454 protein-coding genes, 7 tRNA genes and 1 pseudogene (2 of these 462 running past the window's edge) are annotated in these 448,175 nt (G+C 69.2%); 208 read left to right on the forward strand and 254 right to left on the reverse strand.

Annotation, left to right across the window (positions count from 1 at the left end; translation table 11 throughout):
* From rpsC to C8E83_RS13200, 31 genes are all read right to left on the reverse strand, one after another.
* On the reverse strand, nt 1-599 hold the 5' portion of the coding sequence (gene rpsC / locus C8E83_RS13055; protein ID WP_121370295.1) for a 30S ribosomal protein S3. 178 nt of this gene lie to the left of the window's left edge; 599 of the gene's 777 nt are visible here — the first part of the coding sequence; the start codon lies at nt 597-599; the stop codon falls past the left edge of the window.
* Complete coding sequence (gene rplV, locus C8E83_RS13060) at nt 599-991, reverse strand: 50S ribosomal protein L22 (protein WP_121370296.1); 393 nt, start codon at nt 989-991, stop codon at nt 599-601. The genes rpsC and rplV overlap by 1 nt, the downstream gene beginning before the upstream one ends.
* 26 nt (nt 992-1,017) lie before the next feature.
* Nucleotides 1,018-1,299 carry a 30S ribosomal protein S19 gene (gene rpsS / locus C8E83_RS13065; RefSeq protein ID WP_121370297.1) on the reverse strand — a complete coding sequence of 94 codons (282 nt, stop codon included), beginning with the start codon at nt 1,297-1,299 and terminating at the stop codon, nt 1,018-1,020.
* Between the two features lie 12 nt (nt 1,300-1,311).
* Nucleotides 1,312-2,151: a 50S ribosomal protein L2 gene (rplB, locus tag C8E83_RS13070; protein ID WP_121370298.1), complete on the reverse strand. Its 840-nt coding sequence runs from the start codon at nt 2,149-2,151 to the stop codon at nt 1,312-1,314.
* 19 nt (nt 2,152-2,170) lie between these two features.
* Entirely contained in the window at nt 2,171-2,470 is a 300-nt protein-coding gene (gene rplW / locus C8E83_RS13075; RefSeq protein WP_121370299.1) for a 50S ribosomal protein L23, read from the reverse strand.
* Nucleotides 2,467-3,129 carry a 50S ribosomal protein L4 gene (gene rplD / locus C8E83_RS13080; protein ID WP_121370300.1) on the reverse strand — a complete coding sequence of 221 codons (663 nt, stop codon included), beginning with the start codon at nt 3,127-3,129 and terminating at the stop codon, nt 2,467-2,469. The genes rplW and rplD overlap by 4 nt, the downstream gene beginning before the upstream one ends.
* 3 nt (nt 3,130-3,132) lie before the next feature.
* Nucleotides 3,133-3,786 (reverse strand): 50S ribosomal protein L3, encoded by a 654-nt coding sequence (rplC, locus tag C8E83_RS13085; protein WP_121370301.1) that lies wholly within the window; start codon nt 3,784-3,786, stop codon nt 3,133-3,135.
* Nucleotides 3,787-3,800: 14 nt separating this feature from the next.
* The gene (rpsJ, locus tag C8E83_RS13090) at nt 3,801-4,109 is read right to left on the reverse strand and encodes a 30S ribosomal protein S10 (RefSeq protein ID WP_121371903.1); all 309 of its coding nucleotides are present in this window, start codon (nt 4,107-4,109) and stop codon (nt 3,801-3,803) included.
* A 423-nt stretch (nt 4,110-4,532) separates the two neighbouring features.
* Nucleotides 4,533-5,324 (reverse strand): DarT ssDNA thymidine ADP-ribosyltransferase family protein, encoded by a 792-nt coding sequence (locus C8E83_RS13095; protein ID WP_245981669.1) that lies wholly within the window; start codon nt 5,322-5,324, stop codon nt 4,533-4,535.
* A gap of 41 nt (nt 5,325-5,365) precedes the next feature.
* Nucleotides 5,366-6,340 carry a DNA topoisomerase IB gene (locus tag C8E83_RS13100; RefSeq protein WP_121370302.1) on the reverse strand — a complete coding sequence of 325 codons (975 nt, stop codon included), beginning with the start codon at nt 6,338-6,340 and terminating at the stop codon, nt 5,366-5,368.
* A 99-nt stretch (nt 6,341-6,439) separates the two neighbouring features.
* Nucleotides 6,440-6,685 (reverse strand): antitoxin, encoded by a 246-nt coding sequence (locus C8E83_RS13105; protein ID WP_121370303.1) that lies wholly within the window; start codon nt 6,683-6,685, stop codon nt 6,440-6,442.
* A gap of 164 nt (nt 6,686-6,849) precedes the next feature.
* Nucleotides 6,850-8,040, reverse strand: a complete 1,191-nt coding sequence (gene tuf / locus C8E83_RS13110) for an elongation factor Tu (RefSeq protein WP_121370304.1) — start codon at nt 8,038-8,040, stop codon at nt 6,850-6,852.
* A 157-nt stretch (nt 8,041-8,197) separates the two neighbouring features.
* Nucleotides 8,198-10,312: an elongation factor G gene (gene fusA, locus C8E83_RS13115; protein WP_121370305.1), complete on the reverse strand. Its 2,115-nt coding sequence runs from the start codon at nt 10,310-10,312 to the stop codon at nt 8,198-8,200.
* 89 nt (nt 10,313-10,401) lie between these two features.
* Nucleotides 10,402-10,872: a 30S ribosomal protein S7 gene (gene rpsG, locus C8E83_RS13120; RefSeq protein ID WP_121370306.1), complete on the reverse strand. Its 471-nt coding sequence runs from the start codon at nt 10,870-10,872 to the stop codon at nt 10,402-10,404.
* Nucleotides 10,872-11,246: a 30S ribosomal protein S12 gene (gene rpsL / locus C8E83_RS13125; protein WP_055964941.1), complete on the reverse strand. Its 375-nt coding sequence runs from the start codon at nt 11,244-11,246 to the stop codon at nt 10,872-10,874. The genes rpsG and rpsL overlap by 1 nt, the downstream gene beginning before the upstream one ends.
* Before the next feature lie 288 nt (nt 11,247-11,534).
* Nucleotides 11,535-12,011, reverse strand: coding sequence for a DUF6121 family protein (locus C8E83_RS13130; protein WP_121370307.1), 477 nt, complete (start codon nt 12,009-12,011; stop codon nt 11,535-11,537).
* 204 nt (nt 12,012-12,215) lie between these two features.
* The gene (locus C8E83_RS13135) at nt 12,216-13,016 is read right to left on the reverse strand and encodes a hypothetical protein (RefSeq protein WP_121370308.1); all 801 of its coding nucleotides are present in this window, start codon (nt 13,014-13,016) and stop codon (nt 12,216-12,218) included.
* A 2-nt stretch (nt 13,017-13,018) separates the two neighbouring features.
* Nucleotides 13,019-14,131, reverse strand: a complete 1,113-nt coding sequence (locus C8E83_RS13140; protein WP_121370309.1) for a hypothetical protein — start codon at nt 14,129-14,131, stop codon at nt 13,019-13,021.
* Entirely contained in the window at nt 14,128-15,177 is a 1,050-nt protein-coding gene (gene pilM / locus C8E83_RS13145; RefSeq protein ID WP_121370310.1) for a type IV pilus assembly protein PilM, read from the reverse strand. Before pilM ends, C8E83_RS13140 begins: the two co-directional genes overlap by 4 nt.
* A gap of 37 nt (nt 15,178-15,214) precedes the next feature.
* Complete coding sequence (locus tag C8E83_RS13150; RefSeq protein ID WP_121370311.1) at nt 15,215-16,048, reverse strand: prepilin peptidase; 834 nt, start codon at nt 16,046-16,048, stop codon at nt 15,215-15,217.
* Nucleotides 16,045-17,943, reverse strand: a complete 1,899-nt coding sequence (locus tag C8E83_RS13155; protein WP_121370312.1) for a hypothetical protein — start codon at nt 17,941-17,943, stop codon at nt 16,045-16,047. Before C8E83_RS13155 ends, C8E83_RS13150 begins: the two co-directional genes overlap by 4 nt.
* Nucleotides 17,940-18,647 carry a PulJ/GspJ family protein gene (locus C8E83_RS19555; RefSeq protein WP_170159935.1) on the reverse strand — a complete coding sequence of 236 codons (708 nt, stop codon included), beginning with the start codon at nt 18,645-18,647 and terminating at the stop codon, nt 17,940-17,942. The genes C8E83_RS13155 and C8E83_RS19555 overlap by 4 nt, the downstream gene beginning before the upstream one ends.
* The gene (locus tag C8E83_RS13160; protein ID WP_121371905.1) at nt 18,644-20,020 is read right to left on the reverse strand and encodes a type IV pilus modification PilV family protein; all 1,377 of its coding nucleotides are present in this window, start codon (nt 20,018-20,020) and stop codon (nt 18,644-18,646) included. The genes C8E83_RS19555 and C8E83_RS13160 overlap by 4 nt, the downstream gene beginning before the upstream one ends.
* A gap of 120 nt (nt 20,021-20,140) precedes the next feature.
* Nucleotides 20,141-20,611, reverse strand: coding sequence for a type II secretion system protein (locus tag C8E83_RS20075; RefSeq protein WP_425454767.1), 471 nt, complete (start codon nt 20,609-20,611; stop codon nt 20,141-20,143).
* A 284-nt stretch (nt 20,612-20,895) separates the two neighbouring features.
* Nucleotides 20,896-21,387 carry a type II secretion system protein gene (locus tag C8E83_RS19915; protein ID WP_245981670.1) on the reverse strand — a complete coding sequence of 164 codons (492 nt, stop codon included), beginning with the start codon at nt 21,385-21,387 and terminating at the stop codon, nt 20,896-20,898.
* A gap of 28 nt (nt 21,388-21,415) precedes the next feature.
* Nucleotides 21,416-22,642, reverse strand: a complete 1,227-nt coding sequence (locus tag C8E83_RS13175) for a type II secretion system F family protein (RefSeq protein ID WP_121370313.1) — start codon at nt 22,640-22,642, stop codon at nt 21,416-21,418.
* Nucleotides 22,642-24,279 carry a type IV pilus twitching motility protein PilT gene (locus C8E83_RS13180; protein WP_281270815.1) on the reverse strand — a complete coding sequence of 546 codons (1,638 nt, stop codon included), beginning with the start codon at nt 24,277-24,279 and terminating at the stop codon, nt 22,642-22,644. Before C8E83_RS13180 ends, C8E83_RS13175 begins: the two co-directional genes overlap by 1 nt.
* A gap of 61 nt (nt 24,280-24,340) precedes the next feature.
* Complete coding sequence (locus tag C8E83_RS13185; protein ID WP_121370314.1) at nt 24,341-26,008, reverse strand: GspE/PulE family protein; 1,668 nt, start codon at nt 26,006-26,008, stop codon at nt 24,341-24,343.
* A 239-nt stretch (nt 26,009-26,247) separates the two neighbouring features.
* Nucleotides 26,248-30,129, reverse strand: a complete 3,882-nt coding sequence (locus C8E83_RS13190; protein WP_121370315.1) for a DNA-directed RNA polymerase subunit beta' — start codon at nt 30,127-30,129, stop codon at nt 26,248-26,250.
* 45 nt (nt 30,130-30,174) lie between these two features.
* A complete protein-coding gene (rpoB, locus tag C8E83_RS13195; RefSeq protein WP_121370316.1) occupies nt 30,175-33,666 on the reverse strand; it encodes a DNA-directed RNA polymerase subunit beta in 3,492 nt (1,163 codons plus the stop codon).
* A 302-nt stretch (nt 33,667-33,968) separates the two neighbouring features.
* Complete coding sequence (locus C8E83_RS13200) at nt 33,969-34,616, reverse strand: LysE/ArgO family amino acid transporter (protein ID WP_121371907.1); 648 nt, start codon at nt 34,614-34,616, stop codon at nt 33,969-33,971.
* A 69-nt stretch (nt 34,617-34,685) separates the two neighbouring features.
* Here C8E83_RS13200 and C8E83_RS13205 point away from each other — a divergent pair, with 69 nt between their 5' ends.
* Nucleotides 34,686-35,636, forward strand: a complete 951-nt coding sequence (locus tag C8E83_RS13205; RefSeq protein ID WP_211331700.1) for a LysR family transcriptional regulator ArgP — start codon at nt 34,686-34,688, stop codon at nt 35,634-35,636.
* A gap of 79 nt (nt 35,637-35,715) precedes the next feature.
* Here the strand turns inward: C8E83_RS13205 and C8E83_RS13210 are convergent, their stop codons facing one another.
* The gene (locus C8E83_RS13210) at nt 35,716-36,486 is read right to left on the reverse strand and encodes an SDR family NAD(P)-dependent oxidoreductase (protein ID WP_121370318.1); all 771 of its coding nucleotides are present in this window, start codon (nt 36,484-36,486) and stop codon (nt 35,716-35,718) included.
* A 178-nt stretch (nt 36,487-36,664) separates the two neighbouring features.
* Between C8E83_RS13210 and C8E83_RS19560 the strand changes: the two genes are divergently transcribed.
* Nucleotides 36,665-37,912 (forward strand): sensor histidine kinase, encoded by a 1,248-nt coding sequence (locus C8E83_RS19560; protein WP_170159936.1) that lies wholly within the window; start codon nt 36,665-36,667, stop codon nt 37,910-37,912.
* A 77-nt stretch (nt 37,913-37,989) separates the two neighbouring features.
* Here the strand turns inward: C8E83_RS19560 and C8E83_RS13220 are convergent, their stop codons facing one another.
* The 5 genes from C8E83_RS13220 to C8E83_RS13240 all read right to left on the reverse strand — a co-directional run bounded on the left by C8E83_RS13220 (nt 37,990) and on the right by C8E83_RS13240 (nt 43,883).
* Nucleotides 37,990-39,738, reverse strand: a complete 1,749-nt coding sequence (locus C8E83_RS13220) for an Ig-like domain-containing protein (RefSeq protein ID WP_121370319.1) — start codon at nt 39,736-39,738, stop codon at nt 37,990-37,992.
* A 254-nt stretch (nt 39,739-39,992) separates the two neighbouring features.
* Nucleotides 39,993-41,252 carry an Ig-like domain-containing protein gene (locus tag C8E83_RS13225; protein WP_121370320.1) on the reverse strand — a complete coding sequence of 420 codons (1,260 nt, stop codon included), beginning with the start codon at nt 41,250-41,252 and terminating at the stop codon, nt 39,993-39,995.
* 165 nt (nt 41,253-41,417) lie between these two features.
* Nucleotides 41,418-42,104, reverse strand: coding sequence for a response regulator transcription factor (locus C8E83_RS13230; protein WP_121370321.1), 687 nt, complete (start codon nt 42,102-42,104; stop codon nt 41,418-41,420).
* Nucleotides 42,101-43,324 carry a sensor histidine kinase gene (locus tag C8E83_RS13235; RefSeq protein ID WP_245981968.1) on the reverse strand — a complete coding sequence of 408 codons (1,224 nt, stop codon included), beginning with the start codon at nt 43,322-43,324 and terminating at the stop codon, nt 42,101-42,103. Before C8E83_RS13235 ends, C8E83_RS13230 begins: the two co-directional genes overlap by 4 nt.
* A gap of 55 nt (nt 43,325-43,379) precedes the next feature.
* Nucleotides 43,380-43,883, reverse strand: coding sequence for a hypothetical protein (locus tag C8E83_RS13240; RefSeq protein ID WP_121370323.1), 504 nt, complete (start codon nt 43,881-43,883; stop codon nt 43,380-43,382).
* Between the two features lie 175 nt (nt 43,884-44,058).
* Between C8E83_RS13240 and C8E83_RS13245 the strand changes: the two genes are divergently transcribed.
* Nucleotides 44,059-44,922 (forward strand): spermidine synthase, encoded by an 864-nt coding sequence (locus tag C8E83_RS13245; RefSeq protein ID WP_121370324.1) that lies wholly within the window; start codon nt 44,059-44,061, stop codon nt 44,920-44,922.
* A 40-nt stretch (nt 44,923-44,962) separates the two neighbouring features.
* Here the strand turns inward: C8E83_RS13245 and csrA are convergent, their stop codons facing one another.
* From csrA to C8E83_RS13320, 15 genes are all read right to left on the reverse strand, one after another.
* Nucleotides 44,963-45,232 carry a carbon storage regulator CsrA gene (gene csrA, locus C8E83_RS13250; protein WP_121370325.1) on the reverse strand — a complete coding sequence of 90 codons (270 nt, stop codon included), beginning with the start codon at nt 45,230-45,232 and terminating at the stop codon, nt 44,963-44,965.
* 60 nt (nt 45,233-45,292) lie between these two features.
* Entirely contained in the window at nt 45,293-46,366 is a 1,074-nt protein-coding gene (locus tag C8E83_RS13255) for a hypothetical protein (protein WP_147430174.1), read from the reverse strand.
* 41 nt (nt 46,367-46,407) lie between these two features.
* The gene (locus C8E83_RS13260; RefSeq protein WP_121370327.1) at nt 46,408-48,453 is read right to left on the reverse strand and encodes a flagellar biosynthesis protein FlhA; all 2,046 of its coding nucleotides are present in this window, start codon (nt 48,451-48,453) and stop codon (nt 46,408-46,410) included.
* Nucleotides 48,450-49,652 (reverse strand): EscU/YscU/HrcU family type III secretion system export apparatus switch protein, encoded by a 1,203-nt coding sequence (locus tag C8E83_RS13265; protein WP_121370328.1) that lies wholly within the window; start codon nt 49,650-49,652, stop codon nt 48,450-48,452. Before C8E83_RS13265 ends, C8E83_RS13260 begins: the two co-directional genes overlap by 4 nt.
* Complete coding sequence (locus C8E83_RS13270) at nt 49,653-50,405, reverse strand: flagellar biosynthetic protein FliR (RefSeq protein WP_425454768.1); 753 nt, start codon at nt 50,403-50,405, stop codon at nt 49,653-49,655.
* An 11-nt stretch (nt 50,406-50,416) separates the two neighbouring features.
* Nucleotides 50,417-50,692 carry a flagellar biosynthesis protein FliQ gene (gene fliQ, locus C8E83_RS13275; RefSeq protein ID WP_121370330.1) on the reverse strand — a complete coding sequence of 92 codons (276 nt, stop codon included), beginning with the start codon at nt 50,690-50,692 and terminating at the stop codon, nt 50,417-50,419.
* Nucleotides 50,692-51,765 carry a flagellar type III secretion system pore protein FliP gene (gene fliP / locus C8E83_RS13280; RefSeq protein WP_121370331.1) on the reverse strand — a complete coding sequence of 358 codons (1,074 nt, stop codon included), beginning with the start codon at nt 51,763-51,765 and terminating at the stop codon, nt 50,692-50,694. Before fliP ends, fliQ begins: the two co-directional genes overlap by 1 nt.
* Nucleotides 51,762-52,301: a FliO/MopB family protein gene (locus C8E83_RS13285; RefSeq protein WP_121370332.1), complete on the reverse strand. Its 540-nt coding sequence runs from the start codon at nt 52,299-52,301 to the stop codon at nt 51,762-51,764. The genes fliP and C8E83_RS13285 overlap by 4 nt, the downstream gene beginning before the upstream one ends.
* Nucleotides 52,302-52,304: 3 nt before the next feature.
* Nucleotides 52,305-53,009 (reverse strand): flagellar motor switch protein FliN, encoded by a 705-nt coding sequence (gene fliN, locus C8E83_RS13290; protein ID WP_121370333.1) that lies wholly within the window; start codon nt 53,007-53,009, stop codon nt 52,305-52,307.
* A complete protein-coding gene (locus C8E83_RS13295) occupies nt 53,006-53,926 on the reverse strand; it encodes a flagellar motor switch protein FliM (protein ID WP_121370334.1) in 921 nt (306 codons plus the stop codon). Before C8E83_RS13295 ends, fliN begins: the two co-directional genes overlap by 4 nt.
* Nucleotides 53,927-53,983: 57 nt before the next feature.
* Nucleotides 53,984-54,967: an OmpA/MotB family protein gene (locus C8E83_RS13300; protein WP_121370335.1), complete on the reverse strand. Its 984-nt coding sequence runs from the start codon at nt 54,965-54,967 to the stop codon at nt 53,984-53,986.
* The gene (locus tag C8E83_RS13305; protein ID WP_121370336.1) at nt 54,964-55,770 is read right to left on the reverse strand and encodes a motility protein A; all 807 of its coding nucleotides are present in this window, start codon (nt 55,768-55,770) and stop codon (nt 54,964-54,966) included. The genes C8E83_RS13300 and C8E83_RS13305 overlap by 4 nt, the downstream gene beginning before the upstream one ends.
* Before the next feature lie 2 nt (nt 55,771-55,772).
* The gene (locus C8E83_RS13310) at nt 55,773-56,054 is read right to left on the reverse strand and encodes a flagellar FlbD family protein (protein ID WP_121370337.1); all 282 of its coding nucleotides are present in this window, start codon (nt 56,052-56,054) and stop codon (nt 55,773-55,775) included.
* 273 nt (nt 56,055-56,327) lie between these two features.
* Complete coding sequence (locus tag C8E83_RS13315; protein ID WP_170159938.1) at nt 56,328-57,014, reverse strand: HAD family hydrolase; 687 nt, start codon at nt 57,012-57,014, stop codon at nt 56,328-56,330.
* A gap of 23 nt (nt 57,015-57,037) precedes the next feature.
* Complete coding sequence (locus tag C8E83_RS13320; RefSeq protein ID WP_121370339.1) at nt 57,038-57,520, reverse strand: ATP-dependent zinc protease family protein; 483 nt, start codon at nt 57,518-57,520, stop codon at nt 57,038-57,040.
* Between the two features lie 17 nt (nt 57,521-57,537).
* On the opposite strand from C8E83_RS13320, the gene C8E83_RS13325 reads away from it, so the two are divergent.
* Nucleotides 57,538-58,782 carry a RimK family alpha-L-glutamate ligase gene (locus tag C8E83_RS13325; RefSeq protein WP_121370340.1) on the forward strand — a complete coding sequence of 415 codons (1,245 nt, stop codon included), beginning with the start codon at nt 57,538-57,540 and terminating at the stop codon, nt 58,780-58,782.
* An 88-nt stretch (nt 58,783-58,870) separates the two neighbouring features.
* On the opposite strand, the gene C8E83_RS13330 is transcribed toward C8E83_RS13325, so the two are convergent.
* From C8E83_RS13330 to C8E83_RS13385, 12 genes are all read right to left on the reverse strand, one after another.
* On the reverse strand, nt 58,871-60,043 hold the full coding sequence (locus C8E83_RS13330) for a flagellar hook protein FlgE (protein WP_121370341.1): 1,173 nt from the start codon (nt 60,041-60,043) through the stop codon (nt 58,871-58,873).
* Nucleotides 60,044-60,129: 86 nt separating this feature from the next.
* Nucleotides 60,130-60,591, reverse strand: a complete 462-nt coding sequence (locus C8E83_RS13335; protein ID WP_121370342.1) for a flagellar hook assembly protein FlgD — start codon at nt 60,589-60,591, stop codon at nt 60,130-60,132.
* A gap of 32 nt (nt 60,592-60,623) precedes the next feature.
* Nucleotides 60,624-62,483, reverse strand: a complete 1,860-nt coding sequence (locus C8E83_RS13340; protein ID WP_121370343.1) for a flagellar hook-length control protein FliK — start codon at nt 62,481-62,483, stop codon at nt 60,624-60,626.
* Nucleotides 62,480-63,367 carry a C40 family peptidase gene (locus C8E83_RS13345; RefSeq protein WP_121370344.1) on the reverse strand — a complete coding sequence of 296 codons (888 nt, stop codon included), beginning with the start codon at nt 63,365-63,367 and terminating at the stop codon, nt 62,480-62,482. The genes C8E83_RS13340 and C8E83_RS13345 overlap by 4 nt, the downstream gene beginning before the upstream one ends.
* Entirely contained in the window at nt 63,364-63,819 is a 456-nt protein-coding gene (locus tag C8E83_RS13350; RefSeq protein WP_121370345.1) for a flagellar export protein FliJ, read from the reverse strand. Before C8E83_RS13350 ends, C8E83_RS13345 begins: the two co-directional genes overlap by 4 nt.
* On the reverse strand, nt 63,819-65,144 hold the full coding sequence (locus tag C8E83_RS13355) for a FliI/YscN family ATPase (RefSeq protein ID WP_121370346.1): 1,326 nt from the start codon (nt 65,142-65,144) through the stop codon (nt 63,819-63,821). Before C8E83_RS13355 ends, C8E83_RS13350 begins: the two co-directional genes overlap by 1 nt.
* On the reverse strand, nt 65,141-65,800 hold the full coding sequence (locus C8E83_RS13360) for a FliH/SctL family protein (protein WP_121370347.1): 660 nt from the start codon (nt 65,798-65,800) through the stop codon (nt 65,141-65,143). Before C8E83_RS13360 ends, C8E83_RS13355 begins: the two co-directional genes overlap by 4 nt.
* Nucleotides 65,793-66,818: a flagellar motor switch protein FliG gene (fliG, locus tag C8E83_RS13365; protein ID WP_121370348.1), complete on the reverse strand. Its 1,026-nt coding sequence runs from the start codon at nt 66,816-66,818 to the stop codon at nt 65,793-65,795. Before fliG ends, C8E83_RS13360 begins: the two co-directional genes overlap by 8 nt.
* On the reverse strand, nt 66,815-68,503 hold the full coding sequence (gene fliF / locus C8E83_RS13370; protein WP_121370349.1) for a flagellar basal-body MS-ring/collar protein FliF: 1,689 nt from the start codon (nt 68,501-68,503) through the stop codon (nt 66,815-66,817). Before fliF ends, fliG begins: the two co-directional genes overlap by 4 nt.
* Nucleotides 68,503-68,850, reverse strand: coding sequence for a flagellar hook-basal body complex protein FliE (fliE, locus tag C8E83_RS13375; RefSeq protein WP_121370350.1), 348 nt, complete (start codon nt 68,848-68,850; stop codon nt 68,503-68,505). Before fliE ends, fliF begins: the two co-directional genes overlap by 1 nt.
* Nucleotides 68,850-69,245, reverse strand: coding sequence for a flagellar basal body rod protein FlgC (locus tag C8E83_RS13380; protein WP_121370351.1), 396 nt, complete (start codon nt 69,243-69,245; stop codon nt 68,850-68,852). Before C8E83_RS13380 ends, fliE begins: the two co-directional genes overlap by 1 nt.
* Nucleotides 69,245-69,586, reverse strand: a complete 342-nt coding sequence (locus C8E83_RS13385; RefSeq protein ID WP_121371908.1) for a flagellar basal body rod protein FlgB — start codon at nt 69,584-69,586, stop codon at nt 69,245-69,247. The genes C8E83_RS13380 and C8E83_RS13385 overlap by 1 nt, the downstream gene beginning before the upstream one ends.
* 190 nt (nt 69,587-69,776) lie before the next feature.
* Here C8E83_RS13385 and C8E83_RS13390 point away from each other — a divergent pair, with 190 nt between their 5' ends.
* Nucleotides 69,777-70,169 carry a DoxX family protein gene (locus C8E83_RS13390; RefSeq protein WP_121370352.1) on the forward strand — a complete coding sequence of 131 codons (393 nt, stop codon included), beginning with the start codon at nt 69,777-69,779 and terminating at the stop codon, nt 70,167-70,169.
* A 2-nt stretch (nt 70,170-70,171) separates the two neighbouring features.
* Here the strand turns inward: C8E83_RS13390 and C8E83_RS13395 are convergent, their stop codons facing one another.
* The 5 genes from C8E83_RS13395 to C8E83_RS13415 form a co-directional block, all read right to left on the reverse strand.
* Nucleotides 70,172-70,471 carry a hypothetical protein gene (locus C8E83_RS13395; RefSeq protein ID WP_147430175.1) on the reverse strand — a complete coding sequence of 100 codons (300 nt, stop codon included), beginning with the start codon at nt 70,469-70,471 and terminating at the stop codon, nt 70,172-70,174.
* Nucleotides 70,464-70,889 (reverse strand): flagellar export chaperone FliS, encoded by a 426-nt coding sequence (fliS, locus tag C8E83_RS13400; protein WP_121370354.1) that lies wholly within the window; start codon nt 70,887-70,889, stop codon nt 70,464-70,466. Before fliS ends, C8E83_RS13395 begins: the two co-directional genes overlap by 8 nt.
* A gap of 8 nt (nt 70,890-70,897) precedes the next feature.
* Nucleotides 70,898-72,316: a flagellar filament capping protein FliD gene (fliD, locus tag C8E83_RS13405; RefSeq protein ID WP_121370355.1), complete on the reverse strand. Its 1,419-nt coding sequence runs from the start codon at nt 72,314-72,316 to the stop codon at nt 70,898-70,900.
* A gap of 157 nt (nt 72,317-72,473) precedes the next feature.
* Nucleotides 72,474-73,661 carry a flagellin N-terminal helical domain-containing protein gene (locus C8E83_RS13410; protein WP_121370356.1) on the reverse strand — a complete coding sequence of 396 codons (1,188 nt, stop codon included), beginning with the start codon at nt 73,659-73,661 and terminating at the stop codon, nt 72,474-72,476.
* Between the two features lie 126 nt (nt 73,662-73,787).
* Nucleotides 73,788-74,615 carry a sigma-70 family RNA polymerase sigma factor gene (locus tag C8E83_RS13415; protein WP_121370357.1) on the reverse strand — a complete coding sequence of 276 codons (828 nt, stop codon included), beginning with the start codon at nt 74,613-74,615 and terminating at the stop codon, nt 73,788-73,790.
* 449 nt (nt 74,616-75,064) lie between these two features.
* On the opposite strand from C8E83_RS13415, the gene C8E83_RS13420 reads away from it, so the two are divergent.
* From C8E83_RS13420 to C8E83_RS13460, 9 genes are all read left to right on the forward strand, one after another.
* Nucleotides 75,065-75,553, forward strand: a complete 489-nt coding sequence (locus C8E83_RS13420; protein WP_121370358.1) for a flagellar protein FlgN — start codon at nt 75,065-75,067, stop codon at nt 75,551-75,553.
* A 2-nt stretch (nt 75,554-75,555) separates the two neighbouring features.
* Nucleotides 75,556-76,980 carry a flagellar hook-associated protein FlgK gene (gene flgK, locus C8E83_RS13425; RefSeq protein ID WP_121370359.1) on the forward strand — a complete coding sequence of 475 codons (1,425 nt, stop codon included), beginning with the start codon at nt 75,556-75,558 and terminating at the stop codon, nt 76,978-76,980.
* Between the two features lie 11 nt (nt 76,981-76,991).
* A complete protein-coding gene (flgL, locus tag C8E83_RS13430) occupies nt 76,992-77,909 on the forward strand; it encodes a flagellar hook-associated protein FlgL (protein ID WP_342768928.1) in 918 nt (305 codons plus the stop codon).
* The gene (locus C8E83_RS13435) at nt 77,906-78,355 is read left to right on the forward strand and encodes a flagellar assembly protein FliW (protein ID WP_121370361.1); all 450 of its coding nucleotides are present in this window, start codon (nt 77,906-77,908) and stop codon (nt 78,353-78,355) included. The genes flgL and C8E83_RS13435 overlap by 4 nt, the downstream gene beginning before the upstream one ends.
* Before the next feature lie 66 nt (nt 78,356-78,421).
* On the forward strand, nt 78,422-78,652 hold the full coding sequence (locus C8E83_RS13440) for a hypothetical protein (protein WP_121370362.1): 231 nt from the start codon (nt 78,422-78,424) through the stop codon (nt 78,650-78,652).
* 81 nt (nt 78,653-78,733) lie between these two features.
* A complete protein-coding gene (locus C8E83_RS13445; RefSeq protein WP_147430176.1) occupies nt 78,734-79,504 on the forward strand; it encodes a hypothetical protein in 771 nt (256 codons plus the stop codon).
* Between the two features lie 109 nt (nt 79,505-79,613).
* Entirely contained in the window at nt 79,614-80,987 is a 1,374-nt protein-coding gene (locus C8E83_RS19565; protein WP_170159939.1) for a hypothetical protein, read from the forward strand.
* A gap of 10 nt (nt 80,988-80,997) precedes the next feature.
* Nucleotides 80,998-81,456, forward strand: a complete 459-nt coding sequence (locus tag C8E83_RS13455; protein WP_121370364.1) for a SprT-like domain-containing protein — start codon at nt 80,998-81,000, stop codon at nt 81,454-81,456.
* 336 nt (nt 81,457-81,792) lie between these two features.
* Nucleotides 81,793-82,458, forward strand: coding sequence for a CGNR zinc finger domain-containing protein (locus tag C8E83_RS13460; RefSeq protein ID WP_121370365.1), 666 nt, complete (start codon nt 81,793-81,795; stop codon nt 82,456-82,458).
* Here the strand turns inward: C8E83_RS13460 and C8E83_RS13465 are convergent.
* The 3 genes from C8E83_RS13465 to C8E83_RS13475 form a co-directional block, all read right to left on the reverse strand.
* A complete protein-coding gene (locus C8E83_RS13465; RefSeq protein WP_121370366.1) occupies nt 82,448-82,741 on the reverse strand; it encodes a DUF427 domain-containing protein in 294 nt (97 codons plus the stop codon). The two genes, C8E83_RS13460 and C8E83_RS13465, sit on opposite strands and share 11 nt — an antisense overlap.
* A 49-nt stretch (nt 82,742-82,790) precedes the next feature.
* The gene (locus C8E83_RS13470) at nt 82,791-83,360 is read right to left on the reverse strand and encodes a hypothetical protein (protein WP_121370367.1); all 570 of its coding nucleotides are present in this window, start codon (nt 83,358-83,360) and stop codon (nt 82,791-82,793) included.
* Nucleotides 83,361-83,442: 82 nt separating this feature from the next.
* Nucleotides 83,443-84,618 carry a hypothetical protein gene (locus tag C8E83_RS13475; RefSeq protein ID WP_121370368.1) on the reverse strand — a complete coding sequence of 392 codons (1,176 nt, stop codon included), beginning with the start codon at nt 84,616-84,618 and terminating at the stop codon, nt 83,443-83,445.
* A 123-nt stretch (nt 84,619-84,741) separates the two neighbouring features.
* Here C8E83_RS13475 and C8E83_RS13480 point away from each other — a divergent pair, with 123 nt between their 5' ends.
* From C8E83_RS13480 to C8E83_RS13490, 3 genes are all read left to right on the forward strand, one after another.
* Entirely contained in the window at nt 84,742-85,263 is a 522-nt protein-coding gene (locus C8E83_RS13480) for a hypothetical protein (protein WP_147430177.1), read from the forward strand.
* A 61-nt stretch (nt 85,264-85,324) separates the two neighbouring features.
* Nucleotides 85,325-85,561 carry a hypothetical protein gene (locus tag C8E83_RS13485; protein WP_121370370.1) on the forward strand — a complete coding sequence of 79 codons (237 nt, stop codon included), beginning with the start codon at nt 85,325-85,327 and terminating at the stop codon, nt 85,559-85,561.
* A 61-nt stretch (nt 85,562-85,622) separates the two neighbouring features.
* Nucleotides 85,623-86,291, forward strand: a complete 669-nt coding sequence (locus C8E83_RS13490) for a DUF1684 domain-containing protein (RefSeq protein WP_245981672.1) — start codon at nt 85,623-85,625, stop codon at nt 86,289-86,291.
* Here the strand turns inward: C8E83_RS13490 and C8E83_RS13495 are convergent.
* The gene (locus C8E83_RS13495; RefSeq protein WP_121370371.1) at nt 86,285-86,872 is read right to left on the reverse strand and encodes a hypothetical protein; all 588 of its coding nucleotides are present in this window, start codon (nt 86,870-86,872) and stop codon (nt 86,285-86,287) included. The two genes, C8E83_RS13490 and C8E83_RS13495, sit on opposite strands and share 7 nt — an antisense overlap.
* Nucleotides 86,873-87,255: 383 nt before the next feature.
* On the opposite strand from C8E83_RS13495, the gene C8E83_RS13500 reads away from it, so the two are divergent.
* Nucleotides 87,256-89,094, forward strand: coding sequence for a DEAD/DEAH box helicase (locus C8E83_RS13500; RefSeq protein ID WP_342768929.1), 1,839 nt, complete (start codon nt 87,256-87,258; stop codon nt 89,092-89,094).
* Nucleotides 89,095-89,224: 130 nt separating this feature from the next.
* Here C8E83_RS13500 and C8E83_RS13505 read toward each other — a convergent pair whose 3' ends face one another.
* The 3 genes from C8E83_RS13505 to C8E83_RS13515 all read right to left on the reverse strand — a co-directional run bounded on the left by C8E83_RS13505 (nt 89,225) and on the right by C8E83_RS13515 (nt 91,183).
* A complete protein-coding gene (locus C8E83_RS13505) occupies nt 89,225-89,974 on the reverse strand; it encodes a hypothetical protein (RefSeq protein ID WP_121370372.1) in 750 nt (249 codons plus the stop codon).
* A gap of 85 nt (nt 89,975-90,059) precedes the next feature.
* Nucleotides 90,060-90,509: an MSMEG_6728 family protein gene (locus C8E83_RS13510; protein ID WP_121370373.1), complete on the reverse strand. Its 450-nt coding sequence runs from the start codon at nt 90,507-90,509 to the stop codon at nt 90,060-90,062.
* A 230-nt stretch (nt 90,510-90,739) separates the two neighbouring features.
* Nucleotides 90,740-91,183, reverse strand: a complete 444-nt coding sequence (locus tag C8E83_RS13515) for a VOC family protein (protein ID WP_121370374.1) — start codon at nt 91,181-91,183, stop codon at nt 90,740-90,742.
* 49 nt (nt 91,184-91,232) lie between these two features.
* On the opposite strand from C8E83_RS13515, the gene C8E83_RS13520 reads away from it, so the two are divergent.
* The 3 genes from C8E83_RS13520 (at nt 91,233) to C8E83_RS13530 (ending at nt 93,565) form a co-directional block, all read left to right on the forward strand.
* A complete protein-coding gene (locus C8E83_RS13520; RefSeq protein WP_121370375.1) occupies nt 91,233-92,159 on the forward strand; it encodes an NADP-dependent oxidoreductase in 927 nt (308 codons plus the stop codon).
* A 154-nt stretch (nt 92,160-92,313) separates the two neighbouring features.
* Nucleotides 92,314-92,781, forward strand: a complete 468-nt coding sequence (locus C8E83_RS13525; RefSeq protein WP_147430178.1) for a hypothetical protein — start codon at nt 92,314-92,316, stop codon at nt 92,779-92,781.
* A 79-nt stretch (nt 92,782-92,860) separates the two neighbouring features.
* Nucleotides 92,861-93,565, forward strand: coding sequence for a hypothetical protein (locus tag C8E83_RS13530; protein WP_121370377.1), 705 nt, complete (start codon nt 92,861-92,863; stop codon nt 93,563-93,565).
* Nucleotides 93,566-93,658: 93 nt separating this feature from the next.
* Here the strand turns inward: C8E83_RS13530 and C8E83_RS13535 are convergent, their stop codons facing one another.
* From C8E83_RS13535 to C8E83_RS13550, 4 genes are all read right to left on the reverse strand, one after another.
* On the reverse strand, nt 93,659-93,985 hold the full coding sequence (locus C8E83_RS13535; RefSeq protein ID WP_211331701.1) for an ArsR/SmtB family transcription factor: 327 nt from the start codon (nt 93,983-93,985) through the stop codon (nt 93,659-93,661).
* Entirely contained in the window at nt 93,982-94,419 is a 438-nt protein-coding gene (locus C8E83_RS13540) for an SRPBCC domain-containing protein (RefSeq protein ID WP_121370378.1), read from the reverse strand. The genes C8E83_RS13535 and C8E83_RS13540 overlap by 4 nt, the downstream gene beginning before the upstream one ends.
* A gap of 58 nt (nt 94,420-94,477) precedes the next feature.
* Nucleotides 94,478-95,887, reverse strand: a complete 1,410-nt coding sequence (locus C8E83_RS13545) for an NAD(P)/FAD-dependent oxidoreductase (protein ID WP_121370379.1) — start codon at nt 95,885-95,887, stop codon at nt 94,478-94,480.
* 117 nt (nt 95,888-96,004) lie between these two features.
* Entirely contained in the window at nt 96,005-96,562 is a 558-nt protein-coding gene (locus tag C8E83_RS13550) for an NUDIX hydrolase family protein (RefSeq protein ID WP_121370380.1), read from the reverse strand.
* 129 nt (nt 96,563-96,691) lie between these two features.
* Between C8E83_RS13550 and C8E83_RS13555 the strand changes: the two genes are divergently transcribed.
* The 3 genes from C8E83_RS13555 to C8E83_RS13565 all read left to right on the forward strand — a co-directional run bounded on the left by C8E83_RS13555 (nt 96,692) and on the right by C8E83_RS13565 (nt 99,007).
* A complete protein-coding gene (locus C8E83_RS13555) occupies nt 96,692-97,327 on the forward strand; it encodes an alpha/beta hydrolase (RefSeq protein WP_121370381.1) in 636 nt (211 codons plus the stop codon).
* 64 nt (nt 97,328-97,391) lie between these two features.
* On the forward strand, nt 97,392-98,033 hold the full coding sequence (locus tag C8E83_RS13560; RefSeq protein ID WP_121370382.1) for an SIMPL domain-containing protein: 642 nt from the start codon (nt 97,392-97,394) through the stop codon (nt 98,031-98,033).
* Between the two features lie 50 nt (nt 98,034-98,083).
* Nucleotides 98,084-99,007 (forward strand): NADP-dependent oxidoreductase, encoded by a 924-nt coding sequence (locus tag C8E83_RS13565; RefSeq protein WP_121370383.1) that lies wholly within the window; start codon nt 98,084-98,086, stop codon nt 99,005-99,007.
* Nucleotides 99,008-99,219: 212 nt separating this feature from the next.
* Here the strand turns inward: C8E83_RS13565 and C8E83_RS13570 are convergent, their stop codons facing one another.
* Nucleotides 99,220-100,032, reverse strand: coding sequence for an alpha/beta fold hydrolase (locus tag C8E83_RS13570; RefSeq protein WP_121370384.1), 813 nt, complete (start codon nt 100,030-100,032; stop codon nt 99,220-99,222).
* Nucleotides 100,033-100,084: 52 nt separating this feature from the next.
* On the opposite strand from C8E83_RS13570, the gene C8E83_RS13575 reads away from it, so the two are divergent.
* A complete protein-coding gene (locus tag C8E83_RS13575) occupies nt 100,085-100,498 on the forward strand; it encodes a MarR family winged helix-turn-helix transcriptional regulator (protein ID WP_121370385.1) in 414 nt (137 codons plus the stop codon).
* Nucleotides 100,499-100,646: 148 nt separating this feature from the next.
* Here C8E83_RS13575 and C8E83_RS13580 read toward each other — a convergent pair whose 3' ends face one another.
* The 4 genes from C8E83_RS13580 to C8E83_RS13595 all read right to left on the reverse strand — a co-directional run bounded on the left by C8E83_RS13580 (nt 100,647) and on the right by C8E83_RS13595 (nt 104,319).
* A complete protein-coding gene (locus C8E83_RS13580; protein WP_342768930.1) occupies nt 100,647-101,171 on the reverse strand; it encodes a gluconokinase in 525 nt (174 codons plus the stop codon).
* 132 nt (nt 101,172-101,303) lie between these two features.
* Nucleotides 101,304-102,611 (reverse strand): MFS transporter, encoded by a 1,308-nt coding sequence (locus tag C8E83_RS13585; RefSeq protein ID WP_121370387.1) that lies wholly within the window; start codon nt 102,609-102,611, stop codon nt 101,304-101,306.
* Nucleotides 102,608-103,591: an aldo/keto reductase gene (locus C8E83_RS13590; protein WP_121370388.1), complete on the reverse strand. Its 984-nt coding sequence runs from the start codon at nt 103,589-103,591 to the stop codon at nt 102,608-102,610. The genes C8E83_RS13585 and C8E83_RS13590 overlap by 4 nt, the downstream gene beginning before the upstream one ends.
* Before the next feature lie 83 nt (nt 103,592-103,674).
* A complete protein-coding gene (locus C8E83_RS13595) occupies nt 103,675-104,319 on the reverse strand; it encodes an FMN-dependent NADH-azoreductase (protein ID WP_121370389.1) in 645 nt (214 codons plus the stop codon).
* A gap of 84 nt (nt 104,320-104,403) precedes the next feature.
* Here C8E83_RS13595 and C8E83_RS13600 point away from each other — a divergent pair, with 84 nt between their 5' ends.
* Entirely contained in the window at nt 104,404-109,179 is a 4,776-nt protein-coding gene (locus C8E83_RS13600) for an ATP-dependent helicase (protein WP_121370390.1), read from the forward strand.
* Nucleotides 109,180-109,335: 156 nt separating this feature from the next.
* On the forward strand, nt 109,336-110,112 hold the full coding sequence (locus C8E83_RS13605; RefSeq protein ID WP_121371912.1) for a DNA-formamidopyrimidine glycosylase family protein: 777 nt from the start codon (nt 109,336-109,338) through the stop codon (nt 110,110-110,112).
* Nucleotides 110,113-110,201: 89 nt separating this feature from the next.
* On the opposite strand, the gene C8E83_RS13610 is transcribed toward C8E83_RS13605, so the two are convergent.
* The 4 genes from C8E83_RS13610 to C8E83_RS13625 form a co-directional block, all read right to left on the reverse strand.
* A complete protein-coding gene (locus C8E83_RS13610) occupies nt 110,202-111,110 on the reverse strand; it encodes a hypothetical protein (RefSeq protein WP_121370391.1) in 909 nt (302 codons plus the stop codon).
* 39 nt (nt 111,111-111,149) lie between these two features.
* Entirely contained in the window at nt 111,150-111,437 is a 288-nt protein-coding gene (locus C8E83_RS13615) for a hypothetical protein (protein ID WP_121370392.1), read from the reverse strand.
* Nucleotides 111,438-111,565: 128 nt separating this feature from the next.
* A complete protein-coding gene (locus tag C8E83_RS13620; RefSeq protein ID WP_121370393.1) occupies nt 111,566-111,958 on the reverse strand; it encodes a DUF1304 domain-containing protein in 393 nt (130 codons plus the stop codon).
* 88 nt (nt 111,959-112,046) lie between these two features.
* Entirely contained in the window at nt 112,047-112,385 is a 339-nt protein-coding gene (locus C8E83_RS13625) for a hypothetical protein (RefSeq protein ID WP_121370394.1), read from the reverse strand.
* A 122-nt stretch (nt 112,386-112,507) separates the two neighbouring features.
* On the opposite strand from C8E83_RS13625, the gene C8E83_RS13630 reads away from it, so the two are divergent.
* Both C8E83_RS13630 and C8E83_RS13635 read left to right on the forward strand, forming a co-directional pair.
* Nucleotides 112,508-113,014: a sigma-70 family RNA polymerase sigma factor gene (locus C8E83_RS13630; RefSeq protein WP_121370395.1), complete on the forward strand. Its 507-nt coding sequence runs from the start codon at nt 112,508-112,510 to the stop codon at nt 113,012-113,014.
* The gene (locus tag C8E83_RS13635; RefSeq protein WP_121370396.1) at nt 113,011-113,748 is read left to right on the forward strand and encodes an anti-sigma factor family protein; all 738 of its coding nucleotides are present in this window, start codon (nt 113,011-113,013) and stop codon (nt 113,746-113,748) included. The genes C8E83_RS13630 and C8E83_RS13635 overlap by 4 nt, the downstream gene beginning before the upstream one ends.
* A 15-nt stretch (nt 113,749-113,763) precedes the next feature.
* Here the strand turns inward: C8E83_RS13635 and C8E83_RS19770 are convergent, their stop codons facing one another.
* The 5 genes from C8E83_RS19770 to C8E83_RS13660 form a co-directional block, all read right to left on the reverse strand.
* Nucleotides 113,764-114,954: a DUF2510 domain-containing protein gene (locus C8E83_RS19770; protein WP_211331702.1), complete on the reverse strand. Its 1,191-nt coding sequence runs from the start codon at nt 114,952-114,954 to the stop codon at nt 113,764-113,766.
* Between the two features lie 115 nt (nt 114,955-115,069).
* On the reverse strand, nt 115,070-115,909 hold the full coding sequence (locus C8E83_RS13645) for a helix-turn-helix transcriptional regulator (protein ID WP_121370397.1): 840 nt from the start codon (nt 115,907-115,909) through the stop codon (nt 115,070-115,072).
* A gap of 315 nt (nt 115,910-116,224) precedes the next feature.
* Nucleotides 116,225-117,634, reverse strand: a complete 1,410-nt coding sequence (locus C8E83_RS13650; protein WP_121370398.1) for a glycosyltransferase family 2 protein — start codon at nt 117,632-117,634, stop codon at nt 116,225-116,227.
* Nucleotides 117,631-118,629: a glycosyltransferase family 2 protein gene (locus tag C8E83_RS13655; RefSeq protein WP_121370399.1), complete on the reverse strand. Its 999-nt coding sequence runs from the start codon at nt 118,627-118,629 to the stop codon at nt 117,631-117,633. The genes C8E83_RS13650 and C8E83_RS13655 overlap by 4 nt, the downstream gene beginning before the upstream one ends.
* Nucleotides 118,626-119,462 (reverse strand): glycosyltransferase family 2 protein, encoded by an 837-nt coding sequence (locus C8E83_RS13660; RefSeq protein ID WP_121370400.1) that lies wholly within the window; start codon nt 119,460-119,462, stop codon nt 118,626-118,628. Before C8E83_RS13660 ends, C8E83_RS13655 begins: the two co-directional genes overlap by 4 nt.
* A gap of 925 nt (nt 119,463-120,387) precedes the next feature.
* Here C8E83_RS13660 and C8E83_RS13665 point away from each other — a divergent pair.
* The gene (locus tag C8E83_RS13665; protein ID WP_121370401.1) at nt 120,388-121,416 is read left to right on the forward strand and encodes a glycosyl hydrolase family 18 protein; all 1,029 of its coding nucleotides are present in this window, start codon (nt 120,388-120,390) and stop codon (nt 121,414-121,416) included.
* 105 nt (nt 121,417-121,521) lie between these two features.
* Complete coding sequence (locus C8E83_RS13670; protein ID WP_121371913.1) at nt 121,522-121,812, forward strand: hypothetical protein; 291 nt, start codon at nt 121,522-121,524, stop codon at nt 121,810-121,812.
* A 28-nt stretch (nt 121,813-121,840) separates the two neighbouring features.
* On the opposite strand, the gene C8E83_RS13675 is transcribed toward C8E83_RS13670, so the two are convergent.
* Nucleotides 121,841-122,137 carry a lactococcin 972 family bacteriocin gene (locus tag C8E83_RS13675; protein ID WP_170159940.1) on the reverse strand — a complete coding sequence of 99 codons (297 nt, stop codon included), beginning with the start codon at nt 122,135-122,137 and terminating at the stop codon, nt 121,841-121,843.
* A 97-nt stretch (nt 122,138-122,234) separates the two neighbouring features.
* Between C8E83_RS13675 and C8E83_RS13680 the strand changes: the two genes are divergently transcribed.
* The 3 genes from C8E83_RS13680 to C8E83_RS13685 all read left to right on the forward strand — a co-directional run bounded on the left by C8E83_RS13680 (nt 122,235) and on the right by C8E83_RS13685 (nt 125,487).
* Nucleotides 122,235-122,756, forward strand: a complete 522-nt coding sequence (locus C8E83_RS13680; RefSeq protein WP_121370403.1) for a DUF6518 family protein — start codon at nt 122,235-122,237, stop codon at nt 122,754-122,756.
* A gap of 199 nt (nt 122,757-122,955) precedes the next feature.
* On the forward strand, nt 122,956-123,228 hold the full coding sequence (locus tag C8E83_RS19255) for a hypothetical protein (RefSeq protein WP_147430179.1): 273 nt from the start codon (nt 122,956-122,958) through the stop codon (nt 123,226-123,228).
* 1,650 nt (nt 123,229-124,878) lie between these two features.
* On the forward strand, nt 124,879-125,487 hold the full coding sequence (locus tag C8E83_RS13685; RefSeq protein WP_121370404.1) for a GNAT family N-acetyltransferase: 609 nt from the start codon (nt 124,879-124,881) through the stop codon (nt 125,485-125,487).
* 26 nt (nt 125,488-125,513) lie between these two features.
* Here the strand turns inward: C8E83_RS13685 and C8E83_RS13690 are convergent, their stop codons facing one another.
* The 6 genes from C8E83_RS13690 to C8E83_RS13715 form a co-directional block, all read right to left on the reverse strand.
* Nucleotides 125,514-125,750, reverse strand: coding sequence for a hypothetical protein (locus C8E83_RS13690; RefSeq protein WP_211331703.1), 237 nt, complete (start codon nt 125,748-125,750; stop codon nt 125,514-125,516).
* A 443-nt stretch (nt 125,751-126,193) separates the two neighbouring features.
* Nucleotides 126,194-126,871, reverse strand: a complete 678-nt coding sequence (locus C8E83_RS13695) for a response regulator transcription factor (RefSeq protein ID WP_121370406.1) — start codon at nt 126,869-126,871, stop codon at nt 126,194-126,196.
* Nucleotides 126,868-128,082 carry a sensor histidine kinase gene (locus tag C8E83_RS13700; protein ID WP_170159941.1) on the reverse strand — a complete coding sequence of 405 codons (1,215 nt, stop codon included), beginning with the start codon at nt 128,080-128,082 and terminating at the stop codon, nt 126,868-126,870. The genes C8E83_RS13695 and C8E83_RS13700 overlap by 4 nt, the downstream gene beginning before the upstream one ends.
* Before the next feature lie 17 nt (nt 128,083-128,099).
* Nucleotides 128,100-128,912 carry an ABC transporter permease gene (locus tag C8E83_RS13705; protein WP_121370408.1) on the reverse strand — a complete coding sequence of 271 codons (813 nt, stop codon included), beginning with the start codon at nt 128,910-128,912 and terminating at the stop codon, nt 128,100-128,102.
* A complete protein-coding gene (locus C8E83_RS13710; protein ID WP_121370409.1) occupies nt 128,909-129,823 on the reverse strand; it encodes an ABC transporter ATP-binding protein in 915 nt (304 codons plus the stop codon). The genes C8E83_RS13705 and C8E83_RS13710 overlap by 4 nt, the downstream gene beginning before the upstream one ends.
* A gap of 294 nt (nt 129,824-130,117) precedes the next feature.
* A complete protein-coding gene (locus tag C8E83_RS13715) occupies nt 130,118-130,795 on the reverse strand; it encodes a ScbR family autoregulator-binding transcription factor (RefSeq protein WP_170159942.1) in 678 nt (225 codons plus the stop codon).
* Between the two features lie 94 nt (nt 130,796-130,889).
* Between C8E83_RS13715 and C8E83_RS13720 the strand changes: the two genes are divergently transcribed.
* Both C8E83_RS13720 and C8E83_RS13725 read left to right on the forward strand, forming a co-directional pair.
* A complete protein-coding gene (locus tag C8E83_RS13720) occupies nt 130,890-132,038 on the forward strand; it encodes a glycerate kinase (protein ID WP_121370411.1) in 1,149 nt (382 codons plus the stop codon).
* Nucleotides 132,035-133,054 (forward strand): MBL fold metallo-hydrolase, encoded by a 1,020-nt coding sequence (locus C8E83_RS13725; RefSeq protein WP_121370412.1) that lies wholly within the window; start codon nt 132,035-132,037, stop codon nt 133,052-133,054. Before C8E83_RS13720 ends, C8E83_RS13725 begins: the two co-directional genes overlap by 4 nt.
* On the opposite strand, the gene C8E83_RS13730 is transcribed toward C8E83_RS13725, so the two are convergent.
* The gene (locus C8E83_RS13730) at nt 133,051-134,301 is read right to left on the reverse strand and encodes a GAF domain-containing protein (RefSeq protein WP_121370413.1); all 1,251 of its coding nucleotides are present in this window, start codon (nt 134,299-134,301) and stop codon (nt 133,051-133,053) included. The two genes, C8E83_RS13725 and C8E83_RS13730, sit on opposite strands and share 4 nt — an antisense overlap.
* A gap of 63 nt (nt 134,302-134,364) precedes the next feature.
* The gene (locus tag C8E83_RS13735) at nt 134,365-135,102 is read right to left on the reverse strand and encodes an MBL fold metallo-hydrolase (protein ID WP_170159943.1); all 738 of its coding nucleotides are present in this window, start codon (nt 135,100-135,102) and stop codon (nt 134,365-134,367) included.
* 259 nt (nt 135,103-135,361) lie between these two features.
* On the opposite strand from C8E83_RS13735, the gene C8E83_RS13740 reads away from it, so the two are divergent.
* From C8E83_RS13740 to C8E83_RS13770, 7 genes are all read left to right on the forward strand, one after another.
* The gene (locus C8E83_RS13740) at nt 135,362-135,745 is read left to right on the forward strand and encodes a hypothetical protein (protein WP_147430182.1); all 384 of its coding nucleotides are present in this window, start codon (nt 135,362-135,364) and stop codon (nt 135,743-135,745) included.
* Nucleotides 135,746-135,780: 35 nt separating this feature from the next.
* Entirely contained in the window at nt 135,781-136,398 is a 618-nt protein-coding gene (locus C8E83_RS13745; protein ID WP_147430183.1) for a NeuD/PglB/VioB family sugar acetyltransferase, read from the forward strand.
* Nucleotides 136,395-137,516: a DegT/DnrJ/EryC1/StrS family aminotransferase gene (locus C8E83_RS13750; RefSeq protein ID WP_121370417.1), complete on the forward strand. Its 1,122-nt coding sequence runs from the start codon at nt 136,395-136,397 to the stop codon at nt 137,514-137,516. The genes C8E83_RS13745 and C8E83_RS13750 overlap by 4 nt, the downstream gene beginning before the upstream one ends.
* Entirely contained in the window at nt 137,513-138,553 is a 1,041-nt protein-coding gene (locus tag C8E83_RS13755) for a glycosyltransferase family 4 protein (RefSeq protein WP_121370418.1), read from the forward strand. The genes C8E83_RS13750 and C8E83_RS13755 overlap by 4 nt, the downstream gene beginning before the upstream one ends.
* A complete protein-coding gene (locus C8E83_RS13760) occupies nt 138,550-139,587 on the forward strand; it encodes a glycosyltransferase family 4 protein (RefSeq protein ID WP_121370419.1) in 1,038 nt (345 codons plus the stop codon). Before C8E83_RS13755 ends, C8E83_RS13760 begins: the two co-directional genes overlap by 4 nt.
* Nucleotides 139,584-140,900, forward strand: coding sequence for a glycosyltransferase family 4 protein (locus C8E83_RS13765; RefSeq protein ID WP_121370420.1), 1,317 nt, complete (start codon nt 139,584-139,586; stop codon nt 140,898-140,900). Before C8E83_RS13760 ends, C8E83_RS13765 begins: the two co-directional genes overlap by 4 nt.
* Before the next feature lie 92 nt (nt 140,901-140,992).
* A complete protein-coding gene (locus tag C8E83_RS13770) occupies nt 140,993-142,723 on the forward strand; it encodes an FAD-binding dehydrogenase (RefSeq protein WP_121370421.1) in 1,731 nt (576 codons plus the stop codon).
* Here the strand turns inward: C8E83_RS13770 and C8E83_RS13775 are convergent.
* The 4 genes from C8E83_RS13775 to C8E83_RS13790 all read right to left on the reverse strand — a co-directional run bounded on the left by C8E83_RS13775 (nt 142,680) and on the right by C8E83_RS13790 (nt 148,707).
* A complete protein-coding gene (locus tag C8E83_RS13775; protein ID WP_121370422.1) occupies nt 142,680-146,051 on the reverse strand; it encodes an SdrD B-like domain-containing protein in 3,372 nt (1,123 codons plus the stop codon). The genes C8E83_RS13770 and C8E83_RS13775 overlap by 44 nt on opposite strands.
* A gap of 160 nt (nt 146,052-146,211) precedes the next feature.
* Nucleotides 146,212-146,823 carry a DUF1294 domain-containing protein gene (locus C8E83_RS13780; protein WP_121370423.1) on the reverse strand — a complete coding sequence of 204 codons (612 nt, stop codon included), beginning with the start codon at nt 146,821-146,823 and terminating at the stop codon, nt 146,212-146,214.
* Nucleotides 146,824-146,974: 151 nt separating this feature from the next.
* The gene (locus tag C8E83_RS13785; RefSeq protein WP_121370424.1) at nt 146,975-148,264 is read right to left on the reverse strand and encodes an MFS transporter; all 1,290 of its coding nucleotides are present in this window, start codon (nt 148,262-148,264) and stop codon (nt 146,975-146,977) included.
* The gene (locus C8E83_RS13790; RefSeq protein ID WP_121370425.1) at nt 148,261-148,707 is read right to left on the reverse strand and encodes a MarR family winged helix-turn-helix transcriptional regulator; all 447 of its coding nucleotides are present in this window, start codon (nt 148,705-148,707) and stop codon (nt 148,261-148,263) included. Before C8E83_RS13790 ends, C8E83_RS13785 begins: the two co-directional genes overlap by 4 nt.
* 352 nt (nt 148,708-149,059) lie before the next feature.
* Here C8E83_RS13790 and C8E83_RS13795 point away from each other — a divergent pair, with 352 nt between their 5' ends.
* Complete coding sequence (locus C8E83_RS13795; RefSeq protein ID WP_121370426.1) at nt 149,060-149,296, forward strand: hypothetical protein; 237 nt, start codon at nt 149,060-149,062, stop codon at nt 149,294-149,296.
* Between the two features lie 160 nt (nt 149,297-149,456).
* Here C8E83_RS13795 and C8E83_RS13800 read toward each other — a convergent pair whose 3' ends face one another.
* Entirely contained in the window at nt 149,457-150,359 is a 903-nt protein-coding gene (locus tag C8E83_RS13800) for a GH25 family lysozyme (protein WP_121370427.1), read from the reverse strand.
* A 72-nt stretch (nt 150,360-150,431) separates the two neighbouring features.
* Here C8E83_RS13800 and C8E83_RS13805 point away from each other — a divergent pair, with 72 nt between their 5' ends.
* The 4 genes from C8E83_RS13805 to C8E83_RS13820 all read left to right on the forward strand — a co-directional run bounded on the left by C8E83_RS13805 (nt 150,432) and on the right by C8E83_RS13820 (nt 151,942).
* Nucleotides 150,432-150,953, forward strand: a complete 522-nt coding sequence (locus C8E83_RS13805; RefSeq protein WP_147430184.1) for an SRPBCC family protein — start codon at nt 150,432-150,434, stop codon at nt 150,951-150,953.
* A gap of 83 nt (nt 150,954-151,036) precedes the next feature.
* Nucleotides 151,037-151,390 (forward strand): hypothetical protein, encoded by a 354-nt coding sequence (locus C8E83_RS13810; RefSeq protein WP_121370429.1) that lies wholly within the window; start codon nt 151,037-151,039, stop codon nt 151,388-151,390.
* Nucleotides 151,375-151,626: a hypothetical protein gene (locus C8E83_RS13815; RefSeq protein ID WP_121370430.1), complete on the forward strand. Its 252-nt coding sequence runs from the start codon at nt 151,375-151,377 to the stop codon at nt 151,624-151,626. The genes C8E83_RS13810 and C8E83_RS13815 overlap by 16 nt, the downstream gene beginning before the upstream one ends.
* Before the next feature lie 55 nt (nt 151,627-151,681).
* Complete coding sequence (locus C8E83_RS13820; RefSeq protein WP_121370431.1) at nt 151,682-151,942, forward strand: hypothetical protein; 261 nt, start codon at nt 151,682-151,684, stop codon at nt 151,940-151,942.
* On the opposite strand, the gene C8E83_RS13825 is transcribed toward C8E83_RS13820, so the two are convergent.
* Both C8E83_RS13825 and C8E83_RS13830 read right to left on the reverse strand, forming a co-directional pair.
* Nucleotides 151,939-153,642 (reverse strand): ABC-F family ATP-binding cassette domain-containing protein, encoded by a 1,704-nt coding sequence (locus tag C8E83_RS13825; RefSeq protein ID WP_121370432.1) that lies wholly within the window; start codon nt 153,640-153,642, stop codon nt 151,939-151,941. The two genes, C8E83_RS13820 and C8E83_RS13825, sit on opposite strands and share 4 nt — an antisense overlap.
* 208 nt (nt 153,643-153,850) lie before the next feature.
* Nucleotides 153,851-154,363, reverse strand: coding sequence for an FBP domain-containing protein (locus C8E83_RS13830; protein WP_121370433.1), 513 nt, complete (start codon nt 154,361-154,363; stop codon nt 153,851-153,853).
* Between the two features lie 276 nt (nt 154,364-154,639).
* Here C8E83_RS13830 and C8E83_RS19570 point away from each other — a divergent pair, with 276 nt between their 5' ends.
* Nucleotides 154,640-155,527, forward strand: a complete 888-nt coding sequence (locus tag C8E83_RS19570) for an SCO6745 family protein (protein WP_170159944.1) — start codon at nt 154,640-154,642, stop codon at nt 155,525-155,527.
* Nucleotides 155,528-155,561: 34 nt separating this feature from the next.
* Here C8E83_RS19570 and C8E83_RS13840 read toward each other — a convergent pair whose 3' ends face one another.
* The 3 genes from C8E83_RS13840 to uriH are packed head-to-tail and all read right to left on the reverse strand — an operon-like array spanning nt 155,562 to nt 158,975.
* Entirely contained in the window at nt 155,562-156,512 is a 951-nt protein-coding gene (locus C8E83_RS13840) for a ribokinase (RefSeq protein ID WP_121370434.1), read from the reverse strand.
* A 1-nt stretch (nt 156,513) separates the two neighbouring features.
* Nucleotides 156,514-157,980, reverse strand: coding sequence for a uridine transporter UriT (uriT, locus tag C8E83_RS13845; RefSeq protein ID WP_425454769.1), 1,467 nt, complete (start codon nt 157,978-157,980; stop codon nt 156,514-156,516).
* Entirely contained in the window at nt 157,977-158,975 is a 999-nt protein-coding gene (gene uriH / locus C8E83_RS13850) for a uridine-preferring nucleoside hydrolase UriH (protein WP_121370435.1), read from the reverse strand. Before uriH ends, uriT begins: the two co-directional genes overlap by 4 nt.
* Before the next feature lie 125 nt (nt 158,976-159,100).
* On the opposite strand from uriH, the gene C8E83_RS13855 reads away from it, so the two are divergent.
* Complete coding sequence (locus C8E83_RS13855) at nt 159,101-160,234, forward strand: LacI family DNA-binding transcriptional regulator (RefSeq protein WP_121370436.1); 1,134 nt, start codon at nt 159,101-159,103, stop codon at nt 160,232-160,234.
* Between the two features lie 33 nt (nt 160,235-160,267).
* Here C8E83_RS13855 and C8E83_RS13860 read toward each other — a convergent pair whose 3' ends face one another.
* The 3 genes from C8E83_RS13860 to C8E83_RS13870 form a co-directional block, all read right to left on the reverse strand.
* Nucleotides 160,268-161,890 carry a hypothetical protein gene (locus C8E83_RS13860; RefSeq protein ID WP_211331704.1) on the reverse strand — a complete coding sequence of 541 codons (1,623 nt, stop codon included), beginning with the start codon at nt 161,888-161,890 and terminating at the stop codon, nt 160,268-160,270.
* Between the two features lie 161 nt (nt 161,891-162,051).
* A complete protein-coding gene (locus tag C8E83_RS13865; protein ID WP_121370437.1) occupies nt 162,052-163,431 on the reverse strand; it encodes a pyridoxal phosphate-dependent decarboxylase family protein in 1,380 nt (459 codons plus the stop codon).
* Nucleotides 163,432-163,505: 74 nt separating this feature from the next.
* Entirely contained in the window at nt 163,506-164,387 is an 882-nt protein-coding gene (locus C8E83_RS13870) for a phosphatase PAP2 family protein (protein ID WP_170159945.1), read from the reverse strand.
* 186 nt (nt 164,388-164,573) lie between these two features.
* Between C8E83_RS13870 and C8E83_RS19260 the strand changes: the two genes are divergently transcribed.
* The 7 genes from C8E83_RS19260 to C8E83_RS13905 all read left to right on the forward strand — a co-directional run bounded on the left by C8E83_RS19260 (nt 164,574) and on the right by C8E83_RS13905 (nt 170,557).
* A complete protein-coding gene (locus C8E83_RS19260) occupies nt 164,574-165,545 on the forward strand; it encodes a hypothetical protein (RefSeq protein ID WP_147430185.1) in 972 nt (323 codons plus the stop codon).
* A complete protein-coding gene (locus C8E83_RS13880) occupies nt 165,542-166,297 on the forward strand; it encodes a hypothetical protein (protein WP_121370440.1) in 756 nt (251 codons plus the stop codon). The genes C8E83_RS19260 and C8E83_RS13880 overlap by 4 nt, the downstream gene beginning before the upstream one ends.
* A gap of 19 nt (nt 166,298-166,316) precedes the next feature.
* Nucleotides 166,317-167,324, forward strand: a complete 1,008-nt coding sequence (locus tag C8E83_RS13885; RefSeq protein WP_245981674.1) for a GlxA family transcriptional regulator — start codon at nt 166,317-166,319, stop codon at nt 167,322-167,324.
* A gap of 63 nt (nt 167,325-167,387) precedes the next feature.
* Nucleotides 167,388-168,029, forward strand: coding sequence for an HD domain-containing protein (locus C8E83_RS13890; RefSeq protein ID WP_121370442.1), 642 nt, complete (start codon nt 167,388-167,390; stop codon nt 168,027-168,029).
* 35 nt (nt 168,030-168,064) lie between these two features.
* Complete coding sequence (locus C8E83_RS13895; RefSeq protein WP_121370443.1) at nt 168,065-168,805, forward strand: alpha/beta hydrolase; 741 nt, start codon at nt 168,065-168,067, stop codon at nt 168,803-168,805.
* A 142-nt stretch (nt 168,806-168,947) separates the two neighbouring features.
* Entirely contained in the window at nt 168,948-169,928 is a 981-nt protein-coding gene (locus C8E83_RS13900; protein ID WP_121370444.1) for an aldo/keto reductase, read from the forward strand.
* 65 nt (nt 169,929-169,993) lie between these two features.
* Nucleotides 169,994-170,557, forward strand: coding sequence for a TetR/AcrR family transcriptional regulator (locus C8E83_RS13905; RefSeq protein ID WP_121370445.1), 564 nt, complete (start codon nt 169,994-169,996; stop codon nt 170,555-170,557).
* 21 nt (nt 170,558-170,578) lie between these two features.
* On the opposite strand, the gene C8E83_RS13910 is transcribed toward C8E83_RS13905, so the two are convergent.
* A complete protein-coding gene (locus tag C8E83_RS13910; RefSeq protein WP_121370446.1) occupies nt 170,579-171,370 on the reverse strand; it encodes a glucose 1-dehydrogenase in 792 nt (263 codons plus the stop codon).
* 110 nt (nt 171,371-171,480) lie between these two features.
* Nucleotides 171,481-172,074, reverse strand: a complete 594-nt coding sequence (locus C8E83_RS13915) for a CGNR zinc finger domain-containing protein (RefSeq protein ID WP_121370447.1) — start codon at nt 172,072-172,074, stop codon at nt 171,481-171,483.
* Between the two features lie 143 nt (nt 172,075-172,217).
* Here C8E83_RS13915 and C8E83_RS13920 point away from each other — a divergent pair, with 143 nt between their 5' ends.
* From C8E83_RS13920 to C8E83_RS13930, 3 genes are read left to right on the forward strand one after another with little or no spacing between them, the layout of a single operon-like run.
* Complete coding sequence (locus C8E83_RS13920) at nt 172,218-172,946, forward strand: type 1 glutamine amidotransferase domain-containing protein (protein WP_121370448.1); 729 nt, start codon at nt 172,218-172,220, stop codon at nt 172,944-172,946.
* Nucleotides 172,943-173,959, forward strand: coding sequence for an alcohol dehydrogenase catalytic domain-containing protein (locus C8E83_RS13925; RefSeq protein ID WP_121370449.1), 1,017 nt, complete (start codon nt 172,943-172,945; stop codon nt 173,957-173,959). Before C8E83_RS13920 ends, C8E83_RS13925 begins: the two co-directional genes overlap by 4 nt.
* A gap of 46 nt (nt 173,960-174,005) precedes the next feature.
* On the forward strand, nt 174,006-174,266 hold the full coding sequence (locus C8E83_RS13930) for a hypothetical protein (RefSeq protein WP_121370450.1): 261 nt from the start codon (nt 174,006-174,008) through the stop codon (nt 174,264-174,266).
* A gap of 263 nt (nt 174,267-174,529) precedes the next feature.
* Here the strand turns inward: C8E83_RS13930 and C8E83_RS13935 are convergent, their stop codons facing one another.
* The gene (locus tag C8E83_RS13935; RefSeq protein WP_121370451.1) at nt 174,530-174,823 is read right to left on the reverse strand and encodes a DUF4193 family protein; all 294 of its coding nucleotides are present in this window, start codon (nt 174,821-174,823) and stop codon (nt 174,530-174,532) included.
* A 169-nt stretch (nt 174,824-174,992) separates the two neighbouring features.
* Here C8E83_RS13935 and C8E83_RS19920 point away from each other — a divergent pair, with 169 nt between their 5' ends.
* Entirely contained in the window at nt 174,993-175,313 is a 321-nt protein-coding gene (locus C8E83_RS19920) for a hypothetical protein (protein WP_245982021.1), read from the forward strand.
* A 143-nt stretch (nt 175,314-175,456) separates the two neighbouring features.
* Here the strand turns inward: C8E83_RS19920 and C8E83_RS19925 are convergent.
* Nucleotides 175,457-175,867 (reverse strand): annotated as a pseudogene (locus C8E83_RS19925) (type II toxin-antitoxin system death-on-curing family toxin); the annotation flags it as partial.
* Nucleotides 175,868-175,874: 7 nt separating this feature from the next.
* A tRNA-Ser gene (locus tag C8E83_RS13945) sits at nt 175,875-175,961 on the reverse strand.
* 145 nt (nt 175,962-176,106) lie between these two features.
* On the opposite strand from C8E83_RS13945, the gene C8E83_RS13950 reads away from it, so the two are divergent.
* Nucleotides 176,107-176,979 (forward strand): SGNH/GDSL hydrolase family protein, encoded by an 873-nt coding sequence (locus C8E83_RS13950; RefSeq protein WP_121370453.1) that lies wholly within the window; start codon nt 176,107-176,109, stop codon nt 176,977-176,979.
* A gap of 54 nt (nt 176,980-177,033) precedes the next feature.
* On the opposite strand, the gene C8E83_RS13955 is transcribed toward C8E83_RS13950, so the two are convergent.
* On the reverse strand, nt 177,034-177,600 hold the full coding sequence (locus C8E83_RS13955; protein WP_121370454.1) for a YbhB/YbcL family Raf kinase inhibitor-like protein: 567 nt from the start codon (nt 177,598-177,600) through the stop codon (nt 177,034-177,036).
* 40 nt (nt 177,601-177,640) lie between these two features.
* On the opposite strand from C8E83_RS13955, the gene C8E83_RS13960 reads away from it, so the two are divergent.
* Entirely contained in the window at nt 177,641-178,171 is a 531-nt protein-coding gene (locus C8E83_RS13960) for a MarR family winged helix-turn-helix transcriptional regulator (RefSeq protein WP_121370455.1), read from the forward strand.
* Between the two features lie 9 nt (nt 178,172-178,180).
* Nucleotides 178,181-179,542 (forward strand): DNA repair protein RadA, encoded by a 1,362-nt coding sequence (gene radA / locus C8E83_RS13965; protein ID WP_121370456.1) that lies wholly within the window; start codon nt 178,181-178,183, stop codon nt 179,540-179,542.
* A gap of 329 nt (nt 179,543-179,871) precedes the next feature.
* On the opposite strand, the gene C8E83_RS13970 is transcribed toward radA, so the two are convergent.
* The 4 genes from C8E83_RS13970 to C8E83_RS13985 all read right to left on the reverse strand — a co-directional run bounded on the left by C8E83_RS13970 (nt 179,872) and on the right by C8E83_RS13985 (nt 184,278).
* Nucleotides 179,872-180,291: an SseB family protein gene (locus tag C8E83_RS13970; protein ID WP_245981675.1), complete on the reverse strand. Its 420-nt coding sequence runs from the start codon at nt 180,289-180,291 to the stop codon at nt 179,872-179,874.
* Nucleotides 180,292-180,370: 79 nt separating this feature from the next.
* The gene (locus C8E83_RS13975; protein ID WP_121370458.1) at nt 180,371-181,051 is read right to left on the reverse strand and encodes a hypothetical protein; all 681 of its coding nucleotides are present in this window, start codon (nt 181,049-181,051) and stop codon (nt 180,371-180,373) included.
* 128 nt (nt 181,052-181,179) lie between these two features.
* Complete coding sequence (locus C8E83_RS13980; RefSeq protein WP_121370459.1) at nt 181,180-181,701, reverse strand: amino-acid N-acetyltransferase; 522 nt, start codon at nt 181,699-181,701, stop codon at nt 181,180-181,182.
* A gap of 87 nt (nt 181,702-181,788) precedes the next feature.
* Complete coding sequence (locus C8E83_RS13985; RefSeq protein WP_121370460.1) at nt 181,789-184,278, reverse strand: ATP-dependent Clp protease ATP-binding subunit; 2,490 nt, start codon at nt 184,276-184,278, stop codon at nt 181,789-181,791.
* 175 nt (nt 184,279-184,453) lie between these two features.
* Here C8E83_RS13985 and C8E83_RS13990 point away from each other — a divergent pair, with 175 nt between their 5' ends.
* Entirely contained in the window at nt 184,454-185,434 is a 981-nt protein-coding gene (locus tag C8E83_RS13990; protein WP_121370461.1) for an NAD(+)/NADH kinase, read from the forward strand.
* 92 nt (nt 185,435-185,526) lie between these two features.
* Here C8E83_RS13990 and C8E83_RS13995 read toward each other — a convergent pair whose 3' ends face one another.
* From C8E83_RS13995 to tilS, 15 genes are all read right to left on the reverse strand, one after another.
* Nucleotides 185,527-186,390, reverse strand: coding sequence for a serine protein kinase RIO (locus tag C8E83_RS13995; RefSeq protein ID WP_121370462.1), 864 nt, complete (start codon nt 186,388-186,390; stop codon nt 185,527-185,529).
* A 174-nt stretch (nt 186,391-186,564) separates the two neighbouring features.
* Nucleotides 186,565-187,191, reverse strand: coding sequence for a hypothetical protein (locus C8E83_RS14000; protein WP_147430186.1), 627 nt, complete (start codon nt 187,189-187,191; stop codon nt 186,565-186,567).
* Nucleotides 187,192-187,714: 523 nt separating this feature from the next.
* A complete protein-coding gene (locus tag C8E83_RS14005; RefSeq protein ID WP_245981676.1) occupies nt 187,715-188,755 on the reverse strand; it encodes a sigma-70 family RNA polymerase sigma factor in 1,041 nt (346 codons plus the stop codon).
* Between the two features lie 396 nt (nt 188,756-189,151).
* Nucleotides 189,152-189,358: a hypothetical protein gene (locus C8E83_RS14010; protein ID WP_121370465.1), complete on the reverse strand. Its 207-nt coding sequence runs from the start codon at nt 189,356-189,358 to the stop codon at nt 189,152-189,154.
* 73 nt (nt 189,359-189,431) lie between these two features.
* Entirely contained in the window at nt 189,432-190,940 is a 1,509-nt protein-coding gene (lysS, locus tag C8E83_RS14015) for a lysine--tRNA ligase (protein WP_121370466.1), read from the reverse strand.
* A 16-nt stretch (nt 190,941-190,956) separates the two neighbouring features.
* Nucleotides 190,957-191,706, reverse strand: a complete 750-nt coding sequence (locus C8E83_RS14020) for a Rossmann-like and DUF2520 domain-containing protein (protein WP_121370467.1) — start codon at nt 191,704-191,706, stop codon at nt 190,957-190,959.
* On the reverse strand, nt 191,703-193,559 hold the full coding sequence (locus C8E83_RS14025; protein WP_121370468.1) for a PH domain-containing protein: 1,857 nt from the start codon (nt 193,557-193,559) through the stop codon (nt 191,703-191,705). The genes C8E83_RS14020 and C8E83_RS14025 overlap by 4 nt, the downstream gene beginning before the upstream one ends.
* Nucleotides 193,556-194,041: a PH domain-containing protein gene (locus C8E83_RS14030; RefSeq protein WP_245981678.1), complete on the reverse strand. Its 486-nt coding sequence runs from the start codon at nt 194,039-194,041 to the stop codon at nt 193,556-193,558. Before C8E83_RS14030 ends, C8E83_RS14025 begins: the two co-directional genes overlap by 4 nt.
* Before the next feature lie 135 nt (nt 194,042-194,176).
* Complete coding sequence (locus C8E83_RS14035; protein WP_170159946.1) at nt 194,177-194,653, reverse strand: DUF3180 domain-containing protein; 477 nt, start codon at nt 194,651-194,653, stop codon at nt 194,177-194,179.
* Nucleotides 194,650-195,234: a 2-amino-4-hydroxy-6-hydroxymethyldihydropteridine diphosphokinase gene (folK, locus tag C8E83_RS14040; protein WP_121370470.1), complete on the reverse strand. Its 585-nt coding sequence runs from the start codon at nt 195,232-195,234 to the stop codon at nt 194,650-194,652. The genes C8E83_RS14035 and folK overlap by 4 nt, the downstream gene beginning before the upstream one ends.
* Complete coding sequence (gene folB, locus C8E83_RS14045; RefSeq protein ID WP_121370471.1) at nt 195,231-195,593, reverse strand: dihydroneopterin aldolase; 363 nt, start codon at nt 195,591-195,593, stop codon at nt 195,231-195,233. Before folB ends, folK begins: the two co-directional genes overlap by 4 nt.
* Entirely contained in the window at nt 195,586-197,079 is a 1,494-nt protein-coding gene (gene folP, locus C8E83_RS20080) for a dihydropteroate synthase (RefSeq protein ID WP_342768931.1), read from the reverse strand. The genes folB and folP overlap by 8 nt, the downstream gene beginning before the upstream one ends.
* 69 nt (nt 197,080-197,148) lie before the next feature.
* A complete protein-coding gene (gene ftsH, locus C8E83_RS14055) occupies nt 197,149-199,155 on the reverse strand; it encodes an ATP-dependent zinc metalloprotease FtsH (RefSeq protein ID WP_121370472.1) in 2,007 nt (668 codons plus the stop codon).
* Between the two features lie 110 nt (nt 199,156-199,265).
* Nucleotides 199,266-199,817 (reverse strand): hypoxanthine phosphoribosyltransferase, encoded by a 552-nt coding sequence (gene hpt, locus C8E83_RS14060; RefSeq protein WP_121370473.1) that lies wholly within the window; start codon nt 199,815-199,817, stop codon nt 199,266-199,268.
* A 52-nt stretch (nt 199,818-199,869) separates the two neighbouring features.
* The gene (gene tilS, locus C8E83_RS14065) at nt 199,870-200,904 is read right to left on the reverse strand and encodes a tRNA lysidine(34) synthetase TilS (protein WP_121370474.1); all 1,035 of its coding nucleotides are present in this window, start codon (nt 200,902-200,904) and stop codon (nt 199,870-199,872) included.
* 73 nt (nt 200,905-200,977) lie between these two features.
* On the opposite strand from tilS, the gene C8E83_RS14070 reads away from it, so the two are divergent.
* Complete coding sequence (locus tag C8E83_RS14070) at nt 200,978-201,466, forward strand: inorganic diphosphatase (RefSeq protein WP_121370475.1); 489 nt, start codon at nt 200,978-200,980, stop codon at nt 201,464-201,466.
* A 95-nt stretch (nt 201,467-201,561) separates the two neighbouring features.
* On the opposite strand, the gene C8E83_RS14075 is transcribed toward C8E83_RS14070, so the two are convergent.
* Together C8E83_RS14075 and C8E83_RS14080 are read right to left on the reverse strand one after the other, a co-directional pair.
* Nucleotides 201,562-203,010, reverse strand: a complete 1,449-nt coding sequence (locus tag C8E83_RS14075; RefSeq protein ID WP_121370476.1) for a C40 family peptidase — start codon at nt 203,008-203,010, stop codon at nt 201,562-201,564.
* A 31-nt stretch (nt 203,011-203,041) separates the two neighbouring features.
* Complete coding sequence (locus C8E83_RS14080) at nt 203,042-204,310, reverse strand: M23 family metallopeptidase (protein WP_121370477.1); 1,269 nt, start codon at nt 204,308-204,310, stop codon at nt 203,042-203,044.
* A 366-nt stretch (nt 204,311-204,676) separates the two neighbouring features.
* Here C8E83_RS14080 and C8E83_RS14085 point away from each other — a divergent pair.
* From C8E83_RS14085 to C8E83_RS14095, 3 genes are all read left to right on the forward strand, one after another.
* Nucleotides 204,677-204,749, forward strand: a tRNA-Glu gene (locus C8E83_RS14085).
* A gap of 59 nt (nt 204,750-204,808) precedes the next feature.
* Nucleotides 204,809-204,885: transfer RNA gene (locus C8E83_RS14090), tRNA-Asp, on the forward strand.
* Nucleotide 204,886: 1 nt separating this feature from the next.
* Nucleotides 204,887-204,962: transfer RNA gene (locus tag C8E83_RS14095), tRNA-Phe, on the forward strand.
* A gap of 245 nt (nt 204,963-205,207) precedes the next feature.
* Here C8E83_RS14095 and rocD read toward each other — a convergent pair.
* The gene (rocD, locus tag C8E83_RS14100) at nt 205,208-206,422 is read right to left on the reverse strand and encodes an ornithine--oxo-acid transaminase (RefSeq protein WP_121370478.1); all 1,215 of its coding nucleotides are present in this window, start codon (nt 206,420-206,422) and stop codon (nt 205,208-205,210) included.
* A 6-nt stretch (nt 206,423-206,428) separates the two neighbouring features.
* Nucleotides 206,429-207,319, reverse strand: a complete 891-nt coding sequence (ddaH, locus tag C8E83_RS14105) for a dimethylargininase (RefSeq protein ID WP_121370479.1) — start codon at nt 207,317-207,319, stop codon at nt 206,429-206,431.
* A 73-nt stretch (nt 207,320-207,392) separates the two neighbouring features.
* Between ddaH and C8E83_RS14110 the strand changes: the two genes are divergently transcribed.
* Nucleotides 207,393-207,830 (forward strand): Lrp/AsnC family transcriptional regulator, encoded by a 438-nt coding sequence (locus tag C8E83_RS14110; RefSeq protein ID WP_121370480.1) that lies wholly within the window; start codon nt 207,393-207,395, stop codon nt 207,828-207,830.
* Between the two features lie 16 nt (nt 207,831-207,846).
* Here C8E83_RS14110 and C8E83_RS14115 read toward each other — a convergent pair whose 3' ends face one another.
* Nucleotides 207,847-211,491, reverse strand: a complete 3,645-nt coding sequence (locus C8E83_RS14115) for a proline dehydrogenase family protein (protein WP_121370481.1) — start codon at nt 211,489-211,491, stop codon at nt 207,847-207,849.
* A gap of 41 nt (nt 211,492-211,532) precedes the next feature.
* Between C8E83_RS14115 and C8E83_RS14120 the strand changes: the two genes are divergently transcribed.
* A complete protein-coding gene (locus C8E83_RS14120) occupies nt 211,533-212,039 on the forward strand; it encodes a MarR family winged helix-turn-helix transcriptional regulator (RefSeq protein ID WP_170159947.1) in 507 nt (168 codons plus the stop codon).
* Here the strand turns inward: C8E83_RS14120 and C8E83_RS14125 are convergent.
* Both C8E83_RS14125 and trhO read right to left on the reverse strand, forming a co-directional pair.
* Nucleotides 212,036-212,533, reverse strand: coding sequence for a pyridoxamine 5'-phosphate oxidase family protein (locus tag C8E83_RS14125; protein WP_121370483.1), 498 nt, complete (start codon nt 212,531-212,533; stop codon nt 212,036-212,038). The two genes, C8E83_RS14120 and C8E83_RS14125, sit on opposite strands and share 4 nt — an antisense overlap.
* A 10-nt stretch (nt 212,534-212,543) precedes the next feature.
* Nucleotides 212,544-213,422 (reverse strand): oxygen-dependent tRNA uridine(34) hydroxylase TrhO, encoded by an 879-nt coding sequence (gene trhO, locus C8E83_RS14130; RefSeq protein WP_121370484.1) that lies wholly within the window; start codon nt 213,420-213,422, stop codon nt 212,544-212,546.
* Between the two features lie 80 nt (nt 213,423-213,502).
* On the opposite strand from trhO, the gene C8E83_RS14135 reads away from it, so the two are divergent.
* The 3 genes from C8E83_RS14135 to C8E83_RS14145 are packed head-to-tail and all read left to right on the forward strand — an operon-like array spanning nt 213,503 to nt 215,999.
* A complete protein-coding gene (locus C8E83_RS14135; protein ID WP_121370485.1) occupies nt 213,503-214,216 on the forward strand; it encodes a GntR family transcriptional regulator in 714 nt (237 codons plus the stop codon).
* Nucleotides 214,213-215,040: a GntR family transcriptional regulator gene (locus tag C8E83_RS19775; RefSeq protein WP_245981680.1), complete on the forward strand. Its 828-nt coding sequence runs from the start codon at nt 214,213-214,215 to the stop codon at nt 215,038-215,040. Before C8E83_RS14135 ends, C8E83_RS19775 begins: the two co-directional genes overlap by 4 nt.
* Nucleotides 215,037-215,999 (forward strand): DNA-3-methyladenine glycosylase family protein, encoded by a 963-nt coding sequence (locus tag C8E83_RS14145; RefSeq protein WP_245981682.1) that lies wholly within the window; start codon nt 215,037-215,039, stop codon nt 215,997-215,999. Before C8E83_RS19775 ends, C8E83_RS14145 begins: the two co-directional genes overlap by 4 nt.
* 30 nt (nt 216,000-216,029) lie before the next feature.
* On the opposite strand, the gene C8E83_RS14150 is transcribed toward C8E83_RS14145, so the two are convergent.
* Nucleotides 216,030-216,689: a hypothetical protein gene (locus C8E83_RS14150; protein WP_121370486.1), complete on the reverse strand. Its 660-nt coding sequence runs from the start codon at nt 216,687-216,689 to the stop codon at nt 216,030-216,032.
* Between the two features lie 84 nt (nt 216,690-216,773).
* Here C8E83_RS14150 and C8E83_RS14155 point away from each other — a divergent pair, with 84 nt between their 5' ends.
* From C8E83_RS14155 to C8E83_RS14175, 5 genes are all read left to right on the forward strand, one after another.
* A complete protein-coding gene (locus tag C8E83_RS14155) occupies nt 216,774-217,802 on the forward strand; it encodes a 6-phosphofructokinase (RefSeq protein ID WP_121370487.1) in 1,029 nt (342 codons plus the stop codon).
* 90 nt (nt 217,803-217,892) lie between these two features.
* Nucleotides 217,893-218,876, forward strand: coding sequence for an MDR family oxidoreductase (locus C8E83_RS14160; RefSeq protein WP_121370488.1), 984 nt, complete (start codon nt 217,893-217,895; stop codon nt 218,874-218,876).
* Between the two features lie 174 nt (nt 218,877-219,050).
* On the forward strand, nt 219,051-219,740 hold the full coding sequence (locus tag C8E83_RS14165; protein WP_121370489.1) for a GntR family transcriptional regulator: 690 nt from the start codon (nt 219,051-219,053) through the stop codon (nt 219,738-219,740).
* Between the two features lie 110 nt (nt 219,741-219,850).
* The gene (locus C8E83_RS14170; RefSeq protein ID WP_121370490.1) at nt 219,851-220,549 is read left to right on the forward strand and encodes a GntR family transcriptional regulator; all 699 of its coding nucleotides are present in this window, start codon (nt 219,851-219,853) and stop codon (nt 220,547-220,549) included.
* Nucleotides 220,550-220,617: 68 nt separating this feature from the next.
* Nucleotides 220,618-221,340, forward strand: a complete 723-nt coding sequence (locus C8E83_RS14175) for an ABC transporter ATP-binding protein (RefSeq protein WP_245981984.1) — start codon at nt 220,618-220,620, stop codon at nt 221,338-221,340.
* Between the two features lie 3 nt (nt 221,341-221,343).
* On the opposite strand, the gene hemL is transcribed toward C8E83_RS14175, so the two are convergent.
* The 13 genes from hemL to C8E83_RS14240 form a co-directional block, all read right to left on the reverse strand.
* Nucleotides 221,344-222,690 (reverse strand): glutamate-1-semialdehyde 2,1-aminomutase, encoded by a 1,347-nt coding sequence (gene hemL / locus C8E83_RS14180; RefSeq protein WP_121370491.1) that lies wholly within the window; start codon nt 222,688-222,690, stop codon nt 221,344-221,346.
* A gap of 64 nt (nt 222,691-222,754) precedes the next feature.
* On the reverse strand, nt 222,755-223,768 hold the full coding sequence (gene hemB, locus C8E83_RS14185; RefSeq protein ID WP_121370492.1) for a porphobilinogen synthase: 1,014 nt from the start codon (nt 223,766-223,768) through the stop codon (nt 222,755-222,757).
* 4 nt (nt 223,769-223,772) lie between these two features.
* Entirely contained in the window at nt 223,773-224,576 is an 804-nt protein-coding gene (locus tag C8E83_RS14190; RefSeq protein WP_121370493.1) for a uroporphyrinogen-III synthase, read from the reverse strand.
* Nucleotides 224,573-225,538, reverse strand: coding sequence for a hydroxymethylbilane synthase (gene hemC / locus C8E83_RS14195; RefSeq protein ID WP_121370494.1), 966 nt, complete (start codon nt 225,536-225,538; stop codon nt 224,573-224,575). The genes C8E83_RS14190 and hemC overlap by 4 nt, the downstream gene beginning before the upstream one ends.
* A complete protein-coding gene (locus C8E83_RS14200) occupies nt 225,535-226,713 on the reverse strand; it encodes a ferrochelatase (protein WP_121371920.1) in 1,179 nt (392 codons plus the stop codon). Before C8E83_RS14200 ends, hemC begins: the two co-directional genes overlap by 4 nt.
* Nucleotides 226,714-226,730: 17 nt before the next feature.
* Nucleotides 226,731-227,456: a hydrogen peroxide-dependent heme synthase gene (gene hemQ, locus C8E83_RS14205; protein ID WP_121370495.1), complete on the reverse strand. Its 726-nt coding sequence runs from the start codon at nt 227,454-227,456 to the stop codon at nt 226,731-226,733.
* 67 nt (nt 227,457-227,523) lie between these two features.
* Nucleotides 227,524-227,751, reverse strand: a complete 228-nt coding sequence (locus C8E83_RS14210) for a DUF3618 domain-containing protein (RefSeq protein WP_121370496.1) — start codon at nt 227,749-227,751, stop codon at nt 227,524-227,526.
* Nucleotides 227,751-228,212 carry a phage holin family protein gene (locus C8E83_RS14215; protein WP_121370497.1) on the reverse strand — a complete coding sequence of 154 codons (462 nt, stop codon included), beginning with the start codon at nt 228,210-228,212 and terminating at the stop codon, nt 227,751-227,753. Before C8E83_RS14215 ends, C8E83_RS14210 begins: the two co-directional genes overlap by 1 nt.
* Nucleotides 228,209-228,472 carry a hypothetical protein gene (locus tag C8E83_RS14220; protein ID WP_121370498.1) on the reverse strand — a complete coding sequence of 88 codons (264 nt, stop codon included), beginning with the start codon at nt 228,470-228,472 and terminating at the stop codon, nt 228,209-228,211. Before C8E83_RS14220 ends, C8E83_RS14215 begins: the two co-directional genes overlap by 4 nt.
* Nucleotides 228,473-228,559: 87 nt before the next feature.
* Nucleotides 228,560-229,972: a protoporphyrinogen/coproporphyrinogen oxidase gene (locus C8E83_RS14225; RefSeq protein ID WP_281270817.1), complete on the reverse strand. Its 1,413-nt coding sequence runs from the start codon at nt 229,970-229,972 to the stop codon at nt 228,560-228,562.
* Nucleotides 229,969-231,042, reverse strand: a complete 1,074-nt coding sequence (gene hemE / locus C8E83_RS14230; protein WP_121370499.1) for a uroporphyrinogen decarboxylase — start codon at nt 231,040-231,042, stop codon at nt 229,969-229,971. The genes C8E83_RS14225 and hemE overlap by 4 nt, the downstream gene beginning before the upstream one ends.
* A gap of 58 nt (nt 231,043-231,100) precedes the next feature.
* Nucleotides 231,101-231,502 (reverse strand): Ig-like domain-containing protein, encoded by a 402-nt coding sequence (locus C8E83_RS14235; RefSeq protein WP_121370500.1) that lies wholly within the window; start codon nt 231,500-231,502, stop codon nt 231,101-231,103.
* A 65-nt stretch (nt 231,503-231,567) separates the two neighbouring features.
* The gene (locus tag C8E83_RS14240) at nt 231,568-232,089 is read right to left on the reverse strand and encodes a GNAT family N-acetyltransferase (protein ID WP_121370501.1); all 522 of its coding nucleotides are present in this window, start codon (nt 232,087-232,089) and stop codon (nt 231,568-231,570) included.
* 80 nt (nt 232,090-232,169) lie between these two features.
* Here C8E83_RS14240 and C8E83_RS14245 point away from each other — a divergent pair, with 80 nt between their 5' ends.
* Both C8E83_RS14245 and C8E83_RS14250 read left to right on the forward strand, forming a co-directional pair.
* Complete coding sequence (locus C8E83_RS14245) at nt 232,170-233,474, forward strand: glutamyl-tRNA reductase (RefSeq protein WP_121370502.1); 1,305 nt, start codon at nt 232,170-232,172, stop codon at nt 233,472-233,474.
* Between the two features lie 27 nt (nt 233,475-233,501).
* Entirely contained in the window at nt 233,502-234,074 is a 573-nt protein-coding gene (locus C8E83_RS14250) for a GNAT family N-acetyltransferase (protein WP_121370503.1), read from the forward strand.
* Between the two features lie 4 nt (nt 234,075-234,078).
* On the opposite strand, the gene C8E83_RS19575 is transcribed toward C8E83_RS14250, so the two are convergent.
* Nucleotides 234,079-234,726, reverse strand: coding sequence for a hypothetical protein (locus C8E83_RS19575; RefSeq protein WP_170159948.1), 648 nt, complete (start codon nt 234,724-234,726; stop codon nt 234,079-234,081).
* 161 nt (nt 234,727-234,887) lie between these two features.
* On the opposite strand from C8E83_RS19575, the gene C8E83_RS14260 reads away from it, so the two are divergent.
* Nucleotides 234,888-235,286 carry an NUDIX hydrolase gene (locus tag C8E83_RS14260; RefSeq protein ID WP_121370504.1) on the forward strand — a complete coding sequence of 133 codons (399 nt, stop codon included), beginning with the start codon at nt 234,888-234,890 and terminating at the stop codon, nt 235,284-235,286.
* 26 nt (nt 235,287-235,312) lie between these two features.
* Nucleotides 235,313-235,942: a DUF4232 domain-containing protein gene (locus C8E83_RS14265; protein WP_121370505.1), complete on the forward strand. Its 630-nt coding sequence runs from the start codon at nt 235,313-235,315 to the stop codon at nt 235,940-235,942.
* A gap of 63 nt (nt 235,943-236,005) precedes the next feature.
* Here the strand turns inward: C8E83_RS14265 and C8E83_RS14270 are convergent, their stop codons facing one another.
* Both C8E83_RS14270 and C8E83_RS14275 read right to left on the reverse strand, forming a co-directional pair.
* Nucleotides 236,006-236,941 (reverse strand): serine hydrolase, encoded by a 936-nt coding sequence (locus tag C8E83_RS14270; protein ID WP_121370506.1) that lies wholly within the window; start codon nt 236,939-236,941, stop codon nt 236,006-236,008.
* A 7-nt stretch (nt 236,942-236,948) separates the two neighbouring features.
* Nucleotides 236,949-238,919: a M13 family metallopeptidase gene (locus C8E83_RS14275; protein WP_121370507.1), complete on the reverse strand. Its 1,971-nt coding sequence runs from the start codon at nt 238,917-238,919 to the stop codon at nt 236,949-236,951.
* Between the two features lie 35 nt (nt 238,920-238,954).
* On the opposite strand from C8E83_RS14275, the gene C8E83_RS14280 reads away from it, so the two are divergent.
* Together C8E83_RS14280 and C8E83_RS14285 are read left to right on the forward strand one after the other, a co-directional pair.
* On the forward strand, nt 238,955-240,220 hold the full coding sequence (locus tag C8E83_RS14280) for a uracil-xanthine permease family protein (RefSeq protein WP_121370508.1): 1,266 nt from the start codon (nt 238,955-238,957) through the stop codon (nt 240,218-240,220).
* A 56-nt stretch (nt 240,221-240,276) separates the two neighbouring features.
* Entirely contained in the window at nt 240,277-241,566 is a 1,290-nt protein-coding gene (locus C8E83_RS14285; RefSeq protein ID WP_121370509.1) for an MATE family efflux transporter, read from the forward strand.
* On the opposite strand, the gene C8E83_RS14290 is transcribed toward C8E83_RS14285, so the two are convergent.
* Nucleotides 241,487-242,563 carry a substrate-binding domain-containing protein gene (locus tag C8E83_RS14290; protein WP_121370510.1) on the reverse strand — a complete coding sequence of 359 codons (1,077 nt, stop codon included), beginning with the start codon at nt 242,561-242,563 and terminating at the stop codon, nt 241,487-241,489. The two genes, C8E83_RS14285 and C8E83_RS14290, sit on opposite strands and share 80 nt — an antisense overlap.
* Nucleotides 242,564-242,698: 135 nt before the next feature.
* Here C8E83_RS14290 and C8E83_RS14295 point away from each other — a divergent pair, with 135 nt between their 5' ends.
* The 6 genes from C8E83_RS14295 to C8E83_RS14315 all read left to right on the forward strand — a co-directional run bounded on the left by C8E83_RS14295 (nt 242,699) and on the right by C8E83_RS14315 (nt 247,193).
* Nucleotides 242,699-243,943: an MFS transporter gene (locus C8E83_RS14295; RefSeq protein WP_121370511.1), complete on the forward strand. Its 1,245-nt coding sequence runs from the start codon at nt 242,699-242,701 to the stop codon at nt 243,941-243,943.
* A 35-nt stretch (nt 243,944-243,978) separates the two neighbouring features.
* Entirely contained in the window at nt 243,979-244,674 is a 696-nt protein-coding gene (nucS, locus tag C8E83_RS14300) for an endonuclease NucS (RefSeq protein ID WP_121370512.1), read from the forward strand.
* Nucleotides 244,675-244,741: 67 nt separating this feature from the next.
* Complete coding sequence (locus C8E83_RS14305; RefSeq protein ID WP_121370513.1) at nt 244,742-245,023, forward strand: hypothetical protein; 282 nt, start codon at nt 244,742-244,744, stop codon at nt 245,021-245,023.
* Nucleotides 245,020-245,154, forward strand: coding sequence for a hypothetical protein (locus C8E83_RS20035; protein ID WP_281270818.1), 135 nt, complete (start codon nt 245,020-245,022; stop codon nt 245,152-245,154). The genes C8E83_RS14305 and C8E83_RS20035 overlap by 4 nt, the downstream gene beginning before the upstream one ends.
* An 87-nt stretch (nt 245,155-245,241) precedes the next feature.
* Nucleotides 245,242-245,922: an HAD hydrolase-like protein gene (locus C8E83_RS14310; protein ID WP_121370514.1), complete on the forward strand. Its 681-nt coding sequence runs from the start codon at nt 245,242-245,244 to the stop codon at nt 245,920-245,922.
* Nucleotides 245,919-247,193, forward strand: a complete 1,275-nt coding sequence (locus C8E83_RS14315) for an MFS transporter (RefSeq protein WP_121370515.1) — start codon at nt 245,919-245,921, stop codon at nt 247,191-247,193. The genes C8E83_RS14310 and C8E83_RS14315 overlap by 4 nt, the downstream gene beginning before the upstream one ends.
* Before the next feature lie 4 nt (nt 247,194-247,197).
* Here the strand turns inward: C8E83_RS14315 and C8E83_RS14320 are convergent, their stop codons facing one another.
* The gene (locus tag C8E83_RS14320; RefSeq protein ID WP_121370516.1) at nt 247,198-248,034 is read right to left on the reverse strand and encodes an SDR family oxidoreductase; all 837 of its coding nucleotides are present in this window, start codon (nt 248,032-248,034) and stop codon (nt 247,198-247,200) included.
* Between the two features lie 57 nt (nt 248,035-248,091).
* On the opposite strand from C8E83_RS14320, the gene C8E83_RS14325 reads away from it, so the two are divergent.
* Both C8E83_RS14325 and C8E83_RS14330 read left to right on the forward strand, forming a co-directional pair.
* The gene (locus tag C8E83_RS14325; RefSeq protein WP_121370517.1) at nt 248,092-248,805 is read left to right on the forward strand and encodes an SOS response-associated peptidase; all 714 of its coding nucleotides are present in this window, start codon (nt 248,092-248,094) and stop codon (nt 248,803-248,805) included.
* Between the two features lie 138 nt (nt 248,806-248,943).
* Nucleotides 248,944-249,261 (forward strand): hypothetical protein, encoded by a 318-nt coding sequence (locus C8E83_RS14330; protein WP_147430187.1) that lies wholly within the window; start codon nt 248,944-248,946, stop codon nt 249,259-249,261.
* Nucleotides 249,262-249,345: 84 nt separating this feature from the next.
* Here C8E83_RS14330 and msrA read toward each other — a convergent pair whose 3' ends face one another.
* Entirely contained in the window at nt 249,346-249,867 is a 522-nt protein-coding gene (gene msrA, locus C8E83_RS14335; RefSeq protein ID WP_121370519.1) for a peptide-methionine (S)-S-oxide reductase MsrA, read from the reverse strand.
* A gap of 188 nt (nt 249,868-250,055) precedes the next feature.
* Between msrA and C8E83_RS14340 the strand changes: the two genes are divergently transcribed.
* Nucleotides 250,056-250,532, forward strand: a complete 477-nt coding sequence (locus C8E83_RS14340) for a DUF4383 domain-containing protein (RefSeq protein ID WP_121370520.1) — start codon at nt 250,056-250,058, stop codon at nt 250,530-250,532.
* 70 nt (nt 250,533-250,602) lie between these two features.
* Entirely contained in the window at nt 250,603-251,286 is a 684-nt protein-coding gene (locus C8E83_RS14345; RefSeq protein ID WP_121370521.1) for a PhzF family phenazine biosynthesis protein, read from the forward strand.
* A gap of 52 nt (nt 251,287-251,338) precedes the next feature.
* Here the strand turns inward: C8E83_RS14345 and C8E83_RS14350 are convergent, their stop codons facing one another.
* The 3 genes from C8E83_RS14350 to C8E83_RS14360 are packed head-to-tail and all read right to left on the reverse strand — an operon-like array spanning nt 251,339 to nt 253,401.
* A complete protein-coding gene (locus C8E83_RS14350) occupies nt 251,339-251,824 on the reverse strand; it encodes an SRPBCC family protein (protein ID WP_121370522.1) in 486 nt (161 codons plus the stop codon).
* A 12-nt stretch (nt 251,825-251,836) separates the two neighbouring features.
* Nucleotides 251,837-252,181 carry an ArsR/SmtB family transcription factor gene (locus tag C8E83_RS14355; protein ID WP_121370523.1) on the reverse strand — a complete coding sequence of 115 codons (345 nt, stop codon included), beginning with the start codon at nt 252,179-252,181 and terminating at the stop codon, nt 251,837-251,839.
* A gap of 56 nt (nt 252,182-252,237) precedes the next feature.
* On the reverse strand, nt 252,238-253,401 hold the full coding sequence (locus C8E83_RS14360; RefSeq protein WP_245981684.1) for a citrate/2-methylcitrate synthase: 1,164 nt from the start codon (nt 253,399-253,401) through the stop codon (nt 252,238-252,240).
* A 56-nt stretch (nt 253,402-253,457) separates the two neighbouring features.
* Here C8E83_RS14360 and C8E83_RS14365 point away from each other — a divergent pair, with 56 nt between their 5' ends.
* The 3 genes from C8E83_RS14365 to C8E83_RS14375 all read left to right on the forward strand — a co-directional run bounded on the left by C8E83_RS14365 (nt 253,458) and on the right by C8E83_RS14375 (nt 257,176).
* Nucleotides 253,458-254,750, forward strand: coding sequence for a citrate synthase (locus tag C8E83_RS14365; RefSeq protein WP_121370525.1), 1,293 nt, complete (start codon nt 253,458-253,460; stop codon nt 254,748-254,750).
* Between the two features lie 50 nt (nt 254,751-254,800).
* Nucleotides 254,801-256,249, forward strand: coding sequence for an MFS transporter (locus C8E83_RS14370; RefSeq protein ID WP_211331705.1), 1,449 nt, complete (start codon nt 254,801-254,803; stop codon nt 256,247-256,249).
* Between the two features lie 144 nt (nt 256,250-256,393).
* A complete protein-coding gene (locus C8E83_RS14375) occupies nt 256,394-257,176 on the forward strand; it encodes a GntR family transcriptional regulator (protein WP_245981686.1) in 783 nt (260 codons plus the stop codon).
* 71 nt (nt 257,177-257,247) lie between these two features.
* Here C8E83_RS14375 and C8E83_RS14380 read toward each other — a convergent pair whose 3' ends face one another.
* Together C8E83_RS14380 and C8E83_RS14385 are read right to left on the reverse strand one after the other, a co-directional pair.
* Nucleotides 257,248-257,712 (reverse strand): PTS sugar transporter subunit IIA, encoded by a 465-nt coding sequence (locus tag C8E83_RS14380; RefSeq protein ID WP_121370526.1) that lies wholly within the window; start codon nt 257,710-257,712, stop codon nt 257,248-257,250.
* Nucleotides 257,709-257,978: a PTS sugar transporter subunit IIB gene (locus tag C8E83_RS14385; RefSeq protein WP_281270819.1), complete on the reverse strand. Its 270-nt coding sequence runs from the start codon at nt 257,976-257,978 to the stop codon at nt 257,709-257,711. Before C8E83_RS14385 ends, C8E83_RS14380 begins: the two co-directional genes overlap by 4 nt.
* Before the next feature lie 139 nt (nt 257,979-258,117).
* Between C8E83_RS14385 and C8E83_RS14390 the strand changes: the two genes are divergently transcribed.
* A complete protein-coding gene (locus tag C8E83_RS14390; protein WP_121370528.1) occupies nt 258,118-259,377 on the forward strand; it encodes a PTS transporter subunit EIIC in 1,260 nt (419 codons plus the stop codon).
* Nucleotides 259,378-259,440: 63 nt separating this feature from the next.
* Complete coding sequence (locus C8E83_RS14395) at nt 259,441-259,992, forward strand: GIY-YIG nuclease family protein (RefSeq protein ID WP_121370529.1); 552 nt, start codon at nt 259,441-259,443, stop codon at nt 259,990-259,992.
* A gap of 13 nt (nt 259,993-260,005) precedes the next feature.
* On the opposite strand, the gene C8E83_RS14400 is transcribed toward C8E83_RS14395, so the two are convergent.
* The gene (locus tag C8E83_RS14400) at nt 260,006-260,917 is read right to left on the reverse strand and encodes a zinc-ribbon domain-containing protein (RefSeq protein WP_121370530.1); all 912 of its coding nucleotides are present in this window, start codon (nt 260,915-260,917) and stop codon (nt 260,006-260,008) included.
* 95 nt (nt 260,918-261,012) lie between these two features.
* On the reverse strand, nt 261,013-261,678 hold the full coding sequence (locus tag C8E83_RS14405) for a hypothetical protein (RefSeq protein WP_121370531.1): 666 nt from the start codon (nt 261,676-261,678) through the stop codon (nt 261,013-261,015).
* A gap of 131 nt (nt 261,679-261,809) precedes the next feature.
* Between C8E83_RS14405 and C8E83_RS14410 the strand changes: the two genes are divergently transcribed.
* The gene (locus C8E83_RS14410; protein WP_121370532.1) at nt 261,810-262,517 is read left to right on the forward strand and encodes an SDR family NAD(P)-dependent oxidoreductase; all 708 of its coding nucleotides are present in this window, start codon (nt 261,810-261,812) and stop codon (nt 262,515-262,517) included.
* A gap of 133 nt (nt 262,518-262,650) precedes the next feature.
* Here C8E83_RS14410 and C8E83_RS14415 read toward each other — a convergent pair whose 3' ends face one another.
* Nucleotides 262,651-263,250 (reverse strand): MarR family winged helix-turn-helix transcriptional regulator, encoded by a 600-nt coding sequence (locus tag C8E83_RS14415; RefSeq protein ID WP_121370533.1) that lies wholly within the window; start codon nt 263,248-263,250, stop codon nt 262,651-262,653.
* Between the two features lie 31 nt (nt 263,251-263,281).
* Here C8E83_RS14415 and C8E83_RS14420 point away from each other — a divergent pair, with 31 nt between their 5' ends.
* Nucleotides 263,282-263,530, forward strand: a complete 249-nt coding sequence (locus tag C8E83_RS14420) for a hypothetical protein (RefSeq protein WP_121370534.1) — start codon at nt 263,282-263,284, stop codon at nt 263,528-263,530.
* A 111-nt stretch (nt 263,531-263,641) separates the two neighbouring features.
* Here C8E83_RS14420 and C8E83_RS14425 read toward each other — a convergent pair whose 3' ends face one another.
* The 3 genes from C8E83_RS14425 to C8E83_RS14435 are packed head-to-tail and all read right to left on the reverse strand — an operon-like array spanning nt 263,642 to nt 266,345.
* Entirely contained in the window at nt 263,642-264,454 is an 813-nt protein-coding gene (locus tag C8E83_RS14425; protein WP_245981689.1) for an SDR family NAD(P)-dependent oxidoreductase, read from the reverse strand.
* A complete protein-coding gene (locus C8E83_RS14430; protein WP_121370535.1) occupies nt 264,427-265,083 on the reverse strand; it encodes a LuxR C-terminal-related transcriptional regulator in 657 nt (218 codons plus the stop codon). Before C8E83_RS14430 ends, C8E83_RS14425 begins: the two co-directional genes overlap by 28 nt.
* The gene (locus C8E83_RS14435; RefSeq protein ID WP_245981691.1) at nt 265,080-266,345 is read right to left on the reverse strand and encodes an ATP-binding protein; all 1,266 of its coding nucleotides are present in this window, start codon (nt 266,343-266,345) and stop codon (nt 265,080-265,082) included. The genes C8E83_RS14430 and C8E83_RS14435 overlap by 4 nt, the downstream gene beginning before the upstream one ends.
* 194 nt (nt 266,346-266,539) lie before the next feature.
* Here C8E83_RS14435 and C8E83_RS14440 point away from each other — a divergent pair, with 194 nt between their 5' ends.
* From C8E83_RS14440 to C8E83_RS14460, 5 genes are all read left to right on the forward strand, one after another.
* Nucleotides 266,540-267,400 (forward strand): Ig-like domain-containing protein, encoded by an 861-nt coding sequence (locus C8E83_RS14440; RefSeq protein WP_147430188.1) that lies wholly within the window; start codon nt 266,540-266,542, stop codon nt 267,398-267,400.
* A gap of 137 nt (nt 267,401-267,537) precedes the next feature.
* Nucleotides 267,538-268,710, forward strand: a complete 1,173-nt coding sequence (locus C8E83_RS14445; RefSeq protein WP_121370538.1) for a PspC domain-containing protein — start codon at nt 267,538-267,540, stop codon at nt 268,708-268,710.
* Nucleotides 268,711-268,721: 11 nt separating this feature from the next.
* Entirely contained in the window at nt 268,722-269,150 is a 429-nt protein-coding gene (locus C8E83_RS14450; protein ID WP_121370539.1) for a hypothetical protein, read from the forward strand.
* A 119-nt stretch (nt 269,151-269,269) separates the two neighbouring features.
* On the forward strand, nt 269,270-270,118 hold the full coding sequence (locus C8E83_RS14455; RefSeq protein WP_121370540.1) for an Ig-like domain-containing protein: 849 nt from the start codon (nt 269,270-269,272) through the stop codon (nt 270,116-270,118).
* A 189-nt stretch (nt 270,119-270,307) separates the two neighbouring features.
* On the forward strand, nt 270,308-271,171 hold the full coding sequence (locus tag C8E83_RS14460; protein ID WP_121370541.1) for an Ig-like domain-containing protein: 864 nt from the start codon (nt 270,308-270,310) through the stop codon (nt 271,169-271,171).
* 124 nt (nt 271,172-271,295) lie between these two features.
* Here C8E83_RS14460 and C8E83_RS14465 read toward each other — a convergent pair whose 3' ends face one another.
* Nucleotides 271,296-271,976 carry a GntR family transcriptional regulator gene (locus tag C8E83_RS14465; RefSeq protein WP_121370542.1) on the reverse strand — a complete coding sequence of 227 codons (681 nt, stop codon included), beginning with the start codon at nt 271,974-271,976 and terminating at the stop codon, nt 271,296-271,298.
* Between the two features lie 90 nt (nt 271,977-272,066).
* On the opposite strand from C8E83_RS14465, the gene C8E83_RS14470 reads away from it, so the two are divergent.
* Nucleotides 272,067-273,299 carry an MFS transporter gene (locus tag C8E83_RS14470; RefSeq protein WP_425454770.1) on the forward strand — a complete coding sequence of 411 codons (1,233 nt, stop codon included), beginning with the start codon at nt 272,067-272,069 and terminating at the stop codon, nt 273,297-273,299.
* A gap of 67 nt (nt 273,300-273,366) precedes the next feature.
* On the opposite strand, the gene C8E83_RS14475 is transcribed toward C8E83_RS14470, so the two are convergent.
* Nucleotides 273,367-274,479 (reverse strand): Fic family protein, encoded by a 1,113-nt coding sequence (locus tag C8E83_RS14475; protein ID WP_121370543.1) that lies wholly within the window; start codon nt 274,477-274,479, stop codon nt 273,367-273,369.
* Nucleotides 274,480-274,558: 79 nt separating this feature from the next.
* Nucleotides 274,559-275,437 carry a helix-turn-helix transcriptional regulator gene (locus tag C8E83_RS14480; protein WP_121370544.1) on the reverse strand — a complete coding sequence of 293 codons (879 nt, stop codon included), beginning with the start codon at nt 275,435-275,437 and terminating at the stop codon, nt 274,559-274,561.
* A gap of 141 nt (nt 275,438-275,578) precedes the next feature.
* On the opposite strand from C8E83_RS14480, the gene C8E83_RS14485 reads away from it, so the two are divergent.
* Complete coding sequence (locus C8E83_RS14485) at nt 275,579-275,980, forward strand: (R)-mandelonitrile lyase (protein ID WP_121370545.1); 402 nt, start codon at nt 275,579-275,581, stop codon at nt 275,978-275,980.
* Nucleotides 275,981-276,046: 66 nt separating this feature from the next.
* On the forward strand, nt 276,047-276,487 hold the full coding sequence (locus tag C8E83_RS19580) for an SDR family oxidoreductase (RefSeq protein WP_170159949.1): 441 nt from the start codon (nt 276,047-276,049) through the stop codon (nt 276,485-276,487).
* Between the two features lie 38 nt (nt 276,488-276,525).
* Here the strand turns inward: C8E83_RS19580 and C8E83_RS14495 are convergent, their stop codons facing one another.
* Entirely contained in the window at nt 276,526-277,398 is an 873-nt protein-coding gene (locus C8E83_RS14495; RefSeq protein WP_121370546.1) for a LysR family transcriptional regulator, read from the reverse strand.
* A 102-nt stretch (nt 277,399-277,500) separates the two neighbouring features.
* Here C8E83_RS14495 and C8E83_RS14500 point away from each other — a divergent pair, with 102 nt between their 5' ends.
* Entirely contained in the window at nt 277,501-278,259 is a 759-nt protein-coding gene (locus C8E83_RS14500) for an SDR family oxidoreductase (protein ID WP_121370547.1), read from the forward strand.
* A gap of 128 nt (nt 278,260-278,387) precedes the next feature.
* A complete protein-coding gene (locus C8E83_RS14505) occupies nt 278,388-278,858 on the forward strand; it encodes a hypothetical protein (RefSeq protein ID WP_121370548.1) in 471 nt (156 codons plus the stop codon).
* A gap of 34 nt (nt 278,859-278,892) precedes the next feature.
* Here C8E83_RS14505 and C8E83_RS14510 read toward each other — a convergent pair whose 3' ends face one another.
* Both C8E83_RS14510 and C8E83_RS14515 read right to left on the reverse strand, forming a co-directional pair.
* Nucleotides 278,893-279,660, reverse strand: coding sequence for an SDR family oxidoreductase (locus tag C8E83_RS14510; RefSeq protein ID WP_121370549.1), 768 nt, complete (start codon nt 279,658-279,660; stop codon nt 278,893-278,895).
* A gap of 58 nt (nt 279,661-279,718) precedes the next feature.
* Complete coding sequence (locus tag C8E83_RS14515) at nt 279,719-280,303, reverse strand: TetR/AcrR family transcriptional regulator (RefSeq protein WP_121370550.1); 585 nt, start codon at nt 280,301-280,303, stop codon at nt 279,719-279,721.
* A gap of 132 nt (nt 280,304-280,435) precedes the next feature.
* Between C8E83_RS14515 and C8E83_RS14520 the strand changes: the two genes are divergently transcribed.
* The 4 genes from C8E83_RS14520 to C8E83_RS14535 all read left to right on the forward strand — a co-directional run bounded on the left by C8E83_RS14520 (nt 280,436) and on the right by C8E83_RS14535 (nt 283,948).
* Nucleotides 280,436-281,257, forward strand: a complete 822-nt coding sequence (locus C8E83_RS14520; protein ID WP_121370551.1) for an oxidoreductase — start codon at nt 280,436-280,438, stop codon at nt 281,255-281,257.
* Nucleotides 281,258-281,294: 37 nt separating this feature from the next.
* On the forward strand, nt 281,295-281,858 hold the full coding sequence (locus C8E83_RS14525) for a TetR/AcrR family transcriptional regulator (RefSeq protein WP_121370552.1): 564 nt from the start codon (nt 281,295-281,297) through the stop codon (nt 281,856-281,858).
* A gap of 162 nt (nt 281,859-282,020) precedes the next feature.
* The gene (locus tag C8E83_RS14530) at nt 282,021-283,223 is read left to right on the forward strand and encodes an MFS transporter (RefSeq protein ID WP_121370553.1); all 1,203 of its coding nucleotides are present in this window, start codon (nt 282,021-282,023) and stop codon (nt 283,221-283,223) included.
* Nucleotides 283,224-283,243: 20 nt separating this feature from the next.
* Nucleotides 283,244-283,948, forward strand: coding sequence for an SDR family NAD(P)-dependent oxidoreductase (locus C8E83_RS14535; RefSeq protein ID WP_121370554.1), 705 nt, complete (start codon nt 283,244-283,246; stop codon nt 283,946-283,948).
* Between the two features lie 46 nt (nt 283,949-283,994).
* On the opposite strand, the gene C8E83_RS14540 is transcribed toward C8E83_RS14535, so the two are convergent.
* The 3 genes from C8E83_RS14540 to C8E83_RS14550 all read right to left on the reverse strand — a co-directional run bounded on the left by C8E83_RS14540 (nt 283,995) and on the right by C8E83_RS14550 (nt 285,649).
* Nucleotides 283,995-284,507 (reverse strand): winged helix-turn-helix transcriptional regulator, encoded by a 513-nt coding sequence (locus C8E83_RS14540; protein ID WP_121370555.1) that lies wholly within the window; start codon nt 284,505-284,507, stop codon nt 283,995-283,997.
* A 64-nt stretch (nt 284,508-284,571) separates the two neighbouring features.
* Entirely contained in the window at nt 284,572-285,009 is a 438-nt protein-coding gene (locus tag C8E83_RS14545; RefSeq protein ID WP_121370556.1) for a hypothetical protein, read from the reverse strand.
* Nucleotides 284,999-285,649 carry a hypothetical protein gene (locus C8E83_RS14550; protein ID WP_121370557.1) on the reverse strand — a complete coding sequence of 217 codons (651 nt, stop codon included), beginning with the start codon at nt 285,647-285,649 and terminating at the stop codon, nt 284,999-285,001. Before C8E83_RS14550 ends, C8E83_RS14545 begins: the two co-directional genes overlap by 11 nt.
* A 227-nt stretch (nt 285,650-285,876) precedes the next feature.
* On the opposite strand from C8E83_RS14550, the gene C8E83_RS14555 reads away from it, so the two are divergent.
* Complete coding sequence (locus tag C8E83_RS14555; protein WP_121370558.1) at nt 285,877-286,149, forward strand: helix-turn-helix domain-containing protein; 273 nt, start codon at nt 285,877-285,879, stop codon at nt 286,147-286,149.
* A 30-nt stretch (nt 286,150-286,179) separates the two neighbouring features.
* Here the strand turns inward: C8E83_RS14555 and C8E83_RS14560 are convergent, their stop codons facing one another.
* Entirely contained in the window at nt 286,180-286,653 is a 474-nt protein-coding gene (locus C8E83_RS14560; protein WP_121370559.1) for a hypothetical protein, read from the reverse strand.
* Between the two features lie 160 nt (nt 286,654-286,813).
* Nucleotides 286,814-287,257: a hypothetical protein gene (locus C8E83_RS14565; RefSeq protein ID WP_121370560.1), complete on the reverse strand. Its 444-nt coding sequence runs from the start codon at nt 287,255-287,257 to the stop codon at nt 286,814-286,816.
* A 56-nt stretch (nt 287,258-287,313) separates the two neighbouring features.
* On the opposite strand from C8E83_RS14565, the gene C8E83_RS19265 reads away from it, so the two are divergent.
* Nucleotides 287,314-287,793: a hypothetical protein gene (locus C8E83_RS19265; RefSeq protein ID WP_147430189.1), complete on the forward strand. Its 480-nt coding sequence runs from the start codon at nt 287,314-287,316 to the stop codon at nt 287,791-287,793.
* Nucleotides 287,794-287,830: 37 nt separating this feature from the next.
* Here C8E83_RS19265 and C8E83_RS19270 read toward each other — a convergent pair whose 3' ends face one another.
* From C8E83_RS19270 to C8E83_RS14580, 3 genes are all read right to left on the reverse strand, one after another.
* Nucleotides 287,831-288,034 carry a hypothetical protein gene (locus C8E83_RS19270; protein WP_147430190.1) on the reverse strand — a complete coding sequence of 68 codons (204 nt, stop codon included), beginning with the start codon at nt 288,032-288,034 and terminating at the stop codon, nt 287,831-287,833.
* 250 nt (nt 288,035-288,284) lie between these two features.
* Nucleotides 288,285-288,482 (reverse strand): hypothetical protein, encoded by a 198-nt coding sequence (locus C8E83_RS14575; protein ID WP_121370562.1) that lies wholly within the window; start codon nt 288,480-288,482, stop codon nt 288,285-288,287.
* Between the two features lie 707 nt (nt 288,483-289,189).
* Nucleotides 289,190-289,276 (reverse strand) — tRNA-Leu (locus C8E83_RS14580).
* A 197-nt stretch (nt 289,277-289,473) separates the two neighbouring features.
* Here C8E83_RS14580 and C8E83_RS14585 point away from each other — a divergent pair.
* The 7 genes from C8E83_RS14585 to pknB all read left to right on the forward strand — a co-directional run bounded on the left by C8E83_RS14585 (nt 289,474) and on the right by pknB (nt 298,479).
* Complete coding sequence (locus C8E83_RS14585) at nt 289,474-290,199, forward strand: FHA domain-containing protein (protein WP_121370563.1); 726 nt, start codon at nt 289,474-289,476, stop codon at nt 290,197-290,199.
* Nucleotides 290,196-290,744 (forward strand): FHA domain-containing protein FhaB/FipA, encoded by a 549-nt coding sequence (locus C8E83_RS14590; RefSeq protein WP_121370564.1) that lies wholly within the window; start codon nt 290,196-290,198, stop codon nt 290,742-290,744. Before C8E83_RS14585 ends, C8E83_RS14590 begins: the two co-directional genes overlap by 4 nt.
* A gap of 3 nt (nt 290,745-290,747) precedes the next feature.
* Nucleotides 290,748-291,986 (forward strand): PP2C family protein-serine/threonine phosphatase, encoded by a 1,239-nt coding sequence (locus tag C8E83_RS14595; RefSeq protein ID WP_121370565.1) that lies wholly within the window; start codon nt 290,748-290,750, stop codon nt 291,984-291,986.
* 52 nt (nt 291,987-292,038) lie between these two features.
* Complete coding sequence (locus C8E83_RS14600; protein ID WP_211331784.1) at nt 292,039-293,397, forward strand: FtsW/RodA/SpoVE family cell cycle protein; 1,359 nt, start codon at nt 292,039-292,041, stop codon at nt 293,395-293,397.
* Nucleotides 293,397-294,854 carry a peptidoglycan D,D-transpeptidase FtsI family protein gene (locus tag C8E83_RS14605; protein WP_121370567.1) on the forward strand — a complete coding sequence of 486 codons (1,458 nt, stop codon included), beginning with the start codon at nt 293,397-293,399 and terminating at the stop codon, nt 294,852-294,854. The genes C8E83_RS14600 and C8E83_RS14605 overlap by 1 nt, the downstream gene beginning before the upstream one ends.
* Nucleotides 294,851-296,662: a protein kinase domain-containing protein gene (locus C8E83_RS14610; protein ID WP_121370568.1), complete on the forward strand. Its 1,812-nt coding sequence runs from the start codon at nt 294,851-294,853 to the stop codon at nt 296,660-296,662. Before C8E83_RS14605 ends, C8E83_RS14610 begins: the two co-directional genes overlap by 4 nt.
* A 116-nt stretch (nt 296,663-296,778) precedes the next feature.
* Nucleotides 296,779-298,479 carry a Stk1 family PASTA domain-containing Ser/Thr kinase gene (gene pknB, locus C8E83_RS14615; RefSeq protein ID WP_342768932.1) on the forward strand — a complete coding sequence of 567 codons (1,701 nt, stop codon included), beginning with the start codon at nt 296,779-296,781 and terminating at the stop codon, nt 298,477-298,479.
* Nucleotides 298,480-298,515: 36 nt separating this feature from the next.
* On the opposite strand, the gene C8E83_RS14620 is transcribed toward pknB, so the two are convergent.
* The 3 genes from C8E83_RS14620 to C8E83_RS14625 are packed head-to-tail and all read right to left on the reverse strand — an operon-like array spanning nt 298,516 to nt 300,127.
* The gene (locus C8E83_RS14620; protein ID WP_121370571.1) at nt 298,516-299,154 is read right to left on the reverse strand and encodes an anthranilate synthase component II; all 639 of its coding nucleotides are present in this window, start codon (nt 299,152-299,154) and stop codon (nt 298,516-298,518) included.
* 43 nt (nt 299,155-299,197) lie between these two features.
* The gene (locus C8E83_RS19275; RefSeq protein ID WP_147430191.1) at nt 299,198-299,356 is read right to left on the reverse strand and encodes a DUF4175 domain-containing protein; all 159 of its coding nucleotides are present in this window, start codon (nt 299,354-299,356) and stop codon (nt 299,198-299,200) included.
* Nucleotides 299,357-299,359: 3 nt separating this feature from the next.
* Nucleotides 299,360-300,127, reverse strand: coding sequence for a class E sortase (locus C8E83_RS14625; RefSeq protein ID WP_121370573.1), 768 nt, complete (start codon nt 300,125-300,127; stop codon nt 299,360-299,362).
* Nucleotides 300,128-300,199: 72 nt separating this feature from the next.
* Here C8E83_RS14625 and C8E83_RS14630 point away from each other — a divergent pair, with 72 nt between their 5' ends.
* The gene (locus tag C8E83_RS14630; protein ID WP_121370575.1) at nt 300,200-300,451 is read left to right on the forward strand and encodes a cell division protein CrgA; all 252 of its coding nucleotides are present in this window, start codon (nt 300,200-300,202) and stop codon (nt 300,449-300,451) included.
* Nucleotides 300,452-300,695: 244 nt separating this feature from the next.
* Here the strand turns inward: C8E83_RS14630 and C8E83_RS14635 are convergent, their stop codons facing one another.
* Together C8E83_RS14635 and C8E83_RS14640 are read right to left on the reverse strand one after the other, a co-directional pair.
* Entirely contained in the window at nt 300,696-301,556 is an 861-nt protein-coding gene (locus tag C8E83_RS14635) for a rhomboid family intramembrane serine protease (protein ID WP_211331707.1), read from the reverse strand.
* Nucleotides 301,549-302,094: a peptidylprolyl isomerase gene (locus C8E83_RS14640; RefSeq protein ID WP_121370578.1), complete on the reverse strand. Its 546-nt coding sequence runs from the start codon at nt 302,092-302,094 to the stop codon at nt 301,549-301,551. The genes C8E83_RS14635 and C8E83_RS14640 overlap by 8 nt, the downstream gene beginning before the upstream one ends.
* A 122-nt stretch (nt 302,095-302,216) precedes the next feature.
* On the opposite strand from C8E83_RS14640, the gene C8E83_RS14645 reads away from it, so the two are divergent.
* Nucleotides 302,217-302,861 carry a hypothetical protein gene (locus C8E83_RS14645; protein WP_121370580.1) on the forward strand — a complete coding sequence of 215 codons (645 nt, stop codon included), beginning with the start codon at nt 302,217-302,219 and terminating at the stop codon, nt 302,859-302,861.
* Nucleotides 302,862-303,075: 214 nt separating this feature from the next.
* Here C8E83_RS14645 and C8E83_RS14650 read toward each other — a convergent pair.
* From C8E83_RS14650 to dnaA, 10 genes are all read right to left on the reverse strand, one after another.
* A tRNA-Ala gene (locus C8E83_RS14650) sits at nt 303,076-303,148 on the reverse strand.
* A gap of 35 nt (nt 303,149-303,183) precedes the next feature.
* Nucleotides 303,184-303,260: transfer RNA gene (locus C8E83_RS14655), tRNA-Ile, on the reverse strand.
* Nucleotides 303,261-303,334: 74 nt separating this feature from the next.
* Nucleotides 303,335-303,742 carry a DUF3566 domain-containing protein gene (locus C8E83_RS14660; RefSeq protein WP_121370582.1) on the reverse strand — a complete coding sequence of 136 codons (408 nt, stop codon included), beginning with the start codon at nt 303,740-303,742 and terminating at the stop codon, nt 303,335-303,337.
* Entirely contained in the window at nt 303,739-306,414 is a 2,676-nt protein-coding gene (gene gyrA / locus C8E83_RS14665; RefSeq protein WP_121370584.1) for a DNA gyrase subunit A, read from the reverse strand. The genes C8E83_RS14660 and gyrA overlap by 4 nt, the downstream gene beginning before the upstream one ends.
* A gap of 80 nt (nt 306,415-306,494) precedes the next feature.
* Nucleotides 306,495-308,495: a DNA topoisomerase (ATP-hydrolyzing) subunit B gene (gene gyrB, locus C8E83_RS14670; RefSeq protein ID WP_121370585.1), complete on the reverse strand. Its 2,001-nt coding sequence runs from the start codon at nt 308,493-308,495 to the stop codon at nt 306,495-306,497.
* A 200-nt stretch (nt 308,496-308,695) separates the two neighbouring features.
* On the reverse strand, nt 308,696-309,196 hold the full coding sequence (locus C8E83_RS14675) for a DciA family protein (RefSeq protein WP_121370587.1): 501 nt from the start codon (nt 309,194-309,196) through the stop codon (nt 308,696-308,698).
* Nucleotides 309,193-310,362 carry a DNA replication/repair protein RecF gene (gene recF, locus C8E83_RS14680; RefSeq protein WP_121370589.1) on the reverse strand — a complete coding sequence of 390 codons (1,170 nt, stop codon included), beginning with the start codon at nt 310,360-310,362 and terminating at the stop codon, nt 309,193-309,195. The genes C8E83_RS14675 and recF overlap by 4 nt, the downstream gene beginning before the upstream one ends.
* A gap of 44 nt (nt 310,363-310,406) precedes the next feature.
* Complete coding sequence (gene gnd, locus C8E83_RS14685; RefSeq protein ID WP_121370591.1) at nt 310,407-311,297, reverse strand: phosphogluconate dehydrogenase (NAD(+)-dependent, decarboxylating); 891 nt, start codon at nt 311,295-311,297, stop codon at nt 310,407-310,409.
* Between the two features lie 63 nt (nt 311,298-311,360).
* A complete protein-coding gene (gene dnaN, locus C8E83_RS14690) occupies nt 311,361-312,509 on the reverse strand; it encodes a DNA polymerase III subunit beta (protein WP_121370593.1) in 1,149 nt (382 codons plus the stop codon).
* Nucleotides 312,510-313,053: 544 nt separating this feature from the next.
* A complete protein-coding gene (gene dnaA, locus C8E83_RS14695) occupies nt 313,054-314,469 on the reverse strand; it encodes a chromosomal replication initiator protein DnaA (RefSeq protein ID WP_121370594.1) in 1,416 nt (471 codons plus the stop codon).
* A 292-nt stretch (nt 314,470-314,761) separates the two neighbouring features.
* Between dnaA and rpmH the strand changes: the two genes are divergently transcribed.
* The 9 genes from rpmH (at nt 314,762) to C8E83_RS20110 (ending at nt 320,737) form a co-directional block, all read left to right on the forward strand.
* Nucleotides 314,762-314,899, forward strand: a complete 138-nt coding sequence (gene rpmH, locus C8E83_RS14700) for a 50S ribosomal protein L34 (protein ID WP_121370596.1) — start codon at nt 314,762-314,764, stop codon at nt 314,897-314,899.
* A gap of 27 nt (nt 314,900-314,926) precedes the next feature.
* Nucleotides 314,927-315,355 carry a ribonuclease P protein component gene (gene rnpA / locus C8E83_RS14705; protein ID WP_121370598.1) on the forward strand — a complete coding sequence of 143 codons (429 nt, stop codon included), beginning with the start codon at nt 314,927-314,929 and terminating at the stop codon, nt 315,353-315,355.
* A complete protein-coding gene (gene yidD, locus C8E83_RS14710) occupies nt 315,352-315,702 on the forward strand; it encodes a membrane protein insertion efficiency factor YidD (RefSeq protein ID WP_121370600.1) in 351 nt (116 codons plus the stop codon). Before rnpA ends, yidD begins: the two co-directional genes overlap by 4 nt.
* An 8-nt stretch (nt 315,703-315,710) precedes the next feature.
* Nucleotides 315,711-316,712, forward strand: a complete 1,002-nt coding sequence (gene yidC / locus C8E83_RS14715; protein ID WP_121371926.1) for a membrane protein insertase YidC — start codon at nt 315,711-315,713, stop codon at nt 316,710-316,712.
* A 6-nt stretch (nt 316,713-316,718) separates the two neighbouring features.
* Nucleotides 316,719-317,327, forward strand: a complete 609-nt coding sequence (locus tag C8E83_RS14720; protein ID WP_211331708.1) for a Jag family protein — start codon at nt 316,719-316,721, stop codon at nt 317,325-317,327.
* A 16-nt stretch (nt 317,328-317,343) separates the two neighbouring features.
* On the forward strand, nt 317,344-317,982 hold the full coding sequence (gene rsmG, locus C8E83_RS14725) for a 16S rRNA (guanine(527)-N(7))-methyltransferase RsmG (protein WP_121370602.1): 639 nt from the start codon (nt 317,344-317,346) through the stop codon (nt 317,980-317,982).
* An 86-nt stretch (nt 317,983-318,068) separates the two neighbouring features.
* Nucleotides 318,069-318,974 carry a ParA family protein gene (locus tag C8E83_RS14730; RefSeq protein WP_281270820.1) on the forward strand — a complete coding sequence of 302 codons (906 nt, stop codon included), beginning with the start codon at nt 318,069-318,071 and terminating at the stop codon, nt 318,972-318,974.
* Nucleotides 318,974-319,933 (forward strand): ParB/RepB/Spo0J family partition protein, encoded by a 960-nt coding sequence (locus C8E83_RS14735; RefSeq protein WP_121370606.1) that lies wholly within the window; start codon nt 318,974-318,976, stop codon nt 319,931-319,933. Before C8E83_RS14730 ends, C8E83_RS14735 begins: the two co-directional genes overlap by 1 nt.
* A 138-nt stretch (nt 319,934-320,071) precedes the next feature.
* Nucleotides 320,072-320,737 carry a GNAT family N-acetyltransferase gene (locus C8E83_RS20110; RefSeq protein ID WP_425454779.1) on the forward strand — a complete coding sequence of 222 codons (666 nt, stop codon included), beginning with the start codon at nt 320,072-320,074 and terminating at the stop codon, nt 320,735-320,737.
* 45 nt (nt 320,738-320,782) lie between these two features.
* Here the strand turns inward: C8E83_RS20110 and C8E83_RS14745 are convergent, their stop codons facing one another.
* The 6 genes from C8E83_RS14745 to C8E83_RS14770 form a co-directional block, all read right to left on the reverse strand.
* Complete coding sequence (locus tag C8E83_RS14745) at nt 320,783-321,775, reverse strand: D-alanine--D-alanine ligase family protein (protein WP_121370610.1); 993 nt, start codon at nt 321,773-321,775, stop codon at nt 320,783-320,785.
* Nucleotides 321,776-321,878: 103 nt separating this feature from the next.
* Nucleotides 321,879-323,195, reverse strand: coding sequence for an aminotransferase-like domain-containing protein (locus C8E83_RS14750; protein ID WP_121370612.1), 1,317 nt, complete (start codon nt 323,193-323,195; stop codon nt 321,879-321,881).
* Nucleotides 323,196-323,347: 152 nt separating this feature from the next.
* A complete protein-coding gene (gene trxA / locus C8E83_RS14755; RefSeq protein WP_121370614.1) occupies nt 323,348-323,674 on the reverse strand; it encodes a thioredoxin in 327 nt (108 codons plus the stop codon).
* 46 nt (nt 323,675-323,720) lie between these two features.
* Nucleotides 323,721-324,704 carry a thioredoxin-disulfide reductase gene (gene trxB / locus C8E83_RS14760; protein WP_121370616.1) on the reverse strand — a complete coding sequence of 328 codons (984 nt, stop codon included), beginning with the start codon at nt 324,702-324,704 and terminating at the stop codon, nt 323,721-323,723.
* 127 nt (nt 324,705-324,831) lie between these two features.
* Entirely contained in the window at nt 324,832-326,499 is a 1,668-nt protein-coding gene (gene murJ, locus C8E83_RS14765) for a murein biosynthesis integral membrane protein MurJ (RefSeq protein ID WP_121370618.1), read from the reverse strand.
* A complete protein-coding gene (locus C8E83_RS14770) occupies nt 326,496-328,883 on the reverse strand; it encodes a DUF6049 family protein (protein ID WP_147430192.1) in 2,388 nt (795 codons plus the stop codon). The genes murJ and C8E83_RS14770 overlap by 4 nt, the downstream gene beginning before the upstream one ends.
* 91 nt (nt 328,884-328,974) lie before the next feature.
* Between C8E83_RS14770 and C8E83_RS14775 the strand changes: the two genes are divergently transcribed.
* The 9 genes from C8E83_RS14775 to C8E83_RS14815 all read left to right on the forward strand — a co-directional run bounded on the left by C8E83_RS14775 (nt 328,975) and on the right by C8E83_RS14815 (nt 338,579).
* A complete protein-coding gene (locus C8E83_RS14775) occupies nt 328,975-330,402 on the forward strand; it encodes a CCA tRNA nucleotidyltransferase (RefSeq protein ID WP_121370622.1) in 1,428 nt (475 codons plus the stop codon).
* Nucleotides 330,403-330,539: 137 nt separating this feature from the next.
* Entirely contained in the window at nt 330,540-330,944 is a 405-nt protein-coding gene (rpsF, locus tag C8E83_RS14780; RefSeq protein WP_121370624.1) for a 30S ribosomal protein S6, read from the forward strand.
* Between the two features lie 3 nt (nt 330,945-330,947).
* Nucleotides 330,948-331,505 (forward strand): single-stranded DNA-binding protein, encoded by a 558-nt coding sequence (locus C8E83_RS14785; protein WP_121370626.1) that lies wholly within the window; start codon nt 330,948-330,950, stop codon nt 331,503-331,505.
* A gap of 45 nt (nt 331,506-331,550) precedes the next feature.
* Nucleotides 331,551-331,811 (forward strand): 30S ribosomal protein S18, encoded by a 261-nt coding sequence (gene rpsR / locus C8E83_RS14790; protein WP_055964231.1) that lies wholly within the window; start codon nt 331,551-331,553, stop codon nt 331,809-331,811.
* Nucleotides 331,812-331,828: 17 nt separating this feature from the next.
* The gene (rplI, locus tag C8E83_RS14795) at nt 331,829-332,281 is read left to right on the forward strand and encodes a 50S ribosomal protein L9 (RefSeq protein WP_121370628.1); all 453 of its coding nucleotides are present in this window, start codon (nt 331,829-331,831) and stop codon (nt 332,279-332,281) included.
* Nucleotides 332,282-332,844: 563 nt separating this feature from the next.
* Nucleotides 332,845-334,263 (forward strand): replicative DNA helicase, encoded by a 1,419-nt coding sequence (gene dnaB, locus C8E83_RS14800; protein ID WP_121370630.1) that lies wholly within the window; start codon nt 332,845-332,847, stop codon nt 334,261-334,263.
* A gap of 1,623 nt (nt 334,264-335,886) precedes the next feature.
* Nucleotides 335,887-336,756 (forward strand): TetR/AcrR family transcriptional regulator, encoded by an 870-nt coding sequence (locus tag C8E83_RS14805; RefSeq protein WP_245981693.1) that lies wholly within the window; start codon nt 335,887-335,889, stop codon nt 336,754-336,756.
* Nucleotides 336,757-336,789: 33 nt separating this feature from the next.
* Nucleotides 336,790-337,965, forward strand: a complete 1,176-nt coding sequence (locus tag C8E83_RS14810; protein WP_121370631.1) for an FAD-dependent oxidoreductase — start codon at nt 336,790-336,792, stop codon at nt 337,963-337,965.
* 38 nt (nt 337,966-338,003) lie between these two features.
* Nucleotides 338,004-338,579: an NADPH-dependent FMN reductase gene (locus C8E83_RS14815; protein WP_121370633.1), complete on the forward strand. Its 576-nt coding sequence runs from the start codon at nt 338,004-338,006 to the stop codon at nt 338,577-338,579.
* A gap of 85 nt (nt 338,580-338,664) precedes the next feature.
* Here the strand turns inward: C8E83_RS14815 and C8E83_RS19930 are convergent, their stop codons facing one another.
* From C8E83_RS19930 to C8E83_RS14850, 8 genes are all read right to left on the reverse strand, one after another.
* On the reverse strand, nt 338,665-339,168 hold the full coding sequence (locus C8E83_RS19930) for a zinc-binding dehydrogenase (protein ID WP_245981695.1): 504 nt from the start codon (nt 339,166-339,168) through the stop codon (nt 338,665-338,667).
* A complete protein-coding gene (locus C8E83_RS19935; RefSeq protein ID WP_245981697.1) occupies nt 339,165-339,602 on the reverse strand; it encodes an alcohol dehydrogenase catalytic domain-containing protein in 438 nt (145 codons plus the stop codon). Before C8E83_RS19935 ends, C8E83_RS19930 begins: the two co-directional genes overlap by 4 nt.
* A 65-nt stretch (nt 339,603-339,667) precedes the next feature.
* A complete protein-coding gene (locus C8E83_RS14825) occupies nt 339,668-340,570 on the reverse strand; it encodes an alpha/beta hydrolase (RefSeq protein WP_121371929.1) in 903 nt (300 codons plus the stop codon).
* Nucleotides 340,571-340,648: 78 nt separating this feature from the next.
* Nucleotides 340,649-341,908, reverse strand: a complete 1,260-nt coding sequence (locus C8E83_RS14830; protein WP_121370635.1) for an MFS transporter — start codon at nt 341,906-341,908, stop codon at nt 340,649-340,651.
* Between the two features lie 66 nt (nt 341,909-341,974).
* Complete coding sequence (locus tag C8E83_RS14835) at nt 341,975-342,931, reverse strand: SDR family NAD(P)-dependent oxidoreductase (protein ID WP_121370636.1); 957 nt, start codon at nt 342,929-342,931, stop codon at nt 341,975-341,977.
* Between the two features lie 79 nt (nt 342,932-343,010).
* A complete protein-coding gene (locus C8E83_RS14840; RefSeq protein WP_121370638.1) occupies nt 343,011-343,784 on the reverse strand; it encodes an alpha/beta fold hydrolase in 774 nt (257 codons plus the stop codon).
* 56 nt (nt 343,785-343,840) lie between these two features.
* A complete protein-coding gene (locus tag C8E83_RS14845; protein ID WP_121370640.1) occupies nt 343,841-344,596 on the reverse strand; it encodes an SDR family NAD(P)-dependent oxidoreductase in 756 nt (251 codons plus the stop codon).
* A gap of 577 nt (nt 344,597-345,173) precedes the next feature.
* On the reverse strand, nt 345,174-346,085 hold the full coding sequence (locus tag C8E83_RS14850) for a LysR family transcriptional regulator (protein WP_121370642.1): 912 nt from the start codon (nt 346,083-346,085) through the stop codon (nt 345,174-345,176).
* A gap of 83 nt (nt 346,086-346,168) precedes the next feature.
* Between C8E83_RS14850 and C8E83_RS14855 the strand changes: the two genes are divergently transcribed.
* Both C8E83_RS14855 and C8E83_RS14860 read left to right on the forward strand, forming a co-directional pair.
* Nucleotides 346,169-347,629 (forward strand): DHA2 family efflux MFS transporter permease subunit, encoded by a 1,461-nt coding sequence (locus tag C8E83_RS14855; protein WP_121370644.1) that lies wholly within the window; start codon nt 346,169-346,171, stop codon nt 347,627-347,629.
* A 137-nt stretch (nt 347,630-347,766) separates the two neighbouring features.
* Complete coding sequence (locus tag C8E83_RS14860; protein ID WP_147430193.1) at nt 347,767-349,716, forward strand: AfsR/SARP family transcriptional regulator; 1,950 nt, start codon at nt 347,767-347,769, stop codon at nt 349,714-349,716.
* Here C8E83_RS14860 and C8E83_RS14865 read toward each other — a convergent pair.
* From C8E83_RS14865 to C8E83_RS14875, 3 genes are all read right to left on the reverse strand, one after another.
* Nucleotides 349,656-350,162, reverse strand: coding sequence for a nuclear transport factor 2 family protein (locus C8E83_RS14865; RefSeq protein ID WP_121370648.1), 507 nt, complete (start codon nt 350,160-350,162; stop codon nt 349,656-349,658). The genes C8E83_RS14860 and C8E83_RS14865 overlap by 61 nt on opposite strands.
* A gap of 26 nt (nt 350,163-350,188) precedes the next feature.
* The gene (locus tag C8E83_RS14870) at nt 350,189-351,580 is read right to left on the reverse strand and encodes an FAD-binding oxidoreductase (RefSeq protein WP_121370650.1); all 1,392 of its coding nucleotides are present in this window, start codon (nt 351,578-351,580) and stop codon (nt 350,189-350,191) included.
* Nucleotides 351,581-351,668: 88 nt separating this feature from the next.
* The gene (locus C8E83_RS14875) at nt 351,669-352,217 is read right to left on the reverse strand and encodes a hypothetical protein (protein WP_121370652.1); all 549 of its coding nucleotides are present in this window, start codon (nt 352,215-352,217) and stop codon (nt 351,669-351,671) included.
* A 218-nt stretch (nt 352,218-352,435) separates the two neighbouring features.
* On the opposite strand from C8E83_RS14875, the gene C8E83_RS14880 reads away from it, so the two are divergent.
* On the forward strand, nt 352,436-353,968 hold the full coding sequence (locus C8E83_RS14880) for an aldehyde dehydrogenase family protein (RefSeq protein WP_121370654.1): 1,533 nt from the start codon (nt 352,436-352,438) through the stop codon (nt 353,966-353,968).
* Nucleotides 353,969-354,519: 551 nt separating this feature from the next.
* Here the strand turns inward: C8E83_RS14880 and C8E83_RS14885 are convergent.
* The 3 genes from C8E83_RS14885 to C8E83_RS14895 form a co-directional block, all read right to left on the reverse strand.
* On the reverse strand, nt 354,520-355,338 hold the full coding sequence (locus C8E83_RS14885) for an SDR family NAD(P)-dependent oxidoreductase (protein ID WP_121370655.1): 819 nt from the start codon (nt 355,336-355,338) through the stop codon (nt 354,520-354,522).
* Nucleotides 355,339-355,546: 208 nt separating this feature from the next.
* Nucleotides 355,547-356,680 carry an alkene reductase gene (locus C8E83_RS14890; RefSeq protein ID WP_121370657.1) on the reverse strand — a complete coding sequence of 378 codons (1,134 nt, stop codon included), beginning with the start codon at nt 356,678-356,680 and terminating at the stop codon, nt 355,547-355,549.
* Between the two features lie 2 nt (nt 356,681-356,682).
* On the reverse strand, nt 356,683-357,435 hold the full coding sequence (locus C8E83_RS14895) for an alpha/beta fold hydrolase (RefSeq protein ID WP_147430194.1): 753 nt from the start codon (nt 357,433-357,435) through the stop codon (nt 356,683-356,685).
* Between the two features lie 704 nt (nt 357,436-358,139).
* On the opposite strand from C8E83_RS14895, the gene C8E83_RS14900 reads away from it, so the two are divergent.
* The 11 genes from C8E83_RS14900 to C8E83_RS14955 all read left to right on the forward strand — a co-directional run bounded on the left by C8E83_RS14900 (nt 358,140) and on the right by C8E83_RS14955 (nt 371,724).
* Nucleotides 358,140-359,171 (forward strand): LacI family DNA-binding transcriptional regulator, encoded by a 1,032-nt coding sequence (locus tag C8E83_RS14900; protein WP_121370661.1) that lies wholly within the window; start codon nt 358,140-358,142, stop codon nt 359,169-359,171.
* 8 nt (nt 359,172-359,179) lie between these two features.
* A complete protein-coding gene (locus C8E83_RS14905) occupies nt 359,180-360,487 on the forward strand; it encodes an ADP-ribosylglycohydrolase family protein (RefSeq protein WP_121370663.1) in 1,308 nt (435 codons plus the stop codon).
* Entirely contained in the window at nt 360,484-361,476 is a 993-nt protein-coding gene (locus C8E83_RS14910; protein ID WP_121370665.1) for a nucleoside hydrolase, read from the forward strand. The genes C8E83_RS14905 and C8E83_RS14910 overlap by 4 nt, the downstream gene beginning before the upstream one ends.
* A gap of 55 nt (nt 361,477-361,531) precedes the next feature.
* Nucleotides 361,532-362,872 carry an ABC transporter substrate-binding protein gene (locus C8E83_RS14915; protein WP_121370667.1) on the forward strand — a complete coding sequence of 447 codons (1,341 nt, stop codon included), beginning with the start codon at nt 361,532-361,534 and terminating at the stop codon, nt 362,870-362,872.
* An 80-nt stretch (nt 362,873-362,952) separates the two neighbouring features.
* A complete protein-coding gene (locus C8E83_RS14920; protein ID WP_121370669.1) occupies nt 362,953-363,894 on the forward strand; it encodes a carbohydrate ABC transporter permease in 942 nt (313 codons plus the stop codon).
* A gap of 1 nt (nt 363,895) precedes the next feature.
* Nucleotides 363,896-364,732, forward strand: coding sequence for a carbohydrate ABC transporter permease (locus C8E83_RS14925; RefSeq protein ID WP_121370671.1), 837 nt, complete (start codon nt 363,896-363,898; stop codon nt 364,730-364,732).
* A complete protein-coding gene (locus C8E83_RS14930) occupies nt 364,729-365,604 on the forward strand; it encodes a ribokinase (RefSeq protein WP_121370672.1) in 876 nt (291 codons plus the stop codon). Before C8E83_RS14925 ends, C8E83_RS14930 begins: the two co-directional genes overlap by 4 nt.
* Before the next feature lie 37 nt (nt 365,605-365,641).
* Nucleotides 365,642-367,567, forward strand: coding sequence for a choice-of-anchor Q domain-containing protein (locus tag C8E83_RS14935; protein WP_121370674.1), 1,926 nt, complete (start codon nt 365,642-365,644; stop codon nt 367,565-367,567).
* Nucleotides 367,568-367,845: 278 nt separating this feature from the next.
* Nucleotides 367,846-369,708 (forward strand): choice-of-anchor Q domain-containing protein, encoded by a 1,863-nt coding sequence (locus C8E83_RS14945; RefSeq protein ID WP_147430195.1) that lies wholly within the window; start codon nt 367,846-367,848, stop codon nt 369,706-369,708.
* Nucleotides 369,709-370,016: 308 nt separating this feature from the next.
* Complete coding sequence (locus C8E83_RS14950) at nt 370,017-370,955, forward strand: LysR family transcriptional regulator (RefSeq protein ID WP_170159951.1); 939 nt, start codon at nt 370,017-370,019, stop codon at nt 370,953-370,955.
* A gap of 28 nt (nt 370,956-370,983) precedes the next feature.
* Complete coding sequence (locus C8E83_RS14955) at nt 370,984-371,724, forward strand: YoaK family protein (RefSeq protein ID WP_121370681.1); 741 nt, start codon at nt 370,984-370,986, stop codon at nt 371,722-371,724.
* A gap of 393 nt (nt 371,725-372,117) precedes the next feature.
* Here the strand turns inward: C8E83_RS14955 and C8E83_RS14960 are convergent, their stop codons facing one another.
* Nucleotides 372,118-372,390 (reverse strand): helix-turn-helix domain-containing protein, encoded by a 273-nt coding sequence (locus C8E83_RS14960; RefSeq protein ID WP_170159952.1) that lies wholly within the window; start codon nt 372,388-372,390, stop codon nt 372,118-372,120.
* A 480-nt stretch (nt 372,391-372,870) separates the two neighbouring features.
* Here C8E83_RS14960 and C8E83_RS14965 point away from each other — a divergent pair, with 480 nt between their 5' ends.
* From C8E83_RS14965 to C8E83_RS14975, 4 genes are all read left to right on the forward strand, one after another.
* Nucleotides 372,871-380,028, forward strand: a complete 7,158-nt coding sequence (locus C8E83_RS14965; protein WP_121370685.1) for a PA14 domain-containing protein — start codon at nt 372,871-372,873, stop codon at nt 380,026-380,028.
* A gap of 189 nt (nt 380,029-380,217) precedes the next feature.
* Complete coding sequence (locus C8E83_RS14970; protein WP_147430196.1) at nt 380,218-380,478, forward strand: hypothetical protein; 261 nt, start codon at nt 380,218-380,220, stop codon at nt 380,476-380,478.
* A 183-nt stretch (nt 380,479-380,661) separates the two neighbouring features.
* On the forward strand, nt 380,662-380,847 hold the full coding sequence (locus C8E83_RS19280; protein ID WP_147430197.1) for a hypothetical protein: 186 nt from the start codon (nt 380,662-380,664) through the stop codon (nt 380,845-380,847).
* Nucleotides 380,848-380,945: 98 nt separating this feature from the next.
* Entirely contained in the window at nt 380,946-381,470 is a 525-nt protein-coding gene (locus C8E83_RS14975; protein ID WP_121370689.1) for a hypothetical protein, read from the forward strand.
* 406 nt (nt 381,471-381,876) lie between these two features.
* Here C8E83_RS14975 and C8E83_RS14980 read toward each other — a convergent pair whose 3' ends face one another.
* The gene (locus C8E83_RS14980; protein WP_121370691.1) at nt 381,877-382,590 is read right to left on the reverse strand and encodes a FadR/GntR family transcriptional regulator; all 714 of its coding nucleotides are present in this window, start codon (nt 382,588-382,590) and stop codon (nt 381,877-381,879) included.
* Between the two features lie 200 nt (nt 382,591-382,790).
* Between C8E83_RS14980 and C8E83_RS14985 the strand changes: the two genes are divergently transcribed.
* The 13 genes from C8E83_RS14985 to C8E83_RS20040 all read left to right on the forward strand — a co-directional run bounded on the left by C8E83_RS14985 (nt 382,791) and on the right by C8E83_RS20040 (nt 396,343).
* Nucleotides 382,791-383,867 (forward strand): ABC transporter permease, encoded by a 1,077-nt coding sequence (locus tag C8E83_RS14985; RefSeq protein WP_121370693.1) that lies wholly within the window; start codon nt 382,791-382,793, stop codon nt 383,865-383,867.
* Complete coding sequence (locus C8E83_RS14990) at nt 383,864-384,739, forward strand: ABC transporter permease (RefSeq protein ID WP_121370695.1); 876 nt, start codon at nt 383,864-383,866, stop codon at nt 384,737-384,739. The genes C8E83_RS14985 and C8E83_RS14990 overlap by 4 nt, the downstream gene beginning before the upstream one ends.
* The gene (locus C8E83_RS19780; protein ID WP_121370697.1) at nt 384,736-385,539 is read left to right on the forward strand and encodes an ABC transporter ATP-binding protein; all 804 of its coding nucleotides are present in this window, start codon (nt 384,736-384,738) and stop codon (nt 385,537-385,539) included. Before C8E83_RS14990 ends, C8E83_RS19780 begins: the two co-directional genes overlap by 4 nt.
* On the forward strand, nt 385,536-386,507 hold the full coding sequence (locus C8E83_RS15000; protein WP_211331709.1) for an ABC transporter ATP-binding protein: 972 nt from the start codon (nt 385,536-385,538) through the stop codon (nt 386,505-386,507). The genes C8E83_RS19780 and C8E83_RS15000 overlap by 4 nt, the downstream gene beginning before the upstream one ends.
* A 61-nt stretch (nt 386,508-386,568) precedes the next feature.
* Nucleotides 386,569-388,221, forward strand: coding sequence for an ABC transporter substrate-binding protein (locus C8E83_RS15005; RefSeq protein ID WP_147430198.1), 1,653 nt, complete (start codon nt 386,569-386,571; stop codon nt 388,219-388,221).
* 64 nt (nt 388,222-388,285) lie between these two features.
* Entirely contained in the window at nt 388,286-389,689 is a 1,404-nt protein-coding gene (locus C8E83_RS15010; protein WP_121370702.1) for a M24 family metallopeptidase, read from the forward strand.
* Between the two features lie 59 nt (nt 389,690-389,748).
* Nucleotides 389,749-390,366, forward strand: a complete 618-nt coding sequence (locus C8E83_RS15015; RefSeq protein ID WP_170159953.1) for a GntR family transcriptional regulator — start codon at nt 389,749-389,751, stop codon at nt 390,364-390,366.
* A gap of 211 nt (nt 390,367-390,577) precedes the next feature.
* A complete protein-coding gene (locus C8E83_RS15020) occupies nt 390,578-392,023 on the forward strand; it encodes an MFS transporter (protein WP_245981702.1) in 1,446 nt (481 codons plus the stop codon).
* Nucleotides 392,024-392,099: 76 nt separating this feature from the next.
* The gene (locus C8E83_RS15025) at nt 392,100-392,999 is read left to right on the forward strand and encodes an ABC transporter substrate-binding protein (protein ID WP_121370706.1); all 900 of its coding nucleotides are present in this window, start codon (nt 392,100-392,102) and stop codon (nt 392,997-392,999) included.
* Nucleotides 392,996-394,042, forward strand: a complete 1,047-nt coding sequence (locus tag C8E83_RS15030; RefSeq protein WP_121370708.1) for an ornithine cyclodeaminase family protein — start codon at nt 392,996-392,998, stop codon at nt 394,040-394,042. The genes C8E83_RS15025 and C8E83_RS15030 overlap by 4 nt, the downstream gene beginning before the upstream one ends.
* The gene (locus C8E83_RS15035) at nt 394,039-394,758 is read left to right on the forward strand and encodes an aspartate/glutamate racemase family protein (RefSeq protein ID WP_342768933.1); all 720 of its coding nucleotides are present in this window, start codon (nt 394,039-394,041) and stop codon (nt 394,756-394,758) included. The genes C8E83_RS15030 and C8E83_RS15035 overlap by 4 nt, the downstream gene beginning before the upstream one ends.
* A gap of 671 nt (nt 394,759-395,429) precedes the next feature.
* Nucleotides 395,430-395,651: a hypothetical protein gene (locus C8E83_RS15040; RefSeq protein WP_121370709.1), complete on the forward strand. Its 222-nt coding sequence runs from the start codon at nt 395,430-395,432 to the stop codon at nt 395,649-395,651.
* Nucleotides 395,652-395,998: 347 nt separating this feature from the next.
* Nucleotides 395,999-396,343, forward strand: a complete 345-nt coding sequence (locus C8E83_RS20040) for a helix-turn-helix domain-containing protein (RefSeq protein WP_121370711.1) — start codon at nt 395,999-396,001, stop codon at nt 396,341-396,343.
* A gap of 4 nt (nt 396,344-396,347) precedes the next feature.
* Here C8E83_RS20040 and C8E83_RS15050 read toward each other — a convergent pair whose 3' ends face one another.
* The gene (locus C8E83_RS15050; protein WP_170159954.1) at nt 396,348-397,136 is read right to left on the reverse strand and encodes a helix-turn-helix domain-containing protein; all 789 of its coding nucleotides are present in this window, start codon (nt 397,134-397,136) and stop codon (nt 396,348-396,350) included.
* A gap of 841 nt (nt 397,137-397,977) precedes the next feature.
* Here C8E83_RS15050 and C8E83_RS15055 point away from each other — a divergent pair.
* From C8E83_RS15055 to C8E83_RS15085, 7 genes are read left to right on the forward strand one after another with little or no spacing between them, the layout of a single operon-like run.
* Complete coding sequence (locus C8E83_RS15055; protein WP_121370714.1) at nt 397,978-398,847, forward strand: TnsA-like heteromeric transposase endonuclease subunit; 870 nt, start codon at nt 397,978-397,980, stop codon at nt 398,845-398,847.
* 16 nt (nt 398,848-398,863) lie between these two features.
* A complete protein-coding gene (locus tag C8E83_RS15060) occupies nt 398,864-400,957 on the forward strand; it encodes a Mu transposase C-terminal domain-containing protein (protein ID WP_147430200.1) in 2,094 nt (697 codons plus the stop codon).
* On the forward strand, nt 400,944-402,032 hold the full coding sequence (locus C8E83_RS15065; protein WP_121370718.1) for a TniB family NTP-binding protein: 1,089 nt from the start codon (nt 400,944-400,946) through the stop codon (nt 402,030-402,032). The genes C8E83_RS15060 and C8E83_RS15065 overlap by 14 nt, the downstream gene beginning before the upstream one ends.
* 3 nt (nt 402,033-402,035) lie before the next feature.
* Entirely contained in the window at nt 402,036-404,027 is a 1,992-nt protein-coding gene (locus C8E83_RS15070) for a TniQ family protein (RefSeq protein WP_121370720.1), read from the forward strand.
* A gap of 46 nt (nt 404,028-404,073) precedes the next feature.
* Nucleotides 404,074-404,874 carry a metallophosphoesterase family protein gene (locus tag C8E83_RS15075; RefSeq protein WP_170159955.1) on the forward strand — a complete coding sequence of 267 codons (801 nt, stop codon included), beginning with the start codon at nt 404,074-404,076 and terminating at the stop codon, nt 404,872-404,874.
* Nucleotides 404,871-405,239 (forward strand): hypothetical protein, encoded by a 369-nt coding sequence (locus C8E83_RS15080; RefSeq protein WP_147430201.1) that lies wholly within the window; start codon nt 404,871-404,873, stop codon nt 405,237-405,239. The genes C8E83_RS15075 and C8E83_RS15080 overlap by 4 nt, the downstream gene beginning before the upstream one ends.
* Nucleotides 405,236-405,796 (forward strand): HAD domain-containing protein, encoded by a 561-nt coding sequence (locus C8E83_RS15085; RefSeq protein WP_147430202.1) that lies wholly within the window; start codon nt 405,236-405,238, stop codon nt 405,794-405,796. Before C8E83_RS15080 ends, C8E83_RS15085 begins: the two co-directional genes overlap by 4 nt.
* Before the next feature lie 113 nt (nt 405,797-405,909).
* Here the strand turns inward: C8E83_RS15085 and C8E83_RS15090 are convergent, their stop codons facing one another.
* Both C8E83_RS15090 and C8E83_RS15095 read right to left on the reverse strand, forming a co-directional pair.
* A complete protein-coding gene (locus tag C8E83_RS15090) occupies nt 405,910-406,470 on the reverse strand; it encodes an ImmA/IrrE family metallo-endopeptidase (RefSeq protein WP_211331710.1) in 561 nt (186 codons plus the stop codon).
* 2 nt (nt 406,471-406,472) lie between these two features.
* Complete coding sequence (locus tag C8E83_RS15095; RefSeq protein ID WP_245981705.1) at nt 406,473-406,934, reverse strand: helix-turn-helix domain-containing protein; 462 nt, start codon at nt 406,932-406,934, stop codon at nt 406,473-406,475.
* Nucleotides 406,935-406,964: 30 nt separating this feature from the next.
* Here C8E83_RS15095 and C8E83_RS19585 point away from each other — a divergent pair, with 30 nt between their 5' ends.
* The 4 genes from C8E83_RS19585 to C8E83_RS15115 all read left to right on the forward strand — a co-directional run bounded on the left by C8E83_RS19585 (nt 406,965) and on the right by C8E83_RS15115 (nt 413,230).
* Nucleotides 406,965-407,141, forward strand: a complete 177-nt coding sequence (locus C8E83_RS19585; RefSeq protein ID WP_170159956.1) for a hypothetical protein — start codon at nt 406,965-406,967, stop codon at nt 407,139-407,141.
* 767 nt (nt 407,142-407,908) lie between these two features.
* A complete protein-coding gene (locus tag C8E83_RS15105) occupies nt 407,909-410,929 on the forward strand; it encodes an SIR2 family NAD-dependent protein deacylase (RefSeq protein ID WP_147430203.1) in 3,021 nt (1,006 codons plus the stop codon).
* A 242-nt stretch (nt 410,930-411,171) separates the two neighbouring features.
* Nucleotides 411,172-412,110: a DNA-methyltransferase gene (locus C8E83_RS15110; RefSeq protein ID WP_121370729.1), complete on the forward strand. Its 939-nt coding sequence runs from the start codon at nt 411,172-411,174 to the stop codon at nt 412,108-412,110.
* Entirely contained in the window at nt 412,103-413,230 is a 1,128-nt protein-coding gene (locus tag C8E83_RS15115) for a PDDEXK family nuclease (RefSeq protein WP_170159957.1), read from the forward strand. The genes C8E83_RS15110 and C8E83_RS15115 overlap by 8 nt, the downstream gene beginning before the upstream one ends.
* A gap of 4 nt (nt 413,231-413,234) precedes the next feature.
* Here the strand turns inward: C8E83_RS15115 and C8E83_RS15120 are convergent, their stop codons facing one another.
* The 5 genes from C8E83_RS15120 to C8E83_RS15140 all read right to left on the reverse strand — a co-directional run bounded on the left by C8E83_RS15120 (nt 413,235) and on the right by C8E83_RS15140 (nt 418,824).
* Nucleotides 413,235-414,122 carry a restriction endonuclease gene (locus C8E83_RS15120; protein WP_121370733.1) on the reverse strand — a complete coding sequence of 296 codons (888 nt, stop codon included), beginning with the start codon at nt 414,120-414,122 and terminating at the stop codon, nt 413,235-413,237.
* Nucleotides 414,106-415,203 (reverse strand): ParB N-terminal domain-containing protein, encoded by a 1,098-nt coding sequence (locus C8E83_RS15125; RefSeq protein WP_121370735.1) that lies wholly within the window; start codon nt 415,201-415,203, stop codon nt 414,106-414,108. The genes C8E83_RS15120 and C8E83_RS15125 overlap by 17 nt, the downstream gene beginning before the upstream one ends.
* Before the next feature lie 363 nt (nt 415,204-415,566).
* Nucleotides 415,567-416,334, reverse strand: coding sequence for an SDR family oxidoreductase (locus C8E83_RS15130; protein WP_121370737.1), 768 nt, complete (start codon nt 416,332-416,334; stop codon nt 415,567-415,569).
* 43 nt (nt 416,335-416,377) lie between these two features.
* Nucleotides 416,378-417,829, reverse strand: a complete 1,452-nt coding sequence (locus C8E83_RS15135) for an MFS transporter (protein ID WP_245981707.1) — start codon at nt 417,827-417,829, stop codon at nt 416,378-416,380.
* Nucleotides 417,830-417,942: 113 nt separating this feature from the next.
* Nucleotides 417,943-418,824 carry a helix-turn-helix transcriptional regulator gene (locus C8E83_RS15140; RefSeq protein WP_121370739.1) on the reverse strand — a complete coding sequence of 294 codons (882 nt, stop codon included), beginning with the start codon at nt 418,822-418,824 and terminating at the stop codon, nt 417,943-417,945.
* Nucleotides 418,825-418,942: 118 nt separating this feature from the next.
* On the opposite strand from C8E83_RS15140, the gene C8E83_RS15145 reads away from it, so the two are divergent.
* Nucleotides 418,943-419,887: an SDR family oxidoreductase gene (locus C8E83_RS15145; protein ID WP_121370741.1), complete on the forward strand. Its 945-nt coding sequence runs from the start codon at nt 418,943-418,945 to the stop codon at nt 419,885-419,887.
* Between the two features lie 57 nt (nt 419,888-419,944).
* Here the strand turns inward: C8E83_RS15145 and C8E83_RS15150 are convergent, their stop codons facing one another.
* The 4 genes from C8E83_RS15150 to C8E83_RS15165 all read right to left on the reverse strand — a co-directional run bounded on the left by C8E83_RS15150 (nt 419,945) and on the right by C8E83_RS15165 (nt 422,062).
* Nucleotides 419,945-420,484, reverse strand: coding sequence for a GrpB family protein (locus C8E83_RS15150; protein WP_170159958.1), 540 nt, complete (start codon nt 420,482-420,484; stop codon nt 419,945-419,947).
* A 128-nt stretch (nt 420,485-420,612) separates the two neighbouring features.
* Nucleotides 420,613-421,167, reverse strand: coding sequence for a GNAT family N-acetyltransferase (locus tag C8E83_RS15155; RefSeq protein ID WP_170159959.1), 555 nt, complete (start codon nt 421,165-421,167; stop codon nt 420,613-420,615).
* A 140-nt stretch (nt 421,168-421,307) separates the two neighbouring features.
* On the reverse strand, nt 421,308-421,499 hold the full coding sequence (locus C8E83_RS15160) for a hypothetical protein (RefSeq protein ID WP_121370746.1): 192 nt from the start codon (nt 421,497-421,499) through the stop codon (nt 421,308-421,310).
* A gap of 50 nt (nt 421,500-421,549) precedes the next feature.
* On the reverse strand, nt 421,550-422,062 hold the full coding sequence (locus tag C8E83_RS15165) for a hypothetical protein (protein WP_121370748.1): 513 nt from the start codon (nt 422,060-422,062) through the stop codon (nt 421,550-421,552).
* Between the two features lie 240 nt (nt 422,063-422,302).
* On the opposite strand from C8E83_RS15165, the gene C8E83_RS15170 reads away from it, so the two are divergent.
* On the forward strand, nt 422,303-423,316 hold the full coding sequence (locus C8E83_RS15170; RefSeq protein WP_121370749.1) for an SDR family NAD(P)-dependent oxidoreductase: 1,014 nt from the start codon (nt 422,303-422,305) through the stop codon (nt 423,314-423,316).
* On the opposite strand, the gene C8E83_RS15175 is transcribed toward C8E83_RS15170, so the two are convergent.
* From C8E83_RS15175 to C8E83_RS15185, 3 genes are all read right to left on the reverse strand, one after another.
* The gene (locus C8E83_RS15175; protein ID WP_121370751.1) at nt 423,310-423,852 is read right to left on the reverse strand and encodes a TetR/AcrR family transcriptional regulator; all 543 of its coding nucleotides are present in this window, start codon (nt 423,850-423,852) and stop codon (nt 423,310-423,312) included. The two genes, C8E83_RS15170 and C8E83_RS15175, sit on opposite strands and share 7 nt — an antisense overlap.
* Nucleotides 423,853-423,876: 24 nt before the next feature.
* Complete coding sequence (locus C8E83_RS15180; RefSeq protein WP_121370753.1) at nt 423,877-424,614, reverse strand: SDR family NAD(P)-dependent oxidoreductase; 738 nt, start codon at nt 424,612-424,614, stop codon at nt 423,877-423,879.
* A gap of 111 nt (nt 424,615-424,725) precedes the next feature.
* On the reverse strand, nt 424,726-425,445 hold the full coding sequence (locus tag C8E83_RS15185) for a Type 1 glutamine amidotransferase-like domain-containing protein (RefSeq protein WP_121370755.1): 720 nt from the start codon (nt 425,443-425,445) through the stop codon (nt 424,726-424,728).
* 121 nt (nt 425,446-425,566) lie between these two features.
* Here C8E83_RS15185 and C8E83_RS15190 point away from each other — a divergent pair, with 121 nt between their 5' ends.
* Nucleotides 425,567-426,220, forward strand: coding sequence for a Type 1 glutamine amidotransferase-like domain-containing protein (locus C8E83_RS15190; RefSeq protein ID WP_121370757.1), 654 nt, complete (start codon nt 425,567-425,569; stop codon nt 426,218-426,220).
* 31 nt (nt 426,221-426,251) lie between these two features.
* Here the strand turns inward: C8E83_RS15190 and C8E83_RS15195 are convergent, their stop codons facing one another.
* Nucleotides 426,252-428,474, reverse strand: a complete 2,223-nt coding sequence (locus C8E83_RS15195) for a helix-turn-helix domain-containing protein (protein ID WP_121370759.1) — start codon at nt 428,472-428,474, stop codon at nt 426,252-426,254.
* Nucleotides 428,475-428,622: 148 nt separating this feature from the next.
* Here C8E83_RS15195 and C8E83_RS15200 point away from each other — a divergent pair, with 148 nt between their 5' ends.
* The 3 genes from C8E83_RS15200 (at nt 428,623) to C8E83_RS19590 (ending at nt 430,568) form a co-directional block, all read left to right on the forward strand.
* Entirely contained in the window at nt 428,623-429,342 is a 720-nt protein-coding gene (locus C8E83_RS15200; RefSeq protein WP_121370761.1) for an alpha/beta fold hydrolase, read from the forward strand.
* A gap of 58 nt (nt 429,343-429,400) precedes the next feature.
* Nucleotides 429,401-430,237: an alpha/beta fold hydrolase gene (locus tag C8E83_RS15205; protein ID WP_121370763.1), complete on the forward strand. Its 837-nt coding sequence runs from the start codon at nt 429,401-429,403 to the stop codon at nt 430,235-430,237.
* 160 nt (nt 430,238-430,397) lie between these two features.
* Complete coding sequence (locus C8E83_RS19590; RefSeq protein WP_170159960.1) at nt 430,398-430,568, forward strand: HAD family hydrolase; 171 nt, start codon at nt 430,398-430,400, stop codon at nt 430,566-430,568.
* A 162-nt stretch (nt 430,569-430,730) separates the two neighbouring features.
* Here C8E83_RS19590 and C8E83_RS19595 read toward each other — a convergent pair whose 3' ends face one another.
* Nucleotides 430,731-430,880, reverse strand: coding sequence for a hypothetical protein (locus C8E83_RS19595; RefSeq protein ID WP_170159961.1), 150 nt, complete (start codon nt 430,878-430,880; stop codon nt 430,731-430,733).
* Between the two features lie 90 nt (nt 430,881-430,970).
* Between C8E83_RS19595 and C8E83_RS15210 the strand changes: the two genes are divergently transcribed.
* Together C8E83_RS15210 and C8E83_RS15215 are read left to right on the forward strand one after the other, a co-directional pair.
* The gene (locus C8E83_RS15210; protein ID WP_147430204.1) at nt 430,971-431,348 is read left to right on the forward strand and encodes a hypothetical protein; all 378 of its coding nucleotides are present in this window, start codon (nt 430,971-430,973) and stop codon (nt 431,346-431,348) included.
* A 28-nt stretch (nt 431,349-431,376) separates the two neighbouring features.
* Nucleotides 431,377-431,592: a hypothetical protein gene (locus C8E83_RS15215; RefSeq protein ID WP_147430205.1), complete on the forward strand. Its 216-nt coding sequence runs from the start codon at nt 431,377-431,379 to the stop codon at nt 431,590-431,592.
* Between the two features lie 50 nt (nt 431,593-431,642).
* On the opposite strand, the gene C8E83_RS15220 is transcribed toward C8E83_RS15215, so the two are convergent.
* Nucleotides 431,643-432,155, reverse strand: coding sequence for a nucleoside/nucleotide kinase family protein (locus C8E83_RS15220; RefSeq protein WP_147430206.1), 513 nt, complete (start codon nt 432,153-432,155; stop codon nt 431,643-431,645).
* A gap of 83 nt (nt 432,156-432,238) precedes the next feature.
* Nucleotides 432,239-432,643: a VOC family protein gene (locus C8E83_RS15225; protein ID WP_121370770.1), complete on the reverse strand. Its 405-nt coding sequence runs from the start codon at nt 432,641-432,643 to the stop codon at nt 432,239-432,241.
* Between the two features lie 67 nt (nt 432,644-432,710).
* Between C8E83_RS15225 and C8E83_RS15230 the strand changes: the two genes are divergently transcribed.
* On the forward strand, nt 432,711-433,136 hold the full coding sequence (locus C8E83_RS15230; protein ID WP_121370772.1) for a MarR family winged helix-turn-helix transcriptional regulator: 426 nt from the start codon (nt 432,711-432,713) through the stop codon (nt 433,134-433,136).
* A 27-nt stretch (nt 433,137-433,163) separates the two neighbouring features.
* Here C8E83_RS15230 and C8E83_RS15235 read toward each other — a convergent pair whose 3' ends face one another.
* Nucleotides 433,164-433,529, reverse strand: a complete 366-nt coding sequence (locus tag C8E83_RS15235; protein ID WP_121370773.1) for a DoxX family protein — start codon at nt 433,527-433,529, stop codon at nt 433,164-433,166.
* A 156-nt stretch (nt 433,530-433,685) separates the two neighbouring features.
* Between C8E83_RS15235 and C8E83_RS15240 the strand changes: the two genes are divergently transcribed.
* Together C8E83_RS15240 and C8E83_RS15245 are read left to right on the forward strand one after the other, a co-directional pair.
* Nucleotides 433,686-434,120, forward strand: a complete 435-nt coding sequence (locus C8E83_RS15240) for a MarR family winged helix-turn-helix transcriptional regulator (RefSeq protein WP_170159962.1) — start codon at nt 433,686-433,688, stop codon at nt 434,118-434,120.
* Between the two features lie 67 nt (nt 434,121-434,187).
* Nucleotides 434,188-434,568 carry an iron chaperone gene (locus C8E83_RS15245; RefSeq protein ID WP_121370777.1) on the forward strand — a complete coding sequence of 127 codons (381 nt, stop codon included), beginning with the start codon at nt 434,188-434,190 and terminating at the stop codon, nt 434,566-434,568.
* Here the strand turns inward: C8E83_RS15245 and C8E83_RS15250 are convergent.
* Nucleotides 434,565-436,970, reverse strand: coding sequence for a CocE/NonD family hydrolase (locus C8E83_RS15250; RefSeq protein ID WP_121371936.1), 2,406 nt, complete (start codon nt 436,968-436,970; stop codon nt 434,565-434,567). The two genes, C8E83_RS15245 and C8E83_RS15250, sit on opposite strands and share 4 nt — an antisense overlap.
* A 117-nt stretch (nt 436,971-437,087) precedes the next feature.
* Here C8E83_RS15250 and C8E83_RS15255 point away from each other — a divergent pair, with 117 nt between their 5' ends.
* Nucleotides 437,088-437,687 carry a TetR/AcrR family transcriptional regulator gene (locus C8E83_RS15255; RefSeq protein ID WP_170159963.1) on the forward strand — a complete coding sequence of 200 codons (600 nt, stop codon included), beginning with the start codon at nt 437,088-437,090 and terminating at the stop codon, nt 437,685-437,687.
* Between the two features lie 112 nt (nt 437,688-437,799).
* On the forward strand, nt 437,800-439,011 hold the full coding sequence (locus C8E83_RS15260) for a Fic family protein (RefSeq protein ID WP_121370779.1): 1,212 nt from the start codon (nt 437,800-437,802) through the stop codon (nt 439,009-439,011).
* On the opposite strand, the gene C8E83_RS15265 is transcribed toward C8E83_RS15260, so the two are convergent.
* Nucleotides 439,008-440,393 carry an MFS transporter gene (locus C8E83_RS15265; protein ID WP_121370780.1) on the reverse strand — a complete coding sequence of 462 codons (1,386 nt, stop codon included), beginning with the start codon at nt 440,391-440,393 and terminating at the stop codon, nt 439,008-439,010. The two genes, C8E83_RS15260 and C8E83_RS15265, sit on opposite strands and share 4 nt — an antisense overlap.
* A gap of 86 nt (nt 440,394-440,479) precedes the next feature.
* Here C8E83_RS15265 and C8E83_RS15270 point away from each other — a divergent pair, with 86 nt between their 5' ends.
* The 4 genes from C8E83_RS15270 to C8E83_RS15285 all read left to right on the forward strand — a co-directional run bounded on the left by C8E83_RS15270 (nt 440,480) and on the right by C8E83_RS15285 (nt 443,594).
* The gene (locus tag C8E83_RS15270) at nt 440,480-441,355 is read left to right on the forward strand and encodes a helix-turn-helix domain-containing protein (protein ID WP_121370782.1); all 876 of its coding nucleotides are present in this window, start codon (nt 440,480-440,482) and stop codon (nt 441,353-441,355) included.
* A 28-nt stretch (nt 441,356-441,383) separates the two neighbouring features.
* Nucleotides 441,384-442,355 carry an aldo/keto reductase gene (locus C8E83_RS15275; RefSeq protein WP_121370783.1) on the forward strand — a complete coding sequence of 324 codons (972 nt, stop codon included), beginning with the start codon at nt 441,384-441,386 and terminating at the stop codon, nt 442,353-442,355.
* Between the two features lie 205 nt (nt 442,356-442,560).
* Nucleotides 442,561-443,250, forward strand: a complete 690-nt coding sequence (locus tag C8E83_RS15280; RefSeq protein WP_147430207.1) for a hypothetical protein — start codon at nt 442,561-442,563, stop codon at nt 443,248-443,250.
* Nucleotides 443,251-443,378: 128 nt separating this feature from the next.
* Nucleotides 443,379-443,594, forward strand: coding sequence for a hypothetical protein (locus C8E83_RS15285; RefSeq protein ID WP_147430208.1), 216 nt, complete (start codon nt 443,379-443,381; stop codon nt 443,592-443,594).
* On the opposite strand, the gene C8E83_RS15290 is transcribed toward C8E83_RS15285, so the two are convergent.
* Nucleotides 443,591-444,559, reverse strand: a complete 969-nt coding sequence (locus tag C8E83_RS15290) for a ketopantoate reductase family protein (protein ID WP_121370788.1) — start codon at nt 444,557-444,559, stop codon at nt 443,591-443,593. The two genes, C8E83_RS15285 and C8E83_RS15290, sit on opposite strands and share 4 nt — an antisense overlap.
* 80 nt (nt 444,560-444,639) lie before the next feature.
* On the opposite strand from C8E83_RS15290, the gene C8E83_RS15295 reads away from it, so the two are divergent.
* The 3 genes from C8E83_RS15295 (at nt 444,640) to C8E83_RS15305 (ending at nt 446,587) form a co-directional block, all read left to right on the forward strand.
* Entirely contained in the window at nt 444,640-445,197 is a 558-nt protein-coding gene (locus C8E83_RS15295; RefSeq protein WP_121370790.1) for a TetR/AcrR family transcriptional regulator, read from the forward strand.
* Nucleotides 445,198-445,298: 101 nt separating this feature from the next.
* Nucleotides 445,299-445,700 (forward strand): NUDIX hydrolase, encoded by a 402-nt coding sequence (locus tag C8E83_RS15300; protein WP_121370792.1) that lies wholly within the window; start codon nt 445,299-445,301, stop codon nt 445,698-445,700.
* Between the two features lie 152 nt (nt 445,701-445,852).
* Nucleotides 445,853-446,587 (forward strand): Pr6Pr family membrane protein, encoded by a 735-nt coding sequence (locus C8E83_RS15305; protein ID WP_170159964.1) that lies wholly within the window; start codon nt 445,853-445,855, stop codon nt 446,585-446,587.
* Between the two features lie 13 nt (nt 446,588-446,600).
* Here the strand turns inward: C8E83_RS15305 and C8E83_RS15310 are convergent, their stop codons facing one another.
* Nucleotides 446,601-447,560, reverse strand: a complete 960-nt coding sequence (locus C8E83_RS15310) for a zinc-binding dehydrogenase (protein ID WP_121370794.1) — start codon at nt 447,558-447,560, stop codon at nt 446,601-446,603.
* A 98-nt stretch (nt 447,561-447,658) separates the two neighbouring features.
* Between C8E83_RS15310 and C8E83_RS15315 the strand changes: the two genes are divergently transcribed.
* On the forward strand, nt 447,659-448,175 hold the 5' portion of the coding sequence (locus C8E83_RS15315) for a TetR/AcrR family transcriptional regulator (RefSeq protein WP_121370796.1). 65 nt of this gene lie beyond the right edge of the window; the window shows 517 of its 582 coding nt (coding positions 1-517); the start codon lies at nt 447,659-447,661; its stop codon lies off the right edge, out of view.

The raw sequence follows: 448,175 nt of genomic DNA on the forward strand, positions 1-448,175 counted from the left end.
ATGCGACCGAAGGTGGTCTTGGCCTCGTAGAAGCCGTAGTCGATGTTGGCGCGGAGGGTGTGCAGGGGCACGCGGCCCTCGCGGTAGAACTCCGAGCGGCTCATCTCGGCGCCGCCGAGGCGACCCGATACCTGGATGCGGACACCCTTGGCTCCGGCGCGCTGAGCACCCTGCAGGCCCTTGCGCATCGCGCGGCGGAAGGCCACGCGGGCGCTGAGCTGCTCGGCGATGCCCTGGGCGACGAGCTGAGCCTCGGCCTCGGGGTTCTTGACCTCGAGGATGTTCAGCTGGATCTGCTTGCCGGTGAGCTTCTCGAGGTCGGCGCGGATGCGCTCGGCCTCGGCGCCACGACGACCGATCACGATGCCCGGGCGGGCGGTGTGAATGTCGACGCGGACGCGGTCACGGGTGCGCTCGATCTCGATCTTCGCCACGCCGGCGCGGTCGAGCGAGGTCTTCAGCAGGTTGCGGATCTTGACGTCCTCGGCGACGTAGTCGCTGTAACGCTGCCCCGGCTTCGTGCTGTCGGAGAACCAGCGCGACACGTGGTCGGTGGTGATCCCGAGACGGAAGCCGTACGGGTTGACTTTCTGGCCCATTACTTGCTCGCCTTCTTCGACGTGGTGGCCGCTTCGGCCTCTTCGGGCGTCGCGAGGACGACCGTGATGTGGCTGGTGCGCTTCAGGATCTGGAACGCACGGCCCTGAGCACGCGGCTGGAACCGCTTGAGGGTTGCACCCTCGTCGACGAACGCCCTCGAGACGTAGAGGTCTTCGTCGTTGAGGTAGCTGTTCGAGGCGTCCGCCTTGACCCGGGCGTTGGCCATGGCCGACGCGACGAGCTTGTAGACGGGCTCCGACGCGCCCTGGGGCGCGAACTTCAGGATGGCCAGGGCCTCGAGGGCCTGCTTGCCGCGGATCAGGTTGACGACGCGACGGGCCTTCATGGGGGTGACGCGGATGTGTCGCACGCGGGCGATCGACTCCACCATTTCTCTCCTCCTTCTTCGCCTCCGCGTTAGCGGCGGCGACCCTTCTTGTCGTCCTTCACGTGGCCGCGGAAGGTGCGGGTGGGCGCGAACTCGCCGAGCTTGTGGCCGATCATCGACTCGGTCACGAACACGGGGATGTGCTTGCGACCGTCGTGCACGGCGATGGTGTGGCCGAGCATGTTCGGGATGATCATGGAGCGGCGCGACCAGGTACGGATCACGTTCTTCGTGTTGGCCTCGTTCTGACCGATCACCTTGCGAAGCAGGTGCTCGTCGACGAAGGGGCCCTTCTTCAGACTGCGTGGCATCTTCTACAACTCCTACTTGCGCTTCTTACCGGCGTTACGGCGGCGGACGATGAGCTTGTCACTCTCTTTGTTGGGGTGACGGGTGCGGCCTTCCTTCTGGCCCCACGGCGAGACCGGGTGGCGACCACCGGAGGTCTTGCCCTCACCACCACCGTGCGGGTGGTCGACCGGGTTCATGGCGACACCGCGGACGGTCGGGCGGACGCCCTTCCAGCGCATGCGGCCGGCCTTGCCCCAGTTGATGTTCGACTGCTCGGCGTTGCCGACCTCGCCGATCGTGGCGCGGCAGCGCGCGTCGACGTTGCGGACCTCGCCCGAGGGGAGACGCAGCTGGGCGTAGGGGCCGTCCTTCGCCACGAGGCGGACCGAGGCACCGGCGGAGCGGGCCATCTTGGCACCGCCGCCCGGCTTGAGCTCGATCGCGTGGATGACGGTACCCACGGGGATGTTCTTCAGCGGGAGGTTGTTGCCCGGCTTGATGTCGGCCGACGGACCCGACTCGACGACGTCGCCCTGACGCAGCTTGTCGGGGGCGATGATGTAGCGCTTGGTGCCGTCGACGAAGTGCAGGAGCGCGATACGCGCCGTGCGGTTGGGGTCGTACTCGATGTGAGCGACCTTGGCGTTCACGCCGTCCTTGTCGTTCCGACGGAAGTCGATGACGCGGTACTGGCGCTTGTGGCCACCACCGATGTGACGGGTCGTGATGCGACCGGCGTTGTTGCGGCCACCGGTCTTCGCGAGCGGACGCAGGAGCGACTTCTCGGGCGTGGAGCGCGTGATCTCGGCGAAGTCGGCGACGGACGAACCGCGGCGACCCGGAGTCGTGGGCTTGTAGTTGCGAATAGCCATTTTGTTATCCCTCCGAGCCCTAGCCGACAGCCGTGAAGATGTCGATGGTGCCCGACTTGAGCGTCACGATGGCGCGCTTGGTGTCCTTGCGCTTGCCGATCCCGAACTTGGTGCGACGGGTCTTGCCCGGGCGGTTGAGCGTGTTGATGCTGTCGACCTTGACGTCGAAGATCTTCTCGATGGCGAGCTTGATCTCGGTCTTGTTCGAGCGGGGGTCGACGAGGAAGGTGTACTTGCCCTGATCGATCAGGGTGTAGCTCTTCTCGGAGACGACCGGCGAGATGACGATGTCGCGGGGATCTTTGTGGATGCCGCTCATGCGGTGGCCTCCTTCTTGGTCTTCGACGCGATGAAGGCGTCAAGGGCGCTCTTGGTGAAGACGATGTCGTCGGAGACGAGCACGTCGTAGGCGTTGAGCTGGTCGAACGTGATCACGTGGACCTCGGCGACGTTGCGGACGCTCTTGAGGGTGAGGTCGTCGTCGCGGTCGGTGACGACCAGGACGTGCTTGCTCGACGCGATCGAGGTGAGCAGCGCGACGGCGGTCTTCGTCGAGATCTCGTCGGCGACGAAGGACTCGACGACGTGCACGCGGGCGCCGCGGGCGCGGTCCGAGAGAGCGCCGAGCAGAGCAGCGGCGATCATCTTCTTGGGGGTGCGCTGCGCGTAGTCGCGGGGCGTCGGGCCGTGGACGATGCCACCGCCGGTCATCTGGGGGGCGCGGATCGAACCCTGGCGGGCACGACCGGTTCCCTTCTGCTTGAACGGCTTGCGGCCGGCTCCGGAGACCTCGCCGCGGCCCTTGACCTTGTGCGTGCCCTGACGAGCGGCGGCCAGCTGGGCGACGACGACCTGGTGGATCAGCGGGACGTTCGCGGTCACGTCGAAGAGCTCGGCGGGGAGCTCGACGGTGCCGGTCTTGGAACCCTTCGCGTCGACGACGTCGACGCTGGTGACGGATGCAGTGGTGGTAGCCATGCGCTAGTTCCCCTTCACGGCGGTGCGGACGAAGACGATGCGGCCACGAGCACCGGGGACGGCGCCCTTGACGAGCAGCAGACCCTTCTCGGCGTCGACGGCGTGCACGGTCAGGTTGAGGACGGTGACGCGCTCGCCACCCATGCGACCGGCCATGCGCATGCCCTTGAAGACACGGCTCGGGGTCGACGAAGCACCGATCGAACCGGGCTTGCGGTGGTTGCGGTGGGCACCGTGCGACGCGGAGACGCCCTGGAAGTTGTGGCGCTTCATGACACCGGCGAAGCCCTTGCCCTTGGAGGTGCCGACGACGTCGACCTTCTGGCCGGCCTCGAAGGCGTCGACCGTGAGCTCCTGGCCGAGCGAGTACTCAGCGGCGTCAGCGGTGCGGACCTCGGTGAGGTGGCGGCGCGGCGTGACGCCGGCGGCCTCGAAGTGCCCGGCCTTGGGCTGGTTGACCTTGCGCGGGTCGATGGCGCCGGCGGCGATCTGGACGGCCACGTAGCCGTCCTTCTCCTCGGTGCGGATCTGGGTCACGACGTTCGGAGAGATCTCGACGACGGTGACGGGGACGAGCTTGTTGTTCTCGTCCCAGACCTGGGTCATGCCGAGCTTCTTGCCGAGCAGGCCCTTGACGTTCTTGGTGGTGGTTGCCATCTGTCAGTCGCCCCCTACAGCTTGATCTCGATGTTGACGTCGGCGGGGAGGTCGAGACGCATGAGCGAGTCGACGGCCTTCGGCGTCGGGTCGATGATGTCGATGAGGCGCTTGTGCGTGCGCTTCTCGAAGTGCTCGCGCGAGTCCTTGTACTTGTGGGGCGAACGGATCACGGCGACCACGTTCTTCTCCGTGGGGAGCGGCACGGGGCCGACCACGGTCGCACCGGCACGGGTCACCGTGTCGACGATCTTGCGGGCCGAAGTGTCGATGACCTCGTGGTCGTACGACTTCAGCCGGATGCGGATCTTCTGTCCCGCCATGTGAGTCTCTCTCTCGATGTTGACGTCGCGCACCTTCACGGGGCCGCCTGACGCGCCTCGGCAGCGTTCTCACGAACGGCCTGCCTCGGCCTGGCACTGTTGTTGTGTCAATGGCGCTGATGCGCCGTGACGCGCGGGCGCACGAGCACTTCTGCTCGACACCGCGTGTCGGTCTGTTGCGATGAGTCTCTGCCCGCACCAAGCGCCGCCCATGGGGAGGTCATCTCTCGATGTGAGGAAGAGGTGTCCTTCTACCCGCGGCCCAGATGAACTGTGCACTGCCTGGCAGTGATTCACGACCCCGGCCGAAGCGCAGGGCGGAAATGTTGAACCAGATAATCCTGCCATACAGGCGCATTTGCTGCAACCCGGGCGTGTCGCACCTCCGGGCGCGGTCGGATCAGGCGCTCGAAGCCCGTGGAATCAGGCTTCGGAGGGCTTGAACCAGGGCGGGTACACCGCGACGCGAACGGCGGCGACGCCGACCGTGACGAGCAGTTCGCGGACCCGGTCGCGCATCCTGTCGTTCGGCACGCCGATCAGGGTGACGCTCGACACCGCGACGACACCGGGCACGAGCACCTCGATGTTCGCGAGCGCAGGATCGGCGATCGCCGCCCGGCGAGCGGTCGCTCCACCCTCGACCGGCCCCGTCCCGAACCGCGTGAGTGCGCCTGCAGCCTCGCCGTCGGCGACGACGAAGTCCTCCCCCAGCGCCGCCACGGGCACCACGAGGACGACGAAGTCCGTGGGGCGCGTGCCGCGTGCCGCGGCGGACCAGCCCGGCCCGTCGGCGCCGTGCCGCACTTCGTCCCACGTCGCAGCGTCGGGCGAGAGGGCGAAGGGCACGAAGTCGGAGACCGATTCGCCGGTCGGCACTGCCGCCGCCGCGCGGCTCTCGCGCCGCTCGGGCGAGGAGACGTCGAGCTCGGGGCGTGCTCCTGCGCGCAGCTCGCCGTCTCGCAGGATCGACTCGAGGTTGTCGATGTGGGTCCAGTGGTGGGCGCGCATCGTGGCGAGGTTCACGTCGGGCAGGGTCTCGACCGGCGTCGAGCGCGTGCCGGCCGCGCGCACCGGAGTGCGCCGCGGACCGCCGGGCGGGCGCGACGCCGCCGAGCGGGAGGGCCTGGCCGCGGGCGCAGGCGGCTCGGGGGCAGGCCGAGGCGTGCAGATGTCGCAGAGATCTTCGTCAAGGCCGTGGATGCACTCGGTCACCCCCCAACGTTACGTGACTGCGGGTGGCCCGGAGACCACGCTCAGCGGAACAGCAGGGCGCGGAGCTCCGACTCGGCCGACGCCAGACGACCCGGGTCGATGGTCTCGCCGCCGTCGTAGGCGTCGACGAGGCGGGGATCGACGTAGCTCGAGCGGGCGATCGAGGGCGTGTTACCGAGCACCTCTGCGGCGTCGCGCATGGCCGCCGAGACTGCCCGCTTCCGCTTCGCCTCGGTCGGCTGCGGCCCGGTGCGGGCGAGGCTGACCGCCGCGGCGACGGTGCCGTGCAGGGTGCGGAAGTCCTTCGCCGTGAACTCGTCGCCCGCGCGCTCCTTGACGTAGGCGTTGATGTCGGGCGAGTGGATCGGGCGCCAGGCGGTGCCCGCCTCCGGACGGTACGCGAGCAGCCGCGCCCGGCCGCCCCGTCGCTTGAGACCGCGGATCACCGTTGCGAGATCCGGGTCGACGATCGTCGATCCCCACTCCTGGCCGCTCTTGCCGGGGAAGTCGAGCGTGACCGTGTCGCCGGAGACGGTCGCGTGGCTGCAGAGCAGCGTGGCGAGGCCGTGACTGCCGTGCTCCTCGGCGTAGCGCTCCGAGCCGACGCGGAGCGACCCGGTGTCGAGCATGCGGAACGCCGTCGCCAGAGCGCGGTCGCGGTCGGGCTCGGGGCGCCGCAGATCCATCGTGACGAATCGGCGAGCGACCGGCAGCGACTCCGCCAGGGCGAGGGCGCGGTCGAACTTGATGCGGTCCTTCTGCTCGCGCCAGGTGGGGTGGTAGATGTACTGCCGCCGACCGGCGCCGTCGACGCCGGTCGCCTGGATGTGGCCGTTCGGGTAGGGCGCGATCCACACGTCCGTCCACGCCGGCGGAATGGCGAGTGCGTCGATTCGGGAACGCAGGTCGGCGTCGCGGATCGTCCCGCCGTGCTCGTCGCGGTAGGTGAAGCCACGGCCCGCACGGACACGCGTGACGCCCGGGCGGCTCGAGTCGGTGCGGCGCAGGCGAGGCATGCACCCACGCAACACCACGGCTCCTGCGCGCCCGCTCGTCGTCGGGGTACGAGAAAGGGCCCCCGGCGTGTGCCGAGGGCCCTCAGGATGCGGGACTTCTCACTCGCTGCCGATCTTCTTGTCGGCGGCGTCGCGAGCCTCCTCGATCTTGTCGTGGAACTTGCCACCGGTGATCTTGTCGGCCGCCCCGGCGACGGCGTTGAGGATGCTGTCGCTGACCTCTTCGACCTTGTCGCTCTTGAGGGCGTCCTGCACCTTGTTGTCGTTCAGGAATTCCTTCGCTTTGCTCGTGACATCGTCCAGGCCCTCTTTCGCCTTGCCGGTCACGTCATCCAAGCTCGCCATGTCGGCCTCCCTTGAGGCCGGCGCTTCCGGCCTTGGCGCCCATCATGCGCTTTCCGGACGCCTCGCGCCACAAATGGACGGTGAACGGCAAGAGGGGCCGAGCCCTTGCAGGCTCGGCCCCTCTCGAGGTACTGACGCGTCACCGCGTCACGGGATCAACCGAATTACTTGTTGATCTTCGTGACGGTGCCGGCGCCGACGGTGCGGCCACCCTCGCGGATAGCGAAGCGGAGGCCCTCCTCCATGGCGATCGGCTGGATCAGCTCGACGCTGATCTCGGTGGTGTCGCCCGGCATGACCATCTCGGTGCCCTCGGGCAGCGTGATGACGCCGGTGACGTCGGTGGTGCGGAAGTAGAACTGCGGACGGTAGTTCGCGTAGAACGGGTTGTGGCGACCACCCTCATCCTTGGAGAGGATGTAGACGTTCGCGTCGAACACCGTGTGCGGCGTGACCGAACCGGGCTTGACGATGACCTGGCCGCGCTCGACGTCCTCGCGCTTGGTGCCGCGGAGGAGAAGACCGGTGTTGTCGCCGGCCTGAGCCGAGTCGAGCAGCTTGCGGAACATCTCGATGCCGGTGACGGTGGTCTTGGTCGTCGGGCGGATGCCGACGATCTCGATCTCCTCGTTGACGTTGAGCTGACCGCGCTCGACACGGCCGGTGACGACGGTGCCACGACCGGTGATCGTGAAGACGTCCTCGATCGGCATGAGGAAGGGCTGGTCGGTCGCACGGATCGGGTCGGGGACGTTCTCGTCGACGGCCTCCATGAGGTCGGCGACGGTCTTCGCCCACTTCTCGTCACCCTCGAGCGCCTGGAGAGCCGAGACCTGAACGACGGGAGCGTTGTCGCCGTCGAAGTCCTGGCTCGAGAGCAGCTCGCGGACCTCGAGCTCGACGAGCTCGAGGATCTCCTCGTCGTCGACCATGTCGGCCTTGTTCAGCGCCACGACGATGTAGGGCACGCCGACCTGGCGGGCGAGCAGCACGTGCTCACGCGTCTGGGGCATCGGGCCGTCGGTGGCGGCGACCACGAGGATCGCGCCGTCCATCTGAGCCGCACCGGTGATCATGTTCTTGACGTAGTCGGCGTGGCCGGGAGCGTCGACGTGAGCGTAGTGGCGCTTCTCGGTCTGGTACTCGACGTGCGAGATGTTGATCGTGATACCACGAGCCTTCTCTTCGGGCGCGTTGTCGATCTGGTCGAACGCCGACGCCGTGTTGAGGTCGGGGTACTTGTCGTGCAGAACCTTGGTGATCGCCGCGGTGAGCGTGGTCTTGCCGTGGTCGACGTGACCGATGGTTCCGATGTTTACGTGCGGCTTAGTCCGCTCGAACTTGGCCTTCGCCACTGTGGGTCCTCCTCAGGACTCGAGTGCAGTGCCTGGGCCGACCGATTTCTCGTCGGCCGACCAGGCCCTGCGATTGGTGTATTCACATGCTACGCGGTCGAGGCTCGACCCCGCATTTCGGGTGTTCGCTCTGTGGAGAACGCCACCCTGGGGTCGGCTACTCGCCCTTGTTCTTCGCGACGATCTCGTCGGCGACAGCCTTCGGGACCTCCGCGTACGACTCGAACGTCATCGAGTAGACGGCGCGACCCGAGGTCTTCGACCGCAGGTCGCCGACGTAACCGAACATCTCCGACAGCGGAACGCTGGCCTTGACGACCTTGACACCGCTGGCGTCATCCATCGAGGCGATCATGCCTCGACGAGAGTTGAGGTCGCCGATGACGTCGCCCATGTACTCCTCGGGCGTGCGCACCTCGACGGCCATGATCGGCTCGAGCAGCACGGGGCTGGCCTTGCGAGCAGCCTCCTTGTACGCCATCGAGCCGGCGATCTTGAACGCCATCTCGGACGAGTCGACGTCGTGCGACGCACCGTCGAGAAGCGTGGCCTTGACGCCCACGGTCGGGTAGCCGGCGAGGACGCCGACCTGCATGGCGTCCTGGATTCCGGCGTCGACCGACGGGATGTACTCGCGCGGGACGCGGCCACCGGTGACCTTGTTCTCGAACTCGTACGTCGACTCGGCCGTGACCTCGAAGGGCTCCAGAGCGATCTGGACCTTCGCGAACTGGCCGGAGCCACCCGTCTGCTTCTTGTGGGTGTAGTCGTAGCGCTCGATCGGCTTCTTGATGGTCTCGCGGTACGCGACCTGCGGCTTGCCGACGTTCGCCTCGACGTTGAACTCGCGCTTCATGCGGTCGACGAGGATGTCGAGGTGAAGCTCGCCCATGCCCTTGATGACCGTCTGGCCCGTCTCGGCGTTGAGCTCGACGCGGAACGTCGGGTCTTCCTCGGCGAGCTTCTGGATGGCCAGCGACAGCTTCTCCTGGTCGGCCTTCGTCTTCGGCTCGATGGCGACCTCGATGACGGGCTCCGGGAACGTCATCGACTCGAGGACGATCTGCTCGTTCGGGTCGCACAGCGTGTCGCCGGTGGTCGTGAACTTGAGGCCGATGACCGCGTAGATGTGACCCGCGGTCACGCTGTCGACGGGGTTCTCCTTGTTGGAGTGCATCTGGAAGATCTTGCCGATGCGCTCCTTCTTGTCCTTCGTCGAGTTGATGACCTGCGCACCGGACTCGATCGAGCCCGAGTACACGCGGACATAGGTGAGACGACCGAAGAAGGGGTGCACCGCGACCTTGAAGGCCAGAGCCGAGAAGGGCTCGGACGAGTCGGGCTTGCGGGTGATGATCTTCTCTTCGTCGCGGACGTCGTGGCCCTCCATCGGAGGCACGTCGAGCGGCGAGGGGAGGTAGTCGATCACGGCGTCGAGCATCGGCTGCACGCCGCGGTTCTTGAACGCGGAACCGCAGAAGATCGGGTAGAGCTCGGAGTTGACCGTCATCTTGCGGACGGCGCCCTTGATCTCGGCGACCGTGAGCTCTTCGCCCGAGAAGTACTTCTCGAGCAGCGCGTCGTCGGACTCGGCGACGGTCTCGAGCAGCTTGGCGCGGTACTCCTCGGCCTTGGCCTGGAGGTCCGCCGGGATCGGCTCGATCTCGTACTTGGCGCCCATCTCGACGTCACCCTTGGCATCGCCGCGCCAGGTCAGCGCACGCATCTCGACCAGGTCGACGACGCCCTCGAAGGACGACTCCGAGCCGATCGGGAGCTGCATGACCAGCGGCTTGGCGCCGAGGCGCGTGATGATGGTGTCGACGGTGTAGTAGAAGTCGGCGCCCAGCTTGTCCATCTTGTTGACGAAGCAGATGCGCGGCACGTCGTACTTGTCGGCCTGACGCCAGACGGTCTCGGACTGGGGCTCCACGCCCTCCTTGCCGTCGAAGACCGCCACGGCGCCGTCGAGGACGCGGAGCGAGCGCTCCACCTCGACGGTGAAGTCGACGTGACCGGGGGTGTCGATGATGTTGATCTGGTTCTTGTTCCAGAAGCAGGTCGTCGCGGCCGACGTGATCGTGATGCCGCGCTCTTGTTCCTGAGCCATCCAGTCCATGGTGGCGGCGCCGTCGTGCACCTCACCGATCTTGTGGGTGATCCCCGTGTAGAACAGGATGCGCTCGGTGGTGGTGGTCTTGCCGGCATCGATGTGAGCCATGATGCCGATGTTGCGGACCTTGTTCAGGTCGGTGAGCACGTCCTGTGCCACGGGATCCTCCGATGGGGGGTTTTAGTGATGGTGTCTGCGGGGCGCCGGCTGTGGCCGCCGCCCCGCAGGGCCCTTGCGGGCGGTGGTGCTTACCAGCGGTAGTGCGCGAAGGCCTTGTTCGACTCGGCCATCTTGTGGGTGTCCTCGCGGCGCTTCACAGCGGCGCCGAGACCGTTCGACGCATCGAGGATCTCGTTCATGAGACGCTCGGTCATCGTCTTCTCGCGACGTGCCTTGGCGTAGCTGGTGAGCCAGCGGAGGGCCAGGGTGTTCGCGCGGTGAGGCTTGACCTCGACCGGCACCTGGTAGGTCGAACCGCCGACGCGGCGCGAACGGACCTCGAGGGTCGGGCGCACGTTGTCGAGGGCCTTCTTGAGCGTGGCGACGGCGTCCTGGCCGTTCTTCGCGGCGACGCCGGCGAGAGCACCGTAGACGATGCGCTCGGCGAGGCCCTTCTTGCCGTCGAGCAGGATCTTGTTGACCAGCTGGCTGACGATCGGGGCGCCGTAGACGGGGTCGGCGACGACGGGACGCTTAGGAGCGGGACCCTTGCGAGGCATTACTTCTTCTCCATCTTCGCGCCGTAGCGGCTGCGAGCCTGCTTGCGGTTCTTGACGGCCTGAGTGTCGAGGGCGCCACGGACGATCTTGTAGCGCACACCGGGGAGGTCCTTCACACGACCGCCGCGGACGAGCACCATCGAGTGCTCCTGAAGGTTGTGACCTTCACCGGGAATGTAGGCGGTGACCTCGGTGCCGTTGCTCAGCTTGACGCGAGCGACCTTGCGGAGGGCCGAGTTCGGCTTCTTGGGGGTGGTGGTGTACACGCGGGTGCAGACACCACGCTGCTGGGGGTTGGCCTTGAGGGCGGGGGCCTTGGTCTTGACGACCTTCGGCGTGCGACCCTTGCGGACCAGCTGCTGAATAGTTGGCACTGGTTCTCCTGTTTCGTACTTCTCGGTGCAGACGATCTGCTCAGGTTCTGGCCGCCCCGATCGGACGGCTTCCTCATCTCTGGAGCACACCGCCGTCACACGCCTGGATGGTGAGTGGTGGAGGGTGCGTCTCCCCCGCGACGGCGCTTCGGAAAAGCGACCTGCGGGCCTGTTCGGTACGGCGAGAAGTTCCCCACCCCGAAGAGACGGACATTCCGTCATATAGTGCAACGGAAATATGGGCACGCTTGCGCGCACACCCGAAAAAGAATAGTCGGGCTGGGAGGCTTAATCAAACGAGCGAGCCCTGGCGGCGTCGGCCTTCGCCGCCAGCGCAAATCCTGCGACGACGACACCTGCCTCGAGCGAGGTCACCGTGACGAACAGGCTGGCCGCATAACGGCCCGCGAAGAGCACCAGCCACGCCGCCTGCCCGCGCTCGCTGGCGTACACGGTCGCCCCGATCAGCAGCATCACGACGTAGCTGCTCAGGGCGGCGGTGAGGGCGAGGGGCAGGATCCTGCGGCCTCTCGGCGCCTCGTCGCCCGACTCGCGGGCGTCTCGGCCTTCCACCCCGAAGCGCCGCGCCAGCGGGAAGAAGACGCACGCCATCGACCCCAGGACCATCGCCGGGCCCAGGAGGGTGCCGGCGTCGCGTTCGACGATGACGTCGCCGTGGGTGACGAACACCACGATGCCGGTCGTCAGCACCACGAGCGAGAGATGCGTGATCGTGGCCATCACGACGATGAGGCCGCGCGACATGCGTCCAGGCTACGCACACGACCCCGCCTCGGCTGAGGCGGGGTCGTGTGGTGGCGTCGCGGATGCGGGAGCAGCGCCGGATGACGAGGCTTGTACGAAGTCCGGTTCTGCGGACGCATCCGCGACCATAAATAGAGCCGGGGACCGGTCGATCGGGACCTCCGACCGGTCCGCGGCGGCTTGGGGCCGCCGGCCCGGCCGGGGCTACTTGCCCGCGGCCGAGTCGGTGGTCGAGCTGTCGGACGCCGTGCCGGACGCCGTCGACGAGGTGGTCGACTGCTGCTCCTGCGTGGCGCTCGTGGAGTCGGTCAGCGCGTAGATGAGGCCGCCGAAGGTCCATGTCGGGGCGCTGCTCGTGGTTCCGTCGCTCCCGGCCGGCGTGACCGTGATCGACGTCACCAGGAAGAGGCGCTTCCCGTCGCGAAGTCCCTGGAGGTACGCGATGGCCTGAGTGTACGAACCCTTGATCTCCATCGACACGGGGATGTCGGTGAAGTTCGCCGCGGTGATGAGCGGCGACGTGGCCACGGTCGGCGCCTGCGGCGTGGTAGCCGTGGGCGTCGGAGCCGCGGTGGCGGTCGCGGAGGCGGAGGGCGACGCGGACGCGGACGCCGTGGCCGTCGACGTCGTGGACGCGGCGGGCGTCGACGAGACGGGGGCGGCGTAGGCGGCGGGCGTGCCGAACGTGATGTTGCTCACGGTCACGTTCGTCGAGTCGGCGATGCCGTTCAGCTCGGTGATGAAGGTGTCCGACGCGACGTCGCTGGGGACCGCCTCGCGCTTCGACGCGAGTTGCGCCCGGAGCGAGTCGATCTTCTCGAACTGGCTCTTGAGCTTCGCGAGATTGGTGTCGAGCGACTCGTTCTGCGTGGTGACGGACTGCTCCTGTGCGTGAGCCGTGCTGGCCGCGCTCAGCTTGGGCTGGATTCCGAGGAAGAACCCGCCGGCGATGACCACCACCGCGGCGAGGGCCGCCGCGATCGTCAGAAGGCGATTGCGATCCATGATCAGCTTCCCTTCGTGTAGGCGTTCGAGAACGCCTTCTTGTTGATGTGGAGGGTGACGGTCGACGTGTACACACCATCGGACAGGGCGACCGTGCCGGCCGTCGCGTCCTCGTAGCCCTTGATCTTGGTCAGGTTCTCGAGCCAGGTCGGCACCGACGGGAGCGAGGTGCTCGTGGCCGTCAGTGTCAGCGTTGCGACGCGCTGGCCCTCGAGCGGCGACGAGGCCTGGGCGTAGGCCTGGACGCTCGACGCGGAGTCGACGTTCACGCCGCTCAGCTGAGCTCCCGACGGGACCGTGAGCGCCACCGCGGCGAGGTAGCCGGGCCAGTCGATGTCGGTCGATCCGCCGACCTTCAGGGAGGCCTGGACCAGGTCCACCTGGTCCTGGACCGTCTGCGCCTGCGAGTACTTCTGCGCTTCGAGGTTGAGGCGCGTCGTGGAGGCCTGAGCCGTGGTCAGAGCGTTCGCTGCGCCCTGCGAGTAGACGGTCGCACCGCCGATGGCCAGGGCCACGATGACGACGACGACTCCCACTCCGAGCCAGGCACGACGCACGTTGTTCGCGGCCTTGCGCTCGATGCGGACCTCCTGCGGAAGCAGGTCCACGCGGGGCTGGCCGCCGATGGCGATCACGCCCTTCTTCTCGCGCGGTGCCGCGGCCGCCTTCGGTGCTCTCGCGGCACGGCCGGAGCCGGTGCGCTGCTCGGCCGGAGGTGCCGGGGCGTCGAGCACGCTGGTGGCGGTCGTCGCGAGAGGCGCGGCGACGGACTCCGCCGGGGCGAGGGGTGCCGCGACCGAGGCGGCAGGGGCCAGCGGAACCGCGACCGGAGCCGAGAGCGCGGGCGACGTCGGCACGATGACCGACGAGGCCGCGGGCGCCCCGAATCCGGGTGCCAGGGCGGGGGCCTGCGCAGGAGCAGCCGAGGCCGCCGCCTTGCGCTGCTGACGGGCGGAGGGGGCCTTGTCGGCCTTCACGCGAGGAGCCTTTTCGGCCTTCAGCCGCGGGGTCTTCTCGGCCTTCACGCGAGGGGCCTTGGCGACCTTCTCCTTGGCGACGGGCGCCTGCCCGCTCTCGGCCGCACGCTGGGCGGCCTTGGTCAGGTAGAACTTCATGCTGCGCTCCCGAGTGCCAGGCCGATCGCGGTGGTGAGCGACGGGACGGAGGGACGAAGGGCCTGCTCGTTGACGGAGCGGGCGACGGAGACGCTCTGCAGCGGGTCGCCGGGGACGACCTTGAGGCGCGTGACCTCGGCGAGCGCCGCGGGGAGGCCGATCAGCTGGGCGCCGCCGCCGGTGAGCACGATGTGGCTGACGTGCTCGTGCGGACGGGTGTTGGCGTAGTAGCTGATGGTGTTGCGGAGGCTGCCCAGGAGCTCGTTGACGGTCTCGAAGATGACCGCCGAGGCCGTCTTGTCCTCCTTCGTGGCCGACGAGGCGACGAGGCCGAGGGTGCGCTTGGCGCCCTCGGCGAGCTCGGCGGGGATCTCGAGGCGGCTGGTGAGGTCACGGGTGACGTCGTCACCGCCCGAGGGGATGATGCGGACGAACTGCGGCACGCCGTTCGAGAGCAGGACGACCGAGGTGGTCGAGGCTCCGATGTCGACGAGGGCGACGGTGCCGCCGTTGTTCTGGCGGTTCACCAGGAGCCGCGACACGGCGAACGGGATGAGGTCGACCCCGACGGCGGTGAGGCCGGCGAGCTTCGACGCCCGGACGTTGCCGAGCACGGCGTCCTTCACGGCTGCGATGAGCAGGCCGTTGATGACTGGGCCGTGCTCTCCGATGCCCTCGGAGACCGGGTAGAAGTCGAGGAGGGCGTCGGCGACGGGCACCGGAAGCATGTCCTGGACCTGGAAGGGCAGGGACTCCTTGATGCGGGCCTTGGACGCCTTGGCGACGGTGAGGTCGCGGGCGAGCACGCGCTGGTTGCCCATGCCGAGCACCACCTGCTTGCTCTTGAATCCGGCCTGCGACCAGAGGGCCTTCAGGGAGTTGGCGACGGTCTGCGCTTCGACGACCTCGCCGCGGCTCACGCTGCCGGCCGGCAGCGGCACCTCGCCGAAGCGCACGAGGGTGGGCTTCGCCGAGGTCGGGTTGGCGATCTCCACCGCGCGCAGCGAGGCTGCACCGATGTCGACGCCGACGATGGACTTGCTCATGGCTGGTTTCTCCTGGGAGGGGTGGGCGGGGGCGCGGTCAGGCCGCGCCGATTGCGGTGAGGTAGCCGTGGAACACGGCCTGGCCGGCGAAGACGCCGATCCACGCGCCAACGAGCATCCAGGGACCGAAGGGGATCCCGCCCTTCCTCCCCACGCGCTTGAGGGCGATCAGCACGATGGCGAAGACGCCACCGACGAGGAAGGCCGCGAAGGCTCCCACGATGAGGGGACCCCAACCCAGGAAGCCCAGGTAGAGGCCGAGGACGCCGGCGAGCTTGATGTCGCCGAAGCCCATGCCCGCGGGATACACGAATGCGATCCCGAAGTAGAAGACGAAGAGCGCCGCGCCGCCGATGAGGGTGCGCAGGAGCCCGCCGAAGTCGCCCGTGAGCACGTCGGCCGCGCCGAGCATCGCGATCGCCACCGCGTACGACGGCAGCACGATGCGGTTCGGAAGACGGTGGTGCTCGGCGTCGATGATGCCGAGGGCGAGGCTGATGGCGGCGAGATAGAGGAACGCCGCCAGCTCGAGGAGGCGCGAGGCGACGTGCAGGCCGTCCGAGGGCAGGCCGGCGGCCGGCCAGAAGCGGATCGCCACGATCAGGAAGAAGGCGCCGGTGGCGGCCTCGACGATCGGGTAGCGACCCGAGATCGGGGTCCTGCAGTCGCGGCACTTTCCGCGGAGGACGAACCAGCTGAGCACGGGCACGTTGTCGTAGGCGCGGATCTCGGAGTGGCAGTTCGGGCAGGCCGAGGCGGGGTGCGAGACCGACATGCCGTTGGGCACGCGGTAGACGACCACGTTGAGGAACGAGCCGATGGCCAGGCCGAAGACGGCGGCGAGGAGGGTCGAGAACAGGGCGAGGCTCATGACATCGGCGCCCCACTCGCGCTGAACGCGGTCTTGACCTCGGTCGTGGACGTGATGCCGTAGGTGGTCGACACCGGCGAGAGGAACTTCGGCGGTGCTTCGAAGGCGAGGCGCGGGTCGTACGAGTAGTTCTTCGTGTAGCCGGTGTTCACCGTGCCGTTGCCGCCCGACGTCGCGACCGGGCCACGGTACTTCTGCACGATGGAGCCGTAGACGTTCAGGTTGCCCTTGGGGTTGCCCGAGTCGGCCGAGTAGTTCTCGACGGTGAACGAGTGCGCGACCGACATGATGGCGGCGTCGATGGTGCGGTCCGACTGGGACTCGTCGAGCAGCGCGTTCGTGTGCTGCGTCGTGCCCGTGCAGGTGGCCGGCTTCTTGCTCGTGCCGCAGGAGTAGGTGTAGGTCGTCGTGTAGTTGCCGATGGGGTTGTACACGTAGACGTTGTTCTGACCGATGAGGCCGAGCAGGTCGTTCGCCGCGGTCGCCGTGTCGTAGGTGATGTCGCCCGTGATGTAGACGTAGTTGTTGGCCGCGATCGTGACGTCGCCGTTCACCGTGCCCTGCACGAACGCGTCGCCGTTCTTGCAGCTGTACGACGTGCTCGACGGCGCCGTCTCGTTGACGGCCGGGAATCCGACCCCGTTGCCGACGGTCGAGCCGTCCGCGCCCGTGCAGGTGTAGTTCTGCGGGAGGCCCGCCGAGGTGAAGAACTTCGAATTGCCGGGGCCGGTCTTGGCCGACGTGTTCGGGTAGTTCGGGTCGGTGGACGTGGTCGGGACGTTCTGGACGTAGACGAGGTTCTGCGGGACGACGTTGAACGTCTGGCCGCCGGGGCTTCCGAGGGTGTTGCCCGCCGACGTGTAGCCGGGGGTGCCGCACTGCGAGCTGACCGATCCCGAGGTCGCGGGGCTGCCGGCGATGTTGGTGTACTGCGTCCACGGCGAGTAGACGGTCCAGGTGCCGTCGCCGTTGAAGGTGAACGTCGTCGGGCCGGTGTAGAGGCAGCCGGGGCGCGGGACCGTCGAGGCGGTGAGGTCGCTCCGCGTCTCCTGGATCAGCGAGCCGATGGTCGACGGCATCTGAAGAAGGGGCGTGTAGGTGGGCTTGCTGATGCCGAACGTCGGCGTGCTGTTGCAGCCGGAGGGCACGACGTAGCCGTTCGGCACGGTGCTCGTCGGGGCCGAGGTGGTGACGGTGTTGTTGAACGTCGAGCCGCAGACCGTCAGAGTGTCGTTGCTGTGGACCGGACCGGAGATCGTGTCGCCCGCGGCGAACTGGATGATGCTGCACTTCGACGAGAGGCTGGCCGCCCACTGGTAGGTCGACGTGGTGGGGCATCCCGTCGTCGAGGTGGCGGGATCTCCGAACTCCATGTCGGTGAAGTACATGTAGTCGAGGAAGCCCGACTGCTTGAGGCTGGCGACCACCGTGCGCGTCGTCGTGCCGACCTTGCCCGTGGACTGGACGCGGAGGACGCCCGTCTTCGAGTACTGCGTGTTGTCGACGGCGTAGCGGTAGCTGGGGCCGGTCGCGTTGGACGGATCGACGGGCTCCCACGACACGAAGGCGGGGTTGTTGTTCGTGCTCGTGAAGGTGCTGTCCTTGCTGAACGCCGAGGCCGTGGTGCCGTACTGGCTGTAGCTGTTGTCGTTGGCGAGCTTGGCCTGGTAGTCCTCGACGCCCGCGTAGGCGGCCTGGCCGGCCGCGACCCAGTTCACGTCGGTCTGAGCCTTCGTGGTGCCCGAGACCGAGACGGTGACGACCGTCGCGCTCATGAGGAGCAGGGCGGCGCCGAAGATGAGGACGGTGGCGAGGGCCATGCCACGCTCGTCGGACCGGTCGCCGAGCAGACGGGCGAGGCGACGCCCGATTCGAAAGCGGAGGAAGGTGATCATTGGGCTGTCCTGGAGACATTCAGGTTGGGGAGGCCGACGATGTTGGTCAGCAGCGTGGACTGGCTGGCCGTGTTGGCCGTTCCGACCTGGAGGTTGACCTGCACGGCCGCGATGGCCGCGACGTTGGGGACGGCGCCGTTCGACATGGTGATCGCAGCGTTGTTCGTGTCGATGTACGTGAACAGGTTGGGGCCGCCGGCCGAGGGCAGCACGATCGGCGAGGCGACGACGCGGGTGGTCGCCGGCGTCGAGTTCGTGGACGGGAAGACGTAGTAGCCGTTCGTGAGCGTCGGCTGCCAGGTCTGCTCGATGAGGCTGGTGCCCGAGACGCTGAACTGCACCATCTCGGGCGACGAGGCCGACGTCGACGAGGTGTTGATGCTCGTGTAGAGGAGCATCGTGTTGGAGCCGGCCGTCGCGAATGCGGGCGCGGGCGCCGTCTGGTTGGCGACGCCGTTGGTGACCGCCCCGCGGATCACACGCGTGAGCTCGTTGATGCCGTTCGACGCGGAACCGGTGGTGTTGGTGATCTGCTTGTTCGTGACGCTCGCCGTGTTGGCGCTGACGAAGAAGCCGACGGTCATGGCGAGCAGGATCGAGAAGACCATCATGGCCACCAGCAGCTCGACGAGCGAGATTCCGCGATCCTGCGCCCGGTCGGAGCCGGTGACGGTCGCGAGGCGGCGACGGAAGGCGGCGATCACGGGGTCACCCCGCGCGGGTCGAGGGTGACGGTGCTGTCGCTGTTGACGACGCCCGCCGTCTTGACGGACGACGGCTTCACCACGATGAGCGCAGCTGTGGTGATGCGCCACGTGCCGAACGGGAGGGCGATGACGGGCGAGCCGGAAAGGGATCCGAAGCTGTAGGTGACGGCCGTCGAGCAGCCCGGGTCGCCGTTGGCGCTCGTGTTGACCTGGGTCGCCTGCAGGCTCAGCGTGCCAGACAGGGCGGGGAGCTGCACGACGCCCATCGGCACGTTGATCGTCGCCGTGCCGCCGGGCGAGGTCGGAGCCTGGAAGCTCGTGCCGACCTGCTTGGACGAGTTCTGCGTGATCCAGGCGCCGGGATCCACATTGACGCACGGTGTGTTCGACACGGTGCCGGAGCTGCCCACGATCGGCGCCACGTACGCGCCGGTCTCGTAGGTGTAGCCGCTCGTGAAGGGGAAAAGCGACACCGACGGGGTCGTCGCAGTCGTCTTGGCGCCCAGCTGGAACAGGTCCACGCCGCCCGTGGTGCTGTTGAACGTGGTGTCGAGGTTGGTGGGGAGCGTGGCCGTGCCGGAGTAGTTGCTCGCGTACTTGAGGGTCACGGTCGCGGCCGTGTCGTAGGTGAAGGGAACGGACGTCGCGGTGCCCGCGGTGACGACGACGGGGGTCGTGACCGGAGTGGTCGCCTGCGTGTAGTCGATGCCGTTCGCCCGGTTGATCGACACGGTGTAGTTGCCGGGCGTCACCTTGAGCGCGTACGTGCAGCCGTTCGAGTCGGTCACGGCGGGGGTGGCCACGGCGGCCGCGCCGTTGGGGTTGGACGACGCCGGGGCGATCGAGACGGAGACGCCCGAGGCGCCGCTGCCGTCGGCAGCTGTGACCGCCACGATGATGGTGCCGAGGGTGGGGTCGTTGAGACGGCTGTTCGGCGCGAGGTTGGTCGTCGAGACGACGGGGTTCGTCGTGCCGCTGCCCGGCCAGCTGACGGTGACCTTGACGATCTTGTACTGGAGCGTGCCGCTGCCGGTTCCACAGGCGTTCGACGTCGTGGCCGACGTCGACCAGGAGACCTTGCGAGCGATCGTGTAGGGGGTGTTCTGGACCGTGGTGGTCCAGGTCTTGGTCTGCACGTTCATGATGTCGGAGACCGAGCGGTCGAGGTCGAGATCCTGCGAGGCGAGGTTCTCGGCGACGGCGCGCGAGCGGGAGTCGCGCGTGATGACCAGGGAGTTCGTGATCGCGCCGGCGACGGTGAGGGCGATGATCGAGAAGACAGCGAGGGCGACGATGACCTCGATGAGCGTGAATCCCTCGTCGAGGGACGCCGACCTGTCGGAGCCGAGGATCTGGCGGATGCGCTTCATGGTGGTCACCCCCTTCGGGTGTGTGTCGCGAAGAAGAAGTCAGAGTGTGATGCGGGGTGGTGCTGATCCGGGCTCAGGGCGGACACCGTGTCGGTGCCCGCCCTGAGGCTCGGGATGGAACTAGGAGATGGTGCAGGCGGTGGTGCTGACACCCGACGACGCGGTGGCGTAGTAGGTGTTGCCGCCGGCGCTGATGCCGATGATGCAGAAGCTGTCGGTGGCCGAGGGGCCGTAGTTCAGCGACGTGGTGTTGCTGGAGAAGGTGGCGCCGGCCTGCGAGTAGGTCTGCGTCGAGCCGGTGATGGTCGGGAAGCTCGAGGCGCTCGTGATGGCGGCCGAGAACTTGCCGGGCAGGGCGTTGTTCGTGGTCTGCAGCGAGACGATGGCCGTCTTGAGGTTGGTGACGTCGTTCTGCGTGGCGGCGTTCTTGGCGTTGTTCTGGACACCGAGGTAGACCGGGATCGCGATCGCGGCGAGGATGCCGATGATGATCACGACGACGAGGAGCTCGATAAGGGTGAAGCCCTTGTCGTCCTGCGTGGCGAGGTTCTTGCGGCGAGCGTTGAGCTTGCCCATGAGAGTGAAGTACATGACGTGTCTTCCTGTCGGGATGGTTGGGTTGGGGGGTCTTGCTTTGTGCGATGTGGAGGCAAGCTCTGCCTGCCAAGAGAGACGCTATTGGCGAGGTACAGGGGTGCAGAATCCCTTACTCGGGGGGTTTTCGGCGTTTTCGTGTCCCCAGTCCGGGGCCCTCCCTTTCGGGTGAAACCCCAGTTGAGGGGCGACTTTCGACCTGGCCGCAGACCCCCCGGACGAGGCACGGAAACGCCCCGCCGCTCACAGGAGCGACGGGGCGCGAAAACGACGGATGTCGCCTAGGGTGCTGTCGACACGACCGTGGACGAGTAGGCTCCCGCTGTCGTGCAGGACCCCTTCTGGACGCCGGCCTGATCGGTGACGGCGAAACTGCTGCCGGTCACCGACGAGATGCCCAGCAGGCAGAAGCCCGTCGACGAGGGATAGAAGGTGAGACTCTTCGTCGAGGCGCCCCAGGTGGCCGTGCCGCCGGGAAGAGCCGTGGCCAGCCCGGCCGATGTCGTGTAGGACTGCTTGGTCGTGGCGTACGCGGTTCCCTGGGTCGCCTGAGCGCTGAGCACCGCCGACTTGAAGTTGCCGACGTCCGACTGCAGGCTCGAGTCCTTGGCGTTGTTCTGCACGCCGAGGTACACGGGGATGGCGATCGCGGCGAGGATGCCGATGATGATCACCACGACCAGGAGCTCGATCAGGGTGAAGCCCTCGTCGGGCTCCTGGAACATCGCCTTTCGACGGCGTCGTGCGACGTCGAGTGTCAGGGCGGTGGGCATGGGGGTGTCCTGTCGTGGTGCGTCGGGCTCAGTGGATGAGCGAGGTGATCTGGAAGATCGGCATGTAGAGGGCGACGATCATGCCGCCGACGACGACGCCGAGGAAGGCGATGAGCAGCGGCTCGATGAGCGACGTGAGGGCCTCGGTGGTGGCCTGGACCTCGGCGTCGTAGAACGACGCGATCTTCTCGAGCATCGTCTCGAGCGAACCGGAGTCCTCGCCGACGGAGATCATCTGCGTGACCATCATCGGGAACACCTCGGTCTCGGTGAGCGGCGAGGCGATCGACTCGCCCTGGCGAACCGACTCGGCGACCTGGATCAGGGCCTTCTCGAGCACGTAGTTGCCCGACACCTCGCCGACGATGCGCAGCGCGGTGAGGATCGGCACGCCGGCGCCGATCATGTTCGAGAAGTTGCGGCTGAAGCGCGCGATGGCGATCTTCTGGCCGAGGGGGCCGAAGACGGGGAGCCGGAGCTTCAGCGGGTCGACGAAGGCGCGGACCTTCTCGTCGTTCTTGTGGCCGCGCCACCAGGCCGAGAAGGCGATGATCGCGACGATCAGGGGCGGGAGCACCCACGGCATGGCGTGCGACAGGTCGACCAGGATCTGAGTCGGCAGCGGCAGCTGTCCGCCCAGCGAGGAGAACATCTTGGCGAAGATCGGCACGATGAAGGTCAGCATGATGACGACGGCGGCCAGCGACATGCACAGCACCACGACCGGGTAGGTCATCGCCGACTTGATGGTGCCCATCAGCTTGACCTCCTTCTCGAAGTTGGTGGCCAGCGAGTCGAGGGCGCCCTCGAGGAAGCCGCCGGTCTCACCCGCGCGCACCATGTTGATCATGATCGGCGGGAGGTACTGGGCGTGCTTGCCGACGGCGTCGGAGAACGAGACACCGGTCTCGACGTCTTCGCGGATCTCGGTGAGGATCTTCGCGAGCTTCGGGTTCTCGGTCTGCTCGGACAGGATCGACAGGGTGCGCAGCAGCGACAGACCCGAGCCGATCATCGTCGACATCTGCCGGCTCATGATCGCGAGGTCTTTGAGCTTCACGCCCTTCGAGAGGCCCGGGATGGAGATCTCGCGCTGGAGCCCGGTGCTCGACGACTCGGTGATCGCGATCGGCGAGACGCCCATCGTGCGCAGGCGGGTGACGACCGCGCCCTCGCTGGATGCCTCGAGCTTGCCCTTGACGACCTTGCCGGCGGCGTCGCGGCCGCGGTAGGCGAAGGTGAGTGCTGCAGCCATCAGTGCTGTCCTCCCGAGAAGGCGTCACCGAAGTCGATGCCGCCGCCCATCATGTTGTTCGCGTTGCCGGTCTCGACACGCGTGACGAGGCGGTGGAAGCCCTCCTCGTCGTGGACCTTCTCCATGGCCGCCTTGAGGGTGACCGTGCCCGCGTTGACGAGGTCGGCGAGATCCTGGTCCATGGTGTGCATGCCCAGGTCGCGGCCCGCCTGCATCGACGAGGCGATCTGGTAGGTCTTGCCCTCGCGGATCAGGTTGCCGACGGCCGGGGTCATCATCATGACCTCGGTCGCGACGACGCGGCCCTTGCCGGAGGCGCGGGGCACGAGGGTCTGGCAGACGACGCCCTGGAGCGTCGAGGCGAGCTGCGTGCGCACCTGGTCCTGCTGGTGCGGCGGGAACACGTCGATCACACGGTCGATGGTCTGCGCGGCGTCCTGGGTGTGCAGGGTCGCGAAGACGAGGTGGCCGGTCTCGGCGGCGGTCAGCGCCACCGAGATGGTCTCGAGGTCGCGGAGCTCGCCGATGAGGATCACGTCGGGGTCCTGGCGCAGCACGTGCTTGAGCGCGTTCGCGAAGCTGTGCGTGTCGCCGCCGACCTCGCGCTGGTTGACGATCGACTTCTTGTGGTTGTGCATGAACTCGATCGGGTCTTCCACCGTCACGATGTGGTCGGCACGGGTCGAGTTCGCGAGGTCGATGAGGGCCGCGAGGGTCGTCGACTTGCCGGAGCCGGTGGGCCCGGTCACGAGGACGAGGCCGCGGGGCAGACCGGCGAACTTGCCGAGGTCGGGGTCGATGCCGAGCTGCTCGAGCGTCTTGATCTCGGTGGGGATGAGACGGAAGACGGCGCCGAGTGAGCCGCGCTGCTGGAAGAAGTTCACACGGAATCGGCTGTCGGCCGAGATCGTGTACGCGAAGTCGAGCTCGAGCTCGCGGTCGAAGTCGGCGAGGCGCTCTGGGGTCAGCAGGCTCGTGAGCGCGGCGCGGACCTTGTGGCGGTCCCAGGGCGCGGGCGAGATGGCCGGCTGCAGGCTGCCGTCGACACGGAGGGTCGGCGGGGCGTCGACGGTCACGTGGAGGTCGGAGCCGCCCTGGCGGACCACCTGGCACAGCGCCTCGATGAGGTCCTTGTCGGCCTTGGTCGCGGCGTGCTCGGCCAGCTCGACGTGCACGGCGGCACCGTTCGGGTCGAAGCCCGCAGGAGCAGCGGGCATCACCCTCGTGGTCGGAGCCGGGGCCGCGTCCAGGTCGAACACGGGGGCCGCGGCACTCGGCGCCGGCAGATCGAAGACGGCCGCGGCGGGCGCCTCATGCGCCTCGGCGACGGGCGCGGGGGCCGACCACGACTGCGGCGACGGGTACGACGACGGAGGCCACGCGGGCGAGTCGGTCGGCGCGGGGAGGTCGAACACCTTGGCCGAGCCGGGCGCGTGCGCCGACGACGGCGTGAAGGAGCGCTCGGGGGCGCCGAACTCGTCGGTCGCGGGCTCGTGCTCGCGGTTCCAGCGGCGGCTGCCCACGGGCGCGGGCGACCAGCCGCCGGCCGCGGGGACGTCGGTGGCATCGTCGAGCGAGTACACGGGGCGGTGCGCGCCCTCTGCCGGGGTCGGCAGGTCGTACAGCGGGTCACTCATCGGTGGTTTTCCTTCGTGGTGGGTGTGTGCAGTCTCGGTTCGGTCTCGGCAGCCCCTGCGGCTACGCGACGACCCGGAGGATCTCTTCGACGCTGGTGAGGCCCATCTTGGCTTTCTCCCAGCCGTCCTGGCGGAGGGTCAACATGCCCTGTTCCTGGGCGAGTCGGCCGATCTCGGCGCTGGAGGCGCGCTTCACGGCGAGGCGTTCGATGTCTTCGGTCACGCTCATGACCTCGTGGAGGGCCACGCGGCCGCGGTAGCCCGTGTTGGAGCAGGACTGGCAGCCGACCGGCTCGTAGATGGTCGGCATGGGCTGGTCGGGGTCGACGTGGAACTTGAGCGCGTTCAGGGCGATCGGCGTGTAGTCGGCCGGCATCTTGCACCGGTCGCAGAGGCGACGGGCGAGGCGCTGGGCGACGACGCAGTCGAGGGCGGAGCCGACGAGGAACGGCTCGATGTCCATCTCGGTGAGGCGGACGACGGCGCTGGGGGCGTCGTTCGTGTGGAGGGTCGACAGCACGAGGTGGCCGGTCAGCGAAGCCTCGATGGCGATCTGGGCGGTCTCGTGGTCGCGGATCTCACCAAGGAGCACGACGTCGGGGTCGGAGCGCAGGATGCTGCGGAGCGCGCTGGCGAACGTGAGGCCCGCCTTCGGGTTGACCTGCACCTGGTTGATGCCGGGCATCCGGTACTCGACCGGGTCCTCGACGGTGATGACGTTGATCTCGGGGCGGGCGACGGCGTTCAGCGTCGTGTAGAGCGTGGTCGACTTGCCGGAGCCGGTGGGCCCGGTGACGAGGATCATCCCGTAGGGCTTCGAGTACGACTCGGCGTACACGTCGAAGTTGCGCTCGAGGAGGTTCAGGTCGCGCAGGTTCATCGACGTGTTCGTGTTGTCGAGGATTCGCATGACGACCTTCTCGCCCCACACCGTGGGGAGGGTCGCGACGCGGAGGTCGATCTGCCGGTTGCCGTGGCGCACCGACATGCGGCCGTCCTGAGGCTTGCGACGCTCGGCGATGTCGATGTCGCTCATGATCTTGAGGCGGGAGATGACGCCGTTCTGGATCGACTTCGGGGCCGGCTGCATCTCGTGCAGCACGCCGTCGATGCGGTAGCGGACCCGCACCTCGCTCTCGCCGGGCTCGATGTGGATGTCGGAGGCCTGGTCCTGGATCGCCTGGCTGACGAGGAGGTTCACGAAGCGGACGATCGGGACGTCGTCGTCGGGGCCGTTCGCGATGTCCATCGCGCCCTGCTCGGACGCGCTCGACTCCTCCTCGAGGGTCGACGTGAGGTCGTTGAGCTCGTCGTCGGCGCGGAGGTAGCGGTCGATGGCGGTCTTGAGGTCGCCCTTCTCGGCCATGACCCACTCGATGGGCATGCGGGAGGCGGCGCGCACGTCGTCGAGGGCGAACACGTTGCCGGCGTCCGACACGGCGACGAGCAGGAGGCCGTCGTGGATGGCGATGGGCAGCGCGTTGTGGCGGCGACAGACCGCGGCCGACACCATGGTGACGGCGTTGCGGTCGACGGGGTAGTCGAGGAGCTCGACGAAGTCCATGTTGGCGGCCTGGGCGCGGGCCTTGGCGATCTGGAGTTCCGAGACGACGCCGCGCTCGAGCAGGTCGCGCACCGACGCCTCTTCGTCGGACGGATTCGACATCAGGTCGAGCTGCTCGATCGGCAGGAGACCGTGCAAGATCAAGATCTCGGTCATCGACGCCATACGGAACCTCCAGTGGACAGTGGGGGCCGCACCGCTATCCGGATGCGTGCGGCCCTGCCCGACATGGGTGGTCAGGCTCAGCCAGCATCGCGTCTTCCCGAGGAGGGGGCCATATCCCAAAGGGAGTGGCACCCCTGCGGGGGTGACGGTCGCCGGGGAGGTGTTCCGCTGCTCCTGCGCCCGGACACGACGAAGGCCCCGCCGCACGGATGTGCGACGGGGCCTTCGATCGTGACTGTTTAGTTGTAGGTCCCCGGCGTGAAGTCGTCCGACGAGAAGCTGTCGAAGTCGACGAAGCTCAGGTCGGCCTCGTTGAACGAGGCGTCGTCGGTGAACACGCGGTTCGGGTAGCGCTCGGCCTTCGCCTCTTCGGTGGCCTCGACGGCCACGTCGCGGTAGCGGCTGAGGCCGGTACCGGCCGGGATCAGCTTTCCGATGATGACGTTCTCCTTCAGGCCCATCAGCGGGTCGGACTTGCCCTCCATGGCGGCCTGCGTGAGCACACGCGTGGTCTCCTGGAACGACGCGGCCGACAGCCACGACTCGGTCGCGAGCGACGCCTTGGTGATACCGAGGACCTCCTGACGAGCCGAAGCCGTCTTCTTGCCCTCGGTCAGGGCGGCGCGGTTGATCTCGTTGTAGCGCATCCGGTCGACCAGCTCACCGGGCAGGAGGTCGGTGTCGCCGTGGTCGACGACCGTCACCTTGCGGAGCATCTGGCGGACGATGACCTCGATGTGCTTGTCGTGGATCGGCACACCCTGCGACCGGTAGACATCCTGCACGCCGCCCACGAGGTGCTGCTGCACCGCACGGACGCCCTTGACTCGCAGGACCTCCTTCGGGTCGACGGTGCCGGCGATGATCTGCTGACCGAGCTCGACGTGCTGGCCGTCCTCGATGAGGAGGGTCGAGCGCTTGAGCACCGGGTAGATCACCGGCTCGTCGCCGTTGTCGGGGGTGAGGATCACGCGGCGGGCACGGTCGGTGTCCTCGATCGTGACGCGACCGGCCGAGTCGGCGATCGGGGACGCACCCTTGGGGGTACGGGCCTCGAACAGCTCGGTCACGCGGGGAAGACCCTGCGTGATGTCGTCGGCCGAAGCCGAGCCACCGGTGTGGAAGGTGCGCATCGTGAGCTGCGTGCCGGGCTCGCCGATCGACTGGGCCGCGATGATGCCGACGGCCTCGCCGATGTCGACCAGGTTGCCGGTCGCGAGCGAACGGCCGTAGCACTTCGCGCAGACGCCGACGGCGGACTCGCAGGTGAGCACCGAGCGGACCTTGATGGTCTCGACGCCCGCGGCGACCAGCTGGTCGATCAGGACGTCGCCCACGTCGGAGCCGGCCTCGGCGACGACGGTGCCCTTCGGGTCGACGGCGTCGGCCGCGAGGGTGCGGGCGTAGACCGTGTTCTCGACGGAGGCGTCGCGCACCAGGGTGCCGGTGGAGTCGGGCGCCGCGATGAGCATGTCGAGGCCGCGCGTGGTGCCGCAGTCATCTTCGCGGATGATGACGTCCTGCGACACGTCGACGAGACGACGGGTCAGGTAGCCCGAGTCGGCCGTACGGAGAGCCGTGTCGGCCAGACCCTTGCGGGCACCGTGCGTCGCGATGAAGTACTCCGCCACCGACAGACCCTCGCGGTACGAGGAGATGATCGGACGGGGGATGATGTCACCCTTCGGGTTGTTCACCAGACCGCGCATACCGGCGATGTTGCGCACCTGCAGCCAGTTGCCACGAGCACCCGAGGTCACCATGCGGTTGATGGTGTTGCTCTTCGGGAAGTTCTCGCGCATGGCGGCGGCGACCTCGTTGGTGGCCTCGGTCCAGATCTTGATCAGGTCGGCGCGGCGCTCCGCGTCGGAGATCAGACCCTTGTCGAACTCGCCCTGGACGGCCGCGGCCTGCTTCTCGTAGCCCGCCACGATCGCCGGCTTGGTCGGCGGCGTGAGGATGTCGGAGAGAGCGACCGTGACACCGGACCGCGAGGCCCAGTAGAAGCCGGCGTCCTTGATGTTGTCGAGGGCGGCGGCCACGGCGACCTTGGGGTAGCGCTCGGCGAGGTCGTTGACGATCGTCGAGAGGACGCCCTTGTCGGTGACCTCCTGCACGAACGGGTAGTCGCTCGGCAGAGCCTCGTTGAACAGCGCGCGACCGAGCGTGGTCTCGACGAGAGTGGTCTCGCCTTCGACGTAGCCCGCAGGCGCCTTGCCCTCGGCGAAGGTCAGACCCGGGATGCGGATCTTGACGACGGCGTTGAGGTCGAGCGTGCCCTGGTCCTTCGCGAGGATCGCCTCGGAGACGGACGAGAACGCACGGCCCTCGCCGGTCGCACCCTCGGTCACGGTCGTCAGGTGGTGCAGACCGATGATCATGTCCTGTGCGGGCAGGGTCACCGGGCGGCCGTCCGACGGCTTGAGGATGTTGTTCGACGCCAGCATCAGGATGCGGGCCTCGGCCTGGGCCTCGACGCTCAGCGGGAGGTGGACGGCCATCTGGTCGCCGTCGAAGTCCGCGTTGAACGCGGCGCAGACGAGCGGGTGCAGCTGGATCGCCTTGCCCTCGACGAGGAGCGGCTCGAACGCCTGGATGCCCAGACGGTGCAGCGTGGGTGCGCGGTTCAGCAGCACGGGGCGCTCGCGGATGATCTCCTCGAGGACGTCCCACACCTGCGGGCGCGAACGCTCGACCATGCGCTTGGCGCTCTTGATGTTCTGAGCGTGGCTGAGGTCGATGAGGCGCTTGATGACGAACGGCTTGAACAGCTCGAGAGCCATCTGCTTGGGCAGACCGCACTGGTGCAGCTTCAGCGTCGGGCCGACGATGATGACCGAACGGCCCGAGTAGTCGACGCGCTTGCCCAGCAGGTTCTGGCGGAAGCGACCCTGCTTGCCCTTGAGCATGTCGCTCAGGGACTTGAGGGCGCGGTTGCCGGTACCGGTGACGGGACGACCGCGGCGGCCGTTGTCGAACAGGGCGTCGACGGCCTCCTGCAGCATGCGCTTCTCATTGTTCACGATGATCTCGGGGGCACCGAGGTCGAGGAGACGACGAAGACGGTTGTTGCGGTTGATCACGCGACGGTAGAGGTCGTTGAGGTCGGAGGTCGCGAAGCGGCCGCCGTCGAGCTGCACCATGGGGCGGAGCTCCGGCGGGATCACCGGGACGACCTCGAGCACCATCGCCGACGGCGAGTTGCCGGTCGAGAGGAACGACGAGACGACGCGGAGGCGCTTGATGGCGCGGATCTTCTTCTGACCCTTGCCGTTCGCGATCTGGTCGTGGAGGATCTCCGCCTCGGCCTCGAGGTCGAACGACTCGAGGCGCTTCTGGATCGCCTCGGCGCCCATGTGGGCCTCGAAGTAGATGCCGAAGCGGTCCTGGAGCTCGTGGAACACGGCGTCCTCGGGCTTGAGGTCGCCGACCTTGAGGTTGCGGAAGTCCTCCCACACGCGCTCGAGACGGGCGATGTCCTCGTCGAACGCCTTGCGCGTCTGCGACATCTCCTTCTCGGCGCCGTCCTTGGCACGGCGCTTCTGGTCGCTCTTGGCGCCCTCCGCCTCGAGGGCGGCGAGGTCGTCCTCGAGCTTCTTCATGCGGTCGGCGACGCGGCTGTCGCGCTGCGACTCGAGCTGCTTGATCTCGAGTCGGAGCTCGTTCTCGAGGCCGGGCATGTCGGCGTGACGGCCCTCCTCGTCGACCGAGATGACCATGTAGGCCGCGAAGTAGATGACCTTCTCGAGGTCCTTCGGAGCCATGTCGAGCAGGTAGCCGAGGCGCGACGGAACACCCTTGAAGTACCAGATGTGCGTGACGGGCGCGGCGAGCTCGATGTGGCCCATGCGCTCACGACGGACCGAGGACTTCGTGACCTCGACGCCGCAGCGCTCGCAGACGATGCCCTTGAACCGGACGCGCTTGTACTTGCCGCACGCGCACTCCCAGTCGCGGCTGGGTCCGAAGATCTGCTCGCCGAACAGGCCGTCCTTCTCGGGCTTCAGCGTGCGGTAGTTGATGGTCTCGGGCTTCTTGACCTCACCGTGCGACCAGGCGCGGATGTTCTCGCTGGTCGCGAGGCCGATCCGCAGCTCATCGAAAGTTGTTGCTTCGAGCAATGTGTAATCCCTTTGTCGAAAAGTTTCTGTACCGGAGGGTGAGGCTTAGATCTCGTCGATGTTCGACGACTCGAAGCGGGAGGAGATGTTGATGCCGAGCTCTTCCGCAGCGCGGAACACCTCGTCGTCGTTGTCGCGGAGGCTGACCGTCGTGCCGTCGGCCGACAGCACCTCGACGTTCAGGCAGAGCGACTGCATCTCCTTGATGAGCACCTTGAAGGACTCGGGGATGCCGGGCTCCTGGATGTTCTCGCCCTTGACGATCGCCTCGTAGACCTTCACGCGGCCGAGGATGTCGTCGGACTTGATGGTCAGGAGCTCCTGCAGGGCGTACGCGGCGCCGTAGGCCTCGAGGGCCCACACCTCCATCTCGCCGAAGCGCTGGCCACCGAACTGCGCCTTACCACCCAGCGGCTGCTGCGTGATCATCGAGTACGGGCCGGTCGAACGAGCGTGGATCTTGTCGTCGACCAGGTGGTGCAGCTTCAGGATGTACATGTAGCCGACCGAGACGGGCTCGGGGAACGGCTCGCCGGAGCGGCCGTCGAAGAGCTGCGCCTTGCCGGACGAGCCGATGAGGCGCTCGCCGTCGCGGGTGACGAGGGTCGAGTCGAGCAGACCCGCGATCTCGTCCTCCGAGGCGCCGTCGAACACCGGGGTGGCGACCTTCGTGCCGGCAGGAGCCGAGAGGGCCTCCTTGGGCAGGTTCTCGGCCCACTCCTGGATCCCCTCGACGTTCCAGCCCTGCTTGGCGATCCACCCGAGGTGGATCTCGAGCACCTGGCCGAAGTTCATTCGACCGGGCACGCCCAGCGGGTTGAGGATGATGTCGACCGGGGTTCCGTCGGCGAGGAACGGCATGTCCTCCACGGGGAGGATCGTCGAGATGACGCCCTTGTTGCCGTGGCGGCCGGCGAGCTTGTCGCCCGCCGTGATCTTGCGCTTCTGGGCGATGTAGACGACCACGCGCTGGTTGACGCCGGAGCCGAGCTCGTCGTCGCCGTCCTGCGCGTCGAAGACCTTGACGCCGATGATGGTGCCCTGCTCGCCGTGCGGCACCTTGAGGGAGGTGTCGCGGACTTCGCGGCTCTTCTCGTTGAAGATCGCGCGCAGCAGGCGCTCCTCGGCGCTCAGCTCGGTCTCGCCCTTCGGCGTGACCTTGCCGACGAGGATGTCGCCGGGGCGGACCTCGGCGCCGATGCGGATGATGCCGCGCTCGTCGAGGTCGGCCAGCAGGTCGGGGCTGACGTTGGGGAGGTCACGGGTGATCTCCTCCTTACCCAGCTTCGTGTCGCGGGCGTCGACCTCGTACTCCTCGATGTGGATCGAGGAGAGCGTGTCGTCCTTCACCAGGTTCTGGCTCAGGATCATCGCGTCTTCGTAGTTGTAGCCCTCCCACGGCATGAACGCCACGAGGAGGTTCTTGCCGAGCGCGAGCTCGCCGTTCTCGGTCGCGGGACCGTCGGCGAGGACCTCGCCGACCTCGACGCGCTGGCCGGCGTCGACGATCACGCGGTGGTTGTACGACGCACCCTGGTTCGAGCGGTCGAACTTGCGCAGGTAGTAGTCCTGCGTGCCGCCCTCGTCGAGCTGTACGGTGACGACGTCGGCCGAGACCTCGGAGACGACACCGGCCTTCTCGGCGGTGACGACGTCGCCGGCGTCGATGGCGGTGTAGCCCTCCATGCCGGTGCCGACGAGCGGCGACTCGCTGCGGACCAGCGGGACCGCCTGGCGCTGCATGTTCGCACCCATGAGGGCGCGGTTCGCGTCGTCGTGCTCGAGGAACGGGATGAGCGACGTCGCGACCGACACCATCTGGCGCGGCGAGACGTCCATGTAGTCGACCTCGTCCTTGCCGACGAGCTCGACCTCGCCGCCCTTCTTGCGGACGAGGACCTTCTCGTCGACGAAGTTGAACTTGTCGTCGAGAGGCGCGTTCGCCTGGGCGACGACGTAGTCGTCCTCCTCGGAGGCGGTGAGGTAGTCGATCGTCGTCGTGACGTTGCCCTTGTTCACGCGGCGGTACGGCGTCTCGATGAAGCCGAAGGAGTTGATGCGGGCGAACGACGCGAGCGAGCCGATCAGACCGATGTTCGGGCCTTCAGGGGTCTCGATCGGGCACATGCGGCCGTAGTGCGACGGGTGGACGTCGCGGACCTCGACGCCGGCGCGCTCACGCGACAGACCGCCGGGGCCGAGGGCCGAGAGGCGGCGCTTGTGGGTCAGGCCCGACAGCGGGTTGTTCTGGTCCATGAACTGCGAGAGCTGCGAGGTGCCGAAGAACTCCTTGATCGCGGCGACGACGGGTCGCACGTTGATCAGGGTCTGCGGAGTGATCGCCTCGATGTCCTGCGTGGTCATGCGCTCGCGGACGACGCGCTCCATGCGCGACAGACCGGTGCGGACCTGGTTCTGGATGAGCTCGCCGACGGCGCGGATGCGACGGTTGCCGAAGTGGTCGATGTCGTCGACGTCGAGGCGGATCTCGACCGGCTCGCCGTCGCGGACGCCGGAGATGGTCTTCTGCTCGGCGTGGAGCGACACCAGGTACTTGATGGTCTTGACGATGTCCTCGACCGTGAGCACCGAGTCGGTGAGCGGGGCGTCCATGCCCAGCTTGCGGTTGATCTTGTAGCGACCCACCTTGGCCAGGTCGTAGCGCTTCGGGTTGAAGTAGAAGTTGTCGAGGAGCGCGCGCGCGGCCTCGGCAGCGACCTGCTCGCCCGGACGGAGCTTGCGGTAGATGTCCTTGAGCGCTTCCTCCTTGGTGAGGATGGCGTCCTTCTCGAGGGTCGCCTCGATCGACGCAAAGCCCTTGAACTCCTCGAGGATCTCCTCGCTCGTGAGGCCGAGGGCCTTGAGGAAGACGGTGACGCTCTGCTTGCGCTTGCGGTCGATGCGCACGCCGACCTGGTCGCGCTTGTCGATCTCGAACTCGAGCCAGGCGCCGCGCGACGGGATGATGCGCGACGAGTAGACGTCCTTGTCGGAGGTCTTCTCGGGCGTGCGGTCGAAGTAGACGCCGGGCGAGCGGACGAGCTGCGACACGACGACGCGCTCGGTGCCGTTGATGATGAACGTGCCGCGCTCGGTCATGAGCGGGAAGTCGCCCATGAACACGGTCTGCGTCTTGATCTCGCCGGTGAGGTGATTCATGAACTCGGCGTTCACGTACAGCGGGGCGGCGTAGGTCTTGCCGCGCTCCTTGCACTCGTCGATCGAGTACTTGGGCTCTTCGAGCTCAGGCGCCGTGAACGAGAGCTGCATGGTCTCGCCGAGGTCTTCGATCGGGGAGATCTCCTCGAAGATCTCCTCCAGGCCGGAGTTCACCGCGAGGTCGGTGCGGCCCTGGGCCTGACCCTCGGCCAACCGCGTCTTCCACACGTCGTTGCCGACGAGCCAGTCGAAGCTCTCCGTCTGGAGGGCCAGGAGGTCGGGGACGGTCAGCGTGTCGGTGATCTTCGCGAACGAGAGGCGCGATGCGGCGCGGCCGTTCTTCGGTGAATTGGTGGATGCGTTGGGCGCAGCAGCCAAGGAAACTACCTCCGTGGCCCCAAGAGGGACCTATGTCGTCTGTCGGACAGTACGTTGTGGTGTTCTGCTCAGGTGAGACTCTGCTCACCTGAGGTCGTGCGACCCCGGTGCCCTGGAGTCGTGAGACTCAGACGGGACAGCCACTGATTCGCCGCGATATTCGAATCAGGCTCCAGACGACCGCAATATGACGACTGAACGCACGGGTAGCGCAAGGGTCAAGCATAGTTCGACGCGACGCGCCTTGTCTACCTGATCGTTGACCTTTTTTGCGAACACCTGTATAAGCGGCCGAGCGGCCGTCACATTCCCACCGCCAGGTGCACTCCGAGGGCGACCATCACGACGGCGATGATCCCGTCGAGCACGCGCCAGGCTGCCGGCCGGGCGAAGACGGGGCGCAGGAGCCGCGCGCCGAATCCGAGCGCCGAGAACCACAGGAACGAGCCGAGGACCGCGCCCGCGGCGAAGAACCAGCGCGCGTCGGGCCCCTGGTGGTTGGCGACGGAGCCGAGGAACAGCACGGTGTCGAGGTACACGTGGGGGTTCAGCCACGTGAAGGCGAGGGCGGTGACGATCGCCTTTCGGAGGGCGGAGGTGTCGGATCCTGCGCCCCGGGGGTTCGTGACGTCGTCGGCGGGGTCGAGCGAGCCGGGTCGGAACGCGCGGCGGGCGGCCATCAGCCCATAGACGATGAGGAACCCCGAGCCGATCACCCGGATCACGATCAGCGCGACCGGCGCCGCCTGGATCAGCGCGCCGATGCCGGCGACGCCCGCCGAGATGAGCACCGCGTCGGAGAGCGCGCAGATCGCGACGACCGGCGCGATGACCTTCGCCCGACCGGCGATGCCGAGCCGCAGCACGAACGCGTTCTGCGCGCCGATCGCCACGATGAGCGACAGGCCGGTGGCGAGGCCGAGCAGGGCGGCGAGGGCGGGCGAGGTCATGGCCCCCACGCTAGGGAGCGCGCTGCATGAAGTACAGCTCACTTTTCTGATGCTGCGTAAGCTCTGCTTATGCAGACGGAGCAGCTCGAGACTCTCGCCGCCCTCGTCGACGAGGGCACGTTCGACGCCGCCGCCCGCAAGCTGCATGTCACGCCGTCAGCCGTGTCGCAGCGCGTGAAGGCGATGGAGCAGCAGGCCGGCCGCGTCCTCGTGCAGCGCACCACGCCGGTCACGCTCACGGAGGCGGGCGACGTCATGCTGCGCTTCGCACGGCAGGTGGCGCTGCTCGAGGCCGACACGCTCCGCGAGCTCGGCGGCGGTGACGATCAGGCCGCAGGATCAGACTCCCCTCCAGGCGACCGCCCGCCCGCCACCCGCATGCCCCTCGCCGTGAACGCCGACAGCCTCGCGACCTGGTTCCTCGCCTCGCTCGCCGGGCTCGGCGACGAGATCGGCGTCGTGTTCGACCTCCACCGCGAGGACCAGGAGCACACCACGCGGCTCCTCCGCCAGGGCGCGGTCATGGCGGCGGTCACCTCGACGCGCGAGCCGGTGCAGGGCTGCGTCACGAGCCCGCTCGGGGCGATGAGGTATCGGGCGGTGTGCTCGCCGGGGTTCCGCGAGCGGTGGCTGGGCGGGGGTGGCGAGGCGGGCGCAGGATCGGACGGGGGCGTCTCGGCCGGGCTCCTGCGGGCCCGGGTGGTGCACTTCGACCGCAACGACGACCTGCAGGAGGCCTTTCTGCGGGAGCGTCTCGGCGCCCCGGGAGCGGGGCCGCGGCACTGCATCCCGACGTCGGACGACTTCGCCCGCGCTGTGGCGCTCGGGTTCGGGTGGGGCGTGCTGCCCGAGCAGCAGTGCCTGGGCCTCATCGCTTCGGGGGCCTTGGTCGAGCTCGCGCCGGAGTCGCCGCTCGACGTGCCTCTTTACTGGCAGCGGTGGAACCTGCGGTCGACGCTGCTCGACGCCGTGTCGGCGGCGGTGGCACGCGGGGCGGCGGAGTCGCTGCGGCCCCTCTAGCCGGTGCCGACCGCGACACAACGCGACAACTGCGACGCTCTGGCGCGTCGCAGGTGTCGCGTTGTGTCGCAGGAGGAGGTCAGGCGCGGGGCGCGACGAACTTCTCGGCGCCCCAGAGCGCAGCGCGCTTCGGCAGGAGGCCGACGGTGTGCGCCAGCAGCGAGTTGCGCGGGCCGTCGACGACGCTCGGCCGGCCCTGGGCGAGCGCGCGCTTGGCGGTCGCGATGAGCTGGTCGGTGGTGCGCTTGGACTCGCCCGCGAAGTCCTCGCCGGCGATCTCGAAGAACGGGGTGTCGGTCGGGCCGGGGCAGAGGGCGAGCACGCGGACGCCGGTGCCCTTGACCTCGTGCCACAGCGCCTCGGTGAAGGAGAGCACGAACGCCTTCGTGGCCCCATAGGTCGCCATCGTGGGCAGCGGCTGGTAGGCGGCGTTGCTCGCCACGTTCACGATGGTGCCGTGGTGCCGTGCGATCATGCCGGGCAGGAAGCGCTGCGAGAGCTCGGTGACGACCTCGCAGTTGAGCCGCACCATGGCGCCGAGGCGGTCGGGGTCGGAGTCGGCGACGGCGGCGTGGGCTCCGAAGCCGGCGTTGTTCATGAGGAAGTCGACGGTGATGCCCGCGGCGGCGACGTCGTCGAACAGCGCGCGGCTGGCGCCGTCCTCCCCCAGGTCGCGAGCCAGCACCGTGACCGTCACGCCCGACTCGGCCCGGATCACGTCGGCCAGCTCGGAGAGCTTCTGCTCGCTGCGGGCGACGAGGACGAGGTCGAGGCCGTCTGCGGCGAGGCGGCGGGCGAACGCGGCGCCGATGCCGGTCGAGGCTCCGGTGATGAGGGCGGTGTCGGTCATGCTGTGGATGCTATCGGGGCCGCCTGCATCGCTCGTCGACGAGTGCGCATCGCGATCGCAGACCCCCAGTTGACGGCTGTTTTCGCCGCTCGGGGGTGATTCCGGCGACGGCCGTTGTTATGTTCGAGGCGTCGCGCAGACCCCGAGAGCGCGACATCGTTCGACCTGGATCAGAAGAATGTCACTTCGCGAGTCCGAGCTCGCGCCGGTCCCACGACGGCGTGGGCCGCTGAAGCCGCTCACGCGGCTCTCCATCGAGCGCATCATCGGCCGTTCGGTGGCCGTCTTCAGCGTCGTCTTCGGGGCGCAGGCCGTCCCCTTCGCCATCGGGCAGCAGGACGAGCTGAAGCAGCCCTGGGGCGCGGTGCTCGCGATCCTGCTCTTCGGGGGTCTTCTGCTGACGGCCGTCGCCGGCTTCAGCGCCCGCCTCGTGTCGACGATCACCGCCATCGTGCCGATCATGTTCGTGGTGGCACTGATCACCTGGCCGCTCTCCGTGAGCGATCCCGCCGTCGTGCAGCCGGCGCCGCCCTGGCTCTGGTTCATCTGCAACATCGCCCTGGCCGCCGCGGTCGTCGCGTTCAGCCCGCAGGTGACGGCGGTCTATCTCGTGGTCGTGCCCGCCGTCTACGCCGTGGTGCGGACGACGCCCTCGGGCGGCGGGGCCGACGTGCTGCACGCCGTGCTCGACGCCGTGTTCACGGCGATCCTGGGCGCTGCGATCCTCATCCTGGCCGAGCTGCTGCGACGGGCCTCCGACGGCGCCGACGCCGCGCAGGCCGGCGCCGTGGCGCGCTACGCCGAGGCGGTGCGCCAGCACGCCACCGAGGTCGAGCGCACCACCGTCGACTCGATCGTGCACGACGGCGTGCTCACCGCCATGCTCTCGGCGGCGCGGGCCTTCACGGCGCGCGACCGGACGCTGGCCGTGGGCATGGCCGAGGCGAGCATGAACCGCCTCGCGTCGGCGGCGGCGACCCCGCTCGCAGGATCCGGCGCAGTCCCCCTCACCCTGGTGCGCGACCGCCTCGAGAAGACCATCGAGCGCCTCGCCCTCGACGCCGCGATCACCCCGCCCGACGACGCCGGAGACATCGAGCTCTCGGGCGAGGTCGCGCAGTCGCTCGGCGACGCGGCCGTGCAGGCGCTCGTGAACAGCCGCCAGCACGCCGGCGACGGTGTGAACCGGTGGGTGTCCGTGACCGGCGACAACGGTGTGGCCGTGATCCGGGTCGGCGACGACGGCGCGGGGTTCGACCCCTCGGTGCGCTCGGAGCGGCTCGGCGTGCGCGTGTCGATCCTGGAGCGCGTCGCGGCGTCCGGCGGCCGCGCCGAGATCGAGAGCGCTCCCGGCGAGGGCACGATCATCACGCTCCGCTGGCCGCACGAGATCCCCGCAGCGCGCGACACCGAGCTCGACGACTGACCACGCGAGACGCGGCTCGGCCGCCGGACCTCCACCGGGGAGGCGCGGCGGCCGAAGGCGTCTGTCGGCGGCGAGGGTTACGCCCGGCGGCGGCGCCGGACTCCTGCGACCACGCTGAGCACGAGGCCGAGACCCAGCAGCGATCCGGCCACGCCGAGCGGGCCGACCACGTCGGTGCCGGTGTAGGCGAGCGACGACGCCGTGTTCACGGGCGTGACGTCGGTGGCGGCAGGAGCCACGGGACCCCCGGCCGGCGCACCGCCCGCACCCGTCGTGCCGCCGCCGTTCCCGCCCGTCCCGGTGCCGCCCGGCGTTCCGGGAGCGCCCGGGCCGGTCGTCCCGTTGCCCGGGCCGGTCGGAGCGCCGCCGGCCGGCTGCGCGGTGACGACGGCCCAGTAGTCGTTGCTCGCCGTGACGTTCGAGGCGGAGGTGACGCCGGTCGCCGTGACCGTGCCGATGTCGTGGTGGTCGCCCGCGGCCGCGGCCACGCCCGAGAGGGACGCGGTGCAGTCGAAGGTGGCGCCCACGGGGAAGTGGCCGGAGAACGAGGTGCCCGACGCCGGACCGCCGAGGGCGGTGAAGTCGCAGGTGAGGCCCGTCACCGTGCCGTTCGCCAGCACCTGGTCGGCGACCTGGACGTTCGTGAGGGCGTCGGTGCCGGTGTTGGTGACGACGTACTCGAGCGTCGCCTCGCCGTCGGCGGGGAGGGTGGCCGCGGTCGCCTCGGTGTCGGCCGCGTTGCCCAGGCTGTCGCCCTTCGTGATCGCGACGGCCGCGACCGGGTTCGTGCCGACTCCGGTGCCGCCGCCCGTCGCCTGCGTGGTGGCCGACTGGACGCTCTGCGCGTGCGGGGTGCCCGCCGTCACCCACGAGACGTTCGCCGTGTTGCGGAACGTCTGGGCCGGCGTGGTGTCACCGGTGGCAGCCGCGAGGCTCGCGGCGATGCGCACGCGGTAGACGTGGCCCGCCACCTGGGCGCCGAACGACGCCGTGAGCGAGGTCGTGGTGCACGACTGCGCAGTCGGCGTCGCCGCCGTTGCGGAGACGAACTGGCCCTGCGCGTTGAGCGTGCCGTTCTGGAACTGGATCGTCGAGCAGTCGTAGGTCCAGGTCTGGCCGGCCGGCACCGCGTCGCGGATCGTGGCCGAGTCGAACGGCCCCTCGGGCGTCGTGACGTGGAAGATGAGGAAGTCGGTCGGGTCGGTGCGGCCCTGGTCGGCACGGGCGAACGAGCCGTACTTCGTGGGCGACGCGGTGCCGGCGGGCGTGCCACCGGTCGGCGTGACGACGGTGCTGAAGGTCTGCCCGTCGCCGGTCGTCGACGTGAATGTCGTCGGCACGCCCGCCGGGACGGCCTGGGCGTTGAAGTTCGAGGTGACGAAGGCGGTGCCGTGCGTCTCGAAGTGCTGCGACGCGTAGGCCGTCATGGTGAACGTGATGACCGCCGGCGACGTGCTCGACAGCGTCGCGTTGGCAACGATGGCGCCGGTGGCCGGGTCGCGCAGCGCGAAGCCGAGCGGCAGGTTCTTGAGGTACGAGCTCAGCGTCAGGGTGAACGTGTCTCCCTCCTGCGTGCCGTCGGGGACCTTCCAGTCGATGTTGGTCGTGACCTGTCCGCCCTCGGCAGGGGAGGTCGGCGTGATCGAGACGTCGGTGATGGCTCCGGAGATCATCGCGGCGGAGGCCGGAGCCGACAGGCCGAGCGTGGCACCCGCGATCGCGAGAGCCGCCACGGCGAGCGCCGCGAGGACGCGCGGGGCGCGACGGTGCGACGGGGCTTCGGGCGAGGATGTACGGCGGGCGCGGGAGGGCAGCGCGATGGACATGCAGGACCTTCGGGACTCGGGTAGCAGGCCCTGCTGGCCTCCGTGCGCGCGAAGGTCTTGGGTGGACGAGCGCGCGCGTGATCGTTGGGGGCCGACAGCGCCAGAGCGGGTGTGGTGCCACCCTAGCCCCCGAACGGGGGTCGAGAGAAGAGAACCTGAGAAAGAGTCGTTCGCTCGTCGAACAGCCGAACGGCCGTCGAACCGCCCCACGGGGAGGTTCGACGGCCGTTCGGCGGTGTCGTGCGGCCGGTCGCCTAGCGGGCGGCGCGGCGGCGGCGGACGCCGGCCACGACGGTCAGCGCACCGCCGAGGGCCAGGAGCCCGGCGGCGAGGGAAAGCGGCGCGCTCGTGTTCGAGCCCGTGAACGCGAGCTCGGTGCCCGCGTCGCCGGCCGAGGCGGCTGCTACGGCGCCGGTGGTTCCGCCGGTGGTCGTGTCGCCGGATCCTGTGCCATCGGTGCCGCCCGGGCCGCGAGGCGTGCCGACGCCCGTGCCGCCGTCGGACGACTGGGTGTTCGACGCGAAGACGGTGCTGTTCTGGGCGGTGCCGCCGGTCGGGGTCCAGTCGACCTCAGCCTGGTTGAGGAACGTCTGCGCGGCGGTCTCGGCGCCGGTGGCGGCCGGGAGGCTCACCGAGTACTGGATCGAGTCGAGGTGGCCCTCGGCGACGGGGCCGAAGGTGACGGAGATCGCGGTGGGCGTGCACGACTGCGACACGGGGGTCGTCGGCGCGTAGCTGTCGACGAAGCCGCTGGCGCCGAACGTGCCGTCGAGGACCTGGAGGGTGTCGCAGTCGAAGGTCCACGACTGGCCGGCGGGCACCGAGTCGGTGATCGTCGAGCCGTCGAGCGCGCCCTCGGGTGTGACGACCGTGTAGGCGAGGAAGTCGGTCGGGTCGGTGCGGCCCTGGTCGCCGCGGGTGTAGTCGCCGTACTTGTTGGGCGCCGCGGTGTCGCCGACCGTGCCCGTCGGCGTGATCACGGTGGTGAAGCTGCGGCCGTCGTTCGTCGTCGACGTGAACGGCGTCGCGACGCCGGACGGGGTCGAGTTGGTGTCGAAGTCGCTCTTCACGAAGGCGGTGCCGTGCGTGGCGATGTGGGTCGACGCGTAGGCCGTCATGGTGAACGTGACGACCGACGGGCTGGTGTCGGACAGCGTGGCGGTGGCCACGACCGCGCCGGTGGCGGGGTCTTTCAGGGAGAAGCCGCCGGGGAGGTCTTTGAGGTGGCTGCTGAGGGTGAGCGTGAAGGTGTCGCCCGCCTTGGTGTTGTCGGGCACCTTCCAGTCGATGCTGGTGGTCAGCTGGCTTCCCTGCTCGGGGTTGGTCGGGCCGACGGTCACGTTCGAGATCGCACCCGAGATGACGGCGGCGGACGCAGGAGCCGAAAGCCCGACGGTGAGGCCGGCGACCGCGAGCGCACCGGCGCCGAGGAGGGCGAGCAGTCGACGTGCGGAACGGCGGCGGGGAGCGGGCAGAGACGTGTCGAGGGCGCGGGAGGACTGCGCGACAGGCATGAAGCAACCTTCGTGGATCGGGTAGGTGGCTCGGACCGGCCTCGGCGGTCCGTCTCGCTTTGGGTGAGCGTGGCGGATCGCGATCGTGCTGAGGCCTGCAGAGCCGACGGGTCCTCACAAGAATAACCCCCGAATGAGGGGTGCGTCCGCCTCGAGAATCCGTGCTCAGCGGAGGGCGAGCGCCATCGCCTGCGCCCGCGTCGTGACGCCAAGCTTCGCGAAGATCGTGTTCACGTGCGCCTTTACGGTCGCGACGCTGACGAAGAGCGCCGCCGCGATCTCGGGGTTCGAGCGGCCCTCGGCGATGAGGGCGAAGACCTCGGCCTCACGGGGGGTGAGGGCCGGGTGCCGGGTGCGGAGGGTGTCGGCGTCGAGGGCTGCTGATCCTGCGCCCGGAGCCTCGGAGGGCTGCGGCGTCGCGCCGTGGGTGAGGCTCTGCACGAGGAGGGCTCCGACCGAGGCGTCGAACGTCGACTGGCCCGCGGCGACGGCGCGGATGGCGCTCGTGAGCTCGGTGCGGCCGGCGTCCTTCGTGAGGTAGCCGCGGGCGCCGGCCCGGAGTGCGCCGACGATCGACTCGTCGTCGGCGAAGGTCGTGAGCACGAGCACAGCCACCTCGGGGTGCGCCGCGAGCACGCGCTGGGTCGCCTCCGCGCCGCCGAGCTCGGGCATGCGGAGGTCCATCAGCACGACGTCGGGTGAGAGCTCGTCGACGAGGCGCACCGCCTCGAGACCGTTCGACGCCTCCCCCACGATCTCGAAGCCGTCGACCAGCGACAGCAGGGTGACCAGTCCGTCGCGCACGATGGCCTGGTCGTCGGCCACCAGGATCCGGATGCCCGCCTCGCTCATGCTTGTCCCCCTCCGGCTGCCGCCGCTGCCGCACCCGCGACCAGCCGCACGTCGACGACGAACCGGCCGCCCTGCACGCCGCCCGTGAGGGTCGACGCGTCGCCCAGCTCGGCGATTCGCTCGCGCATGCCGAGGAGTCCGTGGCCGCCGCCGACGCCGTCGCCCGGACCGGCCTCGCCCGGCACGGAGGCCGGCACGCGGTTGGAGATGACGGTGCGCAGGATCCCGGACGACTCACGCCCGAACACGACCGAGACGTCTTCGCCCGGTGCATGCCGCCGGGCGTTGCTCAGCGCCTCGCGGGTGATCGCGGCGAGAGCCCGCCGATGCGGCCCGTCGAGCGTGGCGAGCACGTCGACGTCGCCTTCGTACCGACCTTCGACGATGGTGCGGCCGCCGAGTCCGGCGTGCGCGTCGAGCAGGTGGTCGACGGCGTCGGGGGCGGCGAGGCTGTCGGCGGCGCGCGACTCCTGCGACGGGTCGCGGAGGGCGGCGACGGCGCGGCGCGCCTCGCCCAGCCCGTCGGCTGCGAGCGTGCGGGCGGCGGTCACGCGGGCGGCCGCCTCGTCGGTGCGGCCCGCCTCGAGCAGCGCGTCGACGGCGTCGAGCTGGATCACGAGGCCGCCGAGGCTGTGGGCGAGGACGTCGTGGATGTCGCGCGCGATCGTGGCCCGGTCGGCGAGCAGCGCACTCCGCTCGTGTTCACGGTCGGCTTCGGCGCGGCGTTCGACGAGCTCGATCTCGCGATCCTGCGCCAGGACGGCCTGTCTGCGGCTGTAGCCGACCACGACGCCCAGCGCGAAGCCGGCGCCGCAGCCGAGCAGGAAGATGCCGGAGTACTGGGTGAGGAGGGTGGTCGCGGTGACGATCGCCATGCCGACGACGGCGAGGACGCCGGAGAAGGCGATCGGCCGGCGACGATCGGCGCCCGCACCCGAGACGGCGATGACCGCGGTGGTGATGAGGAGTCCCTGCGTGGGTGCCGCCATCAGCGAGCCGCCGACGAGCATGATGCAGGTCAGAATGTCGCGCGGGAGACCGCTCGGGAACCGCACCCGCACGCCCCAGGCGGCGAGGGCGATGCAGCCGATGACGGCGATGGTGGGCGTGAGTCCGCCCTCGATGGTGTGACCCGAGAGCAGCCAGTAGCCGACGACGAGCACCCCGACCGTGTTGAGCCACGGGCCGAGGCCGGTCGGCCTGGCGAGCGAGGGCGGCATGGTCACGACAGACATCCTGCCCTGAACCACGCCGCCCTCGCCTTCGTCCGCAGGGTCAGACACGGCTCATGACCGGAGCCGCGGGGATCTTGGCGTCGAGCACGAGCGCCCGGGCCGCGCGGTTCACGGCGACCGTGAGGAGGATCACACCGGTCGCGGTGACCAGGTGCGCCCCCATGAAGCCGCCCGCCACGTCGAGGCCGACGCGGACCGCGATGAGCACCAGCCACAGGGCGGCGCCGAGGCCGCCGGTGCGAGCCTGAATCAGGCGGCCCTTCGAATCGGCCTGCGTGGCGCGACGGAACACGGTGATGCGGCCCATGACGAGGCCGAGACCGACCGAGATGAGCAGCTCGACGCCGATGAAGGCGATGTCGACGCCGGTGATCGTGAGGCCCTTCGACATGTTCGCGATCGAGACGACGCCGATGACGGCGAGGATGATCGGCATGCGCCAGAGGCTGGACCGGTCGACGTAGCTCCACCGCATCTGCCGGAAGGCGAGGAAGCCCACCAGGGCGATGCCGATGACGATGTTCGAGAGAAGCTGGATGCTCACTTCAGTGCCTTTCTGTGCGATCTGACGCTTGTGCGATCTGATGCGCCCTTCCGGGCGCTTTCGAGCTGATTCCAGCGTCGTCGAACTGCCACCCCGGGCCCACCACCCGAGGGTGGAACCCGGGTGGAGATCTGCCACGGAGGCCGGGTGGGGGCGGGCGTGGCAGGCTGGACGGATGGCTTCCTCAGGGCAGGACTCGGATCCTGCGCCCTCGATCACGATCGGCGCCGGTCAGGCCCGCATCGACCCCGACCGGTACAGCCTCGGCTCGTACACGCTCGTGGTCGACGGCACCCCGCAGTCGCACGTCGACCTCGACGACCCGTCGCACCTGGTGTTCGAGTACGTGCGCAGGATCGGGCACGCCATCGACCTCCTGCCGCCCGGCCCCATCACCGCCCTCCACCTGGGCGCCGGGGCGCTCACGCTGCCGCGCTACGTCGAGGCGACGCGGCCCGGGTCGCGGCAGCAGGTGATCGAGCTCGAGAAAGACCTGGTCGACCTGGTGCGGGCGTCGCTGCCGCTGCCGCGCGGGGCATCGATGCGGATCCGCTACGGCGACGCCCGAGAGGTGATGGAGCGCCTGCCGGCGGGGCTGCGGGGCACGGTCGACCTGCTCGTGGTCGACGTGTTCGGCGGCTCCAGGATCCCGGCGCACGTCACCTCGCTGGAGTTCTACCAGGCCGCCGCGGCGTTCCTGTCGCCGCGGGGCATGCTCGTGGTGAACTCCGCCGACGGCGCCGGCCTCGCCTTCGCGCGCGGGCAGGCGTCGACCGTGTCGGCGGTGTTCGAGTCGGTGGCGGCGGTGGCCGATCCCGGCACGCTCAAGGGGCGGCGGTTCGGCAACGTCGTGCTGATCGGGTCGCACGCGCCGCTGCCGATCGACGAGATGCCGCGGGTCTACTCGGCGGACCCGCTGCCGGCGAAAGTCGTGGCCGGGCGCGAGCTGCGCGACTTCACGGCCGGGGCGCCGATCGTCACGGACGCCACCGCGGTGCCGTCGCCCGAGCCCTCCCGGAGTGTGTTCGGGGGGAGGTAGCGGCACCCGAACCAGCGGGCACAGCCCGGGGAGGTAGCGGCTACTTGTCGCCGGAGGCCGGCGGATCGGCGGGCGGCGCCTGGCCGCCGAGCAGGTCGCGGAGGTTCGCCTCGGCGTCGGCCGACGAGGCGGCGGCGGCCTCGACGTTCGCCTCGGTGACGGCGCGCACGACCTCTTCGCGCTGCACCTTCACGCCGCGCGGCGCGTCGATGCCGACCCGGATGCCGTCGCCCCGGGAGTCGAGGATCGTCAGCACGATGTCGTCACCGATGAGGATCCTCTCCCCGACCTTGCGCGTCAGCACCAGCATTCGGCCAGCCTAGCGGGGGCCGAACGAAAACGACGGAAACCGCGTCGGCGACCCGGCAGGCTAGGCGTCGCGCCAGACCGCGGGCAGCGCCAGCGTGTCGACCGTCTCGGGCGTCGAGGTGCTGTCGAGGCCGTGCACGGCGAGTCCGTCGGCGACCACGGCGCCGGTCGCCTGAGCGAACCAGCGCTCGGTGTCGGCGTGTTTGCGGCCGGCGTCGACGGCGATGAGCACCTGGTCGGCGGCGAGGGCCTCGACGATGGCGCCGGCGGCGGACGGCGCGGCGGCGTCCCAGCCGAGGGCGACGATCGTGGCGCGGTCGAGCTCGACCCCGGCGGCGCGCGCGTCGAGGGCCGAGCGGCGGTCGTCGACGGCGACGAAGCGGCCGTTCACGGCGGTCCCGGCAACACGCACCGAGGGCCGGGTGCCGGTCGACCCCTCGGCGATCGCCTGCGCCACGCCGAGCACGTCGGGCCGCTCGCCGAGCACCACGATGAGGTCCCCCGGCCCGTCGAGCAGGGCCGGCGCCTCCTGCCCTCCGAAGCGCGAGGGCGCAGGATCCGCGCCCACGCCGCCCGACTCCACGTTCTGCCGCTCTTCCCGAACCTGAGCCGCATGTCCTGGAGTCGAGCCGGGCGCGACCACGGGCGACGGAGCAGGCGCGGGGGCGGGCACCACGCCGTTGAACGCGAGGTCGTCCATGAGCTCGGCGAACGCGTCGGAGCGCGTCGAGACCTTCGGCTGGGGTGGCACGGGAGGGGTGCTGGGAGCTGCGGGAGACGGCTCCTGCGACCCGGTCAGGATGCCGTCGAAGCCCTCGTCGGCGTCGTCGGCGTCGGCCAGCAGCGCTGCGAGGCCGACGCGCTGGGCGGGCGTGGGCGCGAAGACCTCGTCGGCCGAGGCGCCAGGTCCGGTCGCAGGATCGGCGGCAGGCCGCCCGGCGGCACGACGACCCCGCTCGGGCAGCTCGACCGTCGCCTCGACGTACCGCTTCTGAAAGAGGCCGGCGATGCCGATGCCGCCGGAGGTGACGCGGGCGGCCTCGACGATGCGGGCGCGCGGGCCGTGCTCTTCGCGGACCCGGGCGGCGATCTCGTCGAGGGACCTGCCCTTCATCACGATGCGCTGCCCGGCCATGGTCACCATGCTAGAACGCCCCGATCAGCCGCGACGCTGGCTCAGGCGACGAGCGACTCGGTCGCGCGGACGACGCCGATGGTCTCGATCGTGCCGTTCGCCGCGGTGGCCTCCTGGTACGAGAGCACCGGCAGTCCGCCGTTCTGCGCCGACACGAGGCGGCGGATCGCGGGGCGGAGCGCGGGGGCGCAGACGAGCACGGCCGAGACGCCGTTCTCCTCCGCCACGGCGACGGACTGCTTGAGCGACGAGAGGATCGCCTCGATGCGGTGCCCGTCGAGCAGGATCTGAGTGCCCTGCTCGCTGGGGCGCAGACCCTCGAGCAGCGACTGCTCGAGCACCGGGTCGATCATGATGACGCGCAGCTTGCCCTCGTCGAGGTACTGCGCGGCGAGCGCCGGGCCGAGCGATGCGCGGGCGGCCTCGATCAAGCCCTCGGGCTCGGTCGACACCTTGGCGCGGAGGGTGAGCGCCTCGCAGATGCGGCCGAGGTCGTTGATCGGGATCTGCTCCTGAAGGAGGCCCTGCAGCACGCGCTGCAGCTCGGCCATCGACAGCATCGACGGGATCAGCTCGTCGACGGCGGAGGCGTTGACGGTCTTGACCCCCTCGACGAGCACGCGGACGTCCTCGCGGCTGAGGAGGCGGGCGGCGTTGTTCGTGATCATCGACGACAGGTGGGTGACGAGCACCGACACCCGGTCGATGACGGTCGCGCCGGTCATCTCGGCCGAGTGGCGCATCTCGGACGGGATCCACTTTCCGGAAAGGCCGAAGACGGGCTCGACGGTGGCGATGCCGGGCAGGGCGTCGAGGTAGTCGCCGAGGGCGAGGACCTTGCCGGCGGGGGCGGTGCCTCGGCCGGCCTCGACTCCCGCGATCCTGATGCTGTAGGTCGACGGGGGCAGCTCGACGTTGTCGCGCGTGCGGACGGGTGGCACGACGACTCCCAGCTCGAGTGCGATCTTGCGGCGCAGCGCCTTGACGCGACCGAGGAGGTCGTCGCTGGCGCCCGACACCATGTCGACGAGGTCGGGGGCGAGCAGGATCTCGAGGGCGTGCACGCGCATCTGCTCGAGCAGGTCTTCGGTGGTCTCCTTCGGCGCCTCGGGCTGGGTGAGGGCGGCCAGCTCGGCGGCCTTCGCCTCGGCCGTGGCCTTCGCCTTGATGCGCTGGGCGATCACGATGAGGGTCGCGCCGACGAGGAGGAACGGCACGATCGGCATGCCCGGGATGAACGCCATGCCGCAGGCGGCGATGCCGGCGATCATGACGGCCGTGCGCGACTGGGTGAGCTGCGAGCCAGCGGTCGAGCCGAGGTCGGACTCCGCGTTCGAGCGGGTCACGATCATGCCGGTCGACACCGCCATGAGCAGCGCCGGGATCTGCGAGACGAGGCCGTCGCCGATGGTGAGGATGCCGTACTTCGACAGCGCGTCGCCGATGGCGAGTCCGCCCGACATCATGCCGGTCGCGATGCCTCCGATGAGGTTGATGACGATGATCAGGATTCCCGCGATCGCGTCGCCCTTGACGAACTTCGAGGCGCCGTCCATGGCGCCGTAGAAGTCGGCCTCCGCCGCCACCTCGGCGCGGCGCTTCTTCGCGATCGCGTCGGTGATGAGGCCGGCGTTGAGGTCGGCGTCGATGGCCATCTGCTTGCCGGGCATGGCGTCGAGGGTGAAGCGGGCGCCCACCTCGGCGACGCGCTCGGCACCCTTCGTGACCACGACGAACTGGATCACGACCAGGATCAGGAAGATCACCGAGCCGATGATGATCGATCCTGCGACCGCGACGTGCCCGAAGGCCTGGATCACGTCACCGGCGAACCCCTTCGAGAGCACGAGCCGCGTCGAGGCGACGTTGAGGCCGAGGCGGAAGAGCGTCGCGACGAGCAGCAGCGACGGGAACACCGAGAAGTCCATCGGCTTCTTCACGAACATCGTCGTGAGCAGGATCACCAGCGCCAGCAGGATGTTGCAGATGATCAGGAAGTCGAGCAGGAACGACGGCACCGGCACGACGAGCAGCAGGACGATTCCTACGACGCCGAGCGGCACTGCGAGCTTGGGGAGATTCTTCATGAGAGTGCTCCGATCAGGGAGGTGGTGGGGGCGAAGTCAGGGGTGGGCGCAGGATCCGAGACGATCTCGTCGGAGTCCTGCTCGTCGACGAGGGCGTCCTCGGGGTCGAGCGCGATCGTTCCGCCGGGCATCGAGTGCGTGCCCTGCGCGTCGCGCGACCCCCGCGCCTTCAGCGCCATGACGAAGGTGAGGACGCGGGCGACCGGGGTGTAGAGGTCGACGGGGATCTCGTCGCCGAGCTCGCAGAGGCGGTGCAGGGCGCGGGTCAGCGGGATGTCCTTGACCATCGGGATGCCCTCGGCCTCGGCCTTCTCGCGGATGCCGCGGGCGACCTCGCCCTTGCCCTTCGCGATGACGCGCGGGGCGGAGCGGCCCGGCTCGTAGCGGAGGGCGACGGCGAACTCGGTCGGGTTGATCATGACGACGTCGGCGTCGACGACCTTGGCCATCATGCGGTTCCGGCTCATCGCGATGGCGCGCTGGCGGCGCTGCTGCCGGATGTGCGGATCGCCGTCGGACTGCTTGTGCTCGTCCTTGATCTCCTTTTTCGTCATCCGCGTCTTCTTCCGGTTGCGGCGGATGACGACCATGACGTCGAGGCCGCCCATGGCGAGACCCGCGGCGACGGCGGCGACGGTGATCGAGGAGACGCCGTGGCTTGCTGCGGCGAGGAGCGACTCGAGCGGAAGCCCGGAGTTCATCAGGATCGGCATGAGGCCCTTGATGACGACCCAGAGGACGAGCGCGACCGCGGCCGTCTTGAGGAGCACCTTCGCGCCGTTCCAGAGGGCCTGCGTGCCGAACATGTGCTTGAGGCCTGTGATCGGGTTGAAGTGCTCGAACTTCAAGATCGACTTCTTGAAGTGGACGCCGCCCTGCGCGACCGACACGGCGAGGACCGCGGCGGCGATGACGACGAGCATCGGCAGGAGGATCCCGCCGATCGAGCCGAGGCCGTCGCGGAGCGCCTGCGTGGCGCGGGTCGTCGTCGGGTGGGCGATGACGTCCTGCACGCTGACCATCTGCATGAGGCCGGCGGCCTTCGCACGGGCGATCGTCGCGGGCATCATGAAGACGGCGGCGGCGACGCCGACCCAGGCGCCGAGATCCTGCGACTTGGAGAGCTGGCCCTTGGAGCGGACCTCTTTCATCCGCTTCTCGGTGGCCTGCTCGGTCTTCTCTCCGGAGGCGTCGCTCATCTAGATCACACCTCCCATCGCCTGGAAGGCCTGGTCGCCCAGGTGCGAGACGACCTGCGGCAGGGCGACGAACACCATGCCGCCGAGGCCGAGCGTGATCATGATCTTGAGCGGGTAGCCCATCTGGAAGGCGTTGAGGGCAGGAGCCACGCGGGTGAGCAGGCCGAGGCCGGCGTCGGTGAGGAAGAGGATCACGATGAGCGGACCGGCGATCTGCAGCGTCGCGAGGAACATCTGCGTCGTCGCGGTCACCATGAGGGCGGCCGGGTGCGCGAGGTCGAGGGCGCCGGTGACCGGCAGGACGTCGAAGGTGCGGGTGATGCCGCCGAGCACGAGCTGGTAGCCGCCCGAGGTGAACATGAGCACGAGAGCGGTCATCTGGAACAGGCGGGTGAACTGCGCGCCGTTGATCTGCATGCCGGGGTCGTAGCCGGCGGCGATCTGGAAGCCGCCGAAGAGGTCGATCGCGGCACCGGCGGACTGCACGGCGGCGAAGACGAGCCAGACGAGGAAGCCGAGCGCTGCTCCTGCGACCACCTGGAGGATCAGGTCGACGAGGAAGGCGCCGGTGGTCTGCGCGGTGTAGCCCTGCGTCACGGCCGGGGCGACGGCGAGCGCCAGCCCGATCGACAGCATCGCCTTCACCCGCGCGGGGATCGTCGAGTACGAGAACGGGGGCGCGATGAAGAGGAAGGCGACGATGCGCACGCCGGCGAGCATCACGGCCTCCACCGCGTTCATGTCGAACCCCATGGCCATGTCGGTCAGACCCCGCTCAGCAGGTGGGGGATCTCGTTGAAGAGCGTCTGCGTGAACGTGACCATCGTCGAGATCATCCAGCTGCCGCAGACGACCAGCGCGATGGCGACGGCGACGGCCTTCGGCACGAACGCGAGGGTCGCCTCCTGGATCTGCGTGATCGACTGCAGCAGCGAGATGGCGAAGCCGACCACGAGCGACGTGACGAGCACGGGCGCGGCGAGCTTGGCGGCGACCAGGAGGGCCTGGATGCCGACGTCGAGGACTCCGGACTGATCCATCAGTTGTAGCTTTCGATCAGGCTCTTGATGACCAGGCCCCAGCCGTCGACGAGGACGAAGAGCAGGATCTTGAAGGGCAGCGAGATCATCACCGGCGGAAGCATCATCATGCCCATGGACATGAGGGCCGCGGAGACGACGAGGTCGATGACGAGGAAGGGGATGAAGATGACGAAGCCGATGATGAACGCGCTGCGGAGCTCGGAGATCATGAACGCCGGGATCAGCGTGAGCATCGGCGTCTTCTCCATCGATGCGGGGTTCGGCTTGTGGGCCGCGCGGGTCATCAGGGCGATGTCCTCTTCGCGGGTGTGAGGTGCCATGAAGTGCCGGATCGGCCCCTCCGCCAGTTGGATGGCGTGCGTGAAGTCGATCTTCCCGTTGAGGTAGGGCTGCAGCGCGAGGTCGTTCACGTGCATGAGCACCGGGCCCATGATGAACAGGCTGAGGAAGAGCGCGAGGCCGGCGATGACCTGGTTCGGCGGGATCGACTGGAGGCCGAGGGCGTTGCGGGTCATCGACAGCACCACGAAGATCTTCGTGAAGCTCGTCATCATGATCAGCAGCGACGGGGCGACGCTCAGCAGCGTGATGCCGAGGAGGGTCGTGACGGCCGACGAGGGCTTGCCGTCGGGGCCGTTGATGTCGAGCGAGATGCCGTCGGAGCCGGTCGTGGTGGCGCTGGTCGCGGCACTCGTGACGGTGGGCGCCGCCGGGGCGGTCGGAGCCGTCGGCGCGGTCGGGGCGGCGTGGCCGACGCCCGCGGTGACGAGCAGGACGCCCACGACGATGGCGAGCACGGCGATCACGATGGCGACGATGCGCAGGATCGCGATGACGGTGTCGCGGCGGTCACGGCTGTAGTGCAGCGTCGTGACGAGCTTCGGCTCCTGCGGCCGGGCGCTGACGCCGCGACCGAGGAGGCGGGCGCTCAGCGAGTGCTCCCAGCCGAGCTTCAGGACCGACAGCACGCGCGAGGCGGCGGTGGGCTTCAGCTCGCCGAAGAGGACGGCCGCGGGCGCGCCGGACGGAGCCGCGGCCCACGAGGAGCGGCGGCGGGGCTCGGCGGTCATGCTCTGCGCTGCTGTCTCATGGCGGCGGCGGCCTGCTTCCAGGTGGCGGCCGAGAGGATCGAGCCGGCGACGGGTGAGGTCGCGGGAGCCGGTGCCGCGGCGGCGGCGCGCGCGGCGCGGCGCGGGCTGAGGGCGACCGGAGCCGCGGGGGCGGGCTCCGCGACGACGGCGGTCCCGGCCGTCGTCGCGGTGGTCGTGGCGGTGCTCGTGGCCTGGGCGGCGAGGGTCTCGGCGAAGCTCGGGGCTGCGGGGGCGACCGGCGCGATCGGGGTGACCCGTGCCTCCTGCGGCGCCTCGCCCACGCTGAGCACGTTCACCGACTGCTCGGTGACGCCCAGCACGTAGCGGGCTCCGTCGACGTCGATGACGGCGACGGAGGCCTTGCCGGAGATGCCCTGGCGGGCGACGACGGAGATGTGCTTGGCCTTCTTGGCGACGGACCCCGACTTCGAGACCTTGCGCTGGATCACCCAGAGGAGGGCGAGCACGGCCCCGAGTGAGACCACGACCCGGAGGCCGACGAAGAGGGTGTCCACGGGTCAGTTCTGCCCGTCTGCGATGTCGAGGATCTTGGTGATGCGGACCGCGTAGTCCTGGTCGACGACGACGACCTCGCCGTGGGCGATGAGTCGGCCGTTGAGCAGCACGTCGGCGGGAGCGCCGGCCGAGCGGTCGAGCTCGATGACGGCGCCGGGCTCGAGGCCGAGCACGTCGCGGACGCTCATGCGCGTGCGGCCGATCTCGACGGTCAGCGCCATCTCGACGTTGTTGATGCGGCCGAGCTTGTCGGCGACCGACGAGCCGGCGAAGGCCGAGCCGAAGGCGGCAGGAGCCGAGGCGCCCACGGTGCCGTTCTCGCGGATCCGCACGACGAACCAGCCCGCCGGGCGGCCGGCGTCGACCAGCTCGAACGCGACGCTCTCGGGGTCGCCGGCGAGCGCCGAGCCGCCGTCGCGGCGGACGTCGCCGAGGACGCCGGCGCCGAGCGCGGAGCCCGCGGCCTCGAGGGCCGGGCGGAGGAGGTCGGTGGCCTGGAGGCCGGCTTCGGCGGCTCCGGGCAGCTCGGCGATGACGAGCGCGAAGTCGGCCGAGACGCCGCCGACGTACGAGGCGGTGACGGCGTCGCCGAGGATCCCTGCCGGCACGTCGCCGGTGGCCTGGATCGTGAGGGGAGCGCCCGAGGGCAGCTGCGAGGCCAGGGCCTTCGCCGCGTCGTTGTGGAGGGCGGTGATGGTCGAGGTCATGCGAGTCTCTCTTCGGTGGTGACGATGATGCCGGCGAGGCGGGAGCCGTTGGCTCCGACGGCCGCGCGGCCGACGGGCTCGCCCCCGACGGTGACGTCGAGGGGGCGGTGCTCCGGGTGCGGGAGGGCGACGAGGTCGCCGACCTTGAGGTCGAGCACGTCGCTCGGCAGCACCCGCGCGGGGAGGAAGCCGAGGGCGACGTCGACGGGGACGGCCGCGAGCTGCTGGTCGATGAGGTCGCGGGCGCCGACGGTGGTCGAGGTGGGGTTCGACTCGCCGAGCTGCGGGAGGAGCACCTCGGCGGGGAGCGCGAGGGTCGCAGGAGCGGCGGCCTCGCCGACGCGGATCTCGAACGACGCGACGATCATGAGGTCGCTCTTCGAGGCGGCCTGGGCGAACTGCGAGTTGTACTGGAAGCCGCCGACGGAGATCGGGGCGACGAGCAGCGAGCCGAGCGAGTAGCGGAGGTCTTCGAGGGCGTCGTCCATGAGGCGGCGCACGAGGGCCTGCTCGACCGGGGTGAACTTGCGCTCGGGCAGGCTCTGGCCGGCCGGGTTGCCGCCCAGCATGTGCGTGACCCAGCCGAGGGCGGACGCCGACGGGAACTGGATCACGGCCTTGGCGCTCGCGCCCTCGAGGGGGCAGAGCACCATGGCGGTGGTGGCGGGCAGCGACGCGGCGAACTCGTCGTAGGTGGTCATCGAGACGGTCTCGCAGGTGACCTGCGAGAGCACGCGCACCTTGGCGGTGAGCTGGGTGCCCCACTGGCGGGCGAAGGTGTCGAACGCGAGCTCGAGCACGCGCGAGTGCTCGCGGGCGAGCGTCGTGGGGCGACGGAAGTCGTAGACGTCGACCGATTTCGGCTGCGCCTGGGCGTCACGGAGTGCGCCGGGGGCGGTCTGGTCGAGGAGGGTCACGTGAACCCTTATCGGCAGACCGCCGCACGGCGTTAGGAAAGTGTCTCGATTCGTGTACTACTTCGTCGCGGCGGCCTCCGCGGCAGCGATCTTGGGGATGAGCGCGTTGACGTCGTCCGTCTGGTTCGACAGCACCACGATGTCGACGCGGCGGTTCTTCGCGAGGTCGGCGTCGGTCGTGCCCGAGACGAGCGGTCTCGACGACCCGTAGCCGACCGACTGGATGCGATCGGGCGGCATGCCGCCGCGCTCGACCAGGTCGCGCAGCACTGTCGTCGCGCGGGCGGCCGAGAGCTCCCAGTTCGTCGGGTACGGCGCAGCGGAGTCCCGGGAGTCGGCGTGACCCTCCACCGAGACGTCGTGGTTCGCCGTCTTCAGGACGGGTGCGATCGCGTTCATGACCTGCTCCGCCATCGGCGACAGCGCCGCCGAGTTCGAGCCGAAGAACGTCTCCGAGCCGACGAGTCGCACGGTGAGGCCGCGCGAGTCGATGACGAACTGGACGTCCTGCGTGAGCCCCTGCGAGGCGAGGTTCTTCTGGATCGCCTTCTGGATCGCCGAGAGGTCGTCGACCTCCTTCGTCGCGGCCTTCGTGTTGGCCGCGAGCTGTGCGGGGGTCTCCTTCACGGCGGGGGCGGTGGAGGCGGAGGAGGACGAGGTGCTCGTCGCGGTCGAGCCGCCGGATCCTGCGGCATCGCTGTTGGTCGCCTTGACGCCGTTCGCGGCCGTGGCTGTCTTCGCGCTCGTCTTCGACGCGGAGTAGCCGTCGCCCTTCTTCGTGACCTGGTCGGGCTTGACCACGGTGCCCGACGACGTGTCGACGAACTTCGTGTGGCTGACGCCGAAGCCGGTGGCGAGCGACTCCTTGAGGGCGGCGAACTTGTTCGCGTCGACGCTCGACATGGCGAAGAGCACGATGAACATGCACATGAGCACGGTGATCATGTCCATGTACGACGCCATCCAGCGCTCGTCGGGGTGGTCGTCGCCGTGCTCCTCGGCGCCGTGGCCGCCCTTGCGGCGGGAACGTGACGCGCTCATGCTGCGACGTCCTCGCTGACCTTCTTCGACTTGACGACCTTGCCCTCGGCCGGCAGGTCGGTCTTGGGCACCATGGCGCGAAGACGCGAGCCCAGGAGCCGAGGCTGGGTGCCCTCCTGGATCGCGAGCACGCCCTCCATGAGCAGCGTCATGCTGGCGACCTGCAGCTCCATGACCCGCTTGATGCGGCCGGCGATGGGCAGCCAGATGAGGTTCGCGCTGAGGAGGCCCCAGAGCGTCGCGACGAACGCCGAGGCGATGAGCGGGCCGAGTTTGTCGGGGGTGGAGAGGTTCTCGAGCACGTGGGTCAGCGACACGACCGTGCCGATGATGCCGACGGTCGGGGCGTAGCCGCCGAGGCTCATGAAGAACTTGGCCGCCTGGCGCGCCTGCGCCGTGCGCGAGACGATCTCGTCCTCGAGCAGCTCGCGCAGCTCGTCGCCGTCGGTGCCGTCGGCGACCGACTGCAGCGCCCCCTTGAGGAACGCGTCGTCGACTCCCTCGGCCTCCTGCTCGAGGGCGAGCAGGCCGTTGGCACGTGCCTTCTCGGCGATGCCGACGAGGTCGTCGATCGCCTTCTGGGCGTTCGGCTTCTTGGCGAGGATCGCCGGGGCGATCGACTTGAACGAGTTGATGGTGTCTTTGAGGGCGCCGGAGGCGAGGCCCACGCCGAGCGTCGTGCCGAACACGAGCATGAGGGGGCCGGGCAGGAAGATCGACATGATGGAGACGTGTTCCATGGTCATCATTCCGACGAGGGCGCCGAACGCGAGGACGAGTCCGATGAGGGATGCGGGATCCATGATCAGCGCCCCCTGTGGTCGTCGAGGGAGACGGGGTCGTGGCCGACGAGGGAGAGCGGGCGGCTGTGCGCCTGCTCCTGCGGCTCGTCGTCGACGTAGGCGAGGGAGACGATCCGCGAGCGGTACCGGGCCACGAGGTCGATGACCTCGGCCATCGTCTCGCGGACGATGTACTTCGCGCCGTCCACCATCACGAGGGTGGTGTCGGGGGTTTCGTGAATTCGCTCGATCAAGTCGGGGTTGATCGCGAACTGACTGTCATTGAGTCGTGTGACGACGATCATCGGCCCGTCCTAGGTCTGTACTTCCGCGGTCCATCCGTGTCCCGCGCCGCGCGCGTCCTGCGCTGCGTACTTCCCACTATCGGCCGGGGCCCGCCTGCCGTAAGTCGTCTCCTGCCGCATTTCGCGACCGATTTCCGCTCCGCGCCCCCTGACGGCAGTCACGGGTGTGACCGGCGGCCGGATCCTGTCGCGAATTCGCGACCGGGGTGGTCACGGGCGTGTTCGGGAGGAACTTCGTCCTCCCGACGTGCGCTTGCCGGGCGCTCCGCCGCGTCAGACGGCGACCCGGCCTGGAAGATCGACGAGACTGCCGATGCGGTGAGCGTCGGGCACGCCGACGACCGACGACGGGGCGACGAGCATGGAGGCGATGCCGGCGGCACGCGGCCCGTCGTAGTCGTTGGTCTTCGAATCACCGACGAAGAGGCACTCCGACCGATCGACGCCCGCGGCGGCGAGGGCGGCCTCGTAGATCGCCGGGTGCGGCTTGCGCCAGCCGACGTCGAGGCTGGTGACGACCGCGTCGACGAGCCCGTCGACTCCGAGACCGCGAAGGGTGCGCTGGACGAGGTCGGACGCGTGGGTGTTCGACACGATCACGAGTCGCGCGTCGCTGCCGAGACGATCGAGGGCCTCGCCCATCCCCTCGATGGCCAGGATCCCGCGCCCCCAGTCGTCGAGGTACGCCTCGGCGCCCGCAACCGCCAGAGCCTCGGCCGGCTCGCGCCCGAGGAGCGTCCGAAACGCGACTCGCCCGACCTCGGCCATGGAATACTCGCGCATCGACACGGCGGTCTCGGCATCGAGATCGCCGAACGCGGCATCCCAGGTGGCGACGGCGGCATCGGCCGACACCTCGATGCCGTGCTCGCGGCAGAACGTCTCGGTCGTCGGCGTGGTGGTCGGCACCCGCGACGGGTCGTAGTCGACGAGGGTGCCGAAGAAATCGAGCAGGAGCACGCGAAAGCGCCCCGGCGAGGGCATCAGGCGCGACCGCGATTGCGGCGGCGGACGTCGCGCGGTGCGCGGCCGCCCACGAACGAGCGGGCAGGATCGACGAGAAAGCCCTGCCGCAGGGCCTCGCGGCCGACCAGCATCCTGAAGCCCATCTGATCGCGGTTGCTGAGTGTCGTCTCGGCGAGGACCGTCCGCCCGAGAAGGACGATCTCGGTCTGCACGACGAACCGCTCCTCCGTGTGACCCGACGACGAGCGGACGACTCGGCGGTCGTGGATGTCGCACTCGAGGGTGGCCTGGTCGGCGTCGGTGTCCTGCCAGGGGTGCACGGAGAACCGCACGCGGTCGCCGGGCAGCTCTTCGAGGTCGAAGGCGTGGAGGGCGCTCGACCTGGCGCCGGTGTCGAGTTTCACCTTGATCCAGCCGATGTCGATCTGGGGCAGGGCGGCCCACTCTCGCCAGCCCGCGATGAGGGGCGTGCGGCCGCTTCGGGACGGATCGTCGCTCATGCCCCTATCTTGGCAGGGTGAAACTCGCGATCCTGTCACGCGCACCGCAGGCGTACTCGACGAGGCGGCTCCGCGCCGCCGCGGTCGACAGGGGGCACGACGTCAAAGTGCTCAATACGCTGCGGTTCGCCATCGACCTGTCGGGCGAGCTGCCCGACCTCCAGTACCGAGGAAAGCTCCTCAGTGATTACGATGCGATCCTGCCCAGGATCGGCAACTCGATCACCTACTACGGCACGGCCGTGGTGCGCCAGTTCGAGCAGATGGACGTCTACACGCCGAACACGGCGAACGGCATCGTGAACTCGCGCGACAAGCTGCGGGCGAACCAGATCCTGTCGCGGCACAACATCGGGATGCCGGCGACCGCGTTCGTCAACGGTCGGGCCGACGTGCGGATGGCGATCGAGCAGGTCGGCGGGGCTCCGGTCGTGATCAAGCTGCTCGAGGGCACGCAGGGCATCGGCGTGATCCTCGCGCCGGAGGCGAAGGTCGCCGAGTCGATCGTCGAGACCCTGCACTCGACGAAGCAGAACGTGCTGATCCAGAGCTTCATCTCGGAGTCGCGGGGCAAGGACATCCGGGCTCTCGTCGTCGGCGACAGGGTCGTCGCCGCGATGCGGCGCACCGCGTCGGGCGACGAGTTCCGGTCGAACGTGCACCGCGGCGGCACCGTCGAGAAGGTGTCGCTCTCGCCGGAGTACGAGCAGGCCGCGGTGCGGTCGGCGCAGATCATGGGGCTGCGGGTCGCCGGAGTCGACATGCTCGAGGGCAACGACGGGCCGCTCGTCATGGAGGTCAACTCCTCCCCCGGCCTCGAGGGCATCGAGCGGGCCACCGGGCTCGACGTCGCCGGCGCGATCATCGACTACATCGCGAACCAGGTCGCGTTCCCCGAGATCGACGTGCGCCAGCGGCTGAGCGTGTCGACGGGGTACGGGGTCGCGGAGCTCCTGGTGCATGCCAATGCCGATCTCGTCGGGAAGACGATCAAGGAGACCGGGCTGTGGGACCGCGACATCACGGTGCTCACGCTGCACCGGGGCACGACGGTGATCCCGAACCCGCGGTCGGGTGTCGCGCTGGAGCCGGGCGACCGGCTGCTGTGCTTCGGCAAGCTCGACGAGATGCGCTCGATGCTGCCGGAGAAGCGGCGCCGGCGCGCCAAGCTGCGGAAGCTGCCGGCCGAGGCGGTCGCGGAGCACTCGGAGACGGCTGCTGCTGCTGCCGCTGCCGCAGCTGCGTCCTCGTCCGACCGCTGACGCAGAAAACCTCCGCCCGGCGAACGAACCGCCCCGAGGGGAGGTGCGTTCGCCGAACGGAGGTTCGTGGCGGCGGCGGGCCGAGCGACTAGCGCTTGAGGTCGATCAGCTCCTGCAGCACCGAGTCGGACGTCGTGATGATGCGGGCGTTCGCCTGGAAGCCGCGCTGGGCGACGATCAGGTTGGTGAACTCCTGCGACAGGTCGACGTTCGACATCTCGAGGGTGCCGCCGGCGAGCGAGCCGCGGCCGGGCGCGCCGGGGGTGCCGAGCGACACGGGGCCCGAGTTGCTCGAGGCGACGTAGCCGGACGACCCGACCTTCTCGAGACCGGCGGGGTTCGTGAAGGTGGCGAGGGCGATCTGGCCGAGGGCCTGCGTCTGGCCGTTCGAGAACGAGCCGATCAGCGTGCCGTCGTTCGAGATCGTGTAGCCGTTGAGCGTGCCGGCCTCGCGGCCGTCGACGTCCTGGATGGCGGCGGTGGAGAGCTGGGCGTAGCCGGTGACGCCGGAGAGGTCGGCGGTGATGCCGCCCACGGTGACCGACGAGGCCGCGGTCTGCTTGCCGTCGGTGAACGAGAGGGTCGTGGTGCCGGTGTTGCCCTGGCCGTCGTCGGCGGCGACGTCGTAGCCGGTCGCGGTCTTGGTGAAGTCGAGCGTGAAGGTGTGCTTCGTGCCCTGCTTGTCGTAGACGTCGACGTCGCGGGTGATGACGGTTCCGACAGCGGCGTCGCCGGGGAGGTTGCCGGCGACGGTCGCCTTCGAGGTGGCCTCGGCGGGCGAGGTCGCGCCGACGGGCAGCGTGATGTCGGTGAGGCCGCCGTTGCTGTTCACGGTGCCGTCGACGGCGGGGTACCCCTGGACGATCTTGCCGTCGGTGGTGGTGAGGCGTCCCTGCGAGTCGAAGTCGAAGGATCCTGCGCGGGTGTAGACGTTCTCGTTGCCCGAGCGCGTGACGAAGAAGCCGTCGCCCGAGATCATGAGGTCGGTCGCCTTGCCGGTCGACTGCGCCGAGCCCTGCGAGAAGTTCGTCGAGATGCCGGCGACCTGCACGCCGAGGCCGACCTGGGCGGGGTTCGTGCCGCCGAGGCCCTCCTGCGGGCCGCCGGCGCCGTGGGTGATCTGCGACAGGGTGTCCTCGAACACGGTCGACGACGACTTGAAGCCGACGGTGTTGACGTTGGCGATGTTGTTGCCGGTGACGTCGAGCATGGTCTGGTGGGCGCGGAGGCCGGCGATGCCGGAGTAGAGCGAGCGGAGCATGGTGAGTGCCTTTCGGTGGAAGAAGGGTGACGTGTGTGAGGTGCTGGGGCGGCCGGGCGGGAGCTAGGCCGAGGTGCTGGCGGGCGCTAGGCCGAGGTGCCGGAGGTGCTGGATGACGCCGACGACGAGTCGACGATCCCCGAGATGGAGTCGAGGGGGATGTCCTTGCCGCCGACGCTGACCGTCGGCACCGAGCCGGCGAACGAGACGGAGGCGGCGGTGCCCGAGACGTCCTTGCCGGTCGTGGAGTCGGTGTAGGTCACCTGCTTGCCGACGAGGTTCGCGGCCGAGATGCGCATCTGCAGCGAGAAGTTCTCGTTGCCGGTGGTCGTGTTGTTCGAGATGGACTCCATCATCGCCAGCTGCGTGGTCTGGCTGATCATGGCGTTGGTGTCCATCGGCGACGACGGGTCCTGGTTCTGCAGCTGGGTGACCATGAGCTGCATGAACATGTCGCTGTCCATCGTCTGTTTGGGGGCGGGGGTGGTCGCGCTGGTGGAGGCGGGCACGGTCGCTGTGACCGTGCCGGTGATTCCGTCGAGTGCCATAACAGTTCCTATCGGTCGCGGGCGGCTGCCCGTCAGGCCATCACGTCGATCGAGGTGGACGAGGTCGGGGTGACGCGGGTGGCGTCGGGGGCGGCAGGGCCCTCGGCGCGGCCGGCGAAGCCGTCGCGAGGGGTGTCGCCGCGGAAGCCGTGCGGGGTCGCCTGGCCCTGGGGGTTCTGGGGGGTGCCGTTCTGGCCTGCTCCTGCGCCCAGCTGGTTCTGGAGCGCCTGCTGGGCGCTGTTCTGCTGGCCCGAGCCCTGCTGGCCGCTCGGCTGGTTCTGACTCGAGACGTCGACGCTCGTCGACAGCCCCGTGCCCTGCAGGTCGCGGCGGAGGTCGGGCAGCACGGCGCGAACGGCCTCGCGGGAGGCGTCGGACTGCGCGAAGAGCTCGACGTGCATGGTCTGGGCTCCGACGTGGGCGCGCACGGTGACCGGGCCGAGGGCCTCGGGCGAGACCTGCACGGTGATGACGTGCTCGCCGTGGCCGGCGGCGGCCAGCGTGAAGACGGGTCGCGTCAGCTGGGCGGCGAGAGGCTGCGGCTGGGGTGCGGGCGCCGCGGTCGTGGCGGCGGTGGCGCTGACGGGCGCAGGAGCAGCGGACTGCCCCGCCACCTGGGCTCCTGCCGCCGCGAAGGCCGCCGCGCTGGAGTCCGCGGCGGTCATCGCGACCTGCGTCGTGGCGCCCGTCGCGCCTGCGCCGGTGCCTCCCGCCGCACTCTGACCGTTGCCGGCCGAGGACGACGTGCTGCCGGAGTCGGCGGACCCGCCCCCGGCGCCACCGACTGCGGCGACGACGACCGGTGCCGCGTCGGTCGCGGACTGGGTGGTGACCGCAGGGGTGGCGGCCGCGACCGCCGCGCCCTTGCCTGTGCCCGCGCCCGTGTTCGGCAATTCAGGCTGCGCGTGCGCGCCGCCCGCCGACACGCCGCCGAGCCCCGGGGTCGTGCCGAGCAGAGCCTGAATTGCCGTGGGGGTCGACGCCGTGCCCGGCGTGCCGAGCCCGGCGGCCGGCGAGGCGGAACCGGCGGAACCGGCCGCGGCCGCCCCCTTCGGCAATTCAGGCTGCACGTGCGCGGCACCCGCCGACACGCCGCCGAGCCCCGGGGTCGTGCCGAGCAGAGCCTGAATTGCCGTAGAGGTGGACGCCGTGCCCGGCGTGCCGAGCCCGGCGGCCGGCGCGGCGGAGCCTGCGGGACCCGCGGAGCCGGCGGCACCGGCGGAAACCGCGGCGGCCCCCTTCGGCAATTCAGGCTGCGCGTGCGCGGCGGCCGCCGACACGCCGGTGAGCCCGGCGGCGGCGACGAGAGGAACCTGAATTGCCGTGGCGGCGAGGCCGGCGGCGGCAGGAGCAGCCGAGGCGGCGCCGACCGAGGCAGCGGCGGCGAGCGACGCCTGCGTCGCGGGCGCCCCGGCGACGGCGTGCGGCATTTTAGGCTGCGGCTGCGCGGCGAGACCCGCGCCGAAGGCGAGGCCTGGCTGCTGGACGAGGGCGTCCTGAGTCACCGAGGACGACGCGGCCGAAGACGATGCTGCGGAGGACGACGCTGCGGAGGACGACGCGGCCGAAGCCCGGTGCCCGGCCGCTCGCGACTTCGGCTTCGCCTCGCGCGATTCCGCGACGTCACGCCGATCGCGCGAGCTGGAGCGCGTCGGACGATCGGCGGACGAGCGCGACGGACGATCTGCCGCCGCACGATCCGCCGACGGGGCGCCCGCCGACGATGCCGGGCGGTCGAGCGTGGTGTCGCGCGGGGTCTGCACCTGCTCCTGCGCGTCCATCGCTTCACCGAACGACGCCGCCGACGCCGGCGACGAGTCGTCGTCACGGCCGGGGCGCTGCGCTTGCGAAGGCGCGAGGTCGGTGAGAGAGGTGGTGGTCACGGTGCTCATGCGGAGGCTCCGTTCGAGATCAGGCGCTGGAGGGCCGCCGTGAGGAGGTCGGACTGGGACGAGGTCGACGTCGAGCCGAGGCCCGAGCTGCCGAGGCCGGAGCCGGTGAGGCCGGAGAGCGCCGAGAGGAGCGACGCCGACGAGAGCGACGACGTGCCGGCGGAGCCCGCTGAGGCGCCGGAGCCGGAGCCGGTGCCCGACGGCACGATGCGGCGGATGGTGCCGATCTGCGACTCCGACAGCCACTCCTTGCGCAGCTTGACGTTCTCGCCCGGCTTCGGGGCCTCGAGGATCTGCCCGTTGCCGGCGTAGATCTGGATGTGGCCGGAGCCCTTCTCGACGATGAGGTCGCCGGGCTTCGCCTGGGCGAGCGAGGGCACCTCGACGCCCATCTTCGCCTGGTCGGGCACGACGCGCGGCATGGTGATGCCGAGGTCTTTGAAGACGGTCTGGACGAGGCCCGAGCAGTCCATGCCCGAGGTCGTGGTGCCGCCGAAGACGTAGGGCACGCCGAGGTACTTCTTGGCGTCGGCGAGGACGTCGGCTCCGGTGACGCTCTTGTGCACGAGGCCGCCGACCGGGTTCGAGGCCGATGCCGACCCCGCCGCAGCGTCGATCGAGTCGCCCGAGCCGGTCGAACCCGTGCCCGCCAGCGCGGCCAGCTCTGCGGCCAGTGACGACGACGACAGGGACGACGTGCCGTCGGTGCCGTCCGTGCCGTCGGACGTGCCGGCCGCGGCGAGCGCCGACGCGAAGTCGGCGGCCGTGGCGGCGTCGGAGGCGGTCGACGACGAGTCGGTCAACGACGGCAGCTGCCCGGACTGGATCTGGGCGATCGTGCTCTGGATCTCGCTGATGCGCGACATCACGTCGGAGACGCTCACGAGGCACCCCCCTCGAGGGAAGGCGCAGGAGCCGACGACGGCCGCGAGTTCGCGATCTCGTCGAGGGCGATCTGCTCGACGCGCAGTTCCTCGGCGGCGGCGGCGACCCCGTGGCGCTCCTCGAGCTTCTCGAGGGCGATCGAACGGGCGCGGGCCTCGTTGTAGGCGGTCTGCGCGTCGGACGCGGCGGCCTCGTGCGCCGAGGCCATGGCGTCGAGCTCGGCGAGCATGCCGCGCGTCGAGGCGCGGGCCGCGGCGATGGCCGTGAGCGTGGCGGCGTCGGTGACGACGTCCTTCGAGCCGACGGCGGACTCCAGGATCCGCGTCGCTGCCGCACGGCGCTCGGCGACGTCGCGCACGCGCTGGTTCGCCAGCGAGAGCTCGGCCATGGCCTTCTGCTGCTGGGCGTGGCGCACGCGCAGGAGTCCGGCGAGCGAGAATGCGCGGGCCATCAGGCAGCACCCCCGCCCAGCGCGGCCGAGAGCGCGGCGAGCTGCTCCCACGACGCCGAGGCCGGCGTCTGGTCGTCCATCCGCTGCTGCAGGAACGCGTCGATCGCGCCCTGGTACGTGACGGCGGCGTCGACGAGGGGGTTGGTGCCGGGCTGGTACGCGCCGACGTCGATCAGATCCTGCGCCTGGCGGCGGGCGGCCATGACCGAGCGGAGGGTGCGCGCATCCTGCGACTGCGACGGGGTGATCACCTTCGAGGCGACGCGCGAGATCGAGCCGAGCACGTCGATCGACGGGAAGTGGCCGGTGACGGCGAGCTTGCGGTCGAGCACGATGTGGCCGTCGAGGATGGAGCGGGCGGCGTCGGCGATCGGCTCGTTGTGGTCGTCGCCGTCGACGAGCACGGTGTACAGGCCCGTGACGGAGCCGACGCGGTCGGTTCCGGCGCGCTCGAGCAGCGAGGCGAGCGTCGAGAACGTCGACGGCGGGTAGCCGCGGGTGGCGGGCGGTTCGCCGACCGAGAGGCCGATCTCGCGCTGGGCCATGGCGACGCGGGTGAGGGAGTCCATCATCAGCACCACGTCGGATCCGGCGTCGCGGAACGACTCGGCGATGCGGGTCGCGACGAACGCGGCGCGCAGCCGCATGAGGGCGGGCTCGTCGCTGGTGGCGACGACGACGATCGAGCGGGCGAGGCCCTCGGGGCCGAGGTCGTCCTCGAGGAACTCGCGCACCTCGCGGCCGCGCTCGCCGACGAGGGCGACGACGGAGACCTCGGCCTCGGTGCCGCGGGCGATCATCGACAGCAGCGACGACTTGCCGACGCCGGAGCCGGCGAAGAGACCCATGCGCTGGCCGCGGCCGGCGGTGGTGAGGGTGTCGAGGGCGCGGACGCCGAGCTGCAGCGGCTGCGCGATGCGGGCGCGCTCCATGGAGTTCGGGGTGGGGTGGTCGATCGGCACGAGCGCGTCGGCGTGGAGCGGGCCCTTGCCGTCGATGGGGCGTCCGAGCCCGTCGAGAACGCGACCGAAGAGGGCCCGACCGGTGGGCACCAGGATCGGGCGGCCCGTCGGGCGAACCGTCATCCCGGCCCGGATCCCGGTCATCGGCCCGAGCGGCATGCAGCGCACGCCGGTCGAGTCGGCCGCGACGACCTCGGCGGTGCGGTCGATGCCGCTGCCGTCGTCGGCGCCGACCTTCACGACCTCCCCGACGGCGCAGTCGAGGCCGGCGACGGTGAGGCCGAGGCCCACGACGCTGTCGACGACGCCGACGCGCTGCGGGCGCACCGCGGCGAGCGCGGGGCTGAGATCGACGAGGGTCACGCGAGACCCCCTGCGTGCGAGGCGGCGTCGGTCGCAGGAGCAGCCGACACCCCCGGCCCGAGCAGTGCGACGCGGGCGCGCTCGAGTGCCGACCCGAGTGCCGCGTCGACGAAGCCTCGCGGCAGGTCGGCCCGGGCGTCGCCGCGGCCGAGAGAGCCGTCCGCGAGAAGGGGAACTCCGAGCGATTCGCTCGCGTCCGACGGCAGCACGGAGAGGTCGTCGGGGTTGAGGCGCACGGCGACGACGTTCGCCGCCTCCGGGGTGTCGAGGGCGCGGGCGAGGGCGGCGAGCACGGTCGAGGACTGGTTCGTGCGGATCTCGTAGCCGAGGATCGCCTCGGCGAGGGCCAGGGCGGTCTCGACCAGCGTCTCCTGCACCTCGGTGCGGAGGTTCTCGCGGGCGGTGTCGAGCGCGGCGGCGGCGGTGACGAGCACCTGCGAGGCGCGGTCGGCGCGGGCGTTGGCGTGCGAGGTGACGGCGCGGGTCTCGGCCTCGAGGGATTCGCGGAGCGAGGCGGTCGACGCGGCGGCGGCGCGGAGGCCGGCCGCGTAGCCGGCGGCGTGGCCGCGCTCGGCGGCCTCCTCTTCGCGAGCCTGGGTCGCGGGGTCGCGGAGCACCGGGAAGGCGACGCGGGCGAAGGCGGGAGCGCTACTCAATGAGGGCCTCCTCGTCGCCGCGCTGCACGGTGATCGCGCCCTCGGCCGCGAGCTCGCGGATCGAGCGGACGACGCTGGCGCGGGCCTCCTCGACCTGCGACATGCGGACCGGGCCGGCGGCGCGGATCTCGTCGTCGAGCAGCTCGCGGTTGCGCTCCGACACGTTGGCGCGGATGACCTCGGTGACGGCCTCGGGCGCGCCCTTCATGGCGAGCGCGAGGACGGCCGCGTCGATGCCGCGGAGCACCTGCTGGATGTCGCGGGCGTCGAGCTTGACGATGTCGACGAAGGTGAGCATGCGCGAGCGGACCTCTTCGGCCAGCTGCGGGTCGCGGGCCTCGAGGCTCTCGAGCAGGATCCGCTCGGTCGCAGCGTCGGAGCGGTTGAGGATGTCGACGAGCGGCTGGATGCCGCCGACGGCCTCGACCTGCTCGCGCGGGGCGACGACGGCTCCGGCGCGCACCTTGAGGGTCTGCGCGACGATGCCGACGGCCTCGGGTGTCGCGGTGCCCATGGTGGCGATCGCCTGCGCGACGTCGGTGCGCTCGTCGGCGTCGAGGCCGGCGAGCACGGCCGAGGCCTGGTCGGGCGCGAGGTGGGCGAGCACGAGGGCGCGGGTCTGCGGCAGCTCTCCGTCGAGCAGCGTGAGCAGCTGCCCGGAGTCGACGCCGTCGAGGAACTCGAACGAGCGGCCGGCCATCGACGAGGCGAGGCGCTCCATGACGCCCTGGGCCTTCTCCGAGCCGAACGACGCCTCGAGGAGGCCCACGGCGAAGTCGCGGCCGCCGCGGCGGGTGACGCGGCCCTGGACGGTGAGGTCGTGGAACTCCGACACCGCGGTGTCGGCGGTCGTCGAGTCGACGCGGCGCATCTTCACGAGCTCGGCCGTGATCTCGTCGGCCTCCTGCTCGCTGAACTTCTGCATGACGGCGGCGGCGCGCGCCTGGTCCATCTGCATGAGGATCACGGCGACCTTCTGGGCGCCGGTCAGCTCGGCCTGGGCGGCTGCGGGGCTCATACGGTCTGCCGATCATCGAGCAGGCCGCGCAGGAGCTCGGCGGTGCGGTCGGGGTCGCCGGCGGCGAGTGCGTCGATCTCGGCGCGCTTGCGCTCGATCGAGGCTCCCTCCGCGTCGAGCGACGGAAGCTGCACGGTCGGCGCCGTCGGCGTCGGGCCGCCGGCCTCGAGGAGGCGGCGGGCGGCCGCGTCGTCGAGGGCGGGCTGCGCGGCGGCCGGCCAGGTGCCGGCCTGCGCCGAGGCGCCGGCCGAGGTGGCGTCGAGCTCGCCGAGGTCGATCTCCTCGCGCTCGGTCCGGCGACCGCGGCGGGTGAGCATGAACAGGGCCAGGATCAGCGGAACGCCGATCGCGGCGGCGATGAGGCCGGTGCGGATCGTCTGCCACATCGAGTCGCTGGCGGCCTGGGCGTTCGCGGCGGCGAGCGCCTGCTGAGCCGCCTTGGCTCCTGCGCCGTTGAAGCTCACGGCCTGCACGCTGAGCGAGTCGCCGCGGGTGGGGTCGATGCCGGCCGCCTTGGCGACGAGGTCCTGGATGTTGCCCATGTTGACGTTCTTCGCGACCTTCGAGTTGATCGCGACCGAGACCGTCTGCTTGGTCAGCGTGCCGGCGGGGATCGTGGTCGATTCGGTGGTCTTGTCGACGGCGTTGTTCTTCGTCGAGGACTCGTTCACGTAGCCGGATCCGGAGCCCGTGGCGGAGGCGCCCGACGTCGCGGAGCCCGAGGGGACGGCGATGTTGTCGGGGCCGAGGACACCGGTGGCGCCCGAGCTCGACGATCCTGCGCCCGACCCGCCGTACGACTCGGTCGACGACGACTCGGAGAGCGGCGACGCGCCGCCGGTCGGGTTGGTGTACGACTCGGTGACCTTCGTGCCGGAGTCCTGGCTCATGTCCGCGGCGACCACGACCGTCGAGTTGCCGGCGCCGAGCACCTTGTCGAGCATGGCCTGGACGTTCGCCTGCACCTGAGACTGGTACGCCGACTGCTGCTGCGACGACGACCCGGTGGTGCCGCCTCCCACGGTGGAGAGGACGTTGCCCTGGGCGTCGACGACCGACACGTCGGTGGCCTTCATGCCCTCGATCGACGCCGAGGTGAGGTGGACGATCGCCTCGACCTGCGACGAGGTCAGCGTGACGCCCGGCATCTCGGCGACGAACACCGACGCGGTGGGGTCCTGCTTGCTGTCGGTGAAGACGGTCTGCTGCGGGATCGCGAGCTGGACGCTCGCGGTCTTCACGCCCTGCATGGCCTCGATGGTCTTGGCGAGCTCGCCCTCGATGGCGCGCTTGTAGGTGACGTTCTGCGTGAACTCCGACGCGGTGACGCCCATCTGGTCGAGAAGCGCGTAGCCCTGCGTGTTGTCGGCGGGGAGGCCGGCCGCGGCGACCTTGAGGCGCTCGGAGTAGACGTCGGCGTTCGGCACGAGGATCGTCGAGCCGCCGTCGGAGAGCTGGTACTGAACGCCGTCGGTCTGCAGCTGCTGCACCACCGCCGAGGCGTCGGTGGCGGCGAGACCCGTGAACAGCGGGGTGTACGTGGGCTTCGTCAGGTACGACGTGACGAAGACGCCACCGAGCACCAGGATCGCGACACCGAGCACGGCCAGCACGCGCTGGCCGATGGTGAACGCCTTGACCCGGTCGCCGAGCGACGTGAGAAGGGAGCGAAGGGCGGGAGGCATCAGGCCTGCATCCTCATGATCTCGTTGAAGGCGTCGACGGCCTTCGAGCGGACGGCGGAGACGAGCTCGAGGGTGACCTGAGCGCGGGTGGCGGCGATGGTGGCGGTGTGGACGTCGTCGGCATTGCCGGTGACGGCCTTGACCGCGAGGCTCTCGGACTGGCCCTGAAGGGACTGCAGTCCGTCGATCACGCTGCCGAAGCTGGAGGCGGAGGCGGTGTCGCCGGTGCCCTGGGTGGCGTCGAGGCCGTTCGCGGCCGAGGCCGCCTGGTTGGCGTCGATCTGCGAGGCGCTGGTCAGCGCCGTGGAGCCGGTGGGGAAGGCGCCGTTCACGGGGTAGATGGGCATCAGCTGCGTCCGATCTCGAGGCCGGCCTGGTACATGTCCTTGGCGCGGTCGACGACGGCGGCGTTGGCCTGGTACCCGCGCTGGGCCATGATCAGGTCGCTCATCTGGGTGGAGAGGTCGATGTCCGGCATGCGGACGTAGCCGTTCTTGTCGGCCTCGGGGTTCTCGGGGTCGTAGGTGACGCGGCCCTGGGCGGAGCCGTAGGTGGCGCCCTTGACGTACACGCCGGAGACCCCCTGCCCCTCCTGCACCTCGATGTAGCGGGCCTGGAAGGCCGACTCCGACATCGGCTTGACCGTGTTGACGTTGGCGATGTTGTCGGAGATGGCGTCGAGCCACTTGCGGTGCACGGTGAGGCCGGTGCTCGCGATCCCGATCGCGTCGAACATTCCCATCAGGCGTCCTTCAGAACGGCGCGGACGCTGGTGAGAACCTGGTTCTCGGCCTGCGACGCGAACTGGTACTGCAGCACGGTCGTGCTGTTGCTCAGGGTCTCGGTGTCGAGGTTGACGTTGTTGCCGTCCTCGTTGGTGGGCTCCAGGCTCCTGGCCATGGTCGCCTGCACGGAGCCGTTGCCGTTCGCGACCGACTGCGCGAGGGCGTCCTCGAACGACACGCGCTCGGCGGTGTAGCCGGGGGTGTTGATGTTCGCGATGTTGTTCGCGATGGCCTTCTGGCGCATCGAGAGACCGTCGAGGGCGCTCTCGAGCGCTCTCGAGGTTACGGATTCCAGCACGGACGGCTCGCTTCCCCGCGCGATCGCGCGGTGCAAGAGGGGGAGGCGGCCGATCCGTGGCCTGACGTGGTGAGCGATCCGTGCTCACTACGCTCTATCGGCCCGGGGCAGGGCGACGTTAGGGGTGGTTTGGTGCCCACCTACCCCGACTTCGGGGGCCAGTCGGGGCGTCAGGGGGCAGGATCGAAGAATGCACCCCATCCGCACCCTCGCCCGCCTCGCACTCGGCGCCGTCCTCGTGTTCGCCGGCGTCTCCCACCTCTCGTTCGCGCGCCAGGCCTTCCGCGCCCAGGTGCCGAAGTCGCTCACCGACAATCTGCCGGTGTCGGAGGACGACGTCGTGGTCGCGTCGGGTGTCGCGGAGATCGGGCTCGGCGGGCTCCTGCTGCTCGTGAACCGCCGGTGGGTGGGCACGCTGGCGGCGGTGTTCTTCGTCGCGGTGTTCCCCGGCAACATCGCGCAGCTCGTGAACCGGCGCACGGCGTTCGGGCTCGACACGAACGACCGGCGTCTGCTGCGCCTGCTCGGGCAGCCCCTGCTCGTCGCGGTCGCGCTCGCCGGTCGTCCGAAGAAGCGCTCCTAGCGCTACGCGGAGGCGTCGAGGTAGACCGAAGCGTCGCGATCGCGCGCGGCGGGGACCGTCTTCAGCGCGGTGATGTGCTTGACGACGCGGCGACGCGCGTCGAGGACCCGCTGGAGAGCCGACCGCTGCGCGGCCTGGACCTCCTGCGCACGCTCGACCAGGTCGAGGGGCAGCGGGCCGAGGTCGTGCGTCGGCGTGAACGGCGACGGCTTGAAGTCGGGGTCGCCGGCACGACCGGCGAGGGCCTCCATTTCGGCGAGGGCCTCGAGCCAGGCGGCGCGGGTCTCCTCCGCCCTAGGCAACTCCGACGCTCCCCGACAGCAGCGGCGAGGCGGCGGGCGCCTGCGCGGCGGCCTCGTGCCAGGCCTGACGGAGCGGCTCCAGCAGCGTGATGCACTCCGAAGTCAGCTTCACGTCACGGTGCACGTTGGCGTTGACCATCGCGACCCGCACGTACGTGTACAGCGCCTGGAGGTCCGAAGCGCCGTCCCACACGTCCATGCGGAGCGACGACGACAGCTCGGCGATGATCGCCTGAGCGTGCACCAGGTTCGTCGAGGCGGTGCCCCAGTCCTGCCCGTTCTGAGCGACCTGGGCACGGCCGAGGTCGACCAGCAGACGGTCGTAGAGCATGGTCAGGAGCCGGGCCGGCGTGGCCGAGAGGACGGCCTCGCGCCCGTAGGCGTTGCGCTGGGCGCTGGCGGAGAAGGTGAGGGTCATGAGGGTTCCTAGGCGCCGGTGTAGACGGCGGGGACGCTGGCGAGGCCGGAGGTGAGCGACGACGACTGGGAGTTGAGCTGCGACAGCTGCACCTCGAGGTTCGAGTACTGCGCCTCGAGCGCGGTGCGACGGGCGGCGAGACGGATGTCCCACTGGCTGATCTGGTCGTTCATGGTGTCGACCATCGACTGCTGACCGGTGATCACGCCCGTGAGCTGCCCGGAGTACTTGTCGGAGATCTGCGTGCCGGCGTCGGCGACGCGCGAGGCGAGGGCCGAGAGCATCGACTGAGTGCCGGCCGGGTCGCTGGCGAGCGCCGTCTGGAACTTGTCCTGGTCGAAGTCGAGCGTGCCGTCCTTGTTGATCGAGATGCCGATCTCCGACGGCGAGTGCCCGTTGATCGGCATCGACGCGGCGCTGACGAGGGCGTCGTTCGCGCCGCGGACCGTGCTGTCGCCGGTGAACGGGCCGCCCGAGACGACCTTGTTGCCCGACGAGTCGGTGCTGTTGACGACGGCGCTCTTCGTCGAGATGAGCGCGAACACGCCGTTGAGCGCGGAGACGAGGCCCGACGCGACCGCCGTGGCTCCTGCGGTGTCCTGCGCCACGCCGACGGTGATCGAGTCGGTGGAGGCCTTGTTGACGGTGAGGTTCACGCCCGGCAGGAGATCGCTGAAGGTGTTCGTCGACGACGAGATCTTCTGCTCGGCGGCGGTGCCGGCGTAGAGGGTGACCTGGGCGTCCTGCGCCGGCTTGATCACGGCGGCGCCCGTGGCGGTGAGGATGTTCGTGGCGGTGCCGGCGTCGACGTCCGATGAGGTGCCCGAGTAGATCTGGAAGTCGCTCTGGGCGCCGGTCGTCGTCGACTGCAGTTGGATGCGGTACTGGGCGGTGCCGGAGGAGTCGGTGCCGGCCGCGACCTTGAGCGCCTTGACGCCGGCGGTCGACGACGCGTTGATCGCGGTGACGATGGCGTCGATCGAGTTCGACGAGGGGGTGACGTCGACCTTCGTGCCGTCCGCCTTGACGATCGTCACGGCGGGCGTGGTCGATCCTGAGCCCGAAGCCGGCCAGGTCGACATGGCGGCCGAGACGCCGACCTTGGCCTGGGCGACCTGGTTGACGACCACGTCGAACGTGCCGGCGGTCGCGTTGGTGCCGGCCGTCGCGGTCGCATTCGCCGACGACGACGTGGTGGTGAAGAGCGAGAGGGAGGTCGACGACTTCGACGTCGTCGCGAGGGTGGTCAGCGAGGCGATCTGAGTGTTCAGGCCCTGCAGCGCCGTGATGGTCGTCTGCGTGTTCGTGACCTGGGTCTTCAGCTGCGTCTGGGGCTCGGCCTCCGCGGTCATCAGCGAGTTGATGAGCGAGGTGGTGTCGAGACCCGAGACGAGGCCGTCGACTCCGAGTCCTGACACGGAGGCCATGCGAGTTTCCTTCCGACCGGGCCTGACGCCCGAGAGCGGGCCTGTGCCCGGGGTTTCCGATTGAGAAGTGTGTGCGGGGCGGGTGACGAGAGAACCCGAACTTCCTCTCGTCACCCGACCCCGGGGTGGTGCTGAGTTACTTCAACCTGCCTGGTGACTAGCCGCGGAGCAGCGACAGAACACCCGAGGTGCTCTGGTTCGCCTGCGCGAGCATCGAGGTGCCGGCCTGGCTCAGGATGTTCGCACGGGTGTACTTCACCATCTCCGACGCCATGTCGGTGTCGGTGATGCGCGACTCGGCGCTGGTCAGGTTCTCCTGCGCGACGTTCGTGACGTTGATCGCGTGGTCGAACCGGTTCTGGACGGCACCGATGTTGGCGCGGGCGGTCGAGACAGCGGTGATCTGCGCGTCGATGGCCGTGATGGCCGCCTGAGCGTGAGCCGCGGTGTCGAACTTGATGCCCACGGTCGACGGTGCGGAGGTTCCGCCCGAGACGCCGCCCTCGGGGGCGGTGGTGTCGACCGTGCCGCCGTCCTTGGCCGTGACGACGATGCCCGTCGAGGCACCGTTGGCGTCCTTGGTCGTCGAGACCGAGAACTTCGCCGAGAACGAGGCGTCGCTCGAGAGAGCGGCCGCGTACTCGTCGACGCTCTTGAACGAGCCGCCGGTGCCGGTGCCCGAGAGGGTGCCGGTCGTGACCGTGGTCACGGCGCCGCCGTTGGTCGACTTGAACGTCGCAGCGCCGGAGGCGAGCGTCGTCGTGTCGACGGTCCAGGAGGTGCCGCCGGTGGCGGTGGTGCCGCTGGCGAGCGTGTTCGCGATGTTCTTCACGTTCGCGCCCGACAGGTCGACGGTGATCTGGCTGGCCGCGTCGCCGTTGGCGCCGACCTGGAAGGCCAGCTTTCCGGAGCCGCCGCCGGCCGAGCCGTCGAGCAGGTTGATGCCGTTGAAGTTGGTCGAAGCCGAGATGCGCGAGAGCTCGTCCGTGAGGGCCGAGACCTCGGTGGTGATCGCCTGGCGCGAGTCCGCGTTGTTCGAGTCGTTACCGGCCTGGACGGCCAGGTCGCGCATGCGCTGGAGGATCGACTGCGTCTCGGTGAGGCCACCTTCAGCGGTCTGGACGACGGAGACGCCGTCCTGGGCGTTGCGGGCCGCGACCGTGAGGCCACCGACCTGCGACTTGAGGCCCTCGGAGATGGCGAGGCCGGCCGCGTCGTCAGCAGCGTGGTTGATGCGGAGACCCGACGAGAGCTTCTCGAGAGAAGACGAGAGGTCGTTCTGCGTGCTGTTGAGGTTGCGGTAGGTGTTGTTCGCCGCGAGGTTGTTGTTGATCTGGAAACCCATGATGAAACTCTCTTCCGTGATTTATATGGGGGTGGTGCTGCCGCCCATCCGTGGGCTGACACTGAGAGCTATCGGCTGCTGCGTCGCAGGCGTTAGCGAATTCGTGAAAAGTTTTTGACGCGGGCCTCAGGAGGCGACGGCTCGCGCCGCGACCGGGGCGTTCGCCTGCTGCATGGCACGGCCGATGCCGACCACCGCACCCGACGCCACGCGCGAGAGGTACGCGGCCCGACGCGCGGGAGCGGTCTTCGACTCGTAGACGACCTCGGTCGCCTCGTCGTCGGCGTAGTGGGTGTTGAGCGCGTCGCGCAGGAGGCGGATCGCCTCGGTGCGCTGCTGCGACACAGCCGAGTGGGTGATGCCGAGCTCCTCGGCGATCTCGGTGACGCTCGAGTCGCCGAAGTAGACCTTCTCGACGATGTAGCGCATCTTCTCGGGGAGGGCCTCCACTGCGGCGCGGAGGTAGCAGGTGCGCTCCTGCTCGAGGAGGGTCTCCTCGGGAAGGATGATCTCGGCGGCCAGCTGGTCGGCGACCGTCTCGTCGATGGCGGTGACGGTGCGGGCGGCGTCGGTGAGCGCGTCCGCGGCGGTCTGGCGGTCGACGCCGAGCGACGAGGCGATCTCGTCGACGCTGGGGGTGCGGCCGAGGGCGGCGGTCAGGGTCTCCTGCGTGGCCAGGGTCTCCTTGATGCGCTTGCGGGTGCCGCGGCTGGCCCAGTCGCTCGAGCGCATGTCGTCGGCGAACGCGCCCATGATGCGGGTGCGGGCGTAGGCGCCGAAGGGGACGCCCTGCTCCGGGTCGAACGCGTCGGCCGCCTGCACGAGGGCGAGGGCGCCGGCCGAGGCGAGGTCGTCACGGCTGAGGTGCGTCGCACGGGCGCACACCTCGGAGACGAGGTAACCGACGAGAGGGAGGTTCTGCACCACCATCGCGTTGCGCTCGATCTTGTTCATGACTGGCCCCTGACCTGGCTTTCGGCACGACGAATAACGCCTCTGCAAGGCGTTCGTCGAATGGAAGTCGAGAGCGGAGTGCTCTCCGGCCGGATGCTCCCTGTGCTTCCGACCCGCCGGGGTGATCTCCCGACAACGTCAACGCTATCCAGCCGCTGAGGGGTTAAACCAGGGAAAAAAGGCCCCACTGCGGGGGGATGAGGTGTCGTCATTTTGGAGGACACGGCCCGTTTTTCGGCCGAATTCACCCCCGAAGAGGGAGTGTTTGGCGGGCTCCTGCGTGCACTAGTCGGACACCTGTCGACCAAACCGTTTCGTCCGAAACTTAAGACGACCCTGAACCGTCTAACGCGCCTCCTGCGACGGCCGATAGGTGACGGTGAGAGCGCAACCGCTCTCTGCGTCGGTCGCCACGAGTGCACCGCAGCAGACCTATAAGGAGAGGGACCGTGGGCGTGAACGAACTGTCCGCCGTGCTCTGGCGTGAGAGAGAGCTCCTGGAGCTGCTCACGTTCAAGCTGGAGGAGGAGCAGCTGCTCCTCACCGCCGGGAAGTCCCGGTGGATCGAGCACGCCACGCGTGAGGTCGAGCAGGTGCTCGAGCGTCTCCGCGCGGCCGGACTCGAGCGGACCGTCGAGGTCGCCGTCGTCGCCGAGGAGTGGGGCACCGACGAAACCACGCCGCTGCGCGAGCTGATCCAGCACGCCCCCGACGGCCCCTGGGCCGACATCTTCACCTCCCACCTGCGCGCCATGACCGAGCTCACCACGCAGATCCGCCAGCTCCGCGACGAGAACGAGCAGTTCCTGCGGGCCGCGGCGCGGTCGACGCAGGAGACGCTGGCCACCGCCGCCTCGGATCCCGCGCTCTACGACGCCTCGGGCACCGGGCGCAGCGCGTCCGCGACGAGCAGCCACTTCTTCGACGGGCGGCTCTAGCGATGAGCACCTTCGGCAGCCTGAACACCGCCTACCGCGGACTCACCGCGGCTCGGGCCGGCCTCGACATCACCGGCCAGAACATCTCGAACGCGTCGACCGACGGCTACACGCGCCAGCGCGTCACCACGTCGTCGATCGAGGCGGTGCAGCCCGGCCTCTTCTCGACCGGCACCGGAATCGGCCAGGGCGTGTCGATCGACGGCTACCAGCGCATCGGCGACGCCACCCTCGACCAGAACGTTCGGCAGACCGCCTCGAGCTCCGGTTACTCCGGCGTGCGCTCGAGCGTGCTGTCGAACCTCGAGTCGTCGCTGAACGAGCCGGGCACCTCGGGCCTCTCGGCGCAGCTGCAGGGGCTCTGGTCGGCGTGGGGCGACGTGTCGAACTCCCCCGGCACCGCGGCTCCTGCCTCGACGCTGCTCGGCCAGGCGCAGTCGATGGCCGACACGATCAAGACCGGCTACCAGGCCGTGTCGTCGCAGTGGTCGCAGGTCCGCTCGACGGTCGACACCCAGGCCGCCGACCTCAACAGCGACGCGAAGCAGATCGCGCAGCTCAACTCGCAGATCCAGCAGGGTCTCTCGACCGGCGGCGACGTGAACGAGCTGATCGACAAGCGCAACACGCTCACCGAGGACGTCGCGAAGCTCGCCGGCGGCACCGTCCACGCGAACTCCGACGGCACCGTCGACGTGCTGATCGGCGGGAACGCCCTGGTCAGCGGCTCCGACTACCGCACCGTTCAGGTGAGCGGCGGGGCCACACTCGAGGGAGCCGCGGCCTCGCCCGTGCAGCTCGAGTGGACGCACCGCCCCGGCGCCTCGGTCGGCCTCGACGGCGGCGAGCTCGCCGGATCGCTCTCGGTCCTCGCACCCGCCGACGGCAACGGCACCGGCGGAGTCCTCGCCGAGGCTGCGGCGTCGTACAACTCGTTCGCCACGCAGCTGGCGACGGCCATCAACAGCGTCTACTCGACGGGTGCCACGCCCTCGGGCACGACCGGTGCCAACTTCTACTCCTTCTCGGGCACCGGCCCCGCCGCGACCAGCCTCACCGTCGTGCCGCAGTCGGCCGCCGACCTGCAGAGCGGCGCCGTGGGCGCAGGAGCGCTCGACGGCACGGTCGCCGACCAGATCGCCACCCTCGGCACGGGCACGAACGCACCCGACCGCGCCTGGGCCGGCATCGTCACCGCGATCGGCTCGGCCGCCAAGACCGAGATCGCCGCCTCCGACCGCGCCACCACGGCCGCAACGAGCGCGAAGACGCAGCAGAACTCCACCGCCGGCGTCGACCTCGACGAAGAGAACGTGAACCTGCTGCAGTACCAGCACGCCTACCAGGGCGCCGCCCGCGTGATGACGGCCGTCGACCAGATGCTCGACACCCTCATCAACCACGTCGGACTCGTGGGGATCAGCTGATGCTCGGCCGCGTGACCAACCAGACCGCCACCTTCCAGGCGCAGCGGTCGCTCCAGTACAACGCCGCGCGCCTCGCGCAGCTCACCGACCAGGCGTCGTCGCTCAAGGCGATCTCGGTGCCCTCCGACGACCCCACGGCGACCGGGCAGTCGATGCTCGTGCGTTCGCAGCAGGCCAACAACGCGCAGTACACGCGCAACACGACCGACGGTGTGGGCTGGCTGTCGACGACCGACTCCGCGCTCGGCGACACCACCAACATCCTGAACAGGATCCGAGACCTCACCGTCCAGGGCGCGAACGACGGCACCATGTCGGCCACCTCCCGCGAGGCGATCGCCACCGAGCTCGTCGGCCTCAAGAGCGACCTGCTCGCGAGCGCCAACACGACCTACAACGGCCGCTCGATCTTCGCGGGGTCCTCCGATGCGGGCGCCGCCTACACCGCCGGCACGACGACCACCGACCCGACCACGGGCGTCACGACCACCACCGAGCCGACCTTCAACGGCGTCGCGGGCTCCAGCGTGCAGCGCAGGATCGCGGACGGCACCACGGTGAGGGTCGACACCGACGGCTCGGCCGTCTTCGGCACCGGCACCGACTCGGTCTTCTCGATGGTCGACTCGATCGTGAGCGACCTCCGCAGCGGCGTCAACATCTCGTCGCACATCAACGACATCGACTCGCGCCTCACCGCCGTCCGGGGCGCCTGGGGCGACGTCGGCTCGCGCGAGGCCCAGCTCACGCGCGCCCAGACCACGCTCGCCAACTCGTCGACCTCGCTCGAGAACCAGCGGTCGAGCGTCGAGGACGTCGACATGGCGAAAGTCATCCTCGACCTCAAGACCCAAGAAGTGACCTACCAATCCGCCCTCGCGGTCACCGCCAAGGTGATCCAACCGACCCTGATGGACTTCCTGAGATGAGCGCTTCACTGACCTTCGTGACTCCCCCTCCCGGCCTCGACCCGGTCGTCGACTTCACCCTCGACGAGGTCGCAGGAGCCGCGGGCCTGTACTCCCTGCACTCGACGTCCGAGCCGCTCACACGCCTCTTCGTGCTCGACGCCGGCGTGCACCTGCCCGAGTACTCGCCCGTCATCTCGCAGGAGCAGGGAGACTCCCTCGGCGTCACCGACCCCGACCAGGCGATGCTGCTCGTGGTCGCGAACCCCGCGCCCTCGGGCACCACGGTCAACCTCATGGCCCCGATCGTCGTGAACTCCGCGACCGGAGCCTCGGCGCAGGTGATCCTCGAGAACCAGGACTTCGAGCTGCGGCACGCGCTGCGGCCGCGCGGCGCTGCCGCTGCTCCTGCGACCGCGCGCGCCACGCCGGCCACGGTCGCCGCCCGCGTTCCCGTCGCCGTCTGAGTATCGGGTTATATTCAGTATTTCACGGTAGTCTCGTCGTTTTCCTCGACGCAAAGGACTACTTCCATGCCCACGTTCCGCATGCTCGCGGCCGGCGCCGCAGCGCTCGCCGCCGTCACCCTTTCGGTCGGCCCGCTCGCGACTGCGGCGCACGCCGCGCCCTCGACGCAGGGTCTCGTCTCGTCGATCCAGCTGGTGACGCAGGACAGCGGCAATCGCTGGCTCGGTGCCAATAGCGACTTCACCTGGACGGTCTACCCGACGAAGGCTGCGGCCGAAGCAGGCGCCGCCCGCTAGGGGGTGATCCCCTCGGTCGCCACGGGTGCACCCGCGGATGCCTTCTCGTTCCAGCCCCCGGGCGCGCCGGCGGATCAGTGCATGAAGATCGACGTGATCGCGTCGCTGACATCCTGTTCCAGCCGCAGCACCGCCTTCACCGAGGCATCCCCCGGCCTCTTTCAGTACGCGGACTACCTCGGGCGTCCCGTGTACATCAACAAGGACGCCCTTGCTGGCAAGGTGGGCGACACCAGCGATCCGCTCAACGCGGCGACCATGACGCAGTCGGTGCACAGCGACGAGACCGGTGCCCGCGTCGACCTCGCGCAGACGAACCTCCGCGACGGCGACACGTACCGCCTCGGCACCAACGTGTTCTCGGGCACCGGCACCCCCGGCGGCACGGTGACCCTCGAGACGACGAGCTTCACCAGCTCTCCGGTCTCGACCACGGTGGCCGATGACGGCAGGTGGAGTCTCGCCCGCTCGCTCGGCACCGGGCCGTACACGGTGAAGCTCACGCAGACCGCCCAGGGGTCGACCGACGTCATCGACGGAATCCGCCTCAGCCTGTTCGTGCAGCCGACCGTCAAGCCGTTCACCGTCTCGGCGAAGAACGGCGACACCTACCGCGTCGGCAACGTCACGTTCACCGGCACGGGCGACGGGACCGCGGCGAACACGGTCACGCTCGACGTGACCAGCCCCAAAGGACTGGGCTCCGTCACCGTGCCCGTCGCGAAGGACGGCACCTGGACCCTCGTCCGCCCCATGGGGACCGGCCCGTACACGGTGTCCTTCACTGAGAAGACGGCGTCCGGCGCCGTTCTGGGCGTCGTCGGCGGGATCACGCTCCGGCCGAACGCCTGACCGAGGCGACCGCCTCGCGGCACGTCTCATGGCGCGCGGGCGGCCCGGGGTACGGGCCGCCGGTGTGCCGGGAGGCGATCGGGGGGCGACACGACTACCCTCAAAGGCGATGACCGAGCACGACCACTCCGACGACTCCGCGCACGGTGGCCTCACCGACCACCCCGTGCCCGAGACGCTGGCGGCACCCATCGTGCCGACCGGCCCGTTGACCGCGCACTTCGACCCCGTGAGCCTGCGACCCGCGATCGACGCCGCAGCGATCGAGGGGCGCCTCGCCGAGCTCGGCGCGAGCCGGAGCACCGCCGCCCTCGGCGAGCGAGCCGACCTGCTGCGCATGCTGGGCCGCCTCGACGATGCGCTCGCGATCAGCGAGGAGGCCTTCCGCCTCGCCCACTTCACCGGCGACCGAGCCGACTCGACCGCCGCGCGCATCCGCCGCGCCTACGTCTTCAAAGAGCAGGGCCGCCTCGAGCGCGCGCTCAACGACCTGCACACCAGCCGCATCAGCGCCGCCACCGAGGAGTGGAGCGCGCTCGAGGCCGCCGCCGCCGAGCTCGAGGGCTACACGCTGTACGACCTCGGCCGGTACGAGGAGTCGCGCGAGTCGCTCGGCGCCGCCCTGGCCGCGTACGAGAAGTCGGGCGCCCCGGCGGAGCGCACGAACGGGCTGCGCGTGGCGATCGAGGGCGTGATGCGGGCGATCCTGCAGAAGAACAGCCCCGACCCGGTCGAGGATGAACCCGCGGTGGCGCCGACCGGCGAGGCAGCCGCGCCCTCGCCCGCCGAGGTGCCGAGCGGGGCGGAGACGCTTCCCGAGGCTCCGGCCGTCGCCGATCCTGCGCCCACCCTGGCCACCGCCCCCGACGACTTCGACGCCGTGGTGCGACCCGTCGTCCTCGACAGCCCCGGCTACCTGGGCGGCGAGTCGGCGGCGCCTCAGCATGCCGCGCCCGATGCGAGCGACGAAGACGACGACGACGTGATCGAGGCCGAGGCCTTCCTCGAGGGCGCGGGCGAGACATCCGCCCCGGCCGCCGAAGACGAGCCCGGTCACGTCGACGAGGTCGTCGTGGCCGAGGTCGAGGGCGACGACGACGAGTCCGACGTCGAGGACACCGACCCGGCCCCGCTCTTCCGCACGACGGGCTCGCCGGCGTTCCTCGGCAGCCCGGCCGAGCGGCCCGCGCCGCAGCGGCTCGACCCCGACGCGGGCGCCCGGCTCGACCCCGACGCTCCCGCCGACGAGGCGATCCCCGATGCGGCGTCGATCGGCGTCGAGACGCAGGCGATCGCGATCCCGCACGCCACGGCCCCGGGTCGTGCCCGCCGGATCATCGACGACGAAGACCGCAACGAAGACGACGACGAGCAGCCGAGCAACGGCTTCGACGCCGAGGTCAACCGCGCCCGCAAGGCCGCTCGCTCGATCTGGGGCGCGTTCGACGCGACGAACGACGACTCGCCCCGCGACCGCTCGTAGCGTCGAGGCCGTGGCCGAGCTCTCGCGCGTCACCCGCTGGGCCGACGCCCTGATCGCGTTGCATCTCGACCCCGCCGTGTGGTCGTTCGGCTTCGACAACGCCAAGACCCGCGCGGGCCTGTGCGACTACGGCAAGAAGCGCATCACGGTCTCGCGCCATCTCGCCGCCCGGTTCGACGACGACGAGATCCACCAGGTGCTGCTGCACGAGGTCGCCCACGCGATCGCAGGATCACGAGCCGGCCACGGCCCCCGCTGGCGCGCCGTGGCCACCGACCTCGGCTACGCCGGTTCCCGCCTGCACGACGGCGCGATCGCCACCGAGCTCGCCCCGTGGATCGGCCTCTGCCCCGCCGGGCACGAGCACTTCCGTTACCGCTCGCCTGCTCGGCCCCTCTCGTGCGGCAAGTGCTCGCGGCGCTTCGACGACGCCAACCTCATCACCTGGCGGCGTCGCCCGGCCGCCTGACGCGCCTGTTCCGCCCGGAGGCTTTTGTTCGCCCCGGGAGGAGAACACACCGACCGGAGGAACGACCGCCGAGCGGTAATTCCGCCCGGGAGGACTTCTGTTCGCCCCGGGAGGAGATCCGTAGGATTCCGCCCTGCCAGGAGGAAATTGGGGGTCCTTTCGCACGCTCGGGAGGAACCCGGACAAGGAACTCCTCCCGCAGGAGGCGCCCGACGCCACAGACACCACCGACCCACGCGCCAGGGAGGACTTCGGCCCGGCGGGAGGAAATGCCGCCGACCCCCGGAGGCCAACAAGCGGCCGCGCAGCCGTCCGGCACCCGGCTAGGGTGGTTACATGCCGACAGGTCAGTGGTTCACGTCCGACTCGGGCCTGAAGTGGTACTTCGACGCGGGCGCGGTGAGCCTCGACTTCGCGTACCGCGGCGGATTCCCTGCGGGCACGTTCGGGCCGGGTGCGGGAGTGCCGGGCACCTCGGCTCCTGCGGCCGGATCGGAGGCCGACGCACCGGGCTGGGACGGCCTGCTCGTGCCGGCCGACCTCGACGACTTCCTGCGCGAGCGCTTCGACGGCCTCGGCGCGCCGGCCGGCGACCGCGAGCTGCACGACGCGCGAGCCCTGCGCGACGCGATCGCGCGGCTGGCCCTGAACGCCGCCGACGGGCACCTGCCTCGGCCCGACGACATCGACATCGTGAACCTCTACGCGGCGCTGCCCGACGTGCCGCCCTCGCTCGGCGGCGGTCGGCGCCAGGCGGGCGCGGGCCGACTCCGGGTCGGTCAGGCGCTGGCGTCGATCGCCCGAGACGCCGTGCGCCTCTTCGGCGAGGTCGGTTTCGTGGGCGACCCGGGGCGCAGGATCCGACACTGCTCAGCGGAGGACTGCGGCCTCGTCTTCGCCGACGAGTCGCGGGCCGGCTCCCGCAGGTGGTGCTCGATGACCACCTGCGGCAACCGGGCGAAGGTGCGGGCGCATCGCGCCCGCGGCGCCGCTACTCGGTGACCTGGACCTCTTTCCAGAAGGCCACGTAGTTCGAGAAGTCCTTGCCGACGCGGTCGAACGCGGTCGGGTACGGCGTCGGGTAGCTCCACGCGCGGTCCTGGAGGCCGTTCACCGAGAAGTACTGGCACTCGCCCTTCCACGGGCAGGTGTAGGGGGTGTCGGTCTTCTCGAGGAGCGACTCGTTGACGCTCGCCGGCGGGAAGTACCAGTTGCCCTCGATCTTGATCAGGTCGGACTCGGGGGCCTCAGCCACCACGGTTCCGTCGCCCAGGACTGCCTTCATGATTCCTCCTGCGGGTGTCGTGATCGCGACGCGATCGATGGGCCGAACGCTACGCGCGCGGGCTGAATTCCCGCAGCGTCACGACCGTCGACGGGTGCGCGTCGCGCTGGGCGCGCGCGTCGGCGAGGTGGCCGCCCGACGTCGACGCGGTCAGCAGGTGCGCGGTGGCGCGTCGCAGGCCCTGCCAGGCGGCCGCGGCGGCGGCGGCCTCGGGAGAGGCGAAGTCGAGGCCGCGTTCGGCGAGGGCGTCGACGACTGCTCCTGCGGCCAGAAGGTCTTCGACCGCGGTGCGAGCGCCGTCGGCGTCGAGCGAGCCCGCGGCGACGATCGCGACGACGCACCGGTCGCCCAGTTCTTCCTGCAGCCGCAGGATGCGCGTGGCCGCGTCGGCAGCCGACGCCTCGGTCGCGCAGAGCACGGCTGCCCCCCCGGCGAGCGCCGCCGTGCCGCTCTGCCCGCCCGTCGCCCGCTCGGCGATCGCCGCGGCGAGCGACGCGGCGCTGGCCTGCCCGTGCCCGTCGAGCTCGTCGACGACGACGATCGCGTGGACGCCGGCGGCGATGCGCGCGGCGCCCGCCTCGCCCCACTCGAAGCGGACCTGGTAGCGCTCTTGACTCACGCTCTCAGGCTAGCGGCGGCCGCCGACGGCGCTGCTGTCGGAGCGATCCGGCAGCCGGCGCGGTGCGGCGGCCTCCGACGTCTCAGAGTGCGGCGAGCGCCTTGCCGACCTGGGCGAGGGTCGCGGAGTCCTGCGCCTGGGCCTGACCGTCGTTCGACGCCACGACCAGAGCGCCGTCGACCACGCCCTCGGCCCAGCACTGGGCGCCGCTGTGAGCGCAGACGTAGCGGGCGTCCGTCACACCGGCGAGGGTGAGCGCAACCGGGGTCGAGTAGTCGCTGCCGGCGTAGTCGAAGGGCTCGACCGACCCGCCGCCCGGCAGCGCGAACACCGCGCCCGCTGACCCGTAGCAGCCGATGCTGCCGGACTTCGCGACGGCATCGGCGAAGGCGATGTCGTACGCGTCGGTGAGGTCGGAGGACGCCGTGGCGCCGCGCGAGCCCGGCAGGATCTGCGAGCACTCGGTCACCTTCGACCACGCCGACGCCGCCACGGTCATCGGGGCGGGCGTGAGGCCCGACTGATGCGTCTGCCGCATCGCCGACTTCACGACGCTCGTGAGCTGGAAGGCGACCCTCGACGCCGATGCAGAGCTCGTCGGCGTCGTGGCGGGCCACTCCTGCACTCGGTACCAGATCGAGCCGTCGAGCACGTCGATCTCGCACGGGGAGGAGTTCGGGTTCTGGGTCTGGCATCCGGCGAACTGGTCGGTGCCGAGGTCGGACACCGTGATCGGCACGGCGAAGGCACTGGCGGCGGTCTCGACATCCTGCTTCTTCGCGGCCGCGAACTGCGTCGCGGCGTCAGGCAGGACATCCAGCGTGAACGAGACCTTCTTGCCGATGTAGGAGCAGTCATAGAAGCCCTCCTGCGCGGCGGCGAGCATCGAGACGGCCGTGGGCGGACCGGCGAGGTCCTCGGTGCCGAGGCGCGTCATCGTCGAGGCGCTGAGGCCCGACGCGGCGGGGCCGTTGCTGGGCGGCGCGACGGTGTAGCCGCCCGCTCCCTCGCTCTTCTGGGGGAGGATCGTCGGGTCGACCGCACCGAGCACAGCGGGCGCGATCGCGCTGTCGCAGGTGAGACCGATCGTCGTCGACACCTTCGTGGTCGGCGAGGAGGTGTGGGGCGTCGGTGTCGACGATGCGGCCGAGTGCGTCGTCGTCGACGTGCAGCCGGTCAGGGCGAGGGCGGTGAGAGCGGCGGAGAGGCCGGCGATCGCGGCCAGGCGGGCCCGCGCTGTGCGGGAAGAGGTGGTCATGCGGCGAGCGTAGGTCGCGCCGACTCGGTCGGGCTTCGCTCCCCCGGATGAGCTTTCGTCACGCCGCCTACACCGAACGAATGATCTCGGTCGGGGGTCAGGCCGCACGGGCAGACTGGGTCGATGCACGTGCAGCTGAAGCTCGTCCTCGCAGCACCTCCGGCGGCCGTCTCCGACGCGCTCGCCCGTCCCGACGTTATGGTCGCCGTCACGCGCCCGGCGGTGGTCTACCGGTCGCAGGAGCCGGCGGGATTCCCGGCGCGCTGGGGCTCCTCGCCGTCGAGGGTCTCCGCCCGGATCCTGGGCCTGCTGCCCCTCGGCGTGACGCACGTCGACCTGCGCTGGTACGAGGTGAAGGTGCCGCCGGTCACGTCGGAGGCCGGAAGCGGCGTGGCGCACGTGCAGGAGGACACCGGTCGCGGCGTCAGCGGGATGTTCGCGCGGCTGCGGATCCGGCACCGCATGGCCGTGTCGCCGGCCCCGCGCTCCGCCGGCCTCGTCGGCGGCACCCTGCTGCGCGACCGGCTCGAATTCGACGCCGGCCCGCTCACGCCGCTGCTCTGGCCGGGGCTCTGGCTCACGTGGCAGTGGCGCGGCTATCGGATGCGTCGCCTCGCCCCCACCTGGCCGTCGCCCCGCGCCTGACCTTTCCGACGGCTCCGTTGCGTTGTAGTGTGAGGAATATCGGTCAGCGGGGAGGGTGGCAATGGGCCAGGCGAGAGACGAGCACGACTTCTCGGCGGCGGAGGCCGCGCGGGCTCGAGCGGAGCGCTTCGGGCGGCTGCCCGCGCACGACGATCCAGCGACCCTGATCGCGTCGGTGCCCGCGACCATCGACGACCGGCCCGCACCGGCGCCGATCCCCTCTGCGGCGGTCCCGGAGTTGATCGCGGCGACGCAGATCGCCGACGCGAACTGGTTCACCCGACTGCGACGGCGCTGAGCGGTCAGGGAAGGGCGGAGGGTCAGCGTCAGCGTCAGCGGCCCCGAGTAGCGTGAGCGCCGTGACCGAGACCACCGCCGACTCCGCCCAGTACGCCATCGACGTCGCCGACTGGCGCCGCCGCATCCACGCCCTCTACCGCGAGGTCCGCGCCGCGGGCGAGCGCGCCGAGGCGGGCGACGAGGCGGCGATCGAGGCCGCCCACGACCTGTGGCGCCGCACCCGCGACGACGTCTTCGCGACCCACCCGTCGACGCCCCTCCTGCCCGACGACCGCCCGGGCTTCACCGGCCTGCCGACGACCCCGTACGACCCGGCCTGGCGCTTCGAGGTCGAGATCCAGCCGGCCGAGGCTCACCGCATGATCGTCCCGACCGGCACCGACGGCGACGTCCCGTTCGACCGCATCGGCCTGGTCGACGTCCCGGGCGTCGGCAGGCTCGACGTCTGGCGCCTCGCCTCCTACGGCGGCGGCATCTTCGTGCCCGTGAAAGACGCTCTCGCGGGGAAGCCGGGCGGCACCTACGGCGGCGGCCGCTACCTGATCGACACGGTCAAGGGCGCCGACCTGGGGGCAGGAGCAGCGGCACGCTCCCTCGTCCTCGACTTCAACTTCGCCTACAACCCCTCCTGCGCCTACGACCCCGCCTGGGCCTGCCCGCTCGCGCAGCCTGGCAACACTGTGCCTGTGGAGATCCCGGTCGGCGAGCGGTACGACGGCGCCTACTGAGTCAGGCCCTGCCGCGGAATGCCTGGTGTTGCGCAGGCCACGGACGCGACCAGCACCCAGTTGTCGCCGTCGAAGCCCCCGACCAGCGTGACCTGATCCGACGATCCCCAGCGCGCCCTGACTTTCTCGGTGTTCGACGGCGAATCGAGATCACCGAGAGACGGATCACCGGGCCCGGCCGCATCGACCTTCCAGCCCGCTGTCGCCAGCGGCGCCGCGTAGCGGGACCCGAGGGTCGTTGCGGGCCGCTCGTTCTCGTCGAACCACGACGACTTGACGAGCCTGACCGTGGCGACGCCGTCCGTGGAGGGCAGCGTGCGCTCGACGCCGGCGCCGCTCCACACCGTCTTCGTGCAGGCCTCGGCGGGGGGCGCGGCCACGGCGGTGGTCCAGGTGCCGGGGAAGCTCTGCTCGACGGCGGCGGCCGCGGAGTCGATGCGAGCGGAGACGACCTTCCACGAGTCGAGGTGGGTCGCGGGCTCCTGCGCCGACACGGTGGTGACCGCGTGGGCGGCGCAGCCGGTGAGCACGAGGGCGACGACGGCGAGGGCGGCGGCCAGGGTGAGAGGTCGGCGGGGCATGGGTCCAGGCTGGCGTCGCACGGTCGGGCGCCGCGTCCGCCGCGAGTGCCGGGCCGGTGGTCCGCGAGGACGAACCCGACTCGTCCGGCAGCCCGACCCTGGGCTTCGTCACAGGCATCATGTAGTCTGGAGATACTTGCCAGCCGACCCGATCGGCTGCCTGCGTCGTAGTACGCCCCTCACTTCCCCCGCCGGCCGACAGCTCCAGTGCTTCCAGCACAGCTTCGAGCCGGGCTTGCCACGGGGTTCGCGAAGCTCACTCTGCGGCGAAACGATCGAGCGAAACCGCTCCGTCGCCACACTCGAGTCCAGCTGCGCCGCTGACTGCCGAACGGCAGTCCTGCGCATGCCCACGGGGCTCGACCACTGCCCGAAAGGCACCTGTGTCAGACACCCTCACCACCACCCCCGAGATCGACGAGACCGAGGGCACCACCTTCGCCTCGCTCGGCGTCCCGGCCCCCATCGTCAAGGCGCTCGCCGCCGACGGCAAGACCACCGCGTTCCCGATCCAGGTCGACACGCTCCCCGACACCCTGAACGGCCGCGACGTCCTCGGCCGCGGAAAGACCGGCTCGGGCAAGACCCTCGCCTTCTCGATCCCCATGGCCGCGCGCCTCGGCGGCACCCTCGCCGGCGGCAAGCGCCGCCCGGGTCGCCCGCTCGGCCTCGTGCTCGCCCCGACTCGTGAGCTCGCCACGCAGATCGACGCCGTCCTGGCGCCGATGGCGGCCGCGTACGGCATGAACACCACCACGATCTTCGGCGGCGTCTCGCAGAACCGCCAGGTCCAGGCGCTCAAGCAGGGCGTCGACATCGTCGTCGCCTGCCCGGGCCGCCTCGAGGACCTCATGAAGCAGGGCTTCGTGAAGCTCGACGCCGTCGAGATCACCGTGCTCGACGAGGCCGACCACATGGCCGACCTGGGCTTCCTGCCCGGTGTCACGCGCATCCTGAAGTCGACGCCCGAGAACGGCCAGTGCCTGCTCTTCAGCGCCACGCTCGACAACGGCGTGGACAAGCTGGTCAAGCAGTTCCTCCACAACGAGGTGCTCCACTCGGTCGACGAGGCGAACTCACCCGTCGCGAAGATGACCCACCACGTGTTCGAGACCGAGTCGGTCGAGACGAAGAAGGCCCTCATCACCGCCCTCGCGTCGGGCAAGGGCCGCCGGATCCTGTTCATGCGCACCAAGCACCACGCGAAGAAGCTCGCGAAGCAGCTCACCGAGTCGGGCATCCCCGCCGTCGACCTGCACGGCAACCTCTCGCAGCCGCAGCGCGACCGCAACCTCGCGGCCTTCTCGGCCGGCGAGGCCCGCGTGCTCGTCGCGACCGACGTCGCCGCCCGCGGCGTGCACGTCGACGACATCGAGCTCGTGATCCACGTCGACCCGCCGACCGAGCACAAGGCGTACCTGCACCGCTCGGGCCGCACCGCTCGCGCCGGCGCCGAAGGCGACGTCGTCACCCTCGTCATCCCGTCGCAGAAGCGCGACGTGGCCCAGATGATGAAGAAGGCCGCGATCACCGCGACCGTCACCCCGGTCACGCCCGACTCGCCCGAGGTGAAGGCGCTCGTCGGCGAGAAGGCCGCCTACGTCAAGCCGGCGCCGAAGTCCGAGCGTCAGCAGCAGCAGGGCGGCGGCCGGTCGACCGGCGCGAACGCCCAGCGCAAGCGCGCAGCACGGCAGAACCCCGATGGCACGCCGATCGCCCGCAAGGACCGCTCCGGCCGTCCCGCCGTCGCTCAGGGCGCAGGAGCCGACGGCTCGCCCCGCCGCGGAGGCAACGGCTCCGGTCGCGGCCAGTCCGCCGGCGCACGCGGCGGTCGCGGCGGCCAGGGTGGCAACCCCCGTGGTGGCGCCGACCGCAGCCGTTCGCAGGCTCCCCGCACCGGCAGCACCACGTTCTACTCGACCGAGTCGGGCGCCTCGTCGTCGGCTCCGGTGCGCGACAGCGCCCCGGTCCGCGACGAGCGTCGGCCCCGCCGCGCCCAGTCGGACGGCGGCTCGAGCCGCACCAACCAGGCCCGCAACGAGCAGGCGGAGTTCGCCGCGCAGTTCGAGGGCGGCAACGGCGGCGGTCAGCGCGACGGTGGCAGCGGCGGGCGCGGCGGCAACCGCCGTGCGTCGTCCGGCGGCGGTCGCCCCGGCTCGCTGAAGGTCGGCTCGCTCGTCCGCGGCAGCGCGCCGCGCAACGGCGGCGGTCGCGGCCGCTAGGCCCTTCGCGCACGCTGCGAACCGCCGTTCGGCGAATGAACCTGCCCTAGCGGCGGTTCGTTCGCCGGGCGGCGGTTTTCTGTGAGCACACAGCGGGGCGGCGTGCAGTGGGGCGGCGTGCGAGCGGCGACTACCCGAGCGCCGCGAGACTCGGGTGCGCCGCGACGGCGTCGAGCCCGTGCGTCGCGAACACCGTCATCACGGCGGCGATCGCGGTGTCGGGCCCCGAGAGCCGCAGCGGCGGCACCCCGGTGAACTCGCACACGAGCACGCCCTCGGCGATCTCGGGGTAGACGGCCGTCATCGCCGCGTAGTGGAAACTCACCCACTGGCCGTGCACCAGGCACAGGAGCCGCCGATTCGTCACCAGGAACTCGCACCTCGCCAGCTCACGCCACTGCGTGGCCGACGCCGCAGCGGCGTCCGCCCGGCGCTTCGCGTTGGTCAGCCCGGCGACCGCCATCCCGGCCAGGATGAACGCCGGCGACCCGAAGTAGAACCCCGACGCCGGCTTGAACCCGACCTCGGCCCCGTAGAACCGCTCGTAGTCGACCTCGAGCCGGTAGAAGAACACCTCGCCGGGCTCGGGCACGACGGCCCACGGCGTGAGGGTGGGCGGCACTCGCCGCGCCAGGAGCAGGCCTCGGAGGCGCTGGGCTTCGGCGAAGGAGCCGGTCGCCGCTCCTGCGCCCTGGCTCGCCACCGCGGTCGACGACACGACCGGCGTCGCGACGAACTCGCCGCCGTCGACCGTCTGCCGCACCGGAGCGGGAGCCGGGGCGGTAGGGGCGTCGACCGGGGCCTTCTTCGCCGGGCGCGCAAGACGGCGCACGCCGACCACGAGCAGGGCGACGACGGCGATGCCGATCAGCAGCTCCATGCTCGGGCCCTTCTGCCGTGTGCACCGGTCGGCGCGACCGTCACACTGTAACCCGCGCGACGCCCTCGCGAGGAGGCCGCCCTCCTCAGGCGGTGGCGACGGGCCAGACGTAGTCGAGGGTCGCAGGATCCGAGGCGAAGACATCGCGGTACAGCTCGGGCGCCTTCTGCAGGAGCTTCGAGCGATGCGACAGGTGAACGTCCTCCCGCCCCAGCCAGGGCGGCATCTCGTACGAGTGTCGGTCGAAGGCGCGCGCGTCGCCCGGCGACTCGTCGAGGACGGCGCGGGTCTTGACGAGGCAGGTGTCCTGGAAGCCGCGCCTGGCCCACTCGGCGCAGATGGCCTCCTGGTACTCCATGAGCGCCGGACGGTAGCCGCGCCACATCGCCGTGACCGGATGGTGCTGCCAGCCGTAGCCGGGCACCGTGAGGGCCTTCATCACCTGCAGCGTCTCGACGCGCTGCTTGCCGAGCCGCCGATCGTCGAGCACGCGAGCGGACGCGTCGAAGTCGGCGTACGGGAGGAAGGTCTGCACGCCCCCACCTAACCCCCTCGCCCCGCCCTGTCCCCCGCCCGTCCCGCTGCCCCGCCCGCTCCCCCTCCCCGCCCATCCCCCGCCCTTTCCCCGCCGAGTGGCAAAAGAGTGCTGATGCAGCCGGACCGACATCAGCACTTTCTTGCCACTCGGCGTATGGGCGGGGCGGGGCGGGGCGGGAGCCGGCGGGGCGGGAGCGGGCGGGGTGGGGCCGGCGGGCGGGGGACGGGTCAGTCGGGCTGGACGAAGATGCAGAAGGGGTGGCCGGAGGGGTCGGCGAAGACGTAGAGCGCCTCGTCGGGATCGTCGCTCTGGTCGCTGATGATCTCGGCTCCGAGCGAGACTGCCCGGTCGCGATGCCGCTCGAGGTCGGCGAACGTCGGCACGGAGGTGTCGAGGTGCATCATCTGCGGCGGGTTGCCGTCGGGCCACACCGGCCGGGGCAGGTCGACCACGAGCTGAAAGGCCAGCACGCGCGTGCCGTTCTCGTCGTCGAGCCCGACCCAGTCGATCGGCTGGCCGGCTTCGACCTGGGCCTTCTCGTACGAGCCGCCCGGCTCGTCGCCCGGCGACCAGTTCAGGCCGAGCAGCTGCCGGTAGAAGTCCGCCAGGCCCCGCGGGTCTGCGGTGTCGATGGCGGTCTGCCGGATCCGAGGAAACTGTGCGTCGCTCATGCCCCGCCACAGTAGCCGCCCGGCCCGCCGCAGGCGCTAGCGTCGAACCATGCGTGTGATCGGTGTGAACGAGTTCGGCGGCCCTGACGTCCTGCAGATCGTGGAGAAGCCGGAGCCGCATGCCGGCCCGGGCGAGGTGCGCATCGCCGTGACGGCCGTCGCCGTCAGCCCGACCGACACGATGAGCCGCGCGGGCCAGGGCGCGCCGATGGCCGGGCCGCCCTACGTCGTCGGCATGGATGCGGCCGGTGTCGTCGACGAGGTCGGCGAGGGCTCGCCGTTCGCGGTCGGCGACGAGGTGATGGCCATCACGATTCCCGCGGGCGAGCACGGCGGCGCGTACGCGTCGTTCGTCGTGGGCCCGTGGCAGTCGATGAGCAGGATCCCGACCGGGTCGTCCCTCGAGGAGGCCTCCACCCTCCCGATGAACGGCCTCACCGCCGTCCAGGCGCTCGAGAAGCTGGCGCTGCCGGCGGGCGCCACGATCGCGGTGACGGGCGCGGCGGGTGCCCTCGGCGGCTATGTCGTACAGCTGGCGAAGGCGGCGGGGCTGACGGTGATCGCCGACTCTTCACCGAGCGACGAGGCGCTGGTCGCGGGCTTCGGGGCGGACGTCGTCGTGGGGCGTGGGGACGACGTGGCGACCCGGATCCTGCAGGCCGCCCCTGAGGGTGTCGACGCGGTCGTCGACACGGCGCTGCAGATGTCGCAGGTGACGTCGGCGGTGAAGCCGGGCGGGGCGTTCGTGTCGTTCCGCGGGTGGGAGGGCGACGGGACGCCCGGGGTCCGCTTCCTCACCGTGCGGGTCGCCGAGGAGTACCGCTCGCACGAGAAGCTCGACGCGCTGCGGCAGGCGGCGTCCGACGGCGTCGTGACGCTGCGGGTCGCCGGGGTGCTGCCCGCCGCCGAGGCCGCTGAGGCGCACCGGCGCCTGGAGGCCGGCGGCTCGCGCGGCCGCTTCGTGCTCACCTTCTAGCGCCGCGCTCGCGGCCCGAGCGGGAGGCCCGCCGAGTGGCAGAAGAGCGCGGATGCCGAGCCCGTTTCATCCGCACTCTTCTGCCACTCGCGCACGAGGCGAACTCCGTCGCGAGAGGGATGACGCTCAGCGGGCGCGACCGCAGACTGGGCGCATGAGATGGGGGCGAAAGCACGCCGTGGTGGCGGGTGCGCTCACGCTGGCGGTGGGCGCCTTTGCGGGAGCGACCCTTCACGCGGCTCCGGCGAGCGCCAGTCTGCCGTCGGCGAGCGCCTCGCCGCAGCAGGTGCTGCGGGTCTACCTGAAGGCGGCGAAGGCGCACGACTGCGCGACGACCGAGGCGCTTACGGTTGACAGCCCCGACCAGCGCAGCATGGCCTGGTGCGGCGGCGGCACCTTCTCGCTCTTCAGCAATCACCCCGATCTACTCTCGTACGGCCACATCGGCAAAGACAGCGAGGTCTCGCCCGACGAGGCCGGAGGCGACGGCGAGGACTGCATCCCCGTCGACATCACCGAGACGAACATGTCGGGCGCCGAGCCCGGGTCGATGCCCGGCTGGCAGTTCTGCTTCGTGAAGACGGCCGCCGGGTGGAGGCTCGGCGACGAGGGCTATGGCTGATCCCGCGCCCGGAACCCGAAGGGAACCTTTTCGCGCGAGCGGACATCATGGTGAGACCGGTCACGATCAGGGGAGATCCATGAGAGTCTCGCGCCGACACGCATTTCGAGCAGCAGGAGCCGGCCTGGCCCTGCTGGCAGGGCTCGCCCTGGCCGGCTGCTCCTCCGGCGACGGCACGTCGGGCACGTCGCCGTCCGAGTCCGCGAGCCCCTCCGCGTCGGCGTCCGACACGGTCGCGCCGGTGGTCACGCCGAGCGAGACGCCGACACCCGAGATCGATCTCGCCAGCCCGACCACGTGGAAGGTGACCTTCGCCGGAGTCGGACCCCTCGACCTCGGGGCGTCGCGCTCGGGCGAGAGCGCGGTCATGGCGCACGCATACACGGTGCCGAACCCGAGCACGACGTGCCCCGCGGTGTTCTACTCGCCGACACACGGCGGACCGACGCTGATCGTCTCGCAGGAGTCGAAGACGGCCGACACGGTGAGCGTCGTCTCGGTCGGCGACGGCCGCGACGCCTCGTCTCTCTCCGCGACCGAGCGCGCCGCCTCGCCGGCGACCGTGGCGGGCATCCGAGTGGGATCGACCGAGGCCGCGGTCAAGGCCGCTTACCCGGGCGTCACGGGGCGCACCGACCTCGCGCCCAACACGACCGTCTTCGCCGTCGCCGGCACGGGCGACGATGCCGGGCGCTTCATCGACATCGGCGTCGGCACCGACGGCCTCGTGTCGACGCTGACCGTCTTCACGAGCGCGACGCCCCCGTCGGAGTACTGCGGCTGATCCTGCGCCCCGCTCTCGGCCCGCCGAGTGGCAGGAAAGTGCTGATGCCGAGCCGCGCGCGTCCGCACTTTTCTGCCCCTCGCACCGCGGGCGTCAGGGCTCGGGGTGCTCCGCGGCGCGCTTGAGCAGCAGGAGCTGGCGATCCCAGTGCTCGGACGCACGCGCGAGCGCCTCTGCCGCCGCACGGAGCGGCGCAGTGTCGACCGCGTAGACGACCTCCCGCCCCTCGCGGGCACCCCGCACGAGACGCGCGGACTCGAGCACGGCCAGATGCTTCATGGTGCCCTGCCGGGAGATCGGCAGCTCGCGCGCGAGCGCCGAGGCGCTGGCCGGCGCCCGCCCGAGGACGTCGAGGATCCCCTGACGCGTCTCGTCGGCGAGCGCGGCCAGCACCCGGGTGTCGTCGGCGGTGATCGTCACGCGTGTTCGCCCGTACGAGCGGCGTCGGCCGCGTCGGCGAGCGCGCCCAGCTCGATCCTCCAGCCCTCGACGTTGCCGCTGTACGTCTTCTCGTACTGCTCGGGCGTCAGGGCTGCGAAGCCGGATTCGACGACGGCTACGGTGACGCCACCTGACGACGATGCGAGCGTGAACTCGATCGTGGTGGGCGACGAGCCCGGGCCGCCCGGACTCCAGCGGAACACGGCGCGCTCCGGCTCGGCGAGCTCGACCACGGTGACGGCGATGTCGCCGTGGTGTTCGTTGTGGACGACCCACTCGCCGTCGGCGACGCGCTCGGCGGCGCCCTCGGCGTAGGTGCCGTCGTTGACCCACCAGCCGGGCTGGGACACGAGGCCCCAGACGCGGTCGAGGGGTGCGGCGATCTCGATCTCCGATTCGATGCTGTCTCTCATGCAACCCAATGGTTGCACTAGGTTGCACGAAGCGCAAGAGCTCGATCAGAAACCGGCGTCAGTGCCCCGAGATGCGGTCGGCGAGCGCCGCGAAGGGCGACGTGCGCGAGGACGCGCCCTGCGACTCCTGCCGGTCGGCCAGCCGGTACGACCCGTAGATGAGGTTGACGCCGAGCCACCGCAGCGGCTCCGGCTCCCACTGATGCGCCCGATGGCCGACCCAGGGCATGCGCAGGAGCTCGGTGTCGCCGCCCTCTCCCCGAGCCCGCCGCACCAGGTCCGCCAGCGTCCGCCCGGCGAGGTTCGTCGTGGTGACCCCCGTGCCGACGTAGCCGCCCGCCCAGCCGACCCCCGAGGACGCATCGAGCCCGACCGTGGCGCGCCAGTCGCGCGGCACCCCGAGCACTCCCGACCACGCGTGATCGATCGCGGCGCCCGCGGCGGCCGGGAACATGTCGGCGAGGATCCCGGTGAGCTCGGCGATCGTCGACGCCCTGGTCGTGCCGTCGGTGTCGACGCGCGATCCGTAGCGGTAGGGCACGCCGCGGCCACCGAGGGCGATGCGGTCGTCGGCGGTGCGCTGCGCGTACATGTACACGTGCGCCATGTCTCCGACGACGTCGCGGTGCTGCCAGCCGAGGTCGTCCCAGACCGCGGCGGGCAGGGGTTCGGTGGCGATCATCGACGAGTTGAGGGGCAGCCACTCGCGGTGCGACTGGGACATCGTCGCGGTGAAGCCCTCGGTGGCGCGGATCACGTGGCGCGCGGTGACCGTGCCGCGCTCGGTGACGGCGCGGGGGTCGCGACCGCCGGGCACACCGGGCTCGATCGCGGTGACGGTCGTGCCCTCGTGGATCGTCACGCCGAGCGCCTCCACGACGCGGGCGAGACCCTGCACGAGCTTGGCGGGCTGGATCCGGGCGGCGTGAGGGTGATGCAACCCCGCGAGCGTCCCTCTGATCCGGAGCCGCTCATCCGTCTCGCCGGCGCTCAGGAGCCGCGTGCCCGCCTCGGGGAACTCGGCCTCGCTCGCCGCGAACGCCTCGAGCCGGGCACGGGCGGCGGGGGTGCGGGCGACCGTCAGCTCGCCGCCCTTGACGAGGTCGGCGTCGATGCCCTCCTCGGCGCAGACGTGGGCCACCTCGTCGACGGCCTCGTTCATGAGCTCCTGGAACCGGCCGACCGTCGTGCGGCCGTGCGAGGCGAGGTAGCTCTCGCGGCCGCCGGTGATGCTGTTCGTGAGCCAGCCGCCGTTGCGACCGGAGGCTCCGTAGCCGGCGAAGCGCCGCTCGAGCAGCACGATCTCGAGCGACGGGTCGGCCTTCGTGAGGGCGTAGGCCGTCCAGAGGCCGGTGTATCCCGCTCCGACGATCGCGACGTCGGCCTGCCTGTCTCCGTCGAGCGCCGGCCGCAGGCTCGGCAGCCCCGTCTCGCGATACCAGAACGAGACGTCTCCGTTGACTGTCACGCGCGTCTCCTCGTTCTCTCCAGCCGTGAGTGGCAAGAAACTGTTGATCGGGGCGGCCGAGCATCAGCAGTTTCGTGACACTCGGGGGGAGGGGCAGGGGCGGGGCGGGCGGCCCGGCTAGATGAGGGCGCCGACGGAGGCCAGCGCGGTGCGGAGCAGGGCCCCACGGCCGCCCTCCATCTCGGCGGCGACCTCCGGGCTCGCCGCGACCAGCGGGCTCATCCAGGTGATCTCGAGGGCGTCCTGGCGCGGGTCGCAGGTCCCGGTGACGGGCACGACGTACGCCAGCGACACCGCGTGCTGGCGTTCGTCGGTGTAGACCGAGGCCCCGGGGAACGGGAAGTACTCGGCCACCGAGAACGGCACCGGCGACGGCGGCAGCTGCGGGAAGGCCATCGGCCCGAGGTCCTTCTCGAGGTGGCGGAACAGCGCCGTCCGCAGGGATTCGCCGTACATGACGCGACCCGAGACCAGCATCCTGGTCATCGTCCCCTCGCTGTCGGCGCGCAGCAGCACGCCGACCTCGGTGACGACGCCCTCGCCGTTCACTCGCACGGGCACGGCCTCGACGTAGAGGATCGGCAGCCGCTGCCGGATCTCGAACAGCTCCTCCTCCGAGAGCCACGAGGTGTTGGGGTCGCCCGAGTCGGGGTCGGGGGTGCGCACAGAGCTCATGCCCCATTCTTACCTGGCCGACGTTTCATTCGTGAGACAACGCGGCGCGGCGGTCGACGCGGGGGCGCAGGAGCACGCGGCACACTCCCCCGGCGCACGCCCCTCCGCTCCGATCGATACGCTCGACCCATGGTGTCGATCGACTCGTCCGTCATCCGCTGGTCCGCTCCGGAGGAGGAACGCGCGGGCAAGCCCCTCGTCCTCCTGCTGCACGGGGTCGGATCGCACGAGGGCGACCTCATCGGCCTCGCGCCGTACCTCGCGCCCGAGTTCGTCTACGCGTCGCTGCGGGCTCCCCTCGAGTACGGCGGCGGCTACTCGTGGTACCCGCTCTCGACTCCGGGCGCACCCGACTACGCCGGCGTCGACGAAGCGGCCGACGCCGTGCTCGACTTCGTCGACTCGCTGGCCGGTCAGCACCCGACCGTCGGCCTGCTGGGCTTCTCGCAGGGCGGCTCGCTGTCGCTGCAGCTGCTGCGCAAGCGCCCGACGGCGTTCGAGTTCGCCGTGGTCCTCGCCGGGTTCGTCGTGCCGGGCGCCCCCGCCGACGTCGACGAGCAGGTCGCCGCAGCGAAGCCGCCCGTGTTCTACGGGCACGGCGACGCCGACCAGGTGATCCCGGCCGAGGCGGTCGCGCGCACCAGCGAGTGGCTCGCCGAGCACACGGCGGTCGACGACAGCGTGTATCCGGGGCTGACCCACGGCGTCGCGCAGGAGGAGATCGACGACGTCAACGGGTTCCTCGCGCGGGTGCACCCGGCGTAGCGGCCGGCAGCGCAGCCAGCCGGGGCAGCGGTCGGCAGCGCAGCCAGCCGGGTAGCCTCGCGGCATGACGACCTTCGTGGTGCACGGCCAGGCGACCCTGTCGCATCCTGCGCAGATCGCGACGCTCACCGTCACGGTCGTGGCGAGGGGCGACGACCGCGCCGAGCTCGCCTCGCTCGTCTCGGAGGATCACGCGTTGCTCCTGGCGCAGCTCGACGCGCTGGGCGACGCCGCGCCCGAACGGTCGTCGGGCGGGCTCGTCACCGACACCTACTACGACTATCCGGGCGACGGGCAGTCGATCCTGCGGTCTCGGGCTCGCGTCAGCACCGTGCTCGTCTTCACCGACTTCGCGCTGCTCGGCCGTCTCGCCGGCGACTGGGCGAGCGAGCCGCTGTTCGAGCTCGACGGGCTCTCGTGGACGCTCTCCGACGAGACGTCGCACGCGCTGATCCGGCGGGCGCGGGTCGACGCCGTGAACGACGCCGTCGGGCGCGCGGCCGAGTACGCCGCAGCCCTCGGGGCCGGGTCGCCGACGCTCGAACGGCTCTACGAAGACGGCCTGCGGCCGAGCGGCGGAGGCGGCGGCGGCTTCGCGAAGGCCATGATGATGGACGTCGGAGGTGCGGGAGGGTCGGGAGCGTTCGACCTCGCCCCGCCCGCCATCGAGGTCTCGGTCGAGATCAGCGCCGACTTCGTGGCGTAGTCGGGCCGACTCCTGTGCGGCCTCGCGGCGGCCCGGTGTTGGATGTCGGCATGGCGCAGAAGTGGATCGCAGAATCGTTCGGCTCGCTCGACGGGCTCCGCGAAGTGGAGGTCGACGTGCCCGAGCCGGGGCCGCAGGAGGTCGTCATCGACGTCCGTGCCGTGGGCATGAACCCCGCCGACGTGAAGGGCGTGCTCTTCGGGCAGGATCCCACGCAGCTCCCGGCGTCGATCGGCTTCGAGGTCGCCGGGGTGGTCAGTGCGACGGGGCCCGACAGCGACCTCGCCGTCGGCGACGAGGTGCTCGCTTTTCGACTGAAGGGGGCCTACGCGACGCAGGTCGTGGCTCCTGATGCCGATGTGTTCGCGAAGCCCGCGAACCTGGACTGGGCCGAAGCGGCGAACCTGCTGCTCGCGGGAGCCACCGCCGCCGACATGCTGAACGCCGCCGAGGCGACCGAGGGGGAGACCATCCTCGTGCACGGCGCATCCGGTGCGGTCGGGGTGAGCGTGCTGCAGCAGGCGCGGCGAGTCGGCGTGAAGGTGATCGGCACGGCAAGCGAGCAGAACTTCGGGGTCGTCGAGCAGTTCGGCGGCACCGCGGTCGTCTACGGACCGGGCCTCGAGGAGCGCGTGCGCTCGCTCGCCCCGAACGGCATCGTCGCGGCGCTCGACTGCGTCGGCACCGACGAGGCGATCGACGTGTCGCTCGCCCTCGTCGAGTCGCCGTCGCGACTCATCAGCATCGCCGGGTTCGCGCGCGCCGGGCAGGACGGCTTCGTCACCCTCGGCGGGTCGTCGCCCGAGAGCGCCGCGTTCCGCGACGGGATCCGGCAGCACCTCGTCGACCTCGCCGCCGCCGGCGACCTCGTGGTGCCCGTGGCGCGGACGTTCCCGTTCGCGGCGGCGCCCGAGGCCCTCGAGCTGCTGTCGTCGGGGCACCCGGGCGGCAAGCTCGCCCTCGTCGTCGAGTAGCGCGCTCGCGCACCCATCCCGGGGCCCTTGTCGCGAATTCGCGACCGGTCCCGGCCGATCCTGCGTCCGCTCCGCCCTCGTCGCGAATTCGCGACCGATCCCGGCGTCGCTCCGCGCCACTCCTGCAACGGGTGGGGCGACGGGGCCGTTTCTGTCGCGAATTGCGGCACCGGCCGGGCGGGGGCGCGGGACGGGGGGCCGGGGCGACGCGGTTACGGCCCCGCGACGAACGAGTCGAGCACGGCGAACGTCGCCGCGGGCTGCTCGAGGTGCGGCAGGTGCCCGGCGTCGGCGATGAGTTCGAAGCGGGCGCCCGGGATCGCCGCAGCGTACGCCCGCCCGTAGTCGGGCGTGAACGAGCCGTCGCTGTCGCCCCACACCGTGAGCGCCGGAATCGTCAGTGCGCCGAGCCGCCCGAGAAGCGTTGGGTCGTGCATGTACGGCTCGCCCGAGATCGCGAGCATGGCGGCGACGTTCGCGCGCTGCGCCGCGACCTGCGCCTCGGGCAGGGTCGCCGGGTCGACGAAGAAGCGATCGGCGTCGTGCCAGTTCAGCTCGGCGAACGCGCGGGGGGACAGCCCAGTGATGTCGGCGAACTCGTAGCCGTCGGGCAGGATTCCGGCGGCGTCGATCAGAGCGATCGCGCCGACGCGACCCGTCGGCTCCTGCGCCCCGGCCTGTGACCGCGCGGCCGACTGCAGCGCCATCTCGGCCGCGACCCAGCCGCCCATCGACGAGCCGATCACGAGCACGTCGGTGAGCTCGAGGTCGGCGAGCAGCCGCAGGTAGACGGCGGCCAGATCGGCGACGGTGGTGAGGCCGTCGGGGCGGGTCGTGCCGTTCCAGCCCGGGTGTGTGGGCAGCAGGATCCGGTGCGTCCCGTTCAGGTGCGCACCGATGCTCTGCACGGTGGCGGGCCCGCCGCCGCCGTGCAGCACCAGCACCGCGGGGCCGCTGCCGGAGTCGTCGAACGGGATCTCCACGTTGAACGCGGGAAGCTGGACTGTGCGTGTCGTCTCGGTCATGACATCAGAGTAAATCAACGTGTTGATATAAACAAGTTGCTAGGCTGACCTCATGACGACGCACGTGAAGCTCGAGGCCCTCGGCCGCGCCGTGAAGCAGGCCCAGTGGCGGCACCACCGCGCGATGGAGTCGCGGCTCACCCGCATCGGCACGACGCTCGTGCAGTGGGACAGCCTCCGCGCCATCTCCGAGCGGCCAGGCGCCTCGGCGCACGAGCTGGCGAACGCCACCTTCATGAGCGACCAGGCCTTCGGCACGCTCTCGAAGCGGCTTCTGGCGCAGGATCTGATCGTCCGCGCGCCAGGGGCCGGCCGTCGCGTCGAACACCGCCTCACGAGAGCCGGCGAGAAGGTGCTGCGCGAGGGGTCCGAGATCGCCGAGGCGTACTTCCTCGAGACCTTCGCCGACCTCGACGACGACGAGCGCGACACGCTCTACGACCTACTGAACCGCATCGGTCGCTGACCCGCACTCCTTCCGCCATCGCCTTGCCGCATTTCGCGACCGCGCCCGCCGACGCGGCCCGCGGCGACGGTAACGCGTGCGGCGCTGGGGCGGATTAAGTCGCGAAATGCGGCACGGAGCCGGACAGGCGCGGCAGCAGCGGCCGGGCTCAGACGACGGACGGCACCAGCCCGAGCGCGTCGACGATCTCGTCGACCTCCTGGTCGGGCGTGTGCCCTGAGTCGACGAGCAGGTGCCGCTCGTCGTCGCCGAGCGGCTCGAGCGTGGCCAGCTGCGACTCGAGCAGGCTCGCCGGCATGAAGTGACCCGGGCGCGACTCCATCCGGTGCCCGAGCACGTCAGCTGCGCCGACGAGGTGCACGAACACGACGTCGGGGCCACGCAGCAGGTCGCGGTAGCTCCGCTTCAGCGCGGAACACGTGATGACGCCGGGCTGCCCCGACGAGGTGTGCGACGAGATCCAGTCCGCGACGACCCGCAGCCACGGCCAGCGGTCGGCGTCGTCGAGCGGGACGCCCGCAGCCATCTTCTCGACGTTGGCGGCGGGGTGCATCGCGTCGCCCTCGGCGAAGTCCCACCCGAGGCGCTCGGCCAGGAGCCGGGCGACGGTCGACTTGCCTGAGCCCGACACCCCCATCATCACGATCACGGGCTGCTGCGTCGGTGCGGTCACCCGACCATCCTGCCGGACTCCCCCGCCAGCGCGCGACGCCTTTGCCATGTCATGCCGCGCGACGCCCCATGTCATGCCGCGCGACGCCTTTGCCATGTCATGCCGCCGCAGCGCGCCAGCTCAGGCCCGAGTTCACGCCGCCTCGACCCGCGCCCGCCTCCGCAGCGTGAGCCCGATCGCGGCGACGACGACGAACGGGACGGGCGCGAGGTAGGCGACCACCCCGAATCCTGCGCTCGGCCCCTGCGCCTGATCGACCACGCCGCCGAGGAAGTTGCCGAGGGCCATCGCGCCCGCGATCGACGCCGAGATCCAGGCGAGTGCCTCGGTGAACACCGCCGGGTTCACCTCGTCGTGCACCACCCGGTTCGTCGAGATGGTCATCGGCGTGATGGTGGCCCCGGCGAGGACGCCGAGGGGGAACAGCCAGTACGGGTCGGGCGACTGGACGAGGAGGCTCCAGAAGATGCCGAAGACGGTCGCCGATCCGACGAGCAGGCGGTACGGCGCGATCCTGGCCGGCACCAGCCCCATGAGGAACCCGCCCGAGGTGCTGCCGATCGAGTAGGCGGTGAGCACGAGGCCGGCGATCTCGGCCTTGCCGATGCTCGTGGTCCAGGCCACGACCGTCACGTCGTTGATTCCGAAGGCGAGGCCCATCGCCGCGTTGGCGAGCAGCAGGGCCATCACGCGGCGGGAGCGCCAGGGGCGGAAGACGTGGCGGGCGGGGGCGGACCCGGGTGCGGCGGGGTCGCCGTGCTCCTGCGGCCCGGGGCGGAGGGCCGAGGGGACGGTCACGTCGCCGCCGCGCCTCAGCCAGAGCGAGCCCACGACGCCCATGACGCCCGAGAGCACGAGGCCGGCCGCAGGATGCACGAGGCCGGCCACGAGGGCGGCGAGCGCCGGCCCGAACACCCAGACCAGCTCGTCGGCGATCGCCTCGATCGAGAACGCCACCTGCAGCGACGCACCGCGGCCGACGAGGTGAGGCCAGCGGGCGCGCATGAAGGCGCCGACGGGGGCGATGGTGCCGCCGACGAGCACCGACCCGACGCCGATGGCGGGCAGCGGCAGGTGGAGCGAGCCGAATACGATGAGCAGCGCGACCGCGATCGGATGGGCGATCGCGGCGATCAGCAGGGGTCCGCGCTGGCCGCGCCGGTCGGCGATGCGGCCGAAGACCGGGCTGACGACGGCCATGGCTCCGGTCGCGACGCCCGACGCGAATCCGGCGACGGCGTAGGAGCCGGTGGCCGCCTGCACGAAGAACAGCACGCTGAAGCCGACCAGGGCGAGCGGCGCCCGGCCGACGATGCCCGCGGTGAAGAGCGTGCGGCGCGACCGCACGCGGAAGAACGCCCGGTAGCCGCTCAGGCCTCCGGGCGTGTGCGCGCCGAGGGGATCGTCGTCTCCGGCTGCGAGGGGCGCGGCGCCCGTCACCAGCGGGAGTGGATCACGGAGCGGAACTCGCGGTCGTAGAGGCGCTCGACGCGGTCGTGGAACTCGTCGCCGAGGTCGAAGACCGAGCCGGCCTCGGCGTTCGACCGGGCCTGGTCGACGTTGCGGGCGCCCGGGATCACGGTGCTGACACCGGGCTGCTCGACGATCCACTTCAGGGCCGCCTGCGACTCGGAGACGCCCTCCGGCACGAGCTTCGCGAAGTCGCGCGCGGCGCGCACCCCGGTCTCGAAGTCGACGCCCGAGAAGGTCTCGCCCTGGTCGAAGGCCTCGCCGTGGCGGTTGAACGAGCGGTGGTCGTTCGGCGCGAACGTGGTCTCTTCCGTGTACCGACCGCTGAGCAGACCGCTGGCCAGGGGCACTCGGGCGATGATGCCGACGCCGGCCTCCTGCGCGGCGGGAAGCACCTCGTCGAGCGGCTTGAGGCGGAACGCGTTGAGGATGATCTGCACCGTCGCCAGGTTCGGCCGCGCTATGGCCGTGAGGGCCTGCGCGCAGGTCTCGACGCTGACGCCGTAGGCCGCGATCATCCGGCGCTCGACCAGCTCGTCGAGGGCGTCGTAGACCTCGTCGCTGGCGAAGACCGGCGTGGGCGGGCAGTGCAGCTGGACGAGGTCGAGCGTGTCTTGCCCGAGGTTGCGGCGCGAGCGGTCGACCCACGTGATGAAGTTCGCGCGGCTGTAGTTCGCGACCTCCTGCGGCTCGCGGCGACCCATCTTGGTGGCGACGGTCAGCGGGGCGTCTTCGTTGCTGCGGCGCCACCGACCGATGGTCTGCTCGCTCTTGCCGTCGCCGTAGACGTCGGCGGTGTCGAACAGGGTGACGCCGGCCTCCGCGCTCGCGTCGAGCACGGCGAACGCCTCGGTCTCGCTGACGTCGCCCCAGTCGGCCCCGAGCTGCCAGGTGCCGAGTCCGATGACCGACACGTCGAAAGGGGTCCGACCGAGACGTCGCTGTTCCATGCCCACAGCCTAGGGCCGCGCACCGACCCCGTAAATCGTTTCAGAGCAGCCAGGGCGCAGGAGCCGGTGGTCGCCCGAGCGGGTCAGCCCAGCCGCGTGGCGGCCTCCGCCGCCGCAGCCAGAGCCGCGTCGAACTCGGCGTGCTGCTTCGCCACCTCGGCGCTCGGCCCCCCGAACCTCTCGGTGAGCGTGCGCGTGGCGACGATGGTCTCGACGCTCATGCCGAGCGCCTGCCCGAGGATGATCGACAGAGCCGGAATCGCGTGGTCGTCGAACTCCGTAGGCGTGCCGGCGTCGTACGTGGCGCCCCGCGTCGAGACGAGCACGGCCGGCTTTCCGCGCATCGGCTGCGTGTCGAGGTCGCCGAACGGCGCGGTCACGGCCGGAACGTGGATGTAGTCGACCCAGGCCTTGAGGGTCGACGCCATCGAGTAGTTGTAGAGCGGCACACCGACCAGCAGCACGTCAGCGGCGGTCAGCTCGGCGATGATCTCGGCCTGCAGCGCCTCCTGCGCGGGGTCGACGACGGAACCCTCGGGGCGGAGCTGCTTCGGGAAGTGCAGGTCGGCGTGCGACAGGTGCGGCAGCTGGTCGCGGTGGAGGTCGCGGTGCACGACGACGTGGTCGTCGCCCAGCGCCGTCCAGGCGTCGGCGAAAGCCTGGGTGATGGCGCGCGAGCGGGAGGTCGTGGGGTCGCTGGACGAGTCGAGACGCAGGAGGGTGGGCATGGTACCAGGCTATCGGGCGGTCTCGCCGCGACCGGCGTGCATCCTGGGCCCGGTGTCGGTGGTGGGAGGCAGGATAGGGGGACCATGGCAGACGTCCTCGACCGCTTCTCCGACGCTACGGCGACGTGGTTCCGCGGTGCCTTCGCGCGGCCCACGCTGGCGCAGCAGGGCGCGTGGGAGGCGATCTCGTCGGGGCAGAACGCCCTCGTCATCGCGCCGACCGGCTCCGGCAAGACGCTGGCGTCGTTCCTCTGGTCGATCGACCGGCTGGCGACCGCGCCGCCGCCCGAGTCCAAGGAGCACCGCACGCGGGTGCTCTACATCTCCCCGCTGAAGGCGCTCGGCGTCGACGTGGAGCGCAACCTCCGGTCGCCGCTCGTCGGCGTAACTCAGACCGCCCGGCGGCTCGGCACGGCGGCACCCGAGATCACGGTGGGGGTGCGGTCGGGCGACACCACGGCGGCGGATCGCCGGCTCCTGCAGCGCACGCCCCCCGACATCCTCATCACGACGCCCGAGTCGCTCTACCTCATGCTCACCTCGCAGGCCCGCGAGAGCCTGCGAGGCGTCGAGACCGTCATCGTCGACGAGGTGCACGCCGTCGCGTCGACGAAGCGCGGCGCCCACCTCGCCCTCTCGCTCGAGCGCCTCGACGACCTGCTCGAGAAGCCCGCACAGCGCATCGGCCTGTCGGCCACGGTGCGTCCGCCCGACGAGGTGGCGCGGTTCCTCGCGGGTCGAGCGCCCGTCACCGTGGTGGCTCCGGCCTCCGAGAAGCGCTTCGACCTGCGGGTCGTCGTGCCGGTCGACGACATGACCGAGCTCGGCACGGCCCCGCCGCTCGAGGGGTCGGCGGCGGGTCAGGCGCCGCAGGGGTCGATCTGGCCGCACGTCGAGGAGGGTATCGTCGATCTGATCCTGCAGCACCGCTCGACCATCGTCTTCGCGAACTCGCGGCGGCTGGCCGAGCGGCTCACCGCGCGGCTCAACGACATCTACCTCGAGCGCCTCGGCATCGCCGAGCCGGTGCCCGAGCTGGTGGGCGCCGGAGCAGAGGCTGCGGCCAGCCCGATCGGCTCGCCCCCGGCTCAACTCATGGGCGGCTCCGGCCAGACCCAGGGCTCCGAGCCGCTGCTCGCCCGCGCGCACCACGGCTCGGTGAGCAAAGACCAGCGCGCCCTCATCGAGGACGACCTCAAGAGCGGCCGACTCCGCTGCGTCGTCGCCACCTCGTCGCTCGAGCTCGGCATCGACATGGGCGCGGTCGACCTCGTCGTCCAGGTCGAGTCGCCGCCGTCCGTGGCGAGCGGGCTTCAGCGCGTCGGCCGCGCCGGCCACCAGGTCGGCGAGGTGTCGCGCGGCGTGCTCTTCCCGAAGCACCGGGCCGACCTGATCCACTCCGCCGTCGCCGCCGAGCGCATGGTCGCGGGGCTCATCGAAGAGCTCGAGGTGCCGGCGAACCCGCTCGACGTCCTGGCCCAGCAGACGGTCGCGGCCGTCGCCGTCGACGAGGTCGACGCCGACGAGTGGTTCGAGACCGTGCGCCGCAGCGCGCCGTTCCAGAACCTTCCGCGCTCCGCGTACGACGCCACGCTCGACCTGCTGAGCGGCAAGTATCCGAGCGACGAGTTCGCCGAGCTGCGGCCGCGCGTCGTGTGGGATCGCGTGCACGGCACCCTCACCGCCCGGCCGGGAGCCCAGCGGCTCGCGGTGACGAGCGGCGGCACCATCCCCGACCGAGGTCTCTTCGGCGTGTTCATGGTGGGCGAGAGGGCCGCCCGCGTCGGCGAACTCGACGAGGAGATGGTGTACGAGTCGCGCGTCGGCGACGTCTTCGCCCTCGGCGCCACCAGCTGGCGGATCGAGGACATCACGCACGACCGCGTGCTCGTCTCCCCCGCGTTCGGCCAGCCGGGCCGCGTGCCGTTCTGGAAGGGCGACGGCATCGGCCGCCCCGCCGAGCTCGGCGAGGCGATCGGCGCGTACACGCGCGAGCTGGCGAACGCGTCGCCGGCCGACGCCACGGCCCGCGTGCTCGAGGGCGGCCTCGACGAGCGCGCGGCGAACAACCTCCTCGCGTTCATCGCCGAGCAGCAGAGCGTCGCCGGGCACGTGCCGACCGACACCACCCTGGTCGTCGAGAGGTTCCGCGACGAGCTCGGCGACTGGCGCCTGATCCTGCATTCCCCCTACGGCATGCGCGTGCACGCGCCGTGGGCGCTCGCGGTCTCGGGCCGCATCCGCGACCGCCTCGGCATCGACGGCTCGGCGATGGCCGCCGACGACGGCATCGTGGTGCGGATCCCCGACACCGACGCCGAGCCGCCCGGCGCAGCCCTTTTCACCTTCGAGCGCGACGAGCTCGACGCGATCGTCACCGACGAGGTCGGCGGATCGGCCCTGTTCGCCTCGCGGTTCCGCGAGTGTGCCGCGCGCGCCCTGCTGCTGCCGCGCTACAACCCGGGCAAGCGGTCGCCGCTCTGGCAGCAGCGGCAGCGCGCCTCGCAGCTGCTCGACGTCGCCCGCAAGTACCCGTCCTTCCCGATCGTGCTCGAGACCGTGCGCGAGGTCCTGCAGGACGTCTACGACCTCCCGGCCCTCATGCACCTCACCGACCGCCTCGAGCGTCGCGAGATCCGCGTGGTCGAGACCGAGACCGAGGTGCCGTCGCCGTTCGCCAAGTCGCTGCTCTTCGGATACGTCGCGGCGTTCCTCTACGAGGGCGACTCGCCGCTCGCCGAGAAGCGCGCGGCGGCGCTCTCGCTCGACTCGACGCTGCTCTCCGAGCTGCTCGGGCGCGCGGAGCTGCGCGAGCTGCTCGACGCAGGCGTCATCGAGCAGACCGAGCTCGAGCTGCAGCGGCTCCTGCCCGATCGCCGCGCGCGCGACATCGAGGGCGTCGTCGACCTGCTGCGCCTGCTCGGGCCGCTATCGACCGACGAGATCCTCGACCGCAGCTGGCTGGCCGCATCCCTGACGTCGACCGACCCGGGCGACCAGGCCGAGGGCGCAGGAGCCGCGTCGCGCACCGCGGCCACCCGCGACCTCGTCGCTGCGCTCGACGACCTCGCCCGGGCGAACCGCCTCCTCCGCTTCACCCACGCCGGCGTCGAGAGGTGGGCCGGTGTCGAAGACGCCTCCCGCCTCCGCGACGCCCTCGGCGTGAACCTCCCGATCGGCGTGCCGTCGGCCTTCGTCGAGCCCGTCGACGACCCCCTCGGCGACCTGGTCGGCCGCTACGCCCGCACGCACGCGCCGTTCGCCCCGGCCGAGGTGGCCGCGCGACTCGGCCTCGGCACGGCCGTCGTCCTCGACATCCTTCGACGTCTCGCCGTCGAGAAGCGCGTGGTCGAGGGCGAGTTCCGGCCCGACCGGCAGGGCAGCGAGTGGTGCGACGCCGAGGTGCTGCGGCGCCTCCGGAGCCGCTCACTGGCGGCGCTCCGCCACGAGGTCGAGCCGGTGTCGCACGACACGCTCGGCCGGTTCCTGCCGGAGTGGCAGCACGTGGCGACGGGGCGCAAGGGCTCCGGGCTGCGCGGGCTCGACGGGGTGCTGCAGGTGGTCGACCAGCTGTCGGGCGTGGCGCTGCCCGCCTCGGCGTGGGAGTCTCTGATCCTGCCCGCCCGGATCACCGACTACTCGCCGGCGATGCTCGACGAGCTGACCGCCACCGGGGAGGTCATCTGGGGCGGGGCCGGCTCGCTTCCGGGCGGCGACGGCTGGGTGGGCCTGCACCTCGCCGACGGGGCGCAGGTGACGCTGCCCGAGCCGATCGGCTCGGAGACGACCGAGCTTCAGCGCGAGATCCTCGGGGCGCTGGCCGGGGGCGGGGCGTACTTCTTCCGGCAGCTGGCCGACGCGGTCGGTGCCACGGCCGCTCAGCCGCTGCTCGACAAAGACCTCGAGACGGCGATCTGGGACCTCGTGTGGCAGGGGCAGATCACCAACGACACGTTCGCGCCGCTGCGCGTGCAGGCGGGCGGCCGGCCGCCCCGACCTCGCACGCCGAGCCGCTCTCGGGCTTCGTACCGCGGCCGCGTGCCCCGGTCGGCGATGCCCCGGCAGTCGGGGCCGCCGACCGTCGGCGGGCGATGGTCGCTGCTGCCGCTCGCCGAGCCCGACGCCACGGTCCGCGCCGCGGCGCAGGCCGAGCTGCTGCTGGAGCGCCATGGCGTGGTCACGCGCGGCGCCGTGCAGAACGAAGGCGTGCGCGGCGGATTCTCGACGGTCTACAAGGTGCTCTCGGGCTTCGAGGAGACAGGTCGGGCCCGTCGCGGGTACTTCGTGGAGGGCCTCGGCGCGGCGCAGTTCGCGACCGGGCCGACGGTCGACCGGCTGCGAACGTTCGTGCTCGACGACGCCGAGCGCGCGAGCACGGCCGACATGTCGCCCAGCGGGTCGCCGGGCGATTCGGTCGCCGGGCGCGGCCGCACGGTGCCGGTCGTCACGCTGGCCGCGACCGACCCCGCGAACCCGTACGGCGCAGCGCTGCCGTGGCCCGCGGCCGGGCCGTCGGGCGCGAACGGAGGTGGCACCGACGAGACGAACGCCGGCGTGGGCGGCGACAGCCCGCGCGGGCATCGTCCCGGCCGCAAGGCGGGTGCGATGGTCGTTCTCGTCGACGGGCGTCTGACGCTGTTCATCGAGCGGGGAGGGAAGAGCGTGCTGAGTTTCGGCGATCCTGCGTCCCTCGATCTGGCCCGGGCGGCCGCCTCGCTCGCAGACGTCGTGCGCACGAGGATCGGTCGGCTCGCCGTGGAGCGCGTCGACGGCGAGTTCGTGCTGGGCACGCCCCTCGGCGACGCCCTGCGCGAGGCCGGCTTCTCGCCCACCCCCTCCGGCCTGCGGCTGCGCCAGTGAGCGCCCTCGCCCGCCCCGCGGCCCCCGCCGCCGGCCCCGGGCCCGCCACCCCCTGCGCCGAGTGGCAGAAAAGTGCTGATGCCGGGGCCGCGCACCCGCAGTTTTCTGCCACTCGGCGACACGTCGCCACTCGGCGGGGCGGCGCCGGGAGCGACCGTGCCTGAGGGCGACACCGTCTACCGGGCGGCGAAGAACCTCGACGCCGTGCTGCGCGGGCAGACGCTGACGAAGAGCGACTTCCGGGTGCCCGCGTTCGCCACGGTCGACCTCACCGGGCGGGCCGTCGACGAGGTGCTGAGCGTCGGCAAGCATCTTCTGCACAGGATCGGCGACGTCACCCTGCACACGCACCTCAAGATGGAGGGCTCGTGGCACGTGTACCGGCACGGCACGACGTGGAAGCGCCCTGCCTACCAGGCCCGCGTCGTGCTCGAGACGGCCGACTGGGTGGCCGTCGGCTTCGACCTCGGCATCGTCGAGCTGGTGCCGCGCGACGACGAGGAGTCGGCGGTCGGCTACCTCGGGCCCGACCTGCTCGGCCCGGGGTGGGACTCCGAGGTCGCCGTCGCGAATCTCGTCCGCGACCCCGACCGTGAGATCGGCCTCGCGCTGCTCGACCAGCGGAACCTGGCGGGCATCGGCAACGTGTACCGGAACGAGCTGTGCTTCTTGCGCGGTGTGCTGCCGACACGGCCGGTGCGGGAGGTCGAGAACGTGCCGAAGATGGTCGACCTGGCGTACCGGCTCCTGCAGGCCAACAAGGACCGCGTCGACCGGACCACGACCGGGCAGCTGCGGGGTCAGACCGACTGGGTCTACGGGCGGGCCGGGCGGCCCTGTCGGCGGTGTGGCACGAAGATCAGACGGGGCACGTTGGGCGAGTCGGAATTAGAGCTGCGCGACACCTATTGGTGTCCCCGCTGCCAGACGTAGCTCCCTCTCCGGGCGCTTTCACGCACCTCGGGCGATCGCGACGGCCCGGAGTGCGTGAAGTCGCCCGGACTCGCGGGGGCCGCGTGGCGCTAGCGCGACACCTCGCCCAACCACCCCGCCAGGAACTCCGCCCCCGCCTCGTCGTGGATCGCCCCCGACGCCGACGTGAGAATCGGGTAGGTCTTCGCCGGCACCCCGTCCGACGGCCGCACGTCGACGTGCGCGACGTCGTACCCCGCGGCGTGCAGCCAGTCCGCCATGGCGTAGTCGCTGCGCGAGTCGCCGACCGTGCGCCACGAGAGCGGCAGCGGCCCGTCGGCGGTGAGGAGTTCGAGCGCGCGACGAGCACCCAGGTCTTTGCCGAGCAGGATCGACTCGACATCGGTCGAGATGATCGTCGGGTCGATGCGCCACTGCACGTCGCCGTTCGCGTCGCGCCTCACGTCGTCGAGGCGCTCCACCCCGTAGCCGCGCCGCGTGAGCGCCTGCATCGCGAGCTCGTCGAACCGCTTCTGGATCGGCAGGTAGGTGGCCGTGTCGATGGTGGTGAGCTGCTCGACCGACACCATCGCGCGCTTCGTCTCGTCGAAGAAGACGCTCTCGCCGAAGTCGGACACGACGAGGTCGCGCATCTCGTCGGCGAAGTCGGCCGGCATCGCGAGCGAGTCGTCGACCTGGATCTGCCCCATTCCGCCGTCGAATCGCGAGCCGATGGAGAACCACACCGCCCCCTTCTCGCAGACGCCGTGCACGCGAGCGTGGTCGGGAAGCCCGGCGGCGATCAGCGGTGCGACTACCTCGGTGCGGATGAACGCGTCGGACCGCCCCGTGTTGAAGATGAGCGGCACCCCGGCGTCGGCGAGCGCCACGAGATCGCGCGTGATGGCGGGGAGGTTGATGCTGCGAGTGATCGGGCTGGCGATCGGCCCGTCGACGTCGAGCAGCAGGCCCAGCGCAGGAGCCGAGGTGGCGGTGGTCGCAGGCGCGGCAGAAGTCACCCGTCGATTATCTCAGGCCGCGATGAGCCCTGACGTCGGCTACGACGCGTACTCGAGCTCCGGCTCGACGACGGACTGCGAGAAGATGATCTCCTGGTACGCGATCTCCTCGGCCTGCTTCTTGGCACGGCGGAGGCGCAGGTCGCGCAGGCGGTTCGGCTCGGTGGCCGGGGCGTCGCCCGCGAGCTGCGGGACGAGTTCGAGCACGCGGTGCTCGACACGGTCGCCGATCTCGGCGAAGAACGTGTCGCGGTGCTCCATGGCGAGGAACCGGCGTTCGTCGGCCGCACGCCACAGATCGCTCGCGAGTTCGCCGTACGAGTTCATCGTCCTGCCTCCTGATCGTTGGAGAGAGCAACCCTGTCGAGAGGACAGGCACCGTGGTTGGGAACAGTCCACCGCATCGGCGGGGCGTCCGCGTCCGCCTCAAGGCTGATCCTCGAGGCTGTGGAACCCTACGCAGGTACCAATGAAGCGAGTATGAGAGCCACGACGGCCGGCACGAACTGGATCGCGGCAGCCTGCCGGTACGAGCGACCCGTGGTCGCGAGCACGATCCCGGCCACGCACATGCACGCGGTGCCGAAGATGACGAGGGTCTTGGCGACGATCAGCGAGCCGCCGTGGGTCTCGAGCATCGCGATGCCGACGATCACTCCGACGGCGAGCGCGAGGTTGTAGAAGCCCTGGTTGTAGGCCATGGGACGGATGGTGTCGGCCTCCTGCTGGCTGCCGATGCCGAAGCGGGCGAAGATCGCCGGGCGCGTCCAGAACACGCTCTCGAAGAGGAAGAACACGATGTGCAGCAGCGCCGCGAGTGCGGCCACGAGCTGAGCTGCGATCACCATGGCTCAAGCATGGGGCGCAGGAGCCCGCAACACCCGCACGCCCCCGCGTGTCGCCCGATGCGCCCGCCCAGCGGCGGAGCTCCGCCGCCTACGCCGCCCGCGGCTCGTCCGACCCGCCGCGGCCACCGTGCGTCTGGTCGAGCACGGCCTGGGCGGCGAGCCGCAGCACCACGTGCACGTCGCAGTCGTGGTCGGCCGCGAGCGCCGAGCCCAGCCCCGCGGTGAGAGCCGCGCTGGCCGTGCCGATCGTCTCGATCACGTCGGCCTGACGCTCGGTGAGGGGCACGTCGCAGAGCCCGTCGACCAGCTCGACGAGTCCGCGGTCGCTCTCGTCGCGGGCGTCCTGCCCGCCGTCGACCGACGCGGTGGCGACCGCCACGAGTGCGAGCGCGAGCGATGCCGCCTGTGCCTCCGTGAGCTGCTCCATGCGGTGGACGGTACGCCGCGCAGGGCGTGCCCGATCGGAGCGAACGATCAGTTGTGAACCTTTTCCGTCGATCCTGCGTGTGTACTGGTACGAGGCCACGAGACGACGAGAGGGGGCGCGCGATGGTCGACAGCGACGAGCAGCTGCTGCGGGCACTGCACGACGAGCACGCCGCCCCGCTGTGGCGCTACGTGGTCGGGCTCACGCACGACACCGCATTGGCGCACGACATCGTGCAGGAGACCCTGCTCAAGGCCTGGAAGAAGCCGAGCGTGCTCGACCAGAGCGAGTCGTCAGCCCGCGCCTGGCTGTTCACCGTGGCGCGCAACATGGTCATCGACGACCGCCGCAGCGCCCGGCACCTGCACGAGTACCCGACCGAGATCCTGCCCGAGACCCCGACCGCCGACGGCACCGACGACCTGCTCGACGCCTGGTCGGTCGCCGACGCCCTCGCGTCCATCGGCGTGGAGCACCGCGCCGTGATCGTCCACGCGTACTACGGCGGCCGGTCGATCGCCGAGATCTCGCGAGAGCTCGACATCCCCGAGGGCACGGTCAAGTCTCGGCTGCACTACGGTCTGAGAGCACTGAGGCTCGCGATGCAAGAAAGGGGGATCACCCGATGAGCGCCGACCGCTACGCCGACTGGGACGCCGCCTACGTGCTCGGCGCCCTCTCGCCCGCCGAGCGCCGCGAGTTCGAGCAGCACCTCACCGAGTGCGACGAGTGCTCGGCCGCCGTCACCGCGTTCGCCGCGATGCCCGGCCTGCTGGCCGCACTCCCCCGCGACGAGGCCCTGGCGCTCCTCGACGCCGACGACGACACCGAGGCCCAGGGCGCAGGATCCGACATCCCCTCGGGCTGGGCCGCTCCCGTCGCGGCCGCGCCCGACCTCCTCCCGCGCCTGGCGTCGCGGGCGAGGCGCACCCGCCGTCGGCGTCTCGGCGTCACGATCGCCGGGGCCGCCGCTGCCGCCGCGCTGGTCGCGGGAGCCATCCTGGTGCCGCCCCTCGTCACCCACCGCTCGCCGACGACGGAGGTGGCGCTCAAGGCCGCGGTGCCGAGCGCCCTCGCCGCGACCGTCGACTTCACGACCGAGCACTGGGGCACCAGCATCCGCATGAACTGCGAGTACTACGGCAAGGGCGAGGGCTCCGGATCCGAGACGGGCGACTCGTGGACGTACGGCCTGTACGTCACCGACCGCAGCGGCACGACGACCCGCGTCTCGACGTGGACCACGGGCCCCGGCTCGGACGTCGTCACGACCGGGTCGATCGACACGTCGCTGTCGCAGCTGACCCGGGTCGAGGTGCGCAGCGAGGCGAGCGGTGCGGTGCTGCTCTCGCGTCGCCTCTAGCGCTGCGGCCCGCCGCTAGTTGAGCCCGGAGACGTACCCGCTGACGACGCCGACGGCGCCGAACACGAGCGTGATGATGCCGATGGCGACCACGGCGATGCCGACCCACATGGGCAGGTAGCCGCGACCGGAGCGGCGGTGCACCACGACCGAGCGGCCGATGAGGTAGACGAGCGACGCCAGCGGGTTCAGCACGGTGAAGAACGCGAACGCCCAGTGGAACGGCTTGGCGACGCCGGCACGACCGAGGGCCCGCCAGTCGAAGTAGGCGAGGACGACCGTGATCGCGGCGAGAACCAGGTCGATGACCTGCGAGAGGCCCTGGCCCCCGGGGAGGCTCACCGTCGTCGTGTTGCCGCTCTGGGCCTGCTCCATCACCTTCTCGATGTACGGGCCGAGGTTCTGGATAGTGATGAGCGACACGACGATCGAGACGATCGGCAGGAGCGCGATGACCCAGATCTTCCAGTCGACGACGCGCGCGCCCTCGGGCGCCTTGGGCAGCTCCGTGCGGCCGTAGGGATAGCCGGGAGCCTGCCCGTAGCCGGCGTAGGGGTTCTGCTGGCCGTACTGGGGCTGCGCGCCGTACGGGGACTGCTGCGCGCCGTAGGGGCTCTGCTGGGCGCCGTACGGGCTCTGCGCCTGGTCGGAGCCGGTCTGCTGGCCGTAGCGCGTCTGCTGGCCGTAGCCGGACTGCTGCCCGTACGCACCGGAGCTCTGCCCGTAGCCGTTCTGCCCCTGGCCGGTCTGCTGCCCGTACGGCGTCTGCTGGCCGTAGGGCGTCTGCTGCCCGTACGGCGTCTGCTGGCCGTACGGCGTGTGCTGCCCGTATCCGGTCTGCTGGCCGTAGGCGCCCGGCTCGGCGGGGCGCGGCTGCTCGGGCTGTGCGATGCGCTCGCCGTACCGCGGGCGGTCGTCGTCGGCGGCCGGGGTTGCCTGCGAGGAGGGCCTCGCGGGCTCCTGCGCCACCGTGGGCTCGGGCTCGACGGCGCTCGCGGGCGCGGGGACGCTCGCCGGGCCGGCCTGCGGCTCGGGGGCCGACGCGGCCGCGGGCGCCTGTGAGTGCTGGTGGAGAGGCGCCTGGGGCTCGGGCCCGCGCACGTGCTCGGTCCAGCCTCGGCCGTCCCACCAGCGGTACCCGGGCTCGCCGGACGGGTTGGGGTACCAGCCGGGCTGCGGCAGGGGTGTTCCGGTCGAGTCGGTCACGGGAGCCTTTCGTTCTGGCGTGCGGTTCCCGCCCAGCCTAGGTGCGGGATCCTTGCAGCGACCAGAGAACATCGCGCCCGCCCGGGCCCGCAGGCGGGTTCGCAGGGGCGCAGGATCAGGCGAATGCCTGCCGCCCGATCACCGCGAGCAGGTCGAGCTTCTCGGCCGACGGCGTGCCCGGGGTCGCCGTGAACACGAGCAGCCGCTGCGAGTCGTCGTTCGGCGTCATGATCTGGCACGTCACCTCGATGAGCCCGAGCTCGGGGTGGACGATCCGCTTGTCCTCGCCGACGCGCTCGGCGACGTCGTGGAGCTCCCACAGGGTGCGGAACTCGGGGCTGCGGCGGAGGAGGTCGTCCACGATCGCGCGTCCCCGCGGATCCTGCGCCCCTCGCCTGCCCATCGCCAGCCGCAGGGCCGCGACCTGCGTGCGGCTCTGGTGGTCGTGGTCTTCGGGCGGGTAGACGTCGCGGCCCTCGGGGTGCGTGAACCAGCGGTGCACCTGGCTCCGGTCGAGGCCCTCGAAGCGGAGGTCGTCGCCGAGCAGCGCCTGGGCGGCGGGGTTCTGCACGAGGGTGGTGCCGAGGTCGTCGATGACCATCGCCGGGGTGTCGTGCAGTCGGTCCAGGATCCGGAGGAGCGTCGGGTGGACGAGGTCCGTCATGCCCTGCCGATCGGGCGGGTTGTGGCCGGCCAGACGGTAGAGGTGGTCGCGCTCGTCGAGGGTGAGGCGGAGCGCCCGGGTGAGGGCGGTCAGCATCTGCTCGGACGGCTGCGTGGCGCGCTGCTGCTCGAGGCGGGAGACGTAGTCCACGCTCATGCCGGCGAGCATGGCCACCTCTTCGCGGCGGAGGCCGGGGGTGCGACGTCGGGCGCCGTCGCCGAGGCCGACGTCGGAGGGCTGAAGCGCCTCGCGGCGGCGGCGCAGGAAGTCGGCGAGCTGGGCGCGGTCCATCGGCATGCGTCCATGGTGCGCCCCGCGGCCGCCCGCAGCCAGGGATCGTCCGTCCCCGTCACGCCGCCTTGCCGCATTTCGCGACAGATTCCGGCGCGTCGTCACACCCGTTACCGCCGTTCGGCGGTTCGCAGCGCGATTCTGTCGCGAAATGCGGCAGACCGACACCGCGCGGCAACCCGGGAGCACGGCAACCCGAACCCCGGCGAGTCCCGACGCCGGGCAGGAGCGCCCGCCCCGCCCCCGGCAACCCAAAGCCGGAAGCGCGAGCGCTCGAGGAGTTGCCGCGCACCGAGGGTGCCGCGCGGCGCGCTGTCAGCGGCGGGCCAGTGCCGCCGCCCGGTCGGACTCGGGGATGAGCCCGGTGCCGTCCCACCGCTGCCGGAGGTAGCGGCCGGGGCCCTTGGCGACGGAGAGCAGCTCGGTCCAGCCGACCTTCGACACGGCCTGCTGCCAGTCGGTGCCCGAGGCGAGGTGCGCAGGATCCTGCGGCCCGGCTCCGAGCCCGGCAACGGCCTGCGACGGCCCCTGCTCAAGCGTGCCGCCGCGCTTCGCCAGGAGGCGGCTGACGGCGGAGGGCGTGCGGCCGATGGCGACCTTCATCATCGACGGGCTGAGCGCGACCTTGGTGAGCCAGGCGCCGAGGCCGATGCCGTAGCCGACGGCCTGGGCGCGGAGGGCGCCGAGGTCGGCACGGTGCCGGTGCCAGACGAGCGCGGAGGGCTCGACGACGAGCGCCGCCCCGGAGAAGATCACGCGGGTGAAGATGTCGAGGTCCTCGCCGCCGCCGGTGCGGCTGCCGACGCCGAACGCGGTGTCGAAGCCGCCGAGGCGCAGGAGGGTGTCGCGGCGCAGGGCGAAGTTCGCCCCGGTGCCGTACTCGCCCACCGAGAACGGGAAGGCCGGAAGGTCGGCCGGCGGCTCGGAGAGCCGGAACTCGCGCGCCCGGAGGTTGCGCGACCAGCTCACCCGGTCGTCGAAGAAGCGCTGCACGGGCGTGCGGAGCTCGCCCGACGGCACGAGGCCGGTGACGCAGGCGACGTCGTCGGCCCGTGCGAAGCCTGCGACGAGGCCGGTCAGCCAGTCGCGGTCGACGATCACGTCGTCGTCGGTGTAGGCCACGATCTCGCCGGTCGCGGCCAGCAGCCCCGTGTTGCGGGCCCGCGAGAGGCCGGGCACGGGCTCCGAGACGATGCGCACGCGCGGGTCGGCGAACTCGGTCTCGACGACGACGCGGGTCGCGTCGGTCGCGCCGGCGTTGTCGACGACCACGACGTCGAACGCCGGGTAGTCGAGCTCCAGGATCGACGCGAGCGCGCCGCGGAGCTGGTCCGCGCGGTCGCGGGTGCAGACGACCACGGTCACGGTCGGCAGGATCGGGGGCGCCACCGGGCTCTCCGCACTCGGCAGAGAAGACACCTGCGCGCGGAGGGCGGACACCCCGATCGTGCCGTCGGATCCTGCGCCCTGCTCGCCCTCGGCACCCGCCCCGAGCGCACCCGCCCCGAGTGCCGCCTGGACGGGCAGCTCGACGAATCCGCGGACGGCGCGGCCGGAGCGGACGAGCAGGCGGGCACGGGTGTAGCCCGCGCTGCCCGCCAGCTCGACGGTGTCGCCCGCGAGGGTCTCGACGTCGTGCGCGTCGACGGTGCCGATCCAGATGGCGCCGGGCCATTCCGGAGCCTGCGCGCTCGACATCGGCCGCTCGAGGCGGAGGGCGATCATCGCGCGACCGCCGCCACCCGCTCCATCTGCCGGGTCACCGAGCCGGCGTCGGACGCCTTCGCGTTCGACACGGCGCCCAGCGCGTAGCCGGCCACCGTCGCGGTGACGGTGAGGGTGATCGCCGCGGCGCGCTTGATGCCGCCGTGGCGGGCGTCGGCGAGTTCACGGAAGAACGCGGCTGGCAGAACCTTGGTGAGGTACGACGACTCGCTGGCAAGCGAGTCGCCGCGGCCGAGCGAGCGGGCCAGGACGGCCTTCGACACGCCCTCGTAGAACGAGCGGCGGCGGAGGTAGCCCCAGGTGCCGCGGTCGGCCGACACGCGGTGGTTGACGAGGGAAAGGGGTTCGTAGAGGATCCGCGCGTTCGGGTCGGCCTGGCGGATGCGGATGCAGAGCTCCGTCTCCTCGCCGCCGAGCGGGATGTTGCCCACGCGGCCGAGGGTCGACGAGAAGCCGCCCACGGCGAGGATCGTCGCGCGACGGAACGCCATCGAGCAGCCGATCGCGTTGCGCACGTCGGCACGCTCGGTGGGGAGGCCGCGGTACGAGCAGCCCACGATCCAGAGGAGCTCGTCGGCGTAGAGCTTGGGGCCCTTCGCGTCGGGCCAGACCGGCTCGGCGTGACCGCCGACGCCCACCACGTAGGGGTCGTCGAACGAGTCGATCATCCAGGTGAGCCAGTCGGCGTCGGCCGTGGCGTCGTCGTCGAGGAACGCGACGATGTCGCCGGTCGCCGCCGCGACGCCCGTGTTGCGGGCGCCGGAGAGGCCCTGGGCCTCCGAGTTCTCGATAACGACGAGCTCGGGCCAGCGCGCCTTGGCCATGCGGAACAGCTCGGGCTCGTGGTCGATGACCACGATGACCTCGGTGGTGTTGCTCTGAGTGCGGGCCGACTCGACGGAGTCCTGGAGGTCCTGCCAGCGGCGCTGCGTGTACGCGCAGACGATGACGCTGACGGTCAGGGTGTCGGTGACCAGGCCGGAGATGCTGGTCACGCGACTTCCTGCTCGGCGTCGATGCGGATGGGGGCGTTGACGGCCTCGCCGGTCTGGACGATCGGCTGGCTGCGGACGGCGGCGAGCGCGGCGTTCTCGCGACGCTTCTCGTCGAAGATCGTCTTGAGCACGCGGATGCCGTCGCTGATGGCGTTGAGGTTCGACTCGCCGTGGATGCGGTTCTTCTCGAACGAGGGCACCTCGTGGACGCGCAGCTTGGCCGCGGCGAAACGGCAGGTGAGGATCGTCTCGATCTCGAACCCGTCGCCCCACAGCATGCCGCCGTTCGCCGGAGCCGGGAGCGCCGAGTCGAGCAGCTCGATCGCCGGCAGCACGTCGCGCCAGAAGGCGTTGTAGCCGTAGCAGAGGTCGGAGTACTTGGTGCCGAGGATGATGTTGCAGATCAGGTTGAGGCCGAGGTTGCCGCCCGAGCGGAACAGCGTGAGGTCCTCCGAGCCGCCGCCCTTGCGGAAGCGCGAGCCCTTGGCGACGTCGGCGCCCTTCACGAGGGTCTCGACGAACGCGGGGATTTCGGCCGGGTCGGCCGAGCCGTCGGCGTCGAACATGACGATGATGTCGCCGGTCGCGGCCTCGAAGCCGCAGGCCAGGGCGTTGCCCTTGCCCTTCCGGGTCTGGTGGACGACCTTGATGCCGGGCAGGACGCGCTGGGCGGTCTCGACGGTGCCGTCGACGGAGTTGCCGTCGACCAGGATGACCTCGTGGACCTGGGGAAGCTGGGGGAGGATCACCTCGAGGTTCTTGGCCTCATTGCGGGCCGGGACGACGATCGAGATGGTGGGGTTGGACGAGCGCAGGGCAGGACGAAGAGTCATGAGGGAGTGGCCAATTCGGGTAGGCGGGTGTTTCGGGGCGGGTGTGGTAACTCGGGTGTTGCACCGACGGAGACTCGGGTAGTCGACCGTCGGTCGGGTGTTCCGGTGTTGGGTTCACCGGGGCTCTTCCACGTTACGACGCGGTTCGGATTCCGGTTCGTCTCGCTTGGGTGATGCCACCGTAATGCCGCCGCTCGAACGGAGCGTAACCCCTCGTCCGGGGGCCACCCCCGACCGGCCTCCGGCGTGAAGTCCCCCGTCTCGACACCCCCCGTTTGGGGACCGGCATCGTGTCCCCCTTGTTGCGGACACAGCCTCGTCCAAGGCGGCGCGTACCCCGACAGCCGCGGCGGCGTCACGCGGCGTCCGACCGACTACTGTGAGATCACGACGACGGCCGTCACGGCGGCCGGAGAACCGCGTCCGCCCCGACCAACCGAACGGTCCGCATGCCCCCCTCCGATCCGCCGCCCGAGGCTCTCTGCCTGTGCGGGCACGTGAAAGAGGCCCACGAGCACTATCGGCGGGGCACGGACTGCAGCCTCTGCGACTGCCGGAAGTTCCGCCCGGCACGCTGACGTCGCCTCGGTCGGTGCCGAGCTCACGGTCGCAGGATCAGCCGAATCGTGTCCTCCATAGTGCCGACATGGGCTGTCCCGTGTCCTCCATAGTGCCGACTGGGGGACCTTTTTGTACCCCGGAAACCATGAGGACCTGGTGAAGGGCCCTGATCGGTCACGCACGAGCCGGACACCCCGCGGACACCTTCACGTCGCGCATTTTGCCCCCCGAAACCGCTCATGCGCCGACGCAGAATTCACCGCGATTTAACAGCGCCACACCCGAACTGGGGGCACGCCGACGGCCCTGTGACACCCCCTGAGCCGCGGAGGTTCGTCGCGGGCGGCTTCGCTACCCTCATCGCATGAAGCACCCTCGCTCCCGAGCCGCCCTCGTCGGCGGCCTCGCCGCCGCGGCCATCCTCCTGACCGCAGGATGCACGGCCGCGACCGGCACGTCGGGTCACGTCGCGACCGTGCCGAAGTCGCTCTCGGTCGAGGGCTATGGCGTGGACGACGCGGCGACCCTCACCGCGCTCGCCCGCGACAGGTCCGCCCTCGACATCGTCGGCATCTCCGGGGTGAACCTCACGACCGGCGGCGCCGGTGTCGCCGCGTCGTCGCAGGAGGCACTGAAGATCGCCGCGAAGGCGAAGGCCGACGGCCTGAAGTCGGAACTGCTCGTCACGAACATCGATCAGCAGAAGGGCGACTTCAGCAACGACCTCGTCACGGCGATGCTCGGCAGCGAGGAGAACCGCTCCTTCGTGATCGCCGGGCTCGCCTCCGAGATCGCGCACGGCGGGTACCACGGGGTCCAGCTCGACTTCGAGTCGATGTCGCAGGCCGACGAGGCGGGCCTCGTGACCTTCGTCTCCGAGCTGCGGTCGACGCTCCCCTCGACCGCCTCGATCTCGATGACGCTGCCGGCCGTGTCGGCCGCGAACCAGTACCCCGCTCAGGGCTTCGACCTCGAGCGGCTCGATCCGCTCGTGTCGCGGTACGTCCTCATGGCGTACGACGAGCACGGCACCGGGTTCTCGCAGTCGGGCCCGGTCGGCGGACTCCCGTGGATGAAGCAGGCGGTCACGGCGCTCACGGGCGTGGTCGCGGCGAAGAAGATCGACCTCGGCGTCGCAGGCTACGGCTATTCGTGGACGACGTCGGGTTCCGGTGGCGTGATCACGACGGCGCAGGCGAGGAAGAAGGCGGGCGGTGCAGCGCGCTGGGTGTCGGCCCAGGGCGAGTGGACCGCCAAGCTCTCGAACGGAACCATCCTGTGGTGGTCGGACGGCCAGTCGCTCACCGTGCGCTCGAACTACGCGAAGTCGGTCGGGCTGCACGGCGTGGCCCTGTGGGAGATGTCGTCGGGCGACAGGATCACGCGCGGCTGACGCGATCCTGCGCCCCCTTTTCTCGCTCTTGGCGTGTCGCCGCACCGCGTCGTAGAGTCTCCTCACTCGAACACATGTTCGAACGAGAGGAGCGGGGTGGAGACCATGACCCGGGTCGACGAGGCCGTGACCGTGTGGACGACCGACGAGGGTGTGCCGCTGCGCCTCGTCTGGCGCGCCCACCGCTTCCGGGTGAGCGACGTTCCGACGAGACTCACCTCGACCTACCCGGGCTGGCAGGTCGACACCGCGTTCGACCCGGCGATCACGCACCCGCCCGAATTGCGCGAGTCGTGGCGATTCCAGGGCACCGGCGAGGGCGGCGAGACGCTCGTCTTCGACGTCAGCCGCGACCCCTGGAGCCAGGGCTGGCGCCTTCTGCGCACCTACGACTGAGTGGTCTCGCCTCGAGCCGCGACGGATCTCACTCGTTGCGCCAATACGCCTGGTTACCCGTCAGTGTCGACTCGATTGCCGCATACGACCACTTGCCCTTGCCGACCATCGGGGAACGATTGAGGCCCTTGCCGCTCTTGGCACTCGACCCATGGCTCTTCGAGCCGTTGTAGTAATTCGAATACGTGATTCCGCCAGGCTTCTTACCCTGGAGACCGTATTGCCAGGTGCCGCCACCGACACTTTCGGACGCGGCGTAGGCGGCGGATGCTCCACCGAAGGCGATGACGACGCCGAGGATGACGCCGGTTCGCAGCAGACCCATTTTTCGCATGATATTCTACTATGAAATGCGAGTATTACCAGAGGACACTATCGCTCGCGGGACTCGTGGAGCAAATCGCGATATATATGCACCGGTCATGATGGGCCTCGCGTTCAGCGCCCTTCAGATCTCCGCCTATCTATCCCCGCATCCTTTGTCGGACCTGTTCGAACCGCTCAACCTCGGGAGTGTGTGGGCTCTCGTGGGGATGCTCGGCGGTCGCTTGGGCAGGTCGAGACTCCGGTCTGTCATCGCCACCTGGTTGACGCTTTCGAGTGCCGTCCTGTCGTATTACGTGCTCGCCTGGTTCTCGGACGGCGGCGACTTCCCCCTTTTCTCCACCGGCTACTGGCTCATGGCGTCGCTCGTGGCCGGACCCGTCTTGGCCCTTCTTGCGACGGCCGCCTCTCGGCGAACGCGGGGCAGCGTTCTGGCTTCACTCGTGATTCCATTCGCCGTCGTCGCGGAGAGCCTGGTTCCTGAAGGCCGTTTCAGTCCGGATCCGGCGACGGTCAGCATCGCGTGTACGTGTGCCTTCGCCGGCGCCGTCATCCTGATCGCGACTCGCGGGCGAGGCCATCAGCGCGATCCCGGCCATCATGCCCGCCCAGCCGGGTAGGGCTCTATGGCCCTGTCTTCAGGCCGCGCCAGTCGCGGAGCGACCTGAGAGATGTGAGAGCAGCAAGGCTCCCAACAAGGAGCGCTGCAATCACGGCTCCGCTGGGCGAAGCCCCGCCAAGAACTGACAGAGCACCGACCACGAGGGCTCCGAGGATAGCTGGAGCCGTGACATAACCCCCGAAGATTCGGAGTAGAGAGTGTCCGAGTCTTCGTCGAGCGACAAGCCGACCTGCGTTCGCAGCGAGGTGCATTTCGGCCACGAGACGAGTCAACGTCGCGAGCGATACGAAACCGAGTACAGCACCCAAGAGCCCATTCGCGGATCGAGCCACACCCCAAAGAACCGCTTCGCGAGTCACGGCCCCCGCAGCGTCGATCGAGAGAACGAGATCGGTGATGCCGGACCGCTCGAGTCGATGTCGAAGCTCGCGGGAATCGACGAACATCACTTGACCGCTCGTGGCTGCTGACAGAAGAAAGTCGTCTGACAGCAGCGGCCTGTTGGTCGGCACGACCACGACCGCAGGGCCATGAAGGTATTGCTGCGAGGCGTCAAATGAGCCACCGCCATGAAACACTGGCGCCCCTCCGGCCAGGTAGCGAATGGAGACAGGAATGTCCGGGTGGTCACGGCCACCCTGGATAGACATCTGATCCCGGACCCAGGAGTCGAAATACTTTCGCCAGGCACTTTCCCGGGGCTGTGCGTCAGTCGGCAAGTAGACCGTCACGCGTTGCCGGGCCGCCTGGACGAGCCGGCCGCCTACGTCCCGAATCGGAGCGTGTGCCAGGAACGCCTGGTCGACGACCAGCGTGTTGCCTGTTTCCACCGTGTAGTCGTCCGCGAACCGCGGTCGCGCGCCCGAAGTGAAGTTCACGAAAGCCAAGTCGCGCTTCTCCAGGTCGCGAGTCAAGTCACCGAAGGCGCTTTGGCGAGCCTGCAACTCGGCATCGCTTGACGTCGAAGCGAATCGAAGCGACACGGCGCCTGGGAAATGACTCCACTCGCCGAGGCCCCGGAGCTGCACGGCGACGAGCGTCGCGGAGGTGAAGGTGCCCGCTACCAGTCCTGTGACTAGCGCCGCCGAGGCTAGCCTCTGAAAGGCAGTGAAGGTGGACAGGGCTGGACTTGATCGCCCCTCACTCAGGCTCGTTCCGGCGCTTCCTCGTTGGCGCCGAGGCGAAACGGCGCACAGCGTTGCCAGACCGACGATGCAACAAGTGGCGTAAGCCACTCCAGCAACGCCGAAAATGCGCCCAGCCTGGGGAAGTCTTCCGGCGAGCCAGAGCGCCACCAGGCCCGTTCCCCCCACGGCCAATGCCGAGCAGATCGAACCGTTTGCTAACCGAACGAACCACCGGGCCTTCGAAGTCGGAGGGGCAATGTCTGAAGCATCCCCGAAGGGCCGACTGCCTGTCCGCCGCCACACAGCCGACAACACCGACGCGATGACCGCCACTACCGTCACCAGGAGGACAAGAAAAGCATTTCCTGACAGGGCAGTGCGGGTGGCGAGTCCTCTCGCCGAGAGTGGGGAGGCATCCGCCTCGAATCCGCGAGACCTGAGGCGAGCCGCAACGTCGCGTGCGGACGCGACGGATCCACCAACAACCCATTCTCCCTGGACATCTGCAGGTCGATCGGTGTCGGACCCGATGACTCGGGTCGAGTGACCCGGTATCAGGTCCGGATAACGCAAACCAGGCACGAGTCCGTGCGCGAACGATCCTGCTTCGACGACGAAAGTTCGGCGCTGCGTAAAGTGCCCGTTGTCTGCGACTCGCAATGCGCCGGCTACGCCTTCCGCTGCGAAGGCTCTCGTCACAGTACGAAGCGCGGCAGGAGCACCGAGGCCTTTGGGCGCTGTGGAAATCACCACCAGCGAGTTCCCGCCGAGAGGCACCTCCTCGTCGACCACGGCTGCCGTCATGACGCCGATAGCCATCGCGACGCAGGCCACAACCGTAAAGACCCTCATGAACACGAGACAACCATAGTGTGTCATTTCAATGACGGTTGCGGGACTGGTGGCTCCTGCGCACGTACGACGTAGTGGTCCGGCGGCTCGCGGCCGAAGTGGACCGGCGGCGGCGGCGAGGGCCGCCCTAGGCTCGGCGGCATGAGCGACTCCGCGACACTGTTCTCGTCCACCCCGACCCTCGAAGGCCCACGCGTGCGGCTCGAGGGGCTCGCCGCCGCCCACGAGGCCGACCTGGCCGAGGCGGTCGCCGTCGGCGACCTCTGGCAGACCTGGTACACGTCGATCCCCTCGCCCGACGGGATGGCCGCCGCGATCCGGCAGCGGCTCGACTGGCAGGGCGCCGGTCTCATGGCGCCGTGGGCGGTCGTGTCGCAGGAGTCGGGGAAGGCCGTCGGCATGACGACGTTCTGCAACCTCGTGCCCGAGACGCGGCGGCTCGAGATCGGGTACACGTGGTTGGGGCGTGGCGTGCAGCGGACCGGCGTGAACGCCCAGGCCAAGCTCCTGCTGCTCACGCGCGCGTTCGACGAACTGGACTGCATCGCCGTCGAGTTCCGCACGCACTGGCACAACGTCCAGTCGCGGGCGGCGATCGCGCGTCTCGGCGCCAAGCAAGACGGCGTGCTGCGCAATCACCAGATCGGCCGAGACGGCACGCTGCGCGACACGGTCGTCTTCTCCATCACCGCGTCGGAGTGGCCGACGGTGCGGCTGAGTCTCACGGAGCGTCTCGCGCGTCGCGCCTGACGGTCGCAGCTGCGTGCGCCGCGCCGCTAGTGAGCGTCGCGGGGAATGACGCCTCGGTACCCGACTCCGCGCACGCGGAGCTCTTCGTGCCACTCGGCGACTTTCTTCCGCCAGCGCACCATCTGCGCATCCATCGGGTAGGGCTCGCGCGCCTCTCGCGCGCGCATCTCCAGTTGCTCGACGCCGATTTCGAGGATGCGCATGAAGTCGTCGTGCTCCTCCAGCGCTTCGTCAGTCAACGCCTGACCGCCTATCAACACCATGTCGCCCTTCGCCCTCCTGTCGAGTGCCCTCGCCAAGGGACTCGAACACTTCCAGTGATATTCGCATATCATCCCGCAACGCCCACGGTACATGCAGAAGCGACTGAACGTGCAGTCGCCCGATACGGCGTTCCCGCCCGCGCTCCGACGCAAGCCGCTCCATCGTCCACGTCCACCGCAGCCACCACTGTTCACGGCGCGACGACTCGTCGAGGCGCCGCCTCGCCGCGCGCGCCTCGAGCAGGTTGAGCACGAGCGTGGTCGCCCGATGCCCGCGGCGAGCGCCGCCGCCCAGAACGTCGCCAGCGCCTCCGCCGACCAGCCCGTCGATTCCATGGCGAGAGCCAAGCGCACGCGCGGGCGACCGGAGCCGCTGTCCACAGGCGGCGGCTCGAGATGGCATCCGTCCACAGCCGCGGCAGGAGAGGTGAGCGAGCCCCGTGTCAGCGGGCAAGAGGGAGGAGGCCGAGCTCCATCGCCCGAGTCACGGCGCGCGTGCGATCCGAGACACCGAGCTTCTCGAACGCGTGCAGCAGGTGCGTCTTCACCGTCGCCTCGCTCACGAAGAGCTCGGCGCCGGCCTCCCGGTTGCTCCGCCCCTGGGCGACGAGGGCGAGCACCTGCGTCTCGCGGTCGGTCAGGGCGACGGGCGAAGCTCCGCCGGTGCCGCCGGCCGTGCCGCCGGCTCCTGCCGCACCACCGGCTCCCGCGACCCGTCGGACGAGCAGGGCGGCGATCGACGGCGCCAAGGCCACCTCGCCTCGGGCGACGCTCCGCACCCCCGCGAGGAGTTCATCCTCGGGCGCGGCCTTCAGCAGGTAGCCGCTCGCCCCCGCCTCGATCGCGCGGAGGATCGCGTCGTCGGACTCGTAGGTCGTGAGCACGATCACGCGGCTCCTGCGCCCGGACGCGACGATCTGGGCGGTGGCTTCATCGCCCTCGAGCAGCGGCATGCGGAGGTCCATGAGCACCACGTCGGGCGAGAGCTCGAGCGCCAGGCGGACTGCCTCGACGCCGTCGCCGGCCTGCCCGACCACCTCGATGTCGTCGGCCGCCTGAACCAGTGCGACGATGCCGGCCCGCACGACGGGGTGGTCGTCGGCGACGAGCACCCGGATCACGAGGCGGCCCCGAGCGACGACGCGGGCGACGACACCGGGGTCGACCCGAGGGGCGCAGGAGCAGCGGGCACCCCCGGCACCGACACGGTCAGCCGCGTGCCCCGCCCCGGCCCCGAATCGACCGACACGCTCCCGGCCGCGAGTTCGATGCGGGCGCGCATGCCCGCCAGCCCGTACCCGTCTGTGGCACCGGAGGCGTCGAAGCCGCAGCCGTCGTCGACGATCTCCATGGTGGCTCGAGCGTCGTCGCCCGAGAGGCGGATGCGCGCCGTGGTCGCCCGAGCGTGCTTGCGGACGTTCGCCAGGGCCTCCTGCGCCACGCGGAGCAGCACCACCTCCGTGTCGCGCGAGACGGCGCCGGGCGCGACGTCGGACTCGACCGCCACCGGGACCCCCGTCTCGCGCGAGAAGCGCGACGCGAGTCGCTCGAGCGCCGCAGAAAGGCCGGCGTCGAGATCGACGGGCGCCCCCGCCGCGACCAGCGAGCGCGTCTCGGCAAGGGTGTCGCGCGCTGTCTCCTCGATCAGCGCGAGCGTCTCGGACGCGCGAGGAGAGTCGCCGCCGGCGATCTCGCGGGAGGCGCGCTGCGAGAGGAGCACGAGGCCGGTCAGGCTCTGCGCGATCGTGTCGTGGAGGTCGCGCGCGAGGCGCTCTCGCTCGCTCGTGGCCCCGGCTTCCCGACTCAGGGCCTCGACCCTGCCCTGCGCGGCGCGGAGCTCTTCGACGAGTCGTCGCCGCTCGTCGCTGAGCTCGAAGACCCGGCTGATCCAGAGACCGAGGCAGAGACTGCCGACGAGGCTGATTCCCTCGATGAGCGCCGCCTCGACGAGCCCCTGGGACGAGAAGTCGAAGAAGGCGGCCATGCCGATCGCCACCGCGGTGACGGCGACGACGTTGCCGACGATCGCGTCGCGGGTCCGCGACAGCTGGATCCACACCAGGGGCAGCGCGATGCACTGAGTCGTCGCCATGTTCGGGTCGCCGGCGGTGCCGACGCCGAGCGCCACGACGACGACCGCGAGGAACGCCACGGCGTGCGGGCGCGACTCGAAGCCGCGGCGGCCGAAAGCGACGTACGCGACGCTCATCGCGACGAGTGCGGCGAAGGAGAGCCGCTCGTCGTTCCCCGACGCGGCGTTGGCTGCGAAGATCCCGGCGACGACCAGCATCGTCGCCGCGAACAGCACGTGCCACCAGCGATTGCCCGTCACGCGGAGCTCCCTTCCGATCACGAATCCTTCCGGATCCAGCGGAAGGTCACCAGCGACGCGACGAGCCCCGCCACGAACCAGAGTCCGAGCACGAGGGCGATCCCGCACAGGTTCCAGGATCCGCCCTGCTCGAGCGACTTGAACGAATCGGGCAGGAACACGGCCCTCGTCCCCTGCGCCAGCCACTTCAGCGGGAAGATCGACGCCACGTTCTGCAGCCACGTCGGCAGCATCGAGAACTGCAGGTAGACACCGGAGATGAACTGCAGGATCAGCACGATGGGCACGATCACCGCGGTGGCCGACTTGCCCGTGCGCGGCAGCCGCGAGAGTGCGATGCCGAGGACGGCGCTCGTGACGATGCCGAGCAGGTAGACCCAGATCAGGGTGAGCCAGTGGGCTCCTGCGCCTGGAAGCGCCACGCCGAACGCGAAGTGCGCGACGGCGACGAGCAGCGCGATCTGCAGCACCGAGGTCACGAGCACCTGGCCGAACTTGCCGACGAAGTACGACAGCACCGGCAGCGGTGTGCCGGCGAGCCGCTTCAGGGTGCCGTCGCCGCGCTCGACCGCGATGTCGACGGCGAGGTTCTGGACGCCCGAGAGCAGGATCCCGGCCGCGATCATCCCCGGCAGATAGAACGCCGCGGCGCTGATCCCTCCTGACCCGTCGGGCTTCGTGCCGTAGTTGCCGGCCGACGAGAACGCGATCGAGAAGATCGTCAGCATGATCACCGGGAAGAGGAAGGTGAACAGGATCGTGTCGCCCTGCCGGAAGTACACGCGCGTCTCGTAGCGGGCCCGGTCGAGGCCCAGCGCGATGGCCCTCATGCCGCCACCTCCTCGGGCGAGGCGGAGGTGCGCACCGCGTCCGACGAGCCCGCCGACGCCACCAACCCGAGGTAGATGTCCTCCAGGCTCGGCCGGACGACCTCGAGGCCGTGCAACTCGCCACCCGTCTCGGCGTGCAGCCGCGCGACGAGCTCGGTCGGCGTCTCGGTGCGCTGCTCGTGGCGGCCGCTCGCGTCGCTCCACCGCACGAGCGGGGTGCGGGCGGCAGCACCGCCGATCTCGTCGACGGCCCCGATGTCGATGAGGCGACCGCCGGCGATGACCCCGGCGCGATCGCCCAGCTGCGCCGCCTCGTCGAGGTAGTGGGTGGTGAGCAGGATCGTGGTGCCCTCGCGTTTCAGAGACCGGATCAGCTCCCAGAACTCCCGCCGCGCCTCGGGGTCGAACCCGGTCGTCGGCTCGTCCAGGAACAGCAGCTCGGGCCGGCCGATCACGCCGAGGGCCACGTCGACACGGCGCCGCTGGCCGCCCGACAGCGCCTTGATGCGGGTCGACGCCTTCTCGGTGAGCCCCACGGCCGCGATGGTCTCCTCCACGTCGCGGGGGTGCGGGTACATCCGGGCGAAGTGAGAGAGCTGCTCGCGGACGGTGACGTTGCCGCTCTCGCCCGACGACTGGAGGACCATGCCGAGGCGGGCGCGCCAGTCGCGGCCGGCGGCCCGGGGATCCTGCCCCAGCACCGACGCCTCGCCCGAGGTGCGGTCGCGGTACCCCTCGAGGATCTCGATCGTGGTGCTCTTGCCGGCCCCGTTCGGGCCGAGCAGGGCGAAGGTCTCGCCGCGACGGATCTCGAACGAGATCCCGTCGACGGCGGTGGCGTGGCCGTACGACTTCACGAGGTCGCGGACGACCACGGCGGTGTCGCGATTCGACGCGCTGGATTCGGTCATGAGGCCAGCATGGGCGCTCGACGCCGAGTGCGGCACGGTCGATCGGTCAGAGCCGGGTCCACCGATCGGTGGATGCCGACGAGGCGGCCCCGAGCGTCGGGCCCGACCGCTGTGCGCAGGCGCGGGCACACGGGAAGAGCCCAGAGGTGCCGGGCGAGGTGGTTGGCCTCGCACCGGCAGCTCTCCCCGGTGGTGCGTCGCCTCCTCCGTGGCGATGCATCGATAGAACCATACTGGTCGGTACTTTTCTACCCTGCACTTATGCCTACACGCGTGCGGGGGTCGTCCGGCCCGTCAGCGGGCGAGTGCGGGGAGCGCCAGAACGGCCTCGAGCCGCTCGGTCGGGACGACGCCGGGCAGCAGGAAGCGCCACATCTCGGCCACGCGCTGCGGCAGGTCTGCCCGTTGCGTCAGGGAGTTCGAGACCTGCTGGACGCCCGTGTAGGCGCCGATGATGTAGTGCGAGAGCGCCGCGCAGTCGATGTCGGGCCGCAGGTCGCCCTCGACGATCGCCCGCTCGAGGAGGCCGGTGTAGATGGAGTCCCACTCCTCGTAGGGCTCGACGATGTCGAGGGCCGCGACGATCTCCTCGGTGATGAGCTTCACGCCCGCCGCGACGACCACCTCCCTCACCATGCGCTCGGTGTAGGCCGCGACGAGCAGGATCAGAGTCTCGATCGCCGACGCGTCGCCCGCCAGGATCTCGTCCGCCCCCTCCCGCATCACCCGCGTCTGCTCGGCGATGACGGCGTTGGCCAGGTCGTGCTTCGACGCGAAGTGGAAGTAGAGGGCGCCCTTCGTGACGCCGGCCTCGAGGGCGACGACGTCGAGGGTCGTGCGCGCGTAGCCGCGCTCGGCGAAGACCGAGGCGGCCGCGAGGAGCACCGCGGCGCGCGTGGCCTGGGCGCGCTCCTGGCTCGGACGGCGGCCGGATGCGGTGGGACCGGACGGCGGGGTGGAACGGGACGGCACTCGGGACTCCGTAGTCATGATCACGCCCCCGTCCACAGGTCGTCCTGTGCAACGTCAATACTAGTCATACTGCCCGACCCCCTACGCTCGGAACATGCAGCATCGGAGCTCGAGACGGGCCGCGCGGGTGGTCATCGCGCCCGACTCGTTCAAGGGGTCGGCCGATGCGCGTGAGGCGGCTGCCGCGATCGGGCGGGGCTGGCTGAGCGGCCGGCCGGGCGACGAGATCCTCCTGCGCCCGATGGCCGACGGCGGCGAGGGGACCCTCGACGCGTTCGAGACCGCCGTGCCCGGCGCGATCCGGCAGCCGATCACCGTGTCGGGCCCCCTGGGCTCCGCGGTGGAGGCCTCGTGGCTCCTGCTGCCGGACGGCACGGCCGTGGTCGAGCTGGCCTCGACGAGCGGCATCACTCTCCTGGGCCCGGATCAGCTGAACGCGCAGGAGGCGTCGACCCGCGGCTTCGGCGAGGCCATCGCGGCGGCCGTGGCGGGCGGCGCGACGCGGCTGCTGCTCGCCGTCGGCTCGAGCTGCTCGACCGACGGCGGGGCGGGCGCCCTGCAGGCTCTCGGCGCGACCATCGTCGGCGCGGACGGCACCGAGATCGGCCCGGGGGCGCGCGGGCTCGCGAAGGTGCGGGGCGTCGACCTCTCGTCGCTGCCGCCGCCGCCCGAGCGCGGCGCCGTCGTGATCTCCGACGTGGCGAATCCGCTGCTCGGACCGCGCGGTGCCGCGGCCGTGTTCGGCCCGCAGAAGGGCGCGACGCCCGAGGACATCCGCTCGATGGACACCGCCCTGGCCCGGTTCGCCTTCGCCCTCTCGGCGTCGGGCATCCCCGTGGATCCCTCGACGCCCGGCGCCGGTGCGGCCGGGGGCACCGCCTTCGGCCTCCTGGCCTGGGGCGCCACGCTCACCCCGGGCTCCGAGATCGTGGCCGAGACCATCGCCCTGGCCGACGACATCGACGCGTCGACGGTCGTCGTCACCGGCGAGGGCCGCTTCGACGAGCAGTCGGCCGAGGGCAAGGTGCCGGCGTTCGTGCTCTGGCTGGCCGAGCGTCGCGGCGCCTCCACGCTGCTGGTCGCCGGGTCGATCGACGCGGCCACGACGGGGTTCGACGCGGCGGAGTCTCTCAGTGCGATCGCAGGATCGGCCGAGGCGGCGATCGCCGATCCTGCGCCCGCCCTCGAAGAAGCCGGGCGAAGGCTCGCGGCACACGTCTCGTCGCGCGAGGCTGCGCTGTGACCGCCGATCCCGGGCAGGAGCCCCGACCCACGAGCACCAGCCAGTTCGCCGCCTCCGAGGCGTTCGGGGTGCCGCCGCTCGAAGCCGTCCGCGACGACGTGTGGGCGCTGGGCCTGGCGATGCCGGGCGAGCACATCCCCGCGTCGCTCCTGTACCTCCTCCGCGACGCCGAGGGAGGCCTGCATCTCGTCGACCCGGGCACCGACGGCGACGAGAACTTCGCCGCGGTCGAGTCCGCGCTCGGTACCCTCGGCGCGGGCTGGGGCGACGTGCGGACGATCACGGTGACGCACCTGCATCCCGATCACCTCGGCATGGCCGAGCGGCTGCGCGCCGCGACCGGCGCCGCCGTGCAGCTCTCCGGCATCGAGGCCGACGCGCTCGGGCGGCTCGACTCGCTGCGCCTCACGCCCGACCAGGTCGCTGCCCGCGCGGCGCTCTGGGGCGTGCCGACCGCTCGCAATCCCGAACTGCTCGAGGCGGCCGGGCGAGCCCCCGACTATCCGACCGTGACGGTCGACCGGCGGCTCACCGACGGGCAGGATCTGGAGGTCGCGGGCTTCGCCCTCCGCGCCCTCGTCACGCCCGGCCACACCCCCGGGCACCTGTGCCTCGTCGACGAGAGCCGCGGCCTGCTCCTGTCGGGCGACCACCTGCTGCCGACGATGTTCTCGGGCCTCGGGCTCGGCGGGCCGACGGACTCCAACGCCCTGGCGGACTTCGTCGGCAGCTGCACGCGCGTCGCCGCCCTCGGCGATCTCGAGGTGCTGCCGGGCCACGGCTACCGGTTCCGCGGGCTCCCGGAACGCGCGGCGGCGGCGGCCGAGCACCACCTTCGGCGGACGAGGGAGGTCTCGGGCGTGCTGCGCTCGGATCCTGCGTCGTCGATCTGGACCGTCGCGTCGCAGCTGACCTGGACCGCCGGCTGGGAGAACCTCACCGGGTTCTACCTCTGGTCGGCGCTGTCGCAGGTGGAGATGCACCGCGACTACCTGGCCGCGGGCGGCGCCCTCTAGAACGCCTGCGACACCTGAGACAGTTCGCGCTGCACCGAGAGCGCCAGCTCGCGCAGCAGCACGAGGTCGACCTGATCGGCGTGACGAGGCTGCGGGTCGGTCACGCAGAGCGCCCCGATGCGGATTCCGTCGGGAGTCTGGACCGGGTAGCCGGCGTAGAAGCGGAGCTCGGAGGTGGCCTCGAAGCGGGAGTCCTCCCACACGTCGGGCACGACGAACGGCCCGTCGCCCCGGATCGTGACCGAGCACATGGCGCGCTCGTTGGGGAACTCGCGCGGCACCGGGCCGGCGACGGCCTTGTTCCAGACGCGGTCGCGGTCTACCACCGAGAACGCCGCGCCCGTCGTGCCGAGGAGCACGCGCGCCCGCTCGACGATCTCGTCGAAGCGCTTCTCGTGCGGGGTGTCGAGGATTCCGAGGGCGCGGACCGCGCGATCGCGGTCGTCGTCGGACTGCGGGCGGACCCGGAGGGGGCAGTCCTCCCGGCCGCGGGCGAAGTGGTCGTCGAGAAGGGGCGCGAGCTGCGCGGTGATCGTCGCGGCGATGAGGCGGAAGAGCTCGGTCGCCGGGATCTGCTCGCCGACGATCCCCTGGCCGCCGCCGTGGCTGCCGTGCTCGTCGGCGATCTTCCTCTCGGCCTCGGCGCGATCGCGGCTGACGATGAGGCGGACGCCGGGCAGCTCGTCGCAGAGTTCGCGCGTGACGGCGTTGAGGCGCTCGGCGTGAGCGTCGACGGCGCCGGCCTCCTTCAGCGCGAAGTACTTGATCGACGACGGTCGGTGGATCGCCTGGATCACGATCTCGGCTCCGGTGCTGCGCAGGGCGACGAGGCGACCGAGGAGGGCCGCCATGTCCTGCCGCCACCGGCGCACCGAGGTCATGCGGAGGGCATCCGAGAAGCCGATGACCACGACGATCGCGTCGTAGGTGGGAACCCGGTCATCGGGCAGGTGGTCGACGGCGTTCTGGATCGTGATGAGCGGGTCCGCCACGAGGTCGGCGTCGACTCCGCGGCCCGTGACCGCCGAGAGCTGGCGCGAGAGCTGGCCCGGCAGAGCCAGGTCGTGGCTGCGCACACCCCAGCCGACCGCCGCACCGTTTCCGAAGATCAGGATGCGGTCGGGGTCGACCCCGGGAGAGTGCGCGCTGGGCGCGTCGCTCGGCCGTGGGATCGAGAACCTGCCGCCGAGCCCCGAGAAGCGCCCGCGGAAGAACGGCAGGGCCAGGGGTCGGAGTGGTGAGGTCACCCCATGACTATCACCCCCGCCTCACCCCCGGGGCAATCCCCAAGGAGGGGGGCCTCACCCGCGTCAGGGGCGCAGGAGCACGGGGCCGTGGCCCGGCAGCACCGCGATCCCCCGACGCCGCCAGTTGATCGATGCGAACGTCTCGAGCGCCCGGTCGCGATCGTGGTCGAAGACCCGGTGGATCGGCTGCGGGCCGAGGGTCGGCAGCACCGCGTGCCCGGTCACGAGAGCGTCGCCGGTGGCGATGGCCTCGGCGTCGGGCAGTAGGTAGACGGAGTGCCCGGGCGTGTGGCCGGGGGCGAGCTGGGGCACGACCGTGTGGCCGCTCAGAGTGAGCCCGGATCCTGCGACCCAGGCCTCAGGATCAGGCACCCCCACATCGGAGAGCCCCCCGGCCGCGATCGCGTGCCGCGCCCACGCGGCGAATCGAGGCCGCCAGAGGTAGGGCGCCAGCTGCGGCACGCCCACCTGGATGAGCTCGTCCCGGCGGATGTTGGGCAACTCCTCGGCGGCGGCGAGGACGCGGAGACCGGGGAACGCCTCGAGCAGCCCCCGCACACCGCCCGTGTGGTCGGAGTGCCCGTGCGTGACGGCGACGGCGTCGATCGGGACGTCGCCGGCGACGTCGAGGATCGTTGCGCGCAGGAGGTCGAAGTCGGCGGGGTAGCCGGTGTCGATGAGGCTGGCGGTGCCGTCGCCGGAGAGGATCGTCCAGTTCGACGCGGGCCCCTGGACGAAGTGCACCCCGGCCGCGACCTCGGTGACGACGGGGACGACGGAGTGGCGGGTTCGTTCGGGCACGGGTGCTCCCAGGGGTGCCGACGTTCGGTGGCGCGCGGCGCGAGCTTCGGGACGGGTTCTCACATCGGAGGATTATTCGCTTTGACTTCACCGTACCTCGGTGTCGAGCGACGCGTCGTTCCACGTGGTCAAGCGGTGTTCTTAGGTGACTTATAGTCAATTGGTAACGATGTCAGCCTTGGGGGCCTGAGATGGATGAAACAGCCGGACGTGTCGAGCACGCCGCGCTGATGCCGCAGCGCCTGCGGGAGGTGTGCGCGTGAAGCGCCCCGACCTCTCTCGCGCCGTAGCCCGTGCTCGCGTGCGCACCACGGCGAGACGGCTTGCCGCCTTCACCACGCCTCTCGCGCGGCCGCTGGCCTGGCGCACCCGGACGTTCCTCACCGAGCCCGGCTTTCACGTCGAGTCGCGTCTGCGCGAGCGCGCCGATCTGAGCGACCGCCGGTCCTCCGCGCGCTTCGATCAGATCGTCGCGCTCATCTCGGCCCTGGAGAGGTCGTCCGATTCCCGGTCGCGCGAGACCAACAAGGTGCTCGTCGGTCTCCGGATCATGCTCGAGGAGCAGGACGACGAGATCGCCGCGCTCCGCGACGACATCCGACAGCTGCGTGCGAGGCTCGTGGAACTCGAGACCGCCCAGTGACCCGCGGCGACACCGCAGACCGTCCGGTGGGCCCCGTGGCGGTCTTCGGCGCGGGCGGTCACGCGAGCGTGGCGATGGATGTCCTCACCGCAGCGGGCTACACCGTCGCCGCGTGCCTCACGCCTGGGGGATCCGGCGAGAAGCGCGGGGTGCCGATTCTCGACGAGGTCGAGGGCATTCGGATCCTGCGCGCACAGGGCGTGCGCCGGGCGCACGTCGCGCTGGGCGACAACGTCCTCCGTGAGCGGGTGACCGCCATGGTGCAGGGCGAGGGCTTCGACCTGGTGTCGGCCATCAGCCCCACCGCCTCTGTCGCGGACGACGTCGAGGTCGGCGCGGGCACGCTCGTGGTCCACGGTGCCGTGGTCAACGTCGGCACCCGGCTCGGCGCCGGGGTTATCGTCAACACGCTCGCCTCGGTCGACCACGACGGCGACATCGGCGACTTCGCGCACATCGCGCCGGGCACCCATCTGGCCGGCAACGTGACAGTGGGCGCCCGGTCCCTCCTGGGGGTCGGGACGAGCGTCATACCCGAGACGACGATCGGTCACGACGTCGTCGTCGGAGCGGGGAGCGTCGTGGTGACGCACCTCGACAGCACAGTCAGGGCCTGGGGGAATCCGGCTCGCACACGAAAGGCCGCTTCATGAGCACGGTGGACGTCCAGAGGGTCGCACTGGCCCAGCCCGATCTCGAGGGCAACGAGCTGAAGTACGTCACCGAGTGCCTCGAGACCGGTTGGATCTCGTCGATCGGTCGCTTCATCAGCCAGTTCGAGATGGACTTCTCCCGGCTCGCCGGCACCACGCACGCCGTCGCGACCAACAACGGCACCACCGCTCTGCACCTCGCTCTGGCGGCGCTGGGCGTCGGGCCCGGGGACGAGGTCATCGTGCCGACGGTGACGTACGTCGCCACGGCCAACGCCGTGCTATACTGCGGCGCGACCCCGGTGCTGGTCGACGTCATGCCCGGCACTCTCAACATCGACCCGGTCGCGTTCGAGGCAGCCGTCACCGAGCGCACGCGCGGTGTCATCTCGGTCCACCTCTACGGGATCCCCGCCGATGTCGTCGCGATCGGCGACATCTGCGAGCGGCACGGGCTCTTCCACGTCGAGGACGCAGCCGAGTCGCACGGGGCGACCGTCGGGGGCCGACCCGTCGGCTCGTTCGGCGACGCCGCGATCTTCAGCTTCTTCGGCAACAAGATCGTCACGACGGGCGAGGGCGGCGTGGTCACGTCCAACAACGACGAGCTGACGGACAGGCTGCGCCTGCTCCGCGGCCAGGGCATGGACCCGTCGCGTCGGTACTGGTTCCCCGTCGTGGGCTACAACTACCGGATGACGAACATCCAGGCGGCGATCGGCGTGGCGCAGCTCGAGAGGTTCGACGAGATGCTCGGCAAGCGCCGTGCCATCGAAGACCGCTACCGCGCAGGGCTCGCCGACCTCGGCGAATTCGTCGAGGTGCCCGAGGCTCCCGACGGCAGCCGCTCGGTCCCGTGGCTGCAGAACGTCTTCCTGCGCGACGGCGATGCGGCGCGTCGCGACGCCGTCATGACCGGTCTCTCGGCGAAGGGCGTCGACAGCCGTCCCGTCTTCTACCCGATGCACGTGCTCCCGGCGTTCCTGTCGGATGCGGCCTTCCCGGTCGCCGACGACTGGAGCGCGCGGGGAATCAGCCTGCCTCTCCACACGGGGCTGTCCCTCGCCGACGTCGACCGCGTCTGCGAGACCCTGGGCGCCGTGGCGTCGACCCGATGAGGATCGCGCTCGTCACGTCGACGGTGCCGTTCGTCCGAGGCGGCGCGCGCAACATCGTCGACTGGCTGGCTGCCGCGCTTCGTGATGCGGGGCACGAGGTGGAGACGATCGCTCTGCCCTTCGACGAGGACCCGACCCGGATCGTCGGCGAGATGGCCCGCTTCCGCATGATCGACCTCACGGATCAGGCGGATCGCGTGGTCTGCTTCAGACCGCCCTCCTACCTCGTGCAGCACCCCTACAAGATCCTCTGGTTCATCCACCACATCCGGCCGTACTACGACCTCTGGGACACGCACTACCGAGGCTTCGCCGACACCGCCATCACGCGAGCCCGACGGGACCTGATCCGGCGCGTCGACGACCGGGCGTTCGCGGAGGCTCGCCACATCTTCACCAACTCGACCGTCGTGGCGGATCGCCTCGACCATTTCAACGGGATCGAGGGCGAGGTCCTCTATCCGCCGCTGCCCGATGTGAAGGCGCCCGAGGATCATCGTCTCGGCGACGAGATCGTCGCGGTCTCGAGACTCGAGCACCACAAGCGCCAGCACCTCCTGGTCGAGGCTCTCGGCCACACGACCACCGGCGTGCGACTGCACCTGGTCGGCAAGGGCTCCTCCCCCGACTACGCCGAGCACCTGCGCGATCTCGCAGAATCCCTCGGGGTCCGCGGTCGGCTGACCGTCGACGACGCCTGGGTCGAAGAGGATGCCAAGCAGCGGATCATCGCCCGCTCCCTGGCGACGGCCTACATCCCCCTCGACGAGGACTCGTACGGCTATCCGACGCTCGAATCGGCACGCTCCCGCCGCGGCGTCCTCACCACGAGCGACGCCGGCGGCGTCCTCGAGCTCGTCGAGGACGACCGCAGCGGACTGGTCTCCGAGCCGACTCCCGAGAGTCTCGCGAACGCCATGGACCGCCTCTTCACGGACCGCGACCTCGCCCGACGGCTCGGAGCGGGCGCCGCCGACCGCGTCGACGAGCTCGGAATCTCGTGGTCGCACGTCGTCGAGAGGATCGTCTCCGCATGAAGGTCGCCGTACTCAACAACATGGCGCCGTTCGTCCACGGTGGCGCGGAGGAGCTCGCCCTCAACCTCGTCGGGGCCCTCGAGCGCCACGGACACGACGTCGAGCTCATCCGGCTGCCCTTCCGCTGGGAGCCGTTCCAGGTCCTGGCGAAGCAGATGTCGATGGCCACGACCATGCGAGTCGATGCGGCAGACCGGGTCATCGCGCTGAAGTTCCCGGCCTACCTCGTGCCCCACCGCGACAAGACCCTCTGGCTGCTGCACCAGTACCGCCAGGCCTACGACCTGTACGACGCCGGCTACACGAACCTCCCCGACACGGACGAGGGTCGGGCGGCTCTCGACCTCATCCGCCGCAAGGACTCCACCGCGTTCGAGGGGGCGCGCAGGATCTTCACCAACTCCCCCACGACGTCCGCTCGGCTGGCCCAGTACAACGGCTTCGACAGCGAAGTCCTCTACCCGCCGCTGAACGACGCCCATCTCTTCCACGACGCCGGGGACGAGGGCTACCTGTTCGCCGGTGGCCGGGTGAACTCGCTCAAGCGGCAGGACCTCCTGATCCGGGCGCTCGCCCTCACGCCGAAGTCGGTGCGTCTGGTCATCGCCGGCCCCGCCGACGACGAGGCTTCGGCCGACGCGCTCCGGCGGCTCGCCGTCGAGCTGGGTGTCGAGGATCGCCTCACGCTGGACCTGAGGTTCACGACACGCGAGGAGCTGGCCCACCGCGTCAACCACGCACGGGCGTGCATCTACATCCCCTACGACGAGGATTCGCTCGGCTACGTGAGCATGGAAGCGGCGCAGGCGTCGAAACCCGTGATCACCACGAGCGATAGCGGAGGCATCCTGGGCCTCGTCGGCGACGGCTACTCCGGTTGGGTGGCCGAGCCCACGGCCGAGTCGCTCGCGGCCGCCATGGCCGAGGCGTCGGAGTCCTCGCTCCTGTGCCGCGAACGCGGAGCCAACATCCATCGCCACTGGAACGCCCATGGAGCCACCTGGGACCTCACCGTCGAGAGGCTTCTCGCATGAAGATCGCGCTGTTCACCCCCACCCATGCGCAATCGGCGATCGGCCGCGTCTCGGCGCTGGTGCGCTCGGCCCTGCAGGTGGCCGGCCACGACGTGGCCGTCGTGGCCACCGAGCTGACCCCGCTCGACACGTGGAACCGCAACCCCGACCTGGCCGACTCGACCCACTGGACACAGGCGAAGGCCGTCCGGCAGATCGCCGTCGAGTCGGACATCGTGTTCCACCAGGTCGGCGACCACTACCCCTTCCACGCCGGCAACGTGCACTGGCTCCCCTTGATCGGCGGATGCGTCGCCCTCCACGACTTCTTCATGGGCGACATGTTCCTGTCCTGGATCGCCGACAACGGCACCGAGGCCGCCGCCGTCCTCGATCGGTGGTACGGGCTCGACCTGGGCGCCTTCCTCTCGATGGCCTCGAGCGGCCAGTTCGTCGAGCGCGCCTGGCCCGCGTATCCGCTGACCGAGTGGATCTGCCAGTACGCCGACGGCGTCATCGCGCACTCCGACTTCGGGCTGGCCGCAGTCCAGCGATCGACCCCGGCGCCCGTCATCGTGGTGCCCCTCCCCTACGATCTGCCCGACGAAGCCGACGCGCCCGCGCCCGAGGCGCCGCTGCTCGACCTCATCGAGGACGACGAGCCCGAGAAGCCCATCACGGTGCTCACGTTCGGTCGGATCAACCGCAACAAGCTGTGCGACGACGTCATCGCCGCCATCTCGATCCACAGGTCCCTCCGCACGAGGATCGCGTACCGGGTCGTCGGATCCATCGAGGAGTCCGAGCGCCACCGCCTCCGGACCTTCGCCGACGATCTCGGGGTCGACCTCACGGTCACCGGAGAGGTGTCGTCCGCCCAACTCCTCACCGAGCTCCAGGCGGCGGACGTCATCGTCTGCACCCGGAAGCCGACGCTCGAGTCCGCGTCCGCCTCGGCCATCGAGGGCATGCTCTCGGGGACGCCTCTCATCGTCGTGGACGCCGGCTTCTACGCCGGACTCCCGCGCGACGCGGTGCTGCACGTGGAGCCGCGCGAGATCCAGCGCGGCATCAGCCGTCGGCTCCGCGACATCGCGCAGGGCACCGTCGACCTCGTGGCGATGGGCGCCGCGGCGAAGAAGTTCGCGCACGCCACCTTCCGCGCCGACACCTACGCGTCCGAGCTCGTCTCGCTGGGCATCGAAGCCGCACGGCGCAAGCCGCTGCGCGAGCTCGAGCTCGCCTTCCCCGAGCTGGCCAGTCCTGGCGACACGGACGGAGCCGACTTCGCCTCGGCGGTCTATGCGGCGGACACCCTCATCTTCCGCCCCTGAGGCCTTCCTCCCGTCGTCCTCGGCGATACCGAGAACGCCGGAGCCCCGCACGCGCCTAGTGTCGGAAGGGTCTCGACGCGAGGGAGCGCAGGATGACCGACGACGCCACCGACGTGATCGTGATCGGCGCGGGCCTCGCGGGTCTCGTCGCGACCTGCGAGCTCGTCCGCGCCGGAAAGCGCGTGACGATCGTCGAGCAGGAGAACTCGCAGAACCTCGGCGGGCAGGCGTTCTGGTCGCTCGGCGGGCTGTTCCTGGTCGACTCGCCGCAGCAGCGCCGGCTCGGCGTGCGCGACTCGTTCGACCTGGCATGGCAGGACTGGCAGGGGTCGGCGCAGTGGGACCGCCTCGAGCCGCGCGGCGCAGACTCACGCGGCGCAAGCCTCGCCGAAGACACCTGGGCAGCGAGGGCCGGCCGCGCCTTCGTCGAGTTCGCCGCCTCCGACGCCGAGCCGTGGCTGCGCGAGCAGGGCGTGCGCCTGACCGCGCTCGTCGGCTGGGCCGAGCGCGGCGACGGGCGCGCGTCGGGGCACGGCAACTCCGTCCCCAGGTTCCACGTTCCCTGGGGCAGCGGACCCGGCGTCTCACAGCCGTTCGCGCTCCGGGTCAGGGCGGCGGTCGACGAGGGCCGGGTGCGGCTGCTCTTCCGGCATCGTGTCGACGGGCTGAAGGTCGAGGGCGGGGCGGTGGTGGGCGTGCGCGGCCACGTGCTGGCTGCCGATCCTGCGCCCCGGGGCCGACCGTCGTCGCGCGACGAGACGGGCGAGTTCACCCTGCGAGCGCAGGCGGTCGTGGTCGCGTCGGGCGGCATCGGGGCCGATCACGACCTGGTCCGGGGGTGGTGGCCATCGCGGCTGGGCACGCCGCCCGCCCGCATGCTCACGGGCGTCCCCGCCCACGTCGACGGCCGGATGCTCGAGATCGCCGAGCGCGCCGGCGGGCGCCTCGTGAACCGCGACCGGATGTGGCACTACACGGAGGGCATCGAGAACTGGAACCCGATCTGGCCGGGCCACGGGATCAGGATCCTGCCCGGCCCGTCGCCGATGTGGTTCGACGCGCGCGGCCGCCGGCTGCCGGCCCCGGGGCTGCCCGGCTACGACACGCTCGGAACGCTGCGGCTGCTGCGGACCACCCCCGACATCGCCGAGTTCGACCACTCGTGGTTCGTCGTCACGCAGACCATGATCGCGAAGGAGTTCGCCCTCTCGGGATCCGAGCAGAACCCCGACCTCACTTCGGGTGACGTCCGGCAGCTGCTGCGCAGCCGGCTGGGCGCAGGATCACCGCCACCGGTCTCGGCCTTCGTCGATCGCGGCGCCGACTTCGTCGTGGCCGACGGCTGCCGCGAGCTCGCCGAGAAGATGAACGCCCTCACGGCCGACCCCTCGCGCGCCGACGGCGGGCGCCTGATCGACCCCGACCTGCTCGAGCAGCAGCTGCTGGATCGGGACGCGGAGATCGAGAACGCCTTCTCGAAGGACCAGCAGGTGATGGGAATCCGCAACGCTCGACGGTACGTCGGCGACCGCCTGACACGCGTGGCGAAGCCGCACCGCGTGCTCGACCAGGCGCACGGGCCGCTCATTGCGGTGCGGCTGCACGTCATCACGCGCAAGTCTCTCGGGGGCCTCCAGACCGACCTGGCCGGCCGCGTCCTCGGCGCCGACGGATCGCCGGTGCCGGGGCTGTACGCGGCCGGCGAGGCGGCGGGCTTCGGCGGAGGAGGAGCCCACGGCTACAACGCGCTCGAGGGCACCTTCCTCGCCGGGTGCGTCTTCACCGGGCGCTCGGTCGGTCGATCGATCGCCGACGCCGTCTGACGGCGATCAGCATCACGCCGCCGGCCATCGCCGCGAGCGCGAGAGCGAGCGCGGCGAAGACGCCGGTCGCTCCGGTGAAGGCGAGCGCGCCCCCTCCGCCCGAGGTTGTCCCGCCGGCGCCACCGTGCCCGCCGCCGCTGTGTCCGCCGCCCGGCGGCACGATGACCGACTCGTCGGGGCCGCCCGGCTCGGGCGTCGTCACCGACGACACGAGCCCGGCGTCGATGGTCAGGTCGCGCTCGACCCCGGTCAGCCCTCCACCACTCGCCGTCTCTGCGGTGATGTCGAACGGCCCGGCGACCCCACGCGCGTCGACGTCCGAGTCGAGCGCGGTGTTCGATCCCGCGTGCGCGCGGGTCCAGGTCGATCCGGCAGGAGCCGAGAAGCTCACCGTGTAGCGCCCGGGCCGCAGCCCGTCGAAGAGGTAGTCGCCCCTCCCGCCCGTCGTGGTCGTCGCGCGGACCGCGTGGCCGAGGTCGTCGACGCCCGCCAGCCGCACGGCGACGCCCGCCGCCGGCTTCTCCCCGCTGTCTTGGAGGCCGTTCCGGTTCGCGTCGAACCAGACGTGGTCACCGACGGCGCCCGTGACGACGTCGACCGGAGCGAGTCGTGACTCGACGGCGAGTGCCAGGTTGGAGGCCCGGAGGCCGAAGCGGTTGACGTAGTGATCGTCGTTCTCCGCACCGTCGGTCGCGAGCCGCAGTTCGTGCGTCACGGTGGCGCCCGGCGCGACCGGGGCCTCCCGCTGCAGTCGAATCGCCGTCACGCCGGCGAGCGACGACGGGCAGCCGGTCGCCCCCAACTGATCGAGAGCGCACCAGACGGTGCTGCCGCCGGGCTGATTCGAGTCGGCCGCGCCGTCGGTCGACACGGTGAACGGGTCGCCGTCGGTGTACCGGACCGTCTCGCCCTTCGACGTGTCGATCTCGACGGGCTTCGCGAGGCCGAGGCCGCCGTGGAACGACGAGCGCCGGGGGTCGCCGTTGTACGGGAAGACGTCGATCAGGTCGGTGTCGGTCACGGGCGTCGAGTCGGTGTTCGTGTAGTCGAGGTTCCAGCCGAGGTCGTCGCCGGCGACGACGACCGGCTCGATCGCCGACACCACGGCCGACATGCCGCCGGTGGCGATCACCTGCACGCTGCGGGTCGCTCGCCGCAGGGCAGGAGCCGAGACGTCGCCCGCGGTCGAGACGGCCACAGTGTTGACGATGGGCCCCGCCTGCGCCGACGACGAGACGTGCGACACGAAGCGGATCGGCGTGATCACGGTGTTGGGCGCGGTGCCGTCGAGCGCCCAGACCAGACGCTGGACCGTCGAGCCTCCCGGGCCTGCCGCTGCCTCGATCGAGGTGGGCTCGATCGAGCCGCTGCCCGCGACGTACGACACCCCCACTGGCAGGGTGTCGACCACTCGCAGCGTGGTCGGCGCCGTGTCGCTGGACGCGTTCGTCAGCGTCGGGTACAGGGCGTAGTCGAGGTCGTTGCCTGGCGTGACGAACTGCGTCGTGTCGGGGGTGGTCGACGGGTCGGTGCCCGTCTCGACGATCTTCTGCGTGACCCGGGCGAGGTTCTGTGTGACCGTGACGTAGTCCGAGAGGGCGGACGGGGTGTCGGTCGGGGTGGAGGCGTGCACCCAGCCGCGGCTCGAGGTCGAGCCCTGGTCGAAGCTCGCGTAGTCCCAGACGTCGGTCGAGGTCGGCACGTCGGCATTGATGCGGGTGTAGAGCAGGAGGTCGGCGCGGCCGTTCCCCGGGACGTCGGTGAGCATCCGCACGCGACCGACCGCCGAGAGCCCACCCGGGACGTCCTCGGGGCTGTCGTACCAGGTCGCGTCGTCGTCGTCGCAGGTGGCGGTGCGTGCGGCCTCGTTCGTCGTCCACGTGCTCGCGGCGAACTCGACCCTGGCACCGGGACTGCCGTTCTGCACGGCCGCGTAGTGCCCGTCGGCGCCCTTGGCGATCGTCTCGTGGCGGTTGTCGAACACGTCGCACACGATCGAGCCGGTGAAGGTCGACAGCCCCGGATTGGTCAGGACGACCTGCGAGCCGGTGAGGGTTCCCGGCGTGCGGAACGGGTCGCCGGTCCGGGCCGAGCCGTTCGACTCGGCACCGGTCTCGGGGTCGACGATCGACAGGTTCTTGATGCCGGATCCGTTGCCCGACGGGATCACCGGCCACGTCGCCGCGTTGTTCGCCAGCGGCTCGCCAGCAGCGCCGTAGTTGCTCTGGCCGCTGATCGACGTCGCCTGCAGAGCGCTGTACGAGTCCTGGGCGTTGTAGCCCACGCCGGCGGCCGGAGTCGGAGTCCACACGCGGAGCCACATCACCGCGACGTAATTCGCCGATCCTCCGGCGATGGGGCCGCCGCTGGCGCTCAGCGAGGGGAGGGTGGCCGACGCCAGCGAGGTGTCGGTGCCGGCGATCGTCACCGTGATGGGTGCGCCCGGTGCCGACTGCGTGCACGAGATCGTGCCCGAGCCCTGCACGCCGCGCGGCGCGCCGCCGCTGCCGTTCGGCAGCGACCGGAACTGCGCCGACGTGTTGAGGCCGCAGGCCTGACCGGAGGCGTCGGGCAGGAGCTGTGCGGTGCTCGCCGCCGGGCCAGTCATCTTCGAGACGTCGTCGGTGAAGGTCATCGCTCCGCTCAGCCGCTCGTGCCCGGCCAGGCCCTGACCGGCGACGAGGGGATTCCAGGTGACGGCGATCGGGTAGAGGAACGACAGGCCCCGCGTCGAGCCGTTGGGGCCGACGACTCCGCGGGTCAGGATCGGCGACTGGATCGACTTGGAGAGGTCGTAGCGCGGGCTCGCCGACACCGTGGTGCTGCGCGACGTCGCCGAGACCGGAGCCGCGCCGTCGCCCGTGAGTACGCCCTCGACTGCGACGACCGCTCCGTTGGCGAGTCCGTCGCCGACGGTGAGGACGGCGGGAACCGCCCGGGTGTTGCCGCTCTCGACCGTGCCGAGATTGCACACGAGGCGAGAGCCCGACAGCTCCGAACCCGGGCCGAGACACTGGGCGGGCACGCCGGCCCAGGTCGTCCCGGAGGGCGCGGTCAGGGAGAAGGTCTCGTTGTCGGTGTGGCCGTCGTTCGAGTTGACCGACACGCTGTACGTGATCGTGTCGTTGGTTCGGACGATGCCGTTCGACGGCCCCGTGTCGCCGCCCGCCTGCTGGGACGCCGAGAAGGGCCCCGAGCCGTCGGCGGTGACGCCGATCGACAGCTGGATGACGCCGGCCGGTACGGGAGCCGCGGCGATCCCCGGCGCCGCCAGGGCGATCAGCGCTAATCCGGCGACGAGACCGCCCCGTCGTGCGATGAGTCTCATGATTCCTCTTGCTGCCCCGGCCAGCGGGACGTGGCTCATGGCCGAAGGAACGGCTTCGACGTGCGTGTGAGTGATGTGACACCCGTGCCCGAAGGCGCTTTTTTCAGGTGTGGAATCTCACTATGTCACGTATCGGCAGGGTCGACCACTTGAGGAAGCGTCAGAGGCCGATCGACGCCAGCCAGCGTTCGCGGAACAGGACGAGAGCGATGAAGACGGCGACGTTGAGCGCCACGGTGCCCCAGAACCGGATCCTGAAGCTCGGCTTCTTGGTCTTGTGCCGGATCAGCTGCTGCGCCAGAACCGCGCCCGGCCAGCCGCCGACGAGCCCGACCGCGAGCAGGGTCGACTCGGGCACCCGCCATCGGCCGGCCTGCGCGGCGCGCTTGTCCTGCGCGTAGAGGAAGAACGCGACCACGCTCATCCCGACGTAGAGCACGACTCCCCAGAGCGGGAAGGGCCTCAGCACGAGCATGACTCCGACGAGCACGGCGAACAGGGCGACGACCGTGAAGGCGGTCCGGGAGCGGCGGGGACGGCGGGCGGGCGGGGCCCCGGGCGGCCGGACCTCGAGGGCGCGCGGGCGTCCGTCGGCTCCTGCGCCCTCTTCATAGGTGAGCACGTCGCCCACTCGCGGGCGGTCGGCACCCGGGCCGAGACCCGAGATGTGCACAAAGACGGCCGGGCGACCGGGCGGGGTGATGAACCCGAAGCCGCGGTCGTCGTTCCACGAGGTGAGTGTGCCCTCGAGGCGCTCGGTCTCGTGCGGCATGCCTCCATGGTACGAGGGGCCGGGTGGCCGCCGAGGCCTGTCAGCCGCCGGGCGCACCCCCAGTTCGCGACGAAACGCGACAGCTGCGACGCTCAGACGTGTCGCAGCTGTCGCGTTGTGTCGCGGACGGGCCGGGGCGCAGGAGCAGAGGTCAGTCGGCGTTTCCGACGGTAGCGGCCTCGGGGAACGGGTCGGCGTCCTCCGCCGCGGCGAGGGCGTCGGGCTCGGGCTGCGCGACCTCGCCCCGGTCGGCGGCGTCGAGGGCGCGGTGCGCCGTGCTGAGGACGATGGCGGCCGCGATCAGCGTCGCCGTGCCGAGGAGGAAGGGCACGTGCGCGTTGAACGCGTCGACGAGGATTCCGGCGACGAACGGCGCCATGCCGCCGCCGATGAAGCGGACGAAGCCGTAGGTCGCGCTGGCGACCGGGCGCTCGACCGGGGCGATGCTCATCACCGCCGTCGTGACGAGCGTGTTGTTCACGCCGATGAACGCGCCCGCGATGATCACCGCAACGATCACCGCGACGTGGTTGCCCGGGAACACGCCGATCACCGCGAGGTCGATCGCCATCAGCACGAAGTTCACGTAGAGGGTTCGCGGAGTGCCGAAGCGTCGCTGCAGCCACGGCGCGCCCCACACGGCGAAGACGGCGACCAGCACGCCCCAGCCGCAGAAGACGAGGCCGAGGAGGATCGGGCTGTCGATGCCCATGAGGAAGGGCGAGTAGCCGAGCAGCGTGAAGAACGCCCAGTTGTAGAGGAAGCCGACGATGCTCGTGGTGCGGAGGGCGCCGTGCTTCAGGGCCGTGAGCGGCTCGGAGAGCTTCTGCTTGCGCGCGGGCTTGGGCATCTTCGGCAGGAAGAACAGCGTCGCGAGCAGCGCGATGAACATGAGCACCGAGACGCCGTAGAACGGCCCGCGCCAGCTGATCGACCCGAGCACGCCGCCGATGAGCGGGCCGAGTGCGATGCCGATGCCGAGGGCGCTCTCGTAGAGCACGATCGCGCCGGCGAACCCGCCGGAGGCCGAGCCGACGATCACCGAGAGCGAGGTCGCGATGAAGAGGGCGTTGCCGAGGCCCCAGCCGGCGCGGAAGCCGACGATGCCCGAGATCGAGTTGACCGAGCCCGCCGCGGCGGCGAACACGACGATGAGCGTGAGGCCGGCGATGAGGGTGCGCTTCGGGCCGATCCTGCTGCTCACCCAGCCCGTCACGAGCATGGCGACCGCGGTGACGACGAGGTAGCTCGTGAAGAGCAGCTCGACCTGCGACGGCGTCGCCTTGAGTTGCCCGGCCAGGGTCTTGAGGATCGGGTCGACCAGGCCGATGCCCATGAACGAGACGACGCAGGCGAACGCGACCGCCCAGACCGCGCGAGGCTGCGAGAACGGGCTCGGCGGCTTCTCGCCGTGACCGTGCGCCGTGCCGTGTGTGCTCATGATGCGTCTTCTTCCGTCTGGACGATGTGGGTGAGTGCGGGCAGAGCCGCCGTGAGCGCCTGCCGATCGGCGGCCGACAGCGTGCGGAGCCGGGCGGCGACGAGCTCGGAGCGCGACTCGCGGTAGTGCGTGAGACGCAGGAGCCCGGCATCGCTGATCGACACGAGCACCACCCGGCCGTCCGCCGGGTCGGCCCCGCGATCGGCGAGTCCGGCCGCGACCAGGCGGTTGACGAGGGTGGTCGTGCCCGGCTGACTGAGGCCCTCGCGCTCCGCGATTGCGGTGATGCGCAGAGCGCCGGCCGACTCGAGGCGTGAGAGGACGCTGAGGGCGCTCGCGGAGAGCTCCTGCGGCTGCCGGGACTGCCGGAGCCAGCCGATGACGCCCTCGAGGGCTCGCGCGACGGCGATCTCGTCGGAGGTGAGGGTCGCTGCGTCGTTCACGCTCCCAACTCTATAACCCCCTTATATAACTCGTCAATGCTTCTCGTTGCTGGTCTTGTGCTATTAATACCTGACGTATTACACGAGAATCCACGCTGATGATTCGAGGAGGAATCAGTGAGGTTCCGAAAGTCGGCGTTGCGGGCGGCGCTCGCAGATTCGGGTCCGAAGAACTCGCACGTTTCGACGCGTTGGACGCCGTCGGCGCCTGGCGAAGCGAAGGTAGCGAACGACAGCGCTCGGGCGACCACGTACAAAGTGCATTCATACGCCGACGAGACGTTCAGCCTTGTCGGAATCACGATTTCCAAGACTCGCGTTTGGGGCCGACTACACGACGGGGTCGGGAGTCGTGAAGAGTCTCACCGACTACGGCTGTCAGCTCGTCAAGAACTACGACCCGTTTTCATCGATCAGCATGTCGAAGCAGAGCGGAATCCTTTCGGGCGGCAAGGCCACCTACAAGTGCTACGTCGTCGTGAAACGAGGTGTCCCGTCGCCGTGGGGTCAGATCTCGACTTCAACGCGGAGCGCTTACCAGTACATGACGGCAGCAGGATCGGGCGTCACAGCCCACGGCTGGCAGTAGAAGCCGCCTTCCACCACGACAGGAGAACGACCATGAACCCACTCGTGCCCACAGCTGGTGACGTCCTCTGGATCGTCGCGTTTCTCATCCCGCCCGCGGGCTTGATCACGTTCGTCGCCGTCTGGGTCTCGAGAAGACGGCGAAGGGGGCGGGTGCGCGACTAGGGCGCGGGAGCGGGGGTGGGGACGGGGGTGCGGGGCGAGCGGAGGTGACTCGAGGCCGAGAAGGTGCCTGCCGCGAGCTCCTGCAGCTCGGCGAGGCTGCCGCGGAAGAGGTCTTCGTCGCGCGCCGGCACACTGCCCTTCGAGCCGTCCGCCAGGTCGGCGTACTGCCCGCCGGCGTTCGTGTACTGCCAGAAGGTCCAGTGCGACCAGGCCGACGGCAGCGTTCCCGCGCCGGCACTCAGGTCGGAGGCGTCGCTCGCGTACGCGGCGATGAAGAGCGGATAGCCCGCGAACGCCGCCGAGTCGCCGGTGCAGACCTGCCACCAGTGCGCGGTCGTGTAGATCACCGGCGTGCGGTCGGTGAGGCCGATCACCGTGTCGGACCACTCCGAGATCCAGCGCACCATCTGCTTCGGGGTGAGCCCCCAGCACAGGTTGGTTCCGTCGCTGCCCGTGTACGGGTCGGACTCGAGGTCGAGCATCGGCGGCAGCGTCCGCGTGCCGTCGACCCGGCCGCCGCCCAGCGACGCCAGCGACTTCACGAAGTACTCGGCCTGCACCACGCCGTCCGACTGGTTCGGCCTCGCGAACTCGAACGCCCCGCGCGAGATGCCGGCTGCGGCGGCGCCGGTGTACTGCTCGACCAGGCGCGCGTTCGTATAGTTGTCGCCTTCCGTGGCCTTGATGTAGGCGAACCTCGCCCCGTCGCCGGCGGCGTTGCCCCAGTCGACCCCGTGCTGGTACGCGCTGACGTCGACGCCGAGCGTGGTGACGTGACGGGGCGCAGGATCCGAGACCACCTCACGCACCCGTGTCGCCGTCGTCGAGTCGCAGACCCCGCCGAACGCCGCCACCACGGCGAACGCCACGACGGCGACGAGAGCCGTGCGCGAGACCATCCGGCGACGGTAACGCACCAGCCCTGCCGGAACCTGACCCGCTGGTGACGCCGAGGGCTCCGAATGCTCTGCATGACCACCACCGCGACGGCCTCGGCCGACGGCGACACCCTGGCCCCGCTCGACCTCGCCTGGAGGGTGGGCACGCCGCTCACGCCCGTGGGCTTCTATCCGGCGTATGGGCCGATCCCGGCGACCGTCGAGGTCCGCGACCAGACCGGCGGGTGGGACTCCCCCGGCCAGACGCGCCAGCTCATGCTCTCCGACGGCGGCTGGGTCATCGAGCACCTCGCACGGATCGAGCCTGCCAGGGGTCCGCGCAATACCGGCAGGTTCGAATACGACCTCACCGACTTCCAGCGCGTCTTCGGCCGCCTCGTCTCGGGCGCCCACGCCTCCTGGGAGTACTCGGCGACGAACACGGGCACGCACATCCGCTGGACGTACTCGTTCACAGCGCTGCCGAATCCTGCGGCCGCCGTCGCCCTCACCGCGATCGTGAGGCTCGCCTGGGCGCCGTACATGCGCCGTGTCGTGCTCCCCCGCATCCTGCGCCACCTCGACGAGGTTGCACTCACGCACCCCGCCGAGTAATATATCGGTTGTAGCGCCCCAGGACTATTCGGCTTCGCCGGACTCCTGGGGCCATCGTTTTTCTGCTCACCGACGGGGGATCTGTGGATCCGCGCACACTCGAGAAGGCCGTGAGCCCGGCGCGCTTCGCGACCTACCTGAGCACCTACGAGGGCCGACACGATCTCGCGTCGCGCCTCTACTTCTGGAACATCGAGCTCACGGGGGCGCTCTGGGGCCCGATCGCGGTGCTCGAGGTGTGCCTTCGCAACGCGCTCCACGATGCCATGCGAAAAGGGCGACGCGATGACTGGTGGAACGATCGCGACGTTCGACTCCTCCAGCGAGAGCGACGCGGCTTCGACGCCGCGGTGTCGACGCTGGCCGCGCGCGCACTCTCGATCCGACGCCGGGGAAGGTCGTCGCGGCTACCAGCTTCGGCGTGTGGGTCGGGCTGACAGGAGCCGGCGTCCCTCGTGACCCGCTCTTCAGCTATGAGACGTCGCTCTGGCAGCCGCGTCTCGTGCACGCCCCCGTGTATCGGTCGTCGATCGAGACACTCCGAGACGACATCGTCGAACTCATCGGCGTGATCGACTCCGACGTCGCGGGCGCCATAGCCGCAGGCCACCGAATCGACGAGGTGCTTACCCGCAAGCGAACGGCCATCGCCGACGGGGTCATGCGCCTGTGAGAGTCCGCTACGTCGGCGGGGTAGCGTCGACCGCTCCGCGAACGAAGGAGCCGGCATGAGCGACGCGCACGGGCACGACGACGGGCCCACGGACTGGGACGAGACGCCCGACGGCGTCGCCGACGCGAAGGTCGAGGGCGACGTCACCGCACCTGCCGGCCACGGCACCACCTCGGGCGAAGACGACTACGTCGCCGTCAACGGCGGCGGCATCTCGGGCGAGCGGCACGTGCCGACGGCCGACGAGGAGGTCGGCCGCGGCAGCACCTCCGACCCCGACGCCGAGCGCTACCCCGAGGAGGAGCGCGGCGACTAGCGCGCCCGCACCACCCGCGCTTCGTCCCACACCGGCTCGGGCGACTCGTAGACGGCGCCGTCGCTGCCGAACACGAGGAACCGGTCGAACGACCGCGCGAACCACCGGTCGTGCGTCACCGCGATCACCGTCCCCTCGAACCGGTCGAGCGCCTCCTCCAGCGCCTCGGCCGAGACGATGTCGAGGTTGTCGGTCGGCTCGTCGAGCAGCAGCAGGGTCGCTCCGCTGAGTTCCAGCAACAGGATCTGAAGCCTCGCCTGCTGCCCGCCCGACAGCGACTCGAACCGCTGCTCGGCCGACACGACGAGACCGTACCGGTCGAGTGCCCGGCTCGCCGCCTCGCGTCCGAGCCCTCGCCGCTCGTCGTCGCCGCGGTGGAGGATCTCGAGCAGCGTCCGCCCGACCATCTCCGGGTGCTCATGCGCCTGCGCGAACCAGCCCGGCACGACGCGCGCCCCGAGCACTGCCCGGCCGGTGTGGGGCACAGGATCGAGAGTGCTCCCGACCGCGGTCAGGTGGCCTTCCCGCGGGTCCGGGTCGGTCCCGCCGCGGGCCAGCAGGCGGAGGAAGTGCGACTTCCCCGACCCGTTCGACCCGAGCACCGCGATCCGCTCGCCGAACCACAGCTCGGCGTCGAAGGCGCGCATGAGTCCGGTGAGTTCGAGGGAGGTGCAGACGACGGCCCGTTTGGCTGTTCTCGATCCTGCGAGCCTCATCGACAGCTCCTGCTCGGGCGGGCGTTCCTGCGGCGGCCCTGCCTCCTCGAACTTCGCCAGCCGCGTGAGCGCCGCCTGGTAGCGCGAGGCCATGCCGTCGTTCGCGGTCGCCTTCACCTTGAGGTTGCGGACGAGCGTCTTGAGCTTCTCGTGCTGCTCGTCCCAGCGGCGGCGGAGCTCGTCGAGGCGGTCCATGCGGTCGGCTCGCGCTCGATGGTAGGTGCGGAACGAGCCGCCGTGCGTCCACGCCGTGTTGCCGGCGGCTCCGACCTCGATCGTGACGACGCGGTCGGCGACGACGCCGAGCAGCTCGCGGTCGTGGCTCACCAGGAGCACGGTCTTCGGCGACGCCGCCAGCGACTCCTCGAGCCAGCGCTTGCCCGGAACGTCGAGGTAGTTGTCGGGCTCGTCGAGCAGCAGCACCTCCTCGGGGCCGCGCAGCAGCGCCTCCAGCACGAGCCGCTTCTGCTCGCCGCCCGAGAGCGTCGACACCTCTCGCCACCGCGCCCGGTCGTAGGGCACGCCGAGGGCGGCGACGGTGCAGGTGTCCCACAGCGTCTCGGCCTCGTAGCCGCCGGCGTCGGCGTAGTCGGCGATCGCCGCCGCGTAGTGCATCTGCGTCTCGGTGACGTCGTCCTCGATCAGGGCGTCCTCGGCCGCCGTCAGGGCGAGGGACGCCGCGCGCACGGCGGCGGGCGCGACGCTGACGAGCAGGTCGTGCACCGTCATCGGCGTCCCGTCGTCGCGCACGGCGGCATGGCCGACGAACTGGTCCATGACGCCGAGGCCACCGTCGATCGACACGACGCCGTCGTCGGGCTTCACCTCGCCGCGGACGATCCGCAGCAGCGTCGACTTCCCGACGCCGTTCGCCCCGATCAGGACCGCCTTTGAGCCCTCGCCCACGCGGAACGAGACCTCGTCGAGCAGGGGTCGCCCGTCGGCGAGCGCGTACGAGACGCGGCTGAGATCGATGTAGCCCATGGTGCTGTTCTCTGGGTCGCAGGAGCCGCGGCTCATGCCTCACGGCCACGGTGCCACCCGGTGGGCAGCCGATCAGACTAGCGTCGCCGGGCCGCCCGCCGCCACCTCCTCGGCAATTCAGGTTCCCCTCGTCGCGGTAGGACGCCGCCCTCGGAGACGCGCGGCGGTGCCGCCGGGCCGGACGAGAGGAACCTGAATTGCCGGACGGCTACGCGCCGCCGAGCACGTTCTCGGCGAACCCCGCCGCGCGCAGCCGCAGCTCGGCGATCCGCTCCCGCACCGCAGCCTCGACGTCGTAGCCGAGGTACGCCGGGGGCGGAGGCTTCCGCACGTTCTGCGAGCACTGGAAGGTGTCGCAGAGGAGCGTGCCGACGGTGTCGCCGCGGCGTCCGGCGGCTCCTGCGCGCTTGGCGCTGAAGAAGACGACGTCGTTCGGGAGCCGGACGTCCTGGCACCAGGAGCACTGTGCCCGGCCCCGGGGTGAGGCTTCAGCCTGGCGCAGGAGGATGCCGACGAGGTCGGCCTCCTCGCTGCTCGCGGTCGGGTCGGCGGGGACCACGAGGTAGGCGCGCTTGGCCATCTTCGGGTCGCGCCAGCCCAGGTAGTCGAGCGACGACCAGTCGATCTCGTCGAAGGCGGGCGGGAGGGTGAGGTCGGAGACCTCTTTGCGCGAGGCGTTGACGAACGCGGCGCGGACGGACTTCTCGGTCAGGGGGAACATGGTCGGCCAATCGGTGACGGGCGCGCGCACGACGGCAACACGGCAGGAGTGCCGTGCATGAGGACGCCGTGCTGTGGGCGCGCGAAAAGGAAGGGATGTCGGAGGGGTCGCCGACTACCTGCCGCCGGCGACAGACTCGCCGACGACCTCCTTCCGCCCCGAGGGCGTCGCGCTGCCGATGTTCACGCGTCCACGCTATCAAGCCGTGTCAAGGGCGGGCGTGTCGCACTCGCCGCCGCCCTCGTCGACAAGAACAACGGGGAGGAGGATGGGCAGATGACGACCCGCGAAGAGCTCACCCGATCGATGTGGACTCTGTTCGAGCCGATCCACGCCCTCAACTACTTCAGCCCGGAGGCCCGCCAGGCCTTCGCCGACGCCGGGCTGCCGCGCTTCTGGGACGGCTACTTCGCGGGCCGTGCCGCACCCCTCGGCGCCGTCACGGCCGCGCCCGTCATCGCGATGTTCAGCGGGTTCGCGCCGCGGTTCGTCGAGCGCGCGCTGCCGGCGGTGTGGGGCGCGGTGTCGCCGGGCGAGGCTCTCGAGGCGCGGATGGTCGGGGCCGAGGGGGCTCTGCGCCGGATCCTGCGACCTGCCGGCACCACCGACGCCGAGGTCGAGCGGGCCGCCGATGCCCTCGCCGAAGTCGCCTCCCGTGTCACCGTCACCGAGACGATCGCGCGCCCTCTCGCCGCCGCCAACGCCGCCCTGCCCGTGCCCGACGACCCGTACCGCCGGCTGTGGCAGGCGACCTCGACCCTGCGCGAGCACCGGGGCGACGGACACGTGCTCGTGCTCGCCTCCGCCGGCATCGCGGGGCTCTCGACGATCGTGCTGCGCTCGGCCGTCGACCTCGACGCGGCCTCCATGAGGGCCGCTCGAGGCTGGAGCGACGAGCAGTGGGCGCAGGAGCGGGCGAGACTCGCCGAGACCGGCCTCCTGCGGGCCGACCACACGGTCTCCCCCTGGGGCCTCGCCGCCCTCGCCCGCGCCGAGGAGGCGACGAACCGGCTGGCGCTGGGCCCGTGGGCGGCGATGTCCGACGACGAGATCGTCGGGGTCGCCCGCCTGCTCTCGCCGATCGCGCGGGCGTGCAGCGTGGTCTACCCCCGGCCGAACCCGATCGGGCTGCCGCTGCCGTGGGACCCCGACGGTGCGGAGTAGACGGCGCCGGCGGCGGCGCGGCGTGCGCCGCGCCTCACGCGAACGCCGCGAGCTCCTCGGGCGTCGGGTACGACGACTGCGCTCCAACGCGCGTCGCGGCGAAGCTCGCGACTCGCACGGCGAACCGCGCGGCGTCGGCGAGCCCGTCTCCCGAGGCGAGCCGCAGGGCCAGCGCGCCCATGAACGCGTCCCCGCACCCGGTCGTGTCGACCGCCGTGACACGGGGCGACGCGACCGCGACGGGAGGTTCCCCGTCGACCAGGACCGTGCATCCTGCGGCCCCGGTGGTGACGACCGCCCGCGTGACCCCGCGGCCGGCGAGCGCGCGCGACACGACGGCCCAGTCCGAGGGCGCACAGTCCGCGACGTCGCCGCCCGACACCAGCTCGGCCGCCTCGTGCTCGTTCAGCAGCACCACGTCGGTCAGCGACAGCAGCTCGTCGCCGACCTCGGCGAACGGCGACACGTTGGTGAGCACGAGCGCCCCGGCGTCACGGCCCGCGCGGGCCGCCGCGATGACGGTCTCGAGCGACACCTCGAGGCAGAGCCCGAGCACCGCGGCGCCGTCGAACGGCGAGTCACCGCCCTGCGAGTCACCGCCGACCGAAGCCGCGCGCGCCACGTCGTCCGGCGACAGCGTCCCGTTGGCTCCCGCCGAGATCACGATGGTGTTCTCGCCGGCCTCGTCGACGGTGATGACGGCCGTGCCGGTGGCCACGTCGGCCCGCGTCAGCACCGACGACGTGTCGACGCCGGCGTCCCGGGCGGCCGCGACCAGCATCCTGCCCTGGCCGTCGTCGCCGACCGCGCCGACGAGCCGGACGTCGCCGCCGAGGCGCGCGGCGGCCGCGGCCTGGTTCGAGCTCTTGCCTCCGGGCAGCACCTGCAGCGGCGACCCGTGCACGGTTTCACCGGGGCGGGGGAAGCGCGGCGTCTGCACGACGAGGTCGGCGTTGAGCGAGCCGACGATCACGATCCTGCCCATGTCAGCGCGCCTCGGCCCGGCGGCCGGCCGGGGTCGCGTCGGGTGCCGTGACCTCTGCGGCGCTGTCGACGGGTGCGGGAATCAGGAACGACACCGCGAACGCCCCGGCCGTGATGGCCGCGCCGAGCAGCATGCCGGTCGAGTAGCCGACCGCCGACGACGAGCCCGAGGGCGAGCCGACGACCTGCAGCACGGGCAGCACAGCGAAGCTCAAGCCCGCGCCGAGGTTGAACGCGCCCGCATTGAGCCCGGGCAGGAAACCGGGGTTGTCGGGCGGCGACAGCACGATGCCGAGGCCGTTGAGCATGATGTTCGCGATGCCGGCGTAGGTGATGCCGATCAGCACCGTCGCGGCGATGAGCACCGGCAGCGAGTGCACGCCGACGAGAGCCATGATCAGCGTGGCGATCACGCTGCCCGCGATGCCGATGCGCAGGATCCGGCGATACCCGAGCGTCGGGGCGAGCCGGCCCGCGAACGGCCCCACGAGCCACCCGACGAGCGCGTACGGTGTGAGGAACGCCAGCGACGCGACATCGGGCTTCATCGAGAACCCGGCGTCGGCGTTCTGCGCGAGCGAGGTGACGAGGCCGTTCACGACGGCGTAGACGCCCGTCATGGTGAGCAGCGTGGTCACGAGGAGCGCCCACGAGGAGCGGCGCCGGAGGTGCGGGATGGGGATGAGGGGCTGTCGGATCCTGCTCTCGAGGGCCCAGAAGACGGCGAACGCGACGACCGCCAGCACGATCTCGCCGGCGACGAGGGGCCAGTTCGCGGCCGCGAGCTTGCCCGCCTCGTTGAGCGCGGTGAGCAGCGCGCCGATCGACACGACGAGCGGGAGGACGCCCCACCAGTCCATGCGGACCCCGTCGGACGGCCGCGACTCGATGCCCCACACTGCGACGAAGACGACCGCGATCGCGGCGACGATGGCGATGACCCAGAACACCGAGCGGAACCCGAGGTTCGTCGCGAGCCAGCCGCCGGCGAGGGCGTCGACCCCGGCGATGCCGCCGTTGACCGCGGTGATGAGGCCCATGGTCGCGCCGTAGCGCTTCGGGTCGCGCACCTCGTGCCGCAGCATGAGCAGGCAGATCGGCACGACCGGCCCAGCCACTCCCTGGATGATGCGGCCGGCGAAGAGCATGGGCACGTTCACGGCGAGCGCGGCGACCACGCTGCCGATCAGCATCACGGCGATCATGCCGGTGAGCACGCGCTTGCGCCCGACGATGTCGCTGAGCCGCGGCAGGAAGAGCGAGAACAGCGCCGCCGCGGTGAAAAACAGCGTCTGCGAGAGTCCGACGGTGGCCTGGTCGGTGTGCAGCTCATTCGCCATGGTGACGAGCACCGGGCTGAGCATGCTGGCATTGAGCTGGAACGCGATGCACGCGGCCAGCAGGGCGGCGGTCAGCGCGCCGATGCGCACGGCGGGGGCGGTGGTGGCAGGAGCCGAGGAGGTGCTCACAGCTGCCCTCCCTCGGCCGGCGCCGCCTGCGCTCCCGCGCCGCCCGCCGCTCCCGGATCGCCGATCCGCTCGAGCGCGTCCACCACGAGACCCCAGAACCGCCCGTGGTCGAGCGTCGTCGCGGCCCAGGTGGTGCAGTCGTCGGGCGCCGGAGCACGGAAGTCGGCGACGGTCATGCCGAGGGTGAGGGTGCCGGTGAGCTCGATGTCGATCGGCACCTTGACCGTCTGGACGATCGACGGGTCGATGACGTAGGCCACGGCGCACGGGTCGTGGACGGGCGGCGAGTCGAAGCCCTGCACGTCGCGGTAGGTCTTTCCGAAGAACTCGAGCAGCTCGCCGACGAAGCGGGCGGGCGCAGTGCCGACGGCGGCGATGTCGGCGGCGACCTCGGGCGTCGCGAGCGCCTGGTGGGTGAGGTCGAGGCCGACCATCACGACGGGCCAGGGCGCGTTGAAGACGATGTGCGCGGCCTCGGGGTCGATGGCGATGTTGAACTCGGCGACGGCGCTCCAGTTGCCGACGTGGTAGCCGCCGCCCATGAGCACGACCTCTTTCACCCGCTCGGCGATCTCGGGTCGCTGCCTCACCGCGAGCGCGAGGTTCGTCATGGCGCCGGTGGCGACGAGCGTCACGGTGCCGGGCTCGCGGCTCATCACGGTGTCGACGATCACGTCGACGGCGTGCCGCGGGTCGAGCTCGAACGACGCCTCGGGCAGCGACGGCCCGTCGAGGCCGGACTCGCCGTGGATGTCGCTCGCGTGCTCGACCTCGCGCACCAGCGGGCGCGACGCACCGGCCGCGAACGGGATGCCGCGGATCCCGGCCACCGTGGCGATCGACAGCGCATTGCGCGTCACCTTGGCCAGGGTCTGGTTGCCGAAGACCGTCGTGACGGCGAGGAGGTCGATGTCGGGGTTGCCGTGGGCGAGCAGGATCGCGACGGCGTCGTCGTGCCCGGGGTCGCAGTCGAGCAGGATCGCGCGCTGGGTCATGGTTCTCCACTTCGTCGGGGTTCGTTCACCGTCGTCAAGCGCTTGACGGCCATCCGGGAGGCTAACACGTCAAGCGCTTGACGTCACGTCGCACGCTGACGCCGAAGCGGCCGTACGATTGCAGGATGCCAGGGGAAGCGATCGAGGGCCCGCGCCCGACGCAGTCCCGCGCGCCCCGCACGCAGACCCGCTCGGCGGCCTCCCGCCCCACCGCGGCCGACGTCGCCGCCCTCGCCGGCACGTCCGTCGCCACCGTGTCGCTCGTTGCAAACGGCAAGACGAAAGGCCGCGTCGGAGCCGAGACGGTCGCCCGCGTCACCGACGCCATCGACTCCCTCGGCTACGTCGTCGACCATGCGGCGAGCGCTCTCGCCCGCGGCACCGCCGACATCGCGGTGCTGATCGCGCCCGACCTCGCGAACCCGTACTACGGCGACGTGGTGCGGGGTGTCACCGAGGTGCTCGGCGACCGGCTGCAGCTCCTGCTCGCCGTGGCCTCGACGGGTGTGCAGCCGTCGCCGGCCGTGATGGCCCGGCTCGTCGGCCTTCGGCCCGCCGGGCTGCTCGTCGACGCGCCGTCGCAGGCGTTCCTCGCGGCGCTGCCGGACGGGCCGGCGACGGTCCTGCTCGACGCACCGGGCGCGGATGCGCCGGGCACGGACGACACCGGTGCAGGCGGCGCGGCGACACCGCGCGACGCCGTCAACTACGACCTCGCGCCGGGCGTCGACGCCCTCGTCGACCACCTAGCCGACCAGGGTCACCGGGTGGTCGCGTACCTCGACAGCTCGACCGGCACCGAGACCCTCGCCCTCCGGCGCCGACTCGTCGCGGCGGCCGCCGACCGGCGCGGACTCCGCCTCGTCGACGGCGCCTCGAGCGTCATCGAGGTCGCGGCGGCGACTCACGCGTTCGAGGCCGCCTGGCCCGGCTGGGACGACTCGGGCGCGACCGCAGTGGTGTGCGCCACCGACACACAGGCCTACGGCGTCCTGGCCGCGGCTCGCACCCTCGACGTCCGCGTGCCCGACGACCTCGCCGTCGCGGGCTTCGACGACCTCCCGTCGTCGCAGGTGACCGCTCCGGGGCTCACGAGCGTCGCTCTTCCGGGCGCGGCACTCGGCCGGACGGCGGCGGCCCGGCTCCTGCGCGCCCTCGGCCTCGACCCCGAGGGCGCAGGAGCAGCGGAACACCCTGCGGCCGACGACCTCACCGCACGCCTGGTCGTCCGCCCCTCGACCCTCGCGCCACGCGGCTGATCGCCGGCCGCTGAGCTCAGTTCGCCGTCGACATCACCTGCTCGGCGCCAGTGCGACGCCACGGTAGACGTCGCCCGCGGCTGCGGCTTTGACCGTCGTGAACCTCGCGGCGCTGGGCACCGTCTGAGCCGAGAGACGATCGGTCACCGTGACGATCCGGTTCGGGTCGGCACCGGGATCGCTGACACCGCCGATCGCCGACGTGACTCCCCACAGGCTGACGCTGCCGTCGCGGTTCACGCGGCCCGCGATGTTTCGGACGCCGTCGACGGCGGGAGCCCACGGGTCGCCGGTGAGGCTGTTCACGCCCGTCGGCAGGCCCTTGACCGTGTAGGGCTGACCGAGCCCGAGACCGGACTGGAGGGTGTAGTCGTAGGTCCACGTGCCCGCGATGAGCGACCACTTCTGGATCCCGGCGAGCGTCTGCTGGGCCGCGGCGGTGTAGGTCGAGCCGTCGTTCGTGTCGGTGCCGTTGCCGGCGTCCGCGACGTAGAGGGTCGAGTCGTTCGCGAACCACATGGCGCCGAAGGCCGTCGCGTTCTGCGGGCCGCCGACTTCCGGCGTCGTCACCGACTTGGCGAGCCCGGTCGGGAAGCCCTTGAGGATGCACATGTTGTACCCGGGCTCACCCGTCGTCGGGTTCACCGTGTCGGGCGTGGTCGGCGCCGCGGCGCCCCGGATCGGTGTGCCGACGCCGGTGGGGCAGGCTTTGCCGGTGGTGTCGATGAAGTAGATCGTGTCGACACCGTTCGAGCCGCTGCCCTTCGAGTAGTACACGACACCGTCGTGCACTGTGACGCCCGCGAAATTCGTGTCCTTACCGAGCTTGTCGGCTTTGGCGACGCCGATCTGCGTCACGCTGAATCCACCTGCGGGGGTGGGCTGGCCGGGCTTCTGCACCCGCTCCGGACCCTTGGCCGGGGTGACCAACTGCGCACCGGTTCCGTAGATCACACCTGGGACGCCCGTGCCCGAGCCGTTGTTCGAGTTCCCGGCGGCGTAGTACCTGCCAGTGGCGTCGTCGAGGATCGCCGCCCGGCCGTTGTCGCCGCTGTAGGCGTTCGTCTCGGTCACGGTGAAGCGGCCACGCGAATCCACGGTGCCGATCGCCCGGTAGTTGGTGCCCGAATCGGGATTCGTGGGGTCGACGACGCCCGGGGTGTTGTCGTTCGAGACGTCGAGCGAATTCGCCGGCGCTACGTAGCCCATGAACGACAACGACGAGCCATCGGTCGACAGGTTGAGCGCACCCTCGGACTTCGACGAGAAGCTGCCCGTCATCACATCGTGACTGCGGTCGCCTCGACCGCGGGCCCCAGCGGGCACGGCGTACGAGCCGAGCGGGCGCCCGTTCGTCGAATAGGCGTCGAGGTACTCGGGGGCGGTCACGCCGAAGTTGCCGTCCACCGTGACGTTGTCCCACACATGGGCGAACGAGCCGTCGGCGATCGCCTTCGCGCCCGTGGGCAGAGTCGTCACTCCGGGCGTGATCATGCCGGGCGTGCCTGCGTAATGAAGGCGGGTCACGACGAGAGCGCCCGGGCCCTGCTCCGGTCGCGGCGACGCCGTTGCCGAGACGGAACCGAAGAGGCAGGTCGCGCCCGCAGCTGTGAGAAGAGCTCCGGCCATCACGGCCCGAGGGAAAGTCAGTCGCACGTGGATCTTCTTTCGTTCTTCGAAGGGATGCGACGGTGGTCTGACCGTCGTCAGGCGTCAGCGTGCTCCGCTGTTATTAACGGAAGGTAACGACTGTTTTCCTCTCAGCGAACGGGTTTCGTCCTGCGTCGAGCAGCGAGGCGAAGCTCCGCGCGGCGCCGCTACATCGTGTCGAGGATCGCCGTCAGCATCTCGAAGGTGGTGAGCGGCGAGATGATCGCGAACCGCGCCACGGGCTCGCCCGCGTGCGACGACGGCACGACGAACGCGACCTGGTCTTCGAGCAGGCGGTCCGACCACGCGTTGTAGTCGTCGAGTGTCCACCCCTCGCGCCGGAACACCACGACCGACAGCTGCGGGTCGCGCACGAGCGAGAACCCGTCGCGCGACTCGATCTCGTCGGCGATGCGCCGGGCGAGGTCGATGCCGTACGAGATCGCCGACCGGTACACCTCGGTGCCGTGGGTGGCGAGCGAGAACCAGAGGGGGAGGCCGCGAGCGCGCCGGGTGAGCTGGATGCCGAGGTCCGACGGGTTCCAGTCGGGCGTCTCGGTGAGCGTGTCGAGGTACTCGGCGTGCTGCGTGTGCGCGGCGAGCGCGCCGGCCGGGTCGCGGTAGAGCAGCGCGCACGCGTCGAAGGGGGCGAACAGCCACTTGTGCGGGTCGACGATCAGCGAGTCGGCGTGCTGGACGCCCTCGAAGACCTCGCGCATCGAGGGCACGAGCATCGCGGCGAGACCGTAGGCGCCGTCGACGTGCAGCCACACGTCGCGCTCCTGCGTGACGGCGGCGATCGAGGCGATGTCGTCGACGATGCCGAAGTTCGTGGTGCCGCCGGTGGCGACGACGGCGAAGACGGCGTCGCCGTGCTCGTCGAGGGCGGCCTGCACCGAGTCGCCGCGGAGGCGTCCGTCTGCTCCTGCGACCGCCTTGACCACGTCGACGTCCATCACGTCGGCCGCCGACGCGATCGACGAGTGCGCCTCGGCGCTGCAGACGACGACCCAGCGGGCCGGGTTCGGCAGGCCCGCCTCGGCCCGACGGCGACGCGCCCGCGTGCGAGCCGTGACCAACGCCGAGAGGTTGCCGATGGTGCCGCCCTGCATGAAGACGCCGCCCGCGGTCGCCGGCAGCCCGAACTCGGAGGCGAGCCAGGTGAGCACCTCGTTCTCGGCGAAGACGGCGCCCGCGCCCTCCATCCACGAGCCGCCGTAGACCGACGAGGCCGACACGACCACGTCGAACGCGATCGACGCCTTGCTCGGCGCCGACGGGATGAACGAGAGGTACCCGGGGTGGTCGGTCGAGATGCACGAGGGCGCGAGGACGTTCTCGAACAGTCCGGCCGCACGCCTCGCACCGATGCCGTCGGCGGTGATCGAGTTGCCGGCGAGGCGCTGCAGGTCGCGAGGGCGCAGTGGCTTGTCGAGCGGGACGTCCTGGTACAGGGCCCGCCGCCTCGCGTACTCGAGCACCTCGTCGACGATCGCGGTGGTGTCTCGGGAGAACGCGTGCATGCCGTTGGCCGGAGGGTTGCTCATGGTCTCAGTCTGGCCCGTGGCGCGTGCCGAGCGAATCCCCCACCGCGAGTGTCACCGCCGCGGTGACGCCGGGGTCACTCCTGCGGGCGCAGCAGCCTCAGCGCGACGACGAGAGCGATCACGGTGGCCAGGGCCCCGAACGCCGCGAAGACCGGCGTCGCCCAGACGGCGGGCTGGACGGCGAAGACGGCCGCGAAGGCGATGATCGCGGCGAGTGTCGGCACGATCCTGGCGCCCGTCAGCTCGATCGGCGACGTGCGCGGCACGAACACGGCCGACGCCGCGAGGAAGAACGCGGCCACGATCAGCACGGCACCCAGAAGGTCGCTCGGCCGATGCCATCCGAGGGCCAGCACCGCCGACGAGACGAGGGCTGTCCAGGCGCCCAGGATCGGGAGGCACCACGCGAGCCACCTCCTCGGCACCACGATCGCCAGCGCGGTCGACACCGCCGCCACGATCACGACGTGGCCGCTGGGAAAGCTGCTCGCCAGAGTCCAGATCGCCGACCCCGGGTCGAGGGCGGGCTTCACGAGGGCGCGGGCGACGGCGTCGTCGACGAGCACGGATGCGGGCACGGCGACCGCGACCGTGGCGAGGTCGCGCCAGCGGCGTCGGGCCGCCGCGATGCCGATCGCCAGGAGGAAGCCGACCACGATGGCGCCGGTTTCGCCGTGCAGGGGCGGCAGCCGCAGAACGGAGTACGGGAAGTAGGCGACCGCTTGCCTCTCGTCGCTGCCGAAGACGAGGACGTTCTCGGTGTGCTGGCCCCACGGCGTCAGGTTCGAGATCGCGTAGACGGCGAAGGCGAGGAGGGCTGCGATCCCTGCGGCTGCGAAGCGGGTGCGGCGCGCGATCCCGGCGCCGTGGGCGCCGCTGACTCCAGGCGCCGCCGAGCTGGCTGCGTGCCTCCGGGTCGGCGCGGGCGCGGGGGTGACGGACGAGGTGGTGCTCACGGGATCTCCTGACGGTTTTCTCTGCCGCCAGAAAGGTAAGCCGCGCCGCGTGCCCCGGTCTTCGGTCGAACGGGTGAGGATTCCTCCCCCGGGAGGACTAGTGCGCGATGACGAAAGGAATTAGATATCACAGTAAACAGAAATAGCGACTATTGTGATAGTCTCCATGCCAAGGAGGGAGAGGACATGGATCTGAATGCAATCATCGGAGCTCTCGCCGCAGCCGGGGTCCATGCGTGGCCCGTCACGAACAACACCCTCTCGACGGACTCGGGTGAGCGCATCCGGGTCAGCGATCAGGCTCGTTCGCCCACACCGAGCGCCATCGCCGCCGACCTGCAGATCGGCGGAGTCGACCGCATCCTCTATTCGGTGCCGACGATGACGCAGAGCCTCCGCATGGCCGTCACCAAGAATGATCGTCTCGTCGTGGTCGCGGAAGACACGAGATCGCTCTGGTTGCATCGCGTCGAGCATGCGCCCGATCGCCCACCGGCCAGGAAGGCGAAGAAGGGCCCCCGCCCCTTCACTCGCTTGGCCCTTGGCCGCTCCCTTCTCCTCGGTTCACCTCAAAGAAAACAGAACGATCTCGCCCGAGATGTCGGGAGTCCCCAATCTGCCGTCTCGCAACAACTCAAACTGCTCAGGGGTCTCGTCGAGAGACACACGGGCGGATACTCCGCACCAACCCCGTCACGACTGTGGGACTACTGCATGGCGGAGTACCCGGGGGCGGGCGGAATCACGACGTACTGGTGGAACGACACCAGCCTCGAACAGCAGGCGCGCGCAGTGCAGGATCGAGTCCGCGACCTCGGCGGAACCGCACTCATCTCCGGTGATCTGGCCGCACGTGTCATCGCTCCCTGGCGCCAACCCGAACACGCCACCCTGTATCTCGACCGCGGTCTCGACCCAGGCGCACTCGGCTTCGCCCTGGCCTCCCGCGACGACCACACACTGTCGATCACGGTTCCCGACGACGCGACGATCTTCGCCACGGCAAGGGCTCATTCGTCGAGGGAGGGCTTGGTTGACGCTGTCATCGCCGCCGTCGACGTATCCCGAACCGGCACCACCGGTGACGAAGACGAGGGTGCCGACCGCATTCGCGGAGTGGTTCTCGATAACGCCCACCGATTGAGACTTCCGGCATGAGACGCGCTGCACACACGATCGCGACGGGACCCGAGGACGACGGCGCCTTTCGCGCTCTGTACGACCTCGCCAGCATTGCGGCTGACCACCCGGAGGTCCGCGTGATCGGTGGCCACATGGTGGGACTCCTGGCAGCCGCGTTCCCAAGCCCTGGGCTCGTCGCCCGGAGGACTGGCGATGCGGACGCCGGACTTCCGTTGACCCTTGCGGACGACGGGTCCATTCACGCATCCCTCGTGCGAGCTGGGTACAACGCGATCAAAGGCAATCGCTATGTCCACGATCAGCGCGTGATCGACGTCCTTGTTCCTACGCTGAATGGTCGGTTCGGCGACACGATCCGAGCTGGCCGCGCCTACGATGCCATGCCAGGCCTCCATCTCGCGCTCGGAGCACCGATCGTTATCGACGCGAACCTGACCCTGACAGACGGCACGGTTCTCGAGTGCGCGGTGCCAGTGCCCACTGTCGAGAACGCCGTCGTCCTGAAGGCCTATGCGTGGCGAGATCGATGGGTGCGCACCGTCAAGGACACGGTCGATCTGTCAAACCTGCTGCACATTGTCGATGCACACGGGCGGGACGAGATCGGTGGCTGGCGACTCGACGAAGGCGGCCTGCAGGGCGCACGAGGCGATGCCGTTCGCATCCTCCACCAAATGATCCCCCCGATTCGCGCCGGGAGTGCCACGCCCCCGGCCTTGGACCGTCGGAAGCTGGAGGTGCTCATCCGTCGGTGGGCACGCGAATGAGCGACTACCCGCACCTACGATGAAGACACAGGAGCCCGGGAGGCCGACGATGCAGCGCACGCACGAGATCGGCTTCCTCGTGTTTCAGGACGTCAAGATGCTCGACGTCGCGGGCCCGTCGGAGGTCTTCGCCGAGGCCAACCTCTTCGGGGCGCGCTACCGCATCAGCATCTTGACGGCGGGCGGCGGCGACGTGCGCGCGACGACGGGGTTGCGCGTGCCCGCCGACGCATCCGCGTTCGACGAGCGGCGCTGGGACACCGTGCTCGTGGCGGGCGGCGATCCCTATCCGGCGAAGCCCGTCTCGGAGGAGCTGATCGATGCCACCAGGCATCTCGCCGCACGCGCTGACCGCGTCGCCTCGATCTGCACCGGCGCCTTCGTGCTCGGAGCGGCGGGGCTGCTCGACGGCAAACGCGCGACCACCCACTGGCGGCACGCGAGCGAGCTGGCCGCCCGGCATCCTGCGGCCCACGTCGAACCCGACCGCATTTTCGTCCACGATCAGGGCGTCTACACGTCGGCCGGGGTCAGCGCCGGCATCGACCTGGCCCTGTCGCTGGTCGAGGTCGACCACGGCGCCGATCTCGCGCGCTCCGTGGCAAGGTCGCTGGTGGTCTACATGCAGCGTGGCGGAGGGCAGTCGCAGTTCTCCGCGGCCCTCGAGGCCCCGGAGCCCTCGACACCTGCGCTGCAGGCAGTCATCGACCGAGTGCGGTCGGATCCATCAGCCGACTACTCGCTCGACAGCCTCGCCCGAATCGCGCTCGTGAGCCCTCGACACCTTTCGCGCCTGTTCCACGACGAATACGGCTCGACTCCGGCGCGCTATGTCGAGTCGATCCGCGTCGAGCTCGCCAAGGGGCGACTCGACGCCGGCCACTCCGTCACCATGGCGGCCGAGCTATCGGGGTTCGGCACACCGGAGGCGCTACGACGAGCCTTCGTCCGCCAGCTGAAGACCTCGCCGCAGCGCTACCAGCGGCGATTCCTCTCGACGCAGCCCGGGGGCGCCTCGATGTCCTGATCGGTGGGATTGACGACAGTCCCAGCGGTCCGCCGAGGCACCCCTCGGCGAGAGGCTTTCTACATGAATTCAGAAGCCATCGCAGGGGTCGAGATCCCCGACAGCCGCCTCGCCCGAGAGGCCACCGAGCTCATCCGAGACACGACGAACGAGCTCCTCTTCCATCACTCGAGCCGCGTCTTCCTCTTCGGCGTCCTCCAGGCACGCGCCCTCTCGCTCGCACCCGACCCGGAGCTGCTCTACGTGGCCGCCCTCTTCCACGACACCGGTCTCGTCGATCCGTACCGGACGACGACGCAGCGGTTCGAGTTGGACGGAGCCGACGAGGCCCGGGCGTTCCTGCTCACGCACGGAATCGACGCGCGGTCGGCCGACACGGTGTGGGCGGCCATCGCCCTCCATACGACGCCCGAGGTGCCATACCGAATGGATCCGATCGTCGCCGCTACAACGGCCGGAGTCGAGATGGACGTGCTCGGGCTGAACCTGACACGCATCCCTCGCGAGCTCCGAGAGCAAGTCGTCGCCGCGCATCCGAGGCCCGACTTCAAGCGCAGGATCCTGAGCGCCTTCCGCGATGGCTTCTCGAACCGCCCCGACACCACGTTCGGCACCGTGAACGCCGACGTGCTCGCCCACTTCGACCCCGGTTTCGTCCGCGGTGATTTCGTGAAGGTCATCGAGGGCTCCGACTGGGCCGAATAACCGCACCTCACCCCATCGCAGAAAGGAACAACCCCATGAGCTCCACCAAGCCCACCATCGTCCTCGTCCACGGCGCCTTCGCCGACGCGTCCGGCTACGTCGGTGTGATCGACCGCCTCGAGGCGGACGGCTATTCCGTCGTGGCACGGCCGAACCCGCTCCGCAGCCTCGCGTCCGATGCCGACTCGCTGCGCACCCGCGTCGCCGCGATCGACGGCCCCGTCGTGCTGGTCGGCCACTCCTACGCGGGTGCCGTCATCGGTCATGCCGTCGAGGGCCTCCACAACGTGATAGGCCTCGTCTACCTCGCAGCGTTCGGCCTCGAGGTCGGCGAGAGCTGCCTCACGGCGCAGGCCGGCTACGAGCCGTCGCTGCTCGCCACCGAGAACGCGCCGACCTCGTACGACGCTCCCGGCGCTCCGGGCGGCCCCGACCTCTACATCAACGAGGGCCGGTTCCGCGAGGTGTTCGCGGGCGACTCCTCCGCCGCGGCAGCGCGACAGATGTACGTCACGCAGCGCCCCCTGTCGGCTTTCGCCTTCACCGAAGCGGCGACGACCCGCGGCTGGGACACGCGCCCGACCTGGTACCTGGTGTCGACCGAAGACAACTCGATCCCGCCGCAGCTCCAGCGGGACATGGCGGCCCGGATGGGCGCGTACACCGAGGAAATCCACGGCTCGCACACCGCCTTCATCGCGCACCCTCATCGCGTGGCGCGCTTCATCCAGCACGCCGCCGACTCGTTCGCCGGTGATCACGTCACCGCGAACTGATCACGAGCCGCCGCACGGCAGGGCAGGGCATGAAGGTGTCCTGCCCTGGCGTGTCCCCGGCTCCTGCGCTCAAGAAGGCCCCGAGCCCACCGGACACCATAAACGGAGGCGTGTTATCGTTTCTCTCGGAAAGGAACGACACATGCAGACACGCACTCTCGGAACACAGGGGCTGGCCACCTCCGCCATCGGCTACGGAGCGATGGGCATCACCTCGGCCTACGGGGCCGCCGACGAACAGGGCGGCATCGCCGCGATCCGCCGGGCGCACGACCTCGGCGTCACCATGTTCGACACGGCCGAGCTCTACGGCATGGGCACCGGCTCGAACGAGCAGATCGTCGGGAGGGCGATCGCGCCGTTCCGCGACGAGGTCACCGTGGCGACGAAGTTCGGCTGGGTGCTGCCGCTGAACCCGGCGAAGCTCTACGACAGCCGCCCCGAGCACATCCGCGAGGTCGCCGATGCGAGCCTCCGCTACCTCGGCGTCGACACGCTCGACGTGTTCTATCAGCACCGCGTCGACCCCGACGTGCCGATCGAGGACGTCGCCGGCACCGTCGGCGAGCTCGTGGCGGAGGGCAAGGTGAAGTACTTCGGCCTGTCGGAGGCCGCGCCCGACACGATCCGCCGGGCACACGCGGTCCACCCCGTGTCGGTGCTGCAGAGCGAGTTCTCGATCTTCGAGCGCGCCACCGCGGCGGACGTGCTCCCGACGACCCGCGACCTCGGCATCGGCTTCGTCGCCTACTCGCCGCTCGGCCGAGGGTTCCTCACCGGCGACGTCAAGCCAGCAGCGGAGTACGCCGCCGACGACATGCGAAGCACCGACCCGCGCTGGCAGCCGGGCAACTACGAGAAGAACCTCGCCGCGATCGCGGCCCTCCGCGAGCTGGCCGCGACGAAGGGCGTCACGGTCACTCAGCTGGCGCTGGCCTGGCTCCTGGCCCAGGGCGACGACGTCATCGCGATCCCCGGCACGCGCAGCGTCTCGCGCGTCGAGGAGAACACCGCGTCCGCCGACGTCGAGCTCAGCGACGGCGACCTGGCGCGCATCGACGAGATCGTCCCCGACGGCGCGTTCGGCGCCCGCTACGTCGACCTCGTCATGCCGGTCGGCTGACCGGCGTCGCAGGCGACAGGGGAACAGCGTCGCAGGGGACGGCGGAATGCTCTTACGCTGATCCTGTGACGGTGATCGACCTCGACGTGTTCCGCGCGCCCCGGCCCCGACGGGCCGACGGTGCGCGGAACTTCGACGCGATCCTCCGCGCCGCCCGCGACGCGATCCGCGAGGAAGGCTCCGACGTCGCGCTCGAGACCGTGGCCGAGCGCGCCGGCGTCGGCATCGCGACGCTCTACCGGAACTTCCCCACGCGCGAGGTGCTGATCAACCACCTCTATGTCGACGAGATCGAGGCCATCGCGCAGGATGCAGTGGCCGTCGCCGGTCTCGACCCCCGCGCCGCGCTCACCGAGTGGACTCTGCGCTTCGCCGAGCACATCGGCGCCAAGCAGCAGCTCGCGTCCGCCATCGACGAGGACGGCCCCGTCTACGAGGCGTGCGTCCGGGTGATCGTGGCGACCTCGGGTCCCGTCATCGCGCGCGCCCGTGCCGCCGGCGCGCTGCGGCCCGACGTCACCGACGACGACGTCACGCGCGGCGTCTACGGCATCGCGACGATGCCGGCCGACGGCGCCGAGCAGCGCCAACGGATCCTCGAGGTGTTCCTGCGGGGTCTGCAGGCCTGACCGGCGAGGCGGGGTCCGCTCCTAGTACTTGATCGACTGGCCACCGTCGATGGGCAGCACGACGGCGTTCACGTAGGCGGCGTCGTCCGACAGCAGGAACGCGACGACCGAGGCGATCTCCGCCGGCTCACCGTAGCGCTTCGTCGGGTTGACCTGGATGAACTGCTCGGCGGCCTTCCGCGGGTCCTGCGGGTCGAGCTGCTTCATGGCGTTCTCGACCATCGGGGTCCAGATGGCGCCGGGCGCGATCGCGTTGATCCTGATTCCGTACTGGCCGTACTCGATGGCGGAGTTGCGGGTCAGGCCGACGACGCCGTGCTTGGCTGCCGCGTAGCCGGACTGGTTGCCGATGCCGGTGATCCCGCCGACGCTCGCCGTGTTGACCACCATGCCCGAGCCCTGCTCGCGCATCACTCTCAGCACCTTCTCGAGCCCCAGGAACGCGCCGTGCAGGTTGATCGCGATGACCTTGTCGAACTCGTCGGCCGTGAAGTCCTCCGTGAGGTTCTGGCGGCCCTCGATGCCTGCGTTGTTGAAGAAGCCGTCGATTCGGCCGAAGCGCTCCAGCGTCGCGGCCACGTAGGCCTCGACGTCGGCCTCCTTCGAGACTTCGGCGATCGCCGTGAGGACCTCGGCCTGAGGTGCGGCCTCCAGGATGGCGGCCGTCGAATCCTGCAGCCCCTTCTCGGAGATGTCGACGATCGCGATCTTCGCGCCCTCGGTGGCGAGCCGGATGGCCGTCGCGCGGCCGAGGCCCGAGCCGCCTCCCGTGATCAGGACGACTCGGTCGGTGAATCGGGTGGCGGTGCTCACAGGGGTGCTTCTCCTTCGTCGCAGTCGGCGCCGCCGATGCGGCAGGCGCGGGGCCTCGTCGTCGAGGCCTCCTTTACACTACGCCTGTCGTTTATCTTGCGGTGACCGCGTCAGGCCGAGTGAGCGGCCTGCTCGGCCTTGCGGCTTCGGTACGCGCGCATCGACATCTGGGAGGCGCAAGAGGCGCTGCAGTAGGCACCTCCGGTGTTCTTGGTCCGGTCGTAGAAGCCCTTGTAGCACTTCGGGTTCTTGCAGGCCTTGACCCGCTGCCACACACGAGGGTCGGCGGAGGCCTGGACGCCGGCGCCGATCACGCTGGCCAGCGCGCCGGCGACGCCGTCCTGAATCGGCTCCAGCACCGTGCCGGCACGGCTGATCACCGCGGCGAGCGGATACAGGCGCGCCGCACGAGACAGGTACGCCGTGGCCGCCTCGGCCTCGTCGCGCTCGTCCAGACCGACGTGCTCCTTCAGGATCGCGAGCAGCGCCGACCGGAGTTCCCGCGCCACGAGCACGTCGGCCTCGGTGACAAGCGAACCGTCGAAGGGGATAACACTGTCACTCAACCACTGGCGCGTGGAGGAGGCATCGACGAGCTGCTCCTCGCAGTTGCCCTCGATGGCGCGCGTGTTGACGAAGTCCAGCAGAACGCCCACTCCCGCAGGGGTGTCTCCGCCGTTCTCGACGTCTCGTGATTCAGTCATGGAACCAGTCTAGGGAGTGAGTCTCGAAAGTTCAATGAAAATAACTTGAGCAGAGTCTTGCGCAATCAAGTTAGTTGCTATTACGTTTCGAGTATCACATCGGCCGAAAGGGTCGATGACACCGAACCGAAAGAAGTCAGACCATGTCCTCAGTTCTCCTCGTCGTCAGCTCCGCCAACGTGTGGACCCTCAAGGACGGCAGCAAGCACCCCACCGGTTTCTGGGCCAGCGAGTTCATCGAGCCGCACCGCGTCTTCACCGAGGCCGGCTTCGACGTCACGATCGCCAGCCCCGCCGGCATCGCCCCGACCGTCGACGAGTTCAGCCTCGCCCCGGCCATGAACAACGACGATGCCGACGCCATCCAGGCCCAGCGCGACTACCTGGCCGCGCTCGGCACCGAGCTGACCTCGCCGGTCGCCCTCGAGAGCGTGAACCCCGACGACTACGACGCCGTGTACGTCGCCGGTGGCCACGGCCCGATGGAGGATCTCGCCGACAACCCCACCATCGGCGCGATCTACGCCGCCCTCGCCCCGCAGAAGGGCAAGGTCGTCGCGGCCGTCTGCCACGGGGTCGGCGCGCTGCTGCCCGCGAAGGCGACCGACGGCTCCTGGATCTTCGCCGGCCGGAAGATCACCGGCTTCACCGACGAGGAGGAGACCGCGCTCGGCTTCGGCGACAAGGCGCCCTGGCTGCTCGAGACCCGTCTCCGCGGCGCCGGCGCCGACTTCGTGGGCGGCCCCGCCTTCGGCCCTCACGTGATCGTCGACGGCAACCTCGTCACCGGTCAGAACCCCGCCTCCGCCCGCCCCTCGGCCGAGGCCGTCGTCACCGCGCTCGCCGCGCTCGCCTCCCAGGCCGCGCGATGAGCGCCACCGGCACCTACCGGGCCGTCCAGGTCGCCGCTTCGGGAGCCCTCGAGCTCACCGAGCGGCCCCTGGCGGACCCCGGTCGGGGCCAGGTGCGCCTCCGCGTCGAAGCCTGCGGCATCTGCCACACCGACGCAGGAGCCGTGCACCCCCACCCGGCCACGGAGCCCGGCATCGTGCCCGGCCACGAGGTCGTCGGCATCATCGATGCCCTCGGCGAGGGTGTCACCCGGTGGTCGGTCGGCGAACGCGTCGGCGTCGGGTTCCTCGGCGGCCACTGCGGCCAGTGCGCGAGCTGCCGACGAGGCGACTTCGTCAACTGCCAGGACCAGGACCGCACCGGGCTCACCATCGACGGCGGCTACGCCGAGTACATGGTCGCCCGCGAGACCGGCCTCGTCGCCATCCCCGCCGAGATGACGTCCGTCGCAGCGGCACCGCTCTTGTGCGCCGGGATCACCACGTTCAACGCCCTGCTGAAGGGGGCGCCGGAGCCCGGCGACCTCGTCGCCATCCAGGGCATCGGTGGCCTCGGACACCTCGCCCTGCAGTACGCCGACAGGATGGGCCTCCGCGTCGCCGCCATCGCCCGCGGCACGGCCAAGGAAGGCCTCTCCACGGAGCTGGGCGCCGACCACTACATCGACAGCGCGGCCACCGACCCGGGCGACGAGCTCGCGAAACTCGGGGGCGCCTCCGTTATCGTCACCACCGTCGCGAGCGGCGCCTCCTCGAGCTCTCTCATCGCGGGCCTCGCCGACCGCGGCCGCCTGGTCGTCGTCGGAGCCTCGTCCGAGCCGGTCACCGTCTCGACCGGCGATCTCATCGGTCGCGGCATCGCGGTTCTCGGCTCGCTCACCGGTACCCCGATCGAGAACGAGCGGGGCCTCGCCTTCGCTCACGCCCAGGGCGTCAAGGCCCTCATCGAAGAACGCCCGCTCGCCGACGCGGCCGCCGCGTTCGACCGCATGCTCAGCGGCGAAGCCCGCTTCCGCATGGTCCTCGTCCCGTAACCCACCGACCCCTCAACCCGCACCACCCTCCGGAAGGAACGACATCATGAACGCCACACAGAACACCAGCACTGCCATCCGCACCCTCCGCGGCTCCTACACGGGCACCGGCCACGGACTCGCCGGTACCTTCACGGGCCGCCGCACCGACGACCTGGCCGGCCGCTCGACGGGCCACTACGTCAGCAGCCAGGACCGCGGCAGCGCCCGCGCCGTCTTCGGCCGCTACACCGACTCCGAGCGGGTGGCAGACCTGCCCGCCGTCGTCGAGGCCTCCGCCGACGTCGACCACCGGGTCGCCGCATAGCGACCATCGACCGTCGACCTGCCGACGGCCCTCACCGACCGCTGCCGCAGGACCCTGCCCGCTCAGCCATGGCGCAGGATCCTGCGGCAGCTCTTCCGGCGTGGATCGGAGCGCAGCTCGACTCGCTGAGCGACACGGTCCGGGCGAGTCTGCCGGCGGTCGAATCGGTCGCGCGCGCGTGAGGTGGCGAAGTCAGCTGGCATACCCTCCAGACGCCGGGCACATCTCGTCCTTTGGCCGAGGGGCTTGCGGCCAGAGGAGAGCTACAGCGCTGCGCACTCCATGCAGATCGGGCCGAGCTTCGTCTCGTGGTCGAGCAGGCTGCGCTGTCGGACGAGGAAGCACTCGACGCAGGTGAACTCGTGGTCCTGCATCGGCAGCACCACCACGTCGAGCGCCTCGTCGACGATCGAGGCATCGAGCTCGAAGCCGTCGGCGTTGTCGCCCTCGTCGAGGTCGGCCGCGAGGCCCGTGGCCCTGGTCGAGCGTGCGTCGATCGAGACGGTGTTGTCGTCGGTGTCGGGGGCGTTGCGTGGGGCGTCGTAGTCGGCTGCCATCGGGATCTCCTGCCGGTCGTTCGGGTGGTCAGGCTCCGTTGCCCGCCGCAACTATAGATGCGATGCGGCCCTGGTCAAGTCCCGTTCGCCTGCGGCGCAGGCCTTAGCAACGATCGAGGCCGCGGGGGTCTTCGTTTCGCAGGAGCGCACTTGTCGACATCATGGCTTCATGCGCACCGTCGAGGACTACGTGAACGATGTGATCCCGCGCGTCTACATGCCCGTCATGAGCGAGCTCCTGACGGAGCAGGAACTCTCAACGCTCGAGCTGTCGATCCGGGCCGCGCCCGATGGCGCCGCACTCCCAGGCGACTTCGTGATCGGCACCGACGAGGAATGGCTCGTCGTCACCGTCCATGGCGAGCAGTTCAACGCCTGGCTCGCCGCAGACATGACCGACGACGAGAACCGCCAACGGTTCTCCTCCGACCTGCAGGACTGGATCGCCGAAACGTCGTTCGGCTGGGGACAGCTCCGCGGCACGATGTAGCCGCTGGTCAGGATGCACGGTATCGTCGTGGCGATCGCGGCGACCTCGAGCTCGGAGGTGGCTGCCTCGATCATGAAGTCGTATGCCGCGTCGACGTCGAAGCCCTGATCGAGCATGGCGCCGTTTACGCCGAGGAACACCCACGCGGCCGCCCACGGGGTGCGCTTGTTGTCGTCGACGAGCGCGTGGTTGCGCGCCAGCGAGTGCAGCAACGCTGCAGCCTTCTGCCAGAGGTCCGGGTAGGCATGGACTCGGAAGACGCTGCTGCGGGGTCTCGCCACGGCGGCGTCGAGTAGCCCGAAGTCGCGCACGGCGACCGTGCCGCCGAACGCCGCGCTTCCTCCTGTCAGCACGTCGAAGCGGTCGAGGAAGTACGTGCTCACGCGGCGACGAGCGGAGCGACGTCGCCGGGCCGAGCGCAGCGATGGCCCACAGCGTCGAGCGAGCGGAGCGATGCGCTGACGCGCGCCGCCGGGAGGCGGCCAGACAAGCACGGCGCGCAATTGCAGAAGCCCTGCCGGTGGCCGAAGGCCAACCAGGCAGGGCTGATGCATTTTCGCGCGGTACCGGTGGGATTTGAACCCACGGTGGAGTTGCCCCCACACATGTTTTCGAGACATGATCCTTCGGCCGCTCGGACACGGTACCGGGAGAGAGTTTAGTACATCTCGCCGGATGGTTCGAACCACCCCGTTCCAGGGCCGCAACCGGTGCGCCGGCCCGCCGGGCGCGGTGCCCGGAGTCCGAGCGAACGCACACGTCCGACCGACCACCCGGGCGTAGTGTCGCGCTCATGAGCAGCGCCCGCACAGCCATCGCCGTGGCCGCCGCCACGGCCGCTGCGGCCGCCGGCGGCTACACGTACTACCGCCGCTTCATGGCCCGTCGAGACGCCGCCGCCGACATGCTCAACAGCCTCCTGCCGGTGCACTCGAAGTGGTGGCGCGACCGCTTCAGCCGCGACGGAGCCCTGCAGTACGTCGCCCTCGGCGACTCCGCCGCACAGGGCATCGGCGCGAGCAAGCCGTGGCGCAGCTACGTGGGCCGCATCGCCGGGCACATCCGCCGCACGACGCACGGCACCCTCGCCGTGAAGAACCTCAGCGTCTCAGGAGCCACGACCCACCTCTGCAAGATCGACCAGGTCCCGCGGCTGGCCGACTACCCGGCCGACGTCGTCACGGTCGCGATCGGGGCGAACGACATCGCCGGGTTCGAGCCGAAGCGCTTCGAGCGCAACCTCCGCGCGATCTACAAGGCCCTGCCGTCGCACGCCATCGTCGCCGACCTGCCATTCATGGTGCTGCCCGAGCACGAGAAGAAGGTCGCGGTCGCCAACGAGATTGTCCGCCGTGTCGCCGGCGACTACGGACTCGTCGTCGCTCCGCTCTACGCGACCACGCGACGCCAGGGCTACCTCGGAACCCTCCGCCACTCGGCAGGCGACCTCTTCCACCCGAACGACGACGGCTATCGCGTCTGGGCCGCAGCCTTCTACCCGGCGATCGACGCGCGCCTGGCCCGCATCGCGGCCGAGCGAGCCGCCAGCGACGTCACCGCCACCCGCCGCGTCACCTCCGTCGCCGCCACCGTGGCCGACAGGGCGCAGGATGCAGCCCTCGCCTCGTCCACCCAGCCCCCGCCGGCCGAGCAACCCGCCGGCTGACCACAGCGGCGCACCTCGCGCGGTCGCGCCACGGCTGGCAGCCTCGGCTCCTGCTCACGCGATCTCGTACAGCCCTTCCGTGGTGGCACGCCCCAGCACGTGGCCCCGCAGGGCGCCCAGCAGGTCGTCGAGGCCGAAGGCCGAGGGCAGCTCGAGCCTCTGGTCGGCGGCGAACATCTGGAACACGTACGCATGCGGACCGTGTGACCGCACAGGCATCGGGCCGGCCCACCCGCGCCGCCCCATGACGCCCTTGCCCTGGCGCAGGCCCGCGACGGGGCTCGGGAATGCCAGCGCGTTCTCGGCGAGCGCGCCCGACGCCGGGTCGATGCCGGCGACGAGGACGTGCAGGGCGGCCTTGCCGAAGGGGACGTCTGGATCTTGAGCGATGAGCACCAGCTCGGCCGTGCCACGGGGCGGTGTCGTCCACTCGAGGGGTGGGGAGACGTTCTCGCCGCGGAGCCGACCCCGGTAGCGGTCGGGCATCGTGGCGCCAGACGCGAACGCGGGGCTGGTGAGCTCGAACGACTCGGGGGCCTGGAGGTCGTCGCGAGCCCAGACGAGGGTGTCGCGGCCGGCGCGGCGGTTGCGCAGGAGAAGACCGAGGGGATTGGCGGGCATCGTGCTCCTTCAAGAGTGTCTTTAGGTATACTAAAGACCTATGAACGCTGATGCAAACGACGGCCCGGCGACGGTGCCGCAGCTGGGTGCCCAGGTGCGGACGGCGACGGCGCTGCTCTATCGGCGCTTCCGCAGCGAGCGCCCCGAGGGCGAGCTCGGCGATCGCGCTCTCGAGGTGCTCAACCGGCTCTACAAGAACGGCGCGCAGACGCTCACCGAGCTCAGCCGCTACGAGCGCGTCTCGCCGGCGTCGATGAGCCAGTCGGTCAACCGACTCACCGAGGCGGGCTACGCGGTGCGGAGCCCGCATCCCGACGACGGGCGAAAGGTCCGCTTCTCGACCACGGCGGCGGGCGACGAGGTGGCGCGCGCCGCTCGCGAGCAGCGAAACTCCTGGCTCGACGCTCAGCTCGCGACGCTGCCCGAGTCCGATCAAGAGGCAGTGGCGCGGGCGGCGATCATCCTCATGGGCATCGCGACCTCACCCTCGACGGCTGTCGCCGATCCTGCGACCCGCTCTGTCGACTCCGCCCGCGGGACGGCGCCCCGCGCTGTCGGTGGCCGCGCCTAGAGTGTCGACATGGCTCGAGTGACCTCCACGTTCCGCTGCACCGAGTGCGGGTGGACGTCGATCAAGTGGGTCGGCCGCTGTGGCGAGTGCCAGACGTGGGGCTCCGTCGTCGATGCTGCGGCGAGCACGGCGTCTCAGCGTGGCGTGGCGCCCATCGCGGTGAACGCCGACCGGGCCGCGCGACCGATCACCGAGATCGCCGCCGACAGCGTCGCACACTGGCCGTCGGGCATCGCCGAGTTCGACCGGGTGCTCGGTGGCGGCATCGTTCCCGGTGCCGCGATCCTGCTGTCGGGCGAGCCCGGGGTCGGCAAGTCGACCCTCCTGCTGGAGGTCGCGTCCCGAGCGGCGGCTCAGGGGGCGCGTGTCCTCTACGTCACCGCGGAGGAGTCCGCGTCGCAGGTCCGCCTCCGCGCCCAGCGCACCGGGGCCATGCACCCCAATCTCTACCTCGCCGCCGAGGTCGACCTCGCTGTGATCCTCGGTCAGATCGAGCAGACCGATCCGCAGCTCGTCATCGTCGACTCGGTGCAGACCGTCTCGTCGTCGCTCAGCGACGGCATCGCCGGCGGGCCGTCACAGGTGAGGGAGGTCGCATCGACCCTGACCCGAGTGTCGAAGGACCGCGGCGTGCCGATCCTCATCGTCGGCCATGTGACGAAAGACGGCTCGATCGCCGGCCCGCGGCTGCTCGAGCACCTCGTCGACGTCGTCTGCCAGTTCGAGGGCGACCGGCAGACGGCGCTCCGCTTCGTGCGCGCGCAGAAGAACCGCTTCGGGCCGACCGACGAGGTGGGCTGCTTCGAGATGACCGGCGACGGCATCGCCGAGGTGCCCGACCCGTCCGGGCTGTTCATGTCACGCGGCGGTGCGCCGGTCAGCGGCACCTGCATCACCATCTCGATGGAGGGGCGACGCGCTCTCCCCGTCGAGATCCAAGCGCTCATCGTCGGGTCGTCGACCCCGCAGCCTCGCCGAGTCGTCAACGGCGTCGACTCGTCACGCGTCGCCATGCTGCTCGCCGTGCTCGAACGACGCGCCGGCATCCGGCTCGGCGACGCCGACGTCTATGTGTCGACCGTCGGCGGAATCAAGATCACCGAGCCCGGCGCCGACCTCGCGATCGCCCTGGCTCTCGCCAGCGCCAGCCGCGAGAAGAGCTACCCGCACACCCTCGCCGCCATCGGCGAGATCAGCCTCGCCGGGGAGATCCGGCCGGTGGCCTCGGCGAAGCAGCGCGCCTCCGAAGCCCGGCGGCTCGGCTTCACGCAGCTCGTCGACGCCGAGTCCGGGCACCTGCGCGAGGCGCTGCGGCTCGCCTTCGGGGCCGCATCGTCCGATCGCGACCGCGAGCTCGACGCAGCGTTCTAGTCTCGCCGCGTGCCTGTCGCCGCTCCTGCGCCCGTCACCCGTGCCCCGCGTCACCACACTCCACCGAGGCCGCGCACGCAGGGGAGGGATTCGCCGTTCGGGGAGAAGTTCACGGGCCAAGGAGGAATCGGCCCCGCGAAGGCTTCGCCGTTCGGGAGGATGTCACTCGGCGCCGGGAGGAGAACCAGCATAGAACGCACGCGCGGGAGGGCATCCGCCCGAATGTCGACGGCCCGGGAGGACGCCGTCGCTCTGACTCCTCCCGAACGCCCGCGTCGCGCAGAATCCTCCCGAACGCACACGCGGTCGGGACCGCGCCGACAGCCGGCCTACTCCCCCGGGTTCGGCCGCAGCGCCTTGAGGAGGTCCTCCGGGTTCGCCGCCATCGTGTGCGGGCCCGCGATGTCGAAGAAGACCTGCTCGATCACGTCGAGGTGCGCCTCGATGAACTCGCGCAGCTTCGGGGCGTCGTAGAGCATCACGAGCCGCGTCTTCTCGTTCGGCACCATGGCGGCGTACGCGTCGGCCGACGAGAACAGCAGCAGGATCCGCTTGTCGGTGTTCTCTCGCCCGAACACACGCACCTGCTCCTCGCGGGCAGCGGCACGACCGCCGCGCCCGGTCACGAGCCGAGGCACGACGACGGTCCCGTGCCGCAGTGCGAAGGCGACCGCGGCGACGTCCTGCGCCGCGAGGGCGTCCTCGAGCTGAGGCGAGCGGAATTCGGGGGCGTCGGTGTTCGGTGCCATGGAAGCCATCGTTTCGAAAGAGGAGCGGGAGGAGCGGAAGAGCGAGAGGACCAGAGGGAGCGGGACAGACGGAGTGCGGTCAGTTCAGGATCATGAGCGCCGACGTCGACGAGGTGATGGAGCCGACTGAGACGGACAGGTGGTAGCTGGCCCCGCCCGCCGGCACCGAGCTGCGGGTCGAGCTGCAGGTCGACGTGCTCGACCGGGTGCGGTCCCAGGTGATCGAGGGGGTGGTGAGGGTCTGTCCCGCCGTCATCGTGACGTTCTGGTGAGTGCCGTTCACCTGGCAGTCCTTCGAGGTCCAGTACGTCTCGGAGCCCGAGGTGACCGTGAGCACCTGCTCGGCCGACCCGAGGTCGATGGTGCACTTCGACGACGACGTGTTCGTGATCGACATCGAGATCTTCGGCTGCTCGAGCGACGAGTAGGTCTCCTTGTCGGCGATCGGCTTGAGTGTGATGTCCGACGCGGTGCACGTGCCGTCCGACGACGAGCCGGACCCCGAAGCTCCCGCCGTCGCGGTGGCCGTGGGCGCAGGAGCCGACGTGGCCCCGGAGGTGGGAGCCGTCACCGTGGGTGCCGTGGACGGCGTCGCCGTCGGAGAAGCCGTCGCCACGGGCGTCGCCCCTGATCCTGCGACCGATCTCACGGCGATCACGATGAAGACCACCACCAGCACGAGCACGAGGATCGCCGTCGCACGACGCCGCCAGTACACGCGGCTCGGCCGCGAGCCCACCGGGTGCTTGAACGACGACATGCGCCCAGGTTAAGCGCCGATACGCGTCATACCGGTCTTTGCGGCGGCGCGCCAGGCAACCCGAAGCCTGTGCACATGAACCGCGCTCCGATCACATGCCCCGAGCGGCACACACGCGCGAGCCGGAGTCAGGAGAGGTCGGGCAGCACCTTGAGCATGCGGGTGTTGCCGAGGGTGTTCGGCTTGACTCGCGCCAGGTCGAGGAACTCGGCGACGCCCTCGTCGGTCGAGCGCACGAGCTCGGCGTAGACCTCGGGCGACACGACGGACTCGCCGATCTCGAGGTAGCCGTGCTTCGTGAAGAAGTCGACCTCGAAGGTGAGGCAGAAGATGCGGCCGATTCCGAGCGCGCGGGCGTCGACCTCGAGGCCCTCCAGGAGCCGGTGGCCGACCCCGTGACGGATCCACGCCTCGTCGAGCGCGAGGGTGCGCACCTCGGCGATGTCGTCCCAGAAGACGTTGAGCGCCCCGCAGCCGATCGGGGTTCCATCGGGGCCGACGGCGATGCGGAACTGCTGGATGGACGCGTAGAGGGCGACGTCGTCTTTTCCGAGGAGGATCCGGCGTTCGACGTAGGGGCGGATGAGGCGCTGGATGTGGGGGACGTCGGAGGCGAGCGCTTTGCGGACGGTGAACTCTGGCGAACCCATGGCCTCCACCCTAGCGGCGGGCCGCCGAACGAACGCCGAAGGGCGGCCCTCCCGGAGGAGGACCGCCCTGACGCGATGGCGGGGGTTCTACGCCTCGAGCTCGCCGGCCTCGCCCACGAGCACCTCTTCGCGGCCCGGCTGACGCCCGGTCTCGAAGGTGAACTCGCCGTCGACGAAGTCGACCTTCACGTGGTCGCCGGCGTTGAGGTCGCCCTGCAGGATGCGCTCCGACAGCTTGTCCTCGACCTCGTGCTGCACGGCACGACGCAGCGGCCGAGCGCCGAGCGACGGGTCGAAGCCGACCTTGATCAGCTGCTCCTTGGCCGCGAGCGAGAGCTCGGCGGTCATGTCGCGGTCGAGCAGACGGTCGGAGAGGCGCTTGATGAAGAGGTCGACGATCTGCAGCAGCTCCTCCTGGTTCAGCTGCGGGAACACGATCGTCTCGTCGACGCGGTTGAGGAACTCCGGCTTGAAGTGCTTCTTGAGCTCTTCGGTGACCTTCGCCCGCATGCGGTCGTACGACGTGGCCGTGTCGCCCTCGATCTGGAAGCCGACGGGGCCCCCGGTGATGTCCTTCGTGCCGAGGTTCGTGGTCATGATGATCACGGTGTTCTTGAAGTCGACCACGCGACCCTGGCCGTCGGTGAGACGACCCTCCTCCAGCACCTGCAGCAGGGAGTTGAAGATGTCGGGGTGGGCCTTCTCGATCTCGTCGAAGAGCACGACCGAGAACGGCTTGCGGCGCACCTTCTCGGTGAGCTGGCCGCCCTCTTCGAAGCCGACGAACCCGGGAGGGGCGCCGAAGAGGCGGGAGACGGTGTGCTTCTCGCCGTACTCCGACATGTCGAGGCTGATCAGCGCGTTCTCGTCGTCGAACAGGAACTCCGCGAGCGCTTTGGCGAGCTCGGTCTTTCCGACGCCCGTGGGGCCGGCGAAGATGAACGAGCCCGAGGGGCGCTTGGGGTCCTTCAGGCCGGCGCGGGTGCGGCGGATGGTCTTCGAGAGTGCCTCGATCGCCTGCTCCTGCCCGATGACGCGCTCGTGAAGAGCCTTCTCCATGAAGACGAGACGCGAGGTCTCTTCCTCGGTGAGCTTGAACACCGGGATGCCCGTGGCCTGAGCCAGGACCTCGGCGATGACGCCCTCGTCGACGGTGCCGGAGGCTCCGACGTCGCCCGAGCGCCACTGCTTCTCGAGGCGGAGGCGCTCACCGAGCAGCTTCTTCTCCTCGTCGCGGAGGCTGGCGGCCTTCTCGAAGTCCTGGTCTTCGATCGCGGCTTCCTTCTGGCCGCGGACGACCGCGATCTTCTCGTCGAAGTCGCGCAGCTCGGGCGGGGCCGAGAGGATCGAGAGACGGAGCCGGGCTCCGGCCTCGTCGATCAGGTCGATCGCCTTGTCGGGCAGGAAGCGGTCGGAGACGTAGCGGTCGGCCAGGTTCGCCGCCGCGACGATGGCGCCGTCGGTGATCGAGACCTTGTGGAACGCCTCGTACTTGTCGCGCAGACCCTTGAGGATGTTGATCGCGTGCGGCAGCGAGGGCTCGTGCACCTGGACGGGCTGGAAGCGGCGCTCGAGGGCTGCGTCCTTCTCGAAGTGCTTGCGGTACTCGTCGAGCGTGGTGGCGCCGATGGTCTGCAGCTCGCCGCGGGCGAGGAGCGGCTTCAGGATCGAGGCCGCGTCGATGGCGCCCTCGGCGGCACCCGCACCCACGAGGGTGTGGATCTCGTCGATGAAGACGATGATGTCGCCGCGGGTGCGGATCTCCTTCGTGACCTTCTTGAGGCGCTCCTCGAAGTCACCGCGGTAGCGGCTGCCGGCGATGAGCGAGCCGAGGTCGAGCGAGTAGAGCTGCTTGTCCTTCAGGGTCTCGGGCACGTCGCCCTTGACGATGGCCTGGGCGAGGCCCTCGACGACGGCGGTCTTGCCGACGCCGGGCTCGCCGATCAGGACGGGGTTGTTCTTCGAGCGGCGGGAGAGGATCTGCATGACCCGCTCCATCTCCTTCTCGCGCCCGATCACCGGGTCGAGCTTGTTGTCGCGCGCAGCCTGGGTCAGGTTGCGACCGAACTGGTCGAGAACCTGCGACCCACCCTGCGGCCCAGCCTGAGTCTCACCGCCCACTGCAACCGCCTCCTTGCCCTGGTAACCCGAGAGCAGCTGGATGACCTGCTGGCGAACTCGGTTGAGGTCTGCGCCGAGCTTGACGAGGACCTGGGCGGCCACACCTTCGCCTTCGCGAATGAGGCCGAGCAGGATGTGCTCGGTTCCGATGTAGTTGTGCCCCAGCTGGAGCGCCTCGCGCAGGGACAGCTCGAGGACCTTCTTCGCACGCGGCGTGAAGGGGATGTGGCCGGTCGGCTGCTGCTGGCCCTGGCCGATGATGTCCTGGACCTGCTCGCGGACCGCGTCGAGGGAGATACCGAGCGACTCGAGCGCTTTGGCGGCGACGCCCTCGCCCTCGTGGATGAGGCCGAGCAGGATGTGCTCGGTGCCGATGTAGTTGTGGTTGAGCATCTTCGCCTCTTCTTGGGCGAGGACGACAACGCGACGGGCACGGTCGGTGAATCTCTCGAACATCTTCTAGCTCCCTTGGCGACGGGCTGGGACGTCGCCCATGTGACGGCCGACGCCCTCAGGGGGTGGCGCCGTTGGGTTCGAGATTAGCCACGGGGTCGGCGTTCGTCTGCCCCTGTTCGCTGGGGGCGTGACGTTCGCCGGGCTGTCTTACGGCGGGCGTCAGTAGCCTCGGGCCATGGCGAAGTACACCGTCGGCCTGATCCTGCACCCGACCAAGACCGTGACGGCGTCGATCGATGTGCTCCGCGAGTGGCAGCGGAAGACGGGCTCGCGCCTCATCGCCCTGCACGGCGATGCCGACCGGCTGGGCGCAGGAGCAGGCGACACCTCCTCGCCCGAGACCGCGACGGCCCCCGGCATCGACCTCGTCGACACGGCGGAGTTCGTCGAGCGCGTCGACGTCGTCGTCTCGCTCGGCGGCGACGGGACGATGCTCGGCGCGATGCGCCTCGTGGCCGAGCGGCCCGTGCCGGTGCTCGGCGTGAACTACGGCAACGTCGGGTTCCTGGTCGAGATCGAGCCGCCCGAGCTCCCGCGCGTTCTCGACGAGCTGAAGACCGGCGGGTTCTCACTCGAGCCGCACCACGCCATCGAGGTCGTCATCTCGGCGACGGGATTCGAGACGACATTCCTCGCATTCAACGACCTCTCGCTCACGCGACGCCCGGGGCAGGGCGTCGTCACCGCCGATCTCACTGTCGAGGGCACGCCGTACGGCTTCTTCAAGGCCGACTCGATCATCGTGTCGACACCGTCGGGGTCGACCGCCTACAACTACGCCGCCGGCGGCCCCGTCGTCAGCCCCGCCGTGGCCGCGACGATCGTGACTCCCGTCGCGCCGATGGCCGGCATCGATCGCACCGTCGTGCTCGGCCCCAAGGAACGCCTGTCGTTCACGATCGGCGCCGGCACTCAGGCCGCCGCCCTGGAGATCGACGGCCGGGTCGTCTCGGACGTCGGCGAGGGCGCCACGATCGGGGTGAGGCTGAAGCAGGATGCGGGGATCATCGCCCGCCTCGACGCCGGCCGCCACGGACGCAAGGGCCGTCTCAAGCTCAGCCTGATGGACCTCCCGCTCCGCGAGGACCAGCTGCTCGAGCTGGTGCCGCCGGAGATCCGCAGCCGCTTCCCGCGGCCTCCGCACCTGCCCGGCTGAGAGATCCCGGGGCCACACTGGCCGACTGATAGCCGACCCTCGGTCGCAGGCTCCCTCGGCCCTGGGGTCGCGCAATCGCTGGCGCGATTGCCTCAGCTCCACCGCGCCCCGTAGATCTCGCCCAGGCACTCGGCGAAGATCTGCTCGACGTCGCGGACGAAGCCGCGCCTCGCGAACCACGAGCCGATGTTGCGGCAGTCGCGCTCGAGGAGCTCGACGCCCTGCGGGTTGCTCACGACGTCGACGAGCTGCGGCAGGTCGATCACCACGACGCGCCCCTCGTGCACGAGAAGGTTGTAGGGCGAGAGGTCGCCGTGCGCGAACCCGGCCTGCGCGAAGCCGATGAGGATCTCGGTGACCTGCTCGAAGAGAGGCCAGAGGGCGGCGCCGTCCTCCTCCGCCTGGGCCAGGCGTGGCGCGGCGGTGAGGGTCTCGGGGTCGCCGATGAACTCCATGAGGATCTCGGTGTAGGCGATCTGGACGGGGTAGGGCACGGCGAGGCCGCGTTCGTGCATCCTGCTCAGGGCCTCGAACTCGGCCCACGCCCACAGGCCGGCCTGCACCTGGCGGCCGTGCATGCTGGCCCGGGCCATGGCTCGGCCGTCGCGGGTGTTGCGGGTGCGGCGGCCCTCGCGGTACTGCGCGCTGCGATGGAAGTCGGTGGTCTCGGCGCTGCGATAGCGCTTCGCGGCGAGCACCACACTGCGGCCCGTGCCGTCGGGCGGCTTGACGTCGTCGGGCACGGTGCGATCGACGAGGTAGACGTCGGCCTCCTTGCCGGTCTTGAGGATTCCGAGCTCGGTGTCGATCGCGGCGGCGCTCGTGACGAGCCAGGACGGGAACGGGCGCGGGCCGCGCTCGGTGGGGGTGGTGGCCGGCCAGGTGGACCAGCGCTGATCGTCGCCGATGTCGGCGGACGAGAAGGTGGGTACGACGAAATCGTCGGAAAAGGTCAACGGAAGTCTCCAGAGACGGAGGCCTGCCGGTGCTCGCGCTTCTGCGCGGCGTGCCCGTTGCTGTGGCTAGACGGCGGCCTCGGGGGATGGGGTGTGCGGGGTCTTCACGCTCGTCGCAATCATGGTCACCACCCCTTTCGTCGTCTCGTGGCTTCGCCGTGGCTACGTGCCTCGTCACTGTAGCGCTCCGCTCGTCAGGTGTCGAGAGATTCGGCGCAGGATCCGAGACGGGTCCGCGAGATCGTCGTCCGTCGCCCGCACCCGCCTCCACCCCGCGTCCGCAAAGAGCTCTGCCCGTGCGATGTCGCGTCGCCACTGGCCCCTGTCGGTGCGATGGTGGTCGCCCTCGTACTCGACGGCGAGGCGCGCGTCTCTCCACACGAGGTCGGCGTGAAGGTCACCCTCGGCCGTCGTCACCTCGCCGTTGCACTCCGGCTCGGGCAGGCCGGCCCTCACGAGCAGGAGCCGCAGCGCAGTCTCTCTCGGTGACCACACGCGGGGCCTGATCCAGCGCATCGCCTCCCGCAGCCGCCGGGCACCTCGCCTGCTCCCCCACGCCCGCACCGTCGCCGCCAGTCGCTCGATCGGCAGCTCGCGGGCCGTCGCGTGCTTCGACCACCGACCGGCGAGCGCGTCGCCCATGGCGATGACGTCGTCGAGCGGCACCAGCGCCGCGCACTGCGCCCAGGCCGTCAGCGGTTCGACGACCGGCAGCGCGCCCACGAACGTGCCGGTGACCGTGCCGGCTCGATGCCCCACGACGCCCGGTCGCCGCGGTCGGCCGCCGGTGGGGCTGGTCACGTGGAGCGGGTCGAACCTGTGCCCCTGTGGTAGCGGCAGACCCCAGAGGCCGGCGGCCGTGTCATGACTGAAACACTGGCCCGTCCCAAGGACAGGAAGGACATCTCGGCAACGATCGACGAGCGAAGCGGACTCACGTGGCGCCCGCACGCCGTGGTGCGGCGTCGGTAAGGCTCCGGGCCTCAGACGGCGCTCCGGCAGGCCGAGCTCGAGCGCTTCGCCCACGCGAAACGCGCCGTCGCGCAAGAGCGGGGGCAAGGAGTGCATGCTCCGAGACTCCCGCAGTTCTCGGGCGCCCCGCGGCCGATCGCGCCGATCTGTGGACAACCGGGCGCATCGCGAGTCTTGTGGAGGAGGGGTATCGCACTCGAGTGGGCGCAATCTGACGCTCAGCCGCGCTCTGGCGTCAGTTAGCGCCCACTCGGGGATCCGGGCGGGCAACGCGCGGCGGGGGCGGGACGGCGCAGACGCGCGAGGGCCCGGGCACGCCGTGCGCGCCCGGGCCCTCGTACGAGTGCCGCCGCTACTGCAGGTAGAGCTGCAGGTCTTGCGACACGGCCTTCGCGAACATGCGGAGGCGCGCACGCGACTCGACCCGCGAGACGGCCTGACGCGACGAGTGGACGCGCTTCGAGATCTCGTCGAGGGTCATCGGCTGGTCGTCGTCGAGGCCGAAGCGCATGCGGATCACGCGCGCCTCGTCCTCCGGCAGAGCCTCGACGAGCGAGTGGATGTCGCGGTTGAGCATCGAGTTCTCCGTGGCTTCGCCCGGGGAGGGCGTCTCTTCGTCTTCGATGAAGTCGCCCAGCTCGCTGTCCTCGGCATCGCCGACGACGGTGTGGATCGAGACGGGCTCGTGCGAGCGCGACTTGAGGTCGACCAGGTCGGCGACCTCCATCGCGACCTCGGCGGCCACCTCGTCGATCGTCGGCGCGCGGCCGAGGTCGACGGTGAGGTCGCGCTCGGCGCGCGAGATGCGGTTGATGCGCTCGACCGTGTGCACGGGGATGCGGATCGCCCGCGCCTTGTCGGCGAGACCGCGCGCGATGGCCTGGCGGATCCACCAGGTGGCGTACGTCGAGAACTTGTAGCCCTGCGTGTAGTCGAACTTCTCGACGGCGCGGACGAGGCCCAGGTTCCCCTCCTGGATGACGTCCATGAACGGCAGGCCGCGCTGCGTGTAGCGCTTGGCGATCGACACGACCAGGCGGAGGTTCGCCGTGATCATGCGGTCTTTCGCCCGCTCGCCGTCGTGGATCAGCCAGCGGTAGTCGCTGCGGTCGGACGCGGACAGCCCCCCGGCTGCCTCGAGCTCGGCCAGCTTCTCTTCGGCGAACAGGCCGACCTCGATGCGCCGGGCGATCTCGGTCTCCTCCTGAGCGTCGAGCAGCGGCATGCGGCCGATGTGGCGCAGGTAGTCGCCGACCTGGTCGGTCGAAGCCCCCCTGACCTGGCCCAGAACCTCGACCTCGACCTCGTCGTCGTTCGTGGTGGCATCGGCGCGTGAGGCGCTCGTGGCGCCGGTGGTGTTCTCGCGGACGTGGTGATCAGTTGCAATCGACATCTTCTTCTCCATCCTCCCTAGCGAGGCGAGAGCCCGTGAAGCTCTTTCGTCGCAGTACGAGTCAAGCGGTGATTTCCCGATCGGCTGAAATCGTTCAGGGCCTTCTCAAGTAATCTCCGGGTGCGCTCACAGGTAATCCTCCCATTCGGGGTACGCAGCGAGCAAGGCTTTGACATCCGATAAGCAATGGGTGTAGGCGATTCGTCACCCGACCGGGGTACGGATATCCAGCAGAATCAGCACGGTTCCTCATGTCCGCGCGCGAGCCCTACAGCATTCGGGTGACGGCGCGAGTGAACTCTCGATGTCGAGAAGATGTGCGCAGGATGCAACTGGTCGCGATTTCGGGGTACAGAAGGGGGACGCCGTGGTCCCCCACGGACCGCCCGAAAGCCGTCAGTCGGTCGACGTCGTCGCGGCCTGGCGCTCGGCGCGCTCCTCCGCCTCGGCCTTCGCGCGCTCCTCCGCCTCGATGGAGGTGTAGGCCGCGCGCTCGGACTTGTCGGCGCGGAAGATGGCCCTCATCGCGAACCAGAAGAGCAGGCCGACGAGGATCGTCGGGCCGATGGCGTAGAGGACGCCGCCGATCGCGTTATGAGGCATGCGCCAATGGTACGTCTCGCCCCGCCCTGAGCCCAACGCGAGGTTCGACGACGAGCGAACGGTGCGAGCCGCGCTACTTCACCAGCGGGAAGAGGATCGTCTCGCGGATGCCCAGCCCGGTGATCGCCATGAGCAGCCGGTCGACGCCCATGCCCATGCCGCCCGTGGGCGGCATGCCGTGCTCGAGCGCCTTCAGGAAGTCCTCGTCGAGCCGCATCGCCTCGACGTCGCCGCGTGCGGCGAGCTTCGCCTGCTCGACGAAGCGCTCGCGCTGCACGACCGGGTCGACGAGCTCCGAGTAGCCGGTGGCCAGCTCGAAGCCGCGCACGTAGAGGTCCCACTTCTCGACGACGCCCGGCTTCGACCGGTGGGCCCGGACGAGCGGCGACGTGTCGAGCGGGAAGTCCATGACGAACGTGGGGCGCTCGAGCGAGCCCTTGACGAAGTGCTCCCACAGCTCTTCGACGAGCTTGCCGTGGGTCTCCTGCGCGACGGTGATGCCGAGGTCGCTGGCCATGGCCTGCAGCTCGCCGAGCGGAGTGTCGACCGTGATGCGGGTGCCGGCCGCCTCGGAGAGCGACTCGTACATCGAGATGCGCGCCCACTCGCCACCGAGGTCGTACTCGGTGCCGTCGGCCCAGGTGACCACGTGCGATCCTGCGACCGCCATCGCGGCGTTCTGGATCAGCTCTTGCGTGAGGTCGGCGATCTGGTGGTAGTCGCCGTAGGCCTGGTACGCCTCGATCATCGCGAACTCGGGCGAGTGCGTCGAGTCGGCGCCCTCGTTGCGGAAGTTGCGGTTGATCTCGAAGACGCGCTCGATGCCGCCGACGGCGGCGCGCTTGAGGTAGAGCTCGGGTGCGATGCGCAGGTAGAGCTCGGTGTCGAACGCGTTCGAGTGCGTGACGAACGGGCGCGCCGAGGCGCCGCCGTGCATCGTCTGCAGCATCGGGGTCTCGACCTCGAGGAAGTCGTGCGAGTCGAAGGTCGACCGCAGCGACTTCATGACGTCGGCCCGGGCGCGCACGGTGGTGCGGGCCTGCTCGCGCACGATGAGATCGAGGTAGCGGCTGCGAACCCTCGTCTCCTCGCTGAGCTCGGTGTGCAGGTTCGGCAGGGGCAGGATCGCCTTCGACGCGATCCGCCACTCCTTCACGAGCACGCTCAGCTCGCCGCGGCGCGACGAGATGACCTCGCCCGAGACGAACACGTGGTCGCCCAGGTCGACCATGGCTTTCCAGCGCGCGAGAGACTCTTCGCCGACCTCGGCCAGCGACACCATCACCTGGATCCGCGAGCCGTCGCCCGACTGCAGCGCGGCGAAGCAGAGCTTGCCGCCGATGCGGAAGTGCACGACGCGGCCGGCGACGCCGACGACGTCGCCCGAGGCGGTGTCGGTCTCGAGGTCGGCGTACTTCTCGCGGACAGCCGGGATTGTCGTGGTGATCGGAACGCCGACCGGGTACGCGCCCTCCCCCGACTCGATGAGGCGCGTGCGCTTCTCGAGACGCACGGCCTTCTGCTCGAAGACGTCGTCTTCGAGGTCGGGGTCGGGCGCGGAAGCGGCGGGCGCGTCAGTCAACGGAGGGCTCCAGAGGTCAGGGCAGATCGCCGTCGTCGTCGAACGACGGCATCTCGATCGTACCGGGGCCGACGGAGCCGTCCGCCACGGCCAGGGCGCGGTCCATCGCCGAGCGCACCAGCGGCGCGATCACCCGACCGGGCTCGGGCAGGCCGAGCTCGCGCAGGATCCCGACGGACTGCGTCACGATCGCCGCCGAGAACGTCGTCGCGGTCTCCACCGCCTCGGCGTACCGCTCGCGGTCGGCCTCCTCGACGACCACCGGCTCGGCGCCCATCTCGACGACGAGCGCCTGACCGATCGGCAGGACCGGGGCGGGAGCGGTCACGGCGCAGTACGAGTCGCGGAGGCGCACGAGGTCGATCGTCGATCCGGTGAACTGCAGGGCCGGGTGGATGGCCAGGGGGATGGCGCCGGCGGCGCGGGCGGGCTGCAGGATCGCGAGACCGTGCACGGGCGATGTGTGCACGACGAGCTGGCCCGCCTGCCACGCCCCCGTCGTCGCGAGACCCTGCACGAGGCCCTCGAGCTGGTCGTCGGGCACAGCGAGTACGACGAGCTCGGAGCGCTCGACGATCTCTTGCACCGACAGGATCGGCACGCCCGGCAGGATCGCGTCGGCCCGGTCGCGGCTCGCCTCCGACACCGCGGAGATGCCCACGAGCGCGTGGCCGGCCGCGGCCAGCGCGGCGCCCAGCACGGGGCCGACGTGCCCGGCGCCGACGATGCCGACGCCGAGTCGGCCGGATGGCTGCGACGGACTCACCGGTCGAGCCTCGTGTCGACGGCGGGAGGCTGCCAGAGCGGAGCGTCGCCGGCCTCACCCCGCTCGAGCCACCGGTGCGTGCGGTCGGCCCGTGCGGCGACGACCGCGTCGGCGGCCACCGACTGGAAGAAGGCCATGGCGTCGCGCTCGTCGAGCGCCCCGATGTCGGCCGTGATCGGGCCCTGCACCGTGTGCAGCTCGACGTCGGCCAGCCTCAGGCGGCGCAGCAGCGGCCCCTGGCGGAGTCCGACGCTCTGCACGCGCGGCAGCGGCACCACGATCAGCTCGCGGAGGATCGCGCCCTTGCGCAGCAGGATCGAGCCCGGCGCCGTGCGGAACCCGTTGCGGTGCCACGAGAACCACCTCAGCCACTGCCCGCGGCGAGGCGACGTCGTGAAACCGCCCTCCGCCCCGGTGGAGGTCATCCCGGCCTCGATGAGCGACAGGGTCCGGCGCCCCTCCTCGACCGCCCGGCGGGGCTGGCTCGCCGCGAGGTCGGCGGCGGTCTCGCCGCGGTCGAGCGCGCTCTGCGCCTCGAGGTCGACGGCGGTGAGCCCCACCAGCTCGGGCAGGATCAGCCCCAGAACCTTCGCGACGTCGTCAGCCGACCCGACCGGCAGGATCGTCGTGTTCGCCTGATTGTCGGCTCCGCGGCCGGAGGCGTGCGACGCCCGGTTGATCTTGACCTCCCACCAGCCGAACGGCCGCCACAGGAGCGGCTGGCTGAGCTTCACCGAGTGGATGCGGCCGGGCGGCAGCGTCTCGTTGCTCGTCGAGAGCAGGCCCCAGCCGATGCGGATGCCGTCGCGGGTCGACGCGATCGAGTAGCGCAGCGACTTCACGACCCGGCGCGAGTAGTAGCTGAACGATCCGAGGATGGTCGGGAAGAAGATGACGAGCAGGAAGTACTGCCCCGTCGTGGCGATGCTCACCACGACGACCGCGATGATGATCACGAGCACGAGGGTGAAGCGGGTCAGGATCGCCGACCCGATGAGGCGCCCGAGGTGCATCCGGACGACGCTGGGCGACTCCTGCTCGGTCGGGACCCCGTAGCCGTTCGGCGAGGCGCCCGGCGCGCCGGGTGACCAGGTTGCTCCTGCGCCGGTCTCCCGCTCGGTGTCTTCGCCGAGCGGGGACGCCATGAACTCGTGCAGCCGCTGCTCGATCAGCCCCGTGCCGCCCGGAGCGGCGGGCTGCCCCGACCCGGCCTCGGTCTCGCGCACGCCGCTCGCGCGGCGGAGGATCTCGCGGCGGACTTCGTCGGCCTGCGACGAGCGCAGGTAGGCGAGCGGCACGTTGGCGTCGTGGCCTGCCTGGTTGATCTCGAGCTTCGCGGCGCCGAACAGGCGGGCGAAGAGCGGGCGCTGCACGTTGATGCCCTGGATCCGGTCGAGGCGGGCCCGCCGATTGGTGCGGAACAGCACGCCGCTTCGCGTCTCAACGGTCTCGCCGGTGACGCGGAACGTGTTCATCCGCCACGAGACGTAGAAGACGCCGACCAGGATCACGAGGACGGCGAGGATTCCGAGCGCGGCGATCCACTCCAGCTGGTGCGCGACGACGTAGGCGACGGGGTCGCCCTCGTTGCCGCCGCTCCCGTGATCGCCCGAGTGCGGGATGAAGAGGTTCAGGAGCTGCTCGCGCGCGCTGTTGAGCACGTACCCGAGCACCACGACGAGGAAGAACCCGCCCCGCAGGAGCGGCGTGGCCGGGTGGAGATGGTGCCACTCGCCGTCGGCCAGTTGCTCGCCCGTCGCGGGCGCCGGATGCGAGCGCGCGCGGGTGCGCCCCGCGCGGCCGCGACGGTCGGAGTCGGGCGGGAGGGACTCGCCCGGGGTCCAGCCGCTCACAGCCCGGCCCGCCGCGACTCGGCGAGGTCGACGAGGCGGTCGCGCAGCCTCTCAGCCTCATCGGCCCGGACACCCGGGATCGTGACGGCGCTCGACGCGGCCGCGGTGACGAACTTGAGGTCGCTGAGTCCGAGCGCGCGGACCACGGGCCCGCGGTTGACGTCGATGAGCTGCATGCGGCCGTACGGCACGGCCACGAAGCGCAGGAAGAGGATGCCGCGGCGCACCAGCAGGTCGTCCTCGCGCAACTGGTAGCCGGTCGCCCGGACGCGTCGGGGGACGAACGCGACGACGACGATCGTGACCACCACGACGGCCGCCGTGATCGCGTAGCCCCACCACTCGCCGGAGAGCCAGGTGAGGGCGCTCACCGCGGCGATGACGAGGCCGTAGAGCGCGTACCGCGCCATCTCGGGCCACTTGTAGGTCGGCGAGATGCCCGTCCATGCGGGCTCGGTCACGTCGATCCGGTCGGGGGTCACTGGTGCTCCTGTGGGCCTGGGGGTTGCCGTGCGGTCGGACGCCGCCGAGCCCTCACGGGATCGAGCCGGCGCCGCCTTCAGTCTCGCAGTATGCCCCATGCCACCGACCCGGGGCCGAGCGCGCGGCGGACGGCATCAGACACGCTGGTGGTGGCCGCCCGTGCGATCGTCGTCGTCCGTCGGGGGCACGGTGCACATGAACTCGGCGACGAGCCCGGCCACGAGCAGGACGACACCGCCCACGACGGCGACGATCGTCGTGATCAGCGACGACGCCGGAACGGTCACGCCGCGGGTGAGCGTGTAGACGAGCAGGCCGGCGGTGAAGCCGCCGAGGATTCCGCCGGCGAGGCTCGACGCCTTGGCGATGAGCACCACCCGGGTGGCGTAGTACGCGTCGATCGGCCCCGGCGCGCGGCCGCGCGCGACCCTGAAGACCGGCACGGCGAGGGAGATGACGATCGCGGCGATGGCGAGCAGCACGAGGCCCAGCGTGATCGCCGGCGTGGCGACCGGGTGCATCGTCGCCACGAGCGCGCTGTCGAAGGCGAAGCCGGCGACGCCCGCGACCACGAGGAAGGCGACGACGGTCGAGATGCGGGTGCGTTTCACTCGGCGGACTCCGGGGTGAGGGCGGGCTGGTCGAGGCGGGGAGCGCCGGCCACGGGGGCGATCGGATCCTGCAGCCCCTGGAGCAGCACGGCGACGGGGCCGTGCCCCGGCAGGACCGCGCCGGGATCGACCTGCAGCCACGGCTCGAGGACGAACGATCGCTCGGCCGCGCGCGGGTGCGGCAGCGTGAGGCGAGGCGTGTCGACGATCGTGTCGCCGTGCACGATCAGGTCGAGGTCGAGGGTGCGGTCGCCCCAGCGCTCGACGCGGACCCGACCGTGATCGTCCTCGATGCGGTTGAGCGCGTCGAGCAGGTCGAGCGCCGAGAGGGTCGTCGAGACGAGGACGGCGCCGTTGAGGTACGACGGCTTCGACTCGTCGAGCCCGTCGAGGGTGAGGGCGATCGACTCGACCGGCACCGACGCCGCGAGCACGGTGACACCCGGCGTCGCGGCGAGCTCGGTCACGGCGGCCCTGAGCGTGGCGTCGCGGTCGCCGAGGTTGGCGCCCACGGCGACGACGGCGCGCACCGGCTCGGCCGAGACGGAGGAGGTGCCGGGCGCAGGATCCGAGACGCTCACGGCCGCCCGCGCTCGATCGTGATCGACACGTCGCCGAACGGCACCGCGATGGGCGCCTCGGGCTTGTGCACGGTCACCGACGTGCTTCGCGCCGCAGGATGCGAGAGCACGGTCGCGGCGATGCGCTCGGCGAGCGTCTCGATGAGGTCGACGGGCTCGTGCTCGATGTCGTGCACGATCTGCTCGGCGAGCACGCCGTAGTGCACGGTCTTGTCGAGGTCGTCGGAGGAGGCGGACTCGATGGCGTCGATCTCGACGGTCACGTCGACGACGAAGAGCTGGCCCTGCTGCTTCTCGTAGTCGAAGAATCCGTGGTGGCCGCGGGCGCGGAGCCCGGTCAGGGTGAGCCGGTCAGTCACAGGAGCCCTTCTGCCACGCCTCCCAGACGTCGAGGGCGGCCCTGGTCGAGGCGACGTCGTGGACGCGCACGCCCCAGGCACCGGCCTGGGCCGCGAGGGCGCTGATGACGGCGGTGGCCGGGTCGCGCTCGCGCACGCCGGCGTCTTCGGGCAGCAGGCCGCCGAGGAACCGCTTGCGCGACGCCGCGACGAGCACGGGCAGGCCGAGCTCGTCGAGCTCGTGCAGATGGCCGAGCAGCTGCCAGTTGTGCTGAGCCAGCTTGGCGAAGCCGAGGCCCGGGTCGATGACGATGCGCGCGGGGTCGACGCCCTGCACGACGAGTTCGGCGACGCGCTGGAACAGCTCGGCCTTCACCTCGGCGACGGCGCTCGAGTACTGGGCGTGCTGCTGCATCGTGGCCGAGTGCCCGCGCCAGTGCATGGCGATGTAGGTGGCGTCGGTGTCGGCCACGACCTGCGCCATGTTCGGATCGGCGAGGCCTCCGGAGACGTCGTTGACGACCTCGGCTCCTGCCTCGACCGCAGCGAAGGCGGTGGCGGCGTTCATCGTGTCGACGCTGACCCGCAGGCCGAGCGCGACGAGTTCGCGGATCACCGGGATCACGCGACGCTGCTCTTCGTGCACCTCGACGCGCGGCGCCCCGGGGCGCGTGGACTCGCCGCCGACGTCGATGAGGTCGGCGCCGTCCGAGGCCATGCGGCGCGCGTGCTCGACGGCGTCGTCGAAGCGGGCGTAGCGGCCGCCGTCGCTGAACGAGTCGAGCGTGACGTTGAGGACGCCCATGATCAGCGTGCGCTTGGCGTCGGGGTGGGCGGCGTCGATCGGTGGAGGCGTGACGACCGCCTGGCGCACGACCGAGATCGCGCGGGTGGCGACGTCGATCGGCCCGTCGGCGGAGGGGACCTCGGGGAGGGGGCCGTCGAAGACTCCCCCGGCCACCAGACGCCGCTCGGGCAGGACCTGCTGCTCGGCGCCCTCGACGCTCGGGGCAGGCCTCACGGCCTCCTGCTCGCGGTGGCGCTGAGCCACTCGCCGCAGGGCCTCGCCCTGTGCGGCCACCGTGGCGCGGTCGGCGGCGAGACGGGCCTCGCGCTCCTGCTCGGCCCGCGCGGCATCGGAGACAGCCTGCGCGCTGGCGGCGGCCTCGCGCTCGGCGGCCTCGGCCGCCGGGTCGACGATCGGGCTCGCGCGGCGGCCGCGACGAGGCTCGGTCGGCAGGGACGAGGCCATCGCGGTCGGCTGCGACACCGCCGAGCTGGCCGCGCGCGGCGGCACGAGCGGCTCGACGTACACGGCCGAGTCGGTGGAGTCGGCCGTCTCCGCGGCAGGGGGCACAGACGCCGCCAGCCCGCTCACGGCGGGCTGGATCGGTGTCGCCGCGAACGGCGAGGACGAGGGGAGGTCGTGCACGGCGCCCGCGGGGTAGCGGTCGCGGCCGCGCGGCCTCACCCACGTCTGCTCGACCTCAGGGTCGAGGTCGGGCATGACGTCGGCGGGAGGCCGCGCAGAGTCGTTTCCGGCGCTGTAAGACGCCCTCGTCTCGTCGCTCACGGCCTAGGCGGGAGCGATGCCGGGGGTGGTGCGCGGAGGACGCTTGCGAGCGGGCTTCGCCGACGGCTCGGAGTCGATGCCGCCGTCGACCGCACCGGCGTCGACCGGGAGGCGCGACGGGATCTGCACGGCCGGCAGGTTCGACAGCGGTCGCTTCGTGCTCGAGAGCCACTCGGGGCGCTCGGGCAACTTCTTGACGTCCTTGAACACCTCGGCGAGCTCGTCGTGGTCGAGCGTCTCCTTCTCGAGGAGCAGCGTCGCCAGACGGTCGAGGATGTCGCGGTTGTCGTTGATGACCTGCCACGCCTCGTCGTGCGCCTGCTCGAGCAGGATCCGCACCTCGGCGTCGACCGTCTCGGCGATCTTCTCCGAGTAGTCGCGCTCGCCCATGTCGCGGCCCATGAACTGCTCGCCCGAGCCCTGACCGAGCTTCACCGAGCCGACCTTCGACGACATGCCGTACTCGGTGACCATCTTGCGGGCCGTCGAGGTGGCCTTCTCGATGTCGTTCGAGGCGCCGGTGGTCGGGTCGTGGAAGACGATCTCTTCGGCGACGCGGCCGCCCATGGCGTACGTGAGCTGGTCGAGCAGCTCGTTGCGGGTGACGGAGTACTTGTCCTCCAGCGGCAGCACCATCGTGTAGCCGAGGGCGCGACCGCGCGGCAGGATCGTGATCTTGGTCACCGGGTCGGTGTGGCGCATGGCCGCCGCGGCGAGGGCGTGGCCGCCCTCGTGGTACGCGGTGATCAGCTTCTCGCTGTCCTTCATCACGCGGCTGCGGCGCTGGGGGCCGGCCATGACGCGGTCGACGGCCTCGTCGAGGGCGCGGTTGTCGATCAGCTGCGCGTTGCTGCGAGCCGTGAGGAGCGCGGCCTCGTTGAGGACGTTGGCCAGGTCGGCGCCGGTGAAGCCCGGCGTCTTGCGGGCCAGGACGTCGAGGTCGACGCTCGCCGAGAGCGGCTTGCCCTTGCCGTGGACCTCGAGGATCTGCTTGCGGCCCTCGAGTCCGGGAGCGTCGACGCCGATCTGGCGGTCGAAGCGACCCGGGCGCAGGAGCGCGGGGTCGAGCACGTCCGGACGGTTCGTGGCCGCGATGAGAATGACGTTCGTCTTCACGTCGAAGCCGTCCATCTCGACCAGGAGCTGGTTGAGGGTCTGCTCGCGCTCGTCGTTGCCGCCGCCGATGCCGGCACCGCGGTGGCGGCCGACGGCGTCGATCTCGTCGATGAAGATGATGGCCGGGCTGTTCTGCTTGGCCTGCTCGAAGAGGTCGCGGACGCGGCTCGCGCCGACGCCGACGAACATCTCGACGAAGTCCGAGCCGGAGATCGAGAAGAAGGGGACGCCGGCCTCACCCGCGACGGCCCGCGCGAGGAGCGTCTTGCCGGTGCCGGGAGGGCCGTAGAGGAGAACGCCCTTCGGGATTCGCGCGCCGACCGCCTGGAACTTCGCGGGCTCTTTCAAGAAGTCCTTGATCTCCTGCAGCTCTTCGATGGCCTCGTCGGCGCCCGCCACGTCGGTGAACGAGACCTGCGGGGTCTCCTTGTTGTTCAGCTTCGCCCGCGACTTGCCGAACTGCATGACCTTGCTGCCGCCGCCCTGCATGCTCGAGAAGAGGAACCAGAACAGGACGCCGATGATCAGGAACGGGATGAAGAACTGCGCGAGCGACCAGAACACGCTGGTCTGCGTCACGACGTCCGTGTAGCCGCCGCCGTCCTTGATCGACTTCAGCTTCGCGTCGGAGACCGCCTTGACGACCTCGGCGCCACGAGGCGTCGCGTAGTAGAACTGCGCGGTCGTCTTGTCGTTCAGCACGAGGTCGACGCGCTGCTCGTTGCTGTAGATCTGCGCCGACGCGACCTTGCCCGACGACAGATCTGCGAGACCCTCCTGGGTCGAGATCTTCGTGGTGCTGTTCATGTTGATCAGGCTCCACGCGACAGCGATGCCGATCAGAGCGATGAGCACGTAGAGGTACGGGCCGCGGAGTAAGCGCTTGAAGTCCATAGAGATCCGGGCGGCGGGCCCGACACCTTTCTGCAAGGAAGAACGTGAGGGAAAGGTTACCTCGCGGCACCTTGCCGTCGAATGGGTGTTCGCCGTAGGAAGAATGCCGCCTAGCTGTACACGTGCGGCGCGAGGATCCCGATTGCGCGGAGGTTGCGGTACCGCTCGTCGTAGTCGAGGCCGTAGCCGACGACGAACTCGTTCGGGATCTCGAACCCGGCGTACTTCACCGGCACCTCGACCGTGGCCGCCTCGGGCTTGCGCAGCAGGGCGAAGATCTCGACGCTCGACGCCCCGCGACCGCGGAGGTTGCCCAGCAGCCAGGAGAGCGTGAGACCCGAGTCGATGATGTCCTCGACGATGATCACGTCGCGGCCGTGGAGGTCGGTGTCGAGGTCTTTCAGGATCCTGACGACACCCGACGACTTCGTGCCCGAGCCGTACGACGAGACCGCCATCCAGTCCATCGTCGCGGGGATCCGCAGCTCGCGAGCGAAATCGGCCATGACCATGACGGCGCCCTTGAGCACGCCGACGAGCAGCGGGTCGCGGCCGGCGTAGTCGATCTCGACCTGGCGGGCGACGTCGGCGATCTTCTGGTGGATCTGCTCCTCGGTGAGGAGGATCGACTTCAGGTCGCCCTCGATGTCGCTGGTGTCCATGGGGCGTGTCTCTCCGGTCGTTCTCGCTGCGCGATCAGCGTTTTCGCTGGGATCAGGGGGTCGCGACGGCCTCGAAGTGCAGGATCCCGCCGCGTCTCACCACTGTAACGCCCGGCAGGTGAACGGCTCCCTGCCCGTGCCAGTCGGTGACGAGGCGCGCGACCTCGAGCGTCTGCGCCCGCGACAGCGAGACGGCGAACTCGCTCTCGACCGCCAGCCGGATCAGCCGCTGCCGCAGGGCCGCCGGGTTCGCGGCGAGCCCCCGGACGTCGAGCGAGATGCCGGCCTCGGCGTGGTCGGCGAGCTCTTCGGCCTGCTCCTCGGCGAAGTGGTCGAGGGCGTCGCTGTCCTCGCGCAGCTGGTCGGCGGTCCGCACGAGAGCCTCGGCGACGCCCGGCCCGAGCTCGCGCTCGAGCATCGGCAGCACCACGTCGCGCACGCGCACCCGGGTGTACGCGGGGTCGGAGTTCTGCGGGTCGGTCCACGCGGCGAGCCCCGAGTCGGCGCAGAACGCGTGCGTCGTCTCGCGCCGCACCCCGAGCAATGGCCGGCCGAAGCCGTGCGACGCCGGCTCCATTCCCCGCAGGCTGGTCGGGCCGCTGCCCCGCGCGAGGCCGAGCAGCACCGTCTCGGCCTGGTCGTCGAGGGTGTGGGCCAGCAGGATCGCGGACGCCCCCGACTCACGGAGCGCCTGGCCGAACGCCTCGTACCTCGCGGCCCGCGCCGCCGCCTCGGGGCCGCCGGTCGCCCCGACCTCGACCCGCTTCACGAGGACGGGCGAGAGCCCGAGCCCCCGGGCCTGCTCGGCCGCCTCCTCCGCGACTCGTTCCGAGCCGGCCTGGAGCGCGTGGTCGACGACGATCGCGCCGGCCTCGACGCCGGCGCCGTGGCGGGGCGCCTCGAACGCGAGTGCGGCGGCGAGGGCCGTCGAGTCGGGGCCGCCGCTGAGGGCGACGAGGAGGCGGGGCGCCGGGCGGGCCGTCGGATCCTGCGACCCGTCGGGGAGGGGGACGTACGTCGCGAGCCAGTCGCGGACGGCTCGGCGGACGTCGGCGATCGCGGGGGTCAGGCGAGGACGCTGTGGCACCTTGTAACGTTAACGCGGTCGCGCCGGGCTCGCCGCGCGCCGTCATCTTCACGTTCGAGAACCAGGAGTGCACATGGGTGCCTACGACGTCGTCATCGAAATCCCGAAGGGGTCGCGCAACAAGTACGAGGTCGACCACGAGACCGGCCGCGTCTACCTCGACCGCGTGCTCTTCACCTCGTTCGTCTACCCGACCGACTACGGCTTCTTCGAGAACACTCTCGGCCTCGACGGCGACCCCGTCGACGCGCTGGTGCTGCTCGAGTACCCGACCTTCCCTGGCGTGGGCGTCAAGGTGCGCCCGGTCGGCGTCTTCAAGATGAGCGACGAGGCCGGCTCCGACGCCAAGGTGCTCGTCGTTCCGGCGAAGGACCCGCGCTGGCAGCACATCCAGGACATCTCGGACGTCGACGACCAGACCAAGGCCGAGATCGCGCACTTCTTCGAGCGCTACAAGGACCTCGAGCCCGGCAAGTGGGTCAAGGCCGACGGCTGGGGCGACGCCGCCGAGGCGGAGGAGATCGTCGCGGCGGGCTTCGCCGCGTACAAGCCGTCGCACTGACGACAGCACTGCTCGAACGTCGGCCTTCGGCGTGAGCGGTGGTCCGCGGACCACCGTCTCCGCCGGAGGCCGACGTTTTTGCGTTCGCGGCGGTCTCAGCCGACGGGGCGGCCGACCACGTTGAGCAGCTGCGTGTAGCGCACGGCCACGATGCGCACCCGAGCGCTCGGGTTCGGCGCCTCGATCATCTGGCCGCCGCCGAGGTACATGGCGTCGTGGTAGTAGCCGTCGGAGGTGTTGTAGTAGAAGAGGATGTCGCCGGGCTTCCACTGCGAGATCGAGACCAGACGGCCCTCGCCGCCGAGGTACTCGTACTGCCAGCGCACCGAGTGGCCGCCGATGTAGACGCCGGCGGCGCTGTACGACGCCATCATCAGGCCGGAGCAGTCGTACGAGTTCGGCCCGGCGCCGCCGAAGACGTAGGCCTTGCCGAGCTGGGCCTTCGCGTAGGCGATCGCCGTGGTGACCTGCGCCGAGGTGCCCGAGGACGGGGGCGGCGTGGTCGTGACCGGCGGGGTCGTGGTCGTCGGCGGCTTGGTCGACGATGAACCCGAACCCGAACCCGAGCCGGAGCCCGAGCCGGAACCGGAGGACGAGCCGCCGCCGGACGAGCCGCTGCCGCCGCCGCTCGACGAACCCGAGCCGGAGCCGGAGCCGGACGAGCCACTGCTGCCGGACGAACCGCCGGAGGACCCCGAGGAGCCGGAGCCGGCCGAGGTGCCCCCTGAGGTCGAGCTCGGGGATCCTGCGCCCTTGGAGCCCGCAGGAGCCGGCGTCGTGTCTGCGACCGTGCCCGCCGCGAGCCCCGCGTAGTACTTCGACTCGACGCTGGCGGTCGTGCCCTTCAGGTAGGCCACCTGGGCGATGAGCTGCGTCTGGTTCTGCGTCTGCGCGTTCAGGGCCGAGGCGGCCGTGTCGGCGAGCTGGTTCGCAGTCGCGAGCGCCGACTTCGCCGCTTCGGTCCGCTTCGCCAGCGCCGCCTGAGCGGCCGCGGCCTGGTCGCCGAGCGAGGTCGCCTCGTTCTCGTCGGCTGTCGCCTGCTCGAGGAGGCCCTTCGTGCGGGCGGTGAGGTTGGTCATCGTGCCGAGCTGGTACAGCAGGTCGCCGGCGTGCTTCGAGTCGGTGAGCATGGTCACCGTGAGCTGCTGCCCGCCCGAGTGCGAGAGCTGCGCGACGAGCTGGCCCACCCTCTGGCGGGACTGCTTCGCCGTCGCGGCGGCCCTCGTCTGCTGCGACCGGAGCGTCTTCAGCTGGTCGGCGGCCGCCTGCTCGGCGTTGACGGCGACCTGGTAGGTCTCGCCGGCGCCGGAGGCGGCGTCGCTCGCGGTCTGCGCCTTCTGCTGGAGCGACGTGATCGCGCCGTTGAGGGTCGAGATCTCCTTCTCGGCCTTCGCCTGATCGCCCTTCGCCGCCTGGACGTCGGACCACGTGGGGTAGGGCGACGCCTGGGCCGGAGCCGCGAGGCCGACGGCGGACGCCGCGACCACACCCGTGCCGATGGCGACGACGGCGAGAACGCGCAGCCTTCTGGGCCCGCACCTCACCGGTGCATCGATTCGGGTGTGCGGTTCGTCACTACAGAGTCACTCCTCGGGCGGCCATGAAGGGGACGGCGTCGGTGGCGACGCCGCCGACGCGGGTCTCGAAGTGGAGGTGGCAGCCGGTGGACCACCCGGTCGAGCCGACGCGTGCGATCTGCTGGCCGACGGTCACCTGCTGCCCGACGGCGACCATGATGCCGCCGTCGACGATGTGGCCGTAGCCGGTCGAGATGTTGTTGCCGTTGTCGATCAGCACGAAGTTGCCGTAGCCGCCGTAGGGGCCGGCGTAGATGACGGTGCCGCTCGCAGCCGCGAGGATCGGCGAGCCGCAGGAGGCGCCGAGGTCGGTGCCGGCGTGCAGCGCGCGCACGTGGGTGTACGGGTCGACGCGCCAGCCGTAGCCCGACGTGATGTAGCCGCCGGCGGGCTTGGTCCAGCCCGACGAGCTCGGGACGCCGGTGAGGCCGGACGCCTTCTCGGCAGCGGCCCTCGCCTTGGCCGCGGCGGCCGCGGCCGCCTTGGCGCGAGCCTGGACGCCCTTGTTGTACGAGGCGACGGTGAGGATGCGCTTGGCCCGGATCGCCGCGAGCTGCGCCTCGAGGCGGGACTCGTTCGCCGACTGCTCCGACACCGCGGCCTGCGCGGCCTCGTTCGCGGCCGTGGCGGCGGCGAGCGCGGTCTTCGCCTTCGCGGCGAGGTCGTTCAGCGCCGACGCCGCGACCTTCGCCTGGTCGGTGAGGCCCTGCGCCGTGTTGTGGGCCTGGACCGCGTCGGCGTAGATGCCGTTGGCCTGCTCCGTGAGCTTGCTCATCGCGCCCAGGCGGTACAGGAGGCTGCCGGCCTGGCCGGGGTGAGCGATCAGGTCGCTGGTGAGATCGCTCGAGCCCGATCTGCCCAGCTGCGCGGCGAGCTGACCGGCGCGCGTCTCGCTGGCCTTGGCGACCCGCTCGGCCTCGTCGGCCTGGGCCTGGAGCTGCTCCTTCTTGCTCTCCTGCTCGTCGTAGGCCATCTGGGCCTCCTGGAGCTCTTCGCCGCGCTGCGCGGCCACCTTCTCGGCGGCGGCGGCATTCGACTTGAGCGTGCCGAGCAGCTTCGTGATCTCGGCCACCTGCTGCTGCGCGACGTGCTGGTTCTTGACGGCCGCCTGCACGTCGGACCACGACGGGTACTTGATCGCGGCACCGTCCGCTTCGAGGGGCGAACCGATGATCGACCCGGTGAGCACGACGCCGGCCGCGAGCATGGCGACGAGCGCGCGACGGCGCGCGCGCGAGGCGGTGGCGGTACGGAGAGAGAGGTTCATCGATTCCCGAATCGTCGTCACGGTACGGCCGGATGGCAGGTCACACCGTTAACACGAGTAACAGTAGCAACGCACCACCAGCAGCCCAAGGGTGGTTTCGCACCTCTGGGCTGCGCTGTCGACCCGAGGCTCTCCGGCGGAAAGTCTCAACTACAGCGTGAACCTAACTCTGACAGGGGATTCTTCTGCGGCGGCCCGCCCGCGGGGCGTGTTGTGGAGAACCCACGTGTGACCCCAACTGGGGAGGGGTCGCGGCAACACCTCCCCGTCGATTTCCCGGGCGCAGGAGCCCAGAGAGAGCCGTTTTGATTTTCGCCGCGCCTATCCGTATGCTTGGGCGGGTTGCTGTGACGCCCACAAGCTCACGGCCCCATCGTTTAGTGGCCTAGGACACCGCCCTTTCACGGCGGCAGCACGGGTTCGAATCCCGTTGGGGTCACAGTGCTTGATAAACGACACTGAAGCAGGAATTTCAAGTAAAGACAGTTTCACAAGTTTGGCCCTGTAGCGCAGTTGGTTAGCGCGCCGCCCTGTCACGGCGGAGGTCGCCGGTTCAAGTCCGGTCAGGGTCGCCATGGCTGGGTAGCTCAGTTGGTAGAGCGTTCGACTGAAAATCGAGAGGTCCAGGGATCGACGCCCTGTCCAGCCACCATGTTCGTTGGCTTCGCCAACTTCCCTCACGGACAGGGCGTTGTTCCTTTAAGAACCGCCTGTCCAGCCCGGTCCCTTCCCGCGGCTGCGCCGCGTGCGGCGCTTCGCGCCGCCTCTCGGCCGGACGGCGAAGCGTCGCGCGCCAGGAGACATTCGGCGTGGGTGTTTTATGCCCTGGTGTGATATACCTTATGGAGCGGCGAGGAGCTGGGTACGGCCGGCTCCTCGCCGCTCCTGCAACAGGTCCTAGCGGGCGAGCACCGCGTGCAACTGCTCCGCCGCCCAGTCGAGGTCGTCGCCCGACACCACGAGCGGCGGCGCCAGACGGATTGTCGAGCCATGAGTGTCTTTCGCCAGCACCCCGCGCCGCAGCAGGGCCTCGCACACCTCGCGACCGGTGCCGACGGCCGGGTCGACGTCGATGCCGAACCAGAGGCCGGCGCTGCGCACCGCGACCACGCCCGACCCGACGAGGGGGTCGATCGCCTTCCGCAGGCGTGCTCCGAGCGATGCGGCGCGCTCCTGGTATTCGCCGGTCTCCAGCATCCTGACGACCTCGAGCCCCACCGCCGCCGCCAGCGGGTTGCCGCCGAAGGTCGATCCGTGCTCGCCGGGCCGCAGGACCCCGAGGACGTCGCGGCGCCCGACGACCGCCGACACCGGCACGATGCCGCCGCCGAGCGCCTTGCCGAGGGTGATCAGGTCGGGCTTCACGCCGACGAGATCGCAGGCCAGCGTCGAGCCGGTGCGCCCGAGGCCGGACTGGATCTCGTCCGCGACGAGCAGGACGTTCCGCGCCGCAGTGATCGCGCGGACCGCGGGCAGGTACGACGCCGGCGGCACGATCACACCGGCCTCGCCCTGGATCGGCTCGAGCAGGACCGCCACGGTGTCGTCGGTGATCGCCGCCTCGATCGCGTCGGCGTCGCCGTACGGCACCGAGACGAAGCCGGGCGTGTACGGACCGAAGCCGTCGCGCGCCTCCGGGTCGCCGGAGAAGCTCACGATCGTCGTCGTGCGCCCGTGGAAGTTGCCGTCGGCGACGATGATCGTCGCCCGGCCCTCGGGCACCCCCTTCACCCGGTAGCCCCAGGCGCGTGCGACCTTGATGGCGGACTCGACCGCCTCGGCTCCTGTGTTCATCGGAAGCACCAAGTCGGCGTCGACGAGGCCGGCGAGCGCGGCCGCGAACGGCCCCAGCCGATCGTTGTGGAATGCCCGCGAAGTGAGGGTGACGCGGTCGAGCTGCGCCCGCGCGGCGTCGAGGAGCCGCGGGCTGCCGTGGCCGAAGTTCACGGCCGAATATGCGGCGAGGCAGTCGAGGTAGCGATTGCCCTCGACGTCGGTGACCCAGGCGCCGTCGCCCGTCTCGACGACGACGGGCAGCGGGTGGTAGTTGTGCGCGAGCGCGCCCTCCTCGACGGCGATCGCCGCCGCGGTGCGGGTCGAGGCGCTAGACATGGCCCGTCATCGCCGGAGCTCGAGGGTGCAGCACTTCACGCCGCCCCCGCCGAGGAGGAGTTCGGAGAGGTCGACGCCGATCGGGTTGTAGCCGCGGTCGCGCAGCTGCTGCTCGAAGCCCTTGGCGCGCGAGGCGATCACGACGTTGTAGCCGTCGGAGTACGAGTTGAGGCCGAGGATGGCGGCGTCCTCCTCGCTGACCAGGATCGCGTCGGGGAAGCGGGACCGCAGCGTCGCCAGCGACTCCTCGTCGAAGGCGCTCTCGAGGTAGGCGATGTTGGAGTGCCCGTCGACCGGCTCGGGATCGAGCACGGCGATCGCGGTGTCGAGGTGGTAGAAGCTCGGGTTGACGAGGTTGAGGGTCACGACCTCGCGGCCGAAGACCTTCGCCAGCTCCTGGTGCGAAGTCGAGTCGCTGCGGAATCCCGTCCCGGCCAGGATCACATCGCCCACGAGGAGGAAGTCGCCCTCGCCCTCGTTGATCTGCTCGGGGACGGCGACCTCGAAGCCGTGGTCGCCGAACCACTTCATGTAGGCCGGGCCCTCGGGCTGGCGCTCGGGGTAGGTGAAGCTGGCGCCGTAGGCCTTGCCGTCGAGCACGAAGCCGCCGTTGGCCGAGTAGACCATGTCGGGCAGGCCCTCGATCGGGTCGATGAGCTCGACGTCGAAGCCGAGGCCGACGTACGTGTCGTAGAGGGTCTGCCACTGGGCGACCGCGCGGCTGGTGTCGGTGGGGTCTTCCGGGTGCATCCAGGGGTTGATGCGATAGCTCACCGTGAAGAAGTCGGGTCGGCACATCAGGATCGTGCGATGCGTCGCCCGGCGCGGTGTCGCGGGGGCCTGGTCGGTGTCGGTCGCGATGCTCACGCCTGCCAGTCTCACACGCCGATCGCGCATTCTCGTGGCATCGTGCGCACGTCTGATGCTTAACACAGCGACTCGCGCAAGATTCGAGCACTATCGTCGTCGCGTGGACAATCTCGACTTCAGCATCATCGACCTGCTGCGCCAGAACGCCCGCGCCGGCTACGGCGACATCGGCGACGTCGTGGGGCTCTCGGCCTCTGCGGTGAAGAGGCGCGTCGACCGGATGGTGCACGACGGCGTGATCCGCGGCTTCACGGTGCAGGTCGACCCGGCGGTCGACGGGCTGGCGACGGAGGCGTACGTCGAGCTGTTCTGCCGCGGAACGGTGTCGCCGGCCGAGCTCCAGCGGATCCTGAGCACCGTGCCCGAGGTGGTCGACGCCGGCACCGTCACCGGCAGCGCCGACGCGATCGTGCACATGCGGTCGCGCGACATCCCGTCGCTCGAGGGGGCGCTCGAGCGCGTGCGGAACGCGCCGAACGTCGATCACACGCGCAGCGCGATCGTCCTGTCCAAGCTGATCAACCGGCAGCCCGCGTAGGGCCCGGCGCGGCGCGCTAGAACCGGAGTGCGGCGATGTCGGGGATCGGGTTGCCGAAGCGGTGCGCGGTGATCGAGAGCGACTGCTCGCGCAGGAACGGCAGGAGCTCGACGCGGCCCGACTCGGTCACCTCGTCGGAGTAGATCGCGACGTCGGGTGAGCCGGCGATCGCCTGCGAGAGCGCGTGCGCGGAGCCGCCGATCAGTCGGATCCTGAGCCCCCTGTAACTGCCCGCGCCGGGGCCGTCGAGGTGCGCGCCGGGGTCTGCCTGGAGCAGGGCCTGACGGTTGAACGCGACGGTGTTCTGCACGCCGAGGTTGAGCACGCCCGAGTCTTGAGTGGCCCGCACGATCATCGAGAGGTCGTCGTCGGGCGCCTGGTCGACCTGCCCCTGCAGCAGCCCGGCGGCGGCACGCGCCAGCCAGAGCCCCTCGTTCTCGACCGTGATGTCGTCGACGCGCACCGGGCTGTCAGAAGACCGCAGGAGCTGCACCAGAGTCGCCGGCAGAGGGTGCGCCGTGCTGATGGTGAGAGCCGACCCGGCCCGGGCCCCCGCCGCGACGAGTCGGATGAGGTCGGCCATGTCGCCGTCCGTGGCCAGCCGGATCGTGACGGGGTGCGGGAGGTAGCGGAAGACGTTGCGCTCGACGCCGAGGGCCGACGGGTCGACCGGCGAGGCGAAGCGGGCGAGCCAGGCGCGCTGGTCGCTCGCGCTGCCCGAGCGGACGAAGTCGAACTCCTCGAACGACAGCACCGAGCGCGTCGCCTCGATGATCTTCACGCCGAGCTCGGGCACGCCGTCGAGCTGGAGCGACGCCCGGGGCTCGTGCGGCACGCGCGCGAACGAGGTGAGCGACGCGACGTAGTCGGGCCCGCCCGCCTTCGCCGTGGTGCCGACGCTCGAGCGCTTCCAGCCGCCGAACGGCTGGCGACGCACGATCGCGCCGGTCGTCGAGCGGTTGACGTAGAGGTTGCCGGCCTCGACCCGCGACGCCCAGTGCGCGATCTCGCGGGCGTCGAGGCTCTCCAGGCCCGCGGTGAGGCCGTACTCGACGGCGTTCTGCAGGTCGATCGCCTCGTCGAGGGTCTCGGCGCGCATGACGCCCAGAACGGGGCCGAAGTACTCGGTGCGGTGGAACTCGCTGCCGGGTCGCACGCCGTCGCGCACGCCGGGGCTCCAGAGCACGCCCGTCTCGTCGAGGGGCCTCGGGGTCGCCCACCAGGTCTCGCCCTCGCCGAGCTCGGTGAGGCCGCGCAGCAGCTTGCCCTCGGGCGGGTCGATCAGCGGGCCCATGCGCGTCGTGGCGACGTCGGGGTAGCCCACCCGGATGCTCGCCACCGCGTCGACGAGCTGCCGCCGGAACCTCTCGCTGCGCCCCACCGAGCCGACGAGGATCACGAGCGAGGCCGCCGAGCACTTCTGGCCGGCGTGCCCGAAGGCGCTGGCGACGACGTCCGCGACCGCGAGATCGAGGTCGGCGGACGGCGTCACGACGATGGCGTTCTTGCCGCTGGTCTCGGCGTGCAGCCGCAGATCGGTGCGCCAGGATCGGAACGCCTGCGCGGTCTCGAACGACCCCGTCAGGATCACCGCGTCGACGGCCGGGTGGGCGACGAGGTGGCGGCCGAGGTCGCCCTCGTCGAGGTCGACCAGCGCGAGCAGCGAGCGCGGCACCCCTGCGCGCCAGAGGATGTCGGCGAGCACCGCACCCGTGCGGTGCGCCTGGGGCGCGGGCTTCAGGATCACGCCGCTGCCCGCCGCGAGCGCGCCGAGCACGCCGCCGATCGGGATGGAGACCGGGAAGTTCCACGGCGGGGCGACGACGGTGAGGCGCGGCGGGACCGCGCGGGCGCCATCGATCCGGTCGAGCTCTCGGGCCTGCTCGGCGTAGTACCGGGCGAAGTCGATCGCCTCGGAGACCTCCGGGTCGCCCTCGGCGACGGTCTTGCCGGTCTCGGACGCCATCACCTCGATGAGGTCGGACCGGGCGGCCGCGAGCCCGGCGGCGACGAGGTCGAGGAGCTCGGCCCGGGTGGCGCCGTCCTCACGGCCCCACTTCACGCCCGACTCGGCGACGCCGGCGATGATGCTCTCGAGGGCGGCGACGTCCGAGACCCAGGCCTTCTCGATGGTCTCGGCGCCGAGGTCGCTCGTCGCGGACTTCTGCAGGATCCGCGCCGCCCACGTCCGGTTCGCCTCGAGAGCGGGATCGGTGTCGGGCTCGTTCTCGAAGTCGCCGACGCGCATGTCGAGGTCGTAGCCGCGGGAGCGATCCTGCGTCCGCCGGGGGCCCGGCGTCTCGTCGCCGGCCGCGACCAGGTCGTCCTTCAGCGCGAGCGACGCGAGGAAGCGGTCTTTCTCGCGCTCGAACACCTCGGGGTCGGTGTCGATCTCGAAGGCGCCGGAGAGGAAGTTCTCGGGGCTGGCGTTCTCCTCCAGTCGTCGCACGAGGTAGCTGATGGCGGAGTCGAACTCGGCAGGGTGCACGACGGGCGTGTAGAGCAGGAGCCGCCCCACGTCTTTCCGCACCGCCTCGGCCTGCGCGGTGGCCATGCCGAGCAGCATCTCGAAGTCGACCCGGTTGGTGACCATGTTCTGCTTCGCGAGGTTCCACGCGTAGGCGACGTCGAAGAGGTTGTGCCCGGCGACGCCGATCTTGACGGCGGCCGCGTTCTCGGGCTGGAGCGCCCAGTCGATCATGCGGAGGTAGTTCGCGTCGGTCTCGACCTTCGACGACCAGGTGGCGAGGGGCCAGCCGTGCACGGCGGCGTCGACGCGCTCCATCGCGAGGTTGGCGCCCTTGACGATGCGCACCTTGACCGGGGCTCCGCCGCGGGCGATGCGAGCCCGGGACCACTCAGTGAGCAGCTTGAGCGCGCCGAGCGAGTCGGGCAGGTAGGCCTGCAGCACGACGCCGGCCTCGAGGCCGAGCATCTCGGGGGTGTCCAGGATCCGGGCGAAGACGTCGATCGTCAGGTCGAGGTCGTGGTACTCCTCCATGTCGAGGTTGATGAACTTCGTCGTGGTCGACGACGCCGCCAGCTCGTAGAGCGGCGTGAGCCTCTCGACCAGCCGGTCGCTCGTGGCCTCGAACGCCCACAGGCTGAGCTGGCTGGCGACCGCGGACGCCTTGATCGACACGTAGTCGACGTCGCCGCGGGCGAGGAGCGCACGCGTGCCCTCGAGCCGGCGGTCGGACTCGGCGTCGCCGAGGACGGCCTCGCCGAGGAGGTTGAGGTTGAGCCGGGAGCCGTCCGCGCGGAGCTTGGCCAGGCTCGCGCCGAGCCGGTGCGGGGTCGCGTCGACGATGAGGTGCTCGACCATGCGGCGGAGGGCCTTGCGGGCGACGGGCACGACCGTGCGCGGCGCACCCGACGCCAGGCCGCCGCCGGTCGAGATGGCGGCGCGGAGGAACCACGGCAGGAACTTCGGGATCGACCGGCTCAGCTCTTCCAGGCTGGCGCCCGCGACCTGGAGGTCTTCCGGACGCACGACGCGGTCCACGAAGCCGAGCGTGAAGTCGAGGCCGTCGGGGTCGCGGAGCACGCCGGCGAGCCGCTGCGCCTGGACGCCGACGCGGGCGCCCTGCGACTCGCTCAGCCAGCGGCGGACCGTGTCGACGGACTCCTGGGCCAGGGAAGCGGGGCGCACGTCGGACATGCAACGAGGATATGCCGCGCCCCCGTCCCTACACTGGGCGAATGGCCGACCAGCTGACGGATGACGACTGGGCCGTCTGGGACGCGTTCTACTCCATGCGACGGCGGCTGGACCGCGCCCTCGAGGTGCGGCTGCAGCGGCAGTCGGGCGTCTCGGCTCCTGAGTACGAGATCCTCGCCGGGCTGGGGCGTTCGGCCGACCGCAGGCTGCGGGTGCGCGACATCGCCGAGCAGATCGGCTGGGAGAAGAGCCGCGTCAGCCACCAGGTCACGCGCATGGAGCGACGCGGTCTCGTCCAGCGCACCGACTGCGACCTCGACGCCCGCGGCACCTGGGTCGAACTGACCGCCGACGGACGCCGGGCGATGCTCGAGTCGAGCCGCGGCCACAACGCCGCGATCAAGGAGTACTTCGTCGACGTCCTCGGCGGCGGGGCCGAGGCCCAGGCGCTGCTGGCGTTCTCGGAGCGCGTCCTCGACGCGATCGGAGACGACGCGATCGGCGACGACGCCGGGCCGGATGCGGCCGGAACGGAGCCCGGCGCCTAGAGCGAGATCGTCGTGTTCTCGCCGACGTTCTCCGGGTGCCCGCCGGTCGCCGCGGCCTTGGCGTACTTGAAGAGGGTGACGGCTTTCGGCTCGGTGCTCGTCCACGACTCGACGGTGTGGGCGCGGACCTCGAGCAGGGCGACCTCGGGATCCTGCCGCCCCTGATCGAACCAGGCCTCGGCACCGGTGTTCCAGAGCTCGTCGACCTTCTGCGGGTCGGTCGTCAGCTGCGCCGTGCCGGAGATCGAGAGCCAGCCCTTCGACGTCTCGACGCCGACGTTCACCTCGGGCTCCCGCTCGATGTCGTGCACCTTGTGGCTGCTCTTCTGCACGAAGAACCACACGGATCCGTCGAAGTCGCGGTCGATGAGCGCCAGAGGCCGACTGACCACGTGACCCTCCTGGTCGACGGTGGCGAGCAGGCCGATGCGCGCCTTGCCGAGCACGTCGGCGACGGTCTGGAGCTCTTCTGGCGTTGCGGTGTCTGCGCTCATGCGCGGGACGCTACGCCGCAAGGGCGTGGGCGGCGCACAGCGGACTCCCGACTGCGTGATCGGCACACACCACGAGCCGTTCACGGCACTGCGCGTCCGCGCAGTTCACGAGCGTCGACGACGGCGCCTCGCAGGCGAAGCAGTGCCCGATCACCCGGGCGTGGTCGCTGAACTCGACCTTCTCGCGGCCGTCGAAGACGTGCAAGGCGCCCTCCCAGAGGCCGTCGTCGCCGAATCTCTCGCCGTAGCGGACGATGCCGCCGTCGAGCTGGTAGACCTCCTCGAACCCCCGGTCGATCATCAGCGAGGAGAGCACCTCGCAGCGGACTCCCCCGGTGCAGTAGGTGACGATCGGCTTCGACTTCAAGTGGTCGTAGCGGCCCGAGTCGAGCTCGGCCACGAACTCGCGCGTGGTGGCGACGTCGGGCACGACGGCGTCGCGGAAGCGCCCGATCCTGGCCTCGAACTCGTTGCGCCCGTCGAACAGCGCCGTGTCGGGCCGGGTGCGCAGGAGCTCGTGGAGCCCCTCCGGGCTGAGCCTCGCCCCACCGCCGAAGACGCCCGCCTCATCGACCCGCAGCTCGTCGGGCGCCCCGAAGGAGACGATCTCGTCGCGGACCTTCACGCTCAGCTTCGGGAAGTCCCGGCCCGTGCCCTCCGACCACTTCGCGTCGACCCCGCGGAACGGGGCGTACTCGCGGAAGGCCCGCAGGTAGCGCTTCACGTAGGGCAGGTCGCCGCCGACGGTGCCGTTGATGCCGTCCTTCGAGACGATGATCCGGCCGGTGAGGCCGAGCCCACGGCAGAGGTCGCGCTGCCACAGCCGGATCGCCTCGGGGTCGGGCAGCGGCGTGAACACGTAGAAGAGCAGGATCTTCGGGGTCGCCACGCGAGGAATCCTACCTTCGACCCCTCGGCCTGGAGTAGTGTGTGACATGTCTGTTCCAGCCAGAGAGCGAAGGTGCCTCGATGCCCGTCCCGCCGTCATCCGAGAGCTCCGTGCAGCGCCGGCTCCGCAAGGACGAGGTGTTCGAGCATCTCCTCGCCGCGATCCTCGACGGCTCGCTGGCCCCGGGCGAGCGGCTGCGCGACACCGACCTCCAGGAGTGGCTCGGTGTCTCCCGCACCCCGATCCGCATGGCTCTCGACCGGCTCGACTCGATGCACCTGGTCGAGACCGGCCCGAGCAGGTCGACCCGGGTGTGCCGTGCGCGACCCGACCGGATCCCGCAGTCGATCGAGGTGATGTGCGCCCTCTGGGCCCTCGCCGCCCGCAGCAGCCTGCGGCGCATCGACTCCGTCGCCGCGTCGACGGGCACTGCGGCCCTCCGCCGCGCCGCCAGGGTCTGCCGGGGCGACGAGCCCGCGACTCCGCCGCAGGCCGTCGAGCTGATGCGGCGAGCCCTCTACTTCTTCAGCCTGCACGCCGACAACGACCTCCTTCGCGAGATGGTCGTGCGCATCGGCGCCGACCTCCGCTTCCAGCTCGGCGTGCCCGGCCCGCAGAGCGACGTCTCGGCGTTCGCCGAGGTGTTCGAGGGGCTCGCCGAGGCGGTCGAACGGCGCGACGCCGAGACCGCCGTCGACCTGTTCGAGAGCCTCGGGGCAAGCGTCCGGGCGTCGCCCGACGTCGCCGCCGGCGCCGTCTCGGCACGGACTCCCGCAGCCGGGGCCGTCGCGTGAGCCCCGTCCCCGCCGGCCGACCCGGCGGCCGCGTGCGAGAGAGGTTCAGCGAGACGGCGCGGCGACGCCTCCTCACCGCGCTCTTCGACGGCTCGCTGGAGCCCGGCGAGCGCCTGCACGACGAAGACCTCACCGCCTGGCTCGGCGTCTCGCGCACCCCCGTGCGCACCGCGCTCGACCAGCTCGCCGAGCTCGGCCTGGTCGAGATCACCGCCAACACGTCGACGAGGGTCTGCGTGCCGACGGCACGCTCCCACCGGGCGGCGCTCGACGTCTACGGCGCGATGCACGGCGCCATCGCGGCGAGCGTCCTCCCCACGCTGCCGGAGGCCGACATCGACGCGCTCTGCGCCGAGGCCGCGCGAGTCGCCGCGGTCGCGGCCGACGGCCCCGCCGACGACGGCGCGGTCTGGACCCTCGGCCGGCTGCAGACGATGGGCGCGATCACGGCGTTCATGTCTCGGCGGTGCGCGAATCCGATCCTGCTGTCCGCCGTCGCGGAGCTCGACCTCCGGCTCGCGTTCTCGTTCCTGGCGCTCGGGGTTCCGCTCGACCGCGAGGCGGTGGCGGCCTGTGCGTCGGGCGTGGTGCGGGTGGCCAGAGGGCGGGATGCGAGGGGGTTCGCGTCGGTGATGCAGGCGTTTCTCGGCTCCTGCGCCCTCGTGACCGCGGGTGAGACCACGCTGGCGGCCCGGGCGAGGCAGGCGCGCGATGCGTCGAGGCCAGCGCAGCCAGTGAAGCCAGAGAAGCCAGTGAAGTCAGAGAAGCCAGTGAAGTCAGCGCAGCCAGTGAAGTCGGAGGCGACGGCTACCCTGTCGGCATGAGTCTCGACACGGCGGCAGAGCCCTCGTCGCCGGCGTCCGGGCAGGTCGCCACGGCGACGACGGTCTACCGCCCCGCCGAGCCGGTCCACGTGCTGCAGACGCTGCGCCCTCTCGTGCGCGGAGGCGGCGACCCGTGCTTCCGCGTCGAGGCGGGCGTGGTGTGGTGGGGCGTGCGGACGCCCGAGGGCCCCGCGACTCTGCGGCTCGGCCCGGCGGCGTCGGCCGTCGAGGCGAGGGCGTGGGGGCCGGGGGCGGAGTGGGCCGTGGCGAACGTGCCCGAGCTCCTGGGCCGGGGCGACGACTGGTCGGGGCTCGACGTGTCGGGGCACGAACTGCTGAGCGACGCGCGACGTCGGCTGCCCGGGCTGCGGCTGCTGCGCACGAACCTCGTGGCGCAGATGATGATCCCGGCGGTGCTCGAGCAGAAGGTGACGGGCACCGAGGCGTGGCGGGCCTGGCGTCAGCTGGTGCGAGGGCACGGCAGCGTGGCCCCGGGCCCGGCCCCGGCCGGCCTCATGGTGCCGGCCGACGCCGCGACCTGGGCGAAGGTGCCGAGCTGGGAGTGGCATCGTGCCGGCGTGGGGCCGCAGCGGTCGGCGACGATCATGCGCGTCTGCGCGGTCGCGTCGGGTCTCGAGCGCACCCTGTCGCTCGGGCGAGGCGGCGACGAGGTGCAGCGACGGCTGCGGTCGGTGGTCGGCGTCGGCGTCTGGACCGCCGCCGAGACTAGCCAGCGCGCCCACGGCGACCCCGACTCGCCGAGCGTCGGCGACTACCACCTGCCCGCCACCGTGGGCTGGGCCCTCATCGGCGAGCCGGTCGACGACGACGGAATGCTCGAACTGCTCGAGCCCTACCGGGGTCACCGCGAGCGCGTGATGCGGCTGATCACGGCGAGCGGATTCCGCAAGCCGCGCTTCGGGCCGCGCATGACGATCCAGGACCACCGCGCCCACTGACCGCGTCGACGCGGCCGGTCGGTCACCGCGTCAGTGACAGGTGACGCGGTCGCCGTTCTGCGTGACGTACTGCCCCGGCCCGACGAACGAGCACTGCTGCTGGAGCGACACCTCGTAGCGCACCCACGAGATGCCGACGACTCCGCCCACGACGATGTTGAGCACCGACACCACGATCCCGGCTGTGCCGAGGGCGCCGGCGAGACCGACGCGGCGGCTGGCGCGGATCGACGCGATGCCGATGAACACGCCCACGACGCCGACGAAGAAGCCGACGACGATGGCGACCACGCCGCTCCTGCGACCCGGGTCGTCGTCGACGTCGGGCCAGTCGCCGGCATCGTCGCCCGCCTCATCGTCGGGCTGCGCCCGAGGTGCGCCCGGCCAGCGGTTCTCGGCGAGCTCGCCGTAGGCGGGTGGGGCGGGTGGGGGCGCAGGATGCGACAGCCCGCCCGGCAGAGGCAGATCGTCGAGCGAGAGCGGCCGCCCCGAATCGCCGGTGAGCGGCCACGGCGCGACGTCTCCGCCGGCCGCCGGGTCGACCGAGCCCCGGCCGATGCCCATGCCGTGCACGGGCGGCGGCGGCCCGGGCGGACCCACGGGGCGACCGGCGCCGCGACGGAACCGCGCGGTGCGCGGATCGGCCGGGCTCGCCGGGCCGGCGGCGTCGGGGGGCTCTGGGGACGACATCGACTCGACCCTATTACCTCGGTGAGCCATGATGGAGCGCAGTGCGGCCGTCTGGAGCGGCCGCCGAAGTCCAACGGAGTGCACATGCGAATCGGAATCCTCACCTCGGGCGGCGACTGCCCCGGCCTCAACGCGGTCATCCGCGGCGCCGTCCTCAAGGGAATCCAGATCAACGGCCAGGAGTTCGTCGGTTTCCGCGACGGCTGGCGCGGCGTCGTCGAGGACGACCTGGTTCCCCTTGGCAGGAAGGACATCCAGGGCATCTCGAAGCAGGGCGGGACGATCCTAGGCACGAGCCGCACCAACCCGTTCGAGGGCGAGAAGGGCGGGGTCGACAACATCGCCGCCATGATGGAGCGCCGCGGAATCGACGCGATCGTCGCGATCGGCGGCGAGGGGACCCTGGCGGCCGCGAAGCGCCTCACCGACGCCGGCCTCAAGATCGTCGGAGTGCCGAAGACGGTCGACAACGACCTCGGCGCGACCGACTACACCTTCGGCTTCGACACGGCCGTCCAGATCGCCGTCGACGCGATGGACCGCCTGCGCACCACCGGCGAGTCGCACAGCCGCTGCATGGTCGCCGAGGTCATGGGGCGCCACGTCGGCTGGATCGCCCTGCACTCGGGCATGGCCGCCGGCGCACACGCGATCCTGATCCCCGAGCAGGCCACGAGCATCGAGCAGCTCGCCGAGTGGGTGAAGTCGGCCTACGACCGCGGCCGCGCGCCGCTGGTCGTCGTCGCGGAGGGCTTCGTACCCGACCACGAGAACGACGCGCACTCCGAGCGGGGCCTCGACGCGTTCGGCCGCCCGCGCCTCGGCGGCATCGGCGAGCGGCTCGCGCCCATGATCGAGGAGGCCACGGGCATCGAGACCCGCGCCACGACCCTCGGCCACATCCAGCGCGGCGGCACCCCCTCGGCCTACGACCGCGTTCTCGCGACGCGTCTCGGCATGGCGGCGAGCGACTCGGTGAACGAGGGCCGGTGGGGTCGCATGGTCGCCCTCCGCGGCACCGACATCGTGCACGTGTCGTTCGAGGAGGCCCTCGGATCGCTGAAAGTCGTGCCGCAGGAGCGCTACGACGAGGCCGCGATCCTGTTCGGCTGACACCGCGGAGCCTGCTCGGCTGACACTGCGGAGCCTGCCCGGCTGACACCGCGGCCGATTCGGCTGGCGCCGCGGAGTAGCGTCGACCCCATGACGCGAGCGATCGTCCTTCCCGAAGACGGTGATTCGGCTCTGACGGAGGTCGACGACGCCTTCCTCCGCGCCGGCCGCGACGACGGCGTCGTCGTCGACGTCGAGTGGTCGAGCCTCAACTACAAAGACGGCATGGCCCTGCGCGGCGACCCCGGCGTCGCCCGCACCCGGCCGCTGATCCCGGGCATCGACCTCGTCGGCACGGTCGTCGAGGGCGACTCGGCGCGCCGCTTCGAGCCGGGCGACAGCGTGGTTCTCAACGGCGCGGGCATCGGCGAGACGCGGCACGGCGGGTACTCCGAGCGCGCGGTCGTCGACGCGGCCTCGCTCGTGCACCTGCCCGAGCAGATCACGCCTCGGCGAGCGGCCGCGATCGGCACCGCCGGGTTCACCGCGATGCTGAGCGTGCTGCGGCTCGAGCGCGACGTGAAGCCCGGCGACGGCGAGATCCTGGTCACAGGATCAGCAGGCGGCGTCGGCTCCATCGCCCTCGCCCTGCTCTCACACCTCGGCTACACCGCGGTGGCCTCCACGGGCAGACCCGAGCAGGGCGACTACCTCCGCTCCCTCGGGGCGTCGGCGATCATCGACCGCGAGGAGCTCTCGGCGCCCGGCCGCCCCCTGCAGAAGACCCGCTGGGCCGGCGCCGTCGACTCGGTGGGCGGGCAGACCCTCGCCACGGTCCTCGCGCAGACGGCGTGGGGCGGCACGGTGACGGCGTGCGGGCTGGCCGGCGGGTCGGACCTCCCGACGACGGTGCTCCCGTTCATCCTGCGGGCCGTGAACCTGGCCGGGATCAACTCGGTCGACGCCCCGCGAGCACTGCGCGAGGAGGCGTGGGGTCGCCTGGCCGTCGACCTCGATCTGGACCTGCTCGACTCGCTCACGACCGAGGTGGGCCTCGCGGACGTCGTCGGCCTCGCCGGCGAGATCACCGCCGGTCGGGTGCGGGGGCGCACGGTCGTGCGCGTGCGCGAGTGACGGCGCCGACCGACACGGCCCCGGGGTCGCTGGGAGCGGCGTGGCGCGGGTGGACACACCGGCCTGACGTATTCTAAAGTCTTGGATACCGATACATTCATCTGCATGGAAGACGCGGCATGCCCGTGACCGCCCTTCCAGGAGCGAATCGACGAGTCAACAGCAGGGAGTCCCATGCCAGTCCCCGTACCCAACCCTGAGACCCAGGAGCCGCGCCGGCTCCTCCGCGACGTCGTCTACGAGAAGATGTTCGAGGCGATCATCGACGGCACCCTCGAGCTGGGCGAGCGTCTCAACGACGACGAGCTCGTCCGCTGGCTCGGCGTCTCGCGGACGCCCGTCCGCGAGGCCATCGCGCGTCTCGCCGAGTACGGCCTGGTCGACATCGAGGCGAACCGGTACACGCGCGTCGTCGCGCCGTCGTACGCCGAGTTCCTCGACACCGTGCACACCGGCTACGAGCTCTGGTCGATGTTCGTCCGCACCGGCGTGCCCGCGCTGAACGAGGCCGACCGAGCCTTCGTCGCCGACGTCTTCGACAAGCGCGCCGCCGTCATGGACAAGGAGGGCCGCGAGGACATCTTCGCGCTCTCCGAGGCGAACAACCGCCTCCTCGCGGCCTCGGGCAGCCCGATCATGACCCGCGTCTGGGCGATCACCGGCCCGATCGTTGCGCTCCTCTTTCAGCGCACCGGCGCCGTCGGCATCTTCCCGTGGAAGGAGGGCGCGAGCTTCTCCCGCGACCTCCGCGACGCGATCAAGAAGGGCGACGGCGAGAAGGCCGGCGACCTCGTCGCGGCCCAGCCGGCTCGCTTCGGCGCCTACCTCGACGCGGTCAAGGAGTCGGGGATCTTCCCGGCCTGACCCTGACCGGGCGGCTCTCGCTGATCCTGCGTCCGCCGCCCGGCCCCGTCGCGCCCTCGCGCGGCCGCCCCGTTCCCCGCACACCCACCCGAATCACCAGGAAGCACCCGATGCCCGTTCCCGTTCCGAAGTCCGAATCCCCCGCTCCCCGTCGCCTCCTCCGCGACGTCGTCTTCGACAAGATGCTCGCCGCGATCGCCGACGGCACCCTCGAGCTCGGCGAACGCCTGAACGACGACGAGCTGGTGCGCTGGCTCGGAGTGTCGCGCACGCCGGTGCGCGAGGCGATCGCCAAGCTCGCGGACTTCGGGCTGGTCGACATCGAGGCGAACCGCTACACGCGCATCATCTCGCCGTCGCTCGAGGACTTCGCCGACACCACCGCGACCGCCTTCGACGTCTGGGCCGTCGTGACGCGCCGCGGCATCCCGCTGCTCTCGGCAGCCGAGGCGAACGAGGTCACGTCTCTGATCAGCACCGTCAAGCGCAGCTCGTCGGGCGAGATCCGCACGGACGCCATCGCGAACTTCGGCACCGCCATGAAGATCATCGCCGCCGCTTCCTCCTCGCCCAGCGTGCTGCGCCTGCTGGAGACCGTCAGCGACCGCGCGACCCTCCTCATCGGCCTGGCGACGCGCCAGGTCTCGTTCGGCGTGGCCCCCGCCCTCCTGCAGGGCCTCTCGGACGCCGTGGCCGCCCGCGACGGCAAGGCCGCGGCCGAGGTGCTCCTCTCGACGCACGACACCGTGGGCGACTACGTCGCCGCGGTCGGCGCCGCGGGCGTGTTCCCCGAGAAGCGCGCGCTCTGACCGGCCCCGGGGCCGACGCCGTCCTCGAGCTGGACGACGTCCGCGTCACGCGCGCCGGGCGGGACCTCCTGCAGCACATCGACCTGACCGTCCGCGCGGGCGAGCACTGGGCGCTGATCGGCCCGAACGGCGCCGGCAAGACCACGATGCTCACGATGTGCGGAGCGCTCGGCCATCCCACCTCGGGCACGGTCACCGTGCTCGGCAAGCGCCTGGGCCGCGTCGAGCTTCGCGAGCTGCGCACGCACATCGGCCACGTCGACCCGCGCCACCGCATGCTCGGCGACAACACTGTGCTCGAGGTGATCCTCACCGGCCTCACCGGCTCGAGCGATCCGCTCCCCCGCTGGGAGGCGTCCCCGACCGAGGTCATCAGGGCGCAGGAGCTGGCGGAGTCCGTCCGCCTCGAAGCCCGCCTGGCCTCGCGCTGGTCCACGCTGAGCCAGGGCGAGCGCGGCCGGGCTCTCATCGCCCGGGCGCTGATCGCGGATCCTGCCCTCCTGCTCCTCGACGAGCCGGCGACGGGCCTGGACGTCGCTGCCCGCGAGCACCTGCTCGAGACCGTCGACGCCCTGCGGGTGGCGCACCCCGAGGTCGCCTCGGTGACGGTGACGCATCACCTCGAGGACCTGCCGGCGTCGACCAGCCACGCGATGCTGCTGCGCGACGGGCGCATCGCCGCGACGGGCGGCGCCGACGACGTGCTCACGAGCGAGAACGTGTCGGCGGCGTTCGACTTCCCGCTGGCGATCACCCGCCACGAGGGCCGCTGGCTCGCGCGTCGCGCCTGACGGCTAGGCGGGGGCGACGGCCGAGGCAGCGGCGCGCGCGGCGGCGGGCAGGGCCTGCAGGATCCGCGACACCGCCGCGTCGTCATGTGCGGCCGTCACGAACCACGCCTCGAACACCGACGGCGGCAGGTTGACGCCCTGGTCGAGCATCGAGTGGAAGAACGGCGCGTAGCGCCACCCCTCCTGTGCGCGGACGTCGTCGTAGTTCCGCGGGGTCTCGCCGGTGAACGCGAACGAGAAGAGGTTGCCGGCCCGCTGGACGCTGTGCGCGACGCCCTCGGCCGACAGCGCCGCGGACGTCTCGCGGGCGAGGACGTCGGCGACCTCGTCGAGACGGCGGTACACCGAAGCGTCGGCGAGGCGCAGCGTGGCGATGCCGGCGGCGACCGCGACCGGGTTGCCGCTCAGCGTGCCCGCCTGGTAGACCGGCCCGAGCGGCGCGAGGTAGTCCATGATCTCGGCCCGGCCGCCGAGCGCGGCGAGCGGCATGCCGCCGCCGATGACCTTGCCGAAGGTGATGAGGTCGGGCTCCCAACCGGCGCCGTCGGGCACCACGCGCGACGCCTCGAGGCCCCACCAGCCGGCGCTGCCGACCCGGAAGCCGGTGAGCACCTCGTCGACGATCAGGAGCGCGCCGTGTCGCCGGGTGATCTCCGAGAGCGCCCGGTTGAAGCCGCGGTCGGGAGCCATCACGCCCATGTTGGCGGCAGCCGCCTCGACGATCACCCCGGCGATGCGCTCAGAGTGCTCGTCGAACGCGGCACGGACGGCGTCGAGGTCGTTGTACGGCAGGACGAGGGTCTGCGAGGCGGTCTCGACCGTGATGCCGGCGGAGCCCGGGAGCGCCAGCGTCGCCACACCCGACCCCGCCTCGGCCAGGAGCGAGTCGGAGTGGCCGTGGTAGTGCCCGGCGAACTTCACGAGCAGGTCCCGGCCGGTGTAGCCGCGGGCGAGGCGGATCGCGGTCATGGTCGCCTCGGTGCCCGTCGACACCATCCGGATCTTGCCGATCGGCTTCTGATCGCCCACGCTCACTCGCTCGCGCACGATCTCGGCCAGCTCGGTCTCGCCGGGCGTGGACGCGCCGAACGACAGCCCGTGGCCGGCCGCCTCGCGCACCGCCTCGACGACCGCGGGGTGCGCATGGCCCAGGATCGCCGGACCCCACGAAGCGACGAGGTCGACGTACTCGCGGCCCTCGGCATCGGTGACGTACGCACTGTGCGCGTCGACGAGGAAGCGCGGGGTGCCGCCGACCGAGCCGTAGGCGCGCACCGGCGAGTTGACCCCGCCCGGGATCGAGGCCTTGGCGCGCGAGAAGGCGAGGTCGTTGGCGGTCTGGTTCGTCATGATCCTGCTGTCTGTGTCGGTGTGTGTCTGTCTGCGCGAGCCGCCCGGGCCGGGCCGCCCCGGGCTAGAGGAGGGCGCGCGACGGGTCGCCGAGACCGCGCAGGCGCTCCGCGAGGTCGGTGGCGAAGTAGGTGAGGATGCCCTCGGCACCCGCGCGCTTGATGCCGAGCACGCTCTCGTACGACGCGGCGTCGAGGTCGATCCAGCCGTTCGCGGCGGCGGCCTGCATCATCGAGTACTCGCCCGAGATCTGGTACGCCCACACCGGCACGTCACTGATTGCAGCGGTGTCGGCCAGCACGTCGAGGTAGCTCATCGCCGGCTTCACCATCACGATGTCGGCACCCTCGTCGAGGTCGAGCTGAACCTCGCGCCCGCCCTCGCGGCGGTTGGCGGAGTCCATCTGGTAGGTGCGGCGGTCACCCTGGAGCGACGACTGCACGGCCTCCCTGAACGGGCCGTAGAAGGCGCTGGCGTACTTCGCGGCATAGGCCAGGATCGCGCGATCGCCGAACCCGGCGGTGTCGAGGGCGTCGCGAATGGCGGCCACCTGACCGTCCATCATGCCGCTCGGCGCGACCAGCTCGGCTCCGGCGTCGGCGTGCTGCACGGCCATCTCGCGGTAGCGCTCGAGGGTCGCGTCGTTGTCGACGACGCCGTTCGCGTCGAGCACGCCGCAGTGGCCGTGGTCGGTGAACTCGTCGAGGCAGACGTCGGTCTGGACCACCATGACGTCGCCGACCTCGGCAGCGGCCACGCGCGTGGCGCGGTTGAGGATGCCGTCGGGGTCGGTGGCGCCGGAGCCCCGGGCGTCCTTCTTCTCGTCCAGCGGCACGCCGAACAGCATGACGCCGCCGACGCCCGCGGCCGCCGCGCGCTGCAGGGCCGGCTTCATGCTGTCGAGCGAGTGGTGCGCGACCCCCGGCATCGATGCGATCGGCACGTCGGCGTCGATGCCCTCGCGCACGAACATCGGCAGGATCAGGTCGGCGGGGTGCAGGCGGGTCTCGGCGACGAGTCGGCGCAGAGCCGGGGTGGCGCGCAGACGGCGCCCGCGGACGGCGGGGAAGGACGACATGGAGTCAGCTTTCGGAAGGATCGGCCTGGCCGGCGAGCGCATGCTCGACCACGGCCTCGACCAGGGCGGACGCCGAGCGGGTCTCGGCGATGAGATGCACCGGGAGGCCCGCGGCGCGGGCGTCGAACGCGGTGCGCGGGCCGATGCAGGCGACGACGGTGCCCTCGGGCAGCGGTGCGAGCTGGGCCGCGATCTGGCGGGCGACGCTGCCCGAGGTGATGAGGATCACCGAGATGTCGCCGCTGGCGACGCGGCTGGTGATCGCAGGATCCACGGGAACCCCGACCGTCCGATACGCCGCGACGAACTCCGCGTCGAGCCCGGCGTCCCGGAGGCCGGCCACGAGCGTGGGCTCCGCGATGTCGGACTGCGGGACGAGGACCTTCCCGGCGATCCTGGTGCGGGGCAGCTCTTTGACGAGGCCGCGGGCGGAGTTGTCGTTCTCGGGGACGAAGTCGACGCGGATCCCGGCGAGCTTCAGCGCGGCCGCCGTGGTCTCACCGACGGCCGCGACCCGGGTGGTCGGCGCCGGGCGGATGCTGTTGCCCATGAGCACGTCGACCGTGGTCGCACTGGTGACGACCAGCCAGTCGTACTCGCCGGCCTCGAGCTTGAGCAGCGACACCATCAGCCCGTGGGCGTTCTCGGTGGGCGCGAAGTTGATGAGCGGGGCGATGACCGGATGCGCGCCGTACGACCGCAGCGTGGCCGACACTCCGTCGCCCCACTTGCCGCCGCGCGGAACGAGCACGCTGACGCCGCGCAGCGGCTTGTCAGCGCCTATCGGTCGGTCGCCCCGGTCGGTCATTCCGCGTCGGTCCCCTTCGCCGAGTCGCCGAGAGGGGCGAGCGTGGCGGCGCCGTTCGCGAGCAGCTCGTCGACGACCCGCCCGGCGACCTCGTGCACGTCGGCCAGCTGCGACGCGAGGCCGCTCGGCTCGAGGGTGACGCCGTGCGAGGCGCTGAGCCGCGAGGCCCCGTCGAGCGCGTAGACGGTGGCAGACACGAGCAGGAGCCCGGCGTCCACGACCGCGGTCACACCCACCGGCGCCGCGCACCCGGCCTCGAGGCCCGCCAGCACCTCGCGCTCGGCGGTCGCGATCAGCCGTGTCTCGCGGTGGTCGAGGGCCTTCAGCCCCTTCGTGAGGTCGGGGCCGGAGTCGCCGTCTCGCACCTCGAGGGCGAGAGCCCCCTGGCCGGGGGCGGTCGGCCAGAAGCCGAGCCCGAACAGCTCGGTGGCCTGGTCGAGCAGGCCGAGGCGGGAGAGCCCGGCGGCCGACAGCATCACGGCGTCGAGGTCGTCGCCGACCCGGCCCAGGCGCGTGTCGACGTTGCCTCGGATGTCGACCACCTCGAGATCCTGCCGCCTGCTCTTCAGCTGGGCGACGCGACGCGGCGACCCGGTGCCGACCCGGGCGCCCTCGGGCAGCTGGTCGAGGGTGAGGCCGTCGCGGGCGCACAGCGCGTCGCGGGCATCGGCGCGGGCGGGGATCGCACCGATCACGAGACCGGGGTGCAGCGCCGTGGGGAGGTCTTTCAGGGAGTGCACGAGCAGGTCGCACTCGTCGGCCAGCAGGGCCTCGCGCAGGGCGCTGGCGAAGACGCCCGTGCCGCCGAGCGTGGCGAGCGACGCCTGGGTGCGGTCGCCCTCGCTCGCGATGGTGACCAGCTCGACGTCGCGCCCGGTCGCCTTCGCGAGGCGCTCGAGCATGAGCGTCGACTGCGCCACGGCGAGCGCCGAGCCGCGGGTGCCGATCCGGAGGGCTGTCACGGGGCCACACCGGCGGCCGCGGGCTTGAAGCCCAGGCGGACGTTCTCGCAGCAGCCCGGCCGGCAGACGTCGTACCAGGGGCCGAGGTCGGTGACGTGCGGGCGGTCGCCGACCGGCACGCCGTCGCGGCGCTCCAGCACCAGGTCGACCAGACCGGTGACGTAGTTCGGGTCGATGCCGGGCGTCGGCGTGCGGACCGCCCAGAAGCCCTCGTCTTCGCAGGATTCGAGCGCCTCGTTGTCGAGGTCCCACATGACCTCCATGTGGTCGCTCACGAACCCGAGGGGAACGATCACGACGGCCTTCGTCGGGCCGCCCGCGAGCGCGTGGATGGCGTCGTTGATGTCGGGCTCGAGCCACGGCATCGACGGCGGGCCGGAGCGCGACTGGAAGACGAGCTGCCACGGCACGCTCGTCTCGGAGTCGAGCTCGAGGGCCGCTTCGGCCGCGGCCATAACGACCTCCGCGACCGCGCGGTGCTGGGCGGCGTAGGCGCCGTCAGCGTCGAACCCGCGAGACTCAGGGCCGCTCTTGGCGGCATCGGTCGACGGGATCGAGTGCGTCGAGAACAGCACCTGCACCTCGCTGCCGAGGTCGAGGCCGTCGATCTCGGCCCGCGCCTTGACGAGGGCGTCGCGGACGCCGTCGATGAACGGCTGCACGAAGCCGGGGTGGTCGAAGAACTGGCGCACCTTGTCGATCTGCACGGTGCCCTCGAGGCCGGTGCTCTCGAGGCCCATCGCGAAGTCCTCGCGGTACTGGCGGCACGACGAGTAGGACGAGTAGGCGCTCGTGGCGATGGCGATGAGCTTCGTGAAGCCGCGCTCGTTCGCCTCGCGGATCGCGTCGGGGATGTACGGCTCCCAGTTGCGGTTGCCCCAGAGCACCGGCAGGTCGATCTCACGCCGGGCGAGTTCGGCCTCGAGGGCCGCCTTGAGCTCGCGGTTGTGCTCGTTGATCGGGCTCACCCCGCCGAAGTGGCGGTAGTGGTGCGCGACCTCCTCGAGGCGCTCCTCGGGGATCCCGCGGCCGCGGGTGACGTTGCGGAGGAAGGGGATGACGTCCTCCTGCCCCTCGGGCCCGCCGAAGCCGGCGAGGAGGATGGCGTCGTAGGCCGTGGGCTCGGCGACCCACTCGGGGCCGTCGGCCGCGACCGGCGTCGCGCCGAGGACCATGCCGTTGTTCGTGATGCTCAACGGAGCACGTCTCCGATCTCCGCCGTCGGGATCCGGCGTCCGGTGTAGAAGGGAACCTCTTCGCGCACGTGCATCCGCGCCTCGGTGTAGCGGAGGTCTCGCATGAGATCGACCAGCTGCACGAGCTCGGGTGCTTCGAGCGCCAGAATCCATTCGTAGTCGCCCAGGCTGAAGCTCGCCACCGTGTTCGTCAGCACCTTGCGGTGCGCGGCGCCCTTCATGCCGTGGTCGCGGAGCATCGCGCGACGCTCGTCGTCGGGCAGCAGGTACCACTCGTAGCTGCGCACGAACGGGTACACGGTGAGCCACTGCTCGGGCTCCTTGCCGCGCATGAAGGCGGGGCTGTGGTCTTTCGAGAACTCCGCCTCGCGGTGCATGCCCATCGCGTTCCAGGTCGGCAGGAGCTCACGCAGCAGCGGGGTGCGCAGCAGCGCGCGGTAGCCCGCCTGAAGGTCTTCGGGGACGCTGCCGTGCAGCCAGATCATGAGGTCGCTGTCGGCCTTGAGGCCCGAGACGTCGTAGAAGCCGCGGACCGTGACGCCCTGCGCGGCCAGCTCGGCCACGACGTGGTCGATCTCGCTCGCGTGCGAGGGGTGGGTGTCGATCGGGCGTGCGGGGTCGCGGCGCAGGACCGTCCAGAGCGTGTAGCCCAGGATCTCGGACTGTGCTGCGGCGGCGGATTCGGGCAGGGAAGTGCCGTGCGCGTCGGCGCTGGAGTTCATGCCTCTATCTTCCCTTGCCGACCTGAAAGGCGCGAACCGGGGCGCTCGGCCCCGAGCGACCGGCAGGTCAGCGACGGCGCAGCGCGATCAGGGCGAAGCCGCCGATCGCCGCAGCGGTCGCGGCGGCACCGGCCAGCCACGGCTTCGGGTCGACGTCGAACGACGCCTTCGCCTTGGACGCGGCCGCCCCGAGCTGCTTGGGGATGTTGAGCTTGTCCTCGAGCTCGTTCAGCGTCGCCGCGAGCTCGGCCCGCGTGTGGTCGATCGAGGCCTGGATGTCGTCGATGTTGCTCATCAGAAGCGTCCTCCGAAGTCGGAACCGATGTCGGAGCGCGGGATCCGCCCGACGCCCTTGACCGCCTTCACGTCGCTCTTGACGCTGTCGATGGTCTTCTTCGGCAGGGGCGGCAGCCCCTTCTTGATCTGGGTGTACCCGAGGTAGCCGAGACCGGCCGCCACGAGGAGGAAGAGCGCAGCGACCAGCAGGGCGGCGAGCCAACCCGGCATGACGAGCGACAGCGCGAAGATGCCCGCGATGATCAGGCACAGCAGCATGAGGAACAGGAACAGGAGGGCGCCCACGATGAGGCCCGCCCCGATGCCGAAGACCTTCGCCTTGGCGATCAGCTCTTTCTTGAGCAGCTCGATCTCGCCCTTGACCAGGTCTTTGACCAGGTTCGGGATGTCGGTGAGCAGGTTCAGCAGAGAGCGCTTCTTCGCGTGGTGGATGCCGTCGGCCCGGGTCGACTCGGTCATGCGGTGCCTCTCTTGGGTGTTGTCTGGATTCCGAGGAGCTTCTTGACCGCCCACAGCACGACGTGGAACAGCCCCGTCACCACGCGCGGCAGCACTGCCTCGGCGGCCCGTTCGACCTTGACGACCTGCTTCTGCACCGGAGCCGAGTGCCACACCTTCGAGGCCCCCGCGGCGATCTGCTCGTAGCGCTGGTGGCCGGCGCGCGAGCCCAGCACGTAACCGATCGCCGCGCCCGCGACGAACAACAGCCTGCCTCGCATGCAACCTCCTGCTGCTGGTGATCGGCCCGGGCTTCTGACCGGCGCGTTCCTAGGTTAGTCCGGTGCGCCTGGCCTTTTCCGCGCGGGTTACAGGTCGGTCCGCAGGATCGGCGACTCCTCGCCCGTCTCGAGCAGCGACGCCGCCTTCTCCCTGGCGTCCTTCACGACCCCCGCGAGACCGCGCCCGGCGACCGCTCCGCCGACGCGAAGGACTCCCTCGGGCGTGGAGGCCGGGGTGCCGCGGTAGGGGGCGTCCCACTCGACGCGCGCGACGCCTTCGACGGACGACGGCGCGAGGGGTGCGCCCAGGATGAGCCCTGCATCCTGCGTCGCCATCGCCCTGAGGTCGGCGTCGGAGGTCGACCGGTCGACGATGGGCGAGTCGTAGCTGAGTCGGAGGACGTGCTTCCCCTCGGCGCGCTCGGCGACCCAGGCCCACTTGATGCTGGCGTGCGTGAGCGCCTTGGCCCGGATGCCGGACGCCTCCGCCGCGCCGGGCGCGATCAGCACGCCGGTGCCGCGCGGGCCTGCGTCCAGCGCGGGATCGTCGACGACGAGGGTGACCAGCGTGATCAGGCCGACCTGTGGCTCCTGCGGCGAAGTCGACCCGGTCGTGCTGGCCGACCCGTCGAGGACCGCCGCGTCGCGGGCCCCCAGCGCCACGACGACCGCGCCCCCGGCGATGCGCTCGCCCGAGTCGAGCGTGACCGACCCGGGGTCGTACGAGCGGACGCGCGCGCCGAGACGGACCTCGACGCCGTACGTCTCGAGGTCGGCGACGAGCTCGTCGACGAGGCGCGCCATGCCGTACCGGATGCCGCCCACGGCCGACCCCGCGGGCGCCAGCGCGCGCATCTCGCGGACCGCCCGGGCGAGCGAGTTCTGCTTGAGGAGCTGGGCGCGCAGGCCCGGCGCGACGCGATCGACGTCGAGGTCGTCGGGGTGCGCGGAATGGACACCCATGACGACCGGGGCCACCAGCCGCTCGAGCACGGCGTCGCCCATGCGGCGGCGCACCAGCGCGCCGAGCTTCTGCTCCTTCGCGCCGACGGGGCCGGGCAGGAGCGAGTCCATCTCGGCCCGCATCGCGGCCTTCGTGCCGATCACGTCGATGACGTCCTGCGCCAGGGCGGTGCCGGGGATTCCGAGCAGGCCCGTCTTCGGCAGCGGGAACGCCGCTCCGTCGGCCTCGACGACCCAGGCGCCGCGCGGGTCGGGCGTGACGATGTCGTTTCCCAGGCCGAGCTGCGTCGCGAGCCGGGCGATGGTGTCGCCGCGCGTCGCGAAGCTCTCGGCTCCGGCGTCGAGGTCGATCCCCGCGACCGTGTGCCGACGCACCTCGCCGCCGAGCCGACCGGACCCTTCCAGCAGGAGCACGCGACGCCCCGCCTTCCCCAGGTCGCGCGCGACGACCAGCCCCGCCACGCCGCCCCCGACGACGATCACGTCGAACGCGCCCTTCGGCAGGCGCTCGCCGAACTGCGGTTCCGCGTCGCTCACAGCGTGTGCGCCAGCTCGACGATGCGCGTGAGCACGGTCGGGTCGGTGTCGGGGTTGACCCCGTGGCCGAGGTTCAGGACGTGCGCGGGAGCAGCGCGCCCCCGCTCGACGACGTCGCGCACGTGGGCCTCGAGCACCGACCACGGCGCCTGCAGCAGCGCGGGGTCGATGTTGCCCTGCACGACCGTCCGCCCGCCGAGGCGACGCGACGCCTCGTCGAGCGGGATCCGCCAGTCGACGCCGACCGCGTCCGTCCCGACGTCGCGCATGGCGGCCAGCACCTCGCCCGAGCCGACGCCGAAGTGGATCCGCGGCACGTCGAGGCCGTCGATGTGCGACAGGGCGCGGGCCGAGTACGGGGCCACGAGGCGGGTGTAGTCGGAGAGCGAGAGGGAGCCCACCCACGAGTCGAAGAGCTGCGCGGCGCTTGCTCCTGCGAGCACCTGGGCGCGGAGGAACGCGCCGGTGGTGTCGGCCGCCCAGGTCATGAGGGCGTCCCAGGTCTCGGGGTCGGCGTGCATCAGCGTGCGGGCGCGGATGTGGTCTTTCGACGGGCCGCCCTCGACGAGGTAGGCGGCGAGGGTGAAGGGGGCGCCGGCGAAGCCGATGAGAGGGGTCTCGCCGAGCTCCTGCACCGTGCGCTCGACGCCCTCGGCGATGGGCTGGAGGGCCGCAGGATCCAGCGGCTCGAGTCGGGCGATGTCGTCGCGCGTGCGCAGGGGCGCGTCGAGCACCGGCCCGCGCCCGGGGACGATCTCGACCCCGACCCCCGCCAGCTTCACGGGCACGACGATGTCGCTGAAGAAGATGCCGGCGTCGACGCGGTGGCGCCGGACGGGCTGGAGAGTGATCTCGCTGGAGAGCTCGGGGTCGAGGCAGGCGTCGAGCATCTGCGTTCCGACCCGGAGCTCGCGGTACTCGGGCAGCGAGCGACCAGCCTGCCGCATGAACCACACCGGCAGCGTCTCGGGCCGGTCGCCACGGAGGGCGCGCACGAGCGGCGACTGAGCGGTGCGGCCGCTCGCGAGCGGGTGGGCGGCGGGGAGGGCGGTCGAGATCACGTGCTGCATTCTCGCATTCCGCGCTGGGCCCTCCCCCGCGCGGCCCAGGACCGCCCTCGCCGCCGAGTCAGGACGCGTAGACGTACGTCGACACGCTGGACGACACGTTGCCCGGGGTGCCCGGCGCAGTGTTCTGGTTCACCGAGAGGTAGGTGCCACCCGAAAGGACCAGCCCGAGCGGGATCTCCCACGTGCCGTCTGCGGCCACGGTCGCCGAGCCCGTGGCGCTGTAGCCCAGAAGGCGGGCCGTCACGGTGGCGCCCGGCTGCCCCGTGCCCGTGATCGACAAGAGGACACCGTCGGGAACCGCGGCCGGCGTCGTGACGGCAAGGGCCGAGATGGACGCGGGCGAGGAGACGGTCGAGACCTGGGGCGCGGGCGCTGCCTCTGCGGCACAGGAGCCGACGACGACGAGACCGGCGACCACGGTCGCGGTGGAAAGGATTCTGAGGGGGATTCCGAACTTCATACTGAAATTCTAGGAACAAGAGTCGCGCGTGGTCCGACCTCCCGGCGAGCCGTAAGAAGTCGCGATCAGAGAGGCTTGGCGAGCACGACCATGTGCAGGTCGTCGCGCTTGGGCGTGCCGAAGCGCTCGTCGCCGTAGGGGAATTCCCGGTACTCGCCGGTCCGCACGAACCCGCGCCGCTCGTAGAAGGCGATGAGCTCGTCGCGCGGCTCGAGCACGGTCATCTCGAGGGTCGTGGAGCCCCACTCGTCGCGACTGATGCGCGCGGCCTCCTCGAGCACCTGCTTGCCGAGGCCGGCGCCCTGTCGCCCCGGCATGACGGCGAACATGCCGAAGTACGCCACGCCGTCGCCCTTGTCGACGAGGTTGCAGCAGGCGAGCATCTCGTCGCCCTCGAATCCGACCAGCAGCCTTCCGGAGGGCTCGGCGAGGTCATCGGCGAGCACCTCGGGCGTGATGCGCGGCCCGTCGATGAGGTCAGCCTCCGTGGTCCAGCCCCCTCGGCTCTCGTCGCCGCGGTAGGCGGAGGTGACGAGGGCGACGATGGCATCGGAGTCGGCGAGCGAGGCGGGGCGGAAGAGCAGCACGATGCGACCCTACTGCGCGATCGCTCGACTTCGAGTCCCGCCAGAAGCACCCGGTCACGGCGAGAGTTACCATGTCTGTTGTGCTCCTCTGCCTGACGGCGTCTCACCAGAACGCCAGCTTCGATCTCCTCGAGAGACTGAGCATCAGCGCACCCTCCGCGGCAGCGACGCTGGTCGAGTCGAGCGACTTCGTCTCGGGCGCGGTCGTCCTCGCCACCTGCAACCGCTTCGAGGCCTACCTCGACCTCGACGAGCCCCTCACCGCGGCGAGCGCGATCGCCGTCGAGGCCACGATCCAGACGATGAGCGAGGCGTCGGGCGTCGAGCCCGCCGAGCTCCGCGACAGCGTGAGCGTCATCACCGGCGACGGCGTCGTCGAGCACCTGTTCGCCGTGTCGTCGGGCCTCGAGTCCGTCGTGGTCGGCGAGGACGAGATCTCCGGTCAGGTCCGCCGCGCCCTCGAACGAGCTCGCGACGACGGCACCACCTCCTCCGACCTCGAGCGCCTGTTCCAGAAGGCCTCGCACACGTCGCGCGGCGTGAAGAACCGCACGAACGTGGGCGGCGCCGGCCGCTCACTCGTGCGACTCGCCCTCGAGCTGGCGTCGAGCCGGGTCACCGACTGGGCCGAGGCCAGGGTCCTGCTCGTCGGCACCGGCCAGTACGCGGCGACGACCGTGGCCGCCCTCCGCGACCGCGGCGCCGTCGACATCGGCGTGTACTCGGCGTCGGGCCGCGCGGCGTGGTTTGGTGCGAAGCACGACGTCACCCCGCACGACGACCTCGCCGCCGCCATCGCCTGGAGCGACGTCCTCATCACCTGCACGTCGACCGCCGAGCCCCTCGTGACTCCCGAGGTCGTGGCCGCAGGAGCCCGGCGACTCGTCATCGACCTCGGTCTCCCCCGCAACGTCGACCCGCTCGTGGCCCGCGTCGACGGCGTCGAGCTGCTCGACCTCGAGACCATCAGCCTCCACGCTCCGCTGGCCGAGCTGAGCGCCGCGGACGACGCCCGCGCCATGGTGTCGGACGCCGCCGCCGAGTTCCAGGCGGTCGCCGCCGAGCAGTCGCTGTCACCCGCCGTCGTGGCCCTGCGCAAGCACGTCTTCGACATCCTCGACGCCGAGATCGAGCGCGCCCGCGGCCGCGGCGACTCGAGCGACCGCACCGAGCAGGCTCTCCGCCACCTCGCCGGCGTCCTCCTGCACACGCCGTCCGTCCGAGCGCGCGAGCTCGCGCGCGAGGGCCGTGGCGAGGACTTCCGCGACGCGCTCGAGGCTCTCTTCGGCCTTACCGACACGCGCGCGGCGGTGGCGCCGACGCACATTCACCCGACGAGCCGCGGCGCGGCCACGGGCGACGCCGGTCGCGCCGACGCCGTCTGACGCGGGCGCTCCGCTGCTCCTGCGCCCATGTTCGACGCCTCGCCGATCCGCACCCGACGGCTGCTGCTGCGCCCGCTGACCGCCGGCGATCTCGACGACGTCGTGGTCTACCAGTCGGACGCCGAGACGCTGCGCTACATGTTCTGGCCCGTGCGCGATCGGGCGGCCTCGATCGAGCACCTCGCCGAGCGGGCCGCCCGCACTCACCTCGAGAACGACGGTGACGCGCTCGTCCTGGCGATCGAGACCCTCGACGAGCCGGGACGCGTGATCGGCGAGGTGAACCTCCGGCTCACCAGCGTCGCGCACCGTCAGGCCGAGATCGGCTGGATCCTCAACCCGGCGCATCAGGGCCACGGGTTCGCCTTCGAGGCGGCCGCGCGGATGGTCGACCTCTGCTTCGACGAGCTCGGCAGTCATCGGGTCCACGCCGAGCTCGACGCCCGCAACCTGGCTTCCGCCGCGCTGTGCCGTCGTCTCGGGTTCCGCGAGGAGGCGCACTTCGTCGAGGACGTCTGGAACAAGGGCCAGTGGACCGACTCGAAGGTGTTCGCCGTCGTCGAGCACGAGTGGCGGGCTCGGCGCACGAGCGACGTCTAGGTCGTCAGTCGATCGAGAGCGCCACGACGTAGTCGGCGATGGCGTCGCGGAAGTCGTCGATCCGGCCGTCGATGAGGCTCGAGACCATGGTCGCGACCATCTCGCGGCGGACGGCCGCAGGAGCAGCGAACTCCATCCCGTGGACGACCTGGGCCGCCTCCGACAGCAGCACCGCCAGAGGCACCGTGACCTCGTCGACGAGCGCGGGGGCCGTCGAGCCTAGCAGCGCACGGCCGAGCTCGAGGAAGACGTCGACGTCGTCGGGCGTGGTGAGCCCGAACAGCTGGACCGCGCCGAGTCGGGACTGCTCGCCGTCGATGACGTGACGCGGCGCCTGGCGACCCGCGCCCACCCCGGCGACGGCGGCGACCATGGCCCGGGCGAGGCGGTGCAGCTGCCTCTGAGTCGACTCCGGCGTCCAGCTCACGATGCCGCTCGTGCCGCCGGGGCCCAGCAGCACGAAGCCGAGCTGCCAGGCGGCCTCGACGGCCTCTCGTGCCTCGGTGCAGGTGAGGCCGTGCTCTTCGGCGAGCTGCTCGACGTGGACGGCGTCGCCGGGAAGGTGACGGCCGGTGGCGAGGTCGACGAGGAGGTAGTCGACGGGGTCGACGACGAGGGCGGGGGCGAGAGAGATGGTGGCGGCGGCGTTCATGGCGGGGCCTTTCGGGCTCGGGAGAAACGGGTCGTCTTCGGGTTGCTACGGGTTGTTAGTGATGCGGTTTCGATGCGAGCGCATCTGACATTGAATATTTCATAGAGATATCCGGGTGTCAAGGCGTCGGCGGAAAATCGTTTGTGCGGGACGATGGAGCCATGGACCCGATCGTCGTCAGCGCCCTCGCCCTCGTCCGCGACCGGAAGATGCTCATGGTGGTCGCCCGCGACCGCGACGTCCTCTATCTGCCCGGCGGCAAGGTCGAGCCCGGCGAATCGGGGGCGGCGGCAGCGATCCGCGAGGCGCGCGAGGAGGTCTCCGTCGAGCTCGATCCGGCGAGCGTCCGCGAGCTGTTCACCGTGCGCACCCAGGCGCACGGCGAGCCCGAGGGCAGGCTCGTCGAGATGACGCTATTCGCGGGCGACACCGACGACGAGCCGCATCCTGCCGCCGAAGTCGGCTCGATCGCCTGGGTGACGACGGCTGACGCCCACCGGTGTCCGCCTGCAGGCGTAGCGACGCTCGAGCAGATGTCGTCCCTCGGACTGATCGACTGACAGCCCCGTCGTGGCAGGGTGGGGTCATGCGCACCACCACCAAGATCACCGTCGCCGCGCTCGCCCTGGTCACAGCCCTGGGCCTCGCCGGCTGCGCGGGCGGCAAGACCGCCTCCGAGCCGACCGCGACGACGACCATCACACAGTCCCCACAGCCCTCACCGACCCCGACCGACACGTCGTCGTCCGCGCCCACCACGGGCACCGGCGGCGGCGGAACCGGCACCGGCACGACCGCGGCCTGCGCCACCGCGAACCTCACCGGCGCCCTCCAGGCCGATCCGAACGGCGGTTCGGCCGGCCACGAGTACCTCGACCTGGTGCTCACCAACCACGGCGCGTCGTGCACTCTGCAAGGCTGGCCCGGCACGTCGTTCGTCGGCACCTCCGGCAACCAGCTGGGCGCCGCGGCCACCTTCGTCACCGACTCGCCGCACGACACCGTGACCCTCGCCACCGGCGGCACCGCCAAGGCGACCATCTCGATCGCCCAGGCCGGCAACTACGGCTCGTCGTGCACCAAGTCGGCCGCGAAGGGCTTCCGCATCTACCCGCCCGGGCAGACGGCGTCGCTCTTCGCCGACGGCTCGAAGTTCAGCCTGACCGCCTGCACGCAGTCGAGCATCAAGCTGCTCACCGTCACCGCGTTGCAGTAGCCCGCGGGCGCAGGAGCAGCGGCACGGCCCGACCTCCTCTGCTCCTGCGCCCGGAAGCTCCCCTCAGCCCACGTGCTCGAGAAGGTCGAGCCCGACCACCCGCATGACCTCGAGCACGCGCAGCCTCGTCGTGAGGTCGAGGTCGTCGAAGGCCACGGTGACCGCGTACGAGACGCCCCGCGACGGTCCGCGCAGGGCGCCGGCCTCCGCGCGCACGCCCGGGGCGGCGCCGGTGAGGTTCACGAGCTGGAGTCCGTGATCCTGCGCCCTGTGGCCCGCCGGGTCGAGGCCGAACGCCGACGAGACCATGGAGAGGTCGGAGCCGGTGGAGAGCCAGCCGAGCACCCGGTTGCTCACCGAGGTGTCGACGCAGACGCCGGCGACGAGGTCGGCCAGGATGCCGCGGAGCTCGAGGGTCGAGCCGACGGAGATCTGCGGGGCGTCGTCGGGGCCTCTCTCGGCCCGGGCGAGGTCGAGGAGGGCGGTGCGGCGCAGGCCGAGGGACTCGCCGCGGGCGTGCACGGCGTCCAGCCCGATGCGACGCGCCAAGGCGTTGGTCGCGACGGGGTCGCGCACGGCGCCGACGAGCGTCGCGGCGTCGAGGACGGTGAGCGTCGGTGTGAGCAGCGACGACCAGAGGCCACCGATGCGAGGGTCGTCGACCTGGGTGGCGTCGTTCGACGCGGAGTCCCGCCGGAGCTCGTCGACCGGCGAGAGGCTGCCGTCGCCGAGCCGCGTGGCGACCTCGATCAGCAGCAGGAGGTTGCCGAGCTGCGCCGTCGGCAGCGAGACGGTCTCGTCGATGGCCACGAGGACCTCGCCGGAGTCGAGGTCGGCGGCCGACGCCGACACCCGCGCGCCGGTGTAGGCGAGGGAGCCGAGCGCCTGGAAGGTGCGCTCGAACGGCTCGCCCGAGCGGTCGCCGCGGTGCCGGGCGCTGTCGCGTCCCCGACGCCCGCGGCGCCGCTCGACGCCGCCCTCGATGCCGTTCGTGGCCATCGACCGCCTACCAGATCGTGACGCGCGAGGCCTCGGGCAGCCAGAGCCCGTCGGTCTCCTTGACGTCGAAGGCGCCGTAGAACTCGTCGATGTTGCGGACGATCTGGTTGCAGCGGAACTCGTTGGGCGAGTGCGGGTCGATCGACAGGAGGCGCACGGCCTCCTCGTCGCGGATCTTCATCTGCCAGGCCTGAGCCCAGCTGAGGAAGAAGCGCTGAGCACCGGTGAGCCCGTCGACGACAGGGGGCTCCTCGCCGTCGAGCGAGATGAGGTAGGCCTTCCAGGCGATCGAGAGGCCGCCGAGGTCGCCGATGTTCTCGCCGATCGTGAGGGCGCCGTTGACATGGTGGCCGGGCGTCTGCGCGGGCTCGAGCACGTCGTACTGCTCGATGAGCGACTTCGTGAGCTTCTCGAAGGCCTCCTTGTCGGCGGGCGTCCACCAGTCGGTGAGCTTGCCGTCGCCGTCATACTTCGCGCCCTGGTCGTCGAAGCCGTGGCCGATCTCGTGGCCGATGACGGCCCCGATGGCGCCGTAGTTGGCCGCCGCGTCGCGCGACTCGTCGAAGAACGGGAACTGCAGGATCGCGGCGGGGAAGACGATCTCGTTGAAGCCGGGGTTGTAGTACGCGTTGATCGTCTGCGGCGTCATGAACCACTCGTCGCGGTCGATCGGCTTGCCGATCTTGCCCAGCTCGCGGTGGAACCCGAAGACGGCGGTCGCCCGCACGTTGCCGACGAGGTCGCCGGCGTCGATCTCGAGCGTCGAGTAGTCGCGCCACTTCACCGGGTAGCCGATCTTCGGCGTGAACTTGTCGAGCTTGTCGAGCGCGCGCGCCTTGGTCTCGTCGGTCATCCAGGCGAGCGCCGTGACGCTCTGCCGGTAGGCCTCGACCAGGTTGGCGACGAGGGCGTCCATCGTCACCTTCGCCTCCTCGGCGAAGTGGCGCTCGACGTAGATCTTGCCGACGGCCTCGCCCATGGCGCCCTCGACGAGCGAGACGCCGCGCTTCCACCGGGCCCGCTGCACCGGGGTGCCGGTGAGGGTCTTGCCGTAGAACTCGAAGTTGGCCTTCACGAAGTCGCTCGAGAGGTAGGCGGCGAACGACCGGACGATCTGCCAGCGCAGCCAGTCGCGCCAGGCGTCGAGGCGCTCGGCGGTGAGGAGCGACGCCAGGCCCGTGACGAACGACGGCTCGCGCACGACGAGCTCGTCGAACACGCCCTCCGGCGCGCCCACGGCGTCGCGCCAGACCGTGAAGTCGACGCCGTCGGTCTCGCTGAGCGCGGCGACGTCACCCCAGGGCAGCAGGTTGTACGTCTTGTCGCTGTCGCGGGTCGTGACGTTGTCCCAGTGCTGCTTGGCGATCGCGGTCTCGAGGTCGACGACGCGAGCGGCGCTCTCGGCCGAGCTCTCGGATCCTGCGAGGCCCAGCATCGTCTCGACGAACGAGCGGTACGCCGTGACGATGCCTTCGAACTTCTCGTCGCGGTAGTACGACTCGTCGGGCAGGCCCAGGCCGCCCTGCTCGAGGAAGACCATGTACCGCTCGGGGTCGCCGGGGTCGTTGTCGACGAACAGCTGCAGGAACCCCGAGACGCCCTGCAGCTCGAACGAGCCGACGGTGCGCAGGAGCTCGTCGACGCTCGACACCCCGTCGACGCTCGCGAGCAGAGCCTCGATCGGCGCCCTGCCCAGCGACTCGACCTTCTCTTCGTCGAGGAAGCTCGCGAAGAGGTCGCCGACCTTGCGGGCCTCGGTGCCGGGCTCGGCCTTCTGCGACTCGTCGATGATCTCGCGGACGGCCTTCTCGGCGGCCTCGGCGAGGACGTAGAACGAGCCCCAGCGCGCCTTGTCTTCGGGGATCTCGGTCGCCGCGATCCACTTGCCGTTGACGTGGCGGAAGAGGTCGTCCTGCGGGCGGACGGCGGGGTCGAGAGCGTCGGTGAGGATTCCGGAGGGTGCGGAGACGTCGGTCATACGGCCAGCCTAGGCGGATCACTAAGGTCGTAAGCATGGCGCTGCCCTGGAAGCTGCACGGTGACGGACGATCGGTCGACGCGAGCACGATCGTCGTGCCCGAGGAACGCCTCAGCTGGCCGCGCACGATCGGCTTCGGCGCCCAGCACGTGGTCGCGATGTTCGGCGCGACCTTCCTCGTGCCGCTCATCACGGGCTTCCCGCCGGCCACGACGCTGTTCTTCTCGGGCATCGGCACGCTGCTCTTCCTGCTCATCACGCGCAACCGCCTGCCCAGCTACCTCGGGTCGTCGTTCGCGTTCCTCGCGCCGATCGCCGCGGCCGAGAAGGTGGGCGGCATCCCGCTCGCCCTGAGCGGCATCATCATCGTCGGGCTCCTGCTCGCCCTGGTCGGCCTTCTCGTGGTCGTCGTCGGCACGCGCTGGATCGACGCGCTGCTCCCCCCGGTCGTCAGCGGCGCGATCGTCGCGCTCATCGGCTTCAACCTCGCGCCGACGGCCGAGGCGAACTTCGCCAAGGCACCCGTCATCGCGCTCATCACGCTCGCGGCCGTCGTCCTGTCGGCGGTCGTGTTCCGCGGCATGCTGGGGCGCCTGTCGATCTTCGTCGGCGTCGTCGTCGGCTACGTGGCCGCCGCCATCGCCGGACAAGTCGATTTCTCGGAGGTCGCGAAGGCGAAGTGGCTCGGCCTCCCCACCTTCACCGCGCCGTCGTTCGACCCCTCGCACCTGCCGATCTACCTGGGCTTCCTGCCCGTCGTGCTCGCCCTCATCGCCGAGAACGTCGGCCACGTGAAGGGCGTCGGCCAGCTGACGAACCGCAATCTCGACGATCTCACCGGCCGCGCCCTGCTCGCCGACGGTGTGAGCTCGCTCCTCGCCGGTCTCGGCGGCGGCTCGGCGACCACGACCTACGGCGAGAACATCGGCGTGATGGCAGCGACCAGGGTCTTCTCGACCGCGGCCTACTGGGTGGCCGGCATCATCGCGATCCTGCTCGGACTGTCGCCCAAGGTCGGCGCGATCATCTTCACGGTGCCCGACGGCGTGCTCGGCGGCGTGACGACCGCCCTCTACGGTCTGATCGGCATCATCGGCGTGCGCATCTGGGTCGAGAACAAGGTGGACTTCTCGAAACCGAAGAACCAGCTCACCGCCGCCGTCGCACTCGTCTTCGGCATCGCGAACTTCACGGTGGCCCTCGGCGGCGCGACGTTCAGCGGCATCGTGCTCGGCACCGTCGCCGCGATCGTCATCTATCACGTGATGAACGCGATCGGGCGCGCGCGGGGCACCTCCTGAGCCAGGGCGCAGGAGCCGGCGCACACGCCCTCGACCGAGAGATCGCCCGCCTCGCCGTGCCCGCCCTCGGCGCCCTCGTCGCCGAGCCGCTCTTCCTCCTCACCGACACGGCGCTCGTCGGGCATCTCGGTGCGGCGCCCCTGGCCGGTCTCGGGGTGGCGAGCGTCGTCCTGCAGACCGCCCTGGGCCTGCTGATCTTCCTCGCCTACGCGACGACTCCCGCGGTGGCGAGGCGTCTCGGCGCCGGCGATCGCGCGGGGGCGATCCGGGCCGGGGTCGACGGGCTGTGGTTCGCCCTCGGGGTGGGCGCCGTGCTGCTCGTGGCGGGGCTCCTGACGGCCCGGCCCCTCGTCGACGCCTTCGACATCGACACCGCCGCCCGGGCCGAAGCCGTCACGTACCTGTCGATCTCGGTGCTCGGCCTGCCGTTCATGCTGCTCGTGGTCGCCGCGACCGGCCTTCTGCGCGGCCTTCAAGACACCCGCACGCCGCTGGTGGTGGCGACCGCCGGCTTCGCGGTGAACGCGGGCCTCAACGCGCTGCTCATCTACGGCTTCCGGTGGGGCATCGCAGGATCCGCAGCCGGCACCGTCCTCGCCCAGCTCGGCATGGCCGCCGTCTATTCGGCGATCGCCGCGAGAGCCGCGCGGCGCGAGAGGGTCTCGCTGCGCCCCGGCCTCGACGGCGTCGGGCGCACCGCCTCGGCGGGCGGATGGCTGCTGATCCGGAACGCGTCGCTGCGGCTGGCCATGCTCGCGACCGTGTCGGTGGCAGCGCGTCTCGGCGTCCACGGTCTCGCCGCGGTGCAGGTGGCGCTGTCGCTCTTCTCGACCATGGCGTTCGCGCTCGACGCGCTGGCGATCGCCGGGCAGGCGATGATCGGGCACGCGCTCGGTTCCGGCGATACTGGGCGGGTGCGGGCGGTCACCCGGCGGCTGATCGGGTGGGGGTCCGTGGGCGGCGCAGGCCTCGGGATCCTGCTGGCCGCGCTGGCGGGTGTACTGGCGCCTGTGTTCACCGGCGACCCCCGCGTGCAGGCGATCGTGCCGGGGCTCGTGCTGGCGATGGCGGCGGGGATCCCGCTGGCCGGTTTCGTGTTCGTGCTCGACGGAGTGCTGCTCGGGGCGGGCGACGCGCGCTATCTGGCCTGGACCGGGGTCGTCGACGTCGCCGTGTACCTGCCGCTGCTGGCGTGGGCCGCGGCATCGGGGTCGCCGGTCGCGCTGTGGTTCGCGTTCGGCCTCGGCTACATCGGGGCGCGCGCCGTCACGCTCGGGCTGCGGACCCTGCGCTGGCGCTGGCTGCCGGCGACGCCGTCGTCCGCCCCCGCCGGAACTCGCTCGTGAACGACACCGACGGAACCTCCTCGCCGGCGAGCAGCCCCAGGACGGCACGCCCGGCGGCCTGACCCTTGGCGATCGCCGGCTGCACCATTGTCGTCAGCCCGTCGGCCGCGGGGTCGTCGACGCGCACGCCGTCGAAGCCGACGACGCTCAGGTCGTCCGGCACGCGCAGCCCCAGCTCGGCGGCCGCCCGGATCACGCCGGTGGCGAGCAGGTCGCTCTGCCCGATGATCGCCGTCGGCCGGTGCGCGGTGTCGGCCAGCAGCTCGCGCCCGGCGACGAGCCCCTCGTCGATGGTGCTGCCGAGCGTCGCGAAGCCGCGCGCCTCGGGGAACACCTCGAAGGCGCCCTTCATCCGCTCGACGGCCGTGTAGGTCGTCGCGCGCCCGATCAGGTCGGGCGTCAGGAGCCGGTGGCGCCGCTCGCGATCGAGCTCCAGCGTCACGAGGGCCACGTCGCGGTGCCCGAGGTCGCGCAGGTGCTGCGCCAGCGCCCTGGTCGCCTCGCGGTTGTCGAGCCCGACGTCGACGACGCCGTCGGCCGGCTCTCCCTCGATCGAGACGATCGGCAGCCCGCGGCGGCGGACCACCGCGACCTTGTCGTCGACGCGCGGGCTGCAGCCGAACAGCACGACGGCGTCGATCGGGGCGTCCACCAGGCTCGAGGGGCCACCGGCCCTCTCCGTGATCAGCAGGAGAGAGTTCCCGGCGGGCCCCGTCACGTCGGCGATGCCATCGAGCATGAGCACGTTCATCGGGTCGCGGAAGGCGTCGCGGAGGCTGTCTTCGAGCACGACTCCGACGATGCCCGAGCGGCCTCGCCGCAGGGACCGCGCGCGGGGGTCGGGGCCGGCGTACCCGAGCTCCTGCGCCGCCGCCTCGACCCTGACGCGCGTCGCCGCCGAGACCGGGCCCGAGTCGTTGAGGGCCAGCGAAGCGGTCGACGGCGAGACGCCGGCGCGGCGCGCGACGTCGGCCAGGGTGGGACGTTCGCCGCTCATGCCTCGACCATAGTCGAATCGATTCGAGAAAACTCTTGTCGGAGTTCCCGACCGTTGTTAGCGTTGTCGTCAGCCCGCCTCGAATCGATTCGAGCGGGCACGATGGCACTCCGACTCCGAGCACGAAGCAGACCGATGGCGACCTCTCCCTCACTCGACACCCGCACCTACGACGGCGGCCTCACGCGCTCGCAGGTCGTCGCCTGGCGCAACGCCGTCTTCGTGGTCTTCGCACTGTCGGGCCTCGGCATCTCGACCTGGCTCGGACGCGTGCCCTCGGTGCGCGACATCCTGCACGCCTCCACGCTCGAGATGGGGTACCTCGCCGGCGGCATCAGCGTCGGCTCGATCATCGGCGTCACCACGTCGAGCCACCTCGTCGCCCGCTTCGGCGCGCGCCGCACGGTCGAGCTGGCGATGTGCGTGGTCGGCCTCGGCATGATCGGCGGCGGCCTGGCCGCGTCGCTCGGCGGCGGCTTCTGGGGCATCATCGGCTTCATGGCCGTCTTCGGCTACGGCAACGGCACCTGCGACGTCGCGATGAACGTCTCGGCCGCGGCCAACGAGCGCGTGCTGGGCCGCACGATCATGCCGATGTTCCACGCGTCGTTCAGCGTCGGCACGATGCTCGGGGCTGCGCTGGGCGCAGGAGCCGAGGCGGTCGGCATCCCGGTCGGCATCCACGTGCCGATCGTGGGCGCCGTGATCGTGGTGGGCACCCTGCTCTCCGCCCGCAACTTCCAGTCGGAGGAGCTCGGCCACGCGCCGCTCGAAGGCGACGACGTCGCCGCGGTGTCGTCCTGGCGGTCGCGCCTCGCCGTCTGGGCGATGCCGTCGACGATCCTCATCGGCCTCATCGTGCTCGGCATGGCGGCGGCCGAGGGCTCGGCGAACGACTGGCTGGCGCTGGCGATGGTCGACGGCTACAAGGTCGACAACGCCGCCGGCACCACGATCTTCTTCGTCTTCGTCACGGCGATCACGCTGGCCAGGGTCGCAGGATCCCCGCTCGTCGACCGCTTCGGCCGCGTCCCGATGCTCCGCGCGAGCGCCGTGTCGGCCGTGGTCGGCCTCCTCCTCGTCATCTTCTCCCCCGCGCTGCCCCTCGCCATCGTCGGCGTCGTGCTCTGGGGCTTCGGCGCGGCCCTCGGGTTCCCGCTGGGCCTCTCGGCGGCGGCCGACGATTCGCGCAACGCGGCCGCCCGGGTGGGTGCCGTCGCGACGATCGGCTACGTCGCCTTCCTCGCGCTGCCCCCGCTCATCGGCTTCCTCGGCGAGCACTTCGGCCTGCTCCGGGCTCTCCTCTCGGTGCTCGTGCTGATCGTCGTCGCGGGCTTCGCGTCGGGTGCCGCCCGCGAGCGCTCGCGGTCGCGCTCGTGAGGCGTCGCGGCGCCCTCCTGGCCTAGGCTTCTCGGGTGCGTCTCGTCATTGCGAAGTGCTCGGTGGACTACGCCGGCCGCCTCTCCGCCCACCTCCCGCTCGCCAACCGCCTGCTGATGGTGAAGAGCGACGGCAGCCTCCTCGTGCACTCCGACGGCGGCAGCTACAAGCCGCTCAACTGGATGAGCCCGCCGTGCACGATCACGATGGACGAGCCCTCCGACGAGCAGCGCGACGCCGGCATCGTCGAGGTGTGGAAGGTGACGCAGAAGAAGACGGACGACATCCTCGTCGTCTCGATCCACGAGATCCTGCACGACTCCGCTCACGAGCTCGGCGTCGACCCCGGCCTCCAGAAGGACGGCGTCGAGGCCCACCTGCAGAAGCTGATGGCCGAGCAGATCGAGGTGCTCGGCGAGGGGCACACCCTCGTGCGCCGCGAGTACATGACCGCGATCGGCCCCGTGGACATCCTGGCCCGCGACGCGGCCGGGGCGGCCGTGGCCGTGGAGATCAAGCGCCGCGGCGACATCGACGGCGTCGAGCAACTCACGCGCTACCTCGAGCTGATGAACCGCGACCCGCACCTCAAGCCGGTCTCCGGAGTCTTCGCCGCCCAGGAGATCAAGCCGCAGGCACGCACTCTCGCCGAGGATCGCGGCATCCGCTGCCTGATCCTCGACTACGACGCCCTGCGCGGGCTGGACGACAGCGAGTCCCGCCTCTTCTGAAATATCGTATTGACTTCGATCGGTTCTCTCGTAGAATGTGTATATCACTATTCGAGAGGACGCCCCGATGTTCCCGACCAACCCGAGCAACCCCCGTCACACGCGCACGCGCCGTTCGTCCGCCAGCCCGATCTTCGACGCCGTCGTGGCCGAGAGAGCCATCGCCCGGCACCCGGTCCGCGCCATCACCGACACTCCGATCTACGCGTCGATCTCGTCGGCTCACTCGAGCCGAGTCGTCGACCCCGACACCGCGCCGCTGTGGATGCTGCCGGCGGCCGAGCCCGCGGGCGTGCCCGCCTCGGCTCCTGCGCCCCGGCCCGCCCCGAGCGACCTCGTGCTGCGATGAGCATCCACAGCGAGCCCCTCAGCGCCGAGCAGCTGACCAGCGCCGAGCGCGACCTCGTCGCCGAGTTGAGCGCGACCGTCGCCCGCCTCTTCTCGGTCGGCCACGACGGCCGCGAGGCGACCGCCCTCTGACGACGCCCCGGGCCGTGCCTGCCCGATCGCGCGGCCAGGACGGCGCCCGCCGCCGCCAGTGAAGAGACACGCCCTAGGCTGGAGGGGATGACCGCCACTCCGCCCTATTCCGTCGTGCTCTTCGACCTCGACGGCACCATCGCCGATTCGGCGCCGGGCATCGTCGCCTCCCTCACCGAGACCATCACCGAGCTCGGTCTGCCGCTTCCGAGCCCCGCCGAGCTGCTCGAGTGGGTCGGGCCGCCGCTGCCCGACAGCTTCACCGCGAAGCTCGGTCTCACCGGCGACGCCCTCGAGGCGGCGATGAAGGCGCACCGCGCCCGCTACTTCACGAAGGGCGCCCTCGACAGCGAGGTGTTCCCGGGCATGGCCGACATCCTGCGGCGCACCCACGAGGCGGGGATCCCGTCGTCGCTCGCGACCTCGAAGCCCGAGGCCCCCGCGACGCTCATGCTCGACCACTTCGGGCTGTCGCAGTACCTCGACGTCATCACCGGCGCCAGCGCCGACGAGGTGCGCAGTGCGAAGGCCGACGTCGTCGAGGAGGCCCTGCGCCGCCTGACGGAGCGCGGCATCGACGTCTCGCGCCCGGTCCTCATCGGCGACCGCCACCACGACGTCGAGGGTGCGGCCGAGCACGGCGTGCCCGTCATCTTCGCCGAGTGGGGCTATGGCAGTCGCGCCGAGCAGGCGGGGGCCATCGCGGTGGCGACGACCCCGGGCGACCTGGTCGAGCTCCTGGGCCTGCCCGCCGAACCCGCGGCGTGAGCGGGGCCGCGGCCCGGGCCGCCCGATCGCCGATCGCCTGGCTGCTCACGCTGGCGATCGTTCTCATCGCGCTGAACCTCCGCGGCACGATCGTCGCGGTCGCGCCGGTCATCGGCCCGATCACCTCCGATCTCGGCCTCTCGACCGTCGTCGCGGGTCTGCTCACGTCGATCCCCGTCCTCTGCTTCGCCGTCGCGAGCCCGCTCGCCTCGGCGGTGATCGCGCGCCTCGGCGCCGAGCGCGCGGTGACCATCAGCCTCCTCGGCATCGTCGCCGGCACCCTCCTGCGCTCGGCGGGCTCGTCGGCCGCGCTGATCGCCGGCACGGTGCTGATCGGCGTCTCGATCACGGTCGGCAACGTGGTGGTGCCGGTCGTCATCCGCCGCGACTTCGCCCCCGAGCGGGTCGGCATCGTCACCGGCATCTACACGTCGGCCCTCAACGTCGGGTCGATGATCACCTCGCTCGGCACGGCCCCGATCGCCGAGGCCACCGGCTGGCCGATCGCGCTGGTGGTCTGGGGCGCGTTCGCGGTGATCGCGGGCGTCGTCTGGTGCGCCTCCGTCGGCGTCCGCTCGGCCCTCCTGGGCGCGCCTACGCTGGGCGAGGGGCCGCAGGATCTCGTCACCGGCCCGATCGAGGTCATCACGGCCAGCATCCCCGTCGTCCGGGCGGCGGCCACCGACGCCACGGAGACGCCCGAGCGCCGGTCGCTGTTCCGCCGCTGGTCGACATGGGGCCTCACCCTCGCCTTCGCCGGGCAGGCATTCGGCTACTACGGCCTGACCGCGTGGATCCCGACGCTCCTGCACTCGGAGGTCGGGCTGTCGGCGGCCGGGGCGGGTGCCAGCTCGTCGGTCTTCCAGATCCTGGCGGTCGTCGGCGCCCTCGGCGTCCCCGTGCTGGCGCTCCGCTGGCATCCGGTGTGGATCATCGGGCTCGTCGGCCTGCTCTGGCTGGTCATGCCCCTCGGGCTCCTCTTCGCGCCGCACCTCTGGCTCGTGTGGTCGCTCTTCGGCGGTGTCGCCCAGGGCGGGGGCATCACGATCGTGTTCATCATCATCGTGAGGATGGCGACGACCGACGTCGAGGCTCGGCGCCTGTCGGCGCTGGTGCAAGGGTGCGGCTACGCGCTCGCGTCGCTCGGGCCGCTCGTGGTCGGCGGAGTCCACGGGGCGACCGGCGGCTGGACGGCCCCGATGCTCGTCGTGTTCGTCTCGGTGCTGACGCTGGGTGTGAGCGGCGTGCTGTCCGCTCGCCGCCTGCGCTAGCCGGTCAGCCGAGCAGCTGCTCCAGCGACAGCGGCGGCCGCCCCGTGATGCGCTCGACGTCGGGCGACACCCGCTCGAGCTCGCCCGACGCGATCGACGTGTAGGTCGAGACCCAGGCGTCGGCCTGCCACGGCTCCGGGTTCCACCGCTGCCGCGACTCGTAGGCCTCGTCGAGGGTCTCGTCGTGGAACGTCACCGTGCGGCCGGTCAGACGCGTGATCGTGTCGGCCGCCTCGGCGAGGGAGAAGGCGGCGGGGCCGGTCAGGTCGTAGGTCTGCCCCGCGGAGGCTTTCGGATCCTGCAGCACCGCCGTAGCCACCGCGGCGACATCGGCGCGCGCGACCGCCGCCATGCGACCGTCGCCCGCCGGGCCGCGGATCACACCGTCGTCGCCCACGAGCTCGGGCACGAAGTCGAGGTAGAAGCTGTCGCGCAGGATCGTGAAGGCCATGCCGCTGTCGCGGATCCGCTGCTCTGTCGCCCAGTGGTCGCGGGCCAGCGTGAAGATCGCGTCGGGGGCGGCGCCGACGAACGAGGTGTAGACGATGTGCTCGACGCCCGCCTCGGCCGCGGCGTCGACGAACGCCTCGTGCTGGGCCAGACGATCGGGTGCCTCGGCGGCCGACACCATCAGCAGGAGCCGGCACCCGGCGAGAGCCCGCAGCGTCGCCTCGCGGTCGCCGTACACGGCCTCGGCCACCCTCGCCTGCTCGAGCCGGGGTGCCCGCCCGGCGTCGCGCACGACCAGTGTCTGCGCGATGCCGGCGCCTGCCAGCCCCCGCGCCACTGCGCCGCCGATGTTGCCCGTCGCACCCGTCACCGCGATCGTCGGAGTCGTCATGCGCTCAGCCAACCATGCGCGGGCCGGCTTGTCGGTGGCGGAGAGCACAATGGCGGCATGTGCGGTCGATTCGTCGTGGCCCGAGCCACCTCCGATCTCCTCCCCGAGCTGCTCGAGGCGGTGCCGTCGCTCGCCGACGCACCGTCGCTGGCGGCGAACTACAACGTCGCCCCGACCAACCCTGTGGCGGCCGTCCGCGAGCGCCACGGCGAGCGCGAACTGGCGCAGCCGCGGTGGGGCTTCGTGCCGGGCTGGTATCCCGACCTCAAGAAGCGCCCGCAGCCGATCAACGCGCGCATCGAGACGGTGTCGACGAGCGGCATGTTCCGCAAGGCTTTCGCCACGGGGCGGTGCGTCATCCCGGCCGACGGCTACTACGAGTGGGTCATCACCGAGCAGGGGAAGCAGCCGCACTACATCTTCGATCCCGACCGCGGCATCGCGATGGCCGGCATCGTCACCGCGTGGCGCGACAGGTCGAAGTCCGACGACGACCCCGACCGCTGGGTGCTCTCGACCGCGATCATCACGCGCGACTCGCATGTGGCGCCGGGCGAGGTGCACGACCGCATGCCGGCCTGTCTCTCGACCGATGCAATCGACGCGTGGCTCGACCCGGAGCTCGTGGCCGACGACGCCCTGGCCCTTCTCGACTCCGCGAGCGAAGCCATCGCGCACGATCTCACGCACTACGAGGTGTCGAAAGACGCGAACAGCGTCCGCAACAACGGCCCGCAGCTCATCGAGCCGCTGCCGACCCCTCGAGCCTGAGCCCGGCGTTGTCAGCCGACGGGGAATGTTGCAGGACTGAACCGGTTCAGCCCACGCATAGGCAACCGTGACCTGCCACTCACACAGGGAGCCCGAGACAGGTCCACACTGGTTCTCTTGTGGCAAAGGAGGACTGTCATGGAATCCCGAAGAGTGACCTCTGTCGAGGTCGACGAACACGGACACGTCAAGCGTCTGCTGAACGACCACGGCGACTGGTCGCCCCAGACCTGCGCTGACGTCGTCGCCGACATGGAGAACGGCGTGTGCTCGTACTTCGTCTCGTGGGCCGGCGACGACCTGCCCGTGCAAACCGCCCATGAGGGCAGTCACGTGCGGCTGGTGGCGCGCAGGAGCCCGGGTGCGATCGACCAGCTGCTGCTCCTGCCCCGGGCCGAGTCGCCCGTGGTCGAGCACGGTTCGCCGACGCACCAGTACGCGCACCTGGGCGACTGACGCCTGCCAAGAGTCGACGCCGGAGGAGACACGACGAGGGCGCAGGATCCGCTGGATCCTGCGCCCTCGCTCTGCTGCCGGTGACTAGGCGACCGGCGCCGCGTCGCGCTTCGGGAGCTTCCAGCCGGGCCGCACGTAGTGGCAGGTGTAGCCGGCGGGGTACTTCTCGAGGTAGTCCTGGTGCTCCTCCTCGGCCTCCCAGAACGGGCCGGCCGCGGTGACCTCGGTGACGACCTTTCCGGGCCAGAGGCCGGAGGCGTCGACGTCGGCGATCGTGTCGAGGGCCGTCTCGCGCTGCGACTCGGAGGTGTAGAAGATCGCCGAGCGGTACGACGTGCCGACGTCGTTGCCCTGGCGGTTCTTCGTCGACGGGTCGTGGATCTGGAAGAAGAACTCCAGCAGGTCGCGGTACGTGATGACGGAGGGGTCGAAGACGATCTCGACGCTCTCGGCGTGGGTGCCGTGGTGACGGTACGTCGCGTTCGCGACGTCGCCGCCGGAGTAGCCGACGCGCGTCGAGAGGACGCCGGGCTGGCGACGGAGCAGCTGCTGGGCTCCCCAGAAGCATCCGCCGGCGAGGATCGCGGTCTCGGTCTGTGCGCTCATGTGTGGCTCCTTCGATCGTCGGGACCGCTGGCTGCGGCTCCTGCGGTGCCGCGCTGTTCGTCCCGACGGGACACCGCGCGGCTCCACTCGACTCAACACGTTTCTCGGCATGAAAGTTCCCGCGTCACGCACGATGCCCGGCCTTTTGTAAGATTCGTAGTGCACACCTACGAAGAGAGCGCCTTTCCATGACTTCAGCCACCGCCACGCGCGTTCGCCCCACCGCCAAGGGCCCGGCTCAGATCGCAGCGATCGTCGTCTCCGTCTTCCTGATCGTCATCGGCATCATCGGGTTCATCCCCGGCATCGTGCCGCACCTCGACCAGATCACGTTCGCCGGCCCGTACTCGGGCGCGTTCGTCTTCAACGTGTTCCAGACCTCGGTGCTGCAGAACATCGTGCACATCGTCTTCGGTCTCGCCGGCTTCGGCGCCGTCGGCAAGCGCGCCAACGCGACGAAGTACATCGCCGGCATGAGCTTCCTGTTCGGCTGCCTCTGGATGTACGGCCTCCTCTTCGGCAACAGCACCTTCGGCGGCAACATCTTCCCGTTCAACCCGGCCGACTTCTCGTTCAACATCGGCCTCAGCATCGCCCTCGGCATCACGGCTCTCGCGACCAGCCAGCTCGCCCTCTTCGGCAGCGACTGGGAGTCCGACGACTAGCCACGCAGGCCGTCCACTTCCTCCGAGGTGGACCGCGACCCCAGGCCCGGCCCTCTGAGACGATCGACGCATGAGCGTGAACGTCGAGGTGGTCCGGGTCTTCTGCGATGACGAGGGCGGGTTCGGCAACGAGCTCGGCATCGTCGAGTCGAGCGCCGACACCGAAGGGCGCGAGCAGGCCATCGCCCGCGAGCTGGGGTTCAGCGAGACGGTCTTCGTCGATGAGGTGTCGGACGGCGTCGCCACGGTGCGCATCTTCACGCCGGCCATGGAGCTGCCCTTCGCCGGGCACCCGAGCGTGGGCACGGCGTGGTGGCTCGGGAGCACGGGGCGACCGGTGCGGATCCTGCGCGAGAAAGCGGGCGAGGTGACCGTGCGGGCCGATGCTGCGGACCCCGCGATGGTCTCGATCGGCGCGCACGCGTCGTGGGCGCCGTCGTTCGACTGGGCCGAGCTCGCGTCGGAGGCCGAGGTCGACGCCCTCGATCCGGCCGACTACTCGGGCGATCACGGCTACTTCTACGCCTGGCTGGACGAGTCGACGGGCTCCCTGCGCTCGCGCATGTTCGCCCCGGTCATGGGCATCGTCGAGGACGAAGCGACCGGGGCAGCCGCCGTGGCGCTCACCGGCCGCCTCGAGCGCGACCTCACCATCAGGCAGGGGCGCGGCTCGAGGATCGCCACGACCTACCTCGGCGAGGGCCGGGTCGAGGTCGGCGGCCGCACGGTCTTCGACCGCACGATCGCGGTCTGACGCGTACCCGGCCTGCCCGGCTGTCTGCCTGCGCGCCGGGCTGCGCGAGCGGTCAGGCCGCGAGCAGGGCAGGCACCTGCGAGAGCGCGCCCGTCATGCCCTCGCGCATGCCCATTCCGAGCACCTTGTCGAGGTCGTCGACGCTGGCGTACGAGGCGACGACCGTCATGCGCGTCGTCGGCCCGTCGGCCTCGAGCGTGATGACCATGTGCATCGACGGCATCGAGGTGTCGGGTTCGCCGTCGTCGGTCGAGAAGCCGTCCTCGAACTCGTAGCGGTGAGGCGCGTCGACCGCGATGGTCCGCCACCAGCCGGGCGCCTTCTCGCCGTCCGGCCCGGTCATGTGGTAGCGCGACTCGCCTCCGGGCTCGACCTCGTGGCGGGTGAACGTCGCCGGCCAGGTCGGCGGACCCCACCAGCGCTCCAGCTGCCGTGGGTCCTCCCACACCTGCCAGACGCGCTCGGGCGGCGCCTCGAAGACGGTGACGAAGGTGAGGGTGCGGTCGTCGCGATCGACGGTCGATTCGATGGTGTCCACGGTGATACCCCTTCAGTCGGCGACTCGGCTGTCGCGGAGGAGGTCGGAGATGCGGTCCGCCCGGTCGACCCAGAGCTGCCGGTAGCGCTCGAGCACGCTCTCGGCCTCGCGGATCGTGTCGACGTCGCCGCGCACGATCTGCTCTCGCCCGCGGCGCTGCTTCCGCACGAGCGCCGCTCTCTCGAGCACCGCGACGTGCTTCTGGATCGCCGCGAAGCTCATGTCGTACCGCCGCGCGAGCGACGACACCGACTGCTCGGTCACCAGCACCCGCTCGACGATGTCACGTCGTGTGGCATCGGAGAGCGCTGCGAAGAGGCGATCGAGCCCATCGGAGTCGAACCTATCTACAACCATTTGGTTGTAGATTAGGGCGCAGGATCCGAGAGCGCAACCCCCTCATGCACCCCGCCTCAGCCCCGCACCGGCGGCGGCCCCACGTACCGCGCTGAGGGCCGGATGATCTTGGGGTCGCGCGCCTGCTCGAGCACGTTCGCGGTCCAGCCGAGCACTCTTGCCGCCGCGAACGTCGAGGTGAAGAGCTCGCGGTCGAGCCCGGCGATCTCCATGACGACGCCGGCGTACCACTCGAGGTTCGTGTGCAGGGCCCTCCCGTGCTTGAGCTGCTCCAGCAGCACCGGGATCCTCTCCTCGACCTGGACCGCCAGCTCGACGCGCGGGCCGCCGAAGCGCTGGGCCACGCGCTTGAGCAGGGCCGAACGAGGGTCTTCGGTGCGGTAGACCGGGTGACCGAACCCCATGATCCTGCGCCCCGCTTCGAGCTCGCCCGCGATCCACTCGTCGGTCCGCGACGGGTCGCCGATGGCGTCGAGGGTGTCGAGCGCGCGCGAAGGCGCGCCTCCGTGAAGCGGACCCGAGAGAGCACCCAGGCCGCCGACCAGGCACGCGGCCGCATCGGCCCCCGTCGACGCGATCACGCGCGACGTGAAGGTCGACGCGTTGAAGCCGTGGTCGATGGCGGCCACGAGGTAGACCGAGAGTGCATCCACGAACTCCGCTGGCGCCTCGTCGCCGCGGATCATCCGCAGATAGTCGGCGACGTAGCCGAGCGCAGGATCCGGCGCCACCGGCTCGAGCCCCGCCGCCAGCCGCGCGAGCGCCGCGATGATCGTCGGCACCACCGCCGCCAGCCCCACCAGGTCGTCGCGCCGCTCGGCCTCGCTCAGGTCGTAGATGGGCCGGAGCCCCCGCTGGGCCCCCTCGATCGCGAGGGCCGCGCGCAAGGCCGACAGTGGTGCAGGCCGCGTTCCGTCGGGCGTGGGCTCGACCAGCGACGGCAGGATCCGAGACAGCGCCGCCGACATGCCCCTCCGCGCCGCGACCTCCGCCCGGAACGACGCGGACTCGCCCGGCGTCGGGAGCTCGCCGTCGAGCAGGAGCCTCCACACGTCCTCAACCGATCGCGTCTCAGCGAGCGAAGTCGCCGGGTACTGCCGGTAGTGGTAGAAGCCCTCGTGGCCCCGGACGTCGCTGAGCTCGGTCTCGGTGACGACGACGTTCGCGAGCCCGCGCGGCACGTCGATGAGGCGGTCGTCCATCCGCGTCGATGTGGTCATGGCGACAGCGAAACACCTAGATTGAGAAGAGACAAGTCAACGTTGATCGGATCAATATGACGGCGCAACGACCGGGCACCCCTCGGCTCACGACTGCCCAGGCGGCCGCCCGGCTCGGCGTCAAGCCGCAGACGCTGTACGCCTACGTCTCGCGCGGCGTCATCTCGAGCGAGCGGGGCGACGAGGGCTCGACGTTCGACGCCCTCGAGGTCGAGGCGCTGTCCGACTCCCGGGGCGCCCGGGCCCGGCGCGCGTCGGCCGTCGCCGGGTCGACGACACGGGGGCAGGAGCCCGCACACCGCCCGGCAGAACCGGGCCGGCCCATGATGGTCATCGACAGCCCGATCACTCTCCTCACCGGCGACGACCTGTACTTCCGGGGGCGCCGCGCGACCGACCTCGCCCGGGAGGGCGGCTTCGAGCGCGCGATCGAGATCCTCTGGCAGACGGGCGCCGATCCTGCGCACCTCACGCCCGACCGCCAGGTCGTCTCGCGTGCCCGTGCGGCCGGGGACCTGCTCGGACCCTCGGCCCGCCTGATCGATCGGCTCGCCCTCACGGTGCAGATCGCCGCCTCGTACGACCCGTTCCGCGACGACCTCGACCCCGTGGCGGTCTTCGCCGCGGCGCGGCGCCTTCTGGCCGAGCTCGTGGCGGCTCTTCCGCTGCGCGGCGAGCCGGCGGCCCCGGAGGCCCCGCTCGCGCATCACCTCTGGCCACGACTGTCGGCGGACGCACCGTCGGGCGACGAGCTGCGGCTGCTCGACGGCGCTCTGATCCTGATGATGGATCACGACCTCGCCACGTCGACACTGGCGGCTCGCGCCGCCGCCTCGGCCCGCGCGAACCCCTACGCCTCCCTCTCGGCCGCCCTCGGCGCGGTCGACAGCGCGCAGCACGGCGCAGCCAGCACGGCCGCGGTGAGCCTGCTGCGCGAGAGCCTCGAGTCGGGCGGCCCCGAGCGCGCCCTCGCCGCGCGCATCCGCGCCGACCGCGGGCTCCCCGGCTTCGGCCACGTGATCTACCGCGAACGCGACCCGAGAGCCGAGTTCGTCTTCGAGGCGCTCGGCAGGCTGCCGCGGTTCCGGGTGGCGGCTGCGGGCGCCGCGCGGCTCTCGGCGATCGTCCGGTCGCGACTGCCGCGGCCGGCGAACGTCGATCTCGCTCTGGCGGCCTTCGCCGTCGGCGGAGGGTTCCCGGACGACGCCGGCCAGGTGATCTTCGCCGTCGCGCGCACGGCCGGCTGGATCGCGCACGTCGTCGACGAGTACGCCCAGGTGCCGCTGAGGATGCGGCCCGAGTCGAGGTACGTGGGACCGGCGCCGTCTCACGATCCTGCGACCGCATGATTATGAAGTTGAGACTTCACAGTTCGAGATACGCAGTCTAGACTGTCGATATGACCTCAGCCTCACCAACCCGCACCGCGCCCGAGGGCGCGTTCGACCGGCGCCTGCTCTCGCCGATGATGCTCGGGTCGATCCTCAACCCGGTCAACTCGTCGATCATCGCGGTCGCGCTCGTGCCGATCGCCACGAGCTTCGGGGCCCCGGCCTCGCAGACCGCCTGGCTCATCTCGGCCCTCTACCTCGCGACGGCCATCGGCCAGCCGCTCGTCGGCCGCCTCGTCGACACGTTCGGGCCGCGACGGCTTCTCGTGGCCGGGGCCGTGCTGACCGGCATCGCGGGCGTGCTCGGCGTTCTCGCGCCGAACATCGGCGTGCTCATCGCCGCGCGCGTGATCCTCGGATTCGGCACCTGCGCCGGCTACCCGGCCTCCATGAGCCTCATCCGCAGCGAGGCGAACCGCACCGGCATCGCGAGCCCGGCCGGCGTGCTCACCGCCCTGGCCGTGACGACCCAGACGATCGCCGTCATCGGCCCCACCCTCGGCGGCCTCCTCATCGGCGTCGGCGGCTGGCGCGCCACGTTCGCCGTCAACATCCCCCTCGCCGTCGCGAGCCTCGTGCTCGCCCTCCTGTTCGTGCCGCGTGCGACCTCCCTCGAGGCCTCCGACGGGGCGCAGGAGCAGGGCCACACCCCCTCCCTGAGACTCGACTACCCCGGCATCCTGCTCTTCGCCGCCACGCTCGTCGCTCTCCTGCTGTTCCTCATGAACGTCGGCCTCGCGTGGTCGCCGCTGCTGCTCGTGGCGGCCGCCGCCGGCACAGGATTCACCCTGCGCGAGCTCCGCACCGCCGACCCGTTCATCGACGTGCGGGTCTTCGCGGGCAACGCGCCGCTGCTCGTGACCTACGCCCGCGGGTTCCTCGCCGCCACCGTGAGCTACTGCTTCCTCTACGGCTTCACCCAGTGGCTGGAGGACGGCCGCGGGCTCGAGCCCTCCGAGGCCGGCCTCCTCCTGCTGCCGACCTTCGCGGTCGGGATCCTGGTGTCGACGCTGACCGGGCGTCGCCCCGAGATCCGCGGCAAGCTGCTCGTCGGCGCCTGCGTGCAGGTCGTCATGTGCGCCCTCATGCTGCTCGTCCACGCCCAGGCGGCCATTCCCTTCCTCGTCGTCATCGCGCTCATCACCGGCGTGCCCCAGGGCCTCAACAACCTCGCGGTGCAGAACGCGCTCTACTACCAGGCCGACCCGGCGCGCATCGGGGCGTCGTCCGGGCTCCTGCGCACCTTCATGTACCTCGGGGCGATCGCGGCCTCCAGCGCCAGCGGGGCCTTCTTCGGCGCCCGCGCCACGACCGGAGGCCTGCACGAGCTCGCCTGGTTCATGCTCGGCGCCGCGGTGATCTTCGTGGCGATCACCGTGGCGGACCGATCGCTCGGGCGGATCAGCCGCGAGAACCGGCGGAAGGCCGAAGCGGCGAAGGCGGGCGCCGCGGCCTGAGGGGCCAGGGGCTCGTCTGCGCGACGGGCCGGCCCCGCGAACGGGGACCACCCGATTCGAACCCCGGCGCACTAGGCTGTCACTGGTCATGTCCACATGTGACCAGGCGACGATCTCGCGTCGCCAGCCAGGTCGGAGGTTCCCGTGCCCGCCAAGCAGACGCCAGCGCCACTCGACGCGCCCGCGCCGGGCATCGTGCTGGGCGCGGTGCCGAAGCACGAGCAGCTGCGGCGGATCCTGCGCGACCTCGCTCTCGACCGGCTGCAGCCCGGCAGCGCGATCCCGTCCGAACGACAGCTGATCGCCGACTACGGCGTGAGCCGGATCACCGTGCGCGAGGCCGTGGGCCAGCTCGTGAACGAGGGGATCCTCACCAGGGTCCGCGGCAAGGGCACGTTCGTCGCGCATCGCGCCGTGCAGTCGACCCTGCACCTCGCCTCGTTCACACAGGAGATGGCGTCGCTCGGCCACGTGCCGACGACAGTCGTCCTCGTCCGCGAGGAGGCCCGGCTTCCGGCCGACACCGCTGCGGCTCTGGGCCTGGCACCCGACGACACCGGGTTCCACGTGAAACGACTTCGCCTCGCCGACGGCGCACCGGTCTCGATCGACGACGCCTGGTTCGCGCGGGCGCCCTACCCGGGGCTCCTCGACCACGACCTGTCGAAGTCGATCTACGCGCTGGCCGCCGAGCGCTACGACGCACCGATCGTGCGGGCGCGACAGACCGTGGCCGCCGAGCCCGCGCCCGACGACGTGGCGACGCTGCTCGGCACGAAGACGTCGGCGCCGGTGCTCGTCTTCGACCGCGTCTCGTACGCCGCAGCAGGGCCCGTCGAGCACACGCGCAGCTGGTACCGGAGCGACCGCTATCGGGTGCAGATGGAGGTCTCCGCGCGCGAAGAGCCCGCTCTGCGGGGTGCGTAACCGCACGGGGCAGTGTCGTTCACGACACAGTGTCGCGCCGAGGCCTGGCGAGACCTTCTCGGCAGGCGGCGTCAGACCTCGAAGAGCGCGGCGCCCGACTCGATCGGCGACCCGACTGCATCCTGCGCCACCGAATCAGGCGCCGAGCCCAGGATCACGACGGGGCACACGGGCGAGTAGCCCGCTTCGACGATGACCGCCGGGTCGAAGCGCACGACGACGTCGCCCGCCTCGACCTGCGAACCCTCGTCGGCCACGAGCTCGAAGCCGCGGCCGGAGAGCTTCACCGTGTCGATGCCGACGTGGACCAGCAGCTCGGTGCCGTCGTCGCCCTGCATCGCGTAGGCGTGCGGGTGCAGCTTGACGATCGTGCCCGCGATGGGCGCGACGGCGCTGACGGTGGCGGCGTCGGACGCACTTGCCGCCGTTGGAACGACGGCGACGCCGGCCCCGACGAGCTGCCCGGCGAACACCGGGTCGGGCACGTCGGCGAGCGCGATCACGTCGCCGGCGAACGGCGTGAGGACGCGCGTCACAGGAGGTCTTCGATCTCCTGCGCCAGGTTGTCGGCCTCGGGGCCCACGATGACCTGGATGCCCGTGCCGATGGCGACGACGGCGATCGCGCCTGCCGCCTTGAGCGCCGCCTGGTCGACCAGCGACGGGTCCGAGACCTCGGTGCGGAGTCGCGTGATGCAGCCCTCGACCTCTTCGATGTTGTCGGCGCCGCCGAGCGCGGTGATGATGTCTTCCGCCTTGGACATGTTTCCTCCTCGTTTCGACTCCGGCTCTCGGGTTGACATCGATGCGTCATTCCGTCGAGACTGACCACTGGTCATGACCGGACAGGACCGGGTTGCTTGAACCGAGGCTACCCGTGAACCGCGGCCTTCGACAACCGACGCTCCATTCGGGCACCGCCCAACGACGAGAGGAACCACGATGAGCACGGCATCAGCAACCGAAGCCGCTGCGGCGGCCAAGCCGCCGAAGAGGCAGAGCAGGGCCTTCGCCAACCTGCAGCGACTCGGTCGGAGCCTCATGCTCCCGATCGCCGTGCTGCCCGCCGCGGGCATCCTGCTGCGACTCGGGCAGGGCGACCTCCTCGGGGCGATCCCCGGGTTCGGCCAGTGGGCGGCGGTCATCTCCGCGGCCGGCAACGGCGTGTTCTCCTGGCTGCCGCTGATCTTCGCGGTCGGCATCGCCATCGGCTGGGCGAAGAAGTCCGACGGCTCGACCGCCCTCGCCGCCGTCGTCGGCTACATGGTGCTCTACACGGTGTTCACGGCCATGTCGCCGATCGTGCTGGGCACCGCCAAGAACGCGGCAGGCACGGTGCCGACGATCAACTTCGGCGTGCTCGGCGGCATCGTCATGGGTCTCGTCTCGGCGAACCTGTGGCAGCGGTTCCACCGCACGAAGCTGCCCGACTTCATCGGCTTCTTCTCCGGTCGCCGCCTCGTGCCGATCCTCTCCGCGATCTCCGGCCTGATCATCGGCATCGCGATGTCGTTCGTGTACATCCCGTTCAACGCGGCCATCACCTGGCTCGGCGAGACGGCCGCGACGAATTCGGTGGTCGGCGGTGGTCTCTACGGCCTCGCGAACCGCCTCCTCATCCCGACCGGCCTGCACCAGATCCTCAACTCCGTCGTCTGGTTCCTCGTGGGCGACTACCACGGGGCCCATGGCGACCTGACGCGCTTCTTCGCGGGCGACCCGCACGCCGGCATCTTCATGACCGGCTTCTTCCCGATCATGATGTTCGGTCTGCCCGGTGCCGCCCTGGCGATCTGGCGCAACGCCAAGCCCTCGCAGAAGAAGGTCGTCGGCGGCATCATGCTGTCGGCCGCCCTCACCTCGTTCGTCACCGGCATCACCGAGCCCCTCGAGTATTCGTTCATGTTCGTGGCGTGGCCGCTCTACGTCATCCACGCGGTCCTCACCGGCACCTCGCTCGCGCTCGTGAACGCGCTCGGCATCCACGACGGCTTCACCTTCTCCGCCGGCGCGATCGACTACGTCCTCAACTTCGGCAAGGCGCACAACGCCATCTGGCTGATCCCGATCGGAATCGGCTACGGGCTGATCTACTACTTCCTCTTCGGATTCGTGATCAGACGCTGGAACCTCCGCACGCCAGGTCGCGAGGAGGACACCGCGACGAGTCCGGAGTCCGTCGAGGCCGCGACCGCGGAGTAGGCGCAGGGCGCAGGATCCCGCGGAGGCCGCACGGCTGACAGTGGCCGGCGATACTCTCGCCGCGTGACCTCCCGATCCTGCGCCCAGCCCGGGTGCTCGGCGGCGAGTGAGCCCGACGCTCCGGTCGCTCTGTGCGGCGCGCATCTGGCGGCCGCGGCCGAGTGGGTGGGCGAGGCGTCCGGGGTGACCGAGCCGCTGCCTGCGCCCTGCGTGGCGTGCGGGTCGCGCCTCGGAGTGACGTACCGGTCGGGCCGGCTCTGCGCCGTGTGCGAGTGGCGGTTCGGCGACGTGGCCGACGGCGAGCTCGCGCCGCCGCGGGTCGACGTCGTCTACTACCTGCGCTTCGGCGAGCGCATCAAGATCGGCACGACCGCCAACCCGCGGCAGCGATTCGCTCAGCTGCGCTTCGACGAGCTGCTCGCGTTCGAGCGGGGCGATCGGGCCGTCGAGCAGGCCCGTCACCGGCAGTTCGCGGCGTGGCGGGAGGGCGGCGAGTGGTTCACGGCGTCGCCTTCGCTCGTCGATCACGTGGCGTTGGTCGCTGCGGGGCACCCGGACCCCTGGGCCCTCTACGCCCGCTGGCGATCGGAGGCGCTGGCGCTGCGCGTGTCGTGACGCGGCCGCGGTGTCAGCGCAGGTAGGCGTCGACGAAGAGCGGCCCGCGGATCGCCCGGAACGTGTCGAGCAGCCGCGGCACGGTCGAGCGCGACAGCCCGGCCACGGTCAGGTCGAACGGGCCAAGCGCGGGCAGCCGCCCCGTGCGGATCCGCACGACCTCCCATCGCACGCCCCGCAGGGACCGGTCTTTGCGGCGGTCGGCTGCCTCGCGCGCACCGACGTGCTCGAGTCCGTGGCGCCCCGTCGAGTCGTACTCGACGGCCACCTGCAGCTCTGGAATCACGACGTCGGGCCACGCCTCGAGGTGATCGAAGAACGGTCGCGGCAGCTTCACCGCGTTGACGTCGGCCGTGAACGAGAGCCTCTCGGCGAGCGCGGCCCGAAGCTCCTGCTCGACGGCCGACGCCGGGAGCGGGGCGCAGGAGCTGACGAACGCCACCCCGTCGGCAAGCCGCGGCGTCTTCGGGCACACCCTCTCGACCGCCGGCCGACGTGTCGCCGCGGGGCGGTCGGGGCGCAGGGGTCTGCGCTCGAGAGACGACGCCGTGCTCAGCCAGTCGGTGCCGGTCTCTGCCAGCCGCCCGGGCCGCATCGGGATCGCCGGCGCCTTCGGTCGGGTGCCGGCCCCCTCCGAGCACTGCGGGCACCACGCCGACCGCCGCCTCTGCCGACCTGGTCGCGATCGCTGCTCGTCGGGCGTCGCGACGAAGAGATGGCCGACCTCGCACTGCCAGCAGAGGTAGACGTCGGCGGCGGGCGGGATCTGGCTCAGGACGATGCCGGAGTTGAACTCGGGGTGATACTGGCGGACGAGCGCGGGGTACGAGGCCCACGCCTCGCGGTAGGCGCCCACGGCGTAGGGCACGGCCTGCCCGCGCGACGTCTGCCGTCGCGCCCACCAGGCGTCGATCGGCTCGGGCACGGGGGCAGGTTACGCCCGGCCACCGACATGGCAAGGGGCCTGACTCGCCGCAACAGCAACGAGTCAGGCCAGCGTCGAGTCAGGCCCGGTGCGACCTACTTGGCCTGGAGGTCCCGCGTGTGGACGACGGAGCGGTCGTCGTCGGACACGAACATGAACGTCTTCGCGCCGGCGGGCAGCACGACGGACGCCTTCCGCACGCCCGACGCGTCGGCCGTGGCGTAGATGCTGGCGACGCTCATGCCGCTGGCATCCACGACATCGCCCAGGACGACGCGACCCGCCTGGCCGGTGCCGGTGAAGGTCTTCACGGCTCCGGGCGTGAACGCGGCGTCGGAGGTGACCGTCGCGCCGAGGGCCGAGTCGCTGCCCGCGGTGAGCGGAGCGGTGACCGGGGCGGGAGCACCCGAGGCGTACACGAGCACCGAGGCGGTCGCGCTGCTCGGCGTGACGCCGATCGACCAGTGACCGAACGAGTCGATCGTCGTGTAGGTGCTGCCGAGCACGGCGCCGGAGGCGTCGTACAGCTCGACGTACAGCACCTGGTTGGCGGGCCCGGTGCCCTCGAGGGTCTTCGTCGTGCCGGGCTTGAAGGTCGAGCTCGACGTGATGGCCAACTGTCCGGCGGCCTTCGTCGAGGCGGCAGCCGAGACGGGCGCGGTGACCGCGTCGGTCGTGGCGGCGTTGGCGCCGACGGCGGTGCCGAGGGTGCCGAGAGCGACGGCGCCGCAGACGAGCGCGGCGGCGAACTTCTTGTTCATGGTTCTCGTTTCGTTCAGAGGGAGGCGACGCAGGTGCGCGCCATCGAACGATGGTCTCATGCTGGATATTACATTCTACTGATATCCACAGGGGCCTCTGCCCTGCGCCGCAGAGGCGTAGCGTGAAGGCCATGGATCTGCAGCTGACCGGCCGTGTCGCACTCGTCGTCGGAGGGGCCGGCTACATCGGCTCCGCGATCACCACCCGGCTGCGGGCGGAGGGGGCGACGACGATCGTCGCATCACGTCGACCGGGCGAGGGGCAGTCGGGCGAGGGCGCACCGGGCGAGCGCGTGGTGCTGGACACCTCGGATCCTGCGTCCGTCAGCGCCGCGATCGACGAGGTGCTCGCGGCGCACGGCCGCATCGACGCACTCATCGTCACAGCCGCGCCCAGCGCCCAGACTCTCGACCCGGCGAAGCACGCCGACCCCGAGCAGGCGCTCGAGGCGATCAACGGCAAGGCCATGGGCTTCCTTCGCGTGGCCAACGCCGTGCTGCCGTCGATGAGCGAGAGGGGCTTCGGCCGCGTCGTCGTGCTGAGCGGCCAGAACGCCTACATCGCCAGCAGCATCACGGCGTCGGTGCGGAACGGCGCGACGAACATCATCGCGAAGAACCTCGCCGACTCCCTCGCCGGCTCGGGTGTGCAGGTCAACGTCGTCAATCCGGGCGTGGTCGCCGACGACCCGAAGGGCGACGTCGACCTCGCGCGCGGCGGGGAGTCCAGCCCGACGCAGATCGCCGATCTCGTGGCGTTCCTATGCTCACCGCTGTCGGCACTCAGCGGCGAGTCGATCTCGATCGCCCACAGGATGCGCGGCATCGTCACGCTCTGATGCTCGCCGGCGCCGAAGCGCCCGACCTCAGAACTGGCGGGTCTGCGTCTGCGCCGAGCCGCTACCGGCCCTGGTGCGCGCCTCACTCTGAGTCCGCGCGATGTCGGCCTCGTGTCGGCCCTCGCGGGACTCCTCACTGCGTTCCGCGCGCTCGGCGCGCGTGAGGCCGAGCGCGTGGCGCCGACGGAAGACGTTCGACACCAGGGCCAGAGCGATCAGCACGGCCAGCCCGGCCATCACCACGAGGAAGATCATGGCCCGACCCTAGACCTGAGTGTCGCTCGCCACCATCCCCCCGAGGGGAAGAATCGCGCGCAGCCGCGAGCAGCTCGGTCAGCTCGTCGCGCACCCGCTCCAGCTGAGCCAGGGGCAGCCCGAGGCGCTCGACGATCTGTCCCGGCACCGCCAGCGCCTGCTTGCGGAGCGCGGCGCCCGCCGGCGTCAGGGCGACGTCCATCGCCCGCTCGTCCGCGGCGCTGCGCGACCGCGTGAGCAGACCGGCCGCCTCCAGCCGCTTGAGCAGCGGCGACAGGGTGGCGGAGTCGAGCGCGAGCGCATCTCCGATCCCCCGCACCGTCCGGGGGCTGCGCTCCCAGAGCGCGAGCATCACGAGGTACTGCGGGTGCGTCAGGCCGAGCGGCTCGAGCACGGGCCGGTAGAGGGCGATCACGCTCCGGCTCGCGGCGGCGAGCGCGAAGCAGACCTGTCGGTCGAGGCTCAGAGGATCTTCCACGTGCTCAGCTTAACGCGTACACTAATCATTCGTGTACGAACGAATTTCGAGACGGCAGCGAGCGGCGACACCCTTCGACGGGCAGCGGGGTTTCTGGGCACGTATCAACCGGGCGCTCTACCCGCTCGCCGGCCCCGCGTCGCTCGGCGCGGGCCACCCCGAAGAGCCCTACCGCGCTCCTGCCGACCCGCTCTGCCCGATCTGCGGCACCCCACTCGCCACGCACGACATCGACCGCTCGCTGCCCGGGGCCCGAGCACGCCTCACCTGCCCGACCTGACGGGCGCAGGAGCCGGCGACACCCGCACGACAGCCTCCCGCCGCCCCGCCGAACCGCCCGCACGGCACCGGCACGCCGCCCCGTACGGGCAGCCCGTCCCGCCGCCGAGCCTCAGTGCACCGAGAACCCGCCGTCGACGGCGATCGACTGCCCCGTCACGTAGGCCGCCGATGTGCTGGCGAGCCACACGGCCACTCCGGCGAAGTCGTCCGCGACCCCGTTGCGCCCGACGACGGTTCGCGCTGCGAGCGCCTCGACCCGCTCGGGATCCGACGCCAGCCGCCGGTTCAGCGCCGTGAGCACGAACCCCGGCACGAGCACGTTGCTCGTCACCCCGCGCTCCCCCCACGCCTCCGCCTGCGAGCGCGCGAGCCCTTCGAGGCCCGCCTTCGACACCCCGTACGCGCCGCTCTGAACGAACGCGCGGTGCGCCTGCTGCGACGAGATCGAGATGATGCGGCCGAATCCGCGCGACGCCATGGCGGGGCCGAACCGCTGACCGAGCACGAACGGCGCCTCGAGGTTCACGCCCATCGTGGCGTCCCAGACGTCGTCGTCCAGCTCGTCGAGGGGTGGGCGGAGGTTGATTCCGGCCGAATTGACCAGGATGTCGGGCTCTCCGACGGCGAGGACGGCCGCTTCCGCCGCCGCACGAGCGCCGTCACGCGACGAGAGGTCGCCGGGCACCGCGACGGCCTCGGCTCCTGCCGCCCGGATCTGTCGAACGGCGTCGTCGAGTCGAGTCTCTTCGCGGGCGACGAGAGCCGTCGTCGCCCCGGCGAGCGCGAGGCTGGTCGCGATCGCCAGACCGATGCCGGAGCTGCCGCCGGTGACGATCGCGGTTCGGCCCTCCAGAGAGAAGAGCGATTCGAGGTGCGCGCGCACCGACACCGCGGTCACAGGAGCCGCCGCTCGAGCGCCCACGCCGTGAGCTCGTGGCGCGATGACAGCTGCAGCTTCCGCAGGACGCTCGACACGTGGGTCTCGACCGTCTTCACCGAGATGAAGAGCTCGGCCGCGACCTCCTTGTAGGCGAACCCGCGGGCGATGAGGCGCATGACCTCGCGCTCGCGAGCGGACAGCCGGTCGAGCTCGTCGCTCGCCTCAGCCTGCTCGCCCGCGGCGGTGCCGAAGGCGTCGAGCACGAATCCCGCGAGGCGCGGCGAGAACACGGCGTCGCCGTCGGCCACGGCGTGCACCGCCCGGCTGACCTCGGCTCCTGAGGAGCCTTTCGTGATGTAGCCGCGGGCACCCGCGCGGATCACGCCGACGACGTCCTCGGCGGAGTCCGAGACGCTGAGCGCGAGAAAGCGCGTGCCCGGGCACTGCGGCGCGGCCCGGCGGAGGACCTCCGCGCCGCCTCCGCCGGCGCCGCCGGGGAGGTGGACGTCGAGCAGGACGACCCCGGGTTGCGTCTCGACGATGACCTCGACGGCTTCGTCGACGGACGCCGCCTCGCCGACGACCGCGAGTGTCTCGTCGAGGTCGGCGCGGAGGCCGGAGCGGAAGATCGAGTGGTCGTCGACGATCACGACGGTGATGGCCTCGGTCATGCGGCACCTCCGGTCGGGTCGGGCGCGGACGACGGCGAGCCCGCGGAGCCACCGGGCCCGGCAGCCGGGATCACGGCCAGATCGAGATGCAGGTGCACCTCCGTGCCGACACCGCCGGCCCCTCGCCGCACCGTCGCCGTGCCGCCCGCTCTCTTCATGCGTCCCAGTATCGACTCGCGCACGCCGAGCCGGTCGTCGGGCACTTCGTTGACGTCGAATCCCGGCCCGCGGTCGCGGACGAAGACGTCGATCGCCGCCGAGGTCGCCTCCACGTAGACCGACACGTCGCCCCCGGCGTGGCGGGCGGCGTTGAGCATGGCCTCGCGGGCGGCGGCGACCAGCTCGGCAGCGCCCTGCCCCGGCTCCTGCGCCATGCCGACCACGACGACGTCGATGCGCACCGAGTGGTCGAGCTCGAGGGCGGCCGCGGTGTCGCGGATCTCGGACGCGACGTCACGCTCGGGTGCGGAGGAGCCGGCGTAGAGCCAGTCGCGCAGCTCGCGCTCCTGGGCACGTGCGATGCGGGCCACCTCGCTCGACGCACCCGCCCGGTTCTGGATGAGGGCGAGGGTCTGCAGCACCGAGTCGTGCAGGTGCGCGGCGATCTCGGCCCGCTGCTCGGTGCGCACCCGGTCGATGCGCTGCGTCGAGAGCTGACGGCGCAGGATCAGCACCTCCGGCCCGACGGCCACGGCGGCGACCCCCAGGGAGACCAGGATCACGAGGAGCCACAGCCATCCCGCGCCCGGACTCAGCGACGTCACCGCCAGCAGGAAGCCGAGCAGCACCAGCCCCGCGCCGACAGAGATCCGAACGGCGAGCGCACCGCCGACGGCCGCGGCACCGTTCGGCGGCTCGACGAACCGGCTCCACCCGACGGCCCCGAGCGCGAGCGCGACGGTCAACGGCACGGTGACCGCGAGCGTGCCGACGGCGCCGAACGCCAGGACCGCGGCACCCGAGAACAGCGCGATCGCCGCGGCCGTCCAGGCCAGGAGCAGCGGCACGGCCACTCGACGACGGACCGGCCCGTCGGCCTCCGTCGTTCCGCGCAGCGGCGTCATCGCCCAGAGCCAGAGATAGAGCAGCACGCCGGCGCCCGACGCGAGGTTGAGCAGCACGAAGGTCCAGCGCACGACGCTCACCGGCCAGCGCAGGTGCTCGGCGACGCTCACGCTCACGCCGCTCACGGCGCAGTCGCGGGGGCGCGTCAGGCGTCGCGCCTCGGGGCGCCCGCCTGCGTCGCGTGTCGTCGTGCTCACCAGAGCATCACACCACAGCGAGCCCGCCTCCCGGAGGCTCAGGGCCCGAGACCAGGGTGCGCTCAGGGTTTCCCTGGCTGACTGCTTTTGTCAATTGATATCTCACGTGAAATAGTACATGTCGAATGCGGACAGTCCGCAGACCCGGCTCATTACGTTCCGGGTCGATCACCCCACAGAAAGCACCAACCTCTATGCGAAAGCTCACTAGGGCCGCCGTGCTCGGCGCCACCGTCGCCGTCGCTGGCATCGCCCTGCTCCCCACCGCGGCCAACGCGGCCGAGAACGTCGTCCAGGTTCCCCTCGCGCAGGGCGCCACCGGCGACCTCGTGTGGTCGTTCACGAACACCGGCGCAGCTGTGAATAATCTGCGAGACGGCAGCACCATCGCGTTCTCCGCTCCGACGGGCACCACATTCCCCGGCCAAACGACCGTCCCCTCCTACTTCGGCACCGTGGGCACCGGCAACGCCATGCACTACACGGGCTGCACCGTCTCGAACGCCGGCAAGACCCTCACCTGCGACGTCAACATGAACGGACTCACGAACATCAGTTGGGGAACCAACGGCACGTTCATCGCCACCCCGAAGGTCACCGTCGCCGCGAACGCAGCCCCGGGCGCCTATACCTCCTCCTCCGCCACGCTCAACCTGACCGGAAGCAACGGCAGCATCACCGCCTCAGCGGGTCTCCGCGTCAAGGTCACGATGGCTGCGCCGCAGTTCAGCAGTGTGGACAACTCGGGCGATACGACCGTCCTGAAGGGCAGCGGCACCCCCGGCGCAACCATCGCCGTGAAGGACGCCAGTGGCAACACCATCGGCGCTGCGACCGTTGGGTCCGACGGCAGCTGGTCGGTCGACCTCGGCGCCGACTTCTCCAACGGGAGCGGCGACCTCACCGTCACGCAGTCGCTCAATGGCGAGACCTCGCCTGAGGCGACCTTCGCCGGCGCAGACCTCCCGGTCATCAACTCGGCGATCGCCGGCGGCGCCGGCCTGGCGACCCTCCTCGGCGCGGGTGCCTTCCTGCTCCGCCGTCGCATGGCCTGACAACGACGCCACACGCACCGAACGCCCCGTCTGCACCTGCAGGCGGGGCGTTCCGCGTCCTTGCGAGCCCCGAGACCAGGGTGCGCTCAGGGTGATCCCCGATGGCGGCGCAGGAGCGGTGAGACCACGATCGGAGCATGTCAGATCACACCACGACCTCCGCCGCGGGAGACGACGCCACGTCGCGTCCCCGCCCCGCCCCCGGTCAAGGCTTCTTCGACTGGGTGCGCCGCCTCGGCCTCCAGCGCGGCGACGCCTGGATCGGCGGCGTCTGCGGCGGCATCGCCGCCCGCCTCGGCATCGACCCCATCATCGTGCGCGGCATCGCCGTCGTCGTCGCGCTCCTTGGAGGCCCGGCGTTCCTCCTCTACGCCCTCGCCTGGCTCCTGCTGCCCGACACCCAGGGCACCATCCACCTCGAACGCCTGATCGGCGGCGTGTTCGACGCCGCCGCCGCGGGTGTTGCGATCTTCGTGCTGCTCGCCTTCCTGCCGATCGCGCAGGGCGTGTGGTGGGCGGCCGCGTGGCCGTTCGGCAGCGCCGCGAGCTGGGCCGTGTCGCTCGGCAAGGTGTTCTGGAGCGTCCTCGTCATCGCCGCGATCGTCGCCCTCGTCGTCTGGCTGTCCAGGCGCGCGGGCGGCAGGGGCGGCTGGGGGCCGTCGCCGTGGGCGGGTGCAGGGCCCGGAGGCTACGGTACGTCGGCGTCGGCCGCCCCGGAGGACGGCGCCGGTGGAGCGGGGGCTGCCACGAGTACGGCTGCGGATCCTGCGCCCAGCGGCTTCGTGCCCGGCGCCGCGCCCACCGGCCCGAACGGACCAGCCCCGGCCGACGTCGCCGACTGGCGCGCCCGGCAGGCCGAGTGGCGCACCCGGTACGACTCGTGGAAGGTCGAGGAGGCCGCGCGCGCCGAGCAGCGCCGCGAACAGCGCCGGGCGCAGTCGGCCGAGGCGGCGAAGTGGCAGGCCGACGCGCTCGAGAAGGCGCGCCTGCGACGCCTGGCCTCGCCGCGGACGAGCGGTGCCTACGTCGCCGCCTCGCTCGGAGTAGCCCTGATCGTCGGCGCCATCGCGGCAGCGGTCTCGTGGGGCGACGCGTCGCTGCACGAGTTCCAGGCCGTCTACGGGTTCGCGGCGGCCACCGTCGTGATCGGCGTCTCGATGATCGTCGCGGGCCTCTCGCGGCGCCGGAGCGGATTCCTCGCCTTCGTCGCGATCGTGCTCACCGTCATCACGGTCGGGCTGCTGGCCTCGCCGTCGATCCCGTCGCCGTACTCCCTGCTCACCTACCCGTTCTCCCTCGTCTTCCGATGAAAGGCCCGAACATGTCCGACGACGACCAGCCCACGCTCCCCCTCGGCTCGACCCCGAGCTCGCCGACCGAGCCGCTCGACCACCCCACGCTGCCCCTCGCGTCTCCGACCGAGCCGCTCTTCGCCGCGTCTCCGGCAGAGCCCACGCCCGAGACCATCCGGGCGCAGGAGCAGGCCGACACTCCGCCGGCTCCTGCCCCTCTCGCCCCTCGACCCCGCACCCGCTGGGCCGCCGTCGTCTGGGGCGCCCTGTTCGCGGCCTTCGGCGTCGTCGTGATGAGCGTGCTGTCGAATGCGGCCAACCGCGCCGCCTACGCCGACTGGGTGACCGGCCTCGGGCCGTCGGGCTCGACGCTGCTGGGCATCGCGGCGCTCGGCGCCCTGCTGCTCGTACTGGGTGTCGTGGCCGCCGCGAACCGCGCGTCACGCCGATCTTTATGAATATTATTGCAGGTTGATATTTTGCGTGTCACACTGGATGCAGATCGTGGGCAACCCGCCCCAGCCCGGTCCGCTGCGTTTCGGGTCGATCACCCTCCACCAGAAAGCATCTTTCAGACATGCGCAAGCTCACCAAGGCCGCCGTCCTCGGCGCCACCGTCGCCGCCGCCGGCATCGCCCTCTTCCCCGCTGCCGCCAACGCGGCCCCCTCGAACGTCACCGCGTCGATTGCTCCCGGCGAGACCGGCCTCGTGACCTGGACGACGACGGCTCCCGTCGCCGGAACGACGGATACGTCCTTTCAAGTCGATATCAATCTGGCCAACGTCGTGACCATGCCGGCGCAGAGCTCCGTTCCGCTCTACATCAACGGCACCCGAGTCTCGGACATGACCAACTGCGCACCAAACAGGTACGCCTTCCTTCTTACCTGCACTGCTCCCGCACTCACCCTCGCGGCCGGTGATGTCATCACGGTCACTCCCACTGCGACCGTCAATCCCGGAACTGCCCCGGGTGTTTACCCGGGCAGCGCGGCATCCTTCGCCTACAGGGACACCTCGGGCGCCGTCGTGACCGCCGCGAAGGGCAACTCGTCGATCACCGTGGGCGAGGCAGCCGCACTGGCGGCTCCGGCGGTCGACAACGTGTCGAACGCGAGCGGGTCGACCGTGATCAGCGGCACCGGTGTCGCCGGCGCGACGATCCAGATCAAGAACCCGGCCGGCGCGGTCATCGGCACCACCACGGTCGCCGCCGACGGGTCATGGTCGGTCGACATGGGCTCCGACATGTCGCAGAGCCCCGAAGACCTCGCCGTCACCCAGGCCATGAACGGCCAGACCTCGCCCGCCACCATGATCGACGGCGCCGCGCTGCCCGTCATCAACCCGGCCATCGCCGGCGGCGCCGGCCTCGCCGCCCTCCTCGGCGCCGGAGCCTTCCTCCTCCGCCGCCGCATGGCGTAACACCCCGCACCACCGCGACGCCCCGCAGACCACACGTCTGCGGGGCGTCCGCCGTTCGCACTCGCTTCCCGCGTGCTTTACATCTCATATTTTGTCTGTAACACTAGATATTGATCCTGGGCGACCCCGCCCTAACCCGGTCCACTGTGTTTCGGGTCGATCTCCCCAACCAGAAAGCATCTTTCACACATGCGAAAGCTCACCAAGGCCGCCGTCCTCGGCGCCACCGTCGCCGTCGCCGGCATCGCCCTCCTGCCCACCGCTGCCAACGCGGCCGAGAACGTCGTCCAGGTCCCGATCGCCCAGGGTCAGAGCGACGACCTCGTCTGGAGCTTCACCAACGCCGCCACCGCCTTCTACAACATCGAGAACGGCGGCCAGATCACCTTCAACGCTCCGGCCAACACGACCTTCCCCGCCCAGCAGACCGTGACCACGCATTACGGCGACCTGTCCACCGGCAACGCCCTGACTCTGACCTCGTGCTCGACCGGCGCGGCGGGCAAGACGCTGACCTGCTCCGTGTCCGTTCCCAACTCGAACGTCGCGTGGCCCGCCAACGGGCGCTTCCTCTTCGCGCCGAAGGTCACGGTTGCGGCAGACGCGACCCCCGGCGCCTACACCGGCGCCGCGTCGACGCTCAACCTCACGAGCTCGACGACGACCGACACCTTCTCAGCCTCGGCCGCCCTCCGCGTTAAGGTCACGATGGCCGCCCCGACGTTCAACAAGGCCGACAACTCGTCCGGCTCGACCGTCCTCAGCGGCAACGGCACCCCCGGCGCCACCATCAACGTGAAGAACGCCGCCGGCGACATCATCGGCACCACCACCGTGGCCGCCGACGGCTCCTGGTCGGTCGACCTCGGCACCGACCTCTCCGACGGCGCCTCGGCCCTCACCATCAGCCAGTCGCTGAACGGCGAAACCTCGCCCGAGACCACTGTCGACGCCGCCGACCTGCCGGTCATCAACGCGGCCATCGCCGGCGGCGCCGGCCTCGCCGCCCTCCTTGGCGCCGGCGCGTTCCTGCTCCGCCGCCGCATGGCCTGATAGCCAGGCCGAGCAGTACCCATTGCGGCACCAAGCCGCAGCATGCACCACGCGACGCCCCGCAGACCACGAGTCTGCGGGGCGTCGTGCGTTCACCGAGTCGCCCGCCCTGGAGGAGACGCTCCTACGACTCGACGATCGCGAACCCGCGGCCGCGCAACCGCCGCCGCTCCTCGCCGAGGAAGTCCAGCAGTCGCGCCGACGTGCCACGGATGTGCGCGGCGACGCGCGAGGCGGCGAGCACCCCGTCGCGGGCGAGCAGTGCATCGACGATCGCCGCGTGCTCGTCGCGAGCAGCGGCGCGGGAGGCCGGGGTGCGCACCTCGAGGTATCGCGTGCGGGTGAGACGGGTCATCACGTCGGCGATCGCGGCCCCGAGGAAGGGGTTGCCCGACAGGCGGGCGAGCACCACGTGGAACTCCGATCCTGCGCGCACCCCGGTTTCCAGGGGGTCGAGAGCCGCATGGTCGCCGAGCACCTCGAGCTCCAAGGCCACTGCCCTTAGCCCGAGCAGCTCGTCGTCGCTCGCCCGCGTCGCCGAGAGACGCACGGCCGCGGTCTCGACCGCCTCGCGGTATTCGGCGAGCGCCCGGATCTCGGTGAGATCGATCGGCGCCACGCGCCAGCCGCGCTCGACGCGCTGCACCAGCCCGTCGGCCTCGAGGCGCAGGAGCGCGGCGCGGATCGGGGTCCGCGACGCCGAGACGACGCTCTCGAGGCCGCGCTCGCTCAGGCGTTCGCCGGGGACGAGGTCGAGGGAGAGGATCGCGCCGCGAAGGGTGTCGTACGGCGATGTGTCGGTCATCCTGCGCCCTCGGATCTCGTCAGCGGTTGGTATACGTTGATGGTATCCCACAACGGGACACCAGAGCCCACCGACCATGACAGGACCGCCGTGACGACCGCGACCGCTTCGCCGACCGAGACCCCGACGAGAGCCTGGGGCATGCTCGGCCTCGGCGTGCTCGCGCAGGCCTCGGGCACGGTGCTGGTGTCGACGCCGGCGTTCCTAATCCCGCTGCTGCACGTCGACCAGGGCGTGCCGCTGGCGCGGGCCGGCCTGCTCGCGTCGGCGCCGACGTTCGGCATGGTGCTGATGCTCGTCGCCTGGGGCGCGATGGCCGACCGCTGGGGTGAGCGCTGGGTGATCGCGCTCGGCCTCGCCCTCACGACGGTCTTCGCCGGGCTGGCCATGACGACGACGCACTTCGGTCTGCTGGCGGCGCTGTTCGTGCTCGGCGGGGCGTCGGCGGCGAGCACGAATGCGGCCAGCGGACGCGTCGTGGTGGGCTGGTTCCCGAAGAATCGCCGCGGGCTCGCCATGGGAATCCGGCAGATCTCGCAGCCGATCGGCGTCACGATCGCCGCGATCGCGATCCCTCCCTTGGCCTCGCGGTTCGGCATCGCCGGTGCTCTGGCGCTGCCCGTGGCGCTCAACCTCGTGCTCGCCGGGCTGTGCGCGCTGTTCATCGTGAACCCGCCGCGGCCGTCGGCCCCGCACGGCGAGCGGCAGGCCCCGGGCGCAGGAGCCGCGAGCACACCCGCCCACCCGAACCCCTACCGCCGCAGCTGGTTCCTCGCCCGAATCCACGCGGTGTCGGTGTTGCTCGTGATCCCGCAGTTCACCCTCTCGACGTTCGGCCTGGTCTGGCTGATCTCGGGCTACGGCTGGTCCGCCGGGGCGGCGGGCGCCGTGATCGCCGGGTCGCAGTTCGTCGGAGCGATGGGCCGGATCGTGATCGGATCGACCAGCGACCGGTTCGACAGCCGTGTCGGGCTCCTGCGTCTCGTCGCCGTGGCCGGGGCGGTCTGCATGGGCGTTCTCGGTCTGCTCGCCGACACGCCCTGGTCGGGTGCGGCCGCCGCCGCGTTCATCGTGGCTACGACGATCAGCGTGGCCGACAACGGGCTGGCGTTCACGTCGGTCGCCGAGGCGGCGGGCACGCGCTGGTCGGGTCGCGCGCTCGGAATCCAGAACACGGGACAGTTCGTCGCCGCCTCGGCGGTCGGGCCCGGCGTCGGCGCCCTGATCGCCGCGGTCGGCTACCCGCTGTCGTTCGCGCTCGTGGCACTCACGCCCGTGCTCGCGATTCCGCTCGTGCCGCGGCGCGACGTCGTCGACGAGTGACTCGTGTTGCCCGATTCCATCCGGCTCACCCGAAGGCGCGCACGAGATCGCATGGAACTCCGCGGCGTCAGACGCGAGCCCCGGTCGAAGCGTCTGGTTCGTCGCGCACCAGAAGCTCCAGGAATCGACCGTTCACGAACAGCCGGTCACGCCCTCGCCGCACGTCGGTCAAGACGCCCGCCTCCACCAGTGCGTTCAGCCACCCAGTGGCGGTCGGGCGAGAGACACCGCACCGTTCGACGACTGTGCCGATGCGGCAGTAGGGCTGCTCGAAGAGCAGGGCGAGGAGGTCGGCGTTGACGCCGCCACGGATGGTGGCACGGATCGTCTCGTGCAACTCGACCTGCAGATCGCGGATGCTGTCGATCTTTCGCAGGGTCGAGATCGCGGTCTGACGTGTTGCTTCCAACATGAACAGAACCCACTCGATCCATGCTCCGCCCGAAGTGACCCGCCCCAAGAGCGCGTAGTAGGTCGCCTTGTGGCGAATGATATACCGCGACAGATAGAGGATCGGCTGCGCGAGTAACCCTGCCTCTACGAGCATCAAGATGTTGAGGATCCTCCCCGTGCGCCCGTTGCCATCGTCGAACGGATGGATGGCCTCGAACTGATAGTGGGCAATCGCCATCCGCACCAGCGGGTCGAGATCATCGTCGGAGTGGATGAAGGACTCCCAGTTGGCGAGCTTCTCGAGCAGGAGGGCCTCCCCTGCCGGTGGCGTGTACACGGCCTCCTGCGTCGTCGGATTGCCGATGAACGTGCCCGGGTTCTTGCGGACATGCATGTCACGAGACTTGATGGTCGAGCAGACGCGGACAGCCGTCGACGCCGTGAGTGGCCGCTCCGCAACGGTGACGAACCCGTCGCGCAGGGCCGTCCGGTAGCGCAGCGCCTCGCGCGTTGCCGGATCTGACGCGCGGGCCTCGTCGGCGGCGAATCTGAACAGTTCGTCGGTGGTCGTGACGATGTTCTCGATCTCCGAGCTGGCCTGCGCCTCGAGGAGAGGGATGGCGTTGATCAGGACGGTGGGGTTGGGCATCCCCGCTGCCGCCCGATCCAGAGCCGCCAGCGCCGCCCGCGCTTCGATGGTGGCTTTCAGGACGTCTCGTGTCTCCACGTCGAAGCGGGGCGGAAGGTCAGGCAGGTCGTTGAAGGGAACGCCCGGATTCCAAGACATTCCGCGATTGTAGTAGATCTGTCAAAAAACACGCCATTTTTTTACATGTATCGCAAACCCGGCAAAATCGTTGACACGTTCAGCGACTCGCGGTGCGAACGGAATCGGCGAGGCGCGCAAGCGCCGCAGCGGAAGACGACCCCGGCTCCGCCGTGTACGCGAACACGTGCACACCCGCCTCGCCCGCGACCTCGAGCTGCTCGTATCGCAGCGTCAGGTCGCCGACGATCGGGTGATGCAGCGACTTCTCGACGTCGCGATGGAAGCGCACGTCGTGCGACGCCCACACCGCGGCGAACTCCGGCGAGCGCGTGGTGAGCTCGCCCACGAGCGACGCGATGCCGGGGTCGAACGGATCGCGGCCGGCGTGCCCGCGGAGGGCCGCCGCGCACTCGCGGGCCATGCGAGGCCAGTCGAGGTAGAACTCGCGTGCGGCCGAGTCGAGGTAGGTGAAGCGAGCGACGTTCGGGAAGGCAGGGCCTCCGGATCCTGCGCCCTCGAACAACGGGGCGAACAGGGCTCGCCCCAGGGCGTTGGCGTGCAGGACGTCCTGGCGGCTGTTCACGGCGAGCGCGGCGGCGCCCGTCATCGCGTCGAGCAGCCAGACGACACCCGGGCGGAGCAGCGACGGCGAGCGCGCCGGAGACCGCCGAGGCAGACCCTGAGTCGCCGCAGCAGCCCGGGCGAGGTCGTGCAGGTGCTCGCGCTCGGCGTCGTCGAGGCGGAGCGCGCCCGCCAGCGCGACGAGCACCCCCTCCGAGACTCCGGCGAGCGCGCCGCGCTCGATGCGGGCGTAGTACTCGACGCTCACGCCGGCGAGGGTCGCGACCTCCTCGCGGCGCAGGCCCTGGACCTGCCGAGGCCCGAACGAGCGCAGGCCGACGTCACTCGGGCTGATCCGGCCCCGTCGCGACGTGAGGAAGTCGCGGATCTCGTCTCGCACGCTGTCGGCGTCCACGGCTGCGACGCTACCGCGCGGCCGCAGCGACGGGGGTGCCCTGCGAGTACGTGCCCCCGGCGGGCCTCGTCGCGCAGACACCGCGGTGCTGTGCTGACGTCTGCGACCGACCGGCCGTGCACACCGAGCGAGGAGACCACCATGACCACCACCCCCATCGACCAGCCCACGATGCAGGCCGGCCCGAGCGACTGGTTCGACGGCGTCGTGCACATCGACGTCGTCGGCACTCCCGGCCCGGCGAGCCGCGTGATGGCCGGCCTCGTGCACTTCGCCCCGGCAGCGCGCACCGCCTGGCACACGCACCCGAACGGCCAGACCCTCTATGTCACCGAGGGCGTGAGCGTCGTCCAGGTCGAGGGCGAGAGGGCGCAGGAGCTCCGCGCAGGCGACCGCGTGGTGATCCCCGCCGGCGCGAACCACTGGCACGGGGCGGCTCCCGCACGTCTGACCACCCAGCTCGCGTATCAGGAGGCCGACGCCGCCGGGGAGCACACGACCTGGGGCCGGCCGGTGACGGACGAGGAGTACGCCGCGCGCTGACGCGCAGGCGGCCCGTGCGAGGATGAGCGGAGCGTGCGGCACGGGCCGCGCCACGAAGGGACGACGATGACCGAGGCCGCCTACTCACCAGAACTCCAGGCGATGATCGACCGCGCCGGCGCGCTCACCGCCGAGGAGGCCGAGACGCTGGGGCGCCTCTGGAAGAGCGACGAGGGCATCGTCCTGTCGTCGCCGTCGGTCGGCATGGGCATCCAGGGCGGCGTCGACCTTCCCGTCATCACCAATGAGGACCTCATCGGCGCCTGGGAGCGCGCCCTCGACGCCGCCGGCAAGGCGGGTCGCGTCGACGAGATCGAGGCGGCTCGCGAGGCCGGCCGTGTCGTCGTCCAGGATCTCCGGCACTCGCACGACGACGCCTACGCGAAGGACGGCGCCGAGGAGGCCGTGCGCTCGGCCGTGCTCGCGACGGGCGTGCGCGATCTCGTCACGGACGACGACTACCGGCTTCTCACCGCGGCCTGGGCGAAGGTCGTCGACCCCGCCTGACCAGCGCCCGCGCGCGCGACGCGCAGGCCCAGCGGTGGTTACGCGGTCAACGCCGCCGACCCCTGCAGGCGTTCGGCGGTCGCCCGGAGCCGCGCGACGTCCGGCGTGAGTCGGCCCTCGGGCCACGCGAACACCGTCGTGGCGAGCGGCGCGTCGAGCACCGGGACGGCCACGTGCTCCGGCCACTGCCAGGCGCGACTCGACCGCGGGATCACGAGCAGCGTCTTGCCGAGCGCCACCAGCTGAGCGAGTTGCGACTGCGAGCGCACCTCAGGGCCCGGCCCGTCGGGGTAGCCGCCGCCGACCAGGGGCCAGCGGGCGATCGGCAGGTCGGGCACGTGCTGCACCTCGGCGAGCGTGAGCGACGTGCGGGAGGCCAGCGGGTGCGAGGCCGGGACGATCGCGACCTGGGCCTCGGAGTCGAGGTCGACCCCGTCGCATCCTGCGAAGTCGTCGAAGGGCCGGTGCATGATCGCGGCGTCCGCGCTGCCGTCGAGGAGGAGGCCCTGCTGCTCGCCGATCTCGCAGAGCAACACCTCGATCGGGGTGGCGCCGGCATCGGCGGCGTTCGCATCGAGGAGGGCCTGCAGGAACTCGTGCGACGACCCCGCCTTCGTGGCGAGCACGAGCTGCCGCGTGGGTGCACCCGCACGCTGTGCCCTGCGCCCCGCGGCGCCGACGGCCGCGAGCGCCGGTCGCGCATCGCGCAGGAGCACCTCGCCCGCCGCCGTCAGGCTCACGCTGCGCCGGTCGCGCTCGAGCAGCGCCACGCCCAGTCGCCGCTCGATCTGCTGGATCGCGCGCGACAGGGCCGGCTGCGCGATGCCGAGGTCGTCGGCCGCCCGCCCGAAGTGCAGGCGCTCGGCGACGGCGACGAAGTAGCGCAGCTCACGGGTCTCGAGGTCGTCCACGGCGCGAGTCTACGTCCGCCCAGCCCGGTGATGCCTCGGCGGCATCACAGGGTGCCCGATCGGCCTTGGACGGCACGGCACCGGCGGGCCGACGATGAGGCCATGACAGATCAGCAGAGCACAGAGTCCGGCACCGCAGAGACGACCCCCACGACCGCCCTCGTGACCGGCGCGAACAAGGGGATCGGCTTCGCCATCGCCGAGGGCCTCGGTCGGCAGGGCCTTCGCGTGATCCTGGGCGCCCGCAATGACGCCTCGCGCGACGAGGCCGTGGCGACGCTGCGATCAGAGGGCATCGATGCGCACGGCGTCGCCCTCGACGTGACCGACGACGAGAGCGTCGCGGCTGCTGCCGCCGCGCTCGAGGCGGACTTCGGAACCCTCGACGTGCTGGTGAACAACGCCGGCATCTCCGGCCCGTTCGACCCGGTGACCTGGCAGCAGGATCCGACGGACCTCTCGCTCGACACCCTCCGAGACGTCGTCGACGTCAACGTGTACGGCGTGATCCGCGTCACCAACGCGATGCTGCCGCTCCTGCGCAGGTCGAAGGCGCCCAGGATCGTGAACGCCTCGAGCAGCATGGGCTCGCTCGGCCGGCAGCCGGGCCCGATCATGGCCGCTTACTCGCCCTCGAAGACCTTCCTCAACGGCGTGACCGTGCAGTACGCGCGAGCGTTCGCGGACACCCCGATCATCGTCAACGCCGCCTGCCCGGGCCTCGTCGCGACCGACTTCAACGGCTTCGCCGGTGATCGGACGCCCGCGATGGGCGCCGCCACGGCGATCCGGCTCGCGACGCTGCCGGACGACGGCCCTCGTGGCGGCTTCTTCGACGACGGCGGTGTCGTGCCGTGGTGACTCCGGCTCGGACCGTCGGCACGTGCTCGTTTTGCGCAGTGTGTAACGAACAGGTCACGAAGGGAGCAAGCTGAGCAAGCGTCAGCAGGGGGACGCGAGTCCGTAACGGTTTCACTGAGGAGATCAACATGTCCGCACCGTCCAGCACCGGTATCCCGCGCTACGTGAACATCGCGTACTGGCTGTTCCTGCTCGTCGCCCTGGTTCACCTGGTCACGTTGATCGTGTCGGTCGTCACGCTGAACTCGTCGAGCGTGAAGTCGCAGCTGAGCGGCTCCGGGGTCTCGTCGTCCACCGCTAATGCGGCGGTCGGAGCCGGCATCGCCCTCGCCGTGGTGAGCGGCATCATCTTCCTCGTCGCGTTCATCCTGTTCGACGTTTTCATGCGCCGCGGCGCGAACTGGGCGCGCATCGTGCTGCTCATCCTCACTGTCCTGTCGCTGACCGGCATTGCCGGTGCGTACGGGCTCGGGGCGCTGAGCGTCGCCGCCGCCGTGGTCGCGACGATCCTCATGTTCCTGCGCCCGTCGAGCGAGTACTTCCGCGCGGTCAAGGCCTCGAAGATGGGCGGCCAGGCGCCGCTGCCTCCCCAGGTCTGACCTCCGCAACCTGTACGACCGCCGCGCCGCTCGACTACCAGTCGAGCGGCGCGGCGACGAACGGGGCGTCCTCGGGAGCCAGCTTCCGTGCGCGCAGCTGCGCGGTGGCGGCCTCTCCGACGGGCACGCGGAACGGCACGTGGTCGGCTTCGAGGGCGTCCGCTACGACCGTCGCGAACTCCTCGACCGTCACCGGGGTGGTCCGGAAGCCGCCGACCTGCCCGAGCAGCGGGAAGTACGGATCGTCCTCGTCGAGGAACACGCTCGCACGCTCGCTGCCGCCCGACGACACCGCACCCGGCTGGAACACCTGCACGTCGACCCCGAAGTGGCGCGTCTCGATGGCGAGGCCTTCCGCGATGGCCTCCAGGGCCCACTTCGACGCCGAGTAGGGGCCGATCAGGGGCATGGCGATGCGACCCTGCACGCTCGAGACGAACACGAGCCGACCTGAGCCGCGCTCCCGCATCTGAGGGAGGACCGCCTGCGCGACGCGGAGCGCGCCGAAGGTGTTCAGCTCGAACAGGCGAGCGACCTCGGTCAGCGGAACCGTCTCGAGCGGCGCCCGGACAGTCGCGCCGGCGTTGCTGATGAGCACGTCGACCGGCCCGGCCTCGGCGAACGCCCGGTTCACGCTCGCAGGATCGGTGACGTCGAGCTGCACCCGTAGCTCGGCCGGCACCCCCTCGAGCGCCGAGACGTCGCGCGCCGTCGCGACGACATCGTGGCCGCGCCGGCTCAGCTCCTCGGCGAGCCCGCGCCCGATTCCGCGCGATGCTCCGGTGATCAGAATTCGAGACATGACGCCCTCCTCAGTTTTACTATGTCTGTCACTATACATAGCAAAGGGCGCTCTCGAATCAGCGGACGCCGGAGAGGCCTCGCGCGTAGGCGACCAGGGAATCGCGGCTCGTCGTCCATGACGCGTCCGAGCGCAGTGCGCGCGACATGATCAGGGCACCCTCCGCCGCGGCCAGGACGGCATCGGCCAGCGACCGCGCCGACTGGCGCCCGAGGCCGTAGCTGACTAAGTGATGGCTGAGTCGGTCCGCCATCTCGGTGAAGCCTCGACGAGCCGTGTCCGTGACCTGTTCGTCGCCGTGCTCCCCTTCGGTGACCAGCGGCGCGATGCCGCATCCGCGCCCGAATCCGCTCTCGATCATGCCCGCCCGGCCCGCCTCCAGGTAGGCGGAGACGAGCTCGGCCGGCGTCGTGGCGGCTGCGGCGAGGCTGTCGATGATCTCGACCTGGGCGTGCGCGTGCGACTCCGCCGCTTCGATCACGAGCTGGTTCTTGCCGCCGGGGAAGTGGAAGTAGACGGATCCCCGCGGAGCGCCGCTGCGCTCCAGAACGTCGGAGACAGCGGTGGCCGTGACGCCCCGCTCGCGGATCAGCGCCTGCGCGGCATCGACCATCTTCTGCTTGGCGTCGCTGCGTCTGGGCATGTGGCTCCTCATTGCGATCTGTATGTCGCTAGACAGAGTAGCTCTCCGCGAGAGACGCAAACGAGGGTCTTGACAGAAAGTGAAGCTGGATTCACTCTTAACATGAATTTCGATTCAGCTTAGGAGAGAGACATGACAGAGAGAGTGGCACTGGTCACCGGTGCGTCGTCCGGAATCGGCGCGTCCACCGCGATCGAACTCGCAGAGCGGGGCTACACGGTCTACGCGGCAGCCCGCCGGGTGGAACGCATGGAAACGCTCAAGACCGCCGGGATCCGGGTGATCCCCCTGGACGTCACGGACGACGACTCCGTGATGGCGGCGGTGTCCGGCATCCTCGACACGACGGGGCGCATCGACCTCCTCGTGAACAACGCCGGCTACGGCTCGTTCGGCGCCATCGAAGAGGTCAGCCCGGAAGAGGGCCGGAAGCAGTTCGACGTGAACGTCTTCGGCGCGATCCGACTGGCGCAGCTCGTCATCCCGGGCATGCGGGAGCGGCGGACCGGCCGCATCGTCAACGTCACCTCGGTGGGAGGCAAGATCCACTCCCCCTTCGGAGCCTGGTACCACGGCACGAAGTTCGCCCTCGAGGGGATGAGCGACGCGCTGCGAGTCGAGCTGGAGCCCTTCGGCGTCGACGTCGTCGTCGTCGAACCGGGGGCCATCAAGACGGAGTGGTCGGGCATCGCGGCGGACACCCTGCTCGCCGCATCCGGCGACGGGCCGTACGCCGAAGCCGCTGCGAAGCTGGCCGAGTCGTTCCACTCGTCCACCTACACCGACTCCGCGTCCGATCCCGCCGTCATCGCCGCCGTCATCGTCCGCGCGGCGACGGTGGATCGCCCACGACCCCGCTACGCGGCCGGCAGCGGCGCGAAGCTCCTCCTCACCGCACGCCGCATGCTCTCCGACCGTGCCTTCGATAAGCTCGTCACCCGATCGGTCCGGTGACGCGCGAGCTCTCCCGCGACCTCGAGAGGGTGGCCAGATGAGAGCCGACAGGCAACGGAACCAGAGCAGGATCCTGGACGCCGCCCGCGAGCAGATCAGCGCGGCCGGCCCCGACGTCTCCATGGAGCAGATCGCGAAGGCAGCCGGCGTGGCCGTCGGCACGCTCTACCGCCACTACCCCACGAAGCACGACCTCGTGCGAGCCGTCTACCTCCAGCTCAGCGCGACTCTGATCGAGGAGGCACAGGTGGCGGCCGCCGGGATCGAATCGCCCGGGGATGCCATGCGCGGGATCCTGCGACTCATGACCGACTTCGTCGACCGGGCGGCGGTCAACCGCGGAGTCAAGGCCGCGGCCGAGGCTCTCGGCACCCAGGCCGTGGACGACGACCTGCAGATCACCGGCAGGAGCGCACTCGACACGCTCGTCGCGACCGCCGTCGCCGACGGAGACCTGCGGCCGACGGTCACCGTGAGCGACTTCTACCTGCTGATGTCGAGCGTCCCGGGCGACCTCGCGAAGCCGGCGCGTGACCGCTGGCTGCAGATCGTGGTCGACGGCCTGAGCGCCGGCCCGTCGCGGGGCCCCGCGCCCCGCTGACGCCTCGGGTTCTCCCCGGCGCCGACCCTGTGGCAGGGTCCGGTCGCTGGGACACCGGCGAGCCCTGCGCCCGCATATGCTACGTTCACTGATGTGATTAATAGTTCTGTGAATGAAGCAAGTGTTCGTGCTGACGCTTCACCCGGCGACCACGGCGCTCCCGTGCGCACGTCGCGCTGGCCGTTCGTGCCCCGCATGGTCGGGTTCGTCGGCATCTCGACGGCCATGATCATGATCCTGGTCGCCGCAGGATCGCCCACTCCCCTGCTGCCGATCTACGAGCACGAGTGGGGCTTCCCGTCGTGGATGCTCACCCTCGCGTTCGGCGTCTACGCGATCGCCCTGCTCGTCGCGATCCTCGTGATCGGCTCGCTCTCCGACCATGTCGGGCGCCGCCCGCTGATGATCGGCGCGCTCGCCCTCGAGCTCATCGCGATGGGCATGTTCGTCGAGGCACACTCGATCGGCGGTCTCATCGCCGCCCGCATCGTGCAGGGAATCGCGACCGGCGCCGCGTCCAGCACCCTCAGCGCCTCCGTCGTCGAGCTGGCCCCCGAGAGGCACAAGAAGACAGGAGCCCTGATGGCCGGGTTGGCCCCGCTGGCGGGCCTCGGCATCGGCTCCCTGTTCGCCGGGATCATCGCGCAGACCGTGGCGAACGCCGCCCCCGTCATCTGGACCGTGCTGATCGTCGTGATGGCCCTGGCGACCGTGTTCGCGATCTTCACGCCGGAGACCTCGACACGAAAGAAGGGAGCGCTGCGGTCGCTGATCCCGAGCGTCTCGCTGCCGAAGCAGGTGAGGCGCCTGTTCTTCTCGACTCTGCCGGGCACGATCGGCGCGTTCATGACCATGGCGCTGTTCCTCGGGCTCCTGCCCGCGCTCCTCGCAGGCCTCTTCGCCGTGACCAGCCCGATCGTCGGCGCCTTGGCGGCGTTCGTGATGTTCGGCGTCGGCACGCTCGTGTCGGCCGCGACGCTGGGCGCGAAGCCGCACCGGCTCCGGATCCTGGGCGCTGCGTCGATGACCGTCGGAGCGATCCTCTTCATCGCGGCCATCGGCGCGCACGCCCTCCCACTCGTCTGGACGGCCGCGGTGTTCGGCGGCGCAGGTCTGGGTGCGAACTTCTCCGGCACCACGCGCGGCCTCGTTCCCGAGGTGAAGCCGCACGAGCGCGCTGCCCTCTTCTCGACGATCTACCTCGTCGCCTACCTGTCGATGGGAGTGTCCGCGATCATCGCCGGCGCGTTCGTCGCGGCAATCGGCGCGACGACCATGGCGCTGCTCTTCGGCGCTGTCCTCGGCATCTTCGCCCTGATCGGCATCATCACGACGGCCGGCCACCTGCGCGCATCCCGCGCCTGAACAGAAAGAAGAAAACGATCATGACCAGCCTCACCCACGCCACCGTCCTCGTCACCGGAGCCTCGGGAGGCCTCGGCAAGGCGCTCGTCCGGGCCGCCCTCGACCGCGGCGCCGACCGCGTCTACGCCGCATCACGAACGAATACCGAGTGGCACGACGATCGCGTCGTTTCGCTCCATGTAGACCTCGCGGACGCCGAGTCCGTCGAACTCCTCGCCGCTCAGACCCGCGACGCCACCGTGCTCGTCAACAACGCCGCCGTGTTCCCCCGCGGCGACCTGCTCACGGCCGACTGGGACGTCGTCGAGAACACCCTCGAGACGAACCTCACGGGCCCGCTCCGCCTGACGAGAGCTCTCGCCCCGTCGCTGCGCGCGGCGCACGGCGCCCTGGTGAACATCAACTCGGTGCTCAGCTGGCTCGCCGTCGGCAAGGCGCACAGCGTCTCGAAGGCAGGAGCGTGGATGGCGACCAACGCGCTCCGGCTCGAGTTCGCGCCCGACGGCGTCCAGGTCCTCGGCGTCTACCCGGGCCCGATCGACACACCGATGCAGCCGGGCGACGACCGCTCCGGCATGGCCGACCCCGCCGACGTCGCGGCCGCGATCTACGACGCGGTCGAGGCGGGCGACGACGAGCTCGTCTACGGCCCGACGGCGGAGAAGGTGCACGGCGCTCTGGCTGCTCCTGTGACCGCCCTCTACCCGGCGCTCGCGTCCCGGTAGTCGCGTCGCCGTCGCGACCGGCGCTGCCGGACGTGCGGCCTTGGCTCTAGGCGGTTCGCGCCGCCTGGAGCAGGGGCCGCGGCTCGGCTTCCGGTCGGGCGTCGGCCGCGGGGGCGCAGTCGACGGCACGGGGCTGTCGATCGATCTGCCGGGCGGCGGGCACGATCCTGCAGGTGGGGCAGTAGCCCGCGGCATCGAGGTCGGTGCCGCAGGCGCGGTGCGTGAACTCGTGTCGCTGCTCGGGCTCGAGGAAGGTGCCGTTGCCCCACTGGACGAGACCCGACACGATCGGCCAGAGCGTCTCGCCCTTGGCGGTCAGCTCGTACTCGTCGTGCGCGCCGGGGCCGGGGACCCGTGCGACCAGGTCGTTCTCGATCAGCCCGTTGAGACGCTGAGTCAGCACCGCGGGTGACATCTTGAGGCGCTTGATGATGTCGCTGTACCGGCGCAGGCCGAAGAAGAGGTAGCTGACGATGAGGAGCGTCCAGCGCTCGCCCACCACGTCGAGGGTGAGTGCGACGGCGCAGTCGTCCATCTTGTAGTTCGTGCCGAGGGCCATCGGAGCAGTTTAGCATTCACATCGGTGAATGAAGTGTTCTCGTGCATTCAGGGGGCGTGCCGGGTCAGGACGATCGCCGCATGCGCAGGAAGGCACGCGACGGCCGCAGCCACAGCAGGACGAGCGCCGCGAGGAGAAGCCACCCGGCCGCAGATCCCGCCGCATCGCTTTTCACGTGATCACCCAGGTGGGTCACTGAGCCGAGGATCACGAGGGCGACGAGCGCCAGCACGACCCATCGCGCCCACCGACGACCGAGCGCGACGAATACGGCGAGGACGACCGGCAAAAACACCCAGAAGACGATCCCGAAGGGCACGTCTTTGCCCGAGTGATCACCGATCCACCGCACATGAAAGGTCTCGGCCACGGCGCTGCCGAGCAGGCACAGCGAGGCGGCCCAGATCGTCCATGGCGCCCGGACTCTCTTCTGCGCCGACGTAGCCCCGGGGACACCTGGCGAGGCGACCGGCTCCTGCGAACCCTCGTCGCTAGCGGGCATCGGCACCGGCGAGGCCGAGCGCGCGCCGCGCAGCCTCCGCGACCTGCCCGAGCGAACGCGGGCCCTGGAACATCGCCAGCGGGCGGCCGAAGTCCACCAGCAGCAGCGGAATCGAGCCCGACATCGTCGTCACGACGAGGCCCGCTCTCGACCGCTGCCAGAGCTGCTCGCGCGCCGAGTGCACCCACACCACATCCGAGGCGGGCACCGCGACCGTCGACTCCGACCGGCCCGATCCGCTGTGGAACTCGAGCCCCCGCGGCGTCACCACGAGCGTGTAGGTGGCCATCTGCCCGACCGCCGGCGACCCTGGCAGCGCGGCCACGGTCTCCTGCGCCCACTGCCCCGTCGTGAGGACCGCGCCCGGGTTCGCGACGCGAAGCCTCGCCGCCCGCCGCCACGGCACCACGCGAATGCCGACCAGCACACCGACGATCACGACGATCGCGATCGGCACCGCGAGGGCGATCCACAGGTCGAACGAGTCGTGCCGGCCCGACTTCGCGAACTCGGTCAAGGGCCCGATCATGCGCAGGAGCCCGGCGCACACCACGCACACCACAGCGATCACGCCGATGCGCCTGCTCGCCGCAGACTCCGGCGCCAGGTCGACCGACCTGCTCGTCGTCGCTTCGTCCATGTGATCCGGCTCCCCTCCGGGCCGTCGGATCGACCCACGATTCACCCTAGAAAAGCGTGGAACGCGCGAGAACTAGCGAAATCGCTAGTCGACAGACACCCCTGCATCGGCGTGTGCCACGAACGGGGGCCACGAATGCGCGATGTCTTTCTGTCACAATCGCCGCAGACCGGCAGGGCGCGCGCCACTGCGCCCGGCAGACCGTCTGAGGGCGAGGGACGACAGGCGTGAGCGAGACCTCTGGCACGGGCCGCTGGCGAGTGTCGCCGCGCCAGGTCGACATTCTCGTGCTGCTGTCGCAGGGCGACGCGTACAAGGCGATCGCGCGGAAACTGAACCTGAGCCCGGCGACGGTCGCCTACCACGTCGGCAGGATGCAGCAGGCCGTGCAGGCGAGGAGCGTCCCGGCCCTCATCGCGCGCGCCTTCCTGCTCGGGGTGCTCACCGCGGAGCTCCTGCCGATGCTCGGCGTCGACGACCTGCCCCTCGACGGCACCTAGCCGTCGGCGGGCGCGACCGCCCAGCGAGGTTCAGCGCCGCTCGACGATGTGGACCACGCCGATGACAACGGCCATGGTCACGGCGATGATCCCCGCCACGAGAAAATCGGTGGCGAACACGTGGCTGGTGGGATCGTGCTGGAACGTCGCGAGTCGCGCGACCGTCAGGAACACGGCGCCGACTGCCGCGAGGAGTCCCGCTCCCCAGGGCGTGATCTGCAGGACTTCACTCGGCGGGACTGGCGGAACCAACACCTCGGTGGCTCCCGCACTCGTGAGTGCGCGGCACACCGCGTCGAGAGCTCGCGTGCGGAACAGGATCCACTCCCCATCGCCGCGGGAACGGAGCCCCACGTACGAACGGCGCTTCACCGGCTGGCGTGTGAACTCCAGGTCGGCGCTCGCCCAGACGAACGGGCCGTCGAAGATCGGGACGAGCCAGGTACCGGTGCGGAGGTGGACGAACTCGCCGTCGATCTCGAGGAAAGACAACGTGTTGGGCACGTTTCGAGTGAACTTCGACCCGCGACGGTTGATTCCACCAACGAACCTCACGCGTGCCCGTCCTTCCTCGATCATTATTCCGCCGTCGGCGAGACCGCGCGCTTCTCTCGGGATCCGGCGTCGTGGCGCTGGACCGGCCATTCCAAGCGAATCTGCCGCTTCAGCCCGCGAGGAGCACGCGCATCGCCGCCGTGATCGCGGCGTTGCCGCGACGGAGTGACTCGATCTCGGCCTCGAGGCTCGCTATCTCCGCGTTCGGCGACTCCGCGACGTTCTCCTGACGTGCGACGGGGACGACAGGCGTCACGGCCGCGACAGCGGGTGCCGATTCGATAGCCGGAATCGAGGTGTCCGGCACGTCCGCCGGCTCGATCCGGGTCGTCACCACGGGTGAGAACCGCGGCCGCGACCGCCTGGTCTTACGCACGCCCTGCTCACCGTCGGCCTCGGCGACCCACGCCCGCAGCGACTGCTGGCCGACGTTGAACTCGTCGGCGACGACACGAAGCACCGACCTATCGTCGGGGTTCGTCGCCCGCCGCTCCAGCACTCGTGCCGTCGCGGCTTCACGGGTCGCGTCGTCGTACTTCTGCGTGAACGGCATGCCCACAATCTATCGGCCGCGCCGTGCCACACTTCTCGTGTTCCGGAGGGTGACACATGCCTAGTGATGACTTACGAATTGCCCAGTCGGGCTCACTGGACGACAAACGGGTGCTCGCGAGGAGGGGTCCGCTGCCACAGAAGGTCGCTCGGCTGCTTGTCGACACGGGCGACCGGCAGATCCACCTCGCCCTCCTGTTCGAAAACAGGTCGCTCCCCCGCGACGTCGTCGAGTCGATAGAGCGGGCCGCCCGCACCAATGCAGCCGACGATGAGGGCATGCGACTGGGACGGCTTCTGGGCGATCAGGTCCGTGCTTCGGCCGAGTGGAAGCTCGACGCTGACCTCCGCGATCTCGAACCACTGTCGATCCGACTGGCCTGCACCGAACTCGGCGTGGACGACGACACGCGACTGGAGCTCCTCCGTCGCCGGAGGTGGCAACTGTCGTGGGCCGAAGGCCGGCGCCAAACGCTTCGTGACGTCCTGGGCGAACGATATGCCCATGGCACGGTCAACTCGGTCGATCACCGGTAGCGGTGCCCAGGAACGAGCGACTCGCGAAGCGAAATCGCTAACTGTCCAGTTCCAACCAATGAGGATCTGCGGCATAGAAAGCGTCGCCGATGTCTTGCTGATGGAATCCCAACACAATTAGTTCGTGCACTAAAGCGCCGCGCGACATGCCTTCACGTGTTCCCCACTTGACGCCCCTGTCAGGCGAAAGCGCCGAGGCAATGTACAGGTTGCCGATTTTGGTTATCTCGATCGCATTCAAGGCACATCTCCTTTGATGGTTGGGTAACCACGTTTTGCCGACCCCTGAAGTCCCATTTCCTATGAGGGGCTCCTTGGATGTGGATAGTTGGCTCCGCCGGACGCGGCCCTGGAGTCATAGACGGTGCATCTCTCACGCGGTGGCGAGGTCCGACTCGCTTCTGGCGACTAGGTTCACATCACGGCGACTCAGGTCACAACACCGGCGGTACCAGAATCGTTCGCGGTCACGGACGTCTATGGACTCGTTGCTACTGCGCAGCCCACGCCACGTCGACGTCGGACTCCTCATAGCCCCAGCGATCACTCGCCTCGCCGGCCTGAAGGAGCCGCTTGACGGCGGCGCGATCCGCGTCCGGCCCGATGTCGAGCTCGATGCCCGCCTCTCGACTCCCGTGTGGCGAGGTGGAGGCGGGCGTCGGCTCCCCCTCCGACAGTGACGAGGTCACTCTTCGACACTCCGGATGCGAAGGAAGGCACGCTCTCGAGACGTTATAGCCCAGTACCCGCCCGGCTCACCCACACGGATCCGGTGGTGAACGGTGGCCAGTCCTCGTCGTCCTGCTCGAGTGTCACGACGATTTTGACTATCTCGGGATTGGGGACGCCGATCACGATCTCGTCTCCGATATTTTCGGGGCTGGGCCGAGGAGCGGTTGCCTCGACGGATTCCCGAAGTCGCCGCCCTCCCAGGGCAAGCGGGCGAGGGAGTCGCGCCACACGACCTGCAGGGCGTCCACGGACCCGTACAGGCCTTCGAGGGCAGTCAGCCCGGACGTATCGCAAGCATCGATCAGCGTGAGAGGAGCGTTCTCGCGCGTCGGGTCGACGATCCCATCGCCCGCGCCGAAGCGGCGGGCCGGATCGCCAACCCGAACTCGGCGATGGTCGTGTCGAGATCGTTGTGGACATTCCCCACCCCCTCGCTCTAGGACGCACGCAGAGCAGGATCGGGTGGCCATACGCGACATCCCGTGGCCAAAGACGTGGCCGTGCATGAAAAGGACTCGCGGAAGAGAGGAGCGGCGAGCGCAGCGAGCTCGCGAAGCCGCCGGCAGGCCCCAGCGGAGCGACGCGATGCGGAGCATCGCAGACGGCACCCAGGAATTGACGATGCCCGCATCCGAATGGATGCGGGCATCAGTCAAGCAATTGCTGGTGCGCGAGGGGGGAGTTGAACCCCCACGCCCTCACGGGCACACGGACCTGAACCGTGCGCGTCTGCCTATTCCGCCACTCGCGCCAGCGCCAGCCGCGTGAACCGAGCGAACTCGGCCGAAGCGACTGAACAGAGGTGTCATCCCCCAGGGGGAAGACGTGTCGGCCCCGAGGGACCAACCTGAAAACGATAGCATGCAGAAAGACCCCGATATGCACCGGGTAGTCTCGGGGGACCTCTGCTGGCGGCCAGAATCCGCCCTGCACCGACCTGGAGAACCCATGGGGCTACTCGACAACTTCGAACAGCGTCTGGAGCGCGTCGTCAACGGCGCGTTCTCGAAGACGTTCCGTTCGGGTGTCCAGCCCCTGGAGATCACGGCGGCGTTGCGCCGAGAGCTGGACGTGAAGGCGGCGGTGGTGTCGCGCGAGCGCATCCTGGTGCCGAACGAGTTCCGCGTGCTCCTGAGCCCCAAAGACTTCGCGAACATGAACGCGATGGGCAGCGCTCTGATCGAAGAGCTGCGGCAGCTGGTCACGACGCACGCGAAGGCCCAGAACTACGCGTTCGCGGGGCCGGTGCGGGTCGCCCTTGAAGAGAGCGCCGACCTCAGCGTCGGCATCATCAGGATCGAGTCGGCTCACGTCCGCGAGGAAGACGTCACGTGGACCCCGGTGGTCGAGATCGACGGCCGGCAGCACGCCCTTAAGAGAGGTCGCACGATCATCGGCCGCGGGAGCGACGCCGACATCACCGTGCAAGACACCGGCACGAGCCGGAAGCACGTCGAGATCCTGTGGGACGGCAAGCACGCGCAGGCCACCGACCTGGGCTCGACGAACGGCTCGAAGCTCGACGGGGCGTCGCTCACGAAGGCCGTCGTCCAGCCCGATTCCGTCATCCAGATCGGCCGTACGCGTATCGTGTTCCGAGTGCTTCCCGTGTCGACGACCCCCGGGCGTCCTGGCGAACCCCGCCGTGACGACCGAGACGGAGGTCTCCGGTGACCAGTGAGCTGACCCTCCTCGTGCTCCGGATCGCGTTCATCGTGGTCCTCTGGCTCTTCATCTTCTTCATCGTCTACGCGCTGCGCAGCGACCTGTTCGGGCAGCGGGCGAAACGCCTGCCGAACGAGCAGCAGACGGCGACGCCCCCCGGCGGGCAGCCCGCCCAGGCCGCGGCAGCGCCGGCTCCTGCGGCCCCGCGCCCCACGTCGACCCGACCGAGCTCGGCCCCGTCGCCGATCACCGAGCAGGGCTCGCCCGCGTCGCGCCTGCTGATCACGAAGGGCGCGAAGTCGGGCCTGGAGATGCCGCTCGGCGACGGCCCGCTCACGATCGGCCGGTCGAACGAGAGCAATCTCGTGATCCGCGACGACTACACCTCGACCCACCACGCACGACTCATGCTGTGGAACGGCCGCTGGGTGATCCAAGATCTGGACTCGACGAACGGCACGTTCGTGAACGGCGAGCGAGTCACCGTTCCCACGCCCGTCCCGCTGAACACGACGGTCACCATCGGCACCACGAGCTTCGAGTTGCGGCGGTAGCGGGTGGCGATCAAGAGCGCAGCGCTGTCGAACGTCGGCAAGATCCGGGCCAACAACCAGGACTCCGGGTATGCCGGCAACAACCTCTTCGTCGTCGCCGACGGAATGGGCGGGCACGCGGGCGGCGACGTCGCGTCGGCCATCGCGATCCGCAGGATCCGCGAGACCGACAAGCCCTACACCTCCCCCGCCGACGCCGAGTTCGCCCTGCAGTCGTCGCTGATCGCCGCGAACCAGCTGCTCGCCGAGACCGTGTTCGAGCACCAGGAGCTCACGGGCATGGGCACCACGGTCAGCGCCATGATGCGGGTGGGCGACTCCGTCGCGATCGCGCACATCGGCGACTCGCGAATCTACCTGTTCCGCGACGGCGAGCTCAGCCAGATCACCGCCGACCACACGTTCGTGCAGCGCCTCGTCGACTCGGGCCGCATCACGCCCGAAGAGGCCGCCGTCCACCCCCGCCGCTCGGTGCTGATGCGCGTGCTCGGCGACGTCGATGCGGCCCCCGAGGTCGACACGGCGATCCTCGGCACACAGCCGGGCGACCGCTGGCTCATCTGCTCCGACGGTCTCTCCAGCTATCTGGCCGAAGACAGGATCCGAAAGGCCCTCGCCTCCGAGCTCGATCCCGACGCGGTCGCCCGCCGCCTCGTGAAAGAGACCCTCGACCACGGTGCGCCCGACAACGTCACGGTCGTCGTGGTCGACGTCGACGACAGCGAGTCGAGCGCGGCCGAGGTGCCCACGACGGTCGGCTCGGCGGCGGCCCCGCTCACGTTCGAGGGGGAGGCCGGGCGTCGGCCGCTGCGGCTCCCCACGATCCTGCTGCACCCGCTCAAGGTCGCGACCACGCCGGAAGACGCGCACTTCGAGCCCGAGAGCGACGAATACCTCGCCGAGCTGATCGCCGAAGACCGCCGTCGTGCGCGCCGCCGCCGCATCAGCTGGCTGACCGCGCTGGGCATCGGCATCGTGATCGTGGTGATCGCCGCGATCGCGTCGTACCGCTGGACTCAAGACCACTATTACGTCGGCGAGCAGAACGGCACGGTCGTCATCTACAAGGGTGTGCAGTCGAGCCTCGGGCCGATCCGCCTGTCGAGCGTCTACGAGACCACGACGGTGAAGGTGTCGACTCTGTCGACCTACAACCAGCAGAGCGTCGACGACACCATCAACGCCTCGAGCCTGAAGAACGCGCGCTCGATCGTCGAGAGGCTGGCCGATGCCGCCCAGTAACGACGCGACGCAGGCCATCGGCCGCCCCTCGAACCCGGGCGGCGCGCAGGCGATGACGGAGAAGATCACGATCAGGCTCCGCACGCCGTCGCGCCTGCGCAACATCGAGCTCGGGCTGCTGTTCGTGGCCTGCGGCATCTGCGCGGGCGCGATGATCCTGGTCCAGCTCGGCGCCATCGGCCACATCGAGACCGGGATCCTGTGGTCGGGCGTGCTGATCCTGGTGCTCGCCCTGGTCATGCACATCGTGCTGCGGGTCGTCGCAAGCCAGGCCGACCCGTTCGTACTGCCCATCGGGCTCACGCTGAACGGCCTCGGGATCGCCGAGATCTACCGCATCGACATCCCGACCTGGACCACCTCGACGCCGACCCACGCCGGCGAGCGACAGATCTACTGGACCATCGGCGCCATGGTCATCGCGATCATCGTGCTGCTGGGCATCCGCAACTACCGGGTGCTGGCGAGATATCGCTACATCGCGATGTTCACGTCGATCGTGCTGCTGCTCCTGCCGCTCGTGCCGGGCCTCGGCCGCGAGGGCCTCAACGCCCGCGTGTGGATCGACCTCGGGCCGTTCTCGTTCCAGCCGGGTGAGATCGCGAAGATCACTCTCGCGATCTTCTTCGCCGGCTACCTCGTGCAGGCGCGTGACTCGCTGTCGCTCATGGGGCCGAAGATCCTCGGGCTGCAGTTCCCTCGGCCGCGAGACCTCGGCCCGATCCTGGTCATCTGGGCGGTCGCGATGCTCGTGCTGATCTTCGAGCGCGACCTGGGCACGTCGCTGCTGTACTTCGGGCTCTTCCTCGTGATGATCTACGTCGCGACCGGCAAGGCCTCCTGGGTGCTGATCGGCCTGGTCCTCTTCGTCGGCGGCGCCATCGTCGCGAGCCTGTCGCTCTCCTACGTCCACGGCCGCTTCGCCGCCTGGCTCACCCCGTTCGACTCGAGCGTCTACAACGCGTACGGCGGCAGCTACCAGCTGGTCACCGGCCTGTTCGGCTTCGCCAACGGCGGCCTCATCGGCACCGGTCTCGGGCAGGGCAGCCCGCAGACGACACCGCTGGCCCAGAGCGACTACATCATCGCCTCGCTCGGCGAAGAGCTCGGCCTCGCGGGGCTCGTCGCGATCCTCGGGCTCTACCTGCTTCTCGTGTCGCGAGGCTTCAGGATCGCGTTCGTGGGCCAGGACGACTTCGGCAAGCTGCTCGGCGTCGGGCTCTCGTTCGCGATCGCGCTCCAGGTCTTCGTGGTCATGGGCGGAGTCACCCGCGTGATCCCGCTGACGGGCCTGACCATGCCGTTCCTCGCGGCGGGCGGATCGTCGCTCCTGTCGAACTGGATCATCGTCGCCCTGATCCTCCGACTCTCCGACGGCATCAGGTCGGGGCCCAGGATGGTGATCGGCTGATGAACAAGCAGCTCAAGCGCGTCTCCGTGGTGGTCCTCGCCATGTTCGTGGCGCTGCTCGTGTCGAGCACCTACATCACCGGCATCCAGGCCGACTCCCTGCGCGCCGACCCTCGCAACTCGCGCGCGATCCTCGAGAGCTACTCCGCGCAGCGCGGTGCGATCCTCGTCGACGGAAAGCCCGTCGCCGAGTCGGTGGCATCCAACGACCAGTACAAGTTCCTGCGCAAGTACACCGACGGCGCCCTCTACGCGCCCGTCACCGGGTACTACACACTCGGCGAGGGCGCCACGGGCATCGAGAACTCGCTCAACAAGCAGCTCACCGGCAAGTCGAACGAGCAGTTCTTCGACCAGCTCAACTCGCTCATCACCGGCAAGGACCCCGAGGGCGCCACGGTCGCGACCACGATCGACGCCAAGGTGCAGCAGGTCGCGTACGACGCGCTCGGCGACAACACCGGCGCCGTGGTCGCGATCCAGCCCTCGACCGGCAAGATCCTGGCCATGGTGTCGAAGGGCTCGTACGACCCGAACCTCCTGGCGAGCCACGACCGGGCATCCGTGCTGAAGAACTACGACACGCTCCTGCACGACTCCTCCCAGCCCCTCATCAACCGGGCCATCGCCGGCGACCTCTACTTCCCGGGCTCGACGTTCAAGCTCGTCGTCGCGGCCGCCGCCTTCGAGTCGGGCAAGTACACGAAGGACTCGAAGCTGCCGAACCCCGCGCAGTTCACGCTGACGGGAACCACGACGAAGATCAACAACGCCGAGGGCGGCGCCTGCGGCGGCGGCTCGACGGTGACCATCGAGACCGCTCTGGTCGACTCGTGCAACATCCCGTTCGCCGAGCTGGGCGAGAAGCTCGGCTACGACACGATCAACGCCATGGCGAAGAAGTTCGGCTTCGACTCGGCCGTCGAGATCCCCCAGAAGTCGACCCCGAGCGTGTTCCCCGCGACGAACGGCGACGACGCCACGCTCGAGCTGCAGTCGTTCGGCCAGGGCAGCGTGCGCGAGACGCCGCTGCAGGTCGCGATGACCACCGCGACGATCGCCAACGGCGGCCAGGAGATGTCGCCCACGCTCATCGACAACATCCAGAACCCCGACCTCTCGTACCTCGAGAAGTTCAAGGCCACCTCCCTCGGCAACCCGATCAGCGAGTCGACCGCGTCGACCCTCACGCAGCTGATGACCGAGGTGGTCAACGAGGGCACCGGCACCAATGCCAGAATTAGCGGGGTCGATGTCGCAGGCAAGACCGGAACAGCCGAGAACGGCACCGGTCAGCCGTACACCCTCTGGTTCACCGGCTTCGCTCCGGCGAAGAATCCGGAGGTCGCGGTGGCGGTGGTCGTCGGGAACGGCGCAGGTCAGGGGCAGTCGCTCGTCGGCAACACGGCGGCGGCACCGATAGCAAGGCAAGTCATGGAGGCGGTGCTGAACAAATGAGGCCATATTCAGGACTCACTTTCGGAGGGCGTTACGAGCTCTCGTCGCGTGTCGCGATCGGCGGCATGGGCGAGGTCTGGCAGGCCACCGACCTCGTGATCGGCCGCACCGTCGCCATCAAGATCTTGAAGGACGAGTACCTCGGCGACCCCGGGTTCCTCGAGCGGTTCCGCGCCGAGGCGCGCCACGCCGCCCTCGTCAACCACGAGGGCATCGCCAACGTCTTCGACTACGGCGAGGAGGAGGGCAGCGCCTACCTCGTGATGGAGCTCGTGCCCGGCGAGGCGCTCTCCACCATCCTCGAGCGCGATCGCGTGCTCCCCACCGACAAGGTGCTCGACATCGTCGCGCAGACGGCGTCCGCCCTCCAGGCCGCCCACGCGGCCGGCCTCGTCCACCGCGACATCAAGCCCGGCAACCTGCTGATCACGCCCGACGGCCGCGTGAAGATCACCGACTTCGGCATCGCCCGGATCGCCGACCAGGTTCCGCTGACCGCCACCGGGCAGGTCATGGGCACCGTGCAGTACCTCTCGCCCGAGCAGGCGTCGGGGCATCCTGCGTCCCCCTCGACCGACATCTACTCGCTCGGCATCGTCGCCTACGAGGCCCTCGCCGGCCGCCGCCCCTTCACGGGCGAGTCGCAGGTCGCGATCGCCATGGCGCAGATCAACGAGACGCCGCCCGACCTGCCGACGACGATCCCCGAGCCCGTGCGCAGGCTCGTGCTCTCGTGCATCGCCAAGAAGCCCGCCGAGCGCCCCGCATCCGCCGCCGCCCTGGCGCAGGCCGCTCGCGCGCTCCGCCGCGGCGACGTGGTCGCGGCCACCGCCGCCGTGCCGTTCATCGGCGCCGCTGCGGCCGCCGACACCGCGACCCAGGCGTTCAGCGCGCAGGATGCAACGACCCGCCTCATGAACGCCGGCGACGTCGGCCCCGCCACGGCCGCAGTCCTCGGCCTGGGTGCTGCCACATCGCAGGTCCCCGCGGCCGGCGGTGCCGGAGCAGGCGCCCCGGGCGAGGTCGACGAGGGCGACGGCGAGCGGAAGAAGCGCAGCGCGTGGTTCTGGCCCGTCATCGTGCTGGCGATCATCGTCGTGGTCGGCGGCATCGCCCTGGCCGTGACGCTCGCCTCGCGCAACGGTGCCTCGGCTCCTGCGACCAGCACGTCCAGCAGCGTGAAGCACACGAAGAGCTCGTCGCCCAAGCCGAGCCCCACCCCGACCGACACGTCGTCGTCGCACACTATCAACGCCAGCGACTACATCGGCAAGACCGAGGCTCAGGCGCGGCTCGCCCTGCAGAACATGGGCTACCAGGTGACGACGGCTGCGAACCCGAAGACGGCGCCGACGTCGGCGCAGGTCGGAACGGTCTACAACGTCGACCCGACCGGCGTCGTGCCCGCGGGCGAGACCGTGACCCTGTACGTGTACGCGGCCGCCCCGAGCGCCGGTCAGCCCGGCGCCCCGACGACGACCGACACGACGATCCCGGCCGACAACTCGACGACGGCGACGATCACCATCCCGAGCTACAACGGCTGCCCGGTGGGTTATTCGCCGACGCTGATCAACTACAGCATCTCGGGCGGCACCGACAGTTCCGGCAAGACCACCGCCTCGGTCGGCACCAACGTCACCAGCGTCCAGGTGGAGTCGTCGAAGGCCGGCACCCTCACGTTCGTCTACTCGGTGAACTGCGGCAGCACGGTCAAGTCGCCCACGTCGGCGGGTGTGTCGATCACTGTGACCGCCGCGGCGACGTCCGACCCGACCGACGGCTCGACCCCGCCGGCCGGCAACTGACCCCCTCCCGCACGTCATCACAGGAGGTTCCCTGGCTCACAGCCGGAGACCCCTCGTCCCGTCCCGGTACACTGGGGCGGGACTTGTGCATGGGAGATCATTCAGTGGCTGAAGGCGTGACCGAGGGGATCAGCCTCCTCGCCAACCGATACCAGATCGGTCGGCTGATCGGTCATGGCGGTATGGCCAACGTCTACCTCGGCACCGACTCCCGTCTCGGCCGGCAGGTCGCCATCAAGCTGATGAAGTCGCAGCTCGCGACCGACCCGTCGTTCCGCAGCCGATTCCGCCAGGAGGCGCAGGCGGCAGCGCGCATGGCCCACCCCACCATCGTCCGCGTCTTCGACGCCGGAGAAGAGACCACGCGCGACGCCCTCGGCAACACCGTCCTCGTGCCGTACATCGTCATGGAGTACGTCGAGGGCCGCATGCTCAAAGACCTCATCGCCGAGGGCCCGCTCCCTCCGAAGGAGGCCGTGCGCATCACCGAGGGCATCCTCACCGCCCTCGAGTACAGCCACCGCGCCGGCGTCGTGCACCGCGACATCAAGCCCGGCAACGTCATGCTGACCCACACCGGCCAGGTGAAGGTGATGGACTTCGGCATCGCCCGCGCCGTCTCCGACTCGGCCGCGACCGTCGCGCAGACCACGGCGATCCTCGGCACCGCTCAATACTTCTCTCCCGAGCAGGCGCGCGGCGAGACCGTCGACGCACGCAGCGACCTCTACTCGACCGGGGTCGTGCTCTTCGAGATGCTGACCGGGCGGCCCCCGTTCCGCGGCGATTCGCCGGTGGCCGTGGCGTACCAGCACGTCAGCGAGCCGCCGGCGGCGCCGAGCACCCTGAATCCTGCGATCTCGCCCGCTCTCGACGCCGTGACCCTGCACGCGCTCGCCAAGAACCGCCTCGACCGGTTCCAGTCGGCCCACGAGTTCCGCGCCGATGTCGTCGATGCCGGAGCAGGGCAACTCCCCGCCCGCAAGATCCACACGGCGCCCCCGACCCCCACCACGGTGATGTTCGGCGTCGATCCTCGCACCGCCGCAGGTTCCGACGCCGCCCTGAAAGAGCTCTCGAGCACCGACACGAACCGCCCTGCGCGCACGCAGACGCGGCCGCCGGTGGCCTGGCTCTGGGCGGGCATCGTCCTCATCGCGGTGGTCGTGATCGCCGTGGTCGTGTGGGTGCTGCACCTGTCGCCGATCAAGCTCGAGAACAACGACGCCAGCACGGTGCCGAACCTGTCGTCCGAGACGTACGCGCAGGGCTCGGCCAAGCTGACCAAGCTCGGGCTCGACCCGTCGCGCACCGACCAGTCGAGTTCGTCGGTCGCCTCCGGCCACATCATCAAGACCGTGCCGGGCGCCGGCCAGAACGTCACCAAGGGCGAGCCCATCGACGTCTACGTCTCGACCGGCCCCGCGACCGTGTCGATGCCCGACGTGACCGGTCAGAGCAGCGACTCGGCCTGGGCGGCGATCACGTCCGCGGGGCTGGTGAAGGGCTCGCAGACGCAGCAGGACTCGCCGTCCGCCCCCTCGGGCACCGTGATCTCGACAACGCCGACGTCAGGCACCGCGGTGGCTCCCGGCAGCAGCGTCAACATCATCGTGTCCAGCGGCACCGTCGCGGTGCCCGACGTGACGCAGCAGCCTCTGACCGAGGCCACGAACACCCTCACGGCGCTGGGGCTCGACGTGACGCCGCAGGCCGACTACACGTGCACGGGCGAGACCGTGTCCGCGCAGTCGCTGCCGCCGGGCGAGCAGCCACAGGCCTCGCCGATCACCCTCACGTACTGCGCCGGCAGCTGACGCCGTCCTGGCCGTGGGGCGGCCGACAGACTCGAGTCAGCCGAGGTTGACCAGCGGGCTCAGGCCCTTCGCCTTCTCGGGGGCGTCCTCGACGCCCGCCACCGCGAGCCAGTTGCCGATCATGCTGTAGCCGCCCTCGGTGAGCACGGACTCTGGGTGGAACTGGACCCCGTACACCTCGGCGCCGCGGTGACGCAGCCCCATGATGACGCCGCCGGCCGTACGAGCCGTGATCTCGAGCTCGTCGGGCACGGTGTCGTTCACGACGGCCAGCGAGTGGTATCGAGTCGCGGTGAACGGCTGCGGCACGTTCCCGTAGAACGCGCTGCCGTCGTGGGTGACCTTCGAGGTCTTGCCGTGCATGAGCTCTTCGGCGTGCGTGACCGTCGCGCCGAGCGCCTCGGCGATGGCCTGGTGGCCGAGGCAGACGCCCAGGAGCGGCGTGCCCGTCTCGAGGGCGGCGTGCACGACGTCGACCGAGACGCCGGCCGCCGCGGGCGTGCCGGGGCCGGGCGAGAGCAGCACGCCGTCGTAGTCGGAGATGCGCTTGGCCGCCTGCGCGCCCGGGAACGAGTCGTTGCGCACCACGTCGGTCTGGGCGCCGAGCTGCTGGAGGTAGCCGTTGAGGGTGTAGACGAAGCTGTCGTAGTTGTCGATGACGAGGATTCGAGTCATGAAAGGCTCACTGTCTGGAGAAGCTGATGGGAAGAAGAAGGGGTCAGTTCGAGCCGACGGTGACGTTCGGCTCGACGAACGAGTCGGCGAAGGGGAAGACCCAGGTGACCAGGGCCCAGGTCACCACTGCCGCCAGGGCGATCAGAATGAGGACTCGAAGCCACCATCGGCCGGGGAGAATCCGCCAGAGCGCTGCGTACATGGGTCAGGCTCCCTTCACTTCGGAGGCGATCTCGGCCGGCGGTCCTGCCGACAGCGGCTGCCACGACGTGAAGACGCCGTAGGCGATGATCCGCTCGGCGGCCGAGTACTTCGGGTTGCAGCTGGTCATCGTGATCAGTCTGTCTTTCGAGTCGGCCGCGGTCAGCTTCGGTGCATCGGGCACCTGCTGCAGCACCTGCACCTGAGTCGGCTTGACGTACTCGAGGTTGCGGAACGTGTAGGTGTACCAGCCCTGAGCCGTCTGCACGTAGATGTGATCGCCCACGCGCAGGTCGGCGATCGACCCGAAGGGGGCGCCGTGCGTGGTGCGGTGGCCGGCGACGGCGAAGTTGCCGATCTGACCGGGCATCTGGGTGTCGTCGTAGTGACCGGCGTAGCCCTTGTCGAGCGTGCCCGAGGTCGTCGTGCCGCCCGCGATCGGCACCTTGTAGGTCGACCCGAATCGCGGCACGTAGAGGACGCCGAAAGTGCCCGTGCCCTTCACCGGCGGAGTGATCGCCGGGTTCGTGCTGCTGCCTGGCGTCGCGGTGGGGGCCGGAGTCGCGGTGGCCTTCTGCTGCAGCGACCGGCTGATCGACGACGCCTGGTTGCTGGTCTGGTTCGAGACGACGACGTCGTTGAACCACTGCTGCCAGGCGATGAACATCAGGACCAGAACGCCCATCGTGATGAGCACCTCACCCAGCACGCCCACCACCGACGTGCCGCGCCCCGCACGCCGGCGCCCCGCGTGCTGGAGCTGGTCTGTCATGCGTCGATTCTACGGGCGGCCACTGGGCGTCCGTCGATTGTCCACAGGTGACATACCGGTACACTTCTGGCCATGGCCAAAGACAAGAAGAGCGCGCGCGCTGCGGGCAACGCCGTCAGTGAGTCCGGCTCGACCGGCACCCAGCCGAACCCGGTGTGGTTCAAGCCGGTGATGTTCGGCTTCATGCTTCTCGGGCTGGCCTGGATCATCGTGTACTACCTGAGCTCGAGCACCTTCCCGGTGCCGGCTCTCGGCGCGTGGAACATCCTCGTCGGCTTCGGCATCATGTTCGTCGGCTTCCTCATGACGACGCGCTGGCGCTGATTCACTGGAGCGAAGGTCCACCATGAGGCACTGAGTTACACGGGTGTAATTATCCCCACTGTTAATAGACCTGTGGATAACTCTCGAAGTTATCCCCACACTGTCCACAGTTCTTAATAACTCGGGTCTCTGTAGCTCGGGCCTCCACGTACGACGAAGCCCCCGTTCTCGGAACGGGGGCTTCGTCGTGAGGTGAGCGCGGGCTCCTGCGCCGTCGGATTCGTGGAGCTTGGGGATTCGCGGGCTACAGGAGGCCGGCGAGCTGCGCCGATCGCAGCAGGATGATCGCGAGAAGCACCACGGCGACCGCGACCGTCGCGCCGATCTGCTGCGGCCTCTGCGAGCGGTTCTGCAGGCGCATGAAGATCCAGCCCACGAGCCCCCCGATGAGGACGGCGCCGACATAGGCGGTCCACGGCGTGCCGACGACGAGGCCGATCACGACGTTGAGCGCCACGATCACCAGGATCTGCACGGCCTGATTACCCAGATGCCGCTGGATCATGTAGAACGCGCCGAAGAGCCCGAAGACCGCGGCCGTGCCGCCGAGGAGGACGCTGCTGCCCGGCTGCACCAGCGTGACGGCCGCCTCGGCGCCGAGTCCGCCGACGAGGTAGAGCGCCGCGTAGCGGATCGAGCCGATCTGCCGCTCGATCATGCCGCCGAAGAAGTACAGCATGTACCCGTTGAAGGCCAGCTGCAGGATCGAAGTGAGGCCGTTGTAGACGAACAGCCCGGTGATGATCCGCCAGGGCTCGATCGTCGCGTACGGCCCGATGTAGGCCAGCCGCGACGGAGCGCCGGGGACGAGGCCCACCAGGAACCCGAGGGCGAGCAGCCCCATCAGCACGTAGGTGGCGATGGGGCCGCCCGAGCGCGCCAGGCTGTTCATCCGCGTGACGACCTGCGGCTTCACCCGGGGGGCGTTGGCCCGCTGCTCGCGCATGCACTCGGGGCAGAGCACGCCGACGGCCCCCGGTGTCTGGCACTGGGGGCAGATCGTGCGACCGCACCGCTGGCAGAGCACGAAGCTCTGGCGGTCGGGGTGCCGGTAGCAGTAGTTGTCGGCGTTGCGTGGTGCGTAGGTCACGGAGGGGTCAGGCACCGACCTCGTCGATGGTGATGCTCTCGATCACGACGTCGTCGAGGGGCTTGTCGCGACCGTCGGTCGGGACGGCCTGGATCGCGTCGACGACCTTCTTCGACTCGTCGTCCGCGACGACACCGAAGATGGTGTGCTTGCCCTGCAGCCACGGGGTCGGAACCGTCGTGATGAAGAACTGCGAGCCGTTGGTGCCGCGGCCGCCGCGCGTGCCGGCGTTGGCCATGGCGAGGATGTAGGGCTCGGCGAACGTGAGCTCGGGGTGGATCTCGTCGTCGAAGTTGTACCCCGGGCCGCCGACGCCCTGGCCGAGCGGGTCGCCGCCCTGGATCATGAAGTCGGGGATGATGCGGTGGAAGATGACGCCGTCGTAGAGCTTGTCGGTCGACTTCGCCCCCGTGGCCGGGTGGGTCCACTCGATGGTGCCGGTGGCGAGTCCGGTGAAGTTGGCGACGGTCTTCGGTGCGTGGTTGCCGAACAGGTTCACCGTGATGGTGCCCTTGTTCGTGGCGATCGTGGCGACAGCGGTGTGCGTTGACATGTCAGCAATTCTTTCACAGCGCAGGGCGTATTCAGTCTCCCCTCAGACACCATCCTGTGACCTGCCAGGAGGGCGCGTGCCAGGATGGGTGAACGCCGCGACCACCACTGTGAGGAGACCCGATGGCTACGATCAGCAAGCAACGCGCTCGCGAGTTCGACAAGCTCAAGAACCAAGCGTCAGACGTCTGGGGCGAGCAGAAGGAGGCTCTGGGCAGCGCGGGTCACTTCTGGCACGACGTCGGCGTGGAGGCGGCCTCGGTCGCCGTCAACGACGTGGCGCCGCGAGTGAAGGCGGCGTTCGAGAACCAGGTCAAGCCAGCGGTCGCCACCGGTGTGTCGACAGCCAACGCGGCGGCCTCGTATGGAAAGGACCGCCTCGTGAACGATGTCGCACCCGTGGTCGCCGACAGGGTCAAGTCGACCGGTCTCGGTGACGCCGTCTCGGAGGCTCTCTCCGATGCCAATGTGCAGTCGGTGATCTCCGACGCGAAGAAGACCGGCAAGAAGCTCTCCAAGAAGGCGAAGCGCAAGGCGCTGAAGAAGGCCGCCAAGGCTGCCGCGAAGCACCCGCGCGGTGCGATCAAGGTCGCCAAGGTCGTGCGCGACGTGAAGAAGAGCCAGAAGAAGGGCATCTCCGGCGGCGGTGTGTTCCTCATCATCCTGGGCGCCATCGCACTCGGCGCCGTCGTCTTCGCGGCGGTTCAGACGCTGCGTGCCGACGACGAGCTCTGGGTCGCCGACGACAACGACTCCCCCACGAACTGACCCCAGGTCGCAGGAGCCCCCGAAAGCCCGTCGAGCCCTCGCTCGGCGGGCTTTCCCCGTCCCCCCGGGCGCGGCGAAGCCGTCGCCATGCCGCCGGCAGGCGGCCAGAAAAGCAGAGCGCCCCAGCGCCGGCGAAGCCGGTCGCGCGCCGCCGGCAGGCGGCCAAACAGGCACAAGAGCCGGTGGGAGGGCGACCGAAGGCCGCCCGAACATGTGGAGCCTAGGAGAATCGAACTCCTGACATCCTGCTTGCAAAGCAGGCGCTCTACCAACTGAGCTAAGGCCCCGTTGCAGCGAGTGCTGCGGGTGTGGGATGGAATTGTGGTGGGGCTACTAGGACTTGAACCTAGGACCTCTTCGTTATCAGCGAAGCGCTCTAACCGCCTGAGCTATAGCCCCCTGGGCCGGATAAGACAGTACCCTATGGCACCCCGATTCTCCGAATCGGAGCCGGGCACCTCTGCTCCTGTGACCTAGTTGTTGGTGAAGCCGACGAGGAGACCGCCGGTGATCCGCACGCTGAGGTTGTAGAGCACCGCGGCGATGGCGCCGAGGACGATGCCGATGATCACGTTGAGGACGGCCACGACCACGGCGAACAGCATGACCTGGCCGATGGACAGGGTGTCTTGAAGCGTGAACTTCGAGTCGCCGAGGATCTCCTGGAGGAGGGAGTCGACGGTCGAGAAGATGCCGAGGCGTTCGAGGATCACGTAGACCAGGAACGTGGCGACCACGGTGATGATGCCGAGCGCGACGGAGATGAGGAACGAGAGCTTCACGGCCGACCAGAAGTCGACGTAGACGAGCTTGAGTCGGACCTGCTTCGTGCCGACGGGCCTCTTGGCTTTCGACTGCAGTTTCTCGGCGACGCTGGTCATTCTTCGGTCGTGTCCTCTCCGGCGGGCTCACCCGTGCTGGCGGCGGGCGTGGTGTCACCCTCTTCAACGGCTCCGTCTACGGTGCCAGAGTCTGCTGTGGAGTCGCCTCCGTCTGCGGGACCATCTTCGTCGTCGCCGTCGGCCGATTCGAGGGTGCCCTCGAGGTTGCGCTCGGTGTTGCGAGCGACGGCGATGATCCGGTCGTCGGTGGCGAAACGGGCGAAGACGACGCCCATGGTGTCGCGGCCCTTGGCTGGTACCTCGGCCACGGCAGACCTTACCACTTTGCCCTGCTCCAGAACGACGAGCACCTCGTCGTCCTCGGAGACGATCATGGCGCCGGCGAGGTCGCCTCGGGCTTCGGCCAGCTTCGCGACCTTGATGCCGAGCCCGCCGCGGTTCTGCACGCGGTACTGGTCGGCGGCGGTGCGCTTGGCGTAGCCGCCCTCGGTGACCACGAAGACGTAGCCCTCTTCGCCGACGACCGAGGCCGACAGGAGCGAGTCTCCGTCGCGGAAGGTCATGCCCTTCACGCCGGAGGTCGAGCGGCCCATGGGCCGCAGCGAGTCGTTCGTGGCCGTGAAGCGCAGCGACATGCCGTGACGCGACACGAGGAGGAGGTCGTCGTGCTCGCCGACGAGCAGCGCCGAGACGAGCTCGTCGCCGTCGCGGAGGTTGATCGCGATGATGCCGCCGGTGCGGTTCGTGTCGTACTCCGTGAGTGCGGTCTTCTTGATGAGGCCGTCGCGGGTCGCCAGCACGAGGTAGTCGGCCACCTCGTAGTCGGGGATGTCGAGGACCTGCGAGATCTCCTCGTCGGGCTGCATGGCGAGGAGGTTTGCGACGTGCTGGCCCTTGGCGTCGCGTCCGGCCTCCTGCAGCTCGTAGGCCTTGGCGCGGTAGACGCGGCCCATGTTCGTGAGGAACAGGAGCCAGTGGTGCGTGGTCGTGACGAAGAAGTGCTCGACGACGTCGTCTGCCCTCAGCTGAGCGCCCTTGACGCCCTTGCCTCCGCGGTGCTGCGACCGGTAGTTGTCGCTGCGTGTGCGCTTGATGTAGCCGCCGCGCGTGAGGGTGACGACCATCTCCTCTTCCGGGATGAGGTCTTCGACGCTCATGTCGCCGTCGAAGCCGAACATGATCTCGGTGCGGCGGTCGTCACCGTACTTGTCGGTGATCTCCTGCAGCTCGTCGCTGACGATGGTGCGCTGGCGCTCCGGCTTCGCGAGGATGTCCTTGAAGTCCTCAATCTTGCGCTCGAGCTCGTCATGTTCGTCCTGGATCTTCTGGCGCTCCAGGGCGGCGAGGCGGCGCAGCTGCATGGCCAGGATCGCGTTCGCCTGCAGCTCGTCGACGTCCAGCAGCTCCATCAGGCCGGTGCGGGCGTCGTCGACGGTCTCGCTGCGGCGGATGAGGGCGATCACCTCGTCGAGGGCGTCGAGCGCCTTGATGTAGCCGCGCAGGATGTGGGCGTCGGCCTCGGCCTTGCGCAGGCGGAAGGTGGTGCGCCGGACGATGACCTCGATCTGGTGCGCGACCCACGCGGTGATGAAGCCGTCGAGCGGGAGGGTGCGGGGCACGCCGTCGACGATCGCCAGCATGTTGGCGCCGAAGTTCTCCTGAAGCGAGGTGTGCTTGTAGAGATTGTTGAGCACGACCTTGGCCACGGCGTCGCGCTTGAGCACGATCACGAGGCGCTGCCCGGTGCGGCCCGAGGTCTCGTCGCGGATGTCGGCGATGCCGGCCACGCGGCCCTCGCGGACGAGGTCGGCGATCTTGATGGCGAGGTTGTCGGGGTTGACCTGGTACGGCAGCTCGGTGACGACGAGGCAGGTGCGGCCCTGGATCTCCTCGACGTTGACGACGGCGCGCATGGTGATCGAGCCGCGGCCCGTGCGGTACGCGTCGTGGATGCCGCGGACGCCCAGGATCTGCGCGCCGGTCGGGAAGTCGGGGCCCTTGATGCGCTGCATGAGCGCCTCGAGGAGCTCTTCGCGCGTGGCCTCGGGGTTCTGGAGGTACCACTGCGCGCCGTCGGCGACCTCGCGGAGGTTGTGCGGCGGGATGTTCGTCGCCATGCCCACGGCGATGCCGACCGAGCCGTTCACCAGCAGGTTCGGGAACCTGGCGGGCAGGATCGTCGGCTCTTGAGTGCGACCGTCGTAGTTGTCGGTGAAGTCGACGGTGTCTTCGTCGATGTCGCGCACCATCTCGAGCGCCAGCGGGGCCATCTTGGTCTCGGTGTACCGCGGCGCCGCGGCACCGTCGTTGCCCGGGGAACCGAAGTTGCCCTGGCCGAGCGCCAGCGGGTACCGGAGGCTCCACGGCTGGACGAGGCGGACGAGCGCGTCGTAGATCGCAGTGTCGCCGTGCGGGTGGAAGTTGCCCATGACGTCGCCGACGACGCGAGCGCACTTCGAGAACGCGCGGTCGGGGCGGTAGCCGCCGTCGAACATCGTGTAGATCACGCGGCGGTGCACCGGCTTCAGGCCGTCGCGCACCTCGGGGAGGGCGCGCCCGACGATGACGCTCATCGCGTAGTCGAGGTACGACCGCTGCATCTCGATCTGGAGGTCGACCGGCTCGATCGCGTCGCGCTTGATTGCCGCTTCGAACTCGGTCGCGGCCTCGGCGGGATCGGTGCCCTCGGGGAGGTCTGTGTCGTCTGCCATGGTGGGATTTCTTTCGGTAGCCGGCCCCGTGCATCCTGCGCGAAGCCATCACGATCAGCCCAGTGAGGGCCGCCCGCGGATCAGATGTCGAGGAAGCGAACGTCTTTCGCGTTCTGCTGGATGAAGTTGCGTCGCAGCTCGACGTCTTCGCCCATGAGCGTGTTGAAGATGGAGTCGGCCGCCACGGCGTCGTCGAGGGTGACCTGGCGGAGCGTGCGGGTCTCGGGGTCCATCGTGGTCTCCCAGAGCTCCTTGTAGTCCATCTCGCCGAGCCCCTTGTAGCGCTGGATCCCGTTGTCTTTCGGCATGCGCTTGCCCGCGGCGCGACCGGCAGCGGCCAGGGCGTCGCGCTCCTCGTCGCTGTAGACGTACTCGTGCGGTGCGTTCGACCACTTCAGCTTGAACAGCGGCGGCATCGCCAGGTAGACGTAGCCGAGGTCGATCAGCGGCCGCATGTAGCGGAACAGCAGGGTCAGCAGCAGCGTCGTGATGTGCTGGCCGTCGACGTCGGCGTCGGCCATGAGCACGATCTTGTGATATCGCGCCTTGTCAGGATCGAAGTCGTCGCCGATGTCGGCGCCGAACGCCTTGATCATCGCCTGCACCTCGTTGTTGCCGAGAGCGCGGTCGAGGCGCGCCTTCTCGACGTTGAGGATCTTGCCGCGGAGAGGCAGGATCGCCTGCGTCTCGGGGTTGCGGCCCTGGACCGCCGAGCCGCCGGCCGAGTCGCCCTCGACGAGGAAGATCTCGCTGAGCGCCGGGTCTTTCGACTGGCAGTCCTTCAGTTTTCCGGGCATGCCGTTCGACTCGAGGACGCCCTTGCGCCGGGTCTGGTCGCGGGCCTTCCGGGCGGCGAGGCGCGCCGCCTGAGCCGACTGGCCCTTGCGCACGATGAGCTGCGCCTGCTTGGGGTTGCGGTCGAACCAGTCGTTGAGCTGCTCGAACGCGACCTTCTGCGTGAACGACTTGGCCTCGGTGTTGCCGAGCTTGGTCTTGGTCTGGCCCTCGAACTGCGGCTCGGAGAGCTTGATCGAGATGACGGCGGTCAGGCCCTCGCGGACGTCTTCACCGGAGAGGTTGTCCTCTTTCTCCTTGATGAAGCCCTTCTCGCGGCCGTACTTGTTGACCAGGGTGGTCAGCGCAGCGCGGAAGCCCTCCTCGTGCGTGCCGCCCTCGTGCGTGTTGATCACGTTGGCGTAGGTGTGCACGCTCTCGGTGTAGCCCGAGTTCCACTGCATAGCGACCTCGAGCGACATACGACGCTCGGTGTCCTCGGCCTCGAACGCGATGATGTCCTCGTGGATCACCTCGTTCTTCTTGGACGAGTTGAGGTACTGGACGTAGTCCTCGAGACCCTTCTCGTACAGGAAGTCGTCGTGGCGGTGCGGCGCGGCCTCCGGATCGAGACCGGTGTCGGCGTCGTCGACGACGGGAGGCCGTTCGTCGGTGAGCGTGATCCGCAGGCCTTTGTTGAGGAACGCCATCTGCTGGAAGCGACTGCGCAGCGTCTCGTAGTCGAACTCGACGGTCTCGAAGATCTCGGCGTTCGGCCAGAAGGTGATGATGGTGCCGGTGTCGTCGACGTCCTCGCCCTTGGCGAGCGGCGCGACGGGAACGCCGTCGGTGTAGCTCTGGCGCCAGACGGAGCCCTGCCGGTGGACCTCGACATCGAGCTCGGTCGACAGCGCGTTCACGACGGAGGAGCCGACGCCGTGCAGGCCGCCCGAGACCGCGTAGCCCGAGCCGCCGAACTTGCCGCCCGCGTGGAGCACGGTCAGGACGACCTCGACGGTCGACTTCTTCTCGACCGGGTGGATGTCGACGGGGATTCCGCGGCCGTTGTCGACGACGCGAACGCCGCCGTCCTCGCGGAGGAAGACGTTGATGGTGTCGCAGTAGCCGCCGAGGGCCTCGTCGACGGAGTTGTCGACGATCTCCTGCACGAGGTGGTGCAGACCCCTCGGCCCGGTCGAGCCGATGTACATGCCCGGACGCTTGCGGACGGCCTCGAGCCCCTCGAGAACCTGGATGTCGCTTGCTTCGTAGCTGTGGTCGTTACCGTCGGGCGAATTGGCTGACATCTGTTGTGAGGCTCCTGCCGTTGTTCTGAGACGTCGCACACGGCGGTCGACGGCGGATCTCGGAGCACGACATCGTGCGCCGGAGAACACCGGAAAACAGCCCCTGAACGACCGCTCCAGTCTACCCCACGGGCCGCCGCGAAACCGCGAATTTCGCTCTCAGAGGCGTTTTCAGCGGCCGGGTGACCTGTTGACCCCTCTCAGCCGTAGGTATCGCGAGGACCACGCCCTGGAACCGATCTGGGGCCGCTTTTCCAGCTCGGGGCGTTGGGTGCCAGAAAACGGATCGACTCGATGCCGGCCTCCGGGTACCTCTCGATGATCGATGTGGTGATCTGCGAGCGCATGATCCGGAGCTGCGTGGCCCACGCCGTCGAGTCGCACTGCACGGTCAGCGTGCCGTCCTCCACACCCACCGGAGTCGAGTGCCCGGCGAGCTCGTCGCCCACCATTCCCGGCCACGCCTCCATCAGATCCGACTGCGCGAGAGTCGAGTTCCACCCGAGCTCGGTCGTCACGCCGAGGATCACGTCCGCCAGCCCCTTCGGGTCGCGCCCCGAGCCGAAGGGCTTGCTCTCCGAAGTCGACCGGACGAGGCGACGTCGCCCGTCGCGAGATCGGGTCGCAGGATCGCCGAACACCCTGCGCAGCCTGAGGTACACCCGCTGCGACTCGGTCTCCGGCTCGCGTTCCTCGCTCACTCCGACTCCCCCTCGACGATCGTGCCCTGCGAGATCCGCACGGTGTGGGCGGCGAGCCGTTCGGGGACGTCCTCCTCGACTGCCGCGGTGATGAGGACCTGCTCGTAGTCGGCGACCGCGTCGGCGAGGCGCTCTCGCCGGGTCCGGTCGAGCTCGGCGAACACGTCGTCGAGCACGATCACCGGGTCGCCCGTCGAGGAATCGGTGCGGAGGACCGCGGCCGATCCGAGCTTGAGGGCGAGGGCGAACGACCACGACTCGCCGTGGCTGGCGTATCCGCGGGCGGGCAGGCCGTTCAGGGAGAGGAAGAGGTCGTCGCGGTGGGGGCCCACGAGGGTGATGCCTCTCTCCAGCTCTTTCGGGCGGACCCGGGCCAGCGCCTCGCGGAAGAGAGGGGCGATGTCGGCTGAAGCCGTCGGCTCCTGCGCGCCCTGCTCGTCGGAGGCGTCGTCGATGTCAGCGCCGGAGCCCCGGATGCTCAGCACGGTAGCCAGCTCAGCCGCGTGATCGTCGCCCGCCACCGCCGCGTACGAATCGCGGACCCGGGGTCGCAGAGCCTCCACGAGGATGTCGCGAGACGAGATGATCTCGGAGCCGAGGGCGACGAGGCGGTCGTCCCAGATGTCGAGGGTGCTCAGCTTGTCGGCCGGCACGCGGGAGGCTCGAGCCGACTTCAGCAGCGTGTTGCGCTGGCGGAGCACGCGGTCGTAGTCGCTGAGGACGCCGGCCAGCCGGGGATTGCGCGCGACGAGGAGCTCGTCGAGGAACCGTCGGCGGCCGCCGGGCTCGCCGCGGACGAGTGAGAGGTCTTCGGGGGCGAAGAGCACGCTCGAGAAGTAGCGCGGCAGCTCGCGCGGCTTGATCGCGCCGCGGTTGATCTGGGCTCGGTTCGGGCTCGACCTGTTGATCTGGACCTCGGCCAGGAGCTCGCGATCGTTGCTCTCCAGTCGTGCGCGCACGATCGCCGAGTCTTGACCCTGCCGGATCAGAGCCGCGTCGGAGCTGACCCGGTGCGACCCGAGGGTAGCCAGGTACCCGAGAGACTCGACGAGATTCGTCTTGCCCTGGCCGTTGCGACCGACGAACAGGTTGGGCCCGCGAGCGAGAGACACCTCGGCCGACCGGTAGTTGCGGAAGTCGGTCAGGCTCAGATGGAGTACGCGCACGCGGGCCCTTACGGGTTCTCGGCCTTGTGGCCTGTCGTCGAAGGCTAGTCGGCCTTCTTGACGGCGTGGCCGCCGAACTGGTTGCGGAGCGCCGCGACGGCCTTCATGGTCGGCGAGCCGTCGCCCTGACGCGACACGAAGCGGGCGAAGATCGACGCCGAGATGGCGGGCATCGGAACGGCGTTGTCGATGGCCTCCTCGAGGGTCCAGCGACCCTCACCGGAATCTTCGACGTAGCCCGAGATCTCCTCGAACGACGGGTCCTGTTCGAGGCCGAGGACGAGGAGCTCGAGGAGCCACGAGCGCACGACGGTGCCGCGCTGCCACGCCTTGAACGTGCCGGTGACGTCCTTGATGAGGTCCTTCTTGGTCTCGAGGAGCTCGAAGCCCTCGCCGTAGGCCTGCATGATGGCGTACTCGATGCCGTTGTGGACCATCTTGGCGTAGTGGCCGGCGCCGGTCGGGCCGACGTGCACGAAGCCCTCCTCGCGCGGGCCCTCGGGGCGGAGCGCGTCGAAGATCGGCATGGCGTACTCGATGTCCTCGTCGGAGCCGCCGACCATGAGGCCGTAGCCGTTCTGGAGGCCCCAGACGCCGCCCGAGACGCCGGCGTCGACGTACTTGATGCCCTTGGGCTCGAGCAGCTTCTCGTTGTCGAAGTCGCTGGTGAACTTCGAGTTGCCGCCGTCGATGATCATGTCGCCCTCGTCGAGGGCCTCCGACAGCTCCTTCACGACGCCGGCCGTGATCGGGCCGGAGGGGACCATGACCCAGACGATGCGCGGCGCCGGCAGAGCGGCCGCGAGGTCTTTCAGCGAGGCGACGTCGGAGACGGCGGGGTTGTTGTCGTACCCGGTCACCTCGATGTCGTGCTCGCGCAGACGCGCGCGCATGTTGTTGCCCATTTTGCCGAGACCGACGAGGCCGATGTGCATGAGATTCCTTTGTTCAGTGAGCGCGCGTCAGAGGTCGGGGCGCACGTTCGTCGGGGTGCGCGATCAGCGCAGCAGGAGGTTGGGCTGGAGCAGGTACTTGTAGCTGTCCGCCCCGGGCTGGTCCTTCGAGCTCTGGCTCGTGATCAGCACCGGCCCCGGCTTGTTGGGGTTCTCGGTCTTGGTGAACGAGATGCGGACGAACTCCGAGTGCACTGCGCCCAGTCCGTCCAGGAGGAACTGCGGCTTCAGCGAAACCACGGTGTCGTCTCCGGTCAGAAGCGCGTCGATCGACTCTGACGCCTGCGCCTGCTCACTGCCGATGGCCTCGAGGGTGAGGCCGTCGATCGTGAACGTGAATCTCAAAGCTGCCTCGCGCTCGAGGACGAGCGACACGCGGCGCGTCGCCTCCACGAGCTCGGCGGTGTTCATCACCGCGTAGTTGTCGACCGTCTCGGGGAAGAGGCGCTTCACCGGCGGGAAGTTGCCCTTGATCAGCAGCGACGTGACGGTCTTGTTCTCGGCCTGGAACGCGATCAGCTCGCGCTCGTCGGAACCGGTGATCGACACGCTCAGGGTCGACGCGTTGCCGAAGGTCTTGCCGACCTCCTGCAGGGTGCGGGCCGGGACGAGCGCGGTCAACGTCTCGGTCGACGCGGCCGTGCCGGGATCCCAGTCGATGCCGCGGACTGCGACGCGGTAGCGGTCGGTGGCCACGAGCGAGAGGGCGTTCTCGGTGACCTCGAGCTGCACGCCGGTGATGACCGGGGTGACGTCGTCGCGGCTCGCGGCGACGGCGACCTGGGACACGGCGAGCGAGAACGCGTCGCCGGGGACGACGCCGGACTGCTCGCCGGCGGTGGGGAGCGTCGGGTACTCCTCGACCGGCATGCTGAGCAGCGAGAAGCTGGCCGACCCGCAGCGGACGGAGATGCGGGTGTCTTCCGTGGTGAAGGTGACGGGAGCGTTCGGGAGTCGGTTCGCGATGTCGGCCAGGAGGCGGCCGGAGACGAGGATCGTGCCCGGCTCGTCGATCTCCGCGGCGATGCTGGTCTGGCTCGAGACCTCGTAGTCGAACGACGACAGCGTGAGTCCGCCCTCGTGTGCCTCGATCAGCACGCCGCTCAGGATCGGAAGGGTCGTCCGCTGGGGCAGCAGCTTCACGGCGAACGAGACGGCGTCGCTGAAGACATCGCGGTTGACCTGGAACTTCACGCTGTGACCCCTATCGGATACGGCTCGCGCCGGCCCGTGAGATCGGGGCTGGCCGGTTAATACTGGCACAGCGAATCCCACGTCGGGCCCGGGGAGTTCCAGCCCGGGTCGCCGGGCCGATCGATCCACAAGGTTGGCCTCTTCGGAATCATTTCTTAAGCAGGAATAACAGTCTTAACCGTTGTGCACAGTGTGGATAACTTGTTAATAAGCCCGCAGGCTCGGGGAACTACACGTCTGTGACTTGTTGAGAGAGTGTGGACGTTTCCGGGGGTCCCTGTGAGCGAAGGGCCTTCGAGAATTCGTGTCACTCACAGGCACCCGTCGGGTTTGAACATTTCGTCCCCGACTTATCCACGATTTTCCACAAGTTATCCACACTGGGGGAAAACGGTCGGCATTAAGCCCCACTCGGGCGTCCCCAGGGGGACGGTGGAGGGGACAGGAGGCGGCAGACGGGCAGGGGTGTGCGGGTCGAGCGCGTGCGGGGAGGACGGCTCCTGCGGGCTCGACCTGCTCGTTGGCGGGCGATCGACCAGCGCGGCTACTTGTAGCGGTGGTCCTGCTTGATGCGGCTGGTGAGCTCGGTGACCTGGTTGTAGATCGACCGGCGCTCCTTCATCAGCTCGGAGATCTTCTTGTTCGCGTACATGACCGTGGTGTGGTCGCGGTTGCCGAACAGCTGGCCGATCTTGGGAAGGGAGAGGTTGGTGAGCTCGCGGCAGAGGTACATCGCGATCTGGCGTGCGGTGGCGATCGCCTGCGATCGGCTCGACCCGTAGAGGTCGTCGACCGACAGCTTGAAGTAGTCGGCGGTGTGATTGATGATGTCGACCGGTGCGATCACGTTGTCCTCGTCGAGGGTGATCAGGTCTTTCAGCACGGTCTGCACCAACTGCATGTCGACAGCGGTGCGGTTGAGGCTCGCGAATGCGGTGACGCGGATCAGCGTGCCCTCGAGCTCGCGGATGTTGCTCGACACCTTCGTCGCCATGTACTCGAGGATCTCGTCGCGGACCTGCAGCTTCTCGCTCTGGGCCTTCTTGCGCAGGATCGCGATACGGGTCTCGAGGTCGGGCGCCTGCACGTCGGTGATCAGGCCCCACTCGAAGCGCGACCGCATCCTGTCCTCGAAGCCGGTGAGGTGCTTCGGCGGAAGATCGCTCGTGATCACGAGCTGCTTGTCGTGGTCGTGCAGCGTGTTGAAGGTGTGGAAGAAGGCCTCCTGCGTGGAGTCCTTGCCCTGCAGGAACTGGATGTCGTCGATCAGCAGGATGTCGATGTCGCGGTAGCGCTGCTGGAACTGGCTCGACCGGTTGTTCGCGATCGAGTTGATGAAGTCGTTGGTGAACTCCTCGCTCGACACGTACCGGACACGGATGCCCGGGTACATGCTCTCGGCGTAGTGGCCGATGGCGTGGAGGAGGTGCGTCTTGCCGAGGCCGGACTCTCCGTAGACGAAGAGCGGGTTGTAGGCCTTCGCAGGAGCCTCCGACACCGCCACGGCGGCAGCGTGGGCGAAGCGGTTCGAGGCCCCGATCACGAAGTTGTCGAAGCTGTACTTCGGGTTGAGGCGCGAGTCGTTCCGCTTGCCGCCGGCGGAGGGCTCGGGTTCGGCGGGGACGAACGGAGCCTCGACGTACTGCGGCGCCTCGGCCTGCTCCTGCGGCTGGCTCAGGGTGTCGGGCGTGATGTCGGGGTTGACCGTGATCGCAAAGCTCGACACCGTCGAATCGCCGAGCGCCGTGATGGCCTCGAGGAGCGGATCGCGGACGCGCTGCTCGAGCATGCCGCGGGTGAGCTCGTTCGGCACCTCGAGGTAGAGGGTGTCGCCGAGGACGCCCTTCGGCTCGACGAGGCTGACGAACCCCTGGAGCTGCGGGGTGATGCGGTCGTCGGTCGTGAGCCGGGCGAGAACGGAGCGCCAGAGGCCCTGAACAGGGTCGGTGGTGGTCGTCACGGGGCTCTCGCTTCTTCTTGTGGGTGTTCTGTTACGGGTGATCTGTCCACACTGTTGTCCACAGGCGCGACCGCGAAACCCCACCTTAGTTCGACACGGCCCCGGAAACGCAACCGGAGTTGTCCCCACTGTGGATAATGGGGAACTTCGCTCGTCGTTTGACCATCGGGCCTCACTCGCGTAGTTTTAACCAGTTGATTTCAGCCCTCCCATGGGCTGACAAGACTTCTCGGATCGACGTACGGTCGCTGACCTTGCAGATCGGTCCCTGTTCCCCCATGGAGACGAAACGATGAGCAAGCGCACCTTCCAGCCGAACAACCGTCGCAAGGCCAAGAAGCACGGCTTCCGCGCCCGCATGCGCACCCGTGCCGGCCGTGCGATCCTGGCTGCGCGCCGCAGCAAGGGCCGCACCGAGCTGTCCGCGTAACCAGCCCGCCGCAGGGTCGAGGCTCGCGTGTTGGCTCGGGCCAACCGGATCGTCCGCGCTGACGACTATCGCAACACGGTGCGCCGTGGCCGCAAGTCGGCCACGGCGCACTGCGTCGTCTACGTGCGGTCCGGTCGCCCGGCACCGCAGGGGCCGGCGGTCTCCGCTCCTGGCGACATCGCGCAGGAGCCGCGGTTCGGCTTCATCGTGTCGAAGGCGGTGGGCAACGCGGTCACCCGCAACACCGTCCGCCGCCGGCTCAAGGCTGTGTCGCACGAGCTCCTCCGGACCGGCGTGGCGGCGGAATTCCTCCCTGAGAGAACCGACGTCGTGATCCGGGCACTGCCAGGGAGTATCGGAGTTCCGTGGTCTACCCTGCTCGAAGAGATCGACGGCGTCGTCCGCTCGATCATGCCCGCGAACTCCCGCGGCGTCGTCGACAAGGGTGTGAAGTGAGAAGGGTTCTGCTGACCATCGCACTGGTCCCGCGCAATGCGTGCGTCGGGATCCTGCGCGCGTACCGGGCGGTCATCTCGCCGCTCTACGGTGACGTCTGCCGCTACTACCCGAGCTGCTCCCGCTACACGCTCGAGGCGATCCAGCAGCACGGCGCCGTGAAGGGCATCGCGCTCGGCGCCTGGCGGATCGTGCGCTGCAACCCCTGGGCGAAGGGCGGCATCGACGACGTCCCCGCCCCGCATCACCACCGCTACGAACTCACTCCGCACGGATTCGTCGTCCCCGCGCACATCGACCACACACCACTGCTCCACGACACAGCACTGAAGGGCTCACTCACATGACCGACTTGATCAACCTGATCGGGACGATCCTGTACCCGATCCGATGGATCGTCGAGGCGATCCTGGTCTTCTGGCACTGGGTGCTGACCTCCATCGGCTTCTCGACGGGCGGCGGAGACACGTGGGTGCTCTCGATCGTGCTGCTCACCATCGTCGTGCGTGTCGCGCTGATCCCGATCTTCGTCCGCCAGATCAAGAACCAGCGGCGGATGATGGAGGTCGCCCCGCAGCTGAAGAAGATCCAGGACAAGTACAAGGGCAAGAAGGACCAGTTCTCACGCGAGGCGATGTCTCGCGAGACCATGGCGCTCTACAAGGAGACCGGCACCAATCCGCTCTCCTCCTGCCTGCCGCTGCTGATCCAGATGCCCGTGTTCTTCTCGCTGTACACGGTTCTCCACAACGCCCAGACCGGCAAGGTCGGCATCGGCCTGCTCAACCAGCACCTCTCCGACCTCTTCGCGAAGGCGACTCTGTTCGGAGCACCTCTTCACGAGACCTTCCTTGGCTCGGACGTCATCAACGTCAAGATCATCGCCGGCGCCATGATCGTGCTGATGACGGCCTCGCAGTTCTACACGCAGCTCCAGCTGACGACGAAGAACATGAGCCCCGAGACCAAGGCGAGCCCGATGTACCGCCAGCAGCGCATGCTGCTGTACTTCCTCCCCCTGGTCTTCCTCTACTCGGGTCTGAGCTTCCCCCTCGGCGTCATGTTCTACTGGCTGACCTCGAACATCTGGACCATGGGTCAGCAGTACATGGTGATCCGCAACAGCCCGACCCCCGGCAGCGACGCGGCCCTCGCTCGCGAGGCGCGTCTCGCCAAGCGGCAGAAGGAGCGCGACGCCCGCAAGGGCGCCTCGGCCACCGGCACGCCGGGTGCGACACTCACCCCCGCGACCGAGGGCGCCAGTGCGTCCGTCGCCGAGGTCGAGGCGCCGAAGAGAACGAACACCCAGCGCACGCAGCCGGTCGGCAAGAACCGCTCCAAGAAGCAGAACAGGTAGGGCAGCATGAGCTCGTCTGACATCACGACGGACCACGACCAGGCCGACTCGGCTCCTGTGGTCATTGCCGACGACGCGGTCGTCGCCGGCGGCGTGACCGTCGACTCCGACTCCGACTCCGACGCGGTCGCCACCGCAGACGCCTCCTCGGACGACGACGGCGCCGACCTCGACGAGGGCGACATCGCGGCCGACTACATCGAGGAGCTCCTCGACATCCTCGACCTCGACGGCGACATCGATATCGACGTGCGCGGCGGCCGCTCGTACATCTCGGTCGACTCGTCCGGCCAGAACGACCTCCGGGTGCTGTCGAAGCCCGATACGGTCAACGCGCTGCAGGAGCTCACGCGCATCGCAGTGCAGACCCGCACCGGCGAGTTCTCGCGCCTGATCCTCGACGTGGGCGGCTCGCGCGCCACTCGTGAGCAAGAACTCACCGCCCTGGTCGACCGGGCCGTGGCCAAGCTCGAAGAGGGTGCGGCGGCAGCCTCCCTCCCCCCGATGTCGTCGTACGAGCGCAAGCTGGTGCACGACATCGTGGCCGAGCGTGGCTACTCGTCGGAGTCCGAGGGCGAGGGCCGCGACCGTCACACCGTCGTGACCCGCGCCTGATCAGGACTTTCTCTGAATGAGCTCGCCTGTTGACGGGCTGGAGCCCGAACCTGCCGCCGCGGCGACCCTCTTCGGCGACCGTCTCGACGTCGTTCGCCAGTACACCCACGACCTGGCCGAGTTCGGCGAAGAGCTGGGCCTGATCGGCCCGCTCGAGATCCCTCGGTTGTGGACGCGGCACGTCATCAACAGTGGTCTCCTCGCTCCCCTTCTTGTCGAGGGCCGCGTGGGTGACATCGGTTCAGGAGCCGGCCTTCCCGGTCTCGTGCTGGCCGCCGCTCGCCCCGATGCCCACCTCGTCCTCATCGAGCCGATGGAGCGCCGGGTAGAGTGGTTGCAGGCAGAGACATCGCGCCTGGGCCTGACGAACGTCGAGATCGTGCGCGCTCGCGCCGAGGAGGCGAAGATCACGCCTTACCTCGACCAGATCACGGCCCGCGCCGTCAGCGCTCTGTCGAAGCTGATCCCGATCGCTGCTCCGCTTGTCAAGACCGGCGGTGAGGTGATCTTTTTGAAGGGTGCGCGGGTGGCCGAAGAGGTGAGTGCCGCTCGTAAAGTCATCGCGAAAAATCACCTCGTGGACGTCGAGATTCTGGAGCTCGGAACCGGCCTCGTCGAAGAAACGACACGGGTCTTTCGGGCTACAGTTGACTGACTTGCGGTACCCGAGCGACTGCGTTTCCCACCTGTCTGCACGAGCGGCCGTTTCACGTGAAACATTGCGATGCGGAGATTCATCGGGTGACTACAGCTTCAGAGGGCTTCGACGCGACGACGCCCCTTGCCAGAGAACTTCTTGATCTGACCAAGCGGCGTGAAGCGCTTGCCGTCGATGAACTCCCCCGCCCTGAGAAGACGCGTGTCCTCACGGTGTCGAACCAGAAGGGCGGCGTGGGCAAGACCACGACGACAGTGAACCTCGCAGGCGCGCTGGCGAAGAACGGCGCTCGAGTCCTGGTCATCGACCTCGACCCGCAGGGGAACGCGTCGACCGCACTCGGCGTGGAGCACCGCGCTGAGACGGCGAGTGTGTACGACGTCGTGGTGGGCGAGTCGGCGATCGTCGACGTGATCCAGAAGAGCCCCGAGTTCGCCGAGCTGTACTGCGTGCCGTCCACGATCCACCTTGCCGGCGCCGAGATCGAGCTGGTCTCCCTTGTGGCACGCGAGCAGCGGCTCCGGACGGCCCTCGACGCGTTCCTCAAATCGACAGAGGAGCACGGGACGCGCTTCGACTACGTCTTCATCGACTGTCCGCCCTCGCTGGGACTCCTCACGATCAACGCGTTCGTGGCGGCGCAGGAGGTCCTTATCCCGATCCAGTGCGAGTACTACGCGCTCGAGGGCCTGAGCCAGCTGCTGCGGAACATCCAGCTGATCGAGAAGCACCTCAACCCCGTGCTGACCGTCTCGAGCATCCTGCTCACCATGTACGACGGCCGGACGAACCTGTCTCAGCAGGTCGCGGCCGATGTGCGGCAGAACTTCCCGGATCAGGTGCTCGACACCATGATCCCGCGCTCCGTGCGCATCAGCGAGGCCCCCGGCTTCGGCCAGACCGTGATCAGTTACGACACCAACTCCCCCGGCTCGCTCTCGTACCTCGAGGCGGCGGCCGAGCTTGCACACCGAGGAGCACCCCAGTAGTGGCTACCAAGAGAACCGGCCTCGGCCGCGGCATCGGCGCACTCATCCCGACGGCTGCAGAGTCACAGGATCGTCCGGTCGACGTCTTCTTCCCGATGCGAGAGCAGACTGCCGACGAACTGATCGCCGTGCCCGGAGCACGCCTGGCGTCGTTGAACCCGCTCGACATCGTGCCGAACGCGCACCAGCCGCGACTGGAGTTCCGCGAGGAGGAGCTCGCGGAGCTCGTCACCTCGGTGCGCGAGTTCGGCGTGCTGCAGCCGATCGTCGTGCGCCCGCTGAAGGACGCAGCGCCGACAGGTCCGCAGTACGAGCTGGTCATGGGTGAGCGGCGTCTGCGTGCGTCCAAGGCTGCGGGCCTCACGACGATCCCCGCGGTCGTCAAAGACACCGCCGACGACGCCATGCTCCGCGATGCCCTGCTCGAGAACCTGCACCGCGCCCAGCTGAACCCGCTGGAAGAGGCGTCGGCCTACCAGCAGCTGCTCGCCGACTTCAGCATCACCCAGGAGGAGCTGGCCAGCAGGATCGGCCGAAGCCGCCCGCAGGTGACGAACACGCTCCGCCTCCTCCGCCTCCCCTCCCCCGTGCAGCGTCGCGTGGCCTCGGGTGTTCTCTCTGCCGGACACGCTCGCGCGATCCTGTCGGTGGCCGACGCGGCCGGGATGGAGCGTCTCGCGGACAAGATCGTGAACGAGGACCTTTCCGTTCGTGCTGCTGAGGCTGCCGCCGCCGCGCTCGTCGCCGGTGCGCCCGCGAAGCCCTCTACCAAGAAGCCGACCGCCGGGGCCATGCAGGGCCACCTCAACGAGGTGGCGGAGCGCCTGGGCGATCGCTTCGACACTCGAGTCAAGGTCTCTCTGGGTGCTCGCAAGGGCTCGATCACCATCGACTTCGCGTCGATCGGCGACCTCAACCGGATCCTGGGCGAGATGGGGCAGGAGCCGTACGGACAGTAGTCCGCTTCCCTGTTCACACCGATTGCCGGTCCCGCACGGGGCCGGCCTTCGTCGTTCGAGGCGCCGGGCGGTCACAGTGTTTCACGTGAAACAGTGATCGGCGCTCCCGCGGTCCGCCTCGATGTTTCACGTGAAACGGTGCCGGGACTGCGACGGACCGTCGATGTTTCACGTGATACGGAGCAGCTGCGAGCAAGATGGAACCGTGCTGCACTCCCCCGCCTCTGCGCGCACGGCGCGACTCGTGCTGGATCCACTGACGTCGGCGGACGTGGACGACGTGTTCCGCATCTACAGCGACCCGGAGACCTGGCGGCATGCGCCGGCGCGCGGTACACCTCCCTCACCGAAGCGGAGGCGATGATCGAACGATCGCGTCGTAGTCACGCGACCGTGGGACTCGGGACTTGGGCTGTGCGCCTGTCTGCCAGCATCGATTCCGTCCCGGCGGGAACGTTCGTCGGGACAGGCGGGATGCTGCACTACGACGAGCTGGGGGTTTTCAACCTGGGCTATCGGTTGGCACCCGAGGCCTGGGGCCTGGGCATCGCAACGGAGTTGGTCGTCGCAGCGCGAGAGCACGCGGCCCGTCTCGCTCCGGAGATCCGGGTGTCGGCCCGCGTCCTCCTCAGCAATCCAGCGTCCGTGCGTGTGCTCGAGAAGGCGGGGCTCGAGATGCTCTGGGAGGGGCCCAGTCGGGAGGCCAGGGGGCGTGCCCTGGATCCTGCACCTGTTCTCCGGAGGATCTACGGTGACCGAGTTCTTCCTCCGAGAGCCATGGACTGGTTCATCGAGCACAGCTGACGGAATGTGCGGCCATGTTTCACGTGAAACGGTGCGGCTGGCTGGCTACGCCCGGTGGTCGGCGACGGCCTTCGACGCCAGTTCGGCGTACACCCACCCGAGGTCGTAGCCGGCGGCCTCGAGTGCCTGGGGCACGAGCGACGTCTCGGTGAGGCCGGGCAGCACGTTCACCTCGAGGAACCAGGCGGTGCCTGCCGCGTCAACGATGATGTCCACGCGCGACAGGTGACGGAGTCCGAGTGCCTCGTGGGCCGCGACCGCAGCAGCGGCAGCCTCATCGGCCAGGGAGCCGGAGAGACGGGCGGGCGTGAAGAAGCGGGTCTCCCCCGCGTTGTAGCGGGCCTCGAAGCCGTAGAAGCCGGAGCGTGGGACGATCTCGACGGCGGGGAGCGCCACGGGACCGTCGCCGGTGTCGATCACGCCCACGGCGATCTCCGTGCCGACGATCTTCTGCTCGACAATGACGTCTTCGCAGTATGTGTACGCATCGACCATCGCGCGCGGCAGGCCGGCCGCAGTGTCGACGACGGTCACTCCCTGCGCCGAGCCGCCGCGGGCCGGCTTCACGACGACGGGCACCGGGTGCTCGTCGGCGATCGCCTCCAGCACGCTGGCCGCGCCGAGCTCACGGAACGCGTCGTGCGAGAGCGTGATCGACCGCGGCGTCTTGATGCCGGCGCGTGCGACGAGAGCCTTGGCAGTCGGCTTGTCCCATGCCAGTCGGGCCGCCGTCGAGCGCGACCCGACGAACGGGATGTCGATCGCCTCGAGCAGCCCGCGCAACGCGCCGTCCTCACCACTCGCTCCGTGTAGTGCGGGCCACACGACGTCGGGTCGAGTCGACCGCAGGTGACCGAGGAGCGAGGCATCAGGATCCCGAAGCTCCACGGCGAGACCGTGGGCGGCCAGGCTGTCCGCCACCCGCCGACCGGAGCGCAGTGACACATCGCGCTCATGGCTGATGCCTCCGGCGAGGACGGTCACCGACCGGATGCCCTCGGAGGCGAGGGAAGCGAGGGAAGCGGTGGAATCGGACATCGGTGAAGGCTCTTTCGCGCGGTGGAGGGTGATGAAAGGGGGTCAGCCGGAAAGGAAGGGCTCTCAGATCGCCGCACAGCGACGGATTCCGAGAAATCCCTGGTCAGAGGGTGTTCGGCGGAGGGTTCCCGACGCTCGAAGCAGCCGATGAGACGGTCGGGACGGGCGAGGTGAGCGTCGCACCCGAGAACGTGCGCAGGAGGTCGAGCTCGCCGTTGATGACGGTGGCGAGTCGGGCGATTCCCGTCCGGATCGACTCAGGGGTCGGGTAGCAGAACGACAGACGGATGTTGTGAGCGCCTTGACCGTCGGCGTAGAACGCCGTGCCGGGTGTGTAGGCCACGAGTTCTTTCACGGCGCGAGGCAGCATGGCCTTCGAGTCGAGCTCGTCGGGCAGGGTGAGCCAGACGAAGAACCCGCCGTCGGGCTTGGTCCACGACATCGTCGGGAGGTACTCCCCCAGGGCAGCGAGCATGGCATCGCGACGCTCGCGGTAGATGCCGCGGAAGGTGTCGATCTGACCGCGCCAGTCGGTCTGGTCGAGGTACTCGGTGATGACGAACTGACCGAACGAGTTCGGCGCGAGCGTCGCGGACTCGTTGGCGAGAATGAGCTTCTCTCGAATGGCATGCGGGGCGAGCGCCCAGCCGACTCGGAATCCGGGAGCGAGCGTCTTCGAGAACGAGCCGAGGTAGATGACGCCCTCGTCGTCGACCGAACGCATCGCCTGCGGCGCCGGCTTGTCGAAGGCGAGGAGCCCGTACGGGTTGTCCTCGAGCACCAGGATGCCGTTCGAGCGGCAGATGTCGAGGATCTCGAGGCGGCGGGCCCAGGAGAGGGTGACGCCGGCCGGGTTGTGGAAGTTCGGGATCGTGTAGAGGAACTTGATGGTGCGGCCCTCGGACCTCAGGCGCGAGATGGTGTCGCGGAGCTCCTGCGGCACGAGCCCTTCGTCGTCCATCGCGACGTGCGCCACATCGGCCTGGTACGCGCGGAACACCCCGAGAGCGCCGACGTAGCTGGGCGATTCGGCGAGGATCACGTCGCCCGGGTTGATGAACAGGCGCGTGACGAGGTCGAGCGCCTGCTGCGACCCGGTCGTCACCACGACGTTGTCGGCGCTGCCGCGGATGCCCTCCATCGCCATGATCTGCATGATGTGCTCGCGGAGCGCGGGCGTGCCCTGGCCGGAGCCGTACTGTAGGGCCATCGGACCGTTGTCGCGCATGACTTTCTCGATCGAGCCCATGACCATCTCGCGAGGCAGCGCCGAGACGAACGGCATGCCGCCAGCGAGCGACACGACCTCGGGGCGCGAGGCGACGGCGAACAGGGCTCGCACCTCGGAGGCGCTGAGGCCTGCCGTGCGGTCTGCGTAGCTGTCGTACCACGGATCGAGGTTGGTGCCCTGGTCGGTCATGGGAATCCCTGTCTGTCTGGGGGTTTCGATTAACAATACGGGGGCCGTCGTCGACGGCGAGTCGTTCTGAAGATGGCTGTTAACGGCAGAAAGCCCGCCCAGCGGGGATGCTGGGCGGGCTTTCGGGGCGATTCAGTGTCTTTTCGAGGGCACTACGCCAGGAAGTCCGCCAGGTCGGCCTCGAGGGCCGGCTTGGGCTTGGCGCCGATGATGGTCTTCGCGACCTCGCCGCCCTTGAACACCTTCATCGCGGGGATCGAGGTGATCTGGTACTTCATGGCCATCTGCGGGTTGTCGTCGACGTTGAGCTTGACGATCTTGATCTTGCCGGCGTGCTCTTCGGCGATCTGGTCGAGGATCGGCGAGACGGCGCGACACGGGCCGCACCACTCGGCCCAGAAGTCGACGAGGATCGTCTCGTCGGAGTTCAGGACGTCGGACTCGAAGGTGGCGTCGGTGACGGCGGTGGCGTTGCTCATGATGTCCCCTTTCTGGAGAACGTGGAGAAGGTGAAGCGGTGGAGGTCTAGGCGGACGCGGTCACGGGCTCGGCCGGAGCCGCACCCGTGGCCTGGTCAAGCAGGTCTTTTGGGAGGCCCGCCAGGTAGTGCTCCGCGTCGAGGGCGGCGACGGTGCCTGATCCGGCGGCCGTGATGGCCTGACGGTACGTGTCGTCGATGACGTCGCCCGCGGCGAAGACGCCGGTGAGGTTGGTTTTCGACGAGCGCCCGTCGACGGCGATGGTGCCCGCCGACGTGAGGTCGAGCTGGCCGTGCACGAGGTGCACGCGCGGGTCGTTGCCGATCGCGATGAAGAGGCCGTCGAGGTCGAGCGTCGAGGTGGAACCGTCGACGGTGTCGGTGAGAACCACGCCGGTGGCCTTCTCGTCGCCCACGACCTCGGTGACCGTCTTGTTGTACAGGAACTCGATCTTGTCGTTGTCGAAGGCGCGCTGCTGCATGATCTTCGAGGCGCGGAGGCTCTCGGAACGGTGGATCACGTAGACCTTGGTGGCGAAGCGGGTGAGGAAGGTGGCCTCCTCCATCGCGGAGTCGCCGCCGCCGACCACGGCGATGTTCTTCTCCTTGAAGAAGAAGCCGTCGCATGTGGCGCACCACGAGACTCCGCGGCCCGAGAGGCGCTCCTCGCCCTCGATGCCGAGCTTGCGGTAGGCCGACCCGGTCGCGAAGATCACGGTCAGCGCCTCCTCGACGTCGCCGGAGCCCAGCGTGACGCGCTTGACGTCGCCCTCGAGGTCGACCGACACCACGTCGTCGAGCAGCACCTCGGCGCCGAAGCGCTCAGCCTGCTCCTGCATCTTGAACATGAGGTCGGGCCCCTGAAGGCCCTCGGGGAAGCCCGGGAAGTTCTCGATCTCGGTGGTCTTCATGAGCTCGCCGCCCGCCTCGACGGACGAGGCGACGACCAGCGGCTTGAGGCCGGCACGACCCGCATAGATCGCAGCGGTGTAGCCGGCGGGGCCGGAGCCGATGATGATGACCTGACGCATCTGCAGCCTTTCGTGGGGGCGAAGCCCGGTGCGCCGGGCCTCTGAGCGGTGAAACGCATTCTACCGGCGGACTATTCCGCGGCTCCTGGGCGCTCCCAGGTGGTCGTAAGAAGGCGAGGTCGCAGGATCAGCGGCGCCTCAGACGGCGGAAGACCGGCCGCGTCATGGCGCTCAGCTCGGGGATGCGCGCGAGGGTGAGCAGCACGAAGTAGACGAGGGCCATGACGGCTCCGCCGACGATCACGGTGAGAATCGCCGGGATTCGGCCCGAAAGCCCGAATCCGTCGGGGTCGTAACCTCCCATTGCGGATACAACGAGCAGGCCCACGACCGCCGCCACCGCCGAGAAGACGATGTATTGGACGTGCCGGCGCGTGACCCAGCGGCCGTCGAGCCCGCCGAGCTTCGTGTGCACGAGGCGCAGGGCGACGATCGTCTGTGTGGTGCCTGCCACCGATGTCACGATCGCGATGGCGACCGCGATGTGGTCGGGGTCGACGAACAGGGTGCAGAGCAGCACCGCGATGACGAAGATGCCCGACTGAATGAGCTGCAGGAAGAACACGGTGCGCTGGTCGTGGAAGGCGAAGAACACGCGCTGCAGCAGGAACAGCATGCTGAAGAACACCAGCCCCGGCAGGTAGGCGAGGATCACCTGCGCCATGTCGGTCACGTCGAAGTACCGCGTCTCGTAGAAGCGGGAGAACGGGTACGCGAGCACCGCCAGCGCGAAGGTGGCGAAGACGATGAACATGCCGATGGTCCGCATCGATTCGGAGAGGTTGTTGCGCACGGCCCTGATGTCGCCCTGCTCGGCGTGGTGGGTCATGCTCGTGAAGTACGCCGTGGCGATCGAGACGGTGACGATCCCGTGGGGCAGGAAGAAGAGCAGCCAGGCGTTCGAGATCGTGGCGTTCGACGCTCCCACCCCCGAGCCGATCGATGCCGTCCGGCTCTGCACCACGCCGGCGAGCTGGGTCACCAGGATCAGGGCGAACATCCACCCGGCGGCCCGCCCGGTGGCCCCGAGGCCCACGCCGCGCCACCGGAAGTCGGGTCGGTACGTCAGGCCTGCTCCCTTCCAGAAGAGGAGCAGGAACCCCGCCTGGACTGCCACGCCCAGAGTCGTCGTCCCGGCGAGGATCACCACCGCGGTCGTCGAGAGGAGCTGCGGGTTCACGTTGTGCGTGCCGAAGGCGACGAGGAAGACGACGAGTCCCAGCACGCCGACGACGTTGTTGAGCACAGGAGCCCAGGTGAAGGGGCCGAAGACCCCGCGCGCGTTGAGGATCTCGCTGAGCAGCGAGTAGACCGCGTAGAAGAAGATCTGCGGCAGGCACCAGTAGGCGAACACGATCGCCAGCTGGTGCGTGGGCTCGTTGAAGCCGTACACGCCGGTCACCCCGTTGACCGTGCTCCCGCTCGCCGATCGGGCGTAGACGTCGACGAGCGCGGGTGCGGCGATCGTGGCGATGAGAGTGACCGCACCGAAGACGACCAGGCCCAGCGTCACGATCTTGTTGATGTACTCCTGCCCGCCGTCGGGCGTCCGCGAGGCCCGCACGATCTGGGGGATCAGCACGGCGCTCAGGAGCCCGCCCGCGATCAGCGCGTACACGTTGTTGGGCAGCTGATTCGACAGCGCGAACGCGTCGGCGACACTCGACGCGGTCTGGCCGATCGCGGCCGCCAGCACCGCCGTCCGGGCGAAGCCGAGCACGCGCGAGACGATGGTCCCGCTGGCCAGGAGCGCGCTCGCCCGGCCGAGACTCCGCGACGGGACGGCGGCGCTCATGGGCGCCGGGCCGTCTCGTCGGCGGATGCGGCGGGGGTCGTCGGGGTGTCCGCTGCTCCTGCGCCCTGGGTCGCCTCGGCGGCGGCGCGTCGACGGCGACGGATGCTGCGGTAGATGCCGCCGCCGAAGAGCAGGACGACGGCGATGCCGAAGATGAGGGTGATCGCGGTCTCCCACCCGGCCTGCACGTTGATCGACACCTGCGACGGGGTCGAGATCGCGACGCCCTGGTTGCTCGTGAGGCTGAGCGTGAGCGTCACCTTGCCGTTCGCGACCGACTGCACGGGCACCGTGACGCGCTGCTGCGAGTTCGGCTGGATGGTGACCGAGAGGTCGTTCTTCTCGACGCTCAGGTAGTAGTTCGAGGGCACCACGCGCAGCAGGACCGTGGCGGCCGAGTCGGTGTCGTTCTGCACCACGATCGGCAGGCTGGTGCGGTCGCCCAGGATGTTGATGGTCGAGCCCTCGACGACCTTCACCTGCGTGATCGTGGTGGCGACCTGGGAGCCGACCTGCCCGATCTCGGAGGCGAGGCCGCTCGGGTTGTCGGCCCACGCCGTCGACGAGAGCGCCAACGCCCGCAGCCTCGTCTTCGCGGTCACGGTCGCGGGGGTCGCGAGGGCGGTGGCGAACTGGTCGAGCTGCTGCTCGGCCTTGACGAGCGGCGTCAGGGCGTCGACGCGGCTGTCGGAGGCCGAGCGGCTGACGAGCGAGGCGCTCGACGACTCGGCGGAGGCCGCGGCCTGCAGCGAGACGGTCTTCACCCAGGTCAGCTTCGACAGGGCCGTGAGGGCGTCGCCGAAGCGCGTGCCGGTGGTCGCCCAGTTGCGGCCGAGTGTGGCGAAGAGCGTGCGGGAGTCGCTGGGCCGCTCGTGCGTGAGGGTCGCCAGCTCGGAGCTCAGCTGGGCCATGTCGCTCGAGAACTCGGTGTCGTCGCCGGCGGTGGATGCGTCGCGGAGGAGGCCGGAGAGCGTGTCGTCGGAGACCAGAACGTGCTCGCCGCTGACGGTCGCGGCGGCGTTCTCGGTGGTCGACCCCGACATCTTCACGTTCGACGACGAGAGGATCGTCGTCGCGTTGCCGCTCTTGGTGATGACGCCGAGATCGCCGCTGGCCACCGTGTCGTCGACCGGCCATGCCACGCCCTTCATCGTGTAGCCGAAGGCGAGGAGCGACCGGGTGGTGGGGGTCGTCGTGGTCGGGGGGATCGTCGTCTGAGTCGGGCTCGGGGTGCTCGTGTCGGTCGGCGAGGACGTCGCGCTCGACCTCGCGTTCTTGTCGCCCGCGCCGGTGCCGGAGCCGTTGCCCGAGCTGTTGCCGCCCGTGGTGTCGGTGTTGCCGCTCGTACCGCCGGACGTCGCGCCCTGTCCGGTGCCGGTCGTCTTGTAGGCGTCGGGGTCCTTCTTCTGCTGCGCCGCGATCTCGGAGGCGAAGTCGATCGGGCCCGTCACCTGATCGGCCCCGGCCTGGCTGAGCGCCGAGAGGTCGGCGTCGGCGTAGGCGAGGCCGAAGGTCTGGTTGGGCGCGGTCTCGAGGCGCTTCAGCCACACGACGGCGCTGGGCGGGGCGTCGTTGCCGAGGATCCGGATCGACGCGAGGATCATCGGGTCGATACCGATGGCGACGGGCTTGCCGCGCACCGCGTCGAGCTCCTGCGTCAGGATGCCGTTGGAGGACGTGTACGACGCCAGTGCGTCGCTCGAGATGAGCCCCGACGTCGACTCGGGCACCGTGATCGGCACGGCGATCGCCAGGTTGGTCGCCTCGAAGCTGTCGTTGGGATAGTAGACGACGCTCGAGTGGACCTCGCTGAGCGGGGTGTCGCCGATGCTGTAGCGGGCGCCGAAGGCCTTCGCGCCCCAGTCGCTGCCGTTGAGCGCGACGGTGTCGGCGGGAAGCGTGACCTTGATCGCGGCACTGGTCGCGCCGGCTTTGATCGCCGGGACGTTCACGCTGGTCATGAAGACGCCGAGGGTGTCGGTCATGACGTCGTCGGAGCGGTCGAACCACGCCTCCAGCGCCGACCTCGACGCGAAGGTCGCCCGGTCGAGGAACACGTTGACGTAGCCGACGCCCAGGTCTTTCGACGTGCCGTTGTGCACGGTCACCGTCGCGGTGACGCCCTGGTCGGTCTTGACGACGCCGTCGTTCGCCGGCGACAGGTCGACCGTGATCGGGTTCGCGCTCGAGGCGGCGGCAGTCGTGACGCCGGCGGTCGGAGTCGCCGTGGCGCTCGGACTAGTCGTGCCAGCGCTGGTCGTCGTGCCCGAGCCGGCCGCCGCGCTCGGACCACCCGTGTCGGCGCTCGCCAGAGACCCCGGCAGGCCGAGCGTGAGCGCGAGGGCCGCCAGGGCTGCGACGGCGAGGGCAGGCACAGTTCTCATAAGGGCATAGCGAGTCTAGGGAATGACGCTTGCGAACCCTGGGTGCCCCGGCGGACCTGTGGACAACTCGCCTGTGGCAGGCTGGTGCGTCATGGATACCGTCGCCGCGGCCGTCGAGCGGCTCGACCGACTCGCGGCCACCCCGCGCGTGCACGCGCTCGCCACCGCCTTCGAGAAGGCTGGCCACGAGCTGGCTCTCGTGGGCGGCCCTGTGCGCGACGCCTTCCTCGGCCGCGCTGTCAACGACTACGACTTCACGACGTCGGCGACGCCCGACGAGATCCTCGCGATCGTCACGCCCCTCGCCTCGGCGACGTGGGACGTCGGCCGTGACTTCGGCACTATCGCCGCCCGGGTCGACGGCGAGACGGTCGAGATCACGACCTACCGAAGCGACGTCTACGACGGTGAGACCCGCAAGCCCGAGGTGGCGTTCGGCGACACGCTCGAGGGCGATCTGATCCGCCGCGACTTCACCGTCAACGCCATGGCGCTCCGCCTGCCGCAGCGCGTGCTGGTCGACCCGTCCGGCGGCGTCGAAGACCTCCTCGCCGCCACCCTCAAGACGCCAGGAGCCGCGGAAGACTCCTTCCGCGACGACCCCCTCCGCATGATGCGCGCCGCCCGCTTCACCTCGCAGCTCGGGTTCACCGTGGCCGACGACGTGCGCCAGGCGATGACGGACCGCGCGCAGACCCTGTCAATCGTGTCGATCGAGCGGGTGAACGACGAGCTGTCGAAGCTGCTCAAGACCGACGACCCGGTGCCCGGCGTCCGGCTCCTGGTCGAGACCGGCATCGCCGCCCTCGTGCTGCCCGAGCTGCCCGCCACGATGCTCGAGCGCGACGAGCACCACCACCACAAGGACGTCTACGAGCACTCGCTCACCGTGCTGTCGCAGGCGATCGGCTACGAGAAGGAGCGACACCCGGGCGAGGCGCCCGATCTCACGCTCCGCCTGGCTGCCCTGCTGCACGACATCGGCAAGCCGACCACCCGCCGCCTGGAGCCGGGCGGCGTCGTCACCTTCCACCACCACGACGTCGTCGGTGCGAAGCTCGCGAAGAAGCGCCTCAAGGCCCTCCGCTACGACAACGACACGATCGCGTCGGTGTACCGGCTGATCGAGCTGCACCTCCGCTTCTTCGGCTACACCGAGGGCGGCTGGACCGACTCGGCCGTCCGCCGCTACGTGCGCGACGCCGGGCCCGAGCTCGAGCGCCTGCACATGCTCACGCGCGCCGACGTCACCACGCGCAACCGTCGCAAGGCCGACCGCCTCGGGTTCGCCTACGACGACCTCGAGCAGCGGATCGCCGAGCTCCGCGAGCAGGAGGAGCTCGACTCGCTCCGCCCCGACCTCAACGGCGACCAGATCCAGCAGATCCTCGGCCTCAAGCCGTCGCGCGAGGTGGGCGAGGCCTACCGGTTCCTGCTCGAGCTGCGCACCGACGAGGGGCCGCTCGGCGAGGAGGAGGCCACGCGGCGTCTGCTCGAGTGGTGGTCGGCCCGATCCTGAGCCCCTCGGGTGGTGGTCCGGCAAGCTTTCCCGTACTCTAGGAAGGTTGCTCGGGGCATCTCTGCCCTGCGCACATGCACATACCCTCCTGCTGCAGAGAGCCTGCGGCCGTTAAGTCCGAAGGAGGTGGGTTACGCATGCACCAGTACGAACTGATGGTGATCCTTGACCCCGAGATCGATGAGCGCACCGTCGCTCCGAGCTTGGACAAGTTCCTCAACGTCATCCGCAACGACGGCGGCACGATCGACAACGTCGACATCTGGGGCCGTCGTCGCCTCGCCTACGAGATCAAGAAGAAGAGCGAGGGCATCTACGCCGTCGTGAACCTGACCGCTGAGCCGGCGTCCACCGCCGAGCTCGACCGTCAGCTCGGTCTCTCCGAGGCCGTCCTCCGCACCAAGGTGCTCCGCGCCGAGGAGGGCATCGAGATGGTCGCCAAGGCCAAGAAGCTCGCCGACGAGAAGGCCGCCCGCAAGGCCGCTGCCCCGTCCAAGGCTCCTGCCGCCGCCGCCGCTTCGACCGCTTCGGCTGCCGAGTAGATCGTGGCCGGCGAAACCGTCATCACCGTCGTGGGCAACCTGACGGCCGACCCCGAGCTGCGCTACACGCAGAACGGCCTGGCTGTCGCGAACTTCACGATCGCGTCGACCCCCCGCACGTTCGACCGCGCGTCGAACGAGTGGAAGGACGGCGAGGCGCTCTTCCTGCGTGCCAGTGTGTGGCGCGAGTTCGCCGAGCACGTCGCCGCCTCGCTGACCAAGGGCTCCCGCGTCATGGCGCAGGGTCGCCTCAAGCAGCGCTCCTACCAGGACCGCGAGGGCCAGAACCGCACGTCCATCGAGCTGGAGGTCGACGAGATCGGCCCCTCGCTCCGCTACGCCACCGCTCAGGTCACGCGCGCCTCGTCGTCGCGTGACGGCGGCGGCCAGTTCGGCGGGGGCGCGCCCCGCCAGCAGGTCGGCGGCAACGGCGGCGGGGCTCCTGCTCAGTCGCAGGAGCCGTGGGGTCAGCCCGCCGGCAACGGCGGCTCGGCCGGTGGCTCGGGCGGCGATGTCTGGAGCACGCCTGGCGGCACCTACGACGACGAGACCCCCTTCTAGGCCTCGTCACCCCCTCTTCATCTTTTACTGAAAGCGAAAACCACAATGGCTGGAAAGAGCAGCGGCGACCGCCGCAAGCCCCTCCGCGGAAAGGGCGGCAAGAACGCCGCTCCCGCGAAGGCGATCCGCGTCGGCGTCATCGACTACAAGGACGTCGCGACCCTCCGCAAGTTCATCTCCGAGCGCGGCAAGATCCGCGCCCGCCGCATCACCGGCGTGTCCGTCCAGGAGCAGCGGCTCATCGCCCGTGCCGTCAAGAACGCGCGCGAGATGGCCCTTCTCCCCTACGCCGGCTCCGGCCGCTGATCGGCAGGGTTCTTCTCATGAGCAAAGTAATTCTCATCCACGAGGTCACCGGCCTCGGCTCGGCCGGTGACGTCGTCGACGTCAAGAACGGCTACGCCCGCAACTACCTCGTCCCCCAGGGCTTCGGCGTGCCGTGGACCCGCGGTGGCGAGAAGCAGGTCGAGCAGATCCGCTCGGCCCGCGCCACGCGCGAGCTCAAGACGATCGAGGAGGCGAAGGACATGAAGGCCCGCCTCGAGGCCGTCACGATCACGCTTCCCGTCAAGACGGGCCAGGGCGGTCGCCTGTTCGGCTCCGTCAAGCCCGCCGATGTCGCCTCGGCCGTCGAGGCCCAGGGCGTCGGCACGATCGACAAGCGCAAGGTCGAGATCCCGACCGCCATCAAGCTGACCGGTGACCACGAGGCCACCATCCGTCTGCGTGAGGACGTCGTCGCGACCATCGCCCTCAAGGTCGTCTCGGCCAAGTAGTACGGCTCTGCGGCCGCCTCGGCGGCCGTGAACCGACACCGGTAGCGGTGCGTGCTCAGGCACGTGCCGCTACCGGCGTTTAAGGGGCCAGACGGCAACGATTGCGCGGCGTTGTCTACTCGCGCGGGGGACACGCTGTCAAGAGTTTTGTGCACAGGATCGATGATCGCCGCACAACCTTCAACTGACTCTTTACACTACTTTGCCCACAATGGGTGTGGATTCAGAAATCCCTGGTCAGAGTGGGTTATGTCGCTCAAAAAACTTTGAAGTCCACAGTTTTATCCACAGTTGTCCCCAGACTTTCCCGGCGTTTCTCCCACATTCTCCACATCGTTATCCACAGGGGCATTTGGTGCGGTGGGGGTCATGTCCCTAGTGTGTGACAGCGCCCTTCAGGGGGGAGCGAAATCGTCGTTCGGGGGATTCAGCAGGGGCCTTCGAATCGGTGATTTCGTGCGCCCTCGCGGCGTGTTCCGCGGTTCCGCCGACGAGGGTGTCGGAGGGTGGCGGTAGACATCATTTCAGCAGCAACCCGTCCCCCGCCGTTTCAGGAGGCCACCGTGTCGATCGCCCATCTCGGACTCGCACCGAGCGACGCCGGCGACGCCCGGGGCGACTCGAACTACGAGGGTTCGGGGTCGGGCTACAACGGCGGATACGACCGTCGCACTCCCCCGCACGACCTCCTGGCCGAGCAGAGCGCGATCGGCGGCATGCTGCTGTCGAAAGACGCCACGGCCGACGTCATCGAGACGGTGCGCGCGGCGGACTTCTACCTGCCGAAGCACGAGGTCATCTTCAACGCGATCATGGGTCTGTACTCGCACGGCGAGCCGACCGACGTTATCGCCGTCACCGACGAGCTGACGAAGGCCGGCGAGCTGTCGCGGGCGGGCGGCGCGGAGTACCTCCACACGCTCACGGGGCTCGTGCCGACGGCGGCGAACGCGGGCTACTACGCCTCGATCGTGGCCGAGAAGGCGGTGCTTCGCCGCCTCGTGGAGGCGGGCACGCGCATCGTGCAGATGGGCTACGCGAGCGAAGGCGAGGTGCTCGACCTCGTCAACAACGCGCAGGCCGAGGTCTACAACGTCGCGGGTGGCGTGCAGACCGAAGACTACGTGCCGCTCACCGATGCGGTGACGTCGGCCATCGACGAGATCGAGGCGGCCGCCGGCCGCGACGGGCAGATGACGGGGGTGCCCACGGGGTTCGCGCAACTCGACGCGCTCACGAACGGCCTGCATCCTGGTCAGCTGATCATCATCGCGGCACGACCCGCGCTCGGTAAGTCGACTCTGGCGCTCGACCTGTGCCGTGCGGCGTCGATCAAGCACAACGAGCCCAGCGTCTTCTTCTCGCTCGAGATGGGCCGCTCCGAGATCGCCATGCGCCTCATGTCGGCCGAGTCGAGCGTGCCGCTGCAGAACATGCGCAAGGGCACCGTCGACGCCCGCGACTGGACCACCATCGCGCAGACCCGCGGCCGGATCAACGACGCCCCCTTCTACATCGACGACTCGCCCAACATGACCCTGGTCGAGATCCGGGCGAAGTGCCGTCGTCTCAAGCAGCAGGTCGGGCTCAAGCTCGTCGTCATCGACTACCTGCAGCTGATGACCTCGGGCAAGAAGGTCGAGAGCCGTCAGCAGGAGGTCTCGGAGTTCTCGCGTGCCCTGAAGCTCATGGCGAAAGAGCTGCAGGTGCCCGTCATCGCCCTGTCGCAGCTCAACCGTGGCCCCGAGCAGCGCGCCGACAAGAAGCCGGCGATCTCCGACCTCCGCGAGTCGGGTTCGCTCGAGCAGGACGCCGACATGGTGATCCTGCTGCACCGCGAGTCGGCCTACGAGAAGGACAACCCGCGTCAGGGCGAGGCCGACTTCATCGTCGCCAAGCACCGCAACGGCCCGACCGACACGATCACCGTTGCCTTCCACGGCATGTTCTCGCGGTTCGTGGACATGCCTTCGATGTCGTAGTTGTTGTCGATTCTCACGTTCGATTGCCAATTCTCACTTTCCGTTGCCAGACGAATTTTTGGCAAGAAATCGTGAGAAGTGCTTCGCGCTCGGGCTTCCACTCGGTATCGCGAGTTCTGTCGACGGGAAAAGAAATGGTCCTTCCCAGATGATGAGGTCCTGTTCGCGACGGATCGGACGGTTTAATGTGCCGGCCGAGTCGTCGTGGACGATGGCACACATTGAGTCGTTGGTCATCTCGTTTGTCAGATCGGTTGGTTGTCGTTGAGTCGGAGTCGATCTGACGTCGGTTTGATCGTTGTGTTTCGTGACTGGCTCAGGGCTACGTATGAGCTGAGTGATTCCGAGCTCGAGGCGATGTGGGCTCTTCCCTTCGATCCGCGTGACGTTTCGTCTTTCCTCGCCTATCTTTCGACGAGCGTCTCGAGTGACGGCCGCAGTCGGCTAACAGCCGCCGTTGCTCGCAATTTTCTTGACGCTGTTTTTATCGACAATGAAAGTAAGGGATTTTCCCGGCGAAGGCGCCCGGGTAGTCGGAATGGGCTACTCATGGAGCTTGGTCTGCTGCCAGCTACCGCGCCCGATTTTGAGCTTGGAGTGCTGAGGCCGGCGTTGAACGATGACGATTTACGAACGGTTCTGTCGAGCATGGCCAACGTGAGCGGCCGAGGAGCGCGAGGTGCCGTTGGTTGTTCAACGCTGATCTTGATGGCCAGAGCGACGGGGTTGGGCATGAGGCAGTTGTTGGCGGTCAGGCGAGAGCACATCAGGGCGTCCGACCGTGGGTTGTCTCTTGTCATATCGGGCTCTCAGGCAGTACCCCGGCATGTTTTCACCATCGATAGGGCTCCTATCCCGCTTGTCTGTACGCCTTGTGCCCTATCGAGGTGGTTCGCGGTATCGGCCAGTGCCATTAGTGATTCCGAGATCATCTCTGCAAAGAGGCGTGCCGCGTCCGACGTGCATCAGTGTTTTGACCTGGGTGTCTTTGCGTCCGCTGGTGGCAAGGTTTTTGATCGACTAGGTCGGGGGCATAATGGCGGATCCGGCAGCATCCGTGTGGCCACCGCGAGTCAGGCAGTCCATTGGCACTTGAATCGGGCGGGGCTTCAAGGTGGTCCTTACTCCCTCCGCTCGGTGATTCAAGGTGGGGTCTGTCAGGAATCTTGTGTAACTGCGTCGGCGTGACGTCCGCGGCCATCGGCTGCGGGATGGAGAAAATCACGCATGAGCAGAGACATTCGGTGGTCATCGTGCTTCCTCTCCTCTCGTTTTTGCCGTGAAGGCGACTCGTCGCCGCTAGGGCGGGAGGGTGTAACGCAACCCGGCAGAGGGGAGAGATTTGCGGCGAGAAACGCGGAGCGTGCGACCACGTGCCGATAATCTCGGAGGAGCCGGCCGCGCAGCGGCTTGCGAGGAGCCTGGACGTCCGTAAGCTGCCGAAGGCTTCACGGCAGAACAACGCGACCAATGGGCATGCAGCGCCGCGAGGTGCCTCCTCCGGAGCGCAGCGACTCACCCGGAGGGCGGAGCGGCCCGTGCGTCCGCCTCGACCCGGCGACGCTCTGGCTTTTGCTCGCAGGGATGGTCAACTGGCCCCTCGCTCTCACCCGAGTCGCTCGGGTGACGATCCGCACCGACGCCGATGCGCTAACCCGCCAACGGGCGCTCCTGGTCGAGTGTGCGCGCCGCATCTTCGGAGAGACCCCGCAATCTTCTGGCGCTGAGTCTTTCATCACTTACGATCTTGTTCGTTACGAACATGTTCGCTGCTCTTGGAGCATGAGCGATCCAGTACGTAGTCGTCGGGAGCGGCCCGCGAAGCCGGCGCTGTCCCGCAAGTGGATCGTCGACTCGACGATCCAGATCATGCGCACCGAGGGCCTGGAGAAGGCCACGATGCGTCGCGTCGCACAGGCGCTAGACACTGGCCCCGCGTCGCTTTACGTCTACGTCGCAAACACGACCGAGCTGCACGCCGCGGTTCTGGATGAGCTGCTAGGCGAGCTTCCTAACAGCGCCTCTGCTTCGACTGCCGGTTGGCGCGCACGACTCGAGGCCCTGCTGCACACGTACGCGGAGATCCTCTTCACACACCCAGGCCTCGCACGGTCCGCGCTTGTGCTTCGCCCATCTGGCCCGAACGCACTGGCGCTTTTCGATGCCGCCCTTGGTCTGCTGATCGAGGGCGGCATCGAGCCGGCCCGTGCGGCATGGGGTGCGGATGTGCTCCTGCAGTTCGTGACCGCGACGGCAGCCGAGCTCAGCGCTCCTGCCCCTGCCGATGTCATCGCCGCCGACGAGCACACACGCTCGGAATCGTTGGCGGCCGCGGTCCGGAGCGCCTCGGCTCTCACGACCCCCCACCTTGTCGCCAACGCCAGCGCAGTGCTGAGCGGCGACCCCACGCAACGGTTCGCCTGGACGGTGGACGCGCTGCTCGTGGGTATCGCCGTGACCCCGACGCCCGCCACCCACTCCACGGCGTCCTGATCAGCGCGCCCGACTCGTGAAAGGAATCACCTCATGACCATGCATTACCCCATTGCCATCATCGGCGGCGGCCTCGGCGGTCTGACTGCCGCCCGCGTGCTGCACGCCAACGGCATCAATTCCGTGGTGTTCGAACTCGAACCGAACCGCGGAGCGCGCGTGCAGGGCGGAATGCTCGACATCCACGACTACAACGGCCAAAAAGCCATCCACGCCGCTGGCCTGTGGGAGCCGTTCACCAAGATCATCCACCCGGGCGGCGAGTCCGCGCGCGTGCTGGATCACACGGGTGCCGTCCAGACCGAGGAGCCCGACGACGGAACTCTGAGCCGCCCCGAGGTCGATCGCGGCGACCTCCGCACCCTGCTCCTGGACTCCCTCCCTGAGGACACGATCCGATGGGGCCACATGGTCGCCGCTGTCCGGCCAGTCGAGGGCACCGTTGGCAGGCACGAGGTCGAATTCGCTAACGGGGAGAAGATCACCACCGATCTGCTCATCGGCGCCGACGGCGCCTGGTCGAAGGTCCGCCCCGTGGTGACCGTCGAGGCGCCGTTCTACGTCGGTATCTCATTCATCGAGGCCGACCTTTTCAACGGCGCGGTCGATCATCCCGCTGAGGCTGCTGCGATGGGCCCGGGAATGCTGTTCGCATTCAAGGACGACACCGGCATGCTCGGCCACCTCGAGACCGACGGGACGCTTCACGTGTACCTGGGCGTACGAGTCGATGAGTCCTGGGCGGACAGCATCGACTTCGGCAACACCGATGCCGCAAAGAGGGCCGTCCTCGCGCTGATCGAGGGATGGGACAAGGGCCTGCGCGGCCTGATCGGGAACGCCGACACCCCGCTGATCCCGCGACGAATCGACGCTCTGCCCGTCGGCATCAACTGGGCCCGCTCGCCAGGAGTGATGCTGCTCGGCGACGCCGCGCACCTGATGTCACCCTTCGCCGGCGAGGGCGCGAACCTCGCCATGTATGACGGCTCAGAACTCGCCCTCGCGATCGCCGCCCACCCCGGCGACACCGAGGCAGCACTGGCCGCCTACGAGGCCGCCCTGTTCCCCCGCTCCCAGGCAGCCGCGGCCGAGTCCGCGAAGATGCTGGAAATGCTGTTCCAGCCCGGCTCGCCCAAACAGCTCGTCGAGTTCTTCCACTCCATGAGGCCCGGGAGTCTGGAAACCGACGCTCCCGAGGCGCACTAGCCCGCACGACGCGCAACAGACAGAAGAAGGGGAAAGACATGATGAAGATCGCCGTCATCCTTGCCAGCACCCGGCCGGGTCGCACCGGCGAAGCCGTCGCCCGCTGGGTGATGGACAACGCCGTCACCCCCGGCGACGCCGACTACGAACTTGTCGACCTTGACGACCACACCCTCCCCGACCTCGATGAGCCGGTACCGCCGGCCGCGGGGCTATACGCCGCGCCGCACACGCTGGCGTGGGCCGAGGTCGTGGGCCGCTTCGACGGGTACGTGTTCGTCACCCCCGAGTACAACCACTCCTTCCCCGGCAAGCTGAAGAACGCACTGGACCGGGTATGGGCGGAGTGGAACAACAAGGCCGCCGGTTTCGTCTCCTACGGCGCCGACGGCCGGGTCCGCGCCGTCGAGGCGCTGCGCCCCGTGTGCGCGACCCTGCGCATCGCCGACGTCGGCCCGGCTGTCGCGCTCACCGCGCGAGACGACTGGGACGGATTCGGCGGCCCGTTCACGCCGCGCGACTTCCAGCAGCAGAACCTCGCCGGTGTGCTCGACGCCGCCGTGTCGTGGTCCACCGCGCTCAGCACCATCCGTAACACCAGCGACCGTTCCTGAACACGCCCCGGCCGGGGCACGTCCTCAGCTCCCCCGGCCGGCACCAAAGCGCCGGCTGACTGAGATTCCGATGAAGCGGTTCCGCCTAGGGAATGAGCGCGAATTTACCGCCGGGGTGCTGGCCGGCGAGCAGTTCCAGCGCTGCGCGCGCGTCGGCCAACGGGAAGGTTCGTGAGACCGGGACCACCAGCTCGCGACGGGCGGCGAGCTCGACGAGGTGGGAGCGGACTTCGTCGCGGAACCGGACGCTGTCGGGAATATTGCCGCCGACGACCTGATACCCGTCGCGCGCCATACGGGAGAATCCGGCGATGCTGACGACCCTGGAGGGGTCGGGGGTGAGGGCGAGGGACACGTCGAGTGCTTCGTCGGTGCCGACGTTGTCGTAGGCGGCATTGATGGCATCCCTGCCTGCGGCCTCGGCGAGGCGCTCTTGGAGTCCGGTGCCGTAGGCGAATGGTTCGCCGCCGAAGCGGCGAATAAGGTCGAAGTTGTTCTCGCTCGCTGTTCCGAGGATGCGCACACCGAAGGGCCGAAGTTGTTGCAGCAGGCTGACCCCGACGGCGCTGGAGGCGCCGTGCACGATCACGGTGCCGCCTGGCTCCGCTCGACGACGCGGAGCATGTCGGCGGCGGTCGCACCGACGAGGAACAGGTTCGCCGCCGCCGGGAAGCTCAAGGCGTCGGTTTTGGCGAAGACGTCGGAGGCGTTCACATTCAACACGGACGCGTATGCGCCGGGGACCCTGTAGGCGAGCACCGCGTCGCCGATTGCGCCGCCGCCGGATCCGATCTGGGTGTCCGGGCCGATCGCGGTGATGATCCCGGCGAGCTCGTTGCCGATCGGGAGGGGCAGCAAGGCCGGGTCGCTCTCACCGAGGAGGCCTTTGAACTCGGTCGGGTTCATCCCCACGGCGCGCACCTCGATGGTCACCTCTCCGGTCTCGGGGGCGTCGACCTCCTCGTCGCTTTCCTGTAATCCGTCAAAGCTGCCGAGCCGTGTTGCGATCCATCTCGTGGCCATGTGTTCATTCTCCAGTTGTTGTCGGACCTGCCGGTGGTGTCAGCCGCGCTCGTGGGCTGTTCCTGTTAGCTCAGGTAGCGGTCGAAGTGTCGGATGGCGGCCTCGGTCGACAGCTCGAACTGCGTGTTGTAAGGCGAGAAGTGGCCACCGTCCATTAGGACGAGTTCTTTCGGCTCCCCAGCGCCGGTGTATGCGGCGAGGGCCAGGTCGGTGGGTGCGACGTCGTCGTGGGTGGCGACGAGCATCATCAGCGGGGTCGGGGCGATCCGCGGAACCCAGATGCTGGGTTCGTATGCGCGGGCACGACGGTTGGATTGCACCGTCATCGCGTTCTCCCACAGCCCATCGGGCAGACCTTGTCGTGGGTGCAGGTACATCTGGATCGCTTCTGGTTGCCGGTACTGTGCGTTCACCGCTGGGTCGTCGCTGACGAATGCCTGCATCCGTGGGGCTTCGCCGTTCAGCTGCGCGAGCTCGTCGGCGGCGAAGATCGCCTCGACCCGAGCCACCTGGTCGGGTGCGACGCGGCGCAGGCCGCTCTGGTATCCGCTGATCGTGGGGACCTGCGCGAAGACGGCTTTGAGGCGCCGGTCCGTGGCGGCGAGGACGAGGGCGTGACCGCCGGCGTAGCTGGTGCCCCAGATTCCGACGCGGTTGGCGTCGACCTCGTCGCGGGCTGAGAGGTAGGTGGTCACCCGCCGCCAGTCTTCGATCTGCTGATCGGGGTTGATGTCGTGTCGCGGTGTGCCGCCGCTGTCGCCGAAGTTGCGGTGGTCGTGCAGGAGGACCGCGTACCCGGCGTTGCTGATCCGTTCGGCGATCGGTGCGATGTCGTGGTAGCGGGTTCCGCCGAAGCCGTGGGCCATGGTGATGCCTGCTGCGGGACGGTCCCCGTCCGGGAGATACAGCCAGGCGGCCAGCGTCACGCCGTCGGGCAGGGGGATGGTCACATCAAGTCGTTCGCTCACGATCGTGCTCCTTTGGTGGTCGGTGTCGAGGGGTGAGGGATTGACCCCCTCGATCACGTGTTGAGAAAAAGCGGATGCTCAGCTGTCCCGGGCAGGGTCCGCACGCACCTCAGCCGGCGCAGACGGTGGGGTGTGGCTTGGCGGAGCGAATAGTGCGGTCAAGGCGAGGGCGGCGATCGCCGCGGCGATGACGACGAGCAGGTACCCCTCGGTGGTGGCCACCAGCCCGAGGCGGGTGGCCGCGAAGCCAGCGGCGACTGCGGGGGCGCTGAAGGCGAAGTAGCAGAGGATGTACACCGCTGCGATCACGGCCCCGCGGTGCTCGGCGCGTGCCCATCGGGCGACGGTTCCGAAGCTGGCGACGGAGATCGCACCGAACCCGATGCCGGCCAGGAGCGTGCCGATCACAGCGAAACCGGTCGTGTCGGTACGCACGCCGAGGAAGGCTGCCACCCCACCGGCGCCGACAACAATCGCGGCGGGAGCACCGAGCCGTTCCAGCGGGACGCGGGCCAGCGCGAGTGACGTGAACGCGGCGATGCCGCAGAAGATCGTGATGACGACCGCGCCGGCAAGATGGTTCCGGTAGCCGAAGACCGTTTGCGCTATGGAGGGGCCGAGCGAGAAGTACAGGCCGCCGAGCGCCCACGCAGCCAACAGGGCGGGGATGATTGGTGTGAGACGTCGCCTCATCTCGGCCTGGATGCCCACGCGCGGGACAAGGCTGGGAACTGCGCCAGCGCGACGGGCGACGGTGTCCGGCATCCGGGCGATGGCGACCGCGGCGACGATGAGGCAGGCAAGAGTCACCGCGTAGACCAGTCGCGTCGGGGCGGGAGCGTATTCGGCCAGAGCGCCGCATCCCAACGCCCCGAGGGCTAGGCCGACGCTCGGCGCGATGGAGTTGATGAGTCCGGCACGGCCTTTGCGGTCCTGCGGGGCGAGGTCGACGAGGCTTGCGCCCATGGCGGAGATCGCGGTACCGGTCGCGACGCCCTGGATGAGCCTGGCCACGCAGAGCGCGGCGGTGTCTCCGGCGGCGAGGAAGACGATCATCGAGATGATCTCGAGGGCGATCGCGGCCAACAGCACGGGGCGACGGCCGATGTGGTCGCTGAGTCGTCCGACGGTGAGGAGCGCCGCGAGCAGCCCGACCGCGTAGATGGCGAAGATCACCGTGAGGGTGGCTGAGGAGAAACCCCACTCTCGTTGGTAGATGACGTACAGCGGCGACGGGGCGCTCGACGCGGCGGGAAACAGGGCCACCAGGATGGCGACGACCACGAAGAACAACGGGTGCCGCCTCGTTGCGGCGGTTGAGCTCAGCGCCTGCGTCATTGCCGTTCCCTTCTCGTTCGTGATGTACGCCCGCCCAGGCGGAGTGGATCGTGTGCGTGGCGGCCGCTACCGGCCGAGGAGCGCCGCGGAGAGCGTCCAGAGACGGTCGGCGTTCTCGCGGTCGATTGCATAGGGGGCGAGACCGGCGCGGTAGTCGTTGTTGTCGGTCACGATCGTGGCCGGGTTGCAGTCCTCGTAGTACCAACCGGTGACGCCGTCTGCGAGCGGTGACGCGGCCAGGAACACTGCTGTTGCGGCTCCCTGCGCCACGGTCTTCCATCCGGGTGGGGCGACGTCGCGGTTGGGATCGAACCCGCCGAGACGGCGGGCGAGCTGGTCCGGATCCATGCTGCGTTGAAAGTTCGTGTATGTCGGGCCCGGCATCGCCGCATTCGCCGTGATCCCGTCGCCCGCCCAACGCCGGGCCGCTTCCACACCGAACAGGATGTTTGCGGTTTTCGACTGGCCGTAGGCGAGCAGGTCTGTGTACTGGCGGTAGCGGAAGTGGATGTCGTCGAAGACGACCGGTGAATACAGATGTCCGGAGGAGCTCAGGGTGACGATCCGGCCACCGCGCACCGAGAGGTGGTCGTGCAGTCCGGCGGCGAGGGCGAAGTGGCCCAGGTGGTGTGTCGCGAACTGCTTCTCCCAGCCCTGCGGGGTTCGTTGCAGGGCTGGGATCAGGGCGCCGGCGTTGTTCACGAGGATGTCGAGAGGGCCGGTCCAACCGGCCGTGAACGCGTTCACCGACGCCAGGTCCGCCAGATTCACGTGCGCGACCTGCACCTGAGCGTTGCCGGTCGAGGCGCGGATCAATTCCGCGTGTTGCTCGCCGGCTGCCTTGTCCCGTACCGCTAGGGAGACGGCGGCTCCCGCGGCGGCGAGGGATCGAGCGATCTCTGTGCCCAGCCCAGACGACGCCCCGGTGACAACAGCGCTCTTCCCGCCGAGATCGACCCCGGAAAGGACTTCTGCGGTGGTCGTCGCGAAGCCGTACGGCGTGGAGTTGGGACTGGCGGTCACGAGCAGACGCTTTGGCTGCGCGTGCGCGCGGTTAGTGCGGGACCGTTCGGCGCTGCCTGCATCGGGGATCGCACTGGCGCTAGTCCTGATGTGCCGCGAAGAAGGCGCCGATGGCGGCGGCCGTCGCTCCGGTGGCTTGCAGGTGCGGGTGGTGCCCCGCGCCAGCGATGGTCTGGGTTATGGCGTGTGCGAACCGGGGTGCGATGGCGGATTCCACGAACGCGGGGTTGGAGACTGGGTCGTGCTCGCCCGCGAGGAGAAGGACCTTGCCTTCGAACCGGCTGGTGGTCTCCCCGGCAGGGTGGCCTTCGGCGAAGGCGTCGCAGTATTGCTGGAGGGTGTCGGCGGGCACGGCGAGAGCGTCCGTGGTGAGCGCTTGACCGCCGTCGCCGAGCTCGGCGAACACGTCGAGCTGGGAATGCAGTAGTTCGCCGGCGTCGATGGCGGGTGCTGGCTGCCCGGGTGCGTGCGCTCCGCCGAGCGGGATCGGATCAATCAGAATGAGGCGTTCGACCAGTTCTGGGCGGCTGATCGCAGCAAGTTCGGCGATCTGAGATCCCATGCTGTGCGCGATGATCGTGGCCGGTTTGCCGACGGCGTCGATCACCGCGGCGACGTCCGTGGCGGCGGCCTCGATCGCATACGGCGTGGCCGCTCCTGTGCGAAGCCCCGAGCCGGGCAGGTCGATCCGAACCACCTCGCGGTCACTCTGGGCGAGCTCCTCTGCGAGGGCATCCCAGGAGGCGGTCGTTTCAGCGAAGCCGGGGATGTACACGGTGGCGGCGGGGCCGTCGCCCTCACGGGTGAACGTGACCGGTGTGCCGGTGGCGGTGGTGACGGTTGCGGTGGCCATAACGCCCTCTCTTTCCAGTGCTCTCGGGACCCCGGGTTGGGTGAGCCCGGTGAATCTCAGTGGTGGTGGGCTTGGCCGGCATCGACGAAGAGTTCGCTGCCGGTCATGCCGGAGCTCGCGTCGGAGAGCAGGAACAGGGCCGCGGCGGCGACCTCGGACGGCTCGATAAGCCGATTGAATAAGGTTTCCGCGGCGAGCCCCGCCAGGAGCCCGGAGGGGTCTGCGCCGTCGGACAGCCCTGCTAAGCCCGGGGTACGGGTGGGGCCGGGGACGATGTCGTTGACCCGGATACCGCGCGGTGCGAGCTCGGTCGCCCAGGTGCGGGTCAGGGTCGCCAGCGCCGCCTTGCTCGCGGAGTAAAGGCCGAAGTTCACCAGGCCGCCCGGGGCGGCGGTCGAACCGGTGGAGACGATCGAGGAGCCTTCGCCGAGGAGTGGCAGCGCTTTCTGAATGGTCAGGATCGCGCCGCGGACGTTCGCGGCCAGCGCGGCGTCGATGTCGGCCGCGGTCACGGTCTCCAGGGACGCGAACCGTCCTCCGCCGGCGTTGACGACCAAGCCGTCCAGGTGACCGTGGGTCTCCGTGATGCGGGCGAACAGCGCGTCCAAATCGGCTTCCTCGGCGGCGTCGGCGCGGATTCCGACGGCGCTGGGGTCGAGGCTCACGGCCGCGTCCTTAAGGGCTTGTTCGCGGCGGCCCGTGATGATGACGGTGCCGCCAGCGGCGACGAGAGCGGATGCGATGCTGAAGCCGATGCCGGCGGACGCGCCGGTGACGAGGATGGTCTTACCGGTGAAGGTGGCGGATTCCATGGTGCCTTTCACGTACGCGCACAGGTGCGCTAGGTCAGTAAGCGAGGCAGACCGGACGTTGCCGTCGCGGTCGGCCGGGCAGGTTGGTGATTCGGGGCATTGAATGCGTCGGGTCCTGCCGCGACCGACCCCCTCGGCCACGGAGAACGCGCGACCGTCGGTGGCGAGGTAGGCGTAGCAGCACGTGCGCAGACGACCTCGACCATCGAGATATGGGGTCCGGCCGATTGAGCTGAACAGTCGGCGATATCCACGTGTCAAGACTGCAACTTGCCCCGCATCGCGTCCAATGATTTCTTCTGCTAATGCTCAGCATCAAATCTGATGAGCGTTTGAGCCGTCCTGCGGATTCGCCGTCGCGACCCCTCCAGCGCTTGGGTGCAGGCCCTCTGACGCCCGCGTGCGGCCGCTGCACTATTCGCCCATAGTTCGGAGGCAACGGCCTTTCTGTCCATCCGAGGGCGTCGCCGGGCAGGCCAGTGCGTCAGCGTGCTCGTCCTCGTTTCTCGGCGCGTCTCGAACCCGATGTCGGCCCTACCCTCTGTCGGGTCGACCGATCCGACGTGCGCGGGAGCCCTCAGGCCAATCCATCAGTGTCGGCCACCGAGAGAGGCGCCATCGTGTTTTCCAGGATGCGAACAAATGCCTGGAGGGGCTGCGATGCTCGCCGTCCCGTCGGCGTGCCAAACATCAGTCGCCAGATCAGCGACACCCCGGAAACGTCGAGCACCACCAGATCGTTCGGGATGAGATCGTCGCTGAGGAACCCGATGCCGATGCCTTGACGGATAAATTCGCTGGCTGTTCCCACATCGGGGACCTCCAGCGACACTCGACGGGTGAGGTGGGCTGCCGCGAAGGCGTCGTCGATGATGGTGCGGTTGCCGTAGCCGACGGGCGAGTCGACGAAGCTCTGGTCGACGAGTTGCTCGAGGACGACGGAACCGGCGCCGGCGAGGGGATGATCCGGGCTGACCACGAGGTGCAGAACTTTGCGGGAGATCTCGACGAGGTGCAGCCCGGCGGGGGTCGGCCCCGAATACGCAAGGAAGGCCGCGTCGATCTCCCGCGCGAGGATCTGTTCGATCAGCCCGCGAGATCCCCCGGCCGACGCTCTCAGGCGCACTTCGACACCGGGGTGCGCTTTCCCGAGCTCCGCCAGCATCCGGGGCAGGTCGATGAAGGTAGCCGAGCGCATCATCCCGATCGTGAGAAGCCCCGCGACGCCGTCCGCGGCGGCCGCGACGAGTTCCTTGGCCTCACGGGCGGCATCGAGGGTCGCTCGAGCCGCGGGAAGGAAGACCGTTCCGGCACCCGTGAGAGCGACCGGGTGCACGGTCCGATCGAATAAGGGGCTGCCGAGTTCGGCCTCCAACCGACGGATCGTTGCGGAAACACCGGACTGCACGACATGCAGGTCGCGAGCGGCCTGCGAGAAGCTCGATGTCTCGGCGACCGCGACGAAGTACTCGAGCTCGCGCAGTTCCATTCTCAAACACTATCACTCTGGATGATGATGTCGAGCAGCATAAATCGTTGGACATGATGCGAGCTGTCCGTGACCCTGGAGCCATGACCATCACTGATATGACCCCGCGCCGGCGAGGGATGCTCCTGGCCTTGTGCTGTGTGAGTGTTCTCCTCGTCGGCATCGACATGACTGGCGTCAACGTCGCCCTCCCCGCGATCGGCTTGCACCTCGGAGCGTCCGTCACTGGCCTGTCGTGGGTCGTTGATGCGTACACCGTGACACTCGCTGCCCTCCTGCTGTTCTCCTCGTCGTCGGGCGACCGCTTCGGCCGACGCAAGGTGTTCCTCATGGGCCTGGGCGTGTTCGTGATCGGGTCGGCGCTCTGCGCGATCGCTCCGACGCTGTCGTGGTTGATCGTGTTCCGGGTCCTCCAGGCCCTGGGCGCGTCGGCGTTGAACCCGGTGGCCATGGCGATTCTCGGCACCGTCTACACGAAGCCGGCCGACCGTGCTCGCGCCCTCGGCATTTGGGGCGGAGTGATCGGGCTGTCGTTGGCCCTCGGCCCGATCGTCGGCGGAGCCCTCGTCGACTCGCCCCTCGGCTGGCGGTGGATCTTCGTCATCAACGTGCCGATTGGCATCGCCACCATCATCATGACACTCCGGATCATCCCTGAGTCGAAAGCCGCCTTCGCCCGTCGCTTCGACCTCGCTGGTCAGATCTTCGTCGCTCTGGGGCTTGCCAGCCTGACCTTCGGCATCATCGAGGGGTCGAGCCTCGGCTGGTCGTCGGCGCCGATCCTGGTCGCCTTCCTCGTCACCGCCCTCTGCCTCGTCGGGATCCTGTTCTACGAGCCCCGCCGCTTCGAACCCCTGATCGAGATCGGCTTCTTCCGAAGCTTCCCCTTCAGCGCATCGAGCATCATGGCTGTCCTCTCGTTCGCCGCGCTGGGCTCGTTCCTGTTCCTCAACAGCCTCTACCTCCAGCAGGGCCGCGGCTTCACCGCGTTCGGCGCCGGCCTTCTCGTCATGCCGCTGGCGATCGTCGCGATCTTCTTCGGCCCGATCTCGGGCAGGATCCTGGCCCGCCACGGTGCCCGTATCCCCTTGATCGTCGCCGGCATCGGCATCGGCGGCACCGGTGCCCTCCTCGCTTTCATCGATCAGAGCACGCCGACATGGTGGCTCCTCATCGCCTACACGGTCATGGGCTTCGGCAACGCCGCCGTCGGAGCACCGATCTCGCAGACCGCGGTCGCCGGAATGCCCAGAGAGCGCATCGGCATCGCCACCGGCATCAGCTCCACCAGCCGGCAGGTCGGTGCGACCCTCGGCGTCGCCATCGCCGGCGCCGTCCTCGCAGGCCACGCAGGGCATGGGACGACGATCGCTGAGCACACGCACATCGGGTGGATCATCAACGCCGGTTACGGTGCAGTCATCCTCGTCATCGGGCTTCTCTCGACGACGAAGTGGGCGCACGCCTCAGCGCACGCGGTCTCTGATGCCCTGACCACGGAACCGCCGCTGACTGGCCCCGTCCCTGAAGTCCAGCAGGCCTGACATTCGCGACGCCGCAAGGCGACACGCGTACCAGAAAGCCGGATGTGTGGGGCGGCGGGACGCACGCATCCTAGGACGCGGGCTCAGGAGAGGTCGTGCGAAGCATAACGACGCAGACACGGGAGGAACTCGACCGCATGGATGCACCCGGAGAGCCGAGCGACGCGGTGACGTTGATCACTGTTCTGGGCCCGGTGCAAGCGTGGCGTGGCGGTATCAAACTGGATCTCGGCTCCCCGCAGCAGCGGGGCGTGCTCGCTGCCCTCGTCCTGGCATCTCGCCGATCGCTGACGGCTGATGGCCTCATCGACTCGGTCTGGGGTGAGGATCCGCCGCGGACGGCAAGGGAAACCATTCGGACCTACGTGTCGCGACTCAACCGCGTTCTCGCGCCCGTGACGTACTCACGGATGATCCGGTTCGAATTGGGTCGTTACCAGCTCGACACGACCAGCATCACGACGGACCTCGACCGATTCCGGAACCTTGTCACGGCGGCTTCGGAGGCTCGGACGTCAGACGACTCCGAGGCCGCCTCGCAGCATCTGCGGCACGCCGCGGCTCTTGCGCAGGGCCCCGCTCTCGTCGGCGCCACCGGCCACTTCGTCGACTCCGCGCGGCAGCGCCTGATGGATCTCGTCGGCTCCGTAGTGGAAAATGCCCTCGCCCTCGACATCGAACTGGGCCGCTTCGAGGACGCAGGATTCGAGCCCGCCATCGCCGTCGGAGACCGACCCGCGAGCGAACGGCTCGTTGAGCTTCGCATGACGGCGCTCAGCTACCAGGGCAGACGAGCCGAGGCCCTCACACTTTTCGATGAGACGAGAAGGCAGCTGCGCGAGGACTTCGGTATCGACCCCGGGGCACGTCTGCTGCACTTGCACCAGGAGATCCTGCGCGGCCTCGTTGAACCAGCGCCCGATCACAACATGACACCCGTCGGCACGCCGGCGGGGTCCCAGGAGAGGCTGCCTCCTGTCCCGCTGCCCGCGAGGACCACCACATTGGTCGGCCGCCGCAATGAACTCGCCATGATCACTGCCGCCCTCACCGACAGCGTTTCACCCGCGGTGGTGGGGGTCACCGGTCTCGGTGGCATGGGCAAGACGGCGTTGGCGATCCACGCAGCACACCTCGTCCGTAGCGAGTTCAGCGACGGACAGATCTTCCTCGACCTCGGAGATGCTGCTGCGGGAGATGAAATTGCCGGGCGGCTCCTGCAATATCTCGGCGTCCCGCCCGATCGGCAGCCGCCCTCCGCGGCGGGCAGGCTCGCCCTGTGGCGCACCCTCGTCGACGGGAAGCGCCTGCTCCTCATCCTGGACAATGTCACCACACCCGAGCAGGTGCACGCTGTCCTACCGTCGAGGCCAGGGAGTGCTCTCCTGTTCACCACCTGGCGTCGCCTGCCGGCCGTGACAGGGGCGCATTGGGTCGCAGTCGGCCCGCTGTCAGGGCCAGAATCGGTCGTGCTCCTACGGACGGTCAGCGGAACATCCCGTGTCGAGACCGAACGCGACGCCGCCCTCGAACTCGCTGCCGCCTGCAGCGGCCACCCGCTGGCCCTCCACGTCGCCGGTGCGCGGCTGCTCGCACGCCCGAACTGGTCCATCGCGCGCCTCGTCGAGGAACTCCGCGACGATCTCGACAACCCCAAGGTGATGAAAAGCGACTGCAAGATCGTCGACGCGCCGATCGTCGCCACCTTGGAACGCATCGGCGACACGACGGCGTCGGCCTTCAGGATCCTTGCCCTCAGCGACCGGCTCGGCGTGACCGTCGCCAGCGCGTCGGCCCTTCTCGACCTCGACGAACGATCCACCGTCGGTGTCCTGGAGGAGCTCGTCGACGCGCACCTCATGCTCGCCGTCTCGGACATCGCGTATTCGCATCTCACCCTTGCTCGTGCCTATGCCCGGCGGCAGGCGTGGCAGATCGAAGGCCCTGAGGCGTGCCGGGAGGCGCAAAGCAGGCTCTGGGCTTCCCGGCACATCTCGCGTCCGTTGCAGGATCGAGGGGAGGTCGATCAGCCGATCAGGATCGTCGGGTCGCCCGAGAACCAGGCGTTGTCGATGAGAAGCGTCTGAATTCTCCAGGAGTCGCGCGAGCGGACGAGCTCCGCCTGGTAGCGGTTCATCATCAGGGCCTGACGCGTCTCCTCCGGCTTCGGCCCGTGGCCCGGCAGGTAGTGCTGCGCCTGTGCGTAGCAGGTCAGCGTCGCTGTGTCGCCGGTGATGGCAACTCGGACATTGGAGATCCGGTGACTGGTGTCGAGTGGGCCGACGGCGGGCAGGAGACCGCCCATGATCGTCGAGCGAGGCGTGAGCGGCGGGAACTCGTATCCGATTTTCGCCATCGCGAGCGAGAGGTCGACCGTGGCGTCCTCGGTGAGCGCCGACTCGAGCAGGTCGGCGTCGCCGAAGTCCAATCCTGCCGTGTAGCGGTGGATCGCGTCGACGATCTGGTTCTCGTCGACGAGGGCTTGGAGCTTCGCCTCCGTGGAGGCGTTCTTGGGGATGGTGATGAGGGTCATGGGATTCCTTGCGTTGTGGTTGAGCGTCAGGTGGAAGGCGTGATGTTGTGGTTCAGGCGGAACGTGTTTTTCGGGTCGAAGCGGCGCTTGAGGGTCCTGAGTCGGTCGAAAGCGTCGTCGCCGTACGCGGCCGCGACGAGTTCCGGCGTCACATCGGAGCTGGCCATGAAGTTGAGGTACGTCTTTCCGGTGCTCCACGGCTGAAGGCTCCGGATGAAACCGTCGGCGTATGCCATGGCCGGTACCAGGTCGTTGGGCATGCCGATGGCGACGATCCAGAACGCGAACCGGGCGTCGCGGTTCCCGACTGCGGAGACGAAGCCGCCGTCGTTGGCGAGTGCGCCGCCCAGGTGGCGGAGCTCGACGAACTGGACGGGGCTCTCAGCGTCGGGGCCGGCCCATTCGAGAAGAGTCGAGATTGTCTCGTCGGACAGCTCGGTGAGCAGGTCGGTTCGCTCGAGGAACGGCGCACCTTCTGTGGGGTCCGAGTGGATCGACGCGAAGTCGGTGTAGGGCAGCTCCGCGAGGGTGTCGACCATCACGGGGGCGGCGGTCCGCAGAGGTTCGACGAACGCCTGCCAATCGACGTCCGTTCCGAGCCCGGCGATCCGAACGTGGATCACGAAGGCGCCTTGCAAGAACTCTGGAACGAATGGGAGAGGCGGAAGTCGGAGCAGGGCGATCGATGTCGTCGCCTCGGCGGGGGCCGACGCAGTCAGCCGTGCGTATGCGTGGAGCACGGCTTCGGCATGCGCGCCGGCGAAGAAGAGGCCACCGCCGAAGAGCGTGGGCAGCGGAAACAGGTCGAACTCCATCGCCGTCACGATGCCGAAGTTGCTTTTGCCCCCGAGGAGGGCACCGAAGAGGTCGGCGTTCTCCGTCGGGGTGGCCCGCACCATCTCACCTGAGGCCGTGACGACATCGAGACGACGCACGTGGTCGGAGGCCCACCCTCGCGAACGTCCCATCGTCGGGCTCAACCCGCCGCCCAGGGTGAACCCGACGACCCCGACGAGGGGGGACGAGCCGTTCAGCGGCGCAAGTCGCACGGCGGCGGCGGCTTCGACGACAGCTCCCCAGCGGGCTCCCGCGCCGACGGTCGCGGTTGCCTCTTTCTGGTTGATCGCGACCGATGCCATCCGTGACGTCGTGATCAGGAGGGCGTCGTCGAAGGTCGTCGTGGCCTGGTGCCCCGTCGCCATGACGGCGACGGGCAGGTCGTGGCCCGTCGCGAAGAGGACCGCTGCCTGGATGTCGGCGGCGCTGGCCGCAACGACGATGAGGGCAGGGCGGTGTGCTATCGCGGAGTTATACCCAGACGACTGGGCCGTGTAATCGGCGTCTCCGGGGACGAGGACGTCGCCGTCGATCGTGGCGGCGAGCCGCTCGATGTCATGGGCTGTTATCCCTGTGGGCACAATGGGTCTCCTCGGTGTGGGGTCATTGGCGACTCCCCTACTTCACCGGACGGCCGTTGCAACGTCGTTGACGAAACGTTGACGCCCTTCAGCCCTGGCGCAGGGCTCGACGCTCGATGCTCGCTGCGTAGTGCGGTGTCTCGACGTGGTTGTGGGCATCGGAGGCTTCCTGGCGTGCGGCGGCGGCCTGCTCAAGGGGAATACCGTGGGCCTCGTAGAACGCGAGTCCGTCCTCGGTCGGGTGTGCGATGACGCTGTTGCTGAAGCGGGCGGTCCCGTCGCCGTTGTCGGTGACCCGGAGTTCCCAGATGCCTTGCGAAGTGGTCCAGCCGTTTGCGGTCAGGGCATCGGAGATCGAGACGAGTCGCAGGTGGTCCTTCTCGAAGATGTCGTGGACAGCGTGCTGGATGGTCAGCGTCGTGCCGATCATCTCGACGTTCAGGGTCTCTGATCGCCCATCGTCGGTCACCCCATGGGCGCAGGCCTTGTGCTCCCCTGGTGCGCAGCGCTGGTACTCCTCGTCGGTGAGGTTCCGCAGCCAATCGGCGAGGTCGATCTGGTCGAACGGCGCGGTGATCGTGGCATACACGGTCGAGTCGGAAAGGACGATATCGGAGCGAACGGTGGTGTCAGTCATGCATCCAGGGTCAAACGCTCCCGCCTATCGAGTCCAACGATTTCTCCTGCTGGAAGCCATCACTTTTTGTCCTACCGATACGAGCGCGTCCGCTGTGCATCATCGTTGTTCGTGCTTCGGTTCAGCACAATTCATCGTTGGACGTGCTGACCGTGAGAGCGGAAAGTAACTGAAGGAGATCGACTCTCCGATCTTCTTTCCCGGAAGGAGCCGCCGAGATGGCGAGCATCAATCACGACCCAAGCCGTTTCCAATTCGCGCCGCTCACCACCTCCCGTTGGTCCTCCGACGATCCGGCGAATGAGTTCGATGTCGACAACCCCGCGACCGGTCAGGTCATCACCCGGGTCGCCGGAAGCAGCGCAGCCGAGGTTGACGCCGCAATCGATGCGGCCCATGCCGCGTTCACGGGCGGTTGGCGAAACACGACGGCTGCCGAGCGAAGCGCGCTTCTGGCCCGGTGCGCCGACGCCCTCGAAGCACACGCCGACGAGCTCGCGGAGATCCTGACGGCCGAGAACGGCAAGCCCTTAGCCGATGGCCGGTTCGGGGACGTGCAGTTCCTCCTCGACATCTTCCGCTTCTACGCCGGCATCGTCGACAAGATCCCGAGCGACTTCTTCGAAGTCGGGCCGGTGTACGCCTCCACCGTCTTGGAGCCGTTCGGAGTCGTCGGGGCGATCATTCCCTTCAACTGGCCCCCGATTCACACCGGCGGCAAGGTCGCGGCGGCCCTCGCCGTCGGCAACACGGTCGTGGTCAAGCCGGGCCCCCAGTCACCGCTCACCATCATGCGCATCATCGACATCATCAGCGAGGTCCTGCCGGCAGATGTCGTCCATGTCATCCCGGGCGGAGCGGAGCCCGGTCGGGCCCTCGTCGCCAACCCGCTGGTCAGGAAGATCTCCTTCACCGGATCAACGCGAGGCGGTATGGCCGTCGCCGCCGCCGCCGCAGCGAACGTGACCCCGGTCACGCTCGAGCTCGGTGGAAAGAACGCGTTCGTCGTCTTCGACGACGCCGACCTCGACCTGGCCGTCCGCAATGCCCTCGAAGGCGGCTTCTTCAATAAGGGAGAAGCGTGCACAGCCGCCTCCCGTGTGCTCGTACAGCGCGGTATCGCCGACGAATTCACCAAGCGGCTCGCAGACGGGGTCCGGTCCCTGCGCGTGGGCGAAGGGATCGACCCGAAGACCGTGGTCGGCCCGGCCGTCTCGCGTGACCAGCAACAGCGCGACCTGGACTACATCCGCATCGGCGAGGAAGAAGGCGCCACGATCGTCGCGCAGGCGAACCTGCCGGCCGATGACCGCCTCTCCGACGGGTTCTGGGTTCCGCCGACCCTCTTCGCCGGGGTGACCAGAACGATGCGCATTGCCCAGGAGGAGATCTTCGGCCCCGTGCAGACCATCAACGTCTTCGACACCGAAGACGAGGCAGTCGACATCGTCAACGAATCGCCGTACGGTCTCGTGGCCGCGGTCTACAGCCAGGACCAGGCGACAGCGTTCCGCGTGGCACGGCGCATGGAAGCCGGGATGGTGCACGTGAACAACTACCACCGGTGGCCGCTGACGACCCCGTTCGGCGGCGTCAAGCACAGCGGCTACGGTCGCGAGCACACGATGGCGACGCTTCAAGAATTCGGCGCCGTCAAGATGATCCGCTTCCCCACCGGGCTCACCGAGCTGCCTTCCTGGCGAGGGACCGTCGAGGTGTTCGGCCATACGGGAAGCGTGCCGATCGGCTGACGCCAAATGCGTCGCGCTCAAGCCCTGGCGCAAGCGTCAGGGAACCCTCCCGTGATCAAGCGGTCAGTCATCGCCGTCTTCACGCCGGCGCAGGCGCACCTTCAGGCTCGCGTCGTCTGTCAACGCCCGCGCAGCTCCTGGCTCAGCTTCTCCAGGGGCAGGTGCGCCGGCCGGCAGGTCACCTCGCTGAGCAGAAAACAGCCGCTCACATCACCCCGCGACGTGCTTCCCCGGGTCACGACGGGGCAGCCGAAGCCGGTGCGAATGGCCACATCAGGACGCGGACTACTCCCCGGGCGGTGCCCGGTGAGACGCGAGCGTACGCATGGGTGACGGAGAGGAGCTCCGTCGGCCGCCCGCACGCGGGTCCGCCGTGGATTCGTGACCGGCCCAGGGATTACCGAGACGCGGCCAGGTGCGACGTCGTCTATCACGGCTGACCGGGTCAGCCACCGACTCGGGATTGCTCGTTTCGCGCGCAAGGGGTCGGTCTGCCCGACGACGCGCGGCTAGTCCAAGCGCCGCTGCGCGTCCACTAGCCAGGCCGACGATCAGACCTGCGCGTAGCCGCCGTCGACGAACAACTCGGTTCCGGTGACGAAGCTCGACGCATCGGAGGCGAGGAACACAGCGGCCTTCCCGATCTCGTCCGGCTGACCGACACGACCGAGGGGCACCCTCGACGAGAACCCATCGAGGAGATCCTGCAGATGTCCAGGCTTCGCGAGACCCGAAAGACCGGGCGTCTGCGTAGGGCCAGGGCTCAGAACGTTGACGCGGATCCCGCGACCGCGAAGGTCCATCACCCAGGTCCGGGCGAAGCTGCGGAGCGCGGCTTTGGTTGCGGCGTACACGCTGAGCGAGGGTGACCCTTGGACGGACGTGTTCGATCCGATCAGGACGATGGAAGACCCAGGGCCCATGAGCGGCAACGCCTTCTGCGCCGCGAACAGAGTGCCTTTGACGTTCAGGCCGAAGACGACGTCGAATTGCTCTTCCGTGATGTGCCCGAGCGGCGCTACCGAACCGGCGCCGGCGTTCGCTACCAGAACGTCGAGTCGACCGAACCTCTGGCGGATGTCGTCGAAGAGCAGGTCGAGGCCGTTCAGGTCGGCTGCGTCCGCACGCACCCCGACGAGACGTTCGCCGAGAGCGGTGCGCGCTGCGTCGAGATCGCCCTGGTTGCGGGCGGTGATGAATACAGTCGCGCCCTCCGCGATGAACTGCGTGGCGATGCCGAGACCGATTCCTCGACTTCCGCCCGTCACGACGGCGACTTTCCCGTCCAGCGCGCGTGTACGGCCGGCAGGATGGTCGAACCCGTCCGGACCGGACGTCTGTGCGGCGGTGTCGAGGTCCTTGTCGGTCATGGGGTCCTTTGCATGGTGACGTCTGCCAGGAGCGTGGAGCGCGGCACCTCCGGCGAGTGATTTTGGCGGCGCGGATGCTCTTGCCCCGTCGCTGCGCGCCCTCCGGAACGCGGGCTCGCGTGGCTTGCTGCGCCCTGTCCGGACAGAGCAGCGTGTTTCTGCACTGGTAGGCGTGCTGGGGTCGCCTTGGCCACGGGAGTACGGCCGTTCAGTGGTCAGCCGCGGCCAGGGGGTCGGCGATCGTGGCCGTCGGATAGTCGATGTACCCGGCGGTACCACCGACGTACATGCTGCTGCGGTCGGGATCGGCCCAAGGCAGCCCCAGAGCCAGGCGCCGAGGCAGATCCGGGTTCGCCACGAACGGCAGACCAAATGAGACGGCATCGGCAAACCCGGCATCAAGAACGGCCTCGGCCGACTCGGCATTGAACCCACCGTTCGCGATCACCGTCCCATCGAACTTTGAGCGCACGCGCTGCAGCAAAGCGGTCCGGTCCTCGGCGACGAAGTCCGCCCAGGCGCTCGTCCGCGGCGCCATGGCGTGAACGTACGACACGGTCTTACCGACCTCCGTGAGCGCGTAGTCATAAGCGGCAGACGAATCGTCGTCGAAGACGTGTGCCTCGCCTTCCGTCCAGTAGGGTGCGATCTTGATCCCCAGGATGCCCGTGCCGATGGACTCGGATACGGCACGAACGACCTCGAGGAAGAATCGCGAACGCGCCTTGACGTCTCCGCCGTAGCCATCCGTTCGCCGGTTGGAGCGCGGATTCGCGAACTGTGAGATGAGATAGCCGCGGTGAGCGTGGATCTCGACTCCGTCGAATCCGGCACGCATGGCGTTCCGCGCAGCAGACGCGTAGTCGGCGATGGTGCGCTCGATGTCGTCGACCGACATCGCGCGGGGTGATTCGGTGCTGACGCGACCGGACGCTGTCGACACTTTGCCTGCAGGATTGATCGACGAGGGCGCGAGCGGGAGTCGCCCTCCGAGGAGGTCGCGATGCGACATCGCACCGACATGAACCAGCTGAGCGATCAATGCGCTCCCCGTGCCGTGCACCGCGTCCGTCACAGAGGACCATCCGGCGACCTGCTCGTGCGAGAACAGGCCGGGAAGGTTGATTCCACCGATCGCGTCACGCGAGACAGCGAGGCCTTCGCTCACGATCATGCCGGCTCCTGCGCGTTGACCGTAATAGGTTTCGTGGATTTGCGTCGGCGCGGAGGCCGCATTGGTCGTGCGGGCGCGGGTCATTGGCGCCATCACGACACGGTTCGCCAGCGTCCGCTCACCGAGGGTGAGCGAGGTGAACAGGTGGGAGGTGGTCGGTCGTTCCATATTCAGCTTCCTGCCGTAGCGAAAGACGCGATCGCCGAAGCGGTCGCGGAGGGCTGTTCGAGATGGGGGTGATGGCCGGCTCCGGCGATCGGAGCCATCGCGACCCGACTGAATCGCGGGGCAATGTGGGTTGCGACGAACGTCGGCGATGCGATCTCGTCATCCGCGCCAGGAATCACGAGTACGGGACCGGTGAAAGCGCTCGCCTGCTCGCCGTCCGAATGACCGGCCGCGAACGCATCGCAGTGCTGCTGGAGAACATCGGCCCGGATCTGCCGGGCCGATGTCGCAAGCTCACGGCCGAGGGCCCCCAACGTGGAGAAGACCTGTAAGGAGGTTGCCCGCAGACCCTCTGCGTCGATTACCGGCGCTTCCTCTTCAGATGCATGCAGCCCACCGAGAGGAAGCGGAGCTAGGAGTACCAGCGACGTTACGGCCGACGGGCGGCGCGTCGCCGCGAGCTCGGCAACCTGCGCTCCCATGCTGTGAGCGATCAACGACACCGGGCCCCCAGCCGCGTCGATAGTATCTACCAAGTCGTCCGCGAACCGCTCGAGCGTGAACGGACCTGCGGCATCAAGCTGGCTGCCAACCCCCGCCATGTCCGGTCGGACACGTCGCACGTTCGCCGACCCAAAGACATCGATCATGGGACCCCATGCCTGCCCCGTCTGCGCGAAACCGTGCACGAACACAACTGCAGAATGAGTCGATGACGGCAAGGATGCCGAGGACGAGCGTCGCGCCGAAGTCATGAGTCTAGCCTGCGGCCTCACGCCAATCACGTCCAACGACTGTTTCTGCTATCCGGTAGCACCAGAAGTGATCATTAGCGCTGCAGCAAGTAGATCCGGGAAGTGTGCTCCGCATCGCGGCTGGTCTGCACGATCCCGGCCGTGAGTTAGCGAGCCACAACCTTGGGACCCGAACGCGTCACGCGTTTCCCCAACAGGAATCGACCGTTGGCGACCTCGTCGGCATAGAAAGAGCCCTCCAGGAAATGTGCAAGCACTTCTTGGGGGATTCAACGTCGCCTTCGCACGTTTGCACTCACGCTCAATCAGGAGACACTCGGCAGCGTCCGTGCATCAATGTGCGAAAAATTCTCTTCTGCTTGTTGTGGCGACGATCCAAATAGTTGGATAAGCCGTGCGCAACTGTCTGTCTCAAGCACGCTCCGCGGTGCAGAGCAGCTGGTTCCGGGTCGACCGGCGCCACAGCCAGGACTGACTCGCGGACTAGCTTCGGCCCGCGACACGAGCTGCCCATTGGCATGGGTGCACATCACTATCGGGCCAAAATAAGCGTCTCACGCACCGGCGGGTCACGAGACTTCTTGACACCTAGCTTACCGCGGCATAGTTTGATCTTTGCAAACCGGTTTGCGTTTAATTAGGCATGGTCGGTTTGCGATCCCACTACCGCACCACCATCGTCTGATTTGATAGGGAAGAAGCCAATGTCGTCTGAGCAAACCAGTTTGGAGACGGTTGGCTCCCGGGCGATCAATATTCAGGCCGTAGCTGACGCGGCGGGGGTCAGTAAAACGACTGTGTCGCATGTCATCTCCGGCAAACGCCCGGTGTCCACAGGAACGCGTCGCAAGGTCGAGCGGGTCATGAACGAGTTGGGTTTTGAGCCAAACTTCTTCGCGCAGGCGATGCAGCGATCCCGGAGCAACACGATCGCCCTCATCGTTCAAGACATCACGAACCCGTTCTACCCGGCGCTGGCGCGCGGACTGCAGACCTCGGTCGCCGCGCAGAACCAGGTCGTGCTGTTGTTCGATGCAGGGGCGGGGGAGGAGTCGACCAAAGCGTTCGTCAAAGACGCCATTCAGCGTCGTGTCGATGGTGTCGTTGTCGCCTCCGGGAATCTCGGTCACGAGATCGACAACCTGCAGCGGGCAGGCATCGCACTGGTCGCCGTCGGTTCCGGCCTCAGCGATCTCCCGATCGACTGGGTGTCCGCGGACGACTCCCGAATCGCCTCCGACGCTGTCCGGCGCCTGCACGAGCTGGGGCACAACAAGATCGCCATCATCGGAGGTCCGCAGAACGGCGAACCTGCCATCAGCCGTCTCGCGGGTTACCGACACGCTCTCACCGACCTCCGCATCACCGTCCCTTCCGCGTTCAAGGTGGACGGCGACTGGACGACCCGCGGCGGCCAACTGGCGATGCAAGCGCTGCTGGACGCCGACGAACGTCCGACGGCAGTGTTCTGCGCCAACGACCTGATGGCGATCGGGGCGATGAATGCACTGCTGGCCGCGGGCCTGCGCGTCCCCGAGGACATCGCCCTCATCGGCGTCGACGACATCGATGCCTCCGCCCTCGTCCGCCCCGCGCTGAGCACCGTCCGTGTTCCTGCCGAAGAAATCGGACGCGCCGCCGGAGACCTGCTGCTGCACCGACTTGCGGAAGGGGACTCCTCGTCCCGCCGGCACGTCCTCGTGCAGCACTCCCTCATCAATCGACACTCAGCCTAGGAGCCCCAGTGCACGACGTACTTGACGACCGCGACCTCGTCCCTGACGAGGCCCAACAGCTCGCCCACAGCGGCTACCCGGTCGGCGATCTCCTCCCGCGCGCCACACGTGCCGCCTCCGACGGCGACTACACCGACCTCGCCGCCATCAAGAAGGAACTCGGTCGCCTGCAGCGGGACCCCCAGTGGGCGTACCAGGAGACCTCCGACCCGGAACAGCTTCGCGCCCTGATCGATCAGCTGCCTGCCGTGGCGGTCGACCGCGACACCCTGTTCGACCGGATCCACGGTGCATGGCTCGGCCGGTGCGTCGGCAACACGATGGGAAAGCCCGTCGAAGGGCTCACCCCGTCGGAGGTGGAAATCTACCTCAAAGCTGTCGGCCAATGGCCACAGACCGGCTACATCCCGCTTCTGGACGAACTCCCGGCGGGAGTCAGCCACCTGCACGAATCCGCCCCGTACGCCTCCGCCGGCTTGTTCACCGATGTGCCACGCGACGACGACATCGACTGGACGATCCTGAACCTGTCCCTGCTCGAACGATTCGGCGACAGCATCGGCACCACCCAGATCGCCACCGCATGGCTCGACGCGCTCCCGTTCACGCAGACGTTCACCGCCGAGCGGGCCGCCTACCGCAACGTGATCCGCGGGGTCCCCGTCGAGGACGCCGCCGGAACCGACAACCCGTACCGAGAATGGATCGGTGCGCTGATCCGCGGCGACGTCTTCGGCTACACCCACCCCGGGGACCCGGCCGCCGCCGCCCGACTCGCTCTCACCGACGCGGTCTTCAGCCACGTCGCCAACGGCATCTACGGCGAAGTATGGGCTGCCGCGGTCGTCGCCACGTCCTTCGGCACCGCCGACCCCGCCGTCGCCCTGCGCACCGGACTTGACGCCATCCCCAGCGCATCACGCCTCGCCGAAGCGCTCCGGCACATCCTCGACCTGCACGAGCAGAACGTGTCCGTCACCGACGCGCTCGGCTGGGCCCACGACCACCTCGGCCACTACAACTGGGTCCACACCATCAACAACGCGGCATTCATCAGCATCGCCCTGCTCTGGGGACGGAACTTCACCGACGCGATCGCGATCAGCGTCGCCGCCGGCAACGACACCGACTCCACTGCCGCGACCGTCGGCAGCATCTACGGCGCCCTTCACGGGTCCGCCGCCATCCCCACTGATCTCATCGGTACCACGCACGTGCACGTCCGCAGCGCCGTGAAGGACTTCGACCGCGTCAGCATCCGCGAACTCGCCGAACGGACCCTGTCCCTCGTCACCACCACCGAGGTCCTCGCATGAACCCCACCAAGATCATCATCGACACCGACCCGGGCCTGGGCGAACCGGGCAGCGACATCGACGACGGACTCGCCATCGCGCTCGCCCTGGCCTCCGACGAACTCGACGTCCTCGGCCTGACCATCGTCAACGGCAATGTGGACGCGTTCACCGGCACCGACGTCGCACGCCGACTCACCGACCGACTAGGACGACCGGAGCTGCCCGTCCTCCTCGGCGCGACGAAGCCGCTGCTTCGCGACATGGCTCCCGTCCGTGCCCTCTTCGACGCCGTCATCCCGGCCGTCCCCGGAACATCAGACGCCGGCGATCTGCTCGGCCCCACCAGCGGCGAGCACGCCGCCGACTTCCTCATCCGTCAGGTCGCTGAGCACCCCGGAGAAGTCACCGTCGTCGCGATCGGCCCGATGACCAACGTCGCCATCGCGATCACCAAGGACCCCTCGTTCGCCGAGAACGTCAAAGAGCTCGTCCTCATGGCCGGAAGCGCCACCGGATACGCGCAGAACGTCACCGTCGTCGGCGATTTCAACGCCTACGTCGACCCGGAAGCGCTCGACATCGTCCTCCGCAGCGGCGCGCACGTGGCCATGGTGGGTCTGGACCAGACCAGCCGGGTCATGCTCACCCGCGCCGACGCGCAACATCTCCGAGACCGAGGAGATGCGTTCTCGGTCTGGGTGGCGGACTGTACCGACGCGTGGATCGACTTCCTCGGCGAAGCTTTCCCGACACGTCCCGAGCACCGCGATGCCTGCTTCCTCCACGACCCTCTGGTCCTCGCCGTCGTCCTGGATAGGACCCTCTGCACGTGGCAGGACGCCGACGTGCGCACCGAACTCGTCAGCGAACTCGCCCGCGGGCTCGTTGTCGCCAATCGCGGCCTGGCGCTTGAACCCGCCGGCCCCACGAACGCCGTCGTCGCCATCGACACCGACGTTCACGCATTCCGGCAGCTGTTCCTGGAACGCATCGGCACCACCAAATGATCTGGGCCCGGGAGGCACCCCGGGCCCAGACGACCACCTGCACAAGGAGACAACAATGCACGTTCACAATGGAGTGGGACGCCGAGAATTCCTCGCCGGCGGACTCGTCTCGCTCGCAGCTGTAACCCTAGCTGGCTGCTCGGCCAGCGGCGGAACCTCGTCGTCCACGAAGCTGCCGTCGAAGCTGACCGAGCCGACCAAGAAGGTCACCATCAACTACGCCGGCGCCGCGTATTCGGCTGCCGACATCAAACCGGTGATCGCCGCGTTCGAGAAGGCGCACCCGAACATCAAGGTGAACTACCTCGCCGATCCGTTCGAGAACTTCAACAGCATCCTCGGCGCGCAGCTGTCGGGTAAGGACAAGTCGATCGACGTGTTCGACGTCGACATGCCCCGCACCGACGCGTACCAGAACCGCGGCTGGCTGACTGACATCACCGCCTTGTTCCCGGATATCAAGAGCCAGGTCGACCCGGGGTCGCTCGCCGCGACCACCGTGGATGGGAAACTCGTCGCCCTGCCGTACCAGACGTCGACGAACTTCATGTACTACAACAAGAAGCTCCTCAAGGCGGCCGGGGTCGCATTCCCCTCCGCCGACCCGTCCCAGCGTCTCACCTGGGAACAGATCGCCTCTGACGCAGCGAAGGTGAAGGCGGCGGGCGCGAAGGACGCCATCGTGTTCGACCAGATCGACCGGTACTACCAGCTGCAGCCGCTGTCCAACAGTGCCGGCGGCGGTCCCGGCGCCGACGGCAAGGACAACCTCACCCCCGACTTCACCAACGCCGGCTGGGTGAAGGCGATGACCTGGTACGGCGACCTGTTCAAGAATGGTCTGTCGCCTCGAGGCGTCACCGTGTCCGAGACTCCGAACCTGTTCGCGGCCGGCAGCGTCGGTTACTTCCCCGGCGGCCCTTGGTGGGCTCCGCAGTTCGAAGCGAACAAGGACCTCGACTTCGGCATCGCCCCGTTCCCCAAGTTCGCCGGCGGTACCGCCGCGACTCCGACCGGTGGCTGGTCCCTCGGACTCAGCCCCACATCTCAGAACAAGGACGCCGCCTTGATCTTCATGAAGTTCATGGCGATCGACAACGGCGGCTACTCGCAGTACCTCACCGCCCTCGCCGTCCCGCCGTCGAACCTGAAAGGCAGCGCCACCTTCTACAACGGCGCCGCGTTCAAGGACCCGCGCCTTGCCGGAGCGGTCGACCTGATGAAGTACGAGCTCGCCAACACAGCCATCATCCGCCTGAAGTCCGTCGGATTCGTCGAATTCGAAAACCTCATCACCAAGGCCTACGACGACATCATCAACGGCGCCGACGTGAAAACGACCCTGTCGAGCACGTCCGCGCAGCTGAAGAGCGCCTGGGCCCAGTACAAGAGGTAACCCCCTCCCGCACCATCCCCGACGCCGTGCGGCGGCACCTAATCCGCCGCCGCACGGCACCCAAGCCGGAGCACCACACCATGTCAGCCAGCAGCACCGCCCTTCAGCACGCCCAAAAAAGCCGGGCCGCCGCGCAAGGTCGCAGCAATCACCGCACCCGGCGGAACACCCTCGCAGCGGTTCTCTTCCTCGCCCCCACCGTCATCCTCATCGTCGTCCTGCGCCTGCTGCCGACGATCACGGCGATCAACCAGTCCGTGCACCAGGGCGTCCCCGGAAGCCTGAACCCGCCCACGTTCGTCGGCGGGCAGGTGTTCATCGACCTGTTCCAGTCCGCCTCGTTCTGGCAGACCGTGGAGCAGACGCTGATCTTCAACGTCATCGTCAACCCGCTGCAGATCGTCTTGTCGCTGCTGTTGGCCGTTCTGCTCACCAGGGGACTGCCCGGCAGTGGGCTGTGGCGCACCATCATCTTCCTGCCCGCCGCCGTCCCCATGGCCGGCTCGGCCATCGTCTGGGGCCTCGCCCTGGAACCCAATGGCCCCGTCAACGGCGCCCTCGAGGCCCTTGGCCTGCCCGGAGGCCGGTTCCTCACAAGCCCCAGCGACGTCGTCGGCAGCATCATCCTCATCGCCAGCTGGATCGGCGTCGGCTACTGGATGATGTTCCTCATCGCAGGCCTCAACGACATTCCGGGCGTGTACTACGAAGCGTCGAAGATCGACGGTGCCGGTCCCATCCGCACGTTCTTCTCGATCACGATCCCGCTGCTGCGCCGCCCGCTGCTGTTCGTTCTCGTCGCGGACACCGTGTCCAACTTCGTCCTCTTCGCTCCCGTGCAGATCCTCACCAACGGCGGCCCGCAGGGGAAGTCGAACTTCCTCATGTTCGACATCTACAACCAGGCGTTCAACCTCTCCAACCCCTACACCGCCGCCGCCGAGCTGATGGTGCTGCTGGTCATCATGATCGCCATCGTGACCGTCCAATTCAAACTTCTGGGCTCGGGAGACGACGAATAACATGACCCAGAAAAAAATCGCCCGAGGCCTTTTGACGGCCCTCGCCATCGTCGTCTCCCTGCTGTTCCTGCTGCCCGTGCTGTGGCTTCTGGCCAGCACGTTCCGCACCTCGAACGAGACCTTCGCCGACAGCTCCCCGCTGAGCTGGGCGGTGCTGTGGCCGCAACATTGGACGCTGGTGAACATCAAGTCCGCCATCGACAACGGGTTCCTGCTGAACCTCTCCAACAGCCTCATCGTCGCCGCGGTCACCATTGTCGTCGGCTTGGCGATCAGCGCCATGTCCGCGTTCGCCCTCGCCGTCATCCCGTTCAAGGGACGCGCCGCGACGTTCTCCATCGTCGTCCTTAGCTTCCTCGTCCCCTTCGAAGCGATCGCCATCCCCCTGTCGCAGAGCTTCAGTCAGTGGGGACTGACGAACACGATGCTCGCTCTGATCCTCCCCGGGCTCGGGAACGGGCTGGCCGTGTTCACTCTCCGCCAGTTCTTCCTCGGCGTCCCCACTTCCCTCGCGGAGGCCGCCGAACTCGACGGTGCCGGATGGTGGCGGATCTTCTGGTCCGTGTACCTTCCCTTGTCCCGACCGGCGATGATCGGCGCCTCTCTGATCCTGTTCCTGTTCCAATGGCAGGCATACCTGTGGCCGATCCTCGTCGTGTCGAACCAAACCCTGGATCTGGCACCGGTCGCGATCGCGAAATCGTTCGGTGCGTTCACCACCAACTACGGTCAGGTGTTCGCGGAGACCGCCGTCCTGGCGATCATCCCCGCCATCGTCCTGCTCGCCCTGCAACGATTCTTCGTCGCCTCGGTCGCCACCACCGGAAGTAAGGAATGAGCGGCCACCGCGTCCCCACCGTCGCCGTCGTCGGCTCCGTCAACCTAGACATCGTCGTCACCCTGGACAGGGTCCCGGCGCGCGGCGAGACCGTCTTCGGTACCGATTACAGCGAAGCCCACGGCGGGAAAGGTGCCAACCAGGCCATCGGCGCGGGACGGCGCGTCCCCACCGCCCTCATCGCCGCTGTCGGCACCGACACCGCCGGAGGTGCCGCCCTGAAACACCTCGCCGACCGTCGTGTCACCGTGAAACACGTCACGCAGCAACCCGTTCCCACCGGCAGAGCGTTCATCACGGTCACACCCGACGGCGAGAACGCGATCACTGTGCTGCCGTTGGCGAATTCGCTCCTCACCGCCGACACGGTCACGACGGCCCTCGACGACATCCGTCCGGCCGCGGTCCTCGCGCAACGGGAGACCCCCGACGAGACCGTGCACGCCGCCGCCGAGTGGTGCCGCGACCACGGCGCCCGTTTCATCCTCAACGCCAGCCCGATCGCGCCGGTCAGCCAGTTCTTGCTCACCATCGCCGACCCGCTGATCGTCAACGAAGAAGAAGCTCTAGGGATCCTCAAGATTACCGCCGACGACCAAGTCCCGTTGAAAAGAGTCGCCGCGCAACTTGGCTCCCTCACCGCCAGCGCCATCCTCACCGCTGGCTCTGATGGGGCTTATGTCGTCCAGGCGGGCACCGTCACACGGGTCCCAGCTACACGCGTCGACCCGGTGGACACGACCGGTGCCGGCGACGAATTCGCGGGCACCCTCGCCGCAGAACTTGCCCAAAGAACACCCCTGATCGAAGCCGCCATCCAGGCCGGCGAGGCGTCCGCGGCTCTCATCCAGGTGCCCCGCGACGACAGGTGACCTGCCCGGTCACCCCACCATGAAGAAAGAAGCAACGATGCTCGGAATCAGACAGCCACGCCTCATCTTCTCCGCCGCCACCATCGCCGCGCTGGTCGCCGCGGCCGGTGTCGTCGGAATGACCACCTCAGTCGCCGCACCCGCCCACGCCGACCCGCTCTCTCCGCACACCGGCGCTCGACCCAGCACCTCCAGTGCGCCGCACGCGGGTCCCGGCGGTCACGTCTACTACATCGACTCGACCAACGGCAGCGACAGCAACACCGGGCTCAGCAAAACCTCCCCGTGGAAGAGCCTCGCGAAGGTCAACTCGTCTACCTTCAAACCCGGCGACGTCATCGCCTTCGACCGCGGCGACACGTTCACCGGCGCCGCCACCCTTTCCAGCGGCGGCACCGCCGCGAACCCGATCACCGTGACCGCCTACGGCACCGGTGCGCAGCCTGTTCTCACCAATCCCGGCCAGTGGAACATTCTGGTGTTGGACGCCTCCTACATCTCCGTCAAGGACCTCGCGTTCACCAACAGCGCCGTGTTCAACAACGACGACGGCACCGGCATCACCGGACCCAAGTACGAACTCTCTGGGGCCGTCGACATCACCGCGAACGGCGACTACGCCCTCGTCCAGGACAACGTCTTCACCGACGTCGGCGTCGGCGTGAAGACGTACGGACAGTACTCCGACATCGAACACAACAGCTTCGAAAACCTCCAGATCGCGTTCGTCGGCGAAGACAGCGGCAGCCAGACCTCCTACGGAGCCATCGGGGTATCCCTCGACAACAGCAACGAGCACGTCGCATACAACAACTTCATCAACTGTCGTTCCACGGACAGCCCCTACGGCGCCGACGGCGGCGCGATCGAAATCGAAGGGTTCGACTTCGACAAGAACGACATCACGATCGACCACAACTACTCGCGCGGCTCCCAGGGCTTCCTCGAAGTCACCGAAACCCACAGCTCCAACGTCAACCTCAGCTACAACGTCTCCGACGACTACCAGCAGTTCATCGCCTGGGACACCACCACGACCCCGGACGCGTACACGGCCAGCAACAACACCGTCATCCGACGCCACGACAGCTTCAGCTCGCCGCTGTTCGACATCTACTACTACCGTCAGGCAGGCCCCACGCCGACCGCGTCGTGGATCACCATCCAGAACAACATCTTCGACACCCCCTACCAGTCGGTGTTCGGCGTGTTCGACTTCCCCCACGACCACAACCTTTTCTACGGAGGACCCAACAACGCCGACCCGCTCGGCTACCCGCAGGGCACCGCGGTGCAAACCGAATACGCCCTCGGCACCGGCGACCTCATCGCCGACCCGCAGTTCGTCAACTACGCCACCGGCAACCTTCGCCTGAAAGCCACCAGCCCCGCCATCGACAACGGAGCCGCCACCACCACCGGCACCGACCTCGCCGGAAAGCCCACCAACGTCGGGGCCGGCGTCGATATGGGCGCATTCGAATACCAGGGAACCGAACCCACCGCGGATGCAGGCCTCGTCGACGGCGGCTTCGAGAACCAGACCACCGTCGGCTACACCACCACCCCGTGGCGCCTGGGCGGGTCCCTCTACTCCGGCATCGACGTCAACCAAGGCAAAGCCCACTCCGGCCTGAACGACGCCTACCTGGCATCGTCCGGCGCCGGCTACTGGGGCTCCGTAGAACAGACCGTGACCGTCACCCCGCACTCCCTGTACCGGTTCTCCATCTGGGAGCGGAACTCCGCCAACATCGACCAGGGCTACATCGGCGCGAAAACACCATCCGGCACCATCCTCGGCGAAGTCCGCCAAGGAACCGCGTCCGACTACACGCACTACATCGTCACGTTCAACAGTGGCAACAACACCAGCGTCGACCTCTTCGCCGGCTACTGGGGCCCCGGCCCCTCCGCCTATGCGCAGCTCGACGACGCCGCACTGACAGGACCTACCTCCTGACCTGACACGGTCACCCGCCTGCCCCGGACCACAACACCAACGGTCCGGGGCAGGCCTCCACACTTCCGCATCAGCCCCAACACCTGCCCGGCTTACCGCCACGCGCACGGCCGCACCATCCGGATCCGGACGGCACCCACCACGCCGTCGCCCGCACACACTGCCGGAGGTCGACCCGGCCGTGCCTTAAAGCTTCACGAACCGGCATCAACCAGCCGACGTGAGGAACACCGTGGCGCCTGCCAGGCACCGCCGATCACATGAACGCAGGAGGACCAATGAAGATCCATCGCAAGTTCACCGCCCTCGCCGCAGCGGCAGCCGTCGCCGCAGCCCTCACCGGTGCCACCGCCCTCGGCGTCGTCGCCCCCGCCCAAGCCGATCCACTCTCACCGCAGACAGGCGCAAGGGTCACGACGTCAGGGAACCCCACCGCTCCATCCGGTAGCCACGTGTACTACGTCGACTCCACGTCCGGATCCGACACGAACACGGGACTGTCCGCCACGAGCGCGTGGAAGACCCTGGCCCGCGTCACATCGGCCACCTTGAACCCCGGCGACGTCGTCGCGTTCAAGCGAGGAGAGACCTTCACCGGATCCGCCACCATCTCCGCAGCCGGCACGACTGCGAAACCCATCGTCGTCACCGCCTTCGGTTCCGGCGCGCAACCGATCCTCACCAATCCCGGCCAACTGAACATGCTGGTGCTGAACGCCGCCAACATCCAGGTCCAGAACCTCGCCTTCCAGAACGGCGCCACGTTCACCACGGGACTCGGCGACACCAACTACGAGAACAGCGGAGCCGTCGTCGTCACCAGCAACGGCGCGAACGACCTCGTCCAAGACTCCACCTTCACCAGCGTCGGACTCGGCGTGAAGCTGTACGGGCTGGGCTCGCAGGCGATGCACAACACGTTCCAAAACCTGGTCATCGCCTACAACGGGCCCGACCCGCAAGGCGTCGCCACCTCGTACGGCGCCATCGGTGTCTCCTCGGACAACAGCAACCAGCGCATCGCCTACAACGACTTCATCAACTGCCGCAGCACCGACAGCCCCTACGGCGCGGACGGCGGAGCGGTCGAAGTCGAAGGGTACGAGTTCGCGAAGAACAACATCAGCATCGACCACAACTACTCCCGCGGATCCGAAGGGTTCATCGAATCGGCGGAGACCACGTCGTCGAACGTGACCGTCAGCTACAACATCAGCGACGACTACCAGCAGTTCATCGCCTGGGACACCACGACCACCCCGACCGGGTGGCTCGCCGTCAACAACACCGTCGTGCGGACCCTGGACAACTCAAGGCTGTTCGACCAGTACTACTACCGACAGGCGGGCCCGTCGTCCGCGGCAAACTGGATCACCATCCGCAACAACATCTTCGTCGCGAACGCGTGGCTGTCCATCTTCAACTTCCCCCACGACCACAACCTGTTCAGCAGCACCGTCGGTCTCGGATCCGCCACCGGCTCCACCTTCGCGAAGGGCCCCGGCGATCTTTACGGCGACCCGGCGTTCGTGAACGAATCCACCGGGGACCTGCGACTCACCGCGACGAGCGCCGCGATCGACAACGGTGCCGCCTCCACCTCCACCACCGACCTGTTCGGCAACCCGACCAACGTCGGACTCGGCACGGACATCGGTGCCGCCGAGTACCAGAGCAACCCCACGGCCGGAGCGAACGTAGTTTCCGACGGAGGGTTCGAGTCGCAGTCCACGATCACCGCGACGACCACACCCTGGTACAGCGTGGGAACCCATGCCAGCGGGGTCGACGTCAACGCCGGGAAGGCGCACACGGGCCTCAACGACGGCTGGTCGTCCACCACCGGCACCGACTGGGGTGCCCTGGAACAGACCGTCCCGGTGACGGCGAACACCACCTACCGGATGACCGTGTGGGTGAAGAGCTCTGCCAATGACGACAACGCTTGGATCGGAGCCGACACCACCTCCGGCACCGTCCTGAACCAGATCAGTCACGGCGCGTCCTCCACCGGGTACACCCGATATCTGGTGTCGTTCACCAGCGGAAGCAACACCAGCGTCGTGCTGCACGTCGGCTTCTACGGGCAGGGGACGACGACTTTCGAGGAGGTCGACGACGTCAGCCTGCAGAGCATCTGACCGGCGCGGCGTCTGATCTCTGACACCGCCCACACGCGCCCGCACCGCGGGTGCCGCAGCGTCCTCGCCCGTGACCGAGGACGACCGGCTTCGACCGGACATTGCCATAGGGGACAGTGTCCGGTCGAACGCTGCCGGCAACAGCCGCGACACACGCCGGAGCAGACCCACCGGCGGGACCCACCGGCGCTACCCAGACGCCGTGGAGAGGATCAGGTCGCGACACCCAGCCTGGGCGCTCGAACCGCCTGGCGAGCCAGGTAGAGTCCGCTGCGAGCACGTGTCGCCCCGAGGTCGAAGGAGGATCAGTGGAGGTCCGGCATCTTCGCTACTTCCTGGCCCTGGCCGAGGAAGGGAACTTCACACGCGCCGCACGAAGTAGCCGAATCGCGCAATCCGCGCTCAGCCAACAGATCGCCCGACTCGAGCGGGAGGTCGGCGCCGACTTGTTCGTGCGAGGCCCCGGCCGGGTCACGCTCACGCCCGCCGGAGACGTGCTCCTGCCGCACGCCGGCCGCGTCGTCGCCGACGTCGACGCGGCACAGACGGCGCTGCGCGAATACCACGGGCTTGAGAGGGGGCATCTACGGATAGGACTCATCCAGACGGCGTCCAGCGCCTTCGACGTCACCGAGACGATCGCGCGATTCCACCACGAGCACCCGCGGATCGACGTGCAGGTGCACAACGCGTCATCGACGAAGATGCTCGACGAGCTGAAAGCGCAACGCATCGACCTGGCGATTGTCGCGCTCGGCCCCGGCGACGTGCCGAAGGACCTCTCGGCCGAAGTCATCGCCGTCGACCCCCTCGTCGCCGTCGTCGCCTCCAGCCGCCTCCCGGTGCACGGAGACGCGATCTCGGTCGGTCACGCTCTCGAACTAGGCCCGCTCATCGGCTTCGCCGCGGGCACCGGAGTGAGGCGACACGTCGACGCCGCCATCGCCCGGTCGGGGAGCCGCGCACAGGTCGTCTTCGAACTTTCGCAGGCCACCGACATCCTCGCCTTCGCGGCCGCGGGGCTCGGAGTGGCCATGCTCCCAGAAACCCTGGCCCGCGCCGCCGAGAATCCCGACCTCCTTGTTCTTCCACTGACGGACTGCGAGGCCGTGCACTTCGTCACTCTCGTCGACGACCCGCGACGTCGATCCACCGCCGGGAACGCCTTCCGCGCCCTCCTCCAAGCCCATAAGCAAACAGATGATCGAGGTCACAAAATCGTGTTGGACGTCTTGACTGGCTGTTGAGAGGGTCGAGTGACCGAAAGGACACTCCATGAAGGACCATCTCATCCAGGCCGCCCGCACCGTCGTCCCTCGCCGGGACGATCCCCATGGTCCGCTCAGCGGACTGCTGGTCCTCCTCACCGCGGTCACGGGCCTCGTCGATGCGTTCAGCTACCTGGCGCTGGGACACGTGTTCGTGGCCAACATGACCGGAAACGTCGTGTTCCTGGCGTTCTCCGTGGGAGGCTCCCACCATTTTGTCTGGTGGGCGTCGCTGATGGCGCTGGCGACCTTCGCACTCGGGGCCGTGATCGGCGGGCGGTTCATCCGCCGTTTCGGATCCCACCGAGGACGTCACCTCTTGATTGCGACAGGGACGCAGACCGTACTCGTGGGTATCGCCTTCGTTGTCGCCACGATAGGTGGACGAGTGGACAGCCCCGCCGTCCTTACGACACTCGTCATGCTGCTCGGTGCAGGCATGGGCCTGCAGAACTCGACGGCACGAGCCTTGGGCGTTCCGGATCTGACGACCACGGTCCTGACGTTGACCCTCACGGGTGTGGCGTCAGGCGCGGCCTCGTCGGGTACTCATGCCAGCCGTGTCGGGCGGCGGGCCGTGTCGGTGTTGAGCATGTTTGTCGGCGCACTTTTTGGAGCCGCACTCGTCACCACCGGCCACGCCTGCTTTGCTCTCCTTGCGGCGGGATGCCTGCTGCTCCTCGTAACTGCATTCCTCCTCCGCCATAGGGGCGACGCGGCATGGACAGCAGCGCCCGCTGCGGTATGACCATATCCGACGGGGCAGCGCGGCCTCCTAGGGTTGTTCGCGAAACTCGGTTGTGAGTTTTGCGAAACTCCGGCAGCAATAAGAAAGCCGGCCCACATGGGCCGGCTTTCGCTGTTGTGGGCGTCCGCAGAGGTGTCCGCGCTTCTTCAGCTGGCGGCCCACCGGCGTCGTGACGACACAATCGTGCATGCGCTGGGCGAACAGGCGTCGAGGCAATTTTGGCAGTGACCGACAGAGCAGTTTCGACGCTGGCAACCCGCACGTGGGAGGCGCGGCGCGTCTGAGGGCCCGGCCCCCCACGGCGGAGCCTGGCCTCGCTGCGGCAACGACGCCATCAAGGCGGCGATGAGGGTGATGCTCGGGCTGGCCCTCGCCAGCCCCACCCGCCGACGCTCAGTTCCCGTCGAGTGGCAGGTCATCGGCGCCGAGCATGGGGAGGAGCTCAGCAGTGAGGAACCCGAGGACGAAGGCTTTGGCGATGAGCATGCCGAGGCTGCGGGCGTTCGAGCCTTGCTGCATGCGTGTGACGTGGTACGACACGGTGGCGGGGGCGAGAACGAGCCGACGGCCTATTTCCTTGTACGGCAGCCCTTGCGCGAGAAGAACCAGAATCTGTGTTTGGCGGTCGGACGGCGGCCAGCCAGTGCGTTTCGATTTTTTGCTCACGATCAGTTCCCCTTGGTCGTCGCAGTTAGACGGCAACCAAGCCAAATGGCGTCCGATTGCTGTGTAGACGGCATCTTCTCAAAGTCAGCACACAGCTTCATGGCCCCATTTCGAGGCACATGGTCAGCCCAATTCCTGGCCGCAGATAACTATGAGTACTCCTAGTGGCGGAGCGCTTTAGGTCTCGGCTAGGACTCCCTTGGGTCGGGGTACAGCCCGCCTCGACACCGCCTGGGGGTTCAACTCCCTCCTGCCGCACTGCTGGATTCGCCGGGGTACGGCTCGTTCAGGTCAGCTGAGTCCGGTCATCCCCGTCGCGCGAAACAGTTACTTACCTCATGTCGCGGACCGTGTGTACGCGGCCGTAGATTCCCTCTCGCGGGGCTCATGGGGACCCCGACATTTAGGGGACGATCACATGCCGCGCCATTTCGTGGACTCTTCGCCGATTCTTGACTCAACTGAGGCGGTGAACCGTTGATGGTGCGCAAGCTGCGCCTTCGCGCCATCCTGATCACCGCGGCCGTCGTGCCAGCGACGCTCATCTTCGCCGGCCTCACGTCGGCGAACGCTGCAACGACCCCGAAGCACGTCTCGCATGCCGTGCCGGTGTCGCAGGTCAAAGCTCTCCCTGTCCCGTACGCGAAGGGGCGCAAGACCGCGTCCCTCCAGTCCACATCGCCCATTCGGGCAGCTGGGGCAGTCGGCGCCATGTCGGTCAAGCCAGCGACAATCGTCGCGAAGGCCAAGCCGAAGGCGGGATTCCAGAAGGCGACATCCAAAGTCGAGTCGATGTCGACGTACAAGACCATCTACAAGAACGCCGACGGCACCAAGACCGACACAGTCTCGTTGTTCCCCCTCAACGAGAAGACGTCCGGGAAGTGGCACCGCATCGTCACCAAGCTCTCCAAGGACAATAAGACCGGGCAGTACATCACGTCCGGGCAACCTCTCCAGGCCACGTTCGCCAAGAGGTCCGGAAGCAAAGCGGACTTCACCGTCAAGGCCGGCAAGCACACCGTGTCGTTCCACCTGAACGGGGAACGCGCTGCGACTGTCGCCCGCCCGACTCAGGCGGAGGTGGCTGCGTCCGGTGAACCCGACGCCACCACGTCTAAGGGCGTGGCCTATAACGCGGTCATGCCCGATACGAACCTCTCCTACCAGGTCGACTCGGCTGGCGTGAAAGAGGCCCTAATCCTCGATTCGGCCCCGACCGATGCGAACCCGAGCTACGCGTGGACTGTTGACGCACCCGGTCTTAACCTCGTGAACGGTCCCGCCGGATCGATCCTTTACCAGGACTCCTCAGGGAACACCGTCCTCGAGACGCCGACGCCCCTCATGACCGACTCATCGGGAATCGCTGGACAACAGTGGGGCGCCGTCGACACGATTCCGCTCACGTATACGAATAACGGCGACGGCACATGGACGCTCACGCTCACGCCGGACCCGGCGTGGCTGAACGACCCGTCACGGGTCTACCCCGTGACTCTTGACCCGTCCACAATCCAGCCGGCTGCGGGTCAGATCGTCTCTTACGAGTCCTCCAACGGCTCCGACCTGATGGCAAGCGAGGACTACGCCAACATTGGCAACTCGCGCAACGGCGGCCCCTCCGTCTGGCGCACTGTCGCGTACTACAAGTACGAGTCCATCGAAGGCAAGTATGTGCTGTCGTCGGGGCTCGGGGAGGTCTACGACGGGGCTGGCACGACGAATGCTGAGAACGTTCAAGCGTCGGAAGCGGCCAAGTGGGGCTTCCAGTGCCAGACGACTACACGCGCGTCAGCGTCGTTCAGCGCCGGAACGTCCGGCAGCGCGAGCCTGGACGTCACTTCGATCATGCGGCACATGGTCGCCGACGGCGTCAGCGGGACACCTCTGTGCCTCACGGGTGATGAGACCCTCACCGCATACACGTACAAGCAAATCAGCACCGCAGTTTCCATCACCTACGAAACGCTGCCTTCCGTCGCCGCCACGCGCGTGGTGGAATCGGACCCGTACGGTTTCCACAGCATCCTGTCGTCTCCGACGAACGAGACGGACACTCGAACCCCCACCTTGACGGTGTCGGGTTCGCAGGACTCCGGCAATGGCGGCTCAGCGTTGGGCTACCAGTACTCGATTTCGACGTCTTCGGATATGTCGAGTCCGATCTGGACTACCCCATCGGCGTCGACCTATACGTCCTCGACCAGCGTGAAGGTGCCGTCGACCCTGCTGCAGGCAGGAACCAAGTACTACTGGCAGGTGACGGTCGAGGACAAGTGGGGCGCCACGAACACCTCTCCGGTCTACTCGTGGACGACGAGCACCGATCCGACCGTCCCCGTCAACGCTGCCCCGACGCCTCCAGACAATTCGACCGTCTCGACACTGACGCCGACCCTGACCGCAGCCGCCGAGACGTCGACGGACGGCAATGCTCTGGCGTACGTCATCCGGGTGACGACCGGTCAAGACGGCCAAAGCGGCCTGGTCGCCGTCTCCGGGCAGCTGACGCCGGCGAACGGTATCGTCTCGTGGCCCGTTCCCGCAGGGCTCCTGAACGATGGGTCCTCCTACACGTGGGACCTCCTCGTCAATGACTACGACGATGACGTCATGCAGTCCGTCAACCGACTCACCGTGAATCTGCGGGTCACGAACCCCGGCCCCGCGCCGACGGACACCGATGGACCGGTCACCGTCAACCTCGCCAACGGCAACCTGAGCGCGTCGTTCAGCTCCCCGACGGTGAGCACCGTGGGCGGGTCTATGGGCATGTCGTTCAACTACGACTCGGAACTGCAAGGCAATGCCGGATTGACGGGCAGCTACTACAACGTCACCCCGGCCAGCGGGAGCCCGTCGTTCGACTTCTCGTCTTCATCGCTGCCTGCGCCCTCGATCGTCCGCACCGACTCCGATATCGCCTTCGACTGGAACGACAACTCCTCTCCCGGCCCCGGGCTCGCAGACACGGACTTCATGGCGGAATGGGACGGTTACATGACGCCGCCGCCCGGTACGTACGAATTCGGGTTCATGCGCGACGACGGAGCCCGCCTCATCCTGGGCCAAGGCTCAGAGCAGCAGACCGTGCTCGACGAGTGGTCCGACGGAACCGGCAACGAACTCGACTGGGGCACGTCCGCCACGCAGCAGCTCGTCGTGGCATCCAACGGGCTTTCGGCGACACTCGGCGGCAAGGCAATCCAGTTCCCCATTCCGATCAAGACGCAGTTCTACCAGGGCATCGGGTACGCTCACATCTCTCTCGAGGTGCAGCAGGCGGGCAACTCGTCCACGGCCCAGGTTGTCCCTCCGTCGTGGTTCACCCGCACCGTCAACGCGCTGCCGTCCGGTTGGGCCGGGTCGTCGGCCCTCGACGGCGATGCCAACGGATACGTCAGCGAACAGAACCACGAGGGCTACATCACTCTCGTCGACGCGACCGGAGCGACGCACACCTACAAGCGCACCTCATTCGGTGGCTACACCCCGCCCGCCGGTGAATCCGGAGTGCTCACGACGGACAAGAACGGTTCGGTCACCTTCACCGATTCCGACGGCACGGTGTACCTCTTCAGCGCCTCGGGAAATCTCACCAGCGTCGCCACCCCGCAGGACGTCGGCAAGCCGGCAGCGCCGGTACCGACGTACAACTCGTCGGCCCAACTCACAAGCCTTTCGGACCCGCTCTCAAGCAACGGCGCGACACCCCCGAGCTACGGCCGACAGGTCCAGTTCTTCTACCTGAACGCGACGACGGCCACGACGACCGGCAACGGGCCAGGAGCATGCGAACCGGCCAGCGGTTCCACGTTCCACACCGACCTCAACCCGGGCATGCTCTGCGAAATGGTCTACCCGGACGGGTCCGCCACTCACCTGTACTACGACGCCAACGGCCAACTCGCCGAAGTCGTCAACCCCGGCAACGAGATCACGAACTTCGGTTACGAACAGCAGGCAACCGGGGCGCTTCAGGGGCAGTTCCTTCTCGACGACATCCGCAGCCCCCTGGTCAACGACTGGCTCGCATCCACCGGAAACGTCAACGCGTCGCCCGCCACGACGGACGTGCAGGTCGCCTACGACCAGTCCAATGCCTGGACCAGCGGATTCGTAACCGGTGTCACACTTCCGGCCCCTGACGGGGCAACAGCTTCGCAGCAGCCACAGAAGACCTACACCTACGCGTCTCAACCGACCGGGACAACGGTCGGCACCACGTTTGTCGATGAAGCAGGGCTCACCGTGCCGACGACCGGCAATTCCGACGGCCACGCGGAGACGATCACGTACAACCAGGCCCTCCAGGGCGTCTCCACCGCGATCGCGTCGGGCTTGACGTCTCAGTCGGTGTGGAACAGCCACGACGACCTCATGGCCTCGATCAGCCCTCAGGGCGAAGAGTCGAGCACGGCCTACGACAGCCAGGATCGGGCGACGGACACGTACGGGCCGGCACCGACCAGTTGCTACCCCACTTCCACCAGCTCGCTGGGAACCTCGCAGGCGAATATCGTGCCGACGAGCGGGACCTGCGCAGCCCTCGGAACACCCACGGCACACACCTCAACCTCCTACGACACCGGCCTCCACGGCCTCGCTGCCAGTTGGTACTCCAACCAGTACCTGTCCGGCGTGCCCGCGGCCTACTCGCTCGGGACCGGCGATACCGGCGGTGAGATCGATCACGACTGGGGCAGCGCGTCACCCATCGCCGGGATCCCGGCCACCGACTGGACGGCGGACTTCACCGGATTGATCACCTTCCCGACGGCAGGAACCTACGAGATCTACACCTACGAAGACGACGGCGCCGAAGTCTTTCTCAACGACCAGCTCGTCATCAGCGACTGGGGCAGCCACTCCGCCCACTACTCGCCCGTTCACACAGTCGTCGCGACCGCAGGCGAAGTCATGCGGATTCGCGTGGAATACCTCCAGGAAACCGGAGACGGTCACCTCGAACTGGACTGGGCGACACCCGGCAAGACGGTGCCGACGACGGACTCCTCGAATGTTCCCATCCCGGGCGCCGACCTCGCGCCCGCCTACAATCTCGCCACCTCGAACCACACAGACGACTCCGTGCCCACGGGTGTCAGCGGCGTATCCAACAGCCAGGTGCAGTCGACAACGGGAACGACGTCGTACGGCTCTTCTCCATGGCTCGGCCAGGCGACATCGTCAGTCGTTGACTCCGGAACCGGGACGCTCAACCTAACCTCCAGCAGCACGTTCGAGAAAGCGGGTACTGGCTACCTCCGGCAACTGACCACAGTCATGCCCGCCGGAGCAGGAACGACGTCCACCTCGACCTACTACGGGGACAACGAAAGCTACGGGACGGCGCTCAACACCTCCACGCCCATTTGCGGCGTCCCTGTCAACACACCTCAGTACGGGATGGCAGAGACAACCACTGGACCCACAAATTCAGACGGCGTTGCGCGCACTACCCAATACGTCTATGACGTGATGGGACGTATGGTCGGCTCAAAGAGTCCTGGTGACACCGCGTGGACGTGCACCACGTACGACTCGCGAGGCCGCGTCACAGCGGTCGCGTATCCGTCGTTCGGCAGCACGCCCGCACGAACAGTTACAACGAGCTACACCTCCGACGGGACCTCGTCCGGTGACCCGCTGGTGACCTGGACCCAGGACAACGGCGTTCCCGACTCGCCCACGAACGGCCGCGTCACCACGACAGCGGACCTCGATGGGCGCACGGTCAGCGCAACCGACGTGTGGGGCACTGTCAACACCACGACGTACAACCGCATCAGCGAGGCGACCACGACGACCTCGACGACGGCGGCAGGAACCTCGTCCACCCTCACGATGTCCTACGACATCGACGGAAACCTTCTGAGCGTCTCCAACGGTGGAACGAACCCCCTCGAAACGGTTGGATACACGGGAGGCAAGATCTCGCAGGTCCAGGTCGACCTCGGAAGCAACAGCGTCACCGGAAACGTCGGATATGACGCCGCCGGCACCGAGAACTCGGTCGATTGGCACTTCCCGAACGGTCAAAACAGTGTCACGGACAGCGAAGTGCGCTCCCAGGCCGGGCGGATCCTGACCGAGACACTCACCGACGGGACAACCAGCTATGGGTCCAGTTACACCTATGACGGCGCGGGCAGGCTCGTGGCCGCCACCGTCCCGGACAACTCATTGACCTACTCGTTCGGGTCATCCGCTTGCGGAACCAACGCGAATGCAGGGGAGGACGGTGACCGGACGGCGATGACCGACTCGCTCAACGGCGGCGCAGCCACGACGACGACCTATTGCTACGACAACGCCGACCGTCTCACCGGGACAACCGTCTCCGGGGCGCCATCGAATGCTGACGAGCTGCTGTCAACGAACCTCACCACCTCCGGCTCGAATGCGAACCTTGGTTACGATGCCCACGGCAATGTCACCACCCTGGCTAACGAGGCCATGACCTACGACGAAGATGACCGGCACATGTCGACAACGTCTTCGACGGGGGCAGCCGTATCGTACGAGCGCGACGCTGCCGGCGACATCGTTGAGATGACAACCACCACGACGGCTGGCAACGTGACCACGTACCGATATTCGAGCGACGGCGGCGGTGAATGGACGTTCGATTCAGCCGGTCGCGTCGTTGAGCAGACGGAGGCTCTCTCCGGCGCGGAACTGTCGTTCCAGGCTTCCGGGACAAGCGCGGCCTTTGAGAACCTGCAAGGCGCTGTGGCCGTCACGTCGGATGGAACGGGCGCCCGCACGGGAGCCGTCAGCCTCTACGATCCGTTTGGGAACTCCATAGACCCATCAACTGGGCAAATCGGTACGACCACGGCCGACTCAAGCGTCCCGAAGGACACAGCGACAACGGGGACGGAACGAGGATGGGCGGCCGGGGCCGGGAAGAAGACCACCACTGCCCTGCCCATCGAGTCGATCGAGATGGGCGACAGGCAATATGTGCCGCTCCTTGGCCGATTCCTTTCCGTCGATCCAATCGCAGGCGGCGGAGACAATGACTACTCATATGCGAATGACCCAGTAAACAATTCCGACTACTCCGGTGACATGCTCGTCGCAGACGAATTTCCCCCGCAGTACATCACCAAGGAGTACATCACGCAGGCGAAAGAGCTGCGAAAAATCTATGCGAGCACGGCCTATATACACCTTACAGCCAGGTACACACCGGCCGCCCCCCGGGTCTCGAGCGGCAAAATGGCACTAGAGACCGCGGCGATCAACCGAGCCGATTCTCATAAAGAAGCCACTCAACGATCTCTGGATGAGGTGGCAAATATTGCAAACACGGTGAGCACAGTGACCGGATTCATTGGTCTCATCCCCATCCCTGGAGTCCAAGAAGTCGCAATCGGCGTCTCCCTCGTGTCGGGCGGCGTAGGCGCTGCTCTAGACTGTCGCCACGGTTTTACATCTACTTGCGACCTGGACCTTTCGGCCCTCGCCTTGGGGGGCGTGGGGAAGGGAATGAAGATATTTCGGATCGGTGCGACTCTTTCAGACGAAAGCAAGGACGCGATAACCGGTGCGGGAACGGTCGCGGGACTCATGCCGGCGACTTATGGCACGGCTACAGGTTGGGCAAGCTACGCCTACGGAAAGTGAGGCACTAACAGTATGGTTCAATTCGAAAAATACCAGTCCTCTCGCGTGCCAGGAGCAACTGCCTTTCAATGGACGGCCCGTACCACGAGGATGATCTTCGTGGTGATCGCTACAGTCGTCATCGCCATCGCTGTCGGAACCACCGGGCGCCTACTTCCCGCGACGTCTGGGGCGAAGCATCCTCTCAGCGTGATCGGGCAGATCTTGATCTACGTATTCTTTGCGACGCTTGTTGCATTTTTCATCTCGGGCATCAGGGGTCGTCAAGTCGAATCGGCGGAGAAGACCCGTGGGTACTCAACGCTTCCCCTTCAAAAAGATGCCGTCGACGTCATCGACGTTGAGACCGGGCTCGTCATTCGCCACGCTTCCGAACAGCCACTCAGGAACCGCGGTGACATCGCTCGATCGCGGCTTGCGGCAGAAGAAAGGTCCAAGTCCACGAAGTGAACCGGGCGGGCGGGAAGAGAGCCAGGTGGTGGCGAAGGTAGGCGACAAGCGTGAGGTTCTGCCTGGACTCGCGGCCAAGACGGCCAAGCGCATCCTAGGCTATCTGCCCTTTCGATTTTCGGTCTCCTTTTGCCCCTTGTCGTCTTCGCGTGCGTTCGCGCAGTCGATCCCGAGTTTGCTCGGGTGGGTTTCGCCGTCTGGCACTACGCCTCCGGCTGCGTGTTCGCGAACACGGCGATCCGGTACGGCTTCCGACTGATTCGAGCAGAGGCGGAAGTGGAGAACGGTTACAGCAGTTTCCTGCTCAACACGCAGGCCGTCGACGTCGCATCGATCAGAAATACGAACAGTGAACGGAGTCAAGCATGAGCGACTCACGCCCCGTCGATCTGCCGTCAGAGTCAGGTGCAAGCCGCGGAATCGGCCTCGTCGCCGTCGCATGCGTCCTCGTAGCGGGTGCCTTACGAATGAGCATCCCGTTGCAGCAATACGCCCGATCGGGTGGCCGGGACGTCGCGGAGCTGTGGATCGGCCTTGCTATCCCCCTGGCCATCATCGCGATCGTGGGTGCGCTGTTGTTACTGCGGTTGTCGCCGTACCGTCGGGCCCGCCGACTTCGCGCCGCGAACCCGTCAGCTGTGATCGCAACCGGGTATTGGGCTCACGAGACGTCGCACGCGGTGCCGGGCACTCCGGATCGTGGGCAGATGTCGACCTTCACACTCGTCGTCGACCCGTCGGGCGTCCAGCTGCACAGCGGATTGTCGGGATCGACCAGTGATGTCAACATCCCCGTGTCGGAGATCACGTGGGTGCACTCGGGGGTCGCGCGGGTGTGGCAGCGATCGCGGGCGGCACTGATCGTGTCGACTCGGAGCGGGCAGATCCCGCTGCTGTTACTCGACTATCGCCGGCCCATCGGGTTCTTCCTGCGGCCGTCTGGCCTGGGTGCGATCGCGGAGCAGACCCGACAGACGCTGGGCCTCGCGTGAGGCAATGAACTTCCGAACGATTCGAGCGAGAGTATGGGTTCGAACGCGACGGGGTTGGCGGAGTGCCATGCGGTTGAGGCCACTAGCGGTAGGAGCGATACGCGGCATCTCCATTTCAGGGGACGTCGCCCCGCCGCCGCAACTTTGACGGGCGTCCAGCCCGACCGTTACTCAGCGGATCCTCGCTCTTTGATCTCCTGATCAGACTGCATCATTTTGGCGGAGGCGTCATTCGCGGACCAGATCAAATTGGATCGACAAGTTCTGAGAGACGTGTGAATGGCTTTAGATGCGACCGCCGCGTTGGCGACACCCGGACCGCGCTCGGGGAAGCATTCGTAAGTTTCGTCAGGAGCCCGCAGTAAATCGCTCGAGTGTTTAACGAGGGGCGGGCGCCCGGCCGCGATCAGTCTTCGGTTGAGGCCGGCTGTCGCATGGCGCGGTGCACGGCCTCCAAGTGCTGGCGCATCGCCGTTTCGGCCGCGTCGGCGTCCTGCACGATGACGGCGCTGAGTACGGCCGCGTGCCCCGCGATCACGTCGCTTCGACTTTCGGTTGTGCGGTGGGCGAGAAGGCGGGTCTCCCTGGTGCGCTCGGAGGCAAGACCGCTGATGCCGAGCATGAAGTTGTTCCGTGTCACGCGCGCCAATGTGTAGTGGAAGTCGATGTCAAGGTCGAGTGAGGCTTCGGGCGTGAGGTGCTCGCTGCTGCGGTCGATGATCGCCTCGAGCTGCAGGATGTCCGCTGCTGTCGCGCGCTGAGCTGCAAGGCGCGCGACGCCGGGCTCGATGAGGTCTTCGACTTCGATGACGTGCTGGATCCGGTCTTCGATCGAGTGCAGGCGCTCCTGTACCGCGAGTGTCTCCATGTTCAGCGGCAGCACTCGCGTCGATTTTCCGTGATGCCGCTCGATCAGATGCTTGCTCTCGAGTTCGAGGAGCGCTTCACGCAGGGACGTACGTGAGACACCAAGCGATTCGGCCATCTCGCGCTCTGCCGGGAGGAGGGAGCCGGGCGGATAGATGTCGTTGAGGATCTGCCGCTCGAGGTGCGCCGCGAGCTCGATCCCGAGCGGGCGGGAGCGCCGACGGAAGTCGACGCTGGCGTTGGTGGTGACCATCTCTCGCTGACCTCCTGGTGCTTGTAACCACTGTATTCGCGTCAGAGCCAGACGACGTCTCGCTTCTCAACTGGTTTGTTTCCAGCATGTTATTTCCGCGTGACAACTCAGATAAATCAAGGATTGCTGGCCGATGACGCAGATATTGTCGCCACACCTCTACTGGTCCAACCAGTTTGGTGAGACGAAAGGAATCCGAGATGGTCGCGCTCCCTGCACGCCCGGTGGCCCACCGAGAGGCCGGCATTGCCGTCGCGGTTATCCGCTCGCTCCGAGCCCCGGTGTTGCGGCTTCTGGGAGCAGCCGGTGTGATCGTCGCGATCGTCTCGCTCACTTTCCTCGTGTCGCGCGTGTTCACCGCCGACCCGATCAATCTGTTCGTGGGCGAGTCGGCCAGCGAGGCGACGCGCCAGCAGGCGCGCGAGCAACTGGGGCTCGGTGCTCCGCTCATCGTGCAGTACGGCCGCTTCCTCTCCGGTCTGTTGCACGGCGACCTCGGCACGTCGTACCTGACGGGCCAGCAGGTCGGCCCCGAGCTTCTCGGTCGCCTTCCCGCCACGGTGGAGCTCGGCCTCGACGCCATCGTCGTCGGACTCGTCTTCGGCGTCGTGGTCGGAGTCCTGGCCGCCGTCTGCCGCAACACGGCCGTCGACGGGGTGCTCCGCTTCGTCACGACGGGGGCGCTGGCGCTGCCCCAGTTCTGGATCGGGCTGATGCTCCTCTGGATCTTCTTCGTGAACGCGCACGCGCTGCCCGGGCCCACCGGCCGACTGCCGATCGGGATGAACCCTCCGGCGGCGATCACCGGCCTTTACGTGCCCGACGCTCTGCTCCACGGTGATCTCGCCACGGCCGGTGCAGCGATCCGCCAGCTGATCCTGCCCGTCATCACGCTTGCTGTGGGCTCCTTTGGACCGATCGCCCGACAAGTCCGCTCGACCATGGTCGAGTCACTCGAATCCGAGTATGTGCGCACAGCCAGGGCGCTGGGCATCGCTCGGCCGCGCATCTGGTTCGCCTACGCGCTCAAACCGGGCCTGCTGTCGGTCCTCACCCTCGGCGCCGGCCTCGTGGGATGGACCCTCGCCGGCTCCGTTCTCGTCGAGGGGATCTTCGGCTGGCCCGGCATCGGCCAGTTGGCCATCACCGCAATCCAGTCGTCCGACTATCCCGTCATCCAGGGATTCGTGCTCTACGTCGCGACGCTCTACGTCGTGATCTGGGCCGTGCTCGAACTCGTCTACACCCGTGTCGATCCACGAAGGAGCGCCTCATGACGGCCCCGTCCATCGGTTTGCCGCGCCTGATCAGACCAGCGCGAGCCCGGTCCGGCTCGCCTTCGCGATCGTGGTCGCTCTGGGTGGGCGTCGGCCTACTCGGCCTCCTCATCGCGAGCGGCATCGTGGCCATCTTCTGGACCCCGTACGCACCTGGCGCCTCCGCGGTCGGCCCTCTGTCGTCGCCGCCAAGCCTCGCGCACCCGTTCGGGACGGACGACCTCGGCGGCGACGTGCTCTCTCGCACCATGGCGGCCGCGACCACCGACGTGAGCATCACCGTAGTCGTCGTGTTACTCGCTCTCATCGTCGGCACGCTCTGGGGCAGCCTCGCGGGATTCTTCGGCGGCGTCTTCGACTACGTGACGATGCGCGTGCTCGAACTCCTCAACTCCTTCCCGTCGCTGCTGCTCGCCGTCCTGGTGATCGCCGTCGCCGGTCCCGGCATCGTCAACGTCGTCTTCGTGGTCGCGGTGCTGCCCCTACCCGACTACGTCCGGCTCGCCCGTGCCGAGGTCAGCTCGAAGAAGCAGTGGCAGTTCGCCGACGCCGCCCGCCTGGTGGGCCGAGGACCGTTCGGCGTGCTCTTCGCCCACGTGGTGCCCAACAGTCTCCGGCCCCTGCTGACCTTCGCATCGGTCAATGCCTCCTATGTCGTCTCCACCGTCGGTGCCCTCGGTTACCTCGGCCTCGGCATCCAGCCCGGCTCGGCCGAGTGGGGGTCGATGATCGCCAAGGGGCAGGATGCGATCCTTTCCGGCCAGTGGTGGATCTCCGGCTTCCCGGGCCTCGCCATCTTCCTGCTCGCCGCCGCGTTCCACCTCATCTCGGACGCCGTCGCCGACGCGCGCGACGAGGGGAGCGCCGCATGAGCGCCGACAGCATCCTCGAGGTCGACGGCTTCAGCGGCGGCTTCGAGAACCGTCCCGGCGTCATCGACGCTGTTCTCGAGCACGTCTCGTTCGCGGTGCCCACGGGGTCGTCGACGGCCATCGTCGGCGAATCCGGCTCCGGCAAGTCCCTGACGGCCCTGGCGGTGATGGGCCTTGCTCCGTCGCGCTTCCGTCGCACGGCCGGTTCGATCCGCCTCGGCGGCCGCGACCTCACGTCGACGTCCGAGCACGAGCTGCGCCGGGTGCGCGGCCGCGAGGTGGGCATGGTGTTCCAGGATGCGAGGAGCGCCCTCAACCCGGTGTTCACTGTCGGCCACCAGCTCGCCGACGTCTGCCGAGCGCACCGCGGCGTCAGCCGCCGCGAGGCCCTGAGGGAGGCGGAGCACATGCTCGACCGGGTCCGCGTGCCCGAGGCCGCCCGCCGTATGCAGCAGTACCCTCACGAGTTCTCCGGCGGGATGGCGCAGCGCGCAATGCTCGCCATGGCGCTCATCAGCCGCCCGCGCTTGCTCATCCTCGACGAGCCGACCACCGGCCTTGACGTGACGATCCAGGCTGACGTGCTCGATCTCATCATCGACATCAAGGCGGAGACCGGCATGACGACCTGCCTGATCACCCACGACCTCGGAGTTGTCGCCGAAACGTGCGACCGCGTGGTCGTGATGCGGGGCGGCGAGGTGAGGGAGATCGGATCCTGCGAGCAGATCATCTCCGCGCCGACCGACCCGTACACCCGACAGCTCATCGACGACAGCAGGATGGTGGAGACCCGGTGACCCCCGACGCGACGACAGTGCTCGACGTCTCGGGCCTGCGCAAGCAGTACCGTGTGCGCGGCGCCGGCAGGCACACGCAGCTCACGGCGGTCGACGACGTGGACTTCGTCATCCGCGCCGGCGAGACCGTCGCGCTGGTGGGAGAGTCAGGATCGGGCAAATCGACGATCGCCCGCTGCGTTTCCCGCCTCGTCGAGCCCACGGCCGGTCGCGTGCTGCTCGACGGCGAATCGATCCTCGACGTCACCCCTCGGCGCCTCGCCGCCGTGTACGGCGACCTACAGATGGTGTTCCAGGACCCGATGTCATCCCTCGACCCGCGGATGACCGTCGCCGCGACCCTCGACGAGCCGCTGCGACTGCACACGAGCCTCGACCGCGAGGGACGTCGGGCCAGGATCCGAGCGCTCCTCGCCGACGTCGAGCTGAGCGACACCCTGCTCGAGCGGCGACCCCGTCAGCTGAGCGGGGGCCAGCGGCAGCGCCTGTCGATCGCGCGGGCGCTGGCGGCCGAGCCGAAGGTGATCCTGCTCGACGAGCCGACGGCGTCGCTGGACGTGTCGGTGCGCGGGCAGATCATCCGGCTGCTCGAGCGGCTGCAGGACGAGCACGGGCTCGCTTACCTCTTCATCAGCCACGACCTGGCCGTCGTCCGTCGCATCGCCGACCGGGTGCTCGTGATGTATCTGGGCGGGATCGTCGAGCAGGGAACCACCGCCGACGTCTTCGAGCACCCCGTGCACCCGTACACGCGGGCACTGCTGTCCGCAGCGCCCGTCGTGGCATACGGACGCCCCCGCAGCCGGCTCAGTCTCGCCGGCGAGATCCCCAGCCCAATGAACATACCCCTCGGCTGCCGCCTCGTCGGCCGCTGCCCCTTGGCCGAGGAGGCCTGCTCTCTCGCCCGCCCGCCCCTCGAACCAGTGACCGCGACGCACGACGTCGCCTGCCCGGTCTCGGCCCCCTAGCCCCTCCGACGCACCACACGCACCTCACATCACCACTCTCCCCTCCCCGAAAGGAACACCTGTGTCCGCATCACGAACGCGCACGCGACTCCTGGTCGCCATGAGCGTCGCCGCAGCAGCCGCCCTGGCACTCGCAGGCTGCAGCACCTCATCGGCCTCGACCACGTCATCGACCACCTCCACGGCGACCGGCATCACCACGGCATGGCCTGCCGACCTCACCTCACTCGACCCGATGAATCTCTCGAACAGCGAGGACACCGAGGTCGCCAACAACGTCTACGAGGGCCTCGTCGCCTACGACTTCAAGAAGACGTCCGACGGCTCGGAGGTGTGGCAGGGATCGAAAGTGGCCCCTGCCCTCGCGAAGAGCTGGACTATCGACAAGAACGCGATCACCTTCGACCTCGATCCCAACCGCAAGTTCTACCCCTCGGGCAACCCCGTCACCGCCTCCGACGTCAAATGGAGCCTCGAGGCCGCCCTGCACAGCCTCAACGCGCAGGACATCACCACCAACGGGCTGCAGAGCGGCGACGACATCCACGTGGTCGACGCCCACACCGTGACGATCGACTTCACCGACACCTCCGGCAACCCGATCGACGTCGGCACGACACAGCTGGCCATGTTCGTCAACACCAACGAGCGCATCATCGACTCCGTCGCCGCCAAGAAGCACGCCACCGCCTCCGACCCCTACGCGTCGAAGTGGCTGCGCTCGAACGTCGTCGGCTCGGGCCCGTACTACCTCTCAAGCTGGAGCAAGGGACAGCAGGTCGTGCTGAAGGCGAACCCGGACTACCCCGATCAGCCGGCCTATAAGACCGTCACGGCGCGCATCGTCAACAACGCCAACGTCGCCTCGCTCGTCAAGAGCGGCTCGATCAACTTCGCCGAATTCGACATGTCCGAGACCGACGTCACCAACCTGCAGAAGGCGGGCTTCACCGTCGCCTCGCAGGCCACACCGACCCTCACGTATCTGACCATGGCCGCCGACACCGGCGCGTTCACCAACGAAAAGGTCCGTCAGGCCGTTGCCGACGCCATCCCCTACAAGCAGATCGTCTCGACCGTGTACTCGGGTCGCGCCGAACGCGCCTACAGCATCGTCAACTCGTCGTCGTCGAGCTACACGCCGGCGTGGAACGAGTACAGCACCGACCTCACAAAAGCCAAACAGCTGATGAAACAGGCCGGCAACCCCACGATTTACGTGCCCCTGCACTACGACACGTCGGACCCCGCGCAGGAGAACATCGCGCTGCTGATCCAGGAGAACCTCAAGACGATCGGCATCACCGTCAAGCTGACGCCCGAGACCGACGACCAGCAGTGGGACATCATCAACGGTCGCTCGCGCAACCCCTCCAACCCGGGCTCGGCCGACATGGTCCTCTTCAACTGGGGCCCGTGGACCGACGACCCGAAAATCCCCGTCGGCTACGCCGCCACCAAGGACGGCGTGAACAACTACGCCCTGTGGTCGAACCCGACGGTCGACACGCTCAACGCGACATGGCAACTCAAGGCGCCCTCCAGCGCCCGCGACGCCGCCTACAAGCAGGCGCAGAAGATCATCGCTGATGCCGCTCCCGTGATTCCGATCACCTACGCCGATCGCCAGTCGGTCATGGCCAAGGGCATCACCGGCGCGTCCTTCGAGCAGTTCGCCAGCACCCGCTACTACCTGCTCACGCCGACGAAGTGACACCACGCGGTGGGCGGGCACGTCCCGCCCACCGCCACCCTTCTGAACCATCGAAAGGCACACCATGATCCAGACCGCGACCGCAGAACGACTCCTCGACGGCTTCGAGCCGAGCTTCGACGTCGAACTCGCCAAAGCGATCCCCGAATCCGAGTTCATCGAGCGAATTACCCGACTCCGCCGCGCAGCGGCCGTGGCCGAGAACGAGGTCACCCTCATCCACGCCGACGGGCTGACCGGGTTCCAAACCTCGAACACGTACCTCAAGTGGCTCTGCGACTGGTCGCGCGAGGGCATCCTCGTCGTGCCCACCGACGCCAGTAAGGGTATCCATCTCTTCACCTTCTACACGGAGTCGGTCATCATGCCGCCGCAGGGCGAGGCCGTCGGTGTCGAGGAGGTCTGGCAGATCAGCCCGTTCAGCATCGAATACGGCGGGCGCGCCGGCGACCCGATCCGCAAGACGATCGAGGCTAGCGTCAAGCGCCTCGCCGAGCTCGGCTACACCCGCTCGAGCGTCGGACTCGTCGGCGACCGCCTCTCGGCCGACTTCTGGCGCGTCCTCGCCGACGAACTCCCCGGCGCGCGCTTCTCGGACCGCACCGAGACACTCAACGAGATGACGAAGCTCCTCTCTGAGAACGAACGCGACCAGGTGCGCACCGCCGCCCAGCTCGCGGATGTCGCCTACGAGGCCGCCTGTCACGTGACGAAGCCCGGCGTCACGGACTTCGAGATCTACGCGGCGTTCACCTACGCGCAGATGTCGCGCGGAGGGGAAACCGGCGACGGCTACCAGATCGGCATCAACCAGTGGGGCACCGCCTGCGGCAAGCCCTACGGCCACGTCGTGCGCAGCGGCGACCTCCTCAACCTGTATGTATCGAACGTCAAGTACCACGGCTACACGGCGCAGATCGCCCGGATGATCGCCATCGGCGACATCACCGAGAAGCAGGAGACGACGCTCGCAATGTGCGCCGACGCGGTCCGCCGCGCCGAGGCGAAGATCCGTCCCGGCGCACCGATCCATGACCTGCACGACGCCGCGTTCTCCGCCTACACCGACCGCGGCTACCTATCGCCCGAACAGACCGAGACCTCCCGCATGCCCTACAACTGGGAGTCCGAGAAGGACGGCGGACCACGCCGTGTACGCAAGCAGTACGTCCCCGACGTCGACTACGAGGCCTCGGGCCGCCGCCTCGAGCGGGTGTACCCAGCCACGTTCGGCCCGCACAACCCAAACCTCGGCCACAGCGTCGGCAACATGGGCGCCCCGAAGTTCAACGTCACCAGCCACAACACCGAGCTGCTTCAGCCCGGCATGGCCATGGTGCTGCACGCGCAGTGGCTCGACCCGCTGAGCGACGGAGCCAACATCGGCGACATGTTCCTCGTCACCGAGGGCGGCTACGAGAACCTCAGCCGCCACACCTCCGTCGACGCGTTTCGCGTCGACGCATGAGCCTCGCGCCTGCCCGTGCCTCGGCGCGGGCGGGCGCGACCGCTCGATACGATCGGGGAGTGGAATCGAAGACCGCATCTGTTCTCCGGACGCTTCGCGCTGAGATCGTCTCGGGTGAGCTTCCCGGCGGGACACGGCTCAAGGAGGACGTCATCGCTGCCCGTTTCGGGGTGTCGAGGGTTCCCGTGCGGGAGGCTCTGCGGCAGCTCGAGTCGGAGGGCTTCGCCCTGGCCGAGAAGTACCGGGGAGTGACCGTCGCCGAGGCTTCGGCCGAATCGGTCATCGAGTTGATGCAGATCCGCCGGCAGCTCGAGGGCCTGGCGGCCCGCTTGGCGGCCAAGCGTCGTGGCGGCGAGTCGTCTGCCGACCTCAAAGTGGTCGTCGAGCTGGCTCGCGAGGCGACGCCTCCGGTCGAGCCGCTCATCGAGTTCCATCACCTCGTGGCCGGCGCCTCCGGAAACCGCCAACTCGAATCCATGATCGAGCGGGTCATCCAGCAGACCGCCTGGGCTTTCGAGCGGCGGACCCAGGATGCGCTCAGCGCCAGCCTCGAGGACCACGCCGCCATCGCCGCGGCGATCCTCCGCGGCTCGGAGACGCAGGCTTCCGTCTTTATGGACGAGCACCTGAGCAAGGACGAGGAGTGGCTTCGGGCGGGTCGGGCACTCTCGTCGTAGTCCGATTCTCGTATACGACCCTGACCCTGACGGGACACATCTGGCGAGAATTGCCCGGAAGTATGGGCACTTTCGTGCTCCGAAACAAAGCGTATTGAGCCTGTAACCCGCTAGAAACACCAGGTCGTATACAAAAGAGTGTCCCCGCGGTGCATACTGATCATGGCGATCGGGTGCGTCCGTCACACCTCTTTTTCCGCTGGAGTTACTCATGACTGCTGTAACCGGCTCCACCGCACCCACGGCCTCCCCCGCCGCGACGCCCCGCAACGGCGTCGCCACCGCTCTCGACTCGATCGGGTTCACGCGCGCTCAGTTCGCCGTTCTCATGCTGATTCTCGCCGGCGAGTTCTTCGACACTCTCGAGCAGAACTCGGTCGGCGCCATGGCGACCAACATCAAGGCGTCCCTGCAGATCGGCGACGTGCAGCTGACCACGATCAACACGGCCACCGTGATCGGTGGTCTTGTCGGCCGGTTCCTGGCCGGCTGGCTTGCGGACCGCTATGGCCGCCGCTTCTCGCTGAGCCTGAACCTGCTCGTGTACACGCTCGGCGGTCTGCTGAGCGCTCTCGCCTTCAACTACGACGTGCTGCTCGTGAGCCGCTTCATTGTCGGTGTCGGTGTCGGAGGCGAGTTCATGATCGGCATCGCGATGCTCTCGGAGATGGTCGCAACGAAGTTCCGCGGCGGCCTCATCGCCACGATCAACGTGGGAGCCGGCGGCATCGGCAACTTCATCTCGTACGGGCTGTTCCTGCTCCTGCTTGGCCCGTTGGCCGTGCCGCTCGGTGGCGACCACGTCGTGTGGCGGTGGACGTTCGTGCTCCTGGCTCTGCCAGCCCTGATTGTGGTCTTCTACCGTCGCCGGCTGCCCGAGACGCCCCGGTGGCTGCTCTCCAAGGGGCGCGTCGACGAGGCGAACCGCTCGCTGGCGATCCTGGCCTCGTCGTCGCTTCACCCGGCCACTGACGTGAAGTCGCCGATCGAACTCACCGAGGCGGACCTCCCGCCCGTGGCCCTGCATTCGTCGCCCGCCGCTGTCTTCCACAAAAGCGTCCTGCGCCGCACGATCTCGATCGGTATCGCCTCGTGGATGGCGTTCGGCGCCCAGGTCACCCTGAACTTCCTGATGCCAACGCTGCTCGTCGAGCGCGGCTACACCGTGTCCCAGAGCCTGCTGTACACGATGATCATGAACATCGGCTCGCTCCTCGGCTGCACCCTGGCCGCCCTCATCGCGAACAGCGTCGGGCGTCGTGTGACGGTGACGACTGCCGGGATCCTGGGCTGCCTCACCGCGCTCGCATTCGCCGGATTCGGCAACAGCACCGGCACGATCCTGGTGCTCGGCGCCCTGTTCCAGTTCTTCACCATGGTGACCAACACGACCCTGGCCGCCTGGACCGCCGAGGTCTACCCGACGGCGATCCGCGCCTCGGGTGCCTCGATCGTGAACGGAATCGGCAACATCGCCGGCGCGGTCATGCCGTACCTCGCCGTCGCCCTTTTCGGAGCGTTCGCCTTCGCCGGGGTCTTCGGCCTCGCGGCCGTGATGTACGCGATCCTCGTCATCGCCTCGCGGTTCGCCCCCGAGGCCCGCGGCCGCACCCTCGAGCAGGTCAACGAGAACGAGCTCACCACGGCCACCCACTGAACACCACGGCGGGGCCGGACACTCCGGCCCCGCCCGCACCACCGGGCTCCGGCCCGCACTCGACACGGAGGAACACATGGACACCCTGAAGATCTCGGCCACCGCCAACGGTCTCAACTACCTGCCCGAGTACGTGGCGACCGTCGGCAGCATCTTCACCGACCGCGGCCTCACCGTGACGGCCAAGGCCTGCGACCCGTGGACCGGCGTGCTCGACGACATCGAATCGGGTGAGGCCGACCTCGCCCTCGGCGGCCTCTGGGTTCCCGCTCTCTACGCAGGCGCACCCCGCAAACTCTCGGTCGTCGGGCAACTGAACCACGCGTTCCCGATGGCGATCGTGTCGCGCACCGAGACGTCCCCGATCACCCTCGACCAGCTCGCCGGCAAGGTCGTCCTCTCGCCCGGCGCCGGAGGCAGCGCCCCCTACGAATTCACCGCCGGCCTCATCCGTGAGGCCGGACTCAACCCTGCCGACACGTCGTGGATGCGTGACCTCTCGACGTCGATGATGATCGAGCTCTACAAGGCCGGCACCGGCGACGCAATCGTGCTCGACCTCGTCAGCGCGGGCGAGGTCGTCGCCGACGGCTTCGGCACCATCGTGTTCCGTCACCTGAGCGCCGGCCTCATGCCCAACAGCGTCTACTACACCGAGACGCACCGAGTCGCCGACCTCAGCGACCGCATCGAGCGGTTCATGGACGGTATCGCCGAAGCCATGGCCGCCATCAACACGGGCTCGGTCGACGCCGAGATCGACGCCGTGCTCGCCGAGCGTTGGCCGACGAAAGACCACGGCCTGCTGCGCGAAGTCATCGCCGAGATGATCGCCGGCGACGTGTGGGGCTCGGCGATCATTGACCGCGACGCGTCGGACCGCTGGATGCGGATCCTCACCGAGGTCGGCCTCACCACCCACCAGCCGTCGCTCGAAGAGCTCCTCGGCGAGCAGCCGGTCAGCGTCTCCGCGTGACCCTCGTCCTCGGCGCCGCCGACATCGCGCGCCTCCTCCCACAGGTCGACGTGGCCTCCGCCGTCGAGGCGATCCACCGCGACCTCGGCACCGGCGCCATGGAGCAACTCGCACCCGCCGCGCTGACCGGAGACGACGACGGCGTCTTCCTTCCGATGACGGCACGGTCGGATCGGCTCGGACTCGTTGCCGTGAAGCTCATGGCCGACATCCCCGCGAATGCGTCGCGAGGTCTGCCCAGCCAGCGCTCCACTCTCCTGGTCTCCTCGGTCGCGACGGGCGAATGCGTCGCCGTCCTCGACGGCGGCGGCATCACCCGCGCCAGGACCGCCGCCGCGTCTGTCGTGGCGACGACTCATCTCGCGAATCCCGGTGGGCGCACCCTCGGCCTCATCGGTGCAGGGAACCTCGCTATTGAGCACGTGCGCGCATTCGCGGCGACATCACCGTTCGACCGCGTCGTCGTCTGGTCGCGTTCGAGCGACACCGTCGACCGGTTCGTGCGGGAACTCGGCTCCCAGCAGCCCGCCGCCTGCGTCATCGCGTCGTCGCCGGAAGACGTCGCCCACGAGGCGGACGTGCTCTGCACCCTCACCCCCTCCGTCGATCCGATCGTCCTGGGCGAGTGGCTGCACGACGGCCAGCACGTCAACGCGGTCGGTGCCCGGCCCCGCGCTACACACCGCGAGCTCGACGGGGCCGCGATGGCTTGCGGCACGCTCGTCGTCGACAGCCGCCCCACGGCCTATTCGAAGTCCGGCGACCTCGTGCAGGCGATCGCCGACGGCGCCCTCGCCGCCGACGTCGCGTTGGCCGAACTGGGCGAAGTCGTCGCAGGCACAGCGGTCGGTCGCACGTCGTCCTCCGACATCACCGTCTTCGACTCCACAGGCATCGCGGCGCAGGATCTGGCAGTGGCCGCTGCCATCATCGAGCTCGCCCGCCAGGGTGGTCTCGGTGCCGAGCACCGCCTGTCGGCGGCCGACCTGCTGACCGGTGTCGAGCATCCTGCGTCATCGCTTCTCGGGACGATGTCGTCATGATCCGCATCGCCGTCGTCAACTGCAACACCACCGCGTCGATGACTGAGACCGCGGCAGCTCGAGCGCGCCTCGTCGTCGGCCCGGACGTCGAGATCGTGCCGGTCACGCCCGCCTGGGGTGTCGCGTCGGCCGAGGGCTGGTATGACAGCTTCCTCAGCGCCGCCGCGGTGCTCGAGACGCTCGAAGGGTTGGACGGGACGGTCGACGGCGTCGTCATGGCCGGGTTCGGCGAGCACGGTCGAGAGGGCGCCCGCGAGATCCTGTCGGTTCCGGTGGTCGACATCACCGAAGCAGCAGCCCACTTCGCCATGCCCCTCGGTCGTCGGTACGGTGTCGTCACGACCGTGCGGAGAGCCGTCGGCCAGATCGAGGACAGCCTCGCGACCGCTGGGCTCATCGATCGATGCGCGGCGATCATCGACACCGGACTCGGCGTGCTTGAGCTCGACGACGACCCTTACGCCACGGCGGAGGCCTTCGTCGCGGCCGGACAGCGCGCCATCGCCGCGGGAGCCGAGGTCATATGCCTCGGATGCGCCGGCATGGCGGGGCTCGAGGACCACGTCCGTGAACGGCTTCCTGTTCCCGTTGTCGACGGAGTGGCAGCAGCCGCCGCGATGGTCGAGGCCCTCATTCGCCAGCGGCTTACGACGAGCAAGATCGAATCGTTCGCGGCGCCCTTACCCAAGCAGCGCAGCTGGCCGACATACGCGTGAGAGCCGCCTGTCAGTGCACGACTGACCTCTGCAGCCACCGCGCCCAGCAGCCTAAGTCCACCGCCTGGCCATCACTTTTTAAATGCGCCTAAATGTCTGGTGGCGCCACAACAGGTTGTCCGACCTTGGTCCTGGTCTCGTGAAGGTACCCACTCGAAAGCAGCCTGAAATCACAAACTGCGGTGAATCGATCGGACCCTACATGCCTTCGTAAACTCCGCCTGCTCTCTGGGTCATCCGTTCCCGGTCGATGTAACGTATCACCGAAAAATCACACGCTGATACTGTGTGGAGTCCTGACGCTGCTGCTGGTCACCGCGCTCAGAGTCGCAACGACGCTACCCCTGGCAATGATCGCGCTTGTTGTTTTCGGTGGCCCGGCCGGCGTCGGCAGCGCATTACTGTTCGCACACCAGAGTCACAGCGGCACGGCTCAGCGGGCGGTATTCCCCACGCGCGCCATTGTCTCCTTCGCGTGGGTCGCTGGCCTACCGCCGGCAACCTTCCTCATCGATCTCTAGGGCGCTGGAGCGCTACTGCCGATGACCAGTGTGATCGCGGTGAGCAGCATTGCGCTGAGCGTCTAGCTCCGCCGCAACGGCCGCGACGCTGTCGCTGAGGTCCCGCCGTCGCACGACGCTGCGACGCCCACCCGGAAGCACTCGTGGGTCGTGGGCGTCATCGTCGGAGCCTTCGTGCTGCTGCAAGCGACGGACAACACGGTCGTCTCGGTGATGAGCCTCTACGTCACCGAACAGCTGCGCGTCGATATCGTTTGGGCAAAGATCGAGCTTGATACCGCGGCCCTGCTGGAGATCCCCCGACTGCTGATCGCTGCGCGCTGCCCGACCGGATTCGCACCGAATTCCAAGCGCATCTCTTCGCTCCCATAGGGGCCTGGACGAGGCCATTGCGCGTCGAATGTGACCGGCTCGCTCATGCCTCGGCCCCTGACTACAGCTGCAGCAACATCTCGCTGGGGCGTAATGACGAATCGGATACGAGTTCATCCGGCGCTTCCACGTTCACGTCTTTCCGCCAGACAAAAGTACTGGTCTGGAGGAGGGCGACTCTCTGGTCGGGTCCGCCAACTCGGTCCTGTACCAGCGTGCACGGATCGAGCACAACTAGTGGCCGAGTGTGAAGGGAGCCGTCTCCGGTCTCTAGCCATCGCAAGATCCGCCTACCGACGTAGCGATGGACACGTGAGAGGGTGAAGCAGTTTGAGACCGGAGGTGCCATGAATGCCGTAGAGGCGACCGCTTCGTTGCGCACTAGAGAGCGACTGCGGCTTCTAGTCAAGCGGGCTGGCAGTCAGCGTGCGGCGGCGCGATATCTCGGCGTAAGCGTTCGATCCCTTGGCAGGCTCGTCACAGGCGAGACGGCTGTGGGTCAGGACATGGCTGCCCGCCTCGAAGCCGTCAACTACGTCCTCGCAAGAGCCGAGCAGGTCTGGGCGCCGCAGGCCATCGAGGGATGGCTGTACGGCTGCAATAGCGTCCTCGACGGAGTCCGGCCAATCGACTTTGTGGGATCGGGACGGGTTCAAGAGATCGTGCAGGCACTCGAGGTCGCCCGGGCTTGAGCGATTAGTGCGGAGTGGGTGGCCGCCGCCGAATGATGCGGTAAGGGTTTTGCGAGTCTGCTTTCGTTATCAAGTCGTCCAAAGAGGCGAGCTTCTCCTGCGTGTCTTGCGGGATGTGAAAATGCCGGCTGGCGTCGTCGAATGTGAATCGAACGCGGGCCCCATCTCCACCTGGAATGGCGTTGATACTGTGCTCGAGGTCGGACTCAACCCGGATGACGGGCGTGTCTTCCGTGAGGATGAATTCTCGATAGGGTCCCCACCGCATCTGCACTCGGCCGTGGAGGACCTCAACAAATTCAACGCCCGCATGCTCATGCGGCAATTCGTCTGCTGCGTCTGGCTCCAGGTGGCAGTCCCAAGCCTGCACACCGCCGAACCGCGGGGTCCTCGATGTCCACGAGCGGCCCGGCTGGTCGTGGTATTCGGATACGAATCCTGGGCGAGGCTCCATATTTGCGTCGATCATGCGATCGAAGGATGCCCGGAATTTGAGGCGAATTGCCACCAGTGTTTTGACGGTCGGCTGCGTTGCGCCGGACTCGATTCTCCCGACGGTGGATCCGCTCAGACCAATCTGACGACCGAATTCTTCCTGACTGAGCTCCAACGACCACCGAAGCCAGGCGATCCGGTCGGCAATTGATCTCACGGTGGCCCAGTCGAGGTCGGAGCCCGGATCGAGGTTCCGGAAATTTGACGTCATAACCAGAAAATAGTGCTCGATCTTCGCTACTCCGGCAACATCGCGAGGCAGTTGCCCTGTGCATCTCGTGCAGACTTTCATCGTCATAGCCCGCATGGCGTGCATGAAATTAGCGATCCATGCGGGTTTGCGAAATCCGACTTCGATACTGGACAGATGACCCGATCGCCGAGCCGAAACCTGAGATGGGTCGTTCAGACGGCGGTTCCTAAGCCTGCTCCTGCCACCAGTGGAACGCGAGGGGCACCGATGAAATCTGCCTGCATGCCGGTCGCAGACAGTTGGCTGGAGAGAACAAGTCCAGACGGCGCGTCAGCTAAGGGGCGCCGACGGCGGGACATTGCAGACGCTCAAAAGGCTCTGCAACCGCGTACGGCGCGAGTGCCATCGAATGGTGAGCCGTTCTCACCGCGGGCCCGATCAGGTATCGTCGGTTTCAGGCGCGCCAAATCTCGGTCGACGTTGACCGGACCTGCCGCTCCCGACGCACTCTGCCTGCCAGGGCACAAGAATCCGCACGGTGTGAACTGTGTCGGATCCTTTCACGTGCCCTGGGCTCATGCAAGAACCGTTCCGACGCTCGCCGCGACGAACGGACCTAACGTATGACTGCGCCCCTTCCTCGGAGCCCCGGCCGACCTCCTCGTGTCATCCCCGATGAAGAACTCGCCACACGAATTCTGGAGGACCTTCGATCGACAGACGAGCGCCTACGCGAGATGGCGAAGGAACGAGTCGAGTTAGCCCTGAAGGCGAGCGAAGCAGGAGTGCCGGCTAATCGAATAGGACTCGTCGTCGGTGTCAGCGCAGCCACGATTGGGAATTGGGTGCGAGCCGCCCGCGAAATACGCAACCAGAAGTCGAATTAGAGAAAATATTTACCCTTAGCTCGATTTACTTAATTCAGGCGAAGCCCTAGAGTCGGCCCATGGCGACTCGTTTCCCAGACCTCGTAGAAAGCCCTTTGCCGGACCCGAAGGCGACGCCTGCGAGTGCCCTTGGGGGGCGCGCGCCTATCGGGATCCCGCCGCGCAACAAGAAGCCCTTCACATTCCCGCTGGTACCCATCGCCGACTTACGTCGGGAGCCGTGGGTTCAGTTCCGACCCTCGAAAAACGTCATTCGCACGCTGCCGTTGGCGGAGTTGCTGGCCGATGATTTGCGGGGTGCCTTTCCGGCCCGTGAGCCGAAGAATCACAAAGATCGCCTATCGACGTCAGGCGCGTACTGGTCGGCGACGGCGAAGGATCTGGTGTTCTACGAGTCCCTGATCGAGCGGGAGACCATCCTGCTGTCCGATTTCGACCCTGACGTTGTTGAGCTGATTGCCCAGCCCTTCCGCCTTCTTGGGATCTTTGACGGCAGGAGAAGAATTCACACGCCGGACTACGCGCAGATCACCATCGCCGGTGGCATCCGGGTAAAGAACTGCAAACCGTTCGACAAGGTCTCCGAAGCGAAGAACGTGGCTCTGCACGGCTGGGTGGATAGCTTGCTCGGGCAGGCGGGGATCTCGCACGAGGTGGTCGTTGAGATGCCCTCCAACCGGGCCCGGAACATGTCGTCGATAGCGCATCTGCGTAATGACCGTTGGATCCGGGGGCTGCCCCTCGACGCCGTCGTCGACGCGTGTCGCGGGCCAATGAGGGTCGCCGAATTAGTGGCCTCCTGCTCCTCGGTGATGACCACGGCAACTGCCCTCGCGTGCCTCAGGGCGCTGCTATGGCGTAGAGCGATTGAGGCCGACCTCGACGACCTTTTGTCGATGCAGTCTGTCGTTTGGCCCGCGCGTGCCTAAACGGGGTCTGGGCATTGTGACCGAGGTGCCGGCTTACATCGTCGGCAAGGGGTCGGAAGTCGTCCACGACGGCAAGCAGTGGCGCGTCCGTGATTTCGAAAATGGGTTGGCCACATTGGTGCGGCGCGGAAGCGATCCGGTTCGTGTCGATCTCTCGGAGTTGGTGCTGGAGCAGCCGCAAGAACTCCGTACGGCGTCGGCGCGGATGATGAAGTACACGCAGACGTTCAAAACGTACGAGCAGCTGGGCGAGGCAACGAGGGAGAACGCGGAGTCCCGGTCTCTCGAGGTCCTCGAGGTCTTGACCGGCTACAAGTCGGGGTCGCCGACCAGTGCATTGGCACACGAGCCCAGGCCCGAGTACGACACGTCGACCACAACGCTGACGGAACGGCAAGGGGCCAAGGCTGCGGAACTCGGAGTGGCTGCGCGGACGGTTCGTTGGTGGTGTGACAACTACCGGCGCGGTGGCGAGGTGGGTCTTGCTCACCAGAAGCTCCTCGGCGCCCGCAAAACCTTCCATTCGATCGACCCTAGAATTCCGGCGAAAATGCAGGCGATCATCGATCGGGCGGTTAAGGGCACCCGTCCCGTGGCGGGCAAGGTCATCGAGGCGGTCCTGGAAGATATCCCCGAGGAGCTCCACCCGTCTCAAGCGACGATGTACCGGCTGTACAAGCGGCTTCAGTCGGGGACCGGTCTGCAGGGCGCCATCGCCAAGACTCGCGCCAGTATGAACGCTCGCCCCACCGTGGAGAAGACCCTGCGGGTGGTGACTCGGCCGGGCGAGATCGTGCAGCTGGATACGACCGTGTTGGACATGTTCTGCGTCGATCCCGACGGCGGCGAGCCCTACCGGCCGGAGCTGACGGTCGCCATCGACCAGTTCACGCGGTGCATCCTCGCGACGATCATCGCCAAGACGACGTCCGCTGAACACGTGCTGTCTCTCGTCGGCCAGATCATCAATCCGCAGCCGATCGATCCGGACATGGATCACAAGCCGGTCTGGCCGTATCACGGGATCCCGTTCCAGATCGAGTACACGGCACACACCGATGCAGACGTCGCCGCTGACGACGTGGACCCCGCGGAGATGGACTTCGGTCCGATCGTGGTGATCGACACGATCGTCATCGACAACGGGAAGATCTACACCGGGAAGGAGCTCAAACGCCTCGCCGCGACCGTCGGCTTCAGCCTGGAACCCACAGCACCCGGGTGCGGATTCACCAAGGGCCACATCGAACGGTTCTTCGGCACCGGCTCCCGCGGTGCCCTATCCCGCATGCGCGGCTACACGGGCGGCGGCCTGGAATCCACCCTCGGGGATCCCGCCAAGGATGCGTACTACACGCCGGCGGAGGTCCTCGACTACCTGCGCTTGTGGGTGGCGACGGATTACCACGTGGCGCCCCAGCGGGACCTCGTTGCTCCGGGGACCGAGTTCCGGGAGCGGTCGCCGCTCGAGATGTACCAGATCGGGTTGGAGACCAGCGGCTTCGTCCGTGCACCTATCGACGTCGACCTGCATCTGCACGTCCTACCCGCAGAGTCCCGGAAGATCACGCATGACGTCATCCGGATCAATAACCGCAAATACTCCGGCCCTAGCCTGAAACAGTTCCGCAACCGGCAAAGCACCCTGCCCGGAGGCAAATGGCTCGTGCACTGGGACCCGGCCGACCTCGATGTCGTCTACGTGCAGGACGACAACCACCACTTCCATGAGGTGCAATGCACGGAGAAGACGAAAGCGGGCGCGGGCATGCCTATGAGCGACGTCGTGCGCAGACTGGTCGATGAGCAGCGTCGGAAGACGAAGAAGCTCGCCGCCAATAGGAAAAATGCCCGCAAGGCCTTGTCGAAGTTCAACCAGTTCTCCGACCACGTCGAATACCCCCACGACGCCGAGCGAACCCTCGCTAAATCGAAGGCTCGACCGGCAGACCTCAAGGCCGCCGCCGCCATTCAGCAGGCCGCCGGGGAAGCCGCAATCACCACGACACAGATCGTGTTCGCCGCAGCCAGTTCGGACGAGTTGCCTTCGTTCCTGCAGCATTTGAGTGCGTTCCCCTCGGGTAACGGGGGATCGCATGACTGTGGGTGATTACGAGTCGCCCCGGATTGTGGACCATCGCCGACACAGTGGATGGTCGAAGCTCGCAGGTTCGACCCGGCGCGAACCGGACCAACTCACGCGCACGGAATACGACGCTCTGTCCGCTAGTGACCGCGCGAACTACGACCTTGAACGGTCCGACTGGCACGCCAAGCTTCCTTTCGTCCACACCTCTCAGGCTGCGGGGATTCTCGCAGCTATGAACGATCTTCTGGTCACGAATCGGCAATCCGCAGACGACGTCAAGCAGGCGATTCTCCTGGATGGTCGCGCGGGGCAAGGTAAGAGCGCAATCCTGAAGACTTTCCTCTACGACCGCTACCGCCAGTATGCGGGCCTGCACGCTGCGGAACCTGTGCGCGGCAGCAGGCGGATCGACGTCGTGCACGTCTCGATGCGTTCCGCCACGAACGAACTCGGTTGCGCCACAAGGATTCGCGACTTTTTCGAGCTCCCGCCCCGAGGCCGTACCGAACGGGAAATTACCAATCAGGTCATTGACGCTGTCTACGAATGCGGCGTCAAAGTCTTCGCCATCGACGAACTCCACTTCATGGGCCGGTCCCGCATCGCCGGATCACGCATGAGCAACTACCTTAAGGACCTCCTCAACACGACACCGTGCACGTTCTTCTTTGCTGGCAATAATGTCCGCGACAGCGAGGTCTTCACCACGCCCGGCGGCATGGATCCCGCCGCGGAACAATTTCTTAGCCTCATGCAGGTCCACGAAATGCGGTCCTTTCTCGCCGACGACGAATCCGACGAATGGGTGAAAACACTCATGTCGCTCGAACAGAACCTGCGCCTTCTCGACCAGCAACGGGGCGATCTTTTTTGGCACTGCGCCGACATCGTCTGGGCCATGACCGCCGGGCGGTGGCGCAGTCTCGCATTCCTGATCAACAGTGCCTGCAGTAAAGCCATCCGGACGGGCACTGAACGGCTCACCCCCGAACTCATCGGCAGTCTGAAGATCGATGCCCTCGCCGAACCTACGGCACGGAAATACCTCCCGACACTCGGCACCGGTGCCTGGACGACCCGCCCAAAGGGAGCCTGACCCGTGCTGCATCTCCCGATCGTGGTCTGGCCCGAACCCGGAGAGTCCTTCCAGAGCTGGATTCGGCGGTATGCGTTCAAGCTGCGGGTGAGCCCGCTGGATCTTTACCGTGCCTTCGACCTGGACGATAGGGAGATCAGCTTCCTGACCGAATCCCACGGCTACGGGCTCGACGACACCGTCGTGGCACGCATCTGCGAGTCAACTGGAATCGATCCAGACACCATGCACGCTACGACGTTCGACCGGTACGAGCACCTGCCCGAGTTCGAGTTCGACGAGACGAAACGTCTTCGGCGGCTCCGGAATTGGGTGAAGGGCTCTCATACGAGGTTCTGTGTCGAATGCCTCCGCGAGTCGGGCGGGGTGTTCCTCGTGGAGTGGCAGACGAGCTGGACGTTTGCATGTGTCCGCCACAACGTCGTCCTGACCGACTGGTGCCCGGAGTGTCAGGGCCCGGTACCTGTCTCGGCACCTGTCAGCTCCGTGGCACCGGATCCACTCATGTGCCAGCGACGGCTACCGTCGGACGGGGACTTCCGGCGGCAGAAGTGCGCAGCGAATCTCGCTGACGCATTCGTCGAGAAGCTGCCCGAAACGCATCCTCTTATCGACGCCCAGATTTTTGTCACAGCTCTATTCGATCAATCGGACACTCCAGCCGCGGGCATCAACCTCGCGGACCTCAAGGCCCTGTGTGTGGGTCTTTTGAAGCTGCGTCGTCGGGCTGCTCTCGAGCTGAAGGCGCGCCTTCCTCCCGGTGCTCTGGCTGGCCTCGAACCGGAACGGGTGCGTGACAGCTCGGCCGCTCCCGAGGACGCGCTGTTCTTCGGTGCCCTCGTCGTTTCCGCAAAAGCGCTCATGATGGGCAACAGCTCGATTCTGCATAACCGTCTGCGAGAAATCGCGTACGGGTCGATCGGGACAGTGAACAGCGAAGCAGGGTTCTGGTGGAAGGACGGCCCGTCGACGATCATCAGCCGATTCGGCGGCACCGTTCTCACGCGCCGGCGGCTTGCCCACGCGATCGATAAAGACCTCACCCCGCGGCAACGCATTTGGTACGGAAGCGCCCTTCCGCCCAATAACCTCCCCCTGCCAGCGGCGAGCAAGCTCCCCGAGACCCTCTGGCCGGAGTGGGTCTATGCCCTCGACCCTGGCGGGCGTCACACGCGTGAAGCCGTCCGTATGACTCTCGACGCCACTATCAACCTGTACGGTGAGCACGACCGCTGCGACTCGGAAGCTCGATCGGGCGTGCATCCGCGCCGCCCATCGACGAACGCGAAGTACCTCATGAACGGCGTTCTGAAATCGAATGCCGATGGTGAGGGCGATTTCATCGAAGCAGTCGCGCGTCTGATCGCTTTCTCCCACGAACACCCGCCGCTCACCTCATTCAGCCCCAGGCTCGACGTCCTGCGGCTTCTGGGCTCGGGGTTCCTGCCTGACAAACACTGGCATGCCCTCCGGGAAAGCATCCTCATGCCACGAAACAGCGTCCAGGCGAGTGACGTCCGCGCCTACGCATTCGAACGACTCACCGGCGTCCCCGTCCGAACACGAGGACCGTACAGCGACACGGGGTGGCCTGCAATCCGTGAGGGCACGGAGACCCGCTTCGCTCTAGAGATGACGCAGCAACTGCAAGAAGCGATCGATCAGTACCTGGCCATCGTCCTGGACGAAGCACGCCTCGACGGCCCGGTCCGGGATGTTGCCCCTCTATCGCTCCTACCCCCGCGACTGCTCCCCCGCGGAACGATCGGTGCCTTGGACTTGGGCGAGTTTCATACGTTGCTCGTATCGGGAGAACGAACGCTCACCACTCTCGCCAGAGCTGCCGGCATCAACCCACGCGACGTCCCGATTGTGGCCGCCACCCGGCCACCGGGGCATCCCAAGTATCGGTGGATCGAAATCGACTGGAACAAGCTCCGACGCGAGGTCCGCAGTGAGATGACACACCTACGTACCCTGGGGATGCCGGCATGACGTGCGCACTCGGTCGACCAGACATTCCGAGCAGGGAAGTCCGGCAGTGATCGTCAGCGATCGTCCCCGTCCCGACGAGCGACGTGTCGTTGTGGCGGGCGACTGGCATGGCAGCATCCGTTGGATCCAGACCCTGCTGCCGCGCATCCGCCGCCTCGCCCCGGACGTGAAAACAATTCTCCAGCTCGGCGATTTTGGCTACTGGCTCGCTGGCGAGCGGCCAGGCAAGGGGTATCTCGCGGCCGTCGACTTCTGGGCCAAGCAAGCAGGCATCGAGCGCATCTGGGTCACCCCCGGGAACCACGAAGACTGGGGACGGCTCTCTCAGCTCTTTGCGGACCGGCCGGGAGAGCCGGTGCCGATTACAGACCGCACGCTGGCTCTGCCCCGCGGGTACCGATTCACCCTGGGCGGTCGCACGTTCATGTCCTTTGGCGGGGCAGCCTCCTACGACACACACCACCGCACGGAAGGTGTCGACTGGTGGCCGACGGAGCTCGCGACGCAAGAGGAAACCGTCGCGGCCGCGTCGGGACCGAGAGTCGAGGTGCTCTTGACTCACGAAACCGTCACGTCCCCGAGCCCCCAGGTCGTCGCGGAAATGATCAACAACCGGGCCTGGGCGCCGGAGGACGCTCAAGCCCGATCCGCGCTGTCACGTCGCCGGGTCACGCAGGTCTACGACTACCACCAGCCCCGGCTTTTGCTGCACGGGCACATGCACACTCCCGATGTCATGACGCTCCCGGACGGCCGGCAGGTGTGGTCGCTCGGGATGGACCGGCAGGACCGCAACATCGGGATGCTCGACCTCGACACCCTCACATTCGATTGGCTCCTCGAATGACGACGTCCGACGTCCCCCTGGATGAAGACGCCGCAGAACCGGCGACAACCGTCGCGCCGGGCTCCACAGGAACCGTAGAGCCGTCGTGGTCGACTGCGCTGGTGATGGGCGGGGTCCTGCTCGTGACGACGGAGAACGGATCCCGGTACGAGCTCGACTTCGACCGGCTCTGCGTCACCCGTTATCCCGATCTCGAAACCTGGCCGGGTGCGCGGCTGCGTCGCGACGAAGACGAACTCACCCTTCGCGGCCTCCAAGCGATCATCGTCGGGTACCCCATGAGGCTCCTCCTGGAGATACGAGAAGACGGCGTCCCGACCGTGCGTCAGACAGGCCACGTCACGTCGATCGAATGGCTGACATGACCATCGAGCGACCATCTATCCCGCCGGCACGGACCCAGCCCGTCACCGACACGGCTCTCTTCCTCGACGTCGACGGCGTCTTCTGCCCCCTCCACAGCCTCGAGACCGACCCAGCCTGGGGTCCGACAACCATCATCGACGATCCAGGATTCGGGGAACTCGCCATCTCCCTCGACATGGCCGCCGCCCTCGTCGCAGCACCCGTCGAGCTCATGTGGTGCACCGACTGGCAAGACATCGCCAACATGGCATTCGCCTCCTATCTCGGGCAGTCGCTCCCGCACCTCACCCGACCCCGGGAACGAGAAGATGAATGGTGGAAACTCGACGCCGTCCGCAAATACCTTCGCGAGAACCCGCACATTCGCCGTGTCGTGTGGATCGACGACCACCTGTCCGCCATCGATGAAGACGACGACGACTGGGTACCCCGAAGTGCGCAAGTCACCCGGGAACTTGAGGCAAGGGGTATCCGCGCACTCCTCATTGCGCCACTCAAAACCATCGGATTCACGAAAGCCGACTGGAACGTTGTGCTCGGTTGGCTGCGGCTGTAGCCGCACCGAATATCGACGGTGATGACTCCAGCAGGCCTGCTCCCGTCGTTCTGGACGACTGCCACTCCTACGAAAAAAGACTGATGCCCGGAGGAGTCAGAAGCGGCGGGTGGTCACCGGCGAACGAAGTGCTTAGCCGCACGCTGCGCCCGGATGCGAGGGCCGGCCATTCGCATCTGAGCGAACTGTTCGCTGACGCCGTATTCCCGGGCGACGCGTTCGTTGGTCCACCCCCGGTAGGCCGCTTGCGTGGCGGCCTCGGTCGTGACGAGCAGTTCGCCGGAGATGAACTTCGCCTCCTTCTCCTGCGTCGCGTTGAACTGGCGTTGGTGGTCCTCGCCGAGGATGACGTGGTCGAAGGGGTGCTCGAGAAGGTGGTGACCGATTTCGTGGGCAATGCTCGAGCGTCGCCGGACGGGTGCGTGAGAATCGTTTTCGAGAATGATCCTCGAGGTACCGGCGGGGATGAGTGCCGCCGACCAGAGCGCGGAACCGTCAGTCGTGAAGTACTTTGCGGCGGCGCCCGCGTTGACGGCGAACGATGTCAGCTCGTACACCGGGATGCCGTGTTGGTCGCAGAGGTCATACGGGTCAAGGCGATCGAACGGGCCGAGGCCGAGATCGGCCCGCTCTTCGTTCGCAATGATGCGCATGGACTTCTGCGTGTGCTTCATGCTCAGCTTTCGTGTCGTTCCGCCCGGAATCTTTGGACTGCGGCGCCGATGAGTTGCTCGAGGTGTTGGACGTCGCGATCCTCGAGGTCGCGTCGCGCACGTAGAAGTGGTGCCAGCTGGGCGACGAGAGCCGGTTCGTCGTTCTCGGCAGCACTGGTCGTCGGTCTGTAGAAGTCCTCGGCGGACATCCTCAGCCACGAGGTCATGGCCGCGAAGGCCGACAGATCGGGTCGGAGTCCGTTGGCCATCCGAGAGATGGTCGAGGGGCTGACGTTGAGTTCTTTGGCCAGTTGACGCCAGGACCAATCGCGTTCGGCACGTGCCGCGTCGAGGGCGGCGTGTAACGCCTTGACATCTACTACGGGTGCTGATTCCGGCATGATCTCCTCCAACTGCTCGAAACGTCGAGCGGTAGTGCTATTGTAGTCCTGCTCGATATTTCGAGCAGTGCGTGCATTTCGCATCGCAATCTCGATCGCTCGAAGGGTCCGGACATGGCAAAGAACACCGGTAAGGGTTTCCGCGAAGGAGCGGTGAAAGGCCGCAGCGAATTCCAGCGTGGGAACACGTGGTTCAAACGCGACACCGCGACGGGTCGGATCATGGACGGCTCGGCGCGGCAGCACAAGGGCGTGAGGAACGAGACGAAGACGACGCCGAAGAGCAAGTAACGATCGAGACGGTTCCGCGTCCGCGGGACGCGGCTCGACTCGAATTACTCCGCAGCACAGGAAGGTGAAGATCATGACGACATGGCCACGCAACCGGTACACCGGCTCGGGAGGGGGTCTGTACACGGGCACCGGTGGAGGCCTCTACACAGGGCCCGGCGGCGGCGCATATACCGGTCCCGGCGGCGGCTCCTACACGGGCCCCGGCGGCGGCGCGTACACCGGGCCGGGCGGCGGCCTTTATGCGGGGCCGGGCGGCGGCCTCTACACGGGCCCGGGCGGCGGGCTATACACCGGTCCCGGAGGAGGCCTATACACCGGTCCCGGCGGCGGCCTCTACACAGGCCCGAGCGGAGGGTTGTACACCGGCGCCGACCCGAAACCGTATCGGTCGAATCAGCCGCCCATGCGCTACTTAATCCCGCTCCTGCGACGAACGGGAAGGGCGCGGATTGCCGACCTCCTCGCGCGTGCACATCACCTCGACCTGTGACTCGGAGAGCCGAAGGCGGTCATGACGATGTTCTCAGGCACACGAGAAAGCATCCGGGCCGTGTCGACCTAGCGATTAGCAGATGGCGCAGCCGACGGCCCTTGCATGCGACCGCGGACCCCTTGTGTCTGGTGTCGTCCTGGGCTGGTTCGTGCCTTGCCGATGCCGGCCTGCGCTGGCAATGTCGCATGGTCCCCGTAACTTATCTCGAGCGGACCTCAAGAAGGACGCTACGGTTGCAACGCGGCGCTGTGTCTGGGATTGAGGAGATGGCGTGAGCCAAACGTTCAGGGAAGCCGTTCGTAGCAACAGCGTCATTGTGATCGCCGGGGCTGGAATTAGCGCCAATGCGACAGGCGGTGCCGGAACCGCTACGTGGCGGGGGCTCCTCATGGAGGGGATCGAACGCCTCGAAGATCTGAGGGGGCAGCGGTGGGCGAACCTGCAACGGCAGACGCTCGAGTTGGCGTTTGACGACAACGACATGGCGTTGCTTCTCAGTGTCGCGCAAAGCGTGTCCGCTGCCATACGCCAGCTTGGCGACGCGGCGTTCGCCACCTGGCTGTCGGAGACCGTAGGACAGCTCAGAGTGAGCAACGCGCGTGTGATCCAGGCGCTCGAATCTCTTCCTTTCCCTCTCCTCACCACAAATTACGACACACTACTGGACGGGGATCGCGGAACAGCGGTGTGGACTCATCCGACGGACGTACAGGCGGCATTAACCGGACAGACGCGACGAGTCGTTCATCTGCATGGCGTCTGGGAGGAACCGGATTCAGTGGTGTTGACCGCTGTCGACTACGACCGACTGCTTCAGAGTGATGTCGCGCAGTCTCTGCAACGCGCGGCGTCGAGCCTCCACTCTCTCGTGTACGTCGGATTCGGCGCCGGGCTCGACGATCCGAACTTTTCCGAGCTGATTAAGTGGCACTCGTCCGCATTCAAGCCGTCTTCGGTGCCGCATTTCGTCCTCTGCCGGGCGGAGGACGAAAGGGCCCTCGCTGCGACGCACACGAGAACGCACATCATCCCGGTCGTCTACGGCGACACCTACGATGACCTGCCTGCTTTCTTGGAACAGATGCAACCATTGGACGATTCAGTCGTCCTCTCGCCAGCCGGCATCGTGCAGGACTTGGTGGGCGAAGCCCAGAGCGCCTTCGAACGGCGCCTCGTCGCGGATTCAGTCATTGCCGAAAGTCGACAAGACGTGGAATCCATCGCCTTGGCTGACGCCGTCCTCCCTCCGGTCCTCCTGCCTGTCCCGTACGCCGAGCATCTGCGCGCCCGCAAATCACGACCCGGCGATCCCAGCACGGAGCGCATTGATCCCTCGGAGGTGGCGCATGGGCACGACGTTATTCTTATCGTCGGCGATGAGAACAGCGGACTGTCGACGACCATCGACTGGATCGCTCTCGAAGCGGCCCGATTCCTTGGGGGCGCGGTTCCTCTCCACATCTCCTTCAGGGCATGTCAGCCTTCCGGTCATCCCCTTCGCGATCAGCTCGTCCACGAGGCGCGCAGTCGAGGATTCACCCGCAGCAACGATTCGGCCCTCCCTCCCTACGTCCTCGCGTTGGACGACTTCTCCGCGTCCGTCCCTCGCGTCTCCGAGCGGGTCATCCGAGACCTCGTGGCCTCAGAAGCGCTCTGCGCAGTCATCGGCTGCGCAGCTGGCGCCGAAGATGAAGTCATCGAACGCCTGCGAACTGCAGGAATTACCGCCTCTGTGGGTTACATCGGACGCCTCTCCTCGCGCGACGTGCGCACTATGGCCGACATGTCCGCCGTCGCAGATCCCGAGAAACTCACTGCGACGGTTCTCGGTGTCATTCAAGCTGAAAACCTTCCAAGGACGCCCTACACGATCGCCCTCCTCATCACGGTCCTTGCTAGGTCCGGAGTCATCTCGCCGCAGACGTCCCAGACATCCATCCTCGACGACTACGTCGGCATGCTCCTCGGGCGAGGAGACCCCCACGAGGACGCGAGAGTCGGCCTCGACCAGAACGGGCGAGAGGCCGTCCTCGCGCAACTTGCCCAGGAATTCGTTCAGCGTCGAGTCGGAGGCCTTCTCGAAATAGAAGTCCTCGAACACATGCAAGCGGCGTTCGACAGGATGACCTGGAAAGAGCGGCCCACGGATGTCCTTCGCAACCTCATCAAGCGCGGGCTACTTCGGTGGGACGGTCGTCATGTCTCCTTCGCGCGTAGTAGCTTTCTGCACCTTTTCGCCGCCAAGCGAGCCGCCATGGACGCAGAGTTCAAAGCCACCCTCCTAGCCGACCCGCTTTTCTTCGCATCCGCCTTGGCTCACTATGCCGCCCTAATCCGCTATGACGCATCATTAGTGATGAGTCTCATGCCCCTCCTGACTGATCGACAGTGGGAGCCCGGTTCCGGTGGCGTTTTCGAAGAACTACCAATTTCCGAACCCGAATTCCGGGACGAGGTCATGCTTGAGCACGACGCGGCGCTTGACCTGCGCAGCCCCTCGCCGGAGACCCACGAGATCGAGAATGCCTTCTTCGATCGGACGGACGACCAGGACAGGCCGCCGTTCCCCATCACTACCGATGAACAGCTCTCGCCCGTGTCGACTCTCTTTCGGACGGTCGACCTCGTCTCGAAAGCCCTTCGTGACTCGGACCAAGTCGAAGGCCATGACCTGAAGCGGTCTGCACTGATGACTGTGCTGGACCACTGGGGCTACCTACTGAGCCTCATGAGTTCGGATCCCACATTCCGTGACTTCGTCCGTCAAGTCATTGACGAATCTCTGACGGAAAAGGATCGAGCGAATCTTGACACCGATGATGCCGTCGAGGAATGGAGCAAGATCTTCGCGGCCTCCGGCACTGCTGGCGGAATCGCAGTCACACTCGCCTCGCGCCGTCTCAGCGCGCCCCTCGAAGTAGCTATCGATGACGGATGCTCCGATTGGACCGAACACCGCGCCCTCGCCGGCGCGTTCTTCCTTTATGCGCTTCAGGAAGATGGGTGGGTAGGTCGGATGCGGGTGCTTCTCGAGGGTCGAGGCAACCTCTGGGTGGTTGCCCGATTCTTGCTCTACCTGTGCCTCGGAGCGTTCTTCGATGACCGAGTCGCTAATCAGGACTCTGACGCACTCCTGCAGCTTTGCCTCGACCTCTCGCAGCGTGGCACCAACTACAAGACGAAGGACGAAAGGATCAGCCATCGCGAACAACTGAGGCGGAAATACTTGAACGATCGACTGCGCGCGAGGGCAGAGAGGAAGGATCGTCAAGCACCAGCTATCGCAAACTAGGAGTCGATGTCGCATAAAGGGCATCTGACGCGCCGACTAATTGTCGGTGAGATTGATCGGCCCTTCGCATTCCAGTCCGGTCTGGATCGACGTCCTAGAGTCTGCGACCAGCGATGGTGCTGGCCTTCTCGCCGCAGTCCTGCCGCCACATTTTCACCACGTTGCCGACGAGGCCGTGCGGATTCTTGCCGGCCTAGCCAGGTTCGACCCGTAGTGACGGTCGCCAGCATTAAGCTCGGGCCATGACCTTGACCTCGAGTTCCGACCAGAAGGCGGCCTGGCCCAATGCCGATGTCAAGCACGGCGATGCCTACGACCTCCTCCCGCTGCTTGAACCCGAGTCCATTGACTTGCTGATCACGTCTCCGCCTTACTGGGGTCTTCGCAGTTACGGCTTGGAGCACGATGAAGGCATTCTTTCGAAGTGGGCCGCGTGTGGCGAGGACGAGGACGATGCACCTCCCTATGCGTGGTATCGAGACAACGGCGGCGTACTCGGTCTTGAACCGCGGCCAGAATGGTTCGTCTCGCACCTCGTCGAGATCTTCCAGCGTGGGGCGCATGCTCTGAAGCCCGGGGGGAACGTTTGGATCAACATCGGGGACACGTACTTCGCCAGGTGGTCGAGCATCCGCAACGACGGCCGGCAGGGCCTCGGCGGGAACCCCAGAGGACGCCGGCGTGCTCCTATGGGAGGCTTCCGGCAAGAAAAGCAGCTTTTGATGATTCCGGCGCGCTTTGCGATCGCCATGCAGGACAAGAAATGGATTCTGCGCAACGACGTGATCTGGCACAAGCCAAATGTTCCGCCCCGACCCGAGAAAGACAGGCTCCGCCTTTCTCATGAGCACTTCTTTCACTTCGTAAAGAAGCCTTCGAGCGGGCGAGCCAAGTATTTCTACGACCTCAGCCAGGTCGAGGACGGCGCGAGGGATGTAGTCACGACCAATGTTCGGGCCGGACAAGATGGTCACTCAGCTACGTTTCCGCGCGACCTGATTACGCCGCGTATTCTCAGCTCGTCGCCGATAGGAGGAACGGTTCTGGATCCATTCTGTGGCACGGGACGATCGCTCGCTGTGTCAGTTGAGAACGGTCGGCATGCAATCGGGTTTGATCTAAATCAGAGCTTTGCTGACGTAGCTAGCGGTATTCCGTCTGCAGGGCCCGAGCTTGCCTGAGCAGAAGCGCCTAGCCGGCAACATCCTCGCGGAATGGTTTGGCCACCGCATCTACCCGAACGCTTCCGACACGAAATATAGCCAGCAGGATCAGGACCTGCAGACCTGCCCGTTCCTGTCCGACCTCACTGGAGCTCGGTGCACGTGTGTAAAGAGTGACCGAGCGCACGGAGGCTCCTCGAACGGCGTGTCCCGCGGAGTGTGCACGATCAGCAGTACGAGTAATGGTCTTCGCCAGGATTGGCTCGTCTGCCCTTTCCGCGCGCTCGATACGAACCTGCTTGAAGACGCAGCGCGACGACTCTTCCATGTGCCGGAATCGACCGAATTAGTACTGGTGCCAGTTCCCAACCTCGCCGAGCCAGACACGCTTGAGTCATTCAAAGCGGCACTGTCGGGCGGAGCGGTTGGAGTCGCGTACTTTCAGAGCAAGCTGGGCGGCGAGATCAGTGTTGGGGCGACGCCTCGATCCCCCGAATTGAACTTCGACGCCACTATGGTCCTCATGAACCTGGAGGCAGGACGACTCATCGCCTCCTCGTATGCCATTTTTGAGATCCAGACAATGGATTTCCACGGGACATACAAGAAGGCGGTGGAAAATCTTTCAGCCGCAAACCATCTGCACAAAAACGACTTCGCGTCCACGCTCATGGCGCACCCGGAATGGCTTTCGGAGGGAGTTGAAGGTCCTAACATTTCCAATGCGTTCAAGCGAACCTTCTATCAGATGATGTTTAAGTTCCAAATTGGTGCCCACGGTCAATCCGCTGGTTGTGTTCTCGCGATTCCGGAGGCTGTCTGGGACAGTTGGCAACGTTTTCTCGGCAAGCCGGACTTGACGCCAATGGCAGACGGAACCTTCCGACTGCTGGGATCGCCATCGAATGAACCCGTTCCTGCATGGATCTATGTCTTCGATCTCGACCCGGAGTCGGGAAGCACCCCTGATCCTGTTCGTCTGAAGAAAGTGATCGGGACGACTGCCGCTGCTCTTTCGCACTTCGCTCTCGATGTGGCCCCGGAGGCCGCTCTAGCTGCGGGCGGAAATGTGGACCGCTTGATGGACACGATCAGGGGCCGACTCGGCCGTTTCGTGCCGGAACTGAACGAGGCGTAGTCGATCACTGATGTAGGTGGCTGCGCACCCAGGCAAGTGCTGCATCTTGCTCGAAGACGTCCCCTGTAAGCCCGATCTCATTGTCGGCAAGGAACGTTGCAATCTGGTCGCCGTCCATGCAAATCATTCCGCTGCGCGCAGCGAGAGTTTCACCGTCACGACTAATCGTTCCTGTCGTGAAGAAGAGAAAAAACACCGGGTCCAGCAGAGAAGGATTGAATCCCGAGAGAGCTCGCCCATCGTCGCTTGCGATGCCACTTTGAGCCAAACGAACCGATCCCACGAGTTCCCGGATATCGGGCGTGGAGACTCTGGTCTTGTCGTAGTGCTTGGCCTGTCCCACGAGCCAGACATTCAGCCGGCGATCCAGACCAGGCAGTTCGCTGAAGTTGTCGAGTCTGTTGCCCAAGGCCAGCTTGCCGTAGAAGTCGATCCCCTGGTCATCGCTTGCTTGTGTCAGGGTGGGCTCTTCCACACCGAGGATGCCGAGGATGCCGCGACAACATCCCTCGAACTCTCGCCATGACAGCGTCCGCAGGAAAATTGCGTAATTGTCTTTTGCCAGGCGGAGGCGTTTCGCCCTAGCGCGTTCAGTCTGTGCCTCGCCGGCGGGGTAGAACGAGCTTCCCTGCACAAAGTCCTGCGAAGACTCGTTGATCTCGATGCGGCAGAACCGATAGCGCAGCTCGCTTTCCGCGATGGCGTCCTTCAAGGTGCTTAGGATCGCCACGTGATGTGACGCCGCGAACTCGTCCGCTTCATCTCCCGTCATCGCTAATACATCCGCTGCGACCTGAGCCACCAGAAGTTGCGCATGGACGGGCTTGGAGTCGAGCGGCCACGATGAGAGAACGTGCTCGACGACGGCTTTGCGTTTATTCGGTCGCGGCATCCTTGCCGTCAGCCTCTCCCACCGATAGGAGCTCCTCGATGAGGTCTGCGAGATCCTGGAGCTTGGCCTTTTGTGAAGCTTCGAGCTGCCGACTTTCACGAATGCCGATGTGATCCAAAGCTGTCAGAGCAGCTGTCACTTTGGACATCCAGTTCCGCCCTGCATCCGCGGCCTTGATCATTGCAATGGCATCTGAGAAGGGCTTGTCGATGTCTAGGAGGGATGTGACGGCTTCCTCATCGTCGAGGACATTCTTGATCTCGCGGATCTCCAGGTAGGACGTGATCTTAGGCTCGCGACTCTTGCCCTTCGTGTCGGCGTAAGGAGAGAGCAGGCTATAAAAACTCTCACGAAGGTCTTCGTTCTCGAACGACCAGGTCTCGTCGGACCAAGCCAACCAGGCCCGAATTTTCGGGCTGACTAGGGCCTCATGGAAAAGTGGGTAGAGCTCGTTGCTTACGTAGTCGGAGTACTCCTCGCTGGCGCGCATCTGCTCCATTGCTTGAAACGCGCGATATCGGCGGTTTACCTCGACTGCCGATAGTCCAAGCCTTGAACCCACGTCTTGCGCCGAAAGTTCGTGATTGTGCCGCAACTCGTAGACAAGGCGGGCCGCTTGGAACCCGCCCCATTCCTTGACTCCGCCAACGTGCCGAATGCCCATGATGGCTAGGTACGCCTCCTCGTCGTCCCCATCCATGACGATGACGGGGATCGAATCAAGGACGTCAACCAACTGTTCCGGCAGGTCGATGCCTGCATCGTTGTCCGCCTTTAGCCATTTCAGAGTTGCCGTTCGCCGGTTGCCCTCGACTACGACATACACGCTGTCTTCGCCCGCGTCTTTCCAGGGGCGAACAACGATTCTCTCGACGGGAACGAAGCCATTCGCAATGAAGGACTGTTTGAGCTCAGACAACCCATCTTGCTTCAGCCGCGACAACGCGGCTTCCTGAACCTTCGGTTCCCGAAAGCGTCGCTCTGCGACTGTGCGTTGCTCTCCTTCACCGTGGAACCGGAAATTGTTGGGATCCAGAAGAATCGCATCTAGGGGTACGTCAGTTGGAGTGAGTTGGCTCATGTGGAGTCCTAGATGAGATGGTGGGTTTGACGGAGCGCTTATTGCGCCGCTTGAGACTTTCAGATCAGGCTATCGGCAGGTCACCTGGAAGGGGGTGCCGCGCTGAACGTCGACATCAGACAACGAAGCCAAGAGGCCGTCTAGGGACGCGCGCTAGAGACTTGAGTGCACCAAACTGAAAATTGGCAAGATTGGGATGAGAAATGGACTGGCAACGTGCGTGAGAATCCCTCCGTTCACGGGGCCGTGACTGGCAATTTAAAATGAGAATCGACAGTTGTCTGTCGGTTCTCACCGACTGACGTCACGTCGCCCCAGCTGCTCCGGGTCGAGCGTGGGTCCGACCGGCCACCCGGTATTCCGTCAGTCGGCTCGACGAACCTCGTCGAGGTCACGCCGGACGCGATCCGGTTCGTCTTCCCGTGGCATGTTGACTTGGTCGAGCACGCCGTCGACGGAATCGGCTGCGTCCTTCGCCAGAGAGCCGAACACGAGTTCCAGGTTGGCCTGCTCGGGCCCGCGCTCGGCCACCAGTTCGAACGTGAACCGGTCTGCTGCTTCTGAAGTCAGGCTGTCGACGAGCACGCGGGCGATCTGTGCTCGCGCGATGACGCCGTCGGACGAGTTGCCGGCGCGACGAGTGTCACCTTGCAGCAGGGTGATCTTCAGCTGGTCGGCGTCGTTGTAGTCGAACCAGCCCGGCCGGACGATCGTGTAATCGTTGCCGCTCGCTCGGACGAGCCGCTCGCTGCGCCGCTTCCAGTCGTGCGTCTTCCCTCGGACGGTGACGCCGATCGAGGTCATCAGCGCAATGCGCACCGGACGACCATCGAGCGCTTCCAACACGTTGGCGACCGCGCCGTAGTCCACCTTCTCGGCGCCCGCAGCGTCGCCGTACGAGGCGCCCTGTGTGAAGACGACGGCGTCGATCCCCTGGACCGCCGCGACAAGGGTGCTGGCGCGCGTGAGGTCGCCGACGACGAGCGATGCACCGGGGTCGAGCCTGGAGGCACGGGCCGAGTCGCGCACCAGGGCGCGCGTCGTGTGGCCCTGGCGGACGGCTTCCGCCACGACGTGTCGGCCGACACTGCCGGTCGAACCGACTACCAAGACGGTCATCGGCGCGGTCACGGACGCACCGTGATCTCGACCGTACCGAACGAGAGAGGTGAAATCATGACTGGAATTCCTTCCGGCGATGGAACACGAGGGAGTTCCGGTGATGGAACACGAGGGAGACCACCAAAGCCACGGCGAGCATGACGCTCGAGCCAGTCAGTGCACCGTGCACCCGGGCGATCACCGCGGCAGTCGTGCTCTCGTGCGCGGCGACCGCCCCGGCTCCCACGGCGACCAGGATCGCGAGGCCGACGGATGAGCCGAGCTGATGCGCGGTGTTGAGGAGGCCGGATGCGGCTCCCGCATCGTGCGCCTCGACGCCCGAGATACCGAAGCTAGTCAGAGGGGCGAAAGCGAGACCTTGGCCCGCGCCGATGAGCAGCATGGGCAGGCCGACGCTCACGATGTAACCGGTGTCGGCGGTGACGAGGCTCAGCCAGAACATGCCGGCGAGCGTGAGGATGACGCCGATGGCGAGCATCGGCACCGGGCGGATGAACCGACCGAGCCTCGTGACATTCAGGGCGACGGCGAAGTTCACAGCCGTCATCGGCAGGAACCCCAGGCCCGCCTGGAGCGGGTTCCAGCCGTGCACCTCCTGCAGGTACTGGGTGGTGAAGAAGAAGAACCCCATCATCGCGCCGAGATACAGGAATCGGACGGCATAGGCACCCGAACGGTGCCGGCTGACGAAGAGCCGAAGGGGCATGATCGGCTCGGCCGCCCGCGCCTCGTGGACGACGAGGACGACCAGCAGCGCAGCACCCACGGCGATGCTCACCAGGGTGACGGGTGAGGCCCATCCGCGACTCGACGACTCGATGATGCCGAAGATGATCGCGCCGATGCCGACCGTCGACGTCACAGCTCCGAGCACGTCGAACTTTCCCGGTCGCTTCGGCTGCTCGACCAAGTACTTCGTAGCCAGGACGATCATCACGGCGCCGATGGGGATGTTGATGAAGAACCCGGCCCGCCACGACACGAGGTCGGCCAGGACACCACCGATGACCATGCCCAGGCTCGCGCCGATTCCCGCCGTGGCCGAGTAGAGGGCGACGGCGCGGTTGCGCTCCCTGCCAGCGGGGAAGGTGGCGGTGAGCAACGACAGGGAGGTCGGAGCGACGATGGCGGCGCCGATACCCTGGACGGCACGCGCGGCGACCATCCAGCTGCCCACAGGGGAGGCCCCCACGAACAGGGAGGCGCCGCTGAAGACGATCAGCCCGATGATGAACAGGCGTCGGCGTCCGAGGATGTCTCCCGCCCGGGAAGCCAGAAGCAGCAAGCCGCCGAAGGTGAGCGTGTAGGCATCCTGCACCCAGGCGAGTCCGGTCGACGAGAAGCCGAGGGTGCGCTGGATCGACGGCAGCCCGGTGAAGATGATCGAGTTGTCGAGCAGGATCATGAAGTAGCTGACGAGAATGATCACCAGGATCGCCGTCTTGTGGACAGGCGGCGCGGCGCGGGTGGCGCCTTCCGTGGTGTTGCTTCGTGTCGTGGTCACAGTGTCAGTCAAAGGGCGCCGCGGCGCGCGCGGCAGTGCCTGCCCTTCCGGGTACCGACAGGGCCTCCTTCGCTGATCACCACCCTTTTCGTGTCGGAGCCCACCCGAGCGCGTTAGCCCATGACCTGCGACCCGATGACCGACAGCAGCCGGAGCTTCTCCTGGCTCTCCGACCCTGCGGCAGCGGTGTAGACGAGCAGGATGTGCGTCTGGTCGGGGTCGACGAGCGTCTGGCAGGTCAGGTCCATGGCGCCGAGCTCGGGATGCACGAAGCGCTTCGTGGCCGGCGGCCGCAGGCCGACCTCGTGGCGGTCCCACAGCTCGCGGAACTCGGCGCTCCGGTCGAGCAGCTCGTCGGCGATCCGCGCCGCGCGCGAGGCAGGCCCGCGGCGTGCCGCGATGTCGCGGAGCCCTGACGTCCAGAGCCGGGACAGGAACGGCCGGTCCTCCTCGGCGTACAGCTCTCGGCTGCTCCTGTCGGTGAACCACCGATAGCCGATGCTGCGCGCGAGGCCTGTGAGGTGGGCCGTGTCTCCGGTCAGCGCCGCGCCGAGACGCGTCTGCCGGAGTGTCTCGCCGAGCTCCGTCGTGACCTCGGCGGGGGTGTCCTCGAGACGGTCGAGAATGCGCAGGAGCCCAGGCCCCACGTGGTCGCTCGACGGTCCGCGGCTCGGAGGCCGGTGTCCTGCGAGTCTGAAGAGGTGATCGCGTTCCTCGAGCGTCAGGTGCAGACCCTGGGCAATTGCGGCGATCATCTGCTCCGACGGCTGTGGACCTGTTCCTCGCTCGATGCGGGCGTAGTAGTCGGGCGACATGTGGCTGAGGGCGGCGACCTCCTCTCGGCGGAGTCCGGTCGTTCGACGGCGCTGCCCGCGGGTGAGACCCACGTCTTCGGGCTGGAGCACCCCGCGCCGGTGGCTGAGGAAGGCGCCGAGGCCGTCGCGGTCGATCGGGGAGCCGTCGAGGGCGATGCCGTCCGGGGGTGTGCTGTTCATGTGTCGATTCTCGTGCCGAGTGATCCCGGGGTGAACAGCGGAGCCGTGCCCCGTCGAGTCCTGGATACCGCGCCGAGAGGGCGTCAGAGTCGACAGCACAAGCGAGAAGGAGCACGCCATGCCACGCACACCCATCCAGATCGACGTCCCGGACCTCGCCGGGCGGCGAGCCGTCGTCACCGGCGCCAGCGACGGCATCGGCCTGAGAATCGCAGCGAGGTTGGCCGCGGCGGGTGCCGAGGTCGTCCTGCCCGTGCGGAACGCCGCCAAGGGGCAGTCGGCCATCGAGACGATCAGGCGCGAGTCGCCGGCGGCCCAGGTGTCGTTGAGGGACCTCGACCTGTCGTCGCTCGACTCCGTTTCTCAGCTCGCGGCGACGCTGGTGGCGGAAGGGGACCCGGTGCACGTCCTCATCGACAACGCCGGAGTCATGACTCCCCCGTCGCGACAGGTCACCGTCGACGGGTTCGAGTCCCAGTTCGGCACGAACCACCTCGGGCACTTCGCTCTCGTCGCGGGCCTTCTGCCGGTCCTGCGAGCCGGCCGCGCACAGGTGACCTCGCAGATCAGCGTCGCGGCGAACTCCCACGCGATGAACTGGGCCGACCCGAACTGGGAGCACGGCTGGAACGGCATGCGCGCCTACAGCCAGTCGAAGATCGCGATGGGGCTGTTCGCGCTCGAACTCCAGCGGCGTAGCGAGGCACTCGGCTGGGGCATCACGAGCAACCTCGCGCATCCGGGTGTCGCGCCCACGAGCCTGCTCGCCGCACGGCCGGAGCTCGGCCGGGCCGACGACACGATGGGCGTGCGCGTCATCCGTCTCCTCTCGGCGCGCGGGATCCTGGTCGGCACCCCCGAGTCAGCAGCCTTGCCCGCCGTCTACGCCGCGACCTCACCCGACGCGATGCCCAGCCACTTCTACGGCCCGTCGGGTGCCGGGCACCTCGGCGGTGCGCCCGCCGAGCAGCGGCTCTACTCGCGGCTGCAGAGCGAGGCGGACGCCGGTCGGGTGTGGGCGCTGTCGGAGGAGATGACCGGGGTGGCGTTCGGCGCGGTGTAAGCGAGGGCGATCGGCTCGCTTCGTCGAGACGCACTTGAGTGTCATCTTCGGCTGACGTCAGGGGCGGCGGGCCCGCCAGTCGTTCGCGGCGACGAGGATGGCCTCGACGACCTGCTGCTTTGCGACGACGTAGCCGTCCCGGTCGTGCTCGAACGCCTCCGCCAGGCGCCTCTTCTCCCGTTCATAGTCGGCGCACGCGTCGGGGTGGGATTGAAGGTAGTCGCGGAACAGCAGGTGCGACGTGTGGGCTTCGGAGCCGACGCGCATGACGTGCACGTGGTCCGTTCGGTGGTCGTTGACGATGCGCTGCAGGAACGCATGGTCAGGGTCGTCGGCGAACGACGACGCGACGTGATCGAACCCGAGCCCGGCGAGCCGGTCGAGGATCGCCGGAGTCAGAGCGTCGTCGACGTTCCTCACGCCGACCGCGACGTCGATGGTGTCCTTCGATGCCAGGCCGGGCACGCTCGTCGACCCGACATGCTCGATCTCGGCGCCGAGGAAGACGGGCGTCAGCTGTTCTTTCGTCCTCGCGAAGCGGCTTGACCAGGCAGGATCGGCGGGGACGAGGTGCACTTCGGTGTGGGCCTTCGACACGTCCCGAATGTACCTCGCGCCGTAGACGAGCCGCGTCGGCTCGTCCACGAAGTGCAGGGGCAGTGGGCCGGCTGGCCGGGCGTCGCCGGGATTCATGGGGTCCATGGGGATGACGACGGCGATCCCAGCTATGCGGGTATCCAGTTTCGGTCGGTGAAGGCCAGACGAGTCGAGCCGTCGGAGGGATCGACCCCTTCGCCGGCGGCATGCAGCCCCACCCGGAGGGCGGTCGCGATGGACGGCGCATTGACGTGGTCGATCCAGGCGACAACGGGAAGTGATGTGTCGACGGCGCGTGCGGCCTCGATTCCCGCCCTTGCGATCTCGGCGGCGAATCCCTGCCGCTGATGAGTTGGCGCGACGCGGTAGTTGAGGTTCCAGTGGCCGCCGCCATGAAGCTGGACTCCACCCGTGCCGATCACCACGGTGGGGTCGTGGGCCAGGACTGCGACCCAGTAGCTGAGCCCGTCACGGTCCCACTTGCCGCCTGCACGGGTTGCGTAGGACTCGGTCGTGCCGACGTCCGCATGCAAGCCGGCCGGGTTGTACCACCACACGTCGGGCTCGCTGAACAGGGCGAACAATCGCGGTCCGTCGCCCGGCCCCATCGGTTGCAGCAGCAGCCGACTCGTTCGCGTCGTCTCGGTCCCCACGAGCCCACGGTAGCCGGGCGCGGCGGTCACTTGTACGTGGGTAGGCAGCGGGGATTCGCCACCACGCGAGGGGTGAGGCGCAGGTCTCATCGCGTGGTGGAGCCTTTCCGATGAGTGCCTGGCCCCGCGCCCATGGAATCTCGACTCGTTTCCCTGCGTGACTTGGAAGCTCAGGACGGGCGTCTGATGGCTGCGATGAGGCCGACGACGCCGCAGATGACGAGCAACGACCCGCCGACCGTTTCGAGTGTCGCCGACAGGGTCGTCGTATCGATCACGCCTGCAGCTCGGGAAAGCAAGGTGAATATCCCGAAGAGCGTCAACGCGACCGACCAGATGACGGTCCACGTCCTACGGCTCATGCGACCCGACACTAGACCGACCCTCGACAAGCCGTCATCAATCGTGTGAGCTAGTCGAGGCTGGAGCGAAGGGCTTCGGTGGCGTGACGCCTGCGAGCCCGACGCTCCCTGATCCGGAACACCGCTTCATAGGCGCACCCCAAGAGTCCGCCACCGACGATGCTGAAGGCCATGAGGAGGTCCTCCTGCATGCCGGGCCTGACGGCGAGCAAGACGCCAAGCGCCAGGAGCAGGGCGATCGCCGCTCCACCCGCGATTCCGCCCAGCGCGGCCGCCGCGTACCGAAGGCCCGCGCTCTCGCGTGGAGCCCGGTTCCGCAGGAGCAACGCAACACCGGCCTCGGCGATGGTCCCGCCGATGACGACGATCGAGACACCGCCGTCGATGATGGCCGACAGGAAGAGACGACCGCCGGGCGTGAACATGTCGCCTCCCGCAGACGGTTGCATCTGCAAGGGGAGTTCGTGAACGGCGTATGCCGCCGAAATGGCGGCACCCACCAGGGCGCCGCAGGTGATGAAGGTGCGTCCGGGGCTCGGCAGCGCTCGCGCGGCCTCACTCATCCCCCACGTGGAGTGGAGGTCTTCCGTTGAAACCACTTTTGCCACCTTCCCCCGGGGCGAACGTTGCCGACCTCACACTCAGCGTGCTCGTTGGGGTGTCCGCCAGAAAGCCCCAGGCCAGGGGTGGCGCAGCGTCCAGTCGCCAGGCGGCATTCAACACTGTTGAACCGTGCGGCTCAACAGTGTTGAATGGGGCCGTGCGGCGCAAGGGTGCGCCGTCGTATCCCGAAAGGCCTCACCATGTCTCCCGCGCATCGCCCCCTGACCGCGAACTCCACCGTCGGCGCCTGGCTCGACGACCCCGACGGCGCCGCCCTGCTCGCCGGCCTCGTCGCTCCTGCCGATGTCTCGTCGCTCGCGCCGGCGCGCTCGCTGCCGCTCCAGCAGCTCGTCGCCATGTCGAACGGCCAGCTGCCCCAGGCGGCCGTCGACGACCTCGTCGTCCGGGCCAACGGCGGGGTCATGCCGGCCGAGAGTGACGACGCGCCGACCGGCTTCGTCGAGCGCGTCACTCCGGGCCGCTTCACCGGCAAGACCGTCATCGTCACCGGTGCCGGAGGCGGCATCGGCCGTGCGACCGCGTCTCGCCTCGCTCGCGAGGGTGCACGCGTGGTCGCGGTCGACGTCGCGCCCCGCGGCCTCGAGGCGCTGGTCGCCGACCTGCCCGACGCCGACATCGTGACCGTCACCGGCGACATCACGAAGGCCGACGACGTCGCGGCGATCGTCGAGGCCGCCGGAGCCCGGATCGACGGGCTCGCGAACATCGCCGGAGTCACCGACGACATGGCCCCGCTGCACGAGACCACCGACGCCGTCTGGCAGCGCGTCATGCGCATCAACGTCGACGGCATGTTCCTGCTCACCCGCGCCGTGCTCCCGGCGATGCTCGAAGCCGGCTCCGGCTCGGTCGTGAACATCAGCTCCGAGGCGGGCCTTCGAGGTTCAGCCGCAGGAGCCGCCTACACGACCTCGAAGCACGCCGTCATCGGCCTCACGAAGAGCTCCGCCTTCATGTACGCGCAGACGGGCATTCGGGTGAACGCGATCGCGCCCGGCGGCGTCGCCACGGGGATCCCGACGACCTTCGCCTCGGAGTTCGGATCGGCGCGACTCCAGCCGGGGCTCGGGATCCTGCCGGGCGTCGCCACGGCGGTGCAGCTGGCGGCGTCGATCACCTTCCTGCTCAGCGACGATGCCACGAACCTCAACGGCGCGATCCTGCCCTCCGACGGAGGCTGGTCGGTTCAGTAGTCGACGAGGTCCTGCAGCAGGCGCCCGTAGCGCCGGATGACGGCCTCGTGGTCGGCGGCGAGCAGGTACTCGTCGCCGACGATCCAGAACGAGTACAGGAGCCCGCCGACGAGCGCGGCCGCGAGCCGTGCCCGGAGCTCGACGTCGGCCCCGGTCAGGCGGGATTCGAGCGGCTCGACGAAGTTCGTCTCGTGCAGTTCGCGCATCCTGGCACTGAGCTTCGCGGTCTGGCCGGCGCGGAGGACGGCCAGGAACCCGGCGCGGACGGACGGCCCGGACTCGAGCACGAAGCGGATGTACCTCTCGCCGAGGCCGTCCAGGGGTCCGTCGAGGAGCGGGTGCTCGCCCTCGACGGAGCGCATGGCGGCGAGGAACAGCCCCTCCTTCGACCCGAAGTAGTGGATGACGAGAGACGCGTCGGCGTCGGCGACGCGGCCGATGTCGCGCAGCGACGCCCCGGCGTACCCGTGCTCGACGAAGAGCTCGGTCGCGGCCGACAGGATCGCCGCGCGCTTCGTCACCCGCTCATCGCTCATGCAGCGAGCGTATCGAGGTCGGCGTCAGGCGGCGGTGAAGCCGCCGTCGACGACGTACTCGGCGCCCGTGACGAACGCGGCGTCGTCGCTGGCGAGGAAGGTGATGACGGCGGCGACGTCGTCGGGCTGCCCGAGACGACCCATCGGCGTGGTGGCGATCATGCCCGAGCGGTCGGTGTCGCCCAGGATCGGGGTGTCGATGAAGCCGGGGTGCACCGAGTTGACGCGCACGCCCTCCTTCGCCCAGGCCAGAGCCGTGTTCTTGGTCAGGATCCGCACCGCGCCCTTCGCCGCGTGGTACGCCGGCGACACCCCGAACCCGCCCGAGATGCCGAAGATCGACGAGATGTTGACGACGGCACCGCCGCCGTTCTTCAGGGCGGCGCTCGCGGCCTTCATGCCGAGGAACACGCTCTTCTGCGTGACCGCCGTGACCTTGTCGTACGTCTCGATGCTGGTGTCCTCGATGAGGGCGTTGTCGCCGATGCCCGCGTTGTTGACAAGCACGTCGAGCCCTCCGAAGGCGCTCACCGTGGTGGCGACCGCGGCGTCCCAGGCTCCTGCGTCGGTGACGTCGAGGTGGACGAAGTGGGCCGATCCACCGGTCGCGGCGATGTCGGCCGCTACCTTCTCGCCGAGCTCCTGCTGCACGTCGGCGATGACGACGTTGCCGCCCTCGGAGGCGATGCGCAGCGACGTGGCGCGTCCGATGCCGGATGCCCCTCCGGTCACGATGGCGGTCTTGCCGGTGAAGCGGGACATGGGAACTCCTGGGGAAATCGAGGACTTCAGGGCGTTGGTCGGCGTCCATGCAAACGCATACACCCTACGCCTCTGCGCGGAATTAGACAACGCATGTTGTCAAATTGACGGTCAGCGGAGGACGCGCGGAGGCAGACGCGTCTCGACGGCGACACCATCGACCCGTTCGATGCGGTAGGCCGCGGCGTCGTCGAGCTCGGAGAGCACATCGGCCAGCTCGGTGCCCTCGTAGAGCAGGGCGACGCCGTTGTCCGTGGCGTACGAGACCGGAAGCTCGCCGGACGCGACGGCCGCGTGCAGGAGGGGACGCCTCGTCGGCTCGGAGTCGTAGTGCACCCCGTTGCCGAAGGGCAGGAAGCCCAGGCCGTCGGTGATGACTCGGAGGTCGGGGCCGAACGAGTCGGTGGGGCCTCCGGTGTGCCAGCAGATCGAGCCTGCCGACGCTCCGGTGAGCACGACGCCGTTCTGCCACGCCTCGCGGAGGATCTCGTCGAGCCCGTGGAGTCGCCAGAGCGCCAGGAGCCCGGCGACGGAGCCGCCCCCGACGTAGATGACGTCCTGCGAGAGCAGGGTCTCACGGAGGTTGTCGACATTGGGCTGCGGGAGGAGCGCCACGACCTGGGCTCGCACGTCGGTGCCGGCGAAGGCCCCGTAGAGCATGGCGGCATCCTGGATCTGATCGCCCTTCGCGGTGCCGAGGTAGGCCAGGCGCGGGGCGCGGGGGTGCGCGCTCAGGTCGATTGCGGCTCGCACGAGAGGACTGATGGTCCAGTCGCCACGGCTGTTGCGACCGAACCCGGTCGATGCGGCGAGGATGCGTGGGCCCGGCATGCGCCCACGCTAGCTGACGCGTCGGCCGCGTCGCTCGACGACGAGGAGAAGGCAAGCCCGACCGGAGTAGCTTGCACTCGACAAGGCGCGGGACCGCGCCCGACAGGCGAGGAGACCCACAGTGAAAATGCTGCTCACATCCGGGGGTGTCTCGAACGCCAGCATCGAGACGGCGCTCGTCGAGCTCCTCGGCAAGCCCATCAGCGAGGCGGACGCGCTGGTGATCCCCACCGCTATCTACGCCGTGCCCGACTTCGGGTCGGCGTACCGGATCGTCACCGGAACGGCCAAGACTCCGCTCGCCGAACTGGGCTGGAAGTCGCTGGGGCTCCTGGAGCTCACGGCCCTCCCGAGCATCGACGCCGAGGCGTGGAAGTCGAAGGTTCGAGAGACCGACGCCCTCCTCGTCAGCGGCGGCGACCCGATCTACCTCGCCCACTGGGTGCGCGAGTCAGGGCTTCTCGACCTCGTGCCCGAGCTGGTCGACCAGGTGTGGGTCGGCGTCAGCGCCGGCAGCCTGGTCATGGCCCCCAGGATCGGTGACGCACTCGTGGAATGGCAGGCTCCTACGGGAGACCAGGCGCTGGGACTCGTCGACTTCGCCATGCTCACCCATGTCGACCACCCGCTCCTGCCGGACAACACCATGGCCGACGCCGAGCGCTGGGCCGCGTCGATGGACGTGCCCGCGTATGCGATCGACGACGAGACGGCGATTCGGGTCGTCGACGGGACGGTCGACGTGATCTCGGAGGGGCACTGGAGGCTGTTCTGAGCCGCCTGCGTCCACGAGCCGAGCCGGCGGACTAGTCCTCCGACGAGAGCGCCTCGATGCCGGCGAGGACGGTCAGGAGTCTGTGCTCGGCTGCGATCTGCCGCGCCGCGGCGATGTGCTGCTCGAAGAGGTCGCGTCGTCCGGCCGCCCTGAGGGCGCGGGCGAGTTCGAGGTGAGCCCGGCTGAGGCCGGCGCTGTAGTGAGCCGCCGCGGTCTCCTCGAGCACGTCAGGAAGCGTCTTCAGCGCGTAGTCGGGATCGCCGAGCCGCGTGAGTGCGTTCGCGAGCAGGGTCCGGGCGTTGACGCTCGTGACGAGTGCCATGTTCGGCTGCATGTCGGCGTCGTTCTCGGCCAGATGTTCCAGGACGCGTCGATAGTGAGTGATCGCCGTGTCGATCTCGCCGGGGCGCATCAGGAGGTTCGCGCTCAGGATGAGGTTCTCATTGATGCCTTCCTGGTCGCCCGCCTGTGAGAACTTCTCCCTGGCCTCGCTCGCTTCGCGCTCCGCGACCTCGAACTCACCGAGTCCCTCGTGCGACCAGGCCAGGTACATCAGCGCCCAGCCCTGCTCGCGGACGTCGCCGGCGCGGTCGGCCGCATCCTTCGCGGTCGTCGCAGAGGCCAGGGCCGCCCCGAAGTCTCCGTGGCTGCGATGCACCCAGGAGGCGAACCCGTGGTGCACGGCGATCTCCCTGGCACTGCCCGACCGTGTCGCCGCCGCCGCCGAGCTCAGGAAGAGAATGCGCCAGAGGTCCCAGGCCGGCCAGGTGTCGGAGAACCAGTGCAGGGCGTCAGCGACGTCCAGGACGAGCCGGTCTTCTCCGAGCGCGAAGGCCTGTTGGACGGCGCTGGCCCACTGCGCCCCCTCGAGCTGAAGCCACGACCGTGCCGCCTCCGAACCGGCGAAATGGCGGCCGGGGCTCGAGGCGTCCGGTGACTTGTCGGGCTCGAACCAGAGGCCTGCGTTCTGCGCCGTCTGAAGGACCCAGTGACGGAGCGCCTCGCGTTGCGCCGCGATGTCGCCGGCGTCGATCCGGCGCGAGAGCGCGGAAGCGAAGAGTCGCACGAGATCGTGGAGGTGATAGCGGTTTCCGCCGCGGGCCTCGATCAGGCCGAGATCGGTGAGTTCGTCGAGGCGGTCGCCGGCATCGTCGGTGTCCGCGCCCGTCGCCGCTGCTGCGAGCCAGGAGTCGAACGTGGCTCCGTCGATGAGGGACAGGCTCCGGAACAGCCGCTGCGAGGCCGGGCTGGTCTGGTCGTAGGAGAGCGTGAGGGCGTTCTCGACCGCGAGGTCGCCCGCGACCAGGGCGCGGAGTGGCTCCTGCCGCGAGGTCATCCGCTCGAGGAAGTCGCGGATCGTCGACGCCGGTTGCGCCGCGATGCGATTCGACGCGATGCGTAGCGCGAGCGGAAGGTCCCCGCACGCCGCGGCCAGGCGATCGACATCCGACGCGGTTCGTTGGTTCGCGGGCACGATGCGTCCGATCAATTCAGTGCTCTCGGCGCGAGTGAGAGACTCCAGGTTGATCCGTTGCACGCTCGCGAGCCCACTGAGGCTCCTGCGAGACGTGACGATGACGACGACGTGGCTGCCCGTGAGAACCGGTCGGATCTGGTCCTCGTTGGCCGCGTTGTCGAGGACGACGGCGACGCGCTGACTCGCCGTGATCCGCCGCCACTCGGTCAGCGCCTCATCGAGCGTGGCGAGGTCGCGAGCGCCCATGGTCTGCGCGATGAGCGCTTGGAGGACGCCGAGCGGGGAGAGCGGCAGGGAGTTCATCCCGTTGAGGTCGACGAACGCGCGGCGGCAGTCGTCGTAGTCGTGGCGGCTCAGTGCCTCGAGCGCGACCGTGGTCTTGCCGATGCCGGCCGCACCGCACACGACGAGCACGGGCGACGGAGCGCCCGTGTCGTTCGGGTCGCGTCGGAGGAAGGCGCTGATCGAGCGCATGACTTCGGGTCGTCCCGTGAAGTCCGTGAGGAGCGGTGGCGCGAGCATCGCGGACCGCTCTGACGCACCGGACTCGATCCGGGGCATGCGTGCCAGGCGCAGGATCTCCTGCTGCTCACTCTGCTCGAGTTCGAGTGCGTCGAGGATCGCCGCGAGGGTTCGCCGTTGCGGACTCGTGCTGATGCCTCGTTCGATGTTGCTGATCGTGCGATCGCTGATCCCCGAGGAGAACGAGAGCGCCTCCAGCGTGAGGTCGGCGAGGACCCGATGGCGACGGAGGCGGACTCCGAGCGAGTCGCTCATTCGGGGCCGGCTCCCGAAGAACAGTTCGTCATGCTTTCTTCCTGGTCAGGGGACCGTCCCTGGCTCTTTCATGGGGGTCGAGTACATGGTGCCTGAATGCCCGGTCAGAAGCGAGCGGGTTGCGCCGTCACACGAAGGGGACACACTCATGCCAGTTCCGACCATCGTTCTCGTGCACGGCGCCTTCGCCGATGCCGCCAGCTGGGCGCCCGTCACCCGGGAGCTCCTCGACCGCGGCCACACCGTGATCGTGCCGCCCGTCTACAACCGCAGCCTCGCCGAGGACGGAGCATCGATCCGAGCCGTCGCCGAGCACATCGACGGGCCCGTCGTGCTCGCCGGGCACTCCTACGGCGGTGCGGTGATCACGGTCGCCGGAGCCGCCGAGAACGTCGTGGGCCTCGTCTTCGTCTCCGGATACGTCCTCGAGGAGGGCGAGAGCCTCGGGCAGCTGCAGGGCGGCTTCCCCGACTCCGACCTCGCTGCGAACCTCGTCTACACGCCCTATCCGGTGACGGGAGGCGAGGACGGCACGGACGTGTCCGTCACGATCGAGGCGTTCCCGCCCGTCTTCGCGAAGGGGGTCGACCCGAGGACCGCCGAGGTCCTCGCCGTGTCGCAGCGACCGCTGACCGGCGCCGCATTCGGGGAGCCGGCCTCTGTCGCGGCCTGGAAGACCACTCCCGGCTGGGGCATCGTGTCGTCGTCGGACCACACGATCAACCCCGACGTGGAGCGATTCGGCTACGAGAGGGCCGGCCTCCGCGACGTGATCGAGCTGGACGCCCCGCACCTCGTCATGCACACGCATCCTGCCGAGGTCGCCGATGTCATCGAGACCGCGGTGCGCGAGACCACGACCGACTAGCGTCGCGCACGGGGCCTCTCACCGATCACCACCACCGAACAGACACAGGAGAACACTCATGGGTTACGTGACCACCGACGACGGTGCAGAGATCTACTTCAAGGACTGGGGCGACGCCGACGCGCAGCCGATCGTCTTCCACCACGGCTGGCCGCTGTCGTCGGATGACTGGGACGCACAGATGCTGTACTTCCTCGCCGAGGGCTTCCGCGTCGTGGCGAGCGACCGACGAGGCCATGGACGCTCGTCGCAGATCGGCACCGGCCACGACATGGACCACTACGCCAGCGACGTCTCCGCGGTCGTCGAGCACCTCGACCTGCGCAACGCCATCCACATCGGGCACTCCACCGGTGGTGGCCAGGTCGCCCGCTACGTCGCCCGGTACGGGCAGCCCCAGGGCCGGGTCGCCAAGGCCGTCCTGGTGTCCGCGGTCCCACCGCTGATGGTGAAGACCGACGCGAACCCCGACGGCACCGACATCTCGGTCTTCGACGGGTTCCGCGCGGGTCTGGCCGCGAATCGTGCCGAGTTCTTCCAGGCGGTGGCATCGGGTCCGTTCTACGGCTTCAATCGTGATGGCGTGACGCCGTCGGAGCCGGTCATCGCCAACTGGTGGCGTCAGGGCATGACGGGGAGCGCTCTCGCCCACCTCGAGGGCATCAAGGCGTTCTCGGAGACGGACCAGACCGACGACCTCAAGGCCATCACCGTGCCCGTGCTGGTCTTGCAGGGCGACGACGACCAGGTCGTGCCGTACAAGGACGCCGCGGTGAAGCAGGCCGAGCTCCTCAGCGACGCGACCTTGAAGATCTACGAGGGCTACCCGCACGGCATGCTCACCACCCACGCGGACGTCATCAACCCCGACATCCTCGCATTCATCCGCGGCTGACCGTCGCGTCTGTGAAAAGGGTGCGGCCCGGAGCTCGAACCGGGCCGCATCCTCCCCACCCGCACAGCGGCTCGCCCGCAGGTCGCGACGATCGACCCGCCGACGGCGACTCTGCGCTCCGCCGAGGCTCGACGACGCCGTCTTTGGATAGCGTCGGGGCGTGTTCGAGGACGTCCCGACGGGGCTCGCCTCGGCCGTGGCGAGCGGGGCCCGTGTCGTGGGCGTGCCGCGTGACTCCGAGCTGCTTCCGGATCCTGCGTGGACCCTCGTCCCGACCCTGACCTGCGTTCGGCTCGACGATCTGTTCGCCCTCGTCGGCCGCGCGCACTGAGCATGCCGGCGCGCGTCAGACTTAGCCGGCAGCGTCGAGCGCATCGGCCAGCTGTCGCCGCGCCGCAACACCGAGTTTCCGGTACCCCCGTTAGAGGTGCGTCTAGTCGCTCCTTGTGCGGCTCGGGGCGCCTCTCGACGAGATGCGGCGCGTGCCTGACCGTCAGAAGCCTTCCAGGAGCACCCCGAGAACTCGCAGGATCGGGAACGCGATCCAGCGGTAGAGCCACTTCCACGGCTGACGCGACGGGAAGTCTTTCGTCGGTGGCCTCAGGGACCGTCGCGATGGGTCACGTTCGCGGCGTTCCGTCATGCGAGCAGACTAGGGCGCTCGGTTCGGCGCGTGCATCGACGAGATCGTCGTGTCGAGGGTTCGCATCAACGCGTGTGCCACGATCAGACCGTGGACGACGACGAAGCAGACGACGGGCACGTGATCTTCAGCCTGCTCGTGAACTCCGAGGAGAGGCTCGACGCCCTGGCCGGGTTTCCGGGGCGGGCGCGTGCGGCTGCTCCTGTTGATGATCACCTGTACGAGGTGTACGAAACCAGCTTCGATGACGCCGACTGGGCGAGCCGGGCCGAGCGTCTCGACTCGTGCATCCACGAGGCCGTCGACGCTCTCGTCGGCACGGGCGTGAGCCTCGATGCGCTGGGCGCGGACGACGTGCTCGTGCGCGCCTTCTTCACGTTTCCCCGTGGTGCCGAGACCCTCAGCGCCGAAGCGGTTCAGCGCCTCGCGTCGTGCCACGCGACGATTTGGATCGACTTCCACGGCTGATCGTCCGAACGGATGCGACACTTGGTCGGTGATGACCTATGCGAGAGCGCGAAAGCCGCTTCGCGTGCTGATGTATTCGCTCTGGGCGGTCGCACTGGTTCTCTTCCTGAGCCAGTTCGTCTTTGAGTACAAAAGTCACTGGTGGGGCGTGCTCGCGGTCATCGCGGCGGGCATCAACGTGGTCGACGTTTTTCGGCCCGGTCGGCCGTCGGAATCCAGCCAGAGTGACGAAGAGAAGGACTAGTGCTCGCCGGCAACGACGATCGCCGTCACTCTCCGTGTGACTGAGTGGCGTCAGGAGCCGCCGCCCGACGCGCCAGCCCACGCCTCGCGGAGGCGAGCCGTCTGCTCGCCGAGGGAGAGGCCGTCGACGTCGAGTACGAGGTCGACAGGCGGGGGATCCGCCAGCATGCGGTGCAGCAGGTCGAACTCGTCGTCCGTCAGGTAGACCCGGCGCGTGGCGGCGCGGTCGCGAGCGCCGTCGAGACCGATGGCGAGGTGCACCACGAACGCCGTGGGCAGCTCGCGCCGATACGTCTCGAGAACCTCGGCGGTCACGACGTCTGCGACGACGACTTCGAACCCGGCTTCGGCGAAGTCGCGGCAGAGACTCGCGACGTTTCGGGCGGCCAGGCGGTGCTGAGCGAGGCCCTCGGGGCCGTTCCAGAGTGTCGCCGATCCTGCGACCACCAGCTGGCGGATGTCGTCGGCATCGATGAAAGCCGCGCGGGGCCGCTCGCCCGCCAGGAGCCGCCCACACGTCGTCTTGCCCACTGCGGGGCCGCCGGACAGTATCAGGGGTCGCATCATGCCTCCTCTGCCGCCGATATCGCGAATGCCGTCCGGCCTGGGCTCGAACTCGCACTCTACCGATGCGGTGAGACACGACATCAGGCGGCGGCAGCGGCGGACTCGGGGTCGTGGGAGACGAGCACCGCGGCGCCGTCGGGATCCTGCAGCATGGTCGCGTACGGGCCGATGAGGCGGCCGGGCGCCGTGAGCCCGGTGAAGCCGGCACTCGTGATGCGAGCCCAGACGGCGTCGACCGAGGCGTCGTCGTCGACGAAGAACTCCATCACCTGGCCGTAGCCGCGCTCGGGGAACTCCCATGAGGAGTCGAAACGCTCGGCGAGGGCGGAGGTCGTGATGACCATCGCGTACGAATCGTCTCGATAGACGGACACCGGTCGACCCTCCACCGGATCGGGGATCTCGAGCCCTAGGGTTCGATAGAACTCGATCGACCGATCGAGGTCGCGCGAGTAGACGACGTTCATGCCGAAGCGAATGGCCATGGGTGTTCCTCCTGAGCGAATTAATATGTCAACGTAGATAATCTACGTCGGTAGAGAGAACGGTGCAATGTCCGATCCGACAGGCGTCGAGCTGGGCGGCGCGCTGAGCCGGCTGCTGGCCGTGGTCGTCGAGCGTGAAGAGCCGATCCTCGCGGCACAGGGGCTGTCGATGTGGGAGTACGTGATCCTCGGGCGCCTCGTCGACGAAGAGGGCCTCACGCAGACGGCGCTCGCCGAACGCAGCCGCCGCGACCCGACGCGCCTGATCGCGAACCTCGACGCGCTGGAGGCGCGCGGGCTCGTCTCTCGCGCGATCGATCCGGGCGACCGGCGCCGACGACTGGTCAGGCTCACCGATGCCGGCGCGACGGCGGTGGCAGCGACGCGGCGGGCCATTCGGGCCATGGAAGACGACCTGCTGTCCGCTGTGTCGGCGCAGGATCGTGATCGCCTGCGCGCGACGCTCGCCCGGCTCGTCGACGCCGTCGCCTGACGCCAGGCGCGCCCTCGCGTGCCGCGGCTACTCGAGCACGACGAAACCGAGCACAGCAGCCACGGCAGCCAGGACGGCGAGGACGAGCGGGGGCACGACCGACTCGTGACGACGTGCGTGAACGACGACGGCGCCGACCATGAGCACGGCGAGGGCGATACCGGCGATCGGCGACAGCAGCACGGCGACACCGGTGAGGGCGGGCACGACCAGGCCGATCGCTCCGACGACCTCGGCCGCGGCGATCAGCTTGACGCCGCCGTCGCCGAAGTCCTCGACCCAGCCCATGCCCGACGCGGCGAGGGCAGCACGCGGGCGCACCAGCTTCATCACCCCCGCCCCCAGGAAGGCGAGGGCGGCGAGTCCGGTGACGATCCAGAACGCGATGACCATGGTGATTACTCCTTGATGACGATGACGATGACGATGACGAAGACTGCGACGATGACGAAGACTGCGACGATGACGCGGCCGGATTGACGAGCCGCTGAGGTGAAGATAGTCTCAAAGTAAGATCATCCGCAAGTGAGAGGAATTACGATGGCCGTCATGGGACCGCTGCGAGACGACCTGGGGTGGGCGCTCCGAGCGATCTCGATCGCCTTCCAGGAGCGAGCGGGCGCGGCGGTCGTCGACATCCCGTCTGGGCCGCGCGGGTATCTCGTGCTCCTGGCGATCTCCGGTGACGAAACGCCATCGCAGCTCCAGCTCGCGCAGACCCTCGGTCTCGACAAGACGCGGATGACCTACCTGATCGACGACCTCGAGGCGGCCGGCCTGGTGACGCGCGCTCCCGATCCTGCCGACCGGAGGGCTCGGCTGACCAGCCTGACGCCCGACGGGCGGCGCACGCTCGCGAAGGCGAAAGAGGCGATCACGGCCGTCGAGGACGACCTGCTCGGCGGTGTCGCCGAGCCGGCCCGCGAGGCGTTCCGGTCGGGCCTCGCTGGGGTGGCGCTGGGAGTGGTCGACTCCGGGCGGTGATCCGACCCCGCCGACCAGCTTCAGGCACCGGCCGCGCCCCGCCCCGCCCGCCGCTACCATCGACGCCATGCCGAAGATCTCGACGCTGACGGAGTTCCTCGAGTCGATCGACACTCGCGAGCACCGCGCGACGATGCAGGAGCTGCTCGACTGGGTGGCCGAGACCTGGCCGGCCCTCGAGATGGCGATCAAGTGGAACCAGCCGATGTTCCTCGACCACGGCACGTTCATCATCGGGTTCAGCGTGTTCCCGAAGAACATCGCCGTGTCTCCTGAGCCCGCCCTCGTGGAGCGGATGCTCGGCGACATCGAGGCCTCGGGCTACACCGCGACGAAGCGGCTCTTCCGGATCGGGTGGAACGACCCGATCGACCACGCCCTCCTGGCCCGGATGATCGAGACGCAGATCGCCGAGAAGGCCGACATGACGGGGCTCTGGCGGCCCTAGGCGGCGCCGACCTCGCCCGCCGCGCCGAGGATCCAGTTGCGGAACTCGACCGAGAAGTGCCCGAGGTGCTGATCGACCGTGGCCTGTCCGCACGCCGCCGGGAGGCCCACCGAGAGCTTGGCGGTGAACCCGCCGGGTACGTCGGTGAAGAGCGTCGAGACCCAGCCGATCACCGTGCCGTCGGCGAGCACGAGACGGGAGCGGTGCGATCCCGGCTCGGCCTCCTCGGCGGCGTCCCAGCCGTCCATGAAGAAGCTGCACACCTGCTCGCCGAGGGTCTCGACGATGTTGGGGCGGCCATCGGCCTCTGTATGGATGACGTAGTGCTCGGGGTGCGCCGCGAGCATGGCGTCCTCGCGGTCGAACGAGGCCGCGAGCCAGCCTCCGAACTGGCCTGCCGTGATGCCGCGCGCAAGGAGCGTCGTCGAGCCGCTCAGCTCCCGACCTTCTGAGGCGTCGACGGCCGTACGCATGGCTTCGTCGCTCGCACGGATCTCGGGGGCGAGCAGGTCCAGGATCCGCTCCCGTCCGAGCCGACCCTTGAGCAGAGCCAGGGTGCGGCGGGCGGAGAACAGCTCGTGCCCGAGGATGCTCGCGTCGTCGGTGTGGCCGTCGAGGCGGACCGTGGCGCTCGGCTTCCCGGGAGCGGCGTGCGCCTGCTCCTGCGCCCGAAGCACCGGCAGCCGCAGGTAGGAGGCGCGCGTGCCGCCGGTGTGGACGACGTGTCGGCCGGAGTTCGCGCCGGCGTACTCCCGGATGCCCGGCATGAGCGTGCCGAGCAGGTTGCGTGACGAGACGACGAAGCGCAGCTGCTCTCCGGCGGCGAACCTCAGGCCGAGGGGCAGGAGGTCGATGTCGACCTCGACGACCTCGCCGGGCGTTAGCTTCTCGACGCGGTCGAAGGTGTGGGCGGGCACGTCGTCGGTCGAGAGGGCCGGGTCGAGGTGGCGCAGGGAGACCCGGATCCTGCCGTCCGAGCCCTTGTACCGCAGGATCGACGCACCGTGCTCGGTGACGTCGTGCACGGCGGCGCTCTGGTTCGGCACGGTGAACGCCTGCAGCGGCGTGCCCCAGCGGTCGAGCTTCTGGATCAGCACGAAGAGATCCATGTCGTCGGAGCCCTCGGCCTCGACGAACAGGTGCGCCGACGGGTACCCGACGAGAGTCGTGTCGGTGTCGAACCGGGTCACGAACGAGAGCGCCTCGGGGTTGGCGCCCACCGTGTAGCCGGCCGTCGCCGCCTCGGTCGGGGCGTCAGGGTGCAGGATCCGAGACCCTGCGTCGAGGTAGTACCTCGTCGCGACCGAGCCCTCCGGCGGAAACTCCCCCGCCGCGACCCCCGTCTCGTCGCCGCCCTCGAGGTCGAGCACGGAGTAGCGGACCCGGGGCGTGGCCTCCCATCCGTTGTCGACGTCGCGGAGCACGTGGTCGAAGAAGCGGAGCAGGTCCGCCCGGTTCGTCTCGTCGTAGTAGTCGGGCCACTCCTGCGAGTTGTGGATGCGGAGCCACTTGCGGCTGGAGGCGATGCGTCGCCAGCCGCGGAAGGTGCCCGCGGTGTGGAGGGTGTTCGAGTAGCTCGCGACGACGTACGCCGGCACGTCGATCTGACCGAGGTCGGCGACCTTCTCGGCCCAGAGGTCGTCGACGAGCGGGTGCGCGTCGGCCTCGGCGAGGATGTCCTCCTTGCGGCCGCGGCCGAAGAAGCTGTTGTCGCGCAGCTGTCGGGCGAACCCGGTGTCGGGCATCCCGCCGCGCATCACGAGGTCGCGGTAGGTGTCGCTCACGCCTTCCCAGGGGTTGATCGCCGCGAGATGCGGCGGCCTCTCGGCGGCCGTGAACCACTGCGTCGCGGCGAGGTACGAGGTGCCGCTCATGGCGACCCTGCCCGTGCACCACTCCTGCTCGGCCAGCCACTCGACGAGGTCGTAGCCGTCGCGGCCGTCCTGGCGATCCCAGAGCACGCTGTCGCCGTCCGAGTCGACGACGCCGCGGATGTCCGGGTTGCAGATCGCGTAGCCGTGGGCGCACCAGAACGCGGGATCGGGGCCCTCGAACTTCAGCAGCCCCGACACCGAGTCGTTCGAGAGGCCGACCATCCCGAAGACGCCCATCGCGCTCGCCGACGTGCCCTGGCCCTTGCCGTAGGGGCTGTAGGCCATGATCACCGGCACCGGCTCGTCGCCCAACGGCCGGAACACGTCGACGTGCACCACGACGCCGTCGCGCAGAGTGACCGGGACGTCCTTCTCGAAGACGATGTCGACGGGCAGCTCGCGGAACTGCGGCGCGATGCGGAAGCCGGCCGGCAGAGTCCGCACGCTCGGCTCGAACGGCGTGAGGACTCCGGTGCGCTCGGGCGGCAGCGGTGTCGACGGCAGGTAGGTCTTCAGGTCGTCGCTCACGGCGGCCTCCTCTCGGTTCACGGGGCCGGTGCGGCCCGCGAGAGGCGACGCTACGACTCTTCGGCAATTAACTCAACACTCGTTGAGATAATTCTCGGTCGGGTCTACTCTCGAACCGTGAGCGAACCCGATGTGCCCCCGTCGAGACGGCGACCGGGGCGACCACCGGGTCGCAGGAGCACGCGCGACGCCGTCCTCGCCGCAGCCCGGGCGCGGTTCGCCGCCGACGGCTTCGCGCAGACCACGATCCGCTCAGTGGCAGCGGACGCCGGGGTCGACGGGTCACAGGTGATCCAGTTCTTCCGTTCGAAGGAGGAGCTGTTCGCCGCGGTCATGGCCGTCCCGGCCAGCGCCCTCGCTCGCTTCGACGAGGCCTTCGAGGGCCCCGCGGAACAGCGCGGCGAGCTCGTCGTCAGGGCGTTCTTCGACTCCTGGGAGCAGCGTCGCGACGAGTCCGAGCCGCTCATGGCGACGTTGCGCGGAGCCTTCGTCAACGAGCGGGCCAGGCAGAACCTGAGCGAGTTCATCCAGTCTCGACTCCTCGACGGCGGGGGCCGGCACGGCGACGAGGAGGCCGTGCTGCGGGCCGGTCTCGCGGCGTCGCTCCTCGTCGGCGTCGTCACGAGCCGGACGATCATCGGCGTGCCGGCCATCGAGTCGGCCTCGCTCGAGGACCTCGTCCGGCTGCTCGCGCCGGCCGTCCAGGCGATCCTCTAGGGCGCCGTTGTCGAGCTCGCCGTCGCAGGAAGTGTCGATATCGTTCAAGATAATGACACTTAAGTCACATAAGTGTCATTATTGAAGGAGTAAATGACACGGAGGAGCCGCTATGTCGGTCTGGCCCGCCCACGATACGCGCGTCGTGCCGTGGACCAGTCTCGGCCGACGCGGCACTCGTGACGACCGCATGCTCACCGAGGTCGCCGTCTCGGTACCCCCGGCCATCGCTCACCTGACTCCGCCGGCGGGCCTCGAGACCGAACTCCGACGCGCGACCATCGAGGCGCTTGACCTCGAAACGGTGGCCGGCGGGCTCCTGAGCCCGTTGTCCGGCTTCCTGATCCGGATGGAGTCGGTCGCTTCCAGCCGGATCGAGCACGTCGAGGCGTCGCCTCTCGCATTCGCGCGCGCGATGGGCGGGCTCCGGGAGAACAGTTCGGCGGTCTCCATGGTGGCCGCGGGCACGGCGATCACGAAGCTGATCGACGCCTCGAGCCACGAGTTCTCCCTCGACGAAATCCTGGCGGCCCACGAGGCGCTCATGCGGGACGATCCCGACTCGGGTGAGCGCCGCTACGCCGGGCGCGTGCGCGATGTCCAGAACTGGATCGGCGGCTCCGCGCACGCACCGCGCAACGCGCTCTACGTCCCACCGCCACCGGACGCCGTCCCGGTCCTGCTCGACGACCTCATCGCCTTCTCGAATCGAGACGACATCGAGCCCATCACCCAGGCCGCGATCGCGCACGCCCAGTTCGAGAGCATCCACCCGTTCACCGACGGCAACGGGCGCATCGGGCGCGCGCTCATCGGCGCGATCCTTCGGCGCCGCGGAGTGACTCCGAACACGGTGCTGCCGGTGGCGAGCGCGCTCGCTGCAGACACGGGTCACTACTTCTCGCTGCTGACGGCATATCGTCGCGGCGACGTCCTGCCGATCGTCAGCGATCTGGCGCTCAGCATCGAGTCCGCCGCGAGGGAGGCCCGGGCCACGGCGCGCACGTTCCTCGCCCTCGAGACCTCCTGGCGCGAGAGCGTACGGCCGCGCGGCGGGAGCTCGGTCGACCGGCTCCTACCGGTGCTCCTGGCCCTGCCGGTGTTCACCGTCGAGCAGATGGTGTCGGCGACAGGACTGCCCGAGCGAAGCATCTACCGCGCCGTCGAGACCCTCGAGGAGCACGGCGTCGTGGAGGCCGTGACGGAGCGAGTCCGCGGCAGGACGTACGCGGTGATGGACGTCCTCGACGAGTTCGGCGACCTCGACGGCCGGATCCGCGAGCGGATCACGCGGCTGCGCGGCCTCCAGCCCGGCGGCGTCTAGCCCTGCGGGGCCGCGGCACTCGACGAGTGCGACCTGGCGGGCACGAAGCACGCGGCGACGGCAGCGGTGAGGATGATCGCACCGGCGACGACGAACGAGACCTGCATGCCGGCGACGAAGTCCGATCCGGCGATCAGCACGCCGAAGACCGCGATCGCGACGGCGCCGCCGACCTGCCGGAACGTGTTGAAGACGGCGCTCGCCGTGCCGGCCCGGGCCGGCGGCACGCTCGCGAGCACGACCGACGTCACCTGCGGCATCGCCACCGAGCCGCCGAGGCCGGTGAAGACCGAACCGATCGCGATCGACCACGGCCAGCCCCAGGGCGCCGCGACGATCAGGAAGACGAGGCCGACCACCATCGTCGCGAGCCCCAGCACGACGGGCATGCGCACTCCGAACCGGTTCGTGAGGGTGCCGCTGACGAGGTTGCCGCAGATGCTGAACGCCGCCGACGGCAGGAAGATCAGCCCGGCCGCCAACGGCGACAGCCCTAGGTGCTGCTGCAGGTAGAGGCTGTTGACGAAGACCGTGCCGAAGTTGCCGACCATGAACGCGAAGCCGACGAGCAGCGCGATCCGCATGCCGCGGGGCCTGAAGAGCGGCAGCGGCATCATCGGGTGCGACACCCGCGCCTGGATCAGCAGGAAGGCCACCAGCGCCGCCGCGGCCAGCACGAACGACGCGACGACCGCAGGATCGCCGAAACCCTGCGCACCTCCCTCGATCAGGCCGAACACGAGCCCGCCCAGCGTCACCAGCGCGGTGACCTGCCCACCCCAGTCGAACGGCGTCGGGCGAGGTGTCGACGGCGACACCGACCGGATCAGGACGAGCATGACGATGCACACCGGCAGATTGATCGCGAACACCAGCCGCCAGTCGATCGTGGTGAGGGCTCCGCCGAGGACCGGGCCCACTGCTCCTGCGACCGCCCCGCCGACCGCCCAGACGCCGAGTGCGTGGGCGCGCTCCCGCGGCTCGGGGAAGGCCTCGCGGATCAGCGCCATCGACGCGGGCAGCATGACCGCCGCGGCCGCACCCTGGAGGGCGCGAGAGGTGATGAGCACGCCGAGCGTCGGGGCGAGCGAGCAGGCGACCGACGCCACGAGGAACCCGGCGATGCCGACGGCGAACGAGCGCTTCGCGCCGATGCGATCGGAGAGGTTGCCGGCGAACAGCAGCAGGGAGGCGAACAGCAGGGTGTAGGCGTCGATGACCCACTGGAGCCCCGAGGTGTCGCCGCCGAGCTCTCGGCCGATCCTGGTCAGGGCGACGTTGACGATGAGGATGTCGAGGGTGATCAGGAAGAAGCCGAGCGAGGCGATCGCCAGCGTGCGCCGGGCGCGCGAGGTGGCCGGTGCGGCGGTCGTCGTGGTCATGTCACCCAGAGAACCGCAGTTTCCGCCTCGGAGGGGTGTAACACCAGGGCATCCCTCGCGGCGTCGTTCGCTCGTAGTGTCGGAGCATGTCCACTTCCGACGAGGCTCGCGAGTTCCTCACGAGCAGGCGAGCCGGGGTCACGCCCGAGCGGGTCGGCCTGCCCGGCGGACCCAACCGTCGCGTGGCCGGGCTCCGTCGCACCGAGGTCGCCATGCTGGCCGGCGTGAGCGTCGAGTACTACGCGCGGCTCGAGCGGGGCAACCTGTCGGGCGCATCGGACGGCGTGCTGCACGCCGTCGCCGGCGCGCTGCAGCTCGACGAGGCGGAGCGGACGTACCTGTTCGACCTCGCGAAGGCGGCCAACGCTTCGGTCATCCCGACGCGCCGCCGCACGTCGCGGGCGCAGAACGTGCGCCCGAGCCTGCAGATCGTGCTCGACTCGATGACGGGCGCGGCGGCGTTCGTCCGCAACGGTCGGCTCGACATCCTCGGGGCGAACGCGCTCGGCCGCGCGGTGTACTCCGACCTGTTCTCGAGCCCGATCGCGATGCCTCCGGGCAAGCCGATGAACCTCGCCCGGTTCTGCTTCCTCGACCGCGAGCGGGCCGACCGCTTCTACCCCGACTGGGGCGTTGCGGCCGACCAGACGGTGGCGATCCTGCGCACCGAGGCGGGGCGCGACCCCTACGACCGCGACCTGCAGGATCTCATCGGCGAGCTGTCGACTCGCAGCGACGAGTTCCGCACCCGGTGGGGCGCCCACGACGTGCGCCGCCACGCCACCGGGATCAAGCACTTCCACCACCCCGGCGTCGGCGACCTCGACCTGATCTTCGAGGGCACCGAGCTGATGGCCGACGACGGTCTCAGCCTGCTCATCTACACGGCCGAGCCCGGCACGCCGACCGCCGAGGCGCTCGGTCTCCTCGCGTCGTGGGCGGCCGCACCGGCTCGCGCCTGATGCACCCCCCTCTCGAAAGGACCCCCTCATGAAGCGAATCTCTCTCGGAACCCTCGAAGTCGGCCGGATCGGCCTCGGCTGCATGGGCATGTCGGGCAGCTACGGCCAGGGCGACGACGACGAGTCGATCCGCACCATCCACCGCGCCCTCGACCTCGGCGTCACCCTGATCGACACCGCCGAGGTCTACGGCCCGTACGTCAACGAAGAGCTCGTCGGCGGCGCTCTGAAAGGCCGCCGCGACGAGGCCGTCATCGCGACGAAGTTCGGCCTCGTCTCGCACAGCGGCCGGCCCGCAGGATCCATGGACTCCAGCCCGGCGAGCATCCGCGAGGCCGTCGAGGGGTCGCTCACCCGCCTCGGCACCGACCGCATCGACCTCTACTACCAGCACCGCGTCGACAAGACGGTGCCGATCGAAGACACCGTCGGCACGCTGGCCGAACTGGTCGCCGAGGGCAAGATCCTGCACATCGGCCTGTCCGAGGCGTGGGCCGACACGATCCGTCGCGCGCACGCCGTCCACCCGATCACGGCTCTGCAGTCGGAGTACTCGCTCTGGACCCGCGACCCGCAGCACGACGTCCTGCCAGTGCTGCAGGAGCTCGGCATCGGCTTCGTCCCCTACTCGCCCCTGGGCCGGGGATTCCTCACCGGCAGCATCCGCTCCACCGCCGACTTCGAGGCGTCGGACGCGCGCGCGAGCAACCCGCGCTTCGCCGCCTCGAACTTCGACGCGAACCTGGCGCTCGTCGACGAGGTCGTCGCGATCTCGTCCGAGATCGGTGCGACTCCGGCCCAGGTCGCGATCGCGTGGGTCCTGGCGCAGGGCGACACGTTCGCGCCGATCCCCGGGACCAAGAAGGTGTCGCGCCTCGAGGAGAACGTGGCGGCCGACGCGCTGGAGCTCACGCCCGAGCAGGTGGCGCGGCTCACCGCCCTGCCGGCTCCGTCGGGCGACCACCACACGCCTGCGCAGATGGAGATGCTCGATCGCTGACGTGGTCATCCGGTCGCAAGGGCCGGAGGCCCCGCTCCGCTGACTTCGCGGTTACGCACGAGGGGTCGTGAGGAATCCTCTTGACCGAGTAGGCAACCTGGGTGCACCCTATGGGGCAAGTGAAAGCCGACGTTGACCGCGACGGGAACACCCGGCGAGGTCGCCCCCGATCACCACCCGAAGATCGACGCCCGAGAGGCGCACCGTGACCTACGCGTACAAGGTAGTACACCGTCGAAACCATGCGGCACCGGGAGTCGTGCTGATCATCGCGGGCCTCGGGATCCTGATCGCCGCCATCCTCCCGCTCATCCAGTTCACCGGCCCCGGAGTCACCGCCCTCGCGCGGGGCATCGGCATGACTCTCACGAACGACGGGGCCTACGAGCCCGACCCGTGGCAGTTCTCGCTCTGGGTCGGCGGCACCGTGTTCGTGCTGGGATTCATCCTCCTCGCGACGCGGATCCGCGGGCTCGGCGCTCTGTGGCGCATCCTCGCACTGCTCGCCCTCCTCGCGGTGGGCGTCTACGTGGCGTTCTGGTGGTTCTTCCTCTCCGACCCGTCGCGATTTCTGGCGTCGCAGGATCAGAGTCTCGGCGGGCAGCTGAAAAGCGGCATCACCTCGTTGCTCGAGGGCACCGGCGCCTACAGCATCACGCCGGGTATCGGTCTCCTCGTGGCGTCGATCGCCGCCGGGCTGGGGATCATCGGCGTGTTCCTGCCTGCGGGCAAGACCGAGAACCACGTGCCGCTGGCCGGGTCGGAGCCGTACCCGCAGCAGCCGTACCCGGGGCAGCAGTACCCCGGGCAGCAGCAGTACCCCACACAGGGCTACCCGCAGCAGCAGTACCCCGGCCAGTACCCGCCCGGGCAGTTCCCGCCGACCGGTCAGTGACGAGGGCGGGCCGCTCGAACGCGCCCGGCTCGTGACCGCGGCAGGACGAGCGAGCGCGTCCGGCTCGTGACATCGGCAGGGCAGAAGTGCCCGTGTCGTGGGTGTCGGCCCGGCCGTAGGCTCGGGCCATGGTCGAAGCAGTGGTCGTTCTCGTCGTGGTGGTTGCCCTGCTGGTCGCGATCCCCGTGCTTCTCATCACGGGCGTGCGGCGGCGCCGGCGTCTGCAGGAGCAGTCGGAGACCCACCCGGGCCTCGGCCTCCGGGCCGGCGACGACCCCGTGCGCGACGAGATGGCCGACGACTTCCGGCGGGGCCGCGGCGCGAACACCGGGCTGAACTTCTAGCGCTCAGGCGGGGTGACCAGCCGGGGGGCGGCGAGGCCGAGCCGAGCGACGCCGGCACCGACATCGAGCAGGAGCGCGCGAGCCTCGGCCGTGTCGGGGTCCGTGTGCGCCGCGAGGCTCGCCCGGGCGAGCGCGAATCGGGCACTCGCCCACGCCGCGACGGCGCCCATGAGTCCCGGCCGGCGGAACGGCATCGTCGCCGAGCGGTGACGCCGCAGGTCGACGCCGCGCGCCTCGACGAGCGGCAGCAGCTCACCGGCGCCGCGGAACGCCTCCTGGAACGCACGTCGATCGCCGGCCATGCGAGCGAGCGAGCCGCTCCGGTAGCCCTGCGAGAGCATGCCCGCGTCGGCGACGAAGTGCACCAACAGCCAGCCGCGCATGTCGTCTTGGCGCCGGATCGTGAAGCCCGCCCTCTCGAACGCCTCGAGGACGATCAGGTGGCGCGCGACGCTCGCCGCGTCCCGTGCTGTGCTGTCGCGTGACGAGTCGCCGGAGCCGGTGCCCAGAAGCACGGCCCGCATGACCGCACCGTGCAGCACTCCGTCGTCACCGAAGCCGCCGCCGGCCTGCGGGAACCCCCACACCACCTGCGACAGCGGAATCGGCGCGACCGCGTCCGCCGGCTCGGCCCAGACGTTGCCGAACACGAGCACGGTCGCATCGCCGATGCGCGGGGCGAGGAAGGCGGCGGCCTCGGCGAGGCGGTGGTGGCCGACGCTCACGATCACCAGGTCGAACCTGTCGTCGACGTCGAGCTTCTCGCGGAGGCGGAGGGTGACGGTCTCTCTGCTCCTGCGCCCTGAGGCTTTGTGGCGGGCGTCGAGCAGGTCGAGGCGGACGTCGGAGCCGTACTCGGCCGCCCGGCCCGGTCGCACCAGGAACCCGACGTCGTGGCCGGCGGCCTGAAGGGCGGAGCCGTAGATCGTGGCGATGACGCCGCGACCGAACATCAGAATGCGCATCGCACTTCTTCCGGTAAGATGGAGACCGTCTCCGTTTCACACGATATGGAGATCGCCTCCGATTGTCAATGCGAGTGCCCATGCCCGACGAGAGTGCCACGCGGCCCCTGCGCGCCGACGCGCGCCGCAACCGCGAGGCGATCATCGCCGCGGCCCGCGAGGTCTTCGACGGCGACGCGCAGCTCCGCTTCGACGACTTCGCTGCCCGAGCGGGTGTCGGAGTCGGCACGCTCTACCGGCACTTCCCGACGCGCGAGGCGCTCGCCGCGGCCGTCTACGCCGGCGAGGTGACGGCGTTGTGCGATCGCGCCCGAGAGTCGTCACTGCCCGCGGGCGACCGTCTCGACGCCTTCGTGCGCGGCTTCGTCGACTACATCGTGACCCACGCCGCCCTGGCCCGCACCCTCGCGACCCTCGTCGACTCCGCGACGCAGACGACCGGCGGCGACGAGGTCGAGCGCACGGTCGTCGCCCTGGTCGAGCAGGCCCAGGCCGCAGGAGCCGTCCGCCCCGACGTGCCGCCCGGGGCCGTGCTCGCCGTGCTGCACGGTATCGGCGCCTCGGCGGGCCGCCCCGGCTGGCCCGCCGAGGCGAGGTCCGTCGCCGAGATCGTCCTGCGGGGCCTCCGCCCGGAGTGACGTGCGCCGAGCGCGTGGGTGCGGTCGACCGGCATGGCGAACGCGGCGGCGGGCGAGCGTATGACCCGGGCACGGCGCTGCCCGGGTGTAGCGTGCCGCCCATGAGCGACGTCGTCGGGCCCGACAAGGTGGGCTGGGTGCTGATCCGCGACCGGAGACTGCTGGTCGGACGCAACGAGGGGCGCAGCGCGTTCTACCTGCCCGGCGGCGGCCGCGACGAGGGCGAGACCGACGTCGAGACGCTCGTGCGCGAAATCGACGAGGAGCTCTCGGTCGCCATCGACCCGACGACCGCCCGACACGTCGCGACGGTGATCGCACGACGTGACGAGAGCGAGCACGACATCGTCTACATCGCGTACACCGCGGAGCACGAGGGCGAGCCGGTGCCGTCAGCGGAGGTCGAGGAGCTCGCCTGGGTCAGCACGGCGGACGGCGCGGCCGTGACGGATGCGGAGCGCAGGCTCATGGCGATCCTGCGCGATCGAGATCTGATCGACTGACGCGCGCTGGGTGCTCGCTGCCCGGTAGGCGCAGGTCCCGACTCATTTCTTGCAGAGCGCGCTCAGTGAGGATGCGTCGGAGCGTTCCCTGAGCCAAGGAGCCAGACGGCGCGGCCTGGACCGCGCGACTGCGTCTCTGCCACCATCGGGATATGACGACTGCGACTGCGGCTGCCGCTCCTGCCCGTGCGGGGCGTGAGCTCGCGTTCAGAATCCTGAGCCTCGTCGGCGCCCTCGTCGTGGCGGTCGCTCTCGTGATTCAGATCACGCTTCTTCTCACCGGTGGCGCGGATGCCAATTCAGGAGCGACGACAGCCGTGGTCGGGCTGCCGGTGAGGTTCGTGCGGCTCTTCAGCTACTTCACGATCGACAGCAACATCGCGGTCATGATCGTCGGCTTCCTGCTGGCCGCGAACCCGAATCGAACGAGTCGTCTGTGGCAGGTCGCCCGTCTCAACGCGCTCCTCGCCATCACGATCACGGGCATCGTCTTCGACGTCGTGCTCTCGAAGAGCGTCCATCTGACAGGCGGGGCTCTCGTCGCGACGATCCTCCTGCACTACATCTCGCCGTGGTGGACGGTGGCCGTCTGGCTGCTCTTCGGCCCACGGCCGGGGTTCGGCTGGGCCACGATACCGGGCGCGTTCGTGCTGCCGGTGCTCTGGCTGCTCTACACGTTCGTGCACGGCGGCATCACCGGCTGGTACCCGTATCCCTTCTTGGACGCCTCGAAGATCGGGCTCGGGCCGGCGGTCGTCGCTTCTCTCCTGGTTCTCGTCATCGGCCTCGTGCTCGCAGTCGTGTTCGTTCTGGTGTCGACTCGTGTGCCCGCCTTGATCGCCGGGCCGCCAGCGACATCGGAGGCATCCCGGTCGACCGGGCGGTAGCGCTGCGGACGCGTCACGGAACGAGCACGATGCGCCCGAACACCGAGCCGTCGTCCATCGCCCGGTGCGCGTCGGCTGCGCGGTCGAGAGGCAGGATCTCGTGGACGACGGGGGTCAGCGTGCCTTGCACAGCATCGTCGAACAGCGCCGCGCGTACCGCGTTGCGGCGAGCGATCGGCACGCTCGCGAGACTGAATGTCGCGAACGAGCGCGACTCCTGGAACGACCGCAGCAGCGTCTGCCCGAAGTCCGCCGGCGGGTAGCCGGCGACGGCGCCGACCAAGACCAGGCGCCCGTTCGGCGCGAGCCGGTCGAGGAACAGTGGCACGGCCGGTCCGCCCACGATGTCGATCACCACGTCGAAGGAGCCGGGTGCTCCCGGAGCCCCGGCGCCGTCCCGGTCGAGCACATGCGTCGCGCCGAGAGAGAGCAGGCGCGACCCGCGGGGTTCCGACGACGCCGTCACCGCGACAGCGGCAGCGCCGGAGCGTGCCGCGAGCTCCACGGCGGCGATCCCGATGCTCCCAGCGGCGCCCCGCACGAGCACGGATTCGCCGGGGGCGAGATGGGCGTGATCCAGAGCGAGCCGGGCGACCGTCGCTGCGCTCCCGAGGGCGACGGCGTCGGTCGAGGTGAGCCCCCCGGGCAGGGCGGTCACATCCTGCACCTCGGCCACCGCCTGCTCGGCGTAGCCGCCGCTCGTGCCGGTGAACGCCCACACGCGGCGCCCCAGCCATGAGGGGTCGCCGTCGGCGCCCACCGCGGTCACCACGCCCGCGACCTCGCTGCCGGGCACCATGCCGAGCGGGAAAGCCGAGCCGAGGGTTCCGCGCCTGATGACGGCGTCGACGCCTCCGACGCCGATCGCCTCGGTCTCGATCAGCACCTGTGAGGGCGCAGGATCGGGCGTGGCCTTCTCGACCACCGCCAGACCGCCCGCCTCGCCGAACCTCTCGATCGCGATCGCCTTCATGGTGCCTCTCTCCTCGTCGCTTGTCGCCGCGCGGCCACTCGCCGCGCTACGCTCGAACGGTAACGGACGCCCCCGTCCGCTTGTGCGAAGTGAGAGAGATGACGACGGAGCTGGCTCACCTGAGGTCGGACGCCCGCGACAACCGCGACCGGATCGTCGAGGCGGCCCGTGCTCTCTTCGCCGAGCGCGGCCTCGACGTCGGAATGCGCGAGATCGCGAGACGTGCCGAGGTGGGGCCCGCGACCCTCTACCGGCGGTTCGCCACCCGAGACGACCTCGTCGACGAGGCGTTCTCGATCGAGCTCGAGACCTGTCGGCGCATCGTCGTCGAGGGGTGCGCTGATGACGACGCGTGGCGCGGCCTCTCCTCGACGCTCACCGCGCTCGTCGAACTGAACGCCGGCAATCGCGGGTTCGTCGATGCGTTCACCGCCACGGCGGCGGCCTCGGGTTCGGCGCACTCGGTGATCGCGGCCCACAGGCGCGAGCTGCTCGGGATGCTGGCGGGTCTCGTGGCCCGGGCCCGGGCCGCGGGGCGGTTGCGGGCGGACTTCACCGTCGACGACGTGGTGCTGATCCTGCGTGCCGGGCGAGGGGCCGCGGCAGGCGGTTCGG

This window comes from Frondihabitans australicus (genome assembly GCF_003634555.1).
Lineage (GTDB): Bacteria > Actinomycetota > Actinomycetes > Actinomycetales > Microbacteriaceae > Frondihabitans > Frondihabitans australicus.

Excerpts from the sequence above, each read along its gene's own strand:
- rplV (WP_121370296.1), bottom strand. The coding sequence starts at position 991 with ATGGTGGAGTCGATCGCCCGCGTGCGACACATCCGCGTCACCCCCATG.
- rpsS (WP_121370297.1), bottom strand. The coding sequence starts at position 1,299 with ATGCCACGCAGTCTGAAGAAGGGCCCCTTCGTCGACGAGCACCTGCTT.
- rplB (WP_121370298.1), bottom strand. The coding sequence starts at position 2,151 with ATGGCTATTCGCAACTACAAGCCCACGACTCCGGGTCGCCGCGGTTCG.
- rplW (WP_121370299.1), bottom strand. The coding sequence starts at position 2,470 with ATGAGCGGCATCCACAAAGATCCCCGCGACATCGTCATCTCGCCGGTC.
- rplD (WP_121370300.1), bottom strand. The coding sequence starts at position 3,129 with ATGGCTACCACCACTGCATCCGTCACCAGCGTCGACGTCGTCGACGCG.
- rplC (WP_121370301.1), bottom strand. The coding sequence starts at position 3,786 with ATGGCAACCACCACCAAGAACGTCAAGGGCCTGCTCGGCAAGAAGCTC.
- rpsJ (WP_121371903.1), bottom strand. The coding sequence starts at position 4,109 with ATGGCGGGACAGAAGATCCGCATCCGGCTGAAGTCGTACGACCACGAG.
- C8E83_RS13100 (WP_121370302.1), bottom strand. The coding sequence starts at position 6,340 with ATGCCTCGCCTGCGCCGCACCGACTCGAGCCGCCCGGGCGTCACGCGT.
- C8E83_RS13105 (WP_121370303.1), bottom strand. The coding sequence starts at position 6,685 with ATGGCGAGCTTGGATGACGTGACCGGCAAGGCGAAAGAGGGCCTGGAC.
- rpsG (WP_121370306.1), bottom strand. The coding sequence starts at position 10,872 with ATGCCTCGCAAGGGTCCCGCTCCTAAGCGTCCCGTCGTCGCCGACCCC.
- C8E83_RS13130 (WP_121370307.1), bottom strand. The coding sequence starts at position 12,011 with ATGTCGCGCGGCCTCATCGTCGTGATGGCCACGATCACGCATCTCTCG.
- C8E83_RS13135 (WP_121370308.1), bottom strand. The coding sequence starts at position 13,016 with ATGGATCGCAATCGCCTTCTGACGATCGCGGCGGCCCTCGCCGCGGTG.
- C8E83_RS13140 (WP_121370309.1), bottom strand. The coding sequence starts at position 14,131 with ATGAAGTTCTACCTGACCAAGGCCGCCCAGCGTGCGGCCGAGAGCGGG.
- pilM (WP_121370310.1), bottom strand. The coding sequence starts at position 15,177 with ATGAGCAAGTCCATCGTCGGCGTCGACATCGGTGCAGCCTCGCTGCGC.
- C8E83_RS13150 (WP_121370311.1), bottom strand. The coding sequence starts at position 16,048 with ATGAGCCTCGCCCTGTTCTCGACCCTCCTCGCCGCCGTCTTCGGCCTG.
- C8E83_RS13155 (WP_121370312.1), bottom strand. The coding sequence starts at position 17,943 with ATGATCACCTTCCTCCGCTTTCGAATCGGGCGTCGCCTCGCCCGTCTG.
- C8E83_RS13160 (WP_121371905.1), bottom strand. The coding sequence starts at position 20,020 with ATGAAGCGCATCCGCCAGATCCTCGGCTCCGACAGGTCGGCGTCCCTC.
- C8E83_RS20075 (WP_425454767.1), bottom strand. The coding sequence starts at position 20,611 with ATGTACTTCACTCTCATGGGCAAGCTCAACGCTCGCCGCAAGAACCTC.
- C8E83_RS19915 (WP_245981670.1), bottom strand. The coding sequence starts at position 21,387 with ATGCCCACCGCCCTGACACTCGACGTCGCACGACGCCGTCGAAAGGCG.
- C8E83_RS13175 (WP_121370313.1), bottom strand. The coding sequence starts at position 22,642 with ATGGCTGCAGCACTCACCTTCGCCTACCGCGGCCGCGACGCCGCCGGC.
- C8E83_RS13180 (WP_281270815.1), bottom strand. The coding sequence starts at position 24,279 with ATGAGTGACCCGCTGTACGACCTGCCGACCCCGGCAGAGGGCGCGCAC.
- C8E83_RS13185 (WP_121370314.1), bottom strand. The coding sequence starts at position 26,008 with ATGGCGTCGATGACCGAGATCTTGATCTTGCACGGTCTCCTGCCGATC.
- C8E83_RS13200 (WP_121371907.1), bottom strand. The coding sequence starts at position 34,616 with ATGACCTCGCCCGCCCTCGCCGCCCTGCTCGGCCTCGCCACCGGCCTG.
- C8E83_RS13205 (WP_211331700.1), top strand. The coding sequence starts at position 34,686 with ATGCAGACGGAGCAGCTCGAGACTCTCGCCGCCCTCGTCGACGAGGGC.
- C8E83_RS13210 (WP_121370318.1), bottom strand. The coding sequence starts at position 36,486 with ATGACCGACACCGCCCTCATCACCGGAGCCTCGACCGGCATCGGCGCC.
- C8E83_RS19560 (WP_170159936.1), top strand. The coding sequence starts at position 36,665 with ATGTCACTTCGCGAGTCCGAGCTCGCGCCGGTCCCACGACGGCGTGGG.
- C8E83_RS13220 (WP_121370319.1), bottom strand. The coding sequence starts at position 39,738 with ATGTCCATCGCGCTGCCCTCCCGCGCCCGCCGTACATCCTCGCCCGAA.
- C8E83_RS13225 (WP_121370320.1), bottom strand. The coding sequence starts at position 41,252 with ATGCCTGTCGCGCAGTCCTCCCGCGCCCTCGACACGTCTCTGCCCGCT.
- C8E83_RS13230 (WP_121370321.1), bottom strand. The coding sequence starts at position 42,104 with ATGAGCGAGGCGGGCATCCGGATCCTGGTGGCCGACGACCAGGCCATC.
- C8E83_RS13235 (WP_245981968.1), bottom strand. The coding sequence starts at position 43,324 with ATGCCGCCCTCGCTCGCCAGGCCGACCGGCCTCGGCCCGTGGCTCAAC.
- C8E83_RS13245 (WP_121370324.1), top strand. The coding sequence starts at position 44,059 with ATGGCTTCCTCAGGGCAGGACTCGGATCCTGCGCCCTCGATCACGATC.
- csrA (WP_121370325.1), bottom strand. The coding sequence starts at position 45,232 with ATGCTGGTGCTGACGCGCAAGGTCGGGGAGAGGATCCTCATCGGTGAC.
- C8E83_RS13255 (WP_147430174.1), bottom strand. The coding sequence starts at position 46,366 with ATGGCCGGGCAGCGCATCGTGATGAAGGGCAGGTCCCTCGACGAGATC.
- C8E83_RS13260 (WP_121370327.1), bottom strand. The coding sequence starts at position 48,453 with ATGAAGAATCTCCCCAAGCTCGCAGTGCCGCTCGGCGTCGTAGGAATC.
- C8E83_RS13265 (WP_121370328.1), bottom strand. The coding sequence starts at position 49,652 with ATGAGCGACGCCTCCGGAGAGAAGACCGAGCAGGCCACCGAGAAGCGG.
- C8E83_RS13270 (WP_425454768.1), bottom strand. The coding sequence starts at position 50,405 with ATGGGGTTCGACATGAACGCGGTGGAGGCCGTGATGCTCGCCGGCGTG.
- fliQ (WP_121370330.1), bottom strand. The coding sequence starts at position 50,692 with ATGGATCAGTCCGGAGTCCTCGACGTCGGCATCCAGGCCCTCCTGGTC.
- fliP (WP_121370331.1), bottom strand. The coding sequence starts at position 51,765 with ATGACCGCCGAGCCCCGCCGCCGCTCCTCGTGGGCCGCGGCTCCGTCC.
- fliN (WP_121370333.1), bottom strand. The coding sequence starts at position 53,009 with ATGACCTCGACCATCACCGCCCTCCACAACGACGCGGCGAAGGCCCTG.
- C8E83_RS13300 (WP_121370335.1), bottom strand. The coding sequence starts at position 54,967 with ATGAGCGCGTCACGTTCCCGCCGCAAGGGCGGCCACGGCGCCGAGGAG.
- C8E83_RS13305 (WP_121370336.1), bottom strand. The coding sequence starts at position 55,770 with ATGGATCCCGCATCCCTCATCGGACTCGTCCTCGCGTTCGGCGCCCTC.
- C8E83_RS13310 (WP_121370337.1), bottom strand. The coding sequence starts at position 56,054 with ATGATCGTCGTCACACGACTCAATGACAGTCAGTTCGCGATCAACCCC.
- C8E83_RS13320 (WP_121370339.1), bottom strand. The coding sequence starts at position 57,520 with ATGAGCGACGATCCGTCCCGAAGCGGCCGCACGCCCCTCATCGCGGGC.
- C8E83_RS13330 (WP_121370341.1), bottom strand. The coding sequence starts at position 60,043 with ATGCTCCGCTCGCTCTACTCCGGCATCGCCGGCCTCCGCGCCCACCAG.
- C8E83_RS13335 (WP_121370342.1), bottom strand. The coding sequence starts at position 60,591 with ATGGCACTCGACGGAATCACCGGCACGGTCACAGCGACCGTGCCCGCC.
- C8E83_RS13340 (WP_121370343.1), bottom strand. The coding sequence starts at position 62,483 with ATGAGCACCGTGACCACCACCTCTCTCACCGACCTCGCGCCTTCGCAA.
- C8E83_RS13350 (WP_121370345.1), bottom strand. The coding sequence starts at position 63,819 with ATGGCCCGCGCATTCTCGCTCGCCGGACTCCTGCGCGTGCGCCACGCC.
- fliG (WP_121370348.1), bottom strand. The coding sequence starts at position 66,818 with ATGAGCCCCGCAGCCGCCCAGGCCGAGCTGACCGGCGCCCAGAAGGTC.
- fliF (WP_121370349.1), bottom strand. The coding sequence starts at position 68,503 with ATGCCTCCCGCCCTTCGCTCCCTTCTCACGTCGCTCGGCGACCGGGTC.
- fliE (WP_121370350.1), bottom strand. The coding sequence starts at position 68,850 with ATGCCCATCTACCCCGTGAACGGCGCCTTCCCCACCGGCTCCACGGCG.
- C8E83_RS13380 (WP_121370351.1), bottom strand. The coding sequence starts at position 69,245 with ATGGGAATGTTCGACGCGATCGGGATCGCGAGCACCGGCCTCACCGTG.
- C8E83_RS13390 (WP_121370352.1), top strand. The coding sequence starts at position 69,777 with ATGCACCCCATCCGCACCCTCGCCCGCCTCGCACTCGGCGCCGTCCTC.
- fliS (WP_121370354.1), bottom strand. The coding sequence starts at position 70,889 with ATGACCCTCACCTTCTCCGCCAGCGCCCAGCGCAACGCCTACGGGCGC.
- fliD (WP_121370355.1), bottom strand. The coding sequence starts at position 72,316 with ATGGCCTCCGTGTCAGGACTCGGAGTCGACGGCCTCGTCTCGGGTCTC.
- C8E83_RS13410 (WP_121370356.1), bottom strand. The coding sequence starts at position 73,661 with ATGGGTTTCCAGATCAACAACAACCTCGCGGCGAACAACACCTACCGC.
- C8E83_RS13415 (WP_121370357.1), bottom strand. The coding sequence starts at position 74,615 with ATGAACAAGATCGAGCGCAACGCGATGGTGGTGCAGAACCTCCCTCTC.
- flgK (WP_121370359.1), top strand. The coding sequence starts at position 75,556 with ATGAGCACCTTCGGCAGCCTGAACACCGCCTACCGCGGACTCACCGCG.
- C8E83_RS13435 (WP_121370361.1), top strand. The coding sequence starts at position 77,906 with ATGAGCGCTTCACTGACCTTCGTGACTCCCCCTCCCGGCCTCGACCCG.
- C8E83_RS13440 (WP_121370362.1), top strand. The coding sequence starts at position 78,422 with ATGCCCACGTTCCGCATGCTCGCGGCCGGCGCCGCAGCGCTCGCCGCC.
- C8E83_RS13445 (WP_147430176.1), top strand. The coding sequence starts at position 78,734 with ATGAAGATCGACGTGATCGCGTCGCTGACATCCTGTTCCAGCCGCAGC.
- C8E83_RS19565 (WP_170159939.1), top strand. The coding sequence starts at position 79,614 with ATGACCGAGCACGACCACTCCGACGACTCCGCGCACGGTGGCCTCACC.
- C8E83_RS13460 (WP_121370365.1), top strand. The coding sequence starts at position 81,793 with ATGCCGACAGGTCAGTGGTTCACGTCCGACTCGGGCCTGAAGTGGTAC.
- C8E83_RS13465 (WP_121370366.1), bottom strand. The coding sequence starts at position 82,741 with ATGAAGGCAGTCCTGGGCGACGGAACCGTGGTGGCTGAGGCCCCCGAG.
- C8E83_RS13475 (WP_121370368.1), bottom strand. The coding sequence starts at position 84,618 with ATGACCACCTCTTCCCGCACAGCGCGGGCCCGCCTGGCCGCGATCGCC.
- C8E83_RS13480 (WP_147430177.1), top strand. The coding sequence starts at position 84,742 with ATGCACGTGCAGCTGAAGCTCGTCCTCGCAGCACCTCCGGCGGCCGTC.
- C8E83_RS13485 (WP_121370370.1), top strand. The coding sequence starts at position 85,325 with ATGGGCCAGGCGAGAGACGAGCACGACTTCTCGGCGGCGGAGGCCGCG.
- C8E83_RS13495 (WP_121370371.1), bottom strand. The coding sequence starts at position 86,872 with ATGCCCCGCCGACCTCTCACCCTGGCCGCCGCCCTCGCCGTCGTCGCC.
- C8E83_RS13505 (WP_121370372.1), bottom strand. The coding sequence starts at position 89,974 with ATGGAGCTGCTGATCGGCATCGCCGTCGTCGCCCTGCTCGTGGTCGGC.
- C8E83_RS13515 (WP_121370374.1), bottom strand. The coding sequence starts at position 91,183 with ATGAGCGACGCACAGTTTCCTCGGATCCGGCAGACCGCCATCGACACC.
- C8E83_RS13520 (WP_121370375.1), top strand. The coding sequence starts at position 91,233 with ATGCGTGTGATCGGTGTGAACGAGTTCGGCGGCCCTGACGTCCTGCAG.
- C8E83_RS13525 (WP_147430178.1), top strand. The coding sequence starts at position 92,314 with ATGAGATGGGGGCGAAAGCACGCCGTGGTGGCGGGTGCGCTCACGCTG.
- C8E83_RS13530 (WP_121370377.1), top strand. The coding sequence starts at position 92,861 with ATGAGAGTCTCGCGCCGACACGCATTTCGAGCAGCAGGAGCCGGCCTG.
- C8E83_RS13540 (WP_121370378.1), bottom strand. The coding sequence starts at position 94,419 with ATGAGAGACAGCATCGAATCGGAGATCGAGATCGCCGCACCCCTCGAC.
- C8E83_RS13550 (WP_121370380.1), bottom strand. The coding sequence starts at position 96,562 with ATGAGCTCTGTGCGCACCCCCGACCCCGACTCGGGCGACCCCAACACC.
- C8E83_RS13555 (WP_121370381.1), top strand. The coding sequence starts at position 96,692 with ATGGTGTCGATCGACTCGTCCGTCATCCGCTGGTCCGCTCCGGAGGAG.
- C8E83_RS13560 (WP_121370382.1), top strand. The coding sequence starts at position 97,392 with ATGACGACCTTCGTGGTGCACGGCCAGGCGACCCTGTCGCATCCTGCG.
- C8E83_RS13565 (WP_121370383.1), top strand. The coding sequence starts at position 98,084 with ATGGCGCAGAAGTGGATCGCAGAATCGTTCGGCTCGCTCGACGGGCTC.
- C8E83_RS13570 (WP_121370384.1), bottom strand. The coding sequence starts at position 100,032 with ATGACCGAGACGACACGCACAGTCCAGCTTCCCGCGTTCAACGTGGAG.
- C8E83_RS13575 (WP_121370385.1), top strand. The coding sequence starts at position 100,085 with ATGACGACGCACGTGAAGCTCGAGGCCCTCGGCCGCGCCGTGAAGCAG.
- C8E83_RS13590 (WP_121370388.1), bottom strand. The coding sequence starts at position 103,591 with ATGGAACAGCGACGTCTCGGTCGGACCCCTTTCGACGTGTCGGTCATC.
- C8E83_RS13595 (WP_121370389.1), bottom strand. The coding sequence starts at position 104,319 with ATGCCCACCCTCCTGCGTCTCGACTCGTCCAGCGACCCCACGACCTCC.
- C8E83_RS13600 (WP_121370390.1), top strand. The coding sequence starts at position 104,404 with ATGGCAGACGTCCTCGACCGCTTCTCCGACGCTACGGCGACGTGGTTC.
- C8E83_RS13615 (WP_121370392.1), bottom strand. The coding sequence starts at position 111,437 with ATGAACTCGTACGGCGAACTCGCGAGCGATCTGTGGCGTGCGGCCGAC.
- C8E83_RS13620 (WP_121370393.1), bottom strand. The coding sequence starts at position 111,958 with ATGGTGATCGCAGCTCAGCTCGTGGCCGCACTCGCGGCGCTGCTGCAC.
- C8E83_RS13625 (WP_121370394.1), bottom strand. The coding sequence starts at position 112,385 with ATGGAGCAGCTCACGGAGGCACAGGCGGCATCGCTCGCGCTCGCACTC.
- C8E83_RS13630 (WP_121370395.1), top strand. The coding sequence starts at position 112,508 with ATGGTCGACAGCGACGAGCAGCTGCTGCGGGCACTGCACGACGAGCAC.
- C8E83_RS13635 (WP_121370396.1), top strand. The coding sequence starts at position 113,011 with ATGAGCGCCGACCGCTACGCCGACTGGGACGCCGCCTACGTGCTCGGC.
- C8E83_RS13645 (WP_121370397.1), bottom strand. The coding sequence starts at position 115,909 with ATGGACCGCGCCCAGCTCGCCGACTTCCTGCGCCGCCGCCGCGAGGCG.
- C8E83_RS13650 (WP_121370398.1), bottom strand. The coding sequence starts at position 117,634 with ATGATCGCCCTCCGCCTCGAGCGGCCGATGTCGAGCGCGCAGGCTCCG.
- C8E83_RS13660 (WP_121370400.1), bottom strand. The coding sequence starts at position 119,462 with ATGACTCTTCGTCCTGCCCTGCGCTCGTCCAACCCCACCATCTCGATC.
- C8E83_RS13665 (WP_121370401.1), top strand. The coding sequence starts at position 120,388 with ATGAAGCACCCTCGCTCCCGAGCCGCCCTCGTCGGCGGCCTCGCCGCC.
- C8E83_RS13670 (WP_121371913.1), top strand. The coding sequence starts at position 121,522 with ATGACCCGGGTCGACGAGGCCGTGACCGTGTGGACGACCGACGAGGGT.
- C8E83_RS13675 (WP_170159940.1), bottom strand. The coding sequence starts at position 122,137 with ATGGGTCTGCTGCGAACCGGCGTCATCCTCGGCGTCGTCATCGCCTTC.
- C8E83_RS13680 (WP_121370403.1), top strand. The coding sequence starts at position 122,235 with ATGATGGGCCTCGCGTTCAGCGCCCTTCAGATCTCCGCCTATCTATCC.
- C8E83_RS13685 (WP_121370404.1), top strand. The coding sequence starts at position 124,879 with ATGAGCGACTCCGCGACACTGTTCTCGTCCACCCCGACCCTCGAAGGC.
- C8E83_RS13690 (WP_211331703.1), bottom strand. The coding sequence starts at position 125,750 with ATGGTGTTGATAGGCGGTCAGGCGTTGACTGACGAAGCGCTGGAGGAG.
- C8E83_RS13705 (WP_121370408.1), bottom strand. The coding sequence starts at position 128,912 with ATGAGGGCCATCGCGCTGGGCCTCGACCGGGCCCGCTACGAGACGCGC.
- C8E83_RS13710 (WP_121370409.1), bottom strand. The coding sequence starts at position 129,823 with ATGACCGAATCCAGCGCGTCGAATCGCGACACCGCCGTGGTCGTCCGC.
- C8E83_RS13720 (WP_121370411.1), top strand. The coding sequence starts at position 130,890 with ATGCAGCATCGGAGCTCGAGACGGGCCGCGCGGGTGGTCATCGCGCCC.
- C8E83_RS13750 (WP_121370417.1), top strand. The coding sequence starts at position 136,395 with ATGAGCACGGTGGACGTCCAGAGGGTCGCACTGGCCCAGCCCGATCTC.
- C8E83_RS13755 (WP_121370418.1), top strand. The coding sequence starts at position 137,513 with ATGAGGATCGCGCTCGTCACGTCGACGGTGCCGTTCGTCCGAGGCGGC.
- C8E83_RS13760 (WP_121370419.1), top strand. The coding sequence starts at position 138,550 with ATGAAGGTCGCCGTACTCAACAACATGGCGCCGTTCGTCCACGGTGGC.
- C8E83_RS13765 (WP_121370420.1), top strand. The coding sequence starts at position 139,584 with ATGAAGATCGCGCTGTTCACCCCCACCCATGCGCAATCGGCGATCGGC.
- C8E83_RS13770 (WP_121370421.1), top strand. The coding sequence starts at position 140,993 with ATGACCGACGACGCCACCGACGTGATCGTGATCGGCGCGGGCCTCGCG.
- C8E83_RS13775 (WP_121370422.1), bottom strand. The coding sequence starts at position 146,051 with ATGAGACTCATCGCACGACGGGGCGGTCTCGTCGCCGGATTAGCGCTG.
- C8E83_RS13780 (WP_121370423.1), bottom strand. The coding sequence starts at position 146,823 with ATGCCGCACGAGACCGAGCGCCTCGAGGGCACACTCACCTCGTGGAAC.
- C8E83_RS13785 (WP_121370424.1), bottom strand. The coding sequence starts at position 148,264 with ATGAGCACACACGGCACGGCGCACGGTCACGGCGAGAAGCCGCCGAGC.
- C8E83_RS13800 (WP_121370427.1), bottom strand. The coding sequence starts at position 150,359 with ATGGTCTCGCGCACGGCTCTCGTCGCCGTCGTGGCGTTCGCCGTGGTG.
- C8E83_RS13805 (WP_147430184.1), top strand. The coding sequence starts at position 150,432 with ATGACCACCACCGCGACGGCCTCGGCCGACGGCGACACCCTGGCCCCG.
- C8E83_RS13820 (WP_121370431.1), top strand. The coding sequence starts at position 151,682 with ATGAGCGACGCGCACGGGCACGACGACGGGCCCACGGACTGGGACGAG.
- C8E83_RS13825 (WP_121370432.1), bottom strand. The coding sequence starts at position 153,642 with ATGGGCTACATCGATCTCAGCCGCGTCTCGTACGCGCTCGCCGACGGG.
- C8E83_RS13830 (WP_121370433.1), bottom strand. The coding sequence starts at position 154,363 with ATGTTCCCCCTGACCGAGAAGTCCGTCCGCGCCGCGTTCGTCAACGCC.
- C8E83_RS19570 (WP_170159944.1), top strand. The coding sequence starts at position 154,640 with ATGACGACCCGCGAAGAGCTCACCCGATCGATGTGGACTCTGTTCGAG.
- C8E83_RS13840 (WP_121370434.1), bottom strand. The coding sequence starts at position 156,512 with ATGGGCAGGATCGTGATCGTCGGCTCGCTCAACGCCGACCTCGTCGTG.
- uriH (WP_121370435.1), bottom strand. The coding sequence starts at position 158,975 with ATGACCCAGCGCGCGATCCTGCTCGACTGCGACCCCGGGCACGACGAC.
- C8E83_RS13855 (WP_121370436.1), top strand. The coding sequence starts at position 159,101 with ATGCCAGGGGAAGCGATCGAGGGCCCGCGCCCGACGCAGTCCCGCGCG.
- C8E83_RS13865 (WP_121370437.1), bottom strand. The coding sequence starts at position 163,431 with ATGAGCAACCCTCCGGCCAACGGCATGCACGCGTTCTCCCGAGACACC.
- C8E83_RS19260 (WP_147430185.1), top strand. The coding sequence starts at position 164,574 with ATGGATCTGAATGCAATCATCGGAGCTCTCGCCGCAGCCGGGGTCCAT.
- C8E83_RS13880 (WP_121370440.1), top strand. The coding sequence starts at position 165,542 with ATGAGACGCGCTGCACACACGATCGCGACGGGACCCGAGGACGACGGC.
- C8E83_RS13885 (WP_245981674.1), top strand. The coding sequence starts at position 166,317 with ATGAAGACACAGGAGCCCGGGAGGCCGACGATGCAGCGCACGCACGAG.
- C8E83_RS13890 (WP_121370442.1), top strand. The coding sequence starts at position 167,388 with ATGAATTCAGAAGCCATCGCAGGGGTCGAGATCCCCGACAGCCGCCTC.
- C8E83_RS13895 (WP_121370443.1), top strand. The coding sequence starts at position 168,065 with ATGAGCTCCACCAAGCCCACCATCGTCCTCGTCCACGGCGCCTTCGCC.
- C8E83_RS13900 (WP_121370444.1), top strand. The coding sequence starts at position 168,948 with ATGCAGACACGCACTCTCGGAACACAGGGGCTGGCCACCTCCGCCATC.
- C8E83_RS13915 (WP_121370447.1), bottom strand. The coding sequence starts at position 172,074 with ATGACTGAATCACGAGACGTCGAGAACGGCGGAGACACCCCTGCGGGA.
- C8E83_RS13920 (WP_121370448.1), top strand. The coding sequence starts at position 172,218 with ATGTCCTCAGTTCTCCTCGTCGTCAGCTCCGCCAACGTGTGGACCCTC.
- C8E83_RS13925 (WP_121370449.1), top strand. The coding sequence starts at position 172,943 with ATGAGCGCCACCGGCACCTACCGGGCCGTCCAGGTCGCCGCTTCGGGA.
- C8E83_RS13930 (WP_121370450.1), top strand. The coding sequence starts at position 174,006 with ATGAACGCCACACAGAACACCAGCACTGCCATCCGCACCCTCCGCGGC.
- C8E83_RS13935 (WP_121370451.1), bottom strand. The coding sequence starts at position 174,823 with ATGGCAGCCGACTACGACGCCCCACGCAACGCCCCCGACACCGACGAC.
- C8E83_RS19920 (WP_245982021.1), top strand. The coding sequence starts at position 174,993 with ATGCGCACCGTCGAGGACTACGTGAACGATGTGATCCCGCGCGTCTAC.
- C8E83_RS13950 (WP_121370453.1), top strand. The coding sequence starts at position 176,107 with ATGAGCAGCGCCCGCACAGCCATCGCCGTGGCCGCCGCCACGGCCGCT.
- C8E83_RS13955 (WP_121370454.1), bottom strand. The coding sequence starts at position 177,600 with ATGCCCGCCAATCCCCTCGGTCTTCTCCTGCGCAACCGCCGCGCCGGC.
- C8E83_RS13960 (WP_121370455.1), top strand. The coding sequence starts at position 177,641 with ATGAACGCTGATGCAAACGACGGCCCGGCGACGGTGCCGCAGCTGGGT.
- radA (WP_121370456.1), top strand. The coding sequence starts at position 178,181 with ATGGCTCGAGTGACCTCCACGTTCCGCTGCACCGAGTGCGGGTGGACG.
- C8E83_RS13970 (WP_245981675.1), bottom strand. The coding sequence starts at position 180,291 with ATGGCACCGAACACCGACGCCCCCGAATTCCGCTCGCCTCAGCTCGAG.
- C8E83_RS13975 (WP_121370458.1), bottom strand. The coding sequence starts at position 181,051 with ATGTCGTCGTTCAAGCACCCGGTGGGCTCGCGGCCGAGCCGCGTGTAC.
- C8E83_RS13980 (WP_121370459.1), bottom strand. The coding sequence starts at position 181,701 with ATGGGTTCGCCAGAGTTCACCGTCCGCAAAGCGCTCGCCTCCGACGTC.
- C8E83_RS13985 (WP_121370460.1), bottom strand. The coding sequence starts at position 184,278 with ATGTTCGAGAGATTCACCGACCGTGCCCGTCGCGTTGTCGTCCTCGCC.
- C8E83_RS13990 (WP_121370461.1), top strand. The coding sequence starts at position 184,454 with ATGGCGAAGTACACCGTCGGCCTGATCCTGCACCCGACCAAGACCGTG.
- C8E83_RS14005 (WP_245981676.1), bottom strand. The coding sequence starts at position 188,755 with ATGTCGATTGCAACTGATCACCACGTCCGCGAGAACACCACCGGCGCC.
- C8E83_RS14010 (WP_121370465.1), bottom strand. The coding sequence starts at position 189,358 with ATGCCTCATAACGCGATCGGCGGCGTCCTCTACGCCATCGGCCCGACG.
- folP (WP_342768931.1), bottom strand. The coding sequence starts at position 197,079 with ATGCCCGACCTCGACCCTGAGGTCGAGCAGACGTGGGTGAGGCCGCGC.
- ftsH (WP_121370472.1), bottom strand. The coding sequence starts at position 199,155 with ATGGACTTCAAGCGCTTACTCCGCGGCCCGTACCTCTACGTGCTCATC.
- hpt (WP_121370473.1), bottom strand. The coding sequence starts at position 199,817 with ATGGACACCAGCGACATCGAGGGCGACCTGAAGTCGATCCTCCTCACC.
- C8E83_RS14070 (WP_121370475.1), top strand. The coding sequence starts at position 200,978 with ATGGGTGCCTACGACGTCGTCATCGAAATCCCGAAGGGGTCGCGCAAC.
- C8E83_RS14080 (WP_121370477.1), bottom strand. The coding sequence starts at position 204,310 with ATGAACCTCTCTCTCCGTACCGCCACCGCCTCGCGCGCGCGCCGTCGC.
- rocD (WP_121370478.1), bottom strand. The coding sequence starts at position 206,422 with ATGTCTAGCGCCTCGACCCGCACCGCGGCGGCGATCGCCGTCGAGGAG.
- ddaH (WP_121370479.1), bottom strand. The coding sequence starts at position 207,319 with ATGCGCGATCGGCGTGTGAGACTGGCAGGCGTGAGCATCGCGACCGAC.
- C8E83_RS14115 (WP_121370481.1), bottom strand. The coding sequence starts at position 211,491 with ATGTCCGACGTGCGCCCCGCTTCCCTGGCCCAGGAGTCCGTCGACACG.
- C8E83_RS14120 (WP_170159947.1), top strand. The coding sequence starts at position 211,533 with ATGGCCGACCAGCTGACGGATGACGACTGGGCCGTCTGGGACGCGTTC.
- C8E83_RS14125 (WP_121370483.1), bottom strand. The coding sequence starts at position 212,533 with ATGAGCGCAGACACCGCAACGCCAGAAGAGCTCCAGACCGTCGCCGAC.
- C8E83_RS14135 (WP_121370485.1), top strand. The coding sequence starts at position 213,503 with ATGCCCGTCCCGCCGTCATCCGAGAGCTCCGTGCAGCGCCGGCTCCGC.
- C8E83_RS14145 (WP_245981682.1), top strand. The coding sequence starts at position 215,037 with ATGAGTCTCGACACGGCGGCAGAGCCCTCGTCGCCGGCGTCCGGGCAG.
- C8E83_RS14150 (WP_121370486.1), bottom strand. The coding sequence starts at position 216,689 with ATGTCGTCCCCAGAGCCCCCCGACGCCGCCGGCCCGGCGAGCCCGGCC.
- C8E83_RS14155 (WP_121370487.1), top strand. The coding sequence starts at position 216,774 with ATGCGAATCGGAATCCTCACCTCGGGCGGCGACTGCCCCGGCCTCAAC.
- C8E83_RS14160 (WP_121370488.1), top strand. The coding sequence starts at position 217,893 with ATGACGCGAGCGATCGTCCTTCCCGAAGACGGTGATTCGGCTCTGACG.
- C8E83_RS14165 (WP_121370489.1), top strand. The coding sequence starts at position 219,051 with ATGCCAGTCCCCGTACCCAACCCTGAGACCCAGGAGCCGCGCCGGCTC.
- C8E83_RS14170 (WP_121370490.1), top strand. The coding sequence starts at position 219,851 with ATGCCCGTTCCCGTTCCGAAGTCCGAATCCCCCGCTCCCCGTCGCCTC.
- hemL (WP_121370491.1), bottom strand. The coding sequence starts at position 222,690 with ATGACGAACCAGACCGCCAACGACCTCGCCTTCTCGCGCGCCAAGGCC.
- hemB (WP_121370492.1), bottom strand. The coding sequence starts at position 223,768 with ATGTCGTCCTTCCCCGCCGTCCGCGGGCGCCGTCTGCGCGCCACCCCG.
- C8E83_RS14190 (WP_121370493.1), bottom strand. The coding sequence starts at position 224,576 with ATGACCGACCGGGGCGACCGACCGATAGGCGCTGACAAGCCGCTGCGC.
- C8E83_RS14200 (WP_121371920.1), bottom strand. The coding sequence starts at position 226,713 with ATGGTCCTCGGCGCGACGCCGGTCGCGGCCGACGGCCCCGAGTGGGTC.
- hemQ (WP_121370495.1), bottom strand. The coding sequence starts at position 227,456 with ATGAACTCCAGCGCCGACGCGCACGGCACTTCCCTGCCCGAATCCGCC.
- C8E83_RS14210 (WP_121370496.1), bottom strand. The coding sequence starts at position 227,751 with ATGAGCAACATCGACGACATCCAGGCCTCGATCGACCACACGCGGGCC.
- C8E83_RS14215 (WP_121370497.1), bottom strand. The coding sequence starts at position 228,212 with ATGACCGAGTCGACCCGGGCCGACGGCATCCACCACGCGAAGAAGCGC.
- C8E83_RS14220 (WP_121370498.1), bottom strand. The coding sequence starts at position 228,472 with ATGCGAGGCAGGCTGTTGTTCGTCGCGGGCGCGGCGATCGGTTACGTG.
- hemE (WP_121370499.1), bottom strand. The coding sequence starts at position 231,042 with ATGCAGCACGTGATCTCGACCGCCCTCCCCGCCGCCCACCCGCTCGCG.
- C8E83_RS14235 (WP_121370500.1), bottom strand. The coding sequence starts at position 231,502 with ATGAAGTTCGGAATCCCCCTCAGAATCCTTTCCACCGCGACCGTGGTC.
- C8E83_RS14250 (WP_121370503.1), top strand. The coding sequence starts at position 233,502 with ATGTTCGACGCCTCGCCGATCCGCACCCGACGGCTGCTGCTGCGCCCG.
- C8E83_RS19575 (WP_170159948.1), bottom strand. The coding sequence starts at position 234,726 with ATGAACGCCGCCGCCACCATCTCTCTCGCCCCCGCCCTCGTCGTCGAC.
- C8E83_RS14260 (WP_121370504.1), top strand. The coding sequence starts at position 234,888 with ATGGACCCGATCGTCGTCAGCGCCCTCGCCCTCGTCCGCGACCGGAAG.
- C8E83_RS14265 (WP_121370505.1), top strand. The coding sequence starts at position 235,313 with ATGCGCACCACCACCAAGATCACCGTCGCCGCGCTCGCCCTGGTCACA.
- C8E83_RS14270 (WP_121370506.1), bottom strand. The coding sequence starts at position 236,941 with ATGGCCACGAACGGCATCGAGGGCGGCGTCGAGCGGCGCCGCGGGCGT.
- C8E83_RS14275 (WP_121370507.1), bottom strand. The coding sequence starts at position 238,919 with ATGACCGACGTCTCCGCACCCTCCGGAATCCTCACCGACGCTCTCGAC.
- C8E83_RS14280 (WP_121370508.1), top strand. The coding sequence starts at position 238,955 with ATGGCGCTGCCCTGGAAGCTGCACGGTGACGGACGATCGGTCGACGCG.
- C8E83_RS14290 (WP_121370510.1), bottom strand. The coding sequence starts at position 242,563 with ATGAGCGGCGAACGTCCCACCCTGGCCGACGTCGCGCGCCGCGCCGGC.
- C8E83_RS14295 (WP_121370511.1), top strand. The coding sequence starts at position 242,699 with ATGGCGACCTCTCCCTCACTCGACACCCGCACCTACGACGGCGGCCTC.
- C8E83_RS14305 (WP_121370513.1), top strand. The coding sequence starts at position 244,742 with ATGTTCCCGACCAACCCGAGCAACCCCCGTCACACGCGCACGCGCCGT.
- C8E83_RS20035 (WP_281270818.1), top strand. The coding sequence starts at position 245,020 with ATGAGCATCCACAGCGAGCCCCTCAGCGCCGAGCAGCTGACCAGCGCC.
- C8E83_RS14310 (WP_121370514.1), top strand. The coding sequence starts at position 245,242 with ATGACCGCCACTCCGCCCTATTCCGTCGTGCTCTTCGACCTCGACGGC.
- C8E83_RS14320 (WP_121370516.1), bottom strand. The coding sequence starts at position 248,034 with ATGACGACTCCGACGATCGCGGTGACGGGTGCGACGGGCAACATCGGC.
- C8E83_RS14325 (WP_121370517.1), top strand. The coding sequence starts at position 248,092 with ATGTGCGGTCGATTCGTCGTGGCCCGAGCCACCTCCGATCTCCTCCCC.
- C8E83_RS14330 (WP_147430187.1), top strand. The coding sequence starts at position 248,944 with ATGGAATCCCGAAGAGTGACCTCTGTCGAGGTCGACGAACACGGACAC.
- msrA (WP_121370519.1), bottom strand. The coding sequence starts at position 249,867 with ATGAGCGCACAGACCGAGACCGCGATCCTCGCCGGCGGATGCTTCTGG.
- C8E83_RS14340 (WP_121370520.1), top strand. The coding sequence starts at position 250,056 with ATGACTTCAGCCACCGCCACGCGCGTTCGCCCCACCGCCAAGGGCCCG.
- C8E83_RS14345 (WP_121370521.1), top strand. The coding sequence starts at position 250,603 with ATGAGCGTGAACGTCGAGGTGGTCCGGGTCTTCTGCGATGACGAGGGC.
- C8E83_RS14355 (WP_121370523.1), bottom strand. The coding sequence starts at position 252,181 with ATGGTTGTAGATAGGTTCGACTCCGATGGGCTCGATCGCCTCTTCGCA.
- C8E83_RS14360 (WP_245981684.1), bottom strand. The coding sequence starts at position 253,401 with ATGACCACATCGACGCGGATGGACGACCGCCTCATCGACGTGCCGCGC.
- C8E83_RS14365 (WP_121370525.1), top strand. The coding sequence starts at position 253,458 with ATGACGGCGCAACGACCGGGCACCCCTCGGCTCACGACTGCCCAGGCG.
- C8E83_RS14370 (WP_211331705.1), top strand. The coding sequence starts at position 254,801 with ATGACCTCAGCCTCACCAACCCGCACCGCGCCCGAGGGCGCGTTCGAC.
- C8E83_RS14385 (WP_281270819.1), bottom strand. The coding sequence starts at position 257,978 with ATGTCAACCCGAGAGCCGGAGTCGAAACGAGGAGGAAACATGTCCAAG.
- C8E83_RS14390 (WP_121370528.1), top strand. The coding sequence starts at position 258,118 with ATGAGCACGGCATCAGCAACCGAAGCCGCTGCGGCGGCCAAGCCGCCG.
- C8E83_RS14405 (WP_121370531.1), bottom strand. The coding sequence starts at position 261,678 with ATGAACAAGAAGTTCGCCGCCGCGCTCGTCTGCGGCGCCGTCGCTCTC.
- C8E83_RS14410 (WP_121370532.1), top strand. The coding sequence starts at position 261,810 with ATGGATCTGCAGCTGACCGGCCGTGTCGCACTCGTCGTCGGAGGGGCC.
- C8E83_RS14430 (WP_121370535.1), bottom strand. The coding sequence starts at position 265,083 with ATGACCGAGGCCATCACCGTCGTGATCGTCGACGACCACTCGATCTTC.
- C8E83_RS14440 (WP_147430188.1), top strand. The coding sequence starts at position 266,540 with ATGCGAAAGCTCACTAGGGCCGCCGTGCTCGGCGCCACCGTCGCCGTC.
- C8E83_RS14445 (WP_121370538.1), top strand. The coding sequence starts at position 267,538 with ATGTCAGATCACACCACGACCTCCGCCGCGGGAGACGACGCCACGTCG.
- C8E83_RS14450 (WP_121370539.1), top strand. The coding sequence starts at position 268,722 with ATGTCCGACGACGACCAGCCCACGCTCCCCCTCGGCTCGACCCCGAGC.
- C8E83_RS14455 (WP_121370540.1), top strand. The coding sequence starts at position 269,270 with ATGCGCAAGCTCACCAAGGCCGCCGTCCTCGGCGCCACCGTCGCCGCC.
- C8E83_RS14460 (WP_121370541.1), top strand. The coding sequence starts at position 270,308 with ATGCGAAAGCTCACCAAGGCCGCCGTCCTCGGCGCCACCGTCGCCGTC.
- C8E83_RS14465 (WP_121370542.1), bottom strand. The coding sequence starts at position 271,976 with ATGACCGACACATCGCCGTACGACACCCTTCGCGGCGCGATCCTCTCC.
- C8E83_RS14475 (WP_121370543.1), bottom strand. The coding sequence starts at position 274,479 with ATGTCTTGGAATCCGGGCGTTCCCTTCAACGACCTGCCTGACCTTCCG.
- C8E83_RS14485 (WP_121370545.1), top strand. The coding sequence starts at position 275,579 with ATGACCACCACCCCCATCGACCAGCCCACGATGCAGGCCGGCCCGAGC.
- C8E83_RS19580 (WP_170159949.1), top strand. The coding sequence starts at position 276,047 with ATGACCGAGGCCGCCTACTCACCAGAACTCCAGGCGATGATCGACCGC.
- C8E83_RS14500 (WP_121370547.1), top strand. The coding sequence starts at position 277,501 with ATGACAGATCAGCAGAGCACAGAGTCCGGCACCGCAGAGACGACCCCC.
- C8E83_RS14505 (WP_121370548.1), top strand. The coding sequence starts at position 278,388 with ATGTCCGCACCGTCCAGCACCGGTATCCCGCGCTACGTGAACATCGCG.
- C8E83_RS14510 (WP_121370549.1), bottom strand. The coding sequence starts at position 279,660 with ATGTCTCGAATTCTGATCACCGGAGCATCGCGCGGAATCGGGCGCGGG.
- C8E83_RS14515 (WP_121370550.1), bottom strand. The coding sequence starts at position 280,303 with ATGCCCAGACGCAGCGACGCCAAGCAGAAGATGGTCGATGCCGCGCAG.
- C8E83_RS14520 (WP_121370551.1), top strand. The coding sequence starts at position 280,436 with ATGACAGAGAGAGTGGCACTGGTCACCGGTGCGTCGTCCGGAATCGGC.
- C8E83_RS14525 (WP_121370552.1), top strand. The coding sequence starts at position 281,295 with ATGAGAGCCGACAGGCAACGGAACCAGAGCAGGATCCTGGACGCCGCC.
- C8E83_RS14535 (WP_121370554.1), top strand. The coding sequence starts at position 283,244 with ATGACCAGCCTCACCCACGCCACCGTCCTCGTCACCGGAGCCTCGGGA.
- C8E83_RS14540 (WP_121370555.1), bottom strand. The coding sequence starts at position 284,507 with ATGGCCCTCGGCACGAACTACAAGATGGACGACTGCGCCGTCGCACTC.
- C8E83_RS14545 (WP_121370556.1), bottom strand. The coding sequence starts at position 285,009 with ATGCCCGCTAGCGACGAGGGTTCGCAGGAGCCGGTCGCCTCGCCAGGT.
- C8E83_RS14550 (WP_121370557.1), bottom strand. The coding sequence starts at position 285,649 with ATGGACGAAGCGACGACGAGCAGGTCGGTCGACCTGGCGCCGGAGTCT.
- C8E83_RS14565 (WP_121370560.1), bottom strand. The coding sequence starts at position 287,257 with ATGCCGTTCACGCAGAAGTACGACGACGCGACCCGTGAAGCCGCGACG.
- C8E83_RS19265 (WP_147430189.1), top strand. The coding sequence starts at position 287,314 with ATGCCTAGTGATGACTTACGAATTGCCCAGTCGGGCTCACTGGACGAC.
- C8E83_RS14585 (WP_121370563.1), top strand. The coding sequence starts at position 289,474 with ATGGGGCTACTCGACAACTTCGAACAGCGTCTGGAGCGCGTCGTCAAC.
- C8E83_RS14600 (WP_211331784.1), top strand. The coding sequence starts at position 292,039 with ATGACGGAGAAGATCACGATCAGGCTCCGCACGCCGTCGCGCCTGCGC.
- C8E83_RS14605 (WP_121370567.1), top strand. The coding sequence starts at position 293,397 with ATGAACAAGCAGCTCAAGCGCGTCTCCGTGGTGGTCCTCGCCATGTTC.
- C8E83_RS14610 (WP_121370568.1), top strand. The coding sequence starts at position 294,851 with ATGAGGCCATATTCAGGACTCACTTTCGGAGGGCGTTACGAGCTCTCG.
- C8E83_RS14620 (WP_121370571.1), bottom strand. The coding sequence starts at position 299,154 with ATGACTCGAATCCTCGTCATCGACAACTACGACAGCTTCGTCTACACC.
- C8E83_RS19275 (WP_147430191.1), bottom strand. The coding sequence starts at position 299,356 with ATGTACGCAGCGCTCTGGCGGATTCTCCCCGGCCGATGGTGGCTTCGA.
- C8E83_RS14625 (WP_121370573.1), bottom strand. The coding sequence starts at position 300,127 with ATGACAGACCAGCTCCAGCACGCGGGGCGCCGGCGTGCGGGGCGCGGC.
- C8E83_RS14630 (WP_121370575.1), top strand. The coding sequence starts at position 300,200 with ATGGCCAAAGACAAGAAGAGCGCGCGCGCTGCGGGCAACGCCGTCAGT.
- C8E83_RS14640 (WP_121370578.1), bottom strand. The coding sequence starts at position 302,094 with ATGTCAACGCACACCGCTGTCGCCACGATCGCCACGAACAAGGGCACC.
- C8E83_RS14645 (WP_121370580.1), top strand. The coding sequence starts at position 302,217 with ATGGCTACGATCAGCAAGCAACGCGCTCGCGAGTTCGACAAGCTCAAG.
- C8E83_RS14660 (WP_121370582.1), bottom strand. The coding sequence starts at position 303,742 with ATGACCAGCGTCGCCGAGAAACTGCAGTCGAAAGCCAAGAGGCCCGTC.
- gyrA (WP_121370584.1), bottom strand. The coding sequence starts at position 306,414 with ATGGCAGACGACACAGACCTCCCCGAGGGCACCGATCCCGCCGAGGCC.
- gyrB (WP_121370585.1), bottom strand. The coding sequence starts at position 308,495 with ATGTCAGCCAATTCGCCCGACGGTAACGACCACAGCTACGAAGCAAGC.
- gnd (WP_121370591.1), bottom strand. The coding sequence starts at position 311,297 with ATGCACATCGGCCTCGTCGGTCTCGGCAAAATGGGCAACAACATGCGC.
- rpmH (WP_121370596.1), top strand. The coding sequence starts at position 314,762 with ATGAGCAAGCGCACCTTCCAGCCGAACAACCGTCGCAAGGCCAAGAAG.
- C8E83_RS14720 (WP_211331708.1), top strand. The coding sequence starts at position 316,719 with ATGAGCTCGTCTGACATCACGACGGACCACGACCAGGCCGACTCGGCT.
- rsmG (WP_121370602.1), top strand. The coding sequence starts at position 317,344 with ATGAGCTCGCCTGTTGACGGGCTGGAGCCCGAACCTGCCGCCGCGGCG.
- C8E83_RS14745 (WP_121370610.1), bottom strand. The coding sequence starts at position 321,775 with ATGTCCGATTCCACCGCTTCCCTCGCTTCCCTCGCCTCCGAGGGCATC.
- C8E83_RS14750 (WP_121370612.1), bottom strand. The coding sequence starts at position 323,195 with ATGACCGACCAGGGCACCAACCTCGATCCGTGGTACGACAGCTACGCA.
- trxA (WP_121370614.1), bottom strand. The coding sequence starts at position 323,674 with ATGAGCAACGCCACCGCCGTCACCGACGCCACCTTCGAGTCCGACGTC.
- trxB (WP_121370616.1), bottom strand. The coding sequence starts at position 324,704 with ATGCGTCAGGTCATCATCATCGGCTCCGGCCCCGCCGGCTACACCGCT.
- murJ (WP_121370618.1), bottom strand. The coding sequence starts at position 326,499 with ATGAGCGCCGCCGTCCCGTCGCGGAGTCTCGGCCGGGCGAGCGCGCTC.
- C8E83_RS14770 (WP_147430192.1), bottom strand. The coding sequence starts at position 328,883 with ATGAGAACTGTGCCTGCCCTCGCCGTCGCAGCCCTGGCGGCCCTCGCG.
- C8E83_RS14775 (WP_121370622.1), top strand. The coding sequence starts at position 328,975 with ATGGATACCGTCGCCGCGGCCGTCGAGCGGCTCGACCGACTCGCGGCC.
- rpsF (WP_121370624.1), top strand. The coding sequence starts at position 330,540 with ATGCACCAGTACGAACTGATGGTGATCCTTGACCCCGAGATCGATGAG.
- rpsR (WP_055964231.1), top strand. The coding sequence starts at position 331,551 with ATGGCTGGAAAGAGCAGCGGCGACCGCCGCAAGCCCCTCCGCGGAAAG.
- rplI (WP_121370628.1), top strand. The coding sequence starts at position 331,829 with ATGAGCAAAGTAATTCTCATCCACGAGGTCACCGGCCTCGGCTCGGCC.
- C8E83_RS14810 (WP_121370631.1), top strand. The coding sequence starts at position 336,790 with ATGACCATGCATTACCCCATTGCCATCATCGGCGGCGGCCTCGGCGGT.
- C8E83_RS14815 (WP_121370633.1), top strand. The coding sequence starts at position 338,004 with ATGATGAAGATCGCCGTCATCCTTGCCAGCACCCGGCCGGGTCGCACC.
- C8E83_RS19935 (WP_245981697.1), bottom strand. The coding sequence starts at position 339,602 with ATGGCCACGAGATGGATCGCAACACGGCTCGGCAGCTTTGACGGATTA.
- C8E83_RS14830 (WP_121370635.1), bottom strand. The coding sequence starts at position 341,908 with ATGACGCAGGCGCTGAGCTCAACCGCCGCAACGAGGCGGCACCCGTTG.
- C8E83_RS14840 (WP_121370638.1), bottom strand. The coding sequence starts at position 343,784 with ATGGCCACCGCAACCGTCACCACCGCCACCGGCACACCGGTCACGTTC.
- C8E83_RS14845 (WP_121370640.1), bottom strand. The coding sequence starts at position 344,596 with ATGGAATCCGCCACCTTCACCGGTAAGACCATCCTCGTCACCGGCGCG.
- C8E83_RS14850 (WP_121370642.1), bottom strand. The coding sequence starts at position 346,085 with ATGGAACTGCGCGAGCTCGAGTACTTCGTCGCGGTCGCCGAGACATCG.
- C8E83_RS14855 (WP_121370644.1), top strand. The coding sequence starts at position 346,169 with ATGACCATCACTGATATGACCCCGCGCCGGCGAGGGATGCTCCTGGCC.
- C8E83_RS14860 (WP_147430193.1), top strand. The coding sequence starts at position 347,767 with ATGGATGCACCCGGAGAGCCGAGCGACGCGGTGACGTTGATCACTGTT.
- C8E83_RS14865 (WP_121370648.1), bottom strand. The coding sequence starts at position 350,162 with ATGACCCTCATCACCATCCCCAAGAACGCCTCCACGGAGGCGAAGCTC.
- C8E83_RS14875 (WP_121370652.1), bottom strand. The coding sequence starts at position 352,217 with ATGACTGACACCACCGTTCGCTCCGATATCGTCCTTTCCGACTCGACC.
- C8E83_RS14880 (WP_121370654.1), top strand. The coding sequence starts at position 352,436 with ATGGCGAGCATCAATCACGACCCAAGCCGTTTCCAATTCGCGCCGCTC.
- C8E83_RS14885 (WP_121370655.1), bottom strand. The coding sequence starts at position 355,338 with ATGACCGACAAGGACCTCGACACCGCCGCACAGACGTCCGGTCCGGAC.
- C8E83_RS14890 (WP_121370657.1), bottom strand. The coding sequence starts at position 356,680 with ATGGAACGACCGACCACCTCCCACCTGTTCACCTCGCTCACCCTCGGT.
- C8E83_RS14895 (WP_147430194.1), bottom strand. The coding sequence starts at position 357,435 with ATGACTTCGGCGCGACGCTCGTCCTCGGCATCCTTGCCGTCATCGACT.
- C8E83_RS14900 (WP_121370661.1), top strand. The coding sequence starts at position 358,140 with ATGTCGTCTGAGCAAACCAGTTTGGAGACGGTTGGCTCCCGGGCGATC.
- C8E83_RS14910 (WP_121370665.1), top strand. The coding sequence starts at position 360,484 with ATGAACCCCACCAAGATCATCATCGACACCGACCCGGGCCTGGGCGAA.
- C8E83_RS14915 (WP_121370667.1), top strand. The coding sequence starts at position 361,532 with ATGCACGTTCACAATGGAGTGGGACGCCGAGAATTCCTCGCCGGCGGA.
- C8E83_RS14920 (WP_121370669.1), top strand. The coding sequence starts at position 362,953 with ATGTCAGCCAGCAGCACCGCCCTTCAGCACGCCCAAAAAAGCCGGGCC.
- C8E83_RS14925 (WP_121370671.1), top strand. The coding sequence starts at position 363,896 with ATGACCCAGAAAAAAATCGCCCGAGGCCTTTTGACGGCCCTCGCCATC.
- C8E83_RS14930 (WP_121370672.1), top strand. The coding sequence starts at position 364,729 with ATGAGCGGCCACCGCGTCCCCACCGTCGCCGTCGTCGGCTCCGTCAAC.
- C8E83_RS14935 (WP_121370674.1), top strand. The coding sequence starts at position 365,642 with ATGCTCGGAATCAGACAGCCACGCCTCATCTTCTCCGCCGCCACCATC.
- C8E83_RS14945 (WP_147430195.1), top strand. The coding sequence starts at position 367,846 with ATGAAGATCCATCGCAAGTTCACCGCCCTCGCCGCAGCGGCAGCCGTC.
- C8E83_RS14955 (WP_121370681.1), top strand. The coding sequence starts at position 370,984 with ATGAAGGACCATCTCATCCAGGCCGCCCGCACCGTCGTCCCTCGCCGG.
- C8E83_RS14965 (WP_121370685.1), top strand. The coding sequence starts at position 372,871 with ATGGTGCGCAAGCTGCGCCTTCGCGCCATCCTGATCACCGCGGCCGTC.
- C8E83_RS14975 (WP_121370689.1), top strand. The coding sequence starts at position 380,946 with ATGAGCATCCCGTTGCAGCAATACGCCCGATCGGGTGGCCGGGACGTC.
- C8E83_RS14980 (WP_121370691.1), bottom strand. The coding sequence starts at position 382,590 with ATGGTCACCACCAACGCCAGCGTCGACTTCCGTCGGCGCTCCCGCCCG.
- C8E83_RS14985 (WP_121370693.1), top strand. The coding sequence starts at position 382,791 with ATGGTCGCGCTCCCTGCACGCCCGGTGGCCCACCGAGAGGCCGGCATT.
- C8E83_RS14990 (WP_121370695.1), top strand. The coding sequence starts at position 383,864 with ATGACGGCCCCGTCCATCGGTTTGCCGCGCCTGATCAGACCAGCGCGA.
- C8E83_RS19780 (WP_121370697.1), top strand. The coding sequence starts at position 384,736 with ATGAGCGCCGACAGCATCCTCGAGGTCGACGGCTTCAGCGGCGGCTTC.
- C8E83_RS15010 (WP_121370702.1), top strand. The coding sequence starts at position 388,286 with ATGATCCAGACCGCGACCGCAGAACGACTCCTCGACGGCTTCGAGCCG.
- C8E83_RS15020 (WP_245981702.1), top strand. The coding sequence starts at position 390,578 with ATGACTGCTGTAACCGGCTCCACCGCACCCACGGCCTCCCCCGCCGCG.
- C8E83_RS15025 (WP_121370706.1), top strand. The coding sequence starts at position 392,100 with ATGGACACCCTGAAGATCTCGGCCACCGCCAACGGTCTCAACTACCTG.
- C8E83_RS15035 (WP_342768933.1), top strand. The coding sequence starts at position 394,039 with ATGATCCGCATCGCCGTCGTCAACTGCAACACCACCGCGTCGATGACT.
- C8E83_RS20040 (WP_121370711.1), top strand. The coding sequence starts at position 395,999 with ATGAATGCCGTAGAGGCGACCGCTTCGTTGCGCACTAGAGAGCGACTG.
- C8E83_RS15050 (WP_170159954.1), bottom strand. The coding sequence starts at position 397,136 with ATGACGATGAAAGTCTGCACGAGATGCACAGGGCAACTGCCTCGCGAT.
- C8E83_RS15055 (WP_121370714.1), top strand. The coding sequence starts at position 397,978 with ATGGCGACTCGTTTCCCAGACCTCGTAGAAAGCCCTTTGCCGGACCCG.
- C8E83_RS15065 (WP_121370718.1), top strand. The coding sequence starts at position 400,944 with ATGACTGTGGGTGATTACGAGTCGCCCCGGATTGTGGACCATCGCCGA.
- C8E83_RS15080 (WP_147430201.1), top strand. The coding sequence starts at position 404,871 with ATGACGACGTCCGACGTCCCCCTGGATGAAGACGCCGCAGAACCGGCG.
- C8E83_RS15085 (WP_147430202.1), top strand. The coding sequence starts at position 405,236 with ATGACCATCGAGCGACCATCTATCCCGCCGGCACGGACCCAGCCCGTC.
- C8E83_RS15090 (WP_211331710.1), bottom strand. The coding sequence starts at position 406,470 with ATGAAGCACACGCAGAAGTCCATGCGCATCATTGCGAACGAAGAGCGG.
- C8E83_RS15095 (WP_245981705.1), bottom strand. The coding sequence starts at position 406,934 with ATGCGAAATGCACGCACTGCTCGAAATATCGAGCAGGACTACAATAGC.
- C8E83_RS19585 (WP_170159956.1), top strand. The coding sequence starts at position 406,965 with ATGGCAAAGAACACCGGTAAGGGTTTCCGCGAAGGAGCGGTGAAAGGC.
- C8E83_RS15110 (WP_121370729.1), top strand. The coding sequence starts at position 411,172 with ATGACCTTGACCTCGAGTTCCGACCAGAAGGCGGCCTGGCCCAATGCC.
- C8E83_RS15120 (WP_121370733.1), bottom strand. The coding sequence starts at position 414,122 with ATGCCGCGACCGAATAAACGCAAAGCCGTCGTCGAGCACGTTCTCTCA.
- C8E83_RS15125 (WP_121370735.1), bottom strand. The coding sequence starts at position 415,203 with ATGAGCCAACTCACTCCAACTGACGTACCCCTAGATGCGATTCTTCTG.
- C8E83_RS15140 (WP_121370739.1), bottom strand. The coding sequence starts at position 418,824 with ATGAACAGCACACCCCCGGACGGCATCGCCCTCGACGGCTCCCCGATC.
- C8E83_RS15145 (WP_121370741.1), top strand. The coding sequence starts at position 418,943 with ATGCCACGCACACCCATCCAGATCGACGTCCCGGACCTCGCCGGGCGG.
- C8E83_RS15160 (WP_121370746.1), bottom strand. The coding sequence starts at position 421,499 with ATGAGCCGTAGGACGTGGACCGTCATCTGGTCGGTCGCGTTGACGCTC.
- C8E83_RS15165 (WP_121370748.1), bottom strand. The coding sequence starts at position 422,062 with ATGAGTGAGGCCGCGCGAGCGCTGCCGAGCCCCGGACGCACCTTCATC.
- C8E83_RS15170 (WP_121370749.1), top strand. The coding sequence starts at position 422,303 with ATGTCTCCCGCGCATCGCCCCCTGACCGCGAACTCCACCGTCGGCGCC.
- C8E83_RS15175 (WP_121370751.1), bottom strand. The coding sequence starts at position 423,852 with ATGAGCGATGAGCGGGTGACGAAGCGCGCGGCGATCCTGTCGGCCGCG.
- C8E83_RS15180 (WP_121370753.1), bottom strand. The coding sequence starts at position 424,614 with ATGTCCCGCTTCACCGGCAAGACCGCCATCGTGACCGGAGGGGCATCC.
- C8E83_RS15185 (WP_121370755.1), bottom strand. The coding sequence starts at position 425,445 with ATGCCGGGCCCACGCATCCTCGCCGCATCGACCGGGTTCGGTCGCAAC.
- C8E83_RS15195 (WP_121370759.1), bottom strand. The coding sequence starts at position 428,474 with ATGAGCGACTCGCTCGGAGTCCGCCTCCGTCGCCATCGGGTCCTCGCC.
- C8E83_RS15200 (WP_121370761.1), top strand. The coding sequence starts at position 428,623 with ATGCCAGTTCCGACCATCGTTCTCGTGCACGGCGCCTTCGCCGATGCC.
- C8E83_RS15205 (WP_121370763.1), top strand. The coding sequence starts at position 429,401 with ATGGGTTACGTGACCACCGACGACGGTGCAGAGATCTACTTCAAGGAC.
- C8E83_RS19595 (WP_170159961.1), bottom strand. The coding sequence starts at position 430,880 with ATGACGGAACGCCGCGAACGTGACCCATCGCGACGGTCCCTGAGGCCA.
- C8E83_RS15220 (WP_147430206.1), bottom strand. The coding sequence starts at position 432,155 with ATGCGACCCCTGATACTGTCCGGCGGCCCCGCAGTGGGCAAGACGACG.
- C8E83_RS15225 (WP_121370770.1), bottom strand. The coding sequence starts at position 432,643 with ATGGCCATTCGCTTCGGCATGAACGTCGTCTACTCGCGCGACCTCGAT.
- C8E83_RS15230 (WP_121370772.1), top strand. The coding sequence starts at position 432,711 with ATGTCCGATCCGACAGGCGTCGAGCTGGGCGGCGCGCTGAGCCGGCTG.
- C8E83_RS15235 (WP_121370773.1), bottom strand. The coding sequence starts at position 433,529 with ATGGTCATCGCGTTCTGGATCGTCACCGGACTCGCCGCCCTCGCCTTC.
- C8E83_RS15240 (WP_170159962.1), top strand. The coding sequence starts at position 433,686 with ATGGGACCGCTGCGAGACGACCTGGGGTGGGCGCTCCGAGCGATCTCG.
- C8E83_RS15245 (WP_121370777.1), top strand. The coding sequence starts at position 434,188 with ATGCCGAAGATCTCGACGCTGACGGAGTTCCTCGAGTCGATCGACACT.
- C8E83_RS15260 (WP_121370779.1), top strand. The coding sequence starts at position 437,800 with ATGTCGGTCTGGCCCGCCCACGATACGCGCGTCGTGCCGTGGACCAGT.
- C8E83_RS15265 (WP_121370780.1), bottom strand. The coding sequence starts at position 440,393 with ATGACCACGACGACCGCCGCACCGGCCACCTCGCGCGCCCGGCGCACG.
- C8E83_RS15270 (WP_121370782.1), top strand. The coding sequence starts at position 440,480 with ATGTCCACTTCCGACGAGGCTCGCGAGTTCCTCACGAGCAGGCGAGCC.
- C8E83_RS15275 (WP_121370783.1), top strand. The coding sequence starts at position 441,384 with ATGAAGCGAATCTCTCTCGGAACCCTCGAAGTCGGCCGGATCGGCCTC.
- C8E83_RS15285 (WP_147430208.1), top strand. The coding sequence starts at position 443,379 with ATGGTCGAAGCAGTGGTCGTTCTCGTCGTGGTGGTTGCCCTGCTGGTC.
- C8E83_RS15290 (WP_121370788.1), bottom strand. The coding sequence starts at position 444,559 with ATGCGCATTCTGATGTTCGGTCGCGGCGTCATCGCCACGATCTACGGC.
- C8E83_RS15295 (WP_121370790.1), top strand. The coding sequence starts at position 444,640 with ATGCCCGACGAGAGTGCCACGCGGCCCCTGCGCGCCGACGCGCGCCGC.
- C8E83_RS15300 (WP_121370792.1), top strand. The coding sequence starts at position 445,299 with ATGAGCGACGTCGTCGGGCCCGACAAGGTGGGCTGGGTGCTGATCCGC.
- C8E83_RS15305 (WP_170159964.1), top strand. The coding sequence starts at position 445,853 with ATGACGACTGCGACTGCGGCTGCCGCTCCTGCCCGTGCGGGGCGTGAG.
- C8E83_RS15310 (WP_121370794.1), bottom strand. The coding sequence starts at position 447,560 with ATGAAGGCGATCGCGATCGAGAGGTTCGGCGAGGCGGGCGGTCTGGCG.